At 65.1% G+C, this 461,373-nt stretch carries 393 protein-coding genes, 3 tRNA genes, 2 pseudogenes and 1 riboswitch (2 of these 399 cut by a window edge); of the genes and pseudogenes, 185 read left to right on the plus strand and 213 right to left on the minus strand.

Annotated features, from left to right (window positions below):
- Both carB and IPK69_05040 read left to right on the plus strand, forming a co-directional pair.
- Positions 1-2,083 carry the 3' portion of a carbamoyl-phosphate synthase large subunit gene (gene carB / locus IPK69_05035; GenBank protein QQS09989.1) on the plus strand. 1,862 nt of this gene lie to the left of the window's left edge, so 2,083 of the gene's 3,945 nt are visible here — the last part of the coding sequence; its start codon lies beyond the left edge, outside the window; the stop codon is at positions 2,081-2,083.
- A 34-nt stretch (positions 2,084-2,117) separates the two neighbouring features.
- Positions 2,118-3,227: a hypothetical protein gene (locus tag IPK69_05040; GenBank protein ID QQS09990.1), complete on the plus strand. Its 1,110-nt coding sequence runs from the start codon at positions 2,118-2,120 to the stop codon at positions 3,225-3,227.
- A 12-nt stretch (positions 3,228-3,239) separates the two neighbouring features.
- Here IPK69_05040 and IPK69_05045 read toward each other — a convergent pair whose 3' ends face one another.
- From IPK69_05045 to IPK69_05055, 3 genes are all read right to left on the minus strand, one after another.
- Entirely contained in the window at positions 3,240-4,559 is a 1,320-nt protein-coding gene (locus IPK69_05045) for an NADH-quinone oxidoreductase subunit H (GenBank protein QQS09991.1), read from the minus strand.
- Positions 4,560-4,642: 83 nt separating this feature from the next.
- Entirely contained in the window at positions 4,643-6,835 is a 2,193-nt protein-coding gene (locus tag IPK69_05050) for a glycosyltransferase (GenBank protein ID QQS09992.1), read from the minus strand.
- Positions 6,836-6,888: 53 nt separating this feature from the next.
- Positions 6,889-7,620 (minus strand): 1-acyl-sn-glycerol-3-phosphate acyltransferase, encoded by a 732-nt coding sequence (locus IPK69_05055; protein QQS09993.1) that lies wholly within the window; start codon positions 7,618-7,620, stop codon positions 6,889-6,891.
- A 125-nt stretch (positions 7,621-7,745) separates the two neighbouring features.
- Between IPK69_05055 and IPK69_05060 the strand changes: the two genes are divergently transcribed.
- The 5 genes from IPK69_05060 (at position 7,746) to IPK69_05080 (ending at position 13,827) form a co-directional block, all read left to right on the plus strand.
- On the plus strand, positions 7,746-9,077 hold the full coding sequence (locus IPK69_05060; protein ID QQS09994.1) for a replication-associated recombination protein A: 1,332 nt from the start codon (positions 7,746-7,748) through the stop codon (positions 9,075-9,077).
- Positions 9,074-9,700, plus strand: coding sequence for a 5-formyltetrahydrofolate cyclo-ligase (locus IPK69_05065; GenBank protein ID QQS09995.1), 627 nt, complete (start codon positions 9,074-9,076; stop codon positions 9,698-9,700). Before IPK69_05060 ends, IPK69_05065 begins: the two co-directional genes overlap by 4 nt.
- Before the next feature lie 109 nt (positions 9,701-9,809).
- The gene (locus IPK69_05070) at positions 9,810-10,991 is read left to right on the plus strand and encodes a LysM peptidoglycan-binding domain-containing protein (protein QQS09996.1); all 1,182 of its coding nucleotides are present in this window, start codon (positions 9,810-9,812) and stop codon (positions 10,989-10,991) included.
- A gap of 114 nt (positions 10,992-11,105) precedes the next feature.
- Positions 11,106-12,719 (plus strand): FAD-dependent oxidoreductase, encoded by a 1,614-nt coding sequence (locus IPK69_05075; protein ID QQS09997.1) that lies wholly within the window; start codon positions 11,106-11,108, stop codon positions 12,717-12,719.
- Positions 12,720-13,161: 442 nt separating this feature from the next.
- Entirely contained in the window at positions 13,162-13,827 is a 666-nt protein-coding gene (locus tag IPK69_05080) for a hypothetical protein (GenBank protein ID QQS09998.1), read from the plus strand.
- Between the two features lie 92 nt (positions 13,828-13,919).
- Here IPK69_05080 and IPK69_05085 read toward each other — a convergent pair whose 3' ends face one another.
- From IPK69_05085 to IPK69_05105, 5 genes are all read right to left on the minus strand, one after another.
- A complete protein-coding gene (locus tag IPK69_05085) occupies positions 13,920-15,017 on the minus strand; it encodes a right-handed parallel beta-helix repeat-containing protein (GenBank protein ID QQS09999.1) in 1,098 nt (365 codons plus the stop codon).
- Between the two features lie 921 nt (positions 15,018-15,938).
- A complete protein-coding gene (locus IPK69_05090; protein ID QQS10000.1) occupies positions 15,939-17,738 on the minus strand; it encodes a hypothetical protein in 1,800 nt (599 codons plus the stop codon).
- Positions 17,739-17,833: 95 nt separating this feature from the next.
- Entirely contained in the window at positions 17,834-18,883 is a 1,050-nt protein-coding gene (locus IPK69_05095; GenBank protein ID QQS10001.1) for a hypothetical protein, read from the minus strand.
- A gap of 67 nt (positions 18,884-18,950) precedes the next feature.
- Positions 18,951-20,102 carry a hypothetical protein gene (locus tag IPK69_05100; protein QQS10002.1) on the minus strand — a complete coding sequence of 384 codons (1,152 nt, stop codon included), beginning with the start codon at positions 20,100-20,102 and terminating at the stop codon, positions 18,951-18,953.
- A 145-nt stretch (positions 20,103-20,247) separates the two neighbouring features.
- Positions 20,248-21,273, minus strand: a complete 1,026-nt coding sequence (locus IPK69_05105; protein QQS10003.1) for an NAD(P)-dependent glycerol-3-phosphate dehydrogenase — start codon at positions 21,271-21,273, stop codon at positions 20,248-20,250.
- A 324-nt stretch (positions 21,274-21,597) separates the two neighbouring features.
- Here IPK69_05105 and IPK69_05110 point away from each other — a divergent pair, with 324 nt between their 5' ends.
- The 4 genes from IPK69_05110 to IPK69_05125 all read left to right on the plus strand — a co-directional run bounded on the left by IPK69_05110 (position 21,598) and on the right by IPK69_05125 (position 26,850).
- A complete protein-coding gene (locus IPK69_05110) occupies positions 21,598-23,664 on the plus strand; it encodes a cation-translocating P-type ATPase (GenBank protein ID QQS10004.1) in 2,067 nt (688 codons plus the stop codon).
- A 20-nt stretch (positions 23,665-23,684) separates the two neighbouring features.
- A complete protein-coding gene (queC, locus tag IPK69_05115; protein ID QQS10424.1) occupies positions 23,685-24,434 on the plus strand; it encodes a 7-cyano-7-deazaguanine synthase QueC in 750 nt (249 codons plus the stop codon).
- Positions 24,435-24,481: 47 nt separating this feature from the next.
- Positions 24,482-25,201, plus strand: a complete 720-nt coding sequence (locus tag IPK69_05120) for a 7-carboxy-7-deazaguanine synthase QueE (GenBank protein QQS10425.1) — start codon at positions 24,482-24,484, stop codon at positions 25,199-25,201.
- Positions 25,202-25,407: 206 nt separating this feature from the next.
- Positions 25,408-26,850: a trypsin-like peptidase domain-containing protein gene (locus IPK69_05125; protein QQS10005.1), complete on the plus strand. Its 1,443-nt coding sequence runs from the start codon at positions 25,408-25,410 to the stop codon at positions 26,848-26,850.
- A gap of 30 nt (positions 26,851-26,880) precedes the next feature.
- On the opposite strand, the gene IPK69_05130 is transcribed toward IPK69_05125, so the two are convergent.
- Positions 26,881-28,359, minus strand: coding sequence for a DASS family sodium-coupled anion symporter (locus IPK69_05130; GenBank protein QQS10006.1), 1,479 nt, complete (start codon positions 28,357-28,359; stop codon positions 26,881-26,883).
- Between the two features lie 220 nt (positions 28,360-28,579).
- Here IPK69_05130 and IPK69_05135 point away from each other — a divergent pair, with 220 nt between their 5' ends.
- The 3 genes from IPK69_05135 to IPK69_05145 all read left to right on the plus strand — a co-directional run bounded on the left by IPK69_05135 (position 28,580) and on the right by IPK69_05145 (position 34,043).
- Positions 28,580-29,302 (plus strand): prepilin-type N-terminal cleavage/methylation domain-containing protein, encoded by a 723-nt coding sequence (locus tag IPK69_05135; GenBank protein QQS10007.1) that lies wholly within the window; start codon positions 28,580-28,582, stop codon positions 29,300-29,302.
- Positions 29,303-29,554: 252 nt separating this feature from the next.
- A complete protein-coding gene (locus IPK69_05140; protein QQS10008.1) occupies positions 29,555-31,168 on the plus strand; it encodes a hypothetical protein in 1,614 nt (537 codons plus the stop codon).
- Positions 31,169-31,322: 154 nt separating this feature from the next.
- Entirely contained in the window at positions 31,323-34,043 is a 2,721-nt protein-coding gene (locus IPK69_05145) for a hypothetical protein (GenBank protein ID QQS10009.1), read from the plus strand.
- Here IPK69_05145 and IPK69_05150 read toward each other — a convergent pair.
- The 3 genes from IPK69_05150 to IPK69_05160 all read right to left on the minus strand — a co-directional run bounded on the left by IPK69_05150 (position 34,040) and on the right by IPK69_05160 (position 37,201).
- Positions 34,040-34,846, minus strand: coding sequence for an ABC transporter permease subunit (locus IPK69_05150; GenBank protein QQS10010.1), 807 nt, complete (start codon positions 34,844-34,846; stop codon positions 34,040-34,042). The two genes, IPK69_05145 and IPK69_05150, sit on opposite strands and share 4 nt — an antisense overlap.
- A gap of 50 nt (positions 34,847-34,896) precedes the next feature.
- On the minus strand, positions 34,897-35,862 hold the full coding sequence (gene modA / locus IPK69_05155) for a molybdate ABC transporter substrate-binding protein (protein ID QQS10011.1): 966 nt from the start codon (positions 35,860-35,862) through the stop codon (positions 34,897-34,899).
- A gap of 226 nt (positions 35,863-36,088) precedes the next feature.
- A complete protein-coding gene (locus IPK69_05160) occupies positions 36,089-37,201 on the minus strand; it encodes a hypothetical protein (GenBank protein QQS10012.1) in 1,113 nt (370 codons plus the stop codon).
- Between the two features lie 183 nt (positions 37,202-37,384).
- On the opposite strand from IPK69_05160, the gene rpmI reads away from it, so the two are divergent.
- The 6 genes and pseudogenes from rpmI to IPK69_05190 all read left to right on the plus strand — a co-directional run bounded on the left by rpmI (position 37,385) and on the right by IPK69_05190 (position 41,670).
- On the plus strand, positions 37,385-37,684 hold the full coding sequence (rpmI, locus tag IPK69_05165; protein ID QQS10013.1) for a 50S ribosomal protein L35: 300 nt from the start codon (positions 37,385-37,387) through the stop codon (positions 37,682-37,684).
- Positions 37,685-37,856: 172 nt separating this feature from the next.
- Positions 37,857-38,204: pseudogene (gene rplT / locus IPK69_05170) on the plus strand (50S ribosomal protein L20).
- 27 nt (positions 38,205-38,231) lie between these two features.
- A complete protein-coding gene (locus IPK69_05175; protein ID QQS10426.1) occupies positions 38,232-38,657 on the plus strand; it encodes a DUF4332 domain-containing protein in 426 nt (141 codons plus the stop codon).
- A 119-nt stretch (positions 38,658-38,776) separates the two neighbouring features.
- Positions 38,777-39,424, plus strand: coding sequence for a site-2 protease family protein (locus tag IPK69_05180; GenBank protein QQS10014.1), 648 nt, complete (start codon positions 38,777-38,779; stop codon positions 39,422-39,424).
- 51 nt (positions 39,425-39,475) lie between these two features.
- Positions 39,476-40,756, plus strand: coding sequence for a cofactor-independent phosphoglycerate mutase (locus tag IPK69_05185; GenBank protein ID QQS10015.1), 1,281 nt, complete (start codon positions 39,476-39,478; stop codon positions 40,754-40,756).
- Positions 40,753-41,670: a hypothetical protein gene (locus IPK69_05190; GenBank protein ID QQS10016.1), complete on the plus strand. Its 918-nt coding sequence runs from the start codon at positions 40,753-40,755 to the stop codon at positions 41,668-41,670. Before IPK69_05185 ends, IPK69_05190 begins: the two co-directional genes overlap by 4 nt.
- A 23-nt stretch (positions 41,671-41,693) precedes the next feature.
- Here the strand turns inward: IPK69_05190 and IPK69_05195 are convergent, their stop codons facing one another.
- Positions 41,694-43,577 carry a peptide MFS transporter gene (locus IPK69_05195; protein ID QQS10017.1) on the minus strand — a complete coding sequence of 628 codons (1,884 nt, stop codon included), beginning with the start codon at positions 43,575-43,577 and terminating at the stop codon, positions 41,694-41,696.
- A gap of 178 nt (positions 43,578-43,755) precedes the next feature.
- A complete protein-coding gene (locus IPK69_05200) occupies positions 43,756-44,961 on the minus strand; it encodes an amidohydrolase family protein (GenBank protein QQS10018.1) in 1,206 nt (401 codons plus the stop codon).
- An 81-nt stretch (positions 44,962-45,042) separates the two neighbouring features.
- Between IPK69_05200 and IPK69_05205 the strand changes: the two genes are divergently transcribed.
- The 10 genes from IPK69_05205 (at position 45,043) to IPK69_05250 (ending at position 54,682) form a co-directional block, all read left to right on the plus strand.
- Positions 45,043-46,458, plus strand: a complete 1,416-nt coding sequence (locus IPK69_05205; protein ID QQS10019.1) for a nucleotide sugar dehydrogenase — start codon at positions 45,043-45,045, stop codon at positions 46,456-46,458.
- 142 nt (positions 46,459-46,600) lie between these two features.
- On the plus strand, positions 46,601-47,506 hold the full coding sequence (locus tag IPK69_05210; protein ID QQS10020.1) for an acyltransferase: 906 nt from the start codon (positions 46,601-46,603) through the stop codon (positions 47,504-47,506).
- Positions 47,507-47,655: 149 nt separating this feature from the next.
- Complete coding sequence (locus tag IPK69_05215) at positions 47,656-48,501, plus strand: BtpA family membrane complex biogenesis protein (GenBank protein ID QQS10021.1); 846 nt, start codon at positions 47,656-47,658, stop codon at positions 48,499-48,501.
- Between the two features lie 99 nt (positions 48,502-48,600).
- Positions 48,601-49,425: a 3-deoxy-manno-octulosonate cytidylyltransferase gene (gene kdsB, locus IPK69_05220; protein QQS10022.1), complete on the plus strand. Its 825-nt coding sequence runs from the start codon at positions 48,601-48,603 to the stop codon at positions 49,423-49,425.
- 78 nt (positions 49,426-49,503) lie between these two features.
- Positions 49,504-50,364, plus strand: a complete 861-nt coding sequence (locus tag IPK69_05225; protein QQS10023.1) for a site-specific DNA-methyltransferase — start codon at positions 49,504-49,506, stop codon at positions 50,362-50,364.
- Positions 50,345-50,995: a hypothetical protein gene (locus IPK69_05230; protein QQS10024.1), complete on the plus strand. Its 651-nt coding sequence runs from the start codon at positions 50,345-50,347 to the stop codon at positions 50,993-50,995. Before IPK69_05225 ends, IPK69_05230 begins: the two co-directional genes overlap by 20 nt.
- A gap of 124 nt (positions 50,996-51,119) precedes the next feature.
- Positions 51,120-51,356: a hypothetical protein gene (locus IPK69_05235; protein QQS10025.1), complete on the plus strand. Its 237-nt coding sequence runs from the start codon at positions 51,120-51,122 to the stop codon at positions 51,354-51,356.
- 1,482 nt (positions 51,357-52,838) lie between these two features.
- The gene (locus IPK69_05240; GenBank protein QQS10026.1) at positions 52,839-53,570 is read left to right on the plus strand and encodes a hypothetical protein; all 732 of its coding nucleotides are present in this window, start codon (positions 52,839-52,841) and stop codon (positions 53,568-53,570) included.
- A gap of 149 nt (positions 53,571-53,719) precedes the next feature.
- Positions 53,720-54,283 carry a hypothetical protein gene (locus tag IPK69_05245; protein QQS10027.1) on the plus strand — a complete coding sequence of 188 codons (564 nt, stop codon included), beginning with the start codon at positions 53,720-53,722 and terminating at the stop codon, positions 54,281-54,283.
- Positions 54,284-54,310: 27 nt separating this feature from the next.
- Positions 54,311-54,682 (plus strand): hypothetical protein, encoded by a 372-nt coding sequence (locus IPK69_05250; protein QQS10028.1) that lies wholly within the window; start codon positions 54,311-54,313, stop codon positions 54,680-54,682.
- Positions 54,683-54,770: 88 nt separating this feature from the next.
- On the opposite strand, the gene gap is transcribed toward IPK69_05250, so the two are convergent.
- Both gap and IPK69_05260 read right to left on the minus strand, forming a co-directional pair.
- Positions 54,771-55,808: a type I glyceraldehyde-3-phosphate dehydrogenase gene (gene gap, locus IPK69_05255; GenBank protein ID QQS10029.1), complete on the minus strand. Its 1,038-nt coding sequence runs from the start codon at positions 55,806-55,808 to the stop codon at positions 54,771-54,773.
- Between the two features lie 82 nt (positions 55,809-55,890).
- The gene (locus tag IPK69_05260) at positions 55,891-56,388 is read right to left on the minus strand and encodes a hypothetical protein (GenBank protein QQS10030.1); all 498 of its coding nucleotides are present in this window, start codon (positions 56,386-56,388) and stop codon (positions 55,891-55,893) included.
- A 110-nt stretch (positions 56,389-56,498) separates the two neighbouring features.
- Between IPK69_05260 and IPK69_05265 the strand changes: the two genes are divergently transcribed.
- The 3 genes from IPK69_05265 (at position 56,499) to IPK69_05275 (ending at position 61,378) form a co-directional block, all read left to right on the plus strand.
- Entirely contained in the window at positions 56,499-57,881 is a 1,383-nt protein-coding gene (locus tag IPK69_05265) for an aminoacetone oxidase family FAD-binding enzyme (GenBank protein ID QQS10031.1), read from the plus strand.
- A 48-nt stretch (positions 57,882-57,929) separates the two neighbouring features.
- Positions 57,930-59,558, plus strand: a complete 1,629-nt coding sequence (locus IPK69_05270) for a HAMP domain-containing histidine kinase (GenBank protein ID QQS10032.1) — start codon at positions 57,930-57,932, stop codon at positions 59,556-59,558.
- A 65-nt stretch (positions 59,559-59,623) separates the two neighbouring features.
- Complete coding sequence (locus IPK69_05275; protein QQS10033.1) at positions 59,624-61,378, plus strand: MiaB/RimO family radical SAM methylthiotransferase; 1,755 nt, start codon at positions 59,624-59,626, stop codon at positions 61,376-61,378.
- Positions 61,379-61,403: 25 nt separating this feature from the next.
- Here the strand turns inward: IPK69_05275 and IPK69_05280 are convergent, their stop codons facing one another.
- From IPK69_05280 to IPK69_05295, 4 genes are all read right to left on the minus strand, one after another.
- Positions 61,404-61,994 (minus strand): NAD(P)H-dependent oxidoreductase, encoded by a 591-nt coding sequence (locus IPK69_05280; protein ID QQS10034.1) that lies wholly within the window; start codon positions 61,992-61,994, stop codon positions 61,404-61,406.
- A 118-nt stretch (positions 61,995-62,112) separates the two neighbouring features.
- On the minus strand, positions 62,113-62,925 hold the full coding sequence (locus IPK69_05285) for a hypothetical protein (protein ID QQS10035.1): 813 nt from the start codon (positions 62,923-62,925) through the stop codon (positions 62,113-62,115).
- Positions 62,926-62,927: 2 nt separating this feature from the next.
- Positions 62,928-64,415 (minus strand): ABC transporter permease, encoded by a 1,488-nt coding sequence (locus IPK69_05290; protein ID QQS10036.1) that lies wholly within the window; start codon positions 64,413-64,415, stop codon positions 62,928-62,930.
- A gap of 151 nt (positions 64,416-64,566) precedes the next feature.
- On the minus strand, positions 64,567-65,640 hold the full coding sequence (locus IPK69_05295) for an ATP-binding cassette domain-containing protein (GenBank protein ID QQS10037.1): 1,074 nt from the start codon (positions 65,638-65,640) through the stop codon (positions 64,567-64,569).
- A gap of 132 nt (positions 65,641-65,772) precedes the next feature.
- On the opposite strand from IPK69_05295, the gene IPK69_05300 reads away from it, so the two are divergent.
- Together IPK69_05300 and IPK69_05305 are read left to right on the plus strand one after the other, a co-directional pair.
- The gene (locus IPK69_05300) at positions 65,773-66,918 is read left to right on the plus strand and encodes a PCRF domain-containing protein (protein QQS10038.1); all 1,146 of its coding nucleotides are present in this window, start codon (positions 65,773-65,775) and stop codon (positions 66,916-66,918) included.
- Positions 66,919-67,071: 153 nt separating this feature from the next.
- Positions 67,072-67,548, plus strand: coding sequence for a DUF3568 family protein (locus tag IPK69_05305; GenBank protein QQS10039.1), 477 nt, complete (start codon positions 67,072-67,074; stop codon positions 67,546-67,548).
- Between the two features lie 116 nt (positions 67,549-67,664).
- Here the strand turns inward: IPK69_05305 and IPK69_05310 are convergent, their stop codons facing one another.
- Both IPK69_05310 and IPK69_05315 read right to left on the minus strand, forming a co-directional pair.
- Positions 67,665-68,438 (minus strand): PEP-CTERM sorting domain-containing protein, encoded by a 774-nt coding sequence (locus IPK69_05310; GenBank protein ID QQS10040.1) that lies wholly within the window; start codon positions 68,436-68,438, stop codon positions 67,665-67,667.
- Positions 68,439-68,939: 501 nt separating this feature from the next.
- Positions 68,940-69,632, minus strand: a complete 693-nt coding sequence (locus IPK69_05315) for a hypothetical protein (protein ID QQS10041.1) — start codon at positions 69,630-69,632, stop codon at positions 68,940-68,942.
- 560 nt (positions 69,633-70,192) lie between these two features.
- Here IPK69_05315 and IPK69_05320 point away from each other — a divergent pair.
- Complete coding sequence (locus IPK69_05320; GenBank protein QQS10042.1) at positions 70,193-70,984, plus strand: hypothetical protein; 792 nt, start codon at positions 70,193-70,195, stop codon at positions 70,982-70,984.
- Between the two features lie 689 nt (positions 70,985-71,673).
- On the opposite strand, the pseudogene IPK69_05325 reads toward IPK69_05320, so the two are convergent.
- The 11 genes and pseudogenes from IPK69_05325 to IPK69_05375 form a co-directional block, all read right to left on the minus strand.
- Positions 71,674-72,069, minus strand: a pseudogene (locus IPK69_05325) (DUF1801 domain-containing protein).
- 87 nt (positions 72,070-72,156) lie between these two features.
- Positions 72,157-72,942 (minus strand): hypothetical protein, encoded by a 786-nt coding sequence (locus IPK69_05330; protein QQS10043.1) that lies wholly within the window; start codon positions 72,940-72,942, stop codon positions 72,157-72,159.
- A gap of 153 nt (positions 72,943-73,095) precedes the next feature.
- A complete protein-coding gene (locus tag IPK69_05335) occupies positions 73,096-74,253 on the minus strand; it encodes a PilT/PilU family type 4a pilus ATPase (GenBank protein QQS10044.1) in 1,158 nt (385 codons plus the stop codon).
- A gap of 171 nt (positions 74,254-74,424) precedes the next feature.
- Positions 74,425-76,515 (minus strand): hypothetical protein, encoded by a 2,091-nt coding sequence (locus tag IPK69_05340; protein QQS10045.1) that lies wholly within the window; start codon positions 76,513-76,515, stop codon positions 74,425-74,427.
- Between the two features lie 155 nt (positions 76,516-76,670).
- Entirely contained in the window at positions 76,671-77,795 is a 1,125-nt protein-coding gene (locus IPK69_05345; protein QQS10046.1) for an agmatine deiminase family protein, read from the minus strand.
- A gap of 66 nt (positions 77,796-77,861) precedes the next feature.
- Positions 77,862-78,836, minus strand: a complete 975-nt coding sequence (locus IPK69_05350) for a carbon-nitrogen hydrolase (protein ID QQS10427.1) — start codon at positions 78,834-78,836, stop codon at positions 77,862-77,864.
- Between the two features lie 241 nt (positions 78,837-79,077).
- Positions 79,078-80,580, minus strand: coding sequence for a hypothetical protein (locus tag IPK69_05355; protein QQS10047.1), 1,503 nt, complete (start codon positions 80,578-80,580; stop codon positions 79,078-79,080).
- A gap of 38 nt (positions 80,581-80,618) precedes the next feature.
- A complete protein-coding gene (locus IPK69_05360) occupies positions 80,619-81,569 on the minus strand; it encodes a hypothetical protein (GenBank protein ID QQS10048.1) in 951 nt (316 codons plus the stop codon).
- A gap of 161 nt (positions 81,570-81,730) precedes the next feature.
- A complete protein-coding gene (locus IPK69_05365) occupies positions 81,731-86,398 on the minus strand; it encodes a hypothetical protein (GenBank protein QQS10049.1) in 4,668 nt (1,555 codons plus the stop codon).
- 146 nt (positions 86,399-86,544) lie between these two features.
- On the minus strand, positions 86,545-86,811 hold the full coding sequence (locus tag IPK69_05370; protein ID QQS10050.1) for a hypothetical protein: 267 nt from the start codon (positions 86,809-86,811) through the stop codon (positions 86,545-86,547).
- A gap of 66 nt (positions 86,812-86,877) precedes the next feature.
- Positions 86,878-88,932, minus strand: coding sequence for an ABC transporter ATP-binding protein (locus IPK69_05375; protein ID QQS10051.1), 2,055 nt, complete (start codon positions 88,930-88,932; stop codon positions 86,878-86,880).
- Between the two features lie 148 nt (positions 88,933-89,080).
- Here IPK69_05375 and IPK69_05380 point away from each other — a divergent pair, with 148 nt between their 5' ends.
- Positions 89,081-90,097 carry a cytochrome c gene (locus IPK69_05380; GenBank protein QQS10052.1) on the plus strand — a complete coding sequence of 339 codons (1,017 nt, stop codon included), beginning with the start codon at positions 89,081-89,083 and terminating at the stop codon, positions 90,095-90,097.
- Between the two features lie 89 nt (positions 90,098-90,186).
- On the opposite strand, the gene IPK69_05385 is transcribed toward IPK69_05380, so the two are convergent.
- From IPK69_05385 to IPK69_05405, 5 genes are all read right to left on the minus strand, one after another.
- Positions 90,187-91,746 (minus strand): immunoglobulin domain-containing protein, encoded by a 1,560-nt coding sequence (locus IPK69_05385; protein ID QQS10053.1) that lies wholly within the window; start codon positions 91,744-91,746, stop codon positions 90,187-90,189.
- 345 nt (positions 91,747-92,091) lie between these two features.
- On the minus strand, positions 92,092-92,838 hold the full coding sequence (locus IPK69_05390; GenBank protein QQS10054.1) for a hypothetical protein: 747 nt from the start codon (positions 92,836-92,838) through the stop codon (positions 92,092-92,094).
- Between the two features lie 224 nt (positions 92,839-93,062).
- The gene (locus IPK69_05395; GenBank protein ID QQS10055.1) at positions 93,063-93,815 is read right to left on the minus strand and encodes a PEP-CTERM sorting domain-containing protein; all 753 of its coding nucleotides are present in this window, start codon (positions 93,813-93,815) and stop codon (positions 93,063-93,065) included.
- Between the two features lie 271 nt (positions 93,816-94,086).
- Positions 94,087-95,853, minus strand: coding sequence for a 30S ribosomal protein S1 (locus IPK69_05400; GenBank protein ID QQS10056.1), 1,767 nt, complete (start codon positions 95,851-95,853; stop codon positions 94,087-94,089).
- A gap of 673 nt (positions 95,854-96,526) precedes the next feature.
- Entirely contained in the window at positions 96,527-97,717 is a 1,191-nt protein-coding gene (locus IPK69_05405; GenBank protein QQS10057.1) for a hypothetical protein, read from the minus strand.
- Between the two features lie 184 nt (positions 97,718-97,901).
- Here IPK69_05405 and IPK69_05410 point away from each other — a divergent pair, with 184 nt between their 5' ends.
- Together IPK69_05410 and IPK69_05415 are read left to right on the plus strand one after the other, a co-directional pair.
- Positions 97,902-98,513, plus strand: a complete 612-nt coding sequence (locus IPK69_05410; GenBank protein QQS10058.1) for an N-acetyltransferase — start codon at positions 97,902-97,904, stop codon at positions 98,511-98,513.
- Between the two features lie 144 nt (positions 98,514-98,657).
- Positions 98,658-99,344, plus strand: coding sequence for a hypothetical protein (locus IPK69_05415; GenBank protein QQS10059.1), 687 nt, complete (start codon positions 98,658-98,660; stop codon positions 99,342-99,344).
- 68 nt (positions 99,345-99,412) lie between these two features.
- On the opposite strand, the gene IPK69_05420 is transcribed toward IPK69_05415, so the two are convergent.
- Positions 99,413-101,182 carry an NAD+ synthase gene (locus IPK69_05420; protein ID QQS10428.1) on the minus strand — a complete coding sequence of 590 codons (1,770 nt, stop codon included), beginning with the start codon at positions 101,180-101,182 and terminating at the stop codon, positions 99,413-99,415.
- 8 nt (positions 101,183-101,190) lie between these two features.
- Complete coding sequence (locus tag IPK69_05425) at positions 101,191-103,398, minus strand: hypothetical protein (GenBank protein ID QQS10060.1); 2,208 nt, start codon at positions 103,396-103,398, stop codon at positions 101,191-101,193.
- Between the two features lie 123 nt (positions 103,399-103,521).
- Here IPK69_05425 and IPK69_05430 point away from each other — a divergent pair, with 123 nt between their 5' ends.
- Entirely contained in the window at positions 103,522-104,019 is a 498-nt protein-coding gene (locus tag IPK69_05430) for a transcriptional repressor (GenBank protein QQS10061.1), read from the plus strand.
- Here IPK69_05430 and IPK69_05435 read toward each other — a convergent pair.
- From IPK69_05435 to IPK69_05455, 5 genes are read right to left on the minus strand one after another with little or no spacing between them, the layout of a single operon-like run.
- A complete protein-coding gene (locus tag IPK69_05435; GenBank protein ID QQS10062.1) occupies positions 103,964-104,482 on the minus strand; it encodes a biopolymer transporter ExbD in 519 nt (172 codons plus the stop codon). The genes IPK69_05430 and IPK69_05435 overlap by 56 nt on opposite strands.
- Positions 104,479-104,958 carry a biopolymer transporter ExbD gene (locus tag IPK69_05440; GenBank protein ID QQS10063.1) on the minus strand — a complete coding sequence of 160 codons (480 nt, stop codon included), beginning with the start codon at positions 104,956-104,958 and terminating at the stop codon, positions 104,479-104,481. The genes IPK69_05435 and IPK69_05440 overlap by 4 nt, the downstream gene beginning before the upstream one ends.
- 1 nt (position 104,959) lies before the next feature.
- Positions 104,960-105,649, minus strand: coding sequence for a MotA/TolQ/ExbB proton channel family protein (locus tag IPK69_05445; protein ID QQS10064.1), 690 nt, complete (start codon positions 105,647-105,649; stop codon positions 104,960-104,962).
- 39 nt (positions 105,650-105,688) lie between these two features.
- Complete coding sequence (gene tsaE / locus IPK69_05450) at positions 105,689-106,354, minus strand: tRNA (adenosine(37)-N6)-threonylcarbamoyltransferase complex ATPase subunit type 1 TsaE (GenBank protein ID QQS10065.1); 666 nt, start codon at positions 106,352-106,354, stop codon at positions 105,689-105,691.
- Positions 106,351-107,280 carry a thiamine-monophosphate kinase gene (locus IPK69_05455; protein QQS10066.1) on the minus strand — a complete coding sequence of 310 codons (930 nt, stop codon included), beginning with the start codon at positions 107,278-107,280 and terminating at the stop codon, positions 106,351-106,353. The genes tsaE and IPK69_05455 overlap by 4 nt, the downstream gene beginning before the upstream one ends.
- A gap of 112 nt (positions 107,281-107,392) precedes the next feature.
- Between IPK69_05455 and IPK69_05460 the strand changes: the two genes are divergently transcribed.
- Positions 107,393-108,043 carry a hypothetical protein gene (locus IPK69_05460; protein ID QQS10067.1) on the plus strand — a complete coding sequence of 217 codons (651 nt, stop codon included), beginning with the start codon at positions 107,393-107,395 and terminating at the stop codon, positions 108,041-108,043.
- Here IPK69_05460 and IPK69_05465 read toward each other — a convergent pair.
- Positions 108,040-109,278: a hypothetical protein gene (locus IPK69_05465; GenBank protein QQS10068.1), complete on the minus strand. Its 1,239-nt coding sequence runs from the start codon at positions 109,276-109,278 to the stop codon at positions 108,040-108,042. The two genes, IPK69_05460 and IPK69_05465, sit on opposite strands and share 4 nt — an antisense overlap.
- A gap of 213 nt (positions 109,279-109,491) precedes the next feature.
- Between IPK69_05465 and IPK69_05470 the strand changes: the two genes are divergently transcribed.
- Both IPK69_05470 and IPK69_05475 read left to right on the plus strand, forming a co-directional pair.
- Positions 109,492-110,610 carry a class I fructose-bisphosphate aldolase gene (locus IPK69_05470; protein QQS10069.1) on the plus strand — a complete coding sequence of 373 codons (1,119 nt, stop codon included), beginning with the start codon at positions 109,492-109,494 and terminating at the stop codon, positions 110,608-110,610.
- A gap of 207 nt (positions 110,611-110,817) precedes the next feature.
- Positions 110,818-111,252, plus strand: coding sequence for a hypothetical protein (locus IPK69_05475; protein ID QQS10070.1), 435 nt, complete (start codon positions 110,818-110,820; stop codon positions 111,250-111,252).
- Positions 111,253-111,270: 18 nt separating this feature from the next.
- On the opposite strand, the gene IPK69_05480 is transcribed toward IPK69_05475, so the two are convergent.
- From IPK69_05480 to IPK69_05500, 5 genes are all read right to left on the minus strand, one after another.
- Positions 111,271-112,149 (minus strand): prepilin-type N-terminal cleavage/methylation domain-containing protein, encoded by an 879-nt coding sequence (locus IPK69_05480; GenBank protein QQS10071.1) that lies wholly within the window; start codon positions 112,147-112,149, stop codon positions 111,271-111,273.
- A complete protein-coding gene (locus tag IPK69_05485; GenBank protein ID QQS10072.1) occupies positions 112,146-113,747 on the minus strand; it encodes a PQQ-like beta-propeller repeat protein in 1,602 nt (533 codons plus the stop codon). The genes IPK69_05480 and IPK69_05485 overlap by 4 nt, the downstream gene beginning before the upstream one ends.
- 57 nt (positions 113,748-113,804) lie before the next feature.
- Positions 113,805-114,638 (minus strand): hypothetical protein, encoded by an 834-nt coding sequence (locus tag IPK69_05490; protein ID QQS10073.1) that lies wholly within the window; start codon positions 114,636-114,638, stop codon positions 113,805-113,807.
- Between the two features lie 225 nt (positions 114,639-114,863).
- A riboswitch (cobalamin riboswitch) is annotated at positions 114,864-115,140 on the minus strand.
- Positions 115,141-115,325: 185 nt separating this feature from the next.
- The gene (locus IPK69_05495; GenBank protein ID QQS10074.1) at positions 115,326-116,564 is read right to left on the minus strand and encodes a hypothetical protein; all 1,239 of its coding nucleotides are present in this window, start codon (positions 116,562-116,564) and stop codon (positions 115,326-115,328) included.
- Between the two features lie 134 nt (positions 116,565-116,698).
- Positions 116,699-117,655, minus strand: coding sequence for a PstS family phosphate ABC transporter substrate-binding protein (locus IPK69_05500; GenBank protein ID QQS10429.1), 957 nt, complete (start codon positions 117,653-117,655; stop codon positions 116,699-116,701).
- A gap of 276 nt (positions 117,656-117,931) precedes the next feature.
- Here IPK69_05500 and IPK69_05505 point away from each other — a divergent pair, with 276 nt between their 5' ends.
- Together IPK69_05505 and IPK69_05510 are read left to right on the plus strand one after the other, a co-directional pair.
- The gene (locus IPK69_05505) at positions 117,932-120,292 is read left to right on the plus strand and encodes a hypothetical protein (GenBank protein ID QQS10075.1); all 2,361 of its coding nucleotides are present in this window, start codon (positions 117,932-117,934) and stop codon (positions 120,290-120,292) included.
- A 143-nt stretch (positions 120,293-120,435) separates the two neighbouring features.
- A complete protein-coding gene (locus IPK69_05510; protein QQS10076.1) occupies positions 120,436-120,600 on the plus strand; it encodes a hypothetical protein in 165 nt (54 codons plus the stop codon).
- 247 nt (positions 120,601-120,847) lie between these two features.
- Here the strand turns inward: IPK69_05510 and IPK69_05515 are convergent, their stop codons facing one another.
- Together IPK69_05515 and IPK69_05520 are read right to left on the minus strand one after the other, a co-directional pair.
- Positions 120,848-121,285, minus strand: a complete 438-nt coding sequence (locus IPK69_05515; protein QQS10077.1) for an Hsp20/alpha crystallin family protein — start codon at positions 121,283-121,285, stop codon at positions 120,848-120,850.
- A 493-nt stretch (positions 121,286-121,778) separates the two neighbouring features.
- On the minus strand, positions 121,779-122,396 hold the full coding sequence (locus tag IPK69_05520; GenBank protein ID QQS10078.1) for a hypothetical protein: 618 nt from the start codon (positions 122,394-122,396) through the stop codon (positions 121,779-121,781).
- Positions 122,397-122,465: 69 nt separating this feature from the next.
- Here IPK69_05520 and IPK69_05525 point away from each other — a divergent pair, with 69 nt between their 5' ends.
- From IPK69_05525 to IPK69_05545, 5 genes are all read left to right on the plus strand, one after another.
- Entirely contained in the window at positions 122,466-123,407 is a 942-nt protein-coding gene (locus IPK69_05525; GenBank protein QQS10079.1) for an FAD-dependent thymidylate synthase, read from the plus strand.
- A gap of 317 nt (positions 123,408-123,724) precedes the next feature.
- Positions 123,725-124,486, plus strand: a complete 762-nt coding sequence (locus tag IPK69_05530; protein QQS10080.1) for a PEP-CTERM sorting domain-containing protein — start codon at positions 123,725-123,727, stop codon at positions 124,484-124,486.
- Positions 124,487-124,613: 127 nt separating this feature from the next.
- A complete protein-coding gene (locus IPK69_05535) occupies positions 124,614-125,405 on the plus strand; it encodes a hypothetical protein (GenBank protein ID QQS10081.1) in 792 nt (263 codons plus the stop codon).
- Between the two features lie 13 nt (positions 125,406-125,418).
- Entirely contained in the window at positions 125,419-126,177 is a 759-nt protein-coding gene (locus IPK69_05540; protein ID QQS10082.1) for a hypothetical protein, read from the plus strand.
- A gap of 419 nt (positions 126,178-126,596) precedes the next feature.
- Positions 126,597-127,403, plus strand: a complete 807-nt coding sequence (locus tag IPK69_05545) for a PEP-CTERM sorting domain-containing protein (GenBank protein QQS10083.1) — start codon at positions 126,597-126,599, stop codon at positions 127,401-127,403.
- Positions 127,404-127,652: 249 nt separating this feature from the next.
- Here the strand turns inward: IPK69_05545 and IPK69_05550 are convergent, their stop codons facing one another.
- Complete coding sequence (locus IPK69_05550; protein ID QQS10084.1) at positions 127,653-128,177, minus strand: adenine phosphoribosyltransferase; 525 nt, start codon at positions 128,175-128,177, stop codon at positions 127,653-127,655.
- An 84-nt stretch (positions 128,178-128,261) separates the two neighbouring features.
- Here IPK69_05550 and IPK69_05555 point away from each other — a divergent pair, with 84 nt between their 5' ends.
- From IPK69_05555 to IPK69_05575, 5 genes are all read left to right on the plus strand, one after another.
- Positions 128,262-128,618, plus strand: coding sequence for a co-chaperone GroES (locus IPK69_05555; GenBank protein QQS10085.1), 357 nt, complete (start codon positions 128,262-128,264; stop codon positions 128,616-128,618).
- Between the two features lie 302 nt (positions 128,619-128,920).
- Positions 128,921-130,405, plus strand: coding sequence for a 3-phosphoshikimate 1-carboxyvinyltransferase (gene aroA, locus IPK69_05560; GenBank protein ID QQS10086.1), 1,485 nt, complete (start codon positions 128,921-128,923; stop codon positions 130,403-130,405).
- A 47-nt stretch (positions 130,406-130,452) separates the two neighbouring features.
- Positions 130,453-131,010, plus strand: a complete 558-nt coding sequence (locus IPK69_05565) for an asparaginase (GenBank protein QQS10087.1) — start codon at positions 130,453-130,455, stop codon at positions 131,008-131,010.
- A gap of 198 nt (positions 131,011-131,208) precedes the next feature.
- Positions 131,209-131,988 (plus strand): MotA/TolQ/ExbB proton channel family protein, encoded by a 780-nt coding sequence (locus IPK69_05570; protein QQS10088.1) that lies wholly within the window; start codon positions 131,209-131,211, stop codon positions 131,986-131,988.
- 22 nt (positions 131,989-132,010) lie between these two features.
- Positions 132,011-132,814 (plus strand): OmpA family protein, encoded by an 804-nt coding sequence (locus IPK69_05575; protein QQS10089.1) that lies wholly within the window; start codon positions 132,011-132,013, stop codon positions 132,812-132,814.
- 83 nt (positions 132,815-132,897) lie between these two features.
- Here the strand turns inward: IPK69_05575 and IPK69_05580 are convergent, their stop codons facing one another.
- The 3 genes from IPK69_05580 to IPK69_05590 form a co-directional block, all read right to left on the minus strand.
- Positions 132,898-133,629, minus strand: coding sequence for a prepilin-type N-terminal cleavage/methylation domain-containing protein (locus IPK69_05580; protein QQS10430.1), 732 nt, complete (start codon positions 133,627-133,629; stop codon positions 132,898-132,900).
- 221 nt (positions 133,630-133,850) lie between these two features.
- Positions 133,851-134,489, minus strand: a complete 639-nt coding sequence (locus tag IPK69_05585) for a DUF4261 domain-containing protein (protein ID QQS10090.1) — start codon at positions 134,487-134,489, stop codon at positions 133,851-133,853.
- A 267-nt stretch (positions 134,490-134,756) separates the two neighbouring features.
- Positions 134,757-135,902: a deoxyhypusine synthase gene (locus IPK69_05590; GenBank protein ID QQS10091.1), complete on the minus strand. Its 1,146-nt coding sequence runs from the start codon at positions 135,900-135,902 to the stop codon at positions 134,757-134,759.
- Positions 135,903-136,406: 504 nt separating this feature from the next.
- On the opposite strand from IPK69_05590, the gene speA reads away from it, so the two are divergent.
- On the plus strand, positions 136,407-138,485 hold the full coding sequence (gene speA / locus IPK69_05595) for a biosynthetic arginine decarboxylase (GenBank protein ID QQS10092.1): 2,079 nt from the start codon (positions 136,407-136,409) through the stop codon (positions 138,483-138,485).
- Between the two features lie 180 nt (positions 138,486-138,665).
- On the opposite strand, the gene sppA is transcribed toward speA, so the two are convergent.
- From sppA to IPK69_05610, 3 genes are all read right to left on the minus strand, one after another.
- Complete coding sequence (gene sppA, locus IPK69_05600) at positions 138,666-140,447, minus strand: signal peptide peptidase SppA (protein QQS10093.1); 1,782 nt, start codon at positions 140,445-140,447, stop codon at positions 138,666-138,668.
- A gap of 121 nt (positions 140,448-140,568) precedes the next feature.
- Complete coding sequence (locus tag IPK69_05605) at positions 140,569-141,000, minus strand: metallopeptidase family protein (protein QQS10094.1); 432 nt, start codon at positions 140,998-141,000, stop codon at positions 140,569-140,571.
- A gap of 28 nt (positions 141,001-141,028) precedes the next feature.
- On the minus strand, positions 141,029-141,793 hold the full coding sequence (locus tag IPK69_05610; protein ID QQS10095.1) for a hypothetical protein: 765 nt from the start codon (positions 141,791-141,793) through the stop codon (positions 141,029-141,031).
- A gap of 104 nt (positions 141,794-141,897) precedes the next feature.
- Between IPK69_05610 and IPK69_05615 the strand changes: the two genes are divergently transcribed.
- Together IPK69_05615 and IPK69_05620 are read left to right on the plus strand one after the other, a co-directional pair.
- Positions 141,898-141,972: transfer RNA gene (locus IPK69_05615), tRNA-Glu, on the plus strand.
- A gap of 88 nt (positions 141,973-142,060) precedes the next feature.
- On the plus strand, positions 142,061-142,351 hold the full coding sequence (locus tag IPK69_05620; protein ID QQS10096.1) for a hypothetical protein: 291 nt from the start codon (positions 142,061-142,063) through the stop codon (positions 142,349-142,351).
- Here IPK69_05620 and IPK69_05625 read toward each other — a convergent pair.
- Both IPK69_05625 and IPK69_05630 read right to left on the minus strand, forming a co-directional pair.
- Positions 142,296-143,474 (minus strand): glycosyltransferase, encoded by a 1,179-nt coding sequence (locus tag IPK69_05625; GenBank protein ID QQS10097.1) that lies wholly within the window; start codon positions 143,472-143,474, stop codon positions 142,296-142,298. The two genes, IPK69_05620 and IPK69_05625, sit on opposite strands and share 56 nt — an antisense overlap.
- Entirely contained in the window at positions 143,471-145,150 is a 1,680-nt protein-coding gene (locus IPK69_05630; protein ID QQS10098.1) for an adenylyltransferase/cytidyltransferase family protein, read from the minus strand. The genes IPK69_05625 and IPK69_05630 overlap by 4 nt, the downstream gene beginning before the upstream one ends.
- Before the next feature lie 108 nt (positions 145,151-145,258).
- On the opposite strand from IPK69_05630, the gene IPK69_05635 reads away from it, so the two are divergent.
- Positions 145,259-147,790, plus strand: a complete 2,532-nt coding sequence (locus IPK69_05635) for a hypothetical protein (GenBank protein ID QQS10099.1) — start codon at positions 145,259-145,261, stop codon at positions 147,788-147,790.
- A 9-nt stretch (positions 147,791-147,799) separates the two neighbouring features.
- On the opposite strand, the gene IPK69_05640 is transcribed toward IPK69_05635, so the two are convergent.
- The gene (locus IPK69_05640) at positions 147,800-148,867 is read right to left on the minus strand and encodes a hypothetical protein (GenBank protein ID QQS10100.1); all 1,068 of its coding nucleotides are present in this window, start codon (positions 148,865-148,867) and stop codon (positions 147,800-147,802) included.
- Positions 148,868-148,923: 56 nt separating this feature from the next.
- Positions 148,924-150,423, minus strand: a complete 1,500-nt coding sequence (locus tag IPK69_05645) for a hypothetical protein (protein QQS10101.1) — start codon at positions 150,421-150,423, stop codon at positions 148,924-148,926.
- A 207-nt stretch (positions 150,424-150,630) separates the two neighbouring features.
- Here IPK69_05645 and IPK69_05650 point away from each other — a divergent pair, with 207 nt between their 5' ends.
- Genes IPK69_05650 through IPK69_05660 form a run of 3 tightly spaced genes read left to right on the plus strand, consistent with a single transcriptional unit; the run spans position 150,631 to position 153,534 of the window.
- Positions 150,631-151,710 carry an FkbM family methyltransferase gene (locus IPK69_05650; protein ID QQS10102.1) on the plus strand — a complete coding sequence of 360 codons (1,080 nt, stop codon included), beginning with the start codon at positions 150,631-150,633 and terminating at the stop codon, positions 151,708-151,710.
- A 17-nt stretch (positions 151,711-151,727) separates the two neighbouring features.
- Complete coding sequence (locus IPK69_05655; GenBank protein ID QQS10103.1) at positions 151,728-152,444, plus strand: FkbM family methyltransferase; 717 nt, start codon at positions 151,728-151,730, stop codon at positions 152,442-152,444.
- Positions 152,445-152,481: 37 nt separating this feature from the next.
- A complete protein-coding gene (locus tag IPK69_05660) occupies positions 152,482-153,534 on the plus strand; it encodes an NAD-dependent epimerase/dehydratase family protein (GenBank protein ID QQS10104.1) in 1,053 nt (350 codons plus the stop codon).
- Between the two features lie 16 nt (positions 153,535-153,550).
- Here IPK69_05660 and queF read toward each other — a convergent pair whose 3' ends face one another.
- The 3 genes from queF to IPK69_05675 all read right to left on the minus strand — a co-directional run bounded on the left by queF (position 153,551) and on the right by IPK69_05675 (position 156,353).
- A complete protein-coding gene (queF, locus tag IPK69_05665) occupies positions 153,551-153,943 on the minus strand; it encodes an NADPH-dependent 7-cyano-7-deazaguanine reductase QueF (GenBank protein QQS10105.1) in 393 nt (130 codons plus the stop codon).
- 69 nt (positions 153,944-154,012) lie between these two features.
- The gene (locus IPK69_05670) at positions 154,013-155,038 is read right to left on the minus strand and encodes a tetratricopeptide repeat protein (GenBank protein ID QQS10106.1); all 1,026 of its coding nucleotides are present in this window, start codon (positions 155,036-155,038) and stop codon (positions 154,013-154,015) included.
- Positions 155,039-155,267: 229 nt separating this feature from the next.
- Positions 155,268-156,353: a deoxyribonuclease IV gene (locus tag IPK69_05675; GenBank protein ID QQS10107.1), complete on the minus strand. Its 1,086-nt coding sequence runs from the start codon at positions 156,351-156,353 to the stop codon at positions 155,268-155,270.
- A 184-nt stretch (positions 156,354-156,537) separates the two neighbouring features.
- Between IPK69_05675 and IPK69_05680 the strand changes: the two genes are divergently transcribed.
- Entirely contained in the window at positions 156,538-158,586 is a 2,049-nt protein-coding gene (locus tag IPK69_05680) for a Zn-dependent oligopeptidase (protein QQS10108.1), read from the plus strand.
- 31 nt (positions 158,587-158,617) lie between these two features.
- Positions 158,618-160,945, plus strand: coding sequence for an alpha-glucosidase (locus tag IPK69_05685; protein QQS10109.1), 2,328 nt, complete (start codon positions 158,618-158,620; stop codon positions 160,943-160,945).
- 138 nt (positions 160,946-161,083) lie between these two features.
- Here IPK69_05685 and IPK69_05690 read toward each other — a convergent pair whose 3' ends face one another.
- From IPK69_05690 to IPK69_05725, 8 genes are all read right to left on the minus strand, one after another.
- A complete protein-coding gene (locus IPK69_05690; protein QQS10110.1) occupies positions 161,084-161,932 on the minus strand; it encodes a hypothetical protein in 849 nt (282 codons plus the stop codon).
- Positions 161,933-163,953: 2,021 nt separating this feature from the next.
- A complete protein-coding gene (floA, locus tag IPK69_05695) occupies positions 163,954-165,081 on the minus strand; it encodes a flotillin-like protein FloA (GenBank protein ID QQS10111.1) in 1,128 nt (375 codons plus the stop codon).
- Positions 165,082-165,268: 187 nt separating this feature from the next.
- Entirely contained in the window at positions 165,269-165,781 is a 513-nt protein-coding gene (locus IPK69_05700) for a hypothetical protein (GenBank protein ID QQS10112.1), read from the minus strand.
- Between the two features lie 221 nt (positions 165,782-166,002).
- Positions 166,003-167,865, minus strand: a complete 1,863-nt coding sequence (locus IPK69_05705) for a hypothetical protein (GenBank protein ID QQS10113.1) — start codon at positions 167,863-167,865, stop codon at positions 166,003-166,005.
- 286 nt (positions 167,866-168,151) lie between these two features.
- Entirely contained in the window at positions 168,152-168,550 is a 399-nt protein-coding gene (locus IPK69_05710; GenBank protein ID QQS10114.1) for a DMT family protein, read from the minus strand.
- Positions 168,523-169,017, minus strand: a complete 495-nt coding sequence (locus tag IPK69_05715; GenBank protein QQS10115.1) for a hypothetical protein — start codon at positions 169,015-169,017, stop codon at positions 168,523-168,525. Before IPK69_05715 ends, IPK69_05710 begins: the two co-directional genes overlap by 28 nt.
- A 96-nt stretch (positions 169,018-169,113) precedes the next feature.
- Entirely contained in the window at positions 169,114-170,373 is a 1,260-nt protein-coding gene (locus IPK69_05720; GenBank protein QQS10116.1) for a hypothetical protein, read from the minus strand.
- 160 nt (positions 170,374-170,533) lie between these two features.
- A complete protein-coding gene (locus tag IPK69_05725; protein QQS10117.1) occupies positions 170,534-171,082 on the minus strand; it encodes an NUDIX domain-containing protein in 549 nt (182 codons plus the stop codon).
- 195 nt (positions 171,083-171,277) lie between these two features.
- On the opposite strand from IPK69_05725, the gene IPK69_05730 reads away from it, so the two are divergent.
- The 7 genes from IPK69_05730 to IPK69_05760 all read left to right on the plus strand — a co-directional run bounded on the left by IPK69_05730 (position 171,278) and on the right by IPK69_05760 (position 178,359).
- Positions 171,278-172,939, plus strand: a complete 1,662-nt coding sequence (locus IPK69_05730) for a UDP-N-acetylmuramate--L-alanine ligase (protein QQS10118.1) — start codon at positions 171,278-171,280, stop codon at positions 172,937-172,939.
- Between the two features lie 56 nt (positions 172,940-172,995).
- Positions 172,996-173,970 (plus strand): UDP-N-acetylmuramate dehydrogenase, encoded by a 975-nt coding sequence (gene murB, locus IPK69_05735; protein ID QQS10119.1) that lies wholly within the window; start codon positions 172,996-172,998, stop codon positions 173,968-173,970.
- Between the two features lie 110 nt (positions 173,971-174,080).
- Entirely contained in the window at positions 174,081-175,028 is a 948-nt protein-coding gene (locus IPK69_05740; protein QQS10120.1) for a D-alanine--D-alanine ligase, read from the plus strand.
- Entirely contained in the window at positions 175,025-175,972 is a 948-nt protein-coding gene (locus IPK69_05745; protein QQS10121.1) for a hypothetical protein, read from the plus strand. The genes IPK69_05740 and IPK69_05745 overlap by 4 nt, the downstream gene beginning before the upstream one ends.
- A gap of 6 nt (positions 175,973-175,978) precedes the next feature.
- On the plus strand, positions 175,979-176,677 hold the full coding sequence (locus IPK69_05750) for a hypothetical protein (protein ID QQS10122.1): 699 nt from the start codon (positions 175,979-175,981) through the stop codon (positions 176,675-176,677).
- Between the two features lie 111 nt (positions 176,678-176,788).
- Positions 176,789-177,259: a transcription elongation factor GreA gene (locus IPK69_05755; protein QQS10123.1), complete on the plus strand. Its 471-nt coding sequence runs from the start codon at positions 176,789-176,791 to the stop codon at positions 177,257-177,259.
- A gap of 80 nt (positions 177,260-177,339) precedes the next feature.
- Positions 177,340-178,359 carry a hypothetical protein gene (locus IPK69_05760; GenBank protein QQS10124.1) on the plus strand — a complete coding sequence of 340 codons (1,020 nt, stop codon included), beginning with the start codon at positions 177,340-177,342 and terminating at the stop codon, positions 178,357-178,359.
- A gap of 113 nt (positions 178,360-178,472) precedes the next feature.
- On the opposite strand, the gene IPK69_05765 is transcribed toward IPK69_05760, so the two are convergent.
- Positions 178,473-179,126, minus strand: coding sequence for a hypothetical protein (locus tag IPK69_05765; protein QQS10125.1), 654 nt, complete (start codon positions 179,124-179,126; stop codon positions 178,473-178,475).
- Between the two features lie 2 nt (positions 179,127-179,128).
- Positions 179,129-180,151, minus strand: a complete 1,023-nt coding sequence (locus tag IPK69_05770; protein ID QQS10126.1) for a hypothetical protein — start codon at positions 180,149-180,151, stop codon at positions 179,129-179,131.
- Between the two features lie 222 nt (positions 180,152-180,373).
- Here IPK69_05770 and IPK69_05775 point away from each other — a divergent pair, with 222 nt between their 5' ends.
- The 4 genes from IPK69_05775 (at position 180,374) to IPK69_05790 (ending at position 183,784) form a co-directional block, all read left to right on the plus strand.
- The gene (locus IPK69_05775; protein QQS10127.1) at positions 180,374-181,258 is read left to right on the plus strand and encodes an NAD(P)H-hydrate epimerase; all 885 of its coding nucleotides are present in this window, start codon (positions 180,374-180,376) and stop codon (positions 181,256-181,258) included.
- Between the two features lie 20 nt (positions 181,259-181,278).
- Positions 181,279-181,728, plus strand: coding sequence for a bifunctional nuclease family protein (locus tag IPK69_05780; GenBank protein ID QQS10128.1), 450 nt, complete (start codon positions 181,279-181,281; stop codon positions 181,726-181,728).
- Complete coding sequence (gene truD / locus IPK69_05785; protein ID QQS10129.1) at positions 181,725-183,038, plus strand: tRNA pseudouridine(13) synthase TruD; 1,314 nt, start codon at positions 181,725-181,727, stop codon at positions 183,036-183,038. The genes IPK69_05780 and truD overlap by 4 nt, the downstream gene beginning before the upstream one ends.
- 92 nt (positions 183,039-183,130) lie before the next feature.
- Entirely contained in the window at positions 183,131-183,784 is a 654-nt protein-coding gene (locus IPK69_05790) for an HAD-IA family hydrolase (GenBank protein ID QQS10130.1), read from the plus strand.
- Positions 183,785-183,791: 7 nt separating this feature from the next.
- Here the strand turns inward: IPK69_05790 and IPK69_05795 are convergent, their stop codons facing one another.
- The 5 genes from IPK69_05795 to IPK69_05815 all read right to left on the minus strand — a co-directional run bounded on the left by IPK69_05795 (position 183,792) and on the right by IPK69_05815 (position 189,285).
- On the minus strand, positions 183,792-184,778 hold the full coding sequence (locus tag IPK69_05795) for a hypothetical protein (GenBank protein QQS10131.1): 987 nt from the start codon (positions 184,776-184,778) through the stop codon (positions 183,792-183,794).
- Positions 184,775-186,160, minus strand: a complete 1,386-nt coding sequence (locus IPK69_05800; GenBank protein ID QQS10132.1) for an alpha/beta hydrolase — start codon at positions 186,158-186,160, stop codon at positions 184,775-184,777. The genes IPK69_05795 and IPK69_05800 overlap by 4 nt, the downstream gene beginning before the upstream one ends.
- Positions 186,157-187,185, minus strand: a complete 1,029-nt coding sequence (gene galE, locus IPK69_05805) for a UDP-glucose 4-epimerase GalE (protein QQS10133.1) — start codon at positions 187,183-187,185, stop codon at positions 186,157-186,159. The genes IPK69_05800 and galE overlap by 4 nt, the downstream gene beginning before the upstream one ends.
- A 111-nt stretch (positions 187,186-187,296) precedes the next feature.
- Positions 187,297-188,448 carry a prolipoprotein diacylglyceryl transferase gene (gene lgt / locus IPK69_05810; protein ID QQS10134.1) on the minus strand — a complete coding sequence of 384 codons (1,152 nt, stop codon included), beginning with the start codon at positions 188,446-188,448 and terminating at the stop codon, positions 187,297-187,299.
- A 30-nt stretch (positions 188,449-188,478) separates the two neighbouring features.
- A complete protein-coding gene (locus IPK69_05815; protein QQS10135.1) occupies positions 188,479-189,285 on the minus strand; it encodes a TatD family hydrolase in 807 nt (268 codons plus the stop codon).
- A 91-nt stretch (positions 189,286-189,376) separates the two neighbouring features.
- On the opposite strand from IPK69_05815, the gene IPK69_05820 reads away from it, so the two are divergent.
- Both IPK69_05820 and IPK69_05825 read left to right on the plus strand, forming a co-directional pair.
- Entirely contained in the window at positions 189,377-190,945 is a 1,569-nt protein-coding gene (locus tag IPK69_05820; protein QQS10136.1) for a transglutaminase family protein, read from the plus strand.
- A complete protein-coding gene (locus IPK69_05825; GenBank protein ID QQS10137.1) occupies positions 190,942-191,898 on the plus strand; it encodes an NAD(P)H-hydrate dehydratase in 957 nt (318 codons plus the stop codon). The genes IPK69_05820 and IPK69_05825 overlap by 4 nt, the downstream gene beginning before the upstream one ends.
- Here the strand turns inward: IPK69_05825 and IPK69_05830 are convergent.
- The 7 genes from IPK69_05830 to IPK69_05860 all read right to left on the minus strand — a co-directional run bounded on the left by IPK69_05830 (position 191,895) and on the right by IPK69_05860 (position 201,109).
- Positions 191,895-192,500 (minus strand): prepilin-type N-terminal cleavage/methylation domain-containing protein, encoded by a 606-nt coding sequence (locus IPK69_05830; protein ID QQS10138.1) that lies wholly within the window; start codon positions 192,498-192,500, stop codon positions 191,895-191,897. The genes IPK69_05825 and IPK69_05830 overlap by 4 nt on opposite strands.
- A complete protein-coding gene (locus IPK69_05835) occupies positions 192,497-195,388 on the minus strand; it encodes a hypothetical protein (GenBank protein ID QQS10139.1) in 2,892 nt (963 codons plus the stop codon). Before IPK69_05835 ends, IPK69_05830 begins: the two co-directional genes overlap by 4 nt.
- 56 nt (positions 195,389-195,444) lie before the next feature.
- Positions 195,445-196,128: a prepilin-type N-terminal cleavage/methylation domain-containing protein gene (locus tag IPK69_05840; protein ID QQS10140.1), complete on the minus strand. Its 684-nt coding sequence runs from the start codon at positions 196,126-196,128 to the stop codon at positions 195,445-195,447.
- Positions 196,129-196,179: 51 nt separating this feature from the next.
- Positions 196,180-197,406 carry a type II secretion system F family protein gene (locus IPK69_05845; GenBank protein QQS10141.1) on the minus strand — a complete coding sequence of 409 codons (1,227 nt, stop codon included), beginning with the start codon at positions 197,404-197,406 and terminating at the stop codon, positions 196,180-196,182.
- 92 nt (positions 197,407-197,498) lie between these two features.
- Positions 197,499-198,554, minus strand: a complete 1,056-nt coding sequence (locus tag IPK69_05850) for a type IV pilus twitching motility protein PilT (protein ID QQS10142.1) — start codon at positions 198,552-198,554, stop codon at positions 197,499-197,501.
- 159 nt (positions 198,555-198,713) lie between these two features.
- Positions 198,714-199,187 carry a ribonuclease HI gene (rnhA, locus tag IPK69_05855; GenBank protein QQS10143.1) on the minus strand — a complete coding sequence of 158 codons (474 nt, stop codon included), beginning with the start codon at positions 199,185-199,187 and terminating at the stop codon, positions 198,714-198,716.
- Entirely contained in the window at positions 199,184-201,109 is a 1,926-nt protein-coding gene (locus IPK69_05860) for a glycogen/starch synthase (protein ID QQS10431.1), read from the minus strand. The genes rnhA and IPK69_05860 overlap by 4 nt, the downstream gene beginning before the upstream one ends.
- 277 nt (positions 201,110-201,386) lie before the next feature.
- Between IPK69_05860 and IPK69_05865 the strand changes: the two genes are divergently transcribed.
- From IPK69_05865 to IPK69_05875, 3 genes are all read left to right on the plus strand, one after another.
- Complete coding sequence (locus IPK69_05865) at positions 201,387-204,422, plus strand: phosphoribosylformylglycinamidine synthase subunit PurS (GenBank protein ID QQS10144.1); 3,036 nt, start codon at positions 201,387-201,389, stop codon at positions 204,420-204,422.
- Between the two features lie 86 nt (positions 204,423-204,508).
- A complete protein-coding gene (locus IPK69_05870; GenBank protein QQS10145.1) occupies positions 204,509-204,898 on the plus strand; it encodes an STAS domain-containing protein in 390 nt (129 codons plus the stop codon).
- A 77-nt stretch (positions 204,899-204,975) separates the two neighbouring features.
- Positions 204,976-205,617, plus strand: coding sequence for an ABC transporter ATP-binding protein (locus IPK69_05875; protein QQS10432.1), 642 nt, complete (start codon positions 204,976-204,978; stop codon positions 205,615-205,617).
- A 104-nt stretch (positions 205,618-205,721) separates the two neighbouring features.
- Here IPK69_05875 and IPK69_05880 read toward each other — a convergent pair whose 3' ends face one another.
- Positions 205,722-206,702: an NAD(P)H-binding protein gene (locus IPK69_05880; protein ID QQS10146.1), complete on the minus strand. Its 981-nt coding sequence runs from the start codon at positions 206,700-206,702 to the stop codon at positions 205,722-205,724.
- A 237-nt stretch (positions 206,703-206,939) separates the two neighbouring features.
- On the opposite strand from IPK69_05880, the gene IPK69_05885 reads away from it, so the two are divergent.
- The 3 genes from IPK69_05885 to IPK69_05895 are packed head-to-tail and all read left to right on the plus strand — an operon-like array spanning position 206,940 to position 209,553.
- Positions 206,940-207,746, plus strand: a complete 807-nt coding sequence (locus tag IPK69_05885; GenBank protein ID QQS10147.1) for an ABC transporter ATP-binding protein — start codon at positions 206,940-206,942, stop codon at positions 207,744-207,746.
- 16 nt (positions 207,747-207,762) lie between these two features.
- Complete coding sequence (locus tag IPK69_05890) at positions 207,763-208,668, plus strand: hypothetical protein (protein ID QQS10148.1); 906 nt, start codon at positions 207,763-207,765, stop codon at positions 208,666-208,668.
- 51 nt (positions 208,669-208,719) lie between these two features.
- Complete coding sequence (locus IPK69_05895; GenBank protein QQS10149.1) at positions 208,720-209,553, plus strand: HEAT repeat domain-containing protein; 834 nt, start codon at positions 208,720-208,722, stop codon at positions 209,551-209,553.
- Positions 209,554-209,570: 17 nt separating this feature from the next.
- Here the strand turns inward: IPK69_05895 and IPK69_05900 are convergent, their stop codons facing one another.
- From IPK69_05900 to IPK69_05915, 4 genes are all read right to left on the minus strand, one after another.
- Positions 209,571-210,047 (minus strand): hypothetical protein, encoded by a 477-nt coding sequence (locus tag IPK69_05900; GenBank protein ID QQS10150.1) that lies wholly within the window; start codon positions 210,045-210,047, stop codon positions 209,571-209,573.
- Between the two features lie 524 nt (positions 210,048-210,571).
- Complete coding sequence (locus IPK69_05905; GenBank protein ID QQS10151.1) at positions 210,572-211,219, minus strand: hypothetical protein; 648 nt, start codon at positions 211,217-211,219, stop codon at positions 210,572-210,574.
- A gap of 145 nt (positions 211,220-211,364) precedes the next feature.
- On the minus strand, positions 211,365-212,015 hold the full coding sequence (locus tag IPK69_05910) for a hypothetical protein (GenBank protein ID QQS10152.1): 651 nt from the start codon (positions 212,013-212,015) through the stop codon (positions 211,365-211,367).
- A 227-nt stretch (positions 212,016-212,242) separates the two neighbouring features.
- Positions 212,243-212,902 (minus strand): CoA transferase subunit B, encoded by a 660-nt coding sequence (locus IPK69_05915; protein QQS10153.1) that lies wholly within the window; start codon positions 212,900-212,902, stop codon positions 212,243-212,245.
- Positions 212,903-213,086: 184 nt separating this feature from the next.
- Between IPK69_05915 and IPK69_05920 the strand changes: the two genes are divergently transcribed.
- On the plus strand, positions 213,087-215,090 hold the full coding sequence (locus IPK69_05920; protein QQS10154.1) for a glycoside hydrolase family 15 protein: 2,004 nt from the start codon (positions 213,087-213,089) through the stop codon (positions 215,088-215,090).
- A 265-nt stretch (positions 215,091-215,355) separates the two neighbouring features.
- Here the strand turns inward: IPK69_05920 and IPK69_05925 are convergent, their stop codons facing one another.
- Positions 215,356-216,063, minus strand: a complete 708-nt coding sequence (locus IPK69_05925; protein QQS10155.1) for an ABC transporter ATP-binding protein — start codon at positions 216,061-216,063, stop codon at positions 215,356-215,358.
- A 25-nt stretch (positions 216,064-216,088) separates the two neighbouring features.
- Positions 216,089-217,663, minus strand: coding sequence for an ABC transporter permease (locus IPK69_05930; protein QQS10156.1), 1,575 nt, complete (start codon positions 217,661-217,663; stop codon positions 216,089-216,091).
- A 573-nt stretch (positions 217,664-218,236) separates the two neighbouring features.
- Between IPK69_05930 and IPK69_05935 the strand changes: the two genes are divergently transcribed.
- Complete coding sequence (locus IPK69_05935) at positions 218,237-218,641, plus strand: helix-turn-helix transcriptional regulator (GenBank protein ID QQS10157.1); 405 nt, start codon at positions 218,237-218,239, stop codon at positions 218,639-218,641.
- Between the two features lie 6 nt (positions 218,642-218,647).
- Entirely contained in the window at positions 218,648-219,121 is a 474-nt protein-coding gene (locus tag IPK69_05940; GenBank protein ID QQS10158.1) for a hypothetical protein, read from the plus strand.
- An 8-nt stretch (positions 219,122-219,129) separates the two neighbouring features.
- Here the strand turns inward: IPK69_05940 and IPK69_05945 are convergent, their stop codons facing one another.
- Complete coding sequence (locus IPK69_05945) at positions 219,130-220,410, minus strand: Glu/Leu/Phe/Val dehydrogenase (protein ID QQS10159.1); 1,281 nt, start codon at positions 220,408-220,410, stop codon at positions 219,130-219,132.
- A gap of 291 nt (positions 220,411-220,701) precedes the next feature.
- Between IPK69_05945 and IPK69_05950 the strand changes: the two genes are divergently transcribed.
- Both IPK69_05950 and IPK69_05955 read left to right on the plus strand, forming a co-directional pair.
- On the plus strand, positions 220,702-221,808 hold the full coding sequence (locus IPK69_05950) for a glycosyltransferase family 4 protein (GenBank protein QQS10160.1): 1,107 nt from the start codon (positions 220,702-220,704) through the stop codon (positions 221,806-221,808).
- 104 nt (positions 221,809-221,912) lie between these two features.
- Positions 221,913-222,329, plus strand: a complete 417-nt coding sequence (locus IPK69_05955) for a hypothetical protein (protein QQS10161.1) — start codon at positions 221,913-221,915, stop codon at positions 222,327-222,329.
- Positions 222,330-222,415: 86 nt separating this feature from the next.
- Here the strand turns inward: IPK69_05955 and IPK69_05960 are convergent, their stop codons facing one another.
- On the minus strand, positions 222,416-223,153 hold the full coding sequence (locus IPK69_05960; protein ID QQS10433.1) for an SDR family NAD(P)-dependent oxidoreductase: 738 nt from the start codon (positions 223,151-223,153) through the stop codon (positions 222,416-222,418).
- Between the two features lie 204 nt (positions 223,154-223,357).
- Between IPK69_05960 and IPK69_05965 the strand changes: the two genes are divergently transcribed.
- From IPK69_05965 to IPK69_06000, 8 genes are all read left to right on the plus strand, one after another.
- Positions 223,358-224,194 carry an inositol monophosphatase gene (locus IPK69_05965; protein ID QQS10162.1) on the plus strand — a complete coding sequence of 279 codons (837 nt, stop codon included), beginning with the start codon at positions 223,358-223,360 and terminating at the stop codon, positions 224,192-224,194.
- Positions 224,195-224,425: 231 nt separating this feature from the next.
- Complete coding sequence (locus tag IPK69_05970) at positions 224,426-226,108, plus strand: phage portal protein (protein QQS10163.1); 1,683 nt, start codon at positions 224,426-224,428, stop codon at positions 226,106-226,108.
- A 196-nt stretch (positions 226,109-226,304) separates the two neighbouring features.
- A complete protein-coding gene (locus IPK69_05975) occupies positions 226,305-226,883 on the plus strand; it encodes a hypothetical protein (GenBank protein ID QQS10164.1) in 579 nt (192 codons plus the stop codon).
- A 97-nt stretch (positions 226,884-226,980) separates the two neighbouring features.
- Entirely contained in the window at positions 226,981-228,156 is a 1,176-nt protein-coding gene (locus tag IPK69_05980; GenBank protein ID QQS10165.1) for a DUF5309 family protein, read from the plus strand.
- Between the two features lie 169 nt (positions 228,157-228,325).
- Positions 228,326-228,961, plus strand: a complete 636-nt coding sequence (locus IPK69_05985) for a hypothetical protein (GenBank protein QQS10166.1) — start codon at positions 228,326-228,328, stop codon at positions 228,959-228,961.
- A gap of 40 nt (positions 228,962-229,001) precedes the next feature.
- Positions 229,002-229,406 (plus strand): hypothetical protein, encoded by a 405-nt coding sequence (locus IPK69_05990; GenBank protein ID QQS10167.1) that lies wholly within the window; start codon positions 229,002-229,004, stop codon positions 229,404-229,406.
- 60 nt (positions 229,407-229,466) lie between these two features.
- On the plus strand, positions 229,467-229,838 hold the full coding sequence (locus IPK69_05995; GenBank protein QQS10168.1) for a hypothetical protein: 372 nt from the start codon (positions 229,467-229,469) through the stop codon (positions 229,836-229,838).
- Between the two features lie 143 nt (positions 229,839-229,981).
- Entirely contained in the window at positions 229,982-230,302 is a 321-nt protein-coding gene (locus IPK69_06000) for a hypothetical protein (GenBank protein ID QQS10169.1), read from the plus strand.
- A gap of 26 nt (positions 230,303-230,328) precedes the next feature.
- On the opposite strand, the gene IPK69_06005 is transcribed toward IPK69_06000, so the two are convergent.
- The 3 genes from IPK69_06005 to IPK69_06015 all read right to left on the minus strand — a co-directional run bounded on the left by IPK69_06005 (position 230,329) and on the right by IPK69_06015 (position 232,525).
- On the minus strand, positions 230,329-231,507 hold the full coding sequence (locus IPK69_06005; protein ID QQS10170.1) for a hypothetical protein: 1,179 nt from the start codon (positions 231,505-231,507) through the stop codon (positions 230,329-230,331).
- Between the two features lie 258 nt (positions 231,508-231,765).
- The gene (locus IPK69_06010; protein ID QQS10171.1) at positions 231,766-231,996 is read right to left on the minus strand and encodes a CPBP family intramembrane metalloprotease; all 231 of its coding nucleotides are present in this window, start codon (positions 231,994-231,996) and stop codon (positions 231,766-231,768) included.
- Entirely contained in the window at positions 231,920-232,525 is a 606-nt protein-coding gene (locus IPK69_06015; protein ID QQS10172.1) for a hypothetical protein, read from the minus strand. The genes IPK69_06010 and IPK69_06015 overlap by 77 nt, the downstream gene beginning before the upstream one ends.
- 892 nt (positions 232,526-233,417) lie before the next feature.
- Between IPK69_06015 and IPK69_06020 the strand changes: the two genes are divergently transcribed.
- Entirely contained in the window at positions 233,418-233,984 is a 567-nt protein-coding gene (locus IPK69_06020; protein ID QQS10173.1) for a hypothetical protein, read from the plus strand.
- A gap of 60 nt (positions 233,985-234,044) precedes the next feature.
- On the opposite strand, the gene IPK69_06025 is transcribed toward IPK69_06020, so the two are convergent.
- The 8 genes from IPK69_06025 to IPK69_06060 form a co-directional block, all read right to left on the minus strand.
- Positions 234,045-234,734: a SpoIIE family protein phosphatase gene (locus IPK69_06025; protein QQS10174.1), complete on the minus strand. Its 690-nt coding sequence runs from the start codon at positions 234,732-234,734 to the stop codon at positions 234,045-234,047.
- A 58-nt stretch (positions 234,735-234,792) separates the two neighbouring features.
- Entirely contained in the window at positions 234,793-235,200 is a 408-nt protein-coding gene (locus tag IPK69_06030; protein ID QQS10175.1) for a hypothetical protein, read from the minus strand.
- 49 nt (positions 235,201-235,249) lie between these two features.
- A complete protein-coding gene (locus IPK69_06035; GenBank protein QQS10176.1) occupies positions 235,250-235,855 on the minus strand; it encodes a DUF192 domain-containing protein in 606 nt (201 codons plus the stop codon).
- Positions 235,831-236,781, minus strand: coding sequence for a tRNA glutamyl-Q(34) synthetase GluQRS (locus IPK69_06040; protein ID QQS10177.1), 951 nt, complete (start codon positions 236,779-236,781; stop codon positions 235,831-235,833). The genes IPK69_06035 and IPK69_06040 overlap by 25 nt, the downstream gene beginning before the upstream one ends.
- Before the next feature lie 53 nt (positions 236,782-236,834).
- Positions 236,835-238,844: an HDOD domain-containing protein gene (locus IPK69_06045; protein QQS10178.1), complete on the minus strand. Its 2,010-nt coding sequence runs from the start codon at positions 238,842-238,844 to the stop codon at positions 236,835-236,837.
- A gap of 157 nt (positions 238,845-239,001) precedes the next feature.
- Entirely contained in the window at positions 239,002-240,471 is a 1,470-nt protein-coding gene (locus tag IPK69_06050) for a sigma-54-dependent Fis family transcriptional regulator (GenBank protein QQS10179.1), read from the minus strand.
- 12 nt (positions 240,472-240,483) lie between these two features.
- Positions 240,484-241,158, minus strand: a complete 675-nt coding sequence (locus IPK69_06055) for a crossover junction endodeoxyribonuclease RuvC (GenBank protein ID QQS10180.1) — start codon at positions 241,156-241,158, stop codon at positions 240,484-240,486.
- 5 nt (positions 241,159-241,163) lie between these two features.
- On the minus strand, positions 241,164-241,799 hold the full coding sequence (locus IPK69_06060) for a riboflavin synthase (protein ID QQS10181.1): 636 nt from the start codon (positions 241,797-241,799) through the stop codon (positions 241,164-241,166).
- Positions 241,800-242,053: 254 nt separating this feature from the next.
- On the opposite strand from IPK69_06060, the gene IPK69_06065 reads away from it, so the two are divergent.
- From IPK69_06065 to IPK69_06080, 4 genes are all read left to right on the plus strand, one after another.
- Positions 242,054-243,220, plus strand: a complete 1,167-nt coding sequence (locus IPK69_06065) for a PQQ-binding-like beta-propeller repeat protein (GenBank protein QQS10182.1) — start codon at positions 242,054-242,056, stop codon at positions 243,218-243,220.
- Between the two features lie 42 nt (positions 243,221-243,262).
- Positions 243,263-244,855, plus strand: a complete 1,593-nt coding sequence (purH, locus tag IPK69_06070) for a bifunctional phosphoribosylaminoimidazolecarboxamide formyltransferase/IMP cyclohydrolase (GenBank protein ID QQS10183.1) — start codon at positions 243,263-243,265, stop codon at positions 244,853-244,855.
- Positions 244,856-245,008: 153 nt separating this feature from the next.
- Positions 245,009-245,797: an HNH endonuclease gene (locus IPK69_06075; protein ID QQS10184.1), complete on the plus strand. Its 789-nt coding sequence runs from the start codon at positions 245,009-245,011 to the stop codon at positions 245,795-245,797.
- 149 nt (positions 245,798-245,946) lie between these two features.
- A complete protein-coding gene (locus tag IPK69_06080) occupies positions 245,947-246,405 on the plus strand; it encodes a hypothetical protein (protein ID QQS10185.1) in 459 nt (152 codons plus the stop codon).
- A gap of 255 nt (positions 246,406-246,660) precedes the next feature.
- On the opposite strand, the gene IPK69_06085 is transcribed toward IPK69_06080, so the two are convergent.
- From IPK69_06085 to IPK69_06095, 3 genes are all read right to left on the minus strand, one after another.
- The gene (locus tag IPK69_06085; protein QQS10186.1) at positions 246,661-247,608 is read right to left on the minus strand and encodes a fibro-slime domain-containing protein; all 948 of its coding nucleotides are present in this window, start codon (positions 247,606-247,608) and stop codon (positions 246,661-246,663) included.
- A 295-nt stretch (positions 247,609-247,903) separates the two neighbouring features.
- Positions 247,904-248,854: a fibro-slime domain-containing protein gene (locus tag IPK69_06090; GenBank protein QQS10187.1), complete on the minus strand. Its 951-nt coding sequence runs from the start codon at positions 248,852-248,854 to the stop codon at positions 247,904-247,906.
- Between the two features lie 171 nt (positions 248,855-249,025).
- The gene (locus IPK69_06095; protein QQS10188.1) at positions 249,026-249,976 is read right to left on the minus strand and encodes a fibro-slime domain-containing protein; all 951 of its coding nucleotides are present in this window, start codon (positions 249,974-249,976) and stop codon (positions 249,026-249,028) included.
- Positions 249,977-250,274: 298 nt separating this feature from the next.
- On the opposite strand from IPK69_06095, the gene murA reads away from it, so the two are divergent.
- Complete coding sequence (gene murA, locus IPK69_06100) at positions 250,275-251,726, plus strand: UDP-N-acetylglucosamine 1-carboxyvinyltransferase (protein ID QQS10189.1); 1,452 nt, start codon at positions 250,275-250,277, stop codon at positions 251,724-251,726.
- 156 nt (positions 251,727-251,882) lie between these two features.
- On the opposite strand, the gene IPK69_06105 is transcribed toward murA, so the two are convergent.
- The 19 genes from IPK69_06105 to IPK69_06195 all read right to left on the minus strand — a co-directional run bounded on the left by IPK69_06105 (position 251,883) and on the right by IPK69_06195 (position 270,590).
- Positions 251,883-252,092, minus strand: a complete 210-nt coding sequence (locus IPK69_06105; protein QQS10434.1) for an HPr family phosphocarrier protein — start codon at positions 252,090-252,092, stop codon at positions 251,883-251,885.
- Between the two features lie 126 nt (positions 252,093-252,218).
- Positions 252,219-252,698, minus strand: a complete 480-nt coding sequence (locus tag IPK69_06110; protein QQS10190.1) for a PTS sugar transporter subunit IIA — start codon at positions 252,696-252,698, stop codon at positions 252,219-252,221.
- 115 nt (positions 252,699-252,813) lie between these two features.
- Positions 252,814-253,122 carry a ribosome-associated translation inhibitor RaiA gene (gene raiA, locus IPK69_06115; protein QQS10191.1) on the minus strand — a complete coding sequence of 103 codons (309 nt, stop codon included), beginning with the start codon at positions 253,120-253,122 and terminating at the stop codon, positions 252,814-252,816.
- A gap of 187 nt (positions 253,123-253,309) precedes the next feature.
- Positions 253,310-253,383: transfer RNA gene (locus tag IPK69_06120), tRNA-Ile, on the minus strand.
- A 102-nt stretch (positions 253,384-253,485) separates the two neighbouring features.
- A complete protein-coding gene (locus tag IPK69_06125; GenBank protein QQS10192.1) occupies positions 253,486-254,445 on the minus strand; it encodes a tyrosine recombinase XerD in 960 nt (319 codons plus the stop codon).
- A 121-nt stretch (positions 254,446-254,566) separates the two neighbouring features.
- Positions 254,567-256,078 (minus strand): flagellin, encoded by a 1,512-nt coding sequence (locus IPK69_06130; GenBank protein QQS10193.1) that lies wholly within the window; start codon positions 256,076-256,078, stop codon positions 254,567-254,569.
- 410 nt (positions 256,079-256,488) lie between these two features.
- Positions 256,489-257,991: a flagellin gene (locus IPK69_06135; GenBank protein ID QQS10194.1), complete on the minus strand. Its 1,503-nt coding sequence runs from the start codon at positions 257,989-257,991 to the stop codon at positions 256,489-256,491.
- 322 nt (positions 257,992-258,313) lie between these two features.
- Positions 258,314-259,867, minus strand: coding sequence for a flagellin (locus IPK69_06140; GenBank protein QQS10195.1), 1,554 nt, complete (start codon positions 259,865-259,867; stop codon positions 258,314-258,316).
- Positions 259,868-259,949: 82 nt separating this feature from the next.
- Positions 259,950-260,291: a carbon storage regulator CsrA gene (gene csrA / locus IPK69_06145; protein QQS10196.1), complete on the minus strand. Its 342-nt coding sequence runs from the start codon at positions 260,289-260,291 to the stop codon at positions 259,950-259,952.
- 120 nt (positions 260,292-260,411) lie between these two features.
- Positions 260,412-260,858: a flagellar assembly protein FliW gene (locus IPK69_06150; GenBank protein QQS10197.1), complete on the minus strand. Its 447-nt coding sequence runs from the start codon at positions 260,856-260,858 to the stop codon at positions 260,412-260,414.
- Between the two features lie 152 nt (positions 260,859-261,010).
- Entirely contained in the window at positions 261,011-263,074 is a 2,064-nt protein-coding gene (locus tag IPK69_06155; GenBank protein ID QQS10198.1) for a hypothetical protein, read from the minus strand.
- Between the two features lie 9 nt (positions 263,075-263,083).
- On the minus strand, positions 263,084-264,820 hold the full coding sequence (gene flgK / locus IPK69_06160) for a flagellar hook-associated protein FlgK (GenBank protein QQS10199.1): 1,737 nt from the start codon (positions 264,818-264,820) through the stop codon (positions 263,084-263,086).
- A gap of 19 nt (positions 264,821-264,839) precedes the next feature.
- Complete coding sequence (gene flgN, locus IPK69_06165) at positions 264,840-265,406, minus strand: flagellar export chaperone FlgN (GenBank protein ID QQS10200.1); 567 nt, start codon at positions 265,404-265,406, stop codon at positions 264,840-264,842.
- A complete protein-coding gene (locus IPK69_06170) occupies positions 265,403-265,711 on the minus strand; it encodes a hypothetical protein (GenBank protein ID QQS10201.1) in 309 nt (102 codons plus the stop codon). Before IPK69_06170 ends, flgN begins: the two co-directional genes overlap by 4 nt.
- A gap of 256 nt (positions 265,712-265,967) precedes the next feature.
- Complete coding sequence (locus IPK69_06175; GenBank protein QQS10202.1) at positions 265,968-267,041, minus strand: flagellar basal body P-ring protein FlgI; 1,074 nt, start codon at positions 267,039-267,041, stop codon at positions 265,968-265,970.
- 163 nt (positions 267,042-267,204) lie between these two features.
- Positions 267,205-267,912 carry a flagellar basal body L-ring protein FlgH gene (locus IPK69_06180; protein ID QQS10203.1) on the minus strand — a complete coding sequence of 236 codons (708 nt, stop codon included), beginning with the start codon at positions 267,910-267,912 and terminating at the stop codon, positions 267,205-267,207.
- Positions 267,909-268,937, minus strand: coding sequence for a flagellar basal body P-ring formation protein FlgA (gene flgA, locus IPK69_06185; protein ID QQS10204.1), 1,029 nt, complete (start codon positions 268,935-268,937; stop codon positions 267,909-267,911). The genes IPK69_06180 and flgA overlap by 4 nt, the downstream gene beginning before the upstream one ends.
- Before the next feature lie 11 nt (positions 268,938-268,948).
- On the minus strand, positions 268,949-269,755 hold the full coding sequence (gene flgG, locus IPK69_06190) for a flagellar basal-body rod protein FlgG (protein QQS10205.1): 807 nt from the start codon (positions 269,753-269,755) through the stop codon (positions 268,949-268,951).
- A 61-nt stretch (positions 269,756-269,816) separates the two neighbouring features.
- Positions 269,817-270,590: a flagellar hook basal-body protein gene (locus IPK69_06195; GenBank protein ID QQS10206.1), complete on the minus strand. Its 774-nt coding sequence runs from the start codon at positions 270,588-270,590 to the stop codon at positions 269,817-269,819.
- 141 nt (positions 270,591-270,731) lie between these two features.
- On the opposite strand from IPK69_06195, the gene IPK69_06200 reads away from it, so the two are divergent.
- Positions 270,732-270,962, plus strand: coding sequence for a zinc ribbon domain-containing protein (locus IPK69_06200; protein ID QQS10207.1), 231 nt, complete (start codon positions 270,732-270,734; stop codon positions 270,960-270,962).
- Between the two features lie 17 nt (positions 270,963-270,979).
- Here the strand turns inward: IPK69_06200 and IPK69_06205 are convergent, their stop codons facing one another.
- From IPK69_06205 to IPK69_06215, 3 genes are all read right to left on the minus strand, one after another.
- The gene (locus IPK69_06205; GenBank protein ID QQS10208.1) at positions 270,980-273,304 is read right to left on the minus strand and encodes a glycosyltransferase; all 2,325 of its coding nucleotides are present in this window, start codon (positions 273,302-273,304) and stop codon (positions 270,980-270,982) included.
- Between the two features lie 270 nt (positions 273,305-273,574).
- Positions 273,575-276,337 (minus strand): hypothetical protein, encoded by a 2,763-nt coding sequence (locus tag IPK69_06210; GenBank protein QQS10209.1) that lies wholly within the window; start codon positions 276,335-276,337, stop codon positions 273,575-273,577.
- A gap of 93 nt (positions 276,338-276,430) precedes the next feature.
- Positions 276,431-277,384 (minus strand): hypothetical protein, encoded by a 954-nt coding sequence (locus IPK69_06215; protein ID QQS10210.1) that lies wholly within the window; start codon positions 277,382-277,384, stop codon positions 276,431-276,433.
- Between the two features lie 93 nt (positions 277,385-277,477).
- Between IPK69_06215 and IPK69_06220 the strand changes: the two genes are divergently transcribed.
- Positions 277,478-278,347: a YceI family protein gene (locus IPK69_06220; protein QQS10211.1), complete on the plus strand. Its 870-nt coding sequence runs from the start codon at positions 277,478-277,480 to the stop codon at positions 278,345-278,347.
- Positions 278,348-278,613: 266 nt separating this feature from the next.
- Entirely contained in the window at positions 278,614-279,009 is a 396-nt protein-coding gene (locus IPK69_06225) for a hypothetical protein (protein ID QQS10212.1), read from the plus strand.
- Between the two features lie 101 nt (positions 279,010-279,110).
- Here the strand turns inward: IPK69_06225 and IPK69_06230 are convergent, their stop codons facing one another.
- Positions 279,111-279,656, minus strand: coding sequence for an NADH-quinone oxidoreductase subunit I (locus tag IPK69_06230; GenBank protein QQS10213.1), 546 nt, complete (start codon positions 279,654-279,656; stop codon positions 279,111-279,113).
- Positions 279,657-279,762: 106 nt separating this feature from the next.
- Between IPK69_06230 and IPK69_06235 the strand changes: the two genes are divergently transcribed.
- From IPK69_06235 to IPK69_06245, 3 genes are all read left to right on the plus strand, one after another.
- Complete coding sequence (locus IPK69_06235) at positions 279,763-280,722, plus strand: hypothetical protein (GenBank protein QQS10214.1); 960 nt, start codon at positions 279,763-279,765, stop codon at positions 280,720-280,722.
- A 73-nt stretch (positions 280,723-280,795) separates the two neighbouring features.
- Positions 280,796-280,954 carry a small basic protein gene (locus tag IPK69_06240; GenBank protein QQS10215.1) on the plus strand — a complete coding sequence of 53 codons (159 nt, stop codon included), beginning with the start codon at positions 280,796-280,798 and terminating at the stop codon, positions 280,952-280,954.
- A 107-nt stretch (positions 280,955-281,061) separates the two neighbouring features.
- Positions 281,062-282,402, plus strand: a complete 1,341-nt coding sequence (locus tag IPK69_06245) for an amino acid dehydrogenase (protein ID QQS10216.1) — start codon at positions 281,062-281,064, stop codon at positions 282,400-282,402.
- Positions 282,403-282,499: 97 nt separating this feature from the next.
- Here IPK69_06245 and IPK69_06250 read toward each other — a convergent pair whose 3' ends face one another.
- The 3 genes from IPK69_06250 to IPK69_06260 all read right to left on the minus strand — a co-directional run bounded on the left by IPK69_06250 (position 282,500) and on the right by IPK69_06260 (position 285,153).
- A complete protein-coding gene (locus IPK69_06250; GenBank protein ID QQS10217.1) occupies positions 282,500-283,927 on the minus strand; it encodes a 2-oxo acid dehydrogenase subunit E2 in 1,428 nt (475 codons plus the stop codon).
- 114 nt (positions 283,928-284,041) lie between these two features.
- Positions 284,042-284,800: an SDR family oxidoreductase gene (locus IPK69_06255; protein ID QQS10218.1), complete on the minus strand. Its 759-nt coding sequence runs from the start codon at positions 284,798-284,800 to the stop codon at positions 284,042-284,044.
- Positions 284,797-285,153, minus strand: a complete 357-nt coding sequence (locus IPK69_06260; protein QQS10219.1) for a hypothetical protein — start codon at positions 285,151-285,153, stop codon at positions 284,797-284,799. Before IPK69_06260 ends, IPK69_06255 begins: the two co-directional genes overlap by 4 nt.
- Before the next feature lie 190 nt (positions 285,154-285,343).
- On the opposite strand from IPK69_06260, the gene IPK69_06265 reads away from it, so the two are divergent.
- The 8 genes from IPK69_06265 (at position 285,344) to IPK69_06300 (ending at position 292,553) form a co-directional block, all read left to right on the plus strand.
- Positions 285,344-286,447 (plus strand): hypothetical protein, encoded by a 1,104-nt coding sequence (locus tag IPK69_06265; GenBank protein QQS10220.1) that lies wholly within the window; start codon positions 285,344-285,346, stop codon positions 286,445-286,447.
- A 327-nt stretch (positions 286,448-286,774) separates the two neighbouring features.
- Complete coding sequence (locus tag IPK69_06270) at positions 286,775-287,455, plus strand: PAS domain-containing protein (protein QQS10221.1); 681 nt, start codon at positions 286,775-286,777, stop codon at positions 287,453-287,455.
- 118 nt (positions 287,456-287,573) lie between these two features.
- Positions 287,574-287,906, plus strand: coding sequence for a DUF2946 family protein (locus IPK69_06275; protein ID QQS10222.1), 333 nt, complete (start codon positions 287,574-287,576; stop codon positions 287,904-287,906).
- Positions 287,907-288,018: 112 nt separating this feature from the next.
- A complete protein-coding gene (locus IPK69_06280) occupies positions 288,019-288,759 on the plus strand; it encodes a prepilin-type N-terminal cleavage/methylation domain-containing protein (GenBank protein ID QQS10223.1) in 741 nt (246 codons plus the stop codon).
- 43 nt (positions 288,760-288,802) lie between these two features.
- Positions 288,803-289,627, plus strand: a complete 825-nt coding sequence (locus IPK69_06285) for a hypothetical protein (protein QQS10224.1) — start codon at positions 288,803-288,805, stop codon at positions 289,625-289,627.
- 24 nt (positions 289,628-289,651) lie between these two features.
- Positions 289,652-290,317: an ABC transporter ATP-binding protein gene (locus tag IPK69_06290; GenBank protein ID QQS10225.1), complete on the plus strand. Its 666-nt coding sequence runs from the start codon at positions 289,652-289,654 to the stop codon at positions 290,315-290,317.
- Entirely contained in the window at positions 290,314-291,615 is a 1,302-nt protein-coding gene (locus IPK69_06295) for an FtsX-like permease family protein (GenBank protein ID QQS10226.1), read from the plus strand. Before IPK69_06290 ends, IPK69_06295 begins: the two co-directional genes overlap by 4 nt.
- 26 nt (positions 291,616-291,641) lie before the next feature.
- Positions 291,642-292,553: a DUF3299 domain-containing protein gene (locus tag IPK69_06300; GenBank protein QQS10227.1), complete on the plus strand. Its 912-nt coding sequence runs from the start codon at positions 291,642-291,644 to the stop codon at positions 292,551-292,553.
- A 13-nt stretch (positions 292,554-292,566) separates the two neighbouring features.
- On the opposite strand, the gene IPK69_06305 is transcribed toward IPK69_06300, so the two are convergent.
- The 5 genes from IPK69_06305 to IPK69_06325 all read right to left on the minus strand — a co-directional run bounded on the left by IPK69_06305 (position 292,567) and on the right by IPK69_06325 (position 298,563).
- A complete protein-coding gene (locus IPK69_06305; GenBank protein QQS10228.1) occupies positions 292,567-293,583 on the minus strand; it encodes a class I mannose-6-phosphate isomerase in 1,017 nt (338 codons plus the stop codon).
- Between the two features lie 36 nt (positions 293,584-293,619).
- A complete protein-coding gene (locus IPK69_06310) occupies positions 293,620-294,186 on the minus strand; it encodes a hypothetical protein (protein ID QQS10229.1) in 567 nt (188 codons plus the stop codon).
- 269 nt (positions 294,187-294,455) lie between these two features.
- Positions 294,456-294,728: a hypothetical protein gene (locus IPK69_06315; protein ID QQS10230.1), complete on the minus strand. Its 273-nt coding sequence runs from the start codon at positions 294,726-294,728 to the stop codon at positions 294,456-294,458.
- Between the two features lie 514 nt (positions 294,729-295,242).
- Positions 295,243-295,851, minus strand: coding sequence for a transposase (locus IPK69_06320; GenBank protein QQS10231.1), 609 nt, complete (start codon positions 295,849-295,851; stop codon positions 295,243-295,245).
- A gap of 747 nt (positions 295,852-296,598) precedes the next feature.
- Positions 296,599-298,563, minus strand: a complete 1,965-nt coding sequence (locus IPK69_06325; protein ID QQS10232.1) for a fructose-bisphosphatase class III — start codon at positions 298,561-298,563, stop codon at positions 296,599-296,601.
- A gap of 299 nt (positions 298,564-298,862) precedes the next feature.
- Between IPK69_06325 and IPK69_06330 the strand changes: the two genes are divergently transcribed.
- From IPK69_06330 to IPK69_06340, 3 genes are all read left to right on the plus strand, one after another.
- A complete protein-coding gene (locus tag IPK69_06330) occupies positions 298,863-300,278 on the plus strand; it encodes a hypothetical protein (protein QQS10233.1) in 1,416 nt (471 codons plus the stop codon).
- Between the two features lie 546 nt (positions 300,279-300,824).
- Positions 300,825-301,556, plus strand: coding sequence for a RelA/SpoT domain-containing protein (locus IPK69_06335; protein ID QQS10234.1), 732 nt, complete (start codon positions 300,825-300,827; stop codon positions 301,554-301,556).
- Positions 301,478-301,900, plus strand: coding sequence for a hypothetical protein (locus IPK69_06340; protein QQS10496.1), 423 nt, complete (start codon positions 301,478-301,480; stop codon positions 301,898-301,900). Before IPK69_06335 ends, IPK69_06340 begins: the two co-directional genes overlap by 79 nt.
- 736 nt (positions 301,901-302,636) lie before the next feature.
- Here the strand turns inward: IPK69_06340 and pyrF are convergent.
- Positions 302,637-303,590 carry an orotidine-5'-phosphate decarboxylase gene (pyrF, locus tag IPK69_06345; protein QQS10235.1) on the minus strand — a complete coding sequence of 318 codons (954 nt, stop codon included), beginning with the start codon at positions 303,588-303,590 and terminating at the stop codon, positions 302,637-302,639.
- Between the two features lie 134 nt (positions 303,591-303,724).
- On the opposite strand from pyrF, the gene IPK69_06350 reads away from it, so the two are divergent.
- From IPK69_06350 to polX, 5 genes are all read left to right on the plus strand, one after another.
- Positions 303,725-304,066: a DUF971 domain-containing protein gene (locus IPK69_06350; protein QQS10236.1), complete on the plus strand. Its 342-nt coding sequence runs from the start codon at positions 303,725-303,727 to the stop codon at positions 304,064-304,066.
- Positions 304,063-306,402, plus strand: a complete 2,340-nt coding sequence (gene recG, locus IPK69_06355) for an ATP-dependent DNA helicase RecG (GenBank protein QQS10237.1) — start codon at positions 304,063-304,065, stop codon at positions 306,400-306,402. The genes IPK69_06350 and recG overlap by 4 nt, the downstream gene beginning before the upstream one ends.
- Positions 306,403-306,536: 134 nt before the next feature.
- Positions 306,537-307,109: a hypothetical protein gene (locus IPK69_06360; protein ID QQS10238.1), complete on the plus strand. Its 573-nt coding sequence runs from the start codon at positions 306,537-306,539 to the stop codon at positions 307,107-307,109.
- On the plus strand, positions 307,069-307,380 hold the full coding sequence (locus tag IPK69_06365; protein QQS10239.1) for a hypothetical protein: 312 nt from the start codon (positions 307,069-307,071) through the stop codon (positions 307,378-307,380). The genes IPK69_06360 and IPK69_06365 overlap by 41 nt, the downstream gene beginning before the upstream one ends.
- A 45-nt stretch (positions 307,381-307,425) precedes the next feature.
- The gene (gene polX, locus IPK69_06370; GenBank protein ID QQS10240.1) at positions 307,426-309,231 is read left to right on the plus strand and encodes a DNA polymerase/3'-5' exonuclease PolX; all 1,806 of its coding nucleotides are present in this window, start codon (positions 307,426-307,428) and stop codon (positions 309,229-309,231) included.
- A 242-nt stretch (positions 309,232-309,473) separates the two neighbouring features.
- Here the strand turns inward: polX and IPK69_06375 are convergent, their stop codons facing one another.
- Entirely contained in the window at positions 309,474-310,133 is a 660-nt protein-coding gene (locus tag IPK69_06375) for a hypothetical protein (GenBank protein QQS10241.1), read from the minus strand.
- A 386-nt stretch (positions 310,134-310,519) separates the two neighbouring features.
- Here IPK69_06375 and IPK69_06380 point away from each other — a divergent pair, with 386 nt between their 5' ends.
- Positions 310,520-311,347: a hypothetical protein gene (locus tag IPK69_06380; GenBank protein ID QQS10242.1), complete on the plus strand. Its 828-nt coding sequence runs from the start codon at positions 310,520-310,522 to the stop codon at positions 311,345-311,347.
- On the plus strand, positions 311,344-312,432 hold the full coding sequence (locus IPK69_06385) for a DNA adenine methylase (GenBank protein QQS10243.1): 1,089 nt from the start codon (positions 311,344-311,346) through the stop codon (positions 312,430-312,432). The genes IPK69_06380 and IPK69_06385 overlap by 4 nt, the downstream gene beginning before the upstream one ends.
- Positions 312,433-312,488: 56 nt before the next feature.
- Here the strand turns inward: IPK69_06385 and IPK69_06390 are convergent, their stop codons facing one another.
- The 7 genes from IPK69_06390 to IPK69_06420 all read right to left on the minus strand — a co-directional run bounded on the left by IPK69_06390 (position 312,489) and on the right by IPK69_06420 (position 319,576).
- Positions 312,489-312,881: a lecithin retinol acyltransferase family protein gene (locus IPK69_06390; protein QQS10244.1), complete on the minus strand. Its 393-nt coding sequence runs from the start codon at positions 312,879-312,881 to the stop codon at positions 312,489-312,491.
- A 75-nt stretch (positions 312,882-312,956) separates the two neighbouring features.
- Complete coding sequence (locus tag IPK69_06395; GenBank protein ID QQS10245.1) at positions 312,957-313,766, minus strand: hypothetical protein; 810 nt, start codon at positions 313,764-313,766, stop codon at positions 312,957-312,959.
- A gap of 36 nt (positions 313,767-313,802) precedes the next feature.
- Entirely contained in the window at positions 313,803-314,417 is a 615-nt protein-coding gene (locus IPK69_06400) for a hypothetical protein (GenBank protein QQS10246.1), read from the minus strand.
- 507 nt (positions 314,418-314,924) lie between these two features.
- Entirely contained in the window at positions 314,925-317,021 is a 2,097-nt protein-coding gene (locus IPK69_06405; protein ID QQS10247.1) for a hypothetical protein, read from the minus strand.
- A gap of 66 nt (positions 317,022-317,087) precedes the next feature.
- On the minus strand, positions 317,088-317,783 hold the full coding sequence (locus tag IPK69_06410) for a hypothetical protein (protein QQS10248.1): 696 nt from the start codon (positions 317,781-317,783) through the stop codon (positions 317,088-317,090).
- A 504-nt stretch (positions 317,784-318,287) separates the two neighbouring features.
- Positions 318,288-318,764: a hypothetical protein gene (locus tag IPK69_06415; GenBank protein ID QQS10249.1), complete on the minus strand. Its 477-nt coding sequence runs from the start codon at positions 318,762-318,764 to the stop codon at positions 318,288-318,290.
- Between the two features lie 149 nt (positions 318,765-318,913).
- The gene (locus IPK69_06420; protein ID QQS10250.1) at positions 318,914-319,576 is read right to left on the minus strand and encodes a DinB family protein; all 663 of its coding nucleotides are present in this window, start codon (positions 319,574-319,576) and stop codon (positions 318,914-318,916) included.
- Positions 319,577-319,713: 137 nt separating this feature from the next.
- On the opposite strand from IPK69_06420, the gene IPK69_06425 reads away from it, so the two are divergent.
- Positions 319,714-320,856, plus strand: a complete 1,143-nt coding sequence (locus tag IPK69_06425) for a hypothetical protein (protein ID QQS10251.1) — start codon at positions 319,714-319,716, stop codon at positions 320,854-320,856.
- On the opposite strand, the gene IPK69_06430 is transcribed toward IPK69_06425, so the two are convergent.
- Positions 320,853-321,437 (minus strand): DUF1905 domain-containing protein, encoded by a 585-nt coding sequence (locus tag IPK69_06430; protein QQS10252.1) that lies wholly within the window; start codon positions 321,435-321,437, stop codon positions 320,853-320,855. The two genes, IPK69_06425 and IPK69_06430, sit on opposite strands and share 4 nt — an antisense overlap.
- 141 nt (positions 321,438-321,578) lie before the next feature.
- Complete coding sequence (locus tag IPK69_06435) at positions 321,579-322,517, minus strand: MoxR family ATPase (protein QQS10253.1); 939 nt, start codon at positions 322,515-322,517, stop codon at positions 321,579-321,581.
- Between the two features lie 231 nt (positions 322,518-322,748).
- On the opposite strand from IPK69_06435, the gene IPK69_06440 reads away from it, so the two are divergent.
- The 4 genes from IPK69_06440 to IPK69_06455 are packed head-to-tail and all read left to right on the plus strand — an operon-like array spanning position 322,749 to position 325,626.
- The gene (locus IPK69_06440; protein ID QQS10254.1) at positions 322,749-323,834 is read left to right on the plus strand and encodes a hypothetical protein; all 1,086 of its coding nucleotides are present in this window, start codon (positions 322,749-322,751) and stop codon (positions 323,832-323,834) included.
- Positions 323,835-323,867: 33 nt separating this feature from the next.
- Positions 323,868-324,899: an HD domain-containing protein gene (locus tag IPK69_06445; GenBank protein ID QQS10255.1), complete on the plus strand. Its 1,032-nt coding sequence runs from the start codon at positions 323,868-323,870 to the stop codon at positions 324,897-324,899.
- A 39-nt stretch (positions 324,900-324,938) separates the two neighbouring features.
- Positions 324,939-325,244: a nucleotidyltransferase domain-containing protein gene (locus tag IPK69_06450; GenBank protein QQS10256.1), complete on the plus strand. Its 306-nt coding sequence runs from the start codon at positions 324,939-324,941 to the stop codon at positions 325,242-325,244.
- On the plus strand, positions 325,234-325,626 hold the full coding sequence (locus tag IPK69_06455) for a DUF86 domain-containing protein (GenBank protein ID QQS10257.1): 393 nt from the start codon (positions 325,234-325,236) through the stop codon (positions 325,624-325,626). Before IPK69_06450 ends, IPK69_06455 begins: the two co-directional genes overlap by 11 nt.
- A gap of 11 nt (positions 325,627-325,637) precedes the next feature.
- On the opposite strand, the gene IPK69_06460 is transcribed toward IPK69_06455, so the two are convergent.
- A complete protein-coding gene (locus IPK69_06460; protein QQS10258.1) occupies positions 325,638-326,759 on the minus strand; it encodes a DNA adenine methylase in 1,122 nt (373 codons plus the stop codon).
- A gap of 97 nt (positions 326,760-326,856) precedes the next feature.
- Here IPK69_06460 and IPK69_06465 point away from each other — a divergent pair, with 97 nt between their 5' ends.
- On the plus strand, positions 326,857-327,702 hold the full coding sequence (locus IPK69_06465) for an LON peptidase substrate-binding domain-containing protein (GenBank protein QQS10259.1): 846 nt from the start codon (positions 326,857-326,859) through the stop codon (positions 327,700-327,702).
- Here IPK69_06465 and IPK69_06470 read toward each other — a convergent pair.
- Both IPK69_06470 and IPK69_06475 read right to left on the minus strand, forming a co-directional pair.
- Positions 327,699-328,574, minus strand: a complete 876-nt coding sequence (locus IPK69_06470) for a hypothetical protein (GenBank protein QQS10260.1) — start codon at positions 328,572-328,574, stop codon at positions 327,699-327,701. The two genes, IPK69_06465 and IPK69_06470, sit on opposite strands and share 4 nt — an antisense overlap.
- Positions 328,575-328,738: 164 nt before the next feature.
- A complete protein-coding gene (locus tag IPK69_06475; protein QQS10261.1) occupies positions 328,739-329,887 on the minus strand; it encodes a methionine adenosyltransferase in 1,149 nt (382 codons plus the stop codon).
- Between the two features lie 146 nt (positions 329,888-330,033).
- On the opposite strand from IPK69_06475, the gene IPK69_06480 reads away from it, so the two are divergent.
- Entirely contained in the window at positions 330,034-331,185 is a 1,152-nt protein-coding gene (locus tag IPK69_06480) for a phosphoribosylformylglycinamidine cyclo-ligase (GenBank protein QQS10262.1), read from the plus strand.
- Positions 331,186-331,298: 113 nt separating this feature from the next.
- Here IPK69_06480 and IPK69_06485 read toward each other — a convergent pair whose 3' ends face one another.
- Together IPK69_06485 and IPK69_06490 are read right to left on the minus strand one after the other, a co-directional pair.
- Positions 331,299-332,069 (minus strand): hypothetical protein, encoded by a 771-nt coding sequence (locus IPK69_06485; protein QQS10263.1) that lies wholly within the window; start codon positions 332,067-332,069, stop codon positions 331,299-331,301.
- 627 nt (positions 332,070-332,696) lie between these two features.
- Entirely contained in the window at positions 332,697-333,344 is a 648-nt protein-coding gene (locus IPK69_06490) for a DVUA0089 family protein (GenBank protein ID QQS10264.1), read from the minus strand.
- A 342-nt stretch (positions 333,345-333,686) separates the two neighbouring features.
- Here IPK69_06490 and IPK69_06495 point away from each other — a divergent pair, with 342 nt between their 5' ends.
- The 5 genes from IPK69_06495 (at position 333,687) to trmB (ending at position 338,374) form a co-directional block, all read left to right on the plus strand.
- The gene (locus IPK69_06495) at positions 333,687-334,994 is read left to right on the plus strand and encodes a diphosphate--fructose-6-phosphate 1-phosphotransferase (GenBank protein ID QQS10265.1); all 1,308 of its coding nucleotides are present in this window, start codon (positions 333,687-333,689) and stop codon (positions 334,992-334,994) included.
- A 15-nt stretch (positions 334,995-335,009) separates the two neighbouring features.
- On the plus strand, positions 335,010-335,909 hold the full coding sequence (locus tag IPK69_06500) for a cation transporter (protein ID QQS10266.1): 900 nt from the start codon (positions 335,010-335,012) through the stop codon (positions 335,907-335,909).
- Positions 335,910-335,917: 8 nt separating this feature from the next.
- Positions 335,918-336,199 carry a hypothetical protein gene (locus tag IPK69_06505; GenBank protein QQS10267.1) on the plus strand — a complete coding sequence of 94 codons (282 nt, stop codon included), beginning with the start codon at positions 335,918-335,920 and terminating at the stop codon, positions 336,197-336,199.
- A 261-nt stretch (positions 336,200-336,460) separates the two neighbouring features.
- Entirely contained in the window at positions 336,461-337,633 is a 1,173-nt protein-coding gene (locus IPK69_06510) for an acyltransferase (protein QQS10268.1), read from the plus strand.
- 3 nt (positions 337,634-337,636) lie between these two features.
- Positions 337,637-338,374, plus strand: coding sequence for a tRNA (guanosine(46)-N7)-methyltransferase TrmB (gene trmB / locus IPK69_06515; protein ID QQS10269.1), 738 nt, complete (start codon positions 337,637-337,639; stop codon positions 338,372-338,374).
- 94 nt (positions 338,375-338,468) lie between these two features.
- Here trmB and mgtE read toward each other — a convergent pair whose 3' ends face one another.
- The 3 genes from mgtE to IPK69_06530 are packed head-to-tail and all read right to left on the minus strand — an operon-like array spanning position 338,469 to position 341,079.
- A complete protein-coding gene (gene mgtE, locus IPK69_06520) occupies positions 338,469-339,857 on the minus strand; it encodes a magnesium transporter (protein QQS10270.1) in 1,389 nt (462 codons plus the stop codon).
- Between the two features lie 41 nt (positions 339,858-339,898).
- Complete coding sequence (locus IPK69_06525; GenBank protein ID QQS10271.1) at positions 339,899-340,627, minus strand: PIG-L family deacetylase; 729 nt, start codon at positions 340,625-340,627, stop codon at positions 339,899-339,901.
- Between the two features lie 11 nt (positions 340,628-340,638).
- The gene (locus tag IPK69_06530; GenBank protein ID QQS10272.1) at positions 340,639-341,079 is read right to left on the minus strand and encodes a hypothetical protein; all 441 of its coding nucleotides are present in this window, start codon (positions 341,077-341,079) and stop codon (positions 340,639-340,641) included.
- 20 nt (positions 341,080-341,099) lie between these two features.
- On the opposite strand from IPK69_06530, the gene IPK69_06535 reads away from it, so the two are divergent.
- A complete protein-coding gene (locus IPK69_06535) occupies positions 341,100-342,521 on the plus strand; it encodes a tRNA-dihydrouridine synthase family protein (protein QQS10273.1) in 1,422 nt (473 codons plus the stop codon).
- Here IPK69_06535 and IPK69_06540 read toward each other — a convergent pair.
- Both IPK69_06540 and IPK69_06545 read right to left on the minus strand, forming a co-directional pair.
- Positions 342,508-344,886, minus strand: coding sequence for an HDIG domain-containing protein (locus IPK69_06540; protein ID QQS10274.1), 2,379 nt, complete (start codon positions 344,884-344,886; stop codon positions 342,508-342,510). The two genes, IPK69_06535 and IPK69_06540, sit on opposite strands and share 14 nt — an antisense overlap.
- The gene (locus tag IPK69_06545; GenBank protein QQS10275.1) at positions 344,886-345,878 is read right to left on the minus strand and encodes a PhoH family protein; all 993 of its coding nucleotides are present in this window, start codon (positions 345,876-345,878) and stop codon (positions 344,886-344,888) included. Before IPK69_06545 ends, IPK69_06540 begins: the two co-directional genes overlap by 1 nt.
- Before the next feature lie 111 nt (positions 345,879-345,989).
- On the opposite strand from IPK69_06545, the gene IPK69_06550 reads away from it, so the two are divergent.
- Positions 345,990-346,487, plus strand: a complete 498-nt coding sequence (locus tag IPK69_06550) for a hypothetical protein (protein ID QQS10276.1) — start codon at positions 345,990-345,992, stop codon at positions 346,485-346,487.
- On the opposite strand, the gene IPK69_06555 is transcribed toward IPK69_06550, so the two are convergent.
- Both IPK69_06555 and IPK69_06560 read right to left on the minus strand, forming a co-directional pair.
- Positions 346,451-347,947, minus strand: coding sequence for a PAS domain-containing protein (locus IPK69_06555; protein QQS10277.1), 1,497 nt, complete (start codon positions 347,945-347,947; stop codon positions 346,451-346,453). The genes IPK69_06550 and IPK69_06555 overlap by 37 nt on opposite strands.
- A gap of 40 nt (positions 347,948-347,987) precedes the next feature.
- Positions 347,988-348,716: a response regulator transcription factor gene (locus IPK69_06560; protein QQS10278.1), complete on the minus strand. Its 729-nt coding sequence runs from the start codon at positions 348,714-348,716 to the stop codon at positions 347,988-347,990.
- Between the two features lie 595 nt (positions 348,717-349,311).
- Here IPK69_06560 and IPK69_06565 point away from each other — a divergent pair.
- From IPK69_06565 to IPK69_06575, 3 genes are all read left to right on the plus strand, one after another.
- The gene (locus IPK69_06565; protein QQS10279.1) at positions 349,312-350,592 is read left to right on the plus strand and encodes a hypothetical protein; all 1,281 of its coding nucleotides are present in this window, start codon (positions 349,312-349,314) and stop codon (positions 350,590-350,592) included.
- Positions 350,593-350,885: 293 nt separating this feature from the next.
- Positions 350,886-352,706 (plus strand): Flp pilus assembly complex ATPase component TadA, encoded by a 1,821-nt coding sequence (gene tadA, locus IPK69_06570; GenBank protein ID QQS10280.1) that lies wholly within the window; start codon positions 350,886-350,888, stop codon positions 352,704-352,706.
- A 74-nt stretch (positions 352,707-352,780) separates the two neighbouring features.
- Positions 352,781-354,619 (plus strand): CvpA family protein, encoded by a 1,839-nt coding sequence (locus IPK69_06575; GenBank protein ID QQS10281.1) that lies wholly within the window; start codon positions 352,781-352,783, stop codon positions 354,617-354,619.
- A gap of 99 nt (positions 354,620-354,718) precedes the next feature.
- Here IPK69_06575 and IPK69_06580 read toward each other — a convergent pair whose 3' ends face one another.
- The 14 genes from IPK69_06580 to IPK69_06645 all read right to left on the minus strand — a co-directional run bounded on the left by IPK69_06580 (position 354,719) and on the right by IPK69_06645 (position 372,780).
- The gene (locus IPK69_06580; GenBank protein ID QQS10282.1) at positions 354,719-355,441 is read right to left on the minus strand and encodes a hypothetical protein; all 723 of its coding nucleotides are present in this window, start codon (positions 355,439-355,441) and stop codon (positions 354,719-354,721) included.
- 464 nt (positions 355,442-355,905) lie between these two features.
- The gene (locus tag IPK69_06585) at positions 355,906-358,701 is read right to left on the minus strand and encodes a hypothetical protein (protein QQS10283.1); all 2,796 of its coding nucleotides are present in this window, start codon (positions 358,699-358,701) and stop codon (positions 355,906-355,908) included.
- Positions 358,702-358,734: 33 nt separating this feature from the next.
- Positions 358,735-360,462: a hypothetical protein gene (locus IPK69_06590; GenBank protein QQS10284.1), complete on the minus strand. Its 1,728-nt coding sequence runs from the start codon at positions 360,460-360,462 to the stop codon at positions 358,735-358,737.
- Positions 360,459-362,318, minus strand: a complete 1,860-nt coding sequence (locus tag IPK69_06595) for a hypothetical protein (protein QQS10285.1) — start codon at positions 362,316-362,318, stop codon at positions 360,459-360,461. Before IPK69_06595 ends, IPK69_06590 begins: the two co-directional genes overlap by 4 nt.
- A gap of 191 nt (positions 362,319-362,509) precedes the next feature.
- Complete coding sequence (locus IPK69_06600) at positions 362,510-364,825, minus strand: NAD(P)-binding domain-containing protein (GenBank protein ID QQS10286.1); 2,316 nt, start codon at positions 364,823-364,825, stop codon at positions 362,510-362,512.
- 752 nt (positions 364,826-365,577) lie between these two features.
- Positions 365,578-365,649: transfer RNA gene (locus IPK69_06605), tRNA-Gly, on the minus strand.
- 106 nt (positions 365,650-365,755) lie between these two features.
- Positions 365,756-366,319: a hypothetical protein gene (locus IPK69_06610; GenBank protein ID QQS10287.1), complete on the minus strand. Its 564-nt coding sequence runs from the start codon at positions 366,317-366,319 to the stop codon at positions 365,756-365,758.
- Positions 366,316-366,981 carry a hypothetical protein gene (locus IPK69_06615; protein QQS10288.1) on the minus strand — a complete coding sequence of 222 codons (666 nt, stop codon included), beginning with the start codon at positions 366,979-366,981 and terminating at the stop codon, positions 366,316-366,318. The genes IPK69_06610 and IPK69_06615 overlap by 4 nt, the downstream gene beginning before the upstream one ends.
- On the minus strand, positions 366,978-367,619 hold the full coding sequence (locus IPK69_06620; GenBank protein ID QQS10289.1) for a hypothetical protein: 642 nt from the start codon (positions 367,617-367,619) through the stop codon (positions 366,978-366,980). The genes IPK69_06615 and IPK69_06620 overlap by 4 nt, the downstream gene beginning before the upstream one ends.
- Positions 367,620-367,888: 269 nt before the next feature.
- Positions 367,889-368,830 (minus strand): tetratricopeptide repeat protein, encoded by a 942-nt coding sequence (locus IPK69_06625; GenBank protein ID QQS10290.1) that lies wholly within the window; start codon positions 368,828-368,830, stop codon positions 367,889-367,891.
- A 107-nt stretch (positions 368,831-368,937) separates the two neighbouring features.
- Positions 368,938-370,377: an MATE family efflux transporter gene (locus IPK69_06630; protein QQS10291.1), complete on the minus strand. Its 1,440-nt coding sequence runs from the start codon at positions 370,375-370,377 to the stop codon at positions 368,938-368,940.
- Positions 370,378-370,553: 176 nt separating this feature from the next.
- The gene (locus IPK69_06635; protein ID QQS10292.1) at positions 370,554-371,273 is read right to left on the minus strand and encodes a hypothetical protein; all 720 of its coding nucleotides are present in this window, start codon (positions 371,271-371,273) and stop codon (positions 370,554-370,556) included.
- Positions 371,274-371,491: 218 nt separating this feature from the next.
- Positions 371,492-372,118, minus strand: a complete 627-nt coding sequence (locus IPK69_06640) for an ATP-dependent Clp protease proteolytic subunit (protein ID QQS10293.1) — start codon at positions 372,116-372,118, stop codon at positions 371,492-371,494.
- Positions 372,119-372,177: 59 nt separating this feature from the next.
- Positions 372,178-372,780, minus strand: a complete 603-nt coding sequence (locus tag IPK69_06645; GenBank protein QQS10294.1) for an ATP-dependent Clp protease proteolytic subunit — start codon at positions 372,778-372,780, stop codon at positions 372,178-372,180.
- Positions 372,781-373,243: 463 nt separating this feature from the next.
- Here IPK69_06645 and IPK69_06650 point away from each other — a divergent pair, with 463 nt between their 5' ends.
- The 3 genes from IPK69_06650 to IPK69_06660 all read left to right on the plus strand — a co-directional run bounded on the left by IPK69_06650 (position 373,244) and on the right by IPK69_06660 (position 377,934).
- Positions 373,244-374,044: a metallophosphoesterase family protein gene (locus tag IPK69_06650; GenBank protein QQS10435.1), complete on the plus strand. Its 801-nt coding sequence runs from the start codon at positions 373,244-373,246 to the stop codon at positions 374,042-374,044.
- 122 nt (positions 374,045-374,166) lie between these two features.
- Positions 374,167-376,512: a YidC/Oxa1 family insertase periplasmic-domain containing protein gene (locus IPK69_06655; GenBank protein ID QQS10295.1), complete on the plus strand. Its 2,346-nt coding sequence runs from the start codon at positions 374,167-374,169 to the stop codon at positions 376,510-376,512.
- Between the two features lie 3 nt (positions 376,513-376,515).
- Entirely contained in the window at positions 376,516-377,934 is a 1,419-nt protein-coding gene (locus tag IPK69_06660; protein ID QQS10296.1) for a 50S ribosome-binding GTPase, read from the plus strand.
- 40 nt (positions 377,935-377,974) lie between these two features.
- Here IPK69_06660 and IPK69_06665 read toward each other — a convergent pair whose 3' ends face one another.
- The gene (locus IPK69_06665; GenBank protein QQS10297.1) at positions 377,975-378,412 is read right to left on the minus strand and encodes a hypothetical protein; all 438 of its coding nucleotides are present in this window, start codon (positions 378,410-378,412) and stop codon (positions 377,975-377,977) included.
- A gap of 148 nt (positions 378,413-378,560) precedes the next feature.
- Between IPK69_06665 and IPK69_06670 the strand changes: the two genes are divergently transcribed.
- From IPK69_06670 to rimO, 3 genes are all read left to right on the plus strand, one after another.
- Positions 378,561-378,917, plus strand: coding sequence for an ATP-dependent Clp protease adaptor ClpS (locus IPK69_06670; protein ID QQS10436.1), 357 nt, complete (start codon positions 378,561-378,563; stop codon positions 378,915-378,917).
- Positions 378,918-379,340: 423 nt separating this feature from the next.
- Complete coding sequence (locus tag IPK69_06675) at positions 379,341-379,883, plus strand: hypothetical protein (GenBank protein QQS10298.1); 543 nt, start codon at positions 379,341-379,343, stop codon at positions 379,881-379,883.
- A gap of 86 nt (positions 379,884-379,969) precedes the next feature.
- Positions 379,970-381,628, plus strand: coding sequence for a 30S ribosomal protein S12 methylthiotransferase RimO (rimO, locus tag IPK69_06680; protein ID QQS10299.1), 1,659 nt, complete (start codon positions 379,970-379,972; stop codon positions 381,626-381,628).
- A gap of 209 nt (positions 381,629-381,837) precedes the next feature.
- On the opposite strand, the gene IPK69_06685 is transcribed toward rimO, so the two are convergent.
- Together IPK69_06685 and IPK69_06690 are read right to left on the minus strand one after the other, a co-directional pair.
- The gene (locus IPK69_06685) at positions 381,838-384,705 is read right to left on the minus strand and encodes an insulinase family protein (protein ID QQS10300.1); all 2,868 of its coding nucleotides are present in this window, start codon (positions 384,703-384,705) and stop codon (positions 381,838-381,840) included.
- A 128-nt stretch (positions 384,706-384,833) separates the two neighbouring features.
- A complete protein-coding gene (locus IPK69_06690) occupies positions 384,834-385,610 on the minus strand; it encodes an RsmD family RNA methyltransferase (GenBank protein ID QQS10301.1) in 777 nt (258 codons plus the stop codon).
- Between the two features lie 86 nt (positions 385,611-385,696).
- Between IPK69_06690 and IPK69_06695 the strand changes: the two genes are divergently transcribed.
- From IPK69_06695 to IPK69_06725, 7 genes are all read left to right on the plus strand, one after another.
- Positions 385,697-386,134: a carboxymuconolactone decarboxylase family protein gene (locus IPK69_06695; GenBank protein ID QQS10302.1), complete on the plus strand. Its 438-nt coding sequence runs from the start codon at positions 385,697-385,699 to the stop codon at positions 386,132-386,134.
- A gap of 31 nt (positions 386,135-386,165) precedes the next feature.
- Entirely contained in the window at positions 386,166-387,431 is a 1,266-nt protein-coding gene (locus tag IPK69_06700) for a CCA tRNA nucleotidyltransferase (GenBank protein QQS10303.1), read from the plus strand.
- A 284-nt stretch (positions 387,432-387,715) separates the two neighbouring features.
- A complete protein-coding gene (locus IPK69_06705) occupies positions 387,716-388,966 on the plus strand; it encodes a hypothetical protein (protein ID QQS10304.1) in 1,251 nt (416 codons plus the stop codon).
- A 33-nt stretch (positions 388,967-388,999) separates the two neighbouring features.
- Positions 389,000-390,202 carry a hypothetical protein gene (locus IPK69_06710; protein ID QQS10305.1) on the plus strand — a complete coding sequence of 401 codons (1,203 nt, stop codon included), beginning with the start codon at positions 389,000-389,002 and terminating at the stop codon, positions 390,200-390,202.
- 71 nt (positions 390,203-390,273) lie between these two features.
- Positions 390,274-392,031, plus strand: coding sequence for a M3 family oligoendopeptidase (locus tag IPK69_06715; protein ID QQS10306.1), 1,758 nt, complete (start codon positions 390,274-390,276; stop codon positions 392,029-392,031).
- Positions 392,032-392,034: 3 nt separating this feature from the next.
- A complete protein-coding gene (locus IPK69_06720; protein QQS10307.1) occupies positions 392,035-393,576 on the plus strand; it encodes an aspartate aminotransferase family protein in 1,542 nt (513 codons plus the stop codon).
- Between the two features lie 48 nt (positions 393,577-393,624).
- On the plus strand, positions 393,625-394,257 hold the full coding sequence (locus IPK69_06725) for a hypothetical protein (protein QQS10308.1): 633 nt from the start codon (positions 393,625-393,627) through the stop codon (positions 394,255-394,257).
- Between the two features lie 59 nt (positions 394,258-394,316).
- On the opposite strand, the gene IPK69_06730 is transcribed toward IPK69_06725, so the two are convergent.
- The 5 genes from IPK69_06730 to IPK69_06750 all read right to left on the minus strand — a co-directional run bounded on the left by IPK69_06730 (position 394,317) and on the right by IPK69_06750 (position 402,618).
- The gene (locus IPK69_06730; protein QQS10309.1) at positions 394,317-395,285 is read right to left on the minus strand and encodes a helix-turn-helix transcriptional regulator; all 969 of its coding nucleotides are present in this window, start codon (positions 395,283-395,285) and stop codon (positions 394,317-394,319) included.
- A gap of 525 nt (positions 395,286-395,810) precedes the next feature.
- Entirely contained in the window at positions 395,811-396,761 is a 951-nt protein-coding gene (locus IPK69_06735) for a PEP-CTERM sorting domain-containing protein (protein QQS10310.1), read from the minus strand.
- Positions 396,762-397,130: 369 nt separating this feature from the next.
- Positions 397,131-399,752: an ATP-dependent Clp protease ATP-binding subunit gene (locus tag IPK69_06740; protein ID QQS10311.1), complete on the minus strand. Its 2,622-nt coding sequence runs from the start codon at positions 399,750-399,752 to the stop codon at positions 397,131-397,133.
- A 341-nt stretch (positions 399,753-400,093) separates the two neighbouring features.
- Positions 400,094-401,344, minus strand: coding sequence for a hypothetical protein (locus tag IPK69_06745; protein ID QQS10312.1), 1,251 nt, complete (start codon positions 401,342-401,344; stop codon positions 400,094-400,096).
- A gap of 140 nt (positions 401,345-401,484) precedes the next feature.
- Complete coding sequence (locus IPK69_06750; GenBank protein ID QQS10313.1) at positions 401,485-402,618, minus strand: hypothetical protein; 1,134 nt, start codon at positions 402,616-402,618, stop codon at positions 401,485-401,487.
- A 47-nt stretch (positions 402,619-402,665) separates the two neighbouring features.
- On the opposite strand from IPK69_06750, the gene IPK69_06755 reads away from it, so the two are divergent.
- Positions 402,666-404,447, plus strand: a complete 1,782-nt coding sequence (locus tag IPK69_06755) for an FHA domain-containing protein (GenBank protein QQS10314.1) — start codon at positions 402,666-402,668, stop codon at positions 404,445-404,447.
- Between the two features lie 3 nt (positions 404,448-404,450).
- Here the strand turns inward: IPK69_06755 and IPK69_06760 are convergent, their stop codons facing one another.
- Positions 404,451-405,803 (minus strand): DNA polymerase, encoded by a 1,353-nt coding sequence (locus IPK69_06760; GenBank protein QQS10315.1) that lies wholly within the window; start codon positions 405,801-405,803, stop codon positions 404,451-404,453.
- A gap of 93 nt (positions 405,804-405,896) precedes the next feature.
- On the opposite strand from IPK69_06760, the gene IPK69_06765 reads away from it, so the two are divergent.
- Complete coding sequence (locus IPK69_06765; GenBank protein ID QQS10316.1) at positions 405,897-406,268, plus strand: transposase; 372 nt, start codon at positions 405,897-405,899, stop codon at positions 406,266-406,268.
- Positions 406,269-406,326: 58 nt separating this feature from the next.
- Here IPK69_06765 and IPK69_06770 read toward each other — a convergent pair whose 3' ends face one another.
- The 4 genes from IPK69_06770 to IPK69_06785 form a co-directional block, all read right to left on the minus strand.
- Complete coding sequence (locus tag IPK69_06770) at positions 406,327-406,710, minus strand: hypothetical protein (GenBank protein ID QQS10317.1); 384 nt, start codon at positions 406,708-406,710, stop codon at positions 406,327-406,329.
- A gap of 570 nt (positions 406,711-407,280) precedes the next feature.
- Positions 407,281-408,006: a pirin family protein gene (locus IPK69_06775; GenBank protein QQS10318.1), complete on the minus strand. Its 726-nt coding sequence runs from the start codon at positions 408,004-408,006 to the stop codon at positions 407,281-407,283.
- Positions 408,007-408,842: 836 nt separating this feature from the next.
- Positions 408,843-409,316 (minus strand): MarR family transcriptional regulator, encoded by a 474-nt coding sequence (locus tag IPK69_06780; protein ID QQS10319.1) that lies wholly within the window; start codon positions 409,314-409,316, stop codon positions 408,843-408,845.
- A 39-nt stretch (positions 409,317-409,355) separates the two neighbouring features.
- Entirely contained in the window at positions 409,356-409,967 is a 612-nt protein-coding gene (locus IPK69_06785; protein ID QQS10320.1) for a NeuD/PglB/VioB family sugar acetyltransferase, read from the minus strand.
- Between the two features lie 53 nt (positions 409,968-410,020).
- On the opposite strand from IPK69_06785, the gene IPK69_06790 reads away from it, so the two are divergent.
- The 9 genes from IPK69_06790 (at position 410,021) to IPK69_06830 (ending at position 419,134) form a co-directional block, all read left to right on the plus strand.
- Positions 410,021-410,857 carry a menaquinone biosynthesis protein gene (locus IPK69_06790; protein QQS10321.1) on the plus strand — a complete coding sequence of 279 codons (837 nt, stop codon included), beginning with the start codon at positions 410,021-410,023 and terminating at the stop codon, positions 410,855-410,857.
- Positions 410,858-410,913: 56 nt separating this feature from the next.
- Positions 410,914-412,671, plus strand: coding sequence for a hypothetical protein (locus IPK69_06795; protein ID QQS10322.1), 1,758 nt, complete (start codon positions 410,914-410,916; stop codon positions 412,669-412,671).
- Between the two features lie 93 nt (positions 412,672-412,764).
- On the plus strand, positions 412,765-413,517 hold the full coding sequence (gene lptB / locus IPK69_06800) for an LPS export ABC transporter ATP-binding protein (GenBank protein QQS10323.1): 753 nt from the start codon (positions 412,765-412,767) through the stop codon (positions 413,515-413,517).
- Positions 413,518-413,526: 9 nt separating this feature from the next.
- Complete coding sequence (locus IPK69_06805; protein ID QQS10324.1) at positions 413,527-414,012, plus strand: PEGA domain-containing protein; 486 nt, start codon at positions 413,527-413,529, stop codon at positions 414,010-414,012.
- A 104-nt stretch (positions 414,013-414,116) separates the two neighbouring features.
- Positions 414,117-415,289: a dienelactone hydrolase family protein gene (locus IPK69_06810; GenBank protein ID QQS10325.1), complete on the plus strand. Its 1,173-nt coding sequence runs from the start codon at positions 414,117-414,119 to the stop codon at positions 415,287-415,289.
- 51 nt (positions 415,290-415,340) lie between these two features.
- On the plus strand, positions 415,341-415,751 hold the full coding sequence (locus tag IPK69_06815; protein ID QQS10326.1) for a DUF2251 domain-containing protein: 411 nt from the start codon (positions 415,341-415,343) through the stop codon (positions 415,749-415,751).
- A gap of 435 nt (positions 415,752-416,186) precedes the next feature.
- Positions 416,187-416,639 (plus strand): hypothetical protein, encoded by a 453-nt coding sequence (locus tag IPK69_06820; protein ID QQS10327.1) that lies wholly within the window; start codon positions 416,187-416,189, stop codon positions 416,637-416,639.
- 98 nt (positions 416,640-416,737) lie between these two features.
- Positions 416,738-417,232 (plus strand): ankyrin repeat domain-containing protein, encoded by a 495-nt coding sequence (locus tag IPK69_06825; GenBank protein ID QQS10328.1) that lies wholly within the window; start codon positions 416,738-416,740, stop codon positions 417,230-417,232.
- 357 nt (positions 417,233-417,589) lie between these two features.
- Positions 417,590-419,134 carry a hypothetical protein gene (locus tag IPK69_06830; protein QQS10329.1) on the plus strand — a complete coding sequence of 515 codons (1,545 nt, stop codon included), beginning with the start codon at positions 417,590-417,592 and terminating at the stop codon, positions 419,132-419,134.
- Between the two features lie 78 nt (positions 419,135-419,212).
- Here the strand turns inward: IPK69_06830 and IPK69_06835 are convergent, their stop codons facing one another.
- Positions 419,213-419,863, minus strand: a complete 651-nt coding sequence (locus IPK69_06835) for a thioredoxin family protein (GenBank protein ID QQS10330.1) — start codon at positions 419,861-419,863, stop codon at positions 419,213-419,215.
- Between the two features lie 350 nt (positions 419,864-420,213).
- On the opposite strand from IPK69_06835, the gene IPK69_06840 reads away from it, so the two are divergent.
- The 7 genes from IPK69_06840 to IPK69_06870 all read left to right on the plus strand — a co-directional run bounded on the left by IPK69_06840 (position 420,214) and on the right by IPK69_06870 (position 427,879).
- Positions 420,214-421,347 carry a site-2 protease family protein gene (locus tag IPK69_06840; protein ID QQS10437.1) on the plus strand — a complete coding sequence of 378 codons (1,134 nt, stop codon included), beginning with the start codon at positions 420,214-420,216 and terminating at the stop codon, positions 421,345-421,347.
- A gap of 3 nt (positions 421,348-421,350) precedes the next feature.
- Complete coding sequence (locus tag IPK69_06845) at positions 421,351-422,637, plus strand: polysaccharide deacetylase family protein (GenBank protein QQS10331.1); 1,287 nt, start codon at positions 421,351-421,353, stop codon at positions 422,635-422,637.
- A gap of 9 nt (positions 422,638-422,646) precedes the next feature.
- On the plus strand, positions 422,647-424,305 hold the full coding sequence (locus IPK69_06850) for a glycosyltransferase family 39 protein (GenBank protein QQS10332.1): 1,659 nt from the start codon (positions 422,647-422,649) through the stop codon (positions 424,303-424,305).
- A 98-nt stretch (positions 424,306-424,403) separates the two neighbouring features.
- Complete coding sequence (locus IPK69_06855; GenBank protein ID QQS10333.1) at positions 424,404-425,081, plus strand: phosphatase PAP2 family protein; 678 nt, start codon at positions 424,404-424,406, stop codon at positions 425,079-425,081.
- The gene (locus tag IPK69_06860) at positions 425,078-426,232 is read left to right on the plus strand and encodes an LptF/LptG family permease (protein ID QQS10334.1); all 1,155 of its coding nucleotides are present in this window, start codon (positions 425,078-425,080) and stop codon (positions 426,230-426,232) included. The genes IPK69_06855 and IPK69_06860 overlap by 4 nt, the downstream gene beginning before the upstream one ends.
- Before the next feature lie 183 nt (positions 426,233-426,415).
- Positions 426,416-427,366, plus strand: a complete 951-nt coding sequence (locus tag IPK69_06865) for a trypsin-like peptidase domain-containing protein (GenBank protein ID QQS10335.1) — start codon at positions 426,416-426,418, stop codon at positions 427,364-427,366.
- A gap of 105 nt (positions 427,367-427,471) precedes the next feature.
- On the plus strand, positions 427,472-427,879 hold the full coding sequence (locus IPK69_06870) for a DUF4870 domain-containing protein (protein QQS10336.1): 408 nt from the start codon (positions 427,472-427,474) through the stop codon (positions 427,877-427,879).
- Between the two features lie 18 nt (positions 427,880-427,897).
- Here IPK69_06870 and IPK69_06875 read toward each other — a convergent pair whose 3' ends face one another.
- The 8 genes from IPK69_06875 to IPK69_06910 all read right to left on the minus strand — a co-directional run bounded on the left by IPK69_06875 (position 427,898) and on the right by IPK69_06910 (position 435,856).
- The gene (locus IPK69_06875; GenBank protein QQS10337.1) at positions 427,898-428,689 is read right to left on the minus strand and encodes a type II secretion system protein; all 792 of its coding nucleotides are present in this window, start codon (positions 428,687-428,689) and stop codon (positions 427,898-427,900) included.
- Positions 428,690-428,799: 110 nt separating this feature from the next.
- Positions 428,800-430,527 (minus strand): LptF/LptG family permease, encoded by a 1,728-nt coding sequence (locus IPK69_06880; GenBank protein ID QQS10338.1) that lies wholly within the window; start codon positions 430,525-430,527, stop codon positions 428,800-428,802.
- A gap of 117 nt (positions 430,528-430,644) precedes the next feature.
- The gene (locus IPK69_06885; GenBank protein ID QQS10339.1) at positions 430,645-432,282 is read right to left on the minus strand and encodes a cysteine--tRNA ligase; all 1,638 of its coding nucleotides are present in this window, start codon (positions 432,280-432,282) and stop codon (positions 430,645-430,647) included.
- 56 nt (positions 432,283-432,338) lie between these two features.
- Entirely contained in the window at positions 432,339-432,719 is a 381-nt protein-coding gene (locus IPK69_06890; GenBank protein QQS10340.1) for a hypothetical protein, read from the minus strand.
- 8 nt (positions 432,720-432,727) lie between these two features.
- Positions 432,728-433,087, minus strand: a complete 360-nt coding sequence (locus IPK69_06895) for a hypothetical protein (protein QQS10341.1) — start codon at positions 433,085-433,087, stop codon at positions 432,728-432,730.
- A gap of 81 nt (positions 433,088-433,168) precedes the next feature.
- Positions 433,169-433,555, minus strand: a complete 387-nt coding sequence (locus IPK69_06900; GenBank protein ID QQS10342.1) for a hypothetical protein — start codon at positions 433,553-433,555, stop codon at positions 433,169-433,171.
- Positions 433,556-433,609: 54 nt separating this feature from the next.
- Positions 433,610-435,040, minus strand: a complete 1,431-nt coding sequence (gene nuoF, locus IPK69_06905) for an NADH-quinone oxidoreductase subunit NuoF (GenBank protein QQS10343.1) — start codon at positions 435,038-435,040, stop codon at positions 433,610-433,612.
- Between the two features lie 150 nt (positions 435,041-435,190).
- Positions 435,191-435,856 (minus strand): fibronectin type III domain-containing protein, encoded by a 666-nt coding sequence (locus tag IPK69_06910; protein QQS10344.1) that lies wholly within the window; start codon positions 435,854-435,856, stop codon positions 435,191-435,193.
- Between the two features lie 657 nt (positions 435,857-436,513).
- Between IPK69_06910 and IPK69_06915 the strand changes: the two genes are divergently transcribed.
- Entirely contained in the window at positions 436,514-437,689 is a 1,176-nt protein-coding gene (locus IPK69_06915; GenBank protein QQS10345.1) for a hypothetical protein, read from the plus strand.
- Between the two features lie 473 nt (positions 437,690-438,162).
- On the opposite strand, the gene IPK69_06920 is transcribed toward IPK69_06915, so the two are convergent.
- The 4 genes from IPK69_06920 to IPK69_06935 all read right to left on the minus strand — a co-directional run bounded on the left by IPK69_06920 (position 438,163) and on the right by IPK69_06935 (position 443,223).
- Positions 438,163-439,440, minus strand: a complete 1,278-nt coding sequence (locus IPK69_06920) for a hypothetical protein (protein ID QQS10346.1) — start codon at positions 439,438-439,440, stop codon at positions 438,163-438,165.
- Positions 439,441-439,635: 195 nt separating this feature from the next.
- Positions 439,636-441,141 (minus strand): tail fiber domain-containing protein, encoded by a 1,506-nt coding sequence (locus IPK69_06925; GenBank protein ID QQS10347.1) that lies wholly within the window; start codon positions 441,139-441,141, stop codon positions 439,636-439,638.
- Positions 441,142-441,269: 128 nt separating this feature from the next.
- Positions 441,270-442,559, minus strand: coding sequence for a hypothetical protein (locus IPK69_06930; GenBank protein ID QQS10348.1), 1,290 nt, complete (start codon positions 442,557-442,559; stop codon positions 441,270-441,272).
- 115 nt (positions 442,560-442,674) lie between these two features.
- Entirely contained in the window at positions 442,675-443,223 is a 549-nt protein-coding gene (locus tag IPK69_06935; GenBank protein QQS10349.1) for a hypothetical protein, read from the minus strand.
- Positions 443,224-443,453: 230 nt separating this feature from the next.
- On the opposite strand from IPK69_06935, the gene IPK69_06940 reads away from it, so the two are divergent.
- A complete protein-coding gene (locus IPK69_06940; GenBank protein QQS10350.1) occupies positions 443,454-445,343 on the plus strand; it encodes a hypothetical protein in 1,890 nt (629 codons plus the stop codon).
- 608 nt (positions 445,344-445,951) lie between these two features.
- On the opposite strand, the gene IPK69_06945 is transcribed toward IPK69_06940, so the two are convergent.
- Positions 445,952-446,470, minus strand: a complete 519-nt coding sequence (locus tag IPK69_06945) for a hypothetical protein (GenBank protein QQS10351.1) — start codon at positions 446,468-446,470, stop codon at positions 445,952-445,954.
- A 141-nt stretch (positions 446,471-446,611) separates the two neighbouring features.
- Between IPK69_06945 and acs the strand changes: the two genes are divergently transcribed.
- Both acs and IPK69_06955 read left to right on the plus strand, forming a co-directional pair.
- Positions 446,612-448,738 carry an acetate--CoA ligase gene (gene acs, locus IPK69_06950; protein QQS10352.1) on the plus strand — a complete coding sequence of 709 codons (2,127 nt, stop codon included), beginning with the start codon at positions 446,612-446,614 and terminating at the stop codon, positions 448,736-448,738.
- Between the two features lie 50 nt (positions 448,739-448,788).
- Positions 448,789-449,235 carry a hypothetical protein gene (locus IPK69_06955; protein QQS10353.1) on the plus strand — a complete coding sequence of 149 codons (447 nt, stop codon included), beginning with the start codon at positions 448,789-448,791 and terminating at the stop codon, positions 449,233-449,235.
- Here IPK69_06955 and IPK69_06960 read toward each other — a convergent pair.
- The 4 genes from IPK69_06960 to IPK69_06975 all read right to left on the minus strand — a co-directional run bounded on the left by IPK69_06960 (position 449,212) and on the right by IPK69_06975 (position 453,208).
- Positions 449,212-450,276 (minus strand): efflux RND transporter periplasmic adaptor subunit, encoded by a 1,065-nt coding sequence (locus IPK69_06960; protein ID QQS10354.1) that lies wholly within the window; start codon positions 450,274-450,276, stop codon positions 449,212-449,214. The two genes, IPK69_06955 and IPK69_06960, sit on opposite strands and share 24 nt — an antisense overlap.
- A gap of 68 nt (positions 450,277-450,344) precedes the next feature.
- Positions 450,345-451,712, minus strand: coding sequence for an HlyC/CorC family transporter (locus IPK69_06965; protein QQS10355.1), 1,368 nt, complete (start codon positions 451,710-451,712; stop codon positions 450,345-450,347).
- A gap of 45 nt (positions 451,713-451,757) precedes the next feature.
- Positions 451,758-452,309 (minus strand): rRNA maturation RNase YbeY, encoded by a 552-nt coding sequence (gene ybeY / locus IPK69_06970; protein QQS10356.1) that lies wholly within the window; start codon positions 452,307-452,309, stop codon positions 451,758-451,760.
- On the minus strand, positions 452,306-453,208 hold the full coding sequence (locus IPK69_06975; GenBank protein ID QQS10357.1) for an NAD(+)/NADH kinase: 903 nt from the start codon (positions 453,206-453,208) through the stop codon (positions 452,306-452,308). The genes ybeY and IPK69_06975 overlap by 4 nt, the downstream gene beginning before the upstream one ends.
- A gap of 63 nt (positions 453,209-453,271) precedes the next feature.
- Between IPK69_06975 and IPK69_06980 the strand changes: the two genes are divergently transcribed.
- Positions 453,272-454,627, plus strand: coding sequence for an NAD(P)/FAD-dependent oxidoreductase (locus IPK69_06980; GenBank protein ID QQS10438.1), 1,356 nt, complete (start codon positions 453,272-453,274; stop codon positions 454,625-454,627).
- A 30-nt stretch (positions 454,628-454,657) separates the two neighbouring features.
- Here the strand turns inward: IPK69_06980 and IPK69_06985 are convergent, their stop codons facing one another.
- Positions 454,658-455,851, minus strand: a complete 1,194-nt coding sequence (locus IPK69_06985) for a hypothetical protein (GenBank protein ID QQS10358.1) — start codon at positions 455,849-455,851, stop codon at positions 454,658-454,660.
- Between the two features lie 234 nt (positions 455,852-456,085).
- On the opposite strand from IPK69_06985, the gene IPK69_06990 reads away from it, so the two are divergent.
- The 6 genes from IPK69_06990 (at position 456,086) to IPK69_07015 (ending at position 461,238) form a co-directional block, all read left to right on the plus strand.
- Positions 456,086-456,661 (plus strand): hypothetical protein, encoded by a 576-nt coding sequence (locus tag IPK69_06990; GenBank protein QQS10359.1) that lies wholly within the window; start codon positions 456,086-456,088, stop codon positions 456,659-456,661.
- Positions 456,662-456,687: 26 nt separating this feature from the next.
- The gene (locus IPK69_06995) at positions 456,688-458,292 is read left to right on the plus strand and encodes a YIP1 family protein (GenBank protein QQS10360.1); all 1,605 of its coding nucleotides are present in this window, start codon (positions 456,688-456,690) and stop codon (positions 458,290-458,292) included.
- Between the two features lie 61 nt (positions 458,293-458,353).
- Complete coding sequence (dnaX, locus tag IPK69_07000; GenBank protein QQS10361.1) at positions 458,354-459,499, plus strand: DNA polymerase III subunit gamma/tau; 1,146 nt, start codon at positions 458,354-458,356, stop codon at positions 459,497-459,499.
- 80 nt (positions 459,500-459,579) lie between these two features.
- Positions 459,580-460,053, plus strand: coding sequence for a hypothetical protein (locus IPK69_07005; protein QQS10362.1), 474 nt, complete (start codon positions 459,580-459,582; stop codon positions 460,051-460,053).
- Positions 460,054-460,072: 19 nt separating this feature from the next.
- Complete coding sequence (locus IPK69_07010) at positions 460,073-460,477, plus strand: YbaB/EbfC family nucleoid-associated protein (GenBank protein ID QQS10363.1); 405 nt, start codon at positions 460,073-460,075, stop codon at positions 460,475-460,477.
- The gene (locus IPK69_07015) at positions 460,474-461,238 is read left to right on the plus strand and encodes an NUDIX domain-containing protein (GenBank protein QQS10364.1); all 765 of its coding nucleotides are present in this window, start codon (positions 460,474-460,476) and stop codon (positions 461,236-461,238) included. Before IPK69_07010 ends, IPK69_07015 begins: the two co-directional genes overlap by 4 nt.
- Before the next feature lie 97 nt (positions 461,239-461,335).
- Here IPK69_07015 and IPK69_07020 read toward each other — a convergent pair whose 3' ends face one another.
- Positions 461,336-461,373, minus strand: the end of a protein-coding gene (locus tag IPK69_07020) for a hypothetical protein (protein ID QQS10365.1). It continues 319 nt past the right edge of the window; only the last 38 of its 357 coding nucleotides appear in the window; its start codon lies beyond the right edge, outside the window; it ends in the stop codon at positions 461,336-461,338.

The following is a 461,373-nucleotide window of genomic DNA, read 5'->3' on the forward strand; positions in this document are numbered from 1 at the left end:
GTGGCGCGATGGCAAGGAAACCCCACCCGCCGACGAGGTCCGCCTCACCGATCGCCCCAAGGTCGTGATCCTGGGCGGCGGACCCAACCGCGTGGGCCAGGGGATCGAGTTCGATTACTGCTGCTGCCACGCCGCCTTCGCCGCCCGTGATCTGGGCTTCGAGAGCGTGATGATCAACGCCAACCCGGAGACGGTCAGCACGGACTACGACACGAGCGACCTGCTGTTCTTTGAGCCGTTGACGCTGGAGGATGTGCAGAACATTGTGGACCGTCTCTCCGGGGCTTCAGATGCTATCGAATTTCTCGATAATCTGAACCTCAAGAACTTGCTGAAGGACACGTTCCCAGAACTCAATGCTGAACAAGTACAACTAGCGGCCCGAGCCGCCCTTATTCAACAGGATATCCGATGCGCACTTTGCATTGATGCGTGTGTGTTGCACCGAGAAGAAAGTGTCCCAGACTTGGTTGTTTTGAGCGCTTCCGATGAGAGTGGCAATGAGATAGTACTCGAATACTCGCCATCTTCAAAGTCATGGCGGATTCAACGACATGAACACTCGTGGGCTGCTGACTACCCACCTGGCTTCGTTGGATCAGTAAGGCCCAAAGTAGAGTCTTGGATCAACAGTAGGAAGAACACTCTCGTTCGAGGCCTCATCGTCCAGTTCGGCGGCCAAACTCCCCTCAACCTCGCCAAGGGTCTCGTCGCCGCCGGGGCGCCGATCATCGGCACCTCCGTCGACTCCATCGATCGCGCCGAGGACCGCGAGCGCTTCGATGAGGTGCTGGAGAAACTGAATCTCCGCCGCCCGCCCGCGGGGATCGCCCACTCCATCGACGAGGCCGCCAACGTCGCCGGCGAGATCGGCTACCCCATCCTCATCCGCCCCAGTTACGTCCTCGGCGGGCGCGGCATGGAGATCTGCTCCGACGAGCGATCCCTCCGCAACTTCATGGCCACCGCCCTCGAGACCAGCGGGCTGGACGACGCCCCCGTCCTCATCGACAAGTTCCTCGACGGCGCCATCGAGGTCGATGTCGATGTCGTCGCCGACTTCGACGAGTCCCGCCCCGGCGAGCACGTCGCGATGGTCTGTGGCATCATGGAGCAGATCGAGCAGGCCGGGGTCCACTCGGGCGATTCCGCCTGCACCCTCCCGCCCGCCTCGCTCTCGCCCGACATCACCCGCAGGATCGAGACCCTCGCCAAAGGCCTCGCGCGGGAACTCAAGGTCTGTGGTCTGATGAACATCCAGTTGGCCGTGAAGGATGGCGAGATCTTCATCCTCGAGGTGAACCCGCGCGCCTCGCGCACCGTTCCCTTCGTCAGCAAGGCGACGCACACGCCGTGGCCCGCCCTCGCCGCCAAGGCCATGATGGGACGATCGCTCACCTCCCTCGGCGCCAAGGAAAAGCCCATCCGCGGCTACCACGCCGTCAAAGAGTCCGTCTTCCCCTTCAACAAGTTCCCAGGCGTCGATGTCGTCCTCGGCCCGGAGATGCGATCCACCGGCGAGGTCATGGGCATCGATCGATCTCTCCCCATCGCCTACGCCAAGAGCCAGCAGGCCGCGGGGAACGAACTCCCCACCTCGCCCGACGACGGCGGAGTCTTTGTCTCCGTTCGCGAGGCCGACCGCGACCGCGTCGTCGAACCCATCCGCAAACTCATGAAGGCCGGCTACAAGGTCTTCGCTACCGAGGGCACCGCCAACCACCTCAAGGAGCACGGGCTCGAGCCGACAACCCTTCAGAAGATCGGCACGGGCGCCCGCCCCAACGTCCTCGACATGATGAGCAACGGCGAGATCGCCCTCGTCGTCAACACACCGACGCGAACCGGCTGGAAGACCGACGAGGGACGCATCCGCTCGACGGCCGTCAAACTCAACATCCCCATGATCACCACCGCCACCGCCGCCCACGCCGCTGCCCAGGCGATGGACGCCCTCCGCGAAGGCGTCTGGGGTGTTGCAGCACTGCAGGACTACGAACGGCTCAACACGCTACACCCCGTCACTAAACCCTTCGATGCGGCTCTCAAGCCCAGCACGCCCGTAGAGTCCCCTAGACGCTGACGCCCGTCCATTCATCTCGCCGATACTCTTCTCTATGCCGAGCCACGCACGCGCGCTCATCCTCGCCCTGGCGATCGCCATTCTCTCTCGCGCCGGCCACGCCGAGCCGCCGCGCGATCCCAAGGACGATCCGCAACTCAGCGACCCCAGCATCGACCAGTCGCTCCTCGAGCAGCAGCGCCGCCCCGCCCCAAAGAGCAACGCCGCGCCGCTCACAACCTCCACCCAGCCCTCATCCGTCCCCGCCGTCCACACGCCCCCCGCCACCATCGGCACCGACGAACTCGCCGGCGTGGACTATCGCCTCCCCGCACCCACCATCTACCCCGAGGGCACCTTCATCTCGTCTCTCGCGGGGGTCCTCGTCCCCACAGCCACCAACGACTATGTCGTCGTCCCCGTCGTGGCCTCCACCGAGCCCCGCCGAATCGCCCCCTTCGTCCTTCTCCCCAATCAGAAACTCGACCAACTCGCCACGCTCACGAGCAAGGCCAAGGACAAGCCCACGATCGAGGTCGCCGGCCAGGTCTTCGTCTATCGCGACAGGATGTACCTCCTGCTCTCGTCCTTCTCCCTCGCGCCGCGCCTCCCCATCGACGAGTCCACGCCTCCGAGTGACGATCACAACGAGCCAACAACGGGCGAGAACGCCGCATCGTCCGACGCCGACACCACGACTCCAGACGCCGCTCCATCCAAGCCAAAACTCAACCCCAACGTCGACGACATCATCAAGTCGCTCGAGTCCGCCGGCAACGCCGCCCAGCCGCGTGCCACGCGCCCTCAATCACCATCAACCACCACGACCGACGCCTCGCCCACCTCCCCCACCACCATCATCACCACCTCGTCCTCCGCCCTGCGTGAGGGCCAACTCGTCACCCGTCGAAGAGGCCGAATGGTCCGCGGGCAACTCGGCGGCGTCGCCTTCGTCGTCGATAACGACCCAGACTCCCCGGCCATGCCCCCCGTGGGGCTTCTCCCCTGCCGACTCCTCGAAGAGATGGAACGAGTCACCGGCGAACGCGGCGAACGACTCGCCCTTCGCCTCAGCGGCCAGGTCACCACCAGCCAGGGGAAGACCTACCTCCTCCCCACCATGTTCCAGATCGCTCAGCCGTCGCAGGTCCGCCCGCTCAACTAAGTCAGGCTTCTCTCACGCGTGCGTTGCCGACGTCCCGCCGATCGGGTCGTCCGCCAGCGCCATCGCTTCGCTCGGCGACGTCCGCACACGCTCCCCGGGCATCGGGTTGAACCGCGAGCCATACAGCGGCACGCGCTGGTTGCTCATCGACTTCGGGATCAACGGCTGCACAAGCACCGTCGCTGCCGCCACGCCGAGATTGAGAAGCAAGACCGGCACCAGACCCGTCTGCCCCATGTACACCAGCACGCTCACGCCCACCACCAGCACGAGCGCCACGGGGATCACCTGCTGCCACGCCATCATCATGATCTGGTCATACCGAAGCCGCGGGATCGACCAGCGGATCACCATCATGAAGCAGATCACCAGCACGACCTTCGTCATGTACACCACGATCTTCAGCAGCACCGCCCCGAACCCCACCGCTTCCGGGCTAAGCCCCGAGACCAGCGGGAGGTGGTACCCGCCAAAGAAGAGCAGCACCAGGAACGCCGAACTCGTCACCATGTGCGCATATTCCGCCAGGAAGAAGAGCGCGAACCGCATCGAGCTGTACTCGGTGTGATACCCGCCCACCAGTTCCTGCTCGCACTCGGCATTGTCGAACGGCGCCCGGTTCGCCTCGGCGAGAATCGCAATGAAGAAAATCAACGCTGCCAGCGGCTGGCTCAAGACCAGCCACCCGTGCTCCACCTGATGCCGAACGATCTGCTCCGGGCGCAGCGTCCCCAGCACCAGCAGCACCGCCAGCAGGCTCAGCCCCAGCGGGATCTCGTACGAGATCATCTGGGCCGTTGCGCGAAGCCCGCCCAGGAACGAGTACTTGTTGTTGCTCGCCCACCCGCCCAGCGCCACGCCATACACCCCCAAGGACGCCACCGCGAGGAGGTACACAACGCCGATCCCGACGTTCGCCCCCGTGACGTGCACCACGCCCTCGAAGAGTCTCTTCCCGAAGATCGTCCCGTCCCACTGCCCGCCCCAGGGAATCACGATGAACCCGATGAGCGCCGGCACGATGATGATCGCTGGCGCCAGCGTGAACAGGATCTTGTCCACCCGCGTCGGCGTGTAATCCTCCTTCAGGAAGAACTTCAGCCCGTCCGCCAGAGGCTGCCCCAGCCCCAGCATCCCTCGGAGCCCCTTCAAAAACGGCAGGCCAAAATCAAACCCCACTCGGTTCGGTCCGATCCGGTCCTGGATATACGCCGAGATCTTCCGCTCCAGATAGATCAGGTACGCGACCGTGAGCAGAATCACGTGCACGATGATCGCCATCGTGATCACCGAGACGATAAGTTGCGGCGTGACGAAACTGGGTAGATCCATAGGGAACAGAGTGTAGTTCCCTCTCGGCAATCAAGAGGGCCATCGAGCCGACAGCCCCCGCAGCAAACTCCGCGGCCCGCACGCTACGAAGCAGGTGATTGCCCCTTCGCCCGGCGCACCATCTTCTCCCACGCCAGTTTGGCCAGCGTCCGCCCGCCCAGCGTGTCCGCCACCGCGACCCGATACGCCAGTGTCGAATCCCCCGCAGGCTCAGAGCGCCCCATCGCCGCCGACTCGCTCAACGCCGCCGTCACCATCGCGAGATCCTCGCGCATCGTGCCGCCGTATCGCGTGATCAGCGATCGCACCGCCCACCCCGGCGCCGGCCCCCACGCCGCCGCCGGACACTCGATCAGACTCTCCGCCAGCACCACGCCCCGCCCAAGCCCCTCGATCGCCCGCCATAGCACGCCGATCTCCGCCAGCACGCCCAGCGAGTGGTCGAAGATGTCCACCAGGCTCCGCCCCGCCGCCACACGCACCAGCGCCCGCGTCGGCCGAGTCCCCTGCTCAAAGATCCAACTCTCGGGCATCGTGTCGAGCAGCACCGGGACAAGCCGACTCTCGCCGCTCTCGTCGCGCTCCGTCAGCCAGGTCACGGCGAACCCCGCCGAGGGCGTCGCCTCAAGCGCGTTTCGACACATCCCCAGCCACTCTGGACTCGGCACGTCCCCAGCGTGCAGCACCGCCAGCGCGTCGCCCACGTCCGCATTCAACGCCGAGATCACGTTGCCACGCACATCCCGCACATGTCCCGCGCCAATATCTCTGGCGAGCAGTGGCATCTCCTCCGCTCGAGCCGTGCCCACAACGTACAACCCGTCCCCCGGAACCCACTGTGAGCCAACCGCCTCGATCGTCCGCGCCAGCAACTCCGGATCCCCGTGATCCACGATCACCAGCGTCGTCGAGAGATGCTGCGCGTCTCGCTCGGGCATTCGATGCCGCATCGACACCAGCCGCTCATACACCGCTGGAAGCGACACCTCGACATCAGGCGACACCTCCCGGACCTCCCCTCTCTCTCGCCCTCGGCCGCCACCATCAAACTCCTGTACCACCCCACCTCGTGGCACAGGCGTCTCGACTGTGCCTACTCCTTCCCCACCGGTATCTCTCGAGCCTTCGCCGATCGCCACACCTTTCCCGCGTCGCGCCCACCCGATCGCCTCCATCAGCCCCCGCACCGTCCCGTCGTACAGCCACGCTCCATCCACCCCCTCAAACAGTTCCTCAAACGCTGCACGCCTCGGCACCACCACCGGCACACCCGCCGCCAGCGCCTCGTGGGCCGCAAACCCGAAACTCTCCCAGCGGCTCGGAAACACCGCCACATCCGCGCGGGCCAACTCATCGCCGATCACCGACCGGGGCACGCGACCCACAAACTCGAATCGATCTCCCAACTCCATGGGAATCAGCGAACGAAGGTACTCCCCATACGTTCCCCGCGCCGGCGAGTCATCCTCATCACCCCCCACAAGCCGCACACGCCACTCGTGGGCTCCCTCCCGCATCAATTCCACACTCGCCACGACGAGATCCTCGACCCCCTTGATCGGCGCCATTCGCCCGACATACAGGATCGTCGATCCGTTCCCCTTCGCGCCGTCGCTGGCTCGCGCGGGCCGGCGTTCCGCCATCTTCTCCGCCTCCACGCGCGAGACCATGATCCGGTATTTGTGGATCTCCCACCCCATGGCACGCAGTTCCATCGCGCACGTCGCCGTGTGCGCCAGCACCGCGTCCGCGAGTTCACACGACCGCCGCTCGAGCGCGTGCGCCATCCGCCGGTTCTCATCAAAGTGCCGGGTACCACACGCCTGATCGAGCACACGGAGCGACGAGTGCAATCGCACTGCCATCACCGGCCCGCCGTCGTCGCCAGCAAACGCTCGTGCCGCCAGCGTGAACGCCCCAAGCCCGCAGAAATCGTGGAACTCCACCACATCGGGCCTCTCCCGCTCGATCAGCCGAGTCACCCCGCGCCACACACGCCACGAGTCGCGCGCAAACCACGCCAACTCCGGCACCGCCTCCCCCACGCCCTCCCCACTCACCTCGTCAATCCCCGTGATGGAGAGCTGATCGTCCCTGATCTTCCACGCGCGCGCATCACGCCGAAACCGATCCACAACATCTCCCGGCTGCACCAGCAAAATCGACACCGAATGCCCACACGCCGTAAGTGTTTGAACCGCACGTGCGATGAACACCCCCGCGCCGCCCGGCAGGGTCGGCGAGATCTCGTACGTCACAAAGCAAACACGTGCCATCAGGTACCCCGGCCGATCGTGCCCACAAACGATTGAGCACAATCGTCTCCGCTTTAGCCCCGCGAGACAACCCCCAACGCGCCAGGTGCGTCATTGAGTCTCCAACCCGTCCATTCCCTGTACCGCTCGCGAAGATCGGCCACGATCTTCTCGGCAGAAAATCCTCGATAATCAATCGGCTCCTTGAACGTCACCCGCGATCGACTCCGACGCGCAAGGCTTGCCCACGCCGGGTCAACCTGGGGCGTCCCCTCGATCACCACTGGCAAAACTCGCGCGCCAGTCCGCGCCACCAGCAATCCCACACCCGGCAAGAATGGCAAGATACTCCGCGCTGGACGCTCCAATCGACCTTCTGGAAACACACCCAAAACGCCGCCCCATTCCACGTATCGCAACGCCTTGCGCGCACTCGCCCGATCATTCCCCGCGCGATTGACGGGAATGACCTCTGTCCAATCCCAGAACGCGCGCAACGCCGGCAGCATCATGTCCATCGCCATCATCCAGCGGATCTCGAATGGACACGCCGCCTGCACCAGCACCGGATCGATCCCTGCGGTGTGATTCGCCACCACAATCAGCGGCCCCGGCTCGCGCCCCGCCGGAATGTTGTCTACGCCTTCGACCCGAAGCCCATGAAACCACAGGGCATACGCGCGCATGCCGTGGTACAGAATCCCCGTCGCCACGTCCCCCCGCGGGTTATTGAGAATCCACCGGCACACCAGCGCGTACCCCACCCACAGCAGGGTGAAGAGCACAACACCAGCGGGCCATGTCATGGGGCGGATGTTAGCGATCAATTGCAAACTTGCCGCCCAACGCCGAAACCTTCATTCTCTCTAACAGGTCCCAACCAAGTACGTCAGGCCCGGCTATCCTCACCTCGGCACGACGGATCGAATCCATGGCGGATCTCTGGCAGGAAACTCGTGACCGCGCGCGCAAGGGCGTCCGCCCCTTGGCCTTGCGCATGCGCCCCAGGACCCTCGACGAGTTCTTCGGGCAAACTCACCTGCTCGCGCCGGGGCGCCTGCTCCGCCGGATGCTCGACGCCGATGCGTTCACCTCCATCATCTTCCATGGCCCACCCGGCACGGGCAAAACCACACTCGCCGAACTCATCGCCGGGCACACCAAACGCCACTTCGAGCGTGAGAACGCCGCCAGCGTCGGCGTGAAGCGCGTCCGCGACATCATCGACGAGGCCATCAAACGCCTCGAGTACGAGGGGCGGCGGACGATCCTCTTCCTCGACGAGATCCATCGCTTCACGCGCGCGCAGCAGGATGTCCTCCTCGGCGATGTGGAACGCGGCCTCATCACGCTGATCGGCGCCACGACGGAAAATCCAGTCTTTGCCGTCAACTCGGCACTGGTCTCGCGCTCGACACTCTTTCGCCTCGAGGCCCTCTCGGTTGAGGAGATCTCGGGCGTCATCCGGCGGGCGATCGTGGACGCCGAGCGTGGCTATGGCTCACTCGACCTCCGTGTGGACGACGACGCGCTCCACGTCTGGGCGACCAAGTGCGACGGCGATGCCCGACGGGCGCTCACCGCCCTGGAAGTCGCCGTGCTCAGCACCCGCGCCACACCCGGCGAGTCGCTCGTGATCGATCGAGCGATCGCCGAGGACTCCATCCAGCAGAAAGCGGCGGTGTATGACCACACGGGAGACGAGCACTACGACGCGATCTCCGCGATGATCAAATCGGTCCGTGGCGGCGACCCGGACGCCGCGGTCTACTGGATCGCGCGCATGCTCGAGGCGGGCGAGGATCCACGCTTCATCGCCCGGCGGCTCGCCATCCTCGCGAGCGAGGACATCGGCAACGCCGACCCGCGCGGGATCATGGTCGCGACCGCCGCCTGGGAGATGACCGAGCGCGTGGGCATGCCCGAGTGCCGCATCACCCTCGCCCAGTGCGCGATCTATCTCGCGTGCGCCCCCAAGAGCAACGCGTCGTACGTCGCGATCGACGAGGCGATCGCCGATGTCCGCGAGGGGCGCACGATCCCCGTGCCGATCCACCTGCGCGACTCGCACGCCCCGCCGGCCGCCGATGGCCGCGCCCATGGCACGGGCTACGAGTACTCGCACGACAGCGAGAACGCGATCTCCGGACAGGACTACCTCGGCGTCGAGAAGGTGTACTTCCGCCCCACCGATCGCGGGCACGAGCGAGCGATGGCCCAGCACCTCGAGGCCCTCCGCAAGGCGCGCGAGGCTCGCTCATGAACGATTCACCTGAAATCCCAACCAAGGCCACGCTCCGCGCCGAGGCTCGCACCAGGTTGCGTTCGATCGATGCGAACGCTCTCGAGCGTGCCTCGGCCGAGATCTGCAGGCGACTCCTCGCCCACGACACCCTGTCGCGGGCCGAGCGCACTCTGCTCTTCGCGCCGATGCGAGGCGAGATCGACCTCCGCGAGGTCGGCGTCGAGTGGCTCTGCCGGGGTGTCCAGGTCGCGATCCCCCACTGCGACTTTGCCACGGGCACCATGCTGGCGGCACTGATCACCGATTGGGATCTCGACATCACCCTCGATGAACGCGGCGTGCCGGGGCATCGGGTGCTGCTCTCATCAACACCAACACAACCACAAATCATTGTGCCACAGGTTGTTGTGACCCCCGGCCTGGCGTTCGACGTTTCGGGCGGACGCCTCGGACGCGGGGCCGGGTTCTATGATCGCTTCCTCGCTCGATGGAGGTTGGAATCTCGCTCGTCGGTTGCCCGCGTGATCGGCGTGTCGCTCGACGAGCAGATCATCGATCGCGTGCCGATTGACGCCTTCGACGAGCTCGTGGATGAGATCGTGACGCCGACGCGAGTGATCGTGACGGCGAAGCGTGCGTAGACACTCGGCCGATCCGCTCGGCCTATCGCTCACGGAAGGGATATCGATGGCTCTCCCCTCGCAAGGCTCACGCACCCAGACTCGCACCACCGCCCAATCGAATCGCGCCATGCGCGCCCCCTGGGCCAAGCCCGCCGCCATTGGCGTCCTTCTCGTCGTCGCGCTCGTCGCGATCTGGTTCCTGGGCAAGGCGCTCCCCTGGGGCAAAAGCCAGGAGGGCAAACTCGCCGACGCTGCCAAGCCCACGACCACCAGCACCGCCGGCCTCGGTTCTTCTCCAACGCCCGCGATCTCCAACGCAACCAAGAGCGACTCCAGCCCCAGGCCCAAGCCTGTGGATGTCACCGCGCTGGGCACGCCGCCGACCATCAACAACACCAGCGTTACCGACACGACGCCCACCAAGCCCAACACGGGCATCCCCACGCAGCCCGTCGTCGAGCCGACGCCGATCGCGCCCAAGCCGGCCGAAACGGCTCCACCGGCCCTGCCCCCGGTCGATCCCGCGCTCATGGCCGTCCAGACCATCCTCGAGGACGCCCAGCGCGCGCTGAAGTCCAACAACCTCGTCGAGGCCCGCCGGCTCTTCAGCAAGGCGCTCACGATGGACAAGATCACCGCGAGCGAGATCGACTCGACGCGCGCGAGCCTCGCCACCATCAACGACGAACTGGTCTTCTCGGCCAAGGTCTACACAGGTGACCCGCTGGTCACAACCTACACCGTCGAGACGGGTGACGCCCTCACCAAGATCGCCCGAAAGGCCGAACTCGCCACGGACTGGCGCCTCATCGCCCGCGTGAATGGCGTGCACCCCGACCGCCTCCGCATCGGGCAGAAACTCAAACTCGTGCGCGGGCCGTTCCATGCCGTCGTCCACAAGAAGGCCTATCGCATGGACATCTACGCGGGAAGCCCCGATGAGCCCGAGAACTGGCTCTTCATCCGCTCCTTCAAGGTGGGCCTGGGCGAGGACAACGGCACGCCCGTGGGCGACTTCGTCGTCCGCCGCAACAGCAAACTCGTGGACCCCAACTGGACCAACCCGCGCACCGGCGAACGGTTCGACAAGAGCGACCCCAAGAACCCTATCGGTGAGCGTTGGCTCGGCCTTGAAGGCCAGGGCAGTGCCGCCACCGTTGCCGGCATGGGGATCCATGGCACCATCGACCCCGACAGCATCGGCAAGAGCCTCTCGATGGGGTGCGTCCGCCTGGGCGACAAGGATGTCGAGATCGTGTACGAGTTGCTGGTGGAGCAGGTAAGCCGGGTGCGGATCGTGGCGGAGTGAATCGACTTTCGTGCCGTAACTCCATCGCCCGCCTAGGGTTGCTCCCCGGAATCTGGGGCGACAACGCCGCACCACCGCGCCGTTGCATGCCGAACTGAGCCGGGTGAGCACCGCATGCACACCGACCCACACCGCGAGGCTTCGCGAATCGTCATCCTCGGCGCCGGCCCCGCCGGGCTTGGGGCGGCGTATCGACTCAAGGAACTGGGGCACTCGGACTTCGTGGTCTATGAGGCCGGCGATCACGTCGGCGGGCTCTCGCGGAGTTTCACCGATCCACAGGGCTTCACGTGGGACATCGGCGGGCACGTGATGTTCAGCCACTATCGCTACTACGACGAGGTCTTTGCCCGCATGATGCGCGACGACTACTCGCTCATCGACCGCGAGAGTTGGGTGCGGATGATGGATCGGTGGATCCCGTACCCGTTCCAGAACAACATCCGTCACCTGCCGCGTGAGGTCGCGTGCGAGTGCCTGCTCGGGCTGGTGCGGGCGCAGGCGTCACGCGAGGGGGCGCTCTCCAAAGCGAAATCCTTTGCCGAGTTCATCGACGCGGTCTTTGGCGATGGGATCGCAACGCGTTTCATGCACCCGTACAACTTCAAGGTCTGGGCGCATCCGACCTCGATGCTGAACAAGCACTGGATCGGCGAGCGCGTCGCTGTCATCGATGTCGAGCGAGCGATCCGCAACGTCGTGCTCGATCAGGACGACTTCGGCTGGGGTCCCAACAACCGGTTCAAGTTCCCCCTGCGGGGCGGCACGGGCGAGTTCTACCGCAGAATCGGCGAGTTCCTGGGGACGACCACGAAGCACGAATCGGCGAATGAGAGGATCGTGCTGGGCAAGCGTGCGATCCGCATCGATCGCCACGCCAAGGTGGTGCATTTCGCCGACGGCACTTCGACCCGTTTCGACCACCTCCTCTCGACGATGCCCCTCGATGTGCTCTGCACGAGCGTGATCCCGGACGCCCCGAAGAACGTGAGGCAGGCCGCGTCGTCGCTCCTGCATTCCTCCGGGCACATGGTGGGCGTGGGAATCAGTCGCCCGTGCCCGAGCACCAAGAGTTGGATGTACTTCCCCGAGGACAACTGCCCCTTCTATCGCGTGACGTACCTGAGCAACTACTCGCCGTTCATGACGCCCGATCGTGAGACGCACTACTCGCTCCTCTGCGAGACGAGCGAGAGCACGCACAAACCGGTAGACGGCGCGACGATCGTCGAGGAGACGATCCGTGGTCTCGAGGCGGCGGGCCTGCTCGAGCAAGGCGAGCGCGACGACATTGTCTCGACCTGGCACTACCACGCCGATTACTCGTACCCCACGCCGAGTCTGGAACGCGACGCGATTCTGGCGGAGGTCATCCCCTGGCTGGAGTCGCAGGGCGTCCACAGCCGGGGGCGATTCGGGATGTGGAAGTACGAGGTCAGCAACACCGACCACTCGCTGATGCAGGGCGTGGAACTCGTGAATCGGCTGCTCCTGGGCGAGCCGGAAACCACGATCGGACTGGTCTACACCGTCACCGCGGATGGACGTGAGGCGGCGAACCACCATCGCCCGAACCCCGCCGGTTCGGGTGATCCCGGGCCGAGGAAGACGCGAGAGTGTGAAATTGAGGCCAAGGCTGGTCCGAGAACCGTGCACGCCGCTCCAAAGTCGCTATACTCACGCGGCCTCTCGGAAGACGAACTGGGAGTGAGCGGCTCCGAGGGGTGACACCAACCAGAATTTGTACGCTGGCGCACGGATGGGCAAGACAGCGCGGCGAAGCGAGGGCGGATTCCTCTCGCTTGTTTGCGTTCGGTTTGTCATTCGTTTTGCGTGAGCGAAGAACGACACGTTGCCAACACTCGTCGTAGGTATGTGAATCAGGGCAGTTTACGGCAGATTCAAGGGTTTTCTCGGGCGTGAATGTGGGAAAGATTTGCTCAAATTGCAAAACTTTCCGTAGAAATGGTTGGCGAATCGCCAAACGTAGCGCACATTCCTGCCATCAACGGGTGCGAAGCGCCAGAGCTTGGAGGTCAAGGATGACCACAACCAGTCTCAACACCGAACGGGTGCCTTCCAAAGAGGCGCGACCCGTGGGGCGCACAACTTGGGGGTCTATGACCAACCATCGGCGACGTTCTGGCCGAGATGGAGATCGGGCAGGGTCATGAGCGCGCTGTCACGCCATACTGAAATTCCGGTTCTCGTTCCGGATTGGCACGCGGATGTCGTGCAACTCCTCGACGAGCACCATCTGGTCGCCTGGTCGGATATGCCCAAGCGACGAATGCAGTTCGCGGTTTCTCTCGGGCGGTTCCTCTCCGCCCTGCGAGACACCGAGGTCTGCATGTTCTACGGGCGGTTCATCACCGACCTGGACTCGTTCTGCTACCAGTTGGAGCGGAACCTTCCGGGGCCTGGACTTGAGCGTCGCCTCGACGGTCCGGCGGGGATCGCGTCGCTGCTGCGCGGCCGGGCCTCGTTCCGGGGTCGCCCCGAGACCAAGCACCGGTTCTATATCTGGCACGACGCCGACATCCTGCTCCAGCGTGATCCGGTGCTCTTCGGGCAACTCGTCGACACGCTCAGCGGCGTGGCGGCGGAGGCCGAGTTCACCAGCGACGATCTCCTGCTCATCCACCGCTCGGTGTATGTTGGTGGCTCGGCGCTCGACCTCTATTCTGAGGACGCGACCGGGCAGTTCAAGACGTGGTACAACGACGGCCCGCCGGGGCACGACGTCGAGCCGTTCTGGCAGATCGTGACGGGCGTGGAGCGCCCGCCGTTCCTGCGGTACCGGATCGACTGCCTGAGCCCGACGGATGCGGAATAGGCGATCGACGCACGAGCCGAACGCATGAGCCACGTGGTCAGGCCTCATCACCGCGGTGATTGTGTTTCGCCCGCTCGGCAGAACCGAGTCGCTCAGCAGCCGGCATTGAATCGGATGAGGTAGTAGAGCAGATCGTCGATCGTGACGGCCCCGTCGGGCGTGCCGGTGCCGCTGCCGTCGTCGACGTCAGTTTGGTGTGCGCCGATATTGAAGTAGGCGAGGTAGAAGATCAGATCGTCGACCGTGACGGCACCATCACGTTGGCCTTCGCCCTGGCCATTGTCCACATCGGCGACACACACAGGTAATGTCTGGACGAACTCGATGGCGCCGATGTCGATGAGGGGCGCAGCGCCAAGACCCGTGTCAACGGTGTAGGCGTCGTCGAGGAACCGGGGGTTGCCGAGCAGGTCGGTGGTCGATGAGGTGATGGGATATGCGGCGTTGTTGCCCGCGTCGATGCAGGGTGAGCCTGGACTGAGGCGGTAGTCGTCGTCGGCGTCGCCGGGGATGCCGTTGGGGCCGTCCGGGTCGACAAAGCGTGGATCGGTGAAGAGGATCGTCGCGGGCGGGAACTCGTCGAGGGTGTCGATGCAACTCGAGGTGACGGTGCCGACTTTTCCGACGTGGTTCGAGATAGTGGTGTAGCCGAAGCCGACGTTGTTGGAGAAGATGCAGTTCTTCACGATGGCGCCGGGGGCATCGAGACAGCCCAGAGCGGGATCGACCGTTGGGAGAGGGGTGCCGGGTGCGAATATGCCGATCCGATTGTCCACGAAGGTGCAGTTTCTGAAACTGGACCCCGCGCCGGCCTTCACGGCGGAGCCGGATTGGGGGAAGGTTGCAGCCCCATCGATGACATATCCGTTCGAGGAGCGACAGCCTGTGAACACGCAATCGAACGCCCCGACTGGACCCTGAGTGATGATCGGCGTCCCACCCACGATGCGGCCACGCCCGAAGAAGGAGCATTTCTCAAGATTGATGGCGTTTGATCCAGTCGCATAGATGGCCGTGTTCCCGAATCCGTTCGTTTCGGATGCCGTGAAGGTGCAGGACTTCGCGATGAGTGTGGAGGAGACGAGGAGCATGCTGCCGCCGACGCCGGGTGGAGTGGACCTCTGCTTGACGGTGCACTGTTGCCACCCGCCGGTCCCCGGGCGATTCTCAGAGAATGCGCAGCTCGACATCTCAATGATCGAGTTCGCAGCGGCAATCGCCGCACCTGAGCCGGCGTCTTGCAACTCGGGAAACCCACCTGAGCAGCCAGCTCCTTGGCCATTGCTGCTCGCATTTCCAACAAAATGCACATTGTGCATTACCACAACTGCAGAGAAGATCTTGATGCCGCCACCATGAGCTCCCGGATACCCCCCACTTCCAAAGCCCATCTCGTCACTGGAGAACACATAGGGTTGCAAATTGATGTTGTTAATGATTTTACAACGACTCAGTCGCAGCGGAGCATTTCGCACAGTGACGCCACCACCTTGGACGATCGTCCCAGATGCTGTACCGCCCTTGCCGGCAGTGATTGTGAAGCCATCCACAACGGTTTCGGGCACCGTGTTGCTCGGAAAATTGAGAAATAAAACTGTTCGGTCGCTGCCGCGGAGTGTGGTCGCATGAAGATCAACATCGCGCGGGGACGACGTGTTTTCCGTCCCTTGAAACCCTCCAAGAAGAACGACTCCTGGAACCGGGGTGAAAGACGATCCATTGGGTGGTGTGTACACGCCTGTGGCCACCCACACCTCATCGCCCGCGTCGGCAAGAGCGAGCGCCGACTGCACATTCTGGAACGCGTTCGCCCACGTCAGCCCGTCACCACCAGCCGGCGCGATCGCCTTCACGTGATAGATTGTCCCCAGTGCGCCGGCCGAGAGATAGAGATGGGCACCGGCGAGGATCAGGCCACGGTTACACATTGAGTTCCGCTTGACCATTGGATTCTCCATCATCGGCGTTGACACGCCTCGAGAATCGCATCGTACTCGACGCGTGGTGGGCGCACAACAGAACTTCAGGCACGGACCGGAGATTCTGGCCGCGGTTCATGATGCCTTCACATCACTTGTTCACGATGCAAAGCCCGGGATGAGTCTCGAATATCAGCACCCGGCCTGGAACCGCTGGATGTAGTAGAGCAGGTCATCGATAGTCACGGCACCGTCTTGAGTGGCCGTGCCCGTGCCGTTGTCCACGTCGGCGGCGATGTCGCCCGTGGCGAAGATGGTCAGGTAGTACAAGAGGTCGTCGATGGTGACGGCTGCGTCTGGCGTGCCGCTCCCTGTGCCGTCGTCGACATCGGCGATGCAGGGCGTGGCGAGCGAGGCGACGAGCACGGCCGTGGCAAGAAAGCCCGTCGTGTCGGGGTCGCGGAATCGGACGCCGATCGCGATCTCATTCGAGTCGGAAAGCCCGCTGGACGCGGGGGTCGATCGGAAGGCGAAATCGGCGACGACGCGCGCGTCGGTGGTCGCGGGATCAGGATCGATATCGATGGTGTCGCCGGCACGGATGATCTGGTGCAAGGCTCCACCTGCGTCGGTCATCCACACGCCGTTGGCGGCGGGACTCCCGGGGATCGTGACGGCGGCGGGAAGGGCGATGCGACCCTGGTTGTTCAGCGTGGCGCGTTGGAAGAAGTTGAAGGCGCTTCCCGCGGGCGTGCCCGGCGGGTGCTGGCCCGTGCGGACGAGCATCGTGAGCGAGCCGGAGAGATCGGTGAAGATGGCTCGATCGCCGTTGGCAAGCCGGGCCTCGAAGGCGATGCGTCCCGTGTCGCTCATCGCGAGATTGGAGAAGGCGCCCTGCGTCGCATAGGTCGTGCCCGTGCCCGGGGCGGGTTCGCCGTCGGCGGCGAGAAGGCGAAGGCCAGCCGTGAACGAACCGGCGAAGACACCGACGCGAACGATGTTCGAGGGTGGCTCGCGGAAACTCGCGAGGAAGATCGCCTGCCCGGCGGTGTCGATGCGCACGTCGGAGAAGATGATCCGGCTCACTCCGGGCGCGAGGACGCCGGGCAGCGGCTCGGAGGCCTGGAGCAAGAGGGATTCGGCGGCGGTGCCGGCATGGAAGATCGCGGAATCGCTGACGGTCGACGTGATGCCCGGGCCCGACAGACGCGTGACGAAGACGACGTCGCCCGGGTCGTTGAATCCGAACTCGATGAACGCGCCGTCGTCGGCATGGACGACGCCCGCGGGCCGGCCCGGAATCTGTTCGCCCTCGCGCGCGAGGAGCGCGATCGAGCCGAAGTTATCGCTGAAGATCGCGTGGTCGTTTGTCGCGGTGACGCCCGTTCCGGCCAGGGCCGCGTCGAAGGCGATGTGGGCATTGTTGTTGAGATAGAGAGAGTACACCTGCGGATCGAGATCGCCGTAATCAGCGCCCGTCCCTGGGGCCGGATCTCCCTCGCGCGCGCCGAGCGCAAGAGCACCCGAGGTGGTCGTCCAGATGCCATAGTCGGTGACGAAGGGCCCAGAGAGCAGCCGAGCCTTGAAGGCGAGGTGCCCGTTCTCGTTGAGAATCGGCGGCAGGAAACTCCAATATCCCACGCCAGTTCCCGGCGCTACCACCTGATCACGCGCGACGGTCTGGATCGTGCTCCCCAATCGGGCGATGATGCCCGTGCCCGCCAGCATGAAGCCCTCGCGGAACTCGGCCCGGAACGCAAGATCACCGTTCGCGTTCATCGCCGGGCCCGTGTCCCACGAGAACGAGTTGTTAGTGACATCAAACGAGTTGAAGACCACGCTCGCGGGTTGCCCGGGCACGGGCTGACCCGAGAGCACGATGGGGCGGTAGACCACATCGGTGTCGGCGGCGATCGCCACACCGGACCAGAGCGCGACACCCACGACCGGAATACCTCGCCGAAACCCTCCCCGCGCACAACGGAACGGCATGTGCATTCTCCCCTGTTGCATCCACGATGTCGTGTTCGATACATCCCGCCGATGCATAATGGAAGCGTATCCATATCCGGCCACGCACAGTGGCGTCAGCACCCGGCCTGGAAACGCTGGATGTAGTAGAGCAGATCGTCGATCGTCACGGCACCGTCTTGAGTGGCCGTGCCTGTGCCGTTGTCCACGTCTGCGGCGATGTCGCCCGTAGCGAAGATGGTCAGGTAGTACAAGAGGTCGTCGATGGTCACGGCATCGTCGGGTGTGCCTGTGCTGCTGCCATCGTCGACGTCGGCGAGGCATAAGCCGCCGGTGCCGAGGACTTCGCCCTTGAGGATGAATGGAAGTTCGTAGGCTCTGCCTTCGGTGACGCCGGCGACGTAGCCCTCGCGGCCTTCGAACCAGACGCGAGGGCCGGCGCTGCTGCCATCGATGGAGTTGAGGAGGCGCGCGTTGTGTCCCGTGACGGCATCGCGCGGCGAGACGAGGGGCGTGAAGACATTCTGCGAGGGGCTTGAGGCGCCCGTGAAGGACCACTGGATCCAGTACTCGCCGGGCGCGAGGCGGGCGTTGTTGGGGAGGCTATCGAGCGAGACGGTGTAGGCGTAGACGGGTCGGACGGTGGTGGTGCTGGAGATGCTCTGTCGATGGCAGACAAAGACGCCGCCACCGAGGTCGGCAGGGTCGAGTACGAGGGGCGATTCGAGCACGGGACTGGGGAGCGGATCGGGTGGCGTCTCGGGTGAGTCCGCGGAGAAGGGAGCCGCGGTCCAGAGATTGACCTCAATAGAAGTCACCGTCGGCGAGGTCTGGCCGGTCTGGAAGGCGAAGACGGTGAGCGTGTCGAGGTCCCAGCCTTGGCCGGCGGACTCGGGGACGACGAAGTTCTCGGCGACGGCGACGGCGACGGGGACGGTCGCGCCGATGCCCGTGGTGCTGAAGTTGAAGGTCGAGCCTGGGATATTGAACTGGTCGCTGTTGCTGATTGGCAGGCCGTCGATGGCGCCAGTGCCGCCGGTGGGGTTGGTGATGATGGGCCCGTTGTCGTGGAGGACGGTCTGGGCGTGGACCTCAATCGCGAGCGCAAAGAGACCGATCGCGAGCGGAACACAACCTCGCGCCGACGGGAAAACACGATCGAACATGGGCCACCTCCTCACCATTCCCACGAGAGCCACGCGGGACTCTACGCCGGTGTCGAGCCGCGGCCGATCAGCACCCGGCGCCGAATCGATCGAGGAAGAAGAGGAGGTCGTCGATCGTGACCGCGCCATCGCGGGTGCCGGTCCCCGATCCGTCGTCGAGATCGGCCTGGAGCGTGCCGGCGTTGAAGACCCCAAGCATGTAGAGGAGGTCGTCGATAGTGACGGCGGCATCGGGGACGCCCGCGCCGCTGCCGTCGTCGAGATCGGCGAGACAGATCACGGGCGTGTGCGTCCCGATCCCACCGACGAACGGCATGGCGATGGTTCCATTGGGCCCCGCGACGGCACCCCAGGAGTTCGTCTCGGCGTTGTACAGGTACCGAGTGATGCCCCCCGAGGTGTGGTTGGCGATGAATAACTCTCGGCCGTTCGGGGAGAACGCGCCATCGATGCAGCCTGGCGACATGAACTGGGAGAGATGGGTCAGGTTGTCCTCGCCATTGAACCGGAGTCGATGGACGCGCCCGGTGATATCGAAGATGTACAACTCGCGGCGGTCGGGCGTGATCTTCATGTTGTGATTGAGTGCCGAGCCGGGAATGAGGATCGATCCAAGCGACGTGACCGAGCCGTCGTTCTCGAGACGGAACCGCTTGACCGTGGTTGTGGCATCCGAGACAAAGACGACTCTTCCATTGGGGTGGACCGCGATGCCGCGCGAAGCGAGGGGGCTGCCGAAGGACCCTCGCGGCGTGACGACACCGGACTCGTCAAACGAGAAGCGATAGACGCCGTTGTTGATGGTGCACGCGAACATCTCTGTGCCAGCGGCGTTGAACGCGATTTGGTGGACGCCGATCATGCCGGACGCGGTGATATTCTGGATGAGCGTCGCGCTGCCGTCGGGGTTGAGCGTGAAACGGGAGATGCTCCCCGCGCCGGTGACGTTGCCGTGGCGATTGCTGATGAAAAGATCCGTCGCGGTGCGGAACGCAGCGCCGGATGGATCGAAGACCTCGGTGACCGGGAGGTCCGCACGAGGGACTGGAATGGGGAGCGTCCCCGCGAAGAAGTCGAATCGTGAGACGGGTCGCCAGTCGGCCTGGTTTGGGTGTGATCCCTGCGGCGCCTGGGCGACGACGAGTTGATACTCCGGCGTGCCGGCCGCGAGACACGTTGAGCACAGACCGACCAAGACGATCGCTACACGACGCAACATGTGAATAACTCCGGTGGGTATCTCAATGAGGTGGCCTCAGTCTACCGAAAGGCGGCAGATACACAAGCCGATCGAGAGTCACAGAGTCCGAGAACTCTCCGGCGTGCGTGTTGCATCCGCGTGTGGAACTCAAGGCAAGCGTGTTTCAGCCTACACGCTCGGGTTTGGACTCGCGCGACATCAGCGACTGGATCGCCTGCACCGGGTCCAGGCCTTCGAACAGCACGGCATGGACGGCGGCGCAGATCGGCATCTCCACGCGATACGTCTGGGCGAGCGCCATCACGGCACGGGAGGTCTCGACGCCCTCGACGACTGATTCACTCTCGGCGAGATACTGCTGGAGATTCGCGCCCTTGCCGATCGCCTCACCGAGGCTGCGGTTTCGGCCTTCAGGGCTGAAGCACGTCGTCGCAAGGTCGCCGACGCCCGCGACGCCGAAGAAGGTCTCGGTGTTCGCGCCCATCGCGGTCCCGAGCCGGACGATCTCGGCGAGGCCTCGCGCGAGGAGCGCGCTCTTGGCGTTGGAGCCGGCGCGAAGGCCATCGATCACGCCGGCGGCGATAGCGATCACGTTCTTGACGGCGCCCGAGAGTTCCACGCCGAGGACGTCGCGATTGGTATAGATCCGTGTCCACGATGTTCCAAAGAGCGACTGCACGCGCTCGGCGAAGCGGGCATCGTCGCTGGCGGCGACCATCGCGGCGGGAAGCCCGCGTGCGAGTTCGGCGGCGATCGTGGGGCCACTGAGTGTCGCGATCGCGCGGGGCGGCTCGTCGAGGCCATCGACGCCTTCCTTGTACAACACGTCGGCGAGGATGCGCGTGGGCGTGAGACGCGTGGCGACCTCGATGCCCTTGGCGACGGAGACGATCCCCGGACCGCTCGCGCCGCGACCGAGGAGGGCCTTGTGCCGGCGCGCGAGCGTCGTCCAGGTCTGGCGGATGAACTGGGTGGGAATGGCGGAGACGATCACGTCGGCGCCCTCGAGCGATCGTGCTGCGTCTCGCGCGATCGTCGCTCCCTCAGGTAGCACAAAGCCGGGCAGTCGTGGGCTGGTCCGAGTCTGGGCCAAACGGCCGGCCTCTTGTTCGCTGTGCCCGACGTCCCAGAGCGTGACTTTGGAGACCGTGCCGCTCGCCAAGAGCATGGCCGACGAGACCAGGGCCATTTGGCCCAATCCCATCACGGCGACCGACGACAGGGATGCAGATTCGTTTGATCCAATTATGTCCTTCGTCGGTGCTCCCATGGCTGGACGATAGGGTTGGCGTTTCGAGACAGACACGATTGGGACTTGGTAGGGTAGAAATGCCATTCACATGTCGTGGGCTGAACCGGACCCGCGGCGCGCCCGTAAAGTAGAGGTTCGTATCTCCCGTCGTCGAACGGGCACGCTTGCGGCTCATTTTGGAGTCCACGCTACGAGCGACGACCTCTGCTCACGTACCGATCGCCGCGATCACTCTTGCTCTCCTTTGAGGATTCATCACCCATGGCCGATGCCCACGCCCACTCGCACGACCACACCCACACCGATGAGAACGGCGTCGTCTGCTGCTCCCACCACGAGATCGAGATCGAACGCTGGATCTTCTGGGCGATGGCGGGGGGCGTGCTCGTGCTTGTCGGAACAATCGCCGGAGCGATTCCCGGGATCTCGCCTCTGGTCTCATCGATCCCCGCGATGGTCGGAGCGCTCTGCCTCTCCTTCCCGCTCTTCCTTGCGGCGTTCACGGAACTGAAGACCGGGCGACTTTCGTCTTCGACATTGGCCGCAGTCGCGATCGCAGCGGCGCTGGCGATCGGGCAGTATGTCCCCGCCGGGTGGCTCGCCTTCATCCTTGTGGTCTTCGGGCTTCTGGTCCGTCGGTCGGCGAGCGGCGCGCAGCGCGCGATCGCCGAACTCGTGCAGTTGACGCCGGACGTCGCGCGAATCGTCGAGAACGGCACGGAGATGGAGAACACGCCGCTCGTGAGCGTGAAGGTCGGCATGACCGTTCGTGTACGCCCCGGCGAGAACCTGCCCGTGGATGGCAAGGTCATCTCGGGCAAGTCCACCCTCAACCAGGCCTCGCTCACGGGTGAAGCCGCCCCGGTCGAGGTCCAGGCGGGCGACATGGTCTATGCCGGCACGAGCAACCTCACCGGCGGCATCGACATCTCTGTCACGCGCATCGGCGAGGACACGACGATCGGGAAGGTGACGCAACTGATTCGTCAGGCCGAGTCCAGCCGCACGCCACGTCAGATGCTCATCGAGCAGGTGGCCCAGTTCTTCGTCCCCGTGGTCCTCGCGGTGGCGGCGGTCGTGTGGTTCCTGATGAGCAAGTCGGCGGACGAGGCGGTGCAGAAGTCCGCGCCGCTCACCGCGGTCACGGTGCTCGTTGTCGCGTGCCCGAGCGCAATCCTGCTCGCCAGCCCGAGCGCGATGCTTGCCGGGTTCGCCGCCGCAGCACGCCTGGGCATCATGATCAAGCAGCCGCGATATCTCGAAACGGCGGCAAACGTCACTGCGGTCGTCTTCGACAAGACCGGCACGATCACCACCGGTAAGTTCCAGGTCACCAAACTCGCGCCGGCGAGCGGCGTCGAGGGAGCCCATCTGCTTCGTGCGGCTGCGTTCGGCGAGCAGCACTCGAATCACCCGCTCGCCCAGTCCATCATGTCCACCGCCAACGCCGCGAAGGTCGGCGTCGAGGCGAGCGGGACCTACGAAGAGATCCACGGTCGCGGCGTGCGCACCAAGCGCGCCAGCGGCACAGGCGACGTCTGTGTCGGGCGCGGTTCGTGGCTCCTCGAACTCAGCCCCCAGATCAAGGACGAACTCGACGCCGTCGAGGCGAAGATCACCGGGATGTCGGGCGTGCACGTGATGGAGAACGGGCGCTATCTCGGAGCCGTCGGCCTCGAGGACACCGTCCGCCCCAACACCAAGTCGATCATCCAGCGTCTGCGCGAGCAGGGCGTGCGCCAGATCGCAATGTTCACGGGCGACCGCCTGAGCGTGGCGAAACGCGTGGGCATCGCGGTCGGCGTCGATTCCATCGAGGCCGAGTGCCATCCCGAAGAGAAGCACGAGCAAATCCGCGGGATGGTCCGGTCGGGTCTGCGCACGATGATGATCGGCGATGGCATCAACGACGGGCCGTCGCTCGCCGAGGCCGACGTCGGCGTGGCAATGGGCCTGAGCGGCTCCGACATCGCGGCCAACTCCGCGGGTGTCGCGCTCATGAACGATGATCTCTCGCGCATTCCCTTCCTCATGGAACTGGCTCGACGCACGCGTTCCATCATCGGGCAGAACATCATCGCGTCGATCCTCATCGCGGTGATCGGGCTGGTGCTCGCGGCGACGGGGACGCTCTCCAAGGCCGCCGGGTTGGCTCTCCCCATCGCGGCGTTCTATCACTTCGCCGGCGACATCTTCGTCATCGCGAACAGTTTCCGTCTCTTCCGCTTCGGTGAGGGATACGCCCAGGCCGAGAAGCAGGAGGAGCCGGCGCTCAAGCGTCGCGCGGCGAGCGTTCGCGGCGTGAGCGCCGCCGCCCAGCCCGCATGACGACCGACGCGACCAGCACCATGGACCATCGCGAGACTCGAGCCGTCGTGCTCCTCTCGGGGGGTCTCGATAGCGCCGTGGTCCTCACGCTCGCCCGACAGGTCGATCGCGCCGAGTGCCACTGCGTCTCGTTCGATTACGGGCAGCGTCACCGGACCGAACTCGACGCGGCGGCCTACATCGCCTCGACGATTGGGGCGGCATCGCATCGCGTGATCCGCGTCGATCTCCGGGCGATCGGCGGGAGCGCACTCACCGCGGACATCGCCGTGCCGAAGGATCGCCCGATGGCCCACCACGCCAACCCCGGCGCGACACCTAGTGCCGACGACATTCCGATCACGTATGTGCCGGCGCGGAACCTGATCTTTCTCTCGCTCGCGAGCGCGCTCGCCGAGACGCTGGGCGCCGATCGTGTGTACTGCGGCGTGAATGCTGTGGACTACTCGGGGTATCCCGACTGTCGCCCGGAGTTCATCGCCGCGTTCGAGAAGGCCGCCACGCTCGCGACGCGTGCGGGGGCACACGGAAGTCGCCTCAGCGTGCACGCGCCCCTCGCGACGCTCTCCAAGTCGGACATCGTGCGCCTGGGCACGCGCCTGGGCGTGGATTTCGGCGCGACGCACTCGTGCTATGACCCGACCACCGACGGCCTCGCCTGCGGGCATTGCGATTCCTGCCTCATCCGCCGTCGAGCGTTTGTGGAAGCGGCGATCCCCGACCCGACGCGGTACGCCGACTCTTCCACGCACCACGGAGCCATCGCGTGACGGTTCCGCTCGATCAGCTCGATCGCGGGCGTCAGGATGGCGAACTCGTGCCTTCGCCCGCCGGCACGCTCCCGATCGCCGAGACGTTTTCCAGCATCCAGGGTGAGGGGACGCTCGCCGGCGTTCCGTCGTTCTTCATCCGATTGAGCGGGTGCAACCTGCGATGCGTGTGGTGCGACACGCCGTATGCCAGTTGGTCGCCGGAGCAGACGCCGCGGACGATCGCGTCGCTCGTGGATGAGGCGTCGGCGTCGCGCGCGCGGCATGTCGTCATCACCGGCGGTGAGCCGATGCTCTTTGGTGGCCTGATCGATCTGTGCCGCGCCTTGCACGCCTGCGGGCTGCACATCACGATCGAGACGGCGGGGACGGTCCTGCCTCCCGGCTTCGACCGCGAGCCGCCAACGGCGGACCTCATGAGCCTCAGCCCGAAACTCTCGAACTCGATGCCGGCGAGCGACTCGGGGTGGCGTGAGCGTCACGAGAGCCGTCGATCGAACTTCGGCGTGCTGCGGACGCTCATCGACGCGTACCCGACGCACCAACTGAAGTTCGTGGTGCAGGGCGAGCATGATCTAGGCGAGATCGATGGCATTCTGTCGGAGTTGCCGACGGTGCGCGCGCAGGATGTGCTGCTCATGTCCGAGGGCGTCACGCCGGCGACTTCGGCGGCGAAGGCGTGGATCTCTCGCGTCTGCCTCGAACGTGGGTTCCGGTATGGCCCGAGGCTGCACATTGATCTGTACGGGAACACGCGGGGGACGTAGAACGGGCTGCCAGAATGGCTGGCGACTCTCGGAATTGATGGCCTTGGCGTGAAGGCGGGCAAGCAAGAGCGGAGGATTTTGGCGGAATCGCGTGGCACGCGCATCCCAACAAGGCATCGAAGACCTATCGGCGGGCGTGAACGCTCGCCGCGACACCCGTCGGCTTTCGCGGTCGCCAGCCGACGGCATGTGATGGAGAACACACGATGGCTCGAGGGTTGGTCGGAGTCGTTTCGGGGATGCTCGCTCTACTGGGTCTGAGCGCGGGAGCGCCCGTCGCTCTCGGGCAGGCGTCTGTGGAGACCCAGGTCACACGGACATCGGCCACAACACAAGAGTCGAGCGCCGAGACCAATGAACTCGCGGGCGACATGGAACTCGCACGCGGGCTTTCTCGTGTCTTCAAGCGCGTGGCAAAGCGTGTCGAACCGGCGGTGGTCCATATCAGCCAGTTCAATCGAGTGACGCGAAGGGACATCTTCGGGCGGCCCCTCATGGGCAACAGTGATCTGACGCAGACCGGCCTTGGATCTGGCGTCATCATCAGCCGCGATGGGTACATCCTCACCAACAACCACGTCGCCGGCGGGGCACAGGCGCTCAAGGTCAAACTCTTCGACGGGACCGAGCATGAGGCGAGCGTCGTCGGGCGAGACCAACTCACCGATCTCGCGGTGATCAAGATCGACGCGAACGCGATCCCTTCGACCACGGCTATCCCCCACTTCGCCGATTCCGAGGCCCTCGACGTGGGCGAGTGGGTCATCGCGATCGGCAGCCCCTTCGGCTTCGACAGCACCGTCACCGCGGGGATCGTCTCGGCGAAAGGACGATCGCTCGCCGACCCGCAAAGCGTGGCCTACCAGGACTTCATCCAGACCGACGCGGCGATCAACCCTGGAAACTCTGGTGGGCCGCTGCTCAATCTCGATGGCGAGATCGTGGGCATCAACACGGCGATCGCGGGACCATCGCGCGGATTCCACGGGCTGGGCTTCGCGATCCCCTCGAACATGGCGCGGTCGATAGCCGAGAGCCTGATCGCGAACCGGCGCGTCGTCCGCGGCGGACTTGGCGTGACGTTTGAGACCACAAACACGGGATCGGGGCAGACACCCGGCGTGGTGGTGGGCGAGGTCGTGCCGAACAGCCCGGCGTCGGACGCGGGGCTGCAGTCGGGCGACGTGATCGTGAAGTTCAACGGCAAGCCCGTGGACATCGTTCGACTTCGCACCGAGATCGCGGTCTCGGCGCCCGGCACCGACGCGGTGCTCGACGTGGTCCGCTCCGGGAAGGCCCAGCAGATCCGGGCGCGAATCGGCGATCAGGACACGATACTCGGCATCGTCCGACTGGACTCGCTCGGCGTCGGCGTCGTGGACTTCACTCGCGAGCAATCGCGCAAGGTTTATGGGCAGACCATCTTGGGCGCGGTGGTGCGTGATGTCGATCCGGGAAGCCCCGCGGAAGCCGCCGGGTTGCAGCCTGGGGACATCATTGTTGAGATCCTCAAGCCTATCAACGCTCGTCAGTCGCAGAGCATCGACTCGTCGAACGACCTTCGCAAGACAGTGGAGGAGATCGACGGCGGCGTGCGGCTAGGTGTGATCCGTGGAAGCCGACAGGGGTACATTGATATCAAGCCCTGAATGTGTTGCCGAGTATCACGCAGATCGTCCTCACGACGGGAGCCAACCGGCCTGATCGAGGAGCACCACACCGATGGGAACAACTGTTCCCGAGACGAGATTGAGCAGAACGCCGGCCTTGACCATCTGTGACATTCGCACACGCCCGGTCGAGAAGGCCAGGGCGTTGGGGGGCGTCCCCGCGGGGAGCATAAAACTCAGGCTCGAGGCGAGGGCCACGGTGACGACGGCGGCCATGGGGTTGATCCCCAGGACCGGGGCAGCGGCGTGCGCGATCGGGAGCATGATCGCGGTGAGGGCGGTGTTGCTCGCCATCTCCCCCAGAAAGATGGTGGCGAGGGCGACGGCCATGAGGATGAGCACGGGCGGGAGTCCGGCGAGCCCGCCCGCGCCCTTCGCGAGAAATGCATCAGCACCGGTGGAGCCGAGGCCATCGGCGAGCGCGAGCCCGCCGCCAAAGAGCAGAAGCACGCCCCACGGGACGCGTTCGGCCTCGTGCCATTCCAGCAGAAATACGGGGCGTCGTGGGCCGGAAGAACTCCATCCACTGCTCGGGATGATGAAGAGGAGCACGCCCGCGATGACGGCGACGAGCGGATCGGCGAGACCCGTGAGGCGCGAGGTCACCCATCCGAGAATCGCGAGGACGAAGACGCCGGCGACGAGGCGCTCACGCGTCGACCACGGCGCGGACTCGTGCGACACGGCGAGCGGTGTAGAAGACGGGACTTCGCCCCGCGTGCCGGGTGTGACTAAGGCGAGGACGATCCACGCGACGGGTAGCGCCACGAGCACGAAAGGGAAGCCGACCTTCAACCACTCGGCGAACTCGATGGTGACGCCGAGTTCGGCGTTGGAGTAGGCGGCGAGTTGGGCGATGGGAGGCGTGCCGATGATGGTGCCCACGCCCCCGATCGAAGAGCCGTAGGCCACGGCCAAGGCGAGCGCCGCGGGGAGTGTGCTGCTCGAACTTGTGTGTCGAATGGTTGGATCGCTGGAGGATTCACCAGCGATCGTGCCACCGACGCTGGCGGCTATGGGGAGCATCATGACGGCGCAGGCCGTGTTGGAGACGACCATGCTTACCGCGGCGCTCGCGACGAGGAAGCCGAGAATGAGTCGTGCGGGCGAGGCACCGACAAGCCTCAGCACGAGCATCGCGACGCGCCGGTGCAGGCCCGAACGTTCCAGGGCACGCCCCAGGAGCATGCCGCCAAGGAAGAGAAAGACGATCGGGTTGGCGTAGGAGACGCAGACCTTCTTGAACTCGAGGACGCCGGCGAGGGGGAGCAGGGCGAGGGGCACCAGACCGACCGCCTCGACACCGATCGCCTCGGTCATCCACCAGACAGCCACGAGAACGGTGACGGCGATGGCGCGCCGGGCGGGCTCGGCGAGATCGGGCGCGCTCGTGCCGAGGATTGCGTAGGCCATCAGAGCCAGGATCGGGCCCAGCGCGAGGCGTGCCATGCGGCCGATGAAGGAATCCCGGCTGAGGGGCGAGGGCATCGTGGAGGAGGCTATCCCGAATCCACTCGGATGGCGAGATGCGAACGTGAACGAGCTCGGCCGAGTGCAGCAAGGGCCGCGCGTCCGCACGTCGGCCGGGTCACAGGTGTGTCACGGGCGAGACGGAGAAGCGACCAAGGACCGTCAAAGTTCTGGATGTTCGGGTATCCACGACCCGATGCATCTGGTAGACTGGGCACACACGTCACGGAGGCACAGCATGCGATCACACAGCACCGCGTCCGCCCGCGAATCTCGGGGCGGATTCACGCTGATCGAACTTCTCGTGGTCATCGCCATCATCGCGCTGCTCATTGGGCTGCTGCTGCCGGCACTGGGAAAGGCCAAGGCCGCGGCAAGGCAGACGGGATGCCTCTCGGACATGCACCAGATGGGTCTCGCGCTGGCGATCTATACCAACGATTATCGCGAGACTCTGCCGTATCCCAACTGGGGCCCGATCGCGCTAGAGGTCGGTTGGTTGTATGGCCCGGGTGTCGTTCCCCAGAACTGCACGGCCGACGATCGCAAAACCGGCGCACTCTGGGCATACCTGGAGGTGCCCGAGTCGTACCGCTGCCCCTCGCACAAGCCCGACGGGCCCGATGGTGACTTCCTCGGGACCGCGCGGCTGACGTCATACATCATGAACGGCGCGGTGGTCGGCTATGGCCGCAGCCCGTTTCCGTATCGCGTCCACCAGATGCGAGGCGACGCGGTGATCCTGTGGGATGGCAATGAGCAGGTGGACTTCGGCCCGCCCTACAACGACGGCGCGTCGTACCCGCGTGAGGTCGTGCCCGGGCATCACGGCGACAGCGTGACCTGCGTCGCGATCGATGCCTCGGGTGTGGTGATGAATCGTGCGGAGTTCTTCGCGCTTCGCGACTCGGACGAGGCGAACAGATTCTGGTGCAATCCGACGACGCCGAACGGGCGGTAGGGATTCTCCTTGTCCACCCGTTTCATGGCACGGCATCCGGTGTAAGTATCTACACACTCCCGGCATGTTCATGTTCGGGTTCATATGCCGTTCTGTACGAGCACGACGTGTTTGTTGAAATCTGTGCGCGTCTTGAAGAGTGATTCGGTAGACTGAGTCAGAGGACGAGTCGACGGCGTCGTCGGAAGGCTGTGTTGGCTCAGGATGTCGCGCCCCGGCGCGCGGGCTCGTCCGTACCACAAGGAGAATGGCATGAACGCACGAACGGCATGGCCGATCGCGGGAATGGCCGCGCTCGTCGGCATGATGGTCGGCGCCGAAACCGCGCGGGCGCAGTTCATCTTTCAGCGGAGCCTGGGAAGCCCCAATGGACAAGAGATCGCCTACGACGTCGACCCGCTCACCCAGGGTGTCGAGGTGCTCGGCTTCGCGTCGGCGGGAAGCATCGATCAGGGTGCCGCTCCAACCGATCTCTATCTCACACGGACCCGCACCGACGGCTCCACCGTCTGGCAGCGGATCCTCGGCAACCCGAACGTCGTGGACTATGCGACCTCGATCCGCGACGACAACTCGACGGCGGCCAATGGCGGCTTCATCGTCTCGGGCGAGACCCAGATCCTGAGTGTCACCGGGGCGCCGACCACGCAGATCTTCGTCATGCGCCTCAACGGGCTGGGCAACGTGCTGTGGTCGAACATCTATGGCGGAAGCGCCGGGATCGACTTCCCCGCGGGGACCTCCACACGCCTCGTGACGAATCTCGGATCGGTCACAGTCGGGCGACGAACCGGCGTGACACAAGACCCGATCGACGGCGTCATGATCGGCGTGAACCCGGCGGGCAACCCGATCTTCCAGCGTCTGTACTTCGCAAGGCCCATGGCGGGCGTGAACTTCGGAATCCTCAGTCTCAACGACGTGCGCGTCACGCCCGTGGGGTATATGGCCGTGGGCTGGACGGATTACCGCCAGTTCGGCGGCGAACTCGCGCCGTGCCTGCTCGAGACCGATCCGTTCGGCAACGTGATCAACTTCTGGGTCTATCCCTTCCCCGGGCGCGAGGTCTATGGCGACGGGATCGCGATCACCGACAACGGGTTCGCGATCTCCTGCCGATCGATCGTTCCCGGCAATGCCCAGCCCGATCTCATCGTGATGCACGTGGATCCCGCGGGCAATCCCCTTTGGACGCGATTCCTGCCCGCGTTCCGCAACGGCTTCGCGGCGATCAACTACTCGCCCGACAACCGCAAGATCATCGTGGGAGGAACGGTTCCCGTCGGACCGAACCTCGTCTCGGACGCCGCGATGATCCGCTTTGATCTCGCCGGCGTGCCGGAGTGGTCGTCGGTCTACGGCGCCGTGAACGCCGATCTGGGCCATGCCGCCGACACACTCCCGTGCGGGCGAGGCTATGTGCTCGCGGGGAGCGACCGGATTCCCGGGAACGTCGGGCTCACGGATCATTACCTGGTGCGCGTGCACGCCACCGGACGCTCGGGGTGTCTCGAGGGCCCGAACGCGATGCCCGGAGCGATCGGGAATCCGCCCAGGATCACCTTCCCCATCGAGCAACGCGACCAGCAGGAGTTCCAGGCGTATCCGGTCATCAACACCTTCCTGGGCGCCAACATCACACACTGTCTCAACACCACCTGCCCCGCGGATATTGATGACGGCTCCGGCACCGGCACGCCCGACGGCGGCGTCACGATCGATGACGCGCTGTACTTCCTCTCGCTCTACAACTCGGGCAACGCGTGCGGCGATCTGGACGACGGGAGCGGCACGGGCACGCCCGACGGCGGCGTAACAATTGACGACTTGCTGTTCTTCATCGCCCGGTACAACGCGGGCTGCTGATCCAACTCGCCCGGCACGCGCGAGAGTGCCCGCCGGGTGTTTCCCCAGAAACTCGCAATTCACACACAACACCGTTGTGTCGGCGATTCGGATGCGGTAGCCTTGGAGGAGACGGCTCGTGCCGTGTGTTCAGAGCCGAAGTGGGGATCTTTGTATGACACATCACGTACCACATCACGCGTTCTCGATTCGCAACGAATGTGGCTTCCGGCCGATCGATTGGCTGGGCGCCCTGATTGGATTGACGCTCTCGGTGTTGACCTTCGCCCAGTGCGACTCGAGCGTCGCGTTCCACACCGGCGGCATTGCCCAAGCCGTGACCGTCCGGGGCAACTTCGCGTATGTCTCCTACCCCGGTGAGATCCGGATCCTGGACATTTCAACGCTCGCGACGCCGACAGTGGTCGGGAGCGTGCTCGTCCCGGGGTTTATCACCGACCTCGACACTTCCGGGAACTATCTCTACGGCGTGACCGATCCGGGCGAGATGGTGATCGTGAATATCGCGACACTGTCGAGTCCTTCCCTCGTCTCGGTTACGCCCTTGCACGACCCGTTCACGGGTGCCGATCGAATCGCGGCCTCAACACCTTCCGGTCTCGCGCTCGTGGTCTCAGGAGTGGACGTGGAGGTGTGGGACGTCTCAACACCAACGACGCCGGTATACCAATCGACCTACAACCCATTCGGGTTCGCGGGAGATGTCGAGATCCAGCAGACGACGGGATACGTCCTCGTCACGACCGGCGAGTTCGTGGCTCTGGATCTGGCAAACCCGGCGTCACCCGTCGTTCTGGACTCGATCGCACTCGGATCCACGATCTTCGAGGAACTGGCACGCGACGGGTCAATACTTGCGGCCAACGGTTGGGACCAAGTCTCGCTCATCGACGCGACCAATCCCGCGAGCCTCTCCATGCCCTGGAGTCGTGCCCATGACCCCATCGTCAAGCATGTGGCCTTCGGACAGGCGATCGGCCAGCGTCTTCTGCACTACGAAGAAGGCGATGGCGAAATGGTGACCTATGACGCGACCAACATCGCCACGCCGACGTTCAGGTCACGAACGTCGGTCGGCACGTTCGTGGACGCGATCGCTGCGGCAAACGAGAAGACAATCGTGCTCGAAGGTTCGGATCTGTTCGCGTACGACTTCTCATCGCCAGGGACTCCCGTGCTCGCGAGCACCACGCCTCCTTCACCCTTTGTCTTCGACGTGGTGGTCTCCGATTCGCACGCGATCTTTGCGAGCGGCGGGTCGCTGCAGGTGTACAACGTCGCGACTCCGGCGAATCCCGGGACGCCTGTGGAGATCTCGCTCGGCGGCGCGAGCGCCAGCCGGCTGGCGCTCGCCGGGACGCGTCTGCTCGTCGCGGGCTCGCAGGGGGCTAGCGGCCTGCTCCGGGCGTACGACATCTCGACTCCGACCGCTCCGGTCTTGCTCGGATCCCTCTTGTTCCCGCAGTGGCTCCGCGCGATCGACGTGCTCTCCCAGCGAGCCTACGTCGTCGACCTCGAGGGCACCGTTCATGTCGTCGACATCGCCGATCCCGCCGCGATGTCCAGCCTCGGCTCGCTTGATGTGTTGAGCACGTTCACCTCCGGCGACATCGCGGTATGGGAGGGACACGCCATGGTCTGGCTCGGCTACGCCGGTGATGCCGAGATTATCTCGATCGCGAATCCCGCCGCGATGTCGGTTGTCGGCGCCATCGAGGCCCGTGCCGGGGAATCGGTGCAGTCGGCCGTGATTCGTGATGGCTACGCGTTTGTTGGCCAGTCCGACGAGCGCAACGATGTCTATGACCTCGCGAATCCGGCCACCCCCACCAGCGTCGCCAACTTTTCAGCCGACACCTACCTCTCGTCGCTGGGCATGGCGAACTCGCTCCTCATGGTCGTCGACGGCGATCGACGCATTCGCTTTGTGGACACGACCAATCCAAGAACACCGACCTTTGTGGGCGACGTGTCCCTCGGCGGCCTCCCGAGCCAGTTCGCTCGACGGGGGAACACGGTCTGGGCGTGCGACGCTTCCTATGGCATTTTCGGCGTGTCGCTCCCGGGCTTCCCTCGAATCGGTGCCGGTCCCGTCGAGACGATCGCCTGCCCCTCGACGCCGAACGTCACCTTCAGCGTGAATGTGGTCAACCCCAATGCCGGAAGCGGCGCGACGTACCAGTGGCGCCATCTGGGCATCCCGCTCAACAACAACGCGACCTACTCGGGCGTCACCACTGATACGCTCACCATCACCAACCCTGGCATCATCCAGTCCGGGAACTACTCGTGCGTCATCACGAACACCTGCGGCTCGACGACGACGCCCACCGCTTCGCTCACTCTCGCCCTCGGTCTGACGATCCTCCAGCAGCCTCAGGATGCCCTCGCCTGCCCGCGGGCCTCGGCGACCTTCGAGATCGCCGGCGTCGGCACGCTCCCGGTGGACTACCAATGGCAGCGTGAGTCGCCCATCGGATCGGGCACGTTCGTCGATCTTTCCGACGCAACCTTCCCGAGATTCACGGTCACCGGCGCGAACGATCGCATCCTGACACTCGCCGCGACCGCCGGAAACTCCATGCCTTCCTTCTTGGCGACGAACTTCCGCTGCGTCGCGTCGAACGTGTGCAACGGCGTGACCAGCCAGCCCGCTGAACTCATCCTGTGTGTTGCCGACAACGACGACGGGTCGGGCACGGGCGCCTGCGACAACGCCGTCACCATCGACGACCTGCTCTACTTCCTCACGCTCTTCCAAGGGGGCGACACCCACGCCGACGTGGACGACGGCACCGGGACAGGCACCACCGACGGCGGTGTCACCATCGACGACCTGCTCTATTACCTCCAACGCTTCGCGGCAGGGTGCTAGTTCTCGGGTCCGCTCGCGGCACGCCATCCAAGCACGCGCACCAATACCAGCAGAATGACCGAGAGCGCGATCAGGATCGTCGAGAGCACGATCGCGCGATCGAGGCTCGACTCGAAGCCGACATAGACCGCGATGGGCATCGTCCGAGTCACGCCGGAGAGGCTCCCTGCGAAGATCATCGTGGCGCCGAACTCGCCCAGGGCGCGGCTCCACGACATGGCGGCCCCGGCGCCGAGCGACCGAATCGAGAGCGGCCCGAGCACCCGCGTCAGGAGCGTCCACCCGGTCGCCCCGTCGATGATCGACGCCTCCAGCATGTCGCGGGGGATCGAGGCGAAGCCCGCGCGCGCCGAACGCACGAAGTAGGGCGAGGCCACGAAGACCTGCGTGACGACGACGGCGAGGGACGTGAACGCAATATCAAGCCCACGCTCGTGCAACCAACCGCCGAGGATGCTGGTCCTCCCGAACGCGAGCAGGAGCGCCACGCCCGCGACCGAGGGCGGCAGGACGGTGGGAAGATCGACGATTGTTTCGAGAATCACGCCCAATCGTGAGCGAGATCGCGCGAGATACAACGCCAGAGGAGTGCCGAGGACGATCGTGACGCCCAGCGAGATCACGCTCGTCGCTAGGCTGAGCACGATCGCTTCATGCGTCTCACGGCTGGCGAGTTCCCTCGCAATCGCTCCCGACGAGGCTCGACCCACGAGCAGCACGATCGGCACTGCGAGCAGCAGCAAGAGCGGCAGGGCGAGGATCGTCCACGCCGCGCGCTCGCGAGAGGACGCGACAGATGACACAACGCCATCGCGGACAACTCGTGGACGAGATTGCCAGGCTGAATCCCGCGTCACGGCTCCTCCGATGGATCGCTTGTATCTTGGAGTTCGAAACCGTGCTCTGTGAGGATCCTTCGCGCCTCATCAGTGTTGAGAAACTCGACGAACACCCGGGCGAGCGAGGACTCACTCGCTGAGGTGGTCACCGCGATGGGATAGTCGGCACGTGGCGCAAGCCCGGGGGGTAGAGGCAAGACCGTGATCCGTGCCGCGTTGCCGCCGCTCGCATCACTCGAATAGGCAATACCCGCATCGGCCTCGCCGAGTGCGATCTTTGACACCACGCCAGAGACGCTCTGCTCATAGGACACGATGTTCGACTCCATCGCCTCGACAAAGGCAGGCCCATAGTTCTCGTTCGTTCGAGCGGCAACCAACAACTCGCGCGTGTAGGCACCCAGCGGCACGGCCTTCTCAGCCACCACGATCGACACGCCGGGCCTGGAGAGATCGCCAAGCCCCGTGACCTTCGCGGGATTCGCTTTGGGCACAAGAATCGCAAGGGTGTTGTGAGCAAAGACGCCGACCGTCGTCTCGTCCACGAGTTTCGCGCTCTGGGCCCTGTCCATCGGTTTCCAACCCGCCAACGCGAGCACATCGGCGGGTGCACCATGCTCGAGTTGCGTGACGAGATGCTGACTCCCGGCGAGGCTCAACGAGATCACAACCTTCCGCGGTGTGTGTACGACTCGCGAGTCTCCATGATCGCGTCCATCGGTCGCCGGGCCATTCGTGCCCGGGGCATCGTGGACGGCTCCGAGATTCTGCGACCGCTCAAAGGCGTCCGCAATCTCGCGGAAGGCTCCCTCCAGCGACGCCGCCGCCATCACGTGCAGGGTGACCTCGTGGGGGTCATCGTGTTGAGGTCCCCGCTCGGAGTGCTTCGCGCCCTGCTCGCCGCACGCGCCAAGGAGAACCCCACCCGCGCCCACGATCAGACACGCCCCACGCGCAATCCAGTCGCGCAACACTCGCATTCCGTCTCGGCATTGGACCACAGCGCCAAACATGAGCACACTGTATTGTCGTGTGTTGGAGCAACCCACGACGGCATCATCACCGCCGAACGAGCCGACTTCCCTTTCGTAGAGCGAAAATCATCCGCCGCGAAACTCGCCAGACCGTGAACTTCCCATGGTCTCCAACCCGACCGGCATATCCACGAAGTGACACCCTCGACGCAGTCGGGCGTTCTCGAAGAAACTACATGTTGCCCTGCAGCGAGTCGCGGGCGTCCTGCTCGCGGCTCTCGAATGTCTCCATCTTGAAGTTCGGGATGTGCAGTTTCGACCGCAGGGCGTTGTCCTTGATCTCGATCACGCCGCCGGGCTTGAGGACCCACCCCGCGGGGTTCTCCTTGAGAAACTTCGCCCGATCCGCCACCACGTCGAGGTAATCGGCGATTCGATCCGCGGCCGATTTCCGAATCCCGCCGCGCGTGTACGTGGCGATCATGCCCGCGCTCGTGGTGCTCACGTTGTTCTGACGAAGGAGGTCCATAGCCTCGCTCGAGAGACGGAGCATCCTCATGCCCAATGCACGAGCCGCGGCACTCGCGGCGTTCGCGGCGATGATCCGCTCGTCCAGTTGCTTCGCCGTTGGACGACGCTTCATCACCAGCGATTCCTTCACCGAATCGAGTTGTGCGAGAACATCCACGGTCTGGGCGTCGACCTCGGTCAAGAGCGGCTCGAGAACGTCGGCGGCGGCCGGGTCGGTCTCGCGGATGAACGAGACAACGTCGGCGTAGCGAGCCGAGGCGGGGGTGTGGACGGGCGCTGGTGGACGATTGGCGTTGGGGACGAACGGAGACGGAAGTGGTGGTCTTGTTGGCGCCGGCGAGATGGGCGTCGCGGGTCCAGTCGGCGACGCCGGTGAAGGCGATGGTGCCGGGCGCGTCGGTGTTGGCGACGGTGGCGAAGTGGATGGCGTTGGAGTTGGCCTCGCGTTGGAAGGGGCGGTCGTGACTGTGGGCGGCGTGGCCATCGGTTTCGACGGGCTATAGAACCTGTACAACTGATACCCGAAGATGCCGCAGCCCAGGAGGAGAGGAATCGCCATGCCGATCGCGAGCATCTGGTCGGAGCGGCGGGAGACGAAGTACGCGAACGCGCCGATGCCGCCGGAGACCGCGAGGAAGAAGAAGACCGCGATGACGTGGCCCGTGAGGCGTTTGGACCACTCCTGGTTGTTGGTGAGCATCTGGATCGCGCTCTGTCCCGGGGCGAAGAGAACGCCATTCATGATCACAAGTTTCCACGCCACCAGGCCGATGAGTGCCAGGGCAAGGAGAACGACCACTGGCGAGAGTGTCATCCCCAGTCGATGGAGTCGGGGTTTGGATGATGAATCGATTCGACGTGTCATTTTTGGTCTTTGATTGGTATTTTCGGGTTGCGGCGAGGCTCGCCGACGGCTTGGGTGGATGCTAGTATCTCCGCCCCACTCCGAACGGTCCTGCCGATTCGGGTGGTAGATCCAAATGAACTGGAGCGGTCGATGCCCAAGAACAAGAACCACAAGGGCCTTCTGAAGCGAATTCGCGTGAGCAAGACGGGCAAGGTCCGCCACCGCTCCGCGAACCACAAGCACTTGCGCTCCGGCAAAGGTGGCAAGCGTCTGCGTCAACTCCGCAAAGACCCGTACATGTCCAACGCGGACGCGAAGCGCCTCGAAAAGTTGCTCTTCCGTCGTCTGCGCGGGCGGAACCAGCCCCGGACGGCGATGCGTCGCAGCCCCTCCCCTGCCGCTCGCAAGGCGGCCCGGGCCGCAAAGGCCGGCGCGTCCAAAGCCAAGTAGTGATTCACGGAGCCACCTCGGCTCGAGTCCCGCACGGACGCGTGGGCACTCAATGAAAGTCTGATTCGCACCAGTCGGCCGGGTGAAGCGAGCGCATAGGAGTGCTCCCCCGAGTTCGACGCCCCGGGCCCCACGATGATGGGCGCGCTCGGGACAGTGTTGGAGGTTGGTCATGCCTCGTGTTCGCAAGGGCGCCGCCCGGGCGCAGGCTCGTAAGCGGATTCTTCGTGCCGCCCGCGGGTATTACGGCGTCAAGAGCCGGCACAAGTACCAGGCCGAGAATGCCCTCATCCGCGCGGGCGTATACCGCTTCCGCGACCGTCGTCGCCTCAAGCGCGACATGCGTCGCCTGTGGGTCACGCGTATCACGGCGGCCTGCCGCATGCGCGGGACGCGCTACAGCCTCTTCATCAACGGGCTAAAGATGGCGGGGATCAATCTCAATCGCAAGATGCTCAGCCAGATCGCCGTCGAGGATCCGAAACTCTTCGACACGATCGTGAAGACAGCCGTCAAAGCATCCCGGGCCGAGGGTGGCGGTGGGTCCATGAGCCAGGTCACGTCGGGCGAGGGCGACATCCAGACGATCGAGGGCATCGGCCCGGCGTTTGCCGCCAAACTCGGTCGCGTGGGCATCTCGTGGGTCAAGGAACTCCTCGAGCACGGGCGGACCAAAGCCGGTCGGGCCGAGATCGCCCAGAAGACGGGCCTTTCCGAGCGCAAGATCCTCGACTGGGTCAACATGGCCGACCTGCTCCGCATCGAGGGGATGAACGGCAACTACGCCGAACTCCTGCACATCTCGGGCGTGGACACGGTGAAGGAACTCGGCAAGCGCGTCCCGGCAAACCTCGCCGCGAAGTTGGCCGAGACCAACGCCGAGAAGAAGGTCTCGCCAGACGTCCCCAATGAGGCGACGGTGACCAAGTGGATCGAGAAGGCCAAGACCATGCCGGCCATGGTCGAGCACTAGGCCGACCGATTGAACGCTCTCTTCGTATGAACCAACCCGGGTGTATCGCCCGGGTTTTTTCATGGCCGTGGGAAGGCTCGTCTCGCGTACAGTCGGCCATGGGCTGGTGGGTTACGACCATGTGGAACGAAGACCCCGCGCTGTTCATCGCGTGGTCGGTCTGGGTTATCTTCTCGATCAGCCTGCACGAACTGGCGCACGGCTGGGCGGCGCTCCGCCGCGGCGATCGCACACCGATTGAACTGGGACACATGACCTGGAACCCTGTGGTGCACATGGGCACCCCGAGCCTGATCGTCTTCGCGATCCTGGGCATCGCCTGGGGCGCGATGCCCGTGAACCCGAGTCGGATGCGGGGTCGCTACGCCGACGCGTATGTCTCCTTCGCCGGACCAGCGATGAACGTCGGGCTGGCGATCGTGAGTTCGCTGTGTCTGGCGATACTCGCGAGATGGACACAGAACCATTACCCGACCGGCGACCTGCCGCAGCAGGTGCACAATCTCTGGACGTTCTTCTGGGTCGGCGCGTCGACGAACTGCGTGCTGGCGGTCTTCAACCTGTTCCCGATCCCGCCACTCGATGGCTCGCGCATCCTCGCGGACTTCTGGCCACGCTTCCGCGAGTTGATCCATGACCAGCGCCTGATGCTCATCGGCCTCGCGGTGATCATCTTCGTACCAGGGATCATCGGCGAGAGCATCTGGACGATCGGCTTCGCGATGGCCGAGCGGCTCCTGAACATGTGGCGCCTCGTTCTTGGTTGATGCTCGACGGCCACACTGCTTCCGTATACGACCCGGGTCTACGCTCACAGGGTGAAGTACATCGTCCTCATCCCCGACGGGGCGGCGGATCTCCCCATCGCCGAACTTGATGGGCGGACGCCCCTCGAGGCCGCCCGCATGCCGAATCTCGCGGCTCTCGCGGCCCGTGGTCGCGTCGGGTGCGCCCACACCACGCCTCCGGGCTTTGAGGCCGGGTCCGATGTCTGCTCGATGTCCCTCCTGGGCTATGACCCGGCGAGGTACCACACCGGACGCGCGCCGCTCGAGGCCGCCGCCTTGGGAATCTCGCCCGGGCCCGACGACTGGATCTTCCGCCTCAATCTCGTCACGACGAGCGACGAGGGAACGATGGTCGATCACTCTGCGGGCGCGATCACCGATGCCGAGGCTCGGACGCTCGTGAGCGACCTCATGGCGATGTGGCGAGAGCGCGAGCCGTCGCTCGTGAAGGGGCTCACGCTCACGCCGGGCGTGAGTTACCGCAACATCCTTGTGGACGCCTCCGGACGGTCGTACGCGGGCGTCGACGCCACGCCGCCGCACGAGATCCCCGGCGAGCCTTGGGAGGACCACTTGCCCATTGGCGAGGGCGCGAGCGAAGAGAGCGCGGCGGTACTCGAACGGCTCATGCGCCTCTCGGCCGAGTTCCTCCCGACGCACGAGATCAACCTCGCGCGAACGCGAGCGGGCAAACGGATGGCGACGATGGCCTGGATCTGGGGCGGCGGCACACGTCCGAGCGTGCCCTCGTTCAAGGACCGCTATGGCGCGCGCGGCGCGATGATCACGGCCGTGGACCTCCTCGCGGGGATCGCCTCGTTCATCGGGTGGGATCGACTCTCTGTCCCTGGCATCACGAGTTACCACGACACGGACTATGCCGCCCAAGGCAAGGCGACGTGCGACGCGATAGATCGATACGACATCGTCTGCTGCCACATCGAGGCGCCCGATGAGGCCTCGCACCAGGGCGATTGGAAGACCAAGGTCGCGTCACTCGAGGCGATCGACGAGCACATCGTTGCCCCGATCGTGCGGAAGTTGGAGCACTTCGGCGACCCTGGAACCGACGGCACCGGCGGCGGATGGCGCATGCTCGTCATGCCCGATCACTACACGCTCTGCTCGACGCGCAAGCACGACGCGACGCCCGTGCCGTTCCTGATGGCCGGGGCGTGGGTGCGGTCGGCCGTCTCGCGCGAGTTCACCGAACGTGAGGCCCTCGAGAGCGACCTGAAAATCCTCGCGGGGCACGACCTGATGGAGTATTTCCTGCACGCGGGGCTGGTGAGATCCGAAAGAGTTGGATGATGGACGACACACGACCCGAGGACGCCGGTTTTCCCGAGGACCACCCCACGCCGGGCGAGGATTCTCGCTCGCCGGAGACCAGGGACATTTCCGATCGCGATGATTCCGCTGATGCCGGCGAAACGGGCACGAACAAGGACGAAGCCGCGCGTTCGGATGCCGATGAGTCGGAGTTGAATCCGTATGCCGTCGTCGAGGACGATCGCCCCAGGCGCGTCGGCGAGAAACGCCTGCTCGAGGACGTCGACGACGACGCCGACCTCACACGCGATCCGGAAGTCGAAGCACGGACGCGAGAAGAACGCCAAAGCCAAGGCGCACATCCCAAGCCCAAGAACGGCTCAACGAAGACCGGCGATGAATCACGTTGGCGCCGGGCCGCTCGGCGTGTGAACGAGATCGACATCGACGCCGTCGAGGAGGACGCGATCGTCCGCCCCGGAAAGCCCGGCTTCCAGGCGACGCTCATCATCGGCGTGTCGCTGCTGGCGATCGCGATGGTGCTCGCGGGCGTCTACGCCCCGCCCAAGGACATCGACACGCCCGTGAACGCGTCGCGAAGGCTCGCCCACGTCCTTTCCACCGGGTATCGGGCGCTCCTGAACATGGGCACAGGCGTCGCCGCGCTCGGTATCGCGGGAATCTGGGCGGGACGGCCTCTGGGCCGGATCGAGTTCGCGCCGGGACGGATGCTCGTCGCGGTCTCGGGACTCCTGGCGCTGACCAGCCTTCGCACGCCATTTCTCGGGCGATTCGATGAGATCGCCGCGGGCGTGGCGGCGTATCTGCTGCTCGTGATCCTGCTCTTCCGCCTCAAGCCCTCGCTCGCGTGCATCACCGGGCTCTTCCACTTCGGGCTGTGGATGCTCATGGAGATCGGCTACATGCTCGTCCGCTGGAGCGAGATGGCGTGAGGCCGATGGCGTGAGTCGGCTCATTACTCCTTGTCCTGGTGCATCCACTTCGAGAGGAGCGGCGACAGGATGAGCACGATCACGGCCGAGATCCCGCCCGCGATCGCGATCTTCAGGAAGACATCGCCATAGACGTTCACGGTCTCCTGTGGCGGCGGGAGAACCTTCGACTCCTCGCCCCCGTGACTGACGCCGGTGAGTTTGGCGATGAGACCTGCGAGGTAGTTCGAGAAGGCCGTCGCCAGGAACCACCCACCCATGACCGTGCTGACGATCCTCGTGGGCGAGAGTTTCGTGACCATCGAGAGCCCGACGGGCGAGAGGCAGAGTTCGCCGGTCGTGTGCAGGGCGTAGCCGAGCACGAGGAACGCCATTGAGGTCATCCCGCGATCGGTGCTGTTGGACGCGCCGTACCAGAACGCGAGGAACCCCGCGGCGAGTTGGAACAGCCCGAGCGCGAACTTGACCGGCGTGCTCGGCTCCATCTTCCGCTTGCCGAGGAAATCCCAGAGCGCGGAGAAGACCAGCCCGAAGATCATAATGCAGACCGGATTGACGGCCTGGAAGATCGTTGCCTTGACCTCGCTCCCGCCATAGGCCTGACCCACATCGGATTCAGTGACGGCCCAAGAGATCGTCGGGCGCTCGCCATTCTGGAAGGCCTCCTTGTTCGCCTCGCGAAAGGCGTCGTTCACGTCGTTGATCTCGTTGAGGCGAACGATGGTGCCATCGCCCCGCCTGAGACCCACGAGCGCCTGGTTCGCCTGGACGTCGATGGTGGTGCCGACCTGTTCTTTAGTGAAGACGTCGGGCGAGACGATGCGATCGACGTTGCGATCGGTGAAGTTGTTGACGCTGCTGCCTGCCTGCTCAAAGAAGGCCCAGAAGAGCATCGAGAAGAACATCAGGATCAGCACGACGAAGAGGCGTTCGCGCTCGACCTTCGCGGACTTGAGCGCGGTGATGAGGATCGTGCCCAGGGCGATGACGCCAAAGAACGTGAGGGCGTACCCGGCGATCTCGCTCTTGTGCACGAGAATCGCGATGACGGGAATCGCGAGCAGGATGCCGCCGTAGACAAACCACTCGCTCGAGGGGATGCCCTGACGCGGGGTCTGATTCTCGATCCGGCCTGCCCACGACGGCAGCCCGCCCTTGGAGATCGCCATGATCGCCGCGCCCGCCGCGACGAGGAGCGCCAGGCCAACGGGCGCGTTGACGATGAGCATGAGCGAGTCGTTCCGCCCGACATAGACCATGCTCAACGCGGCGGCGAGCGCTCCGAGCCCGATGACCATCTGCGTGACGATGGACGGCGCGACAAAGACGGCCAGCCCGACAAGCATGCCGATCGTCGCAAGCCCGAAGCCGTAGTGCCAGCCGAACGTCTCGCCCACATAGCCGCAGAGCAAGGGTGCGAGCGCTGCACCGAGGTTGATGCCGATGTAAAAGATCGTGAATCCGGCATCGCGCTTGGGGCTTCCCTTGGGATAGAGCGTGCCAACGATTGTGGAGATGTTTGGCTTGAAGAAGCCGTTGCCACAGATGAGCAGGGCGAGAGCCGTGAAGAACGTGACGTCGTTCTCGATCGTCATAAGCAGGTGCCCCGCGGCCATCAGCAGACCGCCGATCACCACAGACTTCCGCGCGCCGAGCAACCGGTCCGCGAGCATGCCGCCGATGAACGGCGTGGCGTAGACGAGCGCCGTATACGCCCCGTAGACCTCGTACGCCCGCGTGTCGCCGAAGCCGAGGAAGCCTTTGGTCATGTAGAAGACCAGAAGCGCCCGCATGCCATAGTAACTGAACCGCTCCCACATCTCGGCAAAGAACAGCGTGAAGAGGCCCGGCGGGTGCCCGAGGAACTCGGGGGAGATCTGTGGGGCGGCCTGTGGATTCGTTGACATGCGCAGTGAGTCCTTGTTGAGTCGGCCACGCGGTGAAAAAAAACGGGCGCGGCGTCGGGGTCCTGTTCGCCTCCATCGGCGGGCCGGGGCAGGATACTCGATTTTCGCCCTGTTTGCGAGTGGTTCGGCACCCACCCCCACCACTTCCCGTTCCCTGATCGACGATTGTTCGTCGCGGCTATCTGGTGTATGCCGGCACGCCCGCCACGAGGACCGACTCGATCCAGCGGTCGTCCCAGGCGTAGAGCAGCGTCGAGAGTGGGTCGGGTGCCGTGAGGGGGATCGTCGGGCGTGCGAGGATGAGGTCTGCCCGGGAGTGCGCGCGCAAGACGCCGAGATCCTCGAATCCCAGCAACGCGGCATTCCCGGCGGTGATGGCGTGCCACGCCTCGCCGGCGGTGGGCGGCTTGTGCCCGAGTTGCTTGGCGGCATCGAGCATCGCGCGCGCGACACGCACCATCGAGCGATCCGGCCCGCCGGCGATGTCGCTCCCCAGCGCGATCGGCACGCTGGCCGACGCGAGCGATCGGCGGTCCATCACGCCGGAGTTCAGGAATCGGTTGGCGGTTGGACAGTGAGCGGCGATGGCCCGCGCGCGCGACAGCGTGGCTCGCTCATGGTCAGAGAGATGGATCGCGTGGGCGAGCAGCGAGTTCGGCGAGAGCAGGCCGGCGGCGGCGTAGACGTCGGTGTAGGTGGATTCCTCGTGGAGTTCGCGGACGCGCGCGCACTCGGGCACAGTCTCGGCGAGATGTGTCTGGACGAATCGACCGGTCTTCGAGGCGAGATCGCCCGCGGCGTGCAGCAGCGCGCGCGAGCAGGTGATCGCGAAGCGCGGGTTGATGGAGGGCTGGACTCGGCCTTGCGCGCGCAAGGACGCACACTCGGCGATCAGGCGATCGGCGGGGCGGGTGAGTTCGGCTGGCGCCTCCTGGTCCATGAGGACCTGGCCGACGTGGGCGGTGAGGTTGAGGGTCGCGAGGGTGTCGATGGCGGCCTGGGCGGCAGCGTGGTGAACGGTGGAGTAGGCGGCGAAGGCGGTCGTGCCGAATGAGATGAGGTCCCTGGCGACGCGGAGGGTCATGTCGGCGGCATGCTGGGCGTCTTCCCAACGGGCCTCGGCGGGGAAGATGGCCCGTTCGAGCCATTCGAGGAGGGGCAAACCATCGATCCCGATGGAGTCGTACTGAGGAAGGTGGAGGTGGGCATCGACGAAGGCGGGGAGGATGAGGAGCGGATTGGAGAGGTCGAGTTCTTGTGACGGATCGAGTTCGACGGCGTCGATGGACTGGCCACGGAGGTGGATGGTGCCTGGGACGAGGCGCGTGGTGGATGGCGACTCGGTGAGGAGGAGTGTGCCGGTGATGAAGTTCTGGGACGGCATGGTGTTTGGGAGGGTACGGGCAGTGTGGGTTGTATAGTGGTTGGTGGCGGGGTGCGATTTCGGGCCGATGATGAGGAGCGCATGGGCACACAGCAGCGTGGACAATCGGGGCGCGGTACTCGTGGGCATGACTCGGTCGGTGACGGCCGAGGTGCCGCGATCTCGGCGTCGGCCCGTGACCTGATCGCACGGTTTGAAACGAGGTCGGCGACGATTGGTGTGGTGGGGCTTGGGTATGTCGGGCTGCCCCTGGTCCGGGCGATGCATGACGCGGGGTTCCGGGTCATCGGGTTCGACATTGACGAATCGAAGATCACGAGTTTGAAGGCGGGCGAGACGTATCTGAAACACCTGGGGACGGGACTCGCGAAGGAGTTGGCGCGGTCGGATCGGTTTGTGCCGACGACGGACGAGAAGGCGTTGCGATCGTGCGACGCGATCGCGGTGTGCGTGCCGACTCCTTTGGGGAAGCATCAGGAGCCGGATCTTTCGTTTGTGGAGTCGTCGTGCCGAATGGTGGCGCGGATGCTGAAGCAGGGCGGGCTGGTGTCGCTGGAATCGACGACGTATCCGGGGACGACGCGGGAGATTTGCAAGTCGATCCTGGAATCGCGCGAGGACGGCACCAAGCACGTGTGTGGCAAGGACTTCTTCCTGTGCTTTAGTCCCGAGCGTGAGGATCCGGGCCGCGCGAGCGCTGAGACACGGACGATCCCGAGATTGGTTGGCGGTGTGGACGAGGCCAGCACTCGGGTGGGCGTTGCGTTCTACTCGGCGGCGATCGAGCGGGTGATCGGCGTGTCGTCGGCGGAGGTGGCCGAGGCGGCGAAGTTGCTGGAGAACATCTATCGCGCGGTGAACATCGCGCTTGTGAATGAATTGAAGCCGCTGATGATGAGGATGGGCATCGACGTGTGGGAGGTGATCCGAGCGGCGTCGACGAAGCCGTATGGTTTCCAGGCGTTCTATCCAGGACCCGGGCTTGGCGGGCACTGCATCCCGATCGATCCGTTCTATCTGACGTACAAAGCGAAGGAGTTTGGCGTCGCGACGCGGTTCATCGAGCTGGCGGGTGAGATCAACAGCCGCATGCCGGGGTATGTGGTGGAGCGGCTGGCTGGGGCACTCAATGACGACGGGAAGGCGCTGAAGGGAGCACGGATTCTTGTGTGTGGGCTGGCGTACAAGCCGGACGTGGATGACGTGCGCGAGACGCCGGCGGCGGAGATCATTCGCCTGTTGCACGAGGCGCACGCGGAAGTCTCCTACCACGATCCGCATGTCGCAAAGTTCCCGGCGATGCGGCGGTACAAGTATCGTTTGTCGTCGGTGGCGATGACAGTGGAGACGCTGGGCAAGGCCGACGCGGTGGTGATCGTGACGAACCACTCGAGCGTGGACTATGCGACGATCGGTCGGCACGCAAGGCTGATCATCGACACGCGGAACGCGATGGCGGGGGTCGAGGGTGTCACGGCGCGAGTGGTGAAGGCGTGAGGTCAAAACTACTTGGAGAAATGCAGTAGAAGAAGTAGGGGCAGGCGGGCCGCCTGTCCCACGAGGGTGGGTAGGTCGAGCATCGAAGTTCGTTCACTCTGTATGCAGCGTACGGGGAGGCATGATGGCGGCAGCGGGATCAATGAGTTCATCGGGTTCGTCGGGTCGGGTCGTGCGGGCGGCGCTTGTGCAGGCGTCGTGCCCGGACTCTTCGCGGCGAACGGTCGAGCAGATCAAGCGCGAGATGGTCGATCGGCATGTGGCGTATGTCGCGCAGGCCGCGAAGGCAGGGGCGCAGATCTGTTGCCTGCAGGAACTCTTCTCTGGGCCGTATTTCCCCGCGGAGCAGGACCCGAAGTGGTACGCCTTTGGCGAGTCGATCGAGGAGGGGGCGACGGTCCGCACGATGCGCGACCAGGCGCGCAAGCATGGCATGGCGATGATCGTGCCGATCATGGAGGAGTCGATGCCCGGCGTGTATTACAACACGGCGGCGGTGATCGACGAGCGGGGCGAACTCGTGGGGAAGTATCGCAAGAGCCACCTCCCCCACTGCCTGCCGGGGTTCTGGGAAAAGTTCTATTTCACGCCCGGCGATCTGGGGTATCCAGTCTTTGATCTCGGCTTTGCGTGCGTCGGCGTGTACATCTGCTATGACCGGCACTTCCCGGAGGGTGCACGGGAGTTGGGGTTGAATGCGGCGGAGATTGTCTTCAACCCCAGCGCGACGGTGGCGGGGCTGAGCGAGTATCTGTGGAAGTTGGAGCAGCCCGCGCATGCCGTCGCGAACCAGTACTTCGTCGGCGCCATCAATCGCGTGGGACACGAGAAGCCATGGGAGATCGGCGAGTTCTATGGGCAGTCGTACTTCTGCGACCCGCGCGGGCAGATGGTCGCGACGGCGAGCCGCGATCGTGACGAGGTGCTTGTCGCCGACCTCGACCTCGAGCAGATCCGCGAGGCGCGGCAGGTGTGGCAGTTCTTCCGAGACCGACGGCCCGAGACGTATCGAGAGATCTCGCGGGCGGTTCGCGGACGGGGCCAGTAGGAGCGCGAGGAGTCGCTTCGACCGTGGCTCATTCGGGAGGAGATTCCGACGAGCCGCAGCAGGCTGCTGAATGTGGGCGTGGGAGACGACGGGGACTGACGAGGTGGCGATCGAGGGGGCGGGTGACGGTCGCACCCTATGGTTGAGGCATGGCCCTGCTCTTTGGTGAAAAAGCCCTTGTTGGAATGGTGCACGTGGACGCGCTGCCCGGGACGCCGCGGCATCGGTTGCCGATGCGCGAGATCGTGGCGAACGCCGTGCGCGAGGCTCGTGTGCTGGTCGAGGCGGGGTTTGACGCGCTCATCGTCGAGAACATGCACGACGCGCCGTATGTCTGTGCGCCGGGGGTGGGGGGGGGGGTCACGGGTGCGGGCGGGATGGGCGGCGGGTCGCTTGGGCCCGAGATCACCGCGGCGATGACGCGGGTCGCTGTGGCCGTGCGTGAGGCCGTGCCCCAGATGCCCTGCGGCGTGCAGATTCTGTCGGGGGCGCACCGCGAGGCGCTCTGCGTCGCGATGACGGCGGAGTTGGACTTCATCCGCTGCGAGAACTTCGTCTACGCCCACGTCGCCGACGAGGGGATCATGGCGACGGCGGCGGCGGGCGACCTGCTCCGATACCGGCGGACGATCGGCGCCGAGCGTGTGCGTGTGCTCGCGGACATCAAGAAGAAGCACGCCGCCCACGCGATCACCGGCGATGTGTCCCTGATCGACGCGGCCCAGGCGGCGGAGTTCTTCGGGGCCGACGGCGTGATCGTCACGGGGAGCGCCACGGGCAAGCCGACCGACCCGCAGGACGTGGCCGAGGCGAAGGCGGCGGTCAAGATCCCCGTCGTCGTGGGGAGCGGGGCGACGGCGGAGAGCGTCCGCACGCTGCTCAAGCACGCCGACGCGATCATCGTGGGGTCGTCGATCAAGTACGGCGGAGTGTGGTCGAACCCGATCTCGCTGGAGCGATGCCGGGCGTTCGTCGCCGCGGCGCGGGGAACGTAACACCCAGCACTCCCCCCCACCCCCCACCCCCCCCACTCCTTTCCCCACTCACCTCTTCACCTGCTCACCTCTTCATCTCTCACCACGGAGGACCCACCCATGTCTACCAACCAGACAGACTCCCCATCACCCACATCCCCCCAGCCCCCCGCCATCGTCGGCCTCATCCCCGCGCGCCTCGCCTCGTCGCGGTTTCCCGAGAAGGTCCTCGCGAAGAAGACTGGCAAGCCCCTGATCCAGCACGTCGTCGAGTCGGCGCGAAGGAGCGCGACGCTCTCGCGGATCGTGGTGGCGACGGACCATCCGCGGATCGAGGAGGCCGTGCGGTCGTTCGGGGGCGAGTGCGTGATGACGAGCGCGGAGCACCCCAACGGCACGAGCCGGCTCGCCGAGGCCGCCGAGCGGCTCGCGCTGGGCGCGAGCGACATCGTCGTGAACATCCAGGGCGACGAGCCCGAGATCGATCCGGGCGTGATCGACGCGGCGGTCGCGCGGCTGATCGAGCAGCGGACGGAGGTCGCGACGGTCGCCTCGCCGTTCGCCCACGATGAGGACGCGGCGAACCCCAACATCGTGAAGGTCGTCCTCTCGCGCGAGGGGCACGCGCTCTACTTCAGCCGGTCCTTGATTCCGTATCCGAGGAACAAAGGGGGGGGAGGGGGGGCGGGCGAGGGTTCGAATGCCGTCGCGCCCACGCAACCGCTCAAGCACATCGGCCTGTACGTCTACCGCGTCTCGTTCCTGCGGCACTACGTCGCCCTGCCGCCGACGCCGCTGGAGCAGACCGAGTTCCTCGAGCAGTTGCGCGTGCTGGAGCACGGGTACCGGATCGCGGTCGCGGTGCGTGCCGTGCACACGCAGGGGATCGACACGCCCGAGCAGTACGAGGCGTTCGCGCGGCGGGTGATGGGGATGGGTGTTTGATCTAGAAAGGTGGACAGAGTGTCCAAGGATTTGGCCACCGGTAAGATCTGAATCCGCAGTCCCAGCCTACTCTCGATCATGCCCGCCACGAAGACCAGACCCTCGCGTGGCAAGACCACGCCGGCGCACGTTGAAGCTCCAAAAAACGTCATACTGCATGGTGACGCGCTCAAGGTGCTCCACGATCTGCCAGATGGCCATGTCGACCTGACCGTGTTCAGTCCGCCCTACGACGGGATCCGTGATTACGGCAAGAACTGGAGCCTCGACTACAAGACGCTCGGCTCCGAGTTGTTCCGATCGACCGTCGATGGCGGGGTGTGCGCCGTGGTCATCGGTGACGGCACGAAGGACTTCGCCAAATCGCTGACCACGTTCCGCTGGTCCGTGGATTGGGTGGATCGCGTCGGCTGGCGACTCTTCGAGTGCTGCATCTATCAGCGTCACGGCAATCCAGGCGCATGGTGGACGCAGCGCTTCCGCGTCGACCACGAGTACATCCTGATCTTCTTCAAGGGCGATCGACCGAGGCACTTCGACAAGTCCACTCTGATGGTGCCATCGAAGCACGCCGGGAAAGTGTACTCGGGCACCGACCGACTCACCAACGGCGGGTTCAAGAAGATCGAGCCCAAGGCCGTGAACGACAAGAAGTGCCGCGGCACGCTCTGGGAGTACGCGACGAGCAACACCGAGGGGAACCGGACCAAGCTCGAGCACCCCGCGACCTATCCGGATAAGTTGGCACAGGATCTGATCGAGTGCTTCTCGAAAACGGGCGATCTCGTCCTCGACCCGATGTGCGGCAGCGGCACGACCTGCGTGATGGCCGCGAAATCGAAACGCGACTACCTCGGCATCGAGATCAGCGAGGACTACCACGACATCGCGATGCGTCGGATGAAGGATGAGGTCGAGAATGACGCCCGGCTTTTCTAAAGACGTGGCGAAGGCCAAAGCCGCCTTGAAACCGCTTCCCCGTGAGTGGGAGGGCAAGAAGTCTGTACTGGAGTTGAAGGCCGCCGACTACAACTGGAAGCAGATGGAGTGGTGGGCATTCTACTTTGAGCACCTTTGCCATCAGAAACTCACCGGCGAGTTCGCCGTTCCCGGTGAGCGATTCGGCACCGTACGGTTTGACCTCAAGCGAGCCGTCAACTGGGACATGAAGGCCAAGGCTATCAAGTCCGATGACCACAAGTGCATCTTGAATGATTGCTCTGCGATCGATGCCACTGTGGCGAAGTACGGCGAGCATGGAATCATGATCGCGCTTTGCGATGTAGAATACAACGACGTCGATCGATCGTTTCAGCGTTGGCACAGTCGCCTGAAGGGCGGGCTGTCTGACTACGAAAAGAGGCGGCGTGCCCGCACTTCTGTGTCACGCTACCGCAAGACCAATGCCACACTGTCTGAGATTCTGTTTCTTCGCTTCGATGAGGCGATCGTCAAGCGCCTGGGACGATACAACCAAGGTCGCAACTCCAACGGCAGACCTCGCCCGCCCAAGTACATGCTCGACCTTGAGGACTTGGAAGGCGTTCTTGTCGATCGCTTGAGATTCTGATCGGCGGGTGGGGCTGGTCGGGGGCGTGGCACTGAACTAACGGGAGCCTCGCACTGAAGTCCGGTACCCCGGACTTCAGTGCGAGGGTCGCCGTGCGCACGATGAGGGTCCGATCGTCATCACCGTGAGCGGCACCAAAGTCTGGGGAGGGGGGAGAACGAGGAGAGGGAGAAGGAGAGGAAAGGCCGGACTTTGGTGGCACGGTCGCGTCTTCTCGGTCAGCCCATCACAAGAGGACGCGGTGAAGCGGTACATCGCGGGCCAGGCCGAGCATCATAAGAACGAGGACTTCACGTCGGAGCTGCGGCGCCTCCTCCGCGCCCACGGGGTGGAGTTCGACGAGAGGTATGCATTCGACTAACGCGCCCGCGGTGTCGGGTGATTCCTCTGCCCCGTTGGGGCAGGAGCACGACCACGCGACCTGTTCCACGGGTTGCGCCCGCGAAGCGCGGGCTTCACCCGTGGCTACACCCCATTCGCCCCGTTGGGGCGAGGAGGCGTGCAGCGGGCAGCGAGCGGGGGGGGGGGAGGTGAAGGAGAGAAAGGGCCGGACTTTGGTGGCACGTGCCGCTCTCGTCTCGGGGCACGCGGTCACCCGCCTATAACCCCGCCATGGATGAGTTCTGTGTGGAGTCAAAGGATCGAACTATCACGTCTTACTTCAAACCCGATCCTACGGTTCTCGAGAAACCCAGCAGGTTGGATTGCTTCAATGGCCAAAGACACGACATACATCTGCCCCGTGTGTGGCTACGCTGGGCTTGACGAACCTGCATATGACGAGCATGGATGCGCAACCTACAACATCTGTCCCTGTTGTGGAACGGAGTTCGGTTATGACGACGCCACGGCGGCACACCTAGAACTACGACGCCATTGGATTGTGCGCGGAATGCCGTGGTGGAGTCAACACGCCGCACCGCCAACCGGATGGAATCCAGTAAAGCAGCTCTTCGATGCAAAGCTGGATCGTTAGGGGGGCGTAGCCAAGAGCCGCTCTCGTCTCGGGGCACCCGCCACCCGCCGATAGTCCAGAGCCGCCATCGTCTTTCCGGCACTCGTCCGCCGATCTCCTTGGCCCTGCCGCTGAAGACCGTTGCGCCTCTGCAAAGGCCTGTTGCGCCACGGCAGAGCTCCGTTGCAGTGCTGGGGGCGTGGCACTGAACTCGACTCTCCGTGCCACTGAAGTCCGGTACCCCGGACTTCAGTGCGTGGGTCGTTGAGCACACATTGCGGGTCCGATCGTCATCACCGTGTACGGCACCAAAGTCCGGGGAGGGCGAGGAGAGGGAGAAGGAAAGGAAGAGCCGGACTTTGGTGGCACGGTCGGTTGTATGCCTTGGCCCCGCCGCTATTGACCGTTGCGCCTCGGCAAAGGCCCGTTGCGCTGCTGCAGAGCTCTGTTGTGCCTCGGCAGAACTCCGTTGCGCCGCCGCAATGCTCCTTTGCGGCAGCGCAACGCTCCATTGCGGCGCTGCAATGCTCTGTTGCGGCACCGCAACGAAGCGTTGTCGAGGCGCTGCACTCCGTTACGGAGGCGTCCAATGGGGGGTTGGGGGCGGGCGGGGGGAGGGAGGCGGGGAGGGGGGCGGGGCAGAATCGGCCGATCGTGCGCGGTGTGCAATCTCTTGGCAGTCCGTGACTTGCGACTTTGCCTCGGAATTCCCGGCCCTTGTGCTGAAGTCGCCCCCACCGACGATCGATGCGTGTCGTGGTCCCACGCGGGGGGCGTTCTCTCGCGGAAAGGGCCGACACACCCCAAAGGAGCGGTGTGGATGGATGACGATGGGCGGACCCGTCGCTCACCCGTCCAGCCCGCTTCCGCACCGATGGAGATTCGATCATGAGTGAGTTGCCACGCAATCAGCAGGAGTTCATCGCCTTCTGCCAGGCCCACGCCGATTTGTGGGTGGACAATGCCTCGGCTCTGGGGGTCCAGCCCGCGACCGCCGCTCTTTTCAAGACGCACGCCGACGCCGCCAAGGACACGCTCAGCGACGCCGACAGCGCGCGCCTCGCCTCCAAGGCCGCCACGCAGGCCAACGACATCGCCATGCGGATCGCGCGGAGTGACGCCGCCGATATCATCAAGACCATCCGCGCCTTCGCCGCGACGACCAACAACCCGACCGTCTACGCCGTCGCGGGGATCAACCCCCCCTCCCCCCCGACGCCCGCGCCCAAGCCCGCCAAGCCCGAGCGGCTCCAGACGATCCTCGAGCCGACGGGCGCACTTACATTGGCGTGGTTCGCGAGCAACCCGCGCGGCGGGACCGTGACCTATGCCATCCGTCGGAAGCTCCCCGGCCAGTCGGCCTTCTCCCTCATCGCCACCACCGGCGGCAACGCCGCCGCCAACGGACGACCCACCGGCCGCCGCGGGCTCAAGCAGTGGACCGACGAGACGCTCCCCACGAACTCTGGCGGCGTGCAGTACGTCATCACCGGGACGCGCGGGAACATCGTCGGCGACCCCAGCGAGATCCTCACCGTCGTCTTCGGAACCGGCGTCTCCGGCGCGTTCATCGCCTCGGCGACGACCTCGCCGTCGACGGGCGTGCAGCTCGCGGCGTGAGAGAAGCCGACGGACGAGCCCACACTCGCGAGCCATACTCCGTTCGCGCCCCGTGCCGGGATTCCGGTGCGGGGTGTTTTCGTGGATAGGGGGCGGGGGGCGGGGGGCGGGGGGCGGGGGGCGTCAAAGGGGGATACATTGTGTGTGGCATGGGCGGCGATCCGGACATTCTCGTGGTGCTGACGACGGCCCGGACGGAGTTTGAGGCCGAGGCGCTGGCGGAGGCGCTGCGGTCTCGAGGGATTCCGGCCGAGGTCTTTGGGGGGACGGCGGCGTCGGGGGGCGGGCTGCAGTGGTACACGGCGGGGTCGGACCCGATCAAGGTGATGGTGCGGCGGGGCGACGTGGCCCTGGCGGAGCGCGTGCGGGTGGCGATCAAGGCCGACTCGGTGGACCTCGACTGGGACGAGGTGGACGTCGGCGTGGGGGAGGCGGGGAGCGATGGAGAGAGCACGGCGGATGTGCATCCGGAGAGGGCGGAGGGGAACACGGAGTTCCGAGAACCCGTGGGGCCGCGGAGCACGATGAAGAAGACATCGCTGGTGACGTGGATCGGGTGGCGGATGCTGGCGGTCTGTGTCTCGATCTCGGCGGGGTCGTTCGTTGGACTCTCGGCATGGACGTTGGGCGCGGGGCCCACGATCGTCACGCTGATGACGGTGCTGGGCGCGGTAGGGACGCTGGTCTTCTTCTGGGTGGTAACGCGGAAGTAGCGTGAGGCGGTGAGCGACGTGGATCCGATGACATCGACTCACCCGGAACACGACGACACAACGGATCAAAGCCCTCCATCGACAGCGAGACCCTCGGGAACAGGGACATCGAGCGACGATTCCTCTTCATCCGGGTTCGGTCTTGTGTTCACGTCGGTGCTGGGGACGGGGCTGGTGCTCTTCACGCTTCCCATCCTTGTGGGCCTTGTGGTTGGTGGCGGCCGCAGCGAAGCCGTGGCGTTCCTGGCTGTGTGCCATGGGCTTGGGTTTGGCGTGTGCATGGCCGCGGCACGCCGAGCACGGGGCGGCGCCCGGGCCGCGTGCCTGATCCTGATGGGCCTCGCGGGATTCGGGGTGACGTGCGAGGTGATGGTGGGGATCGGGGTCGCGCTGTCGTGATAGAAGAGCAGCACAATAAAAGACCCGCCTCTGGAGAGGCGGGCCACCAATCTGCCATTGCCTATTGCCTATTCCCTACTGCCTCTTCTCACTTCACCCCGTCCTTGCTCGCGAGGTACTTGAGGAGGTCCACGCAGCGGGCGGCGTAGCCGGCCTCGTTGTCGTACCAACTCACGACTTTGAAGAATCGCTTGTTGAGTTCGATGCCGGCGCCGGCGTCGAAGATGCTGCTGTGGTGGTCGCCGATGAAGTCGCTGCTGACGACCTCGTCCTCGGTGTAGCCCAGCACGCCCTTCATGCTCCCCTCGGAGGCCTTCTTCATCGCGGCGTTGATGTCGGCGAGCGATGTGTCCCTGGCGGTGCGGAAGGTGAGATCGACGCAGGAGACGTCGGCCGTCGGGACGCGGAAGGACATGCCCGTGAGTTTGCCCTTGAGGGCGGGGATGGCGAGGGTGACGGCCTTGGCGGCGCCGGTGCTCGCGGGGATGATGTTGTGGTAGGCGTTGCGCCCGCCGCGCCAGTCTTTCTTGCTGGGGCCGTCCTGCGTGGGCTGGGTGGCGGTGACGGCGTGGACGGTGGTCATGAGGCCTTCTTCGAGGCCGAAGGTGTCGTTGATGACCTTGGCGATCGGGGCGAGGCAGTTGGTCGTGCACGACGCGTTGCTGACGACGGTGTGCTTGGAGGCGTCGAAGGTCTCGTGGTTGACGCCCATGACGAGCGTGGGGACCTGGGCCGGCTCGGCCTTGGTGGGGGCGGAGATGATGGTGCGCTTGGCGCCGGCGGCGTTGTGGGCCGAGGCCTTCTCGAAGTCGGTGAAGAGGCCGGTGGACTCGAGGACGTAGTGGACGCCCAGGTCCTTCCAGGGGAGTTGGGCGGGGTCCTTGATGGCCATGGTCTTGGTCGTGTGCCCGTTGACGGTGAAGGAGGTCTCCGTCGCGGAGGTGGTGACGGGCTTGCCGCCCAGCGTGAAGCGGCGGTGCATGGTGTCGTGCTTCAGGAGGTAGGCGAGGTTGTCGGCGGGGACGAGGTCGTTGACGGCGACGAACTCGAGGCCCTGCTCCATCCCGATGCGGTAGACGAGGCGACCGATGCGACCGAAACCGTTGATGCCGACGCGGATGGCCATGGATGCTCCTTCAGTGGCTGGTGCGAATGGCCGGGCGGCACGGGATCCGTCTCGAGCGCCGCGGCACGACCGGTCAATCGTATCACGCGCCCGCCGGACTTCCCGAATCCGATCGCCCGCGTTTCACGAGGCGTGAACCCACGACAAAGGCCCCGGCGCCCAGGAGGGGCGCGGCGAAGGAGAACCAGATCGGCTCCTTGCCCCCCGTGGAGAGGTCCTTCCCGATCTGCTCGAGGTACTCCATCGTGGTCTGGCCCTCGGCCTTGGGTGTGCGAGCCGGGGGATCGGGCTTGTTCATGTTCTGGATCGCGCCGAAGAGGCCATAGGCGATCATGATCCCGGCGACGACCAGGGCGGGCTTCCACGAGCGGGCGATCACGCTGCAGAGCATCCCGCCGAGGACGGCGATGAGCGTGCCGCCGGCGAGCACGACGATGTTGAAGGTGGTGGTCGTCCAGTACTCGTTGGGGCGGAGGGTGCCATCGATGCCCAGGATGAGCATGGCGGCGAGGAAGAGCAGGCCGATGGCGATGGATGTGACGATGTACGAGACGACGACGGCGATGACTTTGCGAAGCATGGCGGAACCTCCGGGAATGTGTGCGGTCACGGTCGGCATCCCCACCGTGCTCTGCACCCTTCGCCAGGTATCGTAACAGAATCCGGGCCGGCGCACTACCGTCCGCGTGCATGGCGCATGACGCGGACATCGTGGTGGTCGGAGCCGGGGCGGCGGGGCTGTTCGCGAGCGTGTGGGCGGCGAGGACGTTGGCGGCGGCAGGATCGGGAGCGCGCGGGGGTGCCCTGGCACGCGTGATCGCCGTGGATGGGGCGTCGAAACTGGGGGCGAAGATCCTGGTGGCGGGCGGCGGGCGATGCAACGTGACGCACCACAGCGTGGACGAGTCGGCGTACGCGGGTTCGACGAGGCCAGCGATCCGCAAGGTGCTGCGGGCGTTTAGCGTCGAGCGCACGGTCGAGTTCTTCGCGTCGCGCGGCGTGGAACTCAAACGCGAGGAGACGGGGAAACTCTTTCCCACGACGGATCGCGCGGGGGACGTGCTCCACGCGCTGCTCGGCGCGGCCCGCGAGGCGGGTGTCGAGATCCGACATCCGTGGCGCGTGGGGCGAGTCGTGCGCGAGAGTGGCGACACGAGCGGTGGCTTCGGATTCATCATCGAGCGTGAGGACGGGGCGGCGAGCCTGCGGGCACGGCGGGTGATCCTCGCGATGGGTGGGAAGTCGCTGCCGAAGACGGGTTCGGATGGGAGCGGCTTCGAGGTGGCGCGGTCGCTCGGGCATTCGATCACGCCGCACACGTTTCCGGCCCTTGTGCCGATGCTTCTTGAGAAGGGCGATCCGCTCACGGAGTTGAGCGGGATCACGGTGCGTGCCGGGGTGACGCTTCGCGCGGGGACCGGGAAGAAACTGGTGACGTTCGTGAACTCGGTGCTCTTCACGCACTTCGGGCTTTCCGGGCCGGGGGTGTTGGATATCAGCCGGTATTGGACGGCGGCACGATTGGGATCGGGAGTCGCGAACGATCGGCCTGATCCCGAGGCTCGGCTGGAGATGAATCTGATTCCCGATGAAACGTTCGGGTCGCTCGACGCTCTGTTACTTCGTGCAGCGGAAACAGGAAGCGACCTGGGCGTGGCGCGATGGCTGGGGAACGAGTTCAACATTCCCGAGCGGCTGGCGCGGGTGCTCGCGATTCAAGCGGGCGTCGAGCCGGGTGCACGAGTGCGGTCGCTCTCGCGCGAGGCCCGGCGGGCGGTGTCGCGGAGCGTGACGGAGTTTCCGCTGCGCGTGATCGGCGATCGTGGCTATCTCTTTGCCGAAGCGACGGCCGGGGGCGTGCCACTAGCGGAGATCGATCTCGCGACCATGGAGAGCCGCATCATGCCCGGGCTGCATCTGTGCGGCGAGATGTGCGACGTGGACGGACGGATCGGCGGGTTCAACTTCCAGTGGGCGTGGAGCAGCGGGCACGTCGCGGGTGTCGGTGCGGCACGGGGGGATCGCCTCGGACCCAGAGGCGAATTGATCGCACATGAATCTGGGAAGGAGTAGGGTCGCATAGAGGGTTGGGTGCGAAATGCACCCGTACACTCCTCGCACATGTGGCGTGGGATCTCGCTGGCGAACAAGTGCGTGTTGCTCTTTGGCGGAGCGGTGATCGTCATCGTTCTGGCCGCGCTCGTCGTGCCATGGTTCCGCATGACGGACCTGATCGACAGCGGGCAGCGTGAACTCTCGCGGACGCTCGTGGGGCAGTGGCAGCGATGGGAGAACCAGGCGTCGAGCGGTACGGACGGGATCGACGGAACGGGTGTGGCGGACGGCACGGGTGAACCTCGCACGGCCTCGACGTCGGGCCTGATCGAGCGCGGCGGCGTGGTGGCGCGTCGTCTGGACGCGGACGAGGCGGCGTCGCTCGCGAAGACCGATCGTTTCGTGGCCAAGGCCCTCGAGCACTTCGGCGATCACCCCGAGACGGGCGAGTTGCAGGTCTCGCGGTGGGTCGGGACGACGCGAGAGTATCGGTATGCCTCGGCGATCCGAGGCGAAATGGGCGAGGTCGACGCGATCATCGTCCTTGATCGACGGAGTGTTGAGGCGACGAGATTGCTCGTGCTCAACACGGTCTTCCTGTTCTCCGCGGGTGCCGTCGTTCTGGCGCTCTCGCTCGCCGTGTTCTATTTTCTCCTGCAGAAAGTGATCCTCAGCCCGGTGCGATCGCTGCGGGATACGGCGGAACTCGTCCGCGAGGGGCACCTGGAGATCCGATCGGAGATCCAGACCGGCGACGAGTTCGAGGAACTGGCCGAGACCTTCAACTCCATGCTCGCGGACATGCAGCTCTCGCAGGACCAGTTGCGGGCGATCAACGCCGCACTGGACCTCAAGATCCACGAACTCGCGACGAGCAACCGCTCGCTGTACGAGACGGCGAAGCTCAAGGGCGACTTCCTCGCGAACGTCAGCCACGAGTTGCGCACGCCGCTGAACTCGATCATCGGGTTCGCGGAGTTGCTGCTCGACATCGCGAGGCAGGACGCGTCGGGGCTGGCCGAGCCCGAGCCGGCGCTCCTGAAGCGAATCCGGTATGGCGAGAACATCGTCTACGCCGGGCGGAACCTGCTGTCGCTCATCAACACGCTGCTGGACATGGCGAAACTCGAGGCGGGAAAGGTTGAACTGAACCTGGCGCCGATGGTTCTGAAGGACGCGTGCGAGGCGCTCGTGGGACTGGCGCATCCGCTGGCGGACAAGAAGGGGATCCAACTCGGGCTGGAGATGGACGAGGGACTGCCGTCGATCCGGACGGACGCGAAGCGGTTCCAGCAGGTGATCTTCAACTTCCTCTCGAACGCGGTGAAGTTCACAGAGGGCCAGGACAAGACGGGGCGAGTGGGGCGCGTGGTGCTGCGGGCGGAGCGACTGCACGGTGCCGCCCCGGGCGAGAGCGGCGAGACGGAGAAGGTACGCGTGTCGGTGATCGACAATGGGCCTGGCATCCCCAAGGACGAGCAGGCGAAGGTCTTCGACAAGTTCTATCAGGTCGAGGGCGGGCACACGCGCGAGCACGCCGGGACGGGGCTGGGCCTCGCGATCTCGAAGGAACTCGCGGCGGCCCTGGGAGGCGAGATCCAACTGGTCTCGGAGAGCGGGCGCGGGGCGATGTTCAGCCTGATCCTCCCGGTTGAGGGTCCGAGAAGCGCCGTGGAGGTTCAGGCACGCGTGTGAGGCGGCGAACGACTGACGATCGCGCCGAAACGCGTGATTTCGCGCCCGTTCCTACTATTCCCGCCATGTCCGTGATCGATGCCAAACCCGCCGTTTCCATGAGCGCCGCCGCACCGCGTGCGGCGGTGTATCTCGAGACGTTCGGCTGTCAGATGAACGAACTCGACAGCGAGTTGGTCATCGGTCAGTTGCGTTCGCTGGGCTATTCGATGACGGAAAATCCCGAGGCCGCGGGCGTGGTGCTCTACAACACGTGCTCGGTGCGCGAGCACGCGGAGCAGAAGGTGTGGTCACGCCTGGGCGAACTCAAGGAACGCAAGACGCGCGAGCCGGGGCTAGTCGTCGGCGTGCTCGGGTGCATGGCCGAGCGTGACGGACAGGACCTCATCCGCCGGATGCCGGTCGTGGATGTGATGTGCGGGCCTGGGGAACTGGACAAGTTGCCGGCGCTCCTCGACAACGCGGTGCGCACGCGGGCGTCTTTGGTCGCCGATGCGGACGATCACAGTGTCGCGGCCATCGTCTCGGCGCGACAGGTGGCGTTGCAGGGTGGATCATCGCGAAGGAGCGCAACGCTCGCCGCCGCCGAGGACACTCTGGAGATGCTGGACCTCTCGAGGTCGATCTCGCCGGTGGAGACGGGAGCCAAGGGTCGCTCGGCATATGTCCGCATCACGCGTGGCTGCAACAAGTTCTGCACCTACTGCGTCGTGCCCTTCACACGCGGGGCGGAGATCCATCGTCCACCAGAGCACATCCTCGAGGAGTGCCAGCGCCTCGCGGACGCGGGCGTGATCGAGGTCACGCTCCTCGGGCAGACGGTCAACCACTATCGATTCGAGCACGGGTCGAGCGTCTCGATCAACGGCGTGATGCAGCCGCAGAAGGGTCGCGTGTACGCGAGAAGCGACGAGCGGCGCGACGCTTTCGCGGGGGAGCGCGTGACGACGTTTGCGGATCTGCTCGACCAGATCCACGAGCGTGTGCCGGCGATCAGGCGACTGCGCTTCGTGACGAGTTATCCGCGCGACTTCGGCGACGACGTGCTGAGCGTCATCCGCGATCGTCCTCGTATCTGCCGATATCTGCATGTCCCGGCCCAGTCCGGCTCGGACCGGATGCTCAAACTCATGAACCGCGGCTACAGCGTGGGCGAGTACCTCGAGTTCCTCGATCGGGCGCGACAGTTCCTTGATCAGCCCAAGATCGGGAGGCCGCTGATGCTCTCGGGCGACTTCATCGTTGGATTCCCCACAGAGACAGAAGAAGACTTCGAGGCAACACGGTCGCTCCTCGCGCGGGCACGATACAAGAACTCGTTCATCTTCAAGTACTCGCCACGTCCGAGCACGGTCGCGATCGATCGCTTCGAGGACGACGTCCCCGAGAGCGTGAAACGCCGGCGGAACAACACGCTGCTCGCGGACCAGACCGAGATCGGGCGCGCGGCCCACGAGTCGATCGTGGGGATGGAGGCCGACGTGCTGGTCGAGGGGCTCTCGCGGCGTGAACGCAAGAGGCGTGAAGAGTCACCCAGGCACGCGGGCGTGGCGCTCACGATCGGTGGTCGCATGGCGGGCGAGTCGGCGAGCGGAGCATCGTGTGGCTCGGCGTGTGGTGGAAACGAGACGGGCGAGAGCGTGTCGGACACGAATGCAGACACCACGGTGCAGGTCAGCGGACGGACCGATGGCGACGTGATCGCGTTCTTTGAGATCGGCGGCGAGGCCGAGGCGGAACGGCTCGCGGGTCGGATCGTGCGCGTGCGGATTGACTCGGCCAGCGCGCTGGGCGTGAACGCGACGCTGATCACGACGTAATCGAACTCACACCCAATCCATCAACTCAGGCGTGGAACTTGCGGCAGGATTCCACGAGCGCGACGGCCACGCTCTTGGCAAACTCGCGCTGCTTGGGGTCCTTGATCTCCCCCTCGGCGTCGAAGGCCTCGTGGGCCTTGGCGAGCGCGAACTGCTGGGGGATGACCAGGACCTGCACGTGGGAGAGGAGCGCACGCACGGGCGCCAGCCCACGAAGGCCACCGAGCGCGCCCGGCGAGGCCGAGTACAACCCGCAGATCTTGTTCAGGAAGCATGCGTATGGCACCTCGGGCTTCCCGTCGTATCCCATCGGGCGCGTGAGCCAGTCGATGGTGTTCTTAAAGACGGCGGACATCGAGCCGTTGTACTCGGGGGCGGCGATCAGGAGCCCGTGGTGATCGAGAAAGAGTTTCTTGAGTTTCTTCGCGTTCTCGGGGAGACCCGAGGCGTTCTCCACATCCTCGTCATAGACGGGCATCGCGAAGTCGCGGAGATCGATCGTGGTGACATCCGCTCCGGCCTCGCGGGCCATGCGAGCGCCCGCGTGGGCGAGTTTCTTGTTGAATGAGCCGGTGCGGAGGCTGCCGGCGAAGGCGAGTATCTTGGGCTTGGACATCGTCGCTCCTTGTGGATTCGTTTGGACGTTGGCGAGGATTCGATGCACAGGCAGGCCGCCTGGTTTCGCGGGCGGGCTGTGTTCGGATGCGGGACGGGGACGATAGCCGGGCGGAGCACTACGCCCGTCCGATGACATACACCACGTAATCCGGATCGAGGCGGTCATGTTCGTCCATCGGACGCACATATGCGTTCCCGAGGTGGTCCACGGCCTCACCGAGCGAATCATGCACCTCGACCGCCCTAAACCCAGCCTCGAGCATCGCGTCCTTCAGTTCCGCCATGGACCAGAGGCGCCAGTCGTACACGAACGCATCTCGGATTGTCCGCATTGTGCCATCGATCTCTCGCACATCGAAGTGGATCGCGTTGAGGACGCGGCTGCTGACGGCATTCGCGTCGCGCTGCTCCCAGTGATAGGTGATGCGCTCGCCATTGGGCCCACGAAGGCGCTTGCGCGTCGTGCCGAGGCGAAACGCGGACTCGCCGCCATAGAGATCGGCCACCAGCACGCCGCCCAGTCGAAGGCACGCGCGGGCGTGACGGAGATACTTGAGAAGCGAGAGGCGATCGTGGAAGTAGCCCAGTGGGAAGTTGGTCGCGGCGACGATGTCGGCTTTCAGTCGACACGCCATGACGTCACGAGCCATGACCCGCAGCCGATCGCGGTGCTCACGCGGCGTCCGGCGCTCGGCGAGTCTCACCACGGCCTGCACGGCATCAACCGCGATCGCACGATGGCACGAGTCCAGTTCCAACCAGCCACGGGCGAGGGCGGCCGTCCCGGAGAAATCCTCGCGAAGGATGCGCGGCGATCCGGCGTGCACGGCCCGCAGGAATCGCGACATCGCGAGCGGCGCCGTCACCGCGAGTTCGTAGAGCGCGAAGCGATCGAGACTGGGACTCTTGCGTGGCGTCCGTCGCGGCATGGTCACGCCATCCACACCCAGCGGACGAGCGTCCTCAGGTTCGGCGGCTTGCCATAGAGCAGGACACCGACGCGGAAGATCTTCGCCGCCATCTTGATCATGAGAATGACCGCGACGACGCCGATCACCGCCGAGAGGGCGAGTTGCCACATCGGCGGCGGCGAGGAGGACGTGAGCCTCAGGACCATCACGAACCCATTGACCGGCGGGAGAAACGAGAGCGCCGTCGCGAGCACGCCGTCGGGGTTGTAGATGATGGGCATCATCAGGAGCAGCGGCGTCATCACCACGATCATGATGGGCATCATGAGCGCCTGGGCCTCGTGGATGTCGGTGACCGCAGAGCCGACCGCGGCCATGAGCGAGGCGATCATGAAGAACGTGATGAAGAAGAAGACGATGAGCCAGAGGAGTTTCTGGAACGAGACGATGTACGCGAGGCCAAAGAGGATCAGCCCGCCCGAGCCGAGGCCGGAGTAGATGAACAGGATCAACGCCGCGGCGGCGAGTTGACCGATCATCTTGCCCGTCATCAGTTGCACCGGACTGACGGCACTCAGCAGGATCTCCATCACGCGGTTGGATTTCTCCTCGATCGTCGACGCGAGGAGGTACTGCCCGCCCGTGAAGACGGAGATCCACAGGAGCATCATGAACGCGAGCGGGACGATCATCTGCTGGGCCGCGCCGTGCGAGCGATCGCCCTCGGTGGTCACGGCGACGGTCTCTGGAGAGGCAACATTCATCGCGGCGCGAACCGTCGCGGCGTCCAGCCCGACGTCTTTGAGCCGCACATCCACGATCGCGTCGCGGACGATCGACGAGATGAGCGCCTGCACGCGGACATCGAGATCGGGCGTGATATACAGCGTGTAGCCGCCGAACTCGTGGGCTTTGGCGGCCGTGGAACTGTTAGGACCCGGATCCTCCACGGCCCCCGCGTTGGCGTCCAGGACGATCAGGGCAAGACGCCCGCCGGTCTTGGCCTTGGCTTCGAGGATCGGGGACTTGGCTTCCTTGATGTCCGCATCGCGATCGAGGATCCGAGCGGTCAGCGCGGGCGCTTCACCGATGACGACGTCGAGGGCGGTCTTGAGGCCGTCTTGAACAGCGGCGTTGGTGTCGGTGGACGGCGATTGCGTCTGACCTTCGATCGCCGAATCCGATTCATCCTTCCTCTGTGGCTCTACTTCGGGCACGGCGACGCTCGGCATCGCGTCCCGGGCTTCCGACTCGAAGGCCTCACGCCGCGAGCGGATGGCCTCGGGCGTGATGCGCTCGGCGAGCAGCCGCCCGATTTCCCCGGACTCCGACTGGTCGATCACGGCGATCTCGCCGACGACCGCGGGGGGCTTGAGGTTGACGAGTTTCATCGCCGCCCCGACCGAGACGAGGATGATGACGGGCACGATGAGGACCCCAGCGAGGAACGCCTTGGTCAGGACCGTCGCCGTGAACTCACGCCACGCCACACTGAGAATCCGCTGCATCGAACCTCCAACCTACCGGCTCTCGTGGCACAGGGAGGGGGGGGCGTCCCGCCTGTGCTCAACCAACTTCGATTTCTTCTTCAACGACCTTTTTCACGCATCACCCGGCACCAATCCATCGATCGCACACCGGCAAGACCCCGATGCATCGCTAATCCCCCGACGAATCCCCCCGCGTCCCCGCGAGCAGGCGCACGCGTTCCTCCGGCGTGAGCGTGCCGCCCTTCACGATCTCCACGAAGACATCCTCGAGGCTCGGGCGCACGACCTCGGCCCTCGTCGCGGGCACGACGCTCACGAGTTTGGCGAGGCTGCCCGTCGCGCTCACGCCGTCGGCGAGTTGCGCCAGCACCTGCCTGGATCGCCCGCCACGTGTCGCCCCACCAGCCCCACCATTTTCCGCTTGCCCCTCCGGCCCGATCACGCCTGAGACAAACGCGAGCGAACGCAGCGACCGCTCCGCCTCCGCCACCGAACCCACCGGATCGATCGCCACGGCACGCGGGTCAAACCGCGACCGGATCTCCTCGGGCGTGTTGTCGAGCACCTTCTTCCCCTCGTGGATCATCACCACGCGGTCGCACAAGGCCTCGGCCTGCGACATCTGGTGCGTCGAGAAGATGATCGTCTTCCCCGCCCTTCGACGCTCGGCGATGAACCCCTGCAACATCCGCGCGTTCACGGGGTCCAGCCCGGAGAACGGCTCGTCGAGGATCAGCACGTCGGGGTCGTGGATAAGCGCCGACGCGAACTGGATCTTCTGCTGCATTCCCTTGGAGAGCTCCTCGCTGCGCTTCTTCGCGACGTCGCCCAGTTCGAGCCGTGCGAGCCACTCGGCAGCCCGGCGATTCGCCTCGCCCGCGTCGATGCCCTTGAGCCGCGCGATATACGCGAGGAAGGCCCCGACCTTCATCTTCTTGTAGAGCCCGCGCTCCTCGGGGAGATATCCGATCCGGTCCTTGCTCTTGAGTGCCGAGTCCCTCCCTAGCACGCGAACGTGACCGGAATCCGGAAACAGGATCGACATCACGATGCGGATGGTCGTGGTCTTCCCGGCGCCGTTGGGCCCGATCATGCCGATGAGTTCGCCCGCGTGGATGGTGAGGTCCAAGTTGTCCACCGCGACCTTGGGCCCGAAGGTCTTGCGCAGATTCGAGATCTCGATGACGGGCGTGTCCAGGGGAACCTCCTGCGTCGCGATCGCGCGGGGCGTGTGTCGGTCCATTCTTCGGCGTGAGACACGGATTATTGCCCATCCACATTCAACACTCCCAATATCACGCCGCTTCTGCTCTCACCTGCCTCCACGAACTCGCACGGCCTTCGAGTGATCGGGCGCGGATATCCTCACCCTTCCATGCCCGAGCCTGCCGCCGATTTTCCGATTGCCGAGTTGTCGCGCCTCGCGCCGAGCGTCCCGCTTCGGGCATTCGAGCACCTGCGCGATCTCGCCGACGAGGAGGCACGCCTCTCGCGCGACCTCGAGGACCCGGCGATCGCCTCCGACCACAAGCGCGTCCGAGACCTCGCCCAGCGCCGCGGCACGATCGCCCGCCTCGTGGACGACGCCCGCGCCACGGCCAATCTCGCGAGAGAGGCCGCCGAACTCCGCGCCGCGATCGCGTCGGGCGCCGACAAGGACTTCGCCGCCCTCGCCGCCGAGGAACTCCCCACCGTCGAGGCCCGCGCCAAGGAATCCCTCGACGCCGTCCTCGCTCAACTCGTCACCGCCGACGATTCGCAGGTCGCCTCGGTCATCCTCGAGATTCGCGCGGGCACCGGCGGCGATGAGGCCAGCCTCTGGGCCAGCGACCTCCTGCAGATGTACGAGAAACTCGCCACGCGCCGCGGTTGGAAGATCGAGACCATGGAACTCTCGAGCGAGGCTGGCGTGGGGGGTGTCCGAGCCGCCGTATTGGCGGTGAAGGGCGAGGGCGTCTTCTCGGATCTCCACTTCGAGGCGGGCGTGCACAGCGTGAAGCGCGTCCCCGCGACCGAGGCCGCGGGACGCATCCACACCTCGACCGCCACCGTCGCCGTCCTCGCCGAGCCGGAGGAAGTCGATGTCAAGATCGACTGGCAGAACGACGTCGAGGAGAATGTCACAACCTCCCAGGGCCCCGGCGGGCAGAACGTGAACAAGGTCGCGACCGCCGTCCAACTCCGCCACAAGCCCACCGGCATCCAGATCCGCATGCAGGAGAGCAAGAGCCAGCACCAGAACCGCGAGAAGGCCCGGCGACTCCTCATGGCCAAACTCTTCGAGATCGAGAAGCGCCGCCAGCAGGAGGCCCGCGCCGCGGCCCGCGCCGCCCAGATCGGTGACGCCGGCGGCGGCGGCCGCAGCGACAAGATCCGCACCTATCGCTGGAAAGAGGGCATCGTCGCCGACGAACGCCTCCCCGGCGAGTACGCCCTGCGCGACGTGATGGCCGGCGACCTCGACCGACTTCTGCACGACCTCCACGAGCGCGAGACCGCCCGCCGCCTCGAGGCGCTCTGATCAACAAGCGTCATGTTCTCGTGGCACAGGCGTCCCGCCTGTGTAGGGAAGTACTGCACTCAAAGGGTCGAATGCCGTTGAGTCATTTCCGTGCTACGCGATACGAGAGTCTCTCCTCTAGAATGCCCGCATCACCGTGACAAGGAGACTTCCATGCGTCCGACTATGTCTGCCGCCCGCCCCACCACCCCCACCACCCCCTCCGCCCGTCTCGCCCCCCTGATGTTGTGCTCGGCCATCCTCGGCCTCTCTGCCCTGACGCTGGTTTCCCTCTCCGGCTGCGTCGCGCTCGTCGCGGGGGCCGTCGCGGGGGCGGGGGCCTACGCCTATTCCGAGGGGAAACTCGAATCGACGCTGAACGCGCCCCTCGATCGTTCCTATGCCGCCGCGCGTCGCGCCATCTCCGACCTCGAGTTCACCGAGACGAGCGCGAAGAAGGACGCCCTCGAGGGCGTCGTCGAGGCCAGGACCGCCGGCAACGACACCGTGACCATCACCCTCAAGGCCCTCGCCGTCGAGGGTGGTGATCCGTCAAAGAGCACGACCACCAAGTGCTCCATCCGCATCGGGACCTTCGGCGACGAGAAGAAATCGATCACCATCCTCGACGCGATCAAGAAGGGGCTGTGAGCGTCGGCCCGTCGCCGTCGGCCAACCGGGGCTCTATGAAAAGACAACCGAGGCCCCCGCGAAGGGGCCCCGGCCTTGGATGTCAGTTGAATGCCTGATCACTCGATCTGGCCGACTCAGGCGCGGCGGCGACGCGAGGCGACGAGTCCACCAAGACCCAGGAGCGCGATCGCGCCCGGAGCGGGGACCGCCTCGACGACGATGTTGTCGACCGTCACGCCGGGGGCGTTGGTCGCCGAGCCCTGGCGGAGGTTGACCGCGGCGATGGTCGTCGCGTCGGTGCCGACGGTCGTGGCGAGGGCATAGGACGTCGTCGCGGGGAGGGGGAATCCGCCCGCGGGATCGACGAACAACTCGCCCGTGTCATTGGCCAGGCCGCTCACAAAGTCGTAGCGGGCGGTGATGCGGTACGGCGTGCCGAAGGTGAGGGGCGTCGTCCCATAGACCACCGCGCCGGCCGCGGTGCCCATGGCCATCACGAACCCGCCGGCCCCGTCGGACTTGACATAAATGCGGGCGTTGAAGGCGCTCGTGCCGCCGTCGGAAAGGTGCAGGAAGTAGTCACCCGCGGTCGAGGCCGTGCTCACCACGATGTCCGCCGAGAGGAGGACGCTATCGGTGGTGATGGCGGCGAAGGGGTGGTTCGCGTCCTGCCCGGTCGTCATGAAGACGTTGCCATTGGTGCCGGTGTTGGCGACCATGAGCGGGTTGGTCGCGACCGTGCCCGTCTGCAGCCAGCCGTCCTGCCCGACAAGGGCGGCGTCGCCGTACGTCGGGGCGTTGAAGTCCGTGGAGTACACGATGGCCGCGTTCGCCGCACCCGCCGTGAGAACCAGGGCCGCGACGGCCATCGCCGCGCGCACGCCCACACCGTTCGTGTTCTTCGTCATCTCGATCTCTCCTCAATCCCGACGCTTCCGCCGGGAAACCTCGCCCGGACTGGAGCCCCCGCGGTCAACCACCGCGAGCCGGCCCCGCCCTTGGGACGAGCGAGCCTGAGTGTAGTCCCTTCCGGCCCCGCTCCACACCGTATTGAGGCCCCTCTTCCGTTCAGATTCCGCGAAATCGGCCCGGCCCACACCCTCCCGGCCCCGCGTGAGACCCGTCGCCGACACACGGAGTGGGTCTGGGGGGAGTTGGCACATGGTGGTGCGCGTGGCGCCCGTGACATGCCGAGCGATGAGGCCCGGTCCGTGCCATCACCATCGCGCCGACGACCGGGCTGTGGTGGCCCGGTGGCGAGAATCCTCGGACGCGCCCGTCCGCGGTCCGGTCTGGGTGTCCCGGTTCTGGGTGGCCCGGTTCTGGGTGGCCCGGTTCTGGGTGGCCCGGTTCTGGGTGGCCCGGTTCTGGGTGGCCCGGTTCTGGGTGGCCCGGTTCTGGGTGGCCCTTCACGCGGCGACACGCCGCCGCCGAGTGGTGGTAAACCCCGAATAGCCGACGAGGCCCACGACGCCCCATCCCGGCGCCGGGATCGGCTGGGCGAATCGATAGGCGTCGTACGACGCGGAGCCGTTGCTTCCGCCCGTCCCATCGCCGATGCGGAGGGCGAGAGGGCCAGAACCGACGCCCAGCACGCCCGTCTTGAGCGGCACGTTGTCCGCGTAGAACGTCCACGCCTCGTTGGTCTGCACCTCGAATCGGTAGGTATGGAAGTTCGTCCCCGGCGCATAGGCGACGAAGGTGAGATCCGGGAACGTCAGGCGCGTCGGCGACACGCCCACCCACAGCACGCTGGCGCCGAAGTACACGCCGTGGAAGTTCGAGAAGGACTCGAAGGCGTTGAGCCGGACGTCCGCCTCGATGAGCCACGACTGCGTCCAGTCGGGCGTGATCGTCTTGCCGTAGAAGATCGAACTGCCGCCGGGCTGATGACCCGAGCCCATCGTGTTGAACGTCAGCACGCCGCCCGACACGGACGCGGTCACGCCCTCGGGACGCGTCACTCCGCTCGTCTGATACGTCCATCCGCTCGCCCCGGGCAGCGAGTCCATCGAGAGGAACTCGGTCGTCGCGAGCGCGTGCGGCGCAATCGCCAACGCGATGCCGGCCGCGAGCGCGGCGCGCCTTGGGGTCGTGATCATGGTGTCCTCTCCTCGCTCCTCCGCACGCCGATCGCCTCCCCTCCACCCCTTCTCCCTCGTCTTCCTCCTCCCGTCCGTTCCCATGAACAGTGTACTGGAAGCTGCCCCTGGATGCAAGAGCGCCCGAGGGGGAAACGCCCTGGGCGCTCCGTGGCGGATCATCGAGATCATGGGTGTGCGGGTGAAACAGGGGGAGTGAAGGATCCCGAGAGGTGGATGGATGAGTGGAGAGGGGTGGGGAGGGGGGGAGGGGGGGAAGGGGGTGGCTGGTGTCGTGCCCTGCCGGGCCGGGCGCGGCGCGTGTTTTCTCGCGGAAAGCGCGCGTGGCGCACGGAAAAGCACGCGAGGCCCGCCGCGCGGCGCGTGCGGGAAGGGTGGCCGCGCGGGCCGATCGGCGCCCCGCACGCGCCGGATCGCGCACAACGTGCGCTAAAACGGGCTCGGCGGGCGTGGGTCGAGGCCCGGCGCGAGCGTCTCCCGATCCGCCTCGCGGGAACTTCCGGGAATCCCGCGCGTTTCGCTCAACCCGTCGCCGGGGAGCGCCGACTCCTTCCATTCCTATGGCACGCATCGTCCCCACCGAGATCGGTTCCCTGCTCGCCTTCGCCCAGACCCACGCCGAGGTCTTTCTGGCACGGTCCGCGGAGATCGGGCTGACGCCAGAGCAAGCATCTCTCGTCGCCAACGCGTATGCCGCGGCCCGCGCGGCGCGCGACGCCCAGGCCGATCTCATGTACGCCTACCGCGCCGCGACGCAGGAGTTCGAGCAGAAGAAGCGCGAGTTGCAGGCCGCGCTCGGCGTCACCCTCCGCCGCATCAAGGTCCACGCCGAGGCGACCAGGGACACCTCGGTCTATGCCAGGGCCGAGATCCCCGCGCCGGCCACGGCACGAACAACCGTCGGCGCCCCCGCCGCCGCGATGTCCCTCACCGCCGACCTCCACGCGCCGACCGGGGCCCTGACCATCCAATGGAAGTCGCGCCAGCCGCGCGGCGTGCGGAATGTCACCTGGACGATCGAGCGCCGCCTCGACGCGGGCCATGCAACGTCCCGTCGCACGGCCGCGATCCACGCTAGCGAGTGGACGACCCTCGGCATGACCGGAGACAAGTCCTTCACCGACACCACCCTCCCCGCCGGGACCCGCGCCGCCCACTACCGCGTCACCGCCCGCTCGGGCGGGAACACGGGGCCAACGTCGGCGACGCTGATCGTCCACCTGGGATCGGAAGCCGCGACCCACGCCGGCACGCCCGCGGTGGTGCACCTGCCGGTGGTCGAGGCGAAGTCGTCGATGAATGCCCGGCCGGCCACAACCGCCGTGGCCCCCACCGGCGCCGCCGCCGCCTAACGAAGTTCCACCTCCAACCACCACCATCCACCGCCACCGATCATCGTGATCCCATGTCGAATGATGGATCGGATCTCGTGCCGGTTGCCCGTGTTCGCCGAGCGTCACGCGAAGAGGGCGTGGCTCTCCTTCACCCAGCGCGACAGGATCGGGCCCTTCACCAGCCCGCCGCCGCCGTTTCGAATCGTGACCCAGCCCCCCCTCCCCCCGCCCGCGCCGGCCCTGAGCCTGCCCGTCTTTCCCGCGCCCGCGTTCGCCGTGAGCGTCTTCGTTGTCCCCGTCTTCTTTGGGCCCGACTTCTTTGGGCCCGCCTTTGACGACCCCTTCGCGCTCCCTCCGGCCCTCGCGAGTTCCTTCGCCCTCGCGAGCGACTCGCCCGTGAGTTTCAGCATGAGATTCCCCGGGCGGACGAAGAGGAACGCCCTGCCGCGGACTTTGTACGTGCGGCTCTCGATGGGCGTCCCCGCGCACGCCACGCCGACCTCCACGCCCGCCAGCCCCGCGGCCGTCCTCGACGCGAGAACCCCGAGCGCGTCGAGACCGGAAGCGTTCTGTGAAGGGGTCTTCGTAGGGGCGGACGTCTTCGTGGTCTTCCTCGTGGTCTTCTTCGTGACTCTGGACGCGGGCTTCGCGGCCGGCGACGAGGGCCCCGGACCCGTGCCGCCCCCGCCCCCGCCCCCGCCCCCGCCCTTCAACCACTCGAGCCGGCCCTTGCGCTTCACGATGTTCTTGTAATCCCACTGGATCTCGACCGACTTCCTCAGCCAGCGGGCGATGGTCTTCGCGTTGATCTCGTCCACGCTCGTGTACCGCGCCTCGGCGGCCTTGAACGAGCCCTCGTTGGTCAGCCCCGGCTCATCGAACGACTGCCCGCTCCAGAAGAGCAGCCGCACCGAGTCCTTGAGTGTGCTGTAGCCGACGATCGGGTTCCCCTCGATGAACCACACCGGGTGGCGGTGCCAGATCGTGCACTCCACCCCATCTGTCTTCGCCAGCCCGCGATCGATGGCCGTGGCGAGCGCCTCGCCGATGGCCCTGTCCTCCCCCTTCATCGCCGCGTTGTACTTCAGGATGTCCGGATGGATCGTCATGGGCGGCTCCGTGCAGAACTCAACGTGATGACCGGCGCGCGAGACGGGACGATACGGCTCGACGTACTCACCCATCCTTTACTACGACCGCTCGCTGCTCGTGAACACGGACGGGCCGTCGAACTGCGAGATCGTGTCAGGCCCGCGCGGGTCCCAGCCGCACTCGGTGCACGCTGGCGTGCTATCCCCTCGGTCAGGGTCGAGATTCAGTGGATAGAGGCAACGCGGGCAGAGGCCCTTGCCGACCCTCTGGACCTCGGCCATGTGCCAGTACATCCCGTAGAGGGCCACGGCGCTCGCCAGCCCGAAAATCCACGCGAGACCCGTCAGGACCATGCGCACTCTGGCCCCACCCCACCCTCTCCCCGGCGAGAGAATCACGATCGACGCGTTGGGCGTGGTGGCCAGGGGCGAGCGCGAGTCGATGGGGAAGGTGAGTTGGCGTGCGGCCGTCCAGAACTGGTCCCGGAACAACTCGTCGATCGGGCCGGGGCGATCGACCATGTGTTTCTGCGCCTCGCTCAAGTCGCTGAACTGAGGAACCCAATCCTGATGGAAGGTGTCCCTGCGGGTGAGGCGCGTGTGGTACCGGCCTTCCGGTTCCACGTCGATGATGACCTCCACGTGTCCAACGAGGATGTCTCCCGCGAGCCGCGGACGGTCCATCACCAGGGCGCCGTCTCGAATGACCGCAAGGCCCATGCTGGATGCGTTGCGAAGAGAACCGAGCGTCCCTCGAGAGCCGGCCTGGCACGTCGTCACGGCAAGGGCGAAGAACACGAACATCAGGATCGCGAGCACCCGCGTCCCCCAGACGTTGGGGGCGCCGTCTCGGGTCGTCGCGCTCAGCAGTCGACAGCGTGCCATGGCCTCGGATTGTACAGGAAGGCCGGGAAAGATGGGGACAACGTAGAGGAGTGAAGAAGCCGGCTCTGGAGAGCCGGCCCACCAGAGAGCCGGCCTACCTCAGCCACCCAGCCATGGCCCATCACTAGTGCCTAGTGCCTAATGCAAAGTGCCTCACCCCAACTTCTTCATCTTCATCCGGAACTCGTCGATGTTGGGGCTCGCCTCTTCCGCCACGCGCAGCGAGACGAACTCCTGCTCGACGAGTTGCACGAGGTGCTCGTTGAAGTCGATCATGCCGCTCTGCCGCGCCTCGATGCTCTTCAAGTACTCGCGGAGTTCGCCCTCGCGCGCGTCGAGGATGTGCTTGCGGACGACGGCGTTGTTCACCAGGATCTCGATCCCCGGGATGCGCGGGATCTCCGGACGCAGCGTCGGCAGCAGTTTCTGGTACACGAACGCCCGCATCTGGTACCCCAGGATCTTGCGGACCTGCTCGACCTCCTCCTGCTCGAAGAGGCCGTAGATTCGGCTGAACGTCTGCGTCGTGCTGCTGGCGTGGATCGTGCCGTAGACCAGGTGGCCCGTCTCGGCGGCGTGGAGGGCGGCCTCGAAGGTCTCCTGGTCACGCATCTCGCCGACGAGCACGACGTCGGGGTTCTCACGCACCAGGGCGCGAAGGGCGATCTTGAAGTCCAGGCAGTCGATCCCGATCTCGCGCTGGTTGATCGTCGATTTCTTGTCCGTGAAGATGTACTCGATCGGGTCCTCGATCGTCACGATGTGCACCGGCTTGCGCTCGTTGACATAGTCGAGCATCGCCGCGATCGTCGTGGACTTTCCCGAGCCCGTCACGCCCGAGAGGAGCACGATCCCCTGAGGCTGCATGGCGATCTCGCTCATGATCGGCGGGAGGTACAACTCGTCGAACTTGCGGATGTTGCTGGTGATGAGACGAAGCGCCGCCGAGATCCGCCCTCGCGCCAGGAAAAGGTTCACGCGGAAGCGGTTGTGGTCGTCATAGTCGTACGCGAAGTCCACCGAGCCGAACTTGTGCAGGTCGGCGAGTTGCTCGTCCGAGAGGATGTTCTGGGCGATCCCATAGAACTCCTCCTGGCTCAACGGCTCGGTGTCGAGCGGCTTGAGCGCGCCGCGGAGGCGGACCTTGGGCTGCTGCCCGGCCTTCAGGATGAGGTCCGACGCGGAGAACTTGATCGCCGCCTGGAGGAACTTCCCCCAGCGCGTCGCGTGCGGATCGCTCTTCTTCTTGATGTTGACGGCGACGTGGCCGACGTGCTCGGCGCTCGAATGGGGCTCGGACTCGACGCTCATGCTGAAACTCCAGCGGCAAGGGACTCGATTCGAACGACGGAACCGGAACTCACCAGACGCCACGGCCCGTTGGGGGCCCGAACTCCACCGGGCCAACGACGCCAGGCGCCGGTCGCCATCCATGATAGGGACCGAGGGCGCACATCCGAACTGGGGCCGTGTGATCGTGCCTCACGCCGACGCCGTCTGCTCGACCGCGGCGTTCCCCGGGATCTCGACGGTGCGCCCCTCACAGATTGGACCCTTCTCTTCGCACGGGGCCACCCCGAGGTTCGAGCATCTCCTTCGACTCCCCGGCGTGACACCCCAGATTCCCACGAGGCCCACGACAATCATGACGGGGATGTAGGGCACGCCATAGCGATCGCTCGCCGGCGCCACCGTGAGGGCCGTGGCCAACACCATCACCATGCACGCCAGCCCGACCACACCCAGGGCCCTCGCCCATGCAACGTCCCTCCCCCGTCCCACCTCCCACAGCCGCACCAGCCCCGCGATAAAGAGCACCGCAACTACCGGGCGGAGCGCCTGGGCGCCACGGAACCAGTCGTTGAAGATGTGTGGCCACCAGTCCGTCCACTGGTGATTGATCGGATGCTCCACACGCTCCAGGATCTCCATGAGGCGGGCCTTGTCCTCGGGGGTCGGCTCGTCCACGGCGGCGGCGGCTTTGTCAAAGAGCAGCGTGGAGAATCGGTCGAAGTAGAGCGCCCGCATCGGCCTGGACCACCAGTCGTTCTCCTGCGCCGACCGAACCAGATGCAGGTTCCACAGGCCCGTCTGCCCGAGGAAAGAGTTCAGCATGGCGAGCGCCCGCTCCGGGCCATGGCGTGCACGGTCCTCGTCGACGACTCGCTTGCACATCGCCTCGATCTCGGCAAAGGGGATCCGGTCCGACTCGCCGCGGCCCACGCGGGCGTTCTGCTCCCGCCCGATCATCATGTAGTAGTACTCGTAATCCGTGACCTGGACGCGACGCAGCGACTCCTGCAGGCCCGACCACCCGTCGGCGTCGAGCGCCGTCGCGTTGTCGCCATCAACGACTCCCGCGTTCCACGCCGAGAGCAGGCGATTGATCTGGACCTTTGGCGAGGTCACGCCAATCACGTCGCGAGAGACGGCGTTGTACGTCACCCAGGGCAGGATCGTCGCGAGGCCCGCCACCAGCACGGCCACGCCTCGAATCACACGAGTGCGCCACCCCAACGCCACAGGCCCGATCGCCACGACACCGAGCGGGATCAGCACGAGGAGCATCTGGAAGTTCTCGCGGAGGAGCGCCCCAAGGCCGCAGATCACGCCCACGCCGGCGCACGCCCAGATCCTTCGCCGCGGCGCGGCAAGCCCGGCCATCGCCAGCATCAGCCCCACAAGCAGCGACGCCGAGAGCGACTCTCGCAGGAGATATGCCGAGTAGGTCAGCAGGATCGGATGCATGCCGACGACACCGGCGCCCACGAGCGCCCACACCCGTCCCGCGCGGCCTCGGATGATGATGTACACGCCCATCGCGGCGAGCATGCCCACGACGAGTTGCAGCCACTTGAACCCTTCGAGCCAGTCGTTCGTGAATCGCATCACGCCCGCGAGGAGGAGACTCAGCCCCGGTGCCTTGTACACGACGAGTTTCGAGAATGTCCCCCTAGTCACAATGCCGTCGGCGCCTGCGACATAGGTCACGCCGTCGGACGTCATCATCGCACTCGCCATCAGCCCGAAGAACACCACCACAAGCACGACCAGGAAGGCCACCAGCGCCTCGGGGAGCCATCGATGCGCTCGCCGATCCGCGAGACCGAGGCCCACGCCCCACGCGACCACACTCACGGCCAGGCACGCTCCGAAACCCACGCCATGCACCAGCGTTCCGATCCGCACGCGACTGGCGAACTTCAGCGAACCGGAATCCTCGGCCGCACTCTCCCATCGGCCCGTGTCACGCCGATCGAAAACGTGTCCGAAGACCGACCACTCGATCGCGCTCTCGACGATCGTGACGCTCGAGGGCGGAATCGCCGACCACTCCAGGGTGATCGATTCGAGGCGCTCCGCCGGCACTTCAGTCCGGAATCGCGTCGAGACGATCGCGCCGCGAGACTCGTCGGGACCCATCACCCACACGCCGCCCGAAGACCCCTGCCCTGGTCGCGACCAGCGCACCGCGACCGATTCCACCGGCCCGCTGGACTCGATCACGCCGACGGCCTGCGCCGAGACCAGAAATCGCGCCACAAACATCCAGAGGAGGGTGGCGCCGATCAAGAGCCCGGCAGCGCGCACCCGGTGCCTTCCCCCACGTCCATGCCAACGACTCCAGGCGCCGGTCCTCGGCCGCTCTTTCATGGGCCGATGGTACCACAGGCCGACAAATCACGCTCACTCGGTTCTTCACTTGAACCCTGCCTGGAGGTTGTTGCTTACACCCGTGGCATCTGTTGCGTCAGGCAATGGATCGCGCCAAGCCCCCAGATCAGGTCGCGGCAGTCGATCCCCACGACTTGCCGCCGCCCGCCCGCGCTCCGCCCCGTGTCCATGTGCTTCTGAAGGTTCTCCATCGCGACCCGGTCGTTCCTGTGCCCAAACGTCGGTACGAGGAGGGCCCCGTTGATGAACAGGAAGTTCAGGTACGTCGCCGGGAGGCGTTGCGAGTCGATCTCCACGACGCCGGGCATCGGGACCGTCACGATATCGAACGCCCGCCCGTCCTGATCCTTGAGCAAGCGTGCCCGCCGCAGGTTTTCCTGGAGCACCTTGTAGTTCGCGTCGCGCGGGTCGTCCTCAACGCCCACGACGATGGTCTTGGGATCGAGAAACCTCGCGAGATCGTCGATGTGTCCGTCCGTGTCGTCGCCCTCAATCCCGTCGCCGAGCCAGCAGACGTGCGACTGCCCGTAATAGTCCTTGAGGTATCGCTCGATCCGTGCCTTGGACAATCCCGGATTTCGGTTCTTGTGGAGGAGGCACTGCTCGGTCGTCAGCACCGTGCTCTTCCCATTGAACTCGACGGCGCCGCCCTCCATCACGATCCCCGGCTTGAAGAGCGGCAGGCCGAACTCCTCGGCGACACGCGTCGGCACGTCGTCGTCGTCGCCATACGGCGGATACTTCCCGCCCCACGCGTTGAAGCCCCAATCGACGACCGCGAGTTGCCTCTTCCCGCGGTGCATCCGCGTGACGAACGCCGGCCCGTGATCCCGGCACCAGCACTCGTTGGTCTTGACGAAGTGGAAGTACACGCGCCGCATCGAGCGTTCATCCGGCCCGCCAAAGAGCGCCAGTTCTCGCCGGACGATGTGCTCCCAGTTCTCGTTGGGGACGTTGATGTGGACCTCTTCCCGGAGCGCGATCTCGCGCACGATCGCCGCAAGCCCCGGCCCGATCGTGTGGTATCGCCCCGGGAAACTGATCCCCTCGGGCCGAGGCCACGAGAGCCACACCCCCCGCTGCCGAGACCACTCCGCCGGGAACGAGTACCCAAGCGACCGGGGCGTCTTCCGCTGGAGCAAACTCTTCGCACTCGTGGCTCGTCGTGGAGTCGGCATCGGTGGGTCCGTAGGTGGCACCGCTCTCCAGAGCGGTGCTTCTGGTGATCACATCAGTTCATCAAACTATCGATCTAGAAACCGCCGCACCAATCCGCCATACGCATCCACACGCCGATCCCGAAGAAACGGCCAGTGCGTCCGGCTGAACTCCACACGCGACAGGTCGCAATCCACCACCGCCACCTGCTCCTTTTCCGGCGTCGCGCGGAACGCCACCTGCCCATCGGGCTGGGCCACGAACGACTGCCCCCAGAAGACCAGTCCGTCCTTGCTCACGGGCTTGCCATCCGCCCCAAGCACACGCTCGTGCCCGATGCGATTCACCGCGACGACATAGCACCCGTTCGCGATCGCGTGCGACCGCATCATCGTCTCCCACGAGTCGTGCTGCGCCTCGCCATATTCCTCGCGCTCCGACGGGTGCCAGCCGATCGCCGTGGGATAGAAAAGGATCTCCGCGCCCTGGAGCGCCGTGAGCCTCGCCCCTTCCGGGAACCACTGGTCCCAGCAGATGAGCACACCGATCTTCGCGTGGCGCGTCTTCCACACGCGGAACCCGGCCTCGTCCTCGCCGCCGACCGTACTCGCCGTGCCGTGCCCCGCCGGCGCATCGCCAGGCGTGAAATAGAACTTCTCGTAGAACAGCGGATCATCGGGGATATGCATCTTCCGATAGACGCCCATGAGCGAGCCGTCGGCGTCAATGATCGCCGCCGTATTGTGATAGAGGCCCGTCGCCCGACGCTCGAAGAGGCTCGCGACGATCACCACGCCGTGTTTCTTCGCGATCCGTGAGAACGCGTCCGTGCTCGGTCCCGGGATCGACTCGGCCAGCCCGAAGAACCGATGGTCCTCGCTCTGGCAGAAGTACTGGCTCGCGAAGAGTTCCTGCGTGCAGATCACCCGCGCGCCCGACTCCGCCGCCCGCTCGACCAGCCGCACCTGCCTCGCCCGGTTCTCCGATGGATCGGCGACGCACGATGTCTGCACGAGGCCGACGGGAACAATGGATGTTGAACGACGCGCCGGCCTGCCCATCTCGCCCGTTGTCCTCGCACCACGCGCCCCCGTGGTGACCTTTGCCTTCGATGAGGTCCGCGTCTTCCGGATCGCCTTCGTCGTCCGCGTCGCCATTCGTCGCTGTCCTCCGGGTCGCGGGAATCCAAAGGCACAATGCCCATGGGATGCTCTCGCGCTGGCAGGAGGGTATCAACATAGAAAAGGCCCGGCACGAGGCCAGGCCCGATCGGTGTTCTCACGCTGTCTGGTCGATTTCGACTCAGCACCCCGCATTAAAGCGAGCGAGATAGTACAACAGATCGTCGATGGTCACGCCGCCGTCGGTCGTGCCCGTGCCCGTCCCGTTGTCCACGTCGGCATCAACCGACCCCGCGTTGAAGATGGCAAGGTAGTAGAGCAGGTCATCGATGGTCACGCCACCATCGGGCGTGCCCGTGCCCGAGCCGTCGTCCACGTCGGCGACGCACGTCGTTGCACCGAAGTCGATGAGCACCACCCCGTCGGCACTCGCCGCGTATCGCACCTTCACGATCACGTATCGCCCGCTCGGGCTGGCGTCGTAGCCGTCCGACACGCCGAGGATCTCGACCACGGTGTTGCCGTTCACATCCGTCACACCCTCCTGAAGCACGAGTTCGTCATTGCGGAAGATGCCTCTGTCGCGCGTCGTGTCCGGGTCGTCCCAGTCGCCGAACCAGATCACGTTGCCATCGTCGCCAATGAAGACGCCACCGGACCCGAACCCCGTGAACGAGAAGCCCGGCACTCCCGGCACGCTCCCGCCCTCCTGCGCGATCACCGTCGTGCCGTTCTTGAGAATAACGGTGTCACTCGCCGTATCCCCGTCCAGCATGGCGCGGATGACGTACTCGCCGTTGTTGTTCACATCGATCGGCACGTCGTTCAGGATGCGATAGTTCCGCCCGGAGATCGGGCTCTGGTCGCCCTCGCGAGCCACGAGCGAGCCATCGAGCCACACCGCGTCGCCCGTCCCGCCCGAGACCTCGAGTGTCAGCATCAAGTGGTTGCCGCTGCTGCTCCGCGACATCGACTCGAACGTTGTACCAAAGTCGGTGATCGGCCCGGCAAGGCCCGCCGGCGTGTCGCCCTCCTTGATCAGCACATTCTCCACGAACGTGTTCTGATTCGGGTCATAATCAAACAGCACCACCGCGCGGTCCACCGTCGAGGCGATGTTCGGGTCGTCCACGCTCGCCATCACGAGGAAATCGTTCGAATCGTCCGTCAGCACCTCGAAGAAGCCGATGTAGGGCGTCGGATTCCCGAAACCCGGCGAGAGCGAAACAAAGCTCTCCTGCAGCACCAGCGTCTGCCCGAACATCAGCGCCGAATCCGTCGAGGTCGATCCCGTCCCCGCGAGCGTGCGATTCCACGCCACGTTCCCGCTCGTATTGAGGTGCACCGAGTCGAAACTCGTCGCCGTCACGCCCGCCCGAGCCGCGACCGGATCGCCCTCGCGCGCGATCACGACGAAGTTCCGCGCCACCACGACGTCCGAGGTTGTCGCGCCGTCGGTGTCGATCTCGACCATGTGCGATCCGCCGTCGTTCACGGACACGCCGTTGAACGCCGTCGCCGCCCCCACCACGCTCGAATCGGGCATGCTGATGACGTCACCCTCGTGGTACAACTCGGTGATCGTCTGCGCCTGCACACCCCCCGCCAGACTCGCCAACGCCACGCCCGCGGCACACGCTCGCACCATCAGCCCGTTCTCCACATTCTGGAGTGTTCGCTTCATCTCGGTATCCTTTCCGTGTTCAATGAAAACGAGGGCGCTCAGCACCCCTCGCCAAACCGCACGAGAAAATACAGAAGATCATCGATCGTCACGGCCGAATCCGTCGTCCCCGTCCCCGTCCCATTGTCCACGTCGGCGCCAATATCTCCGGCCTGGAAGAGTCCCAGGTAATAGAGCAAATCATCGATCGTGACGGCCCCATCGGACACGCCCGAACCCGACCCATCGTCCACATCCGCCACACACACGGGTCCCCCACCACAACTCTCGGGGATGTAGGCCAATCCCAGATAGTTCGCCGACCCCAGCGCCCCCACCACCGTAGTCGCCCCCGACGCCAGATCGACCGTGTACAACGTATCGGTGTTGCTGCAGATGATGTACATCGTGTGGTTGGCCGTGTTGTACGCCAGCCCGTGCGGATTCGTCGGCCCGTTCAGGTCGCCGATGTACGTCGTTGCTCCCGTCGCCAGATCCATGCGATGGAAACTGTCGGGCGTGGTCGTGTTCGTCGCGTACATGATGTCGTTGTCGGAGTCGTATCCGAGATTGGTGAACGAGAGCAGGAACGACGTCCCCACGAGCGTCGCCGCCCCGGTTGTGGTGTTGATGGTGTACAGCCCGTTGTTGTGCGACGACATGCCATAGAGCGTCTGGTTCGCGCTGTCCCATTCGAGTCCGTGCATCACGATCGCCGAGTCGCCATACGCCCCCACGAGCGTCGCCTGCCCCGTCGTCACATCGAGCGTGAAGAGCGAGTCCAGCGAGGTCGACGTGAGATACATCGTCCCCGATTGGCAGTCATACGCCAGCCCGCCCGTTGTGCCCGCGTTCGTCGTGGCGCTCCCGATCGACGTCCGCGTGCCATCGGCCATATTCAGTTCATACATCGCTCGGGCCGAATCGATTGCGATCATCCGTCCCTGGCCAAACGCCACGCCGCATGACCCCGCAAGCACCAACGCGCCAATAGATATCACGAGTCGCATGATCGGCCCTCCAGAACTACGCCCACACCGCAAGCACATACGCCCGCCCACATCCGCGGCTGACGGCCACGACGCGGAACAGTCGTTCACAATCCGCCCAGACTACCAGATTCATCGATTTCGAACAACCCGATCTACGATCGTGCAGAAACATGAGTCATTCAGCACCCCGTGTTAAACCGGGCGAGATAATACAGCAAATCGTCGATCGTCACGCCCAGGTCGCGGGTTCCCGTGCCCGAGCCATCGTCCACGTCGGCCCGCGTGTCGCCCACATCAAACAGGCTCACGTAATACAGCAGATCATCGATCGTGACGCCGCCGTCCGGATTGCCCGTTCCCGTTCCATCGTCAAAGTCGGCCAAACAATGCATGGGCGCCTCGACCGCACCAATGTCGCATCGTGCCCCCAGGAATCCATCGCCGTCCTGTGGACGCGCCTGCCCGCGCTGATCGATGAGCCCACATCCCGCCGGATCTCCCGCGTCGATCGCCGGGCTGCCGAACGCCGGAACGTGTGTCGGCGTCGGCCCGCCATTGCCCGTCAGCACGCCAAGATTCGCATCGACGCCCACCACATCCGTCACGACAAGTCCCGCCACACCGGAGACATCGCCGATCAGGTTGTGCCCGCTCATGGTGATCAACCCGGAGAAGTCCTGCACGAGAGGCGATGTGTTCCCCCAGACGATTGTGCCCTGTATCACACACGGGCCGCCCGCCCACACAACTCCGCCCGCGTCGACCAAGCCGTCGTTCGCCGCAATCGTCGAGGCGACCACGGTCAACGTGCAGTCCGCGATACCCGCGATCGCTCCGCCCGAACTGCCGGCGCTGTTCCCGCTCAACGTCGAAGAGAGGATCGACGCGTTCGCGTTCAACCCAGGCAACCCGAGCAGACCAACACCTCCACCCTGCCCCGCGGTGTTCGCCACAAGCGTGGATCGCGTCACCACCAGTTCGCCCTCCGAGACCACCATGACGCCCCCGCCGAGCGTGAGCGCCGAGTTCCCGCGAACGATCGACTCGCGGATCTCGAGCGTCCCGCCCCCCCGAACAACCACGCCGCCGCCCGCATCATCCGGCGCGATCCCATCCGCGTTTCCGCCCTCGATCGTCAGGCCCACCAGACTCACTTTCCCCATCGTCGGTCCGAGCACCACGTGGTACGAGTTGTCGCTCGTCCCCACCGTCCCATCGTCAAGGAGCAGATCGCCCGAAAGCCGCGTGGGATGCGAGGCGGGATCGGCCTCTGCCAGGTTTCCGGCACCACCCGCTGGGAATCCGCCATAGAGCGCCAGTCCGCCCCGGGGCGAGAACGACGCCGATCGATCCACGCCCGTCGTTGGGAGATACATCCCCTCCGCGATCCAGATCTCCGACACCGTCAACTCCGTTGTCGAGAGCGTGAGCGCGTCCTGCACATTCTGAAACGCCGTCGCCCAGGACAAGCCATCGCCGCCCGCGAGCGCCGATGCATCCGCATACAAACGTGTCGGACACAGCCCAACCTCAAGCGTCACACTCGACGACGAGACCGTGCCGCAAAGATTGGTCACGTCACATCGGATCATTGCGCCATCATCCGCCGCCTGCACCCCGACCATCGGAAATGACGCCTGATCGCTCCCAACCGGCGCCTCGTCACGATACCACTGGTACGAAAGCGGCCCCTGCCCCGTCGCAACGACCGTGAATGTCGCGTCCTCACCAGGACAGATCGAGATCGCGACCGGCTCGCTCGTGATCGACACCGGCGCCGCCGACGAACCCGAACTCGAAGCCGACAACGCACCCGTTCCGCACGCCGAGATCGCTCGAACCCAGTAGAAATAGGTTGTACCTGGCGTCACGCCCGAATCGATCAACGACGCCGACGTCGGCGTGCCCACGACCGTGGCCGTGAGTTCATCATTCGTCGTGCTCCGGAGAACCTCGTATCCCGTCGCGCTCACCTCGGCATCCCACGCGAGATCGACCTGCCCGCAGAGAGTCGCCTGGCTCGCCGCCAACCCCGTCGGAGCCGCCGGCGGCGTCAACCGCGCACCCACGCCCGGACTCCCCACGCCCCCCGCGCCGCACGTGTTCGACGCCACAACCCAGTAGGTGTATGAAGTCCCCGCCGCTGCCGTCTCGTCGTCGAAGGACGGCTCCGCCACGCTTCCCAGCGAAACCGCGCTCGCGAACACCCCATCGGCATCGCGGAATACCTCGTAAGTCGTGGCCGTCGCGTTCGTCGTCCATCCCACGACCACGCCGTCACAATCGCCTGTCGCCGCAACACCCGACACGCTCTCCGGTGCCGCCCCGCGGAAGCCCGTCTCGCTCGGCGCATACGACGTCACGCCGCACGAAGTCGTCGCCCGCACAAAGTAGTAATACGTCTGCCCGGGGTTCGCCGTTGTATCCTCGAACGACGTCCCCGAGAAGAACCCGAGATTCGCCGACCCGATGATCGAGTCCCCCGCCCCACGCTGCACGCGATACTCCGTCGCCCCTGGGAACGGGTCCCACGAGACCGTAACCCGGTCGCAGAACGCCCCATCACTCGCCGTCACATTCGTCGGCACGCCCACCAAGGGGCTCTTCGTCCCCACGTCCGACGCGCTGAACGCGCTCACACATCCGCCCGTCACCGTCTTGATGAAATAGTAATACGGCGTCGAAACGGTCCCCGTCGCATCCTGATACGTCGTCGTCGACGAGGTCCCGATCAACGCCGCCGAGCCCGAGTTGTTCACCGTCGCCCGCCACACCTGGTACGAGATCGCCCCCGCGCTCGCCGCCCAGGTGACCTCAACCCGATCGCAGAACACGCTGTCCGACGCAGCCACCGTTGCCGGTGCCGAGCACGGAATCGTAAAGTTCGAATCCGACACGTCGAAGTAGATGTTCCCGATCGCCTCCACCCGGATCCGTGCCTGAGAGGTCGGAGTATCGGGGATCACCACCGCCTCGCTCCCGTCGTTCGCCGTGCTCGACACGAGAATCGTCGGGAAGGTCAATCCGCCATCCGTCGAGAGCAGAATCCGGACGCTCGCCGTGTTGATCCCGTTCGCGTCCGTCCCGGCGACATCCCACGTCACCGTCTGCGCGCCCGTCCAACTCACGTTCGTGTTCGGCGAACTCACGCGGAACGGCCCGGCCGTACCCACCACATTCAGCGTCAGGTCATCCGTCGTCACGCCCCCGCCGCCCACGCGATTGTCGCGCGCGGTGACCCGAAAGTGCAGGGACCGCGTCGTCGTCGGAAGGATCTCGCCCGCCGCCGTCGTGTTCGCGAGCAACTCCGCCAGCCGCGGGATCGTCCGTGTGGGAACCGCTGTTGGCGTGCGGCTCCGGATGATCGGCCCGCTCCCCGTGTCCCCGGCCGTCAACGACTGTTGAGGCCCAAGATCACGCTGCTCCCAGCAATACGTCACCGAGTCGCCATCCACATCCGACCCGGTTGCCGTCAGCGTGAACGGCGTGCGCGAGGGGATCGTGTACCCGGCCCCAGCGTCAAGCGTCGGCGGCGTGTTCCCCGTCGCCGTGTCCGCCGCGCACGAGCCCGATCCATCCGCCCGCGACGCGATGAGATCGAACGACCCCTGATTCAGATACAACTCGCCGACGTTTCCACCCGCGATGTTGTCCACGCCGCAGAACGACGAGTAGGACATCACCGTCGATCCGCTCCCCGGCTCATAGGCCCCCGATGCGGAGTAGTTCGCCGCCGAGCACGAGTTGTTCGTCCCGTTGAACGTGTGCCTCGCGCCGAGTTGATGCCCCACTTCGTGGCAGAATGTCTGCACCGTGTATGAATCCGTCACCGAGAACGGCGACGCGCTCACTCCCCGCGCCTTGTTGAAACTGCTGCACGTCACCCCGATCGTCGCGATCCCGCCGTTCGCCGTCCCGAAGACGTGCCCGAGATCGAAGTTGCCGTTCCCGATCACCAGCGGCACGTTCACCTGGTTCTCACCCAGCATCGTGCTGTTGTCGCTGTTGGTGTACGGATCCGTCACCGAGTCTGTGTAGATCAACAGGTCGTTGTTCGCCACCAGCGTGAAACTGATCGCCGCCTCGATCTCGTACATCCCGTTCAGCCGATTGACGAGCGACGTGATCGCCGACTGCACTCCAGCCACCCCGCCGCGAAGGGCCGTGTACTCTCCCGTCGCCGCGATCGCCAGGCGATACGTCCGCAACTGCGTCCCGATCCGAGGCGTTCCCGAGCGAGATTCGATCGCCGGCCCATCATCCTGAGTCTCGCACACCCACCCTTGCATCACGAACGCGCGCGCATCACCATGCCGATACACCGCGCACCGAGCATCCCCACCCGAAACCCCGACATTCCACGGATCGATCGACCACGCGCGCGCATCACCGAGCACCTGCGCCCCAAACCCGTCCGGCGTCATCTCGCACCGAACCGTCAGCCACGCCTCATCCACACCCCGACCCGCGAACGTCCGGCAACTCGACCACTTCGCCGACAACGCCGGCTCAAAGATCGATACCTCGTCTACCTCGAACTCGTGCATCACGCCGTCGGGGTCCGGCAGCCAGATCCGTGCATTGGTGTTCCCGGCATGCGATCGTCCGCGGCCGTTCGCATCGCACCCCAGTTGCGCGCGCATCCCATCAAGATCCAGCAGGAACGCCCCGTATCGCACAGGCCGAGATCTCGGCATGTCCAACGCCCCGCGATCCTCAAAGGCCGCGGACGGCGTCCACACACTCCCCGGGTCGCCCTGCACGCGACCGGCACCGATCATCACGCTCCAGAGCGCAACCACCAATGAGACGCCCCAGCCGGCGCGTGTCCCATGCCGTCCTCGCATACCCCTGGTCCTCCCTGCCCAACCAACGTTGCCGCCCGAATGAGGCAGCCCAGAATACCACAAACCAGCCCGATCTCACAGAGCTTCACGACGAATTTCCTCGTGCAAATCAATTTCCGCACGAGTCTGCGTTTGTTCGTATTCGGTTAGTTTGTCGCACACGCCGCCGCGAAGTGCTCGGCCTTCTCGCCCTCGGACAAAGCCTCCCACTTGGCCTTGCACCCGGCGCAGCAGAACCCGACCTTCTGCCCCTTGTACATCGCGGGCTCGATCGCTGGATTCACCGGGCCGCTGTTGGTGATCGCGCAACGAGCGTTCACCACACCCATCGAGGCCGAATCGCCCCGATTCTGATTGGCGCATCCCACGCCAAGCAACGACGTCGCCACCAAAACGAAAAGTGCTTTCTTCATGGAGTTCTCCCTCAAACTTGGTTGTGACACCCCAACGAGATGTCGTCCGAGAACCGGACGATCGAATCATATCTCGATGGCGCCCACCGAATGGGACTCGATCTGTGTTCTGAGGAGTTCCGCGTACCGCCCCTGCCTTGCGAGCAGGTCCTCGTGTCGGCCTGTCTCGACAATCTCGCCGCGTTCAAGCACCACGATCCGATCGGCGTTTCGAACGGTGCTCAGCCGGTGTGCGATCACGAACGAGGTCCGACCACGCATGATCCGTGCGAGGGATTTCTGGATCAGGGCCTCGCTCTCGGCGTCGAGATTGCTCGTGGCCTCATCGAGAATCAGGATCAATGGATCCACCACGAGCGCGCGCGCAATCGCGAGGCGCTGCTTCTGGCCGCCTGAGAGTCGCACGCCCCGCTCCCCGATCAGCGTGTCGTAGCCTCGGTCCATTGCCTCGATGAACGCGTGGGCGTTCGCCGCTTCGGCCGCCCGCTGGATCATCTCCCTCGTGGCGTGACGATCGCCATACGCGATGTTTTCGGCGACCGTCCCGTCGAAGAGGAACACGTCCTGCTCGACGATGCCGAGCAATCGGCGGAAACTCGTGATGTCGATCGCCCGCAGATCGACCCCATCGAAGAGCACCTGACCTTGTGTGGGATCGAAGAATCGGGCGACGAGGTTGCAGAGCGTGGTCTTTCCCGAGCCGCTTGGTCCCACGAGGGCCACCGTCTCGCCAGGTTTGGCGACCAGGCTCACACCCCGGATCACGTCCTCGCCAACGTCTGAGGTCGGCGCGGCAGAGACACCCTGCACCTTGTCCGGCGTCTTGGGATACGCGAACCACACCTCGCGGAACTCGATCTCGCCGCAGGATTGTGCACGATCGACGAGGATTCGCTTCTCATCGCCCACTTTGCCCAGGGCCTCGGTCTCGCGCGGCTCGGCCAAGAGATCAAGCACGCGATCCAACCCGGCGAGATTTGTCTGGATATTCGTCGCCGTGCTCGAGAGCGTCTCGAGCGGGCCCAAGAGCATGAGCAGATACGTCGAGAACATCATGATGTCGCCGATGGTCATGTTCCCCCGGACGACCTGCGTGCCGCCGTAGACGAGCACGGCGGCAGAGGCGAGGGGGATCATCACGGCCCAGGCGATGTCGACCACGCGCGACCACCACCAGACGAGCATCTCCTGTCGAGCCATGAAGTGCTGGGCGCGGGTGAAGCGTGTGCTCTCGGCGCGCGACTGCCCGAAGCCACGCACCACGCGCATCCCGCCGAAGGCCTCGGTTGTTGACGCGTCGATCGCCTGGCGCTGGGCGCCGATATCGCGGAAGACGGGGCGGATCCGAGCGATCCACGTCTTGTGCGAGAGCCACACCGCGGGGATGAGCGCGAGCGCGCCCACCAGCATTCGCCAGTCCACCCATGAGAGCACGACGAGCGTGCCCAGGAGTTGGACGACGGCCCGCCATGGGTTGTAGATCATGCTGAAGAGCAGGTTGCCCGCCTCGCCCGCGTCTTGACGCAGGAGACTCGAGACGCCGCCGCTGCGGTGGGCGTGGATGCGATGCAGCGGCAACTGCACGGCATGCTCGAAGGCCTGACGCCGGAGGCCCACTTGTACGCGCTTGGTGAGGCGCGTCATCTGGAACCGTCCCCACATGCTGAAGGCCACGGTCACCAGCGCGACGGCTACCAGCGCCACACCCAGCCGCCAGAGCAGCGCCTCACGAGACTGGGGAAGCGAGAAGGTCTCGCGGATCCAGGGTGGGATCCCGCCTGGCCCCGGGCTATCCGTCAGAATGTAGTCGATCGCGGCCTTGGTCGATGCAGGGGCGATGAGGCCCACGAGCGAGGAGATACTCAGGGTTCCCAGCGCGAGGACACACGTGCGCTGGTGCCCGCGAAGGAGCCTCCAGAACTCCTTGAAGAGCACGAAGAACGTGCGTGATCGCTTGAGTTTGTTCTGCTTTCGCTCCGACGCCGCCTCGAACGCGTCTGGAGGCGGCGATAAGACGGCCTGATCTCTCGGCTGGTCCTTCTTCGAGGCCCTGGCTCGCTCGGCACGCCTCTCAAGATACGCCCTGAATCGTTCGCGGCTACTCGGTCCTCGTGGCAACATCGATTCCAAGCGTAGGAATCAAGCGTGCACTCGGGTCTCGAGTCCTCCGGTGGAACTCTTCATCCGCGGTGTCTGTATGCGTCACAGAGGGTGGGGTATCGTACGTCGGGTCGTTGAGATGTCGCCCACCATCCTGGGAGTATCGTTCATGAATCACCCACGATTGATCCGCTCGAACACACGCCGAGCGTGCCTCTCCATCGCGGTAGGCCTTGGAGTCGCACTGGTTTCCTGCGCCGGGAGACACAACGCGTCGAATCATGACCAGGCTGTAACACCGCCCGCTGATGCGCCGGCGCTCGCCGACGCGAGGCCGACAAACTACCCCGGCCTGCACAACGTCGTCACCTATCACGACGGCTTCTACTCCGGCTCCGTCCCCGAGGGCGAGGAGGGTTTCAAGACGTTGCACCTCTGGGGCATCAAGACCATCATCAGCGTGGACGGGTCCGTGCCTGAACTAGATGTCGCCAAGTCGCACGGTCTCCGATACATCCACTTGCCCATCGGGTACAACGGCTTCGACGAGCAGCGTCGCGTGGAGATCATCCGCGCGACCCGCGACGCCCTCAACGAGGGGCCCGTGTACATCCATTGCCACCACGGCAAGCACCGCAGCGCCGGGGCGGCCGCTGCCGTGGCCGTGGGTCTTGGATGGATGAGCACCGACGAGGCCGTGGAACGCATGCACGTTTCGGGGACGTCGCCGGCGTATCTCGGGCTTTTCTCGTGCGTCGAAGAGGGGACGCGACTCGATGACGAGACCTTGGACCGCGTGGACGCGAACTTTCCTGAGGTCTCACGTCCAGATGACGTGGTCGCGGCGATGGTCGTGATCGACAACGCCTTTGAACATCTCAAGGCGATCGAGGCGGCGGGATGGAGTGTCCCCAAGGACCACCCGGACCTGGTCCCCGCGGCCGAGGCCGGGCAACTCGCCGACGCGTTCCGAGTGCTGACCACCGAGAGGCACACGACCGAGCGCCCGAAGGAGTATCTCGATTGGATCACGCTGTCCCAGACGCTGGGATCGGCAATTGAGGAGCAACTTGCCGACGGAACTATGAATCGCGAATCGCTCTCGGCGAAGATGAAGACGCTCGGCACGACCTGTAAATCGTGCCACACGGCGTATCGAGACCAACGCGCCACCAAGACTTGGTGAACGGGGCGCCCACGCGGATATTGGGCGTGCAACCCCGGTCCCGATCTTCTCGACCTGTGTTAGGACATTGAAGCGACGTGTTTATGGCCTCAGCAGCCGAGGTTGAATCGCGTCAGGAAGTAGAGCAAATCGTCGATGGTGACGCCGCCGTCGGGCGTTCCGGTGCCCGTCCCGTCGTCGACATCGGCGCTCACGTCGCCGAGATTGAAGATGGAGAGGTAGTACAGAAGATCGTCGATGGTGACGCCGCCGTCGGGCGTGCCCGTGCCCGAGCCGTTGTCGACGTCGGCGACACATGTGGGGAGCGTGTTCACGACGACGACCACCGCGGGGCTGGTGCCCGAGCCGCAGGTGCCGTTGACGACGAGGGTGTAGTTCCCGGCATCGGCGGCCTGCGCGTTGGTGATGGTGAGGGTTTGTGACGTCGCGCCCGAGATGACCGAGCCGTTCACGGTCGCGCCGTTGGATACCGGCACGCCATTGAATCGCCACTGCAGCGACGCGGGCTTGGCAGCACCAACGATCGCGTCGATGCTGATTGTGGAACCGACGTTCGCGGGATCTATCGAGGGCATGACAAAGCCTGGCTCACACGGCTCGAGCAGCGCCGCCTGGAGGAACCCACCCTGGTAATAGCCCGTCGCGGCGACGTAACCGGTGTCGGCGATCTTGGTGCCGGAGGTGAACTGCCAGTCGAAATCGGGGACAATGGTGTCCTCGAGCGGATAGAGCGTGCCCTGATCCCACATCCAGCCGATCACGCCGAAGGACGTGAACAACTCGCCGACAATGCGTCCGCTGTTGTTGATGCCGAGGGCTTGGCCTGGGAAGGCGTCGCCGAAACTCCCGGGGGGATTCAGACGGATGAGTGAGCCGTTCTCCCATTTCACCGGAGGTCCGAGGGCGATGAACTGGGTGCGGTCCTCGGCATAACCACAGACCACGCCCAGATCGTTGACGTCATAGGCGACACCGTTCTCTTCGGTGGTACTGAAGGTGCCGAGATCGGTAAGGGTGAAGCCGTCCCACGTCACCGGGCGGTTCCAGTTGCGGAACTCGGTGTATCGCTGGCTCGAGCCGGCGATGACGCCCGCCTCGTTGATGCCGGTCGCGATGCTCTGCCCGCAGGGATTGAAGACCGGGAGTTCATCGATGACGCCGCCGCCAACCCAGCGGCAGGCGATGAAATAGTTCGTGTTCGTGTTGCACGCGAAGGTGAGGCTCCCCGCGACCAGGCCGGAGTTGCTGATCGCGACGGCCTGACCGCTCACGGTCGGGACGCTGTCGGGGTTAAAGGTCACGTCCACAATCCCGCCGGCGCTGGTCCAGACAAAGGCGTGGTCCGTGCCGCTCACTCGCATGACGCCGACGGCCTTCTGGGCGTCGTTGATGCCCAGAGCCCCAGCGGAGGTGAGTTGCGGCCCCAGGACACCGAGATCGATGAGCGTGCTATTGATGTACGCAAAGCCGTGGAGATCCGAGCCGACCACTGCCCGGCCGACCACGTCGCCGCGATTGTTGACGGCCCTGGCGCGCATCTCTGTTGCCCCGGGGAGGAGCGGTATGGGCGTGGCCTTGTATGCGGGCTGCGCATGCGCCGATGAGATGAATCCTGAAGCGCCCACGATCGCGCATGCCGAGGCCAGCATGCGGCGTCTCGCGAGCACCACGCGCGAAAGTTGCGTCGAACAACAGAGTGGGGATGACATGAACAGCGCCTCTCTCTCACGATGTGAAACTGCGGAGTTTCACCCACTTCGATCTCTACAGTGTTCCGCAATCAGTGCGATACGTCAAGAGGAAAACAGCGCCGAAGACGTATCGAGAGTTGATTCATCACGACGAACTTCCGAGAACCCGTTTCGTTGAACAATCGCGCCTTGGCATCGACTATGAAACAACCGAGCCTCGAACGTGTACGCCCGAGGCTCGGTCAGAACGAGACGAGTTAGATGGCAGCCGAGTGGAGTCGGCCACCGATTGGGTCGGTTGCCTTAGCGGCGACGACGGGTGGCGACGAGTCCACCCAGGGAGATCAAGGCGATCGTGCCCGGAGCCGGGATGACGTCGATGCGAACGCCCTGCTCCTTCTTCTGCACGCGAGCGATCGCGTTGCCGAAGGCCATGGCCGTGAGGCTGTTGTCGAGGCTGAAGGTCACCTTTGTCGCGCTTCCGGAGATGCTCTGCGAGGCGAGCGCCGCAGCGATGTCAAAGGTCTTGCTGCCGTTCCACACGGTGAGTGCGGTCGCGCCACCGGGGAGGCTCTGGTTGAACCCGAGAGCACCGGGGAAGAGCGTGTCCTGGAAGACGCTGATCGGATTCACCGAGACGCCATCGATCTCGATGACGCGGATGAAGACCGAGGCCTGGGCAAGGATCTGGGCGAAGTCGCCAGGAGCGCCGAGCAGCGTGTAGTCGCCGGCCTCGCTGAGCACGATCTGATCGATCGTCCCGCCGTTGATACCCATGATCGTGGTGACGAGCGTGCCGTCGGTCGTATCGACTGAACCAGTCGGGCTTCCGACCCCCGCGAACGCGCCGAACGCGGTCGGGTTGAAAACGAGCGAGTTGCCCGCAACCGCCGGTGCTCCGAAGAGCGGCGAGGGATCTGTGGTGGAGTCTTCGGTCACGTTTTGGAACTGGACCTGCGTGCCGTTCAGCGTGCCGTAGTTGATCGGCACGGCCGAAGCGACGCCCGCGGTCAAACAAAACGCGCCCACGATGAGTGTGATTCGCTGCATATGTGTCTCTCTCTCGCGAAAGGGAAACTCCCTCCGCACTACCAAATTAGCGATACTCGGACCCAAATGCACGTCAATTTGATCGATTTTCTGTGAAACCGGTAAAAACACTTGTTGTCGCACAGCATGTTTTTGTTTTGTTTGGATGATCGGTACAAGACCTGAAAAAAAAGGAACCCGCCGTACAGCGGGTTCCCTGGAGTCCACGTTTCAGGATTCGAACATCAAGCCCGGCGACGACGAGCCGCGACGAGGCCACCGAGGCCCAAGAGGGCAACGGCACCCGGAGCGGGGACGACCGTGATCGCGCTGCCATCGACTTCCTTCTTCTTGATGAAGGCGATGGTGCCGAACTCGCTGGTCGCGGTGAGGTTGTTGCTCAGTTCGACGGTGACGCGAGTCGCCTGGCCGAAGATCCCGTTGCCGGCGAGGAAACTGTTGATGTCGTACGTCTGGTTGCCGTTCCAGATAGAGACGTTGTTCTGGCCATCCTCCAGAAGGTTGTAGGTGCCTCCCGAGGGGAAGAAGTTCAGGGCCGTGGAGAACGAGATCGGGGCGATGGCGCCGCCGTTGACTTCGCTGACAGTGATCTGGATCGACGCGGTGACGCTGACCGCTGTGCCGAGCCCGCCGCCGCCGAGGATCGTGAAGTCGCCCGACTCCGCGAAGTTGATGGCGGGGATGAAGAACCCGGGCTTGGCCTGGATGTCGACATTCAGCGTGCCCTGGGTCGCCGCAGCGGGGCCGCCGTTGGTCGAGGTCGCGCCGAAGTTGGCGGGGTTCAGGACGAGCGTGTCACCCGCGGTGTTGATCGTGCCGCTCCCGAAGAGGGGCACACCCGGGTTCGTCGTCGAGTCTTCCGAAATATTCTGGAAGAGAACGTTCGTCGCATTCATGTCGGGATAGGTGATGACCGCAAGCGCCGACGAGGACGCGCCCGCGAGTACCGACAACGCCAGAAAACCAACTGACTTCATGAGTCTCTCTCCCAATAGGGCCTGAAATGACCTTTTCTGCTCCTCGAGGGCCTTTCGACCCCACTGTGTTCCATAGATTAGCGACTTCTGCTCAATACCGGAACACTGTTTTCCCACGAATTCTGAGAACCAGTAAAAACACCGGGATTGCAGTTTGCCTGAGTTAAAGCACAGGCCAGATTCGTCAATGAAAACGGCCCTGGGATCGTTCCCAGGGCCGTGGAGCACTCAGTCGTTCTCGCATGACCGCCCCTGGATGGGGCGACTGCGGCTATTCAAACCGGATCTTGTCGGTGCCCATGGCGTCGTGGGCGTCCATGCCGCCGCGGACTGGCGCCTTGGGACGGCTGGGGGCCGCCTCCTCGGTGCCGCCGGCACCCGTCGAGTCGCCCCACTGGGCGCGCTTGAGCGAGAGGCCGATCTTGCGGTCGGACTTGTCCACACGGAGGATCTTGACGTCGATCTCGTCGCCGGCCTTGACCACGTCCTGCGGATTCTCGATCTTCTGATCCGAGAGTTCCGAGATGTGGAGCAGGCCCTCGAGTTCGGCCTCGAGTTCCACGAAGACGCCGAAGTTGGTGATCTTCGTGACGTGTCCGCGGACGACCATGCCCGGCTTGTAGTGCTCGGGGATGGCGTTGAGCCACGGATCCTCGGTGAGTTGCTTCATGCCCAGGCTGACGCGCTGCTTGTCGCGATCGACCTCGAGGACGACGCACTTGACGACATCGCCCTTCTTGACGACCTCGTTGGGGTGGGTGATCTTCTTGGTCCAGGACATGTCGGAGACGTGGAGCAGGCCGTCGATGCCCGGCTCGATCTCCACGAACGCGCCGTAGTTGGCGAGGTTGCGGACGGTCCCCTCGAGGACGGTGCCGGGCGGATACTTCTCGCCGACGAGTTCCCAGGGGTTCACCTCGATCTGCTTCATGCCGAGGCTGATCTCCTGCTTGTCCTTGTTGATCTCAAGGACGACGACCTCGACCTCCTGGTTGGGCTGGACGATCTCGGACGGGTGGTTGATGCGGCGTGTCCACGACATCTCGGAGATGTGGACGAGGCCCTCGATGCCGTCCTCGAGACGGACGAACGCCCCGTACGACATGAGGTTCACGACGGCGCCCTTCACGCGGCTGCCGACGGGATACTTCCGCTCGATCTCCGCCCAGGGGCTGGCCTCGCGCTGCTTGATGCCCAGCGCGATCTTCTCCTTCTCGCGGTCGATGTTGAGGATCTTGACCTCGACCTTCTGGTCGATCTTGAGCATCTCGCTGGGGTGGTTGATGCGCCCCCAGGACATGTCGGTGATGTGGAGCAGGCCGTCGATCCCGCCGAGGTCCACGAACGCGCCGAAGTCGGCGATGTTCTTGACCGTGCCGGTGACGATGTCGCCCTCCTTGACGGTGTCGAGCAGACGCTTCTTGGCGGCGTCGCGCTCCTCCTCGATCAGTTTCCGCCGGGAAATCACGATGTTCCGTCGCTCGAGGTCGATCTTGATGATCTGGGCGCGGACCTTGCGGCCCATGAAGTCGCCCACGTCGCCCGGACGGCGGACGTCGACCTGGCTCGCCGGGAGGAAGACCGGCACGCCGATGTCCACGAGCAGGCCGCCCTTGATTTTGCGGCTGACGAGACCCTCGACGATGTCGCCTTCTTTCTGGGTGTCGACGATGCGCTGCCACGCCATCATGCGGTCGGCCTTGCGCTTGCTGAGCGCGATCAGCCCGCTCTCGCCCTCGAGATCCTCAAGGAGGACGTCGATCATCGCGCCGGGCTTGACTGCGGCGAGATCGTCGAACTCTTCCTTGGGGATGAGCCCCTCGCTCTTGAGCCCGACCTCGACGACGACGTCGTCGCCGGCGAAGCCGATCACCTTGCCCTTGATGAGTTTCCCGGGCGAGAGGTCGGCGATCTGCTCGGTGAGCAGACTGTCCATGTATCCCTCTTCACCGGCACGCTTGGTGGTGACGCCCTTGAGCATGGCGTCGAGGTCGGCATCAGCAAGGCCCAAAGACGCGATCAACGATTCATCGATCATCGGAGCATTTCCTTCCGAAGACGTTCGACGTTGGGCGTTCTCGATCCGTGCGTTGGTCCTTTGGACTAGGCCTCAGATCGCTTGGGCGGGACGTGTGACGGAACAAGTGGTGAGAGAGATGGCCTAGGCCGGGATTTTGTTTTCCCGCACCCACCGCCGCCCATTGCCTCGCATCGTGTCCAGTGTTGCCCGAGCAGAATCGTGAGTCACCAGCCCAATCGGATCTGCGCGCCGTTGAGTACGCTCGCTGTCGTCCGACTTCACTCGCGGCGGCCGCGGTCGCTCGTGTCCTTCGGTGGCCGCTCGAAACTGAGCGGGCGAGCAGGTCCGGCCGTGTATCCAAACCGCGTCGGCTCATGGCCTTCCGATCTCGCGGCGAGTCCGTCGTGGACGCGTCGCCAAGGCCGGAAGAACCGCCGTGCCCCCGTCTTGCAGGGGGACGCAAAGGGTCCATTCTCGAATCCACCGACGCCGCAACACGCGGCCAGCCCGTCGTTTCTGCAATCAGAAACAAACACGGCCTTTCGGCCCCGGCCCACCGCGACCGGGAAGAGAGTTTAGGCGGGAGCCACCAGACCCACCACCTATGACTAACACGTCATAGCATGTGTTAGGATTTTGTTTGCAGTTGTTGCAAACGTTGGTTGATACCAGAAGAACAGCGCTCGTGAAGTCAACGGCTGTCCCGACGCCGTTTCGCGGTTGCACCAATTCCGACAAGAATCAGCGAAGACACGATTCCGGGCGAAGGAATGGTGGCCACAAACCCCCTCGCGTCGACGCCCGCGGCGGAGGCAAGCCCCGCGAAGTGCAGGCCATCATTCGAAACCATGAGACGGCTGATCTGATACGGTGCGATGATGCTCACGCCGTGCATCGAAAGAAAGTCCTCGGCCCGCATCGCGCCGGTCGCTTGCGTCCAGATCCACGAGCCGCCGCCGTCGCTGATCCCCAAAGAACCCACAAGCACACCGCCATCGAATGATGAATCTTGGGGAAAGATATTGGCGCCCGCAAGCGGACCGCCGAAGACCCACGGCTCGACGACGCCATCACGTGAGATGTATCGCAGACCCGGACCTGCGTCGGAGACGTAGAAGAGCGTGCGGCCGTCGCCACTGATTGTTCCAACACCACCAATCTGGATCGATGTACCGAAGGGATCAAGAACTGTCGTGAGCGACGGCGCGCCATCCTCCCAGACCCATGGACGGTTGGTCTGCGTGAAGTTCGGCGCCCAGTTCCCCACGGCGATGCGCCCGTCGCTCGACAGGCCCGTTGTCTGATTGAATGAGCTTCCGCCGGGGAATGGGGGAAGGGTCGTTGTGTTGCCGTTGAGTGTCCAGCGGAAGGATTCGAACTCGCTGCCGGCCGACCGGTAGTAGAGCATCGCGATGCTCCCGTCGCGATTGAGATGGGTCAGGCGTCCGCCCCGAGACTGGCCGTTGATGATGACCGGCGGAATGGTGTGCTGGGTGCCGTCGTCGCGGTAGAGCACCACGTCGAAGTTGGAGCCAACGCTGTCCACGCTCACCACATGCGCATCGCCCGAGATCCGTGGGAAGTCGCCGATCCCGTACTCGGTCCTCGCGCCCCCCGGCGCATAGCGATACGTCTGTCCGAACCCGGGCACAGTCCCCGTGAAACTCCAACCGACGACCGTCCCATTGTCGGCGATGTCCGAGACCCACGTCCCGGTGTATCCCGCCGACGGCTCGATCAACTCGAACGCGGGCGACTGGGCGAGGGCGGTGCCACAGAGCAGGGCCAGTCCGCCGAAACCCCCAAGCGCCGCCCGAACCATGGCGGAGGTCTTCGCCCGGTTCGCCGACGGGCCCGTCCGATTTCGATGGTCGCTTCGCATCTGGCCGCCTCCGATCGCCCCGACATGGGGAATGTGCGCCATGGTTTCCAGAATGCCAACCAAAGTGGTTGGATTTATTCAATTTCCTCACGAATCGAAGTCATGAGCGATGTGGTTTCTGAGTCGGCGGCGTTCCGTGGCTCCTATTTGACGTGGCGTCCTTCCGTGGCGCCTTCAATGTGGCATGAGTCGGGCCACAGGGAATCAGCGTCGCGCCGAGGGCGGAGATGGCGAGCCGAACGACGGCGGCTTGGGGGTGGTGCGCTCGCTTGGGGCCGGTGATGAGTCGGCGTACATCGCGATTCGGCGGGAGATGCTTGCGGACTCGCCGTGGGCCTTTGCCGCGAGTGCTGAGGATGATCGCGGGCTTCAGGCGGGGTTCCTGGAGCGGATCGCCCGCGAGGGGACGAACGTGATCATGGGCGAGTTTGCGAGATCGCCCGAGGGCGAGATCAACCTCGTCGGCGTGGCGGGCGTCCACACCCTCTCGCACCGCAAAATGGCCCACCGAGCGCACGTGTGGGGCGTGTATGTCTCGCCCAAGGCTCGCGGCCACGGCGTGGGCGAGCGGGTGATGCGCGGCGTGATCGACGCGGCGCGGCGTTGGCCCGGTGTCACGAGTCTTGGGCTCTCGGCGAGCGTGAAGTCGATCGCGGCGATCCGGCTCTATGAGCGGCTGGGGTTCGTCCGCTGGGGCGTTGAGCCCGGCGCGGTGGTGCTGAACGGCGAGGCGATCGACGAGGTGCATCTGGTGAAGATGCTCGATGGCAAGGCCTCGCCCGACATCCGGTCGTGACGGCTGTGCCGCCTGAGGCCGGCGCGGGCACGTCCGACAACTCGCCATCTGATCGAGATAACTCGGACGCGCCCTTGTTGCGAGCCGCAAATGGCGCACATTCCCCGTGTCCGGCAGGCGTGTAGACACAACTGGAGACTGGGGATGACGCGGTGCACATCAGCGGCGGCGCTCGTCGCGCTGGCGGGGCTTTCGGGCCTGGCCTCGGCGACGATCACCGGATTCTCGTATTCGGCGAGCCTGTGGGGGGCGTCCGACGCCGACCTCGGCATCGCCGGGCACACCATCGAGGACTTCGAGGACACGACGCTCGCCCCGGGGTTCCGGGTCGCGATCACTTCGAGCATCGGAAACCTCGCGCCGACCTCGACGCTCCCGAGCCTCATGAGCGCGGCGGCCGACCCCTTTGGGACGGCGTTCGTCGACAGCAACTGGGACGGGTCGCGCGTCCTCCTCAACACCTTCGACAACCAGTCGAAGTATTACTACACGGCCGGGAACTGGGGCAACCTCACAATGTACTTCGACACGCCCGTGAACTCGATCGGGTTCAGCGTGCAGCAGATGCAACGCACGGCGACGAACCGAATCATCATCAACGGCATCGACCGCGGCGACATGCTGAACTTCCTCGGACTCTCGGCGACGGGGCTCCGCAACGGCTACGCCCGGATCTTCTCGTTCGATGAGACGATCCAATCCGTCACGCTCACGAGCACCTATGGCGACGGGTGGACGGTGGACCACGTGGCCTATGGCGTGATCCCGGCGCCGGCGTCGGCGATGGTGGGCGTGCTGGGGTTGGGGATGCTCGGCCGACGGCGTCGGTAAGACAGCGTGACCGGCTGAAGGGAATCAACTCAGGAATACTGCTCTGGAGAGCAGTGCCACCTCGGAAACTACAGCGCCTTGTCGGGCCGCCAGTTCTGGGCGATGGGGTGGCGTCGGCCTATGCCGAAGGCGACGGTGGTGACCTTCAGCCCCACGGCCGTCTGCTTGCGCTTGTATTCCGAGACATCGATCAGGCGAACGATGCGCGAGACGGTCGCGGCGTCGAGGCCGGTGCTCTCGACAATGTGCCTCGCGTCGAGTTTGTGCTCGACATAGGCCTCGATGATCGCGTCGAGCGCGTCATACGGCGGGAGAGAGTCCTGGTCGGTCTGATCGGGCCTGAGTTCGGCCGAGGGCGGCTTGGTGATCGTGCGCTCGGGGATCGGTGCTTCGGCGAAGCCGAGTGTCGTGTGGTTGGCGTTGATCCAGCGCGAGAGGGCGTAGACCTGCTGCTTTCGGACGTCGGCGAGGACGGCGAGGCCGCCATTCATGTCGCCATAGAGCGTGCAGTAGCCGACGGCGAGTTCGGACTTGTTGCCGGTGGTGAGTACCATGGCCCCCGTTCGATTGGAAATCGCCATCAGGATCGAGCCGCGGATGCGCGATTGCACGTTCTCCTCGGTGATGTCGGGGAGTTTCTCGCCCAGCGTGGCGTGGTGGAGTTCGCGGAAGGCCGCATCGAGCGTGTGGCGGAAGCCCTCGAAGGGCGGCGCGATGGGCACGACCGGGCACGAGATTCCAAGTCGTTTCGCGAGGTCGAGCGCGTCGTCGACGCTGTGCGACGACGAGTAGTGGCTCGGCATCGCAACGCCGGTGACGTGGGAGGGCCCGAGTGCCTTCACTGCGATGGCGGCGGTGAGCGCCGAATCGATCCCGCCGGACAGTCCGATGAGGGCGGACGTGAAGCCGGTCTTGCGGAGGTAGTCGCGCACGCCCAGGGTCAAGGCGTGGAAGAGGAGTTCTTCATCGGGGGCGTCGATGCCCGCGGCAGGGTGGATCGAAGACTTCGTGCGTGCCGGCGCTCGTTCGTCGGCGGTGCGGAGGTCGAGATCGAGGATCTCGATCGTGTCGGTGAAGATCGGGCCGGCGTGGAGGAGCGTGGCGTCTGGGGCATAGGCGAGGGCGTGCCCGTCGAAGATGAGTTGGTCGTTGCCGCCGAGGGCATTGAGAGACACGACGTGGACGGCATACCGCTTGGCGTGGGCGCGGAGAATCTCGCGATGGCGCGCGCTCTTGCCGAGGACGAAGGGACTCGCGGAAGGCGCAAGGATGAGTTGGCACCCGGCCTTGGCGATCTCGGCGACGGGGTCGGACGAGTCGTCGTATCGATGCGCAAAGCCCGCGTCCTCACCTTTCCAGAGATCCTCACAGATGGCGAGGCCGACACGGATGCTTGGGCCGGCGTGGGTGGAAACCTCGACGATGACGTTGCGGCTCCCAGGCTCGAAGTAGCGGTCCTCGTCAAAGACGTCGTACGTTGGGAGGAGGCGTTTGTCGTAGTAGTCGACCATCGCGTTGTTGGCATAGACAAGGAGGGAGTTGTGGATCGGCCCGCCGTGGGTGTGGGTTCGCGTGTCCACAGGCAGCGGCACGCCGAAGATCGCGGTGAGGCCCTTGGTTAGGTTCTCGCCGAGCGCCCGGGCCTCGCGCATGCAGGCCTCGATGAACCCTTGCTGGAGGAGGAGGTCGCGGGGCGGATAGCCGCAGAGCGCGAGTTCGGGGAAGACGATGAGGTCGGCCTTCTTCGCGCGGGCCTCGTCGAGTCGCGACGCGATCAGCCTCGCATTGCCGGCGATGTCGCCGACGACAGAGTTGATGGGACAGAGCGCGATGCGGATGGACGTGCTCATGGTGCGAGCGGACGAGACGTGCCGACTCCAGCAGGAGATTGGGCGTCGATGGTGCGTGGATCGAGCGTGATGAGCGTGTGGGCGGGATCCAGGTCGCGCAAGGCGGCGGCGTAATGGAGCGCGAAGGCGCGGACCTCGGCCACGTTCACGCCCGGCGGCGCAAAGCCCGAGCGGTCGAGACGATCGATCTCGGCCCAGTCGATCAGGATGTGGGTGATCTGATTCGAGTTGAGAGCGGCTGGGTCGAGCGAGGCCCATCGGTCCCAGGTCGTGTTATACATCGTGCCTGCGGGCTCAAAGAGCGGCGCGGTCCCGCCGAGGAGCGCCAGTCTCGCGTCGTGGAGGTTGAGTTCCTTGGATCGTGCTTCCACAACCTCGCCCGGGGTGATGAAGTAGGCCGCGAGCGGTCGCCCCGCGTTCTGCCCCGCGAAGACCCGCACGGCGATCACGCATTGCACAACGATGGGAACCCACAGCACGGCACGGAGCAGATCACGCGAGGGGCGCGCCGAGCCCGAGTCGATGTCCATGATCTCGCGGATGCGCGCGTACGCCAGGCCGATCAAGCCGATCCCGGGGACCATAAGCGGGAGGAGGAACCGCGACTGGATGTGCGTGGCGTAGAGCCAGATGAACACCTGGGCGATGAACGCCGCGGAGAGAAGCAGCACGAAGAGCCTGCCGCGCGCCAGCACGATTCCCAGAACCAATCCGGCGAACGCCAGGGGCCAGAAAGCGCCCCACTGTGGGTGGAGCATCCCTCGATGCACGCCCTGGCGCGCGCCGGCCCGCGCGGGATTGGAGGCCGTGGTCGCAGGGTCGTTGTCGTCGGCCGTGACCAGCAGCGAGAGGCGATCGACGAACGAGCCGGAGAACTGGTGGGCGTGCTCGAACCGATGAGCCTGCTCCTGGGTCCAGTGTCCGAGACCAAACGTGCTCGTCATCGCGGGGAAGACGGGATTGCCCGAGGCGCTCGCGTTTCGGGCCATCCACGGCGCGAGCAGGAGACAACCCGCGATGACGCCGGGGATCGCGGCCCGGAGCCAGACGCGTGGCGAGAGCGATCCCAAGAGCAGAATCGCCACGGCAGTGCCTGCGAAGGGAAGGGCGGTGGGCTTCGCGCCGCAGGCTCCGCCAACAAGTATCGCGGCAAAGATGCCCCGCGCCGCGGGAGAAAGACCGGCATCGATTGCCGTCATGCACGCGCCGGCGAACAGCGTGAGGACGGCCATCTCGTTGTACGCGAGCGAGCCCACGACGAGCGTCCACGGCGTCGAAAGGAAGAGGATCCCCGCCATCCACGCACCGGCAGACGACGTGGCCACGCTCGCCTTGCCCATAATGAGAAGCCGGCGGACCATGCGCGCGACCATCCACGCGCCCTGGAGCGTGAGCATCGCGTGGAAGATCTGGGCGCTGATGACACCGAGCCCATCCCCGGCGAGAAGGCCCATGCGACCGGCCTCATCCACGCTCGTATTCGCCCCGGCGAGCAGCCCGATGTGGAGGAACGCGCTCTCGACATAACTCGGGAGATAGGAATAGATATTGTGATCGAGGGGCCTGATCCGCCCGAGCGCCAGCCATTCCTGCGGGAGTTGCAGGTGGTACGACATCGCGTCGAACCCGCCGAACTCGGAGTTCCAGAGCCACCCGGGCCTGCTCGTCGCGGCCAGGAGCAGTATCGCCAGCGGGACCGCGCCCAGCATGCCGACGATCAATCGCCCCACAGGCGACGGCCCACGCGAGGCCGACGCGGAAGCATCGTGCGCGTCGAGCGGAGGGAGCGACGCCGATCGCCCGTGCCTCGCGCGGACGACAAGGTCAACAGCCAGCAGCACAAGCCCAGCACCCACGACGACCCTCGAGGTGGTGACGCCCAGGACACCCATGACTCCAAGCCCGTGCGAGAGCGTGAGCGAGAGCGTCAGCCCGACGCAGACGTGCACCGCGGTCCGATCGCTCGCCGCCCGCCAGAACCAGCGGAACGGACTCGCGAAGCCCAGGCCGGCCATGACATAGAGCAGCGGCGCCCAGCCGGCAAGGACAAGTCGCTCGAGGCACACTTGCGTCACCGCGAGGCCTTGCGAGAAGCCGCTGATCTTCTCTGGTACGTCGATTCTGGACGCGCCGACGGAGCCGAGCGCGACCATCGCGATCAGCACGGCGGCGATCCAGGCGACAATCGTCACGCTTCGACTCACGCGGCCTCCAGCCGTTTGTCACCCACGCCGTCGTTGGATCGTGGGACCGGCGCGAAAAGCATATGACATCGAGGACCGCGTGCCCGACCGATCGATGGACGCCTCCGGCTACGATCGCGTGTCATGGGCAACGCGCCGACGGAAACCCCGATCGAGATCATGGACCCGCTCTGCGCGGTCTTCCGAAGGCGCCTGCGCGAGGATGGCCTCAAGTACACCCCCGAGCGGGCACGCCTGCTCGACCTCGTGATGCAGATGGAGGGGATCTTCGATCCCGAGTCGCTCCTCGCCCACGCGGCACGGACCGGCACGCGCGTCTCCAAGGCGACGCTCTACCGCACGATCCGTCTGCTGCTCGACGCCGGGATCATCCAGCGGGTGCCCCTCGACGACGAGCACGCCCACTACCACGTGGTCTATGGCAAGGCCCCGAGTGACCTCCTCATCCGCCTCGACACCAACGAGGTCGTCGCGGTCGATCTTCCGGAGATCACCCGCCTCCGCGACGCCCTCTGCCGGGAGTTGGGGCTTTCGGCGAAGGGTCACTCGCTACAGATCTTTGCCATCAAGGCGCCGGAGTCGGTGGCGAAACCCCAGGCTCCAAAGCCGGGGCGTCGGTAGGCGATTCTGGTTTCTCGCCCACGCCATCATCGATGCCGAGTTTCGTAACCCCCGCCCGCGCGATCCACTCGTGGACGCGCACCACCACGTCGTACGGAACATCAGGGCCGGGCGCGACAAGCACGATCGCCTCGCGTCCGCCCGAGACCGCGATCTCGTCCATGAGCAGCGCCTCCGCGGCATTGAACGCCACCCGCTCTCGCGCGCCGATCATCACCACCACGCCGCCATCGACCATCTGGAGTCCCACGCGAACCGGCTTGTGCTCCGGTGGCGGGGCACTCGCATCGGCCGACGCTTTGACGGGGATCGACGTCCCCAGGAACCACTCAGGCCCGAGGACCGCGGCGCTCGCCATGAAGAAGACCAGAATCACCATGACGACATCGACCATCGGGGTCATGTTCGGGCCATAGTGCAGTTCGTGCACCGCGAGGGCGTTTCGGCGACGCATGGGTCTCATGGCGTGCCTCCCGCTCCCCCACCACCACCCTCGCCACGCTGGGCGGCGAGTTTGAGCGCGCCCAACCCAGCCTCGCGGCATTCGCCCACGATCCACGAGAGATCGCCCCACGCGAGCGTCCGGTCGGCACGCAACTGCACGTCGGGCGTCTCGCCCCTCGTCCGGGCCGACTCCACAAACGCCGCCACGCGCTCGCGGAGCATCCCACGCTCGATCGGCACGTTCTCGATCACCACCTTTGGACCGTCGTCGCTCGTGAGCACGTTGATCACCAGACGATCCTCGGGCGCCCGCGTCGCGCCGACGCCCGTCGTGGGCAACTGCACGCCCGCCGATCGATCGCTCGCCAGGCGGCCCACGATCAGATAGAAAATGATCAGGCACATCACCACGTCAATAAGCGGCGTGACGTTCACCTTCGCAAAGCCCGCGTGCCCGCGGGCGTGCGGCGAGATTGATCTGAACCGCCGTCGCACGTCAGGCTCGCTCCATCGCTCGCGATGCAGCACTCTCGCTCGCGTCCGCCGCCCCCGGATACTTCGCGACAATCTCGGCGACCGCGCCCATGCCTCGCGTGCACAGGCGATCGACCACGCCGCGATAGATGCCAAACGCGAGCAGACACGGGATCGCGAGGCACAAACCCAGCAGCGTGTGGAAGAGCGCCTTGGAGATGCCCAGTGACAGATCCGCCGGGCCAGCCTGTCCGCCCGTCTCACCCAGAGACGTGAATGCGAGGATCATCCCCCACACCGTTCCCGCGAGCCCCACGAGCGGCCCGAGGTTCCCGATCACGTTGAGCATCTCGATCTTGCGGAACCACCGCGAGGCCTCATCCGACGACGCGATCTCGGCGGCCTCGTGCACGTCATCGCGCGAGTCTGCGAGGAGCGACCTCTGGAGCACACGCCCCACGAACGATGAGTCGCCCTTCGCGAATGTCCGGAGTTCCTCCCAGCGTCCTGCCTCGGCAAGCCCCTTGGCACGCGACAACGACGCCTGCGGCACGATGCGGCTCGCGCGGATCTCAAACAGGCACTGAAAGACCACCGCCACGCCCACGACCGATCCCAGAATCAGCAGCACCGTGAACGCATCGAAAGAGTCCATGAAGAGCGTCCAGGGGTTCGTAGCCGTGCCGACGGCGAGCATGAAGGCGTGCATCATGCCGCGATCGTAGCGACCGGCGTCCTCGCACTCATGGCGTCATTCCTCGTCGAGATCCTGCTCCTCGATCGCCCGCGTCACGCCATACGACGACGAGAACCACTTGTACAGGTCGGCGTGGCGAAGGCGATCGTCGGCAAAGGGATACGACGCCGCGGTCGGCGCGACCCACACCCCCGATGATGGACACCGGACCGACTCGCGTTCACGAAGATGCCCAACGCACGGACGACCGCTCCACGAATCCGGCAGTCGGATCTCCATCTCGCGCGACGACTCGCCGACAGCCCTCAACCGAACCATCGCACACCGGCTCTCGTGCGGCAACGCCTCCGCGATCCGCTCGGGCCACTCGATGAGCGCGAGCGCGTTCCCGTACGGCACACCCGACGCGTCGAACATCGCATCCCAGCCCATGGTGTCCAGATCGTCGCTTCCCGCAAGCCGATACGCGTCGATGTGATGGATCACACCCTCGACACCACCGAGACTGCACGGGTATGTGTTCGCGATAACAAACGTCGGGCTGGACGCCCCGCTTCCTCCCACCGAAAGCGCCCCCGTGAGCGCCCGGGCAAAGGTCGTCTTGCCGGCACCGAGATCGCCCTCGAGGAGCACCACATCACCGAACGCCAGCACGCTCGCCAGGCCTTGAGCCAGAGCGCCCGTCGCCCCCGGATCGCTCGTCGTGCGTGTGATGATCACGAGTGATGCTCCCAGCCTTGGCGGGCAATGTCCAGCCGCGTGCCATCGTTTCGAAGGAGCGCGCACCCTGTGCCCTCGGCGATGCGCCCGATTCGCGTGATCGCGACTCCGGCGAGACTCGCGGGAACCTTCGCACCCGCATCGACCGCGAAGAGCAACTCATAGTCCTCGCCGCGCGCGATCGCCGCCAGCACCTCAGGCTCACCAAGCGGGATCGCCAGCTCCTCGATCTCGACCGCAACTTCTGACGCGCACGCCAAGCGACCCGCATCGATCCCCAGCCCGTCCGATGTGTCCATCATCGCGTGCAGCGACCCACCCAGCAGATCCGCCAGAGCCGACGCGACCTCCACGCGTGGCTCAAACTCAAGGTGCCTCCCGCCCCCAGTGCCCGCCTCGAACGACCCGCCGACGACGCCCGTGATATACACCCCATCGCCTCGCCTCGCCCCCGACCGAAGCACCGGACCACACGACGAATGCGGCACGCCCATCACCGACACACCAATCACCATCGGTCCATCAATCGGGCCAAACGTCGCGATGTCGCCGCCCACGATCGGGCACCGGAATCGCCGCCCCCACTCGTGCACCGCGTCCGCGAGCCGAGTCGCCTCTTCTTGCGTTGTCGAGCGCGAGAGCGTCACCGTCGCCATCGCCGCGATCGGCCGCCCCACCATCGCCGCGATATCCGAGAGCGGCCTGGCGATCGCCTTCCGCGCAATGAGCGAGACTTCCGTCCCCTTCGCGAAGTGCACGCCCTCCACGACCTGGTCCGTCTTCAACAACACGCACTCGCCAGACCCGCCATCCCCAACGCGCACCACGGCACAGTCATCGCCCGGACCAACGACGACACGCGGGAACACCCGCGGGAGATCCCGCGATGCGTTCGCAATATATTGGAGCAGTGTGTCCTCGTGCACGCGAGAATCGTATCTGCATGCCGCACACACCCACGGTCTCACGCGGCCCATCGCATGAAGCCGATGGAAGCCCGAATCCGTCGGTCATACGGCTACACTGCCCAAGATTCACATGAACCGTGTCCACTCAAACCTGGCCGTGGTCGTTGCGAGTCTCGCGAGCATCAGCGGTTGCACCCACACGGGTCGCCGGATCGTGACGCCACCGATCGAACTTCACGCCATCCCCATCCAATGGGGCGTCGGCGGCAATCGCACAGACACGTTCGGCATCAGCGACACACAGTGGACGGCCATCGAACAGACCATGCGCGACGGTCACGAGTCCCCCGACGCCGAGCGACGAGCCATCGCCACAACCATCGCCATGATCGAGCAGATCGCGGGGAGGCAAACACCGACCAACGCCGACCGACGCCGTGGACACAATCAACTGGGTGATCCAGGTCAAATGGACTGCGTCGACGAGTCCTCCAACACCACGCGATATCTCGACCTGCTCGCCCAGCATGACCTGATCGTGCACCACGACGTGCTCGACCCTGTGTGGCGGGCCAAGATCCTCGTCTTCAACCCCCATCGCACGGCTGTCATCGAGGAACACGACACCAAAGAAAACTTCGTCATCGACTCGTGGATGTGGGACAACGGCATGCCACCCGCGGTGCAGCCGCTCTCCGTGTGGCGCCGATACATCGAGCCATCACCACCCGAGGCGCACGAAATTCCGAACGCCCCCGGATCGTCTTCCTTTGAGACCTAGAACGCGAGATTCGCGCCCAGGCGCAGGCCGAACGACGAGTAGTCGTCGCCATCATCCGCGGTCACGGCGAGTTCAAAGCCCGACCCGGCGTCGTTCTTGAACCCGATGCCGCCGGTGAACGTCAGCCAGTTGTCGACCGCGGCATCATCGATGAAATCGGAGTACGTGACGCCGGCGTAGGTGTACCACTCGACGCCCAGCCAGTACGTCACGCGTCCGCCATGCTTCATCATCGACTGGCTCACCCCCGGATCGATCTCGTAGTCGCCGAAGGAGAGTTTGTTCCCCTCATAGATCGCGTACTGGTTCGCCATGGAGAGCGTCAGCCGCTCCGTGGCGTGCCAGGCGAAGTAACTCGTCGCACCGAAGGAGTAGATGATGCCGCCCGCACCGATGTCCTCCGACGCCGACCCCGCGACCGACGCGTGGGGCGTGATCTGCCACGTGAACGGCACTTCGGGCGTCGGCAGGACCACCCGGATCGGCACGCCCAGCGCCATGCCAAAGTGGAAAACGTCCGCGTCCTCGACGCTGTTGTACCCGAGGAACGACGCGATCGAAACGCCAAGGGACTTCCCGAGATTCGCGTCGAACGACGTCGAGACCGTCGCCGAGTCGCCCTCGAAGTCCCCGGCCTCGTACTGGCTTCCCGAGACATCCATCCGCAACTGCGGCGTCGCGCGACGCATCGAGTCGTCGCCATCGGGAACGACAACCGACGTGAACTCGTTGTTGATGCCGAATCGCTGGAAGGTGAGTTCCGCCATTCGGGCCGTCGTCGCGTTCGGGTTGCCGTCCGAGACCGCGATCGGTGTCAGGGCGTTGACCGCCTTGAAGAACTCGGCGAGGTCGTCCGCCCCGTTCTGCTGGAGATAATCGCGGATCTGATCTTCGAGCGAGCGCGGATCGGTCCCCGTGTCAAACGTCCGCGTGATCGTCCCATCGGGCGTGATGAACGTCAGCGTCGCCTGCGTCTCGGCGGCGTTGCGCGTGATTGTCACTGCGTCCGCCACGCCGCCATAGTTCAAAGACAGGCTCACGTCGGTCCCCGTGAGCGCGGCGAACTGCGCCTCGTTGTTCACCGCGTTCGTCACGAGATCGACAAGGTTGTTCGCCCCGACCGGCGTGATCGGCGACCCATTGGATGTCCCCGAGATCACGAACAGATCCGCACCCAACGCAACAGGCGTGAGAGCGGCGGCAAACCCAAGAATGGCAAGACGATTCGAACGCATGCGAGACCTCCGTGGTTGGATCCGACGTTGTGGACTTCCTATCGGCCATCTTCCCGGACGCCTCAAGAGAACTCGGACCTTCCTTCACTCCCGTTTCTATACTCAGGCCCCTTCCCGGAGCATCCGCTCGAGGAGGCACGCATTCCAGATGGATCCCAAACACAACGATGGCGCAATCTTGGCGCCTCGACCCACACAAAAACGGAGAGACCCATGCCCGCAGCCCCCAGCATCAACATCCGCAGCACCCTCGCCGGCGACGCCGATCGCCTTTTGGGCCACGAGTCCAAAACCATCCGCAAGGGACAACTCCACCTCCCCGGGCCCGACTTTGTCGATCGCGTCCTCGCCGCCTCCGATCGACCCCTCCCCGTCCTCCGCAACTTCCAGACGATGATGAACACCGGACGCCTCGGCGGCACCGGCTACGTCTCCATCCTCCCCGTCGATCAGGGCGTGGAGCATTCCGCCGGCGCCTCGTTCGCGCCCAACCCCGAGTACTTCGACCCCGAGAACATCGTGAAACTCGCGATCGAGGGCGGGTGCAACGCCGTCGCCTCGACCTTCGGCGTCCTGGGCATGGTCGCCCGCAAGTACGCCCACAAGATCCCCTTCCTCGTGAAGTTCAACCACAACGAGATCCTCAGTTACCCCAACACCTTCGACCAGACGCTCTACGGCTCGATCCGCCAGTGCTACGAGATGGGCGCGCTCGCCGTCGGTGCCACGATCTACTTCGGCTCCGAGGAATCCCGCAGACAAATCGAGGAAGTCTCGGCGATGTTCGAGCAGGCCCACAGCCTCGGCATGGTCACCGTCCTCTGGTGCTACACGCGCAACAACGCCTTCAAGGTGAAGGGCGCCGATGGCAAGAGCGTGGACTACCACGCCTCCGCCGACCTCTCGGGCCAGGCCAATCACCTCGGCGCGACGATCCAGGCCGACATCATCAAGCAGAAACTCCCGACGAACAACGGCGGGTACGCCGCCCTCAACGCCGGGTCGTCGGCCTATGGAAAGTGGGACAAGCGCGTCTACACCAACCTCTGCGGCAGCGACGAGAACGGCCACGGCGGGCACCCCATCGACCTCTGCCGATACCAGGTCATCAACAACTACATGGGTCGCGTCCCCCTCATCAACTCCGGCGGCGAGAGCAAGGGCGCCTCGGACCTGCAGGAAGCCGTCGCCACCGCCGTCATCAACAAACGCGCCGGCGGCATGGGCCTGATCTCCGGGCGCAAGGCCTTCCAGAAGCCCATGAACGATGGCGTGAAACTCCTCCACGCCATCCAGGACGTCTACCTCGACCAGAGCGTGACGATCGCCTGATCGCCCGCCAACCCCCGTTTATCGGATTCGTTACGCGCGTTCTCGGGCGGGCACGCCCGCACAGCCCGCGCGAAAACGACGAGAACACAGGTTCGGACCTTGCACTCGCCCCGCCATCGCGCACAATCCCATTGGCCGCGAGATCGATCGCGGTCGGATTCGCACGTCCACTGGTTCACACATCCAAAGACTTGGGGGGAAGCACAGATGAAGATCTCTCGTCGCGCGCTCACGCTGGGCGTCGGCCTCGGCGCCTTGGCTCTGCTCGGAACCGCCGCCAACGCCGGCCCGTTCTCGATCTCGGGCTCACTCAGCCGTGCCCACAACAGAAACTCATCCCAGTTCTCCGGACTTCGCCCGAGCACCAAGCCCGTCGCTTCGTCGTCGGGCGGAAAGTTCCGCGTGCCCACGACGACTATGGCCGGCCGCGGCGTGCTTGGCTCCGGTTTCGACGCCTCCTACGGACGTTACTACAAGTCGCCCCCTTCGACACGCACCTTCAAGTCCTCGCTCTCCAACACGAGAACCTCCCAGTTCGCCAAGACACGCACCGATATTTCCCGGCGCATCAAGTCACCCGTCCACCTGCGCGGCCCGCAGAGCGTGGCGCGGAGTTCGAGCATTCGAACGTATAAAAAGTAAGAACGCCAGGGTCCGTGGTCAAGGCCCGCGCCACTCACGCCAATCGGGCACATACGCCGGATCATTCGCCGTTCCGATCGAGCCGATCGCCGAATCGCGATCGATGATCCAATCGGCCTGCGCCCGCGTCGGCCCCGCGCTCCCGTCGGCACGCACACCCAACGCCGAGCCCATAACGTCGCCGCGCGCACGCTGATGCCGGAATGAAGTCGTCGGCGAGGAGTTCACGCGCCATGAGGCCGACGCGCCCGACCCAAAGAACAACCTCGGCGGGTCAAGCAGCGCACAGTTCCGAGGCCTCGTTCCCACGCCAAGCCCACCAAGCATCGCGTCCGCAAAGACGAGCAACTCCCCCGGCCTCTGAATCTCGAACACACGCCGCCAAGGCCGAAACCCGATCGACTGCCCCCACCCCGGCGTCTTCGCGGGCGAGAGGTAATAACCGTTGTACCCATACGTGCTCGTCGGCTCGCGTGCCGGCCCCTGGGCGAGATACGTCCCCCACGCCTGCGCGGGGCACTCATACACCGACCTCGCACCGAGGCTCGAATCGAGGTACGCCGCAACAAACCCACGTGCGTGATCGACTCGACCCGTGACAACGCCGTGCGTCCCCCACCAGAAGACCTGCTCGTCGACGATGTCATCGGGATGCCAGTACGCCAGCGGCATGGCACGATCCGCAAAGTCCCCGGCGTACCCCTGCCACGCGATCCCAAACTGCCGCAGATTCGACGCGCACGCGATCGTGCGCGACGACTCGCGAGCCCCCCCGAGCGACGGCAGGAGCAACGACACGAGCAGCGCAATGATCGCGATCACCACCAGCACCTCGACGAGCGTGAACGCCCGCAAAGAAGCCGAAACTCGCTCGCCTCGCGCGTCCGCCACGCTCATGGCCTCCCCCGCACGAGCAACGCCCGCTCGCGATCACGCAACGCCCCAATCAATCTCGCGCGATCGTCGGCGTCGATCGTGCCGTTGCCGTCAAGATCCCGCCGCAGAGTGTTCGAATCCCACGCGCGGAGATCGTCGGTGTTCACCACGCCATCGCCCGAGAGATCCGCCGGCACGCCGAGGGGCGCAAACGCATGCAAGCCGCCGGCACCCGTCGAGTACGCCCACGCCCCGCCCTCAACGCTCACAACGCCCGGCCCATTTCCAGTCGCCGTCGCCACCTGCCGCACGAACAACGGATCGCCAGGCACGCGAGACAGATCGCACTCGAGCATCGCCTCGCTCGCCCCAACGCTGCTCGTCTCGTGATCCAGCACGCCCACCAGCATCCGACGATCGGCGAGCAACGCCGGCACCATCGTCCACCCACCAACGCGAAGATACTCGCCCTCATCGATCCGCACGTCGCCATCGAGATCGGTCCACGTCGCGGCGGCCGAGTCCCACACCATCGCCGCGCTCGTCCCCAGATCATCAAAGAGTTGCAGCGTCGGAATCGAGCCGAAGCCATCCAACCCGCCGGCAACGACCACGCGCCCGCCCTCGACATAGACCGGAACGCTCGCCGTCCGATTGCACCCCACGCTCCACGACATCACGCCCGTCAGCGCATCGAGTTTCACGAGATTCGCCGAGGTTCGCCCGCCCGTGAACGAGTACGACGCCGCCACCACGCTCCACGCCCCGCTCGAATCGCGTGCAACACCCACCCCACCGAAAAAACCTAGAGCCTGCGAGTTCTCGAACGTCCACACCGGCGTCGGCGTCGCCTCACTCCAGGCATCAACGCACACCACTCGCCCCGCCCCCACGCCAAAGTCCCCCGACGTCGCCACAACAACCCGCGTGCCCACGCCCGGAATGTGCACCACGCTCGGCGAATTCCCGCTCGTCCCGCCGAGTGTGAACGACCACACGATCTCGCCGGGCATGTGCGGATTCACACTCGTGTCGAACGCGTCCACGTTCACGCAATGCAGCGACCCGCCCGCGCCGAACGGGTCATAGTCCACGACAAAGACCCGATCGAGGGCACCAAGCGACGCCCCAACCGAGAACGTGCACGCCGGCGAGGCATTCACCACCGCGCGCGGCAGCACCGTCGTCCACGCGGTCGAGCCATCGCTCAGTCGAATCCCGCGAAGCGAACTCCCGCTCGCCACGATCGCCGTCTGGTGCTCCTCATCGATCGCCGGCGTCGAGAACGAGTCGAGCAGCGGCGCGTCAATCGGTGTCTGCCACACCAGTTCACCCGTGAACGCCCGCACACCAAACACGAAGTGCGCCGGCACGCCCCCAATGTCAACGGATCCCGTCGCCACCACGACACCAAACGACACCATCACGCCCGCCGAGGGCGTGAACGCGATCGGACGCCCGAGTTGATCACGCGTCACCGTCCACGCGAGTGACGTGAGATCGGGCGCAAGCCCGACACCTCGAGACTCTCGCGAACTCTCGCCGCCGAGATGCGTCCACGACCCGCCGGATTGCGCCAGCCCGCACGCCGCGAAGCCTCCCATCGCGCACAAGGCCACGCCCGCGCCACGTCGCGATCGTGCACACCGGCCATATTCCAAAGTGCCCATGCAGACCTACCTCGCGCCGCCGACACACAGGACTCCACTCGATCGCCCCGCCCCTGATGTCCCGCGACGGCGTCTCATCGTCCCAAAACCCAACAGCGTCGCAAACCCCACAACGCCAGGCCCAGGAACCGCCGATACGTCCGCCAGCGCATCGATCTCCACGTTCCCCGTAGCGCCCGCAGGCAGGGCAATGCGCACATACGAGATCGCCGAAAGCCCAGTCGACGCGAGATCGATCCCCACGCCCCCGCCCGAGCCGTTGTACCCCGCGACGATCTCCGCGAACGTCCTCCCTGCTGGGATGAACGCCGGATCCACCGGCCTCGTGAAGTCGCTCTCGTTCGACCCCGCCACGCTCTCATACGGCCCGGCAAGATCCACATACCCCAGCGTCGGAAACAACCCCTCCGAAGAGAGTCCCGTCACCAGTGTCCACGCCAACCCATCGACACTCACCTCAATCGTCGCGCTCACGTTCGAGCCAAACATTGCACCCGTCGGCGTGGTCATGCCCGGCGCCCCACCCGTGCTGAAACTCGCATCGATGAATCCCTGATTCCCGAAGACGAGCAGGTCGATCCCGAACGGGTTGGCCGGATCATCGACCACCGCCTCATCGAACGCGAGCGTCAGAAAACCCCCAGCGCCGATCGAATACACCTGGTCCGCGTTGTACGCCGGGTTGAACGGCGACACAGGCCCGGCAAACTCGCCAGCACCCGTTATCCGCGATGGACTCCCCAACGCGCTTCCAGGAACGTCATACCCCGGCGCGGCATCAACGCCCGCATCAAAGCCCACCACACGATCCGCCCATGGGTCGGCCGCGAACACGGACATCGACAAACCAAGCACGCCCCACGCGCACGCACACACTCGAACTGCCATGACAGACCTGACCGCCTCAACACAGAGGCCGCTCGCCCCGATTCGCGCGGGACGGCTCCGGGACAACGTCCGATGCGCCACGCGGAAAAAGGACTCGGGAGCCTCGGCACCGGAGCGGACGCCGACGTTCGCCGAGCGCCCCTGCCATGTCGCAACACGCGACCGGCCCGCGAGGGCACCACCAGCAACGTCCCAGGCAGGTCTTCCGGCTTAGGGATTCGTCCGACTCGCCTTCCCGAGAACCTCCAACCCGCGGCAAAGAACCGCGAGCATCTGGAGGTCCCAGTGGCCGCCGACGCTCGAAACGATTCGTTCCGAGCACCGGCACGAGTCGGACGTGTCACCCCATACGGCGGCGCGTCCGCGGTGGCTTCTCACCACGCTTCCCTTTTCACCCGCGCCCCGCCGCGACAAGTCGCAACGAGGACGAGAGACCTGGAACGCGACCAGCCTAGCACAACCGCGACCACGCTGTCAACACCCAGCGCAACGCCTCGCCCACAACTCGCCCATGATGCCCTCAATGCCAAAAAACGCCCGGCCCACAATGGGGCCGGGCGCCGTGCACAGTTCAATCAACACTCCGGGAGCACACCCCGCCTCCAGATGGCGGAACCCCCGAGAATCCGACGCGTGAGATCAGTACTTGAACTGGATCTGTCCGCGAAGCGCGAACTGACCGCCCTCGCTATCGGCGAGCAACGCCTGGTTCGACGACGTGCCTACCACCCCACCGGTGTTCGCCTGCTTATCCAGGAAGTAGATCAGATCGACCGTGAGTTTCGCCGCTTGGCTGCTGGGCGAGATGTAGTAGTTCACACCGCCGGTCAGCGTGCTGAAGTTGTCCACACCGCCCATGTCGTCGGGAATGATGATGTCGTAGCGGGCGAACGCCTCGACCTGGTCCGTCACGAAGATGTTGCCCTGCAAGAGCACGCCCATGTCGTCCGTCGAGGTCCCGCCATCGGGATCCGTCGACCGCCACGCAAACGCGGCGTGTGCCCCCCATCCATCGCTCTCCACGCGCGCGTCCGCCGTGATCGACGTGATCGTGCGATCGACCGTCGCGTTGGTGCTCCCGCCCGACTCATAGTGCGCCGCCAGGCCAGCCGCCCCGCCATACTCGCTCCCGCGCCACGACACAAAGTCGCCCAGACGCTTGAAGTCCGCCTTCCCCCAGCGATACTCGCCGCGTGCCGTCAACGCGAAGTCCGCCTCGCTCGCGCTGTCAAACGGCGTGTTCAGCGCCTTGCGGCCATCACTCAACGCCACCATGAAGCGGTACACGTCCTCGCTGAACTCGATCTGCAGGCCCTGCGACCGCTCCAGCGTGAACACCTGGTTGAAGACAGACCGCTCCATCGTCAGACCGGCCGACGAACTCACGAGTTCCTCGTGAAGGAATGGCAACTTGAACTGCCCATACTGGAGCGTCACGCCATTCTCGAGTTTCACCGTCCCGTACGCGTCCGCCAGCGACATCGAGCCGTCGGTCTTCACCTCAGGCTGGATCTTGTACCCGAATCGCGGATCGAAGTACGTTCCCGTGAAGTTCAACTCGATCTTCCGAAGGTGGAACCCCATCGTCGTCTCATCGTCCGACGGCGTCACGTTGTCCCGCCGATTCAACTGATACCGGAACTGCCACAACGACCCGAACTCAAACGTGTTCGGCCCACCGTCGGTGATAAAGTACTTGCCCTTGTACCCCGCGCCACCCACGTCATCGAGCAGACTCGACCGCGACGCCGCGTCGGCCAGGAGTTCATCGGCGTACGAACCCGACGCCGAACTCAGATCCACGCCGGCTTGTCCCATCGCCAACGAGGACACTCCAGCCGCGATGCCCGCAGCCAGCACGAACCACAGATTCTTCATAGAACGTCTCCTTGCATGACGGTCAAGATGTCGGTCGGCCTTGCTCGCCGACCGCTGTGTGATCCGGACATCGTGCCCGGAAAAAACGCCGCGAAGGCTTCCACCACCGCGGCATCTTCGATCGTACTCGCGAACTACTTCGACAGTCCCACCGTCTTCAGGTCCGCCTTCGCGACGCCCTCGGGAACGGGGAAGTAGCCGTCCTTCACCACGTCCTCCTGCCCCTGCTTCGAGTACATGAACCGGATGAACTCCGCCCGCAAAGGCTCGAGCGCTTTGGTCGGGTCGAAGTTCACGTACACATACAGGAACCGCGCCAAGGGATACTCGCCCGACAGAGCCGTCTCATACGCTGGCGTCACGCTCTTCTCGCCGTGCGTCGACACCTTCAGCATCTTCGTGTCCGCCGTCGCGTACCCGATCCCCGAGTAGCCCATGCCCAGCGTGTCCGTCCCGACCGCCTGCACCACCGCCGACGACCCCGGCTGCTCCTTCACCGTGCTCTTGTAGTCCTGCTTGCCCAGCGCGTGCTCCTTGAAATACTGGTACGTCCCCGACGCCGAGTTACGCCCGTACAGCACAACCTTCTGATCCTTGTACTTCGCATCTGTCACGCCCAACTCGCCCCACGTCATGTCGGGCCCGGCCACCGAGAACACCTTCTTCAGTTGGTCAAGGCTGATCTCGCTCAACGGATTGTCCTTGTTCACGAACACCGCCAGCGCGTCGATCCCCACACGCAACTTCGTCGGCTTGTACCCATACTTCTTCTCGAACTCGTCGATCTCCGACGACTTCATCTCCCGGCTCATCGGCCCGAACTGGCTCTGACCCTGGATCAACGCCGGAGGAGCCGTCGACGAACCCTTCCCCTCCACCTCGATCTTCACACCCGGGTAGAACTTCTGGAACGACTCGTTCCAGTGCGCCATCACGTTGTTCATCGTGTCCGAGCCGACGCTCTTGATCGTCCCGGCGACGCCCTGCGAGGCCTTGTACTCCGTCAGTTTCGCGTCAACTTTGACAGGCCCCGCCGCCACAAGCACCGCCGACGCGCCCGCCGCGATCACCCCCGCCACCAACCCACGCATCCATCGTTTCATCTGTTCGCTCCTGGACAAGATTGTGTCAATCCATCACGCGATCGATGGTACAAGTCGCCACCAAGAAGTCCTCTTGCTGCCCCGTCAAATGTCCATGAGGGTCTGGTTCAGATTGCGCAAAGACCCCAGAATGCCGCGCAAGGTCTTTGTTTGCAGGACACTGTATTTCGAACAGTTCATCCATAAGCCCCATTTCACTCTTCACCCATATCGGTGTATCCTCAAAAAACAGATATTCGCCTTGAGGGCAGAAGAGAGGTTCACATGAAACGGATTGTCCATGCGTTGCTCGGGTCCGCCGCGCTCCTTGCCGGCCTCACCCTCCCCACACTCGCCAACGCCCAGTGCACACCCACCTGGCTCAACGAGTTCCCCAGCGCCAGCCCCAACAACGTCGTCAACGACGCCATCACCCATGACGATGGAAACGGCAGCGCCCTCTTCGTCGCCGGAAACTTCACCGTCATCGGCGGCAAGACCATCCGCGGCCTCGCCAGGTACGACGGGCACGACTGGACCCAACTCTCCGTCGGGCTCAATGGCAACGTCTTCGACCTCGCCGTCTACAACGGCCAACTCTTCGCTGCCGGCCAGTTCACCCAGGCCTCGGGCCAGCCCACCATGGCCAACATCGTCCGATGGAACGGCACGAACTGGGCCCCCTTCGGCACAGGCACCGCCGCCGGTGCCAACAACGTCGTCAACTCCATGGTCAACTTCAACGGCAGCCTCTACGCCGCCGGGAGTTTCACCTCCATCGGCGGCACCGCCATCAGCCGCGTCGCACGCTGGGACGGCACCTCGTGGAACCCCGTCGGCGCCGGCTTCGACAACACCGTCACCACCCTCAAGGTCCTCAACCGCAACGGCACCCCCACCCTCTGGGCCGCAGGGAGTTTCCTGAACTCCGGCGCCACGCCCGTCGCCCGCGTCGCCACCTTCGATGGCACCAACTGGGTCCCCGTGGCCGACGGCTTCAACAACACCGTCAACGCCCTCGCCGAGTTCGACGGCTCCATCTACGCCGGCGGCACCTTCACCAACTCCGGCGTCATCGCCGCCAATCGCATCGCCCGATTCGACGGCACCTCCTGGAACGACGTCGCGGCGGGCGTCAACAACACCGTCAACGCCCTCGTTCCCTTCAACAACGGCCTCATCGTCGGTGGCGCCTTTACTCAGGCCGGGATCGTCGCCAACACCTCACGCTTCGTGCGATGGACCGGCACGGCCTGGCAAGCCCTTGAAACCCCCAACAGCACCATCACCTCCCTCGTTCCCTATTCCGAGGGAGCCACCAACTACCTCCTCGTCAGCGGCTTGTTCACATCCTTCGACTCCGTGACGGTCACTCGCCTCGTCCTCTGGAACACCGCCGGCTGGAAGCCCTTCGACCGTGGACTCCTCACCCCGCCGAGCGGACTTGCCTCCCACGACTTCGGGTCAGGCCCCGAACTCGTCGCCGTCGGCAACATGGACTTCGCCGATCGCACACCCGTCCAGAGCGTCGCACGATTCAATCCCAACACCCTCCAGTGGAACAACGTCCCCGGCTCCGACTTCAACAACAACGTCCTCACCGCCGCCTCCCTCGCCGGCAACCTCTACGTCGCCGGCCAGTTCACTCAAACCACAACAGCACCCGCACTCAATCGCATCGCCAAGTTCGACGGCACCACCTGGTCAGGACTCACCTCAGGATTCAACAACACCGTCAACAAACTCCTCGTCCACAACGGACAGCTCTACGCCTTCGGCACCTTTACCACCGCCGGCGGCGCCTCGGGCTTCAACCGCGCCGCCGTCTGGAACGGCACGACCTGGTCCTCCCTCGGCGGCGGGCTCAACAACGCCGTCCTCGACGCCACCGTCTACAACGGCGACATCGTCGTCTGCGGCACATTCACCCAGGCCGACGGCCAGCCCGCCCTCCGCATCGCCCGATGGGACGGCACCGCATGGTTCGCACTCGCCGAAGGACTCAACAACACCTGTTACTCTGTTGACGTCTACAACAACAACCTCTACGCCGGAGGAGACTTCACCACCGCCGGGCTCTTCTCCGTCTTCCGCTTTGCCAAATGGGACGGCACCCAGTGGACCCAGCCCACCGGAGGCGGCCCCAACAGCCGCATCACCGACTTCCAGGTCTTCGACGACGGCAACGGCGCCAAACTCTTCGCCGTCGGACTCTTCACCACCGTCGGAGCCGGATCATTCCCGAAGTTCGCCGCCTATGACGGCACGGCGTGGTCCGCCCCCTCCACCCTGCTCGCCGCGTCGGGCGAAGCCCCCGCCATTATGACCGTCGTCCCCCGAGGCAACACCAGCGATCTCTATATCGCCGGAACCTTCGACGCTATCGGAAGCGCCATCCCCTCCAAGAACATCGCCCGATACGAGAACTGCGCCTCGCTCTGCGTCGCCGACACCGACGACGGCAGCGGCACAGGAACCATCGACGGTGCCGTCACCATCGACGACCTCCTCTACTTCCTCACCCTCTTCCAGTCCGGCAACGCCAGCGCCGACGTCGACGACGGCAGCGGCACCGGCACCCACGACGGAGCCGTCACCATCGACGATCTCCTCTACTTCCTCGTCCGCTTCCAGGCCGGCTGCTGATCGGCACCACTCGATCGAAACAAGAGACACGGACTCGGGGGCCCGGACACGTACCGGGCCCCTTTTCATTGGAATGCTCAACCTCACACGAAGGACCGACATACCCAGATACACTGTCGAGTTCCCGATCAACGGAGACCGTCATGACAAAGATCACCTCCACACTGACGCTCAAGCGTGCCGCGATTCTCGCCGTCTCGCTCACCCTCCTCGCCCTGACCGCCTGCAACACCGTCAAGGGCGTCGGCAAGGACATCTCCGGCGCCGCCGAGGCCACCGAACGAGCCATCGACAAGGCCACCGACTGACCTCGGCAAGTCTCTGACGCTCACGGGTACCCCCTCGCTCCGCGAGGGGCTTCCCCATCGACCTTCTCCTCCTCAATCCCCTCAGCACAGCAAGTCTCCACCGCTCCAACAACGAAACCCTCGGCCATACACAGGCCGAGGGTCCGGGTCGCGTGCCACAGGGCACCGCAGAGTGATTCGTGCTCGCGCCCCACAACCGTCATCGCGCTAAAGGAGAGACAGCGCCGGCCCATGAGGCGCGAGAGCACTACTTGATCTTCACACGCTTCGGCGTCGCCGACACCGACTTCGGCAGGCTCAGCGTCAGCACACCATCCTTCAGTTCAGCCTCCGCCTTCGTCTCATCCACCGCGCACGGCAGCGCCACGCGACGGCTCACCGAGCCGACCCGACGCTCCTTGCGATAGAACTTCTCGTCCTTGACCTCCTCGGTCTCCTCGTGCGTCGCCGAGATCGACAGCACGCCCTCGTGCACGTCGATCTGCACGTCGTCCTTCGTGAACCCGGGGAGCGACGCACGCACCTTCACGCTCGTCTCATTCTCCGAGACATCCAGCGCCAGCGTCCCCTCTTCCAGGGCGCTCATCGCGCCGCCCTCACCAAAGAACGGCTCCGCGAAGAACCGATCCAGAACCGAAGCGAACGGCATGCCCTCCCGAGGCGCCCGACGAATCAGCATGGTCATGGCCAACTCCTTTGCGACAATGTTCAAAGTTCAGACTCGGCCGCACCACCGCGGCCACGCATGACCAGAAACAAAGCCCATGCCACACCACCTCAGCCCTCTCGCAGGCACGCCGATCGCCTTCCCGACGCCACAACGCACACACCGTGTGCCACCCGCGCCCGCAACGACTGCCAGCGTGCCAGGATGACAGACAGTCCCACGTCCCGAAACAATCGGCACATCTCGCCGCAGACTCTCGGTCCACTCGACACGCAACGCCTGACCGGAAGGCGAACGCAGAGGACGCGGAGGAAAGAAGAGGACACGAGGGAGAACATTGTTCTGAGATCTCGCCAGAACGTTGCGTGCGTGAGTCAGCGACAAGTGATCTCGCGCCAACGCGAGACACCGCTCCTGGGTACCCCCTCGCTCCGCGAGGGGTCTTCTCCTCCTTCATCCTCTCCACACACACCACCACAACCCAACCCAACTCCCCTCCGTCTCCCTCCCCTCACCCTCCGTCTTCCTCCGCGTTCGTCTTCCTCGCCCACCACGCGGCAAACCCCACCGTCCCCACCGCCATCGACTCCAGCCCCCGGCTGAAGAACCGCTCCACCACCGGCAGCCGCAGCAACACATCATCCAAACGATGAAACGACGACGCCCGCAGCGCCACATACGCGAGCAGCGCCGCCATACCCGCCACGCCCAGCCAGTACCTCCGCCACACCCGCCTCAGACTCCACGCCACCACACCCACGCCACCCACACCCGCAATCCCCATCACCGCAAGAAAAACCAGTTGCACCTCATGCCGGCGCTTGTACCACCCCTCCGACTTCGCCGCCTTCCGCGCCACCGACGTCATCCACGTCTGCAAATCCAACTGCTTGTTGATCCCCAGGAGCAGCACCAGCACGCCGAGTACCGCCCAGAACTCAGGCTTGAGTCCACCTCGGTCACGCCCCTGCTCCGCCCTTTCGCGTCGCCACGCACGCCAGCACAGCCACGCCGTCACGAAGTACATCGCCGTCGACAACCACCCCCACACCGTTGGATCCCCGATCCCGAGATACCACTCACCCTCGGGGGTCGTCGCCGCCAGCGTGATGGTCAGGTTTGCGTCCAAATCGAAATCTCGTGAACTTCAATCGGCCATCCGCACGCCGGCGTTCGCCCCGCCCGGTACCCTATCGGCATGACCACCAAGGCCACGGATGCTCCCGCCCCAATCGCCATCACACATGTGACCCCCGAGTCACCTCTTGTCGACGTCTTGAACGGGGCCGCCCGCCTCGAGGCCAAGGTCCTCGACCACGGCTTTGTCGCCCTTGTCGACGCCATGCCCAGGTTGGTCCCCCAGGGCCAGACCGCCGATTCCGCCATCGTCCAGGCCGCTCGGGTTTCGTACGGTCAAGGCACCAAAAAGGTCTCCGAAGATCAGGGCCTCATCCGCTACCTATTACGTCATCGCCACACAACCCCATTCGAGATGGTCGAACTCAAGTTCCACGTCGCGATGCCCATCTTCATCGCCCGCCAGTGGATCCGCCATCGGACGGCCAACGTCAACGAGTACTCAGCCCGATATTCGATCGTCCCCGATCGCTTCTATATCCCCACCGTGGATGCCGTCCGCAAGCAGTCCCAGTCCAACCGCCAGGGGGGCGAAGACCGGCTCGACATCGCCGTACCTAACGAATCTCAGACGGCCCAGGAGTTCATCTCCTTCCTGAATGAAGTCGAGGCCTCCTACCAGAAATACCTCAACTTCACTGAACGGGGCGTCTCCCGCGAACTCGCCCGCATGGGTCTGCCCGTCAACGTCTACACCGAGTGGTACTGGAAGTGCGACCTTCACAACACGCTCCGGTTCCTTTCCTTAAGGATGGACTCGCACGCCCAGTATGAGATCCGCGAGTACGCCCGGGCGATGCACGCTCTTCTTGAGCCGATTGTTCCCATAACCATGGCCGCCTGGCGGGATTACGACTTCGAGTCTTTGAGCCTCAGCCGTCTTGAAGTTGATGCCCTGAAGGACGCCATAGCCGGCGGGGCCGGGCACCTGGCCTCGGAGAATCGGCGCGAGCAGGCCGAGTGGGACGCCAAGCGTGCCGCCCTGGGTCTCAAACTTTCCTAAACCCCCAGTGTGCAAGGGTTCCGTGACTCGATCACTCGGCCCGGAGTTCGTACCGCGCGCTGGATGAACGTCCTAGAACGCGAGGAATAGCCGTTTCTACCAATCGCATTCCGAACGAAACGCGGGCCAAACCCGCGTTTTTAGCGTTTCTGAGGGGGGTCATCCAAAAATCTGCACAATTGTCAAAAGAAAATCTCCATTTTGCTGGCATATTCCAGAACTTGGCGCACATTCCTAGTGGGTCAGGAACGAGTCGTTCGTTCTCAACAAAACGTGTGGGTTGGGTCAACCCGCCAAGAGTCGTGAGGAGACTGTCCATGAAGTATGCTTTCGCTATCGTTGCTGCCGCCGGCCTCGCTGCTGCCGCTCAGGCGCAGTCCACCCGCCTCGTCTTCGAAGCCACGAATGACGCGGGCGCGACGTGGACCTCGAATCTCACCGCCGCCCCCGGCCAGAACATCCAGGTTCGCGTCCGCGCCGAGTACGTCCAGGGCGCCGGTGGCACCCAGATGGGCCTCGCGGGCATCACCTTCCAGCCGACGGTGAGCAACTGGGGCGCGGGCGACACGGTCGCCGCCCTCTCCGCTGATGGCGCCGGCGTCGCCGCCGCGTCCAGCGAGTTCGGCCGCATCCTTCCCTTCGCCGCCGCCGGCCAGGGTTCCGCTTCGGCCTCGGGCGTGCTGACCTCCTTCGTGGACGGCGGCAACACCCTCCGCTTCGCGGGTTCCAAGAACACCACCGCGACGACCAACCTCGCCTGGGGCGTCGCGATCGGCCAGAACCCCCAGAGCCTCGCCAACCCCCCGGAGTCGTACTCCAACAGCAGCAACCCGCTGATCTTCCGCTTCGGCTTCACGCTCGGCAGCGATGCCACCGCTCGTGACCTCGTCGCCACGGCCCCGCTCTCGACGATCGTCAGCACCCGCGGCCGCTGGTACACCTCGGCTCTCGGCACGGCCCTCAACGCCACCATCGCCGCGAGCGACATCGTCCCCGCGACGATCAGCATCGTCCCGGCTCCGGCGTCCTTGGCGCTGCTCGGCCTCGGCGGTCTCGTCGCCGGCCGTCGCCGCCGCTAAGAACGAACCAGCCGCGGGTTCATCCCAACGCTGAATCGACCGTTCAGACTCGCCCCCCTCATCTCACGGTGAGGGGGGTTTTTCCTTTTTGTGGGGGGCCTGTCCGTTTCTCATACAGGAACCACCCATGCGCGCCACCCACTCCACCATCCGAATTGCCCTTGCTGCCGGCATCGCGATCACCATCGCCTCGAACGCGGTCGCGCAGCAGACGCGGCTGGTCTTCGAGGCGTCAGCGGACAACGGTGCGAACTGGAGCACGATCACCGACCCTCCGCCGGGGACGGTCGTTCAGGTCCGTGTGCGTGCCGAGTTCATCCCGGGGAACAGTGGGTTGACCACGATGGGTCTCGCGGGCCTCACCTTTCAACCGGTCGTGACCGGCTACTCATTGAGTGAGGCCGTGGCGCCGCTCTCGGCGAACGGCACCGGGGTGTCGAACGAGTCCGGGCAGTTCGGCCGCCTGCTTCCCTTCGCGGTCGCGGGGCAAGGGCCGTCCTCGCTGTCGGGGACATTGACTCACCATGTGGACACCGGGAACACGCTGCGGTTCGCGGGATCTCGCGCCACCACGATGACGGCGAATCTGTCGTGGGGCGTGGCCATCGTGCAAAACCCGCGCTTCATCACCAATCCGCCGGAGTCGTACTCGAGCACATCGACGCCGCTCGTCTTCAAGTTCGGATTCACGATGGGGTCCGGGTCGTCGTTGCACATCGCCACGACACCCCTCGAATCGATCCTCAACGCGCGCGCCCGCTGGTACACAACCGACCAGGGATCGTTCGTCGACGCGCCGATCATTCAGGACTCGATCGTGCCGGCGATTATCGGCGTGCCGGCGCCGGGTGCGCTTGGTGTGCTGGCCTTCGCGGGACTCTTGGCCGCTCGCCGGCGGTCGCGAACGACTCCACGATAAAGGCACCCACTCCATGGATCGGATCACTCCCATTCTCGCCGTGGTCGGGCTTGCGAGCAGCGTCTTCGCCCAAACGAGCCGTCTCGTCTTTGAGGCCTCGCGCGATGGCGGAACGACCTGGGCGCGTGATCTCGTCGCGTCACCCCTCGATTTCATCGATATCCGCGTCCGCTGCGAGTATGTCCAGGGGAGCGGCGGCACGGTGATGGGGCTCGCGGGAGTCTCCTTCATGCCAACGCTCTCGCCGTGGACTTCGGGCGACGTCGTTGCGCCGCTCTCCCCCGAGGGCATGGGCGTGGACGAGGACTCGATGCTCTATGGGCGCGTCAATCCCTTCGCCGCGGCGGGAATGGGAAGTGCGTCGGCGAGTGGACTGCTCATGTCTCAGGTCGTCGGCGACACGCTGAGATTCGCTGGATCCAAGTACAATCCACCGGCGTCGTTGAGTTGGGGAGTCGCCATCGGGCAGAATCCGTTGAGCCTTGCCACGCCGCCGAGCAGTTACAGCACGAGTCTGAATCCGACGATGTTCCGGTATGGATTCGCGCTCTCGCCGGACAACACCGCACGCACACTGGTGGCGACAGTCTCGATCTCGACGATCGTCTCATCGCGCTCGCGCTGGTACACGAGCGCGCTCGGCACGGCGCTCAACGCGCCGATCACCGCGTCGGACATTCTGTCGGCGACGATCACCGTGCCGGCGCCGGGTGTTGTTTCGCTCGCGCTGATCGCGGGCGCGTTCGCGCGAGGCCGTCGCCGCAGACGCTGACGCGCGAGTCGGTTGATCACCGCACACGTGCACTGGGAATCCGTGACCGAGTGGCCGACGCGCGTGTGCCGACGCGCGCCGGCGATATCCAAATCTTTGTGAGGATGCGTTGTTGTTGAACGCGCAATTGCCGCGCGTTTGGCGTTTGCGGGGGAATGCCCGCGTCCGAGTCGGGCTTCCAAGTGGTTTTACTGGTAATTGAGGAAACTTGGGGAATCTGCTTGAAACCGAACAGAATACGATTTTGTTGAGATACCACTCAGAAGCGCCGTTTTTTGGTGAAATTGTGCAAAAAGGGCTTTTCAGAATCGAGAGCGGCTGGTATAGTCGGCCTACCTCAGGCGGCGTCCACGCCTTGAGGACCTGTGTGTGGGTTTCAGACAGTCATTTTTTCCCGAGTCTTGTGAGGAGATAGAAAGATGAAGAAGTTCGTTTCCGCTCTCGTCCTTTCGGCCGGCATTGCCGCTAGCGCCAACGCCGCGTCGACCAACCTCGTGTTCGAAGCCTCCGTCAACGGTGGCGCGTACGCGACGGGCCTCCAGGTCGTCCAGCCCGGCGATCAGGTCCGCGTCCAGATGCGTGTTCAGCTCAGCAACGTCGCTGACGCGAACGGCGCCGCCGTCTCGATGACCGCCACGGGCGGCCTCAGCGGTATCGCTGGTTTCGTCAACGCCGCCAACTGGGCCGACGAGTCGCTCGCCGCCTGGTCGCCCACGCAGGGCCAGCTCCCGACCTTCGATTACCCGGTCGGTGGCCCCGGTGCGTACACCGGTGACCCCGCGACGGCCCTCGGCCGCGTCGCTCCGTTCGGCTCCGCTGGCGCCCTCGAGAACCCCACCAGCAACGTCTCCGGTGGCACCCTGACCCTCGGCAACACCTTCGGCCCGGGCGGGATCATGTCGATCGGTCAGCTCGGTGGCCCCCAGTCCCTCGACGAGAACTTTGATAACTTCTTCGTCCAGGGCCTCGACGTGGTCGTCTTCCGCTTCGCCTTCTCCGTCGGTTCGGCCGGTCTGACCGACCGCACGATCGATGTTGGCATGTCCAACATCCTCAACAACCGCGGCATCTGGTACCGCTCGGCCGCTTCCGCGACCGCTGTGCAGAACGTCCTGATGGGCTCCATCAGCAACGCTCAGCTGCAGATCCAGGCCGTCCCGACCCCGGCTTCCTTGGCCCTCCTCGGCCTCGGCGGTCTCGTCGCCGGCCGTCGTCGCCGCAACTAATCGCGGTTACGACTTGAAACTAGGACAGTCTCTCAACGATACCTGACCCAAACCCAATCGTTGAGAACGAACGACTCGCACTCCTCAGATGAAAGGCTGAGGAGTGTCACTTTTGGAACATTTCATTACTCCCCTAGTCACGGATGGTGACCCGCAACGTCCAATCAATCGCCGTTGACCGCGATGGGTTCAACACCACCGGGGGGTTGGTCATGTCGAAAAACCCTGAATTTTCAGCAGTTTTCGGGCCTAGTACACCAGAACGGCATGCAGCGGCGCGAAGGGCTCGACCTTGGGACGCCCCTTGAGGGCCGTAAGTTCAATCAGGACCGACACCCCGACCAACTCCACGGGGGGGGTGCTCTCCTTCACGAGTCGGCAGCAGGCTTGTAAGGTGCCGCCGGTCGCTAGGAGGTCGTCCACGATCAGGACTCTCTGCCCACCCCTCAGGGCGTCGGCGTGGATCTCCAGGCGGTCGGTGCCGTATTCCAGGTCGTAGGTGATCCCACGGACTCCGGAGGGGAGTTTTCCGCTTTTGCGGATGGGCACGAATCCGGCCGAAAGGGCCTGGGCGACGGCGGTCCCGAAGATGAACCCGCGAGACTCGGCCCCGACGACGACGTCGATGTTCTTGCCGCGGTACGGGTTGGCCATGAGTTCGACGGCGAGGGCAAGTCCCGCGGCGTCGGCGAGCATCGGTGTGAAGTCCTTGAACATCACGCCGGGCTTTGGGAAGTTGGGAACGTCGCGGATGAGCGATCGGAGTTGCTGCACGTCGGACCTCCACTCGCCGCGCGTCGCCACGCGGCCGCAGAGGATAGTTCACGTGCCCAGGTCGTGCGCCTCTACGATCCAACCATGTCCAAGCGTGATCCGTCGAACGACTCTTCGTCCCGCCCTTCCAAGACGCTCGAGACCGTCGAGCCAATCGGCAAGCGCGTGCTCATTCGCAAGGACGAGAACAAGCAGCAGACCAAGTCCGGGATCCACCTCCCCGACAAGATCGAGATCCCGACGCTCACGGGACGCGTGGTGGCGATCTCGGCCCAGGTCGAGCGCGACGCGGACTATCCGATCCGCCAGTACGACCGCGTGCTCTTCAATCCCAAGCAAGGCGTCCCCGTTGATTTCGAGGGCGACAACCGCTTGTTTGTGATCCCCGTTGAGGATGTGGTTGCCGTCTTCCGGCGTGAGTCCGACGGGGCTGGCCGCTGACTCGAACCAGCGGACTGGTTCTTTCATCAACGTCCGAGAATCCGACGTGATTCTGATCAACCGGCCGCGCCTGCGGTGCGAATGGTTGGATCGGGCCGTGATCGCACGACCTGGGCGACGATTATTCCGTAGGGTTGTGTGTGTCGGCGGTTCTGGCCGAGAATTGCGTTGGTTTCTGGAGGATCGAGAGAGCGGCAGTCGGCGTCACCGATTGCGCATGGAGTTGGAGAGCACGCGTTGTCACTTTTCGCCGGGAGTCAAATCTGACGCCTCGCGGGACGTGGTGATGGCCGGGATGTTGGATGATGCCGGAGGCGTTCACAAGTCCTTTGGCGAGGCTCGAGTCGCCTCTGTCGATTCCGACGGTTCGGATCCGTCCGGGATCGTCGGCGTTTGAGGTATCGCTGCGCCCGCCGGGGTCCAAGAGCCTGACGAACCGGGCGATTCTGCTCGCAGCGCTCGCGCGTGGCGATTCGACGATCTCGCATGGGCTTTTCGACGCCGAGGATGGGCAGGCGATGCTGGGTGCCGTGGGTGGACTGGGGGCCCAGGTTGAACTCTCGGCGAGCGGCGTGCTGCGGGTGAGCGGCATCGATGGATTCCGCGGCCCGGGGAATGAGGTCGTGCGAGCGGCGTCGAATGTGCTCGACGCGCACGACGCGGGGACGGTGGCGCGGTTCCTGACTGGGGCGGCGGTACTGGGGCGCTTGCCGATGGTTGTGGACGGGAGCGTTCGATTGCGTGAGAGGCCGATGGGTCCGCTGGCGGACGTGCTGTCCAAGGTGGGCGCAAGGATCGAGTACCTTGGGCGTGTGGGGTGTGTGCCGATTCGGATCACACCGCCGGCGATTCGCGGCGTGCCCTGGCCGACGCTGGACCTGGACTCGTCGTTGTCGAGCCAGTTCGCGTCGGCGTTGCTCTTGATCGGGCCCTGGATTCCGGGTGGTGTGACGCTGCGCCTGACGGGCGAGGTGGCGAGCGCGTCGTATATCTCGATGACGCTGGGGCTGTTGGGGCGACTCGGGGCGAACGTGCTCTTCTCGGAGAATCGACGGATTCTTCGCGTCGGTCCGACCCGACCGACGGGGGCGCACAACGGCGAGCGGCCACTCGGCCTCGACGGATTCGATCTGGATATCGAGCCCGATGCGAGTTCGGCGACGTTCTTCTGGGCGGCGGCGGCGCTCGTCCCCGGGGCGAGCGTGCGGATCCTGGGCGTCTCCAACAACTCGCTGCAAGGCGACGCGGGGTTCCCGCAACTTCTCGAGCGCATGGGCGCGACCGTTCGCACGCCGGGATCGCTGCACGCCAATGGAATGGTCTTCGACATCGACAGCGCGGACGAGTCGTATCTGGAAGTCACCGGTGGGCCGGTGATCCGTCCGATTCTCGCGGACGTGAATGACATTCCCGACTCGGCGGTTCCGCTGGCCGTGGTGGCGGCGTTCGCGAGCGGGGTCTCCATCGTTCGCGGCGTGCGGACGCTGCGCGTGAAGGAGAGCGACCGGATCGCGGCCTTGAGCGTGGAACTCGCGAAGATCGGCGTGCGCGTCACGCATCCGGTCTCGGGCGACGACGACGTGATGAGCATCACGCCACCTCCGGGCGGGGTGGATCTCTCGGTGGGGGTGCCGCCTGTCGTCTTTGACACCCATCGTGACCATCGGATGGCGATGGCGTTGTCGCTGGTCGGGCTTCGCAGGCCGAACGTCTCGATCTCGGATCCGGCGTGTGTGGGCAAGACGTATCCAACGTATTGGACCGATTTCGGGCGTCTCTTTGCGTGACGCCTGGTGGACCGCCCGTCGGCCGTGCGGGCTACCGTCTGCTCCATATGCGACACGTCACGCTGATCACGACCGGCGGCACGATCGAAAAGACCTTTGACGAAACGTCGGGCACGATGGAGAACCGCGGGTCGATCGTTCGGCGTATGACCAACCGGTTACGCCTTGAGGGGACCCAGGTCCACGTCGTGGAACTGATGAGCAAGGACAGCCTGCTCATGACCGATGAGGATCGCTCGCGGATCATCGAGGCGGTGCGGGCGGCTGGGGCCGAGTCGCCGGGATCTGGAACGCCCGCCGGGGTGTGCGCGGGTGTGATCGTGCTGCACGGTACGGACACCTTGAGCGTGACGGGGGAGCGGCTGCATGCGTCGTTGTCATCGCTCAAGGTGCCGGTGATTCTGACGGGTGCGATGAGGCCGTATGAGATGAAGCGGTCGGACGCGCTGCAGAACCTGACGGAGTCGATCTTCGCGACGGGGGTCATGGCGCCCGGGGTGTACTGCGTGGCCCACGGGCGGGCACTGCGGTTCCCGGGCGTGGTGAAGGATCGGGCGTCGCTCACGTTCGTGAAGCCGGGCGAGGCGGGTGATGCCGGGCGTTAGTCCGCCCGATAATGCCCGATCGTGATGGGCGAGGTCTCTCCCAGTCGGCACAACGCGCCCAGGGTCGCCACAGGGCATGCCCTGGGACCTCCCGGGCACAAAGGTCGTGTCCAGCCCAACCGATCGAGTTGAACAGGAGTCTCCGCGCCGGGTCGCGGCGGACGCCGATGGGTTCACTCGAGCGGAAGAGGTGGGACGTTGGACATCGCCAGCCTGATTGGAGTTCTCATCGGCGTCTCGGCGCTGGGCTTTGTGTTCTATGAGGTGTCGCACGGGCACTTCGAGATGTTCTTCTCGCTCGAAGGCGTGCTGATGGTGGGTTGCGGCTCGGTGTCGGTCGTGTTCATGGCCATGCCGCTCGACCGGATCCTGTCGCTTCCCGGATACATGAAGCGATTCATGTTCCACAAGGGTTTGTCTCCGGCAGCGGTTCTTCAACTGGTGAACACGCTGAGCGAGAAGGCGCGGCGTGATGGGATCCTGGCGCTCGAGAGCGAGATGGCGAACATCAAGGATCCGTTCCTTTCCGCGGGGCTGAAGATGGCGATCGACGGGATCGAGCCGGGAGTGATCGAGTCGACGTGCCGCATGCAGCTGGTCGCGATGCAGGAGCGTCACAAGGCGGGGAAGAAGTTTTTCGATCTGATCAAGGTGTACGGGCCTGGATACGGGCTGGTGGGGACGCTGGTCGGTCAGGTCGGCTTGTTCGGCAACCTGGCGAGCGCGGACATCGGGCAGTTGGGTAAGGCGCTCGCCATCGCCGTCGTGGCGACGATGTATGGCGCCGTGATCGCGAACGCGGTGGCGGGTCCGATCGGGGACAAGTTGGGGATGCGTTCGAGCGAGGAGATGCTCGGGCGTGAGATGATGCTGCAGGCGATTCTCTCGATTCAGGCCGGCGATAACCCGCGCGTCACCGAGGACAAGATCATGGCGTTTATTCCGACGGCCCAGCGATTGAAGATGAAGGCCGCCTAGTTTCGAGGATGGATCAGAAGCGATGTCCGATCACGAGGAACATCACGAGGAGTCCCATGGCGGCGGCGGCGGCCACGGCGGCGGTCATGGGGGCGGCGCGCACGAGGAGCACGAGGGTGCGCCCGAGTGGCTGATCTCGTTCGCCGACAACGTCGCGCTGCTCATGGGCTTCTTCGTTATTCTGCTCGCGATGAACATGGCGCCCAAGACCGCGGGGCCTATGGGCGGCGAGGGCGAGGGTGGCGGGAGTTCCGACACACGGATGGTTGACTTCGTGATCGCGCTGCGCCAGGGGTTCAACAGGCCGTTCGATCTGAGTTCCAGGAAGGCCGAGGATCAGCCGTTCATCCGGCGGATTCTGGAGCGGACGGGCGGGCTAGGGCAGGCCGTCGGCCCTGTGGGTCAGCACCAGGAGGTCTCTGGGAACGAGCGTGGCGACAAGCGGAAGGTGGCGGTGACGGTGCCGTTTGATGACAACTCGACGGAGATCCGCGCGTCGTCGGTCGTGGAGTTGGAGGACGCGGCGAGATTCCTTCGCGATCAGGGGTGGATCATCGACGTTCGTGGGAACTCCAGCCCGTTCGAGACGGACTCGTTCGACGAGGCGATGCAGTTGTGCAAGGACCGCGCGATGGCGGTTGTGGAGTTTCTGATGGATCGCGGCGTGAAGCGGAACAACATCCGCGTGATCCTTGCCGCGGACAACGATCGCATTGTTCCCAAGGCGTATGACCGCGAGGATGCGCGGGCGAACCAGCGCGTCGAGGTGGTGCTGACGAATGAGGCGATCGCGCCGGACCCTCACGCGGCGTTCTCGGGGGAGTAGATCGCATCTTGTTGCAGGTGAAGAGGAAGTAGACACAGGCGAGACGCCTGTGCCACGAGGACGTGAAGCCTGCGGCTCGTCCGTCACTGCGGGAGCACTTGATCCCAACTCTTGTGGTCGCGGCCGTCCCAGGTCATGCGGATGCGGTCGAACTCTTTGAATCGTCCGGCGTGGCCATCGATGAAGCCGAGATTGCTCAGGCCCATGTGGGGCCGCTTCTCGCCTGGGTAGAAGACGGCCTGCCAGCGGGCGTCGTCGGGATCCATGTTGGGGACGCGGTGCGGTGTGCCGTAGGGCTCGTGCAGGAGCGATTCGTGGGTTGCGTCGCCGGTCATAACGAAGGCGTCGGTGGTGAAGACCTGAGGAAGTCTCAGGCTGCGATAGAAGACCTGGCCATGCAGGTGGGCGGTATAGCGTGACTGGAGGAAGAACGCGACGGGGAGCGGTGGATTCGTGCGTGCGGCGCAGGTGAAGGCTTCCATCGTGCCCATGTATGGCTCGAGGAGTTCGGCCCAGCCTGGGCCGGGCGTGTCCTCGTTGGTGGAGCCGTCGCCGTGGTAGGTCTGCCAGGCGGACCAGTGTGGGAAGGTCTCGCGGAAGTCGTCGGCGTAGGCGGCGAGGACCTGGGTGACGGAACGGACGTTGACCGTGCACTTGGTGGCGCGGGCGGTGGACCTTGCCGTGGCGAGGGCGGGGAGGAGCAGGCCGATGAGCAGGGCGATGATGGCGATGACGACGAGGAGTTCGATGAGGGTGAAGGCTCGAAGATCGGAACTTCGGTTCTTGTGGGCCCTGCCTGATTCGGCGTGGGTCATTGATGTTCGGATGGGTCGATTCGCCATGGCGCCCTCCGTTGTCCGTTGTGCTCGCCTCTTGAGTCTATGGATGCCTTTGCTCGAGGTTTCTGTCAGAGATGGGTTGCGAACGAATCCATCACCTCGTACCCGTGATTGTTGGGGCAACTCGGCTGACTATTGCAACAGGATGGAAACGGGCACAGCGATATGAATGGGATCGTGTGCCGGTGATTTCCGGTTCATTGGAACCCAAGCCGGATGACGGGCAAGCCCTTGGTGATCGTTGACGTGGTGTGTTCGACGCTCCACTCGGTGTCTTCATCGGGCCCGAAGGTCTCGCCGTGCTTCAGGACCGGGCCGTTCTCGAGCACGTATCCGATGACATCCATGATCATCATCCGAAGGTCGTTGGGGGGCATGGTTGAGCCGAGGATCTCGAACTCTTTGTGGCCGAAAGAACCCATCCCGTGCGTGGACAGATTGAAGGGTCCCTTTGGACCTTTTGCGCCGACCATGATGTTGATCCAGAGCATGACGGGAAGCGTGCCGTCTTCGAGGAGTGTTGAGGCGAACTCGGCGAAGGCCTCTGGCTCGTGCAACAGCGCGGCACTTCCCCAGTACACGCCGACCGCGGAGCCGCACGAGCACAACGAGGCGGCGAGACGAGTGTTGAGCACGGCGAGTTGCACGGCACTCTCATGAGTCGGCTTCTGGTCCTGGATCGAGGCGAGAATCGCGTGCGCCCGCATGGCCTTCATGGCTTCCTTTGCGTCGGGCCACATGAACGACGCCTCGGCCGCGGCATCGATCTCGGGGGCCGGTATCGGCGCGGGGATCGCCACCATGGTGACGCTCTGGCCCTCGCAATGGAATGTCATCGTGCCTTCTTTCGATGTGTCGACTGCGCCGCACAACGATGAGGGGAACAGTGTGTTCCATGCTTCTTTGACCGCGCTGGCCGAGACCGGGGATTTCAGACCAACCATGCACATCTGGATGGAAGGCACGGGGTCTGGAGTCGACTTGCGACCGAAGAGACGCGAGAGCATCGTGGCACTCTACCAGACGTCAGACATCGCCGCAAGACACAATGAAACAACCCCCGAACTCTCGGGGGTTGGTCGGTGGCGTTCTGTGTTGGGTGATTAGCGAGCCTTGGCGGGCTTGCGGGGTGTGGCCTTCATGAAGTCGGGCGTGCCGTCGCCCTTCTCGAAGAGGTCGGCGAACTTGAAGCCCTTGCGCTTCTTCCACTCGGCGCGGTGGTAGGCGTCGCTGGCGAGGATGGGGAAGAGGGCGGAGAGTTCGCCGAAGACCATCTGCTCGTGGACGACGTCGACCTTGCCCCAACTGCAGGCCTCGCGGAGGGTGGAGCCGGAGAGGGCGCCATCGCGCGAGTCGGCGACGGTGAGTTGGATGGCGTACTTGTGCATGCCGATGTCGCCTCGGGCCTTGCCGCCCTTGCGCTCGCTCAGGAGTTCGGCGGCGACGACGATGTCCTGGGCGAAGTTCTTGGGGACGCCGCCGCCGAGCATGAGGAGGCCCGTGTCCTTGCACGCCAGTTTGATGTCGGTGAGTTCGCGGAAGTCCTTGCCGCTGTCGATGGCGACCATGGGCTTGCCCTGTTCGATCGCTTCGGTCTGGTGGAGGACGATGCCGAAGCCGGCGGAGCAGTCGCTGAAGGCGGGGACGAAGATCGGGACGCGCTTCAGGTAGCACGACTTCACGAGGCTCTCGTTCCTGGGGTGGTGCTTGGCGAGGTATGACCCCATGGCCTCGATGAACTCGCGGCTGGAGTAGGCCCCCGGCGCGAAGGCGTCGAAGACCTTCTTGGTCGTGTCGTCGCAGTCGCGGAGGTCGTCCTCGTCGATGTAGGTGTCGTAGATGCGGTCGATCATGAGATCGCGGAGGGTGGGATCATCGACGGGCGGGGCCTCGGGGCTGCCCGGGGCGATGTAGTGCTTGAACCCGAGCCCCTCGAAGAAGTCCTGGTCGACGATGTTGGCGCCGGTCGAGACGATCGCGTCGATCATGTTGTTCTCGACGAGGGTGACGACCGCCTTCTTCAGGCCGGCGGAGATGACGCTGCCGGCGAGGGTGAGGATGACGCCACAGTCCTTGTCCTTGAGCATCATGGAGTAGATGTCGGCGGCCTGGGCGAGGGTGCGCGACGAGAAGGCCATGTCGCGGTAACTCTTGATGACGGGTCGCGCGTCGAAGGACGTGATGTCCACGTGCTTGACGGGGCGGCTGAGGAGGTCCTTCTTCGTCCACCTGGGCTTGTCGCTTGGCATTGATCGGATCCCTTTCGCGGCGTGATGCCGCACTCGAACCATGCCCACCCCCCTGGGCTGTTTCTGGTGCGCTCCGCCGGGGGTGACGGCGGCGGGAGATTGTACGCGATTCGGCTCGCGTGCTTTCGGGCACGTTGTGCCACGTCGGCGTGCTTGCCGGGGAGCACTCCGGCACGGAGTTGCCGGCGCGTTGGCGGCGAGTGGATCGCATTTCTTCCTCAACTCCCCTTGTTCTCCCGCCGATTCTCGATACGCTTAGTGCGTGCGAACGCGACGTGCCGTCGGCGTTGCCGGGTGATGGACGCCCGGTGATCCTGGATCGACGGGTGGTCGAGGAACGGGGAACGGTGGAGCCGGAGCCCCCACCACTCGCGGGCGCACATCTTCGATCGCGCGGGGCCGCCGGCATTGAGGCGTGGGCGTCCCGAATGGCGCGGTCGGTCGCACCGACCCTCGTCCGGCGTGCCACCCTGGCCCGCCACGAGTCGCCCCTCCTGTTCATTCATGGCCACCATCTCCACCCGCAGCGCATTTCTTCATGGACAGTGGACCCCGCAGGACTCGGCCGGCCTGTATGGCGTGGCGGACTGGGGGAAGGGCTTCGTGAGCGTGAACTCGGAGGGGCATCTGGCCATCCTCCCGACGAAGACGCCCGCGGCCCAGATCGATCTGCACGAGGTCATCGCCGGGCTTGTGGAACGCGGCATCCACACGCCGGTGCTCCTTCGCTTCAATGACATCCTCGACTATCGCCTGCGCGAGATCCGGCGGGCCTTCGACGAGGCGATGGGCGAGCAGGGGTATTCGGGCGGGTACTCGTGCGTGTACCCCATCAAGGTGAACCAGCAGCGCCACGTCTGCGAGCAGATGGCGCGGGCGTGCGTGGAACTCGACTTCGGGCTGGAGGCGGGATCCAAACCGGAGTTGCTCGCGGTGCTGGGGCTTTCGGCGGCGGCGGGCGGGCCGGGCGTCAACGGGATGCCCATCATCTGCAACGGGTTCAAGGACGACGAGTTCATCGAGACCGTCATCCTCGCGACCAAACTCGGGCGGAACATCATCCCCGTGGTCGAGAAGTTCTCGGAACTCGAACTGATCGTCAAGCACGCGAAGGCGTACAACGTCCGCCCGAAGATCGGGCTGCGCGTGAAACTGTCGGCCCGTGGCGCGGGGCGCTGGGAAGGCTCGGCGGGCGTCCGCTCGAAGTTCGGGCTGTTTGTCTCGGAGTGCCTGAAGGCCGTCGAGTTCCTCAAGACGCACGGGATGCTCGATTGCCTGAACCTGATCCACTGCCACGTGGGGAGCCAGTTGTACGACATCCGTGTCCTGAAGAATGCGGTGAACGAGTTGGCGCACGTCTACTGCGAACTCCACAAGATGGGCGCGGGGCTGTCGATGCTGGATATCGGCGGCGGGATGGGCGTGGACTATGACGGGAGCCAGTCGGCCTGGCCCAGTTCCATCAACTACACCGTGGCGGAGTATGCCCGGGATGTGGTCTATCGCGTGAAGGCCGTCTGCGATGATGCCGAGGTCCCCCATCCCAAACTCATCACCGAGTCCGGGCGGGCGATGGTGGCGTACTCGTCGGTGCTCGTGGTGGACGTGCTGGGGGTGAGCCGATTCGAGTCCGACCCGGATCTCGCGTGGATCGAGCAGGCGATGAAAGACGAGGTCGCCGGGGTCACGCCCGCGGCAATCAAAGCCCGCAAGGGCAACGGCACGCCCGAGGCCACCAAGCCCGCCGGCGGTGAGAAGGGTGAGGTGCCCCAGCCCGTGCTCGACCTGCTCGACGCGTACAAGGGCATCACCGACCGGAACCTGATGGAGACGTATCACGACGCCACACAGGCGCGCGATGAGGCGATGAGCCTCTTCTCGCTTGGGTACATCTCCCTCCCCATGCGGGCGGCGGCGGAGCGGCTCTTCTGGGCGGTCGGCCAGCGGATCCTCGACCGGGCGACCAAGAAGGGCGACCTCCCCGAGGAACTCGAGAGCCTGCCGGAACTCCTGAGCGATATCTATTTCTGCAACTTCTCGCTCTTCCAGTCGATGCCCGACTCGTGGGCGATCGATCAACTCTTCCCCATCGTGCCGATCCATCGCCTCAATGAACAGCCCACTCGTCATGGCATCTTGGGCGATATCACCTGCGACTCCGACGGCAAGATCGACCACTTCGTGGACAAGCGCATCGACAAGAAGGCCCTCGAACTCCACGACCTCATCACCAAGGTCGATGAGCATGGCGTGACGACGCACGAGCCGTATTACCTGGGCGTCTTCCTGCTCGGGGCGTATCAGGAGATCCTGGGCGACCTGCACAACCTCTTGGGCGACACCCATGCCGTGCACATCAGCCTTGAGGAGAACGGCGAGTGGCGCCTCGACGAGGTCATCGAGGGGGACACCGTCGAGGAGGTGCTGGGGTATGTCCAGTACGACATCGACGACATGAAGCGGGCGATGCGCCAGGATGTCGAGGCGGCGTGCAAGCAGTCGCGGCTCACCGTCGCCGAGGGGAAGAGCCTGCTCAAGTACTACGATGATGGGCTTGAGGGGTACACGTACCTCGAGGGGTGAGTTCTGCTGGAACCGCTCCCTTGGTGGCACCGCTCTTCAGAGCGGTGTCCTCAGTCACATTGCACCAAATCTCGGTATATTCCGGATGTCCAATGCTCCCGAGTGATCAATGACACCGCTCTGGGGAGCGGTGCCACCGAGAATTCAAGATACTGCTCTGGAGAGCAGTGCCACCACGGACTACTTCTCGATCAGCACGCTGGGCGTCATGAGGATGACGGGTTGCTTCTGGAGGAGGGCGGCGCCCTCGAGGGCCTGCTGGACCTGTGGCCAGGCCTTGTCGCCGAGGACGGCTTTGGCCATGCCCTCGATCGCGGCCTTGCCGTCGACGGGGCTCTTCGCCATGCCGCCGAACATGTCCTGCATGTATTCCTCAAAGGACTTGGGCGTTGGATAGTCCATGACGTCGTAGGACGTGAGGGAAAGGGAGTCGGCCATGTCCTTGATGGCCTTGTCGAGCCCGCCGATCTCGTCGGCCATGTGGAGCCCGATGGCCTTGTTGCCCGTGAAGAGGCGGCCCTCGGCGGTCTGGGAGAGGTCGATCCCCTCGCGTCCGACGCTCACGCGGCGGGTGAAGAGTTCATAGGTCTCGGTCATGCGGGTGCGGACGGTGGCGAGTTCCTGATCGGTCCAGGGTTTGGTGGAGCGGAACATGTTGGCCATGGGCCCGCGCGTGCGCGGATGGACGTGGACCTTGAGGAGGTCGTAGAGCCCGTCCATGGCCATCTTGCCGCCGACGACGCCGATGGAACCGACGATGCTGCTGGGGTTGACGTAGATCTTGTCGGCGGCGACGGCGATGTAGTAGCCGCCCGAGGCCGCCATCCCGCCGACGCTGACCCAGACGGGCTTCTTCTCGGCGAGGCGACGGATGCCGAGCCAGATGGTCTCGCTGGCGGTCGCGGAGCCGCCGGGGCTGTCGATGCGGACGATCACGCCATGGATCATGTCCTCGTTGAGGATGTCCTCGATGGCGTTGCGGACGGTGCGGGCGCCGACGTTGCCGCCGCCGCTGAAGAGGCCGCCGGAGGAGGAGTCGCCGTCAACGATCACGCCGTTGATGTGGAGGACGGCGATGGTGTCGTCGGTGGCGTGGTGCTCGGGCTTCTTGGCGAGCATCGCGAAGATGCCGAAGGGATTGGCGAGGGCGGCCATGGGGTTGGCCTTCTCGGGGACGATCGAGCCGGACCACGAGATGGCGTGGTCGGCCGGGCCATCCTGGAAGGCCTGCTCGATGGCGGTGAGGTCGGTGGGCGCGTCGATCAGGCCGACTTCCACGGCTTTTTCGGTGTCGCAGAACCAGGATGCCTCCATGGCGCGGTCGAGTTCGGCGTCGCTCATGTGACGCCCGCTCTTGACGTGGGTGCGCATGTTGTCGTACATGGAGTCCAGGAGTTGCGAGATGTTCTGGTCCCACGCGGGGCTGGGGCTGGTCCGCGACATCTGCTCGGCGGCGCCCTTGTAGTCGCCGACCTGCACCATGTCGGCCTTGATCCCGATCCACGCGAGCGTGTCGGCGAGGAACATCTCCTCCATGTACAACCCGGGGAAGATCACGGGCCCGTGCGGCTGGGCGAGGACGCGGTCGGCATGCGAGGCGAGGAGCAGGTCGGACGTGGCGAAGCCTTCGCCGAAGACCCAGACCTGCTTGCCGGTCTGGCGATAGGCGTCCATGGCGGCGCCGAGTTCCTCGGTCTGGGTCATCGAGAGTTGGGCGTCCTTCAGGCGGACGAGGAGGGCGTTGTTGGATGAACTCTTCGCGGCGGTGTGGATGGACTCGACGAGCATGCGGAGCGTGGGCTCGCCGCCGCCGAACATCGCGAAGGGATTGTCGTCTATCTCGGCGGGCTTGCCCTTGATCTCGAGGGTCCCGATCTTGAACGACTGGGCGAGGGCCGGTGCGCCGATCGCCATCATCCCCACCGCCCCTGCTGCCATGATTGCCTGGATCGAACGCTTCATCGATGAACTCCTCTGCACGCCTGGCGTTGCTCGAACATGCACGAATAACTGCTTCTCGCCGTGTCCTTGTGTTGTGACGGATCACTCTACTCCGCGTCGATCGTTGGTTCCTGTATCGTTGTCAGTCGTAACCGAGTCGTTTCAGGTCGTCCTCGTTGAGGCCGAACTGGTGCCCGAGTTCGTGGAGCAGGGTGACGACGATCTGTTCATAGATGGCGTCGTCGGCCTCTTCCGCGTCCTCATCGCCGCTTTCCCAGCCGCCGGCCTCCTGGACGATCCCTTCTCGGAAGAGGAAGATCTCGCTGGGGAGTTCGACGCCGGCGGTTGCATCGATGGAGCGCTCGGTGTTGGCGACGCCCGTGTGCAGGCCACAGAGTTCGGTCGGTTCCATGGGCTCGCCATGTTCTTGGGCGAGCGAGGCGAGGGTTTTCTCATCGGGGATGTCCTCGACGATCACGGGGATGCGGTCGAGCCACGCCCGGACCTGCTCGGGGAGGCGCTCGAGAGCCTCCTCCAGTAGAGCATCGAACCGGTCGCGGAGCGCCTCATCCATGGAATCAAGGGTAGTAGGCGCTCGTGAATCACGAATAGAGCCGGTGCTCGCGGATGTGTTTCGCAACCTGTTCGGGAAGGTGGCGGAGCATCGGGTCGCTTCGCCAGTGGCGTGCGTCGGCGTGAGCACGAGCGATCGCGGCACGCAGGGCGGTGGACGAGACGTCGTCGATGCGGGCCGGGGCGAGTCGAGTGCACCATGCGGCACGCTCGGCCCGCGTCCAGAACTTCAAATCTAGCGACTCGAAGACATCGAGCGCCCCCACGACTTCACTTCCGTTCACACCCGGGCGGGGCATGACGAGCGGTTCGGCGAGTTCGATGATCCGGCGAGCGCGGCGCCACTTGTGGAACGAGGCGATGGCGTCGCCGCCGACGAGGAGGCGGAGTGTCACTGAACTGGGTGTGATCCTTCGGAGGCGTTCGAGAGTGTCGACCATGAAACTGGGTTGCTGAGCCGTGGGCTTTGAGGTCGTGTTTCGCTCGCGCGACCACACTGCCCGGTCGATCTCGTCGGTCCAGATCGCGGTGCGGCCTGGCGCGTCCTTGGTCGCGAGGGCGAGCATCGTGAGGCGATCCGCGTCGGAGGCGATGGAGCCTTTCGATTTCAGCGGATTGCGAGCGGCGGGAACGTAGAGGACAAGTGCTCGTTTTCCGAAGAGGCGTTCGGCGACGCGGGCCGGCTCGGCGGCGTGGTAGTCGTGTGGCGGGTCGAAGGTGCCGCCGAAGACGACGAGGTGTGTCACGCCACGCGGCAGGCGAAGGGGCGTGATGGGAGCGGCGTTTCGAGGCACGAACTGTGGCTCCTGGCGGTCGGGATCACTGAAACCGGCTCAGATCCTTGGCACGTGCGGCGTCGGCCCTGCGAGTCGTCGCCTCCTACACTCCCCGCAGCGTTGGCCCTGTCGTCTAGCCTGGTCTAGGACACTACCCTTTCACGGTAGGAACATGGGTTCGAATCCCATCAGGGTCATTTGACCATCCCGCGAGTACTCGCGGGATGTGTTGTTTTTGCTGGACTGACTTCGTCCAAATCCGGTTTGCACGATGACTATCGAATCATGGACCCACTTCATCCAACAGAAAACGAAATCGTTGGGAAGTATGAGCATGTCGCCGGCCGAATTCGAGGCAACTACGCGTGCAATCGAATTCAATGGCTCATCATGAACGTGTTGGTTCGGATTGGCAGTTCGACTGATGGTTGGGACACTCTCTACAGGGATCCTGGCGACAACAGGCTTTGGGAATTGTTGTACCCGCAAGGCCACATGCAAGGAGGCGGCCCGCCAACTCTCAGGCAGATATCCGGATCTGAGGCGCAAGCAAAGTACGATCTGGATCGGGCCTGAAGTTCGGCGTTGTGTTTGGTGGCTGATCTGAATCTATAGCACAGCCCGCGTCATCAACCAGCCATGGCATGACCACCCTCGGGTGGCGTGATGTCCACGCGTCGAACGCGTCGAGCATCGGGCCGGGGCTGAGGGTGCCGAGGACGAGTGTGTCGGCGTGGTCGGGTGCGGCATTCGTAGCGATCCCGAGCTCATCGAGCGCCTGGCGCACGGCCCATTCGTTCTTGCCGGGGGCGACGATCGCGACCTGTCCGAGTGGGCCACGCGTGGCGATCTCGTGCGCGAGTGCCTTGCGTGCGGCGTGCAACCCTGTGAAGCGATCCCAGAGCGATTGTGGCATGGGCGTTGTGGGCTGATCGAACCACGTCGTGGCGAGATCGAAGAGGCCTCGAGCGTAGCCGGCGATCGCGTGCTCCTTGCGGGCGATGCGGGCGTAGCGGGTGATGTGCCGCCAGGCCTCGGTGTTCCATCCGTCGTCGCTCGGGCAGTATCGGCGTGCGACCCACGAGTTGTTGCGGACGAGATTTCGGACGATCCGTGAGAAATCGCGAGATTGGCTCACCTTGCGATGGGTGACACGGAAGCGGCGATCGAGGGCGATGCGCCCGCCAGCGAGGAGCATTCGTGCGGCGAGGTCGTATTCCTCGGCGTAATAGCCGAACGACGCGTCGTAGCCGCCGAGGCGTCGGTAGTCGTCGGTACGGATGGCGACGCCGCAGCCGATGAAGACCTCGGGGAGGCCGCCGTGCTCGCGAATGGCACGGCCGTTCTGGTGTGGGAGATGGATCTCTGCGGCGACGGCGTGTACATCCGGCTCCGCGGCACGCAGCACCTCGATGAAGCCGAGATTGTCGGGCGAGGAGTCGTCGTCGAGCATGACGAGCCATTCGCCCGAGGCGATTTCGGCAACGTGGTTCCGAGCGGCGGCTCCGAGGTTCCCGTCGAGTCGAAGCACGCGAACGCTCACGCCCGAGTCCAACGTTGCGGGCACTCGGACCGGCTCATGTGAGGCGTTGTCGGCGATGATGACCTCGGCGTCGTGCGGGCCGAGGCGTGAGAGCGACCCAAGCGTCTCGTGGAGCGTGTCGTGGCGATCGCGTGTGGGGATGATGTACGAGATCATGACGCGAGCAGGCCGTCGCGTGGGGTGGGTTGCATGGCGGGGAAGGCGTGGTCAAGCCCGAGGGCGAGCGTGGCACTCGAGAGGCGCATGAGGCCCTGGCGCAGATCTTGTGAGCCGATGGGGATGTTGCCAAGGCGCTGGGCTTCTGCTGCTGCCGAGAGCGAGCCGAGGAAGGCGGCCTGGAGCGGCGTGGCACCGGAGGCGAGGGCGAGCGTGCTCGTCGCGAGGAGCGCATCGCCGCAACCGAGGGGATCGACGGGGAACCCGCTGAGCGCCGGGACGTGCTCGCCCCGGACGCGTGAGCGATTGGGGTCGTCCGCGTCGCCGGCGGTTGCGCCCGCGAGTGGCTCGAAGGCGATGAGGCCGTCGCCACCGAGGGTGATAATGAGGTTGGCGCAGCCGCTCTCGCGGATGACGCGCCACGCGGCGGCGGGGAGGCTCTCGTCGAAGGATCGCGTCGCGCCGCGAACCTCGCTCTCGCTGGGCGTGAGGAGGTCGAAGTTGCGGAAACTGGTCAGTGGCGAGCGTGGCCCGCTGACATCGCCCGCGAGCGTGCCGACGCGGGGGCGCAACGCCGAGCCGAGACGGACGATGAGTTCGGGCGAGAGCAAGCCGTTGCCGAAGTCGGCGACGATGGCGGCGTCACACGACGTGGCGTGGCGCACGGCCTGGAGGATCAGTTCGTCCTGCGTCCGCGCATCGAGCACGATCGGGCTCAGGCAGTTGACCTTCATCACTTTCTGGGCGCCGACGAGGTAGCGGTGCTTCTCGGGCATCTCGCCGGGGATCCGGACAGAGGCGACCTCGACGCCCTCGGCCTCGAGGCGGAGGCGCAGGCCCTGGTCGTGCTCGGCGAGGCCCGTGAGGAGAACTGGATTCGCGCCCAGCGATGCGAGGTGGCGGGCGATGATCGCCGAGGCGCCGTCGTACCGACGGCGTTCGAGCGGGCGCAGGGTGAGCACGGGTGATTCGGCGGCCACTTCGGGCTGGTCGCAGAGGGAGTAGACATCGAGGATCGTCTCACCCACGACGAGCACGCGCTTGCCACGGAACGCGCTGATCAGCGAGGAAAGGCGCGCCGGATCGAGTTCCTCGCGCGAGAGGAGTTGGCCCAGACGGGCGTGGTAGGGATCGATGGATCGCTCGAGCGAGGCGATGAGGGCGGTCGAGGAGAAGACCACATCGCCCGACGAGAAGACGACGCGGCCGCCCGCGGACTCGACGATCTCTCGCTCGTGAGTGAATCGCGGGTCCTGGTTTGTTTCGTACTCCTTGCCCTTCACGTAGACATCGGGTTTGACCGCAGCGAGCAGGTCGGCGGCCGTCGGGGACGGGTCGATGTAGACCCAGTCCACGCAGTCGAGCTCGGCGAGATTCTCGGCTCGGAGTTCCTCGGGGATGAGCGGCGCGCCCTGACGCTTGGAGTATGCGGCGTCGCCCGTGATGCTCACGAGGAGGACGTCGGCGTGGCTTCTGGCCTGTCGCAGGTGGCGAATGTGACCGGGGTGGACGATGTCGAAGCAGCCGTGGCACTGGGCGACGCGGAGGCCCTTCTTCCGGGCGGCATCGCGGCGTGCGATGAGGTCTTCGCGCGAGAGCACCTTGCCGGTAGCCGAGGCGCGACCGCCCTCACCACCCCCTCCACCAGAACCCGAACTGCCGGCACGCTTCGCCATGCGTTGGTTATCGGTTCAATCGATCGCCCGAATCAACCCGAGAACCGCAGTGGCAGAGGACCGGCAAAATCTGCTCGCGATACCCAACATCAACCGATCTACGCCCGCATGCTTGGCGTGCCGACGCCCTCTCACTCCCCCGCGCGCCCGGCGTCCACGAACCCGCTTCGGGCGGTGCTGCTCGCGCGGGGCAAGACGGGCGACGCGTGGTCGATCCTGCCCCAGGCGTTGCCGGTGCTTCGGCAGAGTCCCGGCGACGTCGAACTCTCGCTTCTCGTCGCGACGAAGTTTGCCGATCTCGGGCTGCGCACGCTAGCGAGTGAGGTTCTCCAGGCGGTGACATTGGTTCAGGGTGGAGACGCGGGCAAGGATGCCACGTTGGCCTCGGTGCGTGAGCGGATCGCGGGTCTGCCGGACGATCGCCTCTCGCTTGAGCGTCGGAAGGACATTCTCAGTCGCAATCTCGACTCGCTCGCGACGCGAGCGCAAGGGGCGATCGATCTGCGATCGATGGTGGAGTCGTGGCATGAGACGGCCGAGTCGGAGGAGTGCTTTGTCTCGCGGGACGGCAACGTCATCCGACGTGCGAAGGACCGGGCGGTCTCGCGGATTGTTGATGAGGTGTCGTTGGCGCGTCGGGCGTTTGTGCCGCCGGCGTCTGATGCGCCGGCATCGAGCGCGCAACCTGTGTATGTCGAAGGGCTTGATCCGCCGTGGTTGGCACGTTGGGTGTACGAATCCACGCAGACACGCGCGGACGGGCTTCGCACGAGAGTGGTGATCGTGGAGGCCGACGTGGTGAGCGCGTTGCGGGGGCTTTCGGTTGTGGATCTGGCCGAGATGCTCGCGGACGATCGCGTGGTGATGTTCGCGGGTGATCGCGCGGGCGAAGCACTCGATGCGTGGCTTCGCGATCGATTCGATACGGCGCTTGGTGAGCGTGTGATCACGGCACCCGGCAGCGGCGTGCGGGCGACGTTTGGATCGTTACAAGGCGTCGCGGCGATCCTCGGTGCGGCACGCCAGGCCCAGCAGGCCGAACTCAACAGCAGTCACGACGCGGCGAGAGTAATCGACACAAGGCGAGACGACGCGTGGTGGGCGGAGCGGTACTCAGCGGCAGGCGCACACGATCCACTGCGGATTCTGATCCTGACCTCGCGGCTGACGACATACACCCAGCACTCGTCGCGCGATCTGGCCGAGTGCTTCCGTCGGCTGGGGCACGAGGCACGCGTGCTCATCGAGCCGGATGACGCGTCGCTGCTCACGTCCAATGCCCACTGGCGACAGCATGCGGAATGGCGGCCCGACCTCGTGCTCTCGATCAACAACACGCGTTCGATGCTCGGCGGCGTCATGCCCGCCGGCGTCCCGATGGTGACATGGATCCAGGACAAGGTGGTGGCGATGTTCCAGACCGCGACCGGACGAGCGATGGGGACGCGTGATTTTCTCGTGGGGCATCTGCACCCGGAACTCTTCGATACGTTCGGATTCCCGCGGGAGCAATGCCTGTATTCGCCGGTGCTGGCGAGCGAGGTGAAGTTCCATGATGGACCGATCGACGAGTCGCGACGGTCGCGGTATGAGTGCGAGGTGGCGTACGTCAGCCATCATGCGGAGTCTCCCTCGGCGCTGGCCGAGCGACTTGTGGCGATGTCCCCCGAGGGGTTCAGGACGCTGCTCTTCGCGATGATGTCGGATCTGATGCCCGAGATCGAGCGTGTGATCGGCGCACCGATCCGTGAGGAGATGACCACGTCGCTGCGTCGAGCGTCACGCGAGATCTGCGATCGGCACGCGGGCGCGCGGGCGGATGAGGCGATGCGGAGCGCGATCTTCAACAACTATGCCGCCCCTATCGCGGAACGGGCACTTCGACACCAGATGCTCGAGTGGGCTCGCGAGTTGTGCGAGGAGCGGTCGTGGCGGTTGCACCTCTACGGGAACAACTGGGATCGGCACTCAACGCTTGGGAGATTTGCCAAGGGGCCGCTCGCGCACGATGAGGACCTTCGAGCGGCGTACCAGGCGGCTCGCGTGCACCTCCACGCGGGGCTGGGTGGTTTGCAGCACCAGCGCGTGATGGAATGCGCTCTCTCGGGTGGGCTGGTGCTCCTTCGAATCAAGCGAGAGGACCTCAACGAGATCGAGTGGTGGGCGCAGGAAACGATTCGAGCGACGCCGGGCGTTCGAATCGAGCATTTTTCGTGCCGGTTTCCTGGAAAGCACGCGTGGGCGCCGATCGCGGACCATGTGCCCGCGATGCTCAACCAGCGCGTGCGGGATCGGGTGGGCCTGCCGCGTGGTCCCATCGAGCCGCAGTGCCTGTACGTCACGCACATCGAACCGGGAACGCACTGGGTGTCGCGGTTCGGACAGACGTTGTCGTATGACGCTTCGTGGTATGTGGGCGATCCGAGCGAGACGGGGTTCTGGTCGCGCGAGTCGTTCCGCGAGAACGTGGCGAGGGCGGTCGAGAGCGAGGGGCATCGCGCGGGATGGAGCCGATGGCAGCGGCGATGCACGAGAAGCGCGTTCTCGTTCGATGCGTTTGCGCGAGAGGTCGTGGATCTTGTGGGACGGACGCTCCGAGCCAACGCGTCGTGTTCGTCGTCCAAAGCACATACTGAGTGAGAAGTTCGGTTACGCCGACCGTCGCCACTCGTAGATGCGGATCACGGGCACGCCACGCGGTCCGAAAATGGCCGCGGCACGACGTGCGAGCGCCTCTTCCATCGAGTCCGACGAGACGACGACGGCATCGACGGCACAGGCAGGGTCGCTTGGCGAGTAGACACGAACGCCCTTGAGGCGCGATGACTTTGGCGCGTCGTCGATCACGCCGGCGATGGTGAGCCCATGGCGTTCGAAGGCCTCGAAGCCGAGATCGCGGGTGTGTTGACCGGCGCCATAGAGGGCGATTCGCCTGGCGCCGAGGACGCGGCACTGGAGCGCGGCACGATCGAAGAGCGCGGCCCGTGCGTCGTCGGGAGTAGAGATTCCCGCCGGCATCGGTGGCGGGAGAATCACGGGCGCCGGCGGAACCGGGACCGCAGCGAGAGCCTCGGCCGCCGCAATCGAGCGGTCGTCCACCCACCCCAGGCGCGCGAGTTCACGCACGGCGAACGGAGCGGCCCGATAGTCGGCGTGGATCGCGTCCATGAAGAACTCATCGCGGGCGATACCTCTGCGATCGGCGAGTGAACGACTAATATCGATCACGGGCGCGTCAAGAGACCTTGCCTCGCGCGCGAGCGCTGAGTTGAACGCTCGGGCGGCCCGGCGATGCTCCGTGGGCGTGCCGCGGGCGCCCCAGTCGTCGGGGACGAACTCGGTTCGCGTCGGGTAGATCGCGAGGAAAGCGAGATCGCGTGAGCCGACGATCGATCGCGCGGCCTTGACGTAACGTGCGGCAAGGTCTCGCACGATCAACTCGATGGATCGTCCTTGCTGCTCGGCCTGGGGCGAGACGTGACGGCGACAATCGATCTCGCCAAAGACCATGAGCACGCGGTCGTTGGGTGCCGCGGAGTCGAGCGCCCGGCGGATCATCGTGCGCACGCGATGCCTCGGCGTAGCGAGGCTGTGCGCGAGAAACTGACCGGTGCGGTGCACACACACACCCGGGATCGCGCACGCGGCCTTCGCGGGCATCTCTGGCACGAGGCCCGGCAGGCCGGCGAGGAATGAGACGTGGCTGTCGCCGATCACGTGCACAGAGCGTTCGGTGCGGCGGACCGATCGCCCTGTTCGTGTCGTTCCACGAGTCACGCCACGGCTCCGAGGGCGTGACGCGGCATCCGCACCATGGGCTTGGGCAGGTGCATCCAGAGCACGGGAACACCCGATCGCTCGAACCGCGCGACATAGTCGGCCGGCATGCCCAGGGGACGCCGAGCGTCGGCATCGATCACCGCGTGCAGTCCCATCTTCAAGGCCTGTTCGACCGAGACGGCGCGAGCACCAAAGACACTCGACGCGCCCGAGTCGCGCGTGGTCGAGATGACGCACTCGAACCGATCGGCGAAGGACTCGAACCATGAGGTCTGCTCGAGGTGGGCCGTCTCAACGCCGGCGATCCCGAGGCGTGTGACACCGTGCCGGTGGAGCATCTCGAGGGCCGTCTCCATCCGCGCCGATCGCTCCTGGTGCGACGCCGGGTAGAGGCGCTGGACCGGGATGTTGTGCTCAAAGAATGGCGTGGCGTTGTCCCACATCGAGTGCTCGTGCATGTTCGCAGAGAGGACGACGCCCCTCACGCCGCGTTCGATCGCCTCCTCGATAGAGACAATCGGCCAGTTCCAGAGCCTCTGGCCCTGTTGCGATTCGTTGTCGTCGATGATGCAGTCGATGGGAACGGGCGAGGCGGCGAGGACATCCGAGACGCCACGGGTGTGCGTTCCGGAGCCATAGACCGCGATGGGCCCGACGCCGCGTTTGGCAAGCTCGTCGAGGGCCCCGCGCATCGCGAGCATCCAGGCGGCGCGCCCCCCCTCGATATAGGTCATCTGGGCCATGCGGATCTCGGCCAGATGCAGCGCCCCCTGCGCCAGCACCGACGAGTCGAACACTCTCGGGCGCCCGTTGGCGTCGTGCATCGGGCGGGCCGGCTGGTGCCCGGGGAATCGACTCCATGATCGATTGATGTACATCTGGCAATCGGCGAGATCTCGAGCCTCGACCTGCTCCTGCCAGTACCCGGGCTTCTCCTCGCCGCGGCGCGTGAAGTGATCGTGGAAGTGTGAGAGATCGGGGCGCTCCCAGAGCACGCCCAGGCCTTTGGCGAGCCAGTACAACTCGTTGTCGGCCCAGTTGTGGCGGTAGCCGGAGTACATCGCGCCCTTGCCGTTGTACATCGTCGAGAACCACGCGCGCCCGATGAAGGGCGAGCCGCAGTATCGGCGGGCGACCATGAACTCGTCGCCATGGGGCTGCATGACGCCGAAGGTGTCGGGGAAGCGCTCAAGGAACTGGCGCCCGAGTTCCTGGGCGGTGTGGTTGGGGTCGGGGAGCATGTCGTCGCCCCCCGAGACGACGATCGGGCAGGACGCGGGCACGATCTGCTGGCAGAGGATGTTCACACTCTCGGGCCAGCCCGGGTAGGAGTCGAACCAGACGGTGAGGTCCGCGGGAATATCGCCTCGCTCGTGATTCTGGAGGACGGCGATCTTGTACCCCATCTCACGCCACTTCGGGAGCACCTTTCGGCACTTCTCCGGATTAGCGGATGGAATCGCGAACCAGACTTCGGGCGAACTGCTGGGCATGGTGGGACTCGTGGGTGCGTGACGCTCCGCACCCTTGTTGGTGGCAGCGTGGCCCCGAGACTATCGGCCCTGTCGGGACCCCCTCTTGAGCCCCAGAAGGGATCGCACGGTCCCGACTTGAGGGAATCCTTGACGTCGCGCAAAACGTCGACCTCACGCTCGATTCTGTCCTCAAGACCCCCCCTCGCGGGCACCGATAACCACCTCATGCGACTCTTCGAGTATGACCCGTTCGTCTCCATGACCCGTGTGCTGAGCCCGGACGATCGCCTGACGATCATCGATGTGGGCGCCCACGTGGGCGTCGTGAGCCAGCACCTGCATCGGCTCTTCCCCAACGCCGACATCCACGCCTTTGAGCCCTCGCCCGAGACCTTCGCTCAACTCGAGGAGAACACCGCCGAGATTCCCGGCCTCGCCCGCCACCGCCTCGCGTGCGGCAGCCAGAGCGGCACGATCCCGTTCCACGTCACCGGGAACTCGTGGTGCTCCAGCGTGCTCCATCCGTCGGATCTCGGGAAGCGCTTCTACGGCGACTGGTACGACACCAAGAAGACGATCGACGTTCAGGTCGTCCGGCTCGACGACTGGGCGCGGGACCGCGGGATCGACCACATCGACTTTCTCAAGTGCGATGCCCAGGGATACGACCTTGAGGTCCTCAAGGGGGCCGAGGGGCTGCTGACGACTCGGACGGGTGACGGGCTTAAGGGTCTGCACTGCGAGTTCCAGTTCGCCGCGGAATACGAGGGCTGCGCGACCTTCACCGACATCGATGCGTACCTGCGTTCGCTCAACTTCACACTCTACCAGATGCACGAGTTGTGCCACAAGGGCAACGAGGAGCAGACGTCGTATGGCGACGGGTTGTGGCTGCGGGTGGACGTGCTCGAGGCGTTGCGGCGTCGGCCCGACTTGCCCGATCTCTCGCCCCGAGCACGCATCACGCGCGCTTTGTCGGCCTGCGCGAGCCGTGGCCGGACGCGAGTGGCGCTCTATGGAGCCGGTCGTCACACGCGCGACGTTCTTCCCAAACTCGTGGATGCGCCCCTCGAGATCACGGCGGTCATCGATGACAACCCGGCCCTCGCGGGGACGCTGATCGAAGGAAAGCCGGTCGTCACGATCGAAAACGCCTTGGCCATTGGCTTCGACGCCGTGATTCTGTCCTCCGACGCCCACGAGAAGGCGTTGTGGGAGTCGAGCCGACCCTTGCGTGAGGCCGGCATTGCTGTTCTTCCGTTGTACGAGGCATCGCTTCTTCGCCATGTGTCCAAGGCCGCCTGAGCACGAGGTCCCGTTCCATGACCACCACCTTTGCCGCCTGTGAGCAGGAGTTCTTCACCCGGTTTGCCGGGATGGGGTTCGAACCCACATGCATCCTGGACATCGGCGGCTCGAACGCCGCGTGGTCCACGACGATCCACAGCGTCTTTCCCGACGCTCGATATGAGATCTTCGAGCCGCTCGCGGGGCGTCGCGAGGACTACGACCGGATCCTCGAGTGGGCATTGCGGACACATCCAAACTTCAGGCTGCACACCATCGCCCTTGGGGCTGACAATAGCGACGCCGAGTTCTGGAGCGAGCCGGCGGGTGTCGGCTCGTCGCTGCTCGTTTCGAACGTGCCGAAGGATCAGAAGATAACTGTTCCTGTCCGGCGACTGGATGACTATCTCGCGGACCAGCGTCTCTCACAGCCCCAGTTGATCAAGATCGACGTGCAGGGTGGGGAGCGCGAGGTGATCACCGGTGGCGCCAAGACGATCGAGGCGGCGGATGTGCTGCACCTCGAGACGTGGCTGACGCGCGGATATGGCCCAGCGACGCCTCTACTCACCGAACTCATTGACACGCTCCGCCCGATGGGGCACGTGCTGGTGCAACTCGGCGATTTCTGGCGCAAACCGAGCCAGGAACTCGCGAGCATCGATGCGTTCTTTGTGCACACGCGGATGATCGATCGCCTGGCCAACCGGGGAGAGTTCCCTTGGCCCGCCACGTGGTCGTCCGCGGCCTGATCCACACACCGCCTTAGGTTCTGAAAGCGAGCGTCGCATGAGAGTTCTCGTCACTGGTTCATCCGGGCTGATCGGCTCCGAGGCCGTCGCGTTCTTTGATTCGCTCGGCTTCGACGTTCTCGGCGTGGACAACAACATGCGCCGGGACTTCTTCGGGCCCAAGGGCGATACCACGCCCAACCTCGCGCGTCTTGTCGCGTCGTGCAAACGCTTCAAGCACTCGCCGCTCGATATCAGGGATCGCGAGGGCGTTGAGCGGATCTTCCGCAACGAATCCATCGATCTCGTCATCCATGCCGCGGCCCAGCCCAGCCATGACCTTGCCGCGTCGCGCGTGTACGACGACTTCGCCGTGAACGCCCTGGGCACGCTGAATCTCCTCGAGTCCTGCCGCCTGCACCGCCCGGAGGCGGTCTTCATCCAGGTCTCGACGAACAAGGTCTATGGCGATGCGCCCAACGCGCTCCCGATGCACGAGCTCGAGACGAGATTCGATTATGCCGACGTCGCGCTCGAGCAGGGGATCGACGAGTCGCTGACCATCGACCAATCCACGCACTCGCTCTTTGGCGTCTCGAAGGCCTCGGGCGACCTGCTCGCGCAGGAGTATGGGCGGTATTTCGGGCTGAAGACCGGCGTATTCCGCGGCGGCTGCCTCACCGGGCCACAACACGCGGGCGTCGAACTCCACGGCTTTCTGAACTACCTCGTCGCCACCGCGCTCGACGAGCGACCCTACACGATCTTCGGCTACAAGGGCAAGCAGGTCCGCGACCAGATCCATTGCCACGATGTCGTCTCCGCCTTCTGGGCCTTCGCCCAGAAGCCGCGTGCGGGCGAGGTCTACAACCTCGGCGGCGGGAAGGCCAACGCCGCGAGCCTCATCGAGTGCATCGAACTCATCGCGGATCGCACGGGCAAGAGCCCCGTCACGACGTACAACCCCACCAACCGCGTGGGCGACCATATCTGCTACTACACCAACATGGCGAAGTTCCGCAAGCACTTCCCCGCGTGGAAGCAGGAGTACTCGCTCGATCGCATCGTGGACGAGATGATCGATCGCGTGCGCGTCGCGAAGGCGGCCTGACCCTCGACCCGTGTTCTTACGACATCCACTCGCGCGGCACATCCCCCGCCGTTGCGCGGATCACCGACCGGATCCCGCCGCGCCCGCGCCAGTCTGTGCGCACGACGAGCCACTTCGTGCCCATGAGCGTCTGGAGGTCGTCGCGGATGCGGTTCGTCACGGCCTCGTAGAAGATCCCCGCGTTGCGGAATGACTGGAAGTAGAGTTTCAGGCTCTTGAGCTCCACGCACACGCCGCCTTTCGACGCGGGGCGCGGCTCGAAGCGGACGGTCACCGTGCCGAAGTCCGGGTGGCCCGTCTTGGGACAGACCGAGGTGAACTCGTCGGCGATGTGCTCCACGACGAACGGCGTCTCCGTCGGCGTGGGGAAGGCCTCGAGGAGCGAGGGGTCAATCGTTCCGTCTTTCATGTGTGCCTCCCTCGACCGCTGCCAACTCACACGTCGTGAGAGTCTCGTCAACTCGCCAACACGCTTCGATTACTGCTGCTGGTAGCGCGTGAGGAGTTCGACGATGAGCGGCTGGTTTCTGTCGATCTCGAGCGACCTTCGGAGCAGATCTGTGCCTTTGCGCCACATCGCGTCGTCGGCGTATTGCCCCTTGATCCACCGATTGAGCGAGACCACGCCAAGCCCGTTGAGCGCGGGGGTGTAGTTCTCGTCGATCTTGGTGGCCTGCCCGAAGGCGGTCTCGGCCGCGTCCATCTCGCCGAGTTTGAACCGGGCGTAGCCGAGCCGCTCGTAGGCGCCGGCGGAGGGCTCCTCGCGGATGAGTTGCTCGAGCGTGTTGGCCATCTCCTCGTAACGCTTCGCGCCCGAGAGCGACTGGGCCATGTTCATGAGGAGGGTCGGCGTGAGCGGGGTCAACTCGGCGGCCTGCTGGTACTCGAGAATCGCCTGGTCGTACCGCGCCAACTGCGAGTAGATCACGCCGAGGTTCACACGAGCCGGAGCGTTGCGCCCGTCGATCTCCACGGCGTGCTCGGCGTAGGGCACGGCCTTGTCCGGCTCCTTGAGTTGCAGGTACGCCGTCGCGAGGTTCATGTTGGCCTTGAAATCGTCGGGACTGAGACGGAGGGCGCGGATATACGCCACCACCGACTCGGAGATCCGGTCGAGCAGTTGCAGCATCAGCCCGTTGTTGTAATGAGCACTGAAGTTGGTCGGATCGATCTCGGCGGCCTGGGCATATCGCTGCTGCGCCGAACTGTGGTCACCTCGCTCGCGATAGATATCGCCCGCCTGCATGTACGCCGGGACGAGTTTGGGATTCTCCGCGATGGCGCGCTCGAAGGCAATCAACGCCTGATTGGCGAGGCCCTGCGATCGGAGCGTCTCGCCGTTGTTCAATGAGATCAGCGCCGAACTGATCTCCTCAGGGGTGTTCACCGTGGTTGGACGCGGATCGAAGACTGTGCGATCCGCGATCGTTGGCTTGGGCGCCTTGGCGTCGGGCTTGTCGAACGCCTGGCAGCCCCCGATCGCCAGCACGCCCGCCACTCCCACCAGCGCGAGCCTCGTGGAAGTGATCCTGCAGAGAGAGGAAGCGTGTCGGCCAAGGCCGGTGAACATGATCGGACCTCAAGGTTGGCGATTGAAGTTCTTGGGGCAGAAACGGTAGGCGTTCGGGACGATCGATGGGACCGCACGATGCGCCGACTCTTCACTATCGGCACATCGCCGCCGTGGTTCGCGCGATCCCCTGACATTCACGCGATTATCCGGACCCCGTGCATCACCCAACCAGACCCCGCAGTCGCGCCACGTTGAGCAGGTCGTGGTCCTGCCCGTCGGCGTCGTGGCCCTTGGGCGTTTCCATGATCATGGGACAACCGCGCAACTCTGGCCGATTCACGACGGCGGCAAAGCCGGAGTTGGATAGCCCGCCCCTTCCGCCGCCTTGCCCGATCGTCCCTGCCCCGATGTGCTCGTGGCGATCGAGTTTGCTCGTCGCGGCACCCTTGCTGTCGTTGAGGTGCATCACCCGCACGTGCGCCAGGCCGCAGAGTTCGTCGAACCGGTCGAGGACGGCGTCGGCCTGCGCGCGCGTCGAGAGGTCGTGCCCGGCGGCGTGCATGTGGCAGGTGTCCAGACAGAACCCGACACGAGAACCCTCGCCGGTCGCCTCGATGATCCGCGCGCGCAACACCTGGAGATCCTCGAACGGCCCACCCAGCGTCGAGCCGGCGCCCACCGTGCCCTCGAGGCAGGAGACGGTGCGAGAGCCCTTAGTCCTCTTGAAGAGTTCCACGTAGGCGCGTGCGATCCGCGCGATGCCTTGTTCGCGGGTCCAGCCGACGCTCGAGCCGGGATGGTGGACAAGAAAGGGGATGCCCAGGGTCTCGCAGCGTTCGATCTCGTCGGTCATGAGGTCCACGCTCTTGGCGAAGAGTTCATCGGAGACGCTCGCGAGATTGATGAGGTACGACGCGTGGGAGACGGTGCGCTCGTTCCAGCCGAGTCTCGCCTGCTCGGTTCGCCATTCTTCGACCATGGCCGGATCGAGAGGCTTGGCTTTCCATTGCTGCTGGTTCTTGGTGAAGACCTGGACGCCGTCGAGCCCGAGTCGCTCGGCGTCGTGGAGGGCGTTGACCATGGAGCCGGCGATGGAGAGATGCGAGCCAAAGAAGGGGCCGGTGACGTTGGCGGTACGAGCGGGCGCGGGCGTCGTGCGCGGTTTCGCTGGCGCTGCAGCGGTCGTGGTCTTCGGTCGTGATTTCGTAACGACACGCTTCTTCGGCGGCGGCTTCGGCGAAGTGGACTTCTTCGGCTTTGGTTTCGTGGCACGAATCGAACGCTTTGGTGGTGTGGCACGGGGCATGCCGCATCGTACATTCACCCAACCGTCGGACCGTGGTCCGGAGTGAAGCGGCTGCCGACCCCGTCACGTTCCGGGATCGCGTCGGATCGCCCCTGCTATTGTTTTGGCCCTGGAAGGAGGCGGGATGCCGGTGGTGGCGACCCGCGTGAACCTGCTCCGGGATGATCGAGAAAGAAGAAGTACCATGATGAAGGCTTTGCGTGTTCTCGTGTTGTTCGGTCTGGTGGCGATGCCGGTGAGGGCGTTGGCGGTGGACGATGCTCCGCCGGCGGATTCGGCGAAGGCGTCGGCGTCGCCTGTGGCGGCGGCGTTGACTCGTGCGGACGCGGCGGCGGCGGCGATCGTGGCCATCCCCAACGAGAAGCGAACCTTCGAGAACACGCTGGGCGCCATCGACGACCTGCTCTCTCGGCTCAACGGCGAGACGAGCATGGCGCAGTTCATGGCCTATGTCTCGACCGACGCCACCGAGCGAGAGATGGGCGAGAAGGCCGCCGAGGACGTCGCGAACTGGCTCATCACCTTCAGCAAGCGCAAGGACATGTTCAACGCGGTGAAGGCGTACGCGGACACGAACCCGACGCTGAGCGGTGAGCGGGCGCGATTGCTGCAGTTCGTCCTTCGCGACTTCAAGCGTGACGGGATGATGCTGAGCGACGCCGACCGTGCGCGACTCACCGACGTCCAGAAGGAGATCACGCGTCTGGGCATCGAGTTCGAGCGGAACATCCGCGAGGACGCGACGACGCTCTTCTTCTCGGCCCGTGAGTTGAGCGGGATGCCCGAGGAGTTCCTCAAGAATCTGCCGCAGGCGCGCGGGATGTACGAGGTCAACATGTCGTATCCGCAGTACATCCCCGTGCAGGAGATGTGCGAGGTCGAGGCGACGCGTCAGAAGATGTGGATCGCGTACAAGCGCCGCGGCGGGGAGAAGAACGTCGGTGTGCTCGAGCAGATCCTCAAGTTGCGCGCCGAGCAGGCGAGGCTGCTTGGCTTCGCGAACGCCGCGGACTTTGAGACCGAGGTGCTGATGTCGAAGACCTCGTCGAACGTGGCGTCGTTCTATGCGCAACTCACACCGCTGGTCCGCAAGAAGGCCGAGATCGACTTCGAGGAGATGCAGAATCTCAAGCGGACGCACATCGCCAGCGCCGATGCGGTGCTCGAACCATGGGACTACTCGTTCTACAAGACGCGCCTGCTCAAGGAGAAGTACAGCGTGGACCCCGAGGTCGTGCGTCAGTACTTCCCGATGCAATCGGTCGTCGAGGGGCTCTTCGAGGTCACGCAGCGGATCTACGGGCTGACCTATCGCGACGTCACGGCCGAGGCCAGCCAGCGCGGGCGCCACCTCTGGCACGAGGACGTGAAGTTGTATGAGGTCAGCGACAACGCCTCGGGCAAGGTCCTGGGCGAGTTCTATCTCGATCTGTACCCGCGTCCGAACAAGTACAACCATGCCGCCCAGTGGGGCCTGCTCGAGCACAAGTTCTTCATGGACGGGACGGAGCAGAAGCCCCTTGCGGCCCTGGTGTGCAACTTCACCAAGCCGACCGCCGACGCCCCGTCGCTCATGACCCACGACGAGGTCGAGACGTTCTTCCACGAGTTCGGGCACTGCCTGCACACGATCGTGTCGGAGGCGAGCCTCGGGCGATTCTCGGGGACGAGCGTCGAGCGTGACTTTGTCGAGGCGCCGAGCCAGATGTTCGAGAACTGGGTGTGGAACGCCGACGTCCTCAATCTCTTCGCGAAGCACTACAAGACCGGCGAGCCGCTCCCCAAGGCGACGCTCGACGGGATGATCGCCGCCCAGAAACTCGCGAGCGGCATGGACGCGCAGAACCAGGTCTTCTATGGACTCACCGACCAGCGCTACCACTCGGCGCCGGACGGCGTCGTGGACACGATCGCGGTCCAGGCGACAACATTCGAAGAGACCACGATGTTCAAGCCCGTTCCCGAGACGTTCTTCCAGGCGTCGTTCGGGCACCTCGTGGGGTATCAGGCCGGGTACTACGGCTACATGTGGTCGCTGGTGTACGCCTCGGATATGTTCACGCGGTTCAAGAAGGAGGGCCTGCTCAACCCCGAGGTAGGCCTCGACTATCGGCGCAAGGTCATCTCGCAGGGCGGCACCAAGGACGGGCTGGACCTCGTCCGCGACTTCCTCGGTCGCGAGCCCGACATGCGGGCGTTCCTCGAGCACCTGGGGCTGAGCGAGGCGAAGTAATCGATCTCTCCACGCGGAAGGAGACGACACGTTGGATGCCGACTCCGACGCGAAGCACACCCACGATCGCCCCGCGCTCCAATCGCGGGCGGGCGATCTTGCCATCCCGAGATCCACGAGCACCCGCCGAAATCAACGCGGTGTGCTTGTCGGTGATCGCGTTGCACGGTTCTTTCCCGCCGACGGACGCGACCCCGCGCCCTTCCCGGCGTATTTGAGAGCGCCCGAGCCGATCGGCCCGCTCCCGGTCGGCTGGAGTGTGCGCCCCACCGCCGCTCGTGTGGGCAAGGTGAGCGGCGTGGAGTTCCGCCTGCCGCGCGGGACGTCGTTCTATGGCACGGGGGAACAGGCGGGGCCGCTTCTTCGCAACGGCAGGCGCACGACGCTGTGGAACACCGACGCGTTCGATTACAACGACACCTCCCCGTCGCTCTACCAGTCGCATCCGTTCGTCCTTTGCGTTCGGCCCGACGGCACATCGGTCGGCATCATCGTCGAGACGACGCATCGGTGCGCGATCGACCTGCGTCGTCCGCGGGCCGCGTTCTTTGCGACGATGGGCCCGGCGCCGGCGTGCCTGGTGATCGAGCGCGACCATCCGCAGGAGGTCGTCGAGGAACTCGCGCGGCTGACGGGCCTGATGCCCATGCCTCCCGCGTGGGCGCTGGGGTACCACCAGTGCCGCTGGTCGTACGAATCGGCCGAGCGTGCCGAGTCCATCGCCAGGGGCTTCCGCGATCGCAAGATCCCCTGCGACTGCCTCTGGCTCGACATCGACTACATGCGCGGGTTCCGCTGCTTCACCTTCGACGACAAGGCCTTCCCCAACCCCAAGGCCTTCAACGACTCGCTCCACGAGCGGGGCTTCAAAGCCGTGTGGATGATCGATCCTGGGCTGAAGGTCGATCCGGAGTATTCGCCGTATGCCGAGGCGTCGAAGCGCGGGCTGCTCATCACGAGCGAGCACGGCGGGGAGTACCACGGCAAGGTCTGGCCGGGTGACTGCGCCTTCCCCGACTTCACCCGCGCCGACACGCGCGAGTGGTGGGCGACGCAGTACTCCGACTTTCTCGCCAAGGGCGTCGACGGCGTGTGGAACGACATGAACGAGCCGGCCGTCTTTGACGCCGGCGAGAAGACCATGCCCGCGACCAACCGCCACCAGGCCGACGACGACCTCGGCGGTCCGGGCGACCACGCGCGGTACCACAACATCTATGGCATGCAGATGGTCCGCGCCACCCGCACCGGCATCGAGCGCCTCCGCCCGGGGAAGCGCCCGTTCGTGCTCACCCGCGCCAACTTCCTCGGCGGGCAGCGATACGCCGCGTGCTGGACCGGCGACAACCGCAGCGACTGGCGCCACCTCCGATGGTCGATCCCCATGGCGCTCAATCTTTCATTGAGCGGGCAGCCGTTCTGCGGCCCCGACATCGGCGGGTTCGTGGGCAACGCCGACGCCGACCTCTTCGCGACGTGGATGGGCGTGGGGGCGCTCCTGCCCTTCGCGCGCGGGCACTCGATCAAGGAGTCGGTGCCGCACGAGCCGTGGTCGTTCGGCGAGACGTGCGAGCGGATCTGCCGGCTCGCGCTCGAGCGGCGGATGCGGCTTATTCCCTACCTCTATTCCCTCTTCCACATCGCCGCGACGAAGGGGACGCCGATCGTGCGGCCGGTCTTCTTCGATGATCCGAAGAACCCGCGCCTGCGCGCCCTCGACTCGGCGTTCCTGCTCGGGCCCGACATCCTCGTCGTGTGCGACCTCGCGCCGCGCGGGGACACCGCCGCGAACGCTGTCGCTCTCGCGAGTCCCGCCGTGACGGGCACGCCGAGTCATCCGGATTCCGCCGCGTCTTGCGCCTCGATCCCGGGCGTGCCGTCGCCTGTGGTCTTCAATCGTGCCGCGCCCGCCCACCCCCCCCAACCCGGCCCGTCGCCACACACGCAGATTCCCGGACATTGGATTCCCTTCGAGCCGCTGGATGTCTCCGCGCTCGCGCCCGAAGATGCCGCGCTCCTGCCGCGCCTGCCGAGGCTCTTTGTGAGGAAGGGCCGGGCGATCCCGCTCGGGCCCGTGACCCAGTTCATCACGACGCCGGTTCCCGATACCATCACCCTCGCCGCGGCCTTCGACGATCGCGGCGAGGCGCGATGCGCCCTGTACCAGGACGCGGGCGACGGGCCATGCCCGCCGTTCTCCAGTTCCGCTCCACAACCCGACCGCCCGGAACTCTTCCGCGTCTCCACGCTGCTCGTGCGGAAGGCCGAGCCCGGCCACGAGCCGACCGTCACGCCCGAGTCGCAGGCCGGCACGTTCGGCTCGCTGCCGGGGTTTGTGGTGCGGGGGGTGGGCGGGTAGGGCGCGTCTCCGAACCGGCAACAGTGCTTGATGTCACAACACCACGCCCCATTCCATCACGCTTTGACGAACATTGCGACGGTGTCGCACTGTGAACCGTGCGTCGACGGCATACCACGACTGTTTAGACAACTGGAATCATCGCGCATTGCGAATACGTTGCGCCCACAGCAACAATGTGGGATCAAGACCAGCGCACTCCTGTGAATCGACAACGACGATCGCAATCTGGTACTCGATGTCCCTGTACTCCATCGGGAGTTCGCCATTTGACTGCCTTGCCGCCTCCATTCGTGCGTGCGCCAGACTCGCGAGTGTGAGTCTGTCAGCACACGCGACACCCACGGGACGGAGTGATGCGACAATCACCGCCGAGTGGATGACCTGAGCATTTGTGCTGTTGGGATAGTCCTGCCAGAGCGCAAGATACTTCTCAGTCGCTGAATGCAAATCACCCATCGATTGGATCCAGGATGCCTGCGAGAATCGCAGCCCGATGACGTGCGATTCGGGCATCTCACTCATCACGCTGGCGTCGCGGAGGATCGCGTCCACACGACGAACCGCTTCCGGCTTTCTTGGCCCGTCTGAGCAGAGGATCGCCGCATTCTGCATGGCGTAGCGAACATCATTCCTTGAGGCACTTTGGCGATTTGAAACAACCGAGTCATACAGCGTGATCGCGGCGTCACTGTTCCCGGCAGAGAATGCTTCAAGGTCGGCACGGTCCATCGCGAGCGTCGCGTCGAGGTGCGACTCGAGCCCGCCAAGTTGCCCATTGCGCTGGATACACGATGACGCCGCATCCAGGGATTCTCGCGCGGCGGCCAGATTGTGCTGAGACCTGTGGATTTTTGAACGCAATCTGTAGCACTCGATCCGATACAATGGATCACTCGCGTTCGAGATGATCGCATTCAACTCTGACATCGCACCGTCGGCATCTCCTGAATCGGCTCTCGATCCAATGACCGAGAGTTGGCGCATTCTAACGCGTGCGTCTGCCACCGCTTGATCTCGTGCAGTCCGCGGTGTGTTCGGCGGATCATTCTGGTGCGCCGACAACACGCCCGGCATTCTCGGTACAGCTATGGAGAGCCCGAGACCTGCCGCAACACAGAGAGCACCATAAATCGTACGCCTGAGAGCCATTTGAGCACCTCCGAGATGACGACCGCATACCACGTAAGTTTATTGCTGGACGACGCATCCACAGCATGGATGAGGCTCCGCGGGCGGATCCTGGCAGAGGTTATCACAGCACGGCTTTTCTCGCTTACCTTCCCACGGATCTGGATTCTGAATTGGCACTCCACCACAAGGCGGTTGTGCGGGTGCCCATTCATAGTTCGGATATGTGTCCCAGATCACGGTCCCCCGCGACATCAGTTCGTCACAGACTGTGTATCGAATATGTGTCAGGTCCCTGTCGCCGCCACAGAATGGCGCCCACGCGTAGTTGTGGTCACGATGAAACTCACCTCTCCGCAATCTTCGGATCCAACTGCGTCGGTAGTATCGTGTGCGGCACATGAATGGCTGCCGAACCAACTGGATGTCCACTCCTTCAACGTGGGACCCCGTGAGCGATTTCTGCTCCTCCTCGGAGAGCGTGTACGTGTAGCCGATCTTCTCGATCAGCCACTTCTTGAGGGCGATCGCGATGTCAACCGAATGCTCGCTCGTATTGATTTCCTTCGTCTCCCAACCCAGCGTGTCCGAGTAATGGTGCGTGATTGTGGTTGGGGGAGGCGTTTCCGGGCACGGCTCTCCATTCTCACCATACCACCCGCACGCAAAGAATGGGAGTGTCTCCCATCCATCGTGCATCGGGGTATCAGACGACGCCGTCAACAAGTACCGATCATTCCATGTAAACTGGAGCAGCTGCCACTCTTCGCATCCTGGCGGCAGAGGTTCGGTCGGCATGAATGATGCAGGATCACAGGTTCCGACGGGCTCGGCCTCGATTAATGATCCAGACATCGAAATCGCGACAAGGCTTGCAATGACAAAATGCTTCAACCCAAGCGAACTCGCTTCACGATCGGGAGCGATCGGGAGCGATCGGGAGCGATCTTGTTGTTGGTGCCATTCGAGCATTCTACAAAGAGGAAACTATCTTTGCAAGCACCAGCAAAGCGCGTTGCGCACGAAAGACTGGTCGATTTGCCGGGCATCGCGGATATCCCAAAGCGTTGCCGCTCTGAGCCATCGCGTCACCCCCCAACCCCCATGCCGGCGTGCTCCATCATGGGGCTGGCGAAGCACCCGTACCACGCCATCCCGACCACAAGCATCTCGGGATACCACGGGATTTGTTCTTGAGGCCCCGTGAGTCTCTCCCGGGGTCCCGGGAGAACCATCCGGGGCCAGGAAAGGTCCATCCGGGGTCCCGGGAGAACCATCCGGGGCCAGGAATGGTCTATCCGGGGTCCCGGGAGAACCATCTGGGGCCAGGAATGGTCTATCCGGGGTCCCGGGAGAACCATCCGGGGCCAGGAATGGTCTATCCGGGGTCCCGGGAATGGCTCATGGGGTCCCTTGAGAGTCTCACGGGGTCCCTTGAAGGCCTCATGGGGTCCCTTGAAGGCCTCATGGGACCCCAAAAATGATTCATTGGGCGCAGGGAGTGCGCGATGGGGCGACCGATCGGCCTTACTGGGCCGGGAATGGGGTTGGGGTGGCGGGTAGACATTTGTTGGGGTGATGGGGTCAGTGAATCGGCATTCGTGATTCGGCATTCGGCATTCGTGATGGAGACGACGGGCAGGACGGAGTCGAAGAATGGAGTGGCGAGCGAACCGCCCTCACCCCCATACCTCTCCCACCCTGTGCCACGAGATGGGGTATGGGCAGTCATTAAAAAGAAGACCCGCCTCGGAGAGGCGGGCCACCAAAGACAGGTCCACAACGGCAGGGCCACCACGACCACGGCGTGTTCGACGAATGCCGAATCACGAATCACGAATGCCGAATGCCTAGTGCCTCGTGCCTCGTGCCTTCTCTTACGACTTCGCCCCGTCGCCGCCGATGGACTCTCGCATCGTCGTGTCGGCCTGGATGTTCTTCATCTTGTAATAATCCATGACGCCCAGTCGCCCGCTGCGGAAGGCGTCGGCCATGGCCTTGGGGACGTCGGCCTCGGCGAGGACGACCATGGCGCGGTTGCGCTGCTCCTCGGCGCGGTGCTCCTGCTCCTGGGCGACGGCGAGGGCGCGGCGCTTCTCGGCCTCGGCCTGGGCCATCTGCTTGTTGGCGTTGGCCTGGTCGATCTGGAGTTTCGCGCCGATGTTCTCGCCGACGTCGATGTCGGCGATGTCGATGGAGAGGATCTCGAAGGCCGTCCCCGCGTCGAGCCCCGAGTCCATCACCTTGCGGCTGATCTGGTCGGGGTTCTCGAGGACGAGTTTGTGCTCATTGGCCGAGCCGATCGTCGAGACGATCCCCTGGCCGACGCGGGCGATGATGGTCTCTTCCGTGGCGCCGCCGACGAGGCGGGCGATGTTGGTCCGCACGGTGACGCGGGCCTTGGCGCGCAACTGGATGCCGTCCTTGGCGACGGCGTCGATCGTGGGGCGCGGGCCGCCGTGGGCCGGGCAGTCGATGACCTTGGGGTTCACGCTCGTCTGCACGGCGTCGAGGATGTCACGACCGGCGAGGTCGATCGCGGTCGCGATCTGCCACGGCAACTCGATCTTGGCGCTGTGGGCGGCGATCATGGCGCTGATGACGTTGTTCACGCGCCCGCCAGCGAGGTAGTGCGTCTCGATGAGGTTCGTGGGGATGTTCATGCCGGCCTTGACGGCGCGGATGCGGTTGATGACGACCGTCCGCGGATCGACGCGGCGGAACTTCATCCCCACCATGTCGGCGATGCCCACGTCGGCGCCCGAGGTCTTCGCCTGGATCCACAGGCCGAAGAACTGGAGAAGGAAGAGGAAGACGATGAGGAAGATGAGGACGACGGCACCGATGAGGACGTAGACGATGACGTCGGAGATACCGCTCCCCCCACCACCTCCGCCGCCGCCACCACCACCCTGAGCCAGCGCACTCGCCGCGGGAAGAGCGCCCGCGAGGGCCACGAGGAGGAGGGAACCAGAGAGGCGAGTTGAAAGCGACTGGGCGTGCATGCGAATCCTCCGCAAAGAGTCCAACGTCGGTGGTCGATGGCCACGGGCGTGGGTGGCTGTGGGGTCGTGTCGGTCCTCGAGTGGGGAGTATAGAGAAACTCCGGCGGGCGTTCCGGGAGGGCCAAGCCGATGGCGTTGCGGCACACGGAGAGCGGCTGGCCATCGTCCATGCGAATGGTCGATGGGGTTAGCCGAGGCTGCGGACGCGGAGCGTGCCGCCGTCGATCTTGACGACGCGGACGGCCTTGCCGCGATCGACGAACCCCGAGTCGCAGACGGCCTCGAATCGCTCGCCGTTGAGTTCCACCGTGCCGACGGGGCGGAGATCGACGACGACGCGGGCCTCTTGTCCCACGAGGGCGTCGCGCCGGCGGCGCTCGGCGAGTTCGGCCTCGAGTTGCCGCTCGCGTTCCTCATCGCTGGGCGTGCCGATGATCCGTCGCCCGAGTTTGGTGTGCGGCCAGAACTTCATGGCGAAGACGATCGCCGAGGGGATCAGGAGGAGGATCAGCCCGACGCCGACGAAGCCCCATTGCGTGCCGGCCTCGGCGTCATAGCGGAAGAGGCAGACGATCCCGCCGATCGCGGCGGCGGCGGCCCCGATCGAGAGCGCGCCCATGCTCGGAATGAAGATCTCGGCGACGACGAGCAGCACGCTCGCGGCGACGAGAAGCAGGCCCCAGGTCAGGAGTGAGTCCATCGACGGATTATTGCCGGGAAGGCGAACGCAGAGGACGCGGAGGGGAAACAGAGGAAGACAGAGGAAAGTCGGGATTGGGAAACGAGGACGGGGCGCTGGGGATGAGGAGTTGTCGAATCGATGACGGCTGGGTTGGTTGGCTGAAGAAACGGAGGCGTCCTCAACCTATCCCTTCCCTTTGTTTTCCTCTGTGCCCCCTCTGTGACCTCTGAGTTCGCCTTCTAGGCGTTCGGCTCGGCCTCGACGCCGATTCGGAAGGCCGTCACGCTCGTGACACGCACCGTCTGGCCCGCCTCGATGAAGCCGAGTTCGCTGACGGCGTCGATGATCTCGGCCCCGATTTGCACACGCCCGGCCGGGCGCATCGGCGTGAGGGCCTTGCCGATCGCGCCGACGCGCACCACGGGCCCCTCGTCGGCGTCCATCGCGCGGAGGACATCGGCGTTCTCGTCGTCGTCGGGCGTGTGGGCCTTCAGGACGAACTTGTTGAGCACGGGGATGGAGCCGAAGTGCTTCGCGAGGAAGTAGATCGCCGCCCCGGCGAGGATCGTCGAGATCATCACCGTGAGCGATCCCATCGCCATCTCGTGGCGTTCCCACGCGGTCTTGGGGAAGAGCGTCCGCGAGCCGGTCACAACTCCGACCAATCCGCCAAAGAGCAGGATCACCCCCGCGATCCCCGCGACGCCGAAGCCGGGGAGGACGAAGATCTCGACGAGCAGGCTCCCGATGCCCAGGACGATCGAGCCGATCGCCCACCAGTTGGCCATGCCCATGAGGAGTGACGGCCCGAGCAGGCCCACGAGCGCCACCACCGCGATGATCGCGGGGATCGTCGCTCCGGGGTGCGTCATCTCGACAAAGAGCGCGACGAGAAAGACGAGAATCAGCACGATCCGCACGGGCAGGAACGACAGGAACCACACCAGCCCCTCGGACCAACTCTGGTCCAGCACGCGGACCGTGGGCGAGCCGAAGAAGTCACGCAGATCCTCCACCGAGTCCACGCCCGTGACGCGGCCGGTCTTGGCGTCGACGTCGTTGTAGGCGAAGCCATAGTGGGCCACGTCCGAGGCCTTGAGCATCGCCGCGTTCGAGTCGTCCTTGACCTTCTCCACCAGCGTCCACTCACCGCGATCCGCGGCGGTGAGCGTCGGACGCATGGAGTTGATCTGCAACTGTGCGTTCACATCGCCCGCCGTCATCGCCCGGAGTTTCGACCCCCCCCCACCCCCACCCGCCCCCCCACTCGACCCCCCGCCAGCCGTGCTTCCCGACGTTCCCACCAGCCGCGTCGCCCCGCCGCCGCCGGTCTCCGTCGCCTCTTTGGGGAAGAGCATCTGGAACTCGTTCCAATCGATGCACATCCGCTGGCCGGTTTTGACGTTCTCGACCAGCCACAGGGGCATGTCCTTGAGCACGATCGCCTGCGCGAGCAGTTCGTCCCACTCATACGCCCCGACGCGCTCGTTGTGCCGGCGCACCGAGTCCACGACCTCCGCGAGCAGGGGCGGCAGGATCTTCTTCAGGATCTCGGGATCGCTGATCCCCATGATGCCGATGGGCCCGCCGGCGAGCACGGGCATCGCGTCGCCGAACGATGCCGTGTCGCTCACGATGATCTCGTCGCACGCCAGCGCGATGATCGCCCCGGCGCTGTACGCGTCGCTGTGCACCCACGCGTAGATCTTGGGCACGCGCGACGACTTGATCGCCTCGCAGATCTGCAGCGCCCCGTCCACCGCCCCGCCCGGCGTGTCGAGCTCGAAGACGACCACGTCCGCCCCCGCGCGCTCCGCGGCCATCAATCGGCGGCGCACGCTCGTCGCCATCACCGACCCGTGCGTGATGTCGCGCCCGTCGATCTCGCCCCGGATGGGAATGACCACGACACGCGACGCCGTACGCTCGGCGGGAATGACCTTGATCCCCTCACTCCCTCCGCTCCCATCGGCCGCGATCGCCGCACGCTCGCCGCCGCCGAGCAAGGCCGCGGCATCCGCGCCCGCCCACGACAGCACCATCGCCACGCTCGCCAGGGCAAGGAGGAATCGGGCCAGAACTCGGGAAAGGGGAATCGTCATGGATCGGTGCTCGGAGGACTGCCCCAAGTATACGAACGGCACGAAAACGTGATGCGGGAGAAGGGCTGGGGAAAGGCGAGGTGAGCAGGTGGGGAGGTGAAGAGGTGACGAGGTGATTCACTCGGGTGCCACGAGTCGGCGGCTTTGAGACGACTGGTGCCGGATACAAGGCAGCGTCCAGCGTTCACAAATGCCGAATCACGAATGCCCAATGCCCAATGCCCAATGCCTGGTGCCCAATGCCTGGTGCCTAGTGCTTAGTGCCTAGTGCCTGACGCCTTCCCCCTCACACCCTCCCCCACATCGCGACGACGACGGCGAGCAGAACAAGGCCCATTGCCACGCCGTCTCGCCAATGCCATGTGTCGCCCATGACCTTGAGGGAGAAGACGAGGAAGACCACGAGCGTGATGCATTCCTGGAGGATCTTGAGTTGCGGCGTCGTCAGCCCACCACCCCCGCCCCCGCCTTCTCCGCCGCCCGTCGCGCTCATGTGCCCGATCCGATTCGCCGGGACCTGCAGCAGATATTCCGGCAGCGCGATCAGCCACGAGATCCCGATCGCCATGAAGAGAGGCCAGGCGTCCTTCTTCTTCAGGTGGAAGTACCACGCGAAGGTCATGAACGTGTTCGACCCGACGAGCAGCACGACCGTGATCAGCCAGCGAGGGAGTCCAAAGGGCATGGAGGAGCGTACGACAACTGGGGTTCGGGCCCACCCGCCATTGGTCTGTCATGGCCCATTGCCCCCCTCCCCATTCCCCATTCTCGTTCTTCTCGAGTGTTCGGACCCGCGACACCACTCATCCCGCCCGCGAGCGCACTTCGTGCGGGCACGGCGAGCGTTTTCCTCGGCAGGAAAATGATTTTCCTCGTCACGAAGGGAGTTTTCCTCCCCACGAAAACTCCAATCCTGCCCACGAAGATCGTTTTCCTCGCGAGGAACACTGTTTTCCTGCCCAGGAAAACTCCAATCCTGGCCACAACGGGAGTTTTCCTCGCGTCAATTATCATAATTGTCGCGACAATGACTCTCATTGTGCCCACAACGACGATCGATATCGGCACAATGATCATCATTGTCGGCACATCGGCGATCATTCTGCCGACATCGACCGCCTTTGTCCCCGCATCAGCGGCGATTCTCGCCACATTGGTCGCCGTTCACGCCCCATCGACCACCGCCCCGCCCGCGATCCGGCTCAACCCGGGCCCGCGTCTCGCCGATGAGAAAAGGCTCGCCCCCGCTCACGCCCGAAGAGCGTCCGGCCTTCGGCGGCGTCTCGTGCTGGCGAGGGTTCCGGCAAGAATGAATGAAACCGAAACGCCGGGGGCGGGGATGGTGACGACGAAGCCGGCAGAGCCCGACTCCATCCAACCCGCGAAGTGCCGGCCGTCGCCGGAGACCATGAGATCGCGGATGCGCGCCGTCGCCGGGAAGTCGAGGCCGAAGGAGCGGAAGTAGTCGTTGGCGAGCATCGCGCCAGACTGCTCCGTCCAGATCCAGGAGCCGCTCGAACCGAAGGGACCAATGAGCACATCCCCGGTGAACGAGGCGTCTATAGGCCAAAGCGCTAATCCTCCAAGTGGCCCACTGAACGTGAGTTGCTCTGTGATTCCATTTGAAATCATGTACGGCGTGACGACCGAGTTCTCCGCGTAGTACCAGCCGTAGATCCGTGACCCATCGCCACTGACTGCCGTAGCTCGACCAGTGCCCATGGGTTGTCCTTGAAGATCAAGAAATGGCGCAAGCGTGCTTTGCTGGGTGTCCCAGGCGAAGGGGGAGTCGGGCGTGAAAATGTCCGGCGCCATCTGTCCGACGATGTACCGCCCGTCATCGCTCATGCCGTTCACAAACGAGTAGGTGGTCCCCAGGAGCGGCGAGGGCGGGAGTTGCGCGACATCGTCGTGCACACTCCAGCGGTAGACCGCGTTGCCCTGGACTGTGGACCCGTTCTGAAATGGGTAGTACGTCATCGCCGCCGAGGTGCCGTCGTGGCTGAGGTGCTCGATGACGCTGTTACGCCGCTCGCCCTGGATGATGACGCTGGGAAGCAGACGAAGATCGCCGTTGGAGTACTCCAAAGCTGGACCAGGAGAAGGAAGCGGAGCACCGCCGCGCCAGTTGCCGCCGACAACCTGACCGTCGCCCGAGATGCGGGCTTGGTTACTTCCGAAGATGGTGAGGAGCGTCGGTTGTGTCGCGCCAGAAGCAGGATCGTACCGCTCGATGTGCCGGAGGACGCTGGGCTGATTCCCAATGGAACCGCTCCCGCCCACGACAATGCCAGAGTCCGACATGTCGGTCGGGAAGAAGTACGTCTCGCCGGTGAGCGGCGGGATGTACTGCCATGAGGGCGTCTGGGCGAGGGCGGACATGGAGGGGCTGGTGAGGGCCACAAGGCCCGTGAGGAGGCCAAGACCCCCAACCGTCGCCCGAACCCTGGAGGATGCCGATGCCCGGTTCGCCGACGGGCCCGTCCGATTTCGATGGTCGCTTCGCATCTGGCTGCCTCCGATCGCCCCGACATGGGGAATGTGCGCCATGGTTTCGAGAATGCCAACCAAAGTGGCCAGGTTTATTCGATTTCTATCGATCATGTGGGGCGGCTGGACGTGGTCGAGGGCTGGGCCGGGGGGCAGGGCGTGACCCGACCCCGCTTCCTCACGCTCCCGGCGTCTGCTGCTCAACGTTCCACTTCATCGTGCCCCCACTGCAATCGATGTGCACCGCGAAGAAGCCGGGCTTGCCATCCTTCGTCTTCGGCTCGGCGGCCTTCATCAGCGGCCAGATGATCTTGCGGTCGCTCTCGGGCACCGGCAGGTGCTCCAAATCCGAAGGCTCGTGCCACGCCAGCGTTCCCTCGCGCATCTCTTGGGGCTCGACCCACACGGGCCCGAGCACGCGGTAGACGAACATCAGCCAGTGGCCACGCCCCTCGAACTCGCGCTCGGCGACCAGGCCGATCAGGTGCAGACGCTCGAGGGGGACGTCGATCCCGGCCTCTTCCAATATCTCGCGGCGGGCGCACTGGGCGGGCGACTCGCCGTGGGCCACATCGAGTTTCCCGCCGATCGGCGAGCACAGCCCCTGGTTCGGCGTCCGGCTGCGCTTGAGCAGCAAGACCCGCCCCCGTTCATCGCGGAGATCGCACAGGCACGCGATGCGATACGGCATGTCGGGGCGGGCGCCCGTCACGAGAGAGTCTGGCATGGAGGAGGGTAGGGGGAGGGCATCAGGGATCGGGCATCAGGGATCGGGCATCAGTCATTCGGCGTTTGGCATTCGGTGGAACGTCCACCGTTTCCTTTCCCCCACGAAGGCCGAATCACGAATCACGAATGCCGATTCCCGGACGTCGCATGAGCCCTCGCCCAAAACCGTTCGCCCGGTCGATACTCTGTTCCCATGTCCACGCCCGCCCCCCGTCCCCCCCGTCCCGCCCGTCCCGCCCACCCCGCCTCCACCATCGAGACGAAACCCACGGCCACCCCTCGCCCCCACACGCGAGGAAGCGACCGCCACTTCGAGCCACGCGGCAGAAACGCCTATCTCCTCGGCATCGGCGGCTGCGGGATGTCGGGACTCGCCCGCATGCTCAAGGCCTGCGGGGCGATCGTCCAAGGCTCCGACTCCACGCCCAGCGAGACGACCGACGCCCTCCTCGCCGTCGGCTTCGCCGTGACCTTCGATCAATCCCGCCAGTGGCTCCCGGGCGACTCGGATCTCGTCATCCACTCCGCCGCCATCAAGCCCGACCATCCGCAACTCCTCGAGGCCCTGCGTCTGGGCCTCGAGACCATGACCTATGCCGAGGCCCTCGGGCGCTGCATGGCCGCCCAGACCGCGATCTGCGTCGCAGGGACGCACGGCAAGTCCACGACCACCGCGATGCTCGGGATCGCCCTCACCGACGCCGGCCTGGACCCCACCGTCATCGTCGGCGCGACCTCGTGCCAACTCGCCCGCGGCGCCCTCGCGGAACCACGCGAGGGTCACGACGGGAATGAGATGGGCACGCCCACCGGCTTCCGACTCGGCGCTACCGCGATTCCCCGCGGCCTCCTCGCCCGCAAGCCGGGCCTTCTCCTCGCCGAGTCGTGCGAGTTCAACCGCTCCTTCCACAACCACCGCCCCACGCTCGCCTCCATCAGTTCCGTCGAGGCCGACCATCTCGATATCTATGGCACACTCGACGCCGTCGTCGAGGCCTTCCACCAGTTCGCCCGCCTCATCCCTGCCGCCGAAGAGGGCGGACGACTCCTGATCGCCCACGAGGGCGCCCACCGCCGCGAGGTGACGGCCGGGCTCTCGTGCCAGGTCTCGACGATCGGCTTCTCGCCCGCCGCAGACTATGTCGTCCGCGTCGACACCGATCGCCGCACCGCGACGATAACCCACGATCATCGCGAACTCGCAACGTGGACGCTCGCGCTCCCCGGCGTGCACAACGCCATGAACGCCGCCACCGCTCTGGTCCTGGCGACCTGGGCCGGGGCCGAGCCGGGCGTCGTTGCGAGATCCCTCTCACGCTTCAAGGGCATCGACCGGCGCACGCAGTTCCTCGGCGAGCGCCCGCTCCACGCCGGGGGGGAGAGGGGGCAGGGCGTTGTCCGCGTCTATGACGACTATGGGCACCACCCCACCGAGATCGACTGCACGCTCCGCGCCCTCCGCGAGTTCGAACACCCCGAGCAGCGTGGCGGCAGGCTCATCTGTGTCTTCCAGCCCCATCAGCACAGCCGGACGAGGCACCTCCTCGACGAGTTCGCCCAGTCGTTCTCGCAGGCCGACATCGTGATCGTGCCGCAGATCTACTTTGTCCGCGACTCCGAGGAGGAGAAGGCGAGGATCACCTCGAACGATCTCGTCGATCGCCTCCGCGCCCGTGGCGTGAGAGCCATGCACCTCCATCCCTTCGAGGCGATCCTTGAGCAACTCGACAATCTCTGCCGAGATGGCGACCTCCTCGTCGTCATGGGCGCGGGCCCGGTCTACAAGATCGCCCACGCCTACATGAAGGCCGGGAAGCCCACCAGTGCCCGCGTTGCGACAACACCCACGGCCTAGAACACACCGCGCACCCAGCCATTGCCCATTGCCTATTCCCCATTGCTTTCCACCCCATGCTTTCCTCCGCCCCCGACATCACCCGCGATCACGCGATCGAGACCTGGTTCGGGATCGGGGGCCGGGCCGATCGCTTCGCATCGCCTCAGTCTGTCGATCAACTCCGCGCCTGCATCGAGGTCGATCCCAACCTCCGCGTCCTTGGCGAGGGCGCGAATCTCCTCGTCGATGACGCCGGCGTCTCCGATCTCGTCGTCTCGCTGAACGCCGGCGAGTTCAAGGCCACCGAGTTCGACGAGCGTGAACGCACGCTGCGCGTCGGCGCGGGGGTGGATCTCCGCACGCTGATTCCCAAGGTCGTCAAACTCGGCTGGGCCGGGCTCGAAGGCCTCGGCGGCATCCCCGCGAGCATCGGCGGCGCCATCGTCATGAACGCCGGCGGCACGTACGGGCAGATCTCCGACCGCCTCACCCGCGTCCACGCCCTCGATCGCGAGGCGCGCACCATCACTCTCGAACGAGGCGAGATCGACTTCTCGTATCGCCACAGCGGGCTCAACCACCTCCTCATCACCAGCGCCGAGTTCCGCTTCGGCGAGGGCGATGCGATCGAACTCCGCGAGACGCACCGGCGCATCATGGAGGCCAAGGGCGCCTCGCAACCCCTCGCCGCCCACTCCGCCGGCTGCTGCTTCAAGAACCCCATCACGCCCCACGACCTCGCGCCGCTCCCACCCGCACTACCCGATGGTGCAAAGAGGGGCTCGCGCGTTCCCGCTGGGCTGCTCATCGATCACGCCGGGTGCAAGGGACTCTCGCGGGGCCTCTGCGAGGTCAGCCACCAGCACGCCAACTTCATCGTGACGCCCAAACCGGATTCGAGAAAGAAGGCCGCCGCCCGCGACGTCGCCCGCCTCATGCTCGAGGTCCGCGCCAAAGTCCACGACCGCTTCGGCATCACCCTCGAGCCCGAGGTTGTCATCTGGACCCGCCACGACGTCGGCCTCGACGCCATCGCCAACGACCTCTGACACTCTCTACCCAATCTCGTGGGGCAGGCGACCCGCCTGCCCCTACTTTCTTCTACATACTCCTCACCCGAACACCCATTCGCATGCAAGCCTCCTCGACTTCTACTCCTATGTCCACATCTTCCATCCATGTCGCCATTCTCGCCGGCGGCCCCGACGCCGAGCGTGAGGTCAGCCTCATCGGTGGCAAAGCCGTCGCCGCGGCACTCGCCGATCGCGCCGACCTCAAGCCCACGTTCCATGTCATCGATCGCCTCACCCGGGACGAACTCCGCGCTATCCACGGTGACGTGATCTTCCCCCTCCTCCACGGCCCATGGGGCGAAGGTGGCCCGCTCCAGGACCTCCTCGAAACCGATGGCCGGCCGTACGTCGGTTGCCGCCCCACCGCCGCCCGCCTCGCGATGGACAAGATCGCGACCAAACTCGCCGCGTTGCGACTGAACATTCCCACGGCTCCCGCCGCCATCCTCTCGACCCGCGACGAGCGCTGCCCCCTGCCCTTCCCCGTCGTCGTCAAGCCCGTCCACGAGGGCTCGAGCGTCGGCGTGCGGTTCTGCAAGGATCACGCCGAGTTTGCCCAAGCGCGGGCCAGCGTGCTCGAGGATCTCAAGGCCCATCCCACACGCGTCTTCATGATCGAGGCCGCGATCCTGAACGCCCGCGAACTGACCGTCGGGATCCTCGACGGTGTCGCGCTCCCCATTGTCGAGATCAAGCCCGCCGTCGCGTTCTATGACTATGAGGCCAAGTACACCCGCGACGACACCAAGTACCTCGTTCGCCCCGAACTCCCCGCGGGACTGGCCGACCTCCTGAAGAGCAACGCCGTCCGACTCGCCCGTGAGTTGGACGTACGCCATCTCTGCCGCGTGGACTACATTCTCGGACGTGACGGAGCGCCAAATCTGCTCGAGGTCAACACGATGCCCGGCTTCACGAGCCATTCCCTGCTCCCCATGGCCGCCGCGGACGCTGTCGAGGGGCCTGGCCTCATATTTGCGGAACTCGCCAGCCGATTGATCATGCTCGCCCTTCGTGACACCCCAAAGCCATGACCACCACGCCGACCAAGCCTGATGCCGCCCCGTTTGATTGGGCGGTCTTTGTGCGTCTGTCGGCGTCGATGGTCGCTGTCGTCCTCTTTCTGGGCCTGGTCGCTGTGTTGGTGCTCGGCTCCAATCGCTTGCACGCCCGGGCTGTGGCGTTGGTCTCGCGAACGCCGCTGACTGTCGAGTTTGTCTGGCCGGCGGCATCAACGTCCGATAAATCCAAGACGTGGATGCCTGCGGACACCCAGCGCCAGATGATGGCCAAAGCCGCCGAGATCGCCCACGCCAAACCCGATCCGCTCTCGCCCGTCTCGCTCGACGCCATCCGCTCGTGGCTGGAGATCGAGGGGTGGTTCGAGGGCTCACCGACCGTTGAGCGCTCCGCCGGGAACGCGTTGCGAATCACCGGGACCTGGCGCACGCCGATGGCCCTGGTCAAACAAGGCGAGCGCGAGTGCTGGCTCAGCGCCACGGGGCACCTGATGCCGGCGCTCTATCCCCCCGGTGGCCCGCACCCGCGCACGCTCGAGAACCCGTCGTCACCGCCTCCGATTGATTTCGCGACGCCCTGGACCGGGAACGACATCGATGCCGGGATCGACCTGCTCGCGCTCCTCTCGCGCCAGCCCTGGTTCACCCAGGTCGCCGGCGTCGATCTCGCCGACTTCGCCTCGCAGGGCACGCTCACCATCGTGACCACGTTCGACACGCGGATCGTCTGGGGCGGGCCCGTGGACGCCCCCAAGTTCGGCGACGCGCCCACCCGCGACAAACTCCGCAACCTCGCCTCGCTCTTCCAGGATCTGGGTCGGATCGACGGCGGCTACCCGCTCGTCTACGCCAACTCCAACTACATCCTCTATGACCGCTCGGCGAGCGCGGAACTCGCCCGCACGCAGACGCCCGGGCCCGTGAACAACGCCCAGCCGCGCTCGACGCGCGCGCAATAGTTCATCATGTCGTCACGCCCCCCCGATCGCTTCGCCCACCGCCGCGGCGAGCCGCGGACGTTCGCCGCGCTCTGGATCGTGTATCTCCTACTGATCACGATGACCACGATCGGCGCGGTCGGGCTTCTCGGGTGGATGAGCCCGGAGGTCTACCGAGCGAGCGCGCGGCTGATGATCTCGGCTACGGGCGTGGCTATCGGGATCGTCTGGCCCCTGGTCAGGCTCAGCCAGGAGTGGCCGACGCGCGTCGCGCGCGCGTGCCTGGCGGACGTCTTCATCGTGATCGTCTCGACGCAGGCGGTGATCTGGCCCCAGACGGCACCGTGGCTGGCGGCATGGCCAACGGAGGTTGGCGCGGTGCTCGCGGCGTCGCTGGCGGCATGGGCGTTCCTGATCGGCGGCGTGCTGTGGGGCGCGATGCGCTCGAACGCGCGCGCGTCGCGTGCCTTGTGGATGGTGCTCATCCTCGCGATGGTTCTCGGCATGTCCGGCGTTGCGGCGGCGCTGGGCGAGCAATCATGGCTGATGTACTCGCCGATCACCGGGATCTTCGACGCGGGGAGCGAGCGGCCGCTCTCGGGGCAGACGGCGTGGGTCGGGCCCGAGCATTGGCAGAGCGTGGTGTGGGTCCTGGCGCTGGGGGTGATCGTTTGGATCGTGGGAGGGTGGGTCGGTGGCGAGCGTGACGCGGCGCGCCTAGATTGACCGCTGGAACCGAGTGTTTCAGGCGCCTTCGCGGCGGTCGCTCGTGCGGCCCTTCCCGCGGAGGCTTGGTTTTTGCCCAGTGGGTATCCACACGAGTGAGGACGGGTCGCGATGGAGTTATTGACGCAGGCCGAGAAAGAGCAGTTGGAAGGGCGTCTCGCGGCGTTGATCGAGAATCGCCCGGTGCTCTCGCAGCGCATCGCCGAGGCTCGGGCCATGGGCGACCTGAAGGAGAACGCCGACTATCACGCCGCCCGCGATCAGCAGGGCCTGGAAGAGTCGGAGATCCGGCGCCTGCAGGACCGTCTAGCTCAGGTGCGCGTGGTGAGCGAGGAGCACTCGAAGGCCGCGGCCGGGGTTGTCTTCATCGGGACCACGGTGCGCATGAAGGATTTGGGAGACGACGACGAGGATTGGTACAAACTCGTGGGCGAGTCGGCCCCGATGCCGCCGGCGGACTACGTCGAGGTGACGGCGACCAGCCCGATGGGCGAGGCGATGATGAAGGCGCGCGTGGGGGACGTGATCCGCGTGAACGCGCCGCGGGGCGTGAAGAAGTTTGAGATTCTGGAAATCAAATAGGCATCTGGGATCGGGCATCAGGCATCAGGTCGCGGGGTCATCGAATGAGATGAGCGGGGGGCGGGTTGGAGGTGTGACGGGTGGCGAGTGGCGTGGGCGAGCGCGGGTTTCCTGACTTTGCGCCGCGGGCGGCGCCGAAGCCGCGCGTCTGCGTGGTGGGAGCCGCTTGCTCCGAGTGGGTCCTTCGCGGCTCGCACCTGCCGATCGCGAACGAGACGATGGTCGGGAGTGCCGGCGCATCGGCTCCGGGGGGGCGAGGCGTCAAGCAGGCGCTCGCAGCCGCCCGGCTCGGGGCGCAGGTTGCGCTGGTTTCTGCAGTCGGTGATGATGCCGCGGGCAAGGCGATCCTCGCGACGCTCGAGCAGGCCGGTGTTGATACCACGCACGTGCGTGTGATCCCCGGGACGCCCACGGGTCGCTGCGTCGTCGGGACGGTGGACCAGGCGGGCGCGCAGTTTGGCGATCACGTCCGAATGGTCTGGGCGGGCGCGAGCGGGACGCTGACCGCGGAGGATGCCCGCCATGCAGCAGCGACGATCGACTCGGCCGAGGTCGTGCTCATCCAACTGGAGATTCCGGCCGCGGTGGCGAGCGTTGCGGCGGCGTTGGCCCGCGCGTCGGGGCGTGGCGTGGTTGTTCATGCTTCGCCCGCGCGCGACGTTCCAGCCTCGCTCCTGAAGCAGACCGACGTGCTCCTGGTCAACCGCACCGAGGCGACGCAACTGCTCCGCATGGAGGGCGTCGCGGACGCGGCACGTCTGGCGATGCGCCTGCCGGAACTTGGACCGACGACCGCGATCCTCACGATGGGGCCCAACGGCTCGGTGATGTCGCATCGCGGGAGGCCCAAGCGAATCCCGGCGCTCGACACAGGCTCATGGGATGGATCGGCGGCGGAGGACGCGTTCGCTGGTGCGATCGCGGGTGGCTGGGCCCAGGTGCATGCGGCACGCGGGCAGCAGGCCGAGGAATGGCGGCTTGTGGAATCAGCGACGGCGGCGGCAAGCGTGGCGGCGAGCCTGACACGGACGGCACCAGGCAAGACCCCGAAGTTCCCGCAGGCTGATGAGGTTGTGCCGAGGCTCTCGGGCGTGCGGTGAGTTTCGCGATTCATTCTCTTGGAGATATGTTGAAGCGGTAGAGGCAGGCGGGCCGCCTGCCCCACGAGCATGTGAAGGGCTGTGTCGTTCGACGAGTTGATCGCCTGATGTTGTTACGGATTCTGCGTGGCGAGGGCGATGAGTGAGGAGATTCGAGCGGCGCGGTAGGTGTCGTTCGACCAGAGATTCTCGCGTGCGGATGTCTCGGCCTCGGGGGCGTGATCGACGAGTCGGGTTGTTGGCACGGGCGATCGCGCGAGTGCGAGGCGGCGATTGGCCGAGGGCGCAAGCGGAAGTTCGGGCGAGGGCGTGAACGGATCCGGGGCAACGGTCGGGACGTTCACGGCATCCACCCGAGACGGCGTGGGAGAGGCGATGTGGAAGATCGCGCCGGGCGGGAGCGTGGCAACCGTGGAGTCTCCCACGCGTTCATAGGTCGAGCGGGGGAAGGTGATGATGAGGCCGCCGCTGACGCGGGCGAAGAGTCCGTCGCCGGGCGTGCCGAGGGTCTCGAGAGGCTGGATGCCGATGGCGGGCGTGGGCGTGACGCGATAGACGCGCTCGAAGTCGATGGGCTGACGCAGATCGACCGGCTCGAAACCACGACGTTGAAAGAGTGGCGAGGCGTCGGTGGTGTTCTGCTCCACGGGCACAAGTTGGAAGGGGCGCGAGACGCCGGGCTGGGCGAGCGCGGAAGTCGCGATCACGATCGCCGATGCGCCAACCAGCACGCCTATGTTGGTGTCGGGCACGACGACGCGGGTCATGCTCAGTCGCCCCTCGTGAGGATGAAGAGGAAATCGACGGAGATGCCGGCTCGCGGATCGCCTGTGGGAATCTCGTCGAGTTCCTTGCCCTGGGCGCGCCAGCGATAGACCGCGTCGAGGATCGACTCGTTCCAGGCGTGGATGCCGACGTCGCGCCCCGGGACGAAGTCGGCCTCGCGGACCTTGCCATCGGGCCCGAAGCGGACTCGCACGAGCGGGTTGCGAATCGGCATGGTGGCGCGCATCAGCGTGGTGACGCGCGGCTGGACGGTGATGATGCGGAGGCCCTTGGCGCTGAGGGGCCTGCCATCGGGCCGCACGGGGATCGGCTGGTCGGTCGAGGGCGTGGACGAGGACTCCGAGGGCTGGCCCGGGAGTTGGTTGGGTGTCATCTCCGGACGCGGCTTGTTCTTTGACTGTGGTGGCGAGGGTTGGCCGACCTGGAGCGACGGCTTGGTGGGTGTTGTCGCGGACGGTGCGTCGGGCTGTGGACCATCAACGAGTGGTGCTCGTGTGGGTGAGTTGGTCTCGCTGGGCTTGATGGAGGTCAGGAACTTCAGGAGCGCGAATCCGTCGGGTAGAGCCTGGGTTGCTGGCTGTGAAGAGAGCGCAGTTGGCGTACCAACTTTGGGTGATGGCGGAGTGGATTCAGTAGTGGGGTCGGTCATCGGCTCATTGAGTGCCGGGCTTGGCGGATTCGCGGGTGAGTACTCGAGCGTGACGCCTGGGGCGGGCGAGAGCGCACCCTGCGTCACGGTGGAGAGTTCGCCCGTGGGGGTGTCGTTGCCCTGGTCGTGTCCGAGCCAGGTCTTGCTGGGCGAATCGGGCGCGTCGGGGCTGCCCAAGAGGGTCTTTGGGGGCGTCGGGTCTGGCTCCTGGAGCATCACGATGGGCTGCACGTCGGCGAGCGATGTGGACGTGGTGGACGCGCTCCACGGCTGCACGCGCGCGGTCACCAGCACAACCGCGAGATGGGCGGCAAGGCTGAGCACGAGACACGCGATGAATCGCTGCGAGGATGACACGGCTGAATCCCTGTGAATCGTAGCGGATTGGGCCTCGGTTGGTTCGCGAGGCATGTTCGGACGCGGAAGCGGGTTTCTCGCGCGTGCAGGGCCGCATGTAGGCTTCTACGCACTTCCTAGGATGCTCTTCGGCTTGGTGGGAGTCGGTGTTTGATCAGAGTTGGGCATTTCTCTGACCCGAACTCGACATCGCATCGAGCTCAGACGACAGGGAGACTCGGGATGGATCCACGAGATCGGGCGGCACGAGGGAGTGTGCGGGCGAGGAGCCGGGCGGGAATCGTTCGCGCGGATGATCCGCCCGCGGACCTGTTTCTGCTGACGCGCGCGCAGGCACGGGCTATCGACGAGCGCGCGGTGTCGGAGTTCGGCATGCCGACGATCGTGCTCATGGAGAACGCGTCGCGGCACGTGGCGGACGTGGTGCTGGAGATGGTCGAGCAGGTCGCCGAGCCGAGGGTGGTGGTGGTGTGCGGGACGGGGAACAACGGCGGGGACGGCTTTGCGGCGGCGCGGCACCTGTCGAACGCCGGGGCGACGGTTGTGTGCGTCCTGGTGGGCAAGGTGACGCGGGTTGTTGGAGATGCGCGCACGAATCTTGCGATTGCGCGCGCGATGGGGATCGAGATTCTCGAGGGAAGCGGGGACGTGGTCGCGCGCGCGTGCGCGGGGCATCGGCCCCATGTCGTCGTCGATGCGATCTTCGGGACGGGACTGGATCGAGAGGTGGTCGGCGAAGCGGCGGCGGCGATTGCGGCGATCAATGCGTGGAAACGTGGTGTCGGTGAGCGGGGGTTCGTCGTGGCGGTTGATGTGCCCAGCGGGATGGACGCTGACACGGGACGGGAACTGGGCGAATGCATCGTGGCGGATGTGACGGTGACGTTTGCGGGGCTCAAAGCGGGATTTGTGTCGCTCGAGGCGCAGCGGTGTGTGGGCGAAGTGGTCGTGGCGGATATCGGCGTGCCGGCGGGCTTGGTCGCGGCACTGGGGACTCGCGTCGAGACGCGTGGCGTGATTGAGGATGTAGAGTCCGACGAGAACGAGACGCGGGCTTTGCGTCGGCGTGGCGAGATGGGACACGACGAAGACGGGCGTGGGGCCTAGGAGCGGGCTTACCATTCTTCATGCCCGTACGTATGGAGTTATCCAGGATCCTGATTCGCGAGATGACCGATCTCCAGGTGATCGAGTTGCGCGAGGTTGGTGAGGCCGGGGAGAACGGCTCGAGCGACGGGAAGGGCGAGGCCGGGCTTCGCACATTTCCGATCGTGATCGGTCTTCCCGAGGCGCAGGCGATCGAGCGGCGTCTGAAGGGGATCAGCGTGAAGCGGCCGCAGACGCACGATCTCCTCGCGAGCGTGATCACGACGATGGGCGGGACACTGGAGTCGATCTCGATCACGGATCTGTCGGACCAGACGTTCTTCGCGACGCTGGATGTGAAGAACTCTGAGGGTGAGATGGTGCACATTGATTCGAGGCCGAGCGATGCGATCGCGTTGGGGATTGCGGGGGGCGTGCCGATCTATGTCGCCGAGCACGTGCTGGACGAGGCGCTGACGGAGGAGCCGTGAGCGAGCATCGGCGGGTGTATCTGACCGGGACCATCGAGGGCACGGGCGGGCGGATCAAGCAGCGCCCGGAGGACTTTCTCGTTGAGGAGATCCCGGCGTATGAGGCGTGCGGGAGCGGCGAGCATGTCTACTTGTTTGTGCAGAAGCGTGGCGTCACGACGCTCGATGCTGTGCGGATTCTGGCGGAGCACTTTGGTGTTTCGCGCGGGGCGGTGGGGTACGCGGGGCTTAAGGATGCGCGGGCTGTCACTCGGCAGGTGATGAGCGTGCATCTGCCTGGATTTCATGGGGATGTGAGTGAGCGCTTCGGGATGATTCGTGACGAGCGTGTGGGCGTCTTGTGGGTTGATCGGCACACGAACAAGATTCGGCCCGGGCACCTTCGGGGCAATCGGTTCTCGATCCGCATCCGGGAGGTCGAGGTGCGATCGGTGCTTTCGGCGAAACGGGTGCTGGACATCTTGGAACGTGTGGGCGTGCCGAATCGATTCGGGACGCAGCGATTCGGCGTGCGCGGGAACAACCACGTGCTGGGGCGATTGCTGCTCAAGGGTGATGGCGAGGGGTTCGTGCGCGAGATGATGGGTGTGGGCGCGGGTGGGGAAGCGACCCGGGGCGGTCCCGGGTTTTCGGCGGCCTGCGAGCGGTTTGGAAAGGGTGATATGGAGGGTGCGCTCGCGGCCATGCCCGAGTGGGCTCGGGCGGAACGGCGGGTGCTGCGCGAGATGGCTCGCGGAAAGGATGGCACACGGGCGCTGCGGGCGATCGATCGCGACACGCGGGCGATGTATCTGTCGGCGGTGCAGGGAGCGGTGTTCAATCGCGTGCTGGAGACGCGGCTTCGTGAGGGGACATTGGCGACGATGGTGGCGGGCGACCTGGCGTTCAAGCACGACAGCGGCGCGGTCTTTGGCGTCGATGAGTCGCTCGCGGCGGACGCGGCGACGAAGGAGCGAGTGGCGCGGATGGAGATCAGCCCGAGTGGGCCGATGTGGGGTCCGAGGATGATGCGTGCGGGAGATCGGGTGGACGCGATGGAGATTCGGGCGCTCGAGGCCGAGGGATTGACGCTGGATGATCTTGGTGGCGAGCGCTCGGGGATCGCGGAGTTGATGCCCGGGGTGCGTCGGCCTTTGCGTGTGGCGGTGGTGATGCCCGAGGTAGAGGGCGGCGTGGACGAGCACGGGGCGTATGTGCGTGTGGCGTTTGAGTTGGCACGCGGGGCGTACGCGACGGAGGTGCTGGAGGAGATCATGAAGGTGGAGGTTGGTGAGGGGAGTTGGGATACAGGTGAGGTGGAGGGGGAGTAGGACACCGCTCTGGGGAGCGGTGCCACCTAAGGCATAGGACACCACTCTGGAGAGTGGTACCACCCAAGACGCGGCGGCACCTGGAGGTCTTCATGTCGATCGAGATGGTGTGCTTTGACTGGGGTGGTGTGCTGCTTCGGCATTGGCGGAGTTGGGAGGAGGGGTGCCGGGCTGCGGGGCTTGGGACGCGCGGGGCTTCGGCGACGGCCGAGTGGAGCGCGCGGCGGAAACCCTTGGCGCACGCGTACCAGACTGGTCGGGTGTCGTGCGACGAGTTCTTTTCGAAACTGCACGAGGCAGTCGAGGGGTTGTACTCGATCGAGGAACTCCAACGGATCCACGACGCGTGGCTGATCGATGAGTATGAGGGTGTTGGCGAGGTGGTCGGACGGGTGGCGCGCGAGGGCCGCGTGGCGACGGGGATGCTCTCGAACACGAACGCGTCGCACTGGCGGCGGCAGTTTCCGGAGAAGGGAAAGCCAGCGGATTTTCCGACGCCCGCGCTCCTGACGCATCGGCACGCGAGCCATCTTCTGGGGCATGCCAAGCCCGGGGTGGAGATCTATGAGGCCTTCGAGCGGGCGACGGGATTTCGGGGCCCGTCGATCCTGTTCTTTGATGATCTTCAGGAGAACATCGAGGCGGCGGCGAGGCTGGGATGGCGCGGCGTGCTCGTCGATCACGAACGCGAGACCGCGCCGCAGATCGAGCGGGCGCTTCGGGAGCACGGCGTGCTGAACGATTGACTGCGAATCAGCGGAGGCGCGCGGGGCGGGGCACAGGTGTGCCGAGTGGTTTGACCACCATGGCGATGACCTCGCCCGAGTCGCCCGGCAAGGCGGGGGCGAGGGCGACGGACTCGGGCGACGGATCGATGACGCCGGGCGACGGTCCCGAGCGGGCGCCGACGAGGTGTCGCATGGCCGCGAGGCTGGAACGGACGACCGCGTCGAAGGGCAGGGCCTCGAAGGTGAGGACGACGGTGCACTCGACGGGACGCACGTCGTCTTCGCGCGAGTCGTCGAGAAACTCTGGACGAAGGTCGGCGAAGGAGCGGGCGTAGGCCTCGGCGGCGGAGGAAAGTGAGGTGTTGCTCTCGCGCGAGGTCTCGGCAAGGCTTGCGAGTTCATGGCGCAGCGGCTCTAGGGCGTCTTCGAGAACCTCGCGTGCGAGCATCAGACGCTCCGCGGACGCCTGGATGAGTACGGGAATGGCGATGGAGGCGAGAGGTCTCGCGAGTTTCTGCTCGGCGTGCTGGACGTAGGACGTGGGCGTCGATCGGGCGACGAGCAGTTGGTGGCGGATGGCGAAGCGGTCGAGGCCCGCGGCGATGGGGACGTTGATCGCGGGGTCCGGGCCACTCTTCAGGATGTCGGCGCCGAGGGCGGCGAGATACGCGGCCTCGTGCTCGAAGAGTTCGGGGCGGAGGATCGAGTGGAGGGGCGAGCACTCGGGATCGTCGGCGAGGCGACGCGTGATCTCACGCACGTCGGTGAGTGGAGAGTCCGCGTCGAGATCGCCCGAGATGACCCCTGCCTTCCAGAGCGGTGCGGCCCAGGCCCAGGTCCGCATCATCTCGAGGTATGAGTGGCTCGCGCCGGCGGAGGTCTGGGCCTGGAGGGCGTCTCGCGCGCCCGCGGGCACCGGGAGGAGCGTGACGACCTCGTCGGCGAGGAGGAGGGAGGCCATCGCGGGCGGCTCGCGGGTCGTGACGTGATAGGGGCTGACGACGGCGATCACGGGTGGCTCGATTCCTTTGGCTCGGCGGGGAGTTCCTTGAGTTTCGCGTTCGACTCGATCCAGGTGACGATCGCGTCGAGGTCTTTGGGGAGGTGCTGGAAGAAGAGCGACTCGTGTCCGCCGTCGCGAAGCCATCGCTCGGGTTTGCCCAGGCGATCCCAGAGCACATCGCCGAGTTCGGTGGGGACGGCGAGATCAGCCTTCGCCTGGTACATCAGCATCGGCGTGCCCTTGAGGATCGTCGCGGTGTGGAAGGAGTCGAGGGGCGCGTGGGCGAGGTAGGCCTCGGCGAGATCGGAGCGGAGATCGGCGGTTGGTGGCGTGGCGCCCCAGTTGGTAACGATCGCGTCGATCATGGTGGCGTAGTTGCTGAGTTCGCTGATGAGCCAGTAGTGGCACCCGCCGCCGACGATGACGCCTGCGGCGTACTTGTCGGGCTCGAGGGCGAGGACGGTGGGCAGGGTCATGGCGCCGGCGCTGTAGCCGATGGCGACGCGCGGGACGCTCGCGAGTTCGGGGTGCGCCTTGAAGACATGCTCGAAGGCGGCCTGGGCGGCGTAGGCGCACTCGGCGGTGCGATCGCCGAAGACCTCTGCGATGTGTCCGGCGAGGGAGGGGATGCTCTCGCGATCGGGGACGATGAACTCGGCGTGCTGCGTGAATCGCGAGGGCTGGGCGATCATGCGGAGGACGGCGATGTCGCGCGCCATGAGGCGTTTGGCCATGAGTTCGAGCATGCCCTCGGGGGTGCCGAGCATGCCGGGCATGAGGAGCACGACAGCGCGGGGGTGCTCTGGCGTGTGGAGGACGAACCATGTGCGCGAGGCGGAAGCCGAGGGGACGTGTGGAACGGCGACGTGTCCCTCGTCATCGACAATGCGATGCTCGGTGGCGGAGATGAAGACGAATCCCATCGCGGGTTTGAGTTTGTTCCTTTGGAGCGGGCCTGGCTCGGTGAAGGTGGCGATGAGGGAGTTTGGGCCTTCCCACGAGAGGCGCTGCGTGCCGGAGATCGACTTCGCGGCGGCGAGCACGGGATCTTCCGGTGGCCTGACGTCGCGGCCCGCAGGGATTCGGCCCAGGCTCCACGTGCCGCCCTTGAGGTCGAGATCGACAATCACGCCACGCGGTGAGTCGGAGCCTATGGGCGATGGCAATCGATCGGGCCAGACGGGCGCGAGCGCGGGGAGCGAGGCGTCGATCTCGCGATACGGGCGAGTCGATTCGTCGGAGTTGGGTTGGGACTTTGAGCCGTCGGCGACGATCGATGGGTGTGGCGAGTCAGAGGTCGTGGGCTCGGGCTGGGCAGACGCAGACGCGAGGACATGAGTCGAGGCGAGGAGGGCGATGAGCGAGAGAGAGAACCGGGATTGGAGGCTCATGACGCGTATCCCTTGGGGTGCTTCTCGAACCAGCGGAAGGCGGTGGCGATGGTCTCGCGGAGTTCGGTGTGTTGGGCTTTCCAGCCGAGCACGCTCGTGATCTTGGTCGGATCGGCCCAGAGCTTTGGTGGATCGCCGGGGCGGCGCGGGTGCTCGATGACCTTGAAATCCTTCCCGGAGACCTCGCGAACGGCGTCGATGATCTCGCGCACCGAGGAGCCTTTGCCGATGCCGACGTTGAAGGCGTCGCTCGTCGTCGGCGTGAGGACGTTGAGCGCGCGGGCGTGGGCGTCGGCGAGATCGCTCACGTGGACGTAGTCGCGGATGCAGGTGCCATCGGGCGTGGGATAGTCGGTGCCGAAGATCGCGACGTGGGGCGTGCGGCCGAGGGCGGCATTGATGACGTTGGGGACGAGGTGCGTCTCGGGGGTGTGGTCCTCGCCGAGTCGCCCCTCGGGGTCGCAGCCACAGACGTTGAAGTAACGCAGGGCGACGAAGGCGAACTCGTGGCCGGCGCGTCGGCGGGCGGCGGCGAAGTCGGCGAGCAACTGCTCGCCCATGTGCTTGGTCCGCGCATAGGGACTCATGGGGGCGAAGGGGCAGGTCTCGGGGACGGGGATCATCGACTCGGGGGGTTGCCCATAGACCGAGCAACTCGACGAGAAGACGAAGCGTGCGACGCCGACGCTCTCGCACGCGGCGAGGAGCGAGGCCGTCCCGGAGACGTTGGCCTTGTAATAGTCGAGCGGGTGTTCGACGGACTCGCCGACGAGGGCGAGGGCGCCGAAGTGCATGACGGCGTCGATGCCCGAATCGCGCATGGCGCAGGAGATCGTGTCGGTCTGGTTGATGTCGGCTCGCACGAAGGAGACTCGCTCGGGCGCGAGCGAGCGGAGCACGTCGACCGCTTTGGTATGCCCCTGGTGGAGATTATCGATGATGAGAATGTGGTGCCCATCGCGCAGGAGGCGCGCGGTCGCGTGCGAACCTATGTAGCCGGCGCCACCTGTGACGAGCACGTTCATGGAGTGTGCGATTCCTTCGCCGGACCGCATGGCCGGCTCCGGTCCATCGTAGTGGCTGGGGGCGTGGTGCGATGGCCTTGTACGAGAGTCCAGGGCGAGTTTCGGGACGAGTTACGTCGGCGATTCCGCGCGAGACGACGCCCCTGCGGGCAGGGCGGGGTGCAACCAGCCGCCGAGTTTCAATGGCGTGACCCGTCCGACCTTAGCGAGTCGGACCGCGAGGGTCGCGAACGCGATGCCGACGACGATCATGGCGACGCTCAGCGCCTGACCGCGGCTCAGTCCCATGAGGCCCGCGACGCCGGGGTCTGGAAGGCGAACGAACTCGGTGGCGATGCGGAGGATCCCGTAGACGATGAGGAACGCCGCCGCGACCATGCCGGGTGAGCGTGGTTTGGCCCAGATGATCCACAGCGCGACGAGGAGCACGGGACCCTCCGCCATCGCCTGGACGAGTTGCGAGGGCGCCCGCGCGTTGATGTAGGGCGTCAAGTCGTGGATCAGGTCGAGCCGACCAGGAAATCCCCGATCCTGGATGGCCTCGATCATGCGTTTCGCGGCGTGCTCCATGTCGCCATTGGGTGTGCGGAACTTGGCGATGATGGTGTCGAGCGCGCCTTGCTGGGCCTGCGTGAGATTGGTTGCCTGGCCCGAGGTGATCTCCTGTGGATAACGGACGGCCCACCAAGGCGCGTCCTCGCCGGCTTTGGCGACGATGCGCCCCAGCAACTCGCCGTTGATGAAGTTGGCGAGGCGCCCGAGCATCAGGCCGAAGGGCGCGACGAAGGCCCATGCGTCCGCAAAGTGGAGATAGGGAGCGGCGGCACTTGCGTTGTATGCGGCTTCTGTGACGCCGGTTCCACTCTGGGCCATCACTGCTCGCTTCTCACGGCGCCAGATGATCCACGTCGCGATGAGCACACCGATCATCCCGCCGTGGCTTGCCATGCCGCCGTTGGTGATATCGAGGAGGCTCCACCACGGCGCGGACTTGGTGAACGTCCAGAGCAGGGGTCGGTCATAGAAGACCGAGTAACCCAGTCGTCCGCCGACGAGCACGCCGAGCATGAGCGTGAGCATGGCGTCGCCGAGGCGTTCGGGCGCGAGACGGACGACGCCGCGTTTCGTCAGGCGCAGCAGCACGAGCCACGCGATCACAAAGCCAAGCGCATAGGACAGGCCATACCAGCGGATGCCGAAGGATGGCGTGAACCGCACGAGGAACGGGTTGATGTCGTGGAAGTAGGCGGCGAGTGTGGGCATGGCGAAAGTGAGAGCGTGTTCTACGGTGGTTCAGGTGGTGGCGGGGACTTCGATCCCGAAGAAACGGCGTGTGTTCTCGTTGATGACGGCGTGGAACCTGCCCCACTCCTCGCCACGGAGTTTCGCGAGGAAGCGTGCCGTGAGCGACGACATCCACGGCTCGCAGGGGCGCGTGCCGCGGTGTGGCTCGGGAGAGAGGAAGGGCGCGTCGGTCTCGACCATGATCCGATCGAGGGGCACGAGGCGGGCCGCGTCCTGCACGTCCTTCGCGTTGCGATAGGTCACGACGCCGGTGAACGAGAGGCACGCGCCGAAGTCGAGGACCATCCTCGCCTCGTTGGGTGTGCCTGTGAAACAGTGGAAGACGAATCGCGAGGGGTCGAGGGTCGAGGACCGCAGTATCGGGATGAGATCCGCGAAGGCCTCGCGACAGTGGATGACGATCGGCTTGGCGACCCCCTCGCGCACGCACGACTCGATCGTCGCGAGTTGCTCGGCGATGACGGCGTGCTGTACGTCTCTCGGCGGCTTGTCGTAGTGGTTGTCCAGGCCGAGTTCGCCCCAGGCGACGCAGCGCGGGTCGGCGATGACCTCTCGGATCGCGGACCAATCATGCGGCATCTCATCGGAGTACAACGGATGCACGCCGGCGGTGCACCAGACGTTGTCGAATCGCTTCGCGACGCTCAGGGCGTTCTTCGCGTCGTGGTGGGTGGTGGAGATGGTGATGCAGCCGGTAACGCCGTGCTCCCTTGCGCGGGCGAGGACGCCCTCGACGCCGCCGGCGATCTCGGTGGAGAGATCGGGGAAGGTGAGATGGCAGTGGGTATCGATCACGGGGCAAGGGTAGTGGGCACTACAGTTCGGCGTCACGCAATTGGGCCTTGTGGATCGTGGAATGATGAGTGATTGCGGAAGGAGTTGTTCGATGCGAAGCGAGAGGATCAGGACGCGGGCAAGGCGTGGGGCGATGCGCGGCGTGTGGGCGATGGTGCTCCTCGGCGTCGCGTCGCCGGTCGTGGCCCAGGCAACCACGCTCGAGCCGCCTGCGAGCACGCACGCCACCTCGGCCGCGCCCATCCCCGCCATCGAGACGCACTGGTACATAGTTGAAATCGGCGGTCAGCGGGCGGGGTGGATGAGATCCGTCCAGACCACGACCGCTGACGAGATCTCCACGCTCAGCGAGTCGTCCATGCGCATTGGACGCGGCGAGACCGCCCTGGAGATCTCCACCGAGACCAGCTTTGTCGAGACGCCCGAGGGGACGCCCAAGTCCATCGTCTCCAAGCAGACCATGAGCAAGACGCCGGTCGAGAACGAGTGGATCTTCGGGAAGGACGGCATCACCCAGACGACCACCCAGGACAAGAAGGTCACCGTAAAGACGCTTCCGAACTTCCAGGAGGCGTGGCTCCCCCTCGCTGCGTCCGAGCGATATGTCAAGGCCCAGATCGCCAAGGGCGAGAAGACGGTCTCGTTCAACACCATCGACCCGAGCCTGGGCCTGCGGCTCATGAAGGTCACGCAGACCGACGAGGGACGAGAGACGCTCACCGTTCTCGGCGAGGCGATGGACCTCCACAAGGCGAGCGTCACGATGGAGCAGTTGCCCGGCGTGGTGACAACCGTGCACACCAACGACGACGGCGACATGATCAAGACCACCACCCACATGGGGCCGATCAGCATCGAGATGACGCTCTCCACGCAGGCGGAGGCGACTAGGGACTTCGCGCCCCCGGAACTCATGGTGCGCACCTTCGTCACGCCTGATCGCGCCATCAACGGACCGCGCACGGTCGCCAAAGCACGATACCGCCTCTCGATCGACGAGGGCGAGATGCCCGACATTCCCGCGACGGGATCGCAGAGCGTTCGGCGCGAGAATGACAAGGCCTCGGTGATCATCGTGGACACGTCGTTCCCCAACGCCATCACGCCCGACGAGGCGAAGAACCCGGCGTGGCTCGCGACGAGCGCCATGACCGACCTTACCGACGAGAAACTCAAGGATCTGCATGAGCGTGCGGTGAAGAACGCCAAGGACTCGCCACGGGAGCGGGCCGAGGCGATGCGGCGGTTCGTGCACGAGTACATCCGGCGCAAGAGTCTGGGCGTGGGGTTCGCGACGGCGTCGGAGATCGCGCGTGATCGCGAGGGCGACTGCAGCGAGCACGCCGTGCTCCTTGCCACGCTTCTGCGACTCGACGGGATCCCGGCGCGGGCGGCGTGCGGCTTGATCTACGCCGATGCGTTCGCGGGCGCCAAGTCCATCTTCGGCTATCACATGTGGACGCAGGCCCTGCTCGAGGTTGACGGCACGAAGCGTTGGGTCGATCTCGACGCGACGCTCCCCGGCAACACGCCGTATGACGCGACGCACATCACGCTCGGCGTCTCGAGCCTGAACGACACCGACGTGACCGAGTCGCTCGTGAATCTTGTGCCGCTGCTTGGGCGTGTGAAGATTGCCGTCGAATCGACCGAGCCATGAGCGAGCACGACTCACACCCGCCACACCAGCCCTCCCCACTGCCTCGCGTTCCTGCGCGCGATCCCAAGGGGCACAAGGGGACGTTCGGCACGGTCCTTGTCGTCGGGGGATGCTGCCGGGGTGACGCGCGGATGATCGGCGCGCCGGCCCTTTCGGCCCATGCGGCACTTCGCGCTGGAGCGGGCCTCGTCCAACTCGCGATGCCCGCGCCCATCATCCAGACCGGGATCTCCCTCTGCCCCTCGGCGACGGGCCTCGCGCTCCGCACCCACGACGACGGCTCGCTTATCACCCACGAGGCGGCGGCGCAACTCGACGAGGCGATGGCGCGTGCGACCGCCGTGGCCGTGGGCATGGGGCTGGGAGACGCGCCCGACGCCGCGCCGCTTGTGCTGCGATTGATCCAGCAGGAAGATGCGCCGGTCGTGATCGATGCCGACGCATTAAATGTGCTCGCGCAGGTTCCCGACCTGTGGCGAGACTTCCGCGCACCGTGCGTGCTGACGCCCCATCCCGGAGAGTTTCAGCGCCTTGCGTCGGCGTTTCGGGTCACCCATGATCCGACCGACGCCGCGTCGCGTCCGCTCGCCGCCGAGGCCCTGGCCCAACGTCTTGGCGCCATCGTCGTCCTCAAGGGCGCGGGGACGGTTGTGAGCAATGGGCATGAGACCTGGGTCTGTGATCGTGGGCACGCGTGCCTTGCGACGGCGGGTACGGGCGATGTGCTCGCGGGAGTCATCGCGTCGCTCGCGGCCCAGCACGCGGGCACGCCCCCGTCTCCACGGATGACCGTGCCGCGACTCTCGCTCTTTGATATCGCGCGTCTGGGCGTGCAGGCCCACGCGCTCGCGGGCGAGATGTGGGCGTCACGCCACGACACGCCCTCGGGCCTGCTGGCGATGGAACTCGCCGACCTCGTTCCCGAGGCGATCGAGTCGCTCCGGCGGACCTAGTCCAGTTTCCGAGGCGAGACCGATGAGACCATGCGGATCGTCGGGGTCTGGAGCGACGATCCGATGCTCGCGTCGTCGAGGTCGTTGGGAAGGACGGTCAGGTCGACCGTGGCCTTCTTGAGCCTCGGTCCGACGTCGTACTGCAGTTCGAACGTCGCCTCCTTCACTCCCACGAGGAGCGGCCTGGCCTGGGTCGAGGTGAGCGTGCCGCCGGCGTAGTCCTTCTGGACATACCACAACTCGTAGGTCCCGACCGTGGCGGTGTCGCGTCGCTCGATGCGGACGATCTGCTTGGTTCCCGCGCCGGCGTTCTCGTTGGTGGTAAACTCGATGAAGGTGCTGTTGAGCGGGTTCTGGGCCGCGTTCAGGACGTCGGCGGGATAGGGCCCGAACTCGGTTCCCGTGCGAATCATGGTCATGAGGCGGTACATCACCATGCGCGTGACGACGTGGGTCGAAGCGCCCTCGCTCGTCACCTTGTAACTCTTGAACGAGGCGTCGAGGGCGGCGAGGGCTGCGGCGAGGAGCGTCCCCGTGATCGCCAACGAGATGAGGACCTCGATCATGCTGAAGGCGCGCCGGGCGCGCGGGCTGCGGTTCATCGTGTGCCCTCCCGATAGGAGCCGGTGACCGTCGTGAACTGCATGGGGAGCATCACGCCGTCCGGCATGGACATGGTGGGATTGAAACGGATCGCGATGCGTCCGTAGCCGTTGAATGGGACGGGCGTCGAGCCGCTGGGTTGGACCTCGTCGGGCCCGACATCGGCGATCCCGTCGCCGTTGGTGTCATAGCCGACGATGGGCACGCCGCCGACGATGGGGAGCATCGAGGGGTCGTATGACTCTTCGTCGCCGTCGTCGATCCCGAAGTAGCCGATGGTCGAGTTGAATCCCGCGGGGTTGCCGATGGGCGCGCCCGTCGCATCCTGGAGCGGGCCCTGCCCGAGTTGGGGCTTGAAGGTGAGCATGAGCGCCCCGTCGATCGTGGCATTCCCGCGTACGTCGATGACGCCCGCGATGATCACGCCCTGGAGTTGCAGGTCCTGTGAGGCCGGGCTGTTGAACGAGCCGAGGTCCACCGAGTAGTGCGGGAGCATCAGCGAGCTCTCGGCGATCACGTCCTCGTCCACCGACTCGGGGTTGATCGACGGATTCTCGGGATCGTCGGGGTTCGACTGATAGAACTTCGTCGAGCCGGTGAACTGGATCTTGTTTCGTGAGTTGGTGTAGTTCGTCGGCGAGTCGCTCACGATCGATCCGATGATCCGGCAGTCGTGGAACCGGAGGTTGTTTGAGAGCGCCTTGGTGTCCGTGATTCGCTTCCCCGAGACGATGAGCGGGTCGGGGAGGTTGTTGTAGCCCATGGTGAGCGCCACCTCGTCGTCGGGGATGTCCGCCTTGTCCATCGGGGGCTGCGCCATCAGGATCATCTGGCTGGGCGGCTTGGCGGACGACGGGAGCATGTCGGGATAACTCGTCTCGCCGGCGTCGTCGCCGTACACCATCCGCGGCGAGGCCAACTTGGGACGCCCGGATGTCGAGTCCATCGTCATCTTGCCGTATTCGCCCCATAGGACGTGCGTGTTGGCGGTGGTCGAGCGGACGTACGTCACGCCGATGAACGTGCAGTTCTTGAAGAGCGCGTTCGTTCCCGCGGGAATGATCACGTCGCGGAAGGTCATGTTCTCATAGACCGGGCGGTAGTAGTAATCGGTGTGATTCGGGGAGGCGTAGGGCATTTTCTCGTAGTATGCCGTTGCCCAGTTGTCGGGCAGCCCGTCGAGCGGCGCGACATCGGGATCGAGGCGGAGGAAGCGCGGGTTGGCGGAGCCATCGGGCTGGGACTCGACATAGGTCGCGAGTTGGCCTGAGGAGATCCCCAGTTGCGTGGCGACCTGGTCGTTGAAGGGCTGCCCGTCCGCCGCCGACTGCAGGTCCGTCCGCGACGAGTCGAAGGTGTTGATGTCGAAATCCGGGAGTTCATCGGTCGAAACGCCGTAGCGCTGCGCGGCGACACCCTCGCTGGGGATCACGGCACCCCGGAGGCGATCCTCGACCGCGCCCTGGGACGTCTCCCACGCCGATTGCGTCGCGCGGAAGGCCAGCCCGCCACGGACCTTCGCATAGCGATCGCGATAGTCGATGTACCCGTCGCGAAACCCAAGGACCTGGTCGTTGTTGCCGTTGCGTCCCGCGGTGTCCTCGGCGGCGTTCCAGTCGTTCATGTTCCCATCGGCGCTGTCCCAGAGCCCATTGGCGTTGGTATCGGTATACCCGTACACGCCGTTGGCGTTTCGATCCGGGACGCCGCCATCGATCAGGATTGCGAGGTTGTCATCCACCGAAAACTCGGCGGCGAATCCCGACGCCGGCGTCCCGGCGGTCAGCGCGGCCGAGAGCGTGAGTTTCCCGTCGTTGTTCTGATCGAAGTGCTTGATGAAGATGTCGAAGTCGTCCACGAAGCCGTCGTTGGTGACGTCGGTGAAGGGGTTGACGGGGTTCCCTGAGCCATCGGTGTAGGACTGGCTGGGTGAGACGGCCTGGCCCTCTACCGGGTGCCCGACTCGGAGGCGTGAGTCGCCATCCACGTCGTTCGCCTTGACTGCCGCGAAGAAGTCGTCAAGTTTCTGATCGAGTACGGCGTTCAGCCCGTAGAAGTCCGATCGGATCACCATCGGATCGCCGTCGTTGAACGTGACATCGGTGAAGGTCGAGCCGATGCTCCCCTCGACGTTCACGTTCTTCCCGATCATGACACGGTTGGGACTCATGATCGCGTGGTTCACGCGCTTGATCATGCGGTAGTCCTGCGAGACCGTCCGCTTCACGGGGCGGCCGTTGCGGAGGTAACTGAAGTCGTATCCGGTCGAGATCACGCGGATGTCCGTCCCGTTGGCGAGGGGGGCGTAGGTGATCTGGAAGCAGACCGGCGGCGCGCCTCCGGCGACGGGCGATTCCACGGCCACGCCGGGCGTGTATACCCAGTTCGTCAGCGAGTAGTCCGTCGCGCTCGTCCCCGAGGGCGCGTTGGTGAGCGCCACCGACGCGACGCCCGCCTCGGGCACCGTGTTCTGGTCCACCGAGTGCATCTGCATGAGCGCCGCGGCCACGCCCGAGGGTGTCCCCAGGTCCAGAGGCCCGATCTTCGAGGGCATCACCACGTGGGTCCCGATTCCGCCCGAGTTCCCGGTCCACAGGTAGGTCCCGAAGGTCGACGTGATCTTGCTGTTGGAGACGACGAAGCGACCCGCGGCGTCGGAGAGTCGCGCCTTGGCGACCTCCAGCCCTGTCTCCGCAGCGCCCTGCGCGCGGATCACGCGGATGTTCGTTGCGGCCGTCGCGATGTTTCCCTTGCTGACGATCGCCATCGCCGCCGCCAGCGAGCCGAACATGATCAGAAGCATCATGGAGAGGACGCTGGCGATGCCCGTGCGCTCGCGCAGTTTGCGAATGGCGTTCCTGGTCCGTGCTCGACGTGTCGCGCTCATCGGTTCAACTCCTCAACCCTTTCCACATCCTCCACGCGCCCACCCACGCCGCACCCTTACGGGCGGACCCACGTCACCCGCGCGATCTCCTGCGGCGAGGCGTCGTTCACGCTCTGATACTCCACGACCACCGTCACACGAAGCGGGAAGCCGTTCACGGGGATCGCCGGGAGCGACGAGGTTGCCGCCTGCGAATAACCCGCCGCCCGCACCGTGCTGTAGTTGTACGGATCGACCTTCTCGACGATGACCCGCTGCGACCAACCCTCGAGCGGGACGGGCACGCCGGAGTTTGTCTCCACGAGGCCGTTGATGTCCACCTCGGGCACGACGTTGCCGTACGCGTCGATGGGACCTGGGAGCGTCCCGCCGTTGCCGAACTGGATCCCGTCGAGATCGTCGATGTCGTCGATGTCGGCGGCGGTCGCCTCGCCGGCCTCGCGTCCCCAGCCCACGAGCACCGGGCTGCCGCTGCTCCCGTCGACGAAGAGCCCGGTGACGGGGTCGTGCCGCGGCAGGCGACGAGTCATCTCGCGGATCTCGTTCGCCAGCAGCATTGCGGTGCCTGCCTGGGACGACCAGCCGTTGGTCTTGATGAAGGACGTCTGGGCGTCAACGTAGGCGAGGATCCCGACGCCGATGATGACCAGGGCCATCATCGTCTCGAGGAGCGTGAACGCCCGAGGCCCGCGCCGACGCCGGCGCACCGCTCGAACCGTTCCGGCGATGTCGTGGATCATGAGCCTTCCCTCCCGAGGGGACCCTCGCGGTCCCTCGACAAGGAATATCGATTACTTCACGATCTGGCTCATCTTGAAGATGGGCAGAATGATGGCCATGGCGATGAAGCCGACGACTGTACCCATCATGAGGATCATGATGGGCTCGATCATGGACGTTGCCGCCTTGATCGCGTCCTTTAACTGCTTGGAGTAGAAGACCGAGATCTCGTCGAGGACCTCGCCCAACTTACCGGACTCCTCGCCCGCGGCGATCATCTGGGTGACCGCCTTGGGAAGGATCGCGTCCTTCATGAGCGCGTGGGTGATCTTCTTGCCGGTCTTCACGTGCGCGTGCACCTTCAGCCACACCGAGCGGAAGATCGAGTTCCCGGAGATCTCGCCGGTGATCGAGAGCGTGTCGAGCATCGGCACGCCGGCGTTGATCAACTGGCCCATCGTCTGGAGCGATCGGCTGATGTAGAGCGCCCGGAACATCCCGCGGAAGATCGGGACGCTCAACTTGGCCTTGTCCACCCAGAAGCGACCGACCTCGGTCTTCGTGAACGCGAAGACGACGCCGCCGATGATCAAGGCGCCCGCGAGGAGCAGGTACCACTTCTCCACCATGAACTTCGAGAGCCCCAGCAGGAACTTCGTGGCCCAGGGGAGGATCTCCTCCTTGCCCTGGAAGACGCCCGCGAACTTGGGGAGCACGAACGTGAGCAGGAAGACCGTCACGCCGACCGCCAGCGTGCCGATGATCACCGGGTAGATCGCGGCGCCGACGACCATCTTCCGCGTCTCGAGTTGCTGCCCGATGTACGCGGCGATTCGGTCGAGCATCTTCGAGAAACTGCCCGACATCTCCGAGGCGCGGACCATGTTGACGTAGAGCGGGTTGAAGAGTTTCGGGTGCTTCGCGATCGCCTCCGAGAACTGCTTGCCCGACTCGACGTCGTTCTTGAGCTTGATGATGACCTTCTTGAACCCGACGTGGGTGGTCTGCTCGCCGATGCCGTCGAGCGCCGCGCGGAGGTTGATGCCGGCGCGGATCATGACCGCCAACTGCGTGGTGAAGTCGAGGACGTGCTTCTGCGTGGGCTTCCCCGAGTTCGCCTCGCGGAAGCGATCCATCAGAGACTTGGCCTCCTCGCTTCCGCTCACCGCGGTCAAGGAGAGAACATGCGACCCCTGGTTGCGCAGAACCGCCGCGGCGGTCTGGGCCGTGTCGGCGGAGACGACCCCGACCTGCACCTGGCCGTTGGCGTTGCGAATCTGGTAGCGATAGTTGGCCATGTCTCACTGGACCCGCCGGGGTTCTCCGTGCGTCTCGCGACGCCGCGAATGTTCCGACCGTCCAACCTCCTTTCCACACACCTCCGACACACTCAGGCCGCCAACTGACGCTCCAGCTTGTCCGGGTATGCGGACTGCGCGATCGCGTCCTCCCGGCTGATCATCCCGTTGAAGTACGCCTCGGCGATCGACGCGTCCAGGCTCATCATCCCGATAGCGCGGTTCGTCTCGATCACGTTGGGAATCTCGAAGGTCCGGCACTCGCGGATCAGGTTGCGCACCGCGGGCGTGCACAAGAGCGTCTCCGTCGCCGGGACCATGCCCGCCCGATCGATTCGACTGAACAGCGTCTGCGAGACGACCGCCTGCAGCGTGTTCGCCAGCATCGAGCGGATCTGGTTCTGCTGGCCGGCCGGGTACATATCGATGATTCGCTCGACCGTCTGCGAGGCGTTCACCGTGTGCAGCGTGCTGAGCACGAGGTGGCCCGTCTCGGCGGCACTGATCGCCAGGGCCGTCGTCTCCAGGTCTCGCATTTCGCCGACGAGGATGATGTCCGGGTCCTGACGCAGCGCGTGCTTGAGGCCCGACGCGAACGTGGGCATGTCCTGCCCGAGTTCACGCTGCTCGATCACGCACTCCTTGCTCTCGAAGACGTATTCGACCGGGTCCTCGAGCGTGATGATATGCTTGCGATACCGCTCGTTCATCGCCTGGATCATGGCGGCGAGCGTCGTGGACTTGCCCGAGCCTGTGTCCCCCGTCACCAGCACTAGCCCTCGCGGGAGGTACGTCAGACGCGCGATGACCTCGGGAAGGTTCAATGCCGCGAGCGGCGGGACCTTCGTCTTGATCATTCGCATCGCCATGCCGACCTTGCCGCGCTGCATGTGCGCGTTCACGCGGTAGCGGGCCAGCCCGTCCACCGCGAAGGAGAAGTCGGCGTCCTTCTGCTTCTCGAAGGTCGCGAGCGCCTCGGAGGGAGCCATCTGCTCCAGGAACCGGCGCCCCACCTCGGGCGTGATCACCGGAAGGTCCATAGGCGTCATGACCTGGTGCACTCGCATCACGGGAACTTGTCCCGCGATCAGGTGAACGTCCGACGCGTCCGCTTCATATGCCGCCTTGAGAATCTTGAGCAGGTCCAATGGGGGCCTCCATCCGGGCTAGCCGTGCCCCTACACATCGGTCCTTCGACCTCTCATGTTGACGAAGCCCTCGCGCTCGATTCTCCTACCCCACACCAAACCCCATAAGCGAGGCACAACCCGCACAGTCGGCACAGTTCGCCCCGGTCCACCGGCGAGTCAGTCGGGATTCGCCACCAGCGCCTCGCGGGCCGCCACCGCGAGCCGGTCGCACCGCTCGTTCTCCGGGTGCTCGCTGTGCCCGCGTATCCAATGAAAGCGCACGTCGTGGGTCTGCATCAGGAGGTCGAGCGCTTCCCACAAGTCCCTGTTCTTCACGGGCTTGCGATCCGCGGTCGTCCAGCCGCGCTTCTTCCAGTTCGCCATCCAACTCTTCATCCCGTCGAGGACATACCTCGAGTCCGAGAACAGATCGACACCCGAAGGCTTCGTGAGCGCTTTCAGCCCCTCGATCACCGCGCGGAGTTCCATACGGTTATTGGTCGTGTCCAACTCGGCCCCGCTCGCCTCGCGGGCCGTCCCGCTCGCCGGGTGCTTGAGGATGTACGCCCACCCACCCGGCCCGGGATTCCCCGAGCACGCCCCATCGGTGTGCAACTCCACGCGTGGGAGACCGGCAAAGTGGTGCGTCATCGCGCCCGCTCCACGCCGAATCCACCCGCGCTCCCGACACCACCCATCCCCATCCGTCGGCCCGCGACGAGTGACGCCGCCGAGACCATCGCGACGCCGCCGGTCTCGCCGGAGCGTTCGGCGTCGAATCGCGCAAGGGCCAGGTCGTACGCCGTCGTGTACGCCTTGCCGAGTTTCTCCCAGTCGAACTCCCAGGATCGTCGATCGACCTCGTTGCGCAGCGCGATGCGGTCGCGGCGTTCGAGCGTGCAGAAGTCGAGCATTCGCCTCGCGAGGTCGCCCGCGGCATCCTGGAACGAGCGCCCACGCCGCTTCAGCACGGTCAGGCCCCACGCGTCGTGGTCCTGGTAGGTCTCCTGCGCGTACCTTCCGAACCCCGCGAGGTCGCTCGTCACCGCGGGGACGCCCATCGCGATGCACTCGAGCGGCGTGTAGCCCCACGGCTCGTACAGGCTCGGGAAGATCCCCATGTGGCACCCACGCACGAACTGGTCGTACTCGATCTCCCACAGACGGTTCGTCGGCGTGATGAAGTCCGGGTGATACACCACTTTGACCGGGTCCTCCTCGCGATTGAGGAGACCCAGCACGCGGACGTGGTTCAAGACCGGATCGTGCACATCATCCTCGAGGATGTGCGTCACGACCATCGGCAGGCAGGGCTGCCTGAGCGCGTGCTGCGCCCGGCGATACCGCAACATCCAATACTCATCCACGAGATCGTCGAGTTTCAGGCGTCCGCCCGACGCCGAGCGATAAAAGAGTCGCGAGCCGACGCCTTGTGTGATCTTCTCGCAGACCTCCCACAACTCGTTGAGCACGCCACGTTTTTCCATCGCGAGGGGATTGATCCCCTTGGTCGCTCGTCGGGAGACCACGAAGAAGACCACTGTCTTGCCGAGGTTTCTCGTCTTGAGTTCCGAGTTCAGGCGCGCCATCGCCTCCAGGCAGAGATCGAACCCCTTGTTGTGTGGCTCGAACCGCCCGCTCGTGAAGAAGTACAGCGTCCGATCCAGATCGAAGGAGTAACTCGGGAAGAAGTGCCCCATCGTGAAGCGATGGATCCAGTCCTTGTACTCCTGATGGAACCGCTGCTGATCGTGCCCGGCGTTGTACATCCCGATCGAGAGGCCATTGGGCGTCACCACATCCACTGACCGCCCGAGGAGTGACGCGCACTCCTCCGCCGTGATCGACGAGACGGTCGTGAGGACGTGGGCCCCGTGGGCGCTGGCTCGCTCGATGGCGTGCTGGGCGCGGATGTTGTACGCTGCCGCCTCGTGCGCCTGGTCGATCCAGGGCAGACGGTCGTAGAGATCGTCATGAGCCGAGGCGATGTACCTTCCCAGCAGCGTCGCGTGCGTCGTGAAGACCGTGGTCACCGGCACGTTCCGATGGCGCAGCATCGGGATCGCCATGCCGCTCATCCACTCGTGGAAGTGGGCGATCACCGTCCCCTCGTGGGCGCGCCTCGTGCGCTCCTCCGCGATCGCCTCGACCAGCCGCCTCGACGCGTCGGCGAAGGAGACCACGCCATCGATGAGCCAGTCCGAGCCGGGCGTCTCGATGCCATGGTCCTTCCAGATCGCGTACTTCGCCTTCGCCAGATGCTCCGCCGACCCCCAGTGCTCGAGTAGCAAGACCCTCGGCCTGCCGGGGATCAACCACGTCCCGTGGTGCACCCGAAGACCCTCGTCGCGAAGGCGCCCGATTACGGCCTCGAGCCACTCCGGCGCGGGCATCGGCTCGAACTCCAGGCCCACCTTCCCCGCGTCAAACGGGCCTACCAGCATGTACCGTTCGCCCCAGCGCGAGCGGACAAACGGCACCTTCGACCGGATCACCTGATAGATCCCGCCGACCTGGTTACAGACCTCCCACGCGAACTCCAGCAGAAGCCCCGCCTCGCCGGCGCGCGGCATCACGATCGTCGGCCGCTCCGCGGGGACGGCCCCCTCGCCGACGACGTCACGCGCCAGGGCCTCGTGGTCTCGTTGAACTTGTGGATCGCTCGGTTGCACGCCTAGGTCTTTCGGCTCGACGAACCCCGCGACTGAATCCAGAGGCGACGACGCACGCCCGGACGATCCCACCGAGCGTGCGCCCGCCTCTCTCGTCGCCTTCTTCGACGGACGCCTGCCCATGACGACAGCACTGTACACACGGCATCCGCATCGCCGCATCCATATGATCGCGCCCATGCCCCCAGCCACTGCCGCAGACACGAGCACACTGACCCCGCGCGTCCACCGATTCGAGGTCCGCGCCAAGCCGGGCCAGACCGACCCGCGTGCCGACGCCCTCGCTCGGAGTGCCGAGTCCCATGGCCTGCGCGCCAACGCCCAGACCGCGTCCATCTATCTCATTGAGGCGACACTGAGTGATGTCCATCTCGACCGCCTCGCCTCGCAACTCCTCGCTGATCCCGTTTGCGAGGTGGCCTCCCGGGGCACAAATCCCACGCCATCCAAATACACCACGATCGAGGTCCATCCCCTCCCCGGCGTGATGGACCCGGCCGCGCAAAGCGTGCGCGAGGCGATCGCCGACCTCCTGGGCATCGAGGCCGATGTTTCCACCGGGATTCGCTTCGACATCGATGGCCTCACCAAAGACCAGGCCATCGACCTCGCCCGCGCGACGCTCGCCAACCCCGTCATCCACCAGATCACGACCGCGCCTTTCCACCCGAAGAGCCTCCCCAAAGGCCACGTCTACACGCTCAATCTCCGCCACGTTCCCATCCGCGACCTGAGCGACGAGCAACTCCTGTCAATGTCGCGTCAGGCGCACCTCTTTCTCAGCCTCGATGAGATGCGGGCGGTGCAGGCCGAGTATCGCACGCTCGGGCGAGAGCCGACGGACATCGAACTCGAGACCATCGCCCAGACCTGGTCCGAGCACTGCGTGCACAAGACTCTCAAGAGCACAGTTCGGTACGCGGGCGACTTGCCCACTCCACAGACCGGGAAGCCCCGCCCCGGGCACACCATCAACCCCGACGGCACCGTCACCATCACCAACCTTCTGAAATCCACCATCGCCGCCGCCACGCACGAACTCATCGCCGATGGAGTGACGTGGGCGCTCTCGGTCTTCAAGGACAACTCCGGCGTCGTCGCGCTCGACGACCGCTGGGCCGTCAACATCAAGGTCGAGACGCACAACCGCCCCAGCGCCATCGAGCCGTATGGCGGGGCCGCCACCGGTGTCGGCGGGTGCATCCGCGACGTCATCGCGACCGGCCTTGGCGCCAAGCCCATCGCGAACACCGACGTCTTCTGCGTTGCCCATCCCACGCGTGCCGCCGACACGCTCCCGCCCGGCACCATCCCGCCGCGCCGGATCCTCAGCGAGGTCACCGCGGGCGTGCGCGACTATGGCAACCGCATGGGCATCCCCACCGTCAACGGGGCCGTTCACTTCGACGACCGGTACGTCGGCAATCCCCTCGTCTTCTGCGGCTGCATCGGCCTGCTCCCGCGCGACCGCATCAAGGGCGCACCCGCGTCGGGCGATCACATCATCGCGCTCGGCGGACGCACCGGACGCGATGGCATCCACGGCGCCACCTTCTCTTCCGCGGAACTCGAGTCCAGCGCCTCCACCGAGTTCGCCCATGCCGTCCAGATCGGCAACGCCATCGAGGAGAAACGCCTCCTCGATGCCATTCTCCGCGCGCGCAGCGCCGGCCCGAACAGCACGCCGCTCTACTCGGCTCTCACCGACTGCGGCGCGGGTGGCTTCTCCTCCGCCATCGGCGAACTCGGCTCGACGCTCGGCGCCCAGGTCCACCTCGATCGCGCGCCGTTGAAATACGCCGGCCTCTCCTACACCGAGATCTGGATCAGCGAGGCCCAGGAACGCATCATCCTCGCCGTCCCCGCGAAGCACATCGACGCGCTCCGCGCCATCTGCAAAGACGAGGGCGTCGAGTTCGCCGATCTCGGGCACTTCGGCACGCCCGAGCAGGACCTCGTCCTCCTGTACCACGCGACCGAGGTCGGGCGCCTCCCCATGCATTTCCTGCACGACGGCATCCCCACGCCCACGCGCGAGGCCGTCTGGTCCACGCCCGCAAGCCCGACGAATCCGACTTCCGCCACGCCTCCCGCAATTGCCGATGCGCTCCTCTCGCTCCTCGCCCATCCCACCATCGCCTCCAAGCACTGGCTTATTCGCCAGTATGACCATGAGGTGCAGGGGAACACGATCGTCAAGCCGCTGGTGGGTCCATCGGGTCGAGGCCCGAGCGACGCCGCCGTGCTCCAGCCCGTACCAGGCTCACCCGCCGGCGTCGCCATCGCCTGTGGTCTGCAGACGCCTGTCGGCGATCCGGCCCTCGGCGGCGACACCTACGCCATGGCGCTCGCCGCCATCGACGAGTGCGTGCGCAACCTCGTCTGCGTCGGCGCCGACCCGTCGCGCATCGCCATCCTCGACAACTTCTGCTGGCCCTCGTGCGAGAAGCCCGCCAACCTCGCCACGCTCGTCCGCGCCTGCGAGGGGTGCTACGACGCCGCCCACGCCTATCGCACGCCATTCGTCAGCGGCAAGGACTCGCTCAACAACCAACTCCGCTACACCGACCCCAAGACCGGCGAGAAGAAGGTCATCGAGATCCCCCCCACGCTTCTCATCACCGGGCTCGGGCGACTCGAGGACGCCGCCCACGCCATCACCATGGACGCCAAGCGCCCGGGGCATGTCCTCGCCCTCGTCGGGCAGACCACGCCCGAGATGCGTGCCAGCCTCTATGCCGAGCGCTTCGGCGTGCACGAGTCGTGGGGACCGCTCGCCAACCACATCCCCGCGCCAAGTCTCCGTGTCGGCCCCGCGACGGCGCGAGCGGTGCACGCCATGATCGCGGGACAACTTATCCAGAGCGCCCACGACTGCTCCGAGGGTGGCCTCCTCGTCGCCCTCGCCGAGATGCTCATCGCCACCACAGGCCCCGACGCCCCAACACCCTCACTCGGCGCCGACCTCCTCATGGGCCATGGGCACGCCTCGCCCCACCAACTCGCGTTCGCCGAATCCCCCTCGCGCTACATCCTCGAGATCCACGAGGACGACGTCGCTCGCGCGCGCACCATCGCCGAGCGCGAGCCGGGCATTCGCTTCGAGATCCTCGGCGTTCTCACCGAGACAGGCCGCCTCTCCTGGCGCGATCAGCACCTCGACCTCGAGGTCCGTGACCTCGCCAAAGCCTGGCTCAATCCCCTGGATTGGTAATCAGCCGGGCCTGCCGTGACACTCTCGTCACAAACATCGTGCGAACACCGAACCGCGATCAAGATCGATCCGTTATACTTGTCGCCATGCCCACGGAATGGTCTGACGACATCGTGATTGCGGAACTCGCCGATGAGCCTGCTCTCTCTGATGAGTTGACGGGGATTGTGCAGCGTCTGGAGTCCACCGACGCCCGCAAGCCCAGCGTCGTCCTGAACTTCGCCGGTGTGTCGTATGTCAACAGTTCCAACCTTGCCCAACTTCTCAAGATCAAGAGCCGCCTGAAGGAAGCCGGGCGGACGCTGCGGCTGTGCTCGGTCTCGGACGATGTCTGGTCCGTGCTCATGGTGACCGGTCTGGACAAGGTCTTCCAGTTCCATCCAGACCCGATGACCGCGCTCGCGGCGATCCAGATCGACATCGCCAACGACGACGAGACACCCAAGGCCGACGGCCCGCGCGGAGGCCGGCGTTGAGCGTCGACGCGCGCGCCGAGCCGGTCATCGTCCTGCGGGATGTCCGACGGACGTATTACCGCCCCGATGGAAGCGTGATGGTCGAGGCCCTTCGGGGCGTGAACGCCACGATCCGCCAGGGGGAGTACGTCGCGATCATGGGCGCGTCTGGTTCGGGCAAGTCCACGCTCATGAACATCCTGGGATGTCTCGATCGGCCCAGCGAGGGCGAGTACATCCTGGGCGGACGCGACACGCGCCAGATGGAGGACGAGGAACTCTCACGCTTCCGCGGGCGGATGGTCGGGTTCATCTTCCAGTCGTTCAACCTGATCCCGCAGTTGACGGTCGAGGAGAACGTGGCCGCCCCGCTCTTTTATCAGCGCGTCCCCAAGCAGGAGCGTGCCGACCGGGCGCGACGGGTCCTCGAGCGCGTGGGCCTGGCCGACCGGATGGATCACCGCCCGCGTCAACTCTCGGGCGGGCAGCAGCAGCGCGTCGCGATCGCGCGGGCGCTGGTCGTCGAGCCGACGATTCTCATGGCCGACGAACCCACGGGGAACCTTGATTCGACCACCGGCGGTCAGATCCTCAATCTCTTCGACGAGTTGCACGAGGCCGGCATGACCGTGCTCATGGTGACCCACGACCCGAAGATGATCGAGCGATGCGAGCGTGTGATCCGGTTGCGTGACGGACTGGTTGAATCCGACGAGCGTGTGGGCGCGATGGCGAGTTGAACCTCAAACGCCACGTGCTCAAGGCGCGCTCATGGTGACGCCGCTGTTCAGTGCGGTGATCGAGCGAAGTTCACGAGGAACACCACGGTGCCACCAAAGACCTCCTACAACTGATCCGCGTAGGTCGCCAGCGACTCCGCGAAGCCGCTGAACTGCACAGCGAGGTGCTGGCGTGCCTTTGTTGTCTCGGCCAGCGAGTCCTGGGCCGCCATGATCGGCATTCCCTCATCGAACGGCAGCAGCCCGCCAAGCCCCACGTGCTTCGCCACCATCGCCCCGATCGACGCGACCTTTGCGGGCACGCCCACCGGCTGCAGGCTCTCCTTCCCGTGCGTCGCGTCGCGGAGGGTCTTCAAGAGACTCGGCCATGGCACCGTCTCGCTCCCCGCGAGGTTGTAGATCTCCCCCACCGCTTCCTCACGCTTGAGCGCGCTCACGAACGAGCGCGCCACATCGCCCACATACACCGGCTGCACCCGCGGGATCGGACGCTCCACCGAGCCCAGCGGGACGGTGTCGTCGGCCTTTTCACCCACGAAGTACGGAATGAACAAGTATGGCGGCTCGTTCCCCGAGGCCAGACCCGTGATCATCGCGATGAACTCGCTCCCCTTTCCATGGATCAGGCTGGGCCTGAATATCGTCCACTTGAGCGCCGAGTCCGCGACGATCCGTTCGGCACGCCACTTGGTCTTCTGGTATGCCGTTGTACTCAGTTCGCTGACACCCAGCGCCGACATGTGCAGGTATCGCTTCACGCCGAGCCGCTCGCAGGCCTTCACCACCACCGCGCGCGTCGATTCCACGTGGCACTTCTCGAACGTCTGCCCGCCCGGCGCCTCGCGGATGATCCCGATGAGGTGGACGCACGCCTGTGCCCCCTTGAGGAGGTCCTCTAGGCACATCTCGTCGAGAATGTCCCCCGTGATCACGGTCAGTTTGTCCGAGGCCCCGAGCAGCCGCCGGGCTTCCTTTGCGTCGCGAGCCAGCACGCGGACGGTGTAGCCTTCGTGCAAGAGTTGGGCGACGACGCTTCGCCCGACAAACCCCGCCCCGCCCGTCACCGCCACCGTGGTGCTGCTCATGCGATCGTCCTTCCAGTATCATCCGTAAACCAGGATTCGTGTCGTCTGCTACCCCCCGATCGTTGGTTCAGATACCACCCGGAGCAACTCGACCCCAACTCATGGCAGAGGGAGGGAAACGGCCTGCCGGCCTCTCCGTTCTCCTACAACCAGTGTGGCACAGTCGACCCGCCTGCGTCCTCTTGAAGAACAGATCGAAGTCAACGCACTCACGCCCTCCACATCGTCACGTTCCACATGCTCGCCACCCGCAATCTCACCTTCGCCTACCCCAATGACCCCGCCCGGCCCATTTTTCGCGCTCTTGACCTTGAACTTCCTGGCTCCTCCCTCACAGCCATCATCGGGCCCAACGGCGCCGGCAAGTCCACGCTGCTCCGCCTCCTCGCCGGCGTCATGTCCGACGCCAGGCACGCCACGGGGGACATCACCCTCGCGGGTCGAATCCTCGGCGACATCTCCTTGCACGAGCGTGCCACGCGTCTCGCCTACATGGCCCAGCGAGGCAGCGCCTCCCTCGTCGCCTTCGATTTCACAGTCCGTGCGGTTTGCGCGCTCGGCCTCCACGGCCGCACATTCGACCCTGGCGCCGTCCATCGCGTCCTTGAGCGTCTCGATCTCGTTGGCGAGGCTGGTCGTGTTGTCCACGAACTGAGCGCCGGGCAGCAACAGCGTGTCTCGTTCGCCCGCGCCCTCGTCCAACTCGAGCACCAGGCGCCAGAATCCCGTGTCCTTCTCGCCGACGAGCCCATCAGCGCCATGGACCCGAGGCACGCCCTCGCCACCATGCGTGAACTCAAGTCCATCGCCCGCGCCGGCGGCACGGTCGGCGTCGTCCTCCACGATGTCACCACCGTCCTACGGCACGCCGACCGTGTCATCGCCCTCAGCGACCACGGCGACATCCTCGCCCAAGGCTCCACCCACGATGTCCTCGAGGAAGGCTCGCCGGGCCAGATCCTCGAGCGCCTCTACCACATTCCCTTCGTTCACTTCGGCGAGTCCCGCTCACGCGGCGCGTGGGTCCCGGCCGACGTACAGTGATCCGAGGTTCGCCGACGTGAAGCAACTCCTCCAATATCTCTCCTCCCTCAACCCCAAGGTGATCATCTGGATCATCATCATCGGGTTTTCTATCGGCGGCACCATCCTCAAGAAAGTTGCCGAGCACAAGGCCCGCCGCAAACTCATCATCGAGCGCGAACGCCGCGAACTCGAACGCCTTCGCACCGGGGGCCGAGACGACGCCGACACCACACTCTCGGGGCGGCCCGCGCCCACCATCGCCACGATATCCACCGGTGGCACTCCATCCCAACCGGCCTCTCGCTCCCTTGAGGACATCGCCGCCCGCCGCCAGGCCCGGCTGGAGGAACTCCGCCGACGTCGAGCCGCCGAACTTGCCGGGACGAGCGCTCGTGTTCCACCATCGAACCCGACTTCGGGTCCGACCTCGACGACGCCGATACGGACGCCTCCAGTTGGCACGCCGTCGATCCCGCCGCCGGTGCCGACCCAGACACAAGTCCAGCGCCCCGTGCCGACCCGTGCTCCGCGTCCGGCGCGGATGCCCAGTCGCATCCCCGGCAGCTCCGGTCCCACCGTGCCGCCCTCGCGCACGCCGCCGCCCACCTATGCCCAGCCTACGCCCGTGCAGCGACGCCAGCCGCAGCGCCCGGCGCGCCCCTCGGCCCCGCTCCCCCAGCCCATGTCCGACGAGGCGTACGCGCTGACCTCCGATCTCGGCGATCACTTCACCCGCGCCTCACAGACCCAGGTTGATCCTGCCGCCAAGGCCCCGCATGAGGAACCCGGCGAGCACAATGTCCGCCGCCGGACTGGTCGCCCTGGTCTGTCCTCGGCACGGCGAACCAAACCCACCTTCGGCGTCTCCGCCCGCGACCTCCGCAAGGCCATCATCCTCCGGGAAGTTCTTGGGCCACCGATCGCCGAGCAGGATGAGTAGCCGCGCTCTCGCCACATCGGCCTCGCGATCACGCATCCATATACTCGCCCGATGCACTCTCTGAAGTCTTGCTCGCCTCTGTCCAGCCTAGGCGTCGTTGCGGCCGCCCTTGGTCTGGTTCTCGCGCTCTCGGGCTGCGGCGCGGACTTCTCGGCGACGCCCGGGGCGAAGTCGTTGCGCGAGGTGCTCCGTGGCCCGTCGCCCGCCGATGCCGCTGATATGGCGCTCGATCCCTATGACCCGCAGCGGCGATTCCGCGGGACGCTTCTGCTCGCCAACGCGAAGTTCGCCGGCGAGCCGCTGTACATGCAACTCTTTGCCGACGGCCTGCGCGACCCTGACCCCGGCGTGCGCCTCGCGTCGGCCCGCGCGATCGCGAACCACGGCGTGCCCTCGCAGGCTATGAGCCTCGTGCCGCTGCTCATGGACGACAACCAGGATGTTCGCCTCGAGGCCGCCAAGGGCCTGCAGCGATTGCACGAGCCGAAGGTGGTGGACGCGCTGCTGGAGCGGCTGGACCCCAAGAAGGAGCCGCAGCCCGAGGTGCGTGCGGAGATCGCCGAGGCGCTCGGGCAGTACGCCGAGGGTCGCGTGGTGCAGGCGCTGATCGCCGCGCTCGATGACAATCGGCTCAGCGTGAATCGGCGTGCCGAGGCGTCGCTCCGCACGCTCACGGGGAACGACCTCGGGCTCGACCGCGGGGCGTGGGTCCGCTGGTCGCAGACCGCGGGCGAATCGCGCACGCTCTTTGCCGCCCGAGCGGCGTATGTCCACCCGGCCTACTTCCGGTCGCCCTCGTGGTGGGAATATCTCCCGCTCGTCCAAGGGCCCAAAAACGAGTCGGCGGGATTGCCCAAGGGATTTCCCGAACGATTCGGCGGCTGAGCAGTTCGAACAATCGCTCACTTCTGCAGCGTGAACTCGTCGGTGAGGAAGATCGGCTCGCTCTCTTCGATCTGCTCGCGCGTGCCCAGCGCGAAGGCGACGCGGACGCGCACCGCGCCCGGCGGAATCGAACGACCGCCGCGCGTCGTTCCCTCGATCGTCTCGAGCACCCATGCGGGCGCGTCGAGTTGCACGCGATACGTCCGCGTCGCGGGGTCGAAGAGGGCGGCGTTCGATTCGGGGTCGAGCAGTTCCGAGACGTCCCAGCGGAGTTCCTGCTGCTCGAGCGAGGGGTCCAGCCCGCTGGCCGAGCGACCGAGCGTGACCTGCAATCGCCCCAGGGCCTTGGCCGCGTCGCCATAGGCGTCCTTGAGTTCCAGATGCAGCACGACGACGGGCCTCGACGGCTTGTTTGGCTGGGGCTGGGTGGTCTCGACGTGCGAGAGCGGGAAGATCCGGATCGAGGTTGGCACGAAAGGTGCCGTCGCGTTCATCGCGACCTCGGGCGGGATGACACTGGGGCCGCCGGCACATCCGGCGAGGAGCCCGCATGCCACGAGCAGAATGCCGACCGATCCAGGAACTTCCGTGCGTACACGACGACCTTGTCGCGCCCACGTATCGCTCGTTCGTCCCCCCTCGTGTTGCCCACTGGTCCATCGCGTCATGCGTGGGAGAGTGTAGTGGTGTATCTGAATCGCGGTCCGGCCCTTCGTCCGTGGGGCGTTCGTGCCGGGCACGATACGGGACGAGAATCGGAGTCGCTTTGGACTGGAGCGTGGTATTCCTCTGTGTCCTCTGTCGCCATTGGTCGCGACGCCCCGCGGGTGTGTTCAACATCAGGAGTCTGTGGCGTTCCTGGCGGTGTGGCGGCGCGCTGGCGTTAGGGGATGTTCGAGGGCCGGACGGACCGGGAGCGGTTGGCGGGCCAATCACATGCCACGCGGCGATCCCGTCGAGCGTGTAGAGATATCTCTACGTGCCGAACTGTGAGTGTTGGGTGCTCGTTGAGTGACGATCAGCAGCCGGCCTGGAAGTGATCGAGCATGTAGAGCAGATCGTCGATGGTGACGGCACCGTCGGGTGCGCCGGCCGTGGTGCCATCGTCGAGATCGACGGCGAGATCGCCGATGGCGAAGCGGTCGAGGAAGAAGAGGAGATCGTCGATGGTGACTGATCCATCGGGAGCACCCGTGGCGCTGCCGTTGTCGAGATCCGCAGGACAGTTCGGGTTTTCGGGTGCGAAGGTGACTTCGATGAAGGAACTTTGGGTGTAGAAACCCTGGACGCCGAAGGTCTCGGCGCCGAAATAGGTGGGTGAGATTGTGCCATTGAGAGCGTTCGTGGTGGTCGAATAGTGGAACTCGCCCTCGCCGGACCATTGGGCATCGTTTCCGCCGAATGTGAAATAGTGGAACTCGCCATTGGGAGCCTGGATAGGAAGCCCGATGTCGGTCCAGAAATCGGCGGCATCATGACCAGGGTTGACGTTGACGTGGATCTCGATGCGGGCGCTGACGACTTCTCTGCCGACGATTGGTGTTCCGTCGAAGAGGACGGCGGTGTAGGCGAGGCCGATCGGAGCGAGGTTGAATCGATGGGTGTCCTGGGCGATGGTTGTGGACGCGAGGGCAAGCCAGGCAATTGTGGAAGCAGTCGTATGCATAAGCGTCTCCTGCATGAAGTGACACCACGAGTGAGGTAATCAGCATACCTCGTGCGGAGAGCGAGTGTGTAACGACGGCTTGACTTGTGACAATTCGGTTGAGAGCACCACTTTGGTGGCGACCAAGGTGCTCGATTTGAGGGCATCAGCAGCCGGCCTGGAAGTGGTCGATCATGTAGAGCAGGTCGTCGATGGTGACGGCGGTGTCGGGGGTCCCGGTGGAGGTGCCGTCGTCGAGGTCGGCGGCGAGATCGCCCGCGGCGAAGCGGTCGAGGAAGAAGAGGAGATCGTCGATGGTGATCGCGCCGTCAGGGGTGCCTGTGCCGCTGCCATTGTCGAGATCGGCGGGGCAGAGGGGGACCTCGCTCGCGAGGGTGATCTCGATGAAGGACTCGTTGGTGAACTGGCCCTGGATGCCATAGGTCTCGGCGCCGTAGCGCGTGGGGACGATGGTGCCGTTGAGGGCGGTGGTGGTTTCGAAGTAGGTGAAGGGGCCTTCGCCGGACCAGTTCTCGTCGATGCCATCGAAGACGAAGACGCGGAGTTGTCCCGGGGCTTCTTCGATGGGGAGGGCGATGTCGGTGTGGAAGTCGGCGGCGTTTGATCCTGGGGCCACGGAGAGGTGGATCTCGATCCGGGCGCTTTGGACCTGGCGCCCGACGAGAGGAGAGGCGCTCGAGAGGAATGCGGAGTAGGACATGCCGACGTTGGCGAGGGAGAAGCGGTGGGTCTCGCCGGCGAGGGCAGAGGACGCGAGGGCGAGGACCACGAGTGCGGCGATGGGGCGAGTGAACATGACGACCTCCGTTGGTGGAGTGGATGCGATTCAGTGTACCACGGGGTGTGGATCGCGCCTGCGCCTTGGTGGTGATGTGGTGAGGTTGTTACACGTGGCTTATGAGCGGTTGTTTATTGGCTAAAAAAGAAAATGGCACAGACGGGACGCCTGTGCCACGAGGGGATGGATGTATTTGGAGGAAAAGAAGGCGCGCGCGGAGCGTGGGGGTCTGCGGAGAGATCGAATCAGATGGCGATCGTCGCGATGTTGTCGGCGATGTCGATCTGGGCCTCGGTCTGGGCCTTGACCTCGTCGGCGGTGATGCCTGGGGCGAGTTCGGTGAGGGTGAAGCGTTGGGTGGCGTGGTTCATCTCGAGGACGGCGAGGTCGGTGATGATCATGTCGATGCAGCGCTTGCCGGTGAGGGGGAGGGAGCACTGTTTGAGGATCTTGGGTTTGCCCTTGACGGTGTGTTCCATGGCGACGATGGTGCGCTTGACGCCGGCGACGAGGTCCATGGCTCCGCCCATACCTTTGACCATTTTGCCGGGGACCATCCAGTTGGCGATGTCGCCATGCTCAGAGACCTGCATGGCTCCGAGGATGCAGAGGTCGATGTGCCCGCCTCGGATCATGGCGAAGGAGTCGGCGGAGGAGAAGAAGGCGGCGCCGGTGCGCGCGGTGACGGTTTGCTTTCCGGCGTTGATGAGGTCGGCATCGACGTCTTTGTCATTTGGGAAGGGTCCGATGCCCAGGAGGCCGTTCTCGGATTGGAGCCAGACGTCGATGCCTTTGGGGACGAAGTTGGCGACGAGGGTGGGGACGCCGATGCCGAGGTTGACGATGTAGCCGTCCTTGAGTTCGCGTGCGGCTCGTTGGGCGATCTGTTCGCGAGTGAGTGGCATGGGGGAGGATAGGTTCGGGGGGTCGCGTGGTTGGCGTGTGTCTGGTGGGCGGATATCGGCTGGATAGAGGGTGGTTGGATGGTCGATGTACGGTGGAGGCGCGTGGTGTGGCCGCGCGCGTGTAGAGTTTGGTTGGAGATTTGGATCCACGATGCCGCGCGATATTCCAGTTGGAAATGGGAGTTTGCTGATCACGTTCGACCGGTTCTACCGGGTTCGGGATATCTATTTCCCGAATGTGGGTCGGTACAACCACACGGACGGGCACATCCAGCGATTCGGGGTGTGGGCGGACGGGGCGTTCGCGTGGATCGAGGAGCCGGGCTGGACGCGGGAACTGAAGTACAAGGCGGACACACTGGTGACGGAAGTCCGCCTGGTGCACGAGGGTCTAGGGCTTGAGGTGGTGTGCCACGACGCGGTGGACTTCCACGAGCCGGCCTATTTTCGCAAGTGCGTGGTTCGTGACCTTCGCGGTCGAGATCGCGATGTGAAGGTGTTCGCGCACTGGGACTTGTCGGTGCGCGGGACGCCCGTGGGGGACACGGCGAACTATGACCCGGCGACTGCGTCGGTCGTGGTGTACAAGGATGATTCGTACTTCCTTTTCAACGCGTGCGACGAGAACAAGTGCGGGATCGACAACTGGGCGATCGGCACGAAGCGTGTGGGCGGGCACGAGGGGACGTGGCGCGACGCGGAGGACGGGCGGCTGGGGCGAAACGCGATCAGCCAGGGCTCGGTGGACGCGACGATCGGGTTTGATCTGCAGGTGCCGCCGAATGGTCGGTCGAGCCTGACGATGTGGATGGCGTGCGGGCACTCGTACAGCGAGGTGAAGGCGCTCAATAAGCGGATCCTGGAGAAGGGCGCGGATCGACTCATCGCGCGGACGGAGCACTACTGGCGGCTGTGGGTGCGCAAGGAGAACATCGAGACGGGGGTGCTGTCGGCGGCGGCCTCGGAGCAATTCCACCGGAGCATGCTCGTGCTGCGGACGCAGGTGGACAACGGCGGGGCGATCATCGCGGCGAACGACAGCGACATCACGCAGTTCGGTGGGGATCACTACTCGTACTGCTGGCCTCGCGATGGAGCGCTCGTGGCGTACGCGTTGATTCTCGCCGGGCAGAGCGAGTTGTCGCGGAGTTTCTTCCGGTACTGCGCGAAGGCGATCAAGGACGAGCCGTATTTCCTGCACAAGTACACGCCGACGGGCGAACTGGCGAGCAGTTGGCACCCGTGGATGATCGAGGGACAGCGGATTCTGCCGATCCAGCAGGACGAGACGTCGCTGGTGTTGTGGGCGCTTCGTCGGCACTTCGAGGTGTATCGGGACGTGGAGTTCATCAAGCCGTTGTACACGTCGCTGGTGGTGAGGCCGGGCGAGTGGATGCTGAAGTATCGGGACGCGAACGGCCTGCCCAAGGCGTCGTGGGACCTGTGGGAAGAGCGGCGGGGGATCCACCTCTTCACGGTGGCGACGACGATCGGCGCGCTGGACGCGGCGGCGGAGTTCGCGAGCGACTTCGGCGAGCACGATCGGGCGTCGCACTTCCGCGAAGGGGCGCGCGACATGCGCGAGGCGATGCTGCGGCATTTGTGGAACCCCGAGCAGGGACGCTTCGCGCGGATGGCCGTGGCGATGAGTGATGGGCGGTATCGCCTGGACATGACGGCGGACTCGGCGAACTTCTCGATCTTCGCGTTCGGGGCGCTCGCGCCCGATGACGAGCGCGTGCGGCAGGAGATGAAGTCGCTGCGTGAGCGGCTGTGGGTGAAGACGGACGTGGGCGGGTGCGCGCGATATGAGCGCGACTATTACCACCAGGTTGAACGAGAGAAGGTGGATCGCGTGCCGGGGAATCCGTGGGTGATCTGCACGCTGTGGCAGGCGCAGCACGTGATCGCGCTGGCAAAGACCGAGACGGACCTGTCGCCGGCGGCGGAGTTGCTCGAGTGGTCGGCAAAGCGCGCGGAAGCGTCGGGAGTGATGGCGGAGCAGTTCCACCCGTACACGGGGGCACCGATGAGCGTGAGCCCGCTCACGTGGAGCCATGCGACGTTCGTCATCGTGGTGATGGAATATCTCGCGAAACTCAGGGAGATCCGGGCACGCGGGGAAGAGTCTCGCGGTGGCGGTGGCGGGGCGCTGCGATTGCCGGATGCGGCGGCTTCGCCGAAGTAAGGAAGGCGAACGCCGAGGACGCGGAGGGGGACGGAGGAATACAGAGGATGGAATGGGTTGGCGCGCGAGAAGTGTTCTCTGCACGGTGATGAGCCGCGCGCGACGATCGTGTGTTGAGGTGGTTTGTAGAATTTGTAAAAGAGAAAGCACCACGCGGAGCGTGGTGGTACTCGGGAGGGCGGCACACCGGACCGGATGTCCCTCCTGGTTCTCTGCCCCAACTTCTTTTCTGTGTTGCGCTGTTTCTTCTCCGCGTCCTCTGCGTTCAGGACTTCGAGGTGCGGAGCGTGCCGCTGTCGAGTTCGACGACGCGTTGAGCTCGTGCGGCGGTGGTGGCGTCGTGGGTGACGACGACGAGGGTGAGGTTGAGATCTCTTCGCAGGTTCTCGAGCATGTCGAGGATGGTGCCGCCGGTGTTCCGGTCGAGGTTTCCGGTCGGCTCGTCGGCGAGGAGGACCTGGGGTTTGTTGACGAGGGCGCGGGCGATGGCGACGCGTTGGCGTTCGCCGCCGGAGAGTTCGCGAGGGCGATGGTGGAGGCGGTGGGCGAGGCCGACCTGTTCGAGGAGGTGTGCGGCGTGGGCCTTGGCCTCGGCGCGTCGTGCGAGATACCCAGCGAATCCCTGGCGGATCATGGCGGCGATCAAGACGTTGCCCATGACGGTGAGTTCGGGGAGCAGGTGGTAGAACTGGAAGACGAAGCCGACCTCGGCGCGGCGGTAGTGGTCGAGGCGAGCGTGGCTCATAAGGCTGAGGGGCGTGCCCGAGTACTCGATGGAGGCACGGGAGTCCTTGTCGGGGCGGTCGAGGCCGCCGAGGAGATGGAGGAGAGTGCTCTTGCCCGAGCCTGAGGCACCGAGAATGGCGACGAACTCGCCGGTCTCCACGGCGATGTCCACACCCTTGAGCACGGGGACGCTCACCTTGCCGAGGCGATACGTCTTGTGGAGGTTGTGGGCGGCGAGGAGGGGCATGATGGCGTGTGTCTTCGTTGCGGGATCACTCGAAGCGGAGGGCCTTGACGGGGTCCATGAGGGCGGCACGAACGGCGGGGATCAGCGCGCCGCCCGCGGAGGCGAGAACGGCAAGCGCGAAGACCCAGAGTGCATCGACCGAGCGGACGGTGTTGGGGATGGTGTCGAAGACGTAGACCGCGGGGTTCCAGATGACGATGCCGAGTTGGCGTCCGAGCCACTCGTGGATGGGGTTGATGTTGGTCACGATGGCGTAGGCGATGGCGAGGCCCGCGCCGCCACCGACGAGTCCGATGGCGCAGCCGTAGCAGACCCAGATGCCGGCGATGCCGGAGCGGCTGGCGCCGATGGCGCGGATGGTGCCGATATCCTTGGTGCGTTCGGCGACCATGGACCAGAAGATGGCGAGGATGAGCATGACCGCGACGAAGGAGATGATGCCGAAGAGAACGAGGAGGAGGACCTGCTCCTTCTGGACGGCGTCGATCATGGTCTGATTCTGCTCACGCCAGGTCATGGCCTGGATCTGGGAGAGGCCGGGGACTTCGCCCCTGTGGCGCTCGGCGAAGCTGGCGTAGACGGCGAGGCAGGCGTCCTTGAGCGCGCGAGCCTGGGCGTCGGTCTTCACATCACCCTGGCCACGGATGAGGATGTGGGTGGCGCGGGCGGGGATGGTGCCGGCGGGTGTCGCGTCGAGAACAAAGGTCTCTTTGCCGGTCTTGGGGTCGAGCACGACCTTGTAGGGCGTGTCGGTGGTGTTGATCTTCGGCGCCTCGTTGAGTTTGAGGGCGCGCTGGAGGGCGTCGAGGCGGACGAAGACGACGCTGGTGTCGGCGTCGGCAACGCCCGAGGCGAACTCGTTGGCGACGGGGAGTCGCATCGTCGAGAGTTCAACGCTGTTGCCCTTGGCGTCGAGGGGGACGACGTTGATGGTGACCGAGCCGTCGCGGGGCATGAAGGTGTCGGCGAAGTCGATCGTGCCGTTAGACTGGGCACGGGTGACGGCGAGGGGTTCCCAGATTCCGGCGTCGGTACGATTGTTGAGGCCGCTGACGGCGATGCCGAGGACCGCGGCCGGTTCCTGCTCGTGGGTCTTGGGATTGATTCGCTCGAGGGTGAGGCCCTGCTCGAGGAGGGTTTGTGCTGGGACGCGAAGGATGGGGTCACGAAGGCGGAGATCCTCGCGTTTCTTGTCGTGGCGTGTGGGCGTGGAGATGGGGCGCCACCACAAGATGTCTTTGTACGACGAGACGCGTGAGAAGGACTCGCCCTCGATGCCTTTGACCTGGACGGCCCGCTTGAGGTCGTTGGGGAGGATGATGAGGCCGAAGGTTTCGATGGTGGGCGCGGCGGCGGCGACGGCGGGGTCTTTCTCGAGTTCATGGACGAGTTCGTCGTAGTACGGGATTCCGGCGTTGGGCCAATAGAGGGCGAGGTCGCTCTGGATGGTGCGCCCCGAGGAGATGAGCATGTCGAGGAAGCCGCCCATCACGGACCAGACGATGAGGACCATGGCGGCGCAGAGGGCGACCGCGCATGCCGCCAGGAGGGGCATGATCTTGCTGGTGAGATACTTGGCGGTCAGGAGGAGTTGGTACACCAGCGAAAGGTATGCTAGCAGAATGCGAATATCTAAACAGTTATTGGGCCATGATTTAGTGAAAATTTAAAGGCCGATTGTCATTCCGAAGCATTCTACTTGAACAAGTGACCAAATTGTGCGTATACTCACTACTTGATTTTAGTTTTGACTAAAGCGAGAAGTGGAATCCGCAGATGAACATGATGGTGATTGTGTTCACTCTGGCCAATACGGACAGGTCAAGTTTGCGCGCGCCGCGGACGGGAGCCTGATGGTAAAGAGTCAGTGGAATGCAATGCCCTTGAAGTGGCGAAACGCCTTCATGTCGCGATTTGTGTCGATAGCAGCGGATAAGAACCTACAGATTTCTAGTCGCGAGCATTTCAAGAAGATCGAAGGCGATCTCTATGAGTTCAAGCACAATGGACAGAAATCACGTATTTTCACATTTAGGCATGGGAATTGTTGGTTTTTAGTGGATGTCTTTGTGGAGAAAAAGGAGGACGCTCTCCCAGAAGGTGTAGTGAGACGTGCAGTCCGTCGCATGGAGGAGGCTCGGAATGTACTGTCGCAACGGAAGGGTGCCAAGCGATGAACGAGTTCGAGAAACTGATCGCGGATCGGGAGAATCGTATCGATCTGTGTGTCGAGATCACCACGACGCGCATCGCCGAGTTACTCGCGAAGCAGTTGTCAGATCGTCGTATGACTCGCGCTGAGTTTGCGAGACTGCTCGACGTTACCCCTGGCAGGGTGACTCAAATGCTTGATGGCGATTCGAATTTGCAGATCCGGACGATTGCCAAAGCGCTTGCGGTGCTTGATCTGGTCATCGAAGCGCATGCGGTTACGATTTCTTCGCTGTCGTGTCCCGACAAGTGGGAGGATGCGACTCCCAACATGATCGGAATTCAGTTGGGCGTTGTGCCACGCCAAGAGTCTGGCGCTTCGCAAACTTCGGAACCCAATAAAATGAGCTACTCGCTCGCTGCCTAATAAGCCATGTCGAATCAAGTCACCAAGATTTCAGTTTCTCCCGAACAAATGAATCGGGCAGCGGCTGTTGGCCCCAAGGCCGCGTTGCAGTCTGTGCACCTCGTAAATGTGAACGCGATGCTGGACACCCGTGATGGTGTCGTTGCGAAGCATGTGCGGCACACTCGATCGCACTCATTTGAGCGTATCGGCGAGAGTGCAATCAGTGTGACGATTCGTTTTGGAGTAGACATCGCGTCGAGCGAAGAGGAAAAAGCGGAGCCGCCTACGTCGATCGAGTGTAAGTATGTTCTTAACTACCTGATTGACGATTTGCAGAACTTTGACGACGATCATCTTCTCGCATTCTCACAAATCAACGGCTACTTCAATGCGTGGCCATTCTGGAGAGAGTTGACGACTAGCATGCTCGCACGCAGCAAGTCAGGATTCTTCCTCTTGCCGACACTTCGTGTTGATCAATCCCTGACAGACAAGTAGAACAAAAATCACCGCTTGGTGGTGAAGAGTTTGGCGGTGCCGGTGCCCTCCATGGCGTCGGCGATGCGCTTGAGGGCGTGGGCGTAGGCGGCGGTGCGCATGTCCACGCTCTTGGCCTTGTGGAGGTGGTAGATGGCGTTGAACTCGCGACGCATGCGCTCGGCGAGACGCTGGTGGACGTCTTCGAGGGTCCAGTAGAAGCCCGACTTGTTCTGGGTCCACTCGAAGTAGGAGACGGTCACGCCGCCGGAGTTAGCGAGGATGTCGGGGATGACCATGGTCTTCTTGGAGTTGAGGATGGCGTCGGCCTCGGGGGTGATGGGCCCGTTGGCGAGTTCGAGGATGACCTTGGCCTTGACGCCGCTCGCGTTGGCGCTGGTGATGACGTTCTCGATGGCGGCGGGGACGAGGAGGTCCACGTCCATGGCGAGGAGTTCGGCGTTGTCGGAGTAGCGGCCTTGGGGCGTCAGTGGCTCGACCTTGCCGGTCTCGTGCTTGTGCTTGATGTGGTGGGCGATGTCGAGGCCGGTGGTGTTGATGACGGCGCCACGGTGGTCGCTGATGGCGATGATCTTGTAGCCGTCGGCGTGGGCGAGTCGGGCGAAGTGCTCGCCGGCATTCCCGAAGCCCTGGACGGCGACGGTGCGGGTCTGCTTCTTGGGGTCCCAGCCGAGTTCGCGCTCGAGTTCCTTAAGAATGTAGTAGCCGCCTCTCGCGGTGGCGTCGTCGCGGCCGAGGGAGCCCCCCATGGCGACGGGCTTGCCGGTGATGACGCCGGGCTCGACGCGGTTCATGACGCGGTTGTACTCGTCGCTCATCCAGGCCATGATGGTGGCGTTGGTGTTGACGTCGGGGGCGGGAACGTCGAGATCCTGGCCGACGTGATGGGCGATGGCCTTCATGTAGCCGCGGCTGAGTCGCTCGAGTTCGCCGTAGGAGAGTGTGTAGGGATCGACGATGACGCCGCCCTTGCCGCCGCCGAAGGGCAGGCCGGCGACGGCACACTTGAAGGTCATCCAGAAGGCGAGGGCCTTGACCTCGGACTGGGAGACGTCCTGGTGGAAGCGGATGCCGCCCTTGGCGGGGCCTCGGGTGTCGTCGAATCGGCAGCGGTAGCCGGTGAAGACGCGGAGCGAGCCGTCATCCATGCGGACGGGGATGCTGACCTCGAGGAACTGCTTGGGGAATCGGAGGCGGGCAACGGTCTCGGGGTGGACGCTGCCATTCATGACGGCGGCGGCGGCGTCGAGGCGTTTGAGGGCATCACCGAAGACATCGTTCTTGGCCATGGTGGAACGCTTTCCTTAGTATCTGGAGAGTTGAATCGGCGAGGACTGAGTATCGGCAATATGGTGAGCGGAGATTGTTGGCGCCTCGTCGGATCGGGTGTTTGAAGTGGTTTGATGGGAGCCGATGATTCAGTCCGATAATGTTTGGACTTCGACGTCAACCGTGGGTCGAAACGTCTTGAATGTTCGTCCCGAGGCTGGGTGATTTGGACGATGTCCGCGGTCACACGCTCGTGAGTATCCACGGGCCGGCCTGATTGTGTGGGGTGTGTGGATTTTGGGAGGCGTGGCGTGCGTGTCGCGATTCTGTGGTCGGAGATTTCGGGATACATGGCCTCGTGCTGGCGGGCGCTGGCGGCGCTTCCGGGGTTTGAGATCGAGGTGATCGCGTTCAAGCCCGATGGGGCGAAGACGAATGCGGCCTTCGATCCGAGTGTGGTGCTCAAGGGGATCGCGAGGCATCGGCTCCTTGATTTGAGCGAGCGCGAGAATGCCGGGCTGATCGCGGATCATCTCGCGGCATTCAACCCCGAAGCGGTGTCCGTTGTAGGATGGGGGCATGGGCCCTACCGGCGTGTGGCAATGAATCCGCGCTTCAAGACCGCGGGGATGGTGATGGCGATCGACACGCCGTGGCGGGCGCGGGCGAAGCAGTATGTGACGCGGTTCGCGGTGAAGCGGTTCTTTGATCGGATGGACATCGCGGTTCCGGCGGGCGAGCGTGCGTGGCAGTATTGCCGACGCCTTGGGTTCGAGGAGGCTCGGATTCGGCGCGGGCTCTATGCGGCGGAGACCTCACGCTTCACGCCGGTGCATGATGATCGAGTGAAGCAGGGCGCGGAGGGTTGGCCTCGCGCGTTCATGTTTGTGGGGCGGTATGTAGACGTGAAGGGAATCGGGACATTGCTCGAGGCATACTCGCGGTATCGAGCGAGCGTGTCGGAGCCTTGGGAGTTGTTGTGCTGCGGGATGGGGGTGTGGGGAGATCGGATTCGCGCGGCCAAGGGTGTGCGGGATCTTGGATTCGCGCAGCCGGACGTGCTTGGAGAGCGGCTGGCGATGGCGGGGTGCTTCGTGCTCGCGAGCCATTATGAGCCGTGGGGCGTGGCGCTCGTGGAAGCGATGGCGACGGGGATGCCGGTGATCTGCACGGAGCAGGTCGGGGCGGCGGTCGAGGTGGTGAGGACGTTCCACAACGGGCTGATGGTGCCGACGGCGGACGCGGAGGCGATGGCGCGGGCGATGGTGTGGATGCACGAGCATCGGGATCGTCTCGCGGGGATGGGCCGGCACGCGCGCGAGGCAGCGGAGGCGTTCGGAGCGGATGTCTGGGCCGAACGCTGGCAGGACGCATTCGAGGCGGCGGCGCGGGTGCGGCGTGCCCGGACCGGCGTGTGAGAATCCGGGGGTCCTGGTTCCCAACAATGGGTGGACGCCGGGCGCTTCTATGTGGGCGATCGGCACGGGTCTCGACGTTGGTTCCTCTGCGCGGGGTGGACGCGATGACGTGGAATCGGAATGACGATCAGTTTCGGCCGACGGACTACCGATTTCCGGAGGTCCGGCGGATGGGCCTCGGCGGGGCGGTGATCTTCGTCATGTTCTGCGTGGGGATGGCGATCACGGCGGGGACCGTGGTCCCAGGTGTTCCGAAGATCTTCGTGATCGTGCCCTTGGGCATGGCGGCGTTCGCGATCTTCAGCGCGTTCCAGTCGCACAAACTGGGGAAGCGTCTGGAGGTAGAAGCGGCCAAAGCCCAACGTGAGGATCGAGAGATGCGTGCGGCAGCTTCTCGCGCGAGTGATACTCGGCTCGCGGATCGTTTGGCATGCGCGTATTGCGGGCGCGTAGCGGGCGAGGACGAGGACGCGTGCGAAGGGTGCGGGGCGCCGGCGACGGCGCGGACACGTCGGATGTGATGGTATCGAAGTACTACGGCTGGTGGTAGTGGTTGAGGCAGGCGAGCCGTCCGCCCCACGAGATTGGGAAGGGTGCAGGCGAAGCCCTACGGATAATCCTGGCGTGTCGGGCGGATGAGGACATCGCTGACGTGGACGGCGGGGGGCTGGGTGACGACGAAACTGACGCTGCGCGCGACGTCGTCGGGTGTGAGCGGTGGGCCGATGCGGTCCTTGACGCTCTCGAACCATGCCGGGTCATAGCCCGCGACGCCCTGGAACTCGCTGACGACGAAGCCCGGCTCGATGAGCGAGACGCGGATTCCCTTGGGCCCCAGTTCCCGCCGGGCGGCCTCGGCGAGGGAGTTGGCTGCGAACTTGGTGCTGCCATACATCGACGAGAAGGGCGAGATGTGGCGCCCGACGGTGGAGCCGAGGACGACGATGTCTCGCGGCGAGGCGAGGGCTTTGGCGCCGGAGTTCGTCGCATGCTGTTCCTCGATGTCGGCGAGCATGGCCTTGGCGCTCTCACGGAGGAGTTTGGCGGCGGCGAGGAGGTTGGTGCGGATCATCTCCTCCCACTGCGCGGTGTCGCTGTCGAGGACGCTCCCGCGGAGGCCTCGCCCGGCGTTGATGACGACAAGATCGGGGGCGCGGCCGATGGCGAGAGCGCGTCCCGCGTCGAGCATGGCGCGGATGGTTTCGTCCACGGCGCAGTCGCCGGCGACATTCGCGCAGGTCGTGGGGAGTTCCTTGACGAGGGCGTCGAGGCGCTCGGCCCGCCGGCCGTTGAGCACGAGGGCGGCCCCGAGCCTCGCGAAATCGTGGGCGATGGCGAGCCCGATGCCAGCGGTGGCCGGTGATGATGGCGACGCGTCCCTTGAGTGGAGTGGTGGTCATGGAGGAGGGTATTGGGAGGAGAGGCATCGGGCATCGGGGATCTGGCAATAGGTTTGGGTGTGCTGCGACGTCGGGTGGTTGAGGAGAATTCGCGGTCTTTCTGCCCGTGGTCTGCTGGTGTTATGGGTTGATCGGGTCGATACTTCGGTATGCCGACTGTGACGAATGCCGTGGACACTTCTGCCGTGGTGGCTCGACTGGAACTGGCGCGACGATTGGCGCGTGAGGCCGGGGTGTTGACGCTGCGATATTTCCAGAGTCCGGACCTTGCGGTGGATGAGAAGTCCGACGGCTCGCCGGTGACGATCGCGGACAAGAAGTCCGAGGAGTTGATCCGGGCCGGAATCCAGGCGGGCTTTCCCGACGACGGCATCCTGGGTGAGGAGTTCGGGCACAGCAAACCGAAAGACGACGCGGGGTTCACGTGGATCGTGGACCCGATCGATGGCACGCGCTCGTTCAGCCGCGGGATTCCGAGTTATGCCGTGCTGATCGGGTTGGAGTATGCCGGGCGGAGCGTGGGCGGCGTGGTGGAGTTGCCCGGGATGGGCGAGCGCCTGTGGGCGCACGAGGGCGGCGGGGCGTTCTGGCAGACGGCGCGGAACGAAACGGCGATGGCGGCACGGGTGAGCGCGACGCCGACGCTCGCGGAGGCGTGGCTGGAGATCGCGCAGCCGCGGCAGTTCCGGCGGAGCGACCGATGGGGCGCGTTCGATCGGCTGGTGATGGCGGCGGGCCGGACGCAGGGGTGGAGCGACGCCGACGCCTTCGCGCTGGTGGCGACGGGGCGCGTGGACGGGGCGATCCAGTTCGGCGTGTCGGCGTGGGACATCGCGCCGTTCGATTGCATCATGCACGAGGCCGGGGGCTTGCAGAGTGATTGGACGGGACGCCGCACACTCGACGCGCGATTCGTGGTGGCGTCGAATGGGCTGATCCATCAGGAGTTGCTGACGATTTTGTCGCCGCACGCGGGGGCGCGTTGAGCGTGAGCGTGCTCGAGGCTCCCCGAATCGTGGCCATGTGTGATCACGTGTAGATCGGACACCACAACTCTTTGAGTTTGACTTTCGCACTGCGCGAGGTGCTGTGCCGTGCGCGCGCAGAGGCGGCGTTTGGAGGTGTTTGGTGGAGGGACCGCATGGAGCGGCCCACTTGAGACTCCTCACGACGCACCGGCCGGCGATCGGCCCCCTTAGCCCCGTGGAGCGTGCCGCATGTCGAATCAGGGATTTCAGTTGCAGGCGTTCCAGGGCGCAGGTGTGGATGGCCCGACGCTGGCTCGGCATCTCGATGAGCACGCGTCGGTGACGCTCCCCCGACTCTCGCGTCTGTGGTCGTACTACCGCAACGCGCTCGTGCCCACATCACGCGGCGGGGCCTTGAGCACGACGGGCCAAGGGCGTTGGTATCGCCTGGCGCAGGAGGTTGGGCTTCCCTCACGCATCGTCGGTCGGCCTGGGTCGGGGCTCTCGGCGTGGTCGTTCGATCAGGCGAAGAAGCGGCGTGAGGTTGTTGTGGAGAACGACATCGCCTGGCGCGTGCAAACGATGGTCGACTTCATGTTCGGGCGGCCGGTGCGGCTGGTCTCGGCGTCGAAATCGGTGGCAATGCGGGACGTGATCGAGCGCGTGCTCGACGCGGTGTGGGAGCGGTCGGGCGGGATCGCGCTCCTGCAGGACATGGCGCTGCTCGGGCATGTGTATGGGCACGTCGATCTCGTGTTGCGGGCGGACGAGGCCGGGCTTCGTCGATTGGCGGGAATGATCGCGGCTCGTACCGGGAATCCTGGTGATGCGATGTCGTTCGATGACGACGGCGAGGCGCAGAGCGTGGCTCACGACGGCTCTGCGTTCGACGAGGTGTTGCACGCGCTGCGGCACGAGGATCTTTTACGGATCGAGGTGATCGAGCCGCGCCGGGGTGTGGCCATGCTTGATCCGAGTGACTATCGCACGATGCGAGCGTACGTCGTTCGTCAGCAGGTGGCGGGGGGTATGAGCGGATCGGCGACGGGCGGCGGCGGGATCGAACGAGAGAGTGCGCGCGAATCGTCGTTCTCGGTGCGGGCGTGGCTGCGAGGGGAATGGACGCCGAAGTCGTGGAACGACGGCAAGGAACCGGCGCCCGCGAGCGATGAGACGGTGGAGATTCTGTCGTCGTCGCATCGCCAGGTGTATTCGGGTGGGAAACTCGTCGTGGACGAGGCGTGGGGGCTGACGCCGGGCGTCGTACCGGTGGTGCACATCCAGAACATCGCGCAGCCGTTCCAGTATGCCGGGCAGGGGGATGTTGAGCCGTTGATCCCGCTGCAGGACGAACTCAACACGAGGCTGAGCGACCGGGCGTATCGCGTGACGCTGCAGTCGTTCAAGATGTTTCTCGCGAAGGGGATCGAGGGGGCCGAGACGATGTTCGTCGGGCCCGGGCAGATCTGGGCGACGGACAACCCACAGGCGCAGGTCATTCCCTTCGGAGGCGACAGCGACAGTCCGAGCGAGCGCGAGCACATCCAGGAGATCCGCGAGGCGATGGACAAGGCCTCGGGCGTGCCGCCGCTGGCGAGCGGAGTGGTGCGGGCGAAACTCGGAAATCTGACGAGCGCGACGGCACTGCGGATCACGCTGATGGGACTCTTGACGCGGACGGCCCGCAAGCGCGTGACATACGGCGGCGGGATGAGCCGGATCTCGGCGATGGTCCTGCAGGCGCTCGACGCGGCGGAGGTGCTGGCGACTCGGGTCTCGGACCGTGACGTGCGCGTGCAGTGGGGGGGCCCCGTGCCGGTGGATGTCGACCAGGCGATCCGCGCGGCGAGCGAGAAGGTGACGCTGGGCGTGCCGCGGGAGCGTGTGCTCGATGAGCTCGGCTATGGACGCGAGGACGAAGGGCTGACGTGAGTCGCCGGCATATCCGGCGTCAGGTTGGTCATTGATCGCGAACGAGTGTGGGCAGAACGAACGACAGGAGCATGCGATGACACGTGAAGAGATGACACTCAAGACTGAGAGCACGAAGGTGACGAGTACGACGACGCACCACGAGATACACCCGGACGAGGCGATGCCTGCGACTGAACCTGTGGCCGAGACTGACATGTTGGATGCCTCGGACGTGGGCGACGGGGAGCGCGACGTGAGCGAGGATGAGTCCGAGCGCGAGCCGGCCTCTCCGGCGGACTCGGTTGGGACTGCGATGGCCCGCGAGTTGGAGGCCGCGCACTGGAAGACCAAGGCCGTGCACGCGCAGGAGTTGGTCGATTCGCTCGAGAAGACACTCGCCTCCATGAGATCACGGTTGGACGAGACGATGTCGGAACTCTCGCGGAGTGAGCGGCGTCGGGCGATCGATCAGGCGCTGGTCGAGAGCCGCACGATCGACTTGGACACCTCGCGTGTGCTCATCGAGCAGGCGATGACCGACCCGGGCACGGAGCGCCGGCCGCGCGACGTGGAGAGCGCCGTCCGTGATCTCAGGCGTCGCAAGCCACACCTCTTTGAGATCTCGCGGTCGAAGGTCCACGCCTCGGGAGTCATGGAGGACCAGGAGGAAGTCTCGGAGGCGGCACTCCATCGCGCGGCCGACGACGCGCGCACCGGCGATCGCGGGGCGCTCCTGCGATACCTCAGACTCCGGCGCGGCACGACAGAAGAGAACGGCACGCTGAGCGCCTGATTGCACGGGCGCTCGACGATCGACCCCACCACAGACGAGTTCCGCACGCACGCGCGTGCCTCGCAGATGAACACACACGAAGAAAGGAAGATCAACCATGCCATTCACAGGAAAGACGTCGTACGCGGGCGGGACGGACCTCCCGGAGATTGTGGAGGACGTGAGCGATGTCGTCAGCATCGTCACGCCCTTCGAGACGCCGCTGCTCGATCACCTGGGCGACCCCAAGCGATCGGCGATGAGCACGGTCCACGAGTGGATCGAGGACACGCTCATCCCCAACTGGGACATCGTCAACCAGTCGTCGTTCACACCCAATGCCCAGGACGCGACGAGCATCACCGTGACGTCAGCAGCGCGATTCCAGGTCGGCGACCTCGTGCGTCCCGGAAACTCCGCGGAAGTGATGCAGGTGACGGCGATCGCGGGCTCGGTGCTCACGGTTGTTCGCCGCTATGGCTCGACGCCCGCGTCCACGCTGTCGAACAGCCTGCGTCTCACGATCCTGGGGAACGCGGGGCTCGAGGGGGCCGACGCGGCGACCGCGCGATACACCACGCGCCTCCGCCGGCAGAACTACACGCAGATCTTCTCCGCGACTGTCGGCGTCTCGGGGACGCTCCAGGCCGTCCGGGCGCACGGCGTCTCGGACGAACTCGACTTCCAGAAGCAAGAGCGACTGCGCGAACTCCTCCGTGACCTGGAGAACTGCGTCATCAACGGGACTGCCCCCGCGAGCAGCCCCCAGGGCAGCGCCACCGTCCGCCGCTCGATGAACGGACTGACGAAACAGATCGCCACCAACGCCTTCGCGCCGGGCGTCAACGGCTTCCCGCAAGGTGGCGGCACAGGGAACAACGAACTCACCGAGCCGCTGCTCAACTACGCGATGCGCCAGGTCTGGGACCAGTCCGCCGGACGCATCGACACGATCGTCGTCGGTGGCGCGCAGAAGCGTCGCATCAACGACTTCATCGGCGCCAACGTCCGCGAGTTCCCCGCGAGCGAGACACGCTTCAAGAGCATGGTCAGCCTGTACGAGAGCGACTTCGGCGTCTGCCGAGTGGTGCTCTCGCGATGGGTCCCGGCGGACACGCTCCTCCTGCTCGACTCCAGCCGCGTGCAGGTGATGCCGTTGCAGGGGCGCAGTTTCCAGTATCGCGCCCTTGGCTCGACGGGCGACTCGATCTCGGGTCAGGTCGTCGGCGAGTACACGCTCGAGTTCCGCAACGAGAACGCGCACGGCCTGATCCGGAGCCTCAGCACGACGTGATCGGTGCGTGCAAGGGTCCACGCACCGACTCACCTACCGGCTCACGCTGTCACATCTCACGCCCTCTCTCCCCTCCTCGGAGGCGACGACAGGTGCGCCCTCCGGGTTTCAAGGTCTCGTTACTTCTCGCGTTCCGCTGAGAAGCGGCACGCACGCAAGGGAGGTTCTCATGTTCGCCACCGATCGTGACATCCTGGCCATCGAGCCATCGATCTTCCGAGACGTCTCATGGGTGGGTCAACGCCTGTGCAACGGCACGGCCAAGATCAACTCCGGCTCTCTCGACATCACCAGCACCGACAACGACCTCGACGCCGCACGCGTCCAGGCGGGACATGTCGCGTTGATCAATGGCGTCGCCTACGAGATTCTCGCAGTCACGTCAGGAACCATCGCCGAGATCTCGCTCCTCCGGGGCACGACCGACGATCCCGTGCTCATGCCGGCGGATCAGCCTTCGAGTCCGTTCTCGATCACGAGTTTCACGCCCCAGATTGCGATCGTGCACCGACAGATCCTGCGGACCATCGGCATCGAGCCGGGGAGCGAACTCACGCCGCAGGAATCGGCGATCGTGAACCCGAGATCGTTCGCGAATCTCGAGGCGCTCGGCGCCCTGCACCTGGTCCTCTCGGCGGCGGGAGCAATGGCGGGGGAGAACGCCCCGATCTCCCAGCGTGCCCGCGCCATCGGCGCCCGATATCGCCAGGATCGCGAGCGCACTCGTGTCGTACTCGATCTCGATGGCGACGGCGTCGCCGACACCATTCGCACGCTCAACATCATCCAGTTCGAGCGGATCTGAGTATTCGCCACACGCACTTGTCCTCCGAGGAGTCGTCTCAATGCTCATCCTGAACCCCAAACAGGTCGTCTTCGCCGGCCTGAGTCTCGACCCGGTGAAAAGCCTGGTGATCGAGCGTCGCGCGACGCGACTCGTTGTGGACCACGCCGACACCGGGCCGCATGTGGCGTTCGTGGATTGCCCGGAGGTGCGCGTGACGATGCGCGTGACGCAGGACCTGATCGATCCGCTTGCGGACTCACCTAGACCCGGCGAGAGCGGCACGATCACCGCGACCGTCTCCACCAGCGGGAGCGACGCGGGGCGCCGGAGCCTCAGCGCGACGGGCGTGGTGACGCAGGTGTCGTACGAGGTCTCGCCGCGTGTTGGTGCGCTGCGAACGCTGGAGTTCGTGCTCGTCTCACCGACCGGAGCCAACGACCCGGTGACGATCACGCCGATCTGAGTTACGCAATCGCTCCTATCGAGTCGAAAGAACCACGCCAAGTCGCATCGAGGTCCACCCATGAGTTCGTACAACGCCCAGAACATCTTCGGCTCAGGGCCGCACCGCTTCCAGATGGGAAGGCAAGGCGAAGAGGTCGTCGCGAACTTTGTGATCAGCCAGCCGCCGCCAGGCTCGACGCCCCAGGGTCTGCGCGAACTCGACATCATCGTGCGCGGACGGCTCGTCTCGACGACGGAGGCGGGCCTGTGGACGCTCCGCGACACGATCACGGCCTTGCTCACCCATCCGCCCACGAGCGCGACGCTCGTGGATCAGACCGGACGTTTGCACGCGAACATGAGTTTCATCGAGTACGAGGAGGCCGATCGTGTCGATCGCGGACGCGGGTACTCGATCGCGTACACCGCCACGTTCCGCCGGTTTGTGTGAGCATTTCCTACAAACTCGTGGCACAAGCGACTCACCTGTGCACTCTTCGTCGTGTCCCGAAAGTCTCGATCTCGACCATACCGGCGACCGGCATCCAAGATCATCTCCACCCGCAGATTGCTCGATTTCCTTTGCTCGCACCCATGGATCCCACCACGCTCGACATAGCCTCCACGCTCACCCAGTTCGGCACGGCCGGACTCATCGGGTGGATGTGGCTGACCGAACGCAAGGGCGCGCTCGCGCGAGATCGCCAGATCGCCGAGGCCCATGAGGCGCTGATGCACGAACGGGCCGCGTTTGCCGTCGTCATCGAGGCCCTCCGCGAGAACACCAAGGCCCTCGCGGCCATCGACTCCAGCCAGCGGGAGCTCGCCCGGACTTTTTCGCAGGCCATCGAGCGACTCTCCGTTCGCACCGTGGTTGATACGACATCCTCGCCTCCAAGGGTGTCGGTGGCGTGAGGTCCATCGGGCCGAGCGATTGTGCGCTATTTGTGGTTCTCCAATGACGTGTTGCGAGTGTGCGGCGGTTCAGGATCAAAGATGGAATCATCGAGCACAGGATTGATCTCGAAGGAATCGATCGAAGAGTCCGCACCGGGCACGCGCGCGCCATGAAGAGAAGTTATAGAGGAGATGGGGAGACGCACGCCTTCATACATCGCGTCTCCGGTGTACTCGCGAACAACATCGCCGATGCTCGTGCCAGAGTCGCGCCCATGAAACCTGGCTTGAACCAATCGCCCCGTCCCGCGCTCAATCGAGAGCGTCGTCATCGCGCCGCGCGTCCAGACGACGAGGTGATCGACCGCACTCTCTCCACTCTCGCCCGATCCATGCGCGATCGCGATGAACGAGCGCTCGGAACCGGAGTCGCGCACGGCGTCGGTGAGAATGACGACGGGGTGTCGCGCGAGGACACGATCGAAGGCCTTGACGCGGGAGTCACCTATCGGCTCGTGTCGGCGCGACGAGGCCATGGCCGCGCCATTCTCGGAGCGGATGGTCGAGAACCACGAATCGTTCCACGATTCCCACTCGCGGAATCGGTCGGGAAGGATCGCGGCGAACTCGTGGGTGACGGAATAAGACGTGCCCCCTGATTCAACGGTGCGCGAGGTTGTCTCGCGGTACGAGCGGATGGATCGGATCTTCGATTCACCACCGGCCCAGTCGATGAGCGTGGCCAGAAGAGCGCGACCTTGTTCGATCTCCTCGGGCGTGCCCGTGGGTCTTTGGTCGGGAATCTCGATGTATCGAGAGGGATTCTGGATGAACGCCTCGCGGCAGGCATCGGAGGCGAAAAAATAGACGCGTCCCTCATGGACGAAGTGGCGTCGGGCATCGCCGGTGCCGCTGAGAGGCCCCATACGCCCGCAAGCGCCTCCGTCGGCGACCTCGAATCGCGCAGGATCACGCTCGAAGGTGGCTCGATTCTTCGCAGACACGAAGCGGTAGACGATACCTTCGTGGAGCAAGGCAAGGTCGCGCTTTCCCACGACGGTTCGGCCACGAGCGGCCTCAACCGCGTCGATCGTCAGAACTCGAGACTCGGGGGCGTCGTCGCACGCCGCGAGGCCTGGCGAACGCGGATCCTTCGCACACCCGGAGAAAACCACGAGCGAAAACGTCATGATGAGCACGGTCGATCGAGAGATGAACGACATACAAAGTGTCCTTCCCGAGTGGGCGATGTTGGGTTCCGGTGAGCGAACTGTGGTTCTGACGGTCAGATCGAGCACAGTGAACGATACCCGCACAGTGATATGAATCGACGCGATCGGTGAAAGACAGTCTGGATCACACCGTCTCGCCAACGCCCGGCACAATGCCGCTCACCGGGATCGAAAGAAGCCAGCGCGAGGACGGCGGAAGACCGCTCGAGTGTACCAGGTTTCCGCCAGGATCCACAACTACCGCTACGTTCAGTTGAGCGCCAGGAGGAACATCCATGTGCTCAGCGTGATCGTCCCGTTGTGCAGGAAGTGGGCCGTCATCGACGCGATCAGCGACCCGCGGTACTCACGGAGCACGCCATAGATCACCCCGCCCGTGGCGACCCCCGCGAGGCCGGGCAGGTCATACCCGTGCATCGCCCCGAAAATCACCGCCGAGATCAGGACGCTGGGAATCCAGGGCAGGTGCAGGCGGAGCATCCGATAGAGCCGCCCCGCGAAAGACGATCTCCTCGGTGATCGGCGCCCAGACCACCGTTCCCAGCGCTCCGATCGTGAACGCCAGCCACGACGAGCCTCCGGGTGGCCTGAACATCGGCGACCCCTCCACGCCCACCTTCGCCGCCTCCTCGCCGCCCATCGACACCAGCCACGCCACGACGCCCGACACGAGCAGCGTGAGCGGCAGATCGCACAGGTATGCCGCGATCCCGAACCCGATCTCCTTCCCCCACCCTTCTCCAGAGTGCAGCCCGAGGTCCATCTTGACGAACTGCCAGTCCACGCCGCGCAGCACAGGCCACGCCAGCGCCGCCAGGCATCCCCACATCAGCACCTCGGTGACCACCATCATCCCTGATGCGAACTCGCGCGACCCGACGATCGCCAGCATCCCGCCGCCGAGCACGAGCAACATCATGATCGCGAAGACCGCGAACATCTCGCCGTATACGGGCCCCTTGAACGACGGCGCATCCATGTTGTCGCCGAACGTTCCCGCCAGCGTCATCGCAACTCCCCGAATCGCGAATCCGATCCCGATCAGAAAAGCAACTCCTGAATACAGATTGAACCCCGTGCCTACCGCGTTGATCCGATCGAGCCCGCCCAACAGCCGGGCCCGCCCTCGTCCCTTGTGCGAGAGCCGCCACCTCTCCGAACCACCCGTGCCTCGACACGAGCCACTCCCGCGCATCCCGAGGCACGCCGCTCCCACCCTGCTCGCTCTTGTAGATCTCATGGATCCACTGCACGTCCGTCAACAACTCGCTCCCCGGCGTGACCTCCTCCTCTAACTTCGCCAGTCGCCGGTTCGCCTCCTCCACCCCCACCAACTCCCCCGCCACGATCGCCGCTCGCAAGCGATCCGTCCGGGAGATCGCGATCGAGTCGATCATCTTCATTGCCCGCGCCGGATCCACCAGTTCCCGAGACTCCTCATCCTCGGCGAGCGTCGCCCGGTCCGCGGCATTCACAAACCGCAACTCATAGTTGATCTTCGTGACGATCTGGCACCTCGTCGTGAACTCCCCCGCCGGCTCAGGCGACGCCGACTCGTCCTGCACCCATTCCACCACGGGGTCGGGCGACGACCGCTCCATCAGTGATCGCGACGTCTGCTGCACCAGCACCACCAGCGGCACGACCACCGCGATGAGCGCGAGAGCCGTCACCCCCATCACCTTGTTGATCGGGTCCGTCCGGTCCGTGGCGTCGGGAAAGATCGACATGCGGCACAGCATACCCGACCAAGGCCGTCCCGCAAGCCCACGGCTCGCCAACTGGCGATCAGCACCCTCCCCGACTGCCCCACGTCAATCTCCGTACCATCGCGCTCCGCGTGTCGAATCCGAGTCATCTGTTTATTCCCGCATCCCAACCCACCCGACCTCGTCACACCCATGAGCACACACATTCTCGCCCAGATCACCGTGCCCCAGATCCAACTCGTCCTCCAAACCATCACGTTCATGATCTTCGCGATCGGCCTGATCTACACGGGCCGGCAGTTCCGCCACTGGCGCGACGCCGCCCATGTCGCCAACTTCACCAAACTCGTCGAACTCCAGATGCAACTCCGCAAGATGCGCGTCGAGAACCCGCGCCTCGCCAAGGTCTACGCCCACGACGTCCAGCCGCACCAGACCAACGAGGAGATCCAGGACTACTTCATGAACCTCATGCAACTCTCGCTCTTCGAGATCGCCTGGTTCGGGCACAAGAACCACCAACTCCCCGACGACTACTTCGCCTCCTGGGTCAAGCGAATGGAGGCGATCGAGGCCGAGGATTCCTTCCGCCATGTGGAGCAGCCCCTCGATGAAGATCATGCACGACGACTTCCAGCGGTTCGTTCAGGACATGATGGAACGTGGCGACCTCCACCGCTCGCGGAGCGCGGACTTCACGGCCTGATCACGCCGCTTTCTTTGCCGCCTGGCGTGTCGGGGAGATTGCGAGGGTCGTGACGTCGTCGGCCTGGTGGAGCGAGCCGGCCTGGGCGTCGAGGGCCGCGCCCAGTTCCATGATCATCCGCGGGAGGTCCTCGCCGTGGTGCGCCCGCGCGAGGCGCGTGAGTTGGTCGACGTATCGACGGCTGGCCTTGCGCATCTGCTCGGGGGCGAGCGTGGGATCCGGGAAGGCGCACTCGAGCCCATCGGTGAAGACGAGCAGCGTCTCGTCGTCGGCCAACATGGCCTCGGCCTGGGTGTACTCGGCATCGGGGAAGACGCCAAGCAGTGGGCCGTCGGTCTCGACTTCGCGCCGATCCGTGTCACTGACGATGATCGGTGGCGGGTGGCCAGGCCGGCGATGGTCACGCGACGCGAGGGGATGTGCACCACGCCATAGACCGCCGTTGCGAATCGGCTGGAGTTCTGGCGCGATTCGCAGAGTTTCAGGTTGAGCCGGGCGAGCACGTCGGCGGGATCAATGATCCTCGTGCCCAGCCCCTCGCCCGTGAACTCGCGCGTGACCAGGTTGTGGCAGAGCGCCATGGTGAGCAGCGCCGCGGGCACGCCGTGGCCCACGGCATCGGCGACAAAGAATCCCAGGTGCTCGACGTCGAGCAACTCGACCGCGTAGACATCGCCGCTGACGTAGTTCACGGGGCGGAAGATCACGCCGAGTTCCATCCCCGCAACCTTGGGGAGTTGGACGGGGATGAGTTCTCGCTGCACGGTGGCGGCGAGGTGCAACTCGTCGTGGATCCGATCCATCTCCAGGCGGATGCCGCCCTGGGCCCGCTGGAGGACGAAGAGATCGCTCGCGATCGCCTCAACCGCGGGCTGTCGCTCGCAGAGCCGCGTAGAGCATGGCGGCGAGTCGTGTCGGGCTGGCGTCGTGCGCCTCAAAGATCACGCCGGCGCGCTGGAAGCGCTGCCAGTCGGCGGGATCCTGCATCAGGCAGATGGCCGGGACGTTGCGCATGAGCAACGACTCCACAAGCCTGTCGATCTGGAAAGGGAGCACGTCGGTTCCAATGACAATGAGGGCGGCCTTGGGATGCCCCACCGGCCCGCGTGGCTGCGACTCGGCGAGCGACTCGCGGAAGACCTCGAGCGGGAGCCATTCGAGATGCGGGGGCGTGGGACGTGGCCAGGCTGTGCGGATACGTTCGGCCCAGCGGCTCCACGCCGTGTCCACGTTTCCGGACGTGACAAACGCCACGGAGTGCTCGCTCACCGAACCACGCCCCTTCCGGCCCGATCCGTGGGCCACGAAGGACATCGGCCTATGTCGCCCACTTCTTCAGGTCGGCCGCGGGAAGTTCGATCTTGTCGCCGGGCTTGACCTTGAGGCGCTTGTTCTTGCCCTTGTCGGGGTCCTCGCCGATGTCGAGGGTGTTGCCTTTGAGTTCGATAACAAACTGGGCGGGGAACTTGCTGGAGTACTGCTTCAGACGTTCCTCGTAGGCATCATTCGTCTTCGCCCAATCGGGCACGCCGGGCGGAGCCGTGAGGACCTTCTCCTCCTCGCTGCGTTCCGTTTCGGGCTGCATGGCGTACACGGCCGTCACGTGCTGCGATCGATCCAGGTAGATGATGTCGATCGCGGCGGGGCAGTCGCGCATCACGAAGTTCTGCACATGCACCTGTTTGTCTGGAAAAACGAAGATCATCCCGCCGTTCTCATCGATGTCTTTCCGTCCAGAAAGTCCTTTGAATCGTTTTTCGATATCGAGCGCCGTCTCGAGTTTGAACTCCTTGCCATCGATGGTGATCTTGACGTCTGTCGGCGCCTTGTCATTCTTCCCGTCGTCCTTGGTGTCATCACAGGACACCAGCGGCAGGAGACACACCAGCCCGAGCACCATCATCGCGAATCGGCGAGCAGCCATCGATCGTCCTCCATCGTGAACATCACGGGGTTCCTGGGGATTCTACGAACATCCATGGCGGCCTGGAACTCCCGGGGCGACATGGGCGTCGGGGAGTCCACGATGCCGCACCACGCCGCGATCAGGCCGATGACCCGATCGGCGGTCACCCCGCGATCGCGATACGTGTCCAGCCGGGTGTCGCCGTGGCGTTTGGCGAGGCGCCGCCCGTCGCCGCCGAGCACGAGGGGGAGGTGCCAATACGCGGGAATCGGTGCGTATCCCAACGCCCGATAGAGCAGGGCCTGCCTGGCGGCGGACTCGAGCAGGTCGTCGCCCCGCACGATGTGCGTCACGCCCTGGCGGTGATCGTCGACGACGACGGCGAGTTGGTACGACGGTGTGCCGCGCTTTGTCCAGACGATGAAGTCGCCGATGGTCTCGCTGGGCGTGAACTCGCGCGGGCCGGTGAAGTTGTCGTCGACGCGCACGACCTCTTTTGGCGTGGCGAAGCGCCAGTTCGTGCCGGTGTCGGCAAAGTCGATGGGCACCAGCGGCGGGCGCATCGACGCGGGGCAGCGGACCTCGTGCGAGCCTTCCTGCGGCGCCGAGGCCGCGGTCTCGATCTCCGCGCGAGAGAGTTCCGAGGGGAAGACGAGGGCGTGGGCGGCGAGGTGTCGCATCGCCTCGATGTGTGGCATTGGATCGTGGCTCTGGATGATCGGGCCTGTGTCCCAGTCGATCCCCAGCCAGCGGAGAGTGTCGATAGAGGCGTCGATCACGCCGGGCTTGACGCGCGGGCCATCGAGATCCTCGATGCGGAGGACGATGCGCCACCCGGCCTGTCGCGCCATGGCCCAGTTCACGAGGAACGTGCGCGCGTTGCCGAGGTGGAGCGCCCCCGTGGGCGAGGGCGCGAGACGGGTGATGGGTGCTTGGGGCGGCACGAGCGGAAGGAGCGTACGCCGAGGCTCACGCGGCCCGCATCGTCGAGACGACGTCACCCGCCCAGACATTGAGGGCTTTGACCAGCGAGAGTTTGTCGATGAACTTCGTCGCCGGCGTCGATGGCCGCGGCCTTGGTCTCGTCGTCGCTCGCGGCCGAGATCATGTAGATCGCGAGGTGCGGGCTTGATTGTCGAGTCGAACGGACCATGTCGTAGGCTTGGCCATCTGGGAGATGGATATCGGTGATGATCGCACCGAGGCTCTCGGTATGCTTCGCGATGTAGGCGCTGGCCTGCCTGATGGATTTCGCCCAGACGATTTCCACGCCGGCGTGACGCTTGAATGTCGCCTGGATCAAGGCGGCGGCCAGTGAATCGTCCTCCAGGAGGAGAACCTTCTGTCGCGAGCCATGGGGCGACACGGGGGCCGGGGTCGTGGTCCTTTGCGGTGCGACCTCGGGCTTTGGAGCCGTTGCGGGATCTGTCCTTTGCACCGATTTCGCCGGCTGGGTGTTCGCGGTCTGCGGCTCCGGTGCGGCGAGTGGCGCGGGCGGTCCGGCCATGTCGTCGACCTCGGGCGAGTAGATCACGACGCGATTTCGACCCTGACGCTTGGCGGCATAGACCGCGAGGTCGGCCTGGTGGACGAGTTGTTCCGCGGTGGTCGCGGCGCCCTCGGTGAGATCGGTCGCGGAGACACCGACGCTGACCGTGACGCGGTGCTCCGACGGACCTCCGGAGACCGACGAGAGATCGAACGGCGTGCGCTCGATCGCCGAGCGGACACGCTCGCCGACGGCCTGGGCGGCCTGCATGCCAAGTCCAGGCAGGAGGACGGCGAACTCCTCGCCGCCGTATCGGCACGCGACGCCGCTCTGTCCCACCGTCGAGGCGAGTCGAGACGCGAGTTCCTTGAGGACGAGATCGCCGGCCTGGTGCCCGAAGGTGTCGTTGATGGACTTGAACTTGTCGCCGTCCATGAAGAGGACGGCCATGCCGGCGCCACCGGAGAGCGCCTGCTCGAACATGTCGGGGAGTTGGTCCTGCATGCTCGCCCGGTTGGTGATCCCGGTGAGTGGATCGGTGCTGGCCTTGTGCTCGAGGCGCTCGTGCTCGGCACGGAGTTCGGCGGTCTCACGCTGCACGCTGATCTGGTGCTCGAGGAGGGCGTCGTTCGCCGACGACATGATGGACGTGATGTCGGGCGTTGGGCTGATGTCCTTCTCGAAGAGGCGTGCCAGTTCCTGGGCGGCGTCGGTGAGACGGTCCATCATCGCGGCCACATCGTGCTCGTCGCTCTCGAACCACTCGCGTGCCTTGCGCTTGAGTTGCACGACGAAGCGGCCCGGGGCAGCGGCGAGGATGGCCTCGGCGGCGATCCGGCCCAGCGCGACGCACCGCACCATCTTCTCGCTCATGGGGCTCGCGTTCTCGGGCTCGTGGTGATTGGCGATGCACTCGACCATCGCCTCCTGCAGCTTCCACTTCTTCGCGAGTTCGGCCCCAACCACCGCGTGGTCGAAGCCGAGTTCACGGCGCTCGTCCTCGCGGAGTTTCTCGTGCGACTCCGCCTCGGCGAGCAGGGGCACGTACTCCTCGGGGATGGCGACGAACATCGCCATCATCCCCATGTCCTGGAAGAGCCCCGCGGTGAAGGCCTCGTCGGGGTCGCACGCCCGGGTGAACTCCGCGACGGTTCTGGTCGCGGTCGCGGCATAGATCGTGCGCTTCCAGTAGGCGTCGAGGTCGAAGCCGCTGTCCTGCTGGATGTTCTTGGCCGAATCGACGAGGCTGAATCCCAGCACGAGCGACTTGACCGTGTTGAGTCCGAGATAGGCCAGCGCGCGATCGATCGTCGAGCAGGGCTGCTTGAGGCAGAAGAAACTCGAGTTGACGGTGCGGAGGACCTTGGCCGAGAGCCCGACGTCGCTCTTGACGAGTTTCCCGATGCGCGTCATCGAGACCTTGGGGTCGCGCGTCAACTCCAGCAACTGCACCGCGATGGTCGGCAGCGTCGGGAGGCTCTGACAGCCCAGGACTTGATCGAGTGAACTGCTCCCCATCGTTCTCGGGCCGGTTCGGCTCCCTCCACGCACTGTTGGCGAGGGAGTATCGACCACGAATAGGGGGGTCCTTTGCTCAATTTGAACCCACGGGCGTGATCGGACCATGGCAACCAAGTCGGTGCGGCTGGGCCGAATCTGGGCCGCGTTGGCTCGCTTATCGGAGGCCGTACTCGCGGAGTTTCCGATAGAGTGTCCGCTCGCCGATGCCGAGAAGTTTCGCCGCGTGCTCGCGGTTGCCACCGGTGAGGCGGAGGGTCTCGCGGATCGCGCGCTTCTCGATCTGCTCGAGGCTGGTCCCGGCGAGCGACGCGCTCGCGCCCGAGACGGCCGCATCGTCACCCGAGTCATCGGCCTCGCGGATGTCCTCGGGGATGTGGCGAACGTCGAGCGTCGGCGTCTCGCCCGAGGGACGATCCTCGCCCATGGACATCACGACCATGTTCTGGACGACGTTGAGCAACTGGCGGACGTTACCCGGCCAGGAGTAACTCGTCAGCCGCATCATCGCGGCGTCGGTCAGTTCGGGCACGCCCGCGCCCGGGCGCAACTGCTCGGTGAAGCGGGCGGCGGCGTGCTGGATGATCCGCGGGATGTCCTCGCGACGCTCGCGCAACGGCGGCAGGTGGATGTGCACGCCGTTGATGCGGAAGAAGAGATCCTCGCGGAACTTCCCCTCGCTCGAGAACTGCTTGAGGTCGCGGTTGGTCGCCGAGACGAAGCGCACATCCACTTTCCGCGAGTCGTTGCTCCCGAGTCGCACGAGATCGCCCGTCTCGAGGACGCGCAGCAGTTTCGCCTGCATCGCTAGGGGCATGTCCCCGATCTCATCGAGGAAGATGGTCCCCTTGTCGGCGAACTCGAAGACGCCCGGGCGATCCTTCTCGGCCCCTGTGAAGGCGCCGCGGACGTGCCCGAACAACTGGTCCTCGAGGAGGCTCTCGGCCTGGCCGGCGCAGTTGAACGCGACGAACTTTTCGCTCGATCGCTTGCTGTTCTTGTGGATCGCCTGGGCGATGAGTTCCTTCCCCGTGCCGCTCTCCCCCGTGATGAGCACGGCGATGTTCGAGGGGGCGACGGTGCGCACCGTGCGGAGGATCTTCCGCATCGGTTCGGAGCCGGCAACGATCCCCTCGAACCCGTCGTGCTGGACGAGGTCCTTGAGTTGCCCGCTCTCGTGGCGGAGGAGCACCGTCTCGGCGGCGCGGTTGACGAGGCTGCGGAAGACGTCGAGATCGAGCGGCTTCTGGATGAAATCGAAGACGCCGAGTTTGAACGCCGCCCGGGCCGTGGGCACGTCGCCGTGGGCCGTCACCATAATGACCTCGGCGTTGGGCTGCATCGATCGGGCCGCCGAGAGCACCTTGAGCCCCGCGTCGCCGCCATCGTTTGCCACCGTACCGCCGGGTGTTGTGGCTGCGGACGAGTTGGGCATTCGCAGGTCGGTGATGACGACGTCGAACGTGCCGTGGCGGAGTTCCTCGAGAGCGGCGGGAACCGAATCGACGATCGTGCAGACGTGTCCGGGCTTCTTGAGCGCCTCGGCCATCACGTCCGCGTGGTCCACCTCGTCCTCGACGATGAGGACCTGGGCGGCCAGTTTGTCGCTGGAACTCGGCGTGGTCATGCGGGAGAGAGTTTAGTCGACCGACGCGAGAAGTCTGGCGAGATCCCGCGAGGTTGCCCGGGCGCTCTTCGTCTTGGGACGCCGGGGTTTGGTGCCTGCCGGACCTTCGCCCATCACCCCGGGCGATCGAGAGCGGTTCGCGGCACACAACGCGATCGCCAGCGCGTCCGCCACGTCCGGCGGCGAGGGCGGCGCCTCCAGCCCGAAGACGCCCTGGATCGCCCGCTGCATCTGCCCCTTGCTCGCGTGACCGTGGCCGGTCAGCGATTTCTTCACTTCGTTGGGTCGCAACTCCACCAACTCCAGCCCGGCCCGGGCCACCGCCAGGAGCATCACGCCCCGCGCATGGCCCATTACCACGCCCGTCGCGGGGTGCTTCCAGTGCGCGAAGACCTGCTCGATCGCGACCAGATCCGGCGTCATCCGCTCGATCGCCTCCGAGAGATCGGCGAAGAGTTCCACGAGCCGTGACGAGATGGATCTCGCGTCACGTGATGTCGCCGCTTCGGTCGATGGCCCGGTCACGCGTGACTTTCGTCCCAAGCGGAGCACGCCCGCCTCCACGATCGTCGGCGTGCCACACGGCGCCGCGTCGATGCATCCGTACCCCGTCAGGTTCAGCCCGGGATCGAGCCCGAGGATTCGGGTGGACGCGTGTCGTGAAGATGGCGTGCGACGACTCGGCATGATTCTCACGACCGCGATGCGAAGTGCTTCAGATAGTGGACGACGGTCTTCGCCATGGAATCTCCCTCGATGTTGACCCGTGAGCCCGCGCGAAGGCCGCCGAGCGTTGTCTTTGAGAGTGTGGTGGGAATCAAGGCGACCTCGAACTCTGCGGCATCAACGTCCACTGTCGCCAGCGTGAGCGAGACACCCTGGACACAGACCGAGCCTCGAGGCACCATCACCTCGATCGACTCGCGCGATACACGGATTCGAACGCGCCACTCCTCGGCGCCCCCACCCCCACCCCCCCCACCACCACTCACACCGACCACCTCGCCCACCTCATCCACATGTCCCTGCACGATGTGCCCGCCCAACAGCGTCGTCGGTGTGGCGGCATGCTCCAGATGCACTTGATCGCCGGGCTTCAAGTTGCCCAGTGTCGTTCGCGAGAGCGTCTGGGGAATCACGTCGAAGACCAATATCGCCGCATGACCCACTGGCTCGGCCAGCGTGAGACAGCATCCATCGACCGCGATGGAATCGCCGGGCGTGGGCCGATGGCTCCAACCTTTCGCATCGATGTTCAACCGATCGCCGCTGGGTGTGGGCGTCCGGCTCACGACACTCCCGGTCTGCTCGATGATCCCCGTGAACATGCCGAACGGTATCGGTTCGGCATGCCAAACGCCGGGAGTGCCCCCCAAACGCTCGGAAAGGGATCCGCCCGCTTGACGTGCCCGAACCGGACCGACATACTGCTCCACCCCGAACACCCGCCGACGCGCTCGGCGTTTGGGTGGTGGTGCCCGATGACGCGGTGCTGGAGCCCCCGGAGTCACACCGGTGCGGCTCCGCTCCCCTTTGAGGGCACAGTCCAAGCCGGCCCGATGAGGCCCCAAAGGAGATGCGAATGAGCCGTCGCTCGAGTGAGGTTGGATGTGTGATCCTGGGTGTGGGCCTTCTCACGCTGTCGGCACTCAGCGGGTGCGAGTCACCGCAGTCGCTGGGGATCGAGCCGGCCTCGACGCGCGGCTCCAAGCAGGCCGCCGCCTGGAAGGCGCAACTCCCCCCGACGCGCCACGAGGAGTGGACGAAACTCGGGTATCGCCTCGACTGGCAGTCGCCGGTGTTTGTCCCCAACTCCGCTTCAAGGAACACGACCCGAGTGAAGGCGACCGCGGATGCGGTCCTTGTGCAGGATTCTTCAAGCACCGTCTCGTTCGTTGAGCCGGCGACGGGCAAGGTGCGCTGGGCGACCGAACTCGCCAACCCGCTCTCTCGATTCCTCAGCCTCGATCTTGATCCCGCGAACCCGCGTCACGTCCTTGCCTCGGCCGAGGGCGAACTCTTTGTCCTCGCGAGCGACACGGGCGCCCTTATCGAGCGTGAACGCTTCGCGCGAGTCGTGAACACCGCTCCCGTGTTCGCCCCCGGGCTGGCGATCTATGGCTGCAGCGCGGGCGAGATCCTCGCCCACACCATCGGCACCGAGTTCCGCGCCTGGGGCTTCGACGGGCACGCCACCTTCACCGCCAACCCCGTCTATGTCGGCGAGGCCATCGGATTCGTCGGACAGAACGGCAATGTCCTGTTCCTCAACGCCGCCGGCTCCATGATGGGCTTCACCAAGATCTATGACGGGCCCGCCGGCCAGCCCGCGACCGATGGCGAACGCCTCTTCATCGCCTCCACCGACCAGTCCCTCTGGGCGATCTACCCCAACGGGCAGACCGCCTGGCGCCACAAGACGCCCGCCAAACTCACGCGAAGCCCCGTCGTCCACGACTCGTTCGTCTATTGCGAACTCCCCGCGGGCTTCTCCGCCCTCCATGCCGACACGGGGACGCTCGTGTGGACCACGCCGAAACTCCACGGCGAGGTCATCGCCATCCGCGACGGAAAACTCGTCGTCTGGGAAGCACCCAAAGCGACTCTCGTCGATCCCAAGACCGGCGACATCATCGCCTCGGCCGAGATCCCCGAGGCGACGATCCTTGCCACCGAGTCGCTCGTGGACGCCCCGATCTACGTCGCCAACCCCCACGGCACACTGACTCGCTTCGTCCCGCGGAACTGATCCCGCACCGCCACACACCCAATCCCGGAGCGCCTCGACGCCATGCCCGACCTCGTCCGCATCCGCCGAGCGCTCCTCTCTGTCAGCGACAAATCCGGCATCGTTGCGCTCGCCCGCGTCCTCATTGAACGCGGCACGGAGATCATCTCGACCGGTGGCACCGCCGACCTCCTCGCCCGAGAGGGTCTGAAGGTCACACCTATCGACCAAGTCACGGGCTTCCCCGAGATGCTCGACGGCCGCGTCAAGACGCTCCACCCCAAGATCCATGGCGGGCTTCTCGGCCGGCGCGACCTGCCCTCGCATGCCGAGCAGATGCGTGCCCACGACATCAGGCCCATCGACCTGCTCTGCGTGAATCTCTACCCGTTCGAGAGCACCATCGCCAAGCCGGGCTGCACACGCGAGGACGCGATCGAGAACATCGACATCGGCGGACCCGCGATGATCCGCTCGGCCTCCAAGAACGCCGCCGACGTCGCGGTCGTCACCTCGCCCGAGCAGTACGACGCGCTCATCCGCGAACTGAAGTCGCACGACGGCTCGACGACGCTCGAGTTCCGCGCCTCGCTCGCCGCCCAGGCCTTCGCCCACACCGCGCGATACGACGCCGCGATCGCGCAGTATCTCGCCCCCGATACCGATCCGGACTCGATCTCGCTCACACTCTCCCTTGCCTCGACGCTGCGCTATGGCGAGAACCCGCACCAGGCCGCCGCGCTGTATCGCGAGGCCCACTCGAGCGGAGATGGCACGATCCCCGGCGCGCGTCAACTGCACGGGAAGGAACTCAGTTACAACAACATCCTCGATGCCGCCGCCGCCCTCGATCTCGCCTGGTCCCTTGCGGGCGCCTTTCCGATTCGTCCCGGCGCGAGCGTCATCAAGCACACCAACCCCTGCGGGAGCGCCGTCGCCGACACGCCCGAGCAGGCCGTCATGGAGGCGATCGCGGGCGATCCCCTCGCGGCGTACGGCGGGATCCTCGCGCTCAATGTCGAACTCACGGCCGCGGTCGCCGAGCGGCTCGCGGACAAGTCGATCTTTCTCGAGGTTGTCGCGGCTCCATCTTTCGCGCCCGACGCCGTCGCCATACTCAAGGAGCGCAGCGCCAACATCCGCCTCCTCGCCACTGGTCCCACCCCGACCACCGGCGTCGCGCGCCAACTCCGCTCGGTATCCGGCGGAATGCTCGTCCAGGACGCCGATCTCCGCCTCACGCCACACGCCGAGTTTGTCCACCGCGCCGGGCCCAAGCCCACGCCCGCCCAGATCGACGCGGCCCGGTTCATGGAGCCGGTGACGCGGCAACTCCTCAGCAATGCCGTCGCCATCGGTGGGCCATCGCCCGACGCCGCGGGTGCGTTCCGCCTCTTCGGCGCCGGCGCCGGGCAGATGGACCGCGTCGCCTCATGCCGCATCGCCGTCCAAAAAGCCGGCACGAACGCCCAGAACGCCGTTGCTTTCAGCGACGCCTTCTTCCCCTTCCCCGATGGCCCGAAGATCCTGATCGACGCCGGCGTGACGACCCTGGTCCACCCGGGCGGCTCCAAGCGCGACGCCGAGACCTTTGAACTCTGCGAGGCACGGGGCATCACCTGTCTGACCACCGGCATCCGGCATTTCCGCCATTAGCCCACCCGCCCCCAACTCCCGAGGAACGCCGGTCTTTGCCCGAGAACGCGAGTCTTCGCACAACTCCAACCAAATCGGATTGATTGGTTGGCCGATGTTCGCTAACAATCTACTCCGTGAGCGGGTGCTCGTGCCCGCCCATGAGGGATTCCGATGCGTCCACGCCACGGTGGAGACATCACCCGGCCGGTCCGTCGCCGCGAAGACTTCGACCTTTGCGACGATCACGCCGGCCCATCGCTCGTCGCCGCCCTCTCGGGCAGCGCCGGTGATCCTCCCGCCCTGGCCTCCAGGGTCCTGGTTCTCAATCGCCATTATGTCGCCATCCGCGTGATCTCGGCGCGGCGGGCCTTCTGCCTGCTCATGCGCGAGATCGCCGAGATCATCCACGTCGAGCAGACACCCGCCCGCACTGACGACGCTGGTGCCGTCATCGAGGGGACCGAGAGCACCCGATTCATCAACTACGACTTTGCCACCTGGGCGGACATGGCCTCGCTCCAGCAGGAGTTCGAGCGCGATCGCCACGACTGGGTCCGGACGCCCCGCCTCGAGATCGCCGTCCCCCGCATCATCCGCCTCCTCGGCTACGACCGCTTCCCCGAGCAGATCGTCAAACTCAACCGCCGCAACCTCTTCGCGCGTGATCGCAATCACTGCCAGTACTGCGGCAAGCACTTTCCCACGAGCGACCTCTCCATCGACCACGTCCTCCCTCGAACCCAGGGCGGCGGCGACAGTTGGGAGAACCTCGTCTGCGCCTGCATCCGCTGCAACGCGAAGAAGGGCGGGCGCACGCCCGAGCAGGCCTCGATGAAACTCATCCGCCGCCCCGAGCGCCCCAAGCGAAGCCCCGTGATCGCGCTCCGCCTGGGGAACGAGAAGTACCGCTCGTGGAAGGCCTTCCTCGACCACGCCTACTGGGACGTGGAACTCCGATAAGTCGCTTGGAGTTCGAAGCGCGTGGTACTGCACGCACACGTCTCGTTGCCCTCCGACTACATCCATCACGATCGTCCGGAAATCTCCGCTCTCTCGCCGAGTCGCTCAGGCCTACACGTTCCGGCACGCGTGTTGTTTCCCCGTGATGCGTGTCCACCACATCGCCCAAACTTGTCGCCTTTGCCGGAGTCGTCTCCATTTCGATCCTGACGATTGCCGGCTGCGCCCACTCCACAAGCAGCGCGTTCGCACCGCGGCAGGCCGTTCAACGGTCCCAGGCCGAACTCGTCTTTGCCGGGCCCGATGTCCAGGACAATCAGTCCCTCGAGGACACTTACGCGACGCTGTGGTACGCCCGGCGAGACGACACGCTCGGCGCGCCGCCCCCGGGCGATCCCACAAGCACCCTGCTCTTTCCCCCGGCCCCAGCGCCGAGCCTGAGCGACGCGCGTCGGCTCTTCCTCTACACCCACTCCCCGGACACCTACATCTACTTCGACGATCGCCACGATCATCATCGCCGCGATCGAGAGTATCGACGCCCCACCACTCCACGTCGACCGGGCTATCCCAGCCATCCAGGCTCGTACCCCTCGCGTCGCTGGTGAGCACGACGACCACCAACACAAGAAAACGACGCCGGGCGAAGGTTCGCGCCGGCGTCGTGACACACTCGAAATCACGCACTCCAAAAGTCAACGCCCGGGCGGCCTACACAGCCAACCCGGGCGTGGAACTCGTTGCGCGTCGCCGGCCAACCCCCCGGTCGCACGCCCTCCCGCCCCCATCGGGCTCTCCCTCACTCCCCATCACATGGAGGCTTGGGTCAGGCGTGGCGCCGACGACGCGCCCTTGGACCGAGTTCAGTCGAACAGAGCCGTGGTTTCGGGCTTGTCGACGCTTCGAAGCACGAGGGTCGTGTCGATGCGGAAGTTGGACTGCGTGCGGTGACGCTCGGCGAAGAAGAAGTTCAACTTGTACTTGTGCCCGTCCTTGAGCCAGTTGAGCCGGTCGAGCTCGATCGTCTGGCTGACCGCGGAGTGCACGCCACCGATGTCGATCACCAGCTTCCCGTCGATGAAGACCCACACGTCGTCGTCACCGGTGAAGGTGAAGGTGTGCCCGGCGCCGCGCTGGTAGACGAAGTCGCTCGCCAGCTCATAGGTGAAGTGGAAGTTCTTGCTGTCGCCGTTGCTGTTGCCCATGAGTTCGCCGTTGACCGGGAAGAACCCGCCGCGGCCCGAGTACGTCGCGTCGGTGCGGTCGCTGAAGGTGTAGATCGGCGTCCCCGACTGGCGAACCAGCGTGATAGCGAGCGGCTTGGAGACATTCACGCCGGACGTGTCGCGGAACCACTGACCAAACTGGCTGTCGGTGCTCGCGATCGCTCCGCCCGTGCTCGACGCGATCGAGCCCGCCGTGTCGCCGTCACGCTTGTCGATGTACGTGCGCGTCGGGATGATGTTCCGACCCTGCGAGTCGCGATAGTTCGAAGAGAGCTTGTACCCGGCGCTCGCCTTCACGGGCTTGTTGTCGGCGTCCAGCGTGTCCTGGACCATCCCGACGTAGTGCCCGAAGCCGCTCGAGGGCCGGCGCTCGAAGTCGGTGTGCCCGCCGGAGACCGAACGCTCCTTGAAGTCACGCACGACGCCCGTGAGCGTCAGCGTCGCGGGGAGGTCCGAGTACCGGTCGTTCGACGTCCCCTCGCCCGACGCGGTCGCCCGCTCGGGAGTCATCGCGAGGCCCGCCGCCAGGCAGAGCATCAACGCAAACGGGGCACCCTTCCGAAATGCATTCACAAAGTTCGCCATAGTCCTTCACTCCTTCCGGGGGTCCCCGGGCAAGACGTGTCATGCATCCCCCGGGCCACGCAGCACCGAAGGCTCACTGAGGAAGGTCAAATACACCCGCTCTGGCGTCAACCCATCGGGGTGACTTTCCTTGACCGCCCGTCCGCCTGCAACGACTGGGCAACTCCGGCAGACTCTGCCGGATGTGCCGGCGTGCCCCATGGTGCGATCACGCACCAGAAACGAAGACCGCGCGACGCCACACGCCGCTCGGTACCAATGTCTCGAAGTTGCGAGTATCACGGCACCAGGCCGATCACTTCGACGCGACCGACGCCGACTCTTTGGGGACGAGGCGCAGCGTCGTCTCGATCCGGAAGTTCGACTCACTCGTGCGGCGTTCGGCATGGAAGAGCCGGAGCGTGTACGTCCGCCCGTCCTGGAGACCGCTGAGCCGGTCCAACTCGACCGTCTGCTCGCGACGCGGATGGGGTCCGCCGAGATCGATCACCAACTTGCCGTCGATGAACACCCACGCGTCGTCGTCACCGACGAACGTGAAGAGATGCCCCTTCCCGCGCTCATAGCGGAACGTGGTCTCGATCTGCGTCGTGAAGTGGAAGTTCTTTCCCCACGTGCTGTAGTTGCCCATCAACATTCCGTCGATCGGGAAAAACCCGCCGCGAGACGTGTAGGGCGCGTCGATCGACGAGTCGAAGACGTAGCGATTGGTGCCCCCGACGCGTCGAAGACGGATCTCGATGTCCGTGGCCGCGTTCACACCGGGCACATCGTGGTACCAGGAATAGAACGACTCGGAGGATTCCACGCGCTTGTCTGTGCACTCGCGCAGTCGCGCCTTGGTGTCGCCGCGATTCTCGTCCGCCGTTCCGGGGCGAATGTTCTTCCCCGAGCGGCTCTTGGCCTCGCCCACGATCTCCTGGCCCGACACGGTCTTGAGCACGGGCGTGTTGTCGGGACCAAGACGATCCTCGACCAGCCCGACCCGGGTCTGCCCGGACCAACGCTCAAAGTCCGGATGCCCGCCTGGATCGTCGTGGGGCTTGAAGTCCCGGATTCTGGCCTTGAGCGTCTGCTCCGACGGAAGGTCCGAGAACGGATCGACGTTTGCACCCGACGAGTCGTTGGGACTCTTCACGATTTCCGTCTGCTTCGTCGATCCCGGGTCCGCCTCGACGGACCATCCCGCCGCCTGGAGTGCGAGGATTGCCAAACCTGCCGCGATGTGCCGTCCGAGTCGATCCACGCCTCGCTCCTCCCAGCGCGATCCACGCGCCGGGATCGCGTGAAGAGTGTGCCAATCCACTCCCCGCACGTCCACACGAAGGAGACGCCTGTCGGCGATCCCTTGTGCGTCTTGCCCGCAGAGCCGGATCGGGTCAACACGGATACTCGAACGAGCGTCCGAGAACCGGGTTTAGTCGAACTTGCCCGTCGTCGGCGGCGGGCTCACGCTGCGGAGCATCATCGTCGTTTCCATCCTGAAGTTCGACTGGTTGGTGTGTCGCTCGGCGTGGAAGACCTTGAGCGTGCACGCCTGCCCGAACTCGAGCCAGTCGAGCCTGGAAAGATCGATCGTCTGGGCCTTTGCCGAGTGCAGGCCTCCCAGGTCGATCACCAGTTTTCCGTTGATGAAGACCCACACGTCGTCGTCGCCCGAGAAGGTGAAGACATCGCCTCGCTGATGGATGAACTCGGCGGTAATCTCGGTGGTGAAGTGGAAGTTCTTTCCCGTCGTCGAGTAGTTGCCGTACAACTCGCCCGTCAGCGGGAAGAACCCGCCGCGCTCGACGCACTGCGGATCTGTCGCGGAGTCGAAGACGTACTTGTTCGTCCCCGGCTCGCGCTTGAGGCTGAGCGGGACGCTCATGCTCGCGTTCACGCCGGGCACCTCGCGATACCACTGTGCGAACGAGGCCGCCGATGTGATCCGGGGCGAGGTCTCCACGATCAACTGCGCCGGGCGATCACCCAACTCGGCGTTCGCGAGCGCGGGATTGATCGGACGGCCCTGCCGGTCCAGGGCGTCGGTCGACACCGACGAACCCGAGAGACTCCGGAGCACGGGCTTGGCGTCCTCGCCGAGTTGGGCCTCGACGAGACCAACCCGCATCGGGCCGGCAAAGGCCTCAAAGTCGGGATGCCCGCCCTGCTCCTGCGCGTTCTTGAAGTCCCGCACAATCGCCGTCACTTTGAGTTCCCGCGGGAGTGCGGCGTACTCATCTGTCGGCGTCCGATCGAGCGTTGGGAGATACGCCGAGCCGCCTTGTGGGGTCGTTGCCGTCCCATCCGCCGACGGCGCAAACGCCGCCGCCAAAGGCAAACCAGCCACGGCACCAAAGAGCGCAATCATCACACGATTCTTCATGATCAAGGCCTCCAACGCGTCGATGGTCCCGAGCAGAACCCTCACGTCCCGCGGTCTATCGCGCGCATTCAAAGTGATTCGTCGGTCAGATCACCACTCGGCACAATGGGCTGTTTCCCACTCGTCGTTTGGCCCTGCCGGACGTCCGGATCGTGCCGGATGAGCGATCACCGACGCGGCGTGGGCGTGATGCGTCGAACTATGATCGGACCATGGGCCCGCGGGCTTCTCGGACGCTCACGCACCGACGCTCGCCAAGCCGACATCTCAACGCACCTCAAAGGCATGGAAGCGGCGCATGGACACGTTCGTCATCGAGGGAGGGCGCAGGCTCTCGGGTCGGGTTCGCATCAACGGGAGCAAGAACGCGGCGTTGCCGATTCTCGCCGCCGCGCTCCTCACGGATCAGCCCGTCACGTTTCGTGATGTCCCGGATCTCGCCGACATCCGGAACATGGTCCGGCTGTTGGGGCAACTGGGGTGCACGCGGGGCGATCTCCCCGAGGACGCCGACGATGCGGCGAAACTCTCGCCGACGCGCCAGGGATCGCTGATCCTCCATTCCACCGACGAATCGCAGTCGCACGCGCGGTACGAGATCGTGCGGACGATGCGCGCCAGCATCTGTACGCTCGGGCCCATGATCGCGAAGCGCGGCTTCGCGCGGGTCTCGCTCCCCGGCGGGTGCGCCATCGGCGAGAGGCCCGTGGACCTTCACCTGCGCGGGTTGGCCGCGTTGGGCGCGGAGATCACGCTGTCATCCGGCGACATCATCGCCAAAGCGCCGCCCGGCGGCCTGCGCGGCGCGACCGTCTTCCTCGGCGGCACGTTCGGGAGCACCGTCCTGGGCACCGCCAACGTCATGTCCGCCGCCACGCTGGCGAAAGGCACGACCATCATCGAGTCCGCCGCGTGCGAGCCGGAGATCGTGGACCTCGCACGCCTCCTCCAGAAGATGGGCGCGATCATCCACGGTGCCGGCTCGCCACGCATCATTGTCGAGGGCGTCGCGGAACTTGGCGGCGCCGACCACGCCGTCATCCCCGATCGCATCGAGGCCGGGACGCTCATCATGGCGGCCGCCATGACCAACGGCGATCTCACGCTCGACAACTGCCCCATGGACGCGATGCTCTCGGTCAACTTCGTCCTCTCGGCAATCGGCATCCATGTCGAGCCGGTCGAGGGGCTCGCCGCCCACGTGGTCCCCTCGTCGGCGCGGAGGTCCCCGACGGTCTCCCTGACCAATGGCGTGCACTCGCCGCTCGTCGATGCCGACGATCCACTCCGCAAGACCGTCCGCGTCACCTGCGACCGCGTCCTGCGCCCGACCGAGGTCACCACCCAGCCCCATCCCGGATTCCCGACGGATCTGCAGGCGCAACTGATGACGCTGCTCTGCCTGGCGGACGGCAACTCCATCATCACCGAGCGCATCTTCCCCGATCGATTCCTGCACGTCGCGGAACTCTCGCGGATGGGCGCGAAACTCATCCGCCAGGGGTCCACCGTCGTCGTCTCGGGCGTGCGTCAACTCGTCGGCGCGCCCGTGATGGCGAGCGACCTTCGCGCGTCGGCGGGCCTCGTGCTCGCCGGGATGGCCGCCTCGGGCACGACGGTCGTCAATCGCGTGTATCACCTCGATCGCGGGTACGAACGCCTCGATGATCGCCTTCGCTCGCTGGGCGCGCGCATCACCCGCGTCAAAGAGGGCGAGGCCCAGGCGGCGGCCGAGACGGTCAGCGTCTGACGCTCCTTTCGAACGGCGAACGAATCATCTCACGTTCTCAGTGGTGTGCCTATCGAGCAAGTTCGTGAGGATCGGCGCTACCACATCGTGAAATCGACACAAGCCCTCCCTGACGGTCGGGCTGCTTGCCGATTGATCCACAAGTGTGTTGTTGCGTCAATCCTCGTCGAACCCCGAGTCGACGAGCGCTTTGAGCGACTTGCACGCCGCCGCCGCGTCCTCGCCCTCGGCCTCGATGAGCAGTTCCGACCCCTGCCCGGCCGCGAGCATCATCATCTGCATGATGGACTTCCCGTCGACCTGGGTGTCTCCCTTGGCGACCTTGATCTCGGCCTTGAAGGTGGAGGCGCGATCGACGAACGTCATCGCCGGCCGGGCGTGAAGGCCCAGCCGATTAACGATCTTCGCGATCACCGAGTGCTTGTCCACCGTTTGTGCCCGTCCGGGCGTCGCACGCCCCTAAAGACTCCCATGGAACTCGCCCAACCCGCCTCAACCGGCCAGATGCTGCTGGTCCGCCTCGTCGAGGAGCGTTCGCACCTCTTCGACCGATCCTGACTGCCTGAGGAACCTGCGGAAGGTGTCCTTGCTGAGGTTCTTGAAGATCACCTCCATCGCGTGGAGGTGGTCTTCGGGCCTGTCCTCGGGGGAGAGGAGCAGGAAGACCGAGTAGACCGGTTGCTTGTCGAGGGAACTGAAGTCCACGCCTCGCGCCGAGAGCCCGATCGCCGCGGCCATTTTCTGCACGCTGCGATGCTTGACGTGGGGAACAGCGACGCCCTTGCCGAAGCCGGTGGAGCCGCGTTTCTCACGTTCCATGACGCGCGAGACGAGTTCGTCACGGACCTTCGCCGACGCCGCCCCGGAGGAGACCAGGGCGTCGATGAGTTCGATCACGACACCCTCGCGATCCTGGGCGGTGAGAGACGCGACGATCGCCCCGCTGGGCACGAGTTCGGTGAGTTTCATCACGATTCCAAGGCTCCTGCAAGGGTCCCGGGCGTGCTCGAGTCGAGCGTCCCGGGGATCCGCCGGGCGGCGCGTCCGCCCGGTGGATCATGGTCGATGGGTCCCTTTCGGGAAGGTCCTAGTGCTTCTTGGATTTCAGTTCCTTGTAGTCACGCAGTTGTCGCTCGCCCTTTTCCACCACGATGTCGATCGCCGCGTACACGTCGGCGGCCTTGGCGTGGGAGATAAAGTCATCGTGGTGCTCAACGTCGATGATCAGTTCCACGTCGAAATCGCCGTGGTGTGCCGCGTTCACCTTGCTCACGGTCAGCGAGATCGACTGCACCGCGTTCTCGAAGTACTTCGTCAACTTTCCGGCCTTGCCCTCCGCGTATTGGCGGATGGCGTCGGTCACCGGCACGTTGCGACCCACCACGTCGATGCGCATGCTGCACGTCCCTCCATGAAGACCGACGCCCCCGCGACCCGGCGCGGGACATCGGCGTGGTCCATCATAGTGGGTTTGTGGAGGCTGTCCCGCCCGACAAGGGGGCGGCCCTTCCTCATGATCGCCTCGGTCGTGAGCCCTCCGGGTGATCGCCGAGATGGATGGGAGTCGAGCCATGCTCGATCAATGGGCCTGGGCAGATTCGAACTGCCGACCTCACCCTTATCAGGGGTGCGCTCTAACCAACTGAGCTACAAGCCCTCGTCGCCCGGTCACGCCGGACGGGGGAGGAGTGTACGCCCCGGTCGGCGGGGTGTCATCCGCCACGCCAACCCTCATCTGACGGGCTTTGACAAGGCCCCATCACCCCCTGGGGTGGAACTTCCGATGGATGCTCTTGAGGCGGGCCTTATCCACATGGGTATAGATCTGCGTCGTGGCGATGTCGGCGTGTCCGAGGAGTTCCTGGACCACCCGGAGATCGGCCCCGCCCGAGAGCAGGTGGGTCGCGAAACTATGGCGGAGCACATGGGGATGGACACCCCGCAACCCCGCGAGGCGCGCGTGGCGGGTCACGATGTTCCAGACCGCAACCCGCTCGAGCGGACGCCCTGTTCGTGAGAGGAGCACGCGCCCCTGATCGAGCCCTCGCCTCGCCAAACCCGGGCGGCAGTCGGCGAGGTAGTGCTCCAAGGCCCGACGAGCCGGAAGCCCCACAGGCACCAGCCGCTGTTTGCTCCCCTTCCCCATCACCCGCAAGCATCCGATCCCCACGACCCAGTCCGATGTCGAAAGCCCGGCAGCCTCGGAGGCGCGCAGGCCGCTCGCGTACATCAGTTCGAGCAGCGCCCGATCGCGCAGCCACAGCGTCGGCGTCGTTGCGGGAGTGTTCAGTTCGCTGGGTGAGGCGAGGAGCGCCGCGACCTGCTCGGGCGAGAGCACGTCGGGCAGGTTCTTCCATCGCGTGGGTCGATCGAGAATCTCGGAGGGGTCCTCGGTCGTCAGTCCCGTGGCCCGCGCCCATCGGCAGAAAACGCGGATGGTCGCCATGTGCCGGATCACGGTGGACGCCGCGTGCCCCCGGCGGGCCTTGAGTCCCTGGACGTGCTCGATGAGATCGCCCTCACTGATGGCCCAGGGGGTGATGCCCGCGGTGCCGCGCGATTCGATGAGATCCTGGAAGAGGTCGCGGAGGTCGCGTGAATAGGCCGCGAGCGTGTTGGGCGAGAGACCGCACTCGAAGGCGAGGAAGGCGCGGAAGCGCTCGAGCGCGCCGAGCGCCTCGGGCGAGACTTCCCCCACGACCTGGACCACGCTGCTCACGCGCGCAGTATACCGGGGGACGGCGTCGGTTGAAACGACCGAGAACACGAACAACGCCCGGCATGGTCTCCCACGCCGGGCGTCTGGGTCAGAATCTCACGCGTCTCGTGCTTCTCGGGGCTTAGCCGAGGAGCTGCAGCGCCGCCTGGGGCGCCTGATTCGCGAGCGAGAGGATGTTGGTCGACGCGTTCACGAGGATCTGCGACCGCGTGAGCGACGCCGTCTCCGACGCGAAGTCCGCATCACGGATGACGCTCTCGGCGGCGGCGGTGTTCTCAATCGCGACACCCAGGCTTCGCACCGTGGCGCCGACGACGTTCTTCTGGAACGCGCCGAGTCGACCGCGGAGCGACGAGACCTGCTTGATGGCCTCGGCGACCACGTCCTGCGCGGCGGTCTTGTTCCCGTTCACGACGTTGTTCGACTTGCCCGACGCGAGCGTGTCGAGGAATCCGACGGCGCTGTTCCCCAACTTGCGTGCGGCGACGTCGATGATGCCGATGGAGACACGGCCGACGATGTCCACGCGGCTGGCGAGTTGGAAGTCGGCGCCTCCGCCGGTGATCAGGAACGCCGAGCCGGTGCCCACGTTGCCGAGGGTCTGGGCGTTGGTGTTGTTGAGCGTGAGTTCCACGTCGAGGAAGTCGGTGTTGATGCGTGCGGTCTTGCCCTTCGAGGTCGCCAGCACGCCGTTGATCGTCGCGCCGACGTCCTGGCCAGCGTCACGAACGGCGTTGGTCGCCGCCGCGAACTCGACCTGGCTGCCTGTGGTTGCGGCGGCGAAGTTCGTCGCCTGGAGGGTGTGGATGCCGCTCGTGCCGGCCGCGATGCCGGCCGCGTTCACGACCTTCACCGAGACGAACTCGTCGGACCCGAAGCCCTTGCTGTTGAGTTTGATGCCCGTGCCCGAGACCGTCGCCTGGATCCCCGTCACGTCGGTGAACGAGTTGATCGCGTCGCGGACGGCGCTCAGCGTGGTGCCTGTGGCGAAGGACAACTCGCGGCTGCCCTTGCTGCCGGCGATCTCGAGCACCAGCGAGGAGCCCGCCGTCAGCGCGAGGCTCGTGGCCCCGGCCGAGAGGAAGAGACCCGCCTGCTGGGCCGACTGGGTGACCTGGACATCGACCGCGAGGGACGCGCCGGAGTACTTGGCGCCGTTCACGCGGATGTCGGAGACACCGCTGACGATGCCGCTGGTCTTGAAGTCCATGTTGCCGTTGAGCAACTTGATGCCCTGGAAGTTGGTGGCGCTGGCGACGCGGTCGATCGTTTGCAGGATCGAGTCGATCTGCAACTGATTCGCGGCCTTCTCCTCGGCGGAGAGGCCGGCGCTGCTCGCCGACGCCGTCACCAGGCCCTGCAACTCGCTGAGGAGGCTCGAGACTTCCTGGAGCCCGCCCTCACCGATGTTGACGACCTGGTCGGCGCGCTCGGCATTGCCGACGGCCTGGTTGAGCGCCTTTTGCTCCGAGCGCAGGTTCTCGCTCGCGATCAGGCCCGCGGGGTCGTCCTTCCCGCGGGAGATGCGAAGACCGGTGCTCAGCCGCTCGAGCGCGCTCGAGAGGCTGGTGTTGTTTTGCGTCAGCACTCGCTGGGCAATCAACGACTGAACGTTCGTGTTAATCCGACTCATGGAAAATACCTCCGTGACCCAATGTGCCGCGTCCGTCGCGGCGACGCGTGAGATCCGTCTCGCGAGCGACACCTTGTCGCTCACCGCGGCGAAGAACGAGCACTCGTTCCAGGCGCCGCGAGGGATCGCGTCGCCGCGAGCCCCGAGAACCAACACACTCGGAACGTCCGAGCATGTCGTTTGGCTTATCGGGGCGTCCCCAGCGCGGATTAAGTCGGACACTCCGAATTCCCCGGAATTCCGTCCCGGGCGTCACGAACCGCGCAAGACTCGCGCCCCTCACACCCTCACTCTGGGGTAGAAGCCATGCCAAACCTCGTTATCAGGACCTCAAGGCACCGCGCGCGCATGAAAACGCCCGGGTCAGGCGACCCGGGCGTGAGTGAGATCAGACTCTCAGGCTCGTCGGATTAGCCGAGGAGCTGGAGGGCCGACTGCGGCTGGCTGTTCGAGAGCGCCAGGATGTTGGTCGCGGAAGACACGAGGATCTGCGACCGGGTGAGGGCCGCGGTCTCGGTGGCGAAGTCGGCGTCGCGGATGACGCTCTGGGCCGCTGCTGTGTTCTCGATCGAGACGTTCAGCGAACGGATGTTGGCCCCGATGACGTTCTTCTGGAACGCGCCCAGACGCCCGCGGAGCGAGGAGACCTGCTTGATGGCCTCGGCGACGACCGACTGGGCGTCGGTGAGGTTGCCGCTGACCACGTTGTTGGACTTGCCAGAGGCGAGGCTATCGAGGAAGCCGAGGCTCGAGTTGCCGAGCTTGCGGGCCGCGATCTCGGCGATGCCGAGCGAGACCTTGCCACCGATGTCCACCTTGCTGGAGAGCTGGAAGTTTGCGCCGCCGCCGGTGATGGTGAGGGCGCTGACGCTCGAGAGGGTCTGCGAGGCGGTCGTGCCGAAGGTGAGTTCGACATCGAGGAAGTCGGTGTTGATGCGTGCGGTCTTGCCCGAGGAGGTCGCCTTCACGCCGTTGATCGTGGCGCCGATGTCCTGGCCCTGATCGCGGACGGCGTTGGTCGCCGCCGCGAACTCGACCTGGCTGCCGGCGACCGCGGTGGAGAAATCCCCTGCTGTGAGCGTGTGGATACCGCTCGAAGCGCCGGTGATGCCGCCATCGTCCACAACCTTCACCGAGACGAACTCGGCCGAGCCGAAGTCCTTGCTGACGAGCTTGATGCCCGTGCCCGAGACGGTCGCCTGCACGCCCGTCACGTCGGTGAACGAGTTGATCGCGTCACGAACCGCGGTGAGCGACGTGCCCGACGTGAACGACAACTCACGGCTGCCCTTGCTGCCCGCGACCTCGAGCACGAGCGTGGAGCCCGTCCCGAGATCGAGCGCCGCGGCGCCGGCCGAGAGGAACAGACCGGCCTGCTGGGCCGACTGCGTGATCTGCGCGGTCACGGCGAGGGACGAGCCCGTGAACTTCGCGCCGTTGACGCGGAAGTCCGTCACGCTCGACGAGATGCTGCTCGTCTTGAAGTTGAAGTTGCCGTTGAGGAGCTTGATCCCCTGGAAGTTGGTCGTGGACGAGATGCGGTCGATCGTCTGGAGGATCGAGTCGATCTGCAACTGATTCGCGGCCTTCTCCTCGGCGGAGAGACCGGCGGAGCTGCCCGACGCCGTCACGAGCGACTGGAGCTCGCTGAGCAGGCCCGAGACTTCCTGGAGGCCGCCCTCGGCGATGTTCACGACCTGGTCGGCGCGCTCGGAGTTATCGACCGCGGTGTTGAGCGCCTTCTGCTCGCTGAGCAGGTTCTCGCTCGCGATCAGGCCGGCCGGATCATCCTTGCCGCGGTTGATCTTGAGACCCGTGCTCAAGCGCTCGAGAGCGACGTTGAGGCCCGAGTTGTTCTGGCCCAGCACGCGCTGAGCGATGAGGGACTGGACGTTCGTATTGATGCGAGCCATGCGATCCTCCGTGAAACGGATTGAGGACTGAGTCGGGCGGACGATCCCCGACTCTCACACACGCCTTCCCGAAACGCTCGGGTCGGCGCTGGGGCGGCACGTTCCTTCGCCCGCCCCAAAGCCCGGGCACACGCCCAGGCCGCTCCATCGATCGGCGTCCAACACTCTCGACCCTAGTTCACACCACCACCATGCTTGCACGCACAACGATCAGCACGATTGAACGCTCCGTGCCGCACGTGACTAATGCGCCGTCCACAACGAAAAAACCCGCGGCACAGGCCGCGGGCTTCTCGGACATCAGTGGTTCTCGGTCGGTTCACTACCCGAGCAACTGCAGCACGCTCTGCGATTGCTGGTTCGCCAGGGCCAGCGTCGAGATCCCCGCCGACGACAGGATCTGGGCCCGCGTCAGTTTGCTCGTCTCGGCCGCGAAGTCAGAATCGCGGATCTGGGACTCGCTCGAGGAGAGGTTCTCGAAACTCGATTGCAGTGATCGGACGTTGGGGTCGAGCACGTTCTTTCCAAAGGCGCCCAGGCGCCCGCGAAGGATCGAGATCTCGTCGATCGCCTTGTCCAGAATGCTGCTCGCGACCGTGAAGTTTCGGTTCTGGAAACTGTTCGCGATGTCGTTGGTCTGCCCGCTCTTGATGCTGGACAGGAACTCCACCACGCCCCCGGTCAGTGTGCCGCCCAGATTTGTCGCGGCGACCGACTGGATGCCCAGGTTCGACTGCTGCAGGGCGTTGATATCGGGCCCGAGTTGGAACTGCGACCCGCCGCCGGTGATGCGGAACTCCGTCGGCGTCGCCCCCGGGAGCGTCGCGAGGTCTTCGGTCAGGAGCAGGCGCATCCCCAGCGGTCCGGAGTTCACCTGGATCTCCAGACCATTGCCCTTCGCGAGGTTCCCATTGACCAGGGCCGAAACGTCGCGTCCGATATCGTTGTCCGCGGTCGTCATCGCGCCGCCCGGACCCGTGAGCGCGGCCCAGGGGAATGGCGTTCCAGCGACGATCGGCTGGTCGTCCTCGAACTTGTACGTCTGCCAGAATCCGGTCGTCGGGCCGCCGAGTCGCTTCACGGAGACATACTCGTCCGTGCCGTAGCCGCTGGACTTGAAGACCAGGCCCGAGGCGGCGTTGTTGTTGATGAGTTCGGCCGTCACCCCGGTGAGCGAGGTGAGGTTGTTGACCGCCTGGGCGACGTTGGCGAGAGACTGGCCCGAGGAGATCGTGATGACCTCGACGCCCTTGGCGCCGCGGACCTCGAGGTTGATCGCCGAGAGCGTGACACCCGCCGGCGTCGTGTTCCCGTTGTAGTAGAGCGCGCCGACCTGGGCGGAGTTGATGACGTCGACGGTGACGGCGAGGTTGTCGGTCTCGAGGAAACTGGCGTTGTTGACCCGCGCCAGGCTGATCGCGCTGGCCCGGACTCCGGACAACTTGTAGTCGAGCGAGCCGTTGAGCAGTTTCAGCGAGCCGAACGACGCCGTGTTCGAGATCCTGGTGATCGAGTCGATCGCCGAGTCGATCTGGAGTTGGTTCGCGTCCCGCTCATCGCGCGAGTTCGCGCCGGAGTTTGCGGCCTCCACCACCAGCGACTTGATCGAGTTCAGGAGGTCGTTGACCTCGGTGAGCGCCGCCTCGGTCGTCGAGATGACCGACCCGGCTCGCTCGCTGTTCTTGATCCCCTGGTTGACGCCCTGGATGTTCGATCGCAGGCGTTCGGAGATGATGAGCCCCGCGGGATCGTCGCTTCCGCGATTGATCCGCAGGCCCGTGCTCAGGCGTTCGAGCCTGAGATTCAACTCATTCTGCGTCTTGTCGAAGTTCGACTGCGCGATGACGCTCGCGATGTTCGTGTTGATGCGTGCCATGGCAATCCTCCGTGATCGCGCTCCGTTCGTCCGTACCTTCCGTTCGCGTGGACGCTTGTGTACCTCGGTTCAGCACCCCGCCTTAGGCCCCCGTGGCCTGCGACGGCGGACGGGACGACCCGCCCTCCTCCACACTCGGCCTCACCCCGGACGTGCCCGCCGTCAGGCGCGACGCGCGCCCGACGCGGTTCCGCAGCGGCCCGGGCGAGATCGCGCCCGAGATCGCCCCGAGCGACCCGCTCAGGCGCGAGGCCTGCTCGTTCTCCGTCCGGATCGCCTGGTACACCTCCTTGCGGTGCACCGCGATCCGCGTTGGCGCGGTGATCCCGAGCCGTACCTTGTCTCCCCGAATGTCCACGACCGTGATCTCGATCTCGTCGCCGATCATGATCGTCTCGTCACGCTGTCTGGATAGCACCAGCATGGATCCGCTCCTTGAATCCCGTGTCGTCGGCCGGACCGGCCCGTAGAACCGCGTAGCACGCCGTAGCGCAAGGCGAGGATTCCGTTCCCGCCCGCAAGGTCTCTCTCGTCGATCCCAGACTCAGGCCGACATCGCCCGAGCCGCCGCGCCCACACGCATGAGCGAGTGCCGCGTCGTCCAACGCTTCTCCGCGAGCACCATCTGCTCGCCCGACTTGCTGATCGTGTTGATCACCAGGGGGCCTTGCAGGTTGCCCGTCAACGTCTGATCCACCTTGTTCACAATCACAAAGACCTGCGCGTCCTCCAGACGCTCAAGCCCCAGTTCCGACATCTGCTCCGGGCGGATCGGCACCGAGTACTCGGGCACGAACAGGCTCGGATCCGTCACGACAAACGCCAGCGCCGGATCGTCCACCGACTGCAGCCAGAAGAAGCACGTGTCCTCCCCCGGCTCAAGCAGACAGAACCGGCGCCGATCCGAGAACCCAAGAAGCCCCTTGGGGAACTGGATCACGCGATCCTCCGCGATCTCGATCGTCCCGAAACGCGTTGTCCGAACCTCCATAGTCCTGCTCCGCATATCTCGGCCCGCTTCCAAGCGTCCAAAGGACCGATCCCGCGGTGGGATCGGGCGACGTCCTGTCTCGCCGAAAGGCTCAGGCCGATGAGCCTTCGGGCGTATTCCGCCTGGCGAGGGTCTCCCCTTCGCCGGCATCGCTACCTCAGGAAGTCCAGCAGCGTCAACTGCTGTCCCTGAGCCGTCACCCGCAGCGACGCTTCCAACTGCGTCTGCAGCAGGCTGAACCTCGTGGCCGCGGCGGCAAAGTCCACGTCACGAAGGTCGCTTCGGATCGACTCGTCGATCACCGCGCGATCCGATTCGCGCGACGCTGCCGATTCAACCCGTTGGGCATACCCCCCCACGAGTCCCCGCGTCTCCGCGAGGCGCGAGAGGGTCTGCTCGATGTTCTCTCCCGCAAGTGTGATGCCAGCCGTGTCCGAATCGTTCAGGGCGTCGCGAAGGTCGATCAGATGCGTGAAAAGGCTGTTCACCCGCACCTTCGCCGTGTCCGACCCGAGCAATCGCCCGGTCGCGGGGTCGTAGGTGGTGTCCATCAACCCCAGTTGCGACGCCGCGGGTGAGTTGTTCTTGTCCGTGACCAGAATCGCCCCTGGGAATGTGGGGTTCTGGAAGAGGAGCAGTCCGTTCGTCGTCGAGGTCAGCCCGATCTGCAAGGACGTCGCCGGGAGTCCCGCGGCGGTGAGCGCCGTCGAGATTTCGGAGCGGATCCGGGTTATCACCGTGTCCACGGTCGCCATGTCTTCGGGCCGGAGGTCCACGTCGATTGTCGTTCCCGCGGCATCGCCCAGCGTGATCGTGAAATCGATGTCACGCCCGGGGTCGGCAAGGCCCGTGGTCGGGTCCACGTTCCCGTCGACAATCTTGACGCCTCGGCCATCGTTGAAGTCCGCGATCCGCGTGTCACCCGAGAACGAACGAATACCTAACCGTGTGGCGGTCAGATTGGATCCGGCAACCTCCTCGATCGACATCGCCTGGTCCCGCGATCCGGCTGTCTCGTTGAGCACGTCGATCCCGGTACCCTCGGCATTGATCACGACCCGGATACCCATCCCCGAACTCTCGATCGCCGCCCGGATGTCTTCGAGTGTCGAGGCCGTGGAGAGATCCACCACCGCTGACTGTCCGAGGTTGTTGATCCGGATGGATCCGAGGGCGCCCGTTACGCCCTGGAGCGCGCCGATCGGCGTCCGCCAGGTCAAGTTCGGGCGGAGGTCGGGCGTGAACTCCTGAGATGGGTTGAGTGCCTGCGCTGGAACTCGACGTAACCCAAGGTCCAATCCCGACGTCCCTGAGGCGAGATCAAAGAACTCCAGCGTTCCTCCAGAACCACCGGTCAGATGGAACTGCAGTCCGTCGTTGGAGTAGGAGATCCCTCCGGGGCCGAGCACGGTCAGCCCACTGTCGGCCTCATATTGATTGATCGCTCCTGAGAGTCGCTGCACGACGTCGCCAATCGTGTCCGCGCCAGCGAGATCGACCTGCACGCGAGGCCCTGAGTTGAAGGAGAACTCCACGGTGCCGAGCGAGATCCCCGCGCCTCGCGCGCCGCCGAAGTCGGCAAGGCGCGTGTCGGCCGTGGGCCTCGGATTCAGATCGACCGACCCCTTGACGCGAGCCGCGGTCGCCGTGATCGGGTTCCCCGAACCGAGCGTGATGGGGACATTCCCCGCCGAGACGGTGTCGGTCACGAGCCCCGGGCCGTCGCCGATGTACCGATACCCGCCGCCGAAGGTCGCGATGGGTTGGCGTGAGGTGATCGAGCCGCCGAAGAGATACCCCGCCGGGCCCTGTCGCTGAGTCGTGTTCATCAGGCTCTCGAGGAGTTGGTCCACGATGACCGCCTGCTGGCGTCGCTGCTCGGGATCCGAGAGGACCGACAACTCCGTGCTCGCGATCGAGCGTGCGTCCAGGGCGATCGTGTTCGCCTCATCCAGCGCCGAGTCCAACACGTTCAGATTCGAGGTGGCGTGCTGGAGATTCCGCTGGGACTGCTCCGAGCGCATGAGCCGCTCGTTGAGGACGCCGATCGTCGCCGCCTTCACGGGATCATCGCTGGGCTTGGTGATCGCCACGCCCGACGACAACTGTTGCTGAGTCTTGAAATACTCGAGGTTCGTGCGCCCCAGGTTCCCCAGCGCCAGGCGGGACCACAGCAGGTTCGGCACTCGTGAGATGTTTCCCGGTAGGATCGTCATGCCCATCTCCTAGACGAGGTTGATGAGTTGCTGCGTCAACTCGTCCACGATGCTGATCAGTTTCGCCGAGCCCTGGTAGAGCCGCTGGTAGTTGATGAGGTCGATCGATTCCTCGTCGATGCTGACGCCGCTGAACGAGTCGCGCTGTGCCATCAGGCTCTCGCGCACCAGGCCCGCGGCGTTCGCGCGCGTCTGCGCCCCCGCCGCCTTCACGCCCAGCGCCTCGCCCGTCGATCGCCACGACTCGCTGATGCTCTGCCCGCCCAAGGACACGAACGTCTGGTCCTGCAACTGGGCGATCTTGAGCGACGTGCCGTTCTCGATGAACGCGCCATCGACGATGCGGCCGAGCGTCAGCCGGCTCGGATCGCTCACGAGATCCGACCGCACTCCGATCGACGCGGCGTCCGTTCCATTGAAGTACGAGTTCAACCCCAGCATCGCCACCACGTCCGACGAGTCCTCGCTGAACGAGAAATCGAACCCGTCCTGGGCCTGCACGCTGAGCCGACCCTCGGGCGTGATCGTCGCGGTCAGCCCGCTCACACCGCTGAGCGCCGTACGGATGTCCTCGACCGAGGTGTCGTCATCGAACCCCGGCGTTCCCGCGTTGGTGACGCCATCGAGATCGATGCTCACCCGCACCGTCTGCGTCGTGTTCGTCGAGAGGTTCCGCACGACCACATCAAATCCACCGCTCTTGGCGCCATAAGGCAGCGCCGCCGCCGACACGTTGTTCGGGTCATTGAGCGCCATCGCCTGCTCGGCGAGCGTCATCCCGAAGGTGCTCGTCGCCCCGGTGATTCCCGCGAGGTTTCGGCCCGTGCCGTGCAGGCGGTTGACCTGGAAGATCAGTTGCCCCGCGACCTGGTCGAGTTGCCCGAGGATGCGATCGACCTCCTCGGAGCGTCCCGAGAGCATCCCGCCGATGATCCCCGAGGAGATCTGGATCGAACTCGCATCGTCGCGCGTCGAGATCGACAGTTCCGTCGAGCCGTCAACCGTCACGCGCTTGAGTTGCAGCCCGCGCGACGTCCCACCCAGGACCACCGGCGTCGAGCCCACGAGCACGTCGTACCCCTGCGTCCCGTGGTCCACCACGGCCACGTCCATGTACTCGCTCAGTTGCGTGACCGCCTCGTCGCGCTGGTCGCGCAGCGAGTTCGCCGTCCCCCCCGCGACCTCGGCATCGGCGATCTGGCGGTTGAGATCCGCGACCGTGTCCATCAGGGCGCTCGCCTGCTCGACGGCGGCCGACAACTGCCCGTCCAACTGATGCCGCTGGTCGATGAGATCCTGCCGCAGCCCGCGCATAAACGAGGCGAGTTTCTCGCCTTGCTGCACGACCACGCCGTTCGCGCTCGTCTGGTTCGCGCTCTCCGACCACACGCGGAAGAACTCGCCCAACTCGCCCGAGAGGCTGTTGTCCCCCAGTTCGCCCAGGGTCGCCTCGATCTGCGAGAGGATCTGCGCCTGCTGGCGTGCCGCCGCCCCCGAGCCCGCGCTCGACCACAGGCGCGCCTGCAACGCCATGTCCACCTGACGCCGGATGTTGTCGATCGTGACGCCCCGGCCAACGCTGCCCAACGGCGGCGTGCGCGACCCCGGCGTCGGCGACAGGTTCAACAACTGTCGCGAGTACCCCGGCGTCGCCGCGTTCGCGATGTTATTGCCGGCGACCTGGATCCCCACCTGCCCGGCCGAGAGACCCGAACGACCGATCTGAAGCGCCGATGTGAGACTCATCGTCCGTACTCCTCAGATCTCAACTCTTCAAATCCAGTGACGACACGACCGCCCCGGACGCCTCGACATACCCGCGACGCGAGTACGTCCCCGCGTGGCTCAACTGCTTCCCGACCTGGCGGACCAGACCGTCCATGTGTGCCGCCAGCGTCGTCGCCGCTTGCTTGATCGCCGCGCTCAACTCCAGCCAGAGCCGCATCACCCCGCGGAGATCCTCGGCCTTTCGCACGAGCGATCCACGCCGAGGCTCGCCCACGTGCCCCGCGATGTCCGTGAGCGCCAGCGACTTTCCGGGCACGATGATCGTCCCGCACGCGTCACGCACCAGCGTCTGTCGATCCCGATCGAGCAGCGCGATCTCGCCAAGGATCGTGCCTTCAGCCTTGGTGAGTTCCTTCAACGCCGCCGTGTCCGCCAGCCGGAGCGCCTCGCGATGGGCGTGTGCCAACTCCACCAGACGCGTGTACCGCTCGCTCAGCCGGTCGAGCAGCGACTCCAGTCGCGTGCCCACGGCTTCGAGCGTGATCGGCGTCGATGCCTTCGCGTTCGGGTGCTTCGGATTGGCCGACTTTGCCGCCACACTCATGCCGTTCGCTCCACGCGGATGCCCACCTGGGGCGCCACCCCATCGCGTCGCAGACGCTGTGCCATGGTGTCCACCAGTCCCCAGTTCGACGAGTGCACCAGACGCCGCGCAAGAATCGCGTCCATCATCGAGCCAAACGTGCGCTCCGCCTCGTTGGGTTTGAACGGCTCGGCGGCCTGGTTCGACGCCCGCATCTGCGACAGAATCGGCTGCACGAGCGCGATCGCCACCAACTCCTCCGCACTCTCGCGAGCCTCGTCCTTCTTGCCACTCGTTTTCGTTCGAGGATCCGTCGTTGCGCTCACTCTACCCATCACGCTCGCAAACGAATCCCGTTCATCCCCAACCCGATCGCGTGACACCCGGGCCAAACCACCCGGCGCACCAGCACCAGTGGCGCCCATGCGCCCGATCGAGTCCAGTGCCATGTCTCCCACACTCGCCATCTCTGCGTTCCCGCTTCAAGATCTCACTGAATTCCCAGCAACACCACCTCTACCGATGCCAGTTGTCCGATGCCCGATGCCTTTTCCCCTGTGCCTCGTGTCTGGTGCCTTCCGTCTAATCCACAATCAACTCCGCGTGCAGTTTCCCTGCTTTGTGCAGCATCTCGAGGATGTTGATCTGTTCCGGCGCGGGGATCTTGAGTTGCTTGAACGCCGCCAGCAGTTCCGACAACTTCGCGTTCTCTGATTCGCGACCGCGCGTTCCCACGCCCACCCACTTGCCCTGCTCGATCAGCGGCCTCTGGGCCGAGGGCGTCGGCGAGGGCGTCACCGTCGTGATGCTCAGATCCTTCTGCGTGATGGCGACCGGGCTGATCTCGACGTCCGCCGTCACGATGATCGCCCCTCGACGCGCGTTGTAGATCACCCGCGCCCCAAGCCCGAGGAGACTCGGGTTCACATCGGCCGACTCGACCGCCGCGATGAACGCCGCCTTGTTCTCCCGCTCGTAATCCGGGATCTGCACGCGGATCGTTCGATCGTCAACGACTTTCGCGACGCCCGGACCCTGGGGCTGCGCCGCCGCGTTGATCGCCGACGCGATCTCCGTCGCCGCCAGATACCCCACGAACGCCGGATCGATGATCATCTCGAAGGAGTCCTCGATCGCCGCGGGGATGACCTCCTTGATCATCTGGGCCCCGCCGCGGATCCGTCCCACCGTCGGCGTTCCAGTATCCTCGATCTCGATTGGTCCCTCGGCGATCGCGAACGGCTCCACGTGCGACGCCGTCGGCCCGCGCAGCGGCGCGAGATACAGCATGCCACCCTTGAGGCTCTTCGCGCTGTTCACGACGCTCACGATCGCGTCGAATCGATCGTCAAAACGGGCCCCGGCGTCGGGAATCGTCACCGACACCGTCACCAGCGCGACCGACTTGCTCTGGCTGAGTTCCTGGAGGTTCTGCGGCGCGTTCCCCGAGCGTGTCAGCGCCGCCGCCAGCGGGCGGGCGACGACCAGCTCCTTCCCCGAGTCCCCCGTGGCGTTCAGGCCGACGACCAGCCCGAAGCCCTGGAGTTTGAACTGCCCGTGTCCTTTGAGTCGCGTGAGATCACCGACCGTCGTCGCCCGAGCCGTGCTCACCGCGAACGTCATCGCCACGACCAATCCAAGTATCCATGCACGCATGGCGAGCCTCCGCGCCGGCAACCACACAACGCACTCCGGCGTGCAAGGCCACCACGCAACCGCCATGCCATGTCAACCGAGTACGCCGCCCACCACGAATGCCGAATGACGAACCACGGGTGTCGATCTCTGATGCCCGATGCCTGATCCCAGATGCCCGAGCCTAGAAGTTGAAGAGAAACTCGAACAACCTCGGGATCAGCCCCTTCGTCGCGCTGTCCTTCACCTGACCCGAGTTCTTCGAGATCAGCGTCAACTCCGCCAGTTGCGTCGAGAGCACCGTGTTGCTCTCGGTCACGTCCTCGCGGCGGCATTCCCCAGACAGGCTCACCACCTGCTCCTCCTCGTCGCGCTTGATCGTCCGCTTGGCCTCGATCACCAGCACGCCGTTGGGCTTGACGTCGATGATCGTCGCCGTCACGCGGTCGGTGAACCGGTCGTCGCGCGTGTAGGTCCCCTCGCCCTTGAACTTGTTGGAATGCGAGACGTCCGCCCCCACGATCTCGCCGCCATCCTCGCTCGTGAGTTGCGCCTCGAGCAGTTTCATGAGGTCGGGGAACTTCTTGAGCGACGCGCTGAACGCCGCGTCCTTCTTCGTGTCCAGTTTCTGCGATGCCGACTGCTTGCTCGACTCGGCGATGATGATCGTCACCTTGTCGTGCACGTTGAAGTCACGAGGTTTCGGCGGCTCCACGATGATCAGACTCACCGCGCGCAGCCCGGCGTTGGGGTCCGGTGCCCCATTCTGATCCACCGCCGGCGGATCGGTGTGCTGGAGCAGCATCTGCGCCATCGCCACGGGCGCGAGCGACGCGCCCATAGCAAGACCTGCCATCACCGCCAACCGCACGATTCCATGCGTCCTGGTCATCGATTCGTCTCCAATGCCGCGGCCGACAGTTCCGGCGCGACCTCCACCACCACATGCCCGCGCCCCGCCACGCGCGCCCGGATCGGCTCCTTCGCGCCCGGCGTCTTGCACTCGATCACGTCCCCCTCACGCCCGGCGCCCAGCGCCACCGCCGTCACGCGAACCACGAACGATCCGCTCAGGCAGTCCACGGCCACGCTTTCCCCCTTGCGCACGACGATCGGCGTCTCGACCGCCCGCGACGAGATCACCTCGCCCGTCCCCACGCGCGACCGCACGACCGACCCCGCGGCCATCGACGATTCCACAGGCGACTCGGCGATCCCCACCCATCGCTCTTCGATCGCGACCTCGTCACCCTGGATCTCGTGCCCCCGCTCCATCGTCTGACGCGCCACCGCCACCGACCTCCGAACCAGCACGCGCCCGCGCACCGTCCCCGTCGCGACGACGCGATCTCGCTCGTAGACACGCACCACGAGGCTCATCCGCTCCGACTGGCCCATCGGCTGCACCGTCATCGTCCGCCCTTCGAGCGAGACCCTCGCGAGTTCCGTCGGCATCTGGTCCACCTCGATCCGGACGCCATCATCCTCCACGCCCACCAGCCGAGCCAGTTGCAACGCGATCGCCCGCACCATCACGTTGTCGCTTGCGACTCGTGATGTCGATTCCTTCCCGGTTGATCCCTTCGCCGCGCCAGGCTCGGGTGCCTCGATCGCCTCCTTCACGACAACCCGGCACTCGGCCCCCGAGAGCAGCAATCCGCCCCAGTTGATCCACGACTCACCCTTGAGCGCCCGCTCGACGTCGCGCACACCGATCGTCGTCCCACCACCACCCCCGCTGACCACCACGCCCGCCAATCGATCGGCATTCGGGCCCTCGATCGACGCCACATCCGCGAGGCGCACCACGACACCCGAGTCCACGAGCGCAACCCCACGAAGCCGCACGCGATCCGCACCGTCGGCGCCCACGAATCCGATCAACACGCCCAAGATGAGTCCCGCGATCACGCCCATGAGTACCTCTCTTATCGCGTCAACTGCCCGACGTTCCGGAGCGTCTCGTCTGCGGCCCGGATCGACTGGCTGTTCATCTCGAAGGCCCGCTGCGTGCGGATGAGGTCGATCAACTCACGCGTCGGATCCACGTTCGACGCCTCGAGGAAGTTCTGCGACAGTTTCCCTCGGTTCGCATCCCCGGGGAATCCTGTTGTCGGCGCCCCCGACGCGTCGGTCTCGGCAAAGAGGTTCTCGCCCACCTGCCGAAGCCCCGCGGGGTTCACGAACGTCGAGATCTCGATCCGCCCTGCCTCGGTCACGTTCGTGTCGCCGGGCACCACGTACGTCACCAGCCCGTCCGCCCCGATGCTGATGTCCTGGGCCTCGGGCGGGACCGTGATCGAGGGCTGCAGTCGCCGCCCCTGGTCGTTGGCCATCACGATCTCGCCGTCACGATTGAGCGCAAGATTCCCCGCGCGCGTGTACGCCACGCCGCCGCCGATCGCGTCCTCGGTCCCCACGACGAGGAATCCCTCGCCATTGATCATCACGTCCAGCGGGCGGCCCGTGAACTGCGCCGAACCCGACGCGAAGTCGAGTTGTGTCCCGCTCACCCGCGTCCCCAGCCCCACCGACAATCCGATCGGCCGCTGGTCCCCGTTCGCGTTCACGCTCCCCGGCTGGGCCTTCTCCACATACAGCAAATCCTGGAAGTTCACGCGGCTGGACTTGAACCCCGCCGTGTTCACGTTCGCCAGGTTGTTCGCTGTCACGTCGAGCGCCGTGTTGAGCGCCGAGAGCGCCGACGCCGCCGATTGCAGTGCATTGATCGCCATTCTTCGTTCCTCGTCATTCGACACCGCGGCTCAGTCGTGCCGCGGGCCGCTCATCCTCGACTTACGCCAGTCTCGCGAACGTGTTGAACAACTCCCCATTGAGCCGGTCGATCTGGCGCATCATGGAGATGTTCGCCTCCACCTCGCGCGACGCCGACGTGATCTGCATGATCGTCCGAACCTCATCCACGCCCGACTCCTCGACCGACCCTTGGATCAATCGTCCGGACGCCTCGGCGAACTCCGTCCCCGCCTTCGCTTCCAGCATCCCGTTCCCCAATGGCCGCAGCGCCCCGGGGTCGGCGACATCCACGAACTTCAACGTCGCCACCACCGCCCCGTTCTGGCTGATCCGTCCGTTCCCGTCGATGGTCACGACTCCACCAGCCGCGATCGCGATCGGCGACCCGCCGGCATCGAGCACCTCATACCCATCCGTCGTCACCAGCCGCCCCGCCGGGTTCCGGGTCATGCGTCCATCACGCGTGAGCGCGAACGATGCGTCTTCGCCCTCGCCCCCTTCGTCGCTGCCCGGCTTGAGCACCGCGAGAAATCCGCGTCCCTCGATCGCCACATCCAATGGACCACCTCGCGGGTTGATCGCCCCCTGCCCCATGTCCACGAGATTCGGCGCGAGCAGCACGCCGCCCTTGAGTCGCTCCAGGAGCGCGTTCGAGGGCATCTGTGACTCGCCATCCTCGACACTCGCCGCCGCCCGCTGGCGCGTCGCGGGGATCATCGCCTTGAACCCCACCGTGCTCGCGTTGGCGAGGTTGTTCGACAGGACATCCTGCCGGTACATCGCCGTCAGCACGCCCGTCGCCGAGATGTTCATGCCCAGGTCCACGACACTCACCCCTCAAAGGGCGTGCCATCACAACCCAGAATCCAGACCGCCTCACGAAACCCCTATCATCAGCCGATCAAACCACAAGCCAGCGACCGATCCCGGTCGCCGGCACGATGGAGTATCACCATGCCGCTCTACGAATACATCTGCGAGGCCGATGGCACCGTCCTCGAACTCATCCGCCCCACTGCTCAGGCCGACGCCCCCGTCGAAGATCCCGACGGCAAGGGCCGAACCTTCACGCGCACACTCTCCGTCTTCGCATCCAAGAGCGCAAATGCCTCCGCCAACTCACCTTGTGGTGGCAATGGCCCCGCCCCAGGCACATGCTGCCCCTGCGGCAAACGCGGGCACTAGGCCACAGACATCGCGCACTACTTGCGCTTCTTGACGGCGCCGATCGCCTTCACCGCCGCCTTCTTCACTGCACTGTGAACACCGGTCGCCTTGATCGCGTCATTAATCCTGTCCGCTATCCGATACCGGATGTTCTCCCGAATCAAACTGAACGCCTCGCTCCGCACCAGAACCGGATCGATCACGCTCGTCAGCGGCGGCGTGGGCGCAACCTCCGCCGGAAGGTGTGCCGTCCCCGACGCCTCCGCCAAGCGAACCTGCAACTCGCGCACCTGCATCTCGAGCGCCCCCACCCGATCCTGGGCCGCGAACTGATCCCAGAGGATCATCCGTGCCGCGATCGATGGATCGCGCGCCAGGCGCGCGTGCTTCTTCATCAGATACGCCCGCAGCGCCTGCTGACGGGGCAAGACCTCCGACCGGATGAGCGACCCCTGACGAAGGCGATACTTCAGGAGAAACTCCGGGATCGCCACGCCTCGGTGCCCGTGCTCCACGAGCGTGCACCACAAGTCCCAATCCTCGAAACTCGTGAGCCACTCGTCGTAGCCGCCGACATCGAGCACCGTCTGGCGTTGCAGGATCGAACCCGCGCCGGGGCCGCCGATGTTGTGGTACGGCAGCAAGTCCGGATCGCCCGCCAGCGGGATGTATCCCGAGACGACCTCCTCGGGATTCGTGTAGAAACTCGTGAACATGCTGCTCGCCCACGCCAGGTGCGGGTCGCGCGACACCACACGCAGCAGCGTCTCCACATACTCCGGCACACAGAGATCGTCGGCATCGACGGGCAGGACCCACTCGCCACTGGCCGCCCTGAATCCGACGTTCCGCGCGGAGCCCAGCCCGCCGTTACGCTTGTCGATGATGCGGTACCCCTGCGCGCGCAACTGGTCCAGAAGAGAGATCGCGTCGGCGTCCGTTGAGCCGTCGTTCACAATGATGAGTTCAAAGTCCTTGTGCGTCTGGTTCGCGAGCGATTCGAGCGTCGCGGGGAGGAACTCCGCCACGTTGTAGAACGGCACGATCACTGTGGCGCTCGGCAGTCGCTCCAGTCGCGGCCTCGCCGCCACGCGCTCGCCGCCGCCATTCGTTCCTCGCCCCCCCCGGCACTCCTCGATCACTCGCTCGAGTGCCGCGCCGACGCTCTCGATGCCGCTCAACGATACCGCGCGCTCGCGCGCCGACACCATCAATCGTGTCCGCAGCTCGCGGTCGCGGATCGCCCGTTCGAGCCCATCCGCCAAGGAGGCCGGATCATCCGCCCGCGTCACAATCCCATCGACTCCATCGCGCACGACCTCGGGCAAGGCCCCGGCATCCGACGTGACCACGCACGCCCCGACCCCCATCGCCTCGACGCACGCCAGGCAGTAACTCTCCCAGAGCGATGGGAAACAGCAGACGCCGCCGTCGGCGATCGTGCCGCGGATCGCCGCCCCCAGCCCCTCGCGATCGCGTGCCTCCTCGATCGTGAACCGGTCTCGAAACCGCCCACTCATCCGCCGCTCGAGATGCTCGCGCATCGAGCGCCCGAAGGGTCCCGTGTGTGTGTCGCCCCCGATGAACTTGACGCACGCCTCGACGCCGCGCTCGAAAAGCAGGTGCGCCGCCTCGACCAGCACCTGCGATCCCTTACAACACTGACTTCGACCAACACACACGATCGTCGGCACACTCCCCGCCTCCGCCTCGCCACGCCCAAAATCTCTGCGGATCTGCTCGAGATCGATCGGAAGTCGCACGATCCGCGTGGGACCGCGCTCCTCGCCCCGCTTCATCCCGCCGAGGTCCCGCGTCACGCGATCAACCATCGCCTGGGACGCCGACAGCACGACATCCGCCTCGCGAATGCTCCACTTCTCCATGTGCTCGATGTGGGCGTTCTCCGTCGGCAGCGTGTGCTTGCGGTCCACTTCTAGGCACGTGTAATGCGGCGTGTGCAGCCGCACGCCCAGCACGCATCCCGCGAAATCGCCCAGCGTTCGCTTGGCGCGCAGCGACCAGTACCCCTCTCCGGCGTACTCGGGAAACTCGATGTAATCGAAGGGCGTGTGCGCGTGCAACTCGCGGAGTTTCTCGAAGACCGCCATCGAGTACCGGTTCGCGTGGCTGTAATACGCCCCGGGAATCGCCGCGTGTCCGCGATGGATGACCACCTCGTGCGCCACCACGCCGGGAATGACCTCGTGCAGACGCACCGTGAGGTTCTCCGTTGGCACCGTCAGTACGTGCACTTCATGCCCGCGCGACACCAGCACCCGCGCCATCTCCTGCACGTACGTCGCCAGTCCGCCACCCACAAACGGCCTGACCTCGCGCGACACCAAACACACACGCATCAGAGACTCCTCGCCACCGCAGTAGGTCGGCTCTCCGAGCCGACATCGACTTTCTTCTACAGATCGCTCACGCCAGCAGTCACGCCACGACATACACGACCGTCGCTCGTCGTGAACCTTCGGGTCGGAATCATAGTTGGAAGGGCAGCCCGCTACCTGATCACGCGCCGGAACTGCGCACAAACTCCCGAACCCACAGCGAAGTTACTGAGGATAGAGCACAGATCGACACCAAGGTAGTTTGGGTAGGTGTCGATTCGGAGAATCGACCTACCTTGACGCCGCCCGTTTCGCCCGGATCGCCTCCAGCCGCTTCTTGTGGATCTCGCGGTCGGGCTCGAGCACCGTCAGCGCATGGATGTGGCGCTCGGCCGTCTCCAGATCCCCCGCTCGCAGCGCGATCGTCGCGGCATACTCCCGAACGCTCGGGCGATACGGCGCGATCCCCACCGCCCGCTCCACTCGCGCGCTCGCCGATTTCAGATCGCCCTCTGACGCGTACAGCCGCGCGAGTTCCAATGCGTACGCCGGTGAGTGCTGCTCTCGCGCGTCGAGAAACTCGAGATGCGTGACCGCCTCCTTTGTTTCCGCTCCACTCAACTCGCCGCGATCCAGGAGATATTTAGCGAGCACGCTGTGGGGCATGGGGTCCACGGGCCGGGCCGCAGCGTACCGCTCGAGAAGTCCCTTGATCTCTTCCGTCACCGCGCCCTTCGACTCGTCCATCAATCGATCGATGAGCATCTTCAGCACGTCCGGGTGCGTCGGATCCTTCTCCAGCCACGACCGCAACGTGGCCACATCCGCCAGTTTCTCCGCTGCCGCGCTCAAGGATCCCGGACCCTTGGTCACGTCGTTCATCTCGACCTCAACCGGCGCGTCCGCCACATCGCCAGCCGCAGCTATTCCCGCCTCCTCGTGCGCGCCATCCATCAACTGCTCGATCGTCTCGCGCCCAGGCCCCGCGATCATTCCCCACGAGATCGCCTGCTCCCGCGCCCACGCCTTGAACGCCTCGAGGAACTCCTCGCGCGACACGCTCAGCACCTCGCGGAACGCCTCGGGCTCGCGCTTCCCGCTCGCGTACAGATCCATCAGTTTCAAGGGTGCCTCGGCCCCAAACCGCTCGATCATGTACTCATACATCCACGCGCCCTGCGCATACGCCAGCGACCGATCGCTGGGTTTCTCCGGCCTCGCAAACGCGATGTTGATCGACTCGAAGTCGAACAGGTCCTCCTCCACCAGCGACTTCGTCAGCAGTTGCACCGTGTTGTAATCGCGCGGGTGATCCTCCAGATACACCGCGCTCGCCTCGGTGAACCAGTGCGGCAGGCGATTGCTCGTCCGTGACAAGGTCACCGTGTGCGTGAACTCGTGCTGGACCACCCGCTGCCAGTCGTAGGGACCCACGAGATGGTCCGTCCCCTCGCGCGGCGCCTCCATCGCGATGATCGGGCCCGTCGCCGCCGCGATCGTGTGCAACGCCGGCATCCCCGTGATCCGCACGCTGAACCACCGATGGTTCGGCATGAGTTCCACGAGCGTCTTCCACGTCGGCTCGTGCCGAATCCCGCCGGGGCCATCCCCGGTGACACGCGCGTAGATCCGCTCTAGCGGCGCGAGCATCTCCTTCGCCACGATCTCGTCCTCGCCTGGCTTGTAGCGCACCAGGAAGTGCGCGCTCTCCACCGTCGCGAACGAGCCGAGATCCCGCACGAGTTTCAAGGAGTTCTTCGCCCGCACGTTGAACGAGTCGAGCTCCATCGCCTTCTCGAGCGCCTCGCGCGCTTTGTCGTCGCGACCCGCCTGCACCTCGAGCAAGCCCAGTTCCAGCACAGGCTCGGCCCACTTGGGCGCCCGCCTCGCCGCCTCCTCTAGATACCGCGACGCGTCGGCATACTGGCGCGCCCCCGCGAGAGCCGTCCCCACCTCAAAGTACGCCTCGGGACTCCCCGGCGACATCTCATCAAACGCGGTCAAGAGCGCGTCAACCTTGGGAAAGTCGTACCGCAGCGACTCCGCCGCCGCCCGCAGCGCCAAGACCTCGCGCCACGATGGCTGCCGCGCGACCTGCTCATCCAGGATCGCGACGGCTCCGGCCGGATCTCCCTGCCGAAGCCGCGCCCTCGCGACCACCATCGCGCCCAATCCCGACGCCCCGATCGTCGCCTTGTCGCTCGTGCCGCCCGCCAGTTCGTCCAGCCGTGCCGCCACGCGCTCGGCCCTGGGGAAATCCATCGAATCCACCGCCATCAACCCGAGCAGATGCCACGCCTCGGCGCACCGAGGATTCAATGACAGCGCCTTCAGCAAGGACTCCCCCGCCTCCTGCGGATTCCCCTTGTCCCGCAGCAGAATCGCCTCGGCCAGCAGACCCTCCCACGACATCGTGTCCAGCCGATCACGCACGCGCCCGAGCACGTTCATGATCTCCTGATATCCAGAGGCCGGATCATCCGCGAGCGCCGCGACCCGCGCGCGCAGCATCAGCCCGCGCGCGGCCGCCACCACCGTCATCGCGTCGGCACTCTCATCGCGCGCCATCGCCGCCAGCCCCGCCGACGCCTCGATCGCGCCCTTCGAATCCCCGCGTTCGATCGCCGCGAGCGTCCGCAGGTAGGCCCCGCGCGCCGACGCATCGGTTCCCAGCAGCATCAGTCCGCGATCCAGATCGCCGCGCCGGATGCACGCCTCGGCACGATCCAGTGGGTCGGCCCCCTCGGCCGAAAATGCCGCGTCGCCATAACGCCCATCGATCAAGGCCGCCCGCGCCGCCAACGCCGGATCCGCCAGATCGGCCTCGGTCCAGCACCCGTACCGCACACGCAGCGCGCGACGCTCGGCTTCGTTCAGAAACTCCCGTGACACCAGCCGCGTCACGCTCTCCGAGGACGGCATCACCATCGGCTCGACGGCCACTCGCCCGCCTGCTCCAACCATTACGCTCGTCGACTCCGGCCCATCTGCAACCGCCGGCACCCACGCCACGCCGATCGGCAATCCGACCGCCAGCCAGATGGCCAGAGCCACCCGACGCCCTCTCATCCCGCCACGCCGTTCCATCGATCCGTGTCCCACGCGCACGCCTCCATGACCATCGCCCCCTCATCCATACTCATCGGCCTACTGCTCGATCACCTTCCACCCTTCCACGGGAGACGTCGAAAAGACCCCCTCCTCGATCTTCGGATTCAGTTCCACCCCTACCAACTGCATCACGTCGATGTTCTCCGCCCGCGAGACCGCCCGCGCCATCCGCGGGATCAAGGCCGCGTCCTTCGCGTCTGCCGCCGGCTTGTACCACAACCGAATCACCGAGTGCTCCGCTTGCGCGTCCTTCGAGACCAGCCGCATCTGATACGACCCCTTCACAAAGGCTTTCGATGCCTCGTCCTCGACGCCCTCCTCCGCCGGCAAGAGCGAGACCTCATACCGCGCCAGAATGTCCTCGCGCCGCTGCCCGATCGGGATCGGCATGGGTCCCTCGCCCAGTCGCATCGGATCACTCCGCCTCGCCTCGCCCGCGATCTTCGTCCGCGTCATCCGCTGCTCGCCCGGCTCCTTCTCCGCCAGCCACGTCCCATCGAACACATAGTGCTTCAGCTCCTTCTCATGCCGGCTGCCGATCGTCAGTTCATCGAACGTCGCCGCGAACGACCGCGTCCCCTTCTGATCGACAACGACCCCAGGCTCGCGATGCTCGCGCGTATCGCGATAGAACAGCCGCCCCTTCCGCACGTGCGCATCGCCCCCCAGCCCGAACTCCTTCGTCCACACGACCTCCGCCGTCAGCGTGTTCAGGCTCTTGTCCGCCGTCTCGAGCGCCCACAGCAACTCGTCCGCTGTCGTGATCTTCCGCACATCCTCCACGACCACCGGCACCACCACCCGGGCATGATCCACGAGCATCGGATCCACCACCGGCCCGTCGCCGCCGGGCTGAGGTGCCGACGCTGGTGCGGGTTGGGAAGCAGGTTGTGGCGCAGTCACCGGTGTCGCCGGCGGATCATCCGCCAGAGCCACCATGCCCGACGCCGTCAGCACCGCTCCAAACACCCGCCACTTCATCCCACGCATGCGTCAATCTCCAAAGACCCACCCCCGGACCCAACAACACTACACTTCGATGCACGCCGAACCAGGCACAAGCACATCCATGGAGAAGTTTTGATGCACGCCTCGACCCGCCGTTCCCGCCTCGCCCTCGCCGCCAACCGTCCCGCGTTCGGCATCTTCTCGGGCCAGAGCCTCGCGCTCGCCTCGCTGCTCCTCGCCGCCTCGGCCTTCGCCCAACCCGTCGCCACCAAGCCCCTCGACACCGCCCCCTCGGGCAAGTCCCTCGTCGTCCCCAAGGACCTCGCCACCAAGGGCACCCTCTACTACGCCCTCACCGGCACGCTCCACCAACTCTCCATCACCTCCACCACGCCAACCAACAAGATCACCGCCAAGACCATCCACGTCATCGGCTTCCTCGTCGCCGGCCCCGTCACCGAACCCGCCGCGTTCCAGTCCGGCGAGTGGCACCTGAGCGTGGACAAGATCGCCACCGCTACCGCCGAGCACAACGCCGCTCTCAAGACCCTCCTCGACGCCGAGAAGAACCCCACGATCGTCCTTCGCCTCACCAAGCCCGCCGAACTCAAGCCCATAGAGTCCAAGATCGACAGTGTCAAGGCCTTCAAGGCCACGCTCGACACCGAACTCACGCTCGCCGGCGTCACCAAGTCCCTGACGCTCGAGGCCACCGCCTCCGCCCGCGAAGAGTCCGACCTCACAAAACTCGCCTTCGATGGCGACGTCATCAGCCTCCGAACCTCCATCAAGGTCACGCTCGCCGACTTCGGCATCACCGAGGACCGCATCAAGGCCGCCGGCCTCGAGGGCAAACTCGCGCCCACCATCGAGTGCAACCTCAACCTCGGCATGTCCACCGTCCCCCCCGAGAACCAGACCGACCGCACCAAACCCGCAGCGGCAGCACCCACCCCGGGCTCCATTCCCGCGACTCGCATCGAGTCGCCCACAAAGCCCGAGTAATGCCGGGATATCACTCCACGCCGTGCGTCCTAAGCGCGGTGTACGCCGGCACGTCGCCACATTATCGGACGTTAAGTGAAATGCGCAGATTTCTGTTGCCAATCACTAACTCGTTCGATTTATTGTTTGGAACCACTAGCCTCGGCCCGCATCCAATCCCAAGGCGGCGTCAGCCACCGGAAAGGACACGCGAAGCCAAGGGCAACTTGGCCAGTGTCGGACGTTCGCCCTTTGGGGGGCCGCTCGTTTTCGGGAAGGAGTTTGCCATGAACACCAATCGATCCATACTGCGTCGCTCACTCATCGCCATAGTCAGCGCCACGTTCCTCGTTGGCGCCACGGGCTGCAACAACGCTGGCCAAGGCTTCTTCTCCGGGGCCGCCGCCGGCTCACTCGTCGGCATGGGCCTGGGCAGCCTCTCTGGAAACATGGGCAAGGGTGCGGCCGCGGGCGCCCTCATCGGCGGCCTCGGTGGCGCCATCCTCGGCGACCAGAACGCCCGATACAGCGGCCGATCCTACTACGGCGGGGGAGGCGGCTACTCCGACGGCGGCTACTACTACGAGAACTCCTACAGCTCCTCCTACTCAGCCCCACGCCACTCCAGCGGCTACCGCGGCGGCTACTACCGCAGCCACCGCTCCACGTGGTATTGCGACTAACTCGCGTTTGCCATACTCACACAATGCAGAAGACCCCGCGAATCGCGGGGTCTTTTCATTTCCTGAGTCGCGCTCCCAACGATGCCGTGCCGAGACGACGCTCACATCGGCTTCTTGCTGATCGTCACGTCGTACACGTGCAGCAACTTCTCCTTGTCGAAGACCATCTCCTGGCGTGACGCCCCGACGATGTCGTACTCGGTCGTGAGTTCGATCGCGTCGACCGGGCACGCCTCCTCGCACATGCCGCAGAAGATGCAGCGGAGTTCGTCGATCTCGAACTTCACCGGATACTTCTCGCGGTCCTCCCAGGGGCTCTCGCCCGCGGTGATGTGGATGCACCGGGCCGGGCAGATCGTGGGGCACATCATGCAGGCCACGCACTTCACACGTCCCGACTCGTCGCGGTTCAGGCGGTGCACGCCGCGGAAGTTGCTGGCGTTCTGCCCGCCCTGCTCCACGGGGAGGTGCTCCCGGCGCTGCTCGGGGTACTGCATCGTCCGGCTGGTCCGGCCTTGCCCGAACGACGTGAAGAAGTGACGCATCGTCGTCCCGAACCCCTTCACGATCGCCGGGATGTACACGGCCTCGGAGGACTTCATCGCCGCCGGCTGGATGGGCAGAACATCGGTGTCGCGGATCGCCATGGGTCGATCGTAGCGGACCGCCACCCGACAAATCCGCCTATTTCGCCACACGATTCACGCGCGGTTTCCACGCATCCCGCGAGCGCCCGTGGTACGATCCTCCCGTATGCCCCCAGGGAAGGGACAACGCCCGCTCTTCGACCTGGTCGCCGGAGCAGACCAGAAACTCCGCGAGCACGCGGAGTCAAAGCGCGCCCGCTGGTCCGGCGATAAGCCCGTCATCGGCGTCGAACTCCAGCCCAAGCCGCAAACCAATCATGAACATGAGACGGATCTCGCCGAATCGATCGCCGCGCCCGCCGCAGAGACCGACCTCGACGCCCCTCTCGACGCCGAAGCCATCGATCAGGCCTTCAGCGACGCCGAGCCAGCGACATTCCGTGAGCGTCTGAGCGCGCACACCATGCTCCTCCCGCGCAACGCCCTGTGGATTGGGATCGCCGGGATCGCCATCGCCATCGTTCTCGTCTGGGTGATTGCCTACTCGATGGGGCGCAAGGACACCGAGAAGGAACTCATCGGCTTCACCCCGCCGCCGGACACGAACTCGATCAAAGAGCCAGGAGACCTGGACCCCGGCACCAGCCCCAAGCCCATCCCGAATCAACAGAAGCCTCAGCCGCCGATCCAGCCCCAAGGCAACGGCGAGACCCAACCAAAGCCCCCACAAAACCTCCCGCCATCGGCTAGTCCGATCCTGACCCACGCCGGGACCCAACTCGCCGACCCGCGTGAGCCGGGGAGCAACTACCTCGCCCTCGCCATATTGACGCGTGAGAAGGCCGAGGACGCGATCGCCTTCCTCGCCCAGAACTCCGTGAAAGCCTTCGCCCTTCCCCTCGACCCGGCCTCCTCGCGCTCCAACAATGCTGACCCAAGTCAGGACCGCTACCGCCTCTACGCCCTCCCGGGTTTCCCCGGAGGCAAGGATTACAGCCGGAGCCAGGCCCAACGCACCGAGTTGGTCCGCACGCTCAACGACCTCGGCACCCGCTGGCAACGCGAACGCCGGGGCACCTCCAACTTCCGGTCCTCAAATTGGGAACGCTTCGACCCCCAGGGGTGAGTCCCCTCAGGGTCCACGCTCGATATCACGGTCGGCTCTTTGGCCGCCCATCGCCCGTCTGTTGGAGTTTGTCATGAGCCTCGATCCGTCCCTCCGCGTCTCCAAGAACCTCTCCGGCAAGCGCTCCGTCCTCACCCGGGCCGAGCGCATCGCCAAGATGACCGCCGACAAGAAGTTCGACCCCAAAAAGGACAAGGCCCTGGGCATCCCCAAGACGCTCACCGGGCGCTGAGTCGCGGACCGTTCATTACGCTCATCCGTCCTCGATCCTGATTGCTCGAACGACGAGGCACGGGGTCGTGTGTGTTTTCCTTGACCCCGAACCCGCGAGAGCAAGCCGTGACCGCAGCACCCGCCGCCGCCGCGCGACCCAGCCGGACCACCACTCCGGGCGACGGGTTCGAGCGATATCAGCGTTTCTTCTCCGCCCCACCCGCCATCGTCGTCGAGTGGCATGACGACCAGACCAGCGCACGTGGGTGGCTCGCCATCAACTCCCTCCGTGGAGGCGCGGCCGGCGGCGGCACACGCATGCGCGCCGGCGGCAAGCGCGAGGAAGCCGTCTTCCTCGCCAAAACCATGGCGACCAAGTTCAACGTCGCCGGCCCCGCGATCGGCGGCGGCAAGTCCGTCATCGACTTCGATCCCCACTGCCCCGCAGCCGTGAAAGAGGGCGTCCTCCGCCGCTGGTACAAGCACGTCGCCCCCTACCTCAAGCACTGCTATGGCACGGGCGGCGACGTCGGCGTCGATGAGGTCTCCGAGGCTACCAAGTACATCGCCGAGGAAGTCGGCAACATCCACCCTCAGGAGGGCATCGCTCGCGGGCACAGCGTCTATCAGGCCGATGGCGAGGGCCCCGCGCCCAAGATCGATCGCCTGAAGCACGGCGTCGAGGCGCGCGTCGATCTCCGCGATCTCCCCGGCATCCGTGCCGGCGCGTGGATGATCGCCGACGTCATCACGGGTCTTGGCGTTGTCCGCGCCATCGAGCGCTTCGCCCACGTGCGCGGCACACCCCTCAAGGGCCAGCGCGCCATCATCGAGGGCTTCGGTGCCGTTGGCGCCTTCGCGGCGTACTACCTGCACCATCTGGGCGTGAAGGTCATCGCCACTTCCTCACGCAACAGCCAGGGCGGCATCCGCACCGCGGTCGACCCCAAGGGTCTCGACGTCCTGAGCCTCATTACCTCGCGCGATGGGACGACGATCGCCCCGCCGAGCAAGGACAAGCCCTTCATCTCCGACACCGCCGGCCCAGACGCCATCTTCGCCCACGACGCGGAGATCTTCATCCCCGCGGGCGCCTCGCACACGATCACCCTCGAGCGCGTCGAGATGCTCAAGAAGCGGGGCGTCAAAGTCGTCTCCTGCGGCGCCAACAACCCCTTCCACGCCGACCAGAGCAAGGGCGATCTCGTCTCGTGGGTCGGCGACATGCTCAAGGTCCAGCGCGTCGCCGACCAGCACATGGCGATCATCCCCGACTTCATCGCGAACTGCGGCATGGCCCGCGCGTTCGCCTACCTCATGAACAAGGGCGGCAAGACCGACGCGAACGCCATCCTCGACGACTGCAGGAAGACCATCGATGCCGCCGTCGATGAGATGCTCGCGGGGTATCCGAGCAACTCGGGCCTGCTCGACCACGCGTACACGATCTTCGTTCCAGAACGCTGAAGGTGGCCCGCCTCTCCGAGGCGGGTCTTCTGGATTCTTGAGCAGGGATACATAACGCAAAGATACCCGCCTCGGAGAGGCGGGCCACCAAACGCGCTCATCCGCGCGCCGGCGTCAGCAAACCATCGGGCTCCTGCAACAGCCGGACGATCTCAGCCAGCGCCAACGCCGCCGTTGCCCCATCCACGACGCGGTGATCACACGCCAGACTCAAGGGCAGCAGCAGCCCCGCGCGGAACGAGCCCTTGGTCACCACCATCCCCTCGCGCGCTCGGCCCACCGCGAGGATTCCCACCTCCGGATAGTTGATCACCGGAGTCGCAAAGCGACCGGCATGGCTCCCCACGTTGCTGATCGTGAACGTCGAGCCCATCAACTGATCGCGCGGGATCGAGCGATTTCGTGCCGACTCCGCGATCGCCCCGATCGACCGCGACAACTCCAGCACGCCAAGCCGGTCCGAATCTCGGATCACCGGCACCATCAGCCCGTTCTCCGTGTCCGTCGCGATCCCCAAGTGCACGCTGCGATGCTGCACGATGAACGCGTCGCTCGAGGAATCACCCGGCTTCTCCTCAACCGTCGCGTTGAGAGCGCGGAACTGGCTCTGCCCCAGCACGCGAGCCACGGCCGACGCGACGAACGGCAGGAACGAGACCTTCTCGCCGCTCGCCCCGGCGAGACGACGGCGAAGCCCGTCGAGGCCCGAGACGTCCGCCTCGTCCATCACCGTGAAGTGCACGGCCTGGTTGATGCTCTCGCGCAAACGATTCGCGATCGTGCGACGCACGCCACGGAACGGAATCCGTGTGATCTCGTCGGCCGATGGTCCGGCCGGGGCGCTCGAACGCGTGACCGTGTGCGTCGATGGGGGCGTGATGCTCGCCGGTCGAGACGGTGCGGGCGTTCGCGCCGGCGCGATTGGTGCTGCGACGGCACGCCCGTTTCCGGCATGGGCTGCATGCACCGATCCGCCAGATCCCCCCATCGCTGCCCGCACGTCCTTCTCCAGCACGCGCCCGCCGATCCCGCTCCCAGCGACCGAATCGATATCGACGCCGAGATCGCGCGCCAGCCGCCGCACCGCCGGCGTCGCCAGGGCCTTGCCGCCCGCGCTCATCCCCGCCAGTTCGCCGCTCATGCTCCCCACCACTGTCCCCGCGTCCTCACGAGCGGCCGGCTCGGGGACATGGTCCATCACATTCCGCGGCGCGATCGCGGGCTTCTGCTCCACCTGCCGCGACTCGGCGCCCTTGCTCGCTCCCCCGCCACCCTCGTACGTCACGAGCACGTTGCCGACTTTCAGGGTCTCGCCCTCGCTGCCGTGGAGTTCCTTGATCGTCCCCGCACGCGGGCTGGGGACCTCGACCAAAGCCTTGTCGGTCTCCATCTCCGCGAGGATGTCGTGCTCCGCGACCGTGTCGCCGGGCTTCACCCGCCACTTGATCAACTCGGCCTCATGGACCCCCTCGCCAAGGTCGGGCAGGATGAACTCGTTCACGTCCGCGGACTTGTGGTGCGCCATAGCCCAAGTGTAGAGCCACGACCCCTGAAAGTGGCACGGCCCACCAAGTGGCTGGTCTCTCCGAGGCGGGGTTTGGTCTGTCTCAAGAGTCCCGGAATCGGTCCGGCTCACCACTCACGCCAGCCACCGACCGCCATCCACCCGCACGATCTCGCCCGTGATATACCGCGCTTCAAGGGCCAGCCAACGCACAACCTCCGCCGCATCCTCCACCGTCCCCGCCCGGCCCAGCGGCACGCGCGACAGATACGCCTCCTGCATGGCCCGATCACTTTCCGCACCACGTTCAGGCCACGCCACCACACCGGGCGCGACGGCGTTCACTCGAACCTTCGGCGCCAGATCCCGCGCCAGGCTCCGCACCATCTCGACGAGTGCCGCCTTCGACATCGAGTATGCCGCGTGATCCCGCCGGGGCCGGCCCATCGCGTGGATGTCCGCCATCGCCACGACCGATCCGCCGCCCTCGAGTTTGGATCTGGAGAGCAGGCCCGCGAACGCCGCCGTCATCACGAGGGGCGAGATCGCGTTCACGCGCATCACACGCTCGGCGTCGCCCGCATCCATCGCTCCTACCGCCATCGGGCCATAGACCGACGCGTTGTGCACCAACACATCCAGCCCGCGCCCATGCTCCCATTGCGCGGCAAGATCCACGCACGCCTCATGCACGCGTTTCGGATCATCGAGCGTGAATGCGATAGACTCACCGCGGACACCCCGTGCCGAGATCGCCTCGGCCGTCGCCTTCGCGTCTGACGCCGACCGATCGAACGTGATCGTCACATCAAGCCCGGCCCGCGCTAACTCCAACGCGATCGCTCGACCGACACGCCTCGCCCCGCCCGTCACCAGCGCATGCCCGCGGCTCACGATCGCCCCTCCTTGGAATCGCCCGCGTCATCTGTCGATGGTGCCTCCGCGAACTGGCTCTTGAGATCCTCGACGCTCATCGGCTCGACCCTTCGCGCCGACTCCCGCCACACGTCCGCCTTCCCGGACTGCGTCATGTCTGGCGTCCCGTTCTTTCGACCAACATCGCGCCCGCCGCCACCCCCGCGCTCCCATGACCCCCGGCGGAGCATGAGCAACAGGCCCACAAGCCCGACGATCACCACAACTGTGGAACCGAGAACAACCGCCAGCCAACGGAGCGACGCGATCTTGCGATCTCGGTCCGCTGAGGTCGTGGATGCCGGTGATTCCTGACTGGTCGGCCCCTGCATGTCTCATCATACTGACGCCACGCGGGCGCTCCCATAACTCCGAGCGTCCCGTTCGGGCGTGCCGACTGGATCGATCGCGCCCCGCGTGTCGTCGGTGTTTTCCCCCGCCCCGGCGATGGAACAGCACCACCTCGCCGATCTTCACGTCGAGCGGCCCGACACGACCACGGGCCACCGTGGAGGTTCTCACGTGATTCCCCAGTCCCCGAACAACGCTCCCGCCGGCACTCCGGGCCTGCCCAACCTTCCCACCACCAACGCCGCCGGTGGTCCGCCGCCGCTCCCCTCCATGTCGCGCCACCCGCGCGTCCCCAACGTCCCCGACCCCACTGCGGATCCCAAGGGCGGGTTCCATATCCACACCGCCACGCTCTTCCTCGCCGCGCTCGCTCTGGGCAGCAAGTTCTTCTTCATGCCCACCGAGGCTTGGGGAAGCATCTCCATCCTCTTCACCAACGTCGTGCTCTTCTGGATCGTCTCCACCGTTGCCTTCATTCTCGTCGGATGGTTCGCGTACATCCTCTTTGCGAAGAACAACGCCGTCGGCAACGCCCTCACCTGCCTTCTCCTCGGCGGCATGACCGTCTTCAACACCGCGGCCGGCACCGGGCACCCCCTCGCCCAGGCCCTCGATGAGCGCATCGCCCAGCAACTCGTCTCGCCCCAGTCCGCCAACGCCGGCCCCTGGCGCGCCGACTACCAGAGGCCCTCGCCGACCGACGCCACGGTCACCTCGCCCAATGGCAAGGTCGTGATCACCCCCTCCGATCCCAAGGCACGAGGCCCCTTCTCCCACGAGGACTCCATCCGCATCGTCGCCGACGCCTCCCAGCGCGTCGGCTCGCTCACCGGCGAACTCGACAACGACCGACTGACCCTTGGGCCCAAGGGACTCATGAATCTCGCCAGCGTCGCCGACGCCAACGACATGGGCGAGCGCGTCGCGCGCCTCGAGGCCTTCCAGACCCGGGCCGAAGACGCCCTGGGTCAACTCGACAAACTCGATCGCGAACTCCGCATCGCCTATCGCGAGGCCCGCGCCCCTGAGGCCGAACTCTCCGACCTCGTGGATTCCACCGTCAAGCAACTCAACCTCGACGTTGAGAGACTCGCCATCGAGAGGCACATCACCTTCGCCAAGGCGGGCGTCCGGCTCCTCAACTTCCTCAAGGCCAACTGGGGATCCTGGCGCGTGGACGACGTCTCGAAGCGTCTCGTCTTTAAGGATCCCGCCGCCGCGAATCGTTACTCGCAACTCGCACAAGAGTTCTCAACCGCTGCCAAAGCCCAATAACGCCGCCCTGAGTGTTCTGGTTGTGCTCCCGACCAAGGTCTCCTCATGGGTTTAGGATCGCGCGCTCATTCGCGTGGTCGACTCGGCGTACTCTACGTTTGCGCTAGTCCCAAAGGGTTACACCAGTGAGACTTCGGGCCCCACACGCGGACCTGTAAGCGTTCCAATCACGCGATATTCGCGCGTAATTCAACAAATCGAGTTGACGAATCCACTCTGACGTGAGACGATCTCCCACAGGGTTTCGCTGGGTTACTGCTGTCGCCAATACTCGCGACAACTCCAGCAAAACCCTTGGATCATGCCGTGATGACAGCCATACCAGCCATGACCACATACGCGCCCGCCAGCCTCTTTATCCCCGAGACCATGGAGCCTGTCTGGGCCGCGCTTACCGACGACACGACATCATGTGTCATCGTCGTCGAACCTGATGGCACCATCGTCTTTGCCAACTGGCTTGCCGCCCAATGGGCTACACGACCGGCCCATGAACTCGTCGGGCGGAATCTCCGCGAGTTATGGGACGAAGCCATCGCTCGCGAGCGCATCGACCTCGTCCGCGAGGCGGCCACCACCGGCCGGCCGATCACCGTGGATGGCATGATCCAGGGCCGCTGGGTCCGCATGGTCGTCCGCCCGTTCCCCTTCGATCAACTCAATCGCCGTCGGGTCCTCCTTGTTTCGCGTGTCGCCACACCCGCCGATCCTGTGCAGACTCCGGCCGACGATCAGAGTGTCGTCCGCGCGCGCGTCGACGATTCTGGCGCTCTCGCCCAACTTACCAATCGTGAACTCCAGATCCTTCGCCTTATCGGGGCCGGGCTCTCCACCCAGCAGATCGCGAAGAAACTCCACCGCAGCGTCAAGACCGTCGAGTGGCACCGCGTCTCCCTAGGCAACAAACTCGGCGCGAACAACCGCGTCGAACTCGCCCGGATTGCCATCGGGGCCGGCATCGTCGAGGCCTCAACCGACGACGAGATCGACGACTCTCCCGAAGCGTAACGCGATCCTCCAAGACAGCATCACAAAGCCCGGCGAGTTCCTCATTGGACGCCAGGCTATCGTTGACTCTCCCATGCGTTGTGAACGCTTGAGAACTCGCTCCTCGTGGCTCGGCGTTGTGGCGGCCGTGTTTTCGGCGTGGGTTGCGATACTTGCGCCGCTCACCCACACGCACGACCACGACACGCAGCCATTCGTCTGCGACTCTCACCATCACGCCGAGCACGCCCAAACCGATCACCCACAGGACCACGAGCACGACGCCCCGGAGGGTCACGACTGCCCCTTGTGCGCTCTGCTCGCCTTCCTCCCGAACACCTGGGTGATGCCTGGTGCCGCGCCCTCGCTCACGCCCATTCTCGCGGCATCACTCGTCATTCCCGAGACCACCGTCTCGTTCGTGGGCCTCGCGCCCGCCCTTCCGCGACCACGCGGCCCGCCGATGCTCTGATCGCCCGCTCGATTCGTCGGTCCATTCTCACATCTCATCCACAATCCATGTGGCTCATGCCGACGCGTCTTCGCACGCGCCAGCATGCCATGCCCATGCTCGGAGTGGTCCCATGCCTCCCATGAGTGCGCGCTCGCGCGCGTTCACGCTGATCGAGTTGCTCGTCGTCATCGCCATCATCGCTCTGCTCATCTCGCTACTCCTGCCCACGCTCGCCAACGCGCGACGCGTGGCGCGGCAGACGGTCTGCCTGGCGAACCTGCGATCCCTCGAGACTGCTCAGACGCTGTATGCCGACGCCAACAAGGGCTTCCTTGTCGACGTCGGACTGGCGCACGGAGGATCGGGCGCACCCCAACTCTCGTGGGTCAACACCCTTTCCGACTACTACGGCACTCCCCTGGCGATCCGATCGCCCGGTGATAAAAGCCCCTACTGGCCCACATCCGCGGGCGGACAGGGCCTCACGATCAACGGGCAACCCCGACAAACCAGTTATGGCATGAACAACCTTCTCTCCCGGACCTTCAACCCGGGACTCTCACCCAAAGAGCCCTTCGACCGGCTCCAGAAGATCCCTTCCCCCGAACGAACCGCCCAGTTTCTGCTGATGACCAAGACCGGGGACTTTGCCGTCTCCGATCACACGCACATCGAGAACTGGGGCTCGGGCGACGTTTCGGCGACACGGGCCTCGACCCAGATCGACATCGCGGCCTGGGGCGGCAATCCCGCCTCCACCGCGGCCGTCTCCAACTGGGGCTACCTCGACGGTCACGCCGCGTCACATCCGTTCCGGAATGTCTACACCGATTGGTCGCACAACTCGTTCCATCCACTCGCCTCACCCTGATCGTGCTCGCGCACGGTCGTTTCGATCCATTGAGGAACCCACCATGAACTCCAAGTTTCACACGTTCAGCATGCTCACCATGGCCACCGCCGCCACAGCGCTCGCGCCCATGACGCTCGCGCAGCACGCGGGCGACATCCTGCTCACGATCGAAGACTCCACGATCCGGACCAACTTGCTCCCCGACGCGGAGCCGCCGTCACCCGATCGTGTCTTTGCCAGCGAACTCGGCGAGACCACGCCCCTGTACACCGATGAACCAGGCTTCGACTCTCTCGAGAGTGCCTTTCCGCCCGATTCCACCATCGGATTCCGTGTTCTCTCCCCCGTCATGCTCTGGAACAACGGGAACTTCGACACGGTCTCGCCGTCTACTTTTCACATCGAGTTCGGCCCCCTCAGCGTGGACACACAGACCACGCCCGGCGTTATCGAGGGCTTCTCGCTCAGCGTCAACTCACTCGGCGAGTGGCACCGCCACCTCGGCTACACCATCCAGTCGCCCGCCGACGTCGGCGTCTATGCGATGGAACTCCAACTCTTCTCGTCCGATCCGTCGATCGAGGACTCGCTGCCATTTTGGATCGTCTTCAACCAGAGCGACGACGAGGGGGTCCATGATGAAGCGATCGACTACCTCCGTGTCGTCGTGACGCCGTCCTGCCCCGCCGACCTTGACGACGGCACCGGCACAGGCACGCCCGACGGTGGCGTCACCATCGACGACCTCCTCTACTACCTGGCAATCTTCAGCACCGGCTCCATCGAAGCCGATCTCGACGACGGCACCAACACGGGCACACCCGACGGCGGCGTCACGATCGACGATCTTCTCTACTTCCTTGCTCGATTCAACCTTGGTTGCTGATCCCACGGGGTGTAGAGTCCAGCCTTGAAAACGGCACTTCACATCCGAGATCTGCAGTTCAGTCACGTCCAGCGCGAGGGCGAGCCGCGCTGGACGCTTTCGCTCCCCGCGCTCTCTCTTGAGCCTGCCGAGCAGGTCCTCCTCACCGCGCCATCGGGCAAGGGCAAGAGCACGCTCCTCCAACTCATCGCCGGCCTTCTCGATCCATCCTCCGGCACCATCGAGATCGCCGGCACCACTATCCACTCTCTCCAAGGGGCGGCCCGCGACCGATTCCGCGGCGCCCATCTCGGCATGATCTTTCAGACGTTCAACTTGCTCCAGGGCTTCTCGGCGAGCGAGAACATCCTTGCCGCCCTCATGTTCTCCGCGATCCCAGCGAAAGAGCACGCGTCGCTCGCGCGCGACCTTCTCGCGCGCCTCGGCATCGAGCGTGCCAACGCTCCCGTTGAGACGCTCAGCATCGGGCAGCAGCAGCGCGTCGCCGTCGCGAGGGCCGTGAGCACGCGGCCCGCGCTCGTCCTCGCCGACGAGCCGACCGCGAGCCTCGACCCCGAGAATGCCGCGTCTGCGATGGATCTCATCCAGAACGCGTGCAGGGATTCGGGCGCCGCGCTCCTCTGCGTCAGCCATGATCCGTCGATGGCGGATCGGTTCACTCGCCGGGAACGACTCGGAGGCTCGGCATGAGCGACTGGACGATCATCCTTCGGAGCCTACGCACGCGGCTCTTCTCCACGGTCACGACCTCGCTGACGGTCGCCGTCGCGGTTGCGCTCCTGCTGGTTCTTCTCGTGCTTCGCGCTTCAGCCGCCTCGGCCTTTGAGCGAGGCAGCGGCGACATGCACCTGCTCGTCAGCCGAGAGTCCAGCCCGCTGATTTCAGTTCTCTCCAGCGTCTTCTACGCCGATCCACCCAAGCGATCGATGACCCTCGACCAGTTTGAGAGCCTCAAGGCCTCGCTCCCCCTGGGTGACACTGGGTACTGCATCCCTCTCCAACAGGGCGACAGTTTCCGCGGCTTTCCCGTTACGGCGACCACGCCCGAGTTCTTCACAAAGTTCAAGCCGAATCCGGGCGAGGCGTGGGGCTTTGAGCAAGGCCGAGCGTTCGATAAGCCCTTCGAAGTCGTCCTCGGGAGCGCCGTCGCCAAGGCTACCGGCGTCGGGCTGGGCGATCGACTCTTCCTGACCCATGGCATCGCGCAATCACGTCAACTCGGCGACGCCAACGCCATGAAACCTCACGAGCACTCCGACTTCGCGTACACCGTCGTTGGCATCCTTGCGCCCACCGGCGGGAGCCACGACCGCGCCATCTTCACCGATCTCACCAGCACGTGGATCATCCACGCCCACGACCGCCGCGAGCGCGACGATCCCTCGATCACGACCACGACAGCCCAGGATCTCACTCCCGCCGATCAACTGCTGAATGTCGCCTATGTCCGGCTCGCTACTCGCGCGGGCTCCAACACGCCCGCCAACCTGCCGCAGGTCTTCGACTCGCTCCGACGCGGCGGCACGTTCACCGTCGCCAGCCCCGCCGATCAGATCAAGAACCTCTTCCGCATCGTCTCCAGCGTCGATCGCGTCCTCGTCGCGATGGCGATCGTGGTGGTCTTCTCGAGCGCTATCGCGATCATGCTCGCGCTCTACAACTCCATGGAGCAGCGACGGCGTCAGATCGCGATCCTGCGCGTGCTGGGCGCGAGCCGGGCGAGAATCTTCTCGCTCGTGCTCACCGAGTCGGCGCTCCTGGGCGTGATCGGAGCCATCGCGGGCGTCGTCGTGAGCCTGGCGGCGGGCGTGCTGGTCGCGGGCGCAATGAGGACGCAACTGGGCCTGGTGATCACTCCACGCCCCGATCCGCGCGTGGTCCTGGGCGTCGCCCTCGCCACGGTCCTGCTTGCCTGTCTTGCCGGGATCATTCCTGCACTCGTGGCCTATCGCACGAGCGTCGCCAAGAATCTCAGGCCCATCGGCTAGCATTGCATGCCCAAAGGAATGCCGCGTTGAAGATCTTCTGGTCCATTCTGGTGCTGCTCGCGATTGCCCTCGGCGTCGCCCTTGTCATGCCCGGCAAGCGCGAGACCTCGCCGTCGATCACGGACACCAACGGCGAGATCATCGCGAAGGAGCACGAATCCGAGATACCACCGAGGGTGCCAACTCCGGCCACAAGCACCACCGATGCGCCCAAAGCCGTCACCAAGCCGTCGCCTGCGACGCCAGCCATTGATAACCGTTCGTCCGAAGATGTTGTATTCGCGAAGCCAACGACCGACAACACGACCCAGGCTCCGACGATTCTCGTGAAGCCTGATCCCGTTCCAACGACTCCAGCCGCACCACCACTCACAAGCGATCCGGGCATTCCGACAGGCAAAGAGAACTCCGCCAAGCCCGACGCCCCCGCCAAGCCCTTCACCATCATCGATTCCAAGTTCGAGAAGAAGCCCGACGGCTCGCTCCTTGTCGATGACCGCTTCGTCATCAAGGGCGACGGCACCAAAGAGAAGCCCTACGAGATCACCTGGGAATTGTTGACTTCGGCCGAGAAACTCTACAACCCGCGCGAGGGCAAGCGGCAAATGCCCAGTGCTGTCGCCATGCTCGATGGCAAGCATGTGACGATTACGGGCTACGTCGCCTTTCCTCTCTACGTGCAGGATCCCAAGGAATACATCGTCATGCTCAACCAGTGGGACGGGTGCTGCATCGGCGTCCCACCCACGCCCTTCGACGCCATCGAGGTCCAGACCAACACCGCCGTCAAGGGCGACGACCGCTTCGCCGTCTCCGGCACGGTCAGCGGCATCCTCGGCGTGAAGCCGTACACCGTCGGCGACTGGCTCGTGGGCCTGTACATCATGGACGATGCCGCCCTCAAGCCCGGCGAGTTCGGAAACTTCGGCGGGAGTTGATCCGTTTCTCGGCTTAGCACACGCTCGCGATCAGGATTGTCGCGTCTACGCTTGCCGTGAACTTCGTGCCGTTCGAGAGTGCCGCGGGAATCAGCACCGTCTCCCCCATCGTCACCGGCACCGACTCGAACCGCGCCCGTGCCGGGAGCGCCTCGATCGTCCCGCTCCCCGCCAGCACCATGACCACCAGCGGGCCGTGCGCGATCGCGTGCCCCTCGCCGTGCGCGACGAGGTCCATGCTCTTTCCGGCACTCGGGCGAGCCTCGTCCAGCGAGAAGAACGGCGTCTTCACCAGTCTCGTCCGATCGCCCGATGAGGGATCAAACCGCGTCGCCTCGGGCGCCCGCGCGAACTCGATGCACTCCATCGCCTGATCGATGTGCAACTCGCGCCCGGACCGGCCCCAGTCGAAGACGCGGAATGTCGTGTCGCTCGGCGTCTGAACCTCGGCCACCAGCACACCCGCCCCCAGCGCGTGCACCGTCCCGCTCGGCAGAACGTGGCACTCCCCCGCCACGGCGTCCACGGCCTCGAGATCGTCCTTCACCTCACCGCTCGCGATCCGGGACTTGAACGAATCGGGGGTCACGCCCACGCGCACGCCCTTGTAGATTTTCGCGCCAGGCTCGGCGCTCAGCACGTACCAGCACTCGGTCTTGAGGTGCGCGTCCGGATGCGACGCGGCATACGCCTGGCTCGGATGGACCTGGACCGACAGGTTCTCGCGTGCATCGAGGAACTTGATGAGGAGCGGAAACCCGCCGCGGTTGCGCCGCCCGAGCAACTTGTCCGCCCACAGCCCGATCGCGAAGTGGATGTCCTTCCCCGCGAGCGGCCCGTTCCTGATCTCCGACCGCTTCGCCCCGCCGCCCGCGCCCGAGGCCGAGGTCTTGGCGAGGTCCGCGAGTTCCCAACTCTCGCCAACTTTCGCGCCCTCGTCCACCTTCTTGCCGAAGGCGCGCAGGCGATCGCCCCCCCACACTTTGTCCATCAGGATCGGCTCGAAGATCAATGGATAGGGCTGGGGCATGACCACGCTCCCTGCGGCCTGTGACCGAACGCACACTTACTCGAGCGCCATGCCGCTCACGGTCGCATCGAACGCGATCCGCTCGGCACTCGTCCCCACGCCCACGAGCCCCTGCACTCGGCAGACGAACCGCTTCCGCTGCATCTTCATGTTCTGGTTCAGGATCACCAGGTCATCGCCGGGCACGACCATGTTGCGGAAGGCCGCGTCCTCGATCCGCAGGAACGCCGCGAGTGTCGGCTTGCCTTTCCGTACGCTGAACATGTAACTTGCGAACTGGGCCGCCGACTCGATCATGAGCACGCCGGGATACATGGGCTTGCCGGGGAAATGCCCCGGCACCCAGAACTCGTCGTGGCGAATGTGCTTGAGCCCCACGCCCCGCGTCAGGTCGTCGCTTAGCCAGACGACCTTGTCCACCAGCGCCATCACGCCCCGGTGCTGGTTCCAACGCGCAATCTCGTCCTTGTCCGCCCGGCACGCACCGAGATCGACGCCCGAAAGATCAAAGATCGGCTCGTGCTTCGAGGCCGCAGGCTCACCACCCGCGGACGAGCCAGGCTCATCCGAACGCGGCGAAGGATTCGATACGGCGTGACTCATGGGTTTAGGTCAAACAGGTTTGTCTCTCGTCACGTTCCACAATCTGTCGAAGCCTCGCCCGAGGACGAGATCATCCTCACACACGATGATGCCCCGCGCGCGCTCCTTCCCCCCCCCGCCCCCCCGCGCAAACTCGCGGCAGGGGGACACCGCCGCGTCCGTCGTCGAGGCCGCGTCGCTTCCATGCTGCTCGGCGTGGGGGCGCCAAATCCGGCTCGACTCGGGTCTCCCCGAACACGATCCGGACTCATGCCGCCGACTCGCCGATCTCACGACGCCTTGGACGTGTCTCGCATGTCCAGGATCTTCTGCCGGACTTCCTGGGCGGCGTTCTTCACGTCCTGCATCGCCTGGCGAACCCGCGTGCCGGCGGCCTTGTTCCCGCCCTCGGCCTTCTGCAGGTCGTCCTCGTGCTCGGCCAAGATCCTCTTGATGCGCTCGTATGCTTCCACGCCCGGCCTCCCTTGCTGGAAATTCGGCTCACGCCCCGGGATGACCCCGGCACAAAAGCCCCGATCGCGGGCAGCCGTCGCCACCCGCATCGGCCATTCTACCCCCAAGCCCCCCTCTACGCCCCTGTCCCCCTCGAGCCACCAACCCCTTCGCTGCTCCAGCCGTGTCAGACCTCAACGCGGGGTAAGCACCAACCAAAATACGAAACCCGGCCCGGAAGTGCTCCCGAGCCGGGTCGATGTTGTTCCTGCAAGTGCTCTCGATCGGCTCACGCCCTCACCGGGCGATCACCACTCTCGTGGAAGATGAGTGCAGGCGGGATTAGGCCGCCAACCGGCCCTCGCTGCCCGACTTCGAGGAGTTCGGCTCCTGGAACGTGGAGATGTTCACGCTCCCGTTGAGGGCGTGCCCGAATCGCACGGGGGCGTGGCACTGAACTCGTGTTCCCGTGCCACTGAAGTCCGGTTCCTCCGGACTTCAGTGCGTGTGTCACGATGAGCACAGGCGGGCTTGAGCGTCACCGGCGCGAACGGCACCAAAGTCCGGAGAGAGAGACGTGAAACAACGGGAAGATCCGGACTTTGGTGGCACGGGTCGTGGTGGTCACGGGGGCCCCGTCCTCCACCATCCCTTGCCTGGAAACGGGTCGCACTCCACGCAAGAGCCGGGCAGATCTTGGGTGCTCCCCTCGCGCACCGCCGTCCACCATCGGGCGCTGCTCCACGGATACTCCTCGGGACGCGTGGCAAGACCGCGCTCCACGGGGTTGTGGTGGATGTAATGTACCGTCCGGAAGAACTCGAACTCGTCGCGGACGTTGCGATCGAATCCGCCCCCTGGCTGCCAGAATCGCGGACGGCGACCGGCTGCGGTGCATGAGCCGTCGGCCGTCGGGGCGATCTCGGGTTGGAAGGGCAACAGGGTCGGGGCCATAGAGAGAACCCGCCTTGCCACGGCGATCTTAAGCGAGCGGAGGATGGTCTCGACCGTTGTTTCCGGAATCGGCCGGATCAGCAGATGGACGTGCTCGGGCATCACGACCCACGCGAAGAGGTCGAACCCGTGACGCTCCCGGGCCGCCTTGAGACACGCGGAGAAGAGATCGCGCACGCCCTCGCGGGCCAGCAGCGGTTGACGATGGTCGCAGGAGAATGTAAGGAACCTGGCCCCACCATCGGTTTCACGCCGACGCATCGTCGTGCGGTGGGGCATGAGGCAGTGTAGCAACGGCCGATCGTGCCACCGACGTCCGGCCGTTCCTTGTCTACCCCGCCCCACCCCCGCCCCACCCCCAACCCACCCCCACCCAACACCACCCGACACCACCCGACACCAATCTCTATGACTTCCCGGACTTTAGTGCCCGTCAGCCAGTGACGTTCGGACCCGAGCGGACTCACGACGTCCAACGCACTGAAGTCCGGAGGAGCCGGACTTCAGTGGCACGGTGACGTGAGATCAGTGCCACGCCCCCGGGTCCGCCCCGCGCTTGAGCGTTTGAGCCTCCGAGGCGCGGTGCGATGGCCCAAAGCAGGAATGGCCTCGGAACACCCGACAGCCATCGTCTCGGGGCACCCCGCCGCAGGCACAGATCGGCGCCCACATTGGCCCATGGCGAGACCCCACATTCGGATGGTGATGCTCCATCGTCGGATCGCGTGGTTCCATATGCCGAGAGCGCTTGGGCGTCGTCGAGTAGGAGAGCGCCAGTGGCAAGTGGAGGAGCGCGAGTAGCCGGTGGCGGAGCGCCAGCGACCGATGGACCGCCGCGAGCGGCTCATGGAGGAGTTCCATTCGCTCATCCCCGAGCGCGATGAGGCAATGGACGAGCGCCAGCGGCGACTTTTTCTGTGCCAGCCATCACCTTCTCGGACGCGGACCCCGCTGGCGGGCTGGAAAGGGCGATTTCTCGCGTCCGGCGCGTCAGAACGCGCGTTGGACGGGCCGCCGTCGGCGCGGTCATGCCTCCTGCGTGATCAGGCCCTCGTAATACGCCTGCACGAGGGCGTCCAAATCGGCGATCGAGCGCTCGATGTGGGCGCCCTCCTCGGTGTCGCGCGCCGTGCGGGGCTTCTGGTAGGTCCGGATCGTCTCGATCTTGGGGACCATGTCGGCCCCGCGGGTGATCGTCGCGTCGATGCCGTCGAACTTGGCGTGCTCGGCGAGGTCGATGCGATCGGGCTTCAAGACGAGCGTGTACCCGCGGTCGCCGTAGGCCTCGCTGAAGGCGCCGTCGATGGTGATGGCGTTGCCGCCCTTTTTGACCGGGTGCTCGCCCTTCTCGATCTTCACGGGGACGTGCCCGTTGACGATGAGGACGTCCTCGCCGCAGCCGAAGAGCCTGCCGATGTTTCTTACAAAGCCGGCGTCGTGGATGAGATCGAAGTACGCGTTCTTGTGCTCCTTGTGCGTCTCCTTCTCGGCGAGGAAGTAGGTCTCGAAGGTGGCGAGTTTGTCCTTGCCGAAGAGCGGGGAGCGGGGGCCGCCCCAGAGGTACCACAGCCAGTCGCCATCCTCGTCCATCGCGAACCAGCGCTTGCGGAAGGCCCGGCGCACGACCGAGCCGAGGGCGTCCATGAGTTCGCGTCCGCTCCGCTCCTTTCCATCGACCATGAGGCCGAGCGGGTGCCCGGCCTCATCGACGGGGACGCAGCCGTGGAAGAGCAGGACATCGTCTCGCCGGGTCCACATGCTGCCGCGGCGGACGAGCCAGTCCATGTGCTCGCGCAGGCGCATGGAGCGCGTGAAGGAGGATTTCAGGCGATCGAGGCAGAGTTGCTCGTCGGGGGAGTACGCGTACGGGTTCTGCGGGTCGATCGTGGGGAGGTTCTGGTCGAGCAGGGCGTACGACTTTGTCCCGCTCGGCGTCTCCAACTCGATGGCCACGGCCTTGCGGCTCTTCCCTGTTCCTTCAAACTTGATTCGATGAAGCAACCGGCGGTGCGCAAGGTTCCACTCGGGGCGACGCTCGAGCATCTGCCCCTCGCTCTTGAACTGCATGATGGCGATCGCCTTCTGCATCCGCGCGACCATGAGGGGGTCTCGGTGTCCCTCGCCTTTGGGCGTGAAGCGCTCGGCGGGGTCGTCGCCGTACACATCGCGCACGAGACGCTCGAGGGGCGTCGTGAGGATGCCGTATCCCTCTTCCAACTGGGCGGCACGACGGTACCGAGCCGAGAATCGCAGCGTCGTGAGCAGACACGCCTCGTGGCCGAGGTACGCCCCCAGCCAGATCATGTCGTGGTTGCCCCACAGGAGCGAGACCTTCGGCTGTCGCATGAGCGTGTCGATGACGCGGTCGATGCGCGGGCCGCGGTCGCCCAGATCACCCGCGACGATGAGTTCGCCGATGGCGAGGTTGCGAATGAGGCGCGCGGCTGCTCGCACGGCGCCCCAATCCCGATCGTGCACGGCCAGCCCCGCGATCATCTGCTTGATGTACTCGGGGCGCTGCGCGCTCCCCAGTTCCACGAACAACTCTCGGTACCACGTGGGGAGCAGTCGCTCAAAGTGCACACGCCGGTATCGCGCGCGCAGCACGCGGACGATCTCGAACTGGCGCGTGAGCGTCTCCTGCACCCACGCCAGACGCCGCCCCGATTCGACGATCTCGCGCGAGTACTTGTTGATCGCCTCGCGCGGGTAATACAGCACGGCCATGAAGATCTGCTTCTCGTCGGGCTTCAGGCGATCGCCCAGCACCTGATCGACGAGGATGCGCAGCGCGCCCGAGGCGTTGTTCAGCACGTGCCGCAGTTTCGCGTCCTCGCCATGGACGTCGGAGATGACGTGCACCGTCGTCGAGGGGAGCGAGAGGCTGGCGCGCAGGCCCGCGGCCTCGGTGATCGCGTCCTCGGCGGAACCAAACTGCGAGGCGAGGGCGCGAAGATGGGCGAGACGGTCGGCGGAGAGATTCGTGGGCACGGGAATGAGTCCTGTCCAAAGAGTCGTGGGGTCGCGGCAAGGGCGGAACGTCAGGGTATGGGCGGGGTTTTCGGGCGTCCCTCACGAGAACGATCTGGGAATCTGGGCAACACCCGGTGAGGCCGAAACTCCGGATTCCACCCCATTTCCACGCGAGGCTTCCGGGATTCATGCACATCCCCCACGCGTCCATTCATGCCGCACTACGCTTTACCCTTTCGCCGAGCGAGTTCGCCTTTGGAGGCGTCGTCGCGCCGGCGTTCACACTTTGAGCAGCGTTCCAGGGGAGTTCAACGAGCATGAAGGGGAGCCCGTCGATCGCCGAGGTCAAGCCGTCGCAGGACCATCTCAAGAAGTTCCACTGGGAGCCGCAGCCCGCGGCCCAGAAACTCGTGGACGATCTGCTCCAGGGGTTCCTCGCCCTCTGCCCCGAGGCCCAGACGCTCGTGCGCCGCATGAGCCTCGAGACCGCGACGCGATTCAAGGACTGGATCGACCACATCCACCTGGGCGATTCCCCCGACATGCGCCAGCGCCTCGCGAGCGTCGGCTATGTCTCGACGCCCGTCCCCGGCGCGCCCGGCAACTTCACCCACCCCGGCGCGATCCTCCCGGCGATCGTCCTCGACACCAAGAACGCCACGCTGCGCGTCGCGATCAAGGTCGATTCCGTCGCCGACTTCCTCGCCGCCCACGGGCTCACGAGCGAGGTCCTCGGCGATCCGCTCTCGCAACTCCGCATGGCCGCCGCCTTTCGTAGCGGGTCCGCCGAACTCTGGGCCGTCGAGCGTCACGGCACGCGCTCGCACGAGATCAAACCCTCCGACCCGGCGAAGTCCATCGCCGCGATGCGTCACCTCGAGGCCTTCTGCCGGCGTCCGCGCGACATCGCCGACGACCACATGGCCCTCAAGTTCCTCGACCGCCTCGTCGACGCCGCCGTGCAGGATCTCGGCTCCGACTGGGCCTGCGACCTCTTCTTCGAGGGCGAGCGCCGCTACTGGATGCGCCGCAACACCGCCGCCCGCATCCAGTACGCCCGCCAGAACAAACTCGGCCTGGGCTGGGCCAACCACGACCACCACACCTACCGCTGCACGCGCCACAACTTCCATCGCGTCATCGCCATCTGGGAGAAACTCGGTTTCGTCGCGCGCGAGGCCTTCTACGCCGGGGCCGAGGCCGGCTGGGGCGCGCAGGTCATGGAGCAGCCCGTCACGCAGATCACGACCTTCAACGACGTCGATTTGACGCCCGAGGAGATCCTCGGCGACTTCGCGCACGACGGGCTCCCCGAGGCGAAGGAAGAGGTCGGCACGGTCGGCCTGTGGGTCCGCCTCCACGGCGAGTCGCTCCTCGACGCGGGGATGCACCACCTCGAGTGCCAGTTCGACTTCCACGCCCTCGTCGCCCAACTCGAGGCCGCGAACGTGAAGACCATGGATCCCTTCACGACCTTCCCCTTCCTGCGCCAGGCCTTCACCGAGGGCGAGCGCTGGAGCGTCGAGCCGCGCCGCATCGAGGCCCTCCTCGCCAAGGGGTACATTACCAAGGGACAGGCCGACGCCTTCCGCCGCGACGGCGCCATCGGCAGCCACCTCGAGAACCTCGAACGCAACGACGGCTACAAGGGTTTTAATCAGCAGGGCGTCAGCGACATCATCCAGCGCACCGACCCCAGGGCCCACAGCGACCACGGCTTCACGGGGGCGTAGGCACTGGGCATGAGGCACTGGGCACTAGGGAATGGGCCATAGGCAATAACAGTGTGGCCACGGGTGCCTCTCGCTTTGGTGGCACCACTCTCCAGAGTGGTGTCTTCCACTCCTACCCAATCTCGTGGGGCAGGGAGGGGGGCGTCCCTCCTGTGTCTACTCCTTCTCCCACGTCCGCCCCGTTTATCCGGCCCCAAACCGCCCTCACGTCCCCAAACCACAAACATCACCCGGACAAATCCCCCTTCGCGCAGGAGTTTTCGTGGACGAGAAATGATTTCTCGTGGACCAAAAACCATTTCTCGTGGACGTGAAATCATTTTCTGTGGACCGGAAATCGTTCCTCATGGACCGGGAACGACTCGATCCGGACCAGATCCCAATCCCACGGGCCCCGATCCACCCACTCCACACCGCGCACGAACGGCGTGTGGCACAGATTCGTGATGAATCTCCGAATGCCCCACCTCTGAACACAGGAGGAATCGGACTTCAGTGCCACTCACCCGGACTCCAGTATGATGCACATGGCTAGAATTGAATACGATGAGTTTTGCTAGACCAGAGTTCTCCAAAAATGACGTTAACCGCGCGGGCAAACTTCTCGCTGCGGATCCACCTGAATGGGACAAACTAGCGTGGGCAACCGATGTTCTAGCTAACTGGAGGGCCTGTCATCTATACCCGATTAATACCTTCCAAGCAACACTACGTGGACGTGTGGGAAAGATAGACGACAATGCGATTGTGGCCCAGCGACTAAAGCGAGCGCCATCCGTTGTTGCTAAGTTACAACGTTTTAATACAATGATTTTGGCACAGATGCAGAATATTGGAGGCCTTCGTGCCATTGTAGGAACTGTTCCTCAAGTTCGCAGACTGGAAGCCCTTTATCGCGATCCGAAGAGTCTCAAACATTCACTCGTATCATCTAAAGACTATATCACAACACCAAAGTCCGATGGATATCGAGGTGTTCATCTTGTATTTCGATACAAGAGCGATAGTGCACCACGATATAATGGACTACATGTAGAACTTCAAATTCGCACCAAGATGCAACATGCATGGGCCACTGCGGTTGAGACAATGGGTACATTTCTTGGTCAGGCATTGAAATCAGGACAGGGCGACACCCAGTGGCGTGATTTTTTGCAATTGCAAGCGCAGCACTTGCACATCTGGAGAGATCTCCTACAGTGCCCGGTTTTCAAAGCCTTTCACCAGAGGCTACATATTCTGCAGTTGCAGACGCCGAAGCCGCATTGGGAGTATTAGCCAAATTAGAAGGCTTTGCTATCGCAGCCAGTAAGATCGCCACTGATGACCGTAAGGGTAAGTATCACCTAGTTATTCTCGATACTGCTACTCGCTCGGTTCGCCTCATCCCCTTCTCGGAAAATCGACTCGCTGACGCAAACGCGGAGTACGCAAGGGTAGAAGAGAGAACCTTGAAAGGCGAACAGATCGAGGCAGTTTTAGTGGCTGCAGGACCTGTTGATGCTTTGCAGAAGGCCTATCCAAACTACTTTCTTGATACGCATGCCTTTGTTGCTCAGATCAGAAGGATCATGGAGAGAGCAGAAGGTATACCTTCGAAAGGACGGAAGCGATCAAAGTAGTTAGACCATATCATCTCCTGAAGCAAGGTGCTGCAGTGGTTTGTATAGGATGGGCGATTCGCTCACCCCACGATTGTGGGCTCGACCGTAGACAATAGATCGGATCAGACATCGTCATATACGACAAGTAGTATTATTTTTGTCGAGGACGTAATGTGTGGACACACTTGGTCCAATCGGGTGCTCCAACACCGTCCAGGCGTACGCCGCATTGGGCTTGACAATCACACGTGTGCAACTCGCCATTTCCAACGGGTTGTCCGTCCCGTGTCGGATAGATCAACTCAATCTTTGTAGTTTGCTTGATCTTCTCACAGTTAAATACATTGTTCTCTTTGTAGTACTTCAACTTGTTTACTCCATTCCCCAAATGGGTGTTACTGACGATTCCGGCACTCACATACGTGAACATACGCGGGGACTTTGTGCCTCGTTCTCTACTCTTGACCAATTAGATACCTGTAGCAAATTCAAGGGGCGTGGCACTGAATTCACGCCATCGTGCCATTGAAGTCCGGTTCCTCCGGACTTCAGTGCATGCGTTGTCGTGTCACACGGCACCAAAGTCCGGGGAGAAACAAGAGAAGAGGGAAGACGAGGAAGAGCCGGACTTTGGTCGCCCAAGACGAGCAGTCAACGCCATCGGGACACCACTCGTCGTACCGATCCAAAGGGGATGGAGGTGCCGGAGGAAGGGTCCTCCCTTCCTCTGGCGTGCGCAACACACGCGCCACCATCACACACTCCGACTTACACCACCACTACTACCACTTTCAACAACGTCCCTGATCTCCCCCGCCAGTCGCTCCGCCGCGGCACGGACGTGATCGGTCCACCCCCCCCCACTCCCCCCGCCCCCCCCATTTCTCCCACGACCTGCACCCGTCGCATAGATCACCGAGCGGCTCGCCGTCACCAGCACGCCGGCCCCCGCCAGGCTCGACCGCCGCGCCGCCCGTGGCCGCAGCATCGCCCGGATGTCCTCGGCCGTGCCCCCCTGGGCGCCGTAGCCGGGGATCAGGAAGATCTGGTCGGGCATGCGCTCGCGCAGGGCCCTGGCCTCGGCGTGCTTCGTGGCCCCCACCACCGCGCCCACGCTCGACAGGCCGTGTGAAGCCCCCCCTCCCGATGCGCCCACATGCTTCGCGCCGTACGCCGCGACCTGGTCGGCCATCATCTCGGCGACCGTGCGGCCGTCCTCCAATCGCGCGCCCTGCACGGCGTCGCCGTCGGGGTTGCTCGTCCGCACCAGCACGAAGACGCCGAGCCCAACCTCCACGAAGGGATCGAGCGCGCCCAGGCCGAGGTAGCCGCTCACGGTGACGGCGTGGGCGTGCTGGCGCCTGGCGGCGTGGGCGTAGTGGCGGCTGGAGAGGCCGATGTCGCCGCGCTTGGCGTCGAGGATGACGACCAGGCCGAGACTGCTCGCGTGCTCGGCGTGCTCGGCGAGGGTCTCAAGCCCGCGACCGCCCCAGCGCTCATAGCACGCGGATTGGAGTTTGATCGCGGGGACAACACCAACCACGGCATCGATCACGCCGCGGCCGAATTGGCGGATGGATTCCAGGGGCTCGTGGTGGGCGGAGCGCACGGCATCGGGCAGCATCTCGTGCACGGGATCCAGCCCGACGCACACCGGCGAGCCCACACGCTCGATCGCCGCACTCAAGAGATCCGCAAAGGGAGTCATGGTTCGTATCCCAACGTGAACCGAGGTGGAATCTAGGTGAAGACGAGGTGAAAATGAGGTATAAACCCATCCGCGCCCCGAGACGGCGTGGGCGACTTTCGCCGGGCCGCCATCACGCGAAAGATAGCCCGGGCATGCCGCCAATCGACGCACCCATCTCGATCGACCTGAAGAAGGACGAGGCCCTGACGATTCGCTGGGGCGATGGACGCGTCTCGCGCTATGAGATTCCCTATCTCCGGCGGATGTCGCCCTCGGCCGACGCCAGGCACCTCCGCGACGAGATCGAGACGAACCCGCTGGTGATCCTGCCGTCGAGCCGGGTCGGAAGGGGAGAAGGAAGTGGCGGTGTTGTGGCCACCGACGCGGAACTCGTGGGGAACTACGCGATCCGCATCACCTTCAGCGACGGGCACTCGACGGGGATCTATTCGTGGCGCTACCTGCGCGAGATCGATCCGGAGAAGGAGCGATGACGCGCAAGGCCGAGGTGCAACGCCCGCAGACCGCGGATCGTCAGGAGCCGCGCGAAGGCGACGTTTCGCCGATCACGCTCACGACGAGCGTCGCCAATGTCCGCGGCATCACCCCCGCCGTGGCTCGCGCGCTCAAGGGCATGGGCCTCCACAACGTCGGCACGCTCATCGCCCACATTCCACTTCGCCATGAGTTCGTCGGGGGCGAGGCGACGATCGCGCAACTCGAGGGGCCACGCCCCCCCACCCACACGCGGCACGCCCCGGCCACCGCCCCGGCGACGAATCCAAATCCATCTCACTCGAACGCATCCAACGCAACCGAGGGTGATGACGGTGGGAGCCGCGTCGGGCAGATCGTCACCGCGCGGGCCGAGGTCATCGCCACGCGACCCGTGCGCACCGGTCGCCGCCCACGCCTCGAAGTCATCCTCGACGACGGCACGGGGCGGCTCGACATCGTCTTCTTCGGCATGCTCTACCTCGCCGATCGCCTCAAGCCCGGCGAGTGGGTCAAGGTCGAGGGGAAACTCCAACGGCGGGGCCCGGGCTTGCAGATGGTGAACCCGCGCGTCGAGGCGTCGAGTCCTCGCGGCGAGATTGGCCCGCGCGAAAATGCAAGTCCTCGCGACAATGCAGGACATCGCGACGATGCCGACGCCACCAGCGACGCCGACGACGCCGGGCACATCCGCCCCGTCTATCCCGCGACCGAGAGTCTCCCCTCCGCACGCATCGCCAGGGCCATCTCCCGCGTCCTCGACCACGCGCTCCCGCTGATCGAGGACCACTTCGACGACGCGTATCGCGCCGAGAAATCACTCCCGCCGCTGCGTGAGGCGTATCGCATGCTCCATCGCCCCGTGACGATGGACGAGACGCTCGCGGCGCGCCGGCGACTGGCGTACGACGAACTCTTCCTCCTGCAACTCGGCGTCGCGATGAAGCGCTCGCACCTGCGCGTCACGATGAAGGCCCCGGCCCTCAGGCACAACGCCGCCATCGATCGGCATATCCGCGATCGCCTGCCCTTCACGCTCACCAAAGCCCAGGACAGCGTCGTCGCCGACCTCGTTCGCGATCTCACGAGTGACACGCCGACGAATCGCTTGATCCAAGGCGATGTGGGTTCCGGCAAGACCGCCGTTGCGGTCTACGCGATGCTGATGGGCGTCGCCGACGGGCACCAGGCCTCGCTCATGGCGCCCACCGAGATCCTCGCCGAGCAGCACTTCGCCACGATCTCGCGCCTTCTCGAGGGCTCGCGCGTCCGCGTTGCGCTCCTGACCGGAAGCACGCCGACGCGCGCCAATCGCGAGTCCCTCCTCGCGCGGCTCGCCGCGGGCGAGATCGACATCCTCATCGGCACGCACGCGCTCCTCACCCAGGGCGTCGAGTACAAGTCGCTCGCCGTCGCGATCGTCGATGAGCAGCACCGCTTTGGCGTCTCGCAGCGCGCCACGCTCCGCGCGAAGGGCAAGGAGACCGGCGTCGTACCCCACGTCATCGTCATGACCGCGACGCCCATCCCACGCACGCTCGCGATCACGCTCTTTGGCGATCTCGATGTCTCGACGATCGCCGGGCTCCCGCCGGGGCGGAAGCCCGTCAAGACCCGCGTCGCGACCAACACGCAGCGCACCATGGTCTATGCCGAGGTCCTCCGCCGCCTCAACCAGGGCGAGCAGGCCTTCATCGTTGCCCCTGCGATCGATGGCAAGCCCGCGAGCGACACCAAGGCCGTGCGCGATCTTGTGAAGGAACTCGAGGCCCACATTCCGGGCAAGCGTCTCGCCGCGATGCATGGCGATCTCTCCCGCGACACGCGCGACGCCATCATGGAGCGATTCCGCCTCGGGCAGATCGACGCTCTCGTCGCCACCACCGTCATCGAGGTCGGCGTCGACATCCCCAACGCCACCATCATGATCGTCGAGGACGCCGACCGCTTCGGGCTTGCCCAACTCCACCAACTCCGCGGACGCGTCGGGCGCGGCGACAAGCCCTCGCTCTGCGTCCTCATCGCCGATGTCAAAGGCGACGACGCCCAGGCGCGACTCCAGGTCCTTGAAACCTCCAACGATGGCTTCGTCATCGCCGAGAAGGACTTCGAACTGCGTGGACCTGGCGAACTCTTCGGCACGCGCCAGTCCGGCCTCATGCCCTTCAAGGTCGCCGACCTCGCGCGCGACGTCGATCTTCTCGCCATGGCCCGGCGCGATGCCGCCCAATGGATCGTCGCTTCGCCGCGCCTCCGAAACCCCGCCGAGGCCCTGCTCCGACGTCGGCTCCTCAAGGCCCACGGCGAATGGCTCGGCCTCGCCGACGTGGGGTAGGCACAACTCCGTGCCCCAACTTCCCAGATTCACACATCTCCGTGTCCCCATCACGAACCCGACTCGCCGCAACCGATCCTTCCATCTTCCGCGTCCCCCATGACTCGCACACCAAAACGGGTATAGTGATCGCCATGTCCAACGGGTTGCACGAACGTCTGCGCGAGGCCGGCGGCAGCAAGAGTTACCGCCACATCGGCGAACTCACCAACACCCACCCCGAGACCGTCCGCCGGTACATGCAGGGCCAGGCCCCCGCTGTCGAGTTCATCGCCGCCTTCGCCCACGCCATGGGACTCAACATCGACTGGCTCCTGACCGGTCGCGGCCCGATGAAGGCCTCCGAGGTCAAGGCCTACACCCTCAGCGAGGCCAACGCGTCTGAGCTCCTCACCGCGATGGCCAACACCATCGAGGACCTCATCACCCGCGTCGAACGTCTCGAACTCTTCCTGAATACACTCGAATCTCGCGTCCGTGCGGCATGGTCGCCGCCGGCGTCATCGTCTCAGACGGATCGCCCCACGCCGCATCACGCCTCTGCCGCCACTGCCGACCATGGCCAGGCCCAAGCCAAACCAGACGCGACCCTCGAGGCCAAGCCGGTCCACGCCGCCGACCGGCGCCGCGCCGGTTCCATCGCCGACGCTCTCCCCGGCGGACCACGTGCAGATGCTGGTGGAACTCCTCCAGCCCACGGGGCCTGACCTCGCGCGGCGCTGGCTCGCCGCCCTCCTGAGCATCCCGCGTGACGAGCGGCTCGCCGCCGTCGAGGCCATCGAGCACCGCATCGCCACGCTCTACGCCCAGCACGACGACACCTTCAACGCCGCGACCGAACCCGGTGGCCGCGAGATCCACGTCATCTCCTCGCCCATCCAACGCGACGGCTACACCGAGCACACCGAGACCACCTACTCCACCACCAAGCGCCCCGCCGTCCCCGCGCCCAAGCGTGCCGCACGCAGGTCGCGCTGATCCACGCCGCGGGGCAATCCCGCGCCATCTCCATACAGTCCCTTCATGTCCAAGAACGCGGAACTCGCGAGCGTCCTCGAGTCCATCGCCCGGATGCTCGATGTCCTCGGCGAGGACTCCTTCAAGTCCATCGCCCACACCCGCGCCGCCCGCGCGATCGAGGCCCTCCCCACCGACATCTGCACCATGTCCAAAGAGGAGATCCTCGCCCTCGAGGGGATCGGCAAGAAACTCGCCGACAAGATCGTCGAGTTCTGCACCACCGGCGACATCAAGGAGTACGAGGAACTCCGCGCCAAAGTCCCCGCCGGCGTCCTCGCCCTGATGGAAGTCCCCGGCATCGGCCCCAAGACCGCGAGCGTCATGTGGAAGCAGGGGCACATCGAGGACATCCCCGCCCTCGAGCGCGCCATCGCCGACGGAAGCCTCCAGACACTCCCGCGCATGGGCGCCAAGACCGTCGAGAAGATCGCCCAGTCCCTCGCCTTCGTTAAGACATCGGGCAAACGCCTCTCCCTCGGCCCCGCGTGGGCCATCGCGCAGGTCTTCCTCGAACGCCTGCGCGAATCTCCCGACGTCACCAGAGCCGAGGCCGCGGGCTCGCTCCGCCGCGGCAAGGAGTCCATCGGCGACATCGACATCCTCGTCGCCCTGAAGAAGGGCCACGAGAAACACGCCGAGCGTGTGATGCATCTCTTCACCTCAACGCCCGGCGTCACCCAGACCCTCGCCTCGGGCGAGAGCAAGGCCTCCGTCCGCTACAAGACCACCGACAACACCGGCCGATGGAAGATCGACAACGACGGCGACGGCGCCGTCCAGATCGACCTGCGCGTCCTCCCCCTCTCCTCCTGGGGCAGCGGCCTCATGTACTTCACCGGGAGCAAGGAACACAACATCCGCCTGCGCGGGCGGGCCCTCGATCTCGGCCTCACCCTCAACGACTGGGGCCTCTTCCCCATCGACGAGGAGAAGACCGCCCCCCACCTCCGCGGCGTCACGCCTGTCGCCGGCGCCACCGAGGAGGAGATCTACGCGAAACTCAACCTCCCCTGGATCCCCCCCGAGATGCGCGAGGATCGCGGCGAGTGCGACCTCGCGTCCATCCCGAACCTCATCGTACTCGCCGACATCCAGGCCGAACTCCACGCCCACACCACCGCGAGCGATGGCCTCCTCTCCCTCGACGAACTCGCCGAACTCGCCCTGAAACGCGGCTTCCACACCCTCGCCGTCACCGACCACTCCAGGAGTTCCGTCCAGGCCAATGGCCTCTCTATCGAGCGCCTCCTCGCCCAGGTCGAGACCATCAACAGCGCCAAATCCAAATGGAAGAAGAAGGGCCTCGCCCTCCTGACCGGCAGCGAGGTGGACATCCTCGCCGACGGCACGCTCGACTTTGACGACAAGGTCTTGAAGCAACTCGACGTCGTCGTCGCCTCGCCCCACGCCGCCCTCTCGCAGGACCCCGAGACCTGCACCAAGCGCCTCGTGAGGGCCGTCTCGCACCCGCTGGTCCACATCCTCGGCCACCCCACAGGCCGCCTCGTCGGCAAGCGCAAGGGCCTCGAGCCTGACATGACCAAACTCATATCGGCCGCGAAGACGCACCACACCGCCCTGGAGATCAACGCCCACTGGATGCGTCTCGACCTCCGCGACGCCCACGTCCGCCTCGCCGTCGAGGCTGGGTGCACGATCGCGATCGATTGCGACGTCCACGCCGCCGAGGACTACGACAACCTCCGCTTCGGCGTCATGACCGCCCGCCGCGGCTGGTGCCCCAAGGCGCTGTGCCTCAACACCTGGCCCCAGAAGAAACTCCACGACTGGCTCAGCGCGAAGCGCTGACGCTTCCGGAGATTCGATACCACCGCTGCGCTCGGGGGTACCACCACGCTCCGCGTGGTGTCCGTTCTTCTCTCCGCTCCCTCACCCACCCCCGACGCGCACGCCCACTCCATCGCCATATAACAAACCACCCGCCGTCGTCGGCGGGTGGATGAGCACACAGGGTGAAGTGTCGAAAAGTCTCTCGCGTGCCCACGCGACTCCTTCGCGCCGCAAAGTGCCCAGGCCGCGTCGCGAAGCGTTCAGGCCGCAATCGTCGCCTGGGATTGCTCCCCCCACGGCCCGCGCTCGCCCGTGGGCGAGACCCACCGCAGCCAGTAGAACGCGGTCTTGCCACCCTCGGCCGAGTTGAAGTTCACGACAAAGGGCGAACTGGTGTCGACGGCGACGAACCGCAACTCGCCCTCGCCCGCCGGGGGCGCGTCGCCGACCTTGTTCCAGATCTCGACGCCCAGGACGCCCGCGGGCTTGGCCTTGCGATTCGGCGTGGTCTCGTCGGCGAAGCGCAGCGTGTGCTGCAACCGGTTGCCACACTCGATGACGCAGATGGGCGCGCTCGTCGGCGGCCCGATGGGCGACGGCTCGGCGGCGACGGTGATCCCCAGCGCGGCCTTCTCGGCGTCGGTCACGTCGGGGGAGGCCTGCAACCGGCGCACGAGGGGTCGCACGGCCGCCGTGAGATCGGCCCGGCGATCGTCCTTGTTCTGCGTCGCGCCCAATGCCGCGGCCCGCGCCGCGATCTGCGCGGCGAAGGCGGTGTTGAAGGCCGTCTGCCCGCTGGTGATCGGCAGCATGTCGGCCGCGTTGAGATCGAGATCGACGAGATGGGCGTTGGCATAGGTGACAAAGTTCGCGACCCACGCCTGGAAGTCCGCGTCGGGCCCTGGGATGTAATCCGCCATGACGGTCTCCGTTCTTTGTTGGGTACCTCGACGCCCAGCGTGGGGCGTGTTCCAGTACCGCAATCGCCGGCGGCTTGTCCATATGGCCCCGGGCACACAACCCCAGGCCCTCCCCCCGCCGCCCAAGCCGCCCAGAGCACGCAGGAGGAGCACGGCAGGTCGATCGGCCGATCGAGATGGGTAAGTCGCGTGAACGTCCAGAATTCACGCATCGAGTTCGGGGGATGGGGTGGTCCAGAGGGTACTGGAGGGACACGTGCCACTGATAATGATCGTGCATGCAGTTGGTTTCGCTGGTCATGCGGTCATGGCTCGGAATCCCCAACAGATTGTGGTTGTAGATACACTCAACGTATCCCGTAGTTGAATGCCGTACACTGTCCACGATGCCTCGACCGCCCGCGATCAATCAGGAGATCCAGACGCTCGCCACACGAATGGAGGCCTTTGAGGCGTCCGAGAGCGTGGCGAATACGGGAACGGGAGCGCGTCGTGAGGGTGAGGACTTTGAGCGGCTAATTGCGCACCTGTGGATCGCGTTCCGTAGGCTTGCGGAATCCAACGGAGCATCCGTGCGCGTCGTCGCCGGAGTAGGCAGACGGCGCTATGCGGAGTTGGCGATAGGCCCTCGCTCGATTTTCGTTCCCACTTCTGCATCCGACGGACTCACGGATACGAGCGCCGATCAGTCGCGTTGGTTAGAAGTCGTCTTTGGTGTCACGGATTTGGTGGATGCGTTCCCGAGTGAGGCCGAGGCGGTTCGGCGATATGCCCCCATCACAGGTCCATATGCTGGACCGACCTATCCGACGATCTACAACGGGCTGACGACCAAGTTTGACGATACCGTGGTCCTTGTGGATGGCGGCGTACTCCGCGAGAAGATCATGCTGGAGTACAAGACAGCCAAATCGAGCAGAGGGCGCCAGATCGACGGCAACGCGCACGAGCGGCTCTCATTCCAGATCATGCAGTATCTGGAAGTGGCCACTCGCTACACCAAATGCAGCCTCATGGTCATGGCGAATGGTGCGTTCATCCGCTACCGCAACAAGTACCACGTGAACTTCCACGTCCAGGCCGATCGCCTGAAGAACTTCGCGTGGTTCTCGATGGAGCACGCGTGCACGGCAACGGAGTACACTCGATTCCTCACGGGCCTTCTGTCCTGGCTGTTTGAGGGCACGCCACGCGAACAAGGGAGTGTTCGGTGATCAAGTACATCGGTTCCAAGCGCACGCTGATCCCCGTCATCCTCGAAGCCGTGCGGCGTGCTGCGGATGCCCATTCTGTCATCGATCTCTTCTCGGGCACGTCCCGAGTCGGACACGCGCTCAAAGCCGCAGGCTACCGCGTCCTCTCGAACGACCATAACTCGTATGCCGCAACGCTCGCCCGCTGCTACGTGCAGGCCGACGCGGAGGACGTGCTCGTTGACGCGAAGAAACTCGTCCGCGAGTTCAACGCGATGAAGGGCGAGCCGGGATACTTCACCGAGACCTTCTGCGTCCAGTCCCGATTCTTCCAGCCCAAGAACGGGGCCCGCATCGACGCCATTCGCGAGGCTATCGCGGCCAAGGGCTTGGAGCCGGAACTCGAAGCGGTGATGCTCGTGTCGCTCATGGAGGCGGCGGATCGGGTGGATTCGACCACCGGCTTGCAGATGGCGTATCTGAAAACGTGGGCGCCGCGTGCCCACAACGACCTGGACTTGCGTGTTCCCGAGGTGCTGCCACGCGCCAAGCACGGCAAGGGTCAAGCCACCTGCCTCGATGCGCTCGAAGCCGTGAAACTCCTTGAGGCCGACGTCGCGTACATCGACCCGCCGTACAACCAACACTCCTACCTGGGCAACTACCACGCCTGGGAGTCTCTGGTGCGCTGGGACAAGCCCGAGGTCTACGGCATCGCCTGCAAGCGCGTCGATGTCCGTCAGCGTCAGAGCATCTTCAACTCCCGCCCGAGGTTCGCGGGAGTCATGCGGCAGTTGCTTGCCACCGTCCGCGCCCAGGTGCTGGTCGTCTCCTTCAACAACGAGGGATACCTGGCGCGCGAGGAGATGGAGTCGATGCTCGCCTCACTCTGGAACGGCGAGGGCAAGGTCACGACCATCGAGAACGACTTCAAGCGGTACGTCGGTGCCCAGATCGGCATCTACAACCCGCAAGGACAGAAGGTCGGCAAGGTGAGCCACAAGACGAACAAGGAGTACGTCTACGTCGTCTCCCGCGAGTGCCTGGCCGAACGCCTCGCGCCGCTTCGGGCTGCGCCCGTCGAACAAATGGGCTTGTTCGCCTGAGTCGTGAAAAAGGGTGCCGCCAGCCGCGGGCGGCACCCAACAGTCACGCCATCCACTTACCCCGCCGCGCTCGCCATCAGCGCGATGAGCCCGATTACTGCGCCGACCTTCACCGCACTTTTCAGCGTGTTGGCCTGCGGGCTGCAGTGGTGCCCAGTCTTGCACCAGTACGCCAAGTGCTCGCAGTTGTTGTTGAATAGGTCGTAGTCTTGCTCGGCGAGACGGGTAATCGCGAGCCGCACGGTATCGTGCGGTGGCAGCGCGGCTCCGGGTGTGTATTGCCTGATAAATGACGGCCCACGCGCGAGGAAGTCGTCGCGCCAGACCCGCCGCACGGACATGCGGGCTTCACCCTTGCCGCCGTACTCGATGACGGTGCCGTCGCCGAGGTCGATGCCGTGGTGCTCGCCCCAGATGTACTTGATGAAGAGATGATCACCGTAGGCCATGGAGTCCGTTCCTTTCTTGATGGGGGGTGCCGGGGGGCCGTAGCCCCCTGCATGTGCGCCCCGATGGTTTTCCGATTACGCGCTGAAAAGCAGTTGCCTAGCCAATGCCTTTGTGACTTGCCAGAATATCGAAGAGTCGTTGAAGCCGAGCTTCACACCGTACCGCAGTTCCTTCGCCGGGTGGACGAAGTTGCGGTATTCCTTCAACGTGTCCGCGACGTTTTTCGCCGACTCTGTAATCCAGTTCAACTCGCAGCCGACCTTGATGTACGAATCCAGCATCCAATCCTGGTAGTTGGTGGTCTTCCCAGTCGCCTTGTCCTTGGGCGCATTCGCCGCGCCAGTTAGCGGGGCCTTATCGGTCAACTTGTTCGCTCTCGCGACGAAGAGGGCTTCAAGCAAACCGCCCATCATCACAATCGCCGCAAGATGCGCGTCGGCCTTGACGCACTTCGCGCACTCGTGCCACCGGCGGGTGAGAATGTCCCGCATCTCTTGATTGCCAGCCAAGGGCGAAAAGTCCGGCGCGAGGTCGTCAGTATTCGCGACTGGTACCACTGCCGGTGCAATCAGTGCGATAGTACGAGCAGCAACCAATGCAGTCTTGGCGTTCATCAACGCGTCTAAATACGTTTGTTTCGCGGCGTGTTTTGCCGTCGAATTCAGGATCGTGGTGTAGTGCTGGTCAACTGCCACGAGGTCAAGGCCCGGGGCCGCCGCCACCACGACTGGCTTGTGGGCGTGGAACCACGCCTGGGCCGTGGCTTTCAGGCTCGCTACGGTATCGACATTCTTCACCTGCTTGGTCTTGACTGCAGTAACCCGAGCGCGTGCCTTTGTGACCTCGTTGATGGCTGCATCAAAGGTCTTGTGTATGGCCAGCATGAGCACAGACTCCTTTAGTTGATAAGGAATTGCGCATTAGCCGCCCTTCTTTGTTCTCTTCTTGGTCGATACCTTCTTCTTACTGACTCTACCTTTCGTGCCGCCGCTGTTCCCCGCGCTCGTCGCCCCACTTCCGGGCAGTGTGATGGCAACGAGGTTCTCGCCGACCGAACTCAACTTGAACGCGCCTCGCTCAGCACGGTCCAAATACCCCGCGCGCATTGCGTTCTTCAGCGTTGTGTTCCAGTTTCTCACCTGGCCCCACACGGCAAGCCTTGCTGCATCCTTCATTGTCGCGGCATCGATGGAGTCCTTGTGCTGCTCTGTAGGAGCCTCGAACTGATAGAAGTATGCGACGACTGCGGCGAATTGCTGGTCGCTCCTGGGTGCCTTCGCCGCTGTAAACGACTTAATATCCGTCGGATGACTCGGCACGTCAGCAGCTGCATGGACAATCGGTGCGTCCGGGTGGGCTGGTCCGGGCGAAGGGGTGAGGTGTGCCGAGGGTGGAGTGATTCGCAGCGTCTGCATGGCGAACTGCAAAGCCAGCGATTGGTTTTCCGAGGTCATCCCCTGCAACTCGGTGACGATCTTCTGCGCGGCTTCCAACGGACTGTTTTTTTCTACGGCGGGCGGTCCGGACTGCGTCATGCGAATCTCCACAAGGCTGCACACCTTGTGCAGCGAGCCTGGAGTGTGGCAACGCCAATGCCAGACCGCGAAGAATTATCGTGTTCCAGCGAATCACGCAGGAACGCCCGAAAACCGCATGTAAGCGATTCCGCCATCCTTGCAAAACCGTGTCGATATGTGGACATAGACCAACCGGCCTGCCGAATTGGCAGCCGGACGCACCGATACCGAGGACCAGTCAAGTTCCGAGGGGAACAACTATATCGGTGCACTTGGATGTGTCAACAACACAAGAATGTGTTTCATCCATATTTCCGCACAAACGGGTGAATCCCTCTACACCGCCACTATCGCCGTCGTGACCTTGCTCCGCAGCCCCTGTTCGCCGTGGATGTTGACCCTGTGGTGAATGGAAGCCAACGTTTCCACCGCGTCGGCGGCGCGGAAGTTGGTGCGGAGCACCGTGCCGCCGCCAGGCCCTCCCTCACGGTCGGGCTACATGTACTGGCCCCGCGCAGCGGAGATTTATGCCGCCTTCCTCACCCGCGAAGCGGAGTAAACCCACCTCCCCCTCGCGTCGAATCGCACCCGCACCACCTCGCTCTTTTCGCCCAGGCGGTCGGCGCGGGCGCCTTGCACCGTGTATTCGGCCCCCTCGCCGTCGCCGGTGATGCAGTCGATACCCACCGTCGCGTCGGTGAAGGTCGGGCGGCGGACGGCGCTCGTGGTCCCGTCCACGGTGCCGAGGCGCACGGACTCGCGCTGGCCGGGGAGCCTTCGGAAAATCGCGAACGTCACCCCCGCGCTCGCGGCGGCGTGCGTGCTGCGCCACGACAGCGTGACGCTGCCGTCGCCATTGAGGACCACATCAAAGTCGGTCGGTTGGCCCGGCATCCGCGCCGCGCTCCCGCCGGCGCGGGTCCACAGGTCCGCGGGGGAGACCGGCGCCGCGGCGCTGGGCTTCTCGCCAGGCTCGGGGAAGTTCACTCTGGCCTCGTCCCCCCACACCTCGCGCGCCGCCTCGTCGTAGGCCATCGCCGCCTCGGCCTCGTCGTCGAAGTGGCCCAGCCTGCTGTTCACGTCGGCGACGCGGATCTGCGCGGTCCACGCGCCCACGCGCTCGTTCCAGCAGACGCCCTTGTACCGTGACGTCGTCGGCCGCCCGCAACGCCGCAGGATCTTGTAGGCGCCGCGGGCGGACTGCTCGGGGTTGCTGATCACGAGGTTCGCGCGGCGGCAGTCGAGGGGGTTGCCGTTGGCGTGGTGGACCCGAATCGCCGCCGACTCGCCGTCGAGCGCCAGGATGAGGCGCCTGAGTTGCCGCCGGGGGGCGTCGTCGGCGCCGGCCTGGAAGACGACGCCATTGTCCTGCCCGGCTCTCGAGCGCGCGGCGTAGTTCCATTTCTTCCCCTGCACGATGGGGAGATCCGCCTCGTCGATGAGCGCCTCGATGTATCCGCCGAGCGTGCGCAGCGGCACGCGCCACACGCCGGCGCGGGCCGGGTGCGGATCGGCGTACGGCTGGCCGACCTGGTCGAGTTCCTCGCGCAGGCGGGCGATGTCGGCGGCGGCGTAGAGGATCGGCGTCCCGGTCTGGTCCTTCTCGCGGTAGCGGGTGAAGGTGACCTCGCCCGAACGCTCCCACTGGCCGAGCGTCCCCTCGCTCACGTCGAGCGCCGCGGCGGCCTCGTCGCGCGTCAGCATGGCGACGCCCTTGGGCGGCGTGGGAAGCCCGCGCGCCAGGGTGTAGGCGCACTTCTCGCGCACGGTCTCGCCGTCGGCGCCGAGGAACGTCGGCGCGGGGATCTTCCCATCGGGGAAGTTGAGCGGGGCCGAGTCGCCGAAGATCTCCCTCGCGGCGGCGTCGTAGGCGGCGGCGGCCTGGGCCTCGTCGCGGAATCGACCGATCATCCGGTGCATCTCCTTCGTGCCGATCTGCGCCCTCCACAAGCGCCGCGTCGCGTCCCAGTCCACGCCGAGATAGACCGACGACACCGCGCGGCCGGCCCGCGTCATCGACTTGGCGCGCGACAGGTTCACCTCCGTGCGCGTCTTCAGGACGAGGTTCGATCGCCGGAGGTCGAGGGGGTCGCCGTTGGCGTAGCCCACCACCACGTCCTTGAACTCCTTGTCCCCAAGGCCCAGGATGAGGCGCTTGAGGGGGGTCTGGCGCTGCGTCATCGTGGCGAAGAGCACCTCGCCCCCCCGTCCGTCGCTCTTCGGGCCCCAGTTCCAGTTCTTTCCCTCGACGATCGGGAGATCCTCGGCGTCGATGAGCGCCTCCATCGAGTGGAGGCGGCTGCGGAGGGGGACGCGGTAGACGCCCGGACGCTCCGGATCGGGATAGGGCTCCTTGAGCCTCCTGAACTCCTCACGCAGGCGCTCGAGGTCGGCCTCGACGTAATAAATCGCGCGGCCCGTGCCGGTGGCGGCGCGGTAGCGCGGGATCGTCACGCGCCCGGCACGCTCCCAATCGCTGAAGGTTTTGAGCGCCACGCCCATGAACGTGGCGGCGTCCTCCCGCGTCAGGACTTTTACGTCTGTGGGCGGCGGGGGGAGCGGACCGGCGGCGCGATACGCACGCGTGCGGGGCTTCGTGTTCTTGGTGCTGGTGGTCTTCATGGTGGTCTCGCGTCTGTGGTCGTGTGTGTGAACGATGAAAGAGGTGCGTGGGGCGTGGGGCGCGCTCTACGCCGCCACGGTGGCGCTCGCCGTCTCGCTCCAGGGGCCGGGGGTTCCGGCGGTCGTGATCCAGCGCGCGATGTAATGGGCCTGCCGGCCGCCGTTCTGTGATTCGAAGGTCAGCGTGGTCGTGCCGTCGGTGACGCTGCCGATGTAGCGGTACGCCCCGCTCACGGCGGCGGCGTCGGTGGGCAGGGGCGGCGCGGCCTCGTGGGGATTGGTCAGCGCCACGAAGACCTCGGCGCGGGCGACGCCCGCGGGCCTCGCGCGACGCGTGGGCGTGGACTCGTCGCTGAGGCGCAGGGTGTGCGTCAGACGTTGTCCCGAGTCGATGAGCGTGAGGGGTGAAGATGTAATGTTCCCCACGCGGAGCGTGGGGGTGCTCCGGACGGTGATGCCGATGGTGGCGCGGTCGGCGTCGGTGGTCTTGGGGAAGGCCTGGATGAAGTTGGTGATCGGCCGCGCCTGCGCCTCGACCTCCGCCCTCGCCGCGTCCTTGGCCTGCGTCGCCGCCTGCGCCGCGGCGCGGGCCGCGATGTGCGCCGGCCAGGCCGCCTTCCACTCGTTCACGGCGTTCTTGAGGTCGGCGAGGTCCGCGGGGTCGAGCGCCATGCCGTTCCACCACGCCTCGACGGCGTCGTAATAGTGCGCGATGAACGCGGCGAAGTCGGCGTCGGCCCGGGGAAAGCGTCGCTGGGACACGAGAGAACTCCAAACTGCCAGATGACAAACTGCCACATGGCCAAATCAGACGAAGGCACGCACGGTGCCGCGCGACGGGGGTTTTGGTCCCGTCTCGCGACACGCCCCACACGGGGCGATGGGTGTGGCATCGGCGTTCCTTGGACCCCAGTTGAGGTTTTCCCGGTGACGAGCGTTCCGGACGGTCGTCCGGATCATCCGGCACAAAGGACAGGCCCTTTGGACCGCGTGACGAGCGATCCGAACCGCATGACGGGCCGTCGGGCGGTCGGGCCGGGCCGTCGGGCACCAGAGACGATCGACCCGGAGGGCATGACGGACAAACGGGAACAGTCCACGGACCATCCGCACGGCTCCACCCACCGATCGCCCCAGAGCACCGGCGAGTCGCGCCGGAGGACCGGCGAAGGGGGTGAGCAAGTCATCGACGCGCGCGAGCGCGACACCGCGCCGAGGATGGACCCACGCTCGCGTTGGCGCGATCCGCGTGCGCGCGAGGGGTCACTACAACGTCGCTTCCGCCGCGATTGTGATCGGCGCCGCCCCGCACTCCGGACACGGGGCGTTCGCCGCAAGACCCGCGCGGGAATACAAGCACCTCGGGCACGCGCCCGCGCGGGCGCGGCGGCGGGCGATGACATCCAAACGCCACGCGATCGCGCCGCACAATCCCGCCACCACCGCGGGGAGCCAGAACGGGATCCCGACGTACGTGCGGCCGCCGGAGATCGACGCGTTTGCCCACCAGACCTTGGGGACCGTCGGGTCCACGCGTCCCGTGTACACGCCGGGGGGCATGCGGTACATCGCGCCCCGGTCGTGCACGAGGTACGCCCCGCCGCGCTGCGCGCCGTAGAGCCACGGCCACGCGTAGTGGTGCAGGTACCACCGCTCGCTCGCGGCCCACGCGGCGAGCATGAGCACACCCACCGCCGCCCCGCCCCACTTCATGGTCTTTCGCAGCCTCGGGTGCGGCCTCATGGCGAAACTCTACGGTCTCGCCATCAAAGCGGCCGTCGAACCTGTGAACTAGACCTGACAACCCGGGGACGACGCCAGCAACACGGCATCGCCGCTAACCCGCACGCGCCCACTTTCCTTCTGCGTCCACCCGCGCCGCGCCCACGCCCTCACGCCCCCCACGGCCCGGCGTACTCCGCCGAAAACCCCCCCTTCCCGGCAGCGCCGCCCCCCTCCCCGGCTCCGCCGCCCCCCTCCCCAGCGGCGCCGCCCCCCTCCCCGCTCCCCCCATCGCGCCACGACCACTCGAACATCCGCTTGGCGATCTGCCGCAGGTGCAGCATGTCGTGGGCGCCCCACGACGTGAGCAGGTCCCCCGCGCGGATCACGCGCCCGCTGGGGTGGTGGTACGCGTGCCGCCAGCGTGGGTCGTCCGGCGGCGTCGTTGCAAGAACCTCGCGCAGCCACGCGATCGACCCCTCCCGTGCCTGCTCGAAGCGCGCGAGCGCCAGGAGTGGATCCTGCTCGGCGTACTTCCGCTCGATCGCCAGCCCCTCCGGGTCGGTCCGGGGCCAGGGGCGCGTCGGGTCCTCCAGCGTCGAGCGCAGGCGCGGGCCGAAGTCCTCCACCTCCTCATCGACCAGGTGGCAGAGGATCTCCCCCACCGACCACGCGCCCCGGGGCGACCGCCGCCGAAGATCCGCTCGAGACGATCCCTCCACGCACGACCGCACCACCAGCGGGAACCGCGACATCCGTTCCACCATCGCGCCCGGATCAAAGACGCACGGCTGTGGCCCGCGAAACTCCAACGAAACGTCCTCTGTGCCCATCACTCACTCCACAACGCTCGAAACCCTCGTCTCCTGTGACGCCGCCGTTGCGCCGGAATCGCGCCGCCTTCCGGTATTATGGACCCGGCAGGACGAGGACCACTCGAGTTCAAGTCCCGCTACTCACAGGAGTCCCCATGGAGACGCTCCTCTCGCACTCGACCCTCCGCCCCGTGGCCACGCGAATCCTCGCGTTCCTGATGCCGATCCCCATCGCCGCGTTCGGGGCGCCGGCCCACGCCGCGCCCGCGCCGCCCGCCACGCCACCCGCCGCCGCCTCGGAGACCGCCAAGGACGCCACGCCCTGGCCCGTCATGGAACTCAAGACCCGAAGGGTCGCGATCGACCCTGTCTTCGGCGCCCACCACGAACTCACCGTCGCGCCCAACGCGGGAGAGACCTCGCCCGACGCCACCAAGCGCCTTCTCATCCATGCCGCCCCGGGCGCCCGGGGCTCCGACCTCTACGTGAGCACGCTCCTCGACGCGGCCAACCCCGACGCGGGCCCCCCCTCCTCCGAGGCCGCACGCGTCACGACACTCGAGACCGTGATCCACGAGGCCCACTGGCTCCTCGACTCGCGGAACGTCGTCTTCCAGACCGGGCGCGGCCCGACCAGCACCGTCTGGATCCTCGATACCCACGACGCCGCCCCAACGCCCAAACGCCTCCTCGCCGACATCGCCAACCCCACCTCCTCCCCGATCGTCAGCAGAAACGGCGCGGTCGCCCTCCTCGCCGAGACCAAACGCGTCGGCAAAGCCAGGCATTTCGACCTCCTCGTCGTCCGCAACCCCCTCGCCACACCCGCCGAAAAGCCCCGCGTCGTCGCCCAGGACCTCGACGTCTTCGCCCTCGCCTGGAGCCACGACGGCTCCAGACTGGCCTTCTCCTCCATCGACGTCGTCACGCTCTGGAACGCCGCCGACGCCACCACCACCTCGCTCCGCTACGACTCCGCGGCCCCCCCAAAGACCCCGGACTCCGCGCCCAGCGATGGATTCCTCAACTGCGCCGCCCACCACCTCGCCTTCAGCAACGACGACGCCTCCCTCGCCTGCACCCCGAGGTTTGTCGGCGGCCGCTTCGTCGACCGCGCCAATCCCGACGCCGGCCGCCTCTACGCCGATGACAAGGTCGTCGTCTTCGACCTCCGCAACTCCGCCAAACCCATCGTCCTCACGGGCGACGACCGCATCCTCGGCCTCTCGTGGACCACCAGCGCCGACGCCGCCCGCGACGCCGCACACATTCCCGCCTCACCCGTTCCCGCCCGCTAACGCGTCGCCCGGTTCGACGCGATCGCCGACGCCGTCTTCAGCACGCCCGCGCCGCCGCCTCGCGCGGCTTGCCACGCGAGCACCATGTCCACGGCCTTCTCGACACGCCGCGCCCGGGTCTCTTCCTTCTTCGCCTCCACGATCGCCTCGACGTGCTCTCTTTGGTGCGTGTAACTCATCGCCTGCCACGCGGCGCCGGCCCCCGCGGCCTTGAGCGCGACCGAGAGATCCCGCGGCGTTGTCACCACGCGCGGAGACTCATCGGAGGCCAGCATCACGCGGACGGTGTCCCCCGCCTTCACGCCCGCGGCCTCGCGATTCGACGTGCGAAGCGGCACCCACCAGCACCCGCCCATCGACGAGATCGTGCTGCGGTACTCGTGCCCCTTGATGGAGACGCGCACCGGAGCCCGGACCTTGCCGAAGACCTCCTTGGGATCGAACGGCACCTCGATAGCGCACATGCTCGTGTCGTCGTCCTTGATGATCGTGGTGGTGAAAGTGCGCGATGCGGGCTTGGGAGCGCCGGCCGCGCCCGCCTTCGCGGGAGTGTCCTTCGAATCAGCCTTGGCCTTGCCCATCCCCGACCTCCGCGCCACAGCGCTCACCAGAGACTCACATCACGAACTACCCATGCTCGTGGGGCAGGCGACCCGCCTGCCTCTCTTTCTACTACATCGTCAGCCGGTGACGAACCACGTCTTCCATCACCATCCTCGCGCTCACGCCGGGGCCGGAACCTGACGCAGGATCTCCGCCAGCGCGTCCTCGACGGCCGCCGACGCCGCGCCCACCGCCCCGCGCGCGATCACGCGGTGCGGCACGACTACCCCGAGATTGTCCGTGATGTCCGGCGGGATGACATAGTCGCGCCCGTCCATGAGCGCCGTCGCCCGCGCCACCTGTGCCAACGCCAGCCCGCCGCGCGGCGACAACCCAAGCGCCAGCGCCCCGCTCCGCCGGCTCGCCCCCGCGATCGCCACGATGTAATCCGCCAGCGCCGGCGCGAGTTTCACGCCATCGACGAGCGATTGCAACTCGATCAACTCCGTCGCCGAGAGGACCGGCTGGAGTTCGTGGAGCCGCACGCCCGAGGGCCGGAGGTCCAGGATCCGCCGCTCGTCCGCCGGGTCGGGGTACCCCAGCGCGATGCGCATCAGGAAGCGGTCCAACTGGTTCTCGGGAAGGGGATACGTCCCCTCGAACTCCGCCGGGTTCTGCGTCGCGATCAGGAGGAACGGCGTCGGGAGCGCGATCGTCTTCCCCTCCGTCGTCACTGTTCCCTCGCCCATCGCCTCGAGGAGCGCCGCCTGCGTTCGCGGCGGCGTCCGGTTGATCTCGTCGGCCAGCACCACCTGCGCGAAGATCGGCCCGGGCTTGAACGTGAACGCCCCGGCCCCTGTCGCCGGGTTGCGGTCATAGACGCTCACCCCCAGCACGTCGGAGGGGAGCATGTCGGGCGTCAACTGGATCCGCGAGAAGGAGCAGTCGATCGAGCGCGCCAGGGCCGTCGCGAGGACGGTCTTGCCGACGCCCGGCACGTCCTCGATGAGCAGGTGCCCGCGCGCGAGCACGCAGCGGATGAGGTGATCCACGCTCCGTGAATCCCCCAGATACACACGCCGGATGTTCTCTCGCAGCCGCGAGATGCGCTCGTGCATGGACAGGCCCCAACCCGAAAACCACTCGAAAACAGCCAGCAAACCAACGCCGTCGCCCCGCGATCCCGCCCCCGCGACGCCACCCCTCGCCGACGAGGACGGCAGTATAGCAGAAGGCCCCACGACCCCCGATTCGACGTCCAGCCCCTCTATGGTTCCACCCTTCGGCGCCCACACCCAGGGACCACACGCGTCCCACCCCCCACGCGCCCATTGAGAGAGGTCGCTCACATGTCCGATTCGGAGGGCCGCCAACCCGCGCCGAACAATCCATCCGGCCCCGACGCCCGCGAGCACCGCTCAACGGAGACGTCGCCGCGAACGTCTGACGACTCGCCGGTCTCAACGCCCGCGCGCCCCCTCGACCTCGACGAACTCACCGGCCTCCTCCCCTGCGTTCGCTGCAAGTACAACCTCAAGGGGCTCACCGTCACCGGCATGTGCCCCGAGTGCGGCACCTCCGTCCGCACCACTCTCCTCGCCGTTGTCGATCCCCTCGCCCGCGAACTCCGACCCATCGAGTGCCGCAAACTCACCGCCATCGGCGTCGTGGCGTGGAGTGTCGGCGCCCTCCTTGCCACACTCTTCCTCTGGGCCATCCGACTCACCGACTGGTGGTGGGAACCCGGCTTCGGCACGGGCTGGCGCACCCGCGGCGTCCCCCCCTGGCCCTCCGTGCTCCCCGCCTACGCCGTCGTCTTCTTCACGATCGTGTCGGGCCTCGGCTCCCTCGCCTTCATCCGCCCCCACGCCGGCCTCTCACGCTCCCACCGCTTCCAATCCGCCCTCGGCTCGCTCCTCTACATCCCCCTCGCCCTCACGCTCTACCACATCCTCATCGACATCGACCTCCACGCCCCACGCCCCTATAGCCTCGACGCGGGCGATGTCTCCACGCGGTCCATCTTCCGCATCATCGCCTCGGGCCTCCTCCTGGCCATCATCATCTGCGTCCGCCGCGGCGCCCGCGTCCTGCAGGCGCGGCTCCTCCTCATGCGCGTCGGAGCCCTCGGCCGACAGACCCTCCTCGCCATGATCGGCGTCGTCCTCCTCTGGACCATCGGCGATCTGCTCGTCCTCTACGCCGACCACGCCAACCCCGGCGTCGAGTCCCTCCCACGCAACATCGGGCGCGGGCTCATCCTCGTTGGCTCCCTTCTCTTCACCCTCGGACTCTTCGGCGTCGTCCTCGATACTTGGCGCGTCCGGGGTGTCGTCCTCCAGCCCGCCATCGACCTCGCCGACATGCTCATCCACCGTTCCAATCGACGTGCCGGCCCGTTCACACCACCATCGCCCGATCGATCTCGCGCCTGATCGGCCCGCCGCCACGCCTCTCTACAATCGCCCATGCCAACCCCGACCCAACCCGCATCGCCACTCTTCGCCGGCCAAGCCCCATCCACCCAACGCTTCATCGCCGACCTCAAGCCCTCCCAGAGGGTCAACGGCCTCTTCTCCATCGCCAACGCCCAACTCGGCCGGACCAAGACCGACAAGCCCTACCTCCGCTGCATCCTCGGCGACAAGACCGGCGACATCACCGCGCGCATGTGGTCCATCGATGAGCCCACCTTCCGAAGGCTCCCCGTCGACGGCTTCGTCAGCGTCGAGGGCGAGACCCAGGCGTATCAGGGCGAACTCCAACTCATCATCCACCAGATCGATCCCGCCGAGCCCACGCCCGAGCAGATGCGCGAGCTCCTCCCGACGACCAAGCGCGACATCGCCCAGATGTTCGCCGAGGTCTCGCGACTCCTTGGCACGCTCGAGCACCCCGCCGCCAAGGCCCTCGCCAAGGCCTACCTCGACGACGAGTTCCTCATGCGTGAGTTCCGCCAGGCGCCCGCAGCCAAGAGCATGCACCACGCCTATCTCGGCGGCCTGCTCGAGCACACCCTCACCCTCCTCGACCTCGCCAACCGCGTCTGCCCCCTTTACCCGAAGATCAATCGCGACATCGTCCTCCTCGGCCTCTTCCTCCACGACCTCGGCAAGACCCGCGAACTCGTCTTCGACCGAGCCTTCTCCTATTCCGATCGCGGCGAACTCATCGGGCACATCGTCGAGGGCGCCATCATCCTCCACGACAAGGCCCAACTCGTCATGAAGGAGCAAGGCCTCCGACTCCCGCCGGGGCTCTTGACCGTCCTCCAGCACATCATCATCTCGCACCACGGCGAGCCCGAGTTCGGCGCCGCGAAGATCCCCGCCACCCCCGAGGCCATCCTCGTCTCCATGCTCGACAATCTCGACGCCAAGACCACGATGTCACTCGCCGCCGCCCGCCCGGATCACGCCCAGGAACTCAACGGCAACTTCACCGAGAAACAGTGGGCCCTCTCCACCAAACTCTACAGACCTGATCCGTTGCAGAAATAGTTCGACGCCCCTGGCATCCCTTCGCAATACAATGAGACCATGCTGGTTCTCCACGGTATCACCTTTGACCACGATCGAATCGGTCACGCCTGCCGACGCGCCGCCGTCAAACGTCTCTATCTCTTCGGCTCCATCCTGACCGATCGCTTCGCCCCCGACAGCGACATCGACCTGCTCGTCGAGACCGATCCCGCCAAACCCGCAGGCCTCCTCGCGCTCGGCGGCCTACAGATGGACCTCGCCGAAATCCTCGGAAGACAGGTCCACCTCACGCTGCTAACGGGGGTTCCATCCAAAGATCGCCCGGAACTCCTCGCCCACGCTCGAGCGCTCGATGCCGCCTGATTCGACTCCACCACTGACAAGCGTTCCCGACCCGAACGACCGTCGCCGTCTCGTGCACATGCTCCAGTCCTCTCGCGACGCACAAACCATCGTCGCCGATCTCGACGCACGCTCGCTCGAGGACGACATGCTCCGCTCCCGCGCACTCGTGAACTGCTTTACCGAGATCGGAGAGGCCGCCGTCCGGCTATCACCCGAGGCACGCGCACGCCTGGGATCGATCCCGTGGAGGGACATCATCGGCATGCGCAACATCGTCGTTCACGTCTACTGGGGCATCGACGTCGCACAACTCGTCGCCACTGTTCGCAATGACCTGCCGGCACTCATCGTGGCTCTCGAGCAAGCCCTCGCGGCTTGCCCACCCGATTCCCCCGGCTGATCGGCTCCGCCCTACGCCACGCACAACCGCGACGCCTCACGCACGCACGTGAACACGAACTCTGTGTTCGTCACGTGCGACACCTTCCCCACGCGCTCGCCCCGATGGTTGTGGATCCCGATCTTCGCTCCCACATACCGCTTCGAGGGCACGGCCACCGTCCGCACCACCCCTCCGCCGACTCCACGCGAGACCCGAGTCCCCGCCCACTCGCGCAGCATCCCCTCCATCTCCTCGCGTGACACAAACCCCTCATCGCTGAACGACACCACCAGCGCCCGCGCGTCGATCGCCCGGATCACCTCACGCAGCGCCGCCGCCGCCCGTGGCTTGCTGTTAAACACACTCCGCCTCGACACACAATCCGCCCGCTTGCACGCCACGCCGTACACCTCGGGCTTGTCCCACACCACCAGGCTCTCCCACACGTGATAGTTCCCTAGATACGAGTGCTGGTTGTACGGCGGATCGAGATACGCCACGTCCGCAGAGAGCACCCTCGCCGCGTCTAGCGCCTCCATCTTGTGCGCCTCGCCCTTCCCCCCCACAGCACGCGGCAACACGTCCGGCAGACGCAACTCCAGCCGGTTCGCCGCCCGGGCCGCATACCGCTTGAGATACGCCATCTGCACCCCCGTCGTCGAGTCCACCCGATCCGCCGCCTCCATCAGCGACACCAGCATCACCGCCTCAAGATCCGGCTCCAAACCCTTCCTCGCGATCGCCTCTCGGATCGCATCGATCCGCTCCCCATTCCTCGGCGAGAAGTACCGCGACCGCTCGCAGAACGTCTCCGTGATGTACCCGCCGCCCCCGACCGGCACCTCCATCGCGTTGAACTCGCGCACCAGCAGGCGAGCGTCATCGAGCACGTCCTGCGCGTCCGATTGCACATAGCACGTTGCCAGCGTGTGCGCGTACGCGTTATGGTCGTTCGACACCACGCGATACCCCTCACGCTTGAGCGCGTGCCCCACGCGTGATGTCCCCGAAAACAAATCCAGCACCGTCAGCCCGCCACCCGCGCGCCGCAGCGCGTGCGCACGCCCACCTCTCGACTCCAGGACCGCGCCACGCACGCCCTCCAGAATCGTCGGTATCAGCAGCCGCTTCGAGCCAAGGTACTTGATCATGAGATCGCCACACCCATCGCCGGTCCCATCTATCGGACGCGACCGCCCCGCACACCCAAAACTCGCGATTGTCCATCCCCATTCCCTACGATCCCATGTGACCGACTCGCCCCACGACAACCCCACCGACCCCTTCGACGACGATCACGACGCCGAAGACATGGGCGAGCCCTCAAACCCCGCCGAGCACTCCATCCAGGTCAACTTCGGCCGGCCCATGCCCCTCTTCCCCCTCGACCAGGTCGCCCTGCTCCCCCAGCAGGTCCTCCCCATGCACATCTTCGAGCCGCGCTACCGCCAGATGGTCGAGAATGTCCTCGACACCAATGGCCAGTTCGCTCTCGCCACGTTCGAGGGCGACGAGTGGAAAGACCAGTACCACGCCCGACCACCACTCAAGCCCGCCGTCTGCATCGCCCACATCGTCCAACACGAAAAACTCCCCGACGGCCGCTACAACATCATCGTCCAGGGCATCTGCCGCGCGCGCATCCTCCGCGAACTCCCCGTCCGCGACCGCCGAGAACCAGGCGAACCAGGCCACGGTGAGCCCGGCGTCCACTACCGCGAGGCCATCCTCGAACCCGTCGGCATCGAGCAGCCCCAGAACCAGGACGAGCACCAGGACCTCGCCGACGTCCGCTCCAAACTCGACGACCTGCTCTCCACAGGCCCCCTCCTGCGCATGAACATCGCCGGCTCGCTCCTCGATTACGTCCGCAACTTTGAGATTCCGTTGACCGCCGTCCTCGAACTCGTGGCCTTCAGCCTCGTCCAGCCCCAGACCCTGCGCTACCGCCTCCTCGAAGAGCCAGCCGCCCTCGAACGCGCAAACCTCATCCTCCACGAACTCGACCACCTCTCCCGACTCATCACCAAGGCGCAGACCCAGCACGACGCCGTCGCCGGCGACCAACTCCCCAAAGGCTGCACCTGGAACTAACGAGTTTCAGCAACCCCGGGCGTCGACTCCCCCGCCGCCTGCATCGCCCGCACCAACTCAATCCCAGCCCAGCAGTTCCGCCCGCGCTTCTGCACCATGATGAAGTCCGGATTGAACTTTCCCAAAGGCACCGCCATCAACGCCGGCATGTGCACCTTCAGATACTCCCCGTCGTCCGACATCCCCTCCACGCCCGAATACGGCACCACGATCCCCTTCCGCTGGCCCGTCACGATCTCCACGCCGCGAGGCGTCAAGACCGCCGCCCCCGTCCAGTCCTCGCGAAACTCACCCGACCGCATCCACCGCTCCACGATCACCCCCGCGATCACGTTCTTGATCGCGTCCAACTCATCCTCGCCCTTGAAGTTCTTCGCCAGGAACGTCCGCGACAGCACGCCGTCGGGCTTCTCCTTGTGCCGACCGGAATACGAGATCTTCTTCGCCTTCACCCCGCCCACCGACAACGGCTCCACCACCAACTCCACATCCGTCCCCATATAGATCCCGTTGCGATACCTTCGCGTCACCGTGTACCACAACCCCGCCACACGCTCATACTCCACCGCCTGCACCACACGCCCCAGCATTGTCCGCGTGACCCCACGCTCAAAGAAGTGATACCGAGAAAGTACCCCGCGCATCGCCAACCACGACAACCACAACCCCAAACACCCAAGCACGAAGACCACCACACGAGGCCCCATCGTGAACGGCGTGCCGCCAGGCGTGCTCGGCGCACTCGACGAAGCGATCGCCGTCATCACAAACCCAAGCGCCGTGAAACCAAGCACGATCCCCACAATCCCCAATACGAGCCTCTGCCCAGGCCCCTTTGATCGCGACGTCAGCAGTTCGCCAAATCCTTCCATTGACGATCTCGCAGAATCGTTCATGCACCCTCCGGGAAGTCAGATGTTCGCACCGGATGTTAGCGTTCAGAAACCTCTCGTGCTCAACAACGACCCCTCATCAAAATCAACAAGGCCGCCCCACACGGGACGGCCTCGTTTCGATCACACTCAATACCATTCACTCAGCACATCGACTTCAGGCTCTCCGCCTTGTCCGTCCGCTCCCACGTGAACAAGTCGCCCGACGCCTGCCGCCCGAAGTGACCATGCCGCGCCGTCGGCCGATAGATCGGCTTGCGCAACTGCAGCGTCTCGATGATCCCCCGGGGCGTCAACTTGAAGACCTCGCGGATCGCCTTGCTCATCTTCGCCGGGTCTGCCTTCTCCGTCCCGAAGCACTCCACGTACACACTCGTCGGCTCGGCGACACCGATGGCGTACGACAACTGGATCTCGCACTCATCCGCAAGCCCCGCCGCCACGACGTTCTTCGCGATGTACCGCGCCATGTACGCCGCCGAGCGATCGACCTTCGTCGGGTCCTTTCCGCTGAACGCCCCGCCGCCGTGGCGGCCATACCCGCCGTACGTGTCCACGATGATCTTCCGCCCCGTCAGGCCGCAGTCGCCATGGGGACCGCCGATCTCGAACCGCCCCGTCGGGTTCACGTGCACCGTGATCCCCGGATTCCACCAGTCCTTGAGCACCGGCTTCAAAATCTCATTTTCCACGGCCTTCTTCAGCGCGTCCTGACGCTCGTTCCACGTCTTGTCGTGCTGCGTCGAGAGCACCACCGTGTCCACGCGGACCGGCTTGCTCCCGTCCATCTCCACCGTGACCTGGCTCTTCGCGTCAGGCCGCAGCCCCGGGATGATCCCCTGCTGACGAACCGACGCCTGCTGCTCCACCAATCGATGGGCAAGTTGAATCGGCAGCGGCATCAACTCCGGAGTCTGCCTGCACGCGAACCCGAACATCATCCCCTGATCGCCCGCGCCCTCGCGGTCCACGCCCATCGCGATGTCCGGGCTCTGACGCTTGATGCTGCTCAGCACCGCGCACGACTCATAGTCGAACGCCATATCCCCGCTCGTGTAGCCGATCGCTTTGATCGTCTCACGCACGAGGTCGGGAATCTCGACATACGCCTTCGTCGTCACCTCGCCCGCCACGACCACCATGCCCGTCGAGCACATCGTCTCGCATGCCACTCGCGAGTACGGGTCCTGCTCCAGCATCGCGTCCAGGATCGCGTCCGAGATCTGGTCCGCAACCTTGTCCGGGTGACCCATCGACACCGACTCCGACGTGAACAAACGCGTGCGCGACATACCCACACCTCTCTTCGTGCTGTGCAGAAACACTCTGGAAAACGCCCACGCCAATCCGCCGACGCGGGGGCCACAAGTGTAGAAACTCCATCACCACCCTGCCATCCACAAATCCACACCCCGCGACAGCCCCACTACCCTCCCCCATGCCCTCGCCCTCCACCCGATCCGCCGCCAAACGTCCCAGAAAGTCCACACCAGCCGCGCCCAACGCCCTCACCTACGCCGCCGCGGGAGTGGATATCGACCAGAAGGACGCCTTCACCGAGTCCCTCGACTCGATGCTCAAGAAGACCCACACCACCCGCGTCATCCCCAACCCCGGAGGATTCGCCGGCCTCTTCCGACTCGACTTCAACGCCAAACTCTTCGCACGAAACTACAAGGATCCCGTCCTCGTCGCCTGCTGCGACGGCGTCGGCACCAAGGTCCTCCTCGCCCGCGACCTCAACATCTACAACACCGTCGGCATCGACCTCGTCGCCATGAACGTGAACGACCTCGTCGTCCAGGGTGCCGAGCCTCTCTTCTTCCTCGACTACATCGCCACGCCCAAACTCGACAACGTCTTCCTCCACCAACTCGTCGAGGGCATCGCCAACGCCTGCAAGGCCTGCGACACCGCCCTCCTCGGCGGCGAGACCGCTCACATGCCCGATGTCTATTCCAAAGACGACTTCGACCTCGCCGGGTTCTGCGTCGGCGTCGTCGACCTCAAACGAGCCCAGAACCCCACACGCGTCAAGCCCAACGACGTCATCCTCGGCCTCGAATCCGACGGCATCCACAGCAACGGCTACACCCTCGTCCGCAAGATCATCGAGAAGGCCCAACGAGAGTCCAAGCTCGATCTCAAAATGCCCGAGCCAACTCTCGATCCAACTCGACCGCTCGGCCAGGTCCTCCTCACCCCTACTCGCCTCTACGCCCCGAGCATCACCAGACTCCTCCGTGGCTACCGCGTCAAGAACGTCATCAGCGGCATGGCCCACATCACCGGCAGCGGCATGGCGGGCAACCTCTGCCGGGCGCTCCCCAAAGGTCTCGATGCCCTCGTCGATCGCTCAACCTGGCCACGCCCAGCGCTCTTCTCCTTCCTCCAAGACCACGGCAACGTACCAGAGGAAGAAATGTGGCGCGTCTTCAACATGGGCATCGGCTACTGCGTCATCGTCCGACCCGCCTTCGCCCAGTCCATCATGGACAAACTCGAGAAACTCGGCGAGCGAGTCCACGTCATCGGCAAGGTCGTCCGCGCCAAGTCAACGTCCGCCGAGGGCGCCGTCCGCTTCGTCTGATTCGGCCCTAGGTACCCACGCTCCCCCGTGGAGCTTCGACGACAACCCATTCCCGTGAGGCAGGCAGCCCGCGTGTGTCTACTCCAGCTCCGCACTCGAGAAGGAAACGGTTGCTAGTTCGTGAGCGCGTCAATCTCCCGCCGCGCCATCTCGATATAACCCGGACGCGTCAAGTGATACGGCGACTCAGGCTCCAGCCGATACCCTGACGATTCGATTTCTTCCGCCGTCGTCAGCGAAGAGAGCACAACCACTCGGACCGAGGCGTCAGGCACCAGCAACGGAATACCCGCCGCGGCCTGCTCATACGCCAATAACATCGGATCATTCGGTGTCGACGTCGGCGGTGGTGTGGTAATCACAAAGTGCAACCGATCCACACCATACCCGCGGCGCTCAAACAAACCACGAAGTCGATCGATCATCGCCACAGTGTTGTCCGCAAACGCAGCCCCGGAGTTCCCAGGAACAACGCCCGCAGGTCCAACCGATCGACTCGGCTCGTGAAGATCGTTATACCCTTCACAGATTCGCACCACGATCTCGCCCGTCCGATTCGCCCGAACAATGTGGTCGAAGTACAAACCGAGCATGTCGTCCTTCATGGTTCTCAGCGCCACCGCAACGCCACGAGAGGACACCCCACCGCTGTAGCACAGCGTGCTCACCGATGTCCCGCGTCGGAGCGTCCGATCCTCGACACGGACATAATAAAATATCGCCGGCGAAACCAACGGCGACTGATTGTTGTACAGATAAAACCCCAACTCGTCGTCACGCGCCCCGGATTCCGACGACTCGGCATCCAACCATCCGATGTGCGCCCCCCATGCGCCGAGAGTCTGGATCGGATCAGATCGTGCAATCACGTCATATGGTGGCACGTCCCGACGGATCGTTGGACAAAACCGACCCGAACCATACGGATACGTGCCGTACGAGTACCAGAATCGAAGCCGCGAATCATGGTGAAGTGCTGATCCCGACGACACCGTCATCCCTGGACCTGGAAGAGATCCGATCCGACCCTTGAACACCTCCAGCGAGTTCGCGTAGTGATATTCACGCTCCACATGCAGATATCGCTGCAAAGCCTCAGGGCCTACTTGATATCGAACATTGCGCCGACCAGTCGTCCAGAGGACCCTCGCACCATACCCCGATCCGGAACCGTTTCCTTGGTTCTCCCCCACCGAGAACAGACCCGTCGCGAACTGCCCATATCGCTCCGATAATACCGCCGCGTACCCCTCGTCCCAACCGTGCCCACCCAGCACCTGGTTCGAGTCCCCGATCATCACCACATCAACACGACGTGCCGACGCCACGGAAAAATCAAACGGCTCTCCCCCGCGCGAAAGTCCGCATACCACACCCAGGATCACACACAAGACAGCGTACCGCATGCCTCACTGTACGGTTCTCATCCCGAGCGGTTGACCCCATCCATTCCATTCACGAATCATGACTTCTCGCGTTCAAACCATGACCGTCGGATCCTGCCATACCACTCACACAACCCCGCCCCGCCCCCGCCGCAGGATCACCATCCCGCCCAACCCAAGCAACGCCAGCGACCCTGGTGACGGTGCTACCGCGAACGACGCTCCCGTCATCGCGATCGTGTACGCCCCGCCCGTTCCCGCCGTCGTCGTCGACCAACTCGTGATCACCGAGTTCTTCCCAGGGCCGTCCGGTTGCCGGATCGTGTTGTACGGCGTATCCCTCCACAAACTCCGACCGTTCGAGTCCCGCGGGTCCCGGTTGTACCGCGTGATTGCGAGCAGGTACGTCCCCAGGCTTGGCACATAGGCGCCATCAACTCGCGACTGGAGCGACCCGCCGCCCGTCGGATCGTCGTCGTTCATCACCACGCCGTGCCCGTCCGTCGTGAACAGGTACAACTGTGTGTCCTGCGACGTGCTCGTCACCATCGCCGTGAACAGCGACGTGTTGGTAATCGTGATGCGGAACATGTCCACGTCCGACCGATCCGTCAGCATCCCCTCGATCGAGTCGAGCGACCCAACGCCGATCGTCATCTGGTCCAACGAAGGCAACGCGCCCGCATCCGACGATTCCACCCAAATCGAACCGCGAGCACCGGCTACCAGCGCCAGCCCCATCACACCCGCCATCACACGCGCTCGCGTCGACATGTTCCACTCCCCCTTCAACCCGCCGACAACCGCCCCAGCCGCCCCGGCACACATCCGGACCCCGGCACGAACAGCCCTCGGCACGGGGAATCTCCGATTCAACCGCGCACCATGCAACCGTTTCATCTCCAAGCCCTGCCGCCTGTGCGCTCTGCAACGCCTGCAACGACCACCACACGTCCCAACAAGCAGACCCCCAACCCCATCTCGTGGCATAGGGGTCTCACCTGTGCCTCCTCTTCTACCTTCACACTCTTCAAGCATGTCCAACCTACACCAACGCCCGAGAATCCGTACGATCACTGCACTCAAACCCACACGCCGCGCCCCACCGGAGCCGCCATGTCCGCCAGCAAGACCGCCACGTCCGAATCCATCGCCCCGACCGCCTCACTCCCCAAAGGCAACGCCGTCATCGGCCAGTCCGGCGGCCCCACCGCCGTGATCAACCAGTCCCTCGTCGGCGTCGTCGAGTCCCTCTGCGCTGGACTCCATGCCGCCGGCATCGTCCCCAAGATCCTCGGCATGCGCCATGGCGTCCGCGGCCTCACCAAGTCCGACTTCCACGACCTCACAACCGCCCACCAGGACCGCCTCGACCGCCTCGCCCTCTCCCCCAGCGCCGCCCTGGGCAGCACCCGCGATAAACCCGACGCCGCCTACTGCGAACAAATCCTCGACGCCTGCAAAGCCAACAACATCCGCTACTTCTTCTACATCGGTGGCAACGACTCCTGCGACACCTGCCGCATCGTCCGCGAGATGGCCGTCCACTCCAACTACGACCTCCGATGCTTCCACGTCCCGAAAACCGTGGACAACGATCTCGTCGAGAACGACCACACCCCCGGCTTCCCCTCCGCCGCCCGCTTCGTCGCCATGGCCTGCATGGCCGACTTCATGGACAACATCTCGCTCCCCGGCATCAAGATCAACGTCATCATGGGACGCCACGCCGGATTCCTTACCGCCGCCAGCGCCCTCGCCCGACGCCATGACCGCGACGAATACCTCGAGGGCGCCAGCACCGATGGCCCCCAACTCATCTACCTCCCCGAGGTCCCCTTCGACATGGACCGCTTCGTCGCCGATGTCGATGCCGTCTATTCCAAGAAGGGCCGTTGCCACATCGCCGTCAGCGAGGGCATCCAGGACAAGGACCACAACCCCATCGCCGCCACACTCATCAAGAACGCCCAGGTCGACGCCCACGGCAACGCCCAACTCTCCGGCAGCGGTGCCCTCGGCGATCAACTGGGCGATTACCTCAAAGACAAACTCACACCCGCCGGCGGCAAACCCCCACGTGTCCGCGCCGACACCTTCGGATACGTCCAGCGATGCTGGCCGGACCCAAGCCCCATCGACCGCATCGAGGCCCGCCGCGTCGGCCAGTTCGCCGCCCAACTCGCCCTCGCCGGCATCCACGACGCCAGCATCGCCATCGCTCGAACCTCCTCAGGCTCCACCGTCTTCGGCGGGAGCGAGCCCTACGTCAGCGAGTTCAAACGTGTCGAACTCTCCGCCGTCGCCGCCAAGACCAGACACCTCCCCAAAGAGTTCATCAACGGGCACAACAACGTCTCACGAAAGTTTATCGAATACTGCCTCCCCCTCGTCGGCCCACTCCCAGGCTTCGAACGTCTCTGATCACACTCGTCTCGCATGTCCACCGCCACTCTTCAGCGAAACACACTGGTCGGACTTGCCGCCAGCGTCGCACTCGCGGCCGGGAAACTGGTCGCGGGACTCCTCGGTCATTCCAGCGCACTCGTCGCGGACGCGGTTGAGTCTCTTGCCGACTCCGTGGGGTCGAGCATCGTCTGGTTCGGCTTGCGCGTCGGAAGCCGAAGGCCCGACGAACGCTACCCCTATGGCTACGGCCGCGCCGAAGCGATCGCCGCCATCGCCGTCGGACTTCTCCTCGTTCTCGCCGCGATCGTCATCGCCGTCCGTGCGGCCTCCCAACTTCTTACACCACACACACCTCCGGCACCGTGGACGCTTGCCGTTCTCATCGTGGTAATTGTGGTCAAGGAAGCCCTTTTCCGGCTCATCGTTCGCGGTGCCGACACATTCGAGTCCGATGCGGCACGCGCGGACGCCTGGCATCATCGCTCCGATGCCATCACCTCCGCCGCGGCATTCTTCGGGATACTCATCGCGGTCGTCGGTCCATCGCTCCTCGACGCGCCGCGCCTTGTCCTGGCGGACGAGGTCGCGGCCATCTTTGCCGCTCTGATCATCCTCTGGACCGCGTATCGACTCATCACGCCGAATCTCCGCGAGCTCCTCGACGCGGATTCTCCAAGCATCGCCAGCAAGGTTGAGCACATCGCTGCAAAGAGCGATGGTGTCCGACTGATCGAGAAAGTTCACGCCCGAAAGAGCGGCCGAGGTTTTCTGATCGACATGCACATCCACGTCGAACCCAACGCCACTGTTCAAGAAGGCCATGCCATCGCCGGTCGAGTCAAGGCGAGTATCCGCGAGGCTATTCCGGCCGTCTTCCACGTGCTCGTCCACGTCGAACCCGCAGTACCAAGGCCGGACAATCACCTTTGAGAGCCACCATGGACGACAAACCCATCCCCTTCTGGATCCTCATCCCCGTCGTCTTCTTTGTCGCCCTCATGCTCGCCTTCTGGCTCTTCCCGCCGGTCCTCCCCTTCGTCCTCGTCCTTGCCATCGCCGCCATCATCTACGCCCTCCGTGTCACCCGCCAGATCCAGGACGACCCAGGCCCCAAAGCCATCCAACGCCCCACCCGCTGCCAGAACTGCAACTACGACCTCAAAGACGCCGAAGACAACCGCTGCCCCGAGTGTGGCCTCCCCATCCACCTCAACGACTAGTCCAACTCCAGGTGGCCCGCCTCACCGAGGCGGGTGTTCTTGCCCGGTAGCAACGCCCGTCGATACCACTCGTCTACACGGTGCCCATTCTGCGTGCCACTCGGAGTCTTCACCGACTCCACGGTCCTCATTCCCTCGATGAGACTCCGCCTTTCGTGCCAATGCCGCGTCCGCCAACAGCCTGTACACTTCACGGCCCTTGCTCGCCCTCTCGCCACCAGAGGTCGAGCCATCGATCGACACGAGGCCAATCAAGAGATCATGACCGAACGCCCCAACGCAACAACAAGACCGTCGTCGGGAACGCACGAGGCGTTCTTGGCACAGAAGCAGTTCGGCTCACTGGATGGGATCCGGGCGTTGTGCATTCTCGGCGTGTTGTGGCAGCACACGGCGATGCGGGAGTTGGCGGCTGGCGAGACGCACTGGCTCCCGATGAGCCAGGTGGGCTACCTCGGCGTAGACATGTTCTTCGTGCTCAGCGGCTTCCTGATCTCGACGCTCCTGCAGCGCGAAAGGGCTAAGCACGGCGGGATCTCGCTCAAGGACTTCTACGCGAGGCGAACGCTGCGGATCTTCCCGATCTACTACATCGTGCTCATCGGCGTGGCGGCGCTCTACCTCGTGAAGGAGCATGTCCTTCACAAAGATCCGGCGAGCGGCGAGGTCTTCTTCCGCGCGCTCCCCTGGTACGCGACGTACACCTCCAACTTCCTTCATCCTGATCTCCAGGCGAACAGCCTGGGGATCACGTGGTCGCTCGCGACAGAGGAGCAGTTCTACATCCTGTGGTCGCTAGCGGAGTTCGGGCTTGGACGACGCTGGCGTTTGGGGCTGGTGGCGCTCCTCATCGGCGTGAGCCAGGCGATCAACTTCCGGGTGCCTGGCGTGGGCGACGTCATGGAGCAGGCCATCGGAGCACGGTGGGCCGAACTCCCGATCATGCAGGCGACGTTCACGCCGATTCTGCTTGGGGTGCTGCTGGCACATCTGATGGACCACAAGGCGTGGTTCGATCGCATCACCGCGGTGCTCTCGCCGGCGATGTCGCCCGTGGGGTGCCTGGTGCTCTTGCTCGGGCTGTGCAACATCGGGGGCGACATCCAGGGGTGGCCTCGCCTCTTGATCCAGGTCGCGATGATGGTCTTCGTGGCGTCGTGCGTGGTGCGAGAGGACCACGCGCTGCGCCGGCCATTGTCATGGCGGCCGATCGTCTGGGTCGGGCGGATCAGTTACGGGATGTATCTGTACCACATCTTCCTCGTGTGGCCGATTCGGTCGAGGCTGGTGCCGCACGGATGGGATCAGTCGCCCGTGGAGTTTGGCGTGGTGCTGGCGGCGACGATTCTGATCGCGTCGATCTCGTTCGTCGTGATCGAGAGGCCGATTCTGGGCCTGAAGAAGCGCTTCACACGCGTCGAGGCGGGGCGGTAAGCCATGGGCGCGGCGTTTGATCCAGATCGGGAGTTGGATGTCGCGCCGGGAATCATCGGTGTGACGCCCGAGGAGTTGCCCGCGCTCCCGGACGAGGCAATGAACGACCCGGAGCGGGGACGCATCGACCCGCGCGTGTGGTTCATTGAGCCATCGAGGCCCTTCGAGATCGAGATCGGGAGCGGGAAAGGAACCTTTCTCGTGGGCGAGGCTGGGGCGAACCCGATGGTGAACTATCTCGGCATGGAGTGGGCCGGGGAGTTTTATGCGTATGCCGCGGACCGGCTGCGGCGTCATGGATACCGCAACGTGCGCATGCTGCGAACGGACGCGACGGAGTTCATCCGCTGGCGATGCCCGAGCGGGATCGTGCGGGTGATTCACCTGTACTTCTCGGATCCCTGGCCGAAGTCGCGGCACCACAAGAATCGCGTGGTGCAGCATCGGTTTCTCGCCGAGGCGTGGCGTGTGCTCATCCCGGGCGGCGAGTTGCGCGTGGTGACGGACCACGCGGAGTTGTGGGCGTGGGACGAGGCGCACTTTTCGGCATGGACTTCGGACGCATTGGGCGAGGATGTCCCCGAGGCCCGCCGGCGTGTCGAGCGCGTGCCGGCGTTCACGAGGCATGACTTCGTGCCCCCGGCGTGGGTCGGGGCGGACGAGATCGTGGGGACGAACTTCGAGCGGAAGTATCGGGTGGAGGGTCGGACGTTCCGGTCGTGCGTGCTGCGGAAGGTGTGAAGCGAAGAACAACAGTCCATTGAACGGTCAACTGAGTATGGAGATGAACGTAGAAGTAGGAGCACCACGCGGAGCGTGGTGGTACGCGAGCGGATCAGAGGACGGTGCCGGTGAGGATGGAGATGGCGAGGGTGAAGTAGATGATGGTGCCGCTGGCGTCCATGAGGGTGGCGACGAGGGGGCTGGACGCGGTGGCGGGATCGAGGCGGAGCCTTTTAAGGATCAGGGGGAGTGTGGCGCCGGCGACAGTGCCCCAGAGGACGACGCCCGCGATCGCGGCCGCGACGGTGAAGCCGAGGTGATTGGAATACTCGGTCTCGGGGCGCTTGAGGATGTTCGTGAAGAACTCTACGCAGAGGAAGCCCATGAGGGCGAGGGTGACGGCGAGGAGTGCGGCGGAGACGAACTCGCGCTGGACGATGCGCCACCAGTCGCCGACGCCGACCTCGCCCAGCGCGAGCGCGCGGGTGACGAGGGTCGCCGCCTGGGAGCCTGAGTTTCCGCCACAGGAGATGACCAGGGGCATGAAGATGGAGAGGACGGTCGCCTTGTCGAGTTGGTCCTGGAAGCCGCCGAGGACGAGGATGGTGATGGTCTGCCCGACGAAAAGTGCGGAGAGCCAGACGGCGCGCTTGCGGTACATCTCGACGTGGCCCGTGACGATGTAGGGCGATTCCAGGGCGGCGACGCCACCGAGTTTCTGGATGTCCTCGGTGGCCTCTTCCTCGGCGACGTCGGTGACGTCGTCGACGGTGACGATGCCGACGAGGACACCCTTGGAATCGACGACAGGCAGAGCCGTCCGGTCGTACCGGCTCATCATCTGGACGGCCTCTTCCTGGGGCTGGTCGGCGCGGAGGGCGTAGTAGTTGTCGTCCATCAGGTCGGCGATGCGCGTGTCGCGTTGGGCGAGGAGGACGTGGCGCAGGCGGATGTCGTCGACGAGTTTGCCGGCGTCATCGATGACGTACAGCACGTTGAGTGTCTCGGCGTCGCGGCCATGGCGCTGGATGTGATCGAGGACCTGGGCGACGGTCCACTCCGGTCGGACGCGGATGTAGTCGGGCGTCATGAGCCGCCCGACGGAGTCCTCGGGATAGCCGAGGATGGCCTGGGTGACCCTTCGCTCTTCGGGGGAGAGCGAGCCGACGATTCGTGTGGCGACCTCGGAGGGGAGTTCGTCCAGGAGTCGTGCGCGATCGTCGGCGCTCATGGCTTCGACGACCTGAGCGGCGGTCTCGGTCCCGAGTTTCTTGATGAGTTCTTCTTGTGAATCCTGTTCGAGATACGAGAAGACCTCGCCGGCGTCGTCACGCGGGAGGAAGCGGAAGCCGAGGGCGGCGAGTTCCGGCTCGATGTCGGCGAGGATGTCGGCGACGTCCGCGGGTGGGAGTTCGTGGAGGATGTGGCGCAACTCGCCATAGTGCCCGCGCTGGATGAGTTCGCGGACTTCGGGGGCCAGAAGTTGGGCGGTGGGATTCACGGTGAGTACAACAGGATACGGCGTGCGTCGAAAGCGGCGAATCAGGCGAGACCGTCGAGGGCGCGCAGGCCGAGGGGTTCCTTCGTGAAGAACGGCTCAGCAGCCGCGGCAGCGATCCGCGAGCCAAAGTAGCGATCCTGGGCCTCGAGGCGCCCGGGGAATCCGGCGTTGATGGGGTTCTGCGCGAACTGTGAGGCATAAGCCTCGACGGCGTGGCGCTTGCGCTCGAACGTGGTCGAGGTGTCGATGAGGAAGGTGGGATTTGGAACAGCACGAAGGTGAGAGCAGAAGTAGTAGAAGAGCCAATTGGGATAGATGGGCGGGCCGAGTTTGGATCGCCCGCCGAGGGCTTCGGGGACGGGCGGCTCAAACTTGGTGAGTTTGGCGTCGAAGCGTGCGTCCTCGGCGATGCGCGTCGTGGCGATGTGATCCGGGTGGGCGTCTTCTGGATGGGGCATGAAGAGGATGGAGACCTGGTGGGCGCGGATGACACCCGCGACGGCGTGTCGCGCTTCGAGTGTGTGCTCGACACGGCGGTTGGGGAGATTCAGGAGCACTCGACGGACCCGGCCCGTGTTGTTGTCGAGGATGCGAGCGGCTTCTGCGGCTTCCTTCAGCCGCGTGGAACGATCGCCCACGGGCGTGGGGCACCCGTCGGTCATGTCGAGGAGCAGGACGTTGTGGCCTTGCTGGGCGAGGAGGGCGATGGTGCCCCCCATGCCGATTTCTTGGTCGTCGGGATGCGGGCCGACCACGAGGATGTTGGGCATGGCCGGCTTCCTTATTCGGCGATGACGACGAGACCGACGAGTTGGGGTTGTTGGCTGGATGCACTCGGGGGGAGTTCGAGTTGGGCCTGGACGAGTTTCTCGGGGGCCTCAGAGGCGAAGAAGCCCCCGGCGCGGAACCGCTCGCCATTCTCATCGACGAAGGAGTCGAGTTCGAGCGTGAGGGATTGGCCGACGGCAAACTCGGGGATGTGTCGCGCGAATCGGCGATTGAGCCACAGGGTCGCGGGGGCGAGGGGGCTAGCAGTGGTGTTGGTGAGAGAAATGACAGTGGAGTCGCGGACGACCTGGATGTCAGCGGTCGTGGTTTGGGCGAGGACGTCGGGGAAACGACGCCACTGCTCCTTGGGCGGGATGGTGGAGGCGCATGCGGCGAGGCCGAGGGCGAGCACGAGCGTGGAGAGATGAACGAGCGTGGATTTGGGTCGAGTCATGATTCCATATAGTCTGTGCGATGTCGTGCGAGAGCAACAACGCGACGGCTCCATCGGCGGCAATTGCCCCGGGGGGCGAGGGGATCGACCCGCTGGAGGTGGCGCGGAGGGTCCGCGAGATGGGCGGGGTGGACCCGCGCCTGCCCGCGATTGTGCCGGGCTTCGATGCACCGTTTTTCCAGGCCGGGCTCGCAGGGTATTCGGATGCGGCGATGCGACTCATCGCCCGGCGGCATGGATGCCCGTATTGCGTGACCGAGGCACTCCTCGATCGGACGCTCTTGGCGGGGGGACGCGGGTTCGCGAAGGCGGATCTAGGGGAGTTGCACGACAATGTGCCCGGCGGAGCGGGAGACCATCCGCTCGCGGGACAGATCATGGGGAGCGACCCGGAAGAGATGGCGGCGGCGGCGCTCAAGATGATCGAGCAAGGGGCGCGGAGCGAGCGCGAGTATCGGCGACTGGCGTATAAGGGACGACTTGGGCCCGGGGACAATCGGCCAGCGGAGACGCTGCGCCAGCCCGGGGGCGAGGTCATCGAGTGGGTGGTGTGCGGCGAAGAAGAGGACGAGCCGGGCGTCGAGAACGCTCCCGCCGAAGTGCAGCAAAATGAGAGTGATTCCACGACACGATCGCGAGCACGCGGAGGCGAGGCGTGTCGCTCGTTCGAGGTGATCGACGTGAACCTCGCGTGCCCGGTAAAGAAAATCGCGAGCAAGGCGCGGGGCGGGCACTGGCTGGCGGAGCCCGAAGGCGCGATCCGAATTCTCAAGGCCGTGCGCGAGGCCTTGCCGGCGAGCGTGGCGTGCTCGGTGAAGTTGCGCCGGAGTTTCGACGACACGCCGGAGATGGCGGCGAACTTCGAACGGATTATGGTCGCGGTGCGCGATCTTGGGTACGCGTGGGCGACGGTGCACGGACGGACGGTGCGCCAGAAGTACGTGGGCCCGAGTCGATGGGACGTGCTTCGAGACATCGTGCGCCGGCACGCGGGATTCCCGGTCCTCGGGAGCGGCGACGTGTGGTCGGCGGAGGACATCTTCCGGATGATCGGATACACCGGGGTGGCGGCGGTGTCGGTCGCACGCGGGTGCATCGGGAATCCATGGATCTTCAGGCAGGCACGCCAGATTCTCGCCGGCGAGCGGGCAACGAGGCCAACACTGGAAGAACAGCGCGGCGTGCTGGAAGAACACTTCGAGTTGCTGCTCGCAGTGAACCGCGGGATGCGCCACGGCGAGGAGGCGTCGAGCCGGATGATCCGCAAGTTCGGGATCCGCTTTGCCGCCCACCACCCGGACGTTGAGTCGGTTCGCAAGTCGATGATCGCGGTGGAATCGCACGCGGACTGGCGGCGCGTACTCGAAACGCAGTACACGGGCAGAGGGCGCGGAGAGGTTGGATTCGATCGAGTGGAGGCGCCGGCACTCAGGCCTGCTTGACGCTGGGAAGTTCGGTGTCCTCGACGGCATCTTTCGGGCGGGCGTCGACGCGGTCCTGCTTGTCGGTCGGATACGCGATTCGCCCGTGATACATGCTGGCGAGGGTCCGGCTGACGCTCTCGGTGATGACCTTGAGTTCGCGCAAAGTGAGTTCGCAGTCGTCGAACTGCCCATCGAGGAGGCGTTTGTTGGCGATGGACTCGACGAGGGCCTCGATGCGGCTGGGCGTGGGGTCGCTCATGGCGCGGGTGGCGCTCTCAACGGCGTCGCAGACCATAAGAACGGCGACCTCCTTGGTGCGCGGGCGCGGGCCGGGATAGCGATACTCGACCTCGTCGGGAATGTGCGCCTCGTCGCGTGAGTCGCCCGAGGTCAGCGCCTGCTGCTTGGCGCGGTGGTAGAAGTACTCGACAAGGGTGGTGCCGTGGTGGGCCTCGATGAAGTGCTGGAGTTGCTTGGGGAGTTTGTACTCGCGCGCGAGTTCCATGCCATCCTTCACATGCCCGACGACGACGAGGAGGCTCATGGCGGGGCTGAGTCGGTCGTGCTTGTTCGTGCCGGGGATCTGGTTCTCGACGAAGTACTCGGGCTTGTTCATCTTCCCGATGTCGTGGTAGAGAGCTCCGACATAGGTGAGCAGGCCATTGGCGTGGATGGCGTCGGCGGCGGACTCGGCGAGGGCGGCGACATTCAGCGAGTGGTTGTACGTCCCCGGGGCCCGCTGCTGGAGTTCACGGAGCAGTGGGTTCTTGGGATCGCGGAGTTCGATGAGGCGGAGGCCCGTGACGACGTCGAACATGCGCTCGAGTTGCTGGAGGAACATGAGCGTCGCGGCCCCGAGGGCGAACATGCCGCCCGCGGCGAGGAGGGCGTCGTTGAAAATCTCGCGAAGGACAATCAGCCCTGTGTCCACGGTGCTGGCGGGATCGGCAAGGATCGGTCGATCGATGATGCCGAAGACGACCGTGGCAAGGCCGACACCCAGGGCGGTGAAGATGGAGAGCCGGAGTAGGGCGCGGCGGTCACGGAGTTCGCCGAGCGTCGTCACGACGCAGGAGATGCCGACGGTGATGATGGCAAGCGTGCCGAAGCCGCTGCGGAGGGCGAGCCCTGTGAGCAGGGCGTGGAGGAGGCCATAGGCGAGGGCGGAGCGGCGGTCGTAGCCAATGGCCATGAGGATGCCGACGGCCACGGTGGGCGCGACCGCGGTGATGGCGGCGCCCTGGGGAATAGCGGCGGTGAGGAGCACCGCGGCGACGAGACCCGCGAGCAGCACGCTCGCGACGCCGATCATGCGGGAAGCGTTGCGCTTCACGCGCGGCGAGAAAAGGACCGTGTAGCCCACGAGGGCGAGGGTGATCGCGACGACCGCGGTGACCACCGCGGCAAGGCGGAGCGTGCGGCGCGCAGTCGGCGTCTCGTCGCGGAAGGCGCGGGCCTCGGCGAGATACAGCGCGGCCTGTTCGGAGGTCAGCCGCTCGCCCCGGCGGAAGATCGGCTGGTTCTTCGGGATTGTGTTGAAGACCTCGAGTTCGGCGGCGGCGCGATCGTTCTGGGCCATGGTCGTGAGGTTCTGATCGAAGCGATACGTGGGTTGGGGCTTGTAGACGAGGCGATTGGCGATGACCTCGGCGATGGGCCCGCGGAAGCCGGCCTCCTGGGCGGCGAGGAGCATGCGCTCGCGGAGTTTCTCGTCGGAGATGCTGTAGACGCGATCGCGGAAGACCTCGGGGAGTTGCTCCTTGACCCAGAGGAGTCGGACGACCTGATAGGTGCCCTCCTGGGTGGAGCGCTGGAAGGTCTGCTCGTCGATGACGGGCCTCTGGCGAAGGAGGTCCATGAGCGGCGTGACCTTGGCTTTCCACGCGTCGGTCGGCTCGCCGTTGGCGGTCTCGGCGCGAATGGAATCGAACGTGCCCTGGGTAAGCCCGAACGCCGCGCGGAGGCCCTCGTCCACGCTCGCGAGATCGGTGGTCGCCGAGAGCGCCTTGGGGAGATTGGTGATCGCGGTCTCGAGTTCGGTGAAGACCGGGACGTTGGCGACGTAGTACCAGGGTGTCGACTGGCGGGCGGCGGTGCGGCGCTGCTCGGTGGCGGCGCGGTCGGGGAGGGAGAGCGACTGCACGCGGACGAGTCGAGTCTCGTCCATCACGCGTCCGACGGCGATCAACGGCTGCTCGCGCGACCACAAGACAACCACGCACGCCGCGATGGCAAAGACGGTGGAGACGATGAGCCCCCAGGCGATGCGTGGTTCGCTGATCCAGTCGAGGAGGCGCTGCGTGAGCGGCTCGACCTCGTCGCGCTGGACGCGGCGCTGCTTGCCTTGCCTGGGCTTGGAGGTTGTCTTGAGTCGCTCGAGCATCAGGCCTGGCTCTCTGGAGTTGAAGTATCGTTTCGTCCACGCCTTGGGGTGCGCGCGACGTGCTGCTCGGGCATGTCGCCCATGGCGCGGACTCCCCCACCACTTCCGCCCGCGGCGGCATCCTCATCGCCATACGCGTCGATGATGCGTTGGACGAGTTGATGGCGGACGACGTCGACACGATCCAACGTGATGAACTCAACGCCGGGGACACGCTTGAGTTTGCGGACGGCGTCGATGAGGCCGCTCTCTCGCGGGTCCTGGAGGTCGATCTGGGTGGTGTCGCCGGTGACGATCATCTTGGAGGACTGGCCCATGCGGGTCAGGAACATCTTCATCTGACCACGGGTGGTGTTCTGGGCCTCGTCGAGGATGACTACCGCGTTGTTGAGCGTTCGCCCACGCATAAAGGCGAGGGGCGCAACCTCGATCACATCGCTCTCCAAAAAGCGGCGGATGGTGTGGTAGTCCATCATGTCGTGGAGGGCGTCAAAGAGGGGGCGCAGGTAGGGATTCACCTTGTCCTCGAGATCGCCGGGGAGGTACCCGAGTTTCTCCCCGGCCTCCACGGCGGGACGAACGAGGAAAACCTTGCGAACTCGCCCGGACTTGAGCATGTGGACGGCGGCGGCAACGGCGAGATAGGTCTTGCCCGTGCCGGCTGGACCAATGGCAAAGACCATGTCGCTCGCATGGATGGCATCGAGATACCGCTGTTGGTTGACCGAGCGGGCGCGAATCCCTCTGGACTGCCCGTAAACGTCGAGGCGGTCCTCGGGGAGTTCGGGGAGAGGCGTGGCTTGAGCCTGCTCGCCAAGTTCGTCCGCGATCATGTCGAGGACGTCCTTGCGGGTTGGCTGCTCGCGGCGTTCGGCGGCCGTGCCAAGGCGTTCGAGAACGCGGCGCGCGGCATCGACGGCGTCTCGATCACCGGAGATCTGGACCACACGATCGCGAGCAGCGACGCGCACGCCGAGGGCCTCGCGGAGCATTTTCAGATTCCTCTCAGAGGAGCCGACGACAGAGGTTCGGTCGGCGCCTGGGGGGAATCGAACGGTGATCTCCAAGTCCGTGTGTCTCCGGTGGTTGGGGGCGGGCGGCCGATGAATAAACGAACCACGACCCCGCAACTAGTTTACGGCCCGCACGGGCGAGACCTTGAGCGACGCATGGCAAGAATACCCAAACAAAACACAATCTTTTTGCCTGGAACGGCAATCCTGTTCTTTGGTGTAACTGTTGGAACATTGATCGGCTGTTCCGCAGGGGCGGTTCGGTCGGTGCCTTCGTACCACGCGAGCGATTCTGTTCTTGTTTCGATTGGTGACTTTGACGACCTCACCGCCGCGATGGAGTACACGCAAACAATCGCCGAGGTGGCGGTTGAGCGGAAATCAGAAACCAACGGTGTGGTGGCCTTTGAGGTGGCGACAGCGACGGATGAGGCGGGACGGTTGGAATGCCGGGCCGTGGATGGGGGGATCGAGTTGCGCGCGCGGGTGGGGCTGTATGGCGATCGGGCGCGGGAACAGCGAATCTTGGAGGCGATGTCGCGGCGACTGGGTCAATTGGCGGGGCGGGACTGGGCGCCGGTGGATTGAGGGGGCGCCGGGAGACAGCCGGGGATGTGGACGGTCATGGTGGTGCCCTTCTGCCAGACGGAATCGACGCTGATGGTCCCGCCGAGACGTTTGACAGCGTGCTTGACGATCGCGAGGCCGAGGCCCGTGCCGCGTCGGGCTGGCGTACCTGTGCGTGCCGTGTCAACCTGATAGAAGCGTTCGAAGATCCGAGGCTGGGCGGCGAGGGGAATGCCGATGCCCTGATCAATAACGCGAATGCGGATGCCGTCGCGCCGTGCCTTCTGCGAGGTGTCCTGTGGATGGAGACGATCAACGCGGACGGTGATCGTGGTGTTCTCGAAGGCGAACTTGGTCGAGTTCTCGATGAGGTTGCCGAGGATGAGGCGGAGGAGGTCGGAGTCGGACTCGACGATCGCCACATCCGGCGCGACCACGTCGGCGACGTTGAGGTGACGCTCGTCGCGCGCGCGCTCGAAGGACTCGGCAACGTGGCGCGTGAGGGCGGCGAGATCCACGGGCTCGCGACGGACCGGAGCCTCCGGCGATTCGAGTCGTGAGAGATCGAGGAGGTCGCGTATGAGTTCCTCGATGCGCTCGACGTTGGACGAGACGACGGTGAGGAGTTTGTCGCGCATCGAGGGTTCGTCGGCGGCGCCGTCGCGGAGCGTCTCGACCGCGGCCTTGATGGAACTCAGCGGCGTGCGGACCTCGTGAGAAGCGTTGGCGACAAAGTCGGTCTTGAGTTGGGAGGCGAGGGCGAGATCGGTGACATCGCGAAGCGCAAGGGCGACGCCCGGCTCGGCCGCGGATGGCGATGGGGCTGAAGGCGTGGCGACGGCGAGGGCGACGGGCATCGCGGCGACCTCGACGACACGGGGGAGGCCGGCGCGGGGCATTTTCACGTGCAACACGGCGGGGTTGCCGGCGAGGGCGCCGGCATGCAGGTTCAGGACCTCGGACTGCGTGAACAGGTCGAGGATGTTCCGCCCGACAACGGAGGCGGCATCGCGCGACCAGAAGGCATCCGCAGCGGGATTCGCGGCGATGACCACGCCCGTGCTGTCGGTGGCGAGGACGGGATCGGGGATGGCGTTCAGGACCGCGCGGACGTTGCTCAAGGCCGTTGAGAGTTCCGGGAGTCGGGCGCTCACACGCGACCGGTAGAGATCGACGCGTTGCGTGGCTTGGGCGAGGCGTTGGGCGAGTGAATCCTGGAGCGTTCCGGCGGCTCCATCGGCATCTGCGGGTGTCGTCGGCGTGAGGGATCGGCTGAGGCGATCGAGTTCATCGATGGCCTGGGCCTTGGGTGCGCTGACCTTGGCGTAGAGAATCCAGATCGCGGCGAGTGCGGCGAGGCCCGTGCCCGTGAGAAGTACTGCGGCGTTCCAGTCGTTGAGAATCCCGACCCAGACGACGCCGGCTGATGCCGCGACGAGAAGGGCACACCAGTGCTCGGGTCGGTTCCACGCGGTGGGCATGAGCGGTGGCCACGTGAATGAAGCGTGTGGCGAGTGAAGATTACGCGTCGGAGAACTCGGCGACATCCTCATCGGCGCCGAGTTCGGCGGTGGCACGATAGCCAACGCCACGGACGGTTCGGATCATGCTCCCGGAGGCCCCGAGTTTCTTGCGGATCGCGGTGATGTGGACATCGATGGTCCGCTCGGTGACGGTGACGCCCGGGCCCATGGCCTTGGACATGAGTGCCGCGCGGGAAAGCACCCGGCCACCAGCCTGCAAGAGAGAGGCGAGAAGGCGGAACTCCGTCAGGGTGAGTTTGAGGGTCTGGGCGTTGACCTGGGCCTCGTGGGTGGTGAGGTCAACCGAGATCGGACCCAGACGCAGGGCCGAATCGGGCTTTGGAGTGGACTCAGAGCGGCGGAGGACTGCGGCCACGCGAGCGGCGAGAACCTTCATGGAGCAAGGTTTCGTGATGTAGTCGTCGGCGCCGAGGGCGAGGCCGGTGAGTTGCTCGGCCTCGGAGGTCTTGGCGGTGAGCATGATGATGGGAATGGAGGCGGATCGCGGGGTGGACCTAAGGCGTGTGGCGATCTCGGTCCCGGAGAGTTCGGGGAGCATGAGGTCGAGGATGATGAGGTCCGGGGGAGTCTGCTCGACGATTTCAAGAGCCCGGCGGCCGGCATTGGCAACGCTGGTGGCGTAGCCCGCCTTTTCGAGGTTGTAGGCGATGAGGTCGGCGAGGTCGCGCTCGTCTTCGACGATCAGGATGTGTTTGCGCGAGGCCATGGTCTCAAACCCTCATTAACTCTCGATTTGCGCAATATTTGCGCAACATGTGCCGCGAGGATTATCGAGATGAGGGTAGGGAGATGACGCGTGGGACTGAGTCAGGAAGAAGTTACGGTTTTGCTAAAGATGATCGATCGCGTGTGGTGAGGAAATTTGGCGGGTGTGAGGGTGAAGGTCCGAAGAAAATGTGGCTCGCGCCGGTTTGTGTTTGCTCACGTCGCGGGGTACGATCGTGACCCCAGCGAAGGAGGAAATCCTCGTCGCGGGGGAAGATCCACGCGTGGCGGCAGGATTGCTGGTGCGTGGTTCGACATCGAGAGTGGGTTCTCGGGCGTCGTTCGCCTCGTGGGTACCTTCTCGGTGGAATTGGGAATGGGCGTGGGCATCGTGCCCAAGGCCCGGCTCGGTCGCGTCGGTGGTGGATGTGTCCGAATCGCGAATGATGACTTTCTTGGGACATTGTGGTTTTTCCAGGGATGGAGCCGAATCGCACACGGGTGTTCCGCGTGCGTGAGAAGACGTCTACCGCCGTCCAGGGGCGGTCGATCCTGGTTTGGATTGGTTTCGAAACCTTGTGCACAGGAGTGATCAGATGAGTCCGACCCGTTTCATTTCGTTGGCCTCGGGGCTTGCGCTTTCGTTCAGCGCGGCACTCGCGGGTCAGAATGCCAGCCTCGACCTGAACCGCCAGTACGGCGCGGAGTTGCAGGCCGACGCCCAGGCCCGTTCGAGCAGCCTGCTCGATGGTGGCGCGACGTACGCCAATGGCGAGCACATCCTGACGGATGGGTCCGGCGACAACACCCTCGCCCTCGGCGGGACCGCTCAGTTCCGCTACCGCCTTGGCCTCCGCTCGGATGATCCGCCGGTCGGCGCCGACAACGGCACGACGATGGGCTTCGACTTCGGCGCGGTCCGCGCCTGGGCCCACGGCAATGTGTACGCCAGCAACATGCACTACCGCATCCAGACCCTCTTCACCAACGACGGCACGTTCGTCCTCGAAGACGCGTACGGCGTGTACGACATGGAGAACGGGCTGAGCTGGAAGTTCGGTCAGTTCAAGCTCCCCTTCCTCCGCGAGGAGAACATCGACCTCGAGCGTCAGCTGGCGGTCGATCGCTCCGAGACCAACTATTTCTTCACCCAGGGCTACAGCCAGGGCATCCAGTTCATGTATGCCCAGGATCAGTGGCGCCTCCAGGGCGGATTCAGCGATGGCACCCTGAGCGGCAACACGGCGTACAACAGCGCCGGTGAAGCGGACTGGGCCTTCAACGCCCGCTTCGACTACATGTTCGCCGGGACCGACTGGAACCGCTTCGAGCAGTTCACCAGCTGGCTGTCGGCTCCGACCGACCTCGCCGGTGTCGCGGGCGCGGCCCTCATCTATGAATCCTTCGGCAGCACCAACCCCTCGGGAACGGAAGTCACGAACTTCATGTTCACGATCGACACGGCCCTCCAGGGCCAGGGCTGGAACGCCTACGGAGCGATCGTCGGCAATACCGAAGACGTCGATGGCGCCGACTCGGTGACGAACTTCGGCCTGGTCCTCCAGGGCGGCATGTTCATCAACAACCAGGTCGAACTCTTCGGCCGCTTCGACGCGATCTTCCTCGACCTGCCCGACGGCTCGACGCAGGACGACAACCTCATGTTCATCACCGCTGGTGCGAACTACTACCTCTCCCAAGAGAGCCACGCGGCACGCTTCACGGCCGACATCGTCTTCTCGCTCAACGAGACCGGCTTCGATGACGGCGGCGGCAACCTTGACACCTTCCTCGCGGGCGGCACCCAGACGGGTATCCTCGGCGATCCGTCGTCGGGCGAAGTCGTCCTCCGCCTCCAGGCTTCGTTCATCTACTAAATCCCCTCCGGCGGGGGCCTGAATGGCTCCTTGCCTGAGGCACGAATCTCACACCGGCCGGTCCTTCGGGATCGGCCGGTTCTTTTTTTGAGTTCTGGTGGCGCGAGGCGAGGGAAAGTGCCGCACCCCAGGGTGGAGTCCGGCCGTATGACCATGGTTGGGAATGCGGATGCCAGGGCGAGCAGGAGGGTGGGCTTGCTGGTATCCTTTGGGTCCGTTGGTTCGGGCGACGCGGCGGTGTCGCGGGCTTGGATTGACGTTTGGTCTTTGATTGTGTGATTGTTGTTCGAGCGATGGGAGGCCCGGCCGGCGGTGTCGGCGTGGCGTTCGGCTCGGATCGAGATGGCTCATACAAGCAGGCGGTGCGCATCGTGATGTTGACGAACATGCTGGGACAGGCGTTGTCGGTTTCGACGCTGGGGAACGGGGTGATGCTGGTTTCGGCGTGGAAGCCGTTTCTGGTGTTGCTGCCTTTGCTGCCGTGGCTGTGGCTGGTGACAAAGGTCTTTGACAAGCACTGCTCACGATTCCACCTGGCGAAGGAGAACTGGAATCTCGTGCACTTGTGCGTCGGGCTGATCGCGGTCCTCATGGCGTTCGCGATGCCGATCGCGGGCGAGGGAGCGATCTGGGCGGGACTTGGCGCGATGATCGTGCTGCTGGCGATCGACGTCACGGTGTTCACGATGGTGGTGAACAAGGACGACCGCGTCCCCGAGGAGCACCACCTCACGCTGGATTTCTCGAAGTATCGCGAGGCACGGGCACAGAAGGCGGCCGACAAGAAGCAGGGGAAGGCGGAACTCGTGCTCCGCACGCCCGACAAGCAGTTGATCGCGGTCCCGATGGTGGACTCGCCCGAGTTCGAGTTGCGGACCGCATCCGAGGCGCTCTATATCTCGGCAGTCCGTCAGCGGGCGACGCAGATCGAGATCGCGCCCGTCGCGGGTGGTGTGGGTGGACAGGCGATGTATGCCGCGTCGTACATGACCGACGGCGTGCGGACGCAGGGGGACACGATGCCGCCCGCGAATGCGATGCGGGTGATCGATTTCTGGAAGCACGCGGCGGGCCTGGACGTCGCCGAGCGACGCAAGCGCCAGTCGGGTGACACCATGGTGGAGCAGGAGGGAAGCAAGAAGAAACTCCGCGTGGTGACGATCGGTTCACAGGCGGGCGTCAAGTGCACGATGCTCATCGAGCCCGAGGCCCAGGTTCGCCGCAAACCGGCCGCGCTGGGCCTCCTCGAGCCCCAGATGGAGGAGTTGAAGGCGATCACGGGCGAGGAAGAGGGCGTCGTGCTGCTGGCGGCCCCACTCGATGGCGGTCGAACGACGACGTTCTACTCGGTCGTGAAGATGCACGACGCGTACACACGGAACATCCAGACCGTGGAGATCGAGCCCCAGGACACCATCGAGGGCGTGAAGCAGAACATCTTCGAGGTCGTGCCCGATGGTCCCGAGTTCTCGACGTTCGTGCGATCGGTGCTGCGCCGCGACCCGGACGTGGTGGGTGTCGCGGAACTCCCCGACGCGAGCACGGCGAAGGAGATCGCCAAGGCCGACGTGGAGCGGACTCGGACGTATGTCTCCCTGCGGGCGGACAACGCGCTGGTCGCGGTCGCGGGGTGGGTGAAGGCTGTGGGAGATCTGGACCAGGGGAGCAAATGTCTGCGAGGCGTCGTGGCGCAGCGGCTGGTGCGGAAGTTGTGCACGAACTGCCGCGTGCCATATCCCCCGTCGCCGGAGATGCTGAAGAAGTTGGGTCTGCCCGGTGATCGCGTGAAACAACTCTTCAAGAAGGGCGGGCAGGTCCTGATCAAGAACAAGCCCGAGATCTGCCCGATGTGCGGCGGGTCGGGCTATCACGGTCAGGAAGGCGTCTTCGAGATCATGCGGCTCACCGCCGAGGATCGCGCCCTCATCAAGGCTGGGGACATGGGATCACTCCGGACGGAGTTGCGCAAGCGGAACACGATCATGATCCAGCAGGCCGCGCTCAAGAAGGCCGTGGATGGCGTGACGAGCGTGGAAGAGTTGATGCGAGTGATGGGCGAGGGAAGTCCTTCGCCCCAGCGGGCGCCGAGCGCCCCGGCGGGCGCGGCGAGTTGAGGCCGGTGGGTTCGTCGGTTGGTTCCGGTGGTGTTGGGTTGCGTGTGTGAGACTGGTTGGATGGAGTGCTTGCGATGATCATGAGTCTTCTGGCGATCGGGCTGTGCGTGCTGGTGCTGGGTGTGTGGGCGGCACGGGGATTTCTGTCGTCGATGATCCACATGGTGTGCACGCTGATCGCCGGTGCCGTGGCGTTCGCCTCGTGGGAGCCGATCTCGTACTTCCTGCTCGACTTCGCCAAGGACGGGAGCCAGGTGCTCAGGGATACCGCGTGGGCGCTCGGGTTGGCGCTGCCGTTCGCCGCGACGCTGGCGATCCTTCGGCTCATCACCAACGCGGTCATCCGCTCCAACGCGACGACGGTCCGCGCCATCGACATGGTCGGCGGCGGGTTGTGCGGCGCGGTCTCGGGGATCATCACCGCGGGCATCATCGTGATCTCCATCCAATTCACACGGTTGGACACGGAGTTCTGGGGGTATCGCCCGATCGAGTACACGGGGAGCGGGAGCGTGGAGCGGTCCAGCCCGCTGATCTTCCCCGTCGACAAGATCACGGCTAGGACCTACGCGTACTTCTCGACGCAATCACTCGTGAACGACGAGGACACCTCGCTCGAGCGGCTGTATCCGGATCTGGACATCGTCCCGACGTCGCTGCGAACCACGTTCGGCGATGGGAAGGCCAAGAACACGCTGCATCCAGACGACTTTGAGGTCATGGCGCGCTACACCGTCGGCGAGGGACGCAATCTCCCGATCGACCAGTTGCTCGCCGACCGATGGGGCGCGGGGGCAGCGCAGAAAGCGACGACTCCCGAGGGCGGGTCGTACCCCAACGGCTCAACGATCCAGGGGTTCGCGATCAAGTTCAATGCCGGATCGAAGGAGTCGAACGGACAGGTTGTCTTTGGGAATGCCCAGGTGCGCCTGGTGTGCACGGACTCGGAGGGGACGTCGTGGACGTTCTTCCCGATCGCGGCGGTGATGCAGGCAGAGGCGGCAAAGCTGACGCTTCGTCGATTCCGGTTTGACGCTCCCGATGTGTACTTCGCGTCGGTGGGCGGCTCATCGCATTCGGGATTCGGCGTGGAGTTTGCCGTCCCGCCAGGCTTTACGCCGGTGGCCCTGTATGTGAAGAACGTTCGCGTGATGGCGAATGAGGGAAGGCTCGCGGTGCCGGCGGCCCAGTATGCGACGACCGCGGAGCGGGACAACGCCGTGGCCGACGGCTCACTGGCGAACCTCGCGGGTGCGAATCTCGAGGTGGCAGAGAACAAGTACGGCGGGAAAACTCCGGGCGAAGTGGCCGAAGGTCCTGTGTCGGTCCGGTTCGATCCGACCAAGTTCGACGACACGACGGGGCTACGGATTTCGGATCGGTTGCCGTTCACGCTGCACCTGACGACGGTGCGCGGGCTCACAATAGAAGACGAGCAGAAGAAGAACATCATCTCGCGCGGGATGCAGGCGTTCTCTCGCGAGGAACTGTCGAACATCCCGCTGGAGCGGTCGCTGCAGGTCCAGCGGCTGAGCGTGACGAACGACACGATCATCGTGCAGATCGACGTGAGCCTTGGAAAGCAGATGTCGTATATCTCTCGGCCGAACCTGATCGAAGACGACAGCAAGCCCGTGAACCTCGTGGACTCGAACGGGACGACGTATGAGCCGGTGGGATACGTCTACGAGAACAGCGCCGACGGGAGCAAGACGGTGAGTTACGACCCCGGGCGGCCCATCATGTCGCTTCGAGAGTTGCCCGGACTGAGCAAGAGCCGTCCGAACGACAAGTTGATGCTGATCTTCCGGGTGAGCCGGGGCGTGAACCTGAAGACGCTGGGCATCGGTGGAGAGACGCTGGCGGAGTTCAAGCCACCGATCCTGCTGAACCAGCCGCAGGGGGCGAACTGAGTTCGTCGCGACTCGGCGTCTGCGCAAAATGAATGTTGGAGTCCATGAACACACGCGGTGAGAATGCCGCGTGTTTTCATTGAAGGATTCGATGGCGGGTTAGCTGCTGCCGCCGCGCATGCGCTCGAGGCCTTCGGGGAAGGGATAACTGGGATAGACACCGATATGCCCGTATCGCCACATCGCGGGCGGAGCGAAGACATCGCCCCGGAACCCGGCGTCGAACATGGTCCGCAGGACGCTCTCGAAACTCGGCTCCTTCGCGTCGGCGCCCTCGAGTCGATTCGCCCGGGCGTTGAGGAAGGAGACGGAGGCAACCGGAGAACGCTCGCGACGATCGCGGAGCATCTTGGCGATGGTCTTGAAGCCCCGGGAGAGGTCGTGGAGGGTGAAGTGGTCACGGCCCCTGGGACGGAGGATGCCCAGGATCAGCAGGCTGTCGAGGTCGAACTTCAGGATGTAGGGCTCCTTGTCGCCACCCGCGACAGTGGCGACAGAGCCCTGGAACATGCGGGCGTAACTCGTGACCGAGGCGGCGGTCCATTGGCTTGCGGAGACGAGGTCGCAGAGTTGCGAGACGATGCCCCGGCTGTTGTCCTGGTCGTTGACGCCACAGATCATGGTGCGGTAACGACCGTCGAGGAGGTCGCGGAGCATCTCCTGGCCCCAGAGGATGCGGATGCGCTCGCCGACGTCCTCGGGGCGCTCGACGCGGGACTCGCCCATGGGCAGGAGCGTGACGCGCTCGCTGGCCTGATCCGAGAGCATGAGGTGCTCGGCATCCTCGTCATAGAGGCGGAGAGAGGGGTTTGTCCTGGTCATGGGCGGTCCTTCCTGGTGGTTGGCCGATACAGAACGCGGGGGTATCGCGGCGCTGAGAGTTCCTGTGACTGTGACAGGTTAGTCCCCGGACAGGCGTTGGGGACTGGTGGTGAGTTCGACACGGAATCGAGTGGGTGGGGTTGCCCACGACTGCACGCGCACAAGGGCGTGCTGGATAGATCGACGGCAACTCGGCAACTCTCCTGGCGACGGAGCGCTTCGATGCGGAGTTTGATCCGCCGGTGAGCCCCGGGAATGTGCGGGCCTTACCCGATCGTCAAACAAACTGGCGGCACAATCACCGAACTCCAGGAACGCGAATCGACGTCTACCGAAACGCCCGCCGCGACCTGTGGCGCGTCGCACTTCTCGCTCCTGGACACCATTTGGGCATCGAATCTCTCGCACCAACCGGCCAACATGGATTTATGTAGCGGACCGAACGTTGCACATCGCACGAAAGACTAGTAATGGCAGTTGTAGCAGGCGGAGCTGACCCATTGGTAGCCTTGGCGGTTGCGGTGCTCGTTGGCCATAGAAGTTTGGTTGTGCTCGTGGCAATGAGTGCATGAGTACGCTGGGGTCGCCGCCGGAACGGTGTGGCAATCGACGCAGCGGAGGTTTCGATGTCCGCCCGGGTTGCGATTGACGCTGGGGTGGTTGAAGGTGGCGTTGGCCCAGAGTGTTGGCGTGTGGCACGTGGTGCAGTTGGTGGGGTAGCCGAGTTGGGCGTGGTTGGGGTTGGTGGTCGCCTGGTAGTCGTTGAGGTGGCAGAAGGAGCACTGGGTGGAAAGGCCGGTGTAGACGTTGGGGGTGGTGTGGCACTCGGAGCAGGAGCGGTTGGCGTGGGCCTGGGTCAAGGGGAATGACGCCGGATGGTTGAAGACGGCACCGGTCCATCGGAGAGTGGTGTGGCACTGGGTGCAGTTGGTGCTGAACCCGGCCGACACGTGGTTGGGGTTGGTAACGCCCTGGTAGTCGTCGAGGTGGCAGAAGGAGCACTGGGTGGAGAGCCCGGTGTAGACATTGGGCGTCGTGTGGCAGGCCGAGCAGGCGCGATTCGCGTGTCCCTGGGTGAGCGGGAATGAGGCTGGGTGGTTGAAGACGGCCCCGGTCCATCGGATGGTGGTATGGCACTGGGTGCAGTTGGTGCTGAACCCGGCCGACACGTGGTTGGGATTGGTGGTGGACTGGAAGGCGGGGAGGTGGCAGGAGACGCAGTCTCGCGAGAGGCCGGTGTAGACGCCCGGCGTGCGGTGGCAGTCGGTGCATTGGCGATTGGCGTGGGCGTTGGTGAGGGGGAAGGCGCTGGTGTGGTTGAAGGTGGCACCCTGCCACTGGGCGGTGTTGTGGCACTGGACGCAGTTGGTGCTGATGCCCGCGGCCTGGTGGTACGGGTTGGTGGTCTGTTGATAGTCGGTCGTGTGGCACGAGGCGCAGGCCGTGGAGTTCCCGGTGTAGACACCCGGCGTGGTGTGGCACCGGACGCAGGCGACGCCGGCGTGCCCGAGGGTGAGGGGGAAGGAGGATGGGTGCTGGAAGTTGGCGCCCTGCCACTGGATGGTGTTGTGGCAATCGGTGCAGTTGGTGCTGAAGCCGCTGGTGACGTGGTTGGGGTTGGTGACGCGCTGGTAGTCGTCGAGGTGGCAGGACGAGCACGCCGCGGACTGGCCTGTGTAGACGCCCGGCGTGGTGTGGCAGGCGGTGCAGGAGTGGCCGGCGTGCCCATTGGTCAGCGGGAACGAGGGCGTGTGGGGGAAGACAGCCCCCGTCCAACGGATGGTGCTGTGGCACTGGGTGCAGTTCGTGCTGATGTTGGCGGCCTGGTGGTTGGGATTGGTCGTGGACTGGAAATCGGACAGGTGGCAACTCGAGCAGGCGGTGGAGAGGCCTGTATAGACGCCCGGGGTGGTGTGGCACGCGGAGCACGCGACGCTCGCGTGGGCGTTGGTGAGGGGGAACGTAGAGGGGTGCTGGAAACTGGCGCCCTGCCAGCGGAGGGTGGTGTGGCATTCGGTGCAGTTGGTGCTGAAGCCGCTCGTCTGGTGGTTGGGGTTGGTCGTGGCCTGGAAGTTATCAAGGTGGCAGGCCGAGCACGTGGTGGAGAGCCCGGTGTACACGCCCGGCGTTGTGTGGCACGCGGTGCACGAGACGTTGGCGTGCCCGAGAGTGAGCGGGAAGGTCGAGGGATGGGTGAAGTTCGCACCCTGCCACTGGAGCGTGTTGTGGCAGTCGGTGCAGTTGGTGCTGAACCCGGCAGTGGTGTGATTGGGGTTGGAGGTCGCCTGGTAGTTGTCGAGATGGCAGGCCGAGCACACAGGAGACTGGCCGGCATAGTTGCCCGGGGTGGTGTGGCATTCGGAGCAGCGACGGTTCGCGTGCCCCAGCGTGAGCGGGAAGGAGGCGGTGTGATTGAATGTGGCCCCCTGCCAGCGAAGCGTGGTGTGGCACTGGAGGCAACTAGTCGAGAAGTTGGCGGACTGGTGGTTGGGATCGGTGGTCGCCTGGAAGTCCGATTGGTGGCAGGAAGCGCAGTCGGTGGAGAGGCCCGTGAAGGTGCCCGGCGTGGTGTGACAGGTCGAGCACGAGATACCCGCGTGGCCGAGGGTCAGCGGGAAGGTCTGCGGATGATCAAAGCCCGCGGGGAGCCAGGCGACGGGTGTGTGACAGCGGTCACAGCGATCGGTGATGCCTTGCGCGAGGTGGTCAAGCGTCGTGGAGCGTGTGGCGTCGCCGGCATGGCAAGCCTCACAGGCGACGCTGGGCTGCTCGAAGTTGCCGGTGGCGGCGCCGGGGTGGCAGCGCGTGCAATCGATCGAGGCGTGGGCGCCGACGAGGGGGAAGCGCGTGCGGTTGTGCTGGGCGATCGCGTCCTTGGGTCGCCAGGTGGTCTCGTTATGGCAGTCGGTGCAGGTAGCCCCGAGGCGTCCGCGGTGGACATCCTGGTGGCAGCCGGCGCAACCCTGTGCGGAGAACTGCTGCACAGGCCCGCGATCGTTGTGGCAGAGAAGGCACTGGGCGCTCGCGTGGGCGCCGTTGAGTGGGACGCCAGTCTCTCGCTCGTGATCGAACTGGAAATCGTCCTTGATCTTGTTCCAGGTTCCGCCCTCGTGGCAGAGGGAGCAGTCTGCGGGGAAGGTGTCGTGGGGGACGACGGGGCCGTAACTCTTGTTCCAGCCTTTGCGCGGGACGAGCGTCTGGCACGCCGCGATGTAGGCGACGACCAGGACGACAAGGAGGATCTTGTGGGTTCGTTTCATGAGCGCATGCTCCGCATGGCAATCTCGATCCCTCTAGAACCTGTACTGGACATAGGCGCCGAGTTCAATAGATTGTTCCTGGTCGCCGAAGTTGTACGCGGCGTCCACGTCGAAGTACCACTTGCCGCGCGACCAGTTGACGTCGGCGCGGAGTGTGTGGCGGAGGTAGTCGGAAGACCCTCCGGTGAGTGTGTCGGTGGAGTACGAGAAGACCTCGTAGCCGGCGAAGACACGGACGGACCCGACATCGCGACGTGCCTGGAGTCGCGCGCCAACGCCTGTGGTGAATGAGGATGAGTCGTAGTAGACGGCACCATAGAGGGAGGTGTTGTTCGCGCCCTGTGGCGCCCAGTCGGCGCTGAGTTCGGCGCCGTTGCCGTCGCGGTCCTGGTCCATCCAGTAGTTGGCGCGGGCGGTGACGCGGAACTCTTTGGTAACCTTGCGCCAGATGGAGGCGGAGAGTCGCTCGACGTGTCCATTATCGATGAGGTCCGTGGGGAGCAGGGCGTATTCCTCCCGCTTGAGTTCGGGCCAGGAGGTGTGGGTGAAAGAGGCCGTGGCGCCGGTCTTGGGGTTGATGGTGTAGGAGGCTTGTGTGACGAACTGGGTGAGGTCAAGGCCGGACTTGATCGTGTCCTCGCCGGTGTAGAAGTCGATGAGGGCAGAGGCGAAGATGTTGAGATCGGCGAGCGGCCTCGCGCCACCCCGAAGTATGAGCAGAGATCGGTCGAGTTCACCCTTGTGCCAGGTCTGCTGGAAACCGACGGTGCCCTGGACGTATCCATTGGGAGCATCTGTAACGTAATCGGCGAAGAGATGCAAGCCGTAATCGTCGGTGGAGAGGCTGTCTTTGACGGCGATCGGGTAAAGCCCGGCACCCGCGCCGACGCTGAGACCGTTCTGGAACCGAATAGCTGCTTCACCACCGTCGATGAGTCCGAGCTCGGGGAGCGACGTGGAGTAATAGCGGCCGACTTCGGCTCGGTACGGCGCGTGCTGATCGGTGCCCCAGGCATAACTGAGGCGTTGGAGGCGGGCGTTGAGATCGGTGCCGTCGTCACCGATGGAGCCGCGTGAGCGGAGGTCGGCGTCGCCCTCGAAGAGGAGTCGTCCGCCATCCTTGAGCGGGTTGTTGATCTCGACGAAGGCGCCGGCGCGGAAGTAGGTGTAGTTCTGGTCGTTCTCGAGGTCGTTGGTAATCCTCGCGATAGTAAAGAATCGCCCGCGAATCGTGGTGGGGCGATCCTTCGGCGGCGTGGAAAAGGCTGGAGCGAGCAGAGGTGTGTCGGCGGTGCGCGGGCCTTCCTGACGTTGCCAGGGGGGATGCTCTGGCGCTGCTGGCTTGGTCGTGTCAGTGGGCGCGGATTCCGGAACCACGTCTACTAGGACTTCGGCATGGTCGTTGATCGCGGGAGGCGTTGCACCCTCGGGGAGTTCGGCGCGGGCGCTGTTGGAGGTAACGGCAGCAATCGTGGTCTCGATGCGCTCGCCGGTGCTGAGAATGAAGACGATGCGCGAGCCGATGGCGATGCCGGCACTTCGGCCCGAGTCGATGTAGACACTGGAGCCGGAAACGGAAGTCACGGTGACGTCGAGACGCCTGGTTTCGGGCTGCGTTTGCGACTCGGGTTGCGGGCCTGGCTGCTCGGTGGTTGCGGGTGTGGGTGGAGCGGTGGCGGGCTGGTCCTGCGCGAGGGCAAGGCCGGCGGTGCACACAAGGACTCCCGCCACGGACCACGCGGTGGCTCGAGTGGGGGTCATGGGTTGCCTCCTATGGGACGATTCGGTTCGCGACGTCGTCGTGGCGAGTTGGGGTCGAACTGCGTGCCGTGACAGTCGGCACACTCGACGCCCAGAGGCTTGTATCGGACGATGGATCGACCCGAGAACTCGACGGGCTTGTGGCAGGCGATGCAGTCGAGTTTCGCGTGGTCGGCGTCGAGAGCGAAGCGTGAGTCGCGCTGGTGGTCGAAGACAAGGGTCTTGAAGGTGTCGGTGCTCTGGTGGCACTTGGCGCAGTCGGTGACGCGCTCAACGGCGAACTGGCCGGCGTGGATGTCGTCGTGGCAATCTGAGCAGGCTTTGGAAGCGGGCTTGAATGCGGCGAGCGAACCTCGCGGCGCGGGGTCGCGGCGGTGGCAGTCGTTGCAGGCGGCCTGGGCGTGCTTGCCCGTAAGGGCCTCGCCGGTCCAGATCTTGTGCTGGTCGACGGTCCATGTGATGTCGTGGAAGTCCATCGTGGTGTGGCATCGAGCGCAGCCGGTCTTGCCCGCGATGGTGACCGGAAGCCCCTCAGCATCGAACTTGCCCTTGTGGACATCCTCGTGGCAGTCTGCGCAGACCATGGTCACTTCTTTGAACCTGCGGATGTCGTTCTCGACCTTGTGACACGCGGCGCAGGCGACGGCACGGTGCGAGCCATCGAGCGGGAATCTGGTCTTCTCGTGCATCGAGAGGTCAAAGTGACATGGAAAGAAGGCGTCCATCGCGTGGCAGGTGACGCAGCGGTTTTCGTAGGGAGCGGCAGCAAACTGTGAGTCGTGCGGATCTTTGTGGCAGGCCTCGCAATCGTTCTGTGCCCGCTTCTGGAACGTGACACTCCACGTCGGGCGCGGCGGCTTCTCGGCTCGGGTCTCGTCAATGCCAACATGGCACTCGACGCAGGCCTGGGTGTCGTGCGGCTTGGCGAGGGAGAAGCCCGTGGTGTTGTGCAGCTCGGGGGAAAGACGCGAGATGGATCGCGACCACGAGCGGTCGCCGGCCTCGTGGCAGACCTGGCACGTATCCAATCCGGGCGTCAATGCAGCAACGGCGTCGAGCATGGACGCGGGGTGCGGAGACTCGTGGCAGGCCACGCAGGAATGGGACGTGTTGAACGCGACGGTGCGATCCTGCTTCGGACCTTCGGTGTGGCACTCGGCACACCGGAGCGCGTCGTGCGCGCCGACGAGGGGGAAGGTCGCCGCGTGGGTGTACGTGGTTGTGTCCCATGTGACAGTGTTGTGGCAATCGACACAGGTAGTCGAGAGGCCGGCAAGGGCGTGGGGCGGGTTGGTCGTCTTGTCGAAGTCGCCCATGTGGCAGTCGGCGCAGATCGTGGTGAGACCCGTATAGACCTTGGGCTCGAAGTGACACTGGCTGCACAGAAGTCCCGAATGCCCATCGTTGAGCGGGAAAGTCTCGGGGTGGGCAAAGAGCGGCGCTTTCTTGAACGGCTCCAATTGCCCGTGGCACTCGGCACAGTTAGGCCCGAGTTCGCCCTTGTGAACGTCGTCATGGCAAGTGGTGCAGGTTTGATCCAGGCCGAGGAATCGCTTCTGGCCTTCCCGCAGGAACTCGGTCTTGGCATTAGCGTGGCACTTCGTGCACTCGAGACGGTCGTGGGCGCCTTGGAGGGAAAGGCCGCCGACGTGCGAGTGGTCATAGATCTCGCGATCGACAACGCCCACCTCACGGAACGCCGCATCAGAGACGAGGGCGACATTGCCGCCCAGATGTTCGTGATGGCAGACGGCACAGGCGCGGTCGAGGGGCTTCTGGAGTGAGCCGTGGATCCCGGAGCGTGTGATGATCTGCTTCTCGATCGGTTCGTGACAGACGAGACACGCGGTGTCCATGGAGGCGTTGGCGATGATGGCGCCGCTGCCGTGGCACGCGTTGCAGCCGCGGTTGCCCTGCAGCGCCTTGACGCTCGCGTGAGAGGGGTGGAGCGGGCCGGGGCTGGTGCGCTGCTGGAAGCCCCACCACGCGACGGCACCGACGGCGAGGAGCGTGAACGAGGCGATCGAGATGGAGACGGCCTTGTGTTTCAGGGCGTCTCCTCCACGTTGGCCGAGCGCGACGTGGACTCGGGCTGGATCCAGGACTGGGGCACGGGGAGGTCGAGACTCGCGTAGCGGATCGCCGTAATGACATGGGCGACGACGAAGAGCACCATGAGCAGGGCGAGCCAGCCGTGCACGTAGCGCCAGGTGCCAAGGACGGCGCGGATCTCCTCATAGTGGGCGATCTGGAGAGAAAGACGGAAGGACCGCCGGGCAAGGTCAAGGAGTTCGACGCGCTCGCTCTCGGGGACATCCTCGAAGGCCGGGTCGTGGCGGAGTTCGCGCAAGGCACGCCGGATCCGGAAGTGGGAGACGAGCATCTGCCACGCTCGTCCCACGAGGGTGGGGCGCCAGCGATCCTGGGCGACCAGGGCGTCCACGCGCGCGCGGACGGAGTCACCCAGGCCCCGGCTGGATTTCTCCCACGTCGAAGCGAGGTTGGTGAGGCGGGCGCGGACCTCATCGAGGCGCATCTCGCGCCCGTTGGCGGCGTGGGGCACGATGGAGTAGAAGTATCGCCCAACGAGCCCCGCCGTGAGAACAACCCCGAGCGAGAGCATGGCAAAGCCGCCGACCGTCAAGCGGTAGATGAATCCAGCGTGGACCATGACGAAGAAGAAACTCGCGAAACCGGTGAAGACGTGCGAGCCCATCCAGAACCGGAGCGAGCCGGGGAGGAATCGACCAACCTTGGAAGAGCGTCGCGCGAGATAGGTGAGGTTCCACGCGAAGAGGAGCACGGCCATGATGCCGAGGGAGACGCCGACTTTGCCCGAAGGACGGAGAATGGAATGAACGTCCTTGAGTGTGCGTTCGGCAAGCGTGGCGGTGTAGTAGTTGAGGTGGTAGGCGCCCCAAAGGACCATGGCGATCGCGAGGAAAAGAAGAAGGCCTGTGGCCCAGAGCAGGGGCGTGGTGTTGTCGGCGACCGGGGCGGTCTCGGGGCGCATCTTGGGGTCGAAGGAGACCCCGGCGCGCTTGAGGAGATCGAATGGCGGGTCGCCGCCGATGAGGATGAAGACGTCGTCGTTGAGGAGTTTCACCTCTTCAATGCGGTCGCCGAGGGTGCGGTGGACAACGACGGACTCGGGCTCAATGAGTTGGGTGTTGGCCTCCATGAGGACGTTGAGTCGCCCGGACTGGACGGCCTTGTTGATGCGCGCCTCGTTTTTGGCCTTCACGCGCGTCCAGTCGGGGGCGCGGTTGACGAGGGTGACGGTATTGCCCTCCTGCTCGGAGAGCCCGACCGCTGCCTCGGCGGCACTGTCGCCGCCGCCGACAACGAGGATGTTCTTGTAGTTGTACGACTCGGCGTCGAGGAGGCTGTAGGCGACCTTGGGGAGGTCCTCGCCCTTGATGCCGAGTTTCTTGGGTGTCCCGCGACGTCCGAGGGAGAGGCAGACGTTGCGCGCGCGGATGGGCCCATCGCTGGTTTTGGCGGTGAAGACGCCGTCGTCGCCCCGGATCACATCGATGAGGCGGACGCCGGTGCGTGTGGGAACCTCGTGCTTCCCGATGAGGCTGTTCCAGAGTTCGACGAGGTCTTCCTTCATGTACTCTAACTTGGCGAGCGTGCCGTGGAGGGGAAGGCGGATGGGCTGGGTCATGACCATCTTCTTGCGTGGATACGCCGCGACCGTGCCGCCGATCTTGTCGGCCTGCTCGATGACGAGGTAGTTGATGCCCAGTTCCTTGGCGCGGAGGGCGCAGGCGAGACCGGCGGGCCCGACGCCGACGATGAGGAGATCGACCACGTCGGGTTCGTTCAAAGGAAGCGAGTCCTCGAGCCTCTGAGCGACGGCATTGGCAACCGTCGCACCGTGCGACGTGGCGGTGCGGACGAGAGAGAATCCGGTGAGTTCACCGGCGAGAAAGAGCCCGGGAACACCGACAGCCTCAAAGTTCTCGTCGATCGCGGGAAGGTCAGATCGATCCGTGAGATCACCGAAGGTGAGCGCGATGGCGCCCGTGGGACAGACGTCGGCGCAACGCCCGTGCCCGACACAGCGTGCGCCGTGAACGATGACAGCCTGACCGTGGAGGAGGTCGAGTACGCCGTCCTCCGGGCAAGCTTTGACGCACGTGCCACAGCCGATGCACTTGGTGAGGTCGATGTCGGGGTGGAGGAGCCGTGCTTTGTGGCTTCCCTTCTGGATCGCCTCGGAACGGGCACGGTGGCTCTGCTCGAAGCGTTTGAGTTCGAAGCGTCGGCGCAGAAGCAGAGTGATGGCGATGCCGAGCGCCGCGACGGGGACGATCGCGAGCGTGCCGGAGAGGAGACTCGTGGCAAGGAAGGTCATGGTGTGGTGTCGGCGCGACCGCCGCTCGGGGTTTCAGCGCGGGCCTGCTCCCCGAATGGATGGGGATGGGGCGATGGCACTGGATAGGGGTTGATGGCTTTGCGCTCCTTCGCGTCGTGTCTTTGCCTGCGTGTGCAGACCATGCGTGGGTGGCCTGACGAGCATGTCGCCAAGCCGGATTGGTGCCGTCGCGTCCGTCGCGATGTCGTTCGGCCGAGAACTCTCCGTGCGGGAGATTCATCGGCCGAAGTTCCACGTGATCGCAGGATTATGCGGACTGGCGCGCCAACGTGCAACGAAAAAATCAACACGGTCATCACTCGCCCCGGCGTCGGCATGCGTCGCATGGGGTTTCCCCGGCAGATTCATCCATTTGGATCGCTCGTTGCTGGACGTGCGTGGACGAGCGCGGATGAGCGCGGATGAGCGCGGAATCCGTCAGTCCTCGCATGGCTCTGAATGATGTAGAGGTTCTCACAAGTTCGAGCGCCTTGTGTGGATTCCAGTGTCGCCATCAGGCAACTCATCGTGCACACCGAACGGGTTCACCCAAGCACGGTCTCGCGTTGCCCACGATGGCGGCAACCACGCTCAGACAGAGATAACTCGCCGATGACGTCGCAGAGGATAATGAAGTTCGAACTCCACAACTCACAATCGCACGTCGAGCCGGATGTGTCAGAAAGGAGCCACGACGATCGGATCGTGGCATGGCCGAGAGAACTCGAACCCGTCGAGTTCAATCTCGAGAAAGCGGGCGAGGGGATTCGAACCCCCGACGTTCAGCTTGGAAGGCTGACGCTCTACCACTGAGCTACGCCCGCAGTGTGAAATGGTAGGGACGATGACGCTCCGGCGATGGCTCACGCGGACCGGCGAACAGGGCCGAACGGGAGGAGTCGCGCGTGTCGCGACGGCGGCTTGTTTCGCTCACACTGGGAGGTGTTGTGGTGATCCCGTTCCGATGCTCGCGGCGTTTCCGCAAGGGACTGCCGTCGATTTGGACGCGTTGGCGTGAACGGTACCGCACTCGGGGCATCGGTCGAGGCCTCGCCAGTCATAGCCGCACGTCGGACAGCCTTTGGCGGGTGTGTATCGGGGCAAGAACGCGACGCCAAGTCCGACGACGAGGAAGGGGCAGAGGCCCATGATCCAGAGGTCGCTGATCGTCTCGGCGTTGATGGCGAGCGCGACGCCCTCCACGACGAGGATGAGACCACCCGCGAGCAGTCCCAATGCGAAGCGTGTGGTGAGGCGTGCGAGCCACGTGCTCTGGTGTCGCCCCTCTCGACGCACAAAGAGGGAGGTACGGCGGAAGAGCACGGCAATTTCCGCGGCGATCCAGGCGCTCACCGTGGGGAGCGCCACGACGGGAAGAAAGAACGCCCGCCATTCGCTGGCGCTGACATAGGGATCATTGACGGCGCCGTAATAGGTGCCAAAGAACCACGCGCCGAGCTCGACGAGGGCGATGGCGAGGACGAAGGGGATCATGAGCGCTCCTCCGGGTCGGCATGCTCGGGCTGCGTTGGAGCATGCGGGATTTCAAGAAGGTCTTTCTCGTGGTCCTGTTCATCGCCGGGTGGATCGATCGGACAGATCACGCCCCCGAGAAGAACCTGTGCCGGCTGAACGACGGGTTTGCCAAGGCGCGTTGAAATCCAAGAAAACGGCAAGAGCCCACGGCAGACTCGGGCGCCCATCCAGCCACCCATCCAACCGCCCTGCGATTGGATCTTCGCGTCGGCGATCGCCCGATTTCCCACGAAGACTCCCGTGATCGCGAGGGCGACGACGGCGGCGACTCGGCGCACACCCGCCCAGGTTCGTTGGCGAAGGGCGGCGAGCCCACGTGGACAGTTCTGCTCAAGCACCGTTCCATCGGCCCTTCGGTAGAGGCGGGCGCAGACACGCTCACCCGCATGGAGTTTCGCACTAACCTCGGTGAGGAAGGCGTCGAGTTCAACTTCGGACATCCGCGTGGGATTGTGGACGTGGAGATTGCAGTCGGCGCAGAGGCGCCTGGTCTCGGTGCCCTGCATGTCGTCCCACTGCGCGGGACAGGGAGCAGTGATCTGGAGTTGGTCGAGTGAGAATCGGCGTGGGGCCGGGGACGCCGACGCCTCGGCGGTTGCACGAGCGATTGAAGTCGTCATTGATCAACCTCCGTTGTGGCACACGAAGAGCCCGATGATGTTGGAGCGGGCTGTGGAGCCTGGGGCGGTTGCGGAATTCCTGCAAGATCGCGGGCGTGGGCGGCCACGTCGGTGGGTGGAGGGACGAAAGCGATGTCACCCATCATGGGCAGCCCGGGTTGTGGAATGGTGGTCTTGCCGAGTTTGGCGGAGATCCAGGAGAATGGCTTGAGGGCTCGACAGGAGATCATCGCCGGCCAGCGAGTCTGGGCTCTCAACTTCCCATCGGCGTGCGCTCGATCGGCAACGAAAAGACCTGTGATGCCGACGATGATCGCGGCGGCGACTCGGCGTCCATTGGCCCACGCGCGATGGCGGATCGCGGCAAGACCAATCGGGCAGTTGCGGGTGATGACGGTCCCGTCGGCGCGCTTGAACAGACGCACACAGACACGCTCGCCGTGAGATTTTCCCTCGACTGCCGCAGCCAGAAATGCAGCGGCCTCGTCGGCAGTCATGGCGGAGACGTTGTGGACATGCAATCCACACTCGGCACAGAACCGCTTCGTCTCGGTGCCTTCCATGTCATCCCAGCGGGCGGGACATGGCGCGGCGACACTCAACTGATCGAGCGAGAGTCGGCGAGAATCACTGGGCATCGCGATCGGTCCTTTCATCTGCCGGGCGTGCCCGACAGAGACTCTGACCGTTGAGATCGGCAAAGGGTTCCGATTCGCGAGAGCGGGCTTACACGCGTGTGACAGTTGTCACGAACAGGCCGCGAACGAGCGGTTGAAGTGGGCCGAGAATGAGGTGATGTGGTGTTCGAGGCCATGAAAAAGGCCCGGATTGTTTCCGGGCCTTGCGGTTCCATGTGTCCGTTGATGAAAGTAGAAACCCGCCTCTGGAGAGGCGGGCCACTAGGCGATCATTCATCGACTGGACGGAGAGCGAGGCCCATCTCGGTGAGGCGTTCGATGACTTCCTTGAGGGAGGTCGCGCCGAAGTTCTTGACGCCCATGAGTTCGGCCTCGGTGTGGCTGGCGAGGTCGCCGAGGGTCTGGATACCCAGGAGTTGGAGGGCCTTTCGAGCGCGGACGGAGAGATTCAGGTCCGTCACGGGGCGCCCGAGGTGGGCCTCCTGCCCGGTCCCGCGGTACTGGTCCATGAGCGCCCGGCGGGCGAGACGGTGGGCGTCCTCGAGGCCCTGGCCCAGGCGCAGACCCTTGACGGTGAGCATCTTCTTGATCTCGACGAGGCTCGTCTCGCCGAAGTTCTTGTAGCCCATGAGTTCCGCCTCGGTGATGCGGAGGAGATCACCCAGCGTTCGGATGTTCATCTTCTTGAGGCACGTGCGCGCACGAACGGAGAGCTCGAAGTCCGTCACGGGCGTGTCGAGCATCGCCTTTCGCTTGAAGATGTCGCGGTCGGCCTCTTCCTCAACGATCATGTCGCGTGCGGCGAGGATGTCCTTCATGAAGAGGTTCGCGCGAGCGTGATTAGGGTTCGTCTCGAGGACCTGACGCAGATACCGCTCGGCCGTCGCGTACTCGCCGCGATCCTCGTGCATGACGGCGAGGTTGATGAGCGCATTCACGCGCGCCGGCGGGATCGAGACACAACGCTCATAGAGCGCGATCGCCTCGTCCTCTTCGCCGAGCATGTCGAGCGCGTACGCGAGGCGGAAGAGCACGTCCTGGCTCTCCGGGTCGGAGGCAAGAGCCTTGCGAAGAGCGGCGACGGCGCCCTCGCGGTTGCCCTTGGTCTCGAGATCGCGCGCGGTGGCGAGGTGCTGGCTGGCGGCATGGGTGTCGCGCTTCACCTGCTCGGAAAGGCCGATCACGGTATCGAGTGGGTCGTTGCCCGTCATTCGTTCGCTCCAAGTTCTGTCGTGGGATGGATGTGCGCGACGGCCGGGGACGCGGAGTGCGGTCGGTCGGAGCGCGGCGGGGAGTCTAGGAAATCGTGGGACGTGACTCAAGGCGCAGAGGGGTCTGAACCAGCCATTTCCCGAACAAGTGTGAGCGTTCGCCACTTCCCACCCAGGAATCTGGCCAATAAGGCGAGGCTGAGGATGATGATGTACGCCGAGGCGGCCGCCCACGGCCCTACCGACTTCCAATCCGGCAAGAACGTGACTGCAGCCACGCCCCCGCCGACGATGATTGTCCACGCGAGCACCACGGTGACAATCCCCGGCCAGTGGGTGTCACCCGCGCCGCGGAGAGCACCGCTCACGGTCATGGCGATGGCGTCGAAGAGTTGGAACGTCGCCGCGGCAATCAGGAACTTGCCGGCAAGGGAGACGACCTCGGCCTTGACCTCGGGCGCAGACTCCTTGCTCACGAGGAACCCCGCGAGATCGTGGCGAAAGAGAACGAAGACAAGTCCACACGCGACCATATAGACCATGGCGATCGCGATGGCGACCCAGGTGCGCGTCGCCGCGAGGTCCGGGCGGCCCATGCCCATGCACTTCCCGACACTCGCGGTGATCGCGACGTTCATGCCGACGGCGGGCATGAAGGACATCGACATGTACTGATGGGCGATCCACCCGGCGGTGCTATGCACCTCCCCGAACTCCCCGACGAGCACGATCATGAAGATGGACCAGCAGAACATCTCGTTCACGAACATCAGGCCGCCCGGCCATCCAACGCGAAAAATGTCGCGAATCACAGCGAGGTCGACGCGACACGCGCGGCGCGTGTGGAACCTGGCGTTGAGTCTGGGCGAGAGGAAGAGGGCGAAGGGGATGAGGAACTCGACGGCGGTCCCACAGACTGTGGCGATCGCGGCCCCGGTGACACCGAGCGCGGGCGCGCCGAGGTGGCCATAGATTAGCACCCAGTTGAGCGCGATGTTGGTGAGGTTGCCGAGGATGGTGGCCACCATGACGATCGTCGGCTTGTGCATTCCATAGAAGTAGTGTGAGATCGCACGAGCGCTGAGAGTGATGCACGAGCCGAGGACGAGGATGCGCGCGTACGACGACTCCATCGCGAGGCGTTCGCCCTCGTGTCCAAGGAGCGAGAAGAGCGTGGGGAGCGCGAGGGCGTAGGGAATGAGCGCAAGCCAGCCGAGGATCGCCAGGTAGATCGCGTGCCACGCGTACGCCGCCCCGCGCTCGGGCTTGCCCGCGCCGAGATTCTGGGAGACGAACGAGTTGATGACGGTGATGAGGCCCATCATGAACGAGATGGGCATCCACGACGCGAGCCCGCCATTGCCCTGCGCGCCAACATACACCGGGTCCGGCCCGATACGCGAGACCATGAGACGATCGACGAACTGCATAAGCGTGAACGAGGTCATCGTCGCGACGGTGGGGATCGCGAGACGGATGAGATCACGGGCCGCGGGCATGAACCCGGGCTGGGGGATGGGTGTCGCTGAATCGTGCGATTCTGACATGACGTGGTTCCGGCGGTTGAGATCGAATCGGCGTGAAGGCTGAGTTGGGCAACTGGAGACCCGATCGACCGACACAGGACGCGGCGTGGCGTCCACAACCAAAGTCGTGGCGCGGGACGCGCGGCCGACTGGTGTCGGTGGGCCTCAATCCGAATGGAGCGATGGATGTGCCTGGGTCAGCGCATGGCGTTCACGTGGGGCATGGTAGCCGCGCTGGTCGCTCGCTGCGGCGTGGCATGATCGATGAGACGTTGAGCCTTGTGCACCTCGCCAGTCATCGCATCGAGGAACTCGACCCGAACGAGCAGCGTCGAACCGGCGCGGGCAATGGGATCGATCGGCGTGTCGAAAGTGAGATCGATCTCATAGCCTGTGGAACCAAGGCCAGATCGGTAGGCGTCGCGGATCTGCGCGGGGCCGAGTGTCGTGGAAGCGCGGATGGTGTTGTCCGAGTCGGCGCTGGAGCCGAGTGGGATGACAAAGGCCTCGACGAGCAAGGTGCCGGCAACCTGGACAAAGCGGCCGCGGCCATCAACAGGGTTGACGAGGACCGTCGCGCCCGTCGCGGGGATGGTCCGCTGCGCCGGCGTGAAGCCGGAGAACGAATCGATCTCAACCTTGGCGCACCGCGGGAGCGCAGCGAGGACGTCCTCAGGAAGTGGCGACTGGCCCTGGCGGGTGAGTTCGCCGATCTTGGCATTCTGCTCGGCGACCTGGTTCTCGAGCGACTCGATCCTCGCGTTGAGTTCGAGACGCTCGCGGCGGAGGCGATCGTTCTCGGCGGCAGGCGTGGAACTCCCCTTGATGCGGCACGCGGGAAGGGCGGCGGCGAGCGCAAGCAGGCCGAGCGTTGCGGCCACTCGTGAGAAGTTCGGCGTTGGGTGTATGCGGCGCATGCGTCCCTCCAATCGACTCGGCGCGAATCGTCTGTCAAACTTGCGCAGACTGGGTTCGACCGATTGGATTCTTGCACGGATCTGGCGAGCGGGCGCAACATGGTGCCTGCCATGGGTCGCACGCCGAGTTCACGAAACGAGAAAGGGGCAGGCGTGCTGCCTGCCCCCTGGGGTAAGTTCATGAACATGCCGGCACAATGACCGGGCGCGATGCCGATTTATTCGTCCTTCTCGCGCTTGGCGATGGGAGTCGGCATGCGGGTGAGGACCTTGTCGATGAGGCCGTATTCGAGCATTTCCTTCTCGTCGAGCCACTTATTGCGATCGCAGTCCTTGGTGATTCGATCGATGGTCTGACCGGTGGCGTCGGAATAGATGGAGTAGAGGCGGTCGCGGAGGCGGAGCATCTCGCGGGCCTCGATCTCGATGTCGGTCGCCTGGCCCTCGAGCACGCCGCCGATGAGGGGCTGGTGCATCAGATTCCGGGCGTTGGTGAGGGCGAATCGCTTGCCCTTGGCCCCGGCGCAGGCGAGGACGCTGCCCATGCTGGCGGCCTGGCCGATCACGTAGGTGCAGACGTCGCACTGGACGAAGCGCATCGTGTCGAGAATGCCCAGTCCGGCCGTGACGGAGCCGCCGGGGCTGTTGATATAGAAGTGGATGTCGGCCTTGGGATCCTCGTTGGCGAGGAAGAGGAGCTGGGCGACGATGAGGTTGGCGGCGTTGTCCTCGACAGGCCCGCCGAGGAAGATGATGCGGTCCTTGAGCAGGCGCGAGTAGATGTCGTACGCGCGTTCGCCGCGAGCGGTCTTCTCGATAACGATGGGAACCAGATAGCCGGACATGTCAACCTTCTTTCGAACGCGGGGGTTCTGCATCCCCTCGCGAGTGTTCGTGATTCGACTCAGCGGACGCCGGGGATGGACGAGGCGGACTTCGGAGGCTCGGTGAGCACCTCGTCGGCAAGGCCATACCTGACGGCCTCCTCGGCGGAGAAGTACTTGTCGCGCTCGCTGTCGCGCTGGACGGTCTCGACGGGCTGTCCAGTGTGGCTGGCGATGATGCGTGTGAGTTCGGCCTTGGCCTTGATGATCTGCTCGGCCTGGATGCGGATGTCCTCGGCCTGGCCGGTGACGCCGCCGTAGGGCTGGTGGATCATGACCTTGGCGTGAGGGAGCATGTACCGCTTGCCCTTGGTGCCGGCGGTCAGGAGCAGGGCCGCGCCGGAATAGGCCCGCCCAAGGCAGTAGGTGGAGACTGGGGAGGAGAGGAACCGCATGGTGTCATAGACGGCGAGGGTGTCGTCGACGGCCCCGCCCGGCGAGTTGATGTAGAAGTTGATCTCCTGCCCTCGCTTCTGGTTCTCGAGATACAGCATCTGCATCATGAGTCGTGCGGCAGAGGCGTGATTGATCTCGCCAATGAGGAAGACGACGCGATTCTCGAGCAAGAGCTCGTCGATCGTCATCTCGCGGGTTCGTTGGTAGGACACCGATGCTGACGCCATGCGTCTCTCCGTGGGGCTGGTGGGCGCGTTCGAGGGGCGATCCGCCGCCTCTCGACCCGTCCAGTGACCGATCATCGAGACGCACCAAGGTCTGGCATCGTCTCGCGGCATGGTACTCCTCGGGCAATGTCGCTCGGGGAGGTTCCAGGCCCTAGAACATCGGCCAGGTGCCGCCCGGGGTTGAGCAGAAGGCCGAGATGGTGGAATCCCAACAACATCCGTGCCGTGAATGAGGTTGGCCAGGGCCTCTCGCCTCACGAGACAACACGCGTACTTGCCGCCGACGACATGGCGGATCGGGAAGGGCCTGCCGAGTTGGCAGGCGGCGAGTGCAACAGCGAGGGTAAAGACGAGGGACGGCACGAGGCGTGGTCGCTAGCATCATCCCTTTGGCACCCGTCCGATCGATGGGCGGAGCGGCTTGAAGGTCGTTGGTGGTCGAACGAAAGGGCGTGAGGCGGCAGTGGCGACGGCGGTGATCAGCGACATCCACGGAAACGTCGTCGCGCTGCGGGCGGTGCTCGCGGACATCGAGCGGCGTGGGTGCGATCGCATCATCTGCCTGGGGGACACCGTCGGCTATGGGCCAGACCCCCTGGAGTGCGTCGATCTCGTGCAGGAGCGGTGCGCGTGGGCGCTCATGGGCAACCATGACTATGGCGTGCTCTACGAGCCGACGAACTTCAATATTGACGCGGAATCGTCCGCGTTCTGGACGCGTGAGCAGTTCGAGATCGAGCCCGACGCCGAGAAGCGGGCGCGCCGGTACGACTTCCTGAACCGCTTGCGCGTGCGCGTGGTCGAATCGGTCGCGGGGACCGGGAATGCAAGCGAGTCGGGGGAGGAGTGGTCGCTGCTGGCGGTCCATGGCTCGCCGCGGCGCCCGATCAACGAGTACATCTTCCCCGATGATCCGATCAACAACCCGGACAAGATGGAGGGGATCTTCGAGCGAGTGCCCAGGATCTGCGTTGTGGGGCACACGCACGTCCCCGGCGTCTTCACCGACGAGCCGGACTTTTATCCACCCGATGAACTCGGCGAGGGCGGGTACAAGTTCATGGCGGACGAGCGGGCGATCATCAACGTCGGCTCGGTCGGTCAGCCCCGCGATTTCGACCCCCGCTCCAGTTACGTGATTCTTCACCCAACGCACGCCGAGTTCGTCCGCGTCGAGTACGACGTGGAGGCGACGGCGAGCAAGATCCGTTCGATTCCCGAACTCCCGCAACGCCTGGCGGATCGGCTGCTGAAAGGGACGTAGAGAAGGGACTCTGGTCGCCACGAGTCCATGACCGTTCGTTCTGACCGAGACCGACGCCGGAATACTCGACTGCACCACCCGCGGCTCACGAACGAGTGAGACGCCACGAGCCTGCACCACCCATGCCCCAACCCAAGAACACCACGCTCCGCATCCTTGTTCCCACCGTCGTGGCGCTCGCGCTGGCCGCGTTGGCGTATGTGGGAATCCGTCAGGCGATGCGTCCCCCCGCGAACACACCCGGTGAGAGCATGAGTGAGACGACGGCACCAGTGCCGACGCCGACCGATGCCGTCTCGACAACGCCCGAGCCTTCCAAGGCCACGAGCACGGCAGCCGCGGCCAGCACTCCAACCGAAACGGCAATCCCCCAACCTTCGAAGACTCCGACAACTCCACTCACAGACACGCCACCCACTATTCCCACGGCCAGCGCCGCCCCTGCGGTCACACCAACGACCTCGAACCCTGTGTACCGAGCGCTCGAGTATCCAGGGCAGGGCGTGCCGGCGGATCTTGGCGATCTCACACCCGACGTGGCGCAAGGGTACAAGGCGTTGGTGGAGTTCTCGGCCATCGGCGCGGGGGTGAAGCGGATCCGTCTCGCGGACTACTTCGAGACGATCGAACGACAGGTTCATCTCTCGGTGCAGAACGAGGTCGTCGTGCCGACGACTGGCGGTGGAGATCCGTCGTATCTCACGCCTCTGGCGGCATTGGCCGTGAGCATCGACGGGCACACGGTGGCGCTCTCCGGTTCACCCGACCATCCACTCTGGAGTTTCGACGCGAGCAAGCCCGGCGAGTTCGTGGCGACGATCGTGGACGCATCGGATGCGCCCGTGCTCAAAGTCACACGTCAATACGGGCTGGCGATGGGGTCGTACCACCTGACGCTGCGACAACGCGTCGAGAACCTGTCGGGCCGGGCGCTGAGCGTCAGGTTCTATCAGATCGGTCCGACAGATCTTGAACGTGATCGCGTGTCATACATGAGCGATCAGCGGTACATGAACTTCGGGTACCTGTTGAAACCGGTCCAGGACCCGGCCGGGGCGTACGTCCGGGCGGATGATTTCCGCACGCCGCACACGAAACTCCTGGGGGACAAGATCGGCCCCAGCGGCGCGTACGCGTTGGAGTTGACCCAGTGGCCAAACAAAGAGGCGATGGACAACGGCTATCGCCTGTCGTGGGTGTCGATGACGAACCACTATTTTGGGGCGGCAGTCGTGCCGACCTTTGACCCGACGAACCCTCCCGTGAAGGCGCTGCCGTGGGTGGAGAGCGTCAATCGGGCGTACCTCCCGCTGGCGGACAACACGGGATACTCGACGAAGAGCGGCGACCCGATCGCGGTGGGCGCCCGCCTGGACTCGATCGCGATGTCGATCGCGCCGGGGGCATCGGCGGACCTGTCGCTGGGGTTCTACGCGGGGCCCCTGGACCGCAAGATCATCAAGTCAGATCCGCTCCTCGACAGCGTCTCGCTGAAGGACATGGTGGTGTACAACATCGGTGGGATGTGCGCGTTCTGCACGTTCCCATGGATCACGTCGGGGCTGCTCGCGCTCCTGCAGTCCATCCACGACTTTGTCACGCGAGACTGGGCGCTCGCGGTCATCGGGCTGGTGCTTGTGGTGCGGACGCTGCTGCATCCGGTGACGCGCTGGTCGCAGGTGCGAATGACGCGCTTCGGCAAGCAGATGCAGAAGATGGGCCCGAAGCAGAAGGAACTGCAGGAGAAGTACAAGGGCGACCGGGCGAAACTCCAGCAGGAGACGGCCCGCCTGTGGAAGGAAGAGGGCATCAGCCCGACGGGGATGCTCGGATGCCTCCCGATGTTCCTGCAGACCCCCGTGTGGATCGCGCTCTACGCGACCCTGTACTTCGCGGTGCAGTTGCGCCACGAGGCGGGGTTTTATGGACTCTTCCAGAAGATCATCCCGAGCGGGACGGCATTCAGCCGATTCCTCGCCGACCTGTCGCTGCCGGATCAGTTGGTGTCGTTCGGCAGGGCGATCCACGTGCCCCTGCTCTCCAGCCTGATGGGCGAGTTCCACGGGATCAACATTCTCCCGCTGCTCTTGGGCGTGGTGTTCTTCATCCAGCAGAAGTATCTCTCGCCGCCGACGGTCGCCTCGTCGCCCGAGCAGGAGATGCAGATGAAGATGGTCAAGTTCATGAGCGTGGTGATGTTCCCGCTGTTCATGTACAACGCGCCCGCGGGCCTGACGCTCTACTTCGCGACGAACTCAACGCTCGCGATCATCGAGAACAAGTGGATCCGGTCGCACATCGATCGATACGAGAAGATGTACCCGGAGGCGGGGAAGAAGAAGGGCGGCGGGAAGGACGCCGGGAAGCCCAGCGGATTCATGCAGCGCGTCCTGGCGGCGGCCGAGGAACGCAAGAAGATGATGGAGCAGATGCAGTCGCAGACCCAGCGCCGTGGCGGCAAGAAGTAGCCCGTGCGCGCCGGCGACACCATCGTCGCGCTCGCGACGGCGTTCGGCCGCTCGCCACGCGGGATCATCCGCCTGTCGGGCCCGAGGTCGCTGGATCGTTCGATCCTGCACGTGCCACGGGTTCGTGGGACGCACCGGGTGGAGATCCCGTTGAAGCGCGGGCAGCACCTTCCCGCGCTGGCACTGGCAATGCCGCATGGCGAAGGCTCGTCGTCCTACACCGGCGAAGACACGCTGGAACTGCAGATCCCGGGCAACCAGGATCTTGTCTCGCGTGTGATCGCGTGGCTCCTCACACACGACGGCGTTCGACTCGCCGAACCCGGTGAGTTCTCGGCCCGGGCGTACCTGAACGGTCGGCTGACCCTGGAACAGGCCGAGGGCGTGGCGGCGACGATCGCGGCGAGCACGCGCGAGCAACTCGAAGGGGCGCGAGCGCTCCTCGACGGGGCAACCGGGCGCGAGTATCGACAGATGGCCAACGAGTGCGCGACGCTCCTGGCGCTGGTCGAGGCTGGAATCGACTTCACGGATCAGGAGGACGTCGTGGCGATCGCGCCCGCGGACCTCGCCCGGCGGCTCGACTCGCTGTTGGCTGGCAACGATCGACACCTTGCGGGTGTGGGAGCGAAATCGCGTGAGGGCGCGCTCGCGGTCGTGGCGCTCGCGGGCAGGCCGAATGCAGGGAAATCGACGCTCTTCAATGCGCTCCTGGGGCGAGACCGCGCGGTCGCGTCGCCGGTGGCCCATACCACGCGGGATGTTCTTCAAGAGGAACTGGACCTCTCGGGCGATTCACCGGTGGGTGGACGCGTGCACTTGTGCGATCTCCCAGGGTTGGATGACGTGGTCTCAGACGGCGAGGCGGCGGTGAGCAGCGAACACACGCGGGACGCCGGCGCGAGCCGAGCGATTCGAAAGGCGGCCCAGGCACGCGCGAATGAGGCGCTCGCCGCCGCGGATCTGGTGCTCTGGTGCGATCCAAGCGGTCGGTTTCGCGACGCGCCGCCAGGCGTGGATTCGGAGCGAATGCTTCGGGTGCGAACGCTGGTAGATGTGGCCGCGCCCGGGGCAGGAGCGACATCGGCCGCGCATGGTGCTGAGGAAGTGTTTCCGGTCTGCTCGATCGACGGATACGGGATCGGGGCATTGCGATCGGCGATTGCGCGCCGTGCGATCACGGGGGCTGTGTCTGGGGCCGGTGGATTGCTGCCCAGACATCGCGAGTCGCTGGCGAACGCGCGAAAATCGCTCATGGACGCGAAGCGAGTGACAGAATCCGGACGCGCAAACCTCGCGGAACCCGAGGTGATCGCCGACGCGCTGCGCACCGCGTTGGATCGCCTCGGCGAACTCGTCGGGCGGATCTCACCCGATGAGATTCTGGGACGCGTCTTCGCCAGTTTCTGCGTGGGGAAGTAGCCACGGCCGAGATCCGTGTGGCGAGCCGCGTCGGGTTTACTCACCACTCGAGCGCGGCATCAAGGAACGAGTCGAGGTATCGCTCGCTGAATGCCTCGACGGCCTGGGCGGTGGCGCTCGCGTCGATCCCCCAGCAGGCGGCTATCGGCGACTCGAACGTGGCATCGGCCTGGACGAGGAGGACGCCATCGATCGCCAGAGCACTGGGAAGTTTGTCGGCGAGATAGGCCGAGAGGGCGTTGACCTCCGGGCCGCCGACACTGACGGTGGGGAGCGCCCGCAACTCCTCGCGGTTGAGATACCACAGATCGGAGCAGACCACGACCGCATCCAGGCGATCGAGTTCGTTGGGGGCCTCGTGACGCGTGCCCCAACGCTCGACGATCTGCTTCTTGAGGCGATAGGCGATGGGGCGGTCGCGGTTCTCGGCCGCAAGATGAGCCCCGGTCACGACAAGAATCGAGGGTTGGGCGGTCATTGGGGGTCTGGTCTTGGGATGAGTACGGTCCAAAGATATGGTGACGCTTGGACCGGGGCTTGTCACGCCCGGAGCCGAGCAGAACGATGGACCCGCCCGGACGACGTGATTCGGGACCAGACGGAGCGTAGAGATGCCGATTCGTTCGATGGCCTCGACCGAGAACACACCCGATCCGTCGCCCTCAACTCCGACAGGAACCTCGGGGGGGGCGGGAGGGACGGCAGTGGCGCAACGCCCCGCGCCGGTCAAGCCGACGCCGAAGCAGTTGCCGCCGTACCGCGTGCTGCTGCACAACGACGACGAGATCGAGATGCCCCACGTCGTCATTTCGCTGGTGGAACTGACGCCCCTGGACACGGCCCGGTCGACGATCGTCACACTCGAGGCCCATAACACGGGCGTGGCCCTGATCCTGGTCACGCACAAGGAGCGTGCGGAGTTGTACCAGGAGCAGTTGCGGAGCAAGGGGCTCAAGGTCACCATCGAGCCGGCCGAGGCCTGAATCGCACGGCACGTGGCTCGCTCTCGGCCATCGTGAACTCAGTTCGAACCCGCTCAAAATTCATGCATTCGTCAGTGATTCCTGTGCAATCACTGGTCGGCGACCTTCGTCTCGACATCCCCGATGTCACGCCCGGTTCCTGGCAGAATTGCACATACAAAACACGGCGCGATTCGTCAACCTCGCCCGCGACTATTTTTTCATCCGCCTCTTGCCAACGCCGCACGCCCTGAATTCGTGGCATCGCCGAGAGGCTTTGCCCAGATCGCGTCGGGCAACGTGAATCCGCACGAACCCGACATGCCCACTCATGGAGCTCGCGTTCACCTCCGATGGTCTCTTCACGACGACGCCGCGGTTGCCACGCGGGACGCCTCGTCGAGGAGAGAGCGTCCCCTTGACCGGGACAGTCTGGAGCCTTCCGTGAGCCCGTCCGCCAAGCGCCCTTCGAAGTCACAGGCCCAAGCCGCACCAGCCAACCATGAGCGGCAGACCATCCGCCTGGGTGATCTTCTCGTGCAGAACGGCATCCTGACGGCAACGCAGCGTGACCAGGTGCTGGCGGCCCAGAAGGTGCGCGGCGGGCCGTTCGGCGTGATCGCGGAAGAGATGTATGGCATCCACGTCGACGACATCGAGCGGGCCTGGGCGCAGCAATACGCCTCACTCTGCACGCCCATCGATCCCCGTCGCCGGCTCGTGCAGCCGGATGTCCTCCGCGTGATCGATCGCCGCCAGGCGTGGCAGTTCCGCGTACTCCCCATCGAGTTCGACGGCGACTGGCTCCTCGCGTGCACGACGGTGCAGCACCTGCCCCGGGCTCTCAAGTTCACGGCGTGGAAACTGGGATACTCGGTTCAGTTCGTGATCGCCGAGCCCAGCCACCTGGGGGAGGCGATGGTCGAGCACTATCCGATGGCGGGGATGACACCGGACGTGATCGCGGCAGGGATCGCCGCGGCCTAAGGCGAGAAACACTGAGGAATGGGGAGGAAGACGGTGTGAGTTTGGGTTGAAACTGGCGAGGTTGGGCGTCTTCCTACACTTTGCCCGTGCCGAAAACGACTGAGAACACTGCGGTTCGAGCCGAGGGCGATGCTTCTGTCAGCAAGGTCTCGCTGGTGAGCCTTGGCTGCCCGAAGAACCTTGTGGACTCGGAGAAGATGCTCGGGCTCCTCGCAGAAGCCGGGCTCTCGCCGATCTCGTACGAGCCGGACGTCGGAGGGTTTGGCGACGCCGACGCGGTGGTCGTGAACACCTGCGGCTTCCTCGAGGCGTCAAAGGACGAGTCGCTCTCGGTGATCCAGGAGGCGCTCCGGGCGAAGGAGCGAGGCGACCTGAAGCGAGTGATCGTCGCGGGCTGTCTGGTCCAGCGGCATCGGGCGAAACTCCTGGAGTGGGCGCCCGGAGTCGACGCGCTCATCGGTGTCTTTGATCGCGACCGGATCGTCGAGGCCGTGACGGGAGGCGCCATGCCGCGAGAGGCGGCACCGAGCGCGAGCCCTGATGGACCCAAGTACTGGATCGCGGCGAATGCGCTCCGAGCGGCCCAGGACCGCGGGTTGAAGACGACCGGCCTCACCGTCCACGGCAAGGACGGCAAAGGAATCGGATACTTCGAGGACGATTCGGCACGCCTGCGTCTCACGCCTCGCCACTACGCGTATCTCCGCATCAGCGAGGGCTGCAACCAGAACTGTGCGTTCTGCACGATCCCCTCGATCCGCGGGAAGATGCGGTCCAAGCCGCTCGAGAAGATCGTGAGCGAGGCGCGGGAACTCCTGAACGATGGCGCGTACGAACTGCTCCTCATCGGCCAGGACACGACGAGTTATGGCGACGACATCGGATTCGGGCTGAACCACGACGGAAAGTACGGCGGCGGCCTGCCCGCGCTCCTCCGGGCGCTCTCCGACACCGTCCGCGACACCACGGGGCAGGGATGGATCCGCCTGATGTACGCGTATCCCTCGAACTTCTCGGAGCCGATCGTCGAGGCGTTCGGCGAACTGGCCGAGCACGGGCACCTCAATCGATACCTCGACATCCCGCTGCAGCACGCGAGCGATCGCGTGCTCACAAAGATGCGCCGGCACGTCAAGGCGTCGCAGCAGGAGGCGCTCATCGAACGCCTCCGCGAACGCATTCCCGGGATGGCGATCCGCACCACATTCATCTCGGGATTCCCCGGCGAGACCGAGGAGGACCACCAGGAACTCCTCTCCTTCGTGGAGCGATCACAGTTCGACGCGGTCGGCGTCTTCGAATACTCGCACGAGGAGGGGACGGTCGCGGGAACGATGGAGCACGATCCGGAACTGGCCGTGCCCCCGGAGACCAAGGCACGCCGTCGGAACGAGGTGATGGAGTTGCAGCAGCGCCTCGCCTTCGAGCAGGCGGCTTTCGTCGCCGAGCAGTTCGATGAGAAGGCCCCCACCACGACCGGGGCACGGTTCGACGTGCTCATCGATTCCGCCCTTGGCGCCAAGGCCCAGAAGACCAGCGGCGTGACCGACGGCGGACGGCTCTTCCAGGGTCGGACCTACTTCCAGGCGCCGCAGGTCGATGCCGTGACGTACGTGCAGTCGCGGTCGGCGCTGGTGCCAGGCGAACTCGTGCGCTGCGCGATCGTGGGGAGCGATGGCTACGACCTGATCGCAAGGCCGACGACGGAACTGGAGAAGAAGGTGTCGCTCGGCGTAGTGCGGTGAGCGGTCGCGCGTATCAGGTGTAGGAGAACGTAGAGACAGGCGAGACACCTGCCCCACGAGTTGAGGTAGGGCGCGAGTCGTCTGGGACCTATTTCACATCACCGGCCGAGTTCGATGAGTTACTCAATTGAAACGTGGCACGGGGGTCGCCCGTGCCACGCTCGTTCCTGGTTGGTTCTTCGTCCGTTTCCGGCCGAGCCGTCGATCGATCACTCGGCCTTGCCGGGCGCGTCGGTGTGCACGATCGGCTTCACGATCACGCTGTACACCTCGTCACGCTTGAACCACTTTCGATAGGTCTCGAGGACCTCGTCGCGGGTGATCTTCGCGTACGCGTCGGGCGCGCCCAGCACGTCATCAAGCGTGGTGGTCTTGTAATCGAGGGTGTCGAGGACGTTGAGCCAGTAGGCGGGCTCGCGGTACTGCTCGTCAAACGTGTTGCGGATCTGCCCCTGGGCAACCTTCAGTTCCTCGTCGGTAGGCCCATCCTGGGCGAAGAGGGCGTAGGTCTCGATGACTCGAGCGCGGAGCGTGTCGGCCTTGCTCGGCTCGGTTGGCGCCTGGGAAAGGAAGAGCCCGAAGCCCGGGAAGGCGTCCGCGGGGCGGAGGCCGGCGCTGATCGAGTAGACCAGTTGCTCCTTCTCGCGGAGGGTGTTGATCATGCGCGTGGAGATGATGGAGGACGCGAGGCGCATGCGGCGGGCCTCGGTCAGGTCACGCTCGTCGGGACCCTTGAACCCAACCATCACCGACGCCTTGTCGGTCTTGGTGTCGATCGCCTCGACGCGGCTGCGCGTCTCCGGGGTGAAGTGGAGCGTCCGGAGATCCATGAACGCGTCCTTGGTGACGCGCTGATGGGACGAGAGCGAGCCCAGGTAGGTCGTCACGAGTTCGACGGCCCGCTCGCGCGAGATATCACCCACAACGCCAACCTCGATCGGGCTGGTCGCGATCATCTGTTCGAGCCACGCCTGGGCGTCCTCGAGCGTGAGACGCTCGATCTGCGCCTTGGTCGCGGGCTGGGTGCGTGAGTCGTTCTTGGGATAGACCGTCTGGGCGACGACGCGGCGGAGCATGCCGTCGGGATCGACGAGCGACTCCTCGATCGAGCGGATGGTGCGTTCCTTCCAGCGGTCGAAGGCGGGCTTCTCGATCTTCGGATGGGTCAGGAGCAGGTGCGCCAGTTGCAGGCCGCTCTCGAGATCCTTGGGCTGGCCGGCGACGATGAGTTTCACCATGTCGGCCATGCCCGCGCCCTGGACCAGGACGTTCTTGCCGGTCATGAGGTCGCGGATCTGCGTGCTGGTGAGAGTCTCCGTCGCGGGGTTCTGCCACGCGAGGAGCGCGGCATTCGTAATCGCGGCGTTGACGGCGGTCTCACGCAGAGGCATGCCATAGAGCACGATGGAGATCAGGGCCGTGTCCTTGCGATCGTCCATGAAGCGATGGTGCATGCGGACGTTGTTGTTGAGCCACGCCGACCAGACCTTGGCGCTCTCGTGGGTCTCAGTCTCCGCAACGGCACCAGCAACGGGAATCTTCTCGAGCAGAACCTTGGCCGAGGCGGTCTCGGTCTCCGACGCGACGTCGGCGCTCATTGCCTTGATCCCCGAGGCAAGGACCTGGGCCTCGGTGGGGACATCGCCCGACGACGGCATCTGGACGTAGTACACCAGGTTGCCATCAAACATGCGGCGGAAGGCTTCAGACACCTCGCTCGCCGTGATGCCCGGGACCATTGCCTTGGCGATGTCGAGTTGCTGCTTCGCGGACATGATCGGCTCGCCATTCTCGACGGCGGTGTTCATGCGACCAAGGATCGCACGGACGGGGGCCGTGGACTCGGTCGACGCGGCCTGCTCCAGCCCCGCGAGAATCTCCTCGCGGGCAAGCGTGATCTCGTCCTCGGTGAAACCATGCTGACGAACTCGAACGATCTCGGTCGAGAGGTCCTGAAGCATCGCCTCCCACTTGCCCGGCTCACCCGTCGCAGAGGCCATTGCCAGCGTGGCGGCACGGAAGAGGGTCTGGACGCCGGCGTCCGCGCCCTGATACGACGCCTCACCCGCGGAGACCTTATTGCCGGTGCGACGACCGAAAGCCCCCGAGGCGAGCGCATCGATGAACTCGACACGGGCGCCGGCGAGCGTGGTGGTCGGGGCTCGCGCGGGCATCACGTGCACCACCTGCACCATCGCGCGCCGAAGTTCGGGATCGGTGATGACGACGGCGCGGGGTGCGGCGTCGGGGGTCACCTTCGCGTCGAGGTCCTGGGGGATCGGCTTCTTCTCGCCACCCTCGAAGGCCTTCTTGACCTGGGCCACCATCGCCTCGGGCTCCATGTCGCCCACGACGAAGAGCGTCATGTTGCTGGGGACGTAGTAGCGGTTGTAGAAGTCGAGGAAGTCCTCGCGCTGAACGGCATTGATCGTCTGCTCGGTCCCGATGGGGAGGCGTACACCGATCCGCGAGCCGGGGAAGAGACGATCGAGCATCTGCTCCATCACGCGCTGCTGCGCGCCCGAGCGGGCGCCCTTCTCGCGGAGGATCACCTCACGCTCGGCATCGATCTCCTTGGGCACCAGGAGCAGTTTCGTGGCAACGTCGGCCATGAACTGCATTCCCTTGGTGACCTTCTCGTCGGAAGTATCGGGGAGGAAAAGTTGGTACGCCGTCTGGTCGAAACTGGTGAAGGCATTCTGGTGCTGCCCGAAGGTGAGGCCCAGGGATTGGAACAGGTCGATGACGGTCCCGGGGGCGAAGTTCTGCGACCCGTTGAAGGCCATGTGCTCGAGGTAATGGGCGATGCCACGCTGGGCATCGGTCTCGTTGAGCGAGCCGGTCGAGATGTGGAGCCAGAGCGAGACTCGCCCGGGAGGAGTGGCGTGCTTCTTGACGACGTAGTTCAAACCGTTGTCGAGTTGGCCCGTGACCAGGCTCGGGTCGGTGGGGAGCGCCTGGGTGAGGTCGTCGGCGCGGGCGACGCTGGGGAGCGCCGCCGAGTGTGCCAAACCAACGACAATCGTCAACGCCAACGCCGAGGGGCGCACGAGCCGAGCCAACCAGTTCATCTTCATGTGTGTCTCACAGAGGAATCGACGGCACCACGAGCGGCGAACAAACCCCAATCGGCTGACGCCGGCCATCGAAAGGTCCAAGTCTTCATTATTGGAGGGCTGGCGACAGGCGTGTTGTCACGCGAGTTTCACACGCCGCGGGGCCTCATATAGAGGTGAACGGCCATCTGGTGGTACACGTGAGTCTCCGGGCCATCGGCGTTGGCAAGCCGCAGATCGGCAGGCTCTCGCGGTGGTGCCGGGGCGGGCGTGGCTGCATCCTGATCGTGAGCCTCGCCGTCGAAATCGCCCTCGGGCTCGTCGACGTGGCGCGACACATGGTGAGATTCCGCCTCCTCGTCGCGCCACTTCTTCCGACGGGAGTCCCGCTTCGGTCGGTTCCTCTGCGGTTGTTCGGCGGGGGCCTCGGGGGCCACAGCGAGGGTCAATGGCCAGGGCGTGCGGAGGACGAGAATGCCATCGGGCGTGAGCAGATCGATCACCTTGGCCGCCTGCTCCATCACGCGTCGAAACCCAAGCGCCTCGCGCACGACCGGATAAGGCGGATCGAAGAACGCGACCGTCAATGGCCTGGGGCAACGAGAAAGAGCACCAAGTCCCAGCGCGTCCCCTACCACCACGTCGCAGCGGTCCTGAACGCCGAGCATCTCGATGTTCTGGTGAAGGATTCTCGCCGCCGATTTGTCGCGCTCCACAAAGACGCAGCGGGCGGCACCTCGACTGATCGCCTCCAAGCCGATCGCCCCAGTCCCCGCAAACGCATCAAAGATCGTCGCGCCCTCCATGTGCCCACGCAAAATGCCAAAGAGCGACTCCTTGACTCGATCCGGGATCGGCCTGGTCGTCTCCGCGTCCTTGGGCGTGTGGAGTTGTCGGCGGCGGAACTCGCCCGCGATAATGCGCATCGACCGACAGTAGTCCGCGCCGCGATCGCCAACGAGTGATCACGAACACGCCGACACACGCGACGGCCCACTCATATCCTCTGGGCATGAGCCGATACGAACAGTTCCAGGCCTACAGGTCCAAGATGAACTGCCGCATTCTGGGCGAGGACGATGAGCGTGCACGCATCGCAGGACGTGGCCCGAACTCGCCCGCCCCCGCCGGGGGCACGATCGTCACCAAGCGTTTCTTCCGCCTCGATGGACAGGCCTATGAGCCTGGCGCGCTCTCTGGACCCACCAAGGAACTCCTGGGCCTCGTCGCCTCGACCGTCCTCCGCTGCGACGACTGCATCGCCTACCACATCGACCGATCCGTCGCCCTGGGCCTCAGCGACGAGGAGATCTTCGAGGCACTCGATATCGCGCTCATCGTGGGCGGGTCGATCGTGATCCCGCATCTCCGCCGGGGTGTGGAGTTTCTCGACGAAGCACGGCTCGCGCCCCGGGACAACTCCAAGGACGCCACTCCCCGCTGCCACTAGATCCGCAAGCACCAGCCTTGTATTCCACGCCATGGCCCAACCGCCGATCGATCCTGCCCTTGCCCGCCATGCCGCGACGGCGATCGTCGAGACGCTCGCGGCCCACGGGCATCTCGCGTACTTCGCGGGCGGATGCGTGCGCGACGAACTGCTCGGACTCGCGCCCAGCGACTACGACGTCGCCACAGACGCCACACCGGATCGGCTCAAGTCCCTCTTCAAGCGCACCAACCTCGTCGGCGCGGCGTTTGGCGTCGTTCTCGTGAGCCTCGACCACGCCGTCGTCGAGGTCGCCACCTTCCGATCCGATGGCACCTATACCGACAAACGACGGCCCGACGCGGTGACGTTCAGTTCGCCCGCCGAGGATGCCGCCCGCCGAGACTTCACGGTCAACGCGCTCTACCTCGATCCGCTCGCACGCGATCGCGCAAAGGCCGCCGCCGAATCGCCACTCGGCGGAACAGTGATCGATCTCGTCGATGGCCTTCGCGACGTTCGCGCCCGAGTGATCCGTGCCGTGGGCGATCCCGATCGACGTTTGGCCGAGGACCACCTCCGAGCATTGCGTGCGGTACGTCTGTCGTCTCGTCTGGGGTTCACGATCGAGGATCGCACCGCCGACGCGATCCGCCGGCACGCGTCGTCTTTGGTGGGTGTGAGTGCCGAGCGCATCGGCGACGAGATCCGCCGAATGATGTCGCACCCCTCTCGAGCCAAGGCCGCCCGCCGACTCTCGGACCTTGAACTGGATCGATCAATCCTGCGGAATCACTCGCTCGATGGCGAACCCGCCACGCTGACCGGACTTCCGCCAACAGCCTCATTTCCCCTCGCGCTCTCGGCATGGGCCGTGGACCTGCGACTCGCGAGCCCGGTACCCACCGCGGCGTGCCCGATCTTCCGTCGATCACTCTGCCTGAGCAACGCCGAGCACGAGGAGTGTCGCCACATCCTGGAAACCTGGCACGACCTGATCCACATCTGGCCATCGGCCGGCGTCGCCCAGCAGAAGCGGATCGCCGGGCGGAATGTGATGGAAGCGGCATGCGTGCTCCTAAACCAAACACATGCCAAACTTGCTGCGGCAGTTGCAACAGAGCACGGGCGCCTCTCGGCGACACCAAGCGGGATTTCGCCGACTCCATTAGTGACCGGCGACGATCTGATCGCCGCGGGGATTCCGGCTGGACCACGATACAAACAAATACTTGACGAAATCTACGACGCACAACTCGAAGACCGTGTAGTGGATCGAGCCCAGGCCCTGGAACTTGCCCGCCAGTTGGGTGTCTAAATCTTCGCAAAGTGACTTGGGTCGAGTTGAAATTGGTCCATGCACTTTGGACAAGCACGTGTCACCGCTCGGTGGCGCGTACGTTTCATGCCGGGTGCCGGTCATTGGCCGGCGGCTCGGAGTTGTGAGCGGTAAAGGGTTCTCAGTAGGAATCTGATGTGTAGGAACAACCGAGGAAGTCCGGTGTAGTCGGAACCTTCTTGAACTCACCGCATTTGTCACGTCGGGCGAAGACTGAGATTGATACCGAGATACATACGACAGATTTTTTTGGAGGGGTCTCCATGGATCGAATCGGAAAGACGTTGAGCACAAAGCACCGCATCCGCCTGATGCTGGCCGCAGCCTCCACAGCGCTGGGCCTGGCCCTCGCGTCGCCGGCCTTGGCGCAGGATCTCTCCATCCCCGCGAAGGAGGCCGAGGAGGAGACAGACTCCTCGGAGACCACAGTTCAGGGGACGAAGGTCTATTGGGTGGACCTGCAAGGGTGGTTTGGCGAGGACATCTCCCAAAGCCCGATCCGTCAGGCACTCAAGGACGCGAAGAAGCTTGGTGCTGAGGTCATCGTCTTCAAGATCGACGCGAACTGGGGGCAGCGCGGACCGTTCAAGGAAGACGTCCGTGAGGGCACGAACGATCAGCACTCGTTCAACCAGATGTTCCGCGCCGAGGCGATCACGCCGATCTTCGCGGACGAGATACCCGCGGAGTGGGGCGACAAGCAACCCCGCATCGTGTTCTGGGTGAAGCAGGCCATGGGCGGAGCGGCCCTGCTCCCACTGGTGTGCAAGGAGGTCTACTTCACGCACGACGGACGCATGGGCGGGCTGGGAAATCTGAGTTACATGATGCGTGGTCACGACCGCGTGGTCCAGAAGCAGATCTCGCTGCGGCTCCAGCACGCCGTGGGCTGGGCGATCCAGGGCGGGTATCCGTACGCGGAACAACTCCTTCGGTCTATGGCGAAGATCGAGCACGTGTGCAGCGTCACGTTCGAGGCCGGGAAGCCCGTCCTCGTGGAACGTCTTCCCAATGGCCCCGGCGAGGAACTGCTCACCGACGATGGATCGGAAGGGAATCGTGACACGCTCCACGAGCGCGCGGGCGGCGAGGGGAACGATGTGCTCACGCTGACGGCGCGCACGGCGAACCTCATCGGCTACAGCAAAGGCACAGCGGACACCCCCAACGAACTCTTCTCACTGATGGGCATCTCGCGTGATGCCGTCGTTGTCAAGGGGAAGTCCGAGCGAATCATGTCGAACTGGTCCAAGGGTCTTGAGTCCGGCGTGAAGCGCATGGAGAAACTCTGGCAGGAGTTCACCGAGGTCGAGGTCGAAGCGCCCGGCGAATACAACGAACGCACCAAGGCCCGGGGCATCCGCATCCGAAAACTCGAGGAACTCCGCCGCCTGTGGAAGCAATGGGGCGAGGGCGTCACCCAGGAAAACTATCCCACCGCACCGACCGAGGCGCAACTCCAGACCATCATCGAGCAACTCAAACTCGAGCAGATGATGGATCGACGGAACTGACACACGTATCCAACGCTGTTAACGGAGACTTGTATGAACACACTCACTCGTTCGATCCGAATGCTCGGGCTTGGCCTGCTGGGTTCCGTTGTGGGATTGGCCTGCCTCTCAACCCCGGCACACGCCGCCGCCCCGGCCGCCGACCACGCCGCGCCGCGCACGCTCGCCCAGTCCCAGCCGCTCTCGATCCCCAAGGCCACCGACTCCGCACCGGCGGAAGACCCCAACGACGAGAAGACCTCGACCGACATGCCCGGCGTCCCCAAGGCGCTCGTGCTGACGCTCGGCGATGAACAGAACGGCGACATGGTGGGCGTGTACATGGTCGCCCACATCCTCGAGCGCGCCATCCCGACGCTCGAGAAAGAACTCGGCACCGACAAGACCGGCGTGCTCGTCCTCCGCGTCCACTCGGGCGGCGGGTTCGGACTCGAGGTCCAGAAGATCGTCGACGTCATCCAGAACGAGTACAAGTCTCGCTGGCGAACCGTCGGCTGGATCGACACCGCGATCTCCGCCGCCGCCATGAGTTCCCACATCCTCGAGGAGATCTACTTCACCTCCCGCGGCAACTACGGCGCCTGCACCGGGTTCTACGGCTCGCTCGATCGCCCCGTCGAGGGACGCGAACTCCAGGAGTCGCTCGTCCAGATGGAGCGCATCAGCGCCAAGGCCGGGTGGGACCCGCTCATCATGCGGGCCATGCAGATCCAGCAGCCCGTGTCGGCGACCATCGACGAGGTCGGCAATGTCAAGTTCCACGACGACCTCTCGGGAGACTTCATCGTGAATCGCCCGCGAGAGATCCTCACGTTCAACTGCCGCTCGGCCGAGAAGATCAAGTTCTCTCGAGGGACGGCGGACACGCTCGACGAACTCACCAAACTCATGGGCTACAAGGAACTCAACTGGGTCGGGAAGAAAGTCGCCGGTTCGCCATGGCCCATTTCCAAGTCCGAGAAGATCCAGATGGACTTCCGTCGTCAGGCCGCCGAGGACGAGCGCCTCACGAATCACTACTTCCAGTCGCTCCAGATGCAGATGGAAGCAGCCCAGGCCGCCCCTCGAGATCAGCGAGCCGCCTTCGTCGGTCGCGCCAAGCAGACGCTGGGCAAACTCAAGAACATGCTCCGCAACAACCCCAACTTCGCGATCAGCGTCTTCAACCGCACGCGTGAGGAGGCCGAGCAACTCCTGAAGGAGTATGAGAAGCGGCTGACCGATCTGCTCAAGTAAACTCCACTCGTTCCCCCCAAGGCCCGGAACACCGGGCCTTTTTCATGCGCCCGCCGCGTGTATCATCGCCCATGACCCAAGCCGCCCGACCTCGTGCCGCATCCTCGTTCGTGCCCCAGAACCTCGACGCGACCCGTTGGGAAGCGATCGAGCCGCTGCTCACGATCCTCAAGAATCGCCCGGTGGCCTCCGCCGTGGAACTCGAGGCGTGGCTGGTGGACCGGAGCGAACTCGAGGCCGCTTGCAGCGAATCACGGGCAAACCTCTACATCACCATGACCTGCCGCACCGACGACCAGGCCGCCCAGAGCGCGTACACCGCCTACATCGAGACCATCGCCCCGAAACTCTCCCCGGCACTCTTCGAACTCGACAAGCGCCAGGCCGAACTCTCCGAGAAGTTCCCCCTCGACGAGTCGCGGTACGCCGTCCTCGTACGCACGACCAAGGCCGACGTCGAGATCTTCCGCCAGGAGAACGTGCCGCTGGAGACCAAGCAGTCGCTCCTCTCCCAGAAGTACGACCAGATCATCGGGGCGATGTCGGTCGAGTTCGACGGGCGCGAGCAGACCATCCCGCAGATGGCCCGCTACCAAGAAGTCACCGATCGCGGCGTGCGCGAGGCCGCTTGGCGACTCGTCGCCGATCGACGCCTCAAGGACGCCGACGCCATCCACCAGATCTACGATGACATGATCGCGATCCGTCACCAGATCGCGCGGAACGCGGGCTTCACCAACTACGTCGGCTACGCCTTCAAGTCCAAGCACCGCTTCGACTATGGTCCCGAGGACTGCTTCGCCTTCCATGAGGGCGTCGAACGCCACATCGTCCCACTGATGCGCGACCTGGAAAAGCGCCGCGAGAAGACGCTCGGCGTGGACTCGCTCCGCCCGTGGGACCTCGGCGTGGACGTCAAGGGTCGCGCACCCCTCCGCCCGTTCGAACGCGGCCATGAACTTGTCTCCAAATCTGTCGCCACGTTCAAGGCGCTCGACCCGCGCCTCGCCGCGATGCTCTCGACGATGGGCGACGGCTCGAACACCAATGGCCCCTCGGGCGGCGCCTCCCTCGACCTCGACTCTCGCAAAGGAAAAGCCCCGGGCGGCTACCAGTACATGCGCGACCGCTCCCGCCGCGCGTTCATCTTCATGAATGCCGCGGGTCTTGTCCGCGACGTCGTCACCATGGTCCATGAGGCCGGCCACGCCTTCCACTCCATGCTCTGCGTGGACGAGCCGCTGCTAGCGTACCGCCACAGCCCCATCGAGTTCGCCGAGGTCGCGAGCATGTCGATGGAGTTGCTCACGCTCCCGCACATGGACGCCCCAGGCGCGTTCTACGCGTCCAAGGAGGACCACGCCCGCCACCGGCGCATGCAGGTCGAGAAGAGCATCCTCCTGCTCCCCTGGATCGCGACGATCGACGCCTTCCAGCACTGGGTCTACACCAACCCGACGCACACACGCGCACAACGAGAGCAACACTGGCTCTCCCTTGATGACCGCTTCGGCAACGCCGTCTCGTGGGAGGGTCTCGACGCCCACCGCCGACTCGTCTGGCAGCGTCAACTCCATCTCTTCGGCGTGCCCTTCTACTACATCGAATATGGCATCGCCCAACTCGGCGCCCTGCAACTCTGGATCCACTCGCTGGAGAAGGGCGAGAAGTCGGCGATCGACGCGTACATGCGGGCGCTCTCGCTGGGCGGGAGCAAGCCGCTCCCGGACCTCTTCGCCGCCGCGGGCCTCGAGTTCGACTTCGGCTCGGACACCATCGCGCGGATCTGCGATCGCGTGCGAACGGAACTGGACAAACTCCCGGAGTGACCCATGTCCGACGCCGGTGTGCCGCACCTTGCGCCCGAGGCGTTCCCGGATCGCGCTCGCGACGTCGCGGATCTACTGACGAGGTATTGGAAGAGCCTCGAATCTCGCCCGGTCACGCCCGACATGAAACCGGGCGATCTGCTGCGCGGCCTTCCCGAGTCACCACCTGAAACTCCATCAACCGATGACGACTCCTGGTCTGGCCTGCTCGGCGATGTTGAGCGACTGATCCTCCCCGCGCTCACCCACTGGCAATCGCCGAACTTCTTCGCCTATTTCCCGGCCAACGCGAGCGCCCCGGCCATGTTCGCCGAACTCCTCTCCGCGGGGCTCGGGGTCCAAGGCATGCTCTGGGCGACCAGCCCCGCGTGCACCGAACTCGAGATCCGCATGATGGACTGGCTGGCCGAGGCCATCGGCCTCCCCGATCGGTTCCGCTTCGATCGACCAGGCTCCGTCGGCGGCGGCGTCATCCAGGGAACCGCCAGCGAGTCCACACTCACGGCCCTCGTCGCCGCACGCGCCAGAATCATCCGAACCCTCGCCGAGCACTCCACGAGCGTGCCCGACGATCTCGAGTCCCGCCTCACGGTGTACACCTCCACCCAGGCGCACTCGTCGGTGATCAAGGCGGCGATCGTGGCAGGGTTCGCGCGCCATGCCGACGATCGAAGGCGCATCCGGCTCATCGAGACCGACGAGCACTGCCGCCTCCGCACCGATCGCCTGCGAGAAGCAATGCTCGCCGATATCCAGGCCGGCCTGATCCCGGCATTCGTGAGCGCGACCATGGGCACGACCGCGACCACCGCCATCGACCCGATCGCCGAGATCGCCGATGCCATCAAGACCGTCACCGAAATCACGAGCACGGGTGCCGCCTCCATTGCCAATCCATGGCTCCACGTCGACGCCGCGTTCGCCGGCGCAGCATGCGTCTGCCCCGAGTTCCGCCATCTGCTCCATGGCATCGACCGCGTCGACTCTCTCTGCTTCAACCCGCACAAGTGGCTCCTGACCAACTTCGACTACGACGCCTTCTGGGTCGCCGATCGGCGGGCGCTGACCGACGCGCTCTCGATCTCGCCGGAGTATCTGCGCAACGCCGCCAGCGACGCCGGGACGATCGAGTTCCGCGACTGGCACGTCCCGCTCGGACGCCGATTCCGATCGCTCAAACTCTGGTTCGTCATGCGCCACTACGGCCTCGAAGGCCTGCGGCAACACATCCGCGAGCACATCCGCCTCGCGAACCTCTTCGAGTCACTCCTCCGTGCCGACAACCGGTTCGAGATCGTCCAGGAACGCACGCTGAATCTCGTCTGCTTCCGCCTCCGGGGGGAGGGTGCCGAGTCGGACGCGGCCAATAAACGCCTGCTCGACGCGATCAACGCGACGCGTCGGATCTTTCTGACCCATGCCGTCCTCCCCAAGGAGGCCCGACCCGCGGGTGGACGGCTCTTCCTCCGCATGTGCATCGCCAGCCCGACGACCCGCGAGAGCCACGTCAACGACGCCTGGAATCTGATCCAGAGCCTCGCGTGACGCCCTCGCCCGCCCGTGCGACTTGGACCGCGTCCCTACGCTCTGTCCATGCATGGACGCCTCTCGCCCGTGATCGCGTTTCTCGGCCTGGTCAACCTGATCGGCATGTCGTCGTTCACGGCGTCGTGCGCCTCGCATCCCGCCACACCCGCCACCGAAACGACTGCCGTGACAGCGACCGGTGCTCGAGTCTCGATCACCCCGGGGTCATACGCGGCGGCTTTCGACGCCGCCCGCGAGTCGCTCCGAGCCTTCCGCTTTCCCATCGAACGCGTGGACTCGCGCGAGGGCGTGATCTCGACCGACGCAAAGCAGACCTCGGGCCTGGCGACACCCTGGGATCGCGAGCAATCCACCCTCGCCCAGGAGGCCGAAGATCTGCTAGCGCAGCAGGCCCGGCGTGTCCGCATCACCTTCTCGCCCGCGGATTCCGTTGCCTCCGCCGATGACCTGACATCCTTTGAAGGCACGATCGTCGCGACCATCGAGGTCGTCGTGGAGCGGACGTATGTCCGAAACTTCAGGCCCTCGAGCCAGGCGATTCTGCTCTCGTCGCAGGCGTACGACCCCGTGGCGGCGTCACGCGGCCAGAGCACGACCTATGCCGTCCCATTGACCCGCGACGACGAACTCGCCCGGCGACTGGCTCGAGATATCGAGCAACGAGCCATGCGAAACTGACACCGCGTGTATTCGCCGCGTCCACGCGAGATCTGCCCACCGCCATCACTCGATCACGCTCATTGCCCGACCGCACGCGCGGGCCATCGGGCTCCGCCACGGACCGAACGTTGATCCGGCGAAACACCTCCCGTTTGGCTCCTCGGCTCGACAGTCCGTTCGGAAGGCGGGTCGATGCAAAATCGCTTGTCCTTGTCGGACGATCGACGAGGCTGCCCGAACCATCGCGCGATGAGTTCGCCCCGGGTGCTCGCGCCGGTCTTGCGATGGAGCGCCTTCACGTGATCGTGGATCGTGTGCCAACTCCGCCCGAAGGACTGGGCAATCTCTCGTGTCGATGATCCGGCCAGGAGCAACTCGAGAACCTCCTGCTCGCGAGGGCTGATCCATTCCGAGTCCTTTAAAGGCCCGGCTCCGATGGAATGTCGAGCACGAGCCGCGATCGACTCCACGCCCGCCGCAAGGAGCGCACATTCCATTGGAGACTCGATTCGTGCAGGATCCTCTGATGAAATCCCAACCAGGACCCACGGTCCGGAATCGTGCCGTTCTTCCGCTGACGCCACAACAGCAAACGAAACAATAACCTCATCGGGGTGTGAAGCGCCTAAGGCCGAGACCAGCCCCGCGAGTGGCATTCCGGCAAGAACGCGTTCTATCGGGAACGCATCCGGGGCATCGGCGATGGGAAGGCGGATGCCCCACGAGGCGGCGTTGTAGAGCGCACTGCGGATGACGGCCTCACGCCGCGTCCCCGGCTCTTCCCCAATCGCGCCGGCACGCTCAGCGATGGACGCCCCCACCATGTCCACTCTCTCAATGCCGCCCGAGACATCGACCGAAACGCAGCACACGCCCGACGCCGACGCACCCGAGATGTGCGAGAGCACCCGGGCGGCCCGGTCCGCCCAATCGAGCGTGGGAACACCGGGGAGCGTCGAGAGGGACTCTCCAATAGAAATCGCACGAAGGAGCGGCACACATTCGGTCGCGTGTCCACACATGTTGCCTCCTGCAGATTCATTCATCGTGGGCTCCTCGAAGTCCGCATCCGTTCGCTCACTCAAATCGCACATGCATGTAGTCTTTCGGCACACGCCCTCCATCGCCTCACAAATTTGTAGGGGGGTTCATATCGAATTCCCTGTTCGAATGAAACATCGACAGCGAGGCTCAATCTCCAGCGTCGCAGCGATTTGCAAACCTTGTGTGCCATCCTTGGAATATGCCACAGAACCATGCGGACGCTGCAATCACGGCATGTTTCGAATCACATTTATGAGTGGCAATCCCCCGGGTGGGCCATTCATAACTCGCGGGAAATCCCCCGATTGAATCGCATTACCTAATTTTTTACATCATGAACAACGTGCCCTCGGCGTACGCGCGTTCATTCACCGAACAACTCGACACGAACACGACAGAGCAGCGGTCAGGAGCAGATGACGAAGCGGAACGAAAACGGCTCGCGGGAATCAACCCGCGAGCCGTGACTTGGAGTTGTGCTTTCGCCCGAAAAATGCCCCGATGAGGGCACCTCGGATGAGAAGAACTTAGCGGCGACGACGGCCGGCGACGATCCCGCCAAGGCCGAGGAGCGCCAGGGCGCTCGGAGCCGGGACGTAGGTGAGCGTGAGCTCGTAGGAGCCAGCGTTGGTGCCGGCGGTGAAGGCGCCCGCGAGGGTCGCCGGGAAGACGGAGTTGAAGCCGCCGGTCACGAGCGTGTACGAGCCGCCCGCGAGGGGGGTGAGATCGTCGTAGTCGAGCCCGCTGAAGAGGCCGACAGCGTCATCGTTCTCGGCGACCTTGTTGCCGAGGCTGTCGTAGAGCGCGATCTCGGTGTCGGTCATGGAGGTGCCGATGAGGCCGGCGCTCATGGCGATGGAGAAGCTATCGCCGGGGTTGACGATGGCGGGGACCGAGAAGGTGAAGAAGTCGAGCCCGCCAGCGACGTGCCCGCCGCTGTAGGAGGTGACGCCGGTCACGGCGCCGAGGGCGGCGCCGCCGTTGTTGATCGTGGCGGCCGTCATGAAGTTGTACGTGACGGTGTCCCAGGTGGAGTCGATGAGGCCGTCGCTGCCGTCGTCGAACGACTCGAACCACTCGAAGTTGAGCGTATCGCCGGCCGTGACGCTGATCGGGCCGCCGGAGAAGAACCCGACGGTCGTCGGACCAACGGCGAGCGTACCGGTGAAGCCGCCAGTGGTGCTCGCGCGGACGACGCCGGCGTTTGCGTTCGCCGAGTTGACGATGTTCACGCGGGCCTCGCTCGCGAACGTGCCGGTGTTGACCTCGGTGAGGCTGCCGGTCACTTCGATGGAGCCGACCGTGCCGGAACCCGTGGCAACCCAGGAGCCCGTGCTGTTGCCAGCGTTGCCGATGGCGGCGGCGCCGGAAACGCCCGTAAACGTGACGCTGCCGATGCTCGTGCCCGGCGTCACCGTGCTCGCCATCGCGGTGCCCGCGAGGGCGGCGAACGCAACCAATCCAATCACCTTCTTCATTTGTCACTCCCTACTCGAAACGAACACAGCGACGGCTCACCAGAGCACGCCGACCCCCGCCACGCGCACACACGTGGCCGGTTCGTCGAATGGAGCAAGGAGGGCAGGCGGGTCTCTCAGGCCCGCCATCCCACGCCCGCCAGATCGGCGAGGCGCAGTCTTGTCTCTCTCCTCCTCCACACGACTCGGCAAAGCCCGTTGTCAGGACCCTGCACCCGAAACCATAACCCATTCCACACACTGCGCCTAGTGGATTTTTGGAATCTGCGAAGTTTCAGGGCACAATTTCGATGGCCGCATCCCAAATTACCACGGCCTTGCCCACTATCGGGCAAGGCCGTGTCGTTTGGTAGGGTTTTGATTGGAATACTACGCCGAGGCGCCCTCGGGCTTCTCCTTCGGGCCGTTGTCGCGGGGTCGGGAGGCCTCTCGTTCCGATTCCGCGTCCTCGGCCTTGGCCTTCTGGAAGGCCTCGTCGAGTTCCGCCGGGGCCGGGGCCGAGGCGAAGAAGAGGTGGTCCTCGTCCTTCCCTTCGGCGTCCTTCCGCCGCGTCACGGTGATCGTGCACGGAGCCTCAAAGTTGCCCGACAGGAGCATCTCGCTGAGCGGATCCTCCACGAGGGTGCCGATCGCCCGACGAAGGGGACGGGCACCGTATTCGGGGTTGTAGCCGCGATCAATGAGGAAGTCCTTGGCGGCCTGGTCCAGCGAGAGCGCAAAGCCGTTCTGGCGGAGACGCTTGCCGACCTTGGTGAGTTCGTAGTCGATGATCCCCGTGATGTCGTCCTTGGTCAGGGGGCGGAAGACGATGATGTCGTCGAGGCGGTTGATGAACTCGGGGCGGAAGAAGCGTTCGATCTCCTTGAGGAGGACGGACTTGATGTTTTCGTAGTCGGTCGCCTCGGTGCGCTTGCTGAACCCGAAGCCCGCGCCACCCTTGATCATGTCCGCGCCGATGTTGCTCGTCATGATGAGGACGGTGTTGCGGAAATCGACATTGCGCCCGAACGAGTCGGTGAGACGCCCCTCCTCCATGATCTGGAGGAGCATGTTGAAGATGTCCGGGTGGGCCTTCTCGACCTCGTCGAGCAGAACCACGGCATACGGACGCCGGCGGATGCGCTCGGTGAGTTGCCCGCCCTCTTCATACCCGACATAGCCGGGAGGCGCGCCGACGAGACGCGAGACGTTGTGCTTCTCCATGTACTCGCTCATGTCGAGGTGGACGAGGGCGTCCTCGTCGCCGAACATGAACTCGGCCAGCGCCTTGGAGAGGAGCGTCTTGCCCACGCCGCTGGGCCCGACGAAGATGAACGAGCCCATCGGGCGCTTGGGATCCTTGAGGCCCGCCCGGGCGCGACGGATAGCCTTCGCGACCGCCTTGATCGCCTCGTCCTGCGACACAACGCGCTTGTGGAGTTCCTCCTCGAGTTTGAGCAGGCGCTGGGCCTCCTCCTTCTCGAGCCGCTGGAGGGGCACGCCGGTCATCTTGCTGACGACCTCGGCGATGACCTCCTCGTCCACCACGCCGCCCACTTCCTGGGCCTTGTCACGCCACTCGCGCTGGATCTCCTCCTTGCGCTTGCGGGCCTGCTCGGCCTTGTCGCGGAGTTCGGCGGCACGCTCGTAGTCCGCCGCCCGCACCGCCTCGTCCTTCTGGATCGTGAGCGTCTCGATCTCGCCCTCGATGTCGGCAAGGTTCGGCGGCTTGGTCATGCTCTTGATGCGGACACGCGCGCCCGCCTCGTCGATCACGTCGATCGACTTGTCGGGCTGGACACGGCCGGTGATGTACCTTCCCGAGAGTTCCACCGCGGAACGGATCGCGCTGTCGGTGAACTTCACCTTGTGGTGCTGCTCGTAGCGATCGCGCAAACCCTTGAGGATCTGGATCGCCTGCTCATTGGTCGGCGGATCGACGGTGATGGACTGGAATCGACGGGCAAGAGCCGCGTCCTTCTCGATGTACTTGCGATACTCGTCGAAGGTCGTGGCGCCGATGCACTGGATCTCGCCACGCGCCAGGGCGGGCTTCAGGACATTGGACGCGTCGATCGCGCCCTCGGCCCCGCCCGCGCCCACCAGCGTGTGCAACTCATCGATGAACAGGATCACGTTCTTGGCGCGCCGGACCTCGTTCATGACGGCCTTGATGCGCTCCTCGAACTGCCCGCGGTACTTCGTCCCCGCGACCATCATCGCCAGATCGAGCACGACAAGACGCTTCTCGTGGAGAATCTCGGGGACGTCACCACCGACGATGCGCTGGGCAAGCCCCTCGACGATCGCCGTCTTGCCGACGCCGGCCTCACCGAGGAGCACCGGGTTGTTCTTGGTACGACGGCACAGCACCTGAACGACACGCTCGATCTCGTTGGCGCGACCGATCACCGGGTCGAGCGAACTCTCGCGCGCCAGTTCGGTGAGGTCACGCCCGAAACTGTCGAGCGCGGGGGTCTTGCTCTTGCCCTTGGCGGGCGCGCCACCGGCCGCCGCCGCCGCGGCCGAAGCCGGACCGGACGACTCGCCGCTGACGCCCTCGCTCTGCTCGTTGCCCGCGCCGAGGAGGTTCAGCACCTCCTCACGGACATCCTCGAGTTTGAGCCCAAGATTCATAAGCACCTGGGCGGCCACGCCGTCGTGCTCGCGAAGCAGACCCAACAGGAGATGCTCCGTGCCCACGTAGTTGTGGTTCAGATTGCGCGCCTCCTCGATGGCGTACTCGATCACCTTCTTGGCGCGGGGCGTCTGGGGGAGGCGGCCCATAGTCACCATCTCCGGGCCGGCACGCACCAGTTTCTCGACCTCGAGGCGCACCTTGCGGAGGTCCACATCAAGGTTCTTGAGGACGTTCGCCCCGACCCCCGAGCCTTCCTTCACCAGGCCAAGCAGGATGTGCTCGGTCCCGATGTACTCGTGGTTGAAGCGCTGGGCCTCCTGATTGGCCAGGGCCATGACCTTGCGGGCGCGATCGGTGAAGCGTTCAAACATCTCGGTTCTCCTCGGCCCTGGAAAAAACAAGGCCGCACATCACTCTTTCGTCAAAGCGGGTTGGGGGTGTTCGATCCGAAATCCCACGAATCCGTTCACAAGCCCTAAGTCGTGCCGAATACACGAGTTGAAGATCCATTGAAGTTCGGGTTTTCTTCGGGATTCGGCCCCAAACCCGGCGAGCCACACGCCCGCGACTACTACTCACTGCATATTGGATGCCCCCGCTCGAACGGACGCGCCATTCTCGGGCATGCCGCTCCAGGCCCACCAGGGTCGTTGGTGGTCGTTCTCGATTCCTTCGAAAGGGGTCATTCCTGCCGTCTTGGCAGCGTGGCGTGCTATCGGCGGCGCTGCGCCAGCGACGGATCCGCGACGATCGTGATCGGGATGCTCGCCTGGGCCAAGGCCCCCGAGTTCTTGTCCGAGACCGTCAACTTCAGCGTGTACTTGCCCACCGACAGATTCACCGGTAGCGCGATCTCCTGGACGAGATAGAAGTCGGTTCGTGGCGTGCGCGCAGTCTCGGTGACCGAACGCTCGCGAACCTTCCACACCTCAAGACCATCGGCATCCGAGTACAACGACAACCGCTGGGAGAGTTCGACGCGCCGCAGACCATTCGATCCTTCGAGATCCCGCGCGGTGAACCCGGCGACCTCGGTGTACACGATCGCCCGGGCCGGATACCCCGCGACAAAGGTCGTGCTGGGCAGCGGCGTGTACACGCCGAACGACCGCACCTTGGTGCACAACTCGGCCTTGGGCACTCGGAACTGCGGGCCACTCGGCGGGAGCCCGAGCGCGCTCAGCAGCGACTCGCTCGCCTGAACGCGGGCCTGGTCATTCGTGAGCACCAGGTCACGTGCCTGGCGCAGCGTTCGCACCTCATCCTCGGTCAGCGCGTGGCGCTCGTCGCTGGTGGGATCGTCGAGTCGTTTGATGAAGCCCGGACTCATGCTCTCGAGCGTGGCGAGGGCGTGGAGCGCGGTCGCCGGTGTCGGCTGGACGCCCAAGCCGATCGTGAGCGCTTTGGCCAACCCGATCGCATCGCCGGGCTGAGCAGGACCGACGCCAGTGGATTCCGGCTGGTGCGGACTCGGCTCGCCCGTCCCGTTCGTCATCGAGGCGAGGTCCATGCTGGGGACGGCCACATCACCAGGCCGCGTGGAATCCGTGGGCGTGGGTGCGCCGGCCTCGTGGCGTGCTGGGTCCAGATTCGGCGTCGTGTCCGCGGTAGGCACCGGCGAGGTCGTGGTCTGCCGCGTGGGAGACGATGCCGTCCCCGAACGCGATCCAAAATATCGCAGATCCAGATTCTCGATGTCGGCAACAGACTGCGCAAGGGCGGCCAGATCTGGCGAGCCAGGATTGAAGTTCGGCTTCGCGCCTGGCGAGACGCTGGGCGTGCCACCACCAGTCGGCGTGAGCACCGGAGCATTGCCAGTGGTCAGAGCCATGAGTGAAGCATCAATCGGCTCGGCGGGGGTGCTGGCGCAGGACACCATCATCGCGCATGCCAGAAGCCCGACACAGCCGCCAGCGACGCGATGGAGACGAGCGACATACTCCACACTCACGCGAGAACTCATGGCACCTCCAGTGCACCGGAGCGCCATTCCCCTGGCCACTGCCGCCGCTCCGCGACGGGCGCGCGACCCTGGCGCCCCAACTCGTCATCGGCATGCCATCGTGTTCGTCTTGAAGGGGTCCTTCGAAACCAAATCCGGGGCTATCGCGAGCCGGATCTCGCCTGCGCGATCTTGAGCGCCAGGCGTTCGAGGGTTCGCCCGCTCTCGCCAAGGCCCGTGCGGTCGCGGAGCGTCGCCTCCAGCGCCGAGTTCAGCACCCCGCGGCAGGCCTCGGGACCCATCTTGGCCGCCGCATTGAAGATGGCGTCCCCCCCGGCGCCAAAGAGCCGCAGCGGACCACGCACCTGATAGAAGTTCTTCCCCTGCTTCGCCGCGTGGGCGCAGGCGTGCAGTTTCCGCGCCAGGTCATTCATCGCGTACGAGACCAACGCCGCGGGATGGCGCGAGACCTCGAGCGCATCGCGCACCGCCCGAATCGCTCCCTCAGCCCCCGCCCCCCCCGCCCCAACTACACGCTCCTGGATCGACCAGACCTCTTCCTCACGCGACATGCCCACAAACTGCGCCACCAACTCGCGCGAGATTGCTCCCTTCTTCCCGTCATCAACGAGTACCGCCGCCGCCAACTTGCCCAGTTCGGAATCAAGACGCCCAAGGCCCGTCCCCACGCGATCGACCAGAAGAGCCGCCGCGGCAAGGTCGATCGTGGCGCCATGAGCCTTGGCGCAGCGCGTGATGGCCCACTGGGCCGCCTTGTCCTCCTGGACCTCCTCGCACTTGATCACCGCCCCGCCATCACCCAGCGCCTCGATCATCGCGTCGAGTTTCCCGGGTCGCCAGGTCGAGGCGCGAAGCACGAGCACCGCGCCCGGCATCTCACCATCACTCGACCCCAGCAGCCCACCACCCTCTTCACCCCCCGAGGCCAGCCCCGTGACATACCGCTCAAAGAGCGGGCGGTTGTCCTCCTTTACCACAGCATCCGCATTATCGACGATCACGATCTTGTGCGAAGCGAGCAAGCCGAAACTCCGGCACTCGTCGAGCACCTCCGCCGCCGAGGTCGATGTGCCGTCCATCATGACGGTCTCCACCTCGCCGAACTTCGCCTCGAGCGCGTCCCTCAGCTGCCTCGTGTACAACTGCTGCAGGAACGACTCTGGCCCACAGAGCACGGCCACCTTCGTCGCCGCAGAGAGCGACCCGCCCGACGCCTTGCCGCCGGCCTTCCCACCGGTGTTCTTTGTTGCCGAACTCGCGGGCTTCTTCGCCATGCCTCGACAGTAGTCCCCTTCAACCATGCCGCCCGTCGATCCATCTCGTGGGCGGCCACGTACAGTCGTTCGTGCTCGTCCTCACCGTCATCCAGGGCCCGGACAAGGGGAAGAAGTTCGAACTCCCCGACCACGAGCCGCAACTCATCGGACGCTCCTCCGAGGCGCTCCCGATGTCCGACAACGCCGTCTCCCGCCGCCACGCCGAACTCACACCCGACGACGGACTCTGGTACATCCGAGACCTCGCCTCCCAGAACGGCACCTACATCAACGGCACACGCATCCACGAGCGCACCCGCCTCCGCGCCGGCGACCAGATCCGCACCGGCCAGACCCTCCTCGTCTTCGGCCAGACCACCTCCAACGACCCCGACGTCGTCCACATCGTCGGGCCCAAGCACCTCGACGCCGCCGTCGAGCGAACCCTCCCCAGCACACCGGGCCTCCTCTCCACGAGCATGGACGACTCGGTCATCCTCGCCGTCCCCGAGCCAAGGGCGGCCGCGATCGACCACCTCCGCGTCATCTATCGCCTCTCGACGCTTCTGACAACCCAGGTCATGGACCGGGCGCAACTCCTCAAGACCGTCCTCGATCTGGTCTTCGCCGAGTTCACGCCACAGCGCGGGTGCATCGTCCTCGCCGAGGACGCCGGCACGCTCTCGCCCGTCGCCGTCAAGTACCACGAGCCGCCCAAGGACCACGACGAGGCGAAGATCCATGTCAGCCGCACGATCTTGCAGCACGTCATCACCAAGGGCGAGGGCGTCCTCTCCACCAACGCGATGAACGACCCGCGCTTCGCCTCGGGCGACAGCGTGCAGCGTCTGCACGTGCGCTCGGCCCTCTGCTCACCCATCCGCTATCGCGAGACCACCTACGGCGCGATCTCCATCGACAGCACCGTCGCCAACTACACCTTCACCCCCGACCAACTCGCCCTCCTCAACGCGATCGGGCAGCACACCGGCCTCGCCCTCGCCAACGCCGAACTCTACCAGCAGAAGTTACAATCCGAACGCCTCGCCGTCATGGGCGAGACCGTCGCCACCCTCTCCCACTCCATCAAGAACATCCTCCAGGGCCTCCGCGGCGGGGCCGACGTCGTCGAGATGGGCCTCAAACGCGACGACCTCAAGATCGCCAAGGGCGGCTGGGCCATCCTCAAACGAAACCTCGAACGCATCATCGGCCTCACGATGAACATGCTCGCCTTCTCGCGACAGCGCGGCGTCGAGGTCGAGCTCACCCCCCTCGCCCCGCTCATCGAGGAGTGCGCCTCGCTCCTCGAGTCCCAGTGCGCCCTGCGCCAGGTCGCCCTCATGGTCGACGTCGATGCCGAGGTCCCGCCCGTCCCCCTCGACGCCTCGCTCGTCCACCAGGCGCTCATGAATCTTATATCAAACGCCATCGAGGCCGTGGACCCCGGCCTGGGCGTCGTCACCGTCCGCGCCGTCTATCGTGCCCAGGGCAAGCAGCCCCTCACGCTCCCCGCCTGCTCCGCCGAGGTCGAGATCGCTGTCATCGACAACGGCCCGGGCATCCCCAAAGCCAAACAACCCTGGGTCTTCCAGCCCTTCAACACCACCAAGGGTCTCAAGGGCACGGGCCTGGGCCTTGTCGTCGCCAAACGTATCATCGAGCAGCACCAGGGCACGATCGTCCTCGAATCCGCCGAGGGCAAGGGCGCCACCTTCCGGATGACCCTCCCCGCCGACCCCGGCGCCACGCTCGACCCCTCCGCCACCGCCCACACCAAGTCCGCCGCCTTCCCCGACCTCCCCACTACCGCCGGCGAGAGCATCAACGTCCGCCGACCCGACTGATTCTTACATCATCCTCCGATCCGCGATCCCCGCGTCGAGCATCGCCTCGAGTTCCTCATCGCTGAAGTGCCTCTCGTCGGCGCCCTCGCCGCCGCGCTGCCTCGCCTGCACCGAGTCGGCGAGTTTGAGATCCGGCACGATATGAAACGCGATTCCCCCGCGCCCCTCGCCGCGCACGCCCTGCATGTTCGCCGTGTACACCGTGTTCCCGCCATACCGCTGGTTCACCTTGTCCATCGCCTTGGAAAGATCCACGCGCTTGGCCTCCTGCTGGAACAACGGCAACGACGCGTTCCCCGGCACGAGAACGTCCTGCAGCGTCACGCTCACCAAAACCGGCTTGTCGTCCTTCGGCACACGCTCCCACAACGACCGCATCGCCTCGAGCATCGTCGGCGTGTCCACGCACCCCTCGCCCAAGGGCGCCGACGCCCCCCAACTCGTCCCGCCCCAGGGCGAAGAAAACTCGTGCGACTGCGCAAAACTGATCCCCAACGAGAGTTTCCGCGCGGCCAGCCCCTCGTGCCGCAACCGTGCCGCCGCCTTGAGCAGCAGCCGATACGCCACGGCCCGGGCCGACTCGTTGCTGCGAAGATCCGGCGCGAGCACGTGCTGATGCCCCACCGAACTCTTCTTCGTGCGCACCTCGCGCACCTCCTCCCCCCGCAGAATGTGCCACCACGCCTCACCCACCAGCCCGCCCCACAGCGACCGCATCTCCTTCGCCGAACGCGCCATCAGTTCGTTCACCGTCCTGATCCCCGCACGCTCCAACCTCCTCGTCATCCCCGGCCCGATCCCCGACAACTCGTCCACGCTCAGGTGCCCGATCCTCGCACGGATCTCATCGGGCGGCAGGATCACCAAGCCGTCGGGCTTCATCATGTCCGTCCCCAGTTTCGCCAGCACGCGATTCGACGCGCACCCGATCGAGCACCGCATCGACACGCCGCAGTGCTTGCGGATCGCACGCTTCACCGCCAGCGCGAGTTCCGTCGCCCGCTGCACCGTCCTTTGCGTCGGGTCCAGCAGGCAATCCACCTCGTCGATCGAGTGCACCTTGTGCACCGGGATCACCGTGTCGATCGCCTTCAGGAACCGCTGGTGCATCATCACATACAGCCGCGGCCTCGCGGGCACAATCGCGACATCCCGGCACAACACCCGCGCCTCCCCCACGCGCGTCCCCGTCTTGATCCCAAAGACCCGCGCCTCGTAACTCGTCGCGATGCAGCACCCGCTGTCGATCATCGTCGCCGCCACGCCCACCGGCCGCCCGCGAAGCCGAGGCTGCACCTGCTGCTCCACCGACGCGAAGAACGCGTTGAAGTCGATGAACATGTGCTTGAGGTGCATGGCCAAATCACTCCTGGACCACGCACGATAGGTGTGTGTTAGGGCACAGTCCAGCGATCACTTCGGTCCGTCAAGTGCCTTGATGACAGAGCATTGCGTGATCGCGACAGCAAGTTCCTAATAGGCGACGGCGTGTTCGAGCGGGAGTTGGGTGAGCGCAAGATGCGGTCGATGCCGTTGATGTGCCGGTCACTGAACCTCAACGCGCACGTTGAGAGGCTGATCCAGTGTGTCCAGGCCGATAGTCTCGACCACTTCGTGATCCTCGGCACGCGGCATCTGGACTACCTGCTGCGCGAGTACGTCGACCACTACAACCGGGACCGGCCACACTCGTCGCTGGAGTTCGCGACGCCTATGGGTCGGCGGCCATCGACCCGTGCCGGGCCGACTGATCGCCGTGAAATCTGCTGCCGATCAAGACTTAGCGGCGTGATCAAGCACTACTACCGGAAGGCGGCGTGATGTCGAATTCTGGCTGAAATGCCGGCTGATCAGGCCAGATGAGTATTTGTACAGGAAGTCAGGAAACGGGAGGAAAGTCACCTCCGCGAAACGGAAAAAATAAATAATCAACGGCGGCAGACACAATGTCGTCGTATTCATTAACATATTTGGGCTGACCATGTAGCCATGTGAATACGCGATACTTTGAGTCGACTCGCTCGAAGTATCTGACATCGTGATACTTTGGGTCAGTCGAATTTGTAATATGCTGCTCTATCACGTCAAGGTGTTGCCGCAGGTAATTGGCGAGCATTTCTCGTGTCACCGTGATGTAGCCGCGAGTATCGAGAAGGAAACCGAGATCGTCGTAATACTCCTGAAGCAGAGTGTATGTTGCTGCGGATCCAGATGCGAGTGCGGCGAGTTGCTGGTCGACTGGAATAGGAGGTGACATTTTCATGGTGCGATTCGAATAAACTCTGATGCGGGTTCGAGTATATACGGCGGGTGGCGTGGGATGTCTCTTGTTCTTGGTTTGGGTGCCGCGAGACGTCGGCGGCTTTGGGCCGACGCCTCGCGTCAGAGGCGACCGTCATCCCGCGACTCGCAGGTGATCCGTGCGGCATGTCGGAGCATATCCCATTGAGTGGGACATCGGTTGATCCGGTTTCGGTGCCATCAGTTGGTTGCTCTGAACTAACTGATGCCGAGGCAGGCCGTTGAGGAGAGTCTCCCATTCCGCAGAACGATCGTGGGGTGGCGTGAGGCGCGGCCCCGCGGGCTACGCACCCGCCCCACGGTTGGTTGCATCCGCCCGAGGCAACGGCCCAGAGCGGCCATCGTCTAGGGGGCACCCGGCTCACGCCCCGAAGGGGTGCCGGCCTATAGCCACGGGTGGAGCGGCGAAGCGGCACCGCCGCCCGACGCGCAACCCGTGGATCATCGAACATGCGTCACGCTCGCCCCAGAGGGGCAAAGGAAGAATCACAAGACTCAAACTCCACATCAACCAACCGAGAGGCTCCGCGAGTCACGCCAGATCAAACACCAGCACCTTCGCCCCCTCGCCCCGCCCCTCGATCGTCACCGCGCGCTCCTCCGACACCGCCAGCCCGTCGCCGGCATTCATCGCCTGCCCGTTCACCACCGCCGACCCAGTCGCGACATGCACCCACGCGTGCCGCCCCGCGCCCAACTCGTGCGACACGCTCTTCCCCGCAGAGACGTCACTCAGATACAACGACGCGTCCTGATGGATCGAGAGCGAGCCATCGCGCCCATCGGGCGAGACCACCAGCGCCAACCGATCACGCTGCCGTGCCGGGTCGAAACGCTTCTGCGCATACCCCGGCTCGATCCCGCGCTCGCTCGGCCTGATCCAGATCTGCAGCAAATGCACCGGCTCGGTCTTCGATGCATTGAACTCGGAATGAAAGATTCCCCTCCCGGCCGACATCCGCTGCACCTCACCCGGCGAGATGGTCTCGACGTTCCCGCCCCGCCCGTCGCCGCCGCGCCCAATGGAGTCACGATGCGCCAGGCTCCCCGAGAGCACGACCGTGATGATCTCCATGTCCTGGTGCGGGTGCTCGCCAAACCCCTGCCCGGGCGCGACGACATCGTCGTTGATCACACGCAACGACCGAAAGCCCATGTGTTTCGCGTCGCGATAATCGCCGAAACTGAAGGTGTGCGAGGTCCTGAGCCAGCCAAAGTCGAACGAGCCACGCTCGTGAGCGGGACGGAGAGTGAGCATGGGTGAACTCCTCAAGGCACGGACCGCAGACCAAAACTAGACACACCGTGTGCCGAATCGTCTGCTTCCATGATGAAGATTGGATGCTTGGGACACTTAGTCGTTACAACAGATATGTGGCACGACAAGGCCTTCAGGGCAGCACATCAAGCCCAGAAATGCCGCAGCCAACCCCAGAAGACGCTTTGCCTGTCGTCGCCACACCCTGGAAGCAGCCCCGCGGCCGAGGCCTCGGCGACAATGCCCTCTACGCGATCCAAGCGAGCCGGTGAAATCCCCGAAGCAAGTTCCACAACCACGCGGCGTGCAATATCGAGCACGGCCATGTCTTCGTCCGTTCGCTCACCTCGGAACGAGATCAAGCCCTCCAACGCGGCCGGCATATCGCTCAACTTCGGCGGATCGCACATCCTCCACGTCGCGATGGGGGGGAGATCTGAAGCACTTCGCTTCGCTGAACCCCTGCGTCCTTCTCGTGCTTGCACGCCCATTGCACACAAGAGCAGCCCACACAGATCCGCGCACTCGACAGGGAAACCGTCAATGTGCGCGCTGTGCTCGAGCAGAATGGCCGCCACCATCGCGTGGTAAGGCCTCACGTGGTCGACACTACTCGATGCGCCGTACATCGATGACGTGAGGTGATCCACACACTCCCACACAAGCGTCGAGAGCGGCTCGACCTCACCCGCCCGAACAATGCCTTGAAGAATCAACTCATACTCGGCGGTCATTGGATGCGTGATGAGATCGGCAAACTCCTGTCCCGTCAATGCACGCACCGTGGCAAGCCGAAATGAGATCCAGGACTGAAGCTGATCCATGGGTGACGGATGTTACGTCCCCGGATGCCGGGCCTTGGCCAGGAGGTCGATCAGCGTCTGGAGTTCCTGACGCGACATGTGTCCTAGTTGCTTCTCGTGGAGTTCCAGGACCGGGGCGTCGAGCGATTCGAGCAGTTCGAGCCCGGCCTTGGTGATGGTGACGTTGACGACGCGCCGGTCGGTGCCGCCGCGGGCGCGTTTGGCAAAGCCGGCACGCTCCAGGCGATCCACGAGTCGCGTGATATCGGGGACGCGGGCGACCATGTGCTCGCTGATCTCGTGGCAGGCCCGGCCCGCCTCACCCGAGCCGCGGAGGATGCGCAGGACGTTGTACGTCGCGTGGGAAAGCCCGAAATCCTTGAAGAGCCGCTCAACGGCAGCCTCCAGTTTCACCCCCGTACGCAACACGCTCAAGTAAGCCTCTTGCTCCTTGGTGTCGAACGGATGTTGTTTATGAATTTCGGATTGAAGTGTCCTGTGTTCCATGAATATCCGCAGATACGGTAATCCAGACTGTAAAAACTGTCAAGCGATCGGCTTTGCCGGGACGCCAGCGACCCGAACGCCATCGGCGACGTCGGCCGTGACCACCGCCCCGGCCCCGACAACGCACCCGGCCCCGATCCGAACGCCGGGCAACACCCGCGACCCAATCCCGACAAGAGTGTCGCGGCCGATCCGGACCCGGCCGGCGAGGATGGCACCCGGGGCGATGTGGGCGTTCTCGGCGATCTCGCACTCGTGCTCGACGATCGCGCCTGTATTAATGATGGCGTGGGCGCCGATGCGCGCGTGGGGCTGGATGATGGCTCCGATGGCGGCGATCGCGCCGGGGGCGAAGGTGACCGTTGGGTCACATTCGGCGGGGGCAAGCCGGGCGAAGTTGGCCGCGGGAAGGGCAGTGATAGCCCGGCGGCGGGCGGCGAGATCGCCGAGCACGATGATGAATGGTGTTTGCGCGCGTGTGGCGGCTTCGAGCGGGCCGAGGTGCGGCAGGCAGTCCAGTCGGACGGCGACGCAGTCGGGGTCGTCGTCGTAGACGCCGGTGACGCGGAGGCGCGCACGTCGTGCGAGGTGGGCGACGACGAGGGCGTGTCCCCCGCCGCCGACGAGGGCGATTTCGGTTGGTTCGGGCATGGCGTTTCTACTTGGCAGTATCGGCGGTCGCGTGGGGGGCTGTACAGTTGGTCATGGACGAGATCCGGATCGCGTATGTTCGATACCTCAACACGGCACCTTTGGTGCATGGATTGGAGCGGGCGCGGGGGGTTCGGCTGATCCCGGCGGCGCCGTCGCACATCGCGGATCTGGTCCGGCGGGGCGAGGCGGATCTGGGACTGGCGTCGGTGGTGGACGCGTTCGGGACGGATCTGGCGGTTGTGGGCGGCGGGATGATCGGGTGTGACGGGCCGACGCTGACGGTGCGGGTCTTCTCGTCGGTGCCGATCGAGCGGATGACGACGCTGGCGGCGGACACGGACAGCCACACATCGGTGGTGCTGGCGCGCGTGCTTCTGGAGAAGCGGTATGGAACGCGGGTCCGGGTGGTAAGTTTCGATGCACGGGAGCGTGTGGTGGATGGCGGGCCTGTGGGTGGCGAGGGCGATTGGCCGGAGAGTGTGCTGCTGATCGGTGACAAGGTGGTGGTGGATCGGCCGCCGGCGGGAAGGTACCCGCATGAGTTGGATCTTGGGGAGGCGTGGAAGGCGTGGACGGGGCTGCCCTTTGTGTACGCGACGTGGATGTGCCGGGTGGAGGATGTGGGAAGCGAGCGGGTGGCGATCTCGCTGGAGTTGGTGGATCGGCAGCGTCGGCACAACGCGACGCGGTTGGATTGGATCGTGTCGCAGCGGGCGAGGGGCGCGCGGTGGCCCGAGGATCTGGCGCGGGAGTATCTGGGGCGACTGCTGAAGTTTGACTTTGATGCTCGGGCGCGCGCGGGGATGGTGCGGTTTGCGGAGGAGGCGAGGGGGATCGGGGCGGTGGAGTCGAGCGAGATTGTGTGGGCGGAGGGGGTAGAAGTTTGAAGAGTACGTGTTGGAAGCTTGATTTGAGTTGAGAGTGGAGTCATGACTGTGCTGAAGTGTGGTACGTTCAGTACACCGCTCTGGAGAGCGGTGCCACCAGGGCAAAGGCAGCGGTAGTTGTGCCGAGATTGACTCCATTGAAGTTGTCGGTGGTGGCGCGGCTGGCGGAGGAGTTGCGTTATGCACCGCGGGCCGCGCTCGTGCGTGACATCGAGCGGATCGAGGAACTAGCGCTGGATGTGGAGTTGGGGGGCACGTATCCGTCGGCGTGGATCGTGTTTCGCGTGACGGGGTATCGGCCTGAGACTGAGACGATCGAGGAGCGGGTGGAGGGGCGGGCGCTTTTGGGCGATCTGTCGGCGCTGAGCGAGCATCTGGGATCGGCCGCGATGCTGACGTTGGACGATTGTTCCGGGGCGATGGGGGTCGAGGCGCTGATGGCGCGATGGGGAACGAGCCGGAAGACTCTGGATCGTCTGCGTCGGGAGGGATTGGTCGCGCGGCGAGTTGTTGAAGAGGGGAATCGGGCGCGGGCGAGGCTGGTCTTTATGGCGGGCGTCGTGGAGGCGTTCGAGCGGTCGCATGGGGAGCGGCTGTCACGGGCCGGGCGATTCTCGCGCGTGGAGCGTGCTTCTCGAGCGAGATTTGGTCTTCGCGTGTCGGCGTATGAACGGCGGCTGGGGTGGACGCGTGGGCGGGCGGTGTCGCGTGTGGCGGAGCGGGCGGGGGTGAGCGAAGAGGCCGTCCGAGTGGCGCTTGGTGGGCGTCGGGCGCGGCTCGACGCGACGCGTGTTGGTGGTGCCGCGTGGCGGGCATGGCGGCTTGGGCTTGATCTGGAGCCGTTTCGTGGGCGGCATGATCTCTCGGCGCGGTCGCTCCGGCACGCGATGCTGGCGTGGAAGTCGTCGCGGTTGCAGCGGCATCTGGATCGCGGCGAGTTGGATGGGCCGGTCTCGCCGGTGTTTGAGCGTGAGGATGCGGGCGAGGTGCTGCTCGGATCGCCGATGGTGACGCTTGGCGTGAGTGAGATTGATGACGGAGATCTCGTGGTGTTGATCGGGTGGGCGCGTGGGCTTGGAGCCGTGGTCGGCGCGGAGGAGCGGGCGCGGCTGGCGGCGTTCCAGTTTCTTCGTGAGCAGGCCCGGCGGCGAGTCGTGGAGTTGGACGGGGCGACGGGGACGGCTGGAGCGATCGATGAGATCGAGACGCTGCTGCGCGGGGCGTCACGGATGCTCGCGTCGGCGCTTAAGGCGCAGTGGAGGACGATGCTGGGGGCGATCGAGACGCGTGTGGGTTCGCCGATCGAGACGTTGGGCGCGGGCGGGGCGGCGGAGGTCATTCTCGTTGCGGCACGAGCCGCGGGTCGGGCGGCGAGCACACACGATCCCTTCAGGCGTGGGCGACTGGCGGCGGCGGTGGCGCTTGGTGTGGACCGGGAAGTCGCGCGGTGGATGGCGAGGCTCGAGTCGGGGAGAGGCGCGAGAGTCGGCGGAATCGGCCGGGCGGCGATGCGGCTGCCGGAGGGTGCGCGAGTTTCGGATTGGACTCGGGAGATGGGCTCGTGGTGTGGGTGGACGGAGTTGGGGCATCGCGTGGAGCGGCGGGTGATCGAGGCGAGGGGTGACGAGGGTGTCGGCGGGGGCGCGCGGGCCGAGGCGGTTGAGTTGCTGGTGCGGCTGTATGGACTTGGCGGCTCGATGCCGATGGGGTTGGGGTCGGCGGCGCGGGGCATGGGGATGACGGAGAACGCGGCGTCGAGGGTGTGGCTGCGCGGGCCGAGCGAGGTGATGGGGAATCGTGGGCCGAATTTTTGAGGAGTGCGCCCCTCGCGGAGCGAGGGGGTACCCAGGGGATGGCGTGCGTGCGTTGCGAGGGGGTACCCGAGGCGCGATACACTGTGCGACTCGATGGCGCTGCTGCAGACGCACAAACTCCGCAAGACGTATGGCGACCGGACGGTCGTGGATGATGTCTCGTTCCACGTCGAGCGGGCGGAGGTTGTGGGGTTGCTCGGTCGCAACGGCGCGGGGAAGACGACGAGTTTCCGGATGACGATCGGGATGATCGAGCCGGATTCGGGGCTTGGGCCGGATCGCGGGCGGGTGATGTTCGACGGGAAGGACGTGTCGAACCTGCCCATGTACAAGCGGGCGCGACTGGGGATGGGGTACCTGAGCCAGGAGCCGAGCGTCTTCGGGCGTTTGACGTGCGAGCAGAATCTGCTGGCGATCCTCGAGACGCAGAAACTCTCGGGGAAGGAGCGGAAGACGAAGGCCGCGGAGTTGCTGGCGCAGTTCTCCTTGTCGCACAAGGCGGGGGAGGCGGCGCGGACGTGCTCCGGGGGCGAGCGGCGGAAACTGGAGATCGCGCGGGCGCTGGTGACCAAGCCGAGGCTGATCCTGCTTGATGAGCCGTTCAGCGGCGTGGACCCGATCGCGATCGAGGAGCTGCAGCGGGAGATCCGGACGCTGGCGTCGAAGGGGATCGCGATGCTGATCACGGACCACAACGTGCAGCAGACGCTGCGCGTGTGCGACCGGGCGTACATCATCGACGCGGGGAAGAAGTTCGCGGAGGGGACGCCCAAGGCGCTGATCAACGACCAGCGTGTGCGCGAGGTGTACCTGGGCACGATCTTCCGCGGGGATGAGTTCGACTGAATGCGACGGATGAAGACACAATTTCGGAATCAGTACGCGGACGGGCGCGCGGCGTGGATTTCGCGCGGCGTGCGCGGGGGCGACTTTCAGCGCCTGCTGATGGCGTCTCTGGTGGGACTCACGTTCGGCCTGGGCGGGTGCCTGCGGCGGCATGTCTCGATCACGTCGGAGCCGAGCGGGGCGCTGGTGTCGGTGAATGATGTCGAGGTGGGGCGGACGCCCTGCGAGGCGGAGTTCTCGTACTACGGCGTGTACGACGTGCGGCTGGAGATGGACGGGTATGAGGTGAAGCGGACGCCGGCGCGGGCGTCGGCGCCGATCTATGAGTATCCGCCGCTGGACGCGATCGCGGGGGTCTCGCCGATCGCGATTGATACGGAAGTGCGGTGGCACTTTGTGCTGACGCCGACGAGCGCGATGGGGGCGACGCCGGAGGAGTTGGAGGAGGGGCTGCTGTCGCGGGCGCGGACGATGCGCGAGACGGAGCGGCCCTAGGTGGTGGGGAACGGCGTGCCGGACACGGGGACGGCGGTCGGGGAGCCGTAACCGGTCGCGTGTGTGGGGGGCGGGAGCGAGACATCGTGAACAAGGAGCGAATCATGACGCGCACGAATCGGGTGGGAATGAGCACGGGCAGGACCTTGAGCGGAGTCGCGGCGTGCGCGGTGGCGCTGGGGCTGGTGGTCTTCGGCGCGTCGTGGTCGTTCGGGCAGGAGGGGGGGCAGGAGGGGGGGCAGGATGGCGGTGCGCCCCACAGTCCTCGCCAGGGTGATGGCGTGGGGTATGGGAACAAGGACGTCGGCGAGGCGGTGGAACTCGGGGTCGTGATGTCGCAGGACGCGGCCGCGGCGGCGTCGCGTGCGCCCGTGGCCAACGCCGGGTCGATGGATCTTTCGCGGCCGACGGTGGAGCAGGTGCCGGGTGCGCCCAAGACCGTGGTCGAGGTTGCGGAATACACCATTCCCGGGGCTCCGGGCGCCGGCGGCGGCGATGCGGGCCTCATGTGCCACAGTTACATCGCGTATCCCGCCGGGTTGCAGCCGGGGGAGCGTCGCCCGGGCGTGCTGGTCTGCCCGGAGTGGTGGGGTTGCAATGACTACGCGAAGGAGCGGGCGATCCGCCTGGCGGAACTGGGATACGTCGCCCTTGCGGTGGATGTCTATGGCGGCGGCAAGGTCACCGACGATCCCAAGCAGGCGGGGGCGTGGGCCGGCGAACTCATGAAGGATGTCTCGCTCGTGCGCCAGCGGGCGCGGGCCGGCCTCGAGCAACTCAAGGTCGATCTTCGCGTGGACACCACCAGACTCGCGGCGATCGGGTATTGCCTGGGCGGGACGGTCGCCCTCGAACTCGCGAGAGACGGCGAGGACCTCGACTGCGTGGTGGCGTTCCATTCGGGGACGATCCTGGCGCGCGACGCGAGGGACAACGACCGGCTGGTGAAGTCCGGCGGGGGGGGGTGCACGGTTCTTCTGTGCCACGGGGCGGATGATGGCTTTGTGCAGCCCGGGCATCTCGACGCGTTCCACGAGGAGATGCGGGCCGCGGGCGGGGGGGCAGGGGGCGGTGCGGCCGCCGGAGGGGGCGTCGATTACGAGGTCGATTCCTATGCCGGCGCGGTGCACTCGTTCACGAACCCCGGGGCCGACGCCCACAACATCCCCGGCGTGAAGTACGACGCCCGGGCCGACCATCGCTCGTGGGAGCGGATGAAGGCGTTGTTCAGAGAGAAGATTCCCTTCACGCCGGTTCCGGCGGCGGGCAGCAAGTGAGGGGGCAAGGCCGCGAACGCGGCGAAGGACGCTGGTCGAGAAGAGAAACCCATGGCGATCAAAGCCGGAGTCAATGAGGAGTTCCGCGTCGGTGACGCGTGGTTCGCGTCCGTCTCGCCAAAGGGCGATTGGGCCGTGGTCTTCGAGGACGACGGCGAGACGGCCTATCTCTACGCCACGCGCGTCAAAGCCGACGGCTCGCTCGGCGGCATCCTCGACGCTCTGCACATTTACAACGTCGCCCAAGTGACCGACAAGGAGAAGCCCTCGCGCCTCGTGCTCGGCTGGTCACGCAGCGGCGAGGCCGCCGTCTGCCTCATCAACGGCTACCCGCACGCCATCTACGACATGGGCTCGAAGCGGGCGACGAACCGCACGGGATTCCCACCCATCGACAAGAAGTCTCCCTTCTCCCGTGATGTGGACGGATGGGACCCGACGCTCGAGAACGCGTTCAAGTAGGACGACACCAGGGCGTGTCACATAACCGCTTGAATGCGAGACACGACACCAGGCGGGGGCACGCCCCCGCACCCCCAAGACAGAACCAGTCCATCCGTGGTCGCGGACGACGACAGCCAAAGAAAGAACGACCCCGGGAGAGTGTCCACCCCGGGGCCGTCACCATGGAGCCTTGCGTTCGGTTCGTTCGCCTTGGCGTCACGCCGCCTGGGCGAGGAAGATCTGTCCGGTGGCGGTGTGGCCGAAGCGGACGGTGAAGGTCGCGCTGGGCGGGCCCTGGTTCTGCCCGTCGCGGGGGATGAGGATGTACTCGACGAGGGTGGTCCCGGCGGGGATGGTCTAGTCGACGAAGGTCTACCTGCGGGCGACATCGAGAGTTCAAAACCATCAGGCTGCTGAGTTTCCGAATGGCATGGGTGAGTAGGATCTCGATCGATGGACGTACATCCGTATGCCAATCGGCAGGAGCGGTTCGATCGGGAGGCGGTCGAGGTGATCGCCGCGAGCGCGGCGAGGCAGGGGGCTTTGCCGGTCGAGAGCGTGCCCTTCGAGGGGTTCATGTATTACAAGGGCGTGGCGCTGCGGAGCGAGCGGGTGATCGTGATGGCCCAGCGGGACTGCCGCAACAGCCTCATCAACGTGTGTGTTCGTGCCGCCGAGTGCGAGAGCCTGTCGTCGGACGGTGTCTTGTGGGATGATGCCGCACGGATGATCCTCAACGTTCGCGGCGAGGACGTCCCCGGCGGGATCTTCTGGGGCGGCGACGAAGGAGGATCGGGCGTCGACTCGATCAAGGCCGCGCTCCATCTCCTCGAGCGCGTTGTCCCCCGCTACTGGCACGCGACCGACGCACAGATCCGCGACGTGCTGGCGGAGAGGCTCCGCTGAACGAGGCGAACGCCGCGGTCCTCGCGAGCCTCTCACGATCGGGTGCGACGCGGGGGCACGCCCCCGCACCTCAACCCGGTATGCTCCAATGATCTCGCATGAAACGATCCACACCACCCCTGCTTGTCGCACTGTGGACCAGAGACAAGGATGGATTCGAGGCGTTACTCGCACAGAAGGACGCCGCCTTGGCCATCGACACTCGAGATGCCGATGGCCGAACGGCCCTGACGCACGCGGTGATCGACGGGCTTGTGGAGTATGCGGAAAGTCTCATCGATCACGGGGCCGATGTGAACACCTCGGACGCGCTCGAATGGACGCCTCTGCACTTTGCCGCTCAGTCGCATAACGTGGAGATCGCGACACTCCTGCTGCGTCGAGGGGCGCGCCCGGACTCAGCCGATTCACACGGCAACACGCCGTTAAGTACGGCGACGTTCGAGTCTCGCGGACGCGGCGAGATGGTTGTCCTCCTACTGAAAGCCGGGGCCGATCCCGATCGAATGAACAAGCACGGCGTGAGTCCACGTGCCCTCGCAGACTCGATCGCGAACTTCGACGTGGCACAGTACTTCCGAGCGTTGAGATGAAGTTGCCCTAGATGAGATGCAAAGCGGGGGCAAGCCCCCGCGTCCCCGAGGGCGAGAGCAATGGCGGGTACAGTGATGCAGGGATTTGCACTCTGCGCCGGCCGCGCGCACGGTCCGAGTCGGCGGCTCCGCGCCGTTGTTCGATTGGGACATCGTCGATCAACCCATCGACTTCGGACACGCCGTGGTGTAACCCGAGTTGTGACAAGCCATTGCGGCTCAATTGATCGGCAGGCTCCGGTTCGCGCAGACACGGCGGCGGACTTCCTGTATAAAGATCGACGGCCCGGCGTGGGCGGGAGCGTGTCGCTCGCCTGCCCCGCGGGTGCTCTTGCGTCTTGACAAGGAGAGGTGTCCATGAATCGTGCGAACTCGCGTGGTGGGTGGTCGGTGTGCGCGTGGCGGGGCGCGGAGATCGTCGCGGCCGTCACGCTGCTGGGTGCGGGACCGGGCTTGTCCGAGAGGGCGACGGCGCAGATCGTCGTCCCGGGGGCCAACGGCTCCGACGGCGCGCTCACGATCACGACGAACACCACGATCGACCTCGGCCTGGCGGCAACCGCGGCGTGGGACTCGAATAGCCCCGTCAGTGGGCAGGGCGTGTACGACGCCGACAAATGGGCCGTCGTCTTCCATTACACGTCTGTGAGCATCGCCGCGGGCCGCACGCTCACCTTCGCGAACCATCCCTCGCGAGCCCCGGTCGTGTGGCTCGTGAGCGGTGACGTCGTGATCGACGGCGTGGTGAACCTCAGCGGCGAGAGCGACAACGCGATCATCCGCCCCAAGAACCCCGGGCCCGGCGGGTTCCGAGGGGCCCAGAACTGCAACGGCACCATCCCCGGTTCGGCGGGATTTGGCCCCGGGGGCGGGATCATCAATGATGGCGCGATGTGCGGGCAGAACTTCCGCGGCATCGCGGGCTTTGGCGAGGCTGGGGTGTACGGGTCCAACACCAGCGCGACGTACGGCGGGCCGACGCTGCGCCCGCTTGTGGGCGGATCCGGAGGAGCCCTGTATTTAGGCAACGGGGGCGGCGCGGGCGGAGGCGCGATCCTCATCGCCGCGACGGGGAGCGTCACTGTGAACGGGCAGATCCTCGCCAACGGAGGATTTCGTGACTGGGGCGGATCGGGGGGCGGGATCCGCATCGTCGCCTCGTCAATCCTGAGCACCAACAGCACGGGAGTATTGCAAGCACTGGGAGGGCAGAACGGCGGGAAGGGGCGCATCCGCCTCGAGCGCACCAACGCCACCACGCTCGTCAATGTCGATCCCGCGCCGACCGAGGGGATCATCGCCAACGGCGGGACGGCGCTGATCTGGCCGACGGCGAGCGCGCACACCGTGCGCATCCTTTCAATTGGCGGCGTGGACATCTCCGCCGATCCCAGGTCGCAGCTCGACCTCGTGAACGTCGATCGTTTCCTTCCCAACGTGGGCGGCGTGGAGGTCGTGATCGCGACGACCAACGTGCCCGCGACCGAGGGGGCGGTGAAACTCCGCAACGTGCCGCTGGGCGGGTACGACGCGCTGGTGACGCCGACGCTCATCGGCGGGACGCTCTCGTCGGCGATGTGGCGCGCGACGGTCACCCCCGCGGCGAGGGCCAACGTCCTGCAGGCCATGGCGAGCGCGACCGTCGGGCAGATCCCCGCAGCGTGGTCGAGGGAGGTCTCGATGTATCGCCGCGCGTGCGCCGCAGACTTCGACGACGGCTCGGGAGGCGGCTTCCCCGACGACGCCGTCACCATCGACGACCTGCTCTACTACATCCAGATCTTTGCCGACGGGACCTCGAACGCCGATGCCGACGACGGGAGCGGCACCGGCACCGGCGACGGCTCTGTGACGATCGACGACCTTCTGTACGTCATCACGCGCTTCCAAGCCGGGTGCTGAGCGGGCACATGCGAGAGATATTCAAATCCATGAGAACCCCGCCGCGATCGGCGGGGTTCTTTGTTTTCTGCCGGTCGCTCAGTCGCCGTGCCTCTGGCGGAGTTTGGGGCTGAGGCGGGCGGTGAGGTGGGCGCGTTCGAGGGCGTCGAGCCAGTCCTGGAGGGTGGCGATCTCGTCGTTGGCGGCGTTGATCGAGGTCTTGGCGGTCGAAGCCGAGGGAAGGTCGCAGGCGGCGCCGGCGGCCGTGGCGCCGAGTTGCGTTCTCGCCTTGGCGCGGAGGCGGCTTAGGGTCTGGTCGCCCATGAGGACGAGGAAGTCGAAGTCTTCATTGAGGAACAGGACGGTGGGGACGCGCAGGCCGCCGCAGATCTTCACGCGCTCGGCGAGGGCTTGATTGTCTCCGGGGGGGGCGTCGCGGTCGAGGATGCGGAGAGAGACGAGATTTGAAGGGGCGGCTTTGGCGAGGGCGTCGAGCATGGGGACCTGGGCCGAGCAGTCGCCGCACCAGGAGCCGCTGAGGACGAGGATGTTCAGGTGGCGTGTGAAGGACTGGAGGAGGGCGAGTTGGGCTGGCGTGAGCGTCAGGCGATCACGCACGGCGGTCCAGGCGGATTGCTCGTGGGGCTTGGCGGAGGAGACGTAGGCGTCGTAGGGCTTGGCCTGATCGAAGAACGTGCGGAGGTCGGCGGCGGCGGGGATGTCGGGGGAGGTGATATGGGTGTGTGGCATGGGGATGAGCGTGGTGGGGTGATGGTCGATTGTGGCGTGTTGGGGGATTTTCTGCGCGAGACTGGAGCGTTGGTAGGAGAAGAAGCCCCACGCGGAGCGTGGGGGTACGCGGGAGGGGATCTCGGCATTGTTCGATGCCGGGGGGCGCGGTTCGATTCGGTGGATACACCGTGCCGATCGTCGATTCTCCCGAGTCGATGGCTCAGAACAGCCATCGTCTCGGGGCACCCGGCGGCCATCGAACGCGGCGGGTCGTCCGCTCGTAGCATGACCACGTGAAGGGATCACTGCGACTGGGCACATTCTTCGGGATTGGCGTGCACGTCCATTGGACGTTCTCGCTCCTGCTGATGTTTGTCGCGTGGCGGGCGTGGCAGGCGGGCGGGGATGCCGCGGCGATCGGCGTCAGCGTCGTCTTTGTTCTGGCGATCTTCGCCTGCGTCGTGATGCACGAGTATGGGCACGCGCTGACGGCGCGGCGATATGGGATCGGGACCAAGGACATCACGCTGTTGCCCATTGGCGGCGTGGCGCGGCTGGAGCGGATGCCCGAGGAGCCGAAACAGGAACTCGTCGTCGCGGTGATGGGGCCGATGGTGAACGTCGTGATCGCGGCGTTGATCTTCGGCGTGATGCTGGGGACGGGGACGTTTCCGGGAGGCCATGAGATCCAGGAGATGGGGCGGCAGGGGGTGGAGTCGATGGGCGCGCTCGACGCGCGGATGTTCTTCCTGAACCTCGCGGGCGTCAACGTCTTTCTGGTGCTCTTCAACATGATCCCCGCGTTCCCGATGGATGGCGGGCGCGTCTTGCGGGCGCTGCTGTCGATGGCGATGGACTCCGTGCGGGCGACGCGGGCGGCGGCGAATGTGGGGAAGGTGCTGGCCGTGGGGTTCGCGCTGCTGGGGCTGTGGGGCAATCCGTTCCTGATCTTCATCGGGATCTTCGTGTGGATCAGCGCCGAGGCCGAGGCGCGGCAGCGCGAGCAGGGGTCGGCGCTGCGTGGGACGCTCGTAGGCGACGCGATGGTGCGGCAGTTCGTCGCGCTCGACGAGAATGACTCGCTCCAGTGGGCGATCGAGCGGCTGCTGGAGGGGGCGCAGACGGACTTTCCGGTGATGAAGACGGAGATGGTCAACGGCGAGCGTGTGGCGAGTGGGACGACGGGCGGCATCGTGGGCGTGCTGACGAGGCATGACCTGTTGCACGCGATCGCGCGGCATGTCGACGTGCACGCGGCGGGGGGCGTGGGGACGCTGACGCGAAAGGTGCCCGTGGTCCGCGCGGGGGCGCGGCTGGAGCCGGCCGTCCGGAGCATGCAGGAGGCGGGGACGTCGGTGGCGCCGGTGGTGGACGAGTCGGGACGGCTGGTTGGATTGCTGACGATGGAGAATCTGGCGGAGTTTGTGATGGTGCGGCAGGCGATGGGGCCGGGGGGAGGAGGGGGCGTGGGGGGCGTGGGTGCGGGCCGCGCTCTACACTGAGGTATGGCCAGCATCGTCTTTTACTTCCAGGTGCACCAGCCGTATCGCCTCCGCCGCTACAGCGTCTTCGATCAGGACCCGTTCTACTTTGATGACGCGAAGAACGCGGAGATCCTGCGGAAGGTGGCGGACAAGTGCTATCGCCCGACGACGCGGCTGATCCTCGACCTGGTGAAGCGTCACAAGGGGAACTTCCGCGTCTCGTACGCGATCACGGGGACGGTGCTGGACCAACTCGAGGCGTGGGCGCCGGACGTGATTGACACGTTCAAGGAACTGGGCGACACGGGATGCTGCGAGTTTGTGGGGGAGACGTACTTCCACTCGCTGAGTTTCCTGTACTCGCGTGAGGAGTTCGTCGAGCAGGTGGACATGCACACGCGGAAGATCCAGAGCCTGTTCGGGCAGACGCCGCGGGTCTTCCGGAACACGGAACTGATCTACAACAACGAACTGGCGCACTTCCTCGCGGGTCTGAAGGACAAGGATGGCAACCCGCGGTTCCATGGCGCCTTGTGCGAGGGGACGGACTTCCACCTCGGGTATCGCTCGCCGAACTATGTGTACCAGCCGCCGGGCAAGCCCGTGGGGCGTGACGGCAGGGCGTTCGGGCTGCTCCTGAAGAACTATCGCCTGTCGGACGACATCGCCTTCCGCTTCAGCAATCGCGGGTGGGCGGAGTGGCCTTTGACGACGGAGAAGTTCGCGGGGTGGGTGAACCAGATCAATGGCAACGGGTATCTGTGCAACCTGTTCATGGACTATGAGACATTCGGCGAGCACCAGTGGGCCGACACGGGGATCTTTGAGTTCCTGAGCGCCCTTCCCGAGAAGATCTTCGACGTGAACAACGGCGAGAACCACTTCATCACGCCGAGCATGGCGTTCAAGGAGTTCTCGCCCGTCGGCGAGTACGACGTGCACAACTTCATCTCGTGGGCGGACACGGAGCGCGATCTGACGGCATGGCGCGGGAACGCGATGCAGAATAACGCCCTCGACGAGACGTACCGCCTGGAGAAGTCGATCAAGGATCGGTGGAACGCAGCGTGCATCGGCGGCGACGAGCGCGAGAAGACCCACGCGGGGCACCTGCTCCACGACTGGCGGAAACTCACGACGAGCGACCACTTCTACTACATGTGCACGAAGTACTTCGCGGATGGCGACGTGCACAAGTATTTCAACCCGTACGACTCGCCCTATGACTCGTACATCAACTTCATGAACGTGCTGGACAACGTTCGGACGCGGATCTCACGCGTGCCGCAGGGCGTGGGCGCCCACTAAAGTTCGCACATGTCGAGCGAAGGACTGAGCGTGGGGGGCGTTGCCGAGGGGCCGCTTGGCGTCTCCTCCGATCGTTGGGCGACGAGGACGGCGGTCCTCATTGTTGGAGCGACGATCTGGCGTCTGGTGTGGCTCTGGTTCTCGCCGTATTCGCTGGCCGAGGACGAGGCGTGGTACTGGTTGTGGTCGAGGCACCTTGATTGGTGCTACACGACCAAGGGCCCGGGGATCGCGTGGGCGATCTGGCTCTCGACGCATCTGTTTGGGGACACGGCGTTCGGCGTGCGTTTCCTGGCGCCGATCTTCATGTCGCTGTCGGCGTGGTTCGCGGCGGGGCTGACGATCGATCTGACGAGGAGCCGACGCGCGGGATTCTGGGCGGCAATGGTGATGCTGCTCTCGCCGGCGTTCCAGGTGCTGTCGATGGTGATGACGATCGATCCGCCGCTGGTGGCGTGCTGGATGGGGGCGTGCTGGTCGGGGTGGCGGGCGACGCGTGGGCTGTGCCGTGGCGCATGGCTGGCGTTGGGTGCGGCGGTCGCGATCGGGTCGCTCTTCAAACTCACGATGCTCCTGGTGATTCCGGGGATCGCGGCGTGCGCATGGATGTGGCGTCACGAGCCGTCACGCGTGGTCGCGGGGCGTGCCTCGCCGGGGCGAGAGGGGCAGTCGGTGCTGTGGCCTCTGGCGAGCGTCGTGGTTGCGTTGTTGGGCTTGATGCCGATGGTGATCTGGAACGCGCGCGAGGGGTGGCCGACGGTGCACCACCTGCTCGAACACCTGCACCAGCCATCGCCCACGGGTGGAAAATCGTCATTCACGCCGCAATGGCTGCTCGAGTATGTGGGCATCCAGATCGCCATCTCGCTGGTGCCGCTGGGAATGATCGTGGCGGGATGGGGTGCGCTCCGGGATCGATCGCGAGAGGCGTGGCGTTACGTGCTGTGGAGCGTGCTTCCGCTGCTGCTGGGGTACGTTCCGGTGGCCCTGGTGACGAAGACGCAGGGGAACTGGACGATCGCGGCCCACGCGACACTTGCCGTGATGGCGGGAGTGTGCGAGTTGGGGGAGAGGACCGGGCGTCGTGCGGAGATGGCCAGACGCGGCGTACGGATTCTTCTCGGCGTGGGGCTTGTGGTGGGCGTGCTTTTGCCTCGGATGGATGTAGTTGCCTTGGGTGTGGATCGTGTTCGTGAGGCGCTTGGAAACTCGGCACCTTCCTGGCTGCTCATTCCGATCCATCGGGTGATGGGGGCGGATCGGATGGGGGTGGACGCGGGTCGCCGACTGGAGAAGTTGCGGGGAGAAACCTCGCAGGAGCCGTTCCTCCTGATCGATCACTATGGTGAGGCGTCGCTGCTGGAGTTCTCGATCGCGGGGCATCCACGAACGTATTGTTCATCGGCGTACACGGGAGGGCGCGAGACGCAGTTCGACCATTGGGCGGACCGTGATCTGGCCCGAGTGGAGAGCGAGTTGCTGGGCAGGCCGGCGTTGATCGTCGGGAACGGGTACGAGGGCTCGACGTTGGGCGGCGCGTGGATTGCCGCGTTTGATCGGGCCGAACCGGTGGGCACCCTCGATGGTGATGGCAAGGGCAGGCCCGTGTTCATTGGATATGGATATCGCGGTATGCGAGCGTTGCAGAAGGGAACCACTGGCGAGTGATCGATGCTGAGGTCATCTCGAAGCCCGGAGTCTCACTCCCGAGCGGAGATGGACAAAGTCGGCGTGTTCGTGCACTCACGCGAGCGATGGTGCTGTGCGTGGGACTGTTGATTGTCACGATTCTCGATCGGCCGATCTATCTTGCGTTGGGGGACGAGTTCTCGGAGGGCGTGAAGGGACACAGCGTGTATCAGGCGCTGCGCTCGGTGGGGTGGCTCCCGGCGTGGATCGTGCCGGCGGTGGCGCTGATGCTGGTTGATCGGCGTCGGGGGGTTTCCGGTATTGCTTCTTCGATCGCTCGTCGGTGGTGGGATCGTGGGCTGTTGTTGCTGGCGGGCACGTTTTTCTCGGGACTTGTGGCCGAGGGGTTGAAGTTGCTCCATCTTCGAGATCGTCCGCTCGATGGGGGGTTGTATGAATGGGAAGGCCCGTGGATGGCGGACGCGCATCCGGCGGGGCTGCCTTCGAGCCATATGGCCGTAGCGATGGGCGGGGCTCTGGTGCTCGCACGGCTCTTCCCCGAGATGCGATGGTTGCTGTTCGGGTTGGCGGTGGGGTGTGGGGCCACCCGGGTGGCGTCTCGGGCGCACTTCGCGTCGGATGTGTATGCGGGAGCGCTGGTCGCGTGGGGAATGGTGGTGGTTGTGGGGCGTGTCCATGCGTGGCGTTTGGCCCGAACGGGAGCGCGTGAGGAAAGGGGCGGCGTGAAGGCCTCACGGCATGGCCCCGAGAAGGGCGATACGCTGACGCTCGAGAAGACCTCGCGCGTGGCATGAACACCCTCGACCGGTACATCGCCAAGTCCTATCTCGTCAACGTCCTGGCGTTGCTGGTGATCCTGTACGCGCTCATCCTCGCGACGGACTACTCACTGAACTTCGACGAGTACATCCGGCAGGCGGCGGAGCGTGACGTGGCCGGGGGGGCGTCGTTCCTTCGGCGGGCGACGCTCTCGCTCATGCTGCTCATCAACCTGTGGTGGCCTCGCCTGTTCCAATACTACAACTACCTCCTTGGGATGGTGCTGATCGGGGGGATGGGGTTCACGCTGGGGCAGATGGTGCGCCACCGCGAGGTCGTGGCATGCCTGGCCGGGGGGATCGGGTTGCACCGGATCGCGCGACCGATCCTGATCGTGGCGGCGGGATTCGTCGTGCTGCAGGGGGTGAATCGCGAGTTTGTGGTGCCCCGGCTTGCGGAGTTGCTGACGCGTGAGAAATGGGACGCGGGGACGTCGGGGATCCGGGCGGAGTCGCTCCCGCTGACCGAGGACGCCGCGGGGCGGTGCTATTACGCGAAGGCCTTTGATGCGGGCTCGGGCGAGATGTCCGGCGTGTGGATCCGTGAGCGCGATGAGAAGGGGCTTCCGACGAGGAAGATCTCGGCCGCCATGGCGACGTACGACGCGCAGGCCGAAGGTTGGAGACTGACCGAGGGGCTGGCGGAGGTCCGCGAGGGCGACAGCGTGCGGTTCGAGCCGGTCGAGTTTGTCAAGACCGAACTGAATCCGACGACGTTGAAAGTCCGCCGATTCTCAAGTTATGGCAACAACCTTTCGACGGCCGAGTTGTCGCAGTTGATCGACAAGACCGAGGCGGAGGTCGATGCAAGGCCCGATGGCGAGCGTCGCGTCGCGGAAGGACGGCTGCTCGATCGTCTGGTGCGTCTGCGTGTGGCACGATGGACGATTCTGGCCTGCACCATGCTCGCGATCGTGGTCTGCCTGCCGTTCTTCTTGCGGAAAATCCCCGGAGACATGCTGGCGCGGTCCGTGATGTGTGCGCCCGTGGCGCTCGCTGCAGTGTTGGGATCCACGCTCTTGAGCACGGCGGCGATCCCGGGCCTCCCGCCGACGCTCTCGGCGCTCATCCCCGCGCTCATCCTGCTCCCCCTGGCGATCGCGGCGATTTCCAGCATCCGTTCGTGATCCGGGGGCGGATGGTGCAGTGGCTTGAGCACTCGGCGTGGTTGTCTGGTGGAGGTGCGTATGCGTTCGCCCAAGTTCACGTGCGTTCGAGAGAGGGCGTCTCTTTGCGTTGGGTGGGTGCTCCTGAGCATGTTCGCGAGCATGGCGATCTATGGCCTTGAGGGATGCGCGGCTCGGACAACCATGGATGACTGTCCGTTTGCCACCAACCACGGGAACGATCGGACATGGATCCGCGCCTCGAACCGTGACGGCGACGATCACTCCATCGTGAGCGACCAGGACATCGCGGCACGCCTGGAGGTCGAGGGTGGCGAACTGATCGATGCGAAACTGGCGAAACCCTCCGAGGAACTGGCGGCAGGGTTGGGGCGTGCGCACGCCGATCTCCCGCCGGATAGTGTGATGACGCGGGTAGGCGGGTCGCCGATGGATCTACCCACGCTCTATCGAATGGCGTGCGAGGGCGTGCTGGTCGTCGCGTCGATCTATCAGTGCGACAGTTGCGACCAGTGGCACACCGCGGGCGGCGCGACGGCATTCGTGCTCTCTCGCGACGGATTGTGCGTCACCAATCACCACGTCCTGGCCGAGCATGAACACGAGCACACGCTCTATCCATTCGTGATGGCCCACGATGGGACGGTCTTCTCGATCGAGAAAATCCTCGCATCCAACGAGGAGGACGACGTGGCGATCTTCCGGCTGGGTGCCGGGCAGCGTGACGGACGATCGATCGCGATCGACGAGGCACGCCTCACACCGATCCCCTTGGTGGAGGGTTCGCCAGTGGGAACGCCGATCGCGCTGATCGCCCACCCGGATCGGCTCTTCTACACGATGACGAGCGGGATCATCTCGCGGCGCATCACCAACGAGTCGATTATGCCGGGCCAGGCGCGAACGGACGAGGTGAGCGTGACGTGCGATTATGCCGTGGGCTCGAGCGGGGGGCCGATCCTGGACGATCGCGGGCGGGCCGTGGGCATGGTGATGGCGACGCACACGATCTTTGCTGGCAAGGGTCGGTCTCGCGAGCCGCAGATGGTCGTTCGGAAGTGCGTCCCGGCGGAGCGGATCCTGGACGTGATCTCGAAAGAGGGGCGTGTCGAGGGACGTGGCATCGTGCCGTAGGCGTGGACGGGTGCGGATCGGTCGCACACGATCCGACGTGTCGAATGAAATCGACGTGGCCAGGCCCCCAACAATGGGTACGCTTTGTCTTTGGGAGCCCGCGCCATGAATCCGCCCGGCACTCCATATACCGACCCCGCGACGCCGCCGCCGCTCCCGAGCACGGAGGCGTGGGAGCGCACGTACGCGACGTTCCAGCACCTGACGCTCTTGCTGGTCTTCGCGGTGATTCCCGTTGTGCCCGCGCTGGCGATGTGGCTCATCAAGCGGGAGCAATCGCACTACATCGATGACCATGGCAAGGAGACTGTTAACTTCCAGTTGTCGCTTCTGATCTACACGGCAGCGGGCTGGATACTGACGGCGGTCACCTGCGGGATCGCCTTCCCGATCTCGATCCTGATCACGATCGCCTGCTATGCGCTGGGGATCGTCGGGATGATCATGGGCGCGGTCGCGGCGAACAACGGGCGGTATTTCCGGTATCCGATGACGCTGCGAGTTGTGAGTTGAATCGATCTTGAGCGGCGCTCACCGCGGGCGAGGCTCGATGGTGAAGGCGCTGGCCGCGTCCTCGTTCTCGGGGTCGAAGTTCACAAAGTGAACCGAGCCGTCGGCGGCGAGCATGTTCCCGGCGTCGGGACGAAGGTGCCACGACGCCTCGAACTGGCGATCGGTCTCGCTCGCGCGAGGCGAGCGGTACCACCAGCCGGCGTCGGCCAGCAAGAGCAGGCGGGACTCGTTCACCTGGAGGTCCTGGCGAGCGAGCGGGCGGGACTGGCGATCGACGCCAGCGAGGGTGGAGTTGAAGAGGAGCGGGTTGGCTCGGTAACTGGTGCCGAACTCGCGGAAGCAGGTGCCGTTGGCGAGCGTGCTCAAGCGTGACCGGCGCGGCGAGGCGTCGGTTCGTTTGGTCGTTCCGGCGTCGGCGGGGCAGCGGAAGTGGAGCGCCGCTGTGGCACTCTCCGAATCTTGAGCAAACGCGCCCATGTACACATTGATCGGTCGAGCGCTATCGAGGACCGGATGGTGGTCGAGGCCCGCGAAGACGACGCCGCCATAGTTCCACTCGGGATCGACGGCGAAGGCGGGAAAGACGCCCCGGTTGTCGCCCAGGTAGCCCTCAAAGCCCATGTTGATCTGGCGGAGGTTGCTGGCGCAGACGGCGGAGTAGCCCGTCTCGCGAACTCGTGTCAGGACGGGGAGCAGCAGCGAGACCAAGATCGCGACGATCGTCACGCAGATCAGGATCTCAAGGATCGAGAACCCCCGCGCGGCACGCCTGATCAGTTGATGACTCGAGTTCGTCGAACGATGCTGCACGACCAGATTCCACCCGGTGCGGTGCTGGTCCCACGTCGCCAACACCCACCGGATCATTGTACCACAATCGGCCCTCCGTACCAGAGGCATCGGCATGTGATCGACCCAACTCAATGGCGGGCCAAGGCTCGATACACGAAAAAAGAGTGGATAGCGAGAGCGAGGATTCCGCCCCATAACAGGAGCAGACCAAAGCCGCCCGAGCCGCCGCTGTCCTGGACCGTCTGGGACCCGCCGCTGACCGTGACGAGGCAGAGGAGGGCGGGGAGGAACGTGCGGAGATAGACCGCGAGGGGCGTCTTGCGATGGTGCTTGACGGCCGTCACGGCACCGCAGACCACCATGACGAGGGAGCATGCCGAGTAGGCCCAGCGTTCGTGCATATTAGCGACGACCTGACCTCGGAGTTTCGCGATCTGGGCCTCGAGATGCTGCGTCGGTCCGACGAGGGCGGGATCGGTCGCCGACGCGGCATGCCCGGACTCGAGAAGGTCGCGCGAGGAACGCTCGAGGAGCGCCTTGGATGGGTCCTTGTCGAGGGTGAGACGAGTGAGGGGGACGACGCCACGCTCGGCACCGAGGCCACCGCTCGTGGCGGAGTTGGTTTTGGCGCGGACTCGCTCGAGCCGCAGATCGAAGTTGAGCGACTGGGCGTCGGCGCCGTCTATCGCGTGCAGGCGGGCCCCGCGGGCGAGCCAGACCTGGCCGGTTGTGGCTTCCGAGGTTGTCGCGGTGCGGAAGGCGGGGCGGTCGGGCTGTTCGATGCGGATGAACGCGGCGTCTGTTTGACCCTCGGCGAGGGGCATGATTTCGATGCCCTCGCTGGTGATTCTGGCGGATCCACCGATGATCACGATGCGCCCGCCGCGCGAATCACGGAGGATCAGCGGCGTCGTGGGCGACATCAACTGGGTGATCTCGCGTTCGGCCTGACGCCTGGCAAAGACGAGGGCGAGTTCCCGGCGGGCCTCGTCGACCCAGTTGACGCGTTCGGGATGATCGCGGAGTTGCCAGAGGTTCCGCATCGTGAAGAACTTCGGGCGATCCCAGAAGGGATCGGGCAAGATGATCGTGCCCTCGGTCGTCTCCTCGAATCGCCACTGGTCCACGCCCTCGCCCGAGACGGCGTTCTTGAGGCGTACGCGGATCTCGCCCTTGCGCTGCTGATCGCGGGCGGGTGGATAGAACCAGAGGCTGGCGGACTCGGCGTAGTACTCACGAACGACGTTGCCGGCAGCGTCGAACTCGAGCATGATGGGATGCCTCAGGTCCACCTGGCTCGTGGGCATTGGCCCGCTGATGCCTTTCGCGGCGAGCCTGGCGAGGTCGGGCGTGCTGTTCATGGCGTGATCGGCGAGGAGTTGCATGTTGCGGATGCGGACCGCGCGCCCGTTGGGGATGTCGTTCACCATCACGCGACCGATGTCGGTCGTGACCAGGCGATACATCTTCCGCATGAACCCGGGGATCATCTGATCGTTGAGCACGATCAGCGTCAAACCGACGGCGAAGGCCATGAGCATCGCCGGGGCGAGCATGGCGCGCAGGGGAATGCCCCCGGCCTGGGCGGCGGTGAGTTCGTTGTCGGTCGCGAGGCGGTGGTAGACGAGCGTCGCCGCGAACCCGCCCGAAAATGGAAGGGCGTACACCAGCATGCCGGGGAAGGCGTAGTAGATGTATCGCAGGGCGTCCAAGGGCTCGAGTTTGCCATCGGCCAGGGGCTTGACCGCCGTGGCAAAGGCGAGCGCGACCGTCACCACGAGCGTCGTGACGATGATCATGCGGGTGAGTTCCCACCCGACGGCCCACCAGAGAGTTTTAGGAATGCGGAGCGCCATCAGGCCGCATCGTACTCCGGAACTGGAGACGCCCAGATCCGCCTCCATCATCTCGTGGGGCTGACGGCCCGCCTGCCCCTACGCCTTCGACATGTTGTTGAGTGAGAGTGGAGCGACCTACTTCAGTGCCCGGCCGACCTCGACCTTGCCGCCGGCCACGTCCTTGATGGTGTAGCCGAGCGCGAGGAGTTCGTCACGGATGGCGTCGGAGGCCTTGTAGTCCTTGGCCTGGCGCGCGTCGCGGCGTCTCAGGAGCAAGGCCTCGACCTTCGGGTCGGGCGTGACGCCGGGGAGGAAGGCGCCAATCTCGCTCGTCGTGGCCTTCGCGCGCTCGAGGCTCAGCACGCCGAGTACGGCGTCCAACTCGCGCATGAAGGCGGCATCACTCGTTGAGGGTGTGGCGATCGTGCCGACCCACGTGTTCACGGCGCCGATCGCCCCCGCGATGTTCAGGTCGTCGTGCATCGCCTGGATGAAGGCGGCCTTGCACTGCTCGCGGGCGGTGGCGGCGTTCGCCGAGTCAGACCCGTCGCCAGAGGCAACCTTGCGCCAGCGCTCGATCATCCGCGCACTGTCCTCGAGGCCCTGCAGCGTGAAGTTGGCGTTGGTGCGGTAGTGCGTGCGGATGAGTTCCAGACGCAGGGCGCTCGCCTCGACGCCCTTCGCGAAGAGGTCGCGGGGCGTGAAGAAGTTGCCCTTGCTCTTGCTCATCTTCGCGCCCTCGACCTGGAGGAACCGCGCGTGGAACCAGTGCCTGGCGAAGGAGCCGTGGTGGGCGTCGCTGCAGAACGCGGCACAACTCTGGGCGATCTCGCACTCGTGGTGCGGGAAGATGTTGTCCTCGCCCCCCGAGTGCAGGTCGATGAGGGTGCCGCCATGAATAAGCGGCGACTTCGTCACGCCCGCGCTCGTCGCGTCGCCCTGGTGCAAGAGTCGCGAGACGCTCATCGCGGTGCACTCGATGTGCCACCCCGGGTACCCCTCGCCCCACGGGCTTTGCCATTTCATGAGGTGCGAGGCGTCCTCCTTCCACAGGAGAAAGTCGGCGGGGTGACGCTTGGTCGCCTGGTTCTGGGCGCTGATGCGGCCGCCCTCGCCCTCGCGGAGGTTCTCGAGCGTGTTGCCCGAGAGGCGCCCGTAATCGGGGAACGAGCGGACGTCGAAGTACACCACACGCCCGCCCGGCTCGCCGACGACGTACGCGCTGTGTCGCTCCACGAGTCGCGCGATCACCTCGATCATTCCAGGCACGTTCTCCGTGGCGCGGGGCATGCGCGTCGGGTCCTTCTCGGCGTCGAGTGCGACCTTCAGCCCCAGTGCCCGCGCATCCTCGCGGAAGCGCCCTTCATAGAACCTCGCGACGGCATAGGGATCCGCCGGATCGACCTCGACCCCGGCGGGCAACTTCCCTGCCTTCTTCGCCTCGGCGATGCGTCGGCCCGCGGCCTGCATCTTGTCCTCGCCACCGCCGTCGGCCTGGTCGTCGTCGGTCATGTGCCCGACGTCGGTGATGTTCATCACGTGATCGACACGACGCGGCCCGGCGTGCTCATGGCCCTTCGCGTCGCGCACCACGCACCACGCCGACTCCAGCCATCGGCGGAGGACATCGGCCGCGAGGAAACTGCGGAAGTTTCCGATGTGCGCATCGTCATAGACCGTCGGCCCGCAGGAGTAGAACGTCACCCGCGACGGATCGCCCGCGACGAAGTCCTCGATGGCGTGGGCGAGCGTGTTGTACAGGCGGAGGGGCATGGGCGGGGACTATAGAAGACGCGCGAACACCGATGCTCGGAGAAGCGTTGCCCCCTTCACTCGTCGATCCCCGCGGCTTTCCACCGCCGCCGATCGAGTTGCACGTCGAAGGCATGGCCGCATTCCGGACAGATTCCGCTCTCGCCGAGACCTCGCAGGTCCTGCCCGCAAGAGACACAGAGCCTTCCGCCCGCGGCACGAAACAGTTTCTGGTATCGTCGCAGATGCCACCACCCCAGCACACGCGGCGTCAGCAGCACCACCATCCACAAGAGAACGGGAATCCAGAGGTGCTCTGGTTGCACCGCCTCTGACTTCATCACAACGAGCACACCAATCGGCACCAGCAGCCAGAACACAAGCACGACCCATGGCCTGGGAACCTGGCGTCGAACGACCGGCGGAAGGTTTTCCCAGATTTGTGGCGAGTTCGACACGCGTGCTCTCATTTCGACAGACGACTTCTATTCGCCGGCTCTTCAGAGATGTTCGCATCCTTCCACTTCTTCCTATCGCGCTCGATGTCGTAATCCGAGCCGCATTCAGGACACTGACCACGGTCCTGAAGCCCGCGCAAACTCCGACCGCACTGCAGGCACAGTCTTCCAACGGACTGGCGATAGGAAATGGTGTAACGGCGTCGCACACTCCAAAGCAGAATCTGCGGCACGAACAAAATCGCAAATGATGGCCCAACAAACGCCCACCAGAATTTCGACCCAGAAAAGACCGGTGGGCCAAAGAGAATCAGCAGCAGGATCGGCCAGCACAGAAACAAGGGAATGACGACCCAGACGTGCGGCACGGCTCGGCGCATTGCTGGTGGTATGTAGTTGCGATACCCAGAGCCCGGCATGAGCATCCCCTCTCAACGAAAGAGTACTCCTTACTCGGCGATGTTCGCATTCTTCCACATCGTCCGATCGCGCTCGATGTCATACGCCCGTCCGCACTCCGGGCAGACGCCGACATCATCGAGGCCCGATAGGTTCTGGAGGCAGTTGCCGCAGAGCCGTCCGCCCGACTCGCGGTAGGCCCGGCGGATCTGGCGTTGCCTTCTGAACAGGATTCCCATGATCACGAACTGGGGCCCGAAAAGCACCAGGGGCATCCACGCGCCCAGCGTCATCATGGCCTTGGACATCCAACCCGGGAAGATGGCCCAGGCGACCACCAGGCCGACGATCGCGAGAACCGGAACGAGCCACCACCACAGGAGGCGCCGCAGCACGGGCGGAAGTTCACCCACGAGATCCTTCAATAGATCGGACATGGGCTCGCCTTCCGATCTCGATTCCACATCAGAGTGTTGGAGTGGGAAGTGCACTCACCCCTTCGCCGACGCCCCCACCGTCATCTTCACGGGCACAAAGGTCGGCTTCACCCTGCCCTCGAACTCGCTCCAGTACTTGTTCATGATCGTGCGGATCGCCCAGTTGTTTCCGTCCGCCAGGCCGCAGATCGTCGTGCCGGGCATGCTCCCCATGCTCGTCGCGATCTCGAGAGCAAGATCGAGATCCTTCGTCCTGGCGTTCCCCTCCTCGATCCTGCCCATCAACTGATACAGCCACCCGCTCCCCTCGCGGCAGGGGGTGCACTGCCCGCAACTCTCGTGCTTGAAGAACCGCGCGATGTTCCGCGCCACGGCGACCATGTCCGTGTCCTCGTCGAAGACCGTCGGGCACGCCGTCCCCAATCCCAGCACGTTGTACTTCCGCCCGATGTCGAAGTCCATCTCCGCATCCATCTGGTCGGGCCCCAAGATCCCCATGCTGATGCCGCCGGCGATGGCGCCCTTGAACTTCTTCCCGCCGCGCATGCCGTTGCAATAGTCCTTGCTCTCGATCAGCGTGCGAAGGGGAATCCCCAGATCGCACTCATAGACGCCGGGGCGGTTCACGTGCCCGCTCACGCCCATGAGTTTCGTGCCGAAACTTGGCGGCACGTTCTCGCCGAGCGACGACGCCGTCCCCTGCCTCGTGAACCACGCCGAGCCGTGCTCGATGATGCTGGGAAGGTGGGCGAGGGTCTCGACGTTGTTGATGATCGTGGGCTTGCCGAAGAGTCCCTTGATCGCCGGGAAGGGGGGCTTGATGCGGGGCCAGCCGCGCTTGCCCTCGATGGCCTCGAGCAGCCCCGTCTCCTCGCCACAGATGTACGCCCCGGCCCCGCGGTGCACGTGGCACTCGACGGCGAAGGAACCACCCCCGGCCCTCGCCGTCGTCGCCCCGTCCATGAGTCCCTTGCTCCCGAAGATCCCGTGCTTGTACGCCTCTTCGATCGCCCTCTCGAGGACCATCGCCTGGTGGTGATACTCGCCACGGATGAAGATGTACGCCCTCCTGATCCGGCACGCGTAGCAACAAATCGCGATCCCCTCCAGGACCAGATGCGGATCGAAGTCCATCAGGAGCCGGTCCTTGAAGGTCCCCGGCTCCGACTCATCGGCGTTCACCGCGAGGTACCGCTCTCCCGGATCCTCCTCGACGCCCTTCTCATCGACCTTCAACTTGGGGAGGAACGTCCACTTGAGCCCGCACGGGAACCCGGCCCCGCCGCGGCCACGCAGGACGCTCTTCTTCACCTCGTCGGTGACGGCGTCGGGGGCCATCGACAACGCTTTCCTCAGCCCCTCATACCCGCCGGTCTTCACGTACTCGTCGTACGAGACGATGTGCCGATCCTTGGGATCGCCAAAGGGAAAGCACGGGATTCGTTTGGTGAGAACAGGAGCGTCGGTCTTGCGGGTCCATGCCATAGGCCAAGACTGTAGGGTCCTGCCCCCCCCGCCCCTCACTCCCTTGTCCCACGCCTCCCCTCAAAGAAACCACCCGCCGGGGGAGGGAGGGGTCTGTCCCTCCCCGGCGGGTGGATGGTCTTCAGTGAAGGCTCACTCGGCTCGTCGTGCTCACGCCGCCTGGGCGATGAACAACTGGCCGCTCTGGGCGTGACCGAAGAGGACGTGGTACGCCGCCGAGGGGACGCTCTGGCGATTGCTGCGTTTGGCGCGGACGATGTACGCGACCGAGTTGGTCCCCTGGGGGATGGTCTCGTCGACGAACTCGCGGAGGCCGACGGTGTCGAGGATCTCCCACGCTCCGGTGCCGTTCATCTGGCGCGAGACCTGGAAGGTCGTGCCGCTGACGCCCGCGGGCTGGCGCGACTTCCACGAGAGGGTGAGGTCGCCGAAACTGTCGATCGTCGCGACGAAATCAAACGGCGGCGTGGGGTCCGGGGCCTGGCCGCGCGGGGCGTCGGGGCTGACGCCGGCGAGGGCGTAGACCTCGCTGTTGCCGGTGCGCTCGGCGAAGGCCTTGATGGTGTTCACGAGTTCGCCGGCCTTGCGCCGCGTGTCGCGGAGGCCCTCGTTCTGATCGAGCGTGGCGCCCCGGCTGGCCTCACGAGCGGCGATGGCGGCGGACCGCAGCGTCTGCAGATCGTTGGCCATGGTCTTGAACTCGAGGGCCTCGGCGGCAGTGAGTCCGATATTTTCGGGCGAGGAAGTCCAAAGACCCTGATGATTGTCCGCCCACGCCAGAAACTCGTCGATCTTCTCCGGTAAGTTGGTGGCCATGTGGCACCCCTTTATGGAATTTTCACCCGGCGAAACGATGCCGACCCGAAGCCCATCGTCCTCCACCATCGCCCACACTGGGCATGGCCCGAAGAGCCTCGCGATCGCCCGCCCCGGATGCCGACCGACGCATCGACCCTTCCCGGACGCGACTTTCCATCACGACCCGCAGAACCACCCCAAACTCCATTTCCCACGCCCCACCATCCCGCACACCCCCCCCACCCCGCACAGACAGCCCCACCGACGGTGCCTATCGCCCTCCCAATCGCGGCCCGATCACGGCCCAATCACGTCCGATTCCACGCGAACGGCACGCCCAACGTGCCCGGGGAGATCAGTTCCCTGCCTACCGAAATGATTTCGGATCCTACCGGAACTCCATCGGGTCCTACCGGGACTCTTCCGGGTCTTACCGATGCTCCATCCCTATCAACCGGGACGATTTCGGATCCTACCGGAACTCCATCGGGTCTTACCGATGCTCCATCCCTAATCACCGAAACTGTTCCGCGTCCTACCGGGAGTCCGTCCTTGAGCAGTCCGAGGCCGGCTCTCACGTATTGAAGTCTGGATGAACCGGGTATCTGTGCAACGCAACCGATTTGCTATCGACGTATCCTATACGGCAGTCACCAGTTTGCCAGAGGTTGCAGCATGACTCCACTAGAACTAGAAACAATCCGGACTGAGGCACGAACGGCACTTGGCGATATCCGTCCAGCATCGGATTTCGGCATAACAGATAATGATATCCCCGTTAATACCTCACACACTTCAGCAGGAAGAGATCTTCCACCATACTATATTGTGTATTTTCTTATGATTGGTCTTCTTAAATTTCACGACTCTGGACGATGGGAAAAGGTGGCATGGTCAATCCCAATCATCTTCGACAATGAACTGTTCCTTATAGAGTATCGCAAGTTCGGTCTTGGTCTATTTGCGATGAAGTCCGGCACGAGCGAGGAAAACGCCATAAAGATAGTATCACGTATCCGAACCGCGGCAAAGCGTGCATCAAAGTACTTTGACTGGCTAGCAAGCAACGGCAGTACAGGATCGAACATAACTGTTGTGAATAAAGCCTCGGATTTATATGGTCGCTATCAATTTCATCTTTCGGCGTATAAATCCATGCTAGATACATCAAATGCGATCAAAGACACATCCTATCTAACTGCTGAGCACAAGGGTATCAATCTTGACGCCCATGTTACCCGCGTCAATGCACTTCTGCGATCACGCACGGAAAGCCGATGGTGCTCACTGTCGGCCATCGATTGCTTTTTCAGTTGGACCGAGCACATTTTCATACATATAGCCATATTGAAGGGCACCGTAACAACAGGCGTACAGGTCGCAGAACTCGCAGAAGCCGACTGGAACGTCAAATTCAAAACGGCCATTGATCTGTCAAATATGACTACAAAGAGGATGTTTGATGAGCTTGTTCATATCCGACGCCAGATTAGAAACTATAACGCCCACGGTGCATTCGGCAAAGATGGAAGCACATTCTTATTTCACACCAATACAGGTGCAGTTCCTGTTAGCCTAAAAGTAGAATCGAATCATTATGGGTTTATGTTTGGTGTTGAAAATGAAATTCCGGAAACAAAGGCGATTGAAACCATAGAAAAGTTTGTTGAGTATTTAGAAACTATTGAGCCCACAGCTATGCGGTATATCCAAAATTCGAGGCTGCCTACAACTCTGAGTTATGCACTCGACGGTACATATCTGAATGCCATGAGCTCAATTGATAAAATGAACACACTCATTGAACGATTGAGCTACGAACATGACCGCGCGGCGAATATGGACTGGTGACATTTTTTAATGGATCGGCATTACTCAACGTTCAATGTGCAGAGAACCCGTTCCAACATGTAATTCCCCCTATCCTCATTACGGCTTCTCTAGACTCCGATCTTATGATGAAGGCTCTACAGGTATTTATGGTCCTCGCTTAGGCATCGTCTGCATCGCTCGCTCGAGCCGCTCGAGGCGGGCCGTGAGGGACTCGATCCGGGCCTTCTACGACCGGATCGTCGCCCGCTGGTCCCGGATCGCTGTGTGTTGCTCTTGAATCGCTGCCTTCTGGTCCTGAATCGCCGCCTGCTACTCCCGGATCTCTGCTTGCTGCTCCTGGATCGCCTTCACCGCGAGCACGGTCACGCGCGAGCCCTCGACGCCCGTGGCCGGGTGCCGTGGGACATGCGCCTCGCCCGCCCCGCGAATGGGTGCGAAGCCCAAGGCGATGGCTCAGAGCAGCCATCGTCCCGGGGCACCCGGCGGGACTCTTACGGCATCGGCGTGGTCACGGTGTAGCGGAAGACGACGCTGCGCAGGCCCATGCGGTTGCCGCCGTCGGTGACCCACCCGGCCGACACATGGAACGAGTACACCTGCTCGTTGACCACCTGGTCGGCGAAGTCGAACGTGCGCGACTGGAGGGCGCCGAATCCCTGGACGGTGGGAGTGAACACCGTCACGGTCGTCGTCGGGCCGTTGTGGTCCACCCGATCGAGGATGAAGACAAGGTCATTGGAGGTCGAATCGTCCCAGAAGTACGCGGTGGCGTCGAGGATGATGGCCCCATGGGGAAGGTGGAGTTGTGCCCTGAACGATCCGCCGCTCCCGGTGGCCTGGATGTCGTTGAGGCCCCGGATGAAGCCCGTGCCGCTGCTGCTTGGCGCAAACTCGGATATGCCCAGCGAGTAGTACCGCGTCGTCGTCGGGACGGTGAGCGTGCCGCCGAGGACGACGTTGCCGTTGAACGTCGCGTTGCCGGTCGCGAGGACGTTGCCCGCGACGTGCAGACGCTGGGTGGGCGAGGTCGTCCCCAGGCCGACAAAGCCGAGATCGGTCACGGTCATCGCCGTCGTCGTGCCGACGAAGAGCCGCCAGGAGTTGTCCGACCCGTCGAGCCAGTGGTAGGCGAGCGTCGAGCCCGTGGTGTTGTTGTATCCATAGAAGGGGCGGCCCGTGGCGTTGTCGGTCGTCACCCACATCCCGCCGAAGCCCCCGGCCCCGCCGCCCAGCCGCGAGACCTGGAAGACGCCATTGCTCGTGACGGGCGTCGAGGCGTTGATCCCGACGAACGTGCCGTCGAAGCGGGCCCCGGTCGTGCCGAGGGGCGTCCAGGGCTTGAGCGAGGTTCCCGAGACGATCGACCGCGAGGCGTAGGGCGTGGCGGTCAGGCGTTGACGCGAGAGCGCGGTGAAGCCCGAGGCCGTGGAGCAGGTGAGGCCCGTGTCGGTCCGCACGTCGATCTGGAGGTAGCGCTCGTTCCCATCGAAGACGTCGCCGAAATCAAGCCCGACGGCGAACGTCCCGTCGGCGGCGACGGTGAGATTGTCCACGCAGAGCGTCGTCCCCTGGATCGTGCCGCCGACTGGAGCGTTGTACAACCCGAAGCGCATGTCGTACAGCCCGCTGGCGGGCGAGCCCGAGACGTCGAGGCGGCCCTGGTACGTGAAGCGCGTGGTGAGCGGCTGGGCGAGAACGGGCATGGCCACGAACGAGGCGACGACGATCGCCAGGGCACACACCGTTCGTTTGAATGTGATATCGCGCATGGGAGATCTCCTGGGCGCGAGGGTCGGCCCACGCGCCATGATGCAGACCCAATCTACCACGTCCAGCCCAAAATGCCAAGGATTTCGGCCCGTTGAATGGGCACCGCCCGGCACATCGCCGTTCAACGGGCGCCTTGGTGGCACTCTGGGGCCCGTGTGGGCCATGTTGGAGAGCGTGAGGTGGAGTTGGACCCTTTACCTTGGAGTCGTCTCATTCATCGCCCGCTCGATGCGGTCGAGGCGGGCCGTGAGGGACTCGATCTGGGCCTTCTGCGACTGGATCGTCGTCTGCTGTTCCTGGATCGCGGCCTGCTGCTCCTGGATTGCCTTCACCGCGAGCACGGTCACGCGCGAGTAATCGATGCCCACGGCGTGCCCGTCTGGATCGAGGGCGACTGCGTCGGGTAGGACGCGGGCGACGTCCTCGGCGATGAGGCCCAGATCATGCCGGCCGCGCGTCTCCTCCGGGGCCTTGCTGTTCCAGACATACGAGACGGGCGCGAGCCGCACGAGTTCATCGACGCCCAGCGACAGCGGAGCGATGTCGTCTTTGAACTCTTGAGAAGAGGTCTGGGTGAGCGACGTGCAGCGGATGGCTCCGCCGACGTCGAGGCGGAAGGTGGGGCTGGTGTTGTTGATGCCGACGTTGCCGCTTACGTTGACGACGAGGCGGTCGGTGGGCGCCTGCCCGATATCGCCCGTGGCGAGGACGACGGTTCCATAGCCGGTCGAGACGCGGGAACTCCCGCCGCCGGAGTTGGCGATCGTGCCGCCGCCGAACTGGTTGTGGTAGTAGTTGTACGACATGTGGATGCCGTCGCCCAGGGCGGGGAAGGACCCGTAGAGGAACCCGCTGGAGTTGCCGCCGCCGATGCGGAAGTGCTTGTAGTCGCCCGCGCTGGTCCCGAGTTCCATGTCTCCCGCGACGGTGAGCGTCTTGCCGGGGGTGTTGGTGTTGATCCCGACGCGCCCGTTATTGCCGATGCTCAGGCGGGTGTTCCCGCCGTTGACGAAGACGGTGCTCCCGCTCGCTGTTGGATCGACGTTGTAGAACCCGAACACGCCGTCCGTGCCTCCATCGAAGTGGAAGTCCGCGGATGTGCCGAGAAACCGGAAGAAACCGCTGTCGTCGGAGCGCATGTCGAGGCGGGCGAGGGGCGATGTGGTTCCAAGCCCGATCGAGCCGTTGACCTGGAGGTTGCCGAGCGTGATGAGCGTGCCGTCGGCGTTGACCAACGCCGCTGTTGCGGGCGAGCCGTCGGGCGAGGAGAGCGATGAGGCGTTCATCGCGTGGATCGCCCGGGGCGTCGCGCCGATGAACTGGTCTGGCACGAGCGTGGTGAACCCGGTGTCGTCGTCGCACGCGAGGCCCGTGCTCGTGCGCGTGCGGATCCGGATCGTGTAGGTCAGATCGCGGCTAAATGAGCCGAGATCGATCGTGGTGCTGAAGAGCCCTTCGATCACCGGCACGCCCACACGGCAGAACCGGGCCACCTCGTTCCCCGAGTTGAACGGATCGATCAGGCGGAAGTCAATGTCGTAGGACCCGGTCGCTGCCTGGCCGTTCTCCGTGAGTCGGCCTTGATAGACAAAGGATGTCTGGGCAAGGAGCGGCACGGCGGGCACACCGAGCCCCGCCAGAGCACTCACGCCAGTCAACATCAGGGTCAGCAACGATCGGGACGAATGGGAAGAGGTCATGGAATGGCCGCGCATGGGAGACTCCAGGGGCGGTCGCTCCACGAATCGGGATGTGGCCGTGGACGAACAGACCGCGGCCACCCAGTGTACCAGAACGGTCTAGTTGGACAAGACGATTCGCGTCCGACTCACGGCATCGGCGTGGTCACGGTGTAGCGGAAGACGACACTCCTGACGCTGATGCGGTTGCCGCCGTCGGGGTCCCAGGTCATGTACATCGTGTAGGTGTTCGTCTGGTTGTCGATCACCTCATCGGGGAAGGAGAGCGTCTGGTTCACGAGGTTCCCCGCCGGGGCGACCAGGCTGGGGGTGAAGCTCGCGAGGTTGACCGCGGTCGTGCCGTCGTGGGGCACGCGGTTGAGGATGAAGGTGATGTTGTTCGAGTTCGACTGGTCGTAGAAGTACAACTGGGCGTCGAGGAGGACCGCGCCCTGGGGAAGGTTCAGGTGCCCGTAATAGGCGCCGTTGTTGTCGAGGAGGAAGAGTTCCTGGGTGGTCATGTTGTAGTTTGCGCTGGCGGGCGCGACCATGAACGAGCCGGGGCCCATCGTGTAATAACGCGTCGTCGTGGGCACGTTGATCGGACCGCTCACCGTGAGGCTACCGCCGACCGTCTGGTTGCCGTTGACGATCGAGGCTCCGGTCACGAATGAGTTCCCGACGACGTGCAGTCGCTCGAGGGGCGTCGTCGTCCCCAGACCGACGTTTCCGTTGCTAGTGACCACCAGCGGGAGTGAGGATCCGACCTGTAGTCGCCATGAGTTGTCCGATCCATCGAGGTAGTGGTACGCGAGCGTCGAGCCGGTCGTGTTGTTATATCCATAGAACGGGCGACCCGTCGCGTTGTCCGTCGTCACCCACATCCCACCGAATGCACCCGGAGCCGCGCCGGTCCGCGAGACCTGGAAGAGCCCGTTACTCGTCACCGGCGTCGACGCGTTGATCCCCACGAACACGCCGTCGTATCGCAGGCGCCCCGTCGATGTCGTCTCCCAGGGCTTGAGCGAGAACGCCGAGTGCGGCGTCGCGAGCAGTCGCTGACGCCCGCTGAGTGTCGTGTACCCGGTCGTGTTCGCGCACGACAATCCTGTATCCTCTCGAACTTCGATCTGCAGATATCGCTCGTTGCCATCGAACACGTCGCCGAAGTCGAGCCCGACGACGAACGTGCCATCGTCACTCACGCCCAGGTTGTCGGCACAGAGCGTGGTGCCGACCTGCGTTCCACCAACGGCCGATGGGAACAGCGAGAAGCGGATGTCATGCAACCCGCTCGCGGGCGAGCCGGAGACGTCCAGCCGTCCCTGGTACGTGAACCTCGTCGTGAGCGCCTGGGCGTGGGCCGAGTGCACGCCGAGCCCTCCAAGTCCGACGCATGCCGCCATTGCCGCCGCCGACATCCGCTGATCAAAGCGCATCTGAGGATCTCCATCGTGAGGCGACAGCCCTTGGGCCATGCTCGCCTCGCACCATCAACGTACACGACTCTGCCCCAATTGCCAACGTCCATCCATGGTTTTCGTGTCCCGTGGCTCACGAATGTCCGTTCTGGGACCCGCATTCGGGACACGAGATGACGCCCGAATCCTCGCCTGCGTTGGATTTTTCATGCCCGGCCAGGCTGTAGCCGCACGCGACACAGGGACGGCCAATCGACGATCGCCGCTTGCCGAACCGGGAGAGCCGCCGGATCCAGTGCCGACCGATCCACGCCGCGAGCCCCAGGAGCACCGGTGAAGCCAACCACACTGGCAGCACCACGATCCTCGGCTCCCACCACGCCCGAGCCTTCACCGGCACGCCGGGCCACACCCGCTCGCCGGGATCGCGCACCTGCCATGTGCACTGGAAACTCGGCCAGAGCCAGTGACGCTGATCGATAACAGTGGTCGCGCTCGAAGCGCTCATGCTCGTGCCGCTCTTCGAGGCATGGGCCGCCCTGTACACGATCGAGCCGCCGAGGAGCGTCCACTGCTTGCCCGAAGCATGCTGCCACGACACCAGCCATCGGCAGGAGGCAACACTCGCCACGCCGATGAGGAGACCGAGGGCGAGCGACACGATCTTGGTCAACGACCTCAACTGTCTCATCGATCGCCGACCATGATCTGTCATCGATTTGCTGAAGATCACACGTGTTTGACTCATGGACCGGTCGTCGGATCCATGTTGTGAGTCATTGTTCCGTGGCCCTTTGCGATTCTTCGGCCCTATCAACACGCGACGGATCAGCGTTTGCGGCGCATCCTGAAGTTAGACCAGCCTCCCAGGAACCGAACACACTCGCTGTCGAACCCCGTTTATCGTTCCCCATGGACCCCACCATCCTTGCCAGTCTCGTCCTTGCCGTCCTTCTGGGCGTCCTGCTCATCGTGCTCGGCGTCAAAGGCCGGCGGATCAACGACCATCCCGTCTGCCGCCAGTGCCACTTTGATCTCGATGGCGTCTATCCCGAGATGCCCACCTGCCCCGAGTGCGGCTCGGGGCTCAAGCGCGAGAAGTCCGTTCTCATCGGCGCTCGAAAGAAGCGTCCGCTCGCGATCGTGGTCGGCGTTGTCCTCGCCTTCGCGCCCTTGGCGCCCATCGGGGCCGTCGCCGTCGCGCTGCTCACGGGCAAGGACGTGAACGCGTACAAGCCGCTCGCGCTGCTCCTGTGGGAGGCCCGCCGAGCCGACGCCGCCCGAGCCCCGGCCATCGCCAACGAACTCCTCACCCGCGCCCGAACCAACGGCCCCGGCAAACTCGACGCCAGCCAGTACGCCAAAGCCATCGACACCGTCCTCGCCATCCAGAACGACCCCACCGCGACGTGGATCGAAGGCTGGGGCGACCTCATCGAGCAGGCGAAACTCGACGGCGTCCTCTCCGCCAAGGCCGAGGAGACCTTCATCGCCCAAGCCCCAACGCTCAAGATCACGACGCGGCCGACGACGCGTGCGGGGAACGGCAACGCCGGCCCGACGATCCCCGTGCGCATCGACCTCGCCGGCGCACGCGTCGCCTCGGGAACGTCGTTGAACCTGCCGCTCACGCTCGAGAGCGCGAGTGTTGATGGGAAGGCCGCGACTCTCAACCCGGCTTCAACTCGCACGCGAGGCGATCCCACCGTTCGCATTCTCGGATGGAACACGACAACGAACGCTCAGGGTGCGGGCATGCCGCTCGGCATGATCCCATTGCAAGGCTCACGCGCGGGACAGACCGCCCGCATGATCTTCACCTCGCCCTTCGGCGGCAGCAACCAACTCGACCAGATCGTCAACCTCACCCTCCCGCCCGGCCTCGCCCCCGGCAAGCACACGCTCACCCTCAAACTCAACCTCGCCACGCAGGATCCCTACGCCAGCGGCAACCCCATCACCATCATCAACGGCCGCCTCACCTCCCCCACCGCTGCACCAACCACGACCGTCCCCATCACGCTCACCACGAAAATCGAGGTCCTCCCCGACAACGTCCCCACCGTCCAGCCGATCGCCCAGAACCCCGAGACCGACGCGAAACTCCAAGACGCGTTCGCCAAGGCCCGGCTCACGCACGATCTCTCCGGTCGACTCTCTTTCGCGAGCCGGTCCGAACCGTGGCTTCTCGCGATACCCAGGAAGGACGCGATTCCCCTCCCGATCGCCGCCGACATCATCCTCATCGAGGGCACGGGCGCCGAGCAGAAGGAAACGGTCCTCGGCTCGTACACCACCGGCACCCGCGCCGAGGACCCGGATCAGGATCCCTTCGGCATGGGCGGCTTCGGCTCCTTCTCCTACACCGTCTCGATCAACGGGCAGGTAACCTCGACCTCGTCGGCCGACACCTCGCTCATCCCCGTCCCCCTCGACCACGTCCCCGCCGACGACGCCCGGATCGTCCTCCGTCCCAGCGAGAAGGTCGCCGAGCAGACACTCGACCTCACCGAGTATTACAACGCCGAGATCCCGCTCGTCAACGCAATCAACCCCGCCGAACTCGCCCGCGCCCGCGAGCGTGGCGAGGACCCCTTCGAGCGTGCCCTGAAGATGCAGGCCGACATGGAACGCCGCATGAACGAACTCATGCAACGCAGGCGGCCTTCCGCTCGCCCACGCGTGATCCCTTCGACCCCCACTCCCACGACTCCATCGCCAACTCCGACCCCTACTCCCTCCAGCCCCGACACACCCGAATCGTACCCCCAGCCAACTTCATCACCTAAGGAACCGATCTGACCAGGGACCGAGAATGGCACACTCACCCAACCCTTGTGGGGCCGATGGGAGGGGGGGGAAGGGGGGCTGCCCGCCTGGCTCGACCAACTCTCCTCGCCCCCTTGCCAACTCCCCTGTCTCATCGATCTCACCGCCCTCACCCCCCCACCACCGGCACAGGTCCAAGAACCTCGGAGAGGCGTGCTGGTTCGCTCCAAGGGGCCTTTGGTCGTCGCCAGGAGAGTTCCGCGTCCTAGCGCGAGCGTTCCGAGTCTTAGTGGGAGAGTCCCGCGTCTTAGCGAGAGAGTTCCGCTATCAACCGGGAACGTCCCGGTTTAAACCGGGAGAGTTCCGCCTTAAACCGGGAGAGTCCCGCTAAGACCCTCGAGAGTTCCACTAGAACCCTGGAGAGTTCCGCGTCCTAGCGGAAGAGTTCCGGATGGATGCGGAAGAGTCCCGGCGATGACCCGGAGCCCTCCGGTAACACTGAGGACCCAACCACGAACAGAGAACACCACGCCCGAGGGCAGGATCCGTCGTCAGCCATTTCCTTACAAGGTTCCGCCGGTTCGGGCTCAAGTCGGCATGTTCACGTGCCGAGCGGATGCCGTGGACTGACGCGGCAGGTGTCATCGTTTCACGTTCCGACCATCGTCGTCAGAATCTAGAGAATTCAGTGCCCGCCATGCAATCGCCGAGAACGGTTCATCTTTCAACAAATCCAGAACATCCTTGAGACACGTCGCCATCTTCCATCCGGAATCCTTGTCGTACTTGGCCAGAGGGTCTGTGGCGTTGAATGTGACTTTGGCAACCTTTTCGGCCAGATGCAGGACACTCATCCGCAACGATGCGTGCTCGCCTCGCGCTTGAACACGAGACAACGCCAACACTTCGTGCCTGACATCGTCGAATGCGCCGCGTGCCAAGCTCCACGTTTGCGCTGATTGGGCAATCTGGATCACGTGCAGAACCGGCTTGGATTTGAGTCCGGTCCGGTCCACAACCAGAGTCAGGATTCTCGCCGCCCATCGCGGCTGAGACTCCGTCGGGATGCTATCGAAGATCAACTTCCCTGCATCGAGCGCCCGATCCTGCTCCCAAAGTTCACGAGCCTGAGTCACAATCTTCTTGCTCAGCATGCTCATGCACCGCTCCAGAATCCACATGTGGTCGGCACAACCGACCCACACGCACGAGTCGTTGGTTCAATCATTGTCCCTTGGCCGAAGGCCATTTCCCCGCGTAGGCTGCCCCACCAACAGTCCAGTTTCCGGGAGACCAACCCCATGCCCACACCGAATCAACCCCCCCACCACCCCCATCAATCCATCGACAACGTCCTCCACGAGCGGCGCGTCTTCCCGCCGGCCAAGCCGTCACCCACCGGGCCAAACGCTCATGGCTTCGACCGCTGGCTCGTCCCCAACCTCGATGAGTACAAGCGCCTCCACGCCCGCTCCATCAAGGACCCCGCAGGGTTCTGGGGCGATGAGGCGAGGAACCTGCACTGGTTCACGCCCTATTCCAAAGTGCTCGAGTGGGCCGCCCCCGACGCCAGGTGGTTCGTCGGCGGCCGACTCAACGCCTGCGACACCTGCGTCGATCGCCACGTCGCCGCAGGACATGGCGATGAGGTCGCCATCGTCTGGGAGGGCGAGCCCCTGGTTGGAAATGGGCAAGCCGGGGGGGGGGAGATCCGAAGGCTCACCTATCGCGACCTGCAGGACGAGACGGCGCGCCTTGCCACCGTCCTCACCTCGCTGGGCGTGAAGAAGGGCGACGTTGTCACGATCTACATGCCCATGGTCCCCGAACTCGCGACGGCCATGCTCGCCTGCGCCCGACTCGGGGCGGCCCACAGCGTGATCTTCGGCGGGTTCGCCCCCACCGCCATCGCCGAGCGCGCCCACGACGCCAGCAGTCGCGTCATCATCACCTCCGACGGCGGGTTCCGCCGCGGCGACGTTGTGCCGCTCCTCAAGAACGTCCGCGACGCCGTGGATCTGCTCCATGAGCAGAAGCACGCCATCGAGCACGTGATCGTCCTCCGCCGCACGACCCACGCCTCGCCCGAGACCGCCTTCAAGACGGGCGACACGCAGCATTCTGCGCGACTCTCGTGGTGGCACGACGTCGTCCCCACCGCGAGCACGAACTTCCCCTGTGTCCCCATGGACAGCGAGGACATGCTCTTCCTGCTCTATACATCGGGCTCCACCGGCAAGCCCAAGGGGATCGTCCACACCACCGCGGGGTATCTCGCGTACACGCAACTCACCGCCCGCGTCACCTTCAACCTCGTCCCAGGCGCAGGCCAACTCTTCTGGTGCTCGGCGGACATCGGCTGGATCACCGGGCACTCGTACGTGCTCTACGGCATCCTCGCCAACCGCGTCCCCACGCTCATGTATGAGGGAGCGCCCAACTTCCCCACGCTCAGCGGCGGCCGAGGCGACCGCTTCTGGGAGATCATCGCCCGCCACAAGGTCACCCAGTTCTACACCGCCCCCACCGCCATCCGCACCTTCATGAAATGGGGCGACGACCTCCCCGCAAAGCACGACCTCTCCTCACTCAAAGTCCTCGGCACCGTCGGCGAGCCCATCAACCCCGAGGCGTGGATCTGGTACCACAAACACATCGGGCACGAGAAGACTCCAATCGTCGACACCTACTGGCAGACCGAGACCGGCGGGCACGTCGTCACGCCCCTCCCCGGAGCCACGCCCACCAAGCCGGGAAGTTGCACGCTCCCCATGCTCGGCATCGATGCAGCGATCGTCAACGAGGACGGCGAGGAACTCGCGCCCAACCAGGGCGGTCTCATCGTCATCCGCAAGCCCTGGCCCGGCATGCTCCGCGGCGTGCATGGCAACCGCGAGCGCTTCATCAGCAACTACTGGGGACGCGTCAAGGACCCGAAAACCGGCGAGCCGTACTACTTCTCCGCCGACGGCGCCCGCCGCGATGAGGACGGCTACTTCTGGGTGCAGGGGCGCATCGACGACGTCATCAAGGTCTCGGGGCACCTGCTCGGCACGATGGAGGTCGAGAGCGCGCTCGTGAGCCATCCCGGCGTCGCCGAGGCCGCGGTCGTCGGCATGCCCCACGACATCAAGGGGAGCGCGATCTGCGCCTTCGTCACGCTCAAGCCGGCATGGCTGAGCGCGAACATGCGCGAGCCCGATGAGTCGCTCCGCGCGGAACTCACCAGGCACGTCGCGACCGAGGTCGGCGCCCTCGCCAAGCCCGAGCAGATCCGCTTCGCCGAGGGACTTCCCAAGACGCGCTCGGGCAAGATCATGCGAAGGCTCCTGCGCGACATCGCCTCGGGCGTCGAGAAGATCACTCAGGACACGACGACGCTCGAAGACTTCACCGTGGTCGCGAAACTTCGGGATCATGAGGAGTAACTCGGCGTCATCGTGAACATCGCTTCGATCGTCCACCATCGACACCCACCATGAACTCCATCCGCAGACTCATCGGCAAACTCGGTGGCCAGCGATTCCGTGGCGAGATCCTTGGGGCTCTCGTCGAGGCGCGCGTCGGATTCTGGGGCGATCAGACCGTCCTCGTCAAAGGCAAGCCCGTCAGCGAGAAGCCGTGGGCGTGGTTCACAGGGCTGACGAGCCACTTCCTGACGCTTGCCGGACCCGATGGCACGCCGCACAACGTCGAGGTCCGATTCCTCGATCGCTCCGGCGGCCTCGCGGTCGCGATGCGCGTCGAGATCCTGCTCAACGGAACACCCTTCGCGTCGCTCTCCGACGTGCCGCCCGATGAACGCGCGGATCGCTGCCCCCACTGCGCCTACAGCCTCGAAGGGCTTGAGGCGGTCAATCACGAGATCCGTTGCCCCGAGTGCGGCCGCCACACCGCCGCGTCACTTGTCGCGATGCGACGCTGACGCTTCCACAAACACATCCACCGCCTGTCCCACGAACAACCCGCCCTTAGGCAACTCCTTGACCTCAAAGACCACATCGACGACGCGCGTGTCCACGCGCTCGACGTTGTTCCCGAAGAGTTGGTCCTTGGGTCTGGCGTACGGCTCGATCTTGACGAGCGACAGCGGCACGCTCGCCGCCGCGGCCCCGCGAGTCCTCGCCACCGCCCGCGGCTCCTTCGAGAGCACGATCAGCGCGATGTCCTCCTCGTCCACGTGCGCCCGCACGAACAGCCGCGACACATCACCCAGCACCAGCGCCGGCGACACCGCGTCGGCGCTCCATCGCTCGCCCGGCTCGATGTTCCGCCGCAGGATCGTGCCATCCCTCGGCGATCGGATCGTCAAACGGTCCTTGAGCGCCTCGAGCGCCGCCACTTCGGCCCGCTGGCGCTCGAGCGCCGCCTCCGCGATCCGCAGATCCGGCCCCCACCCTCCAGCGCGGGCCTTGGCCAGCGTCGTCCTCGCCACGTCCAGCGTCGCCTGCGCCTCGATCACGCTCTGCTGCGAAGCCTCCAACTCGCGCTGCGTCACGCCACCGGACTCGACCGCGCGCCGATTCCTCTCCAGTGCATCGATTCGATCCTTCACGAGCGCCAGCGCCCGCTCGACCTCCGCCTCGAGCGGCGGCAGATCCTCGGCCCGTGGCAATGCCCGCCATCGCGCGATCTCCGCCTCCCCCGACAAGACCGCCGCCCGCGCCCGGATGAGATCCGCGTCGATCGGCCTCGAATCCAAGCGAATCAATGCCTCGCCCACCTTCACCCTGTCACCCACGTGCACCAGCACCTCGGCCACCAGCCCCGCCTCGGGCGTGCCGATCGCCACCTCGCGCTCCGCGGGCTCCACCGTGCCGAGTGCGGCCACGCCCGACTCAAAGGGATTGACGCTCGCCTCGCGAGCCAGGGGCACCTCGACGGGCGGCTTGTCCGCGGTCGAGACCGCCCAGATCCCCACGGCCAATCCCAACACAGCCACAACGATCGTGATCCAGCGCACCATGCCAGATCATTCGCCATGATCTCGCGATTGGATGGCGAAGATCGAATCGCCCATGCAGGTCCAATGAATCACCGTCCGGCGTTCGGCTCGGCCCGGCGCTCCGCCGCCAACGCCTCGTCGGTCGCGGGCGCTGGGGTGGCCGCCTCGACTCGCACCCGAGTCACCCGAGTCGGCTCGGCCTCGAGGACCGTCAAGACCAGACCGTCCCTCTGCATCGACTCGCCAGCGAGCGGGATCCGCCCGAGCGTCACCGTCACGAATCCGCCCACGGTGTCATAGTCCTCGCTCTCGGGAATCTCGACGCCCAGCGGCTTGAGCGCGTCGTTCACATCCTCAACATACGCGCGCGCGTCAATCTCCGCGACCCTCATCGCCTCGTCCAGTTTCACCTCGCCGATCTCGTCCTCGATCGGCTCGTACTCGTCCTGGATGTCGCCGAAGACCTCCTCGACGATGTCCTCGATCGTGACCAGACCGGCCGTCCCGCCGTATTCGTCGGCGACGATCGCGATGTGGATCCGCTTGGCGAGCAGTTCTGTGAGCAGTTCGCGCACGGTCTTGGACTCGGGAACAAAGACTGCGGGGCGCAGCAGCGCGCGCAGGTCAAACGTTCCGCCGCCCTTGCCCGAGCGCTCCCCTGCCAGCCATCGCATGAGGTCCTTGATGTAGAAAACGCCGAGCACGTGGTCGAGATCACCCTCATAGACGGGGATCCGGCTGTGCCCGCCGCGGCGGATGAAGTGTGTCACCTCACCCAGATTCGTTGTCACCGGGATCGCCTCGACCTCGGTCCTGGGGGTCATGATCTGCCCGACCGTGGTCTCGCGGAATCGAACGACCGCCTCGATCATGTCGCGCTCGGTCTCGTCCACCTGGCCCTCGTGACGGGCTTCTTCCACCGCCGACAGGATCTCCTCCTGGGCCTCTTCGGCATCGTCAACGTGTCCGCGCCCCGCCAGCCGACGAACTGTCACATCCACGACACGAGAGAGCGGCGTCAGCGGACGCAGCACAACCGCAACCGCCCGGATCAACCCCGACCACGAGATCGTGGTCACCTCGGCGGCATGCCGCGACACCGCCACCGGGACCACCGACCCCACCACCCAGATGAGCAGCGTCGAGATCAGCACACTGAGCGACGCCTCGCGCCAGGTCAACTCCTCGACCCGGGCCACGTACTTGATCCACATCATCATCCCGATCACGACGACCAGGTTGGCGCCGATACGGGGCATGGCCAAGGCCGCCGCGTGCTCCTCGGGGTCTTCCAGAATCGCACCGATCCGCGCGCGCAACCCGGGTCGATCCGCCTTTGCCAGCAGCGCATCCAGTTTCGGCCTCGAGAGGTCCCTCAACGACTGTGAAATGGCGGAAAACAGACCCCCGGCCAAGAGAGCCAGGAACCAGATTCCTAACCACGCTTCCGAACTCACTTCAAACTCCACAAGTCGCGCAGGAACATGGGGTAACGACCCAGATTACGCGCCACTGGACCCGGTTGGACCGACAGAATGAAAGACCGGCCCAACCCCGACCGCCGACAGAACCGCATCCTCCACCCTGTGCATCAGGGCAGCGGCCTCGGCGTCGTGGTCGTCGAACCCTAGGCAGTGCAAAACCCCATGGACGATATAGAGCAGCACTTCCCGCTCCACCGCATGACCCCGGGTTTTTACCTGCCTTTGAGCTTCATCGACACACGCCAGAATATCGACATCGAGACCAACCCGCTTGCGGACGATCACTTCACCCGATGGGGTCAGGGCGATCGCTGGACTTTGATCGCCGTCATCAACGTCCGATAAGTTTTCGGACATGTCGAACGTCAGGACGTCGGTGGTCTCGGCGATGTCCATGAACTCGGCATGGGCCTGGGTCATCTCGGCATCGCCGACGAGTTTCACCCGGACTTCGCCCGTGCCGCCGAGGACTTTGACCGCACGGTCGGCAGTCTGGGCGAGCCAGCGGAGCGTCTCGGGCGTGAGTCGTTCTTCGGGGTCTGCGATCTCGATGGTCAGGATCGGTGTCATGGCGTGGTGCTTGTGGCAGGACGATACCCGGGGAGGACGCGAAGGGCGGCAGGCCGGACCACGATCCGCAGGTCAAGTTGCGGCTGAAGCGGCAGCGGCTCGCCATCGGCCTGGACTGGAACGGCATGCTGGGCGGTCACGTGGAACTCGCGTGCTTTGGTCCGGATCGCGTTGGAGGTCGATCGGAATCGGGCGCGGATCAGCCAGGCGAGGGCCATGGATCGGGAACGGCAGGGAAGGAAGGCGAGATCGGCAAGCCCATCGGTCGCGTCGGCGTTGGGCGCGGGATCGAGGCGCATGGCATACTCATGCAGATTCGCGATCACGGCGAGTCCCGAGCGGGACTCAACCACGGGCTTTGCCTCGGCGAGGATGTTCAGCGGATCGAGGCGGAAGGAGGCGAGTTCGGCAAGGATCGGTTTGATGTAGGTCGCGTGCGAGATCGGGCCGGTGCGGGCGCGATCGACGCGGTGGACGACGCTGGCGTCGGGGCCGAGACTGACCATGATTGCCGCGAGCGATGGCGGGTGTGGTGGCGCGTGGATCTCGAGGAGATCCATGTCGACGGGTTTGGCGTGGAGGAGCGCGTGGAGGGCGGCGTCGATATTCGCGCGACAGTTCCACGACCGCGCGAAGAGATTTTCGGTCCCCATCGGATAGTGGTAGACGGGCCGACGGGCATCGCCGAGCGCGGTCAGGAGCCGATGGATTGTGCCATCGCCACCGATGATGACGACGCGGTCGGCCTCGCCGAGCGCCTCGGCGAGTTCACGATTCGTGGACGCGTGGACGAGGAAGGTACGGAGGCCCTGCGATTCGGCGGCGGCCTTCAGGGCATCGCCGGCGAAGATGGCCTTGCCCTTGCCCGAACGGGGATTGACGACGATCGCGAGACGCATGGGCGGAGTTGTAGGGGCAGCACCGCGGGGGGAGTACGCTCATACATGGCCGAGTCGAAGGGAATGGCAGGCGAGCATGCAGGCGGTACGCGTCCTGTGGTTGTTGTGGTGGGAGGTGGGTTCGGCGGGTTGACGTGCGTCCGCCGGCTGAAGCGAGCGCCAGTGGATGTGGTCCTGATCGATCGGCGGAACCACCACCTGTTTCAGCCGCTGCTCTATCAGGTCGCGACCGCCGCATTATCGCCGGCACAGATCTCGCACCCCTTGAGATCCGTGCTGGAAACACAACGAAACGCGCGGGTCCTGATGGCCGAGGCCTCGAGAGTTGACCTGACGGAACGACGGGTTCAGGTCACGCTGCCTGATGGCGAGGATCGTCGCATCGCGTACGACTATCTCGTGCTCGCGGCCGGGCTCACACACTCATACTTCGGACACCACGATTGGGAAGCATGGGCTCCTGGACTTAAAACCCTGGCGGACGCCCTCGAAGTTCGCCGACGATTTCTCATCTCGTTCGAACGGGCCGAGGCACTGCGAGTGGGAATTCCGACCGCCGATGTCTCGCAGGAGTTGACCTTTGTGGTCATCGGTGGCGGCCCGACGGGCGTGGAAATGGCGGGCGCGTTCGTGGAGATCGCCTGTCAAACCATGCGTCACGAGTTCCGTTCGATCGACACATCACAGGCGCGCGTGGTCCTGATCGAGGCCCAGAGCACCCTCCTGCCGGCCGGCTTCCCGGAAGAACTCGGACGACGCGCCTTGCGTGATCTCGAACGGCTTGGCGTCAACGTGATGCTGTCGACACGCGTGACGGCGGTCGAGGATGGCGGCATCAAGATCCGCCGCAACGGCGCTTCCGAGGATGAGTGGATCTCGTCAAGAACGGTCGTGTGGGCGGCTGGTGTGCGTGGTGAACACGTCGCGGGCTCGCTCGGTGTCGAGTTGGACCGCTCGGGGCGTGTTGGCGTAGGAAGCGACTTGTCACTGCCCAAGAACCGTGAGGTCTTCGTTATTGGTGATCTTGCGATCGTCATGGATCGTGCTACCGGGAGGCCCGTCCCCGGCATGGCACCAGGGGCGATGCAAATGGGCCGATTCGTGGCGTCAGCCATCGCCCACGAATCCCGCGGAAAGCCCCGGGGCGAGTTCCGCTATCGCGACAAAGGATCGCTCGCGACGATCGGGCGTGCTCGGGCTGTGGCGCGGCTTCCGATCCCTGGCTTCAAGCACGGGATGAACTTCGGCGGGATGCTCGCGTGGGTCTTGTGGGCGATGGTCCACGTCGCGTACCTGATCAGTTATCGCGCTCGGATACTCGTGATGCTGGAGTGGGCGTGGTCGTATGTCTGGCTCACGCGCGGAGCGAGAATACTCCAACAGACAGGCCCACAAGGACCGCGGAATGGAACCGCATGAAGCCCGAGTTCGAGTTGCGGACGGCCTGGGTCACTCCGCCTTGCGGCGAATCAGTGTGTAGTTCGCGACGAAGTCCTTGCTGAGGTCCATGTTCATGGGGGGCTGGTTCCACTCGAGCGCGTCGGCGAAGGGGCGGAAGGCCGCGGTGTCGTCGGTGCTGTAGCTCAGCACGTCGAAACCGGCCTTCTCGATAGACTCCTTTGAGAAGGGGCACGAGGGATCGTCGGCCGGCGCGGGCTTGGGGCCCGGGGCGAGGTTGTAGATGATGAAGAGTCCGCCGGGCTTGAGGACGCGATGGATGCTCGCGAGGAACTCGTCGTCGGTGATCTTGAGATCTACTGGTTTCGCGGGCGTCGCGCCCGCGTCGGGGTGGACGCGTCCCTTGGTGAGGTAGTTCTTGGAGATGATGAAGTCGTACCCCTCGCCGACGAAGGCGTTCATGGCCTTGTCGGCCGGCCAGTTCCCGCGATAGAGAACGGTGGTGCCCGAGGGGCCCGGCTCGGTGACGAGTTTCATGGGTTCGTCGCCCGTGCCGATGTACGCGCCTTGCACTTCGCCCTGATCGCCCGGCTCGGAGTAGAGCGCCTCGATCAGGGAACTGTCGTGCACGCCGACGGTCGTCATGCCCAGGCTCGCGAGGAGTTTGAGGTGGACGAGGCCCGAGCAGCCTAAGTCGAGAACTTTCTTGCCGCTGAAGCAGTCGTTCAGTTTGTCCTTGGGGTCGGCCTTGGTCGCGAGGCAGAGCAGGTCGAGCATGCGGGCGCGTGAGTGGGGCGAACCTTCGAAGGTGTTGTAGTAGAAGCCTTCATCGAAGATGTAGTCGCGGTACTGGGCACGCTCGGCGAGGGCCAGACGCTCGTAGCCGGCGGGTGAGACAGCGTCGAGCGTTGCCGGGTTGATGTAGAGGTGGCGCGTGCCATCCATCATGGGGGCCCAGTTGGAGGCGATGAGGTACTTCTGCCCGCCGATCGATTTCACGTTGGGCATGATCCTCGCGGCGTGGTGGCGGAGGTACTCCATCGGGCGTGCCTCGCCATCGGCGAGGGTCGTGATGTCGATCGGGGGCAGGGCGGCACGTGGGGGTGCGCCCGGCTGGTTCTCGAGGACTTTGGTGTACTTCGAGACCTTGGGGGGCTGAGCATCGGTGCCCGGCTGTTGGGCGAGGCTTGAGGCCGAGAGAAGGCCCAAGGACAGGAACGAGGTCAGGACAAGGCGAATGGTCATCGGGTATGCTCCATAGCGGCCGGGCTGGTGGATCGGGCAATTCTAGAGTTCGCAGGCCGAAGAATCATGGGAGTCGGCACGTCAGGGTGTTATGCCGTCTGGATGCGCGATTCGGCATTGTCCTTCTTGACCGGATACACGGCGTCGAGAAAGGGGTGATTCACTATGGTTGATGAGCCGAACACCTCGCCACCTCAGTTTCAACCGCCTCAGATTCCCCACGCTCCGCCGACGGTGCCAGGGGAGATCGGGCTTCCGTACTCGGAGCAAGGTCGCGGCACGCGTGTGATCGGGATCCTGATGATCGTCTTTGGGTCGCTCTCGATTCTGAGCAATCTCTGCGGCGTCATTCAGCAACTGGTGCTCCCGAGGCTGATGAGCCAGTTTGGGAGTGCTTCGGCCCAGGGCGCGATGCAGTCCCAGTTCCAGGCGATGGGCGCGTATTCCGTGCCGATGGCGGTGCTCGGGATGATCCAAGTGGGGGTCGGAGCCTTGTGTCTTGTGGGAGGAGTTCAGTTACTCAAGAAAAACTGGAAGGGAATCGTGCTGGCGCGAGTGTGGGGCGTGCTGAAGATCCTGCTCGCCTTCATCAGCACCGGCGTTGGACTCGCCATGTCGCGAGCGATGACGAACCAGATGATGTCGCAGTCCGGCAGCGCCGGGGTGCCCGCGAACATGGGTTCGTTCATGATGATCAGCCAGATCGTGGGAGCGATCATCGGGTTCCTCGTCGCGGTCGCCTTGCCGATCGTCGTCCTGGTGTGGTTCTCGCGGGCGAAGATCCAGCGTGAGGTGGATGAGTGGCGCTGAACTGCGTGGGCTGCGGATATGACCTAGTGGGTCTCGCGGATGAGGCCGAGCGCACCGGTGCCGCGCTCATCTGTCCCGAGTGTGGCAAGAACGCCTCGGCCGAGGAGGACACGGGATTCGTCTGCACGCAGTGCTCGTACCCGTTGTGGCGGATTCGAGAGCGCGTCTGCCCGGAATGCGGGACGGGATTCAGGCCTTCTTCGTACACGTTCGGCGTGAACGCGGTGCGATACGTCTGTCCACACTGCACGCAAGACTACTACGGGACGAACGATCGCGGGCACCTCGAGCCGCAGGAGTTCGATTGCGTGAGATGCGGGCGGCATCTGTGCATGGACGAGATGGTGCTCGTGCCCCGATCGGCGGCGCCACGGGCGGCCCTGCGAAACGTGCAGAACCCGTGGCTGGAGGACAATGACACGGGCTGGTTCAGGCGATACTGGAAGACGTGGGGCATGGCCTTCTCCAAGCCCAAGGAACTCATGCTCGCGACGCCCGACGACTCGTCTGCCGGGCGGGCGCTGCTCTTTGCGCTCATCACGATCGTGGGGTATGTGAGCATCGGCGTTGGAGCGATAGCCTTGATTGCGATGGTGGCGCGAGGGGGGTCCTTGACCGGGCTTGGAGTGCTGGTGGGCGCGCTCTTCGGCGTGCTCGGGGCGCTCTTTGTGTGGGCGATCTGCACGCACGGGATCCTGCGGCTGATCGCCAAGCCCAAGAGTCTGAGCCGGACGGTGACGGCCCTTGCCTTCTCCACGCCCACGCTGGTGCTCATGGCGGTGCCGATGTGCGGGATGTACCTCCTCGCTCCGGCGGCCCTTTTATGGCACGCGGTCGTGGCCTCGATCATGATCGGGGCGATCCACAACGTCCGCGGCGGGCGTGCGGCGACCGCGACGCTGATCCCGCCCGCTGTGGCCGTGCTCTCGGGGATTGGGCTTCTCATCTTCACCATCTGGTCGGCGCAGACCGCGATGACGACGGCGATGGCGGCCGGGCCAACGAGCGCCGGCGTGCCCTTCGCGGCGTCACTGGCGAGTTCGCTCGAGAACCACGCCTTCCTCGCGAACAACACGTGGCCCGACCATGGGGCGAGGCTCATCGCCCAGCCGGGCATGAGTACGATGCAGTTCACCCATCCCGCCCGGACGTTCGGCGGGGGATTCATGACCGGAGGCGGGACGGGATACACACCCTCGGCCGGGTCGGGTCTCACGCTCCTCAACCTCCAGACGATGCCCTCGATGCAGCAGACCAAGGCGATCGACGCGCTCGCGGCGAACCTTCCTTCGAACGTCGTCGCCCATCGAGTGGGCGATGTCGTCTTCACGTACCATGGCGTGCCCCGAGTTGGGCAGAATCCGAAGTTGTGGGTGCTGATCATCACGCCCGACCCCGCGTCGCCTTTGCCCGCGGGCATGTCGATCTCGCACTTTGTCGGATACGTCGATGGCACGAGCGCGGAGATTCCCGACGCCGACTTCGCCGCGGAACTCCAGAAGCAGAACGTCCGGCGGACGAGGGTTGGACTATCGCCGATTCCCGACCCTTTGACGATCGCCGCGGGGCAGGGTGTCGGCCCTTCCGGAAGCCAACCCGAGGACGAAGAACCCGAGGAATCGGCGCCGTAGCCTCTGTTTCGTCCCTGGGATCCGGGCCGCGTGACGCGGGGCGACTTCTACAATCCGCCCCATGAGTTACACGGTCCTCGCCAGGCGGTATCGGTCGCGGTCCTTTGACGAGGTGGTCGGGCAGGAGCCGATCGCCCGCACGCTCAAGGCCGCGATCGATGGGAATCGCGTCGCCCACGCCTATCTCTTCTGCGGCACGCGGGGCGTCGGGAAGACGTCGATGGCGCGCATCTTTGCCAACGCGCTCAACAACCCCAAGGACGACGATGCCGTCATGCAGGCGATCCTGCATGGGCGCGACACCGACGTCATCGAGATCGACGGGGCGAGCAACAACTCGGTGGAGGGGGCACGCGACCTGATCGCGAACTCGGTGTATCGGCCGATGCGCGGGCCGTACAAGGTCTACATCATCGACGAGGTGCACATGCTCTCGACGGCGGCGTTCAACGCGCTCTTGAAGACGATGGAGGAGCCGCCCGAGCACGTGAAGTTCATCCTGTGCACGACCGAAGCGCACAAAGTCCCGCCGACGATCCAGAGCCGGTGCCAACGGTTTGATTTCCGCAACATCTCGTCAGGCGCGATCGCCGAGCACCTCGCGGCGGTCGTGAAGAAGGAGAAACTCTCGGCGGACGCGGAACTGGTGCACGCGGTGGCGCGACTGGGCAACGGGTCGATGCGCGACGCGCTCAGCCTGATGGACCGCCTGATGGCCTCGGGGGAGAAGAAACTGACGACGAAACTGCTCGAGGAGTTGCTGGGCCTGCCGGATCGTGAGGTCATGGGCCTGCTCATCGACGCGCTCGCCGACGCCGATGCCAAGGGGGCGCTCGAGCAGGCCGACGCACTCCTGGAGAAGGGAACGAGCGTCGATCAGGTGATCGAGGCGCTGCTCGGGCGACTGCGCGATCTCATGGTCCTGTGCGCCTGTGGCGAGAAGACCGAACTGGTGGACCTTTCCGACCAGGCGCGTTCGGCGGAGGCGGCGCGAGCGAAGAACTTCGACGCGGCCGGCGTCGTCCACATGATCGCCCTGTGCGAGAACGTGCAGCGGGCCGCCAAGAGCAGCCCCATGCCCCGCGCGCTCTTTGATGCCCTTGTCGTGCGGCTCGCGATGACCGAGAAACTCGCGGACGTGACGGCGGTGATCGCGGGACGAGGCCCGGCGATGGCGGGCGGGAGTGCCGGCGGAAAAAAACGCTGACGGCGGCGGGGTCGGCGGGCGCACCGCCTTCGATCGCGTCGCCGGGGATCATCCGGCAGGCCTCGGCCGAGGCGCCACGCGTGGTCGCGCATGGAGCCGGGCGCGGCACTCCCGCGGCCCACGCGCCGATCGCGTCGCCGGTCAGCCCGACTCCGCCAACGACACGGCGTGAGACGCCACCACCGGGTGAGTTGACGAACGACGAGATCTGGGCGTTGACGCTCGAGCGGTGCGCGACGAATCGGCGTGTCCGCCTGCTGCTCGATGGGTCTCGGCTGCTCTCGATGACGCGCGAGGCCGCCGCTGTGGAGGTGCACCCGGGAGTGCACACGATGGCGCAGGTCGCGCTCGCGGAGATCGCCGAGGCGATCTCGTGGGCGGCGGGGCGCGGCGTGCGTGTGGAACTGGTGCGGGCCGCGGCCTCCGAGGCGTCCATCGACGATGGCCAGACCTCGAACGCGACGGAGCATCCGCTGGTGAAGTCGGCGATCGAGTTGTTCAAGGCGAGAGTCATCCGGGTGGAGCGGCGTCCCAAGGCCGAGCCGGAGGCATAGTTTCGACGGAGAGCGAGTGATGTTCGACAAGTTCAAGAGCATGGGCGCCATGGCGGCGCTGATGAAGAACAAGGACGCGTTGCGCGAGGCGGGCGATCGTGTCCGCGCGAAGATGGACGCGACGCGGGTCGTCGGCGAGGCGGGAAGCGGCGCCGCCCGAGCCACCGTCACCGGCACGCTGAAGGTCGTCAGCGTCGAACTCAGCCCCGCGCTCGTCATGGGCATGGCGAGCGACGACAAGACGCACCAACTCGCCGGGTCGCTGATCGCCGAGGCGGTCAACAACGCCCTCACACTCGCCCAGCAGCGATTGCACGAGGCGATCGGCCACGAGGCGAAGGCGATGGGCCTCGAGGGCATGATCCCCGACCTGGGCGCGCTCGGTGGGTTGATGGGGGCCGGGGGGGCGGGGGGGGCGGATTGAGCGCCCCGGCGATCACGCCGATGGAGGGACGAGCCTTCGAAGGCGTGGAGTCGTTTCGCGTCCACACGGATGTCCGCGTCGAGATGTCGCCCTCGCCCGCCCGTCTCCCCGGCTCGACACCCGACGAGATCGAGCAGATCGAGCGACATTGGTCGAGCCTTGCCGAGGAGAACCCGCGGCTGTACAACGGGCCGGTGCTCAGCGTCGTGTCCATTGACCATGATCTCGGCGTGATCCACGGGCGACGCGACGACTTCAAGCGGCTTCTCGCACAACCACGAGTGGCGACGGGCGTGAGACTGCTCGCGGTGACGGGCGTGGTCGTGGCGAAGGACTCGCGGGGCACGCGTCACGCACTGCTCGCGCGCCGGGGCGAGACAACGCGGATCTATCCCGGGATGTGGGAACTCGCGCCCTGTGGCGGCGTCTCGCCGCCGCACCCGAGTGATCCGGTGATCGACATGGAGGGGCTTCGTGCCGCGGTGCACGAGGAGGCGTCGGAGGAACTGAACCTGTCGATGGATGTCGGGCGGTGCGTGGGCATGGTGCGCGATCGCGTGGCGCACAGCGACGATCTGGTGTTCGAGTGCGACGCCGGCGAACTCGACCGCGTGAAGGAAACGCTCCGAACGTCGTGGGAGTGTCCGGAAGTGGCGTGGGTGGCGCTCGACGAGATCGAGGTGTTCGATCGGAGGAATGCCGGGTCGATCATCCTGCCAACGCGGGCGATGTTCCGGCTGCTTGGGTGGATCGCGGAATAAGGCGGCTTCGAGAGCGCGAGGCCGCGGATATTGGCGCGGTTCTTGGAGATGGAGTAGGAATGGAAATCCACGCGGAGCGTGGGGGGTATTCGGAACTTCACGCGCCCGGCTTTGGGCGTTTCCAGTTTGAGTCCG

The sequence above is a fragment of the Phycisphaerales bacterium genome (assembly GCA_016699835.1).
Taxonomy (GTDB): domain Bacteria; phylum Planctomycetota; class Phycisphaerae; order Phycisphaerales; family UBA1924.

Excerpts from the sequence above, each read along its gene's own strand:
- IPK69_05410 (QQS10058.1), top strand. The coding sequence starts at position 97,902 with ATGAGTCGGGCCACAGGGAATCAGCGTCGCGCCGAGGGCGGAGATGGC.
- IPK69_05875 (QQS10432.1), top strand. The coding sequence starts at position 204,976 with ATGGTCGAGGCCCTTCGGGGCGTGAACGCCACGATCCGCCAGGGGGAG.
- IPK69_06000 (QQS10169.1), top strand. The coding sequence starts at position 229,982 with ATGGATCCCACCACGCTCGACATAGCCTCCACGCTCACCCAGTTCGGC.
- IPK69_06525 (QQS10271.1), bottom strand. The coding sequence starts at position 340,627 with ATGCCCAACATCCTCGTGGTCGGCCCGCATCCCGACGACCAAGAAATC.
- IPK69_05660 (QQS10104.1), top strand. The coding sequence starts at position 152,482 with ATGAGAGTTCTCGTCACTGGTTCATCCGGGCTGATCGGCTCCGAGGCC.
- IPK69_05480 (QQS10071.1), bottom strand. The coding sequence starts at position 112,149 with ATGAGCGTGGCGGACGCGCGAGGCGAGCGAGTTTCGGCTTCTTTGCGG.
- IPK69_05495 (QQS10074.1), bottom strand. The coding sequence starts at position 116,564 with ATGAAGAATCTGTGGTTCGTGCTGGCTGCGGGCATCGCGGCTGGAGTG.
- flgN (QQS10200.1), bottom strand. The coding sequence starts at position 265,406 with ATGAGTGTGGCGGCAAAGTCGGCCAATCCGAAGCACCCGAACGCGAAG.
- IPK69_06320 (QQS10231.1), bottom strand. The coding sequence starts at position 295,851 with ATGCCCCACCGCACGACGATGCGTCGGCGTGAAACCGATGGTGGGGCC.
- IPK69_05565 (QQS10087.1), top strand. The coding sequence starts at position 130,453 with ATGCGACACGTCACGCTGATCACGACCGGCGGCACGATCGAAAAGACC.
- IPK69_06490 (QQS10264.1), bottom strand. The coding sequence starts at position 333,344 with ATGTCGACGCGAGCGCGTGTGATGGCGGGTGTGATGGGGCTGGCGCTG.
- IPK69_05745 (QQS10121.1), top strand. The coding sequence starts at position 175,025 with ATGACCACCACGCCGACCAAGCCTGATGCCGCCCCGTTTGATTGGGCG.
- IPK69_06580 (QQS10282.1), bottom strand. The coding sequence starts at position 355,441 with ATGACCAGGACAAACCCCTCTCTCCGCCTCTATGACGAGGATGCCGAG.
- IPK69_05415 (QQS10059.1), top strand. The coding sequence starts at position 98,658 with ATGACGCGGTGCACATCAGCGGCGGCGCTCGTCGCGCTGGCGGGGCTT.
- IPK69_05070 (QQS09996.1), top strand. The coding sequence starts at position 9,810 with ATGCGCGCCCCCTGGGCCAAGCCCGCCGCCATTGGCGTCCTTCTCGTC.
- IPK69_06665 (QQS10297.1), bottom strand. The coding sequence starts at position 378,412 with ATGACCGCCCAACCCTCGATTCTTGTCGTGACCGGGGCTCATCTTGCG.
- IPK69_05825 (QQS10137.1), top strand. The coding sequence starts at position 190,942 with ATGAGCGAGCACGACTCACACCCGCCACACCAGCCCTCCCCACTGCCT.
- floA (QQS10111.1), bottom strand. The coding sequence starts at position 165,081 with ATGCACGCCCAGTCGCTTTCAACTCGCCTCTCTGGTTCCCTCCTCCTC.
- IPK69_06785 (QQS10320.1), bottom strand. The coding sequence starts at position 409,967 with ATGCCCGAACCAACCGAAATCGCCCTCGTCGGCGGCGGGGGACACGCC.
- IPK69_06975 (QQS10357.1), bottom strand. The coding sequence starts at position 453,208 with ATGCGTCTCGCGATCGTCGTCAATCCCCGTTCGGGCAAGGGCAAGGCC.
- IPK69_06750 (QQS10313.1), bottom strand. The coding sequence starts at position 402,618 with ATGGCGAAGAAGCCCGCGAGTTCGGCAACAAAGAACACCGGTGGGAAG.
- IPK69_06805 (QQS10324.1), top strand. The coding sequence starts at position 413,527 with ATGAAGACACAATTTCGGAATCAGTACGCGGACGGGCGCGCGGCGTGG.
- IPK69_05460 (QQS10067.1), top strand. The coding sequence starts at position 107,393 with ATGAACCGTGTCCACTCAAACCTGGCCGTGGTCGTTGCGAGTCTCGCG.
- IPK69_06640 (QQS10293.1), bottom strand. The coding sequence starts at position 372,118 with ATGTCCGGCTATCTGGTTCCCATCGTTATCGAGAAGACCGCTCGCGGC.
- IPK69_05245 (QQS10027.1), top strand. The coding sequence starts at position 53,720 with ATGGGCGGCGATCCGGACATTCTCGTGGTGCTGACGACGGCCCGGACG.
- IPK69_06360 (QQS10238.1), top strand. The coding sequence starts at position 306,537 with ATGTCCAACGGGTTGCACGAACGTCTGCGCGAGGCCGGCGGCAGCAAG.
- IPK69_05800 (QQS10132.1), bottom strand. The coding sequence starts at position 186,160 with ATGAGCCTCCAATCCCGGTTCTCTCTCTCGCTCATCGCCCTCCTCGCC.
- IPK69_06020 (QQS10173.1), top strand. The coding sequence starts at position 233,418 with ATGAGCACACACATTCTCGCCCAGATCACCGTGCCCCAGATCCAACTC.
- IPK69_06425 (QQS10251.1), top strand. The coding sequence starts at position 319,714 with ATGGAGACGCTCCTCTCGCACTCGACCCTCCGCCCCGTGGCCACGCGA.
- IPK69_05085 (QQS09999.1), bottom strand. The coding sequence starts at position 15,017 with ATGTCGAGCTGCGCATTCTCTGAGAATCGCCCGGGGACCGGCGGGTGG.
- IPK69_05375 (QQS10051.1), bottom strand. The coding sequence starts at position 88,932 with ATGTTGCCACGAGGACCGAGTAGCCGCGAACGATTCAGGGCGTATCTT.
- IPK69_06545 (QQS10275.1), bottom strand. The coding sequence starts at position 345,878 with ATGCTCCGCGAGGCCCTCGGCGTGCGCGTCGCTGCTCGCGATCGTGTG.
- IPK69_05160 (QQS10012.1), bottom strand. The coding sequence starts at position 37,201 with ATGACACTCTCGCCAGTGGTCGTTCTCCTTGCCCTGGCACTCATCGGC.
- IPK69_06395 (QQS10245.1), bottom strand. The coding sequence starts at position 313,766 with ATGCTGGCCATACACAAGACCTTTGATGCAGCCATCAACGAGGTCACA.
- IPK69_06150 (QQS10197.1), bottom strand. The coding sequence starts at position 260,858 with ATGGAGGTTCGGACAACGCGTTTCGGGACGATCGAGATCGCGGAGGAT.
- IPK69_06910 (QQS10344.1), bottom strand. The coding sequence starts at position 435,856 with ATGGCCACCAACTTACCGGAGAAGATCGACGAGTTTCTGGCGTGGGCG.
- galE (QQS10133.1), bottom strand. The coding sequence starts at position 187,185 with ATGAACGTGCTCGTCACAGGTGGCGCCGGCTACATAGGTTCGCACGCG.
- IPK69_05530 (QQS10080.1), top strand. The coding sequence starts at position 123,725 with ATGAAGTATGCTTTCGCTATCGTTGCTGCCGCCGGCCTCGCTGCTGCC.
- IPK69_06445 (QQS10255.1), top strand. The coding sequence starts at position 323,868 with ATGCCAACCCCGACCCAACCCGCATCGCCACTCTTCGCCGGCCAAGCC.
- queF (QQS10105.1), bottom strand. The coding sequence starts at position 153,943 with ATGAAAGACGGAACGATTGACCCCTCGCTCCTCGAGGCCTTCCCCACG.
- IPK69_06730 (QQS10309.1), bottom strand. The coding sequence starts at position 395,285 with ATGAATGAATCTGCAGGAGGCAACATGTGTGGACACGCGACCGAATGT.
- IPK69_05970 (QQS10163.1), top strand. The coding sequence starts at position 224,426 with ATGTCGAATCAGGGATTTCAGTTGCAGGCGTTCCAGGGCGCAGGTGTG.
- IPK69_05370 (QQS10050.1), bottom strand. The coding sequence starts at position 86,811 with ATGAAGAAAGCACTTTTCGTTTTGGTGGCGACGTCGTTGCTTGGCGTG.
- IPK69_05280 (QQS10034.1), bottom strand. The coding sequence starts at position 61,994 with ATGTCCAAGCCCAAGATACTCGCCTTCGCCGGCAGCCTCCGCACCGGC.
- IPK69_05835 (QQS10139.1), bottom strand. The coding sequence starts at position 195,388 with ATGAGCGCGACACGTCGAGCACGGACCAGGAACGCCATTCGCAAACTG.
- IPK69_06155 (QQS10198.1), bottom strand. The coding sequence starts at position 263,074 with ATGACGATCCTACCGGGAAACATCTCACGAGTGCCGAACCTGCTGTGG.
- acs (QQS10352.1), top strand. The coding sequence starts at position 446,612 with ATGCCCACACCGAATCAACCCCCCCACCACCCCCATCAATCCATCGAC.
- IPK69_05915 (QQS10153.1), bottom strand. The coding sequence starts at position 212,902 with ATGCCACTCACTCGCGAACAGATCGCCCAACGAGCCGCACGCGAACTC.
- lgt (QQS10134.1), bottom strand. The coding sequence starts at position 188,448 with ATGCCCACACTCGCCGCCTACTTCCACGACATCAACCCGTTCCTCGTG.
- IPK69_05750 (QQS10122.1), top strand. The coding sequence starts at position 175,979 with ATGTCGTCACGCCCCCCCGATCGCTTCGCCCACCGCCGCGGCGAGCCG.
- IPK69_05050 (QQS09992.1), bottom strand. The coding sequence starts at position 6,835 with ATGGCACGTGTTTGCTTTGTGACGTACGAGATCTCGCCGACCCTGCCG.
- raiA (QQS10191.1), bottom strand. The coding sequence starts at position 253,122 with ATGCGCATCGACGTGGTGGGTCGCAACGTGCCGGTGACCGACGCCATC.
- IPK69_05720 (QQS10116.1), bottom strand. The coding sequence starts at position 170,373 with ATGCGAAGCGACCATCGAAATCGGACGGGCCCGTCGGCGAACCGGGCA.
- IPK69_06590 (QQS10284.1), bottom strand. The coding sequence starts at position 360,462 with ATGACCCCCACTCGAGCCACCGCGTGGTCCGTGGCGGGAGTCCTTGTG.
- kdsB (QQS10022.1), top strand. The coding sequence starts at position 48,601 with ATGTCTACCAACCAGACAGACTCCCCATCACCCACATCCCCCCAGCCC.
- purH (QQS10183.1), top strand. The coding sequence starts at position 243,263 with ATGCCCGACCTCGTCCGCATCCGCCGAGCGCTCCTCTCTGTCAGCGAC.
- IPK69_05175 (QQS10426.1), top strand. The coding sequence starts at position 38,232 with ATGAGCCAGGTCACGTCGGGCGAGGGCGACATCCAGACGATCGAGGGC.
- IPK69_06945 (QQS10351.1), bottom strand. The coding sequence starts at position 446,470 with ATGAGCATGCTGAGCAAGAAGATTGTGACTCAGGCTCGTGAACTTTGG.
- IPK69_06900 (QQS10342.1), bottom strand. The coding sequence starts at position 433,555 with ATGTCCGATCTATTGAAGGATCTCGTGGGTGAACTTCCGCCCGTGCTG.
- IPK69_05845 (QQS10141.1), bottom strand. The coding sequence starts at position 197,406 with ATGGCCAACTATCGCTACCAGATTCGCAACGCCAACGGCCAGGTGCAG.
- IPK69_06175 (QQS10202.1), bottom strand. The coding sequence starts at position 267,041 with ATGCGTGCATGGATACTTGGATTGGTCGTGGCGATGACGTTCGCGGTG.
- IPK69_05205 (QQS10019.1), top strand. The coding sequence starts at position 45,043 with ATGGGCACACAGCAGCGTGGACAATCGGGGCGCGGTACTCGTGGGCAT.
- pyrF (QQS10235.1), bottom strand. The coding sequence starts at position 303,590 with ATGACTCCCTTTGCGGATCTCTTGAGTGCGGCGATCGAGCGTGTGGGC.
- IPK69_06260 (QQS10219.1), bottom strand. The coding sequence starts at position 285,153 with ATGCAGGGGCCGACCAGTCAGGAATCACCGGCATCCACGACCTCAGCG.
- IPK69_06225 (QQS10212.1), top strand. The coding sequence starts at position 278,614 with ATGAACACCAATCGATCCATACTGCGTCGCTCACTCATCGCCATAGTC.
- IPK69_05575 (QQS10089.1), top strand. The coding sequence starts at position 132,011 with ATGTCCGATCACGAGGAACATCACGAGGAGTCCCATGGCGGCGGCGGC.
- IPK69_06400 (QQS10246.1), bottom strand. The coding sequence starts at position 314,417 with ATGACGCAGTCCGGACCGCCCGCCGTAGAAAAAAACAGTCCGTTGGAA.
- IPK69_05130 (QQS10006.1), bottom strand. The coding sequence starts at position 28,359 with ATGCCCTCGCCCCTCAGCCGGGATTCCTTCATCGGCCGCATGGCACGC.
- IPK69_06635 (QQS10292.1), bottom strand. The coding sequence starts at position 371,273 with ATGCGCCGCATACACCCAACGCCGAACTTCTCACGAGTGGCCGCAACG.
- IPK69_06645 (QQS10294.1), bottom strand. The coding sequence starts at position 372,780 with ATGGCGTCAGCATCGGTGTCCTACCAACGAACCCGCGAGATGACGATC.
- IPK69_05780 (QQS10128.1), top strand. The coding sequence starts at position 181,279 with ATGCCCGTACGTATGGAGTTATCCAGGATCCTGATTCGCGAGATGACC.
- IPK69_05215 (QQS10021.1), top strand. The coding sequence starts at position 47,656 with ATGGCCCTGCTCTTTGGTGAAAAAGCCCTTGTTGGAATGGTGCACGTG.
- IPK69_06940 (QQS10350.1), top strand. The coding sequence starts at position 443,454 with ATGGACCCCACCATCCTTGCCAGTCTCGTCCTTGCCGTCCTTCTGGGC.
- IPK69_06705 (QQS10304.1), top strand. The coding sequence starts at position 387,716 with ATGGATCGAATCGGAAAGACGTTGAGCACAAAGCACCGCATCCGCCTG.
- IPK69_06065 (QQS10182.1), top strand. The coding sequence starts at position 242,054 with ATGAGCCGTCGCTCGAGTGAGGTTGGATGTGTGATCCTGGGTGTGGGC.
- IPK69_06470 (QQS10260.1), bottom strand. The coding sequence starts at position 328,574 with ATGGAAGGATTTGGCGAACTGCTGACGTCGCGATCAAAGGGGCCTGGG.
- IPK69_06055 (QQS10180.1), bottom strand. The coding sequence starts at position 241,158 with ATGCCGAGTCGTCGCACGCCATCTTCACGACACGCGTCCACCCGAATC.
- IPK69_06790 (QQS10321.1), top strand. The coding sequence starts at position 410,021 with ATGGACGAGATCCGGATCGCGTATGTTCGATACCTCAACACGGCACCT.
- IPK69_05730 (QQS10118.1), top strand. The coding sequence starts at position 171,278 with ATGTCCACGCCCGCCCCCCGTCCCCCCCGTCCCGCCCGTCCCGCCCAC.
- IPK69_05045 (QQS09991.1), bottom strand. The coding sequence starts at position 4,559 with ATGGATCTACCCAGTTTCGTCACGCCGCAACTTATCGTCTCGGTGATC.
- IPK69_06285 (QQS10224.1), top strand. The coding sequence starts at position 288,803 with ATGAACTCCAAGTTTCACACGTTCAGCATGCTCACCATGGCCACCGCC.
- IPK69_05435 (QQS10062.1), bottom strand. The coding sequence starts at position 104,482 with ATGAGACCCATGCGTCGCCGAAACGCCCTCGCGGTGCACGAACTGCAC.
- IPK69_05755 (QQS10123.1), top strand. The coding sequence starts at position 176,789 with ATGGAGTTATTGACGCAGGCCGAGAAAGAGCAGTTGGAAGGGCGTCTC.
- rpmI (QQS10013.1), top strand. The coding sequence starts at position 37,385 with ATGCCCAAGAACAAGAACCACAAGGGCCTTCTGAAGCGAATTCGCGTG.
- IPK69_05445 (QQS10064.1), bottom strand. The coding sequence starts at position 105,649 with ATGATGCACGCCTTCATGCTCGCCGTCGGCACGGCTACGAACCCCTGG.
- IPK69_06010 (QQS10171.1), bottom strand. The coding sequence starts at position 231,996 with ATGCTCCGCCTGCACCTGCCCTGGATTCCCAGCGTCCTGATCTCGGCG.
- IPK69_05285 (QQS10035.1), bottom strand. The coding sequence starts at position 62,925 with ATGCCGCGACGGACGCCACGCAAGAGTCCCAGTCTCGATCGCTTCGCG.
- IPK69_06455 (QQS10257.1), top strand. The coding sequence starts at position 325,234 with ATGCCGCCTGATTCGACTCCACCACTGACAAGCGTTCCCGACCCGAAC.
- IPK69_06930 (QQS10348.1), bottom strand. The coding sequence starts at position 442,559 with ATGCGCTTTGATCAGCGGATGTCGGCGGCGGCAATGGCGGCATGCGTC.
- IPK69_06825 (QQS10328.1), top strand. The coding sequence starts at position 416,738 with ATGAAACGATCCACACCACCCCTGCTTGTCGCACTGTGGACCAGAGAC.
- IPK69_06745 (QQS10312.1), bottom strand. The coding sequence starts at position 401,344 with ATGAGTTCTCGCGTGAGTGTGGAGTATGTCGCTCGTCTCCATCGCGTC.
- IPK69_06240 (QQS10215.1), top strand. The coding sequence starts at position 280,796 with ATGAGCCTCGATCCGTCCCTCCGCGTCTCCAAGAACCTCTCCGGCAAG.
- IPK69_05515 (QQS10077.1), bottom strand. The coding sequence starts at position 121,285 with ATGACCATGCTGATTCGTCGGGCGCCTCGGGAGGGCATGCCGTTCGCT.
- IPK69_05910 (QQS10152.1), bottom strand. The coding sequence starts at position 212,015 with ATGTTCACTCGCCCCATCGCCGCACTCGTGGTCCTCGCCCTCGCGTCC.
- IPK69_06835 (QQS10330.1), bottom strand. The coding sequence starts at position 419,863 with ATGCCACACACCCATATCACCTCCCCCGACATCCCCGCCGCCGCCGAC.
- IPK69_06195 (QQS10206.1), bottom strand. The coding sequence starts at position 270,590 with ATGAACATCTCGGCGACGGGCGTGCTGACGGCGATGTACCGGCAGGAT.
- IPK69_06415 (QQS10249.1), bottom strand. The coding sequence starts at position 318,764 with ATGAGGCCGCACCCGAGGCTGCGAAAGACCATGAAGTGGGGCGGGGCG.
- murA (QQS10189.1), top strand. The coding sequence starts at position 250,275 with ATGGACACGTTCGTCATCGAGGGAGGGCGCAGGCTCTCGGGTCGGGTT.
- flgA (QQS10204.1), bottom strand. The coding sequence starts at position 268,937 with ATGGGCGTGATCGCGGGACTCATCTTGGGCGTGTTGATCGGATTCGTG.
- IPK69_05790 (QQS10130.1), top strand. The coding sequence starts at position 183,131 with ATGTCGATCGAGATGGTGTGCTTTGACTGGGGTGGTGTGCTGCTTCGG.
- IPK69_05995 (QQS10168.1), top strand. The coding sequence starts at position 229,467 with ATGAGTTCGTACAACGCCCAGAACATCTTCGGCTCAGGGCCGCACCGC.
- IPK69_06430 (QQS10252.1), bottom strand. The coding sequence starts at position 321,437 with ATGGGCAAGGCCAAGGCTGATTCGAAGGACACTCCCGCGAAGGCGGGC.
- IPK69_05525 (QQS10079.1), top strand. The coding sequence starts at position 122,466 with ATGACCACCAAGGCCACGGATGCTCCCGCCCCAATCGCCATCACACAT.
- IPK69_06845 (QQS10331.1), top strand. The coding sequence starts at position 421,351 with ATGGCCAGCATCGTCTTTTACTTCCAGGTGCACCAGCCGTATCGCCTC.
- IPK69_06880 (QQS10338.1), bottom strand. The coding sequence starts at position 430,527 with ATGGCGCTCCGCATTCCTAAAACTCTCTGGTGGGCCGTCGGGTGGGAA.
- IPK69_06310 (QQS10229.1), bottom strand. The coding sequence starts at position 294,186 with ATGAGTCACGCCGTATCGAATCCTTCGCCGCGTTCGGATGAGCCTGGC.
- IPK69_06305 (QQS10228.1), bottom strand. The coding sequence starts at position 293,583 with ATGCCCCAGCCCTATCCATTGATCTTCGAGCCGATCCTGATGGACAAA.
- IPK69_05075 (QQS09997.1), top strand. The coding sequence starts at position 11,106 with ATGCACACCGACCCACACCGCGAGGCTTCGCGAATCGTCATCCTCGGC.
- IPK69_06180 (QQS10203.1), bottom strand. The coding sequence starts at position 267,912 with ATGACCAGGACGCATGGAATCGTGCGGTTGGCGGTGATGGCAGGTCTT.
- IPK69_06315 (QQS10230.1), bottom strand. The coding sequence starts at position 294,728 with ATGCGGGTGGCGACGGCTGCCCGCGATCGGGGCTTTTGTGCCGGGGTC.
- IPK69_05295 (QQS10037.1), bottom strand. The coding sequence starts at position 65,640 with ATGGACCGACACACGCCCCGCGCGATCGCGACGCAGGAGGTTCCCCTG.
- IPK69_06230 (QQS10213.1), bottom strand. The coding sequence starts at position 279,656 with ATGGCGATCCGCGACACCGATGTTCTGCCCATCCAGCCGGCGGCGATG.
- IPK69_05680 (QQS10108.1), top strand. The coding sequence starts at position 156,538 with ATGATGAAGGCTTTGCGTGTTCTCGTGTTGTTCGGTCTGGTGGCGATG.
- IPK69_06435 (QQS10253.1), bottom strand. The coding sequence starts at position 322,517 with ATGCACGAGCGCATCTCGCGGCTGCGAGAGAACATCCGGCGTGTGTAT.
- IPK69_06270 (QQS10221.1), top strand. The coding sequence starts at position 286,775 with ATGACCACATACGCGCCCGCCAGCCTCTTTATCCCCGAGACCATGGAG.
- IPK69_05090 (QQS10000.1), bottom strand. The coding sequence starts at position 17,738 with ATGCCGTTCCGTTGTGCGCGGGGAGGGTTTCGGCGAGGTATTCCGGTC.
- IPK69_06295 (QQS10226.1), top strand. The coding sequence starts at position 290,314 with ATGAGCGACTGGACGATCATCCTTCGGAGCCTACGCACGCGGCTCTTC.
- IPK69_06690 (QQS10301.1), bottom strand. The coding sequence starts at position 385,610 with ATGCGCATTATCGCGGGCGAGTTCCGCCGCCGACAACTCCACACGCCC.
- IPK69_06380 (QQS10242.1), top strand. The coding sequence starts at position 310,520 with ATGCCTCGACCGCCCGCGATCAATCAGGAGATCCAGACGCTCGCCACA.
- IPK69_06530 (QQS10272.1), bottom strand. The coding sequence starts at position 341,079 with ATGACTCGACCCAAATCCACGCTCGTTCATCTCTCCACGCTCGTGCTC.
- IPK69_06375 (QQS10241.1), bottom strand. The coding sequence starts at position 310,133 with ATGGCGGATTACATCCCAGGGCCCGACGCGGACTTCCAGGCGTGGGTC.
- IPK69_06560 (QQS10278.1), bottom strand. The coding sequence starts at position 348,716 with ATGGCCTCGCGCAAACACATCCTGATCGTCGAAGACGAGCGCGACCTC.
- IPK69_06815 (QQS10326.1), top strand. The coding sequence starts at position 415,341 with ATGGCGATCAAAGCCGGAGTCAATGAGGAGTTCCGCGTCGGTGACGCG.
- IPK69_06620 (QQS10289.1), bottom strand. The coding sequence starts at position 367,619 with ATGCCCAGTGATTCTCGCCGACTCTCGCTCGATCAGTTGAGTGTCGCC.
- IPK69_05585 (QQS10090.1), bottom strand. The coding sequence starts at position 134,489 with ATGACATTCCATTGCGAGGGCCAGAGCGTCACCATGGTGGCGATCCCC.
- IPK69_05140 (QQS10008.1), top strand. The coding sequence starts at position 29,555 with ATGAACGCACGAACGGCATGGCCGATCGCGGGAATGGCCGCGCTCGTC.
- IPK69_06475 (QQS10261.1), bottom strand. The coding sequence starts at position 329,887 with ATGTCGCGCACGCGTTTGTTCACGTCGGAGTCGGTGTCGATGGGTCAC.
- IPK69_05230 (QQS10024.1), top strand. The coding sequence starts at position 50,345 with ATGACGCCCGGCTTTTCTAAAGACGTGGCGAAGGCCAAAGCCGCCTTG.
- IPK69_05740 (QQS10120.1), top strand. The coding sequence starts at position 174,081 with ATGTCCACATCTTCCATCCATGTCGCCATTCTCGCCGGCGGCCCCGAC.
- IPK69_05880 (QQS10146.1), bottom strand. The coding sequence starts at position 206,702 with ATGAGCAGCACCACGGTGGCGGTGACGGGCGGGGCGGGGTTTGTCGGG.
- IPK69_06810 (QQS10325.1), top strand. The coding sequence starts at position 414,117 with ATGACGCGCACGAATCGGGTGGGAATGAGCACGGGCAGGACCTTGAGC.
- IPK69_06725 (QQS10308.1), top strand. The coding sequence starts at position 393,625 with ATGCATGGACGCCTCTCGCCCGTGATCGCGTTTCTCGGCCTGGTCAAC.
- IPK69_05145 (QQS10009.1), top strand. The coding sequence starts at position 31,323 with ATGACACATCACGTACCACATCACGCGTTCTCGATTCGCAACGAATGT.
- IPK69_06850 (QQS10332.1), top strand. The coding sequence starts at position 422,647 with ATGTCGAGCGAAGGACTGAGCGTGGGGGGCGTTGCCGAGGGGCCGCTT.
- IPK69_06710 (QQS10305.1), top strand. The coding sequence starts at position 389,000 with ATGAACACACTCACTCGTTCGATCCGAATGCTCGGGCTTGGCCTGCTG.
- IPK69_05290 (QQS10036.1), bottom strand. The coding sequence starts at position 64,415 with ATGCAGCGGATTCTCAGTGTGGCGTGGCGTGAGTTCACGGCGACGGTC.
- IPK69_05365 (QQS10049.1), bottom strand. The coding sequence starts at position 86,398 with ATGCGAGGACGGCATGGGACACGCGCCGGCTGGGGCGTCTCATTGGTG.
- IPK69_06985 (QQS10358.1), bottom strand. The coding sequence starts at position 455,851 with ATGACCATTCGCCTTGTCCTGACCTCGTTCCTGTCCTTGGGCCTTCTC.
- IPK69_05535 (QQS10081.1), top strand. The coding sequence starts at position 124,614 with ATGCGCGCCACCCACTCCACCATCCGAATTGCCCTTGCTGCCGGCATC.
- IPK69_06715 (QQS10306.1), top strand. The coding sequence starts at position 390,274 with ATGACCCAAGCCGCCCGACCTCGTGCCGCATCCTCGTTCGTGCCCCAG.
- IPK69_06330 (QQS10233.1), top strand. The coding sequence starts at position 298,863 with ATGAAGGGGAGCCCGTCGATCGCCGAGGTCAAGCCGTCGCAGGACCAT.
- IPK69_05990 (QQS10167.1), top strand. The coding sequence starts at position 229,002 with ATGCTCATCCTGAACCCCAAACAGGTCGTCTTCGCCGGCCTGAGTCTC.
- IPK69_06050 (QQS10179.1), bottom strand. The coding sequence starts at position 240,471 with ATGACCACGCCGAGTTCCAGCGACAAACTGGCCGCCCAGGTCCTCATC.
- IPK69_06915 (QQS10345.1), top strand. The coding sequence starts at position 436,514 with ATGACTCCACTAGAACTAGAAACAATCCGGACTGAGGCACGAACGGCA.
- csrA (QQS10196.1), bottom strand. The coding sequence starts at position 260,291 with ATGCTGGTGCTATCCAGACAGCGTGACGAGACGATCATGATCGGCGAC.
- IPK69_06540 (QQS10274.1), bottom strand. The coding sequence starts at position 344,886 with ATGCTCGAGCGACTCAAGACAACCTCCAAGCCCAGGCAAGGCAAGCAG.
- gap (QQS10029.1), bottom strand. The coding sequence starts at position 55,808 with ATGGCCATCCGCGTCGGCATCAACGGTTTCGGTCGCATCGGTCGCCTC.
- IPK69_06015 (QQS10172.1), bottom strand. The coding sequence starts at position 232,525 with ATGACGCTGGCGGGAACGTTCGGCGACAACATGGATGCGCCGTCGTTC.
- recG (QQS10237.1), top strand. The coding sequence starts at position 304,063 with ATGACGCGCAAGGCCGAGGTGCAACGCCCGCAGACCGCGGATCGTCAG.
- IPK69_05830 (QQS10138.1), bottom strand. The coding sequence starts at position 192,500 with ATGAACCGCAGCCCGCGCGCCCGGCGCGCCTTCAGCATGATCGAGGTC.
- IPK69_05540 (QQS10082.1), top strand. The coding sequence starts at position 125,419 with ATGGATCGGATCACTCCCATTCTCGCCGTGGTCGGGCTTGCGAGCAGC.
- murB (QQS10119.1), top strand. The coding sequence starts at position 172,996 with ATGCTTTCCTCCGCCCCCGACATCACCCGCGATCACGCGATCGAGACC.
- IPK69_06085 (QQS10186.1), bottom strand. The coding sequence starts at position 247,608 with ATGGCGAACTTTGTGAATGCATTTCGGAAGGGTGCCCCGTTTGCGTTG.
- IPK69_05630 (QQS10098.1), bottom strand. The coding sequence starts at position 145,150 with ATGGCGAAGCGTGCCGGCAGTTCGGGTTCTGGTGGAGGGGGTGGTGAG.
- IPK69_05355 (QQS10047.1), bottom strand. The coding sequence starts at position 80,580 with ATGAAGCGAACACTCCAGAATGTGGAGAACGGGCTGATGGTGCGAGCG.
- IPK69_05775 (QQS10127.1), top strand. The coding sequence starts at position 180,374 with ATGGATCCACGAGATCGGGCGGCACGAGGGAGTGTGCGGGCGAGGAGC.
- IPK69_05860 (QQS10431.1), bottom strand. The coding sequence starts at position 201,109 with ATGCCGCGCGCCGGCGAGGCGGGGCTTCTGCTGGAGTTCGCGTGGGAG.
- IPK69_05095 (QQS10001.1), bottom strand. The coding sequence starts at position 18,883 with ATGTTCGATCGTGTTTTCCCGTCGGCGCGAGGTTGTGTTCCGCTCGCG.
- IPK69_05250 (QQS10028.1), top strand. The coding sequence starts at position 54,311 with ATGACATCGACTCACCCGGAACACGACGACACAACGGATCAAAGCCCT.
- IPK69_06625 (QQS10290.1), bottom strand. The coding sequence starts at position 368,830 with ATGACGGGCAACGACCCACTCGATACCGTGATCGGCCTTTCCGAGCAG.
- flgG (QQS10205.1), bottom strand. The coding sequence starts at position 269,755 with ATGGCGATCAATGCACTGCAATCGGCGGCGTCGGCGCTCTCGGCGCTC.
- IPK69_06830 (QQS10329.1), top strand. The coding sequence starts at position 417,590 with ATGAATCGTGCGAACTCGCGTGGTGGGTGGTCGGTGTGCGCGTGGCGG.
- IPK69_06280 (QQS10223.1), top strand. The coding sequence starts at position 288,019 with ATGCCTCCCATGAGTGCGCGCTCGCGCGCGTTCACGCTGATCGAGTTG.
- IPK69_05620 (QQS10096.1), top strand. The coding sequence starts at position 142,061 with ATGGACCCACTTCATCCAACAGAAAACGAAATCGTTGGGAAGTATGAG.
- IPK69_06495 (QQS10265.1), top strand. The coding sequence starts at position 333,687 with ATGTCCGCCAGCAAGACCGCCACGTCCGAATCCATCGCCCCGACCGCC.
- IPK69_06025 (QQS10174.1), bottom strand. The coding sequence starts at position 234,734 with ATGGATCGGATCCACGACGAGTTGCACCTCGCCGCCACCGTGCAGCGA.
- IPK69_06980 (QQS10438.1), top strand. The coding sequence starts at position 453,272 with ATGGCAGGCGAGCATGCAGGCGGTACGCGTCCTGTGGTTGTTGTGGTG.
- IPK69_05315 (QQS10041.1), bottom strand. The coding sequence starts at position 69,632 with ATGATCACGACCCCAAGGCGCGCCGCGCTCGCGGCCGGCATCGCGTTG.
- IPK69_05405 (QQS10057.1), bottom strand. The coding sequence starts at position 97,717 with ATGCGAAGCGACCATCGAAATCGGACGGGCCCGTCGGCGAACCGGGCG.
- IPK69_05330 (QQS10043.1), bottom strand. The coding sequence starts at position 72,942 with ATGGCACGCTGTCGACTGCTGAGCGCGACGACCCGAGACGGCGCCCCC.
- IPK69_05080 (QQS09998.1), top strand. The coding sequence starts at position 13,162 with ATGAGCGCGCTGTCACGCCATACTGAAATTCCGGTTCTCGTTCCGGAT.
- IPK69_05885 (QQS10147.1), top strand. The coding sequence starts at position 206,940 with ATGCTCGCCACCCGCAATCTCACCTTCGCCTACCCCAATGACCCCGCC.
- IPK69_06095 (QQS10188.1), bottom strand. The coding sequence starts at position 249,976 with ATGAAGAATCGTGTGATGATTGCGCTCTTTGGTGCCGTGGCTGGTTTG.
- IPK69_05510 (QQS10076.1), top strand. The coding sequence starts at position 120,436 with ATGACAAAGATCACCTCCACACTGACGCTCAAGCGTGCCGCGATTCTC.
- IPK69_05395 (QQS10055.1), bottom strand. The coding sequence starts at position 93,815 with ATGAAGTCAGTTGGTTTTCTGGCGTTGTCGGTACTCGCGGGCGCGTCC.
- IPK69_06420 (QQS10250.1), bottom strand. The coding sequence starts at position 319,576 with ATGGGCACAGAGGACGTTTCGTTGGAGTTTCGCGGGCCACAGCCGTGC.
- IPK69_06135 (QQS10194.1), bottom strand. The coding sequence starts at position 257,991 with ATGGCTCGCATCAATACGAACGTCCAGTCCCTCATCGCTCAGCGCGTG.
- IPK69_05710 (QQS10114.1), bottom strand. The coding sequence starts at position 168,550 with ATGCCCTTTGGACTCCCTCGCTGGCTGATCACGGTCGTGCTGCTCGTC.
- IPK69_06695 (QQS10302.1), top strand. The coding sequence starts at position 385,697 with ATGAGCCGATACGAACAGTTCCAGGCCTACAGGTCCAAGATGAACTGC.
- IPK69_05335 (QQS10044.1), bottom strand. The coding sequence starts at position 74,253 with ATGAGCGTCGAGTCCGAGCCCCATTCGAGCGCCGAGCACGTCGGCCAC.
- IPK69_05655 (QQS10103.1), top strand. The coding sequence starts at position 151,728 with ATGACCACCACCTTTGCCGCCTGTGAGCAGGAGTTCTTCACCCGGTTT.
- IPK69_06740 (QQS10311.1), bottom strand. The coding sequence starts at position 399,752 with ATGTTTGAACGCTTCACCGATCGCGCCCGCAAGGTCATGGCCCTGGCC.
- IPK69_06005 (QQS10170.1), bottom strand. The coding sequence starts at position 231,507 with ATGTCGTTCATCTCTCGATCGACCGTGCTCATCATGACGTTTTCGCTC.
- IPK69_06215 (QQS10210.1), bottom strand. The coding sequence starts at position 277,384 with ATGCGTGGGATGAAGTGGCGGGTGTTTGGAGCGGTGCTGACGGCGTCG.
- flgK (QQS10199.1), bottom strand. The coding sequence starts at position 264,820 with ATGAGTCTCACATCGGCGCTTCAGATCGGTCGTTCGGGTCTCTCGGCC.
- ybeY (QQS10356.1), bottom strand. The coding sequence starts at position 452,309 with ATGACACCGATCCTGACCATCGAGATCGCAGACCCCGAAGAACGACTC.
- IPK69_05675 (QQS10107.1), bottom strand. The coding sequence starts at position 156,353 with ATGCCCCGTGCCACACCACCAAAGCGTTCGATTCGTGCCACGAAACCA.
- IPK69_06075 (QQS10184.1), top strand. The coding sequence starts at position 245,009 with ATGCGTCCACGCCACGGTGGAGACATCACCCGGCCGGTCCGTCGCCGC.
- IPK69_06840 (QQS10437.1), top strand. The coding sequence starts at position 420,214 with ATGTTTGTCGCGTGGCGGGCGTGGCAGGCGGGCGGGGATGCCGCGGCG.
- IPK69_05275 (QQS10033.1), top strand. The coding sequence starts at position 59,624 with ATGTCCGTGATCGATGCCAAACCCGCCGTTTCCATGAGCGCCGCCGCA.
- IPK69_05505 (QQS10075.1), top strand. The coding sequence starts at position 117,932 with ATGAAACGGATTGTCCATGCGTTGCTCGGGTCCGCCGCGCTCCTTGCC.
- IPK69_05390 (QQS10054.1), bottom strand. The coding sequence starts at position 92,838 with ATGCAGCGAATCACACTCATCGTGGGCGCGTTTTGTTTGACCGCGGGC.
- IPK69_06865 (QQS10335.1), top strand. The coding sequence starts at position 426,416 with ATGGATGACTGTCCGTTTGCCACCAACCACGGGAACGATCGGACATGG.
- IPK69_05300 (QQS10038.1), top strand. The coding sequence starts at position 65,773 with ATGCCCGAGCCTGCCGCCGATTTTCCGATTGCCGAGTTGTCGCGCCTC.
- IPK69_06885 (QQS10339.1), bottom strand. The coding sequence starts at position 432,282 with ATGCCCCTCCGCCTGTACAACACGCTCGCCCACGCCATCGAGGACTTC.
- speA (QQS10092.1), top strand. The coding sequence starts at position 136,407 with ATGGCCACCATCTCCACCCGCAGCGCATTTCTTCATGGACAGTGGACC.
- IPK69_05490 (QQS10073.1), bottom strand. The coding sequence starts at position 114,638 with ATGTCCGTGTTCGCGGCCGACCCATGGGCGGATCGTGTGGTGGGCTTT.
- IPK69_05940 (QQS10158.1), top strand. The coding sequence starts at position 218,648 with ATGTCGAATCAAGTCACCAAGATTTCAGTTTCTCCCGAACAAATGAAT.
- IPK69_06480 (QQS10262.1), top strand. The coding sequence starts at position 330,034 with ATGCCCTCGCCCTCCACCCGATCCGCCGCCAAACGTCCCAGAAAGTCC.
- IPK69_05110 (QQS10004.1), top strand. The coding sequence starts at position 21,598 with ATGGCCGATGCCCACGCCCACTCGCACGACCACACCCACACCGATGAG.
- IPK69_05195 (QQS10017.1), bottom strand. The coding sequence starts at position 43,577 with ATGTCAACGAATCCACAGGCCGCCCCACAGATCTCCCCCGAGTTCCTC.
- IPK69_06735 (QQS10310.1), bottom strand. The coding sequence starts at position 396,761 with ATGAAGAAGGTGATTGGATTGGTTGCGTTCGCCGCCCTCGCGGGCACC.
- IPK69_05320 (QQS10042.1), top strand. The coding sequence starts at position 70,193 with ATGGCACGCATCGTCCCCACCGAGATCGGTTCCCTGCTCGCCTTCGCC.
- IPK69_06955 (QQS10353.1), top strand. The coding sequence starts at position 448,789 with ATGAACTCCATCCGCAGACTCATCGGCAAACTCGGTGGCCAGCGATTC.
- IPK69_05100 (QQS10002.1), bottom strand. The coding sequence starts at position 20,102 with ATGTTGCGTCGTGTAGCGATCGTCTTGGTCGGTCTGTGCTCAACGTGT.
- IPK69_05105 (QQS10003.1), bottom strand. The coding sequence starts at position 21,273 with ATGGCCCTGGTCTCGTCGGCCATGCTCTTGGCGAGCGGCACGGTCTCC.
- IPK69_06060 (QQS10181.1), bottom strand. The coding sequence starts at position 241,799 with ATGTTCACGGGGATCATCGAGCAGACCGGGAGTGTCGTGAGCCGGACG.
- IPK69_05430 (QQS10061.1), top strand. The coding sequence starts at position 103,522 with ATGGGCAACGCGCCGACGGAAACCCCGATCGAGATCATGGACCCGCTC.
- IPK69_05590 (QQS10091.1), bottom strand. The coding sequence starts at position 135,902 with ATGCCAAGCGACAAGCCCAGGTGGACGAAGAAGGACCTCCTCAGCCGC.
- nuoF (QQS10343.1), bottom strand. The coding sequence starts at position 435,040 with ATGGCATGGACCCGCAAGACCGACGCTCCTGTTCTCACCAAACGAATC.
- modA (QQS10011.1), bottom strand. The coding sequence starts at position 35,862 with ATGCGAGTGTTGCGCGACTGGATTGCGCGTGGGGCGTGTCTGATCGTG.
- IPK69_05580 (QQS10430.1), bottom strand. The coding sequence starts at position 133,629 with ATGACCCACGCCGAATCAGGCAGGGCCCACAAGAACCGAAGTTCCGAT.
- IPK69_05840 (QQS10140.1), bottom strand. The coding sequence starts at position 196,128 with ATGATCCACGACATCGCCGGAACGGTTCGAGCGGTGCGCCGGCGTCGG.
- IPK69_05190 (QQS10016.1), top strand. The coding sequence starts at position 40,753 with ATGATGGACGACACACGACCCGAGGACGCCGGTTTTCCCGAGGACCAC.
- aroA (QQS10086.1), top strand. The coding sequence starts at position 128,921 with ATGATGCCGGAGGCGTTCACAAGTCCTTTGGCGAGGCTCGAGTCGCCT.
- IPK69_05060 (QQS09994.1), top strand. The coding sequence starts at position 7,746 with ATGGCGGATCTCTGGCAGGAAACTCGTGACCGCGCGCGCAAGGGCGTC.
- IPK69_06535 (QQS10273.1), top strand. The coding sequence starts at position 341,100 with ATGTCGTGCGAGAGCAACAACGCGACGGCTCCATCGGCGGCAATTGCC.
- IPK69_06870 (QQS10336.1), top strand. The coding sequence starts at position 427,472 with ATGAATCCGCCCGGCACTCCATATACCGACCCCGCGACGCCGCCGCCG.
- IPK69_05625 (QQS10097.1), bottom strand. The coding sequence starts at position 143,474 with ATGATCTCGTACATCATCCCCACACGCGATCGCCACGACACGCTCCAC.
- IPK69_06670 (QQS10436.1), top strand. The coding sequence starts at position 378,561 with ATGGCCTCGACCGAGAACACACCCGATCCGTCGCCCTCAACTCCGACA.
- IPK69_05040 (QQS09990.1), top strand. The coding sequence starts at position 2,118 with ATGCCGAGCCACGCACGCGCGCTCATCCTCGCCCTGGCGATCGCCATT.
- IPK69_06595 (QQS10285.1), bottom strand. The coding sequence starts at position 362,318 with ATGGACACCGCGTGTCTCGTCTGTCACGAACCGATCGAGAAGCAGATC.
- IPK69_05765 (QQS10125.1), bottom strand. The coding sequence starts at position 179,126 with ATGACCCGCGTCGTCGTGCCCGACACCAACATAGGCGTGCTGGTTGGC.
- IPK69_06630 (QQS10291.1), bottom strand. The coding sequence starts at position 370,377 with ATGTCAGAATCGCACGATTCAGCGACACCCATCCCCCAGCCCGGGTTC.
- IPK69_05965 (QQS10162.1), top strand. The coding sequence starts at position 223,358 with ATGCCGACTGTGACGAATGCCGTGGACACTTCTGCCGTGGTGGCTCGA.
- IPK69_05905 (QQS10151.1), bottom strand. The coding sequence starts at position 211,219 with ATGCATACGACTGCTTCCACAATTGCCTGGCTTGCCCTCGCGTCCACA.
- IPK69_06335 (QQS10234.1), top strand. The coding sequence starts at position 300,825 with ATGAGTTTTGCTAGACCAGAGTTCTCCAAAAATGACGTTAACCGCGCG.
- IPK69_06555 (QQS10277.1), bottom strand. The coding sequence starts at position 347,947 with ATGCCCACCGCGTGGAACCGACCCGAGCACTGGTGTGCCCTTCTCGTC.
- IPK69_05870 (QQS10145.1), top strand. The coding sequence starts at position 204,509 with ATGCCCACGGAATGGTCTGACGACATCGTGATTGCGGAACTCGCCGAT.
- IPK69_05240 (QQS10026.1), top strand. The coding sequence starts at position 52,839 with ATGAGTGAGTTGCCACGCAATCAGCAGGAGTTCATCGCCTTCTGCCAG.
- IPK69_05605 (QQS10094.1), bottom strand. The coding sequence starts at position 141,000 with ATGGATGAGGCGCTCCGCGACCGGTTCGATGCTCTACTGGAGGAGGCT.
- IPK69_05260 (QQS10030.1), bottom strand. The coding sequence starts at position 56,388 with ATGCTTCGCAAAGTCATCGCCGTCGTCGTCTCGTACATCGTCACATCC.
- rnhA (QQS10143.1), bottom strand. The coding sequence starts at position 199,187 with ATGACGCACCACTTTGCCGGTCTCCCACGCGTGGAGTTGCACACCGAT.
- IPK69_05225 (QQS10023.1), top strand. The coding sequence starts at position 49,504 with ATGCCCGCCACGAAGACCAGACCCTCGCGTGGCAAGACCACGCCGGCG.
- IPK69_06720 (QQS10307.1), top strand. The coding sequence starts at position 392,035 with ATGTCCGACGCCGGTGTGCCGCACCTTGCGCCCGAGGCGTTCCCGGAT.
- IPK69_05980 (QQS10165.1), top strand. The coding sequence starts at position 226,981 with ATGCCATTCACAGGAAAGACGTCGTACGCGGGCGGGACGGACCTCCCG.
- IPK69_05470 (QQS10069.1), top strand. The coding sequence starts at position 109,492 with ATGCCCGCAGCCCCCAGCATCAACATCCGCAGCACCCTCGCCGGCGAC.
- IPK69_06140 (QQS10195.1), bottom strand. The coding sequence starts at position 259,867 with ATGGCACGCATCAACACGAACATCGCGAGCGTCATCGCGCAGTCGAAC.
- IPK69_05925 (QQS10155.1), bottom strand. The coding sequence starts at position 216,063 with ATGCCCCTCCTCGCCGCCCACAACCTCCACAAGACGTATCGCCTCGGC.
- IPK69_06585 (QQS10283.1), bottom strand. The coding sequence starts at position 358,701 with ATGAAACGAACCCACAAGATCCTCCTTGTCGTCCTGGTCGTCGCCTAC.
- IPK69_05500 (QQS10429.1), bottom strand. The coding sequence starts at position 117,655 with ATGCGTGGGTTGGTGGCGGGGGTGATCGCGGCGGGCGCGTCGGCGGTG.
- IPK69_05650 (QQS10102.1), top strand. The coding sequence starts at position 150,631 with ATGCGACTCTTCGAGTATGACCCGTTCGTCTCCATGACCCGTGTGCTG.
- IPK69_06565 (QQS10279.1), top strand. The coding sequence starts at position 349,312 with ATGAGTCCGACCCGTTTCATTTCGTTGGCCTCGGGGCTTGCGCTTTCG.
- IPK69_05635 (QQS10099.1), top strand. The coding sequence starts at position 145,259 with ATGCTTGGCGTGCCGACGCCCTCTCACTCCCCCGCGCGCCCGGCGTCC.
- IPK69_05180 (QQS10014.1), top strand. The coding sequence starts at position 38,777 with ATGTGGAACGAAGACCCCGCGCTGTTCATCGCGTGGTCGGTCTGGGTT.
- IPK69_06105 (QQS10434.1), bottom strand. The coding sequence starts at position 252,092 with ATGACGTTCGTCGATCGCGCCTCCACCTTCAAGGCCGAGATCAAGGTC.
- IPK69_06925 (QQS10347.1), bottom strand. The coding sequence starts at position 441,141 with ATGACCTCTTCCCATTCGTCCCGATCGTTGCTGACCCTGATGTTGACT.
- IPK69_05690 (QQS10110.1), bottom strand. The coding sequence starts at position 161,932 with ATGCGCCAACTCTCGGTCATTGGATCGAGAGCCGATTCAGGAGATGCC.
- IPK69_06860 (QQS10334.1), top strand. The coding sequence starts at position 425,078 with ATGAACACCCTCGACCGGTACATCGCCAAGTCCTATCTCGTCAACGTC.
- IPK69_05360 (QQS10048.1), bottom strand. The coding sequence starts at position 81,569 with ATGCGACTCGTGATATCTATTGGCGCGTTGGTGCTTGCGGGGTCATGC.
- IPK69_05345 (QQS10046.1), bottom strand. The coding sequence starts at position 77,795 with ATGCCGACTCCACGACGAGCCACGAGTGCGAAGAGTTTGCTCCAGCGG.
- IPK69_05865 (QQS10144.1), top strand. The coding sequence starts at position 201,387 with ATGCCCCCAGCCACTGCCGCAGACACGAGCACACTGACCCCGCGCGTC.
- IPK69_06235 (QQS10214.1), top strand. The coding sequence starts at position 279,763 with ATGCCCCCAGGGAAGGGACAACGCCCGCTCTTCGACCTGGTCGCCGGA.
- IPK69_05975 (QQS10164.1), top strand. The coding sequence starts at position 226,305 with ATGTTGGATGCCTCGGACGTGGGCGACGGGGAGCGCGACGTGAGCGAG.
- IPK69_06200 (QQS10207.1), top strand. The coding sequence starts at position 270,732 with ATGCCGCTCTACGAATACATCTGCGAGGCCGATGGCACCGTCCTCGAA.
- IPK69_06500 (QQS10266.1), top strand. The coding sequence starts at position 335,010 with ATGTCCACCGCCACTCTTCAGCGAAACACACTGGTCGGACTTGCCGCC.
- IPK69_06350 (QQS10236.1), top strand. The coding sequence starts at position 303,725 with ATGCCGCCAATCGACGCACCCATCTCGATCGACCTGAAGAAGGACGAG.
- IPK69_05135 (QQS10007.1), top strand. The coding sequence starts at position 28,580 with ATGCGATCACACAGCACCGCGTCCGCCCGCGAATCTCGGGGCGGATTC.
- IPK69_05820 (QQS10136.1), top strand. The coding sequence starts at position 189,377 with ATGCGAAGCGAGAGGATCAGGACGCGGGCAAGGCGTGGGGCGATGCGC.
- IPK69_05700 (QQS10112.1), bottom strand. The coding sequence starts at position 165,781 with ATGGACTCACTCCTGACCTGGGGCCTGCTTCTCGTCGCCGCGAGCGTG.
- IPK69_05125 (QQS10005.1), top strand. The coding sequence starts at position 25,408 with ATGGCTCGAGGGTTGGTCGGAGTCGTTTCGGGGATGCTCGCTCTACTG.
- IPK69_05900 (QQS10150.1), bottom strand. The coding sequence starts at position 210,047 with ATGAACGCGACGGCACCTTTCGTGCCAACCTCGATCCGGATCTTCCCG.
- IPK69_05055 (QQS09993.1), bottom strand. The coding sequence starts at position 7,620 with ATGACATGGCCCGCTGGTGTTGTGCTCTTCACCCTGCTGTGGGTGGGG.
- IPK69_06045 (QQS10178.1), bottom strand. The coding sequence starts at position 238,844 with ATGGGGAGCAGTTCACTCGATCAAGTCCTGGGCTGTCAGAGCCTCCCG.
- IPK69_05465 (QQS10068.1), bottom strand. The coding sequence starts at position 109,278 with ATGCGTTCGAATCGTCTTGCCATTCTTGGGTTTGCCGCCGCTCTCACG.
- IPK69_05305 (QQS10039.1), top strand. The coding sequence starts at position 67,072 with ATGCGTCCGACTATGTCTGCCGCCCGCCCCACCACCCCCACCACCCCC.
- IPK69_07010 (QQS10363.1), top strand. The coding sequence starts at position 460,073 with ATGTTCGACAAGTTCAAGAGCATGGGCGCCATGGCGGCGCTGATGAAG.
- IPK69_05310 (QQS10040.1), bottom strand. The coding sequence starts at position 68,438 with ATGACGAAGAACACGAACGGTGTGGGCGTGCGCGCGGCGATGGCCGTC.
- IPK69_06685 (QQS10300.1), bottom strand. The coding sequence starts at position 384,705 with ATGAAGATGAACTGGTTGGCTCGGCTCGTGCGCCCCTCGGCGTTGGCG.
- IPK69_06460 (QQS10258.1), bottom strand. The coding sequence starts at position 326,759 with ATGATCAAGTACCTTGGCTCGAAGCGGCTGCTGATACCGACGATTCTG.
- IPK69_05895 (QQS10149.1), top strand. The coding sequence starts at position 208,720 with ATGCACTCTCTGAAGTCTTGCTCGCCTCTGTCCAGCCTAGGCGTCGTT.
- IPK69_05385 (QQS10053.1), bottom strand. The coding sequence starts at position 91,746 with ATGCTGGCCTCGGCATGCGCGATCGTGGGCGCTTCAGGATTCATCTCA.
- IPK69_06035 (QQS10176.1), bottom strand. The coding sequence starts at position 235,855 with ATGGCTGCTCGCCGATTCGCGATGATGGTGCTCGGGCTGGTGTGTCTC.
- sppA (QQS10093.1), bottom strand. The coding sequence starts at position 140,447 with ATGAAGCGTTCGATCCAGGCAATCATGGCAGCAGGGGCGGTGGGGATG.
- tadA (QQS10280.1), top strand. The coding sequence starts at position 350,886 with ATGGGAGGCCCGGCCGGCGGTGTCGGCGTGGCGTTCGGCTCGGATCGA.
- IPK69_06600 (QQS10286.1), bottom strand. The coding sequence starts at position 364,825 with ATGACCTTCCTTGCCACGAGTCTCCTCTCCGGCACGCTCGCGATCGTC.
- IPK69_06655 (QQS10295.1), top strand. The coding sequence starts at position 374,167 with ATGCCCCAACCCAAGAACACCACGCTCCGCATCCTTGTTCCCACCGTC.
- IPK69_06250 (QQS10217.1), bottom strand. The coding sequence starts at position 283,927 with ATGGCGCACCACAAGTCCGCGGACGTGAACGAGTTCATCCTGCCCGAC.
- IPK69_06550 (QQS10276.1), top strand. The coding sequence starts at position 345,990 with ATGAATAAACGAACCACGACCCCGCAACTAGTTTACGGCCCGCACGGG.
- IPK69_06615 (QQS10288.1), bottom strand. The coding sequence starts at position 366,981 with ATGACGACTTCAATCGCTCGTGCAACCGCCGAGGCGTCGGCGTCCCCG.
- IPK69_05200 (QQS10018.1), bottom strand. The coding sequence starts at position 44,961 with ATGCCGTCCCAGAACTTCATCACCGGCACACTCCTCCTCACCGAGTCG.
- IPK69_05725 (QQS10117.1), bottom strand. The coding sequence starts at position 171,082 with ATGCCAGACTCTCTCGTGACGGGCGCCCGCCCCGACATGCCGTATCGC.
- polX (QQS10240.1), top strand. The coding sequence starts at position 307,426 with ATGTCCAAGAACGCGGAACTCGCGAGCGTCCTCGAGTCCATCGCCCGG.
- IPK69_06390 (QQS10244.1), bottom strand. The coding sequence starts at position 312,881 with ATGGCCTACGGTGATCATCTCTTCATCAAGTACATCTGGGGCGAGCAC.
- IPK69_06770 (QQS10317.1), bottom strand. The coding sequence starts at position 406,710 with ATGAAAATGTCACCTCCTATTCCAGTCGACCAGCAACTCGCCGCACTC.
- IPK69_05380 (QQS10052.1), top strand. The coding sequence starts at position 89,081 with ATGAATCACCCACGATTGATCCGCTCGAACACACGCCGAGCGTGCCTC.
- IPK69_05350 (QQS10427.1), bottom strand. The coding sequence starts at position 78,836 with ATGGGCAGGCCGGCGCGTCGTTCAACATCCATTGTTCCCGTCGGCCTC.
- IPK69_05265 (QQS10031.1), top strand. The coding sequence starts at position 56,499 with ATGGCGCATGACGCGGACATCGTGGTGGTCGGAGCCGGGGCGGCGGGG.
- IPK69_06575 (QQS10281.1), top strand. The coding sequence starts at position 352,781 with ATGATCATGAGTCTTCTGGCGATCGGGCTGTGCGTGCTGGTGCTGGGT.
- IPK69_05065 (QQS09995.1), top strand. The coding sequence starts at position 9,074 with ATGAACGATTCACCTGAAATCCCAACCAAGGCCACGCTCCGCGCCGAG.
- IPK69_05270 (QQS10032.1), top strand. The coding sequence starts at position 57,930 with ATGTGGCGTGGGATCTCGCTGGCGAACAAGTGCGTGTTGCTCTTTGGC.
- IPK69_05935 (QQS10157.1), top strand. The coding sequence starts at position 218,237 with ATGAACGAGTTCGAGAAACTGATCGCGGATCGGGAGAATCGTATCGAT.
- IPK69_05555 (QQS10085.1), top strand. The coding sequence starts at position 128,262 with ATGTCCAAGCGTGATCCGTCGAACGACTCTTCGTCCCGCCCTTCCAAG.
- IPK69_06130 (QQS10193.1), bottom strand. The coding sequence starts at position 256,078 with ATGAGTCGGATTAACACGAACGTTCAGTCGTTGATTGCCCAGCGAGTG.
- trmB (QQS10269.1), top strand. The coding sequence starts at position 337,637 with ATGGGCGCGGCGTTTGATCCAGATCGGGAGTTGGATGTCGCGCCGGGA.
- IPK69_06760 (QQS10315.1), bottom strand. The coding sequence starts at position 405,803 with ATGCACCTCAAGCACATGTTCATCGACTTCAACGCGTTCTTCGCGTCG.
- dnaX (QQS10361.1), top strand. The coding sequence starts at position 458,354 with ATGAGTTACACGGTCCTCGCCAGGCGGTATCGGTCGCGGTCCTTTGAC.
- queC (QQS10424.1), top strand. The coding sequence starts at position 23,685 with ATGGACCATCGCGAGACTCGAGCCGTCGTGCTCCTCTCGGGGGGTCTC.
- IPK69_06220 (QQS10211.1), top strand. The coding sequence starts at position 277,478 with ATGCACGCCTCGACCCGCCGTTCCCGCCTCGCCCTCGCCGCCAACCGT.
- IPK69_05645 (QQS10101.1), bottom strand. The coding sequence starts at position 150,423 with ATGCCCAGCAGTTCGCCCGAAGTCTGGTTCGCGATTCCATCCGCTAAT.
- IPK69_06405 (QQS10247.1), bottom strand. The coding sequence starts at position 317,021 with ATGAAGACCACCAGCACCAAGAACACGAAGCCCCGCACGCGTGCGTAT.
- IPK69_05985 (QQS10166.1), top strand. The coding sequence starts at position 228,326 with ATGTTCGCCACCGATCGTGACATCCTGGCCATCGAGCCATCGATCTTC.
- lptB (QQS10323.1), top strand. The coding sequence starts at position 412,765 with ATGGCGCTGCTGCAGACGCACAAACTCCGCAAGACGTATGGCGACCGG.
- IPK69_06820 (QQS10327.1), top strand. The coding sequence starts at position 416,187 with ATGGACGTACATCCGTATGCCAATCGGCAGGAGCGGTTCGATCGGGAG.
- IPK69_05705 (QQS10113.1), bottom strand. The coding sequence starts at position 167,865 with ATGACGATTCCCCTTTCCCGAGTTCTGGCCCGATTCCTCCTTGCCCTG.
- IPK69_06505 (QQS10267.1), top strand. The coding sequence starts at position 335,918 with ATGGACGACAAACCCATCCCCTTCTGGATCCTCATCCCCGTCGTCTTC.
- IPK69_06775 (QQS10318.1), bottom strand. The coding sequence starts at position 408,006 with ATGCTCACTCTCCGTCCCGCTCACGAGCGTGGCTCGTTCGACTTTGGC.
- IPK69_05400 (QQS10056.1), bottom strand. The coding sequence starts at position 95,853 with ATGATCGATGAATCGTTGATCGCGTCTTTGGGCCTTGCTGATGCCGAC.
- IPK69_05475 (QQS10070.1), top strand. The coding sequence starts at position 110,818 with ATGAAGATCTCTCGTCGCGCGCTCACGCTGGGCGTCGGCCTCGGCGCC.
- IPK69_05955 (QQS10161.1), top strand. The coding sequence starts at position 221,913 with ATGACGTGGAATCGGAATGACGATCAGTTTCGGCCGACGGACTACCGA.
- IPK69_06450 (QQS10256.1), top strand. The coding sequence starts at position 324,939 with ATGCTGGTTCTCCACGGTATCACCTTTGACCACGATCGAATCGGTCAC.
- IPK69_06780 (QQS10319.1), bottom strand. The coding sequence starts at position 409,316 with ATGGAACACAGGACACTTCAATCCGAAATTCATAAACAACATCCGTTC.
- IPK69_05210 (QQS10020.1), top strand. The coding sequence starts at position 46,601 with ATGAGTTCATCGGGTTCGTCGGGTCGGGTCGTGCGGGCGGCGCTTGTG.
- IPK69_05945 (QQS10159.1), bottom strand. The coding sequence starts at position 220,410 with ATGGCCAAGAACGATGTCTTCGGTGATGCCCTCAAACGCCTCGACGCC.
- IPK69_06205 (QQS10208.1), bottom strand. The coding sequence starts at position 273,304 with ATGCGTGTGTGTTTGGTGTCGCGCGAGGTCAGGCCGTTTGTGGGTGGC.
- IPK69_06510 (QQS10268.1), top strand. The coding sequence starts at position 336,461 with ATGACCGAACGCCCCAACGCAACAACAAGACCGTCGTCGGGAACGCAC.
- IPK69_06440 (QQS10254.1), top strand. The coding sequence starts at position 322,749 with ATGTCCGATTCGGAGGGCCGCCAACCCGCGCCGAACAATCCATCCGGC.
- IPK69_06920 (QQS10346.1), bottom strand. The coding sequence starts at position 439,440 with ATGCGCGATATCACATTCAAACGAACGGTGTGTGCCCTGGCGATCGTC.
- IPK69_05545 (QQS10083.1), top strand. The coding sequence starts at position 126,597 with ATGAAGAAGTTCGTTTCCGCTCTCGTCCTTTCGGCCGGCATTGCCGCT.
- IPK69_06960 (QQS10354.1), bottom strand. The coding sequence starts at position 450,276 with ATGGTGCGCTGGATCACGATCGTTGTGGCTGTGTTGGGATTGGCCGTG.
- IPK69_06700 (QQS10303.1), top strand. The coding sequence starts at position 386,166 with ATGGCCCAACCGCCGATCGATCCTGCCCTTGCCCGCCATGCCGCGACG.
- IPK69_06610 (QQS10287.1), bottom strand. The coding sequence starts at position 366,319 with ATGATCCCCTTCGTCCTCGCCATCGCCCTCGTCGAGCTCGGCGCGTGG.